A 461,373-nucleotide genomic window follows, 5' to 3' on the forward strand; every position below is an offset into this window, starting at 1 on the left:
GGGCCGTTCGAGACTAGGACGTTGATAGGCTACAGGTGTAAAGGTGGTAACATCAAAGCCGAGTAGTACTAATTGCCCGTAAGCTTTAATTTTATTTAGTTAGGTACTCTTCTTTAAATATTTTTTCAATATGTTATGATATTGATGGTTTTGTTGAGACATACGGTATGTTGATACAAGATCTGTAAGATTTTATGGTGGTTATACTAAGGGTGTTCACCTCTTCCCATTCCGAACAGAGAAGTTAAGCCCCTTAAGGCCGATGGTACTGCACCACAATGCGGGAGAGTAGGTAGCCGCCGTATTTATTGAAAGCCTTCGTTATTACAACGAAGGCTTTTTTATTTTTTCTATCTCTTAAAAAATCTATAATTCAGAGGCAATAAAATTTCACTACTATCTCCTTAAATAAGATAGATGATATCTCTTAGAATGAAAGTGCCCTAATTCCAAGTTTCTTTAACCGTGACTTATAATAAATTTTCGGAGTAGATTTAATGCTTGTAAGGCCGCCGCTTCAATATTACGCTCTCTATCATAACCTAAATTCAACAATTTGCTTATAATTTCATCTTTGTTTCCCGCGGCTATCCATACAGTGCCTACTGGTTTTTCGTCGTTTTCTGTAGGAGGCCCTAAAATGCCCGTTGTGGCTACTGCATAATCGGCATCAAATTGTTTTAAAGCTCCCGCCACCATTTGTCGTGCTGTAGCTTCACTAACTGCGCCTTCTGTCTGGAGTGTTTCATGACTTACACCTAATATTTTCTCTTTAATATCATTGTTGTAAACCACTGCAGCCCCATTAAAATGTGACGACGATTTAGGAACACTAGTGATGAGGTGAGCAATATAACCTCCTGTGCAGCTTTCTGCTGTGGCTAGGGTTTTCTTTTGTTGTTGTAACAGCTTGCCTATAATTATCTGTAACGTATCATCGTTGTTGGCAATAGTGATATCTTCTAGTAAAGTTTGTATTTGCTCATAATAGGGTAAGATTTCCTGCTCCAGTAATTCCTTGTTCAGTCCCTTACCTGTCAATCTTAATTTTACCTGTCCGTATCCCGGTAGATAAGCTAATTTAATATGAGAAGGTAACTGCTTTTCTATGGATGCAATTTTTTCAGCAATTAAAGTTTCTCCCAATCCGAAAGTCGCCAGAACCTTATGTACTACCGCATAGCCCCCGAATGTTTGCAAGATTCTGGGAATAGCTTCGTCTACAAATATCTTTTTCATCTCATAAGGCACACCAGGTAAGGAAATAAAAACGATGGGATCGCCATGGGCATTTTTATCTTCAAACCACATCCCCGAAGCCGAACCATAAGCGTTATGTAGTATGGTACAGTTTTCAGGCAAATCTGCCTGCTTTTTATTCTCCTCAGTGAGATATGCTTTTCTCTTATATACTTTTACATAAAGGTCATGTATATGTTGCAATACGGCTTCGTTTCTTACTAAGCGCGTTTTAAAATAATCACATAAAAGTGGTTTCGTAATGTCATCAGCGGTTGGCCCTAAGCCTCCGGTAAGAATAATAAGTCTAGAATACTTGCGTTCTTCATCTAATGCCTTCCAAATATCATCATATACATCCCCCACTGCCACGCGACGCTTCACCCAAATACCTATCTTATTAAGCTCTTGTCCAAGAAAAGCACTATTGGTGTCGATGGTTTGTCCAATCAATAGCTCATCACCGATAGTAATGATGGAGGCGTTTATTTCATTCATTTTACAGGTAATTGTTTCAATAACAAATATCTTTGAAATAGGGATAACAAAAAATTAAATTACTGTAATAACTTCATTCATTATGAAATTATATTCTCTCCTCAGTTTCTTATTGTTTATCATAGTGTTGCAAGCCTCGGCTCAATACGATATTGTAGTATGCGGCGATGATAAAGTAGTGATACTAGATGGAAAGGAGGCAGAGAAAGGAGATACAGTTATCAAGTGGCGTTGGCAGGTATCCGAAGCTGCTAGTATTCCTCAGCAATACCAGAAATGGTTATTTCCACTAGATGAATGTAAATCGTTGGAGAAGGGTAAAAAATTGTTGCTTACCTCATCTAGCGGAGGTGTAGTATTACTGGACGTAGCCACTAAAAAGATATTATTCTATGCATATGCCCCTATGGCACATTCGGCAGCACCATTACCAGGAAATAAAATAGCTGTTGCGCTTTCAACACATAGAAAAGGCAATAGTATTGAGCTGTATGATGTAAGTGAACCGGAGAAAGTATTGTACAAGGATTCGTTGTATTCAGGCCACGGAGTTGTATGGAATAAAAGGCGTAAGAGGGTATTCGCATTGGGCTTCGATGTCTTAAGATGTTATCAGTTGAAGGATGCGAAAACAATGCATGCAAGCCTTACTTTAGAAAAAAGTTGGAAGCTTCCCAGCGAAGGAGGGCATGATTTGTATGCTATCGACGACAATTTCATGCTAATCACTACACATGATAACGTATATCTTTTTGACATTAAGAAAGAAAAATTCACAGTCTTTGATCTTTTGGCTGATCAACATAACGTGAAATCTGTGAATTACAATAAACGCAAAAAAAGACTTATCTATACACAAGCAGAAAAAAGCTGGTGGGCTTATCATGTGCGGATTAAAAATCCTGATGTTGCAATTCCTCTACCTAATATAAAAGTGTATAAAGCCAGAGTTATAGAGTAAGTACATAAAATAAATATCCAATGAAAAAAAGAAATAGGTTGTTATTGCTATTGCTGATGTTGGGAAATGCTGTGCTGGCACAGGTTTCTACCAAATTAGCAGCAGCTATGGAAGAGTTTAATAAAGACGAACAATTGAAATATGCTACTGCGGCTTTACATGTAGTGGATGCAGTAACAGGCAAAACTGTATATACACATAATGCTTACAAAGGGTTAGCAACGGCCTCAACCCTTAAAGTTATTACTGCAGCTACAGCTTTTGATATTTTAGGAAAGGATTATACTTATCAAACTAAAGTGGGAATTATATCTACTCATAGTGGTCATCATCTTTATATTCAGGCTAGTGGCGACCCCACGTTTGGTAGCTGGCGCTGGAAAGAAACAAAGGATAGTCTTATTCTGGGACGTATTAAAGAGGCAGTAAGGGCATCAGGAGTAAAAAGTTTTGAATCTGTAATGATTAATACTACCGATTGGGAAGCCGATGATGATATCCCGGGCGGCTGGATATGGGAAGATATAGGTCAGTATTATGGTGCCGGTGCACAAGGGTTGAACTGGAGGGAGAATCAGTTTGACGTCATACTGAAATCCGGACCTCGCATCGGAGATGCCGTAACTATAGTAAAAACGATCCCTTATCTGTATGATTATACAATAGTATCTAAAGCCTCTGCCGCAGGCAAGGGTACTGGCGACCGTTCTGCTCTTTATTATCCATCTAAAGGCAAACGCTATAGTGAATTAAGAGGCACGATTCCTCTAGGAGAAAATAATTTTACTGTTTCAGGATCGATATATGATCCTGCAGGGCAGTTTGCAAAAACTGTTATCGATGTAATTAAAGATATTGCAATAGTAAAAAATAATAAGGTGGAAGTAAATATCCCGGAGCAAGAAAATGTGAATTGGATTTATACACATACTTCACCTCAACTATCAGAAATTATTTATTGGTTTTTGAGGAAGAGCATTAATCTGTATGGAGAAGCCCTGCTACGTACTATTGCTTTAAAAGTGAAAGGTAAAGCTAGTACTTCGGAGGGTATTGAGGTGCTACAGCAACATTGGGTCGATAAAGGCATTGATAAAGAAGAATTGCATTTATATGACGGTTCTGGCTTATCCCCACAGAACAGAGTAACGGCTCATGCTGAGGTTATGGTACTGAAATATGCAAAAGAGCGCCCGTGGTTCAAAGAATTCTATGAAGGAATGCCGGTGTATAATGATATGAAAATGAAAAGCGGTACTATCAATCGGGTAAAAGCTTTTGCGGGGTATCACCAATCAAAAGCAGGTAAGGAGTATATTTTTGCCATATTAGTAAATAATTACAGTAAAAGTGCAACTACGTTAGTACGTAAAATGTATAGAGTTTTAGATCATCTGAAGTAATAAAAGCGAAATAATTAAAGAGCTTGTTATGGCAATAAAGTTTTCTCAAAAACGTTACGATAATATGGAATACAGGCGCTGTGGTAGATCCGGCCTGTTACTACCAGCAATCTCATTAGGATTATGGCATAATTTCGGAGATGTGGATGATGTGAAGGTTTATCGTAAAACTTTACATACTGCATTCGACAACGGGATTACACATTTTGATCTAGCCAATAACTATGGGCCTCCTCCTGGAAGTGCCGAAGTGAATTTTGGGAAGATTCTTCACAGTGATTTTAAACATCATCGAGATGAACTAATAATATCAACAAAGGCAGGTTATACTATGTGGCCGGGACCTTACGGGGATTGGGGGTCGAAAAAATATCTGGTGAGCAGTCTGGATCAAAGTCTCAAGCGCATGAAGCTGGATTATGTGGACATCTTTTATCATCATCGGCCAGATCCTCAAACACCGTTAGAAGAAACTATAGGAGCATTGGACCTCATTGTGCGGCAGGGAAAAGCCTTATATGTTGGCTTATCTAATTATAGAGTGCCTGAAGCTAAAAAAGCTATTAACTTATTGCGTAAGATGGGCACTCCTTGTCTTATTCATCAACCTAAATACTCTATGTTTGAGCGTTGGGTAGAAGATGGTCTATTGAGTTTGTTAGAGAAAGAAGGTGTAGGTTGCATTCCCTTTTCTCCATTAGCACAAGGATTGCTTACCAACAAATATTTAAAAGGCATACCTAAAAATTCACGTGCGGCCAAGGCGCATGGCTTCTTAAAAAAAGAAGATATAACTAAAGAACGTCTGCTACAAATTCAAAAACTGAATGAACTAGCACAAAACCGAGGACAGACACTAGCTCAGATGGCTTTAGCATGGTTATTGAAGGATAAACGTGTGACGTCTGTGCTTGTAGGTGCGAGCAGCGCTACTCAGTTAAAAGATTCACTAGGATGTCTTAATAATACACATTTTGAAAAATCAGAACTTGAGCAAATTGAACAGATATTAAAAGAAAGTTGATTATTTTTTTATCATTAAAATGCTTGTATATGAAACTGAAAAACATTTTGGCCATTTTTCTTGTATTAGGAACTGTACTGTTGCTGTCCATGCGCGGACAGGAGGATTACAATAATGAAAAGGCATTACAGGGTGCGTGGAGTTTTACTCAAGATGGTGATAATTATATAATGTTGGTACAGGATGGATACTGTATGTTTACGCAGTACAACCTTGCTAATAAAAAGTTTATTCTCACTACTGGTGGCCCTTATACTATTGAGAACGGGCTGCTGAAGGTACAGGTGCAATTTAACAGCGCCGACAAAAATAGCGCCGGTAAAACTCGCGAGTACACTTTTATTGTTAGGGAAAACGAGTTAATCACAAATACGATGGATGGCAGCATCAGCTTTACTTGGAAGCGAATTGACAGCGGAGATAAGCATTTAGCTGGTAATTGGCGTATTACGCAAAGAAAACAAGGCGATCAGATGGTGGATATTCCTTTGCGAGCTAGAAGAACTTTAAAGTTATTGACCGCGACCCGTTTTCAGTGGGCAGCTATCAATGTTGAAACGGGGGAGTTTTTCGGTACCGGTGGTGGTACTTATAGCTTTCAGGATGGTAAATACACCGAGAATATTGAGTTTTTCTCCAGAGATGATAGCCGCGTTGGAATGTCTTTAACTTTTGACGGCAAACTAGATGACGGTAAGTGGATACACTCCGGAAAAAGTTCCAAGGGCGATCCTATCTATGAAGTATGGGAGCGTTTTCAGGATAAAAAATAAAAATAAGCGGGATGTATCTATGTGATAGATCCCGCTTAAATTTTATACGGAGGAGTGTATTATTTAAGTTCTTGAATTTTCAGACTTCTGAAGGATACATGATCGTTGTGATCTTGTAAAAGAATACGACCTTGAGGTGCTAGTCCAAAATTTTCCCAATCTTTATACTTACTAATTGCGATTAGATCTTTGAATTCCTGGGAACCGCGTGTATAGCTCAATACTTTCCAGCCATTGAGCCAGTGTTCTACCCGGTTGTCAGGAAATACTTTGATCATGCCGAAATTCCATTCGCCTATTTTTTTACGAGCACGTGGCTCACGGTCTGATGCTATTAGATCGTATAATGAAGCTAGTGTTCTATTTCCATTTCTACCCATTTTTGCATCGGGATGTTTTTCGTCATCCAGAATTTGGTATTCCAGTCCTACCGCAGAACCAGGTTTATCTGGTCTTTCAGGAACGAAATATTTTACACCACTGTTAGCTCCATCAGTGAGTTTAAATTCGAATTGTAAGATAAAAGCACTGTACTCTTTTTCGGTGACGATATCTCCACCTCTGCCGCGTGCAAGCACCTCAATCATACCGTCATTAATAGCCCAGCCTCTTTCGGGGAAAGTATTTTTATATGCACCGCGCCATCCTGTAGATGATTTTCCATCGAAAAGAAGTTCAATGCCATATTGTTTTTCTGCATCGGACAAATTATTGGGTATCGTGTTTCTAACAAATACGCCCTGTAGTGGCTCCGGTTTCAGCGCGGTAGTTTTAATTCGGATATTGCGCCAGCTAATCTGTCTTCCTTCATCTTTTTTATTGTTGATAGAGTGTACCTGTAGGGCTATAAAACCCTTGGAAATGGCATCGTCAATCAAATGTGCCACTGGTATACCGTTCAGCCAGGTGCGAATGGAGTTTCCAATGCATTCGATCTTCCCACGGTTCCATTGGCCTTGTTTAAATGCTGTTTTGGCCGAAGGATTAAGTTCTACAGGATAAAGCCAGCCTCGTCCGGCTTCGTCATAAATGCCACCTGACCAAGCACGTGCCGAAGGATCGATTTCAAACTGATATCCATGTACTCGCCCATTTTTAAAATCGGCTTTACTCAGACTGCGGAACTGGACGCCTGAGTTCATAGTGCTGTCTACCTTGAATTCAAATTCCAAAACAAAATTGTCGTACTCCTTTTCGGTAACCAGAAAAGAGTTGGGTTCACCGTATACGGTAGTACCTACAATGGTACCGTTCTTTACTTCATACTTGGCTTTTCCGTTCAGCTGTTTCCAGCCTGTTAAATTTTTACCGTTGAATAAACTTTTCCATTGGGCCATAGTCATGGTAGAGGTTACCATGAGCGCAATCGCAAACAATACTTTTTTCATTGGTTTATGTGATATTTTTATTTTTATGATTATATTGTGACGTTAGAAATGTGCGATTCTTGCCAAAAGATTATAAAAAAAATGGTAGAAGACCAATAACACGTCTTAGAATAGCCAAATGTATTGAATTTTAAGCCATAATTATTTTATAGATCATTTTTAAATTAAGAGCAAATGAATACACGCCGCGAATTCATCAAAAGAGCCACAGTATTAGGTGCAGGAGCTTTTCTTTCTGCGGATTTACTTGCAATGAAAAGAAATATTTCTTCTAACGATAAAATAGGCCTTGGAGTTATAGGATGCAGAGGACAGGGGTGGAGCAATCTCAACGCACTTTTGAAAGTTCCTGAGGTGGAGTGCGTTGCATTGTGTGATATTGACGAAAATGTATTGAGCAAACGCAAAGAAGAATTAAGTAAGCTGAACATTAAGCCTCGCATATACTCCGATTACCGAAAGATGCTGGCTGATAAAGATGTGGATATTGTGGTTGTTGCAACACCCGATCACTGGCACTGCCTGCAATTGATCGATGCCTGCTCTGCAGGAAAGGATGTTTTCTGTGAGAAGCCCGTAGCTAATTCCATTTATGAAGCACAATTGATGAACAAAGCTGTACAACGCTATGGACGTGTAGTGCAGGTTGCTCAATGGCAACGCAGTCAACAACATTTTAATGACGCCATAGCCTTTGTTCATTCTGGAAAATTAGGGAAAATTAGTGCTGCCAAAGCTTGGATGTACCGTACGGGTACTCAACCGCTGCCTGTAGTGCCCAATTCTCCGGTTCCTGCAGGGGTAAATTATGACATGTGGTTGGGCCCCGCCCGAAAGCGTCCGTTTAATAAGAATCATTTTCATTATGAGTTCAGATGGTTTTGGGATTATGCTGGCGGCCTGATGACAGACTGGGGCGTCCACCTGATTGATATGGTATTATTAGGTATGAAAGCCGGTATTCCAAAATCTGTAATGGCTACCGGTGGTAAATACGTTTTCCCAAATGATGCCCGTGAAACACCGGATATCCAAACAGCACTGTATGATTTTGGCGATTTTCAGATGAGCTGGGAGCATAATATGGCTACTGGAGTAGGGTTGTACGGAATGCAGCACGGTATAGCTTTTATAGGAGAGAATGGTACGTTGCTATTGAGTAGAGCTGGTTGGGAAGTAAGACCCGATAGAGATAAAATTGAAGCAGTACCTTGGACAAAGGCCTCCGATAATGGCTTGCAAAAACATGCTGCCAACTTTATCGATGTGGTAAAGTCAAGAAAAAAAGAAGATTTGAACTGTCCTTTTGAAGCCGGAGCTAAAGTAGCTATTGTTAGTCACTTTGGAAATATCGCCGTTCGCACTGGCGAAAAAATTTACTGGAATGAAGCGCAGAACAAGTTCAATGTTGAGAAAGCTACCCAGCTTGTAAAGCCGATCTACCACAATGGTTGGAAACTGCCTGTTGTATAATTTCTGTTATGAATAATAACAAATAGCAGTTATATGAAAAGTTATTTGCTAATGGCAATATGTATTGTTGCTATTGCCTGCTCCCGTAAGGCAATACCTGTGGGTGAAGAAGGCGGTAGCAACTTTGTTTTGAAGGTAAATGAAAAGATTACCGTGAGCAATGCTACTATTACTCTTAAGGAAATACGCGAAAGTCGTTGTCCTAAAGGTGTTCAGTGTATAAGAGGAGGCGAGGCGGTAGCTGTCCTGCATGTAGATATTAGCAACAAGAGTGAGCGAAATGTACAGTTGTGTACCGGGGTAGATTGTCAAAGGTTAGGGATGAGTGAAACATATTTGCTATCAGCTGAGGGTTCCAAATATCTATTTACTCTTGATAGTATCACCCCCTATCCGACCTCTGGAGTAAAAGATGTTGACAAAAAAGTGCATTTTACTGTTTCAGTGTCCCGAAGGTAGCGTTTGATTATATACCTATCTTTTAATAGCGAAAATCACGAGACGACTTCCTTTAGAGGGGAGTTATTTCATGCTGGTAATCCACCATACATTGCCAAATGGATCCTGTACCCCACAACTGCGACCATAGTCCTGATCTGCTAGCTCATTGATAACCGTAGCTCCGTTTTCTATTGCTTTCTGAAATGTTTCATCCGCATTTTCTACGTATACGAATAGGTTGGCATTGGCTACTTCGTAAAATTCGGTTACATCGGCAAACATAATATTGCAACCGTTGATTCGCACTTCGGCATGCATGATAATCTGATTATCGTTATCTCTGTAGCTTTTGAATACTTCCTCAGCATTAAATACATGCTTGGTGAAATCGATAAAGCTGTGGGCGTTTTTCAGGATTAAATAGGGCATTAGCGGCTGATGACCTTTGGGAATTTTCATAATATGCATTTTAAGTATGAGAATTATGGGGTGAGATATTTTAAAAGTAAGAAATCGATATCGAACAACCAAGGCAGACTAAGCAGTACAAGCCACACAATAGCCAATACAATTTTCCCTTTGGCCGAAACATCCAGCAGTAAATTTTTTTGTAATACTGCTTTTACTAATTGTACAATACGGCTTTCATTTGTATCATAAACATATGGAGGCCCAGTTTTTACATGATGTAGGTAAGGAATATGTTGAATTAATATAGCCCGCAATTTCCAATATGCTTCATTGCTAAGAGCTTCATAAGTGGTGTTGACGTCAATGCCAGAAGCTTCAATGGCTTTTTCCAGCTTTACATTACTTCGGTCATTGATGAAGCGATAAATCAGTAAAGCCGGAATGATTAATAATGGGTAAAAATGCGTGCTTGTACTAATCCATATTGTTGCAATGATAGAAAGCAACATGGAAATATGGATGAATCGTTCTTCTTCATCTAGAAAGATACGATGTAATAACTGGCCGCCATCTAGCGGATAGAGGGGGAGTAAATTGAGTAGATTGGCCCATATTAATAGTTGTGCAATAAATCCCAATGGAATGGCTCCCACATAAATGTTTTTGCTGCCATCCAGCCAGTGTAGCAACAATCCCAGTAATATCCCCGGTACGGGGCCGGCCAAGAGGATGATGATGCTTTGTCGTTGACTAATTTCGTTTTTATTGCCTTGAACCCATGCGCCGATAAAAGGAAGAAACAGAATGCCGATATCCGTATAATGATAATAACGCATTGCAAAAAAATGGCCCAGTTCATGAAGCAGTACAATGCCGAAGATTAGTAATAATAAGTCCCATCTTCTCAAAAGCATATAACCCAGCCCCAGATATAACACAATGCTATAAATCCCTTTATACCATAAAGGCGATGCGGCCTCACCTGTATCAGGATGCTTCGGAGGATATACGTTCTCGATTTCGTAGAGATTATGCGCCGTGTGCGACATCGTCGTTGAAGAAGGGTTTTAGCTTTTCATATAAGGCCTCAGGCATTTTGGCACGCTGTTTATTTTGTGCATTCATAAAAAACAATATTACTCTTCCGCTGGCCAACAATTCATTGCCTTCATTATATATCTCCTGTAGAAATGTGATTTTATGATGTTGGGGCAGTTCCTGCAGAATAACCTTCACGGTAATAAGCTCATCATACAGTGCGGGACGTAGATATTTGCACTGCACTTCTACAACCGGCATGATGATGCCCGACTTTTCCATATCGGCATAAGAAAAGCCAAGGCTTCTGAGCCACTCGCCACGGGCTGCTTCAAAGTATTGGAAATAATTGCCATGATACACCACTCCCATCTGGTCGGTTTCGGCATAACGTACTCTTATTTTGGTTTCATGACTATACATATGATGATTATTTGCCTATTTTTTTGTCAAGACTAAATTTACCTGGCCCCATCAAAAACAATACTACAAATATTGTGAGAAAAATGCCTGCAGACTCTCCTTCACCATATAGATCTCCACTATGTGCGAAGAATAAAGCCACAGTCATGGCCACAATCAATGGTAGTGATGCTATACGGGTCAACAACCCGATAATGATAAGGCCGGCACAAAAAACTTCTGCAAATATGGTAAGTCCCAAGGAAGCTTTGGCGCCAATATGAAAAGGGTCTGCAAAACCTTTAGCAACGATATTGTTAAAATTGGAAAGTTTTCTCAATCCGTGATTCATAAGCATTGTGGAGCCTGCTACTACACGTAATAACAATAAACTTATGCTTACAGAGGGTTCAGAATACTTACTGGTCATTAGTTTCATATAAGAGGATTTTAAACTGGACAAACTTAGGAAATTAGTATCATGTAGCGCCCCGCTAAGTGTATAATTAGTCTTAGTGCTACTAAAGGAAAAATGTAAATAATCGAATGGTTCTCCCGTGAATTACTATATTCGTTACAAATTTTGGATATGTTTGATGCATTGACAAGATACTTATTTGAGTATAAGCGCCTGACAATTCCACAAATAGGTGTTTTTGAATTGCAGTCTGCAGGAGCTAATGCCAATCGTGCAGAACAAACACTGTTGCCTCCGGGGTGGTCGGTAGTTTTTATTGCAGCATCTGATGTGGTTATTGAGGAGCCGGATGCATTTTATAACTGGCTAGCCCAAAACCAGCATATATCGAGGGAGCAGGCAGTAGCAGATTTTGAAAGTTTTGTTCAGGCAATGAACGAGAAGCTGGATAGCGGTGAAAAAATCTCGTGGAATGGGGTAGGACAGCTGGTTAAAGAAGAAGGCAAAGTAGTGTTTATAGCAGAACAGGAAAAACTCTCCCCTTTCACGCAGGTTACTGCCAGAAAAGTCATCAGAAAAAATACCAACTTTGCCACTATTGTAGGCGATAGAGAAACCACCTCCGCCGAAATGCGTGAAGAGCTTTTTCAAAGGCAAAATCCTACACGCAATAGAAATAGAGCATTATGGATATTATTTACGGTTGCAGTAATTGCTGCGGCCTGGTATTTTTCTCAGTATGGTTGTAATCCTCAGGGTACAGGAAATAAACAAAAGGTAAAAGCTACTGTTCCGGCAGAAACTTATAGCATACAATAATCTTCCTATATCCTATAGAGCTCTGCATCATTTATAAGTTGTTACAACCTGAGTTTGTTACTATTCCATTGTACACACATTAATTACTTTATAAGGTGTCTCAGAAATCATTAGCGGGAACTCCCCATTACGAAATATTAGATGGGCTGCGAGGTATTGCAGCTATTATGGTAGTAGTGTTTCATTGTTATGAAATTCTGATACCTGATTTCAATGAAAGTCCGGTAGCACATGGGTATCTTGCCGTAGACTTTTTCTTTTGTTTATCGGGGTTTGTAATTGCCTATGCGTATGATAGCAGAATACATAGGATTGGTAAAAAGAGATTTTTCATTAATCGCCTGATTCGGTTGCATCCCTTAGTGGTGTTGGGGACCATAGTAGGATTATTGGGATTATTATTGGATCCTTTGGCCTCTACAAGTGCGGTAGAAGAGTTTGGGTGGGGAAAGATTGCAGTGGCCACAATTTGCTCCGTACTGATGATCCCTTATCCCTACTTAGGGCGTTATGGAAATGTATTTCCGTTAAATGCACCTGCATGGTCTTTAGGGCTGGAATACGTTATTAATATTTTCTATGCTTTGGTATTGGTACACATCAATAAGAAACTGCTGACTGTGTTGCTGGCAATTGCTGCTGTATCCCTTGTATGGGTAACTTGGCAGGCCGGAAACGTTTGTGTAGGCTGGAGTGGAGAAAACTATTGGGAGGGCTATGCACGCGTGAGTTGCTGTTTTTTAGCGGGCGTGGCGGTGTACCGCTTTGGGTGGGTGATACCTAACAAACTGCATTTTATAATTTACGCTGCATTATTGATGGGGGTTTTCTTTTTCCCGCATCGAGACAACGATATTCTGGCAGAAATGCTATTTGTGATATTATTGTTTCCGTTGATTATTGCCTTTGGGGCCGGAACGGTGGCCACAGGCTGGGTGAGTAAATTGTGTGCTTTCTTAGGCGATATTTCGTATCCGCTATATATGTTGCATTACTGGATGATATGGATTTTGGGCAATTATGCGGCTACAAATCCCGGGCAGCAATCGTTGTATATTTATTCAGGAGTTATCCTAGTGGCATCGGTGGTATTAGCCTGGGCAGCCCTGAAATTTATAGACGAGCCAGTTCGTAAATGGTTGACAATCAATTTTAAATCTCGTTCTGAAAGCCAATAGTGCCCTTGGGCAAAAATCTCAGTTTTGAATCATAAAAACTTCCTACCTTTGCACTCCTTTAAATGGCGAATATTTGCCTGAAGAGGCTCGAAAAGAGTCCCGCCGGTGCGGGAACGCCTCAAGGGTGTAACAATAAAATCGATTATTTACCATGCCTAAGGTAAAAACAAACTCTAGCGCAAAAAAGCGTTTTAAAGTAACGGCAACCGGCAAGATTACTCACCAAAAGAGTTTCAGACGTCACCTTCTCACTAAAAAATCTACTAAGCGTAAACGCGGTATGCGTATTGACGGGGTAGTTGCAAAACCCAATGTAGATTTCGTAAAACGTCTGCTGAGACTGAAATAATTTCGAGTCTCTTATTTTCAATCCAAAAATTTCACATTTAAAACTCTTTAAGACATGCCACGTTCAGTAAATGCAGTTGCTTCTAGAGCACGCAGAAAAAGAATATTAAAACAAGCTAAAGGTTTTTACGGAAAACGTAAAAATGTATATACCGTTGCTAAAAACGTTGTTGAGAAAGGTATGACCTACATGTATGTGGGTCGTAAACTAAAGAAAAGAGAATACCGCACTTTGTGGATTGCTCGTATCAATGCAGCCGTACGCGAAGAAGGACTTACTTACTCTCAGTTTATCAACAAGCTGCAAGCTAAAGGAATCGGATTGGATAGAAAAGTGCTCGCTGATTTAGCGATGAATAATCCGGAAGCCTTCAAAGCTTTGGTAAACTCAGTTAAATAGTGAACGCTATTTGTAACAAATAAAAATTAAGAAAATGCAGCACTTTATTTGTGCTGCTTTTTTTATTATTGCATTTATTTTTCGCAGTTAGACCCTGGATGAAATTAGGTGGCATTAGAAGAATATCGTTTATACATATTTCCTAATTTAGAACTCAATTTTTAAACCATTAAGTGCCGGTGTAGCCGGTTTATGGCAGATGAATAATTCATACTTAGGGCTGGTAGAACAGACCTTTAATTTTCCTCAGGAAGGAATTGAGGTAAAGAATGGAGACCTCCTCTTTAATGGTATTGATTACAAAGCGCTCGTTAAGAAGCACGGGACCCCTCTAAAAGTGACGTACTTACCCAAAATTGGCATGAACATCAACAAAGCGAAGCAGTATTTTGCTAATGCTATGCGTAAGTATAAGTACGACGCTCAGTACTTCTATACCTACTGTACGAAGAGTTCTCATTTTTCTTTTGTAGTGGAAGAAGCGCTGAAGCACGATGTACACCTGGAGACTTCTTTTGCTTATGATATCGATATCATTAATCAGCTTTACAAAAGACGTAAGATCACAAAAGATATAAACATTGTATGTAATGGCTTTAAGCAAAAGAACTATACATCACGTATAGCTAAGCTTATCAATAGCGGTTTTAAGAATGTGATTCCGGTGTTGGATAATAAAGAGGAGCTCAATATGTATAAGCGCAGTATCAAAACAAAAGAGCCCTTTAAAATCGGTATCCGAATCGCAGCGGAAGAAGAGCCTACCTTTCCTTTCTATACTTCAAGATTGGGAATAAGGGCTAAGGATGTACTGGAGTTTTATGTAGACGAGATTGAAGGCAATGAAGAGAAGTTCCAGCTGAAGATGTTGCATATTTTCCTGAACAAGGGTATTAAGGATGATATTTACTATTGGAGTGAGTTGCGCAAGAGTATTAATCTGTATTGTCAGCTCAAGAAAATATGCCCCGAATTGGATTCGCTCAATATTGGGGGCGGGTTCCCCATTAAGCATAGTTTGGCTTTCGAGTACGACTATCAGTTTATGATTAATGAAATTGTAAGTACAATTAAATCTGCTTGCAAAAAGGCCCGGGTACCTGTTCCACATATTTACACTGAGTTTGGGAGTTATACCGTAGGAGAGAGTATGGCGCATATCTACAGTGTAATTGGTGAAAAACGTCAGAACGACCGTGAAACCTGGTACATGATAGATTCCTCATTCATTACTACTTTACCGGATACTTGGGGAATTGGAGAGAAATTTCTGATGTTACCTATTAATAAATGGAACAACGAATACCAGCGGGTAGTATTGGGAGGTATCACTTGCGACGGACACGATTATTACGATAGTGAAGAACACATCAACGAAGTATTTCTTCCCAAAATAAAGAATGACAACGGCAATGGCAACGGTGTTGGTGAGGTGAAGCAAAAAGGTAGCGACGATGATGATGAACCGCTATATGTGGGCTTCTTTCATACTGGAGCTTATCAGGATCAGATTAGTGGGTATGGTGGCATTAAGCACTGCCTGATTCCTTCACCCAAGCATGTTATTCTGGAGTATAACAAGAATGGTGAACTGGAAGATTGGGTATATGCAAAAGAGCAATCAGCTCAAAGCATGCTGAAGATATTGGGATATCTGAAGTAATGCAATTAAGAAATGGTATCGAAGTATACTGAATAAAAAAGTGGCGACCCTTGAGTCGCCACTTTTAGTTTCTAGTGTTTATTTTATAAACATCCCCCTGGGGTTATTTACTCCTGATAGGAAAGTTTCGGCACCAGAACCATCGAGATTAGCTCTTTTAATAAATCCGTTATTAGTTTCAGCCCAGTATAGTTTGTTTTCTTTATAATCAACCACTATACCCGAACCGCCTCTATTCCCGGTAACATTTGCAATTTTAGTTATACCAGAGCCGTCTAAGTTGGCCTGCATAATACCCGTATTGTTTCTATCATCATAATAGATCTTGTCATTTACTTCATCTATAAAGATGCCATAGCCGTAAGCGCCTTCAATAACAGCTTCAACCCCTGTACCGTCTGTTTTGGCTGCAAAAAGATTTTCATCGTTTACTTCATAAAAATAGATGGTATTGGATTTGCTATTAAATGCCACAGCACGCATCGCTCCACCGGGGATAGTTATAAATGTTTTTTCATATTCGCTACCGTCCAGATTGGCTCGGGATACATTGGGACCATCGGCGATGTACATTTTACCTTCGGCCAGATTTAACGCAACCCCGTAAGGAGAAGCCAAACCGGAAAGTAACTCAACTAAATTTTCGCCATCAAAATCCATCCTCCAAATCTTACCCGAGTTGGTATTCTGGAAATCGCAATAATAAATATGCTTGTTTATAGAATCATAGGCCATACCATGCGCTTCGCGACCTGTCATATTGATAACGGTTTCTACTGTAGAACCTGGGACAAGCGAAATCTTACGTACAAGCTTGCTACCGTACTCGATAAAGTACAATTCTTTATCTGTGTCGATGATAATATTGGGGTCGATGATAACAATATCCATGGAATAGTTGCCTGTTCCGCCTTGTCCGATTACTCTAAGTTTAACTGTATAAGTACCCGGATTAGGATAAGTTTTGCTGGGATCTTTTTCAGTGGATGTTGTTCCATCTCCAAAGTCCCAAAAATAGGAATCCCCGTTCTCCGATTGGTTGGTGAATTGAATGGTTTCATTTATGTTCCACTGGTTATTGGCTACTGTGAAATAGCTTTTAACAGTAGGTGGAAGGTCGTTGAAATTGTATTTTGTTTTCTTACAACCTGTCAAAGCAATTATGATAATTAAAAAGGTAGTCAATAGTCTTTTAAGTGTCATCATTTTTATGATTTTTTGACTGTTAAGTTTGATTAAAAAATTATCTAACTATTTTATTGCAAACTTGTCTCCTTCTGAAAACAAGGAGAAATTTGCGTTTTTAAATGCTACTTTGTTGTTTTTGAAAGTTTTTAGATTCTTGGGAGATGCAATTACAAGCACTTGGTTTTCTCCCACAACTCGAGCTTCTTTTCCTTTTACGATAATTGCAGTACTTTCATCTATTCCTACAACTTTCTTATTGGGATGATCGGCAAGTAGGCTAATTAGTCGGTTGTATCTACTACGTTTTATGAAGTGTTGGTCAATAATGGCGCCGGTAATAAATCCCATTCCTTGGGAAGTAATTGTATTATTCTTTTTAATGTCTTTAAAACTACCTTTTTTATCTTCCCGCTCTTCTCCCGTAATCATTATTTGCGACATGACTGCGGCCCCGGCACTCGTTCCGGAGATGGTAGCTCCATTGCGCAATGCCTCGTGCATAGCATCATATAGGCGGGTGCCATACACTACTTTCATAAATTTGTTTTGGTCTCCACCTGTGATGTAGATTAATCGGGCATTACGAACCGAATCGATCCATGCTTGATGATGATCTGCCTGTTCTCTATTGAAATTAAAACTGGTAATGTAATTGCCGCACAAATTTTTAATTTGGGATTTGAAGTATGCTACGGATTCTTCCGGAATACTTGTTGCCATAGGAAGTACTACAATGTAATCCGTAGGCCTTAATTGTGCAGTTTCGATTAAAGCTTTCATGAGCTGGGGAGGTCGATCCCCACCACCGATAATGAAGAGAGCGCCTTTATAGGCTTGTCCGTAGGAGGATACCCACGTTAAAGCTAGAACTATAAATAAGAGATATTTTCTAAGCAAAAATCTTTTCATGGTTTGTTACTTGTAAATGTGTACAGATATTTTTCCGTTCTCATCCACGGTGCCACGGTACATGCCCGATGTATTGAATTCCATGGCAACATTTCCGTTCTTATCCAGAGCAATGATACCCCCATCACCGCCTAGACGTTCGATTTCTTCGATTACTTGTTTGGCTGCATCGCTAACCGATAGGTTTTTCAGTTCCATCAACGCTGATACCCGGCTTGCAGCAGTAGCTCTGATGAAGTATTCGCCCCATCCTGTACATGATATGCCGGCTGTATTGTTATTGCAATATGTGCCGGCACCGAGGATAGGAGAGTCGCCTACACGGCCATATCTCTTGTTAGTCATGCCCCCGGTTGAGGTTGCTGCCACCAAATTGCCCTGTTGATCCAATGCTACAGCCCCAACAGTTCCAAACTTTGCATCTTTTGCAGTAAGTCCGTATATCTGTTGCTGCCGTGGATCTGGTTCATGATAGGCATTGCGTCCATTGCTTTCTTTTTGAATAGTTCTTTGCAATTGGTCCCAACGCTCCTGTGTAAAAAAATATGAAGGGGGAACAGTGTCGCAGCCATGGGCTGCTGCAAACAGCTCTGCGCCTCGTCCAACCATCATTACATGTTCTGATTGTTCCATTACAGCACGTGCTGCGTTGATCGGATTTTTGATATTGGTAACACCGGCAACGGCACCTGCTTTTAGGGTCTGCCCGTCCATGATGGAAGCGTCTAGTTCGTTTTTCCCTTCATTAGTAAATACTGCTCCTTTACCGGCATTGAATAGAGGCGAATCTTCCAGCACGTTTACAGCGGCTTGTACGGCATCAAGAGCGGATTTGCCCTCTTGAAGCAGCTTGTGGCCCGTTTGTAGAGCTTCTGTCAATGCTGCTACATAGGCTTTCTCTTTTACCTCTGTCATGTGCTGCTTCTCAATAGTGCCCGCCCCCCCATGAATTACCATCACATACTTAGTGTTTTTATCTTCTATGGCCTTATTAGTGCATGACTGGAGGGCAAGACTAGATATGCCGGCACATAATACTATTGTTTTAATTATACTTTTCATGGTATTTAAATGTTAGTCACGAACACTTTGAGCCCAGTTGCCTGATGCTACAGCCCACCAATATTTTTCAAGGCCGTTAGTGCTTTCTGGCTGAAAGGTGTTCAAATTAAATTTATTGTTACTTGCTGTTCCCGACTGAGCAAATACCTGTATTGCTTTTCCTTCGTGGTTCCAAGTTACAGGCGTATTTACGGCAAAAGTTTCGGGCGCTTTAGCTGCATCAGTTTTTAAGAAGAAAGCCTTGTTGCTGCCAATAACAGTGGCTATGCCGTTTTCATCAATGCAAACAGCAGTGGCCTCATCCACAGCAATACCGTAAGGAGTTTTACCCCAATCTTTCATGATTCTTCCTAAAAAAGCAATGGAGCGACCTTGTCTATTGCGCTGAGAAAAGTGCTGATCGGTGATGACATTTTGCAGTATGGGAAATTTTAAAAAGTCATCTCTTCCGATGATTACTCTTTCGTGATAAGGGTTGGTGAGTGCATTAATGTTAAGTGACAAATCAATACCACCTCTTTCTGCGCTGAAATAATAATTGCCTAGAATGGCGGCGCCTGCACTGGTTCCGCCTACGGGAACTTTTTTCTCATTGATCAGATAATTGATAGCCGCCATTACTTTGGTTCCCTTCCAATAGTTCACATAGTCAGACTGATCTCCTCCGGCAATGAACAACATCTCAGCTTCGCGAATGATTCTGGCTACATTATCATCGTCAGCAAGTTTACGCGAATCGATTTTCAACGTTTCTACAGAGTTGACATTGCCAAGCCCTTTGATGTAACTATTGTAAGCATCTGTTCCTGTAGCGCGAATAACTACTACATCACCACCTCCGCTTCGTTCAATCATCCATTGTAGTGCTGCACTTACATCCGAACCGCCTCCCATAATCACAATTCCGCCTTTTGTTTGTGTTTGCACATCTGCTGCATCTCCTACAATGCCGATGGAAGCTGAGCGCGTTACGGGTTCCGAAGGTTTGGGCGCATCCGGTCGAAACGGGTTATTAGGGTCGGATGATTTGCCACAACCTATGCAAACCCACACGACAAATATTGCAGAAATGATTTTTTTCATTGTTGAAGTTTAATAGTGGGGATTTTGAGTCATATTTTTATTAACAGCCATTTCATTTGCCGGTATTGGGAAGCAATACTGAGCCGCTGTTGATTCCAGTCTAACTGCACCGGAAGTATTGACAGCGTCTTGAGTAGTGCGCTCCACGGGCATCCTTCTGCGTTTTAAGTCAAAAAACCGATGCCCTTCAAATGCCAGCTCTTTAAAGCGTTCGTTGTAAATGGCATTCAATAAGCTGGTTTTGTCGGCAAAGTTCTGATCGATGTAGTTATAAATTCTGGCTCTTCTTAGCTCGTTTAAGTCCTTCGCTGCTTCAACAAGATTGTTATTTTCCAAATATGCTTCGGCTCTAATTAAATACATTTCTCCGGTACGAAACAGCTTTACATCAGCCAGACCTCTATAACTCGGATTGCCCCCCACATATTTATTGACAAGATACTGGGATTTCCCTGCAGGACGGTTCGGTGCGTATTCGATATAGCTTTCGAATCGAACATCGTCGGTTCTTTGCGATATAGGGCCAAACTGATCAATCAATTTAAATGAGGGGGCATAAAGTACTATTTCGCCTGTCTCGCGGAAAAATGCTGCACCGATTCGAGAGTCGCCGATTACACGGGCAAGTTTCCACACGACTTCTGATTGACTTTCATCTTTCCAGATTTTAGCAAAATCACCTTTGGGAGCTAGCGGTTCGCTGTTTATGACTTCTGACGCATAAGTAATAGCATCGCTCCAGTTTTTCTGATATAAAGCCACACGCGCTTGAATAGCAGCCACAGCTGTTCTAGTAATGCGACTATTGTCATTGAAGCTGGTAGGAATGAGCGCTTTGGCAGCTTGAAGATCGGTATTGATATCTTCAAAATTAGATTGAACAGATGCTCTGGCGGGATAGCCCAGTTTGCGTTCTTTCATGTATGGAATACCTACGCTGTCTTTCTCGTATCCAGAAGCATAAGCTCTCAATAATTCAAAATGGCAGTAAGCACGTAATGCTAGCATTTCTCCGTGGTACTGGTCGAGTTTGCTTTGTGTAGAAGCGTTAACGGGAATATTGGGAATAGCTTCTAATACCCGGTTCGCACGGTCTATCACTACATAATACTCATAGAATGCCGATGTTACTGATCCTGATGATGAATTGTACAACCAGCGATGAGCTGTGGTATTAGATACCGTATTCTCTGTAGGAAACATTACTTCATCTGATACTATTGCCCCTGTTTCTATGATGGTGGAAGTTAAGGGAGCATAGGCTCCGATTACTCCCATGTTTACGTCGTCCAGATTGCGGAACGCTTTACTAGGATCTATAAAATCTGAAGGAGCATTGTCCAGTTTGGAACAAGACTGGAATACGAGTACTGTTAATGCTAATATGGAGAATATTTTTTTTATCTGCATAGTTACTTAGATTAGAAATTAATGTTGATGCCAACTGTGTATTTGCGGGCGTTAGGATATTCAAATCTTCCGTATTGACGGTTGTTTTCGGGGTCCAATCCGCGCCATGTAGTCCAGGTAATCAGATTTTGCCCCTGCACAAATACGTCTACAGATTTTACCACTTGTAAAGACTGCAGTAGTGCGCTAGGTACACTATAGTTGAGTCTTAGGTTTCTCAAACGCATAAATGCTGCATCCTGGATATCTTTAGATGTGAAATTTCTGGGGATATCTATGCGTTGTAAGTGTGCTATATCGCCAGGTTTTTTCCAGCGGTCATACAGCATCCTCTTACTTTGGTTGCTTGTCATGTACGCCTGATTCTCGATGTAAAAGTCGATGTTGTTCCAGCGCTGTACGTCGGATACAAACGAGAATAAGGCGTTTAATGAAAGGGTTTTCCAGCGTATGGTTGTGGTAATTCCTCCGGTTAGCTTGGGATACATAGATGCATTAAGAGGAACTGCCTGTTGTTCTTCGTTATATACATTGGTGATGGAACCGTCGCGATTATAATATAGCGCATCTCCTGTGGCTGGATCCACACCTGCCCAACGGGGAGCGTAATAGGTGCCATAGGGATATCCTACTTTGATAATTCTGGTATCACCATCTGGCAGCTCGTCGGTAACATCACTCACACGAAGAATTTTATTTCTATTAAATGCTCCATTTACCCCTACATTCCAATTCCAGTTTTGGGTTTGTATGATGTCCCCGCTTAAATTAAACTCAATCCCTTTATTGCTCATTTTAGCGGAGCTAAGGGGAGCGGTACCGCCGGATCCGGCCCCAGCAGTGGCCGAAAGCGGCAGGTCGATAAACATGTTCTTTGTGATTTTGCTATAAAAATCTATGATCAATTTGATTCGCTGTGATTTGAAAAGCGAAAGGTCAAAGCCTGCGTTAAACTCGTCTACATACTCCCAATCGAAATCGGGGTTCCCGATGTTGGATGGTCTGATGCCCGGTAAGCCTCCGTATGTAGTGTTGGCTGAATAGGTAGGCAGGTAAGCGAAGTTGCTACCAAATGGACTAGCAGTTTGACCAAAACTTGCTCTTACATGCAAAACAGAGATTAGTTGTGAATTTTTTAAGAAATGCTCCTGTTTTGCGTCCCAGCTGGCTCCAAAGGAATAGAATCCGTGCCAACGATTCTTCTTGGGTACAGATGACAGTGAAGCACCATCATATCTGTAACTGGCAGTAACGGTATATTTATTGTTAAACGAGTAGCGACCTACACTCATGTATGACATGAGGGCACTGTTAGAGCGGCTACCGCTGAGCGTGGGTAAAAATGCAGTACTTACAGTAATACTGGCAGGTGTTTCCGGTAATCTGTCATCTAGGCCATAACCTCTGTAACTGAATGCTCGGTAATGGTTATATAGATATTCGAAGAATCCTGAAATTTCAAAATCATGTACTCCTTGTCTTTTTTTGTATGTGATCCCCGATGTAGATACTATATTGAAATTTCTGCGATATCCTTCACCAAAGGCCCCTTTTTCTCCAGGCTGTCTGCTACCTATGTATGATTGCGGGTTGATAAATAATTGATCCACCGAGTGTCTCAAGTCGATACCGGTTCGGGTACTAATCTTAAGGCCTTTTATTATTTCATATGCCAGATCTAGTCCTAATATGGTTTTAAACTGCTCGGTTTTATCTGATGTTCCGTAGAGAACATCTATACCACGGCTTCCTTCACGTGTATCATAAAAACCCATTCCGTTGTCTACCGGATGGAATACTCCATCAGGTGTATAAGGATATTCATATGGTAAAGCATAATACACCGAAGCCATAGGAGTACCTACTGAGGTGCCTCCTTCATTATACGTAAAGCGCGAGGAGGAATATCCTAAAGAAAGATTTACACCGGCGGAAAATCTTCCAAAGTTAAGATTGGTATTGTTGCGGAGCGAGAATCTGTCCATTCCTGTTTCTTTCACAATACCTTCTTCTTTCCATAAGCCTACAGCACTGTAGGTTTGAACATTTTCATTGCCGGCGCTAAGGCTTACTTGTTGCTCCATGAAGCGGGCGTTTTGGAAGAACATGTCGCGCCAATCGGTATTTATTTTACTTAAGCTGTCTAATATACGATCGGCATTTCGTTGCCACTCGGGAGACTGATTGGCGTAAGTGGGATTTTTAGGAGAGAACCGCCATCCAGGTCCAATATCACGACCGGTTTCAAGACCTACTTCTTCTTCAAAACGCAGACGTTCCTTGGTGTCCGTCATTTCAAAAGTGGGTTGTGTTAAGGTAGAGAAACCGTATTGAGAACTATAATGGATACGAGGCTTTCCCTTTTTCCCTTTTTTGGTATTAATTACAATAACTCCATTGGAACCTCTGGAACCATAGAGTGCTTTAGCCGAAGCGTCTTTTAAAACCGTGATAGATTCAATGTCTTCGGGATTGATGGTTTGAAAATACCCGCTTTCTATAGGAATACCATCCATTACATATAATGGGGTGGTACTTCCGTTTATAGAACCAATACCTCTTATTACTACGGCTGCTGCCTGACCTGGTTGTCCCGAGCTTGAAATAACGCTCATTCCGGGTACACGTCCCTGGAGTATTTGGTCCAGAGTACTCATGGGTATTTTATTGATGTTTTCAGCATTTATCTGTGTTGAGGCACTTGGGCTTTTACCTTTTAAGTACTCTGTGTAACCCGTTATAACAACCTGATCTAAACTATTAATATTAAGCTGTAAAACAATAGTTAGTTGGGTTTCTTTTCCGATAATAACCTTTTGTGTAGTATATGATACGTGAGAGATTTCCAATACATCGCCTTCGTTGGCTTCAATTTCAAAAAGGCCATCGCCGGAGGTTGTAAGGCTGATAGGTTTGCCGTTCAGGCTTATTACTGCACCTGCAATGGGCGAGCCATTTACATCTAAAACAATTCCTCTGATTTTTTTCCATTGAACTGATGAACTACCGAAGGCAACATCCGGTACTTTTAGTGGCGAATAAGCTGTGGCACTTCCGTCATGAATAAATAATAGAAAGCAAAGTGTAGACACACCGAGTCTAAGCGTTTTTCTTGAAAAGAGACAGCTCCGCCTGTCCATTTTCTCATAATCAAATGCTGTAATCATGATAGTTACTAATTAATAAGATAATAAGTAGAAATTGGTTATTAAGGGCTTAAAAATAAAAAAAATGTTTAAACATTAAAAGAAAAGAGACCGAATCGGTCTCTTACGAAAAATAAACTGCAGTTGGTTTCGGTTGCTTTAATAGCAATTGATTATAGATATGGGGTGATGCAACTTTAAAAACGCCATACATAAAGGGCAATCGCAAAACCTCAGGCTATCATTCTTTTTCGTCTTTACAGGAAATTACTTTTCGTCATTATGTTGTTTAGAGATATTGAAAGTTCTACTTCGTTTTAGAGGTTTTACATTTTAATGTAAAGTTATAGATTAGATAGAAAAGGTAGTTTTTGAAAAAAAAATCGATAAGTGCTCCTTCTGCTTCGATGAATGCCCTGTTTTTTTAGATGAATATTGGTTTTTAAATCGCTAAACTGTCAATTAAATATTGTTTCGACAGAGATTTATAAAAAGTTTCCACAGACAATATAAATTAGGAAAGACAAATCTTATTTTTCCTTACCTTTGCACCCTTAAATTTATGGCTTATACTACCTTTTTGGTAATTGATTATAAGTCAATTGTTTAAGGGAACTAAAAGTTTATAATTCAATCAAGAATAATTATGGCAGATTTAAAATTTCAAAGGAACTTTGGTATTGCCGCTCACATTGATGCCGGTAAGACCACTACAACCGAACGTATTCTACGTTACACAGGTATGATTCACCGTGTTGGTGAGGTACATGATGGTGGTGCTACTACCGACTGGATGGAGCAGGAAAAAGAACGAGGCATTACCATTACTTCTGCTGCTGTAAGCTGTAGATGGAACTTCCCTACAGCAAATGGACAAAACGTTCCGGGTGTAACTAAAGAGTATTCTTTTAATATTATTGATACTCCGGGGCACGTGGACTTTACCGTAGAGGTAGAGCGTTCTATGCGTGTGCTGGATGGTCTGATTGCCCTGTTTTCTGCAGTAGATGGGGTAGAGCCTCAGTCTGAAACTGTATGGCGTCAGGCCAACCGTTACAAAGTTCCTCGTATCGGCTTCGTAAACAAAATGGACCGCCAGGGTGCTGACTTCTTAAACGTGGTACAGCAGGTGAAAGATATGCTTGGCGCAAAAGCGGTTCCCTTACAATTGCCAATTGGTGCTGAGGACAGCTTTAAAGGTGTTGTAGACCTGATCAGCGGTAAAGGTATTATTTGGGACGAGGCTACAGAGGGAATGACCTATACAGAGGTTGAAGTTCCGGAAGAAATGAAAGCTGATGTGGAGCACTGGAGAGCTAACCTTATCGAGGCGGTAGCGGAGTACGACGATACCCTGATGGAGAAATTCTTCGATGATCCTAATTCTATTACTGAAGACGAAATTCATGAAGCTATACGTAAGGCTTGTATCGACCTGAGCATCGTTCCTATGATGTGCGGATCCTCTTTCAAAAATAAAGGGGTACAAACCGTACTGGATGCTGTTTGTCGCTATCTGCCTTCACCAGTTGATATCGAGGCTATTCAAGGTACAGATCCTAAAGATCCTGAAAAAATTCTGAGCAGAAAGCCGGATGTAAAAGAACCATTCGCCGCTTTGGCATTCAAAATCATGACCGACCCATTCGTAGGTCGTCTGGCTTTCTTCCGTGTTTATTCTGGTCGTCTTGAGGCTGGTTCTTATGTATTAAATGTAAGAAGTGGTAAGAAAGAGCGTATCAGCCGTATCATGAAAATGTTTGCCAACAAACAAAACCCCATCGACTTCATCGAAGCCGGTGATATCGGAGCTGCTGTTGGTTTCAAAGAAATTAAAACTGGGGATACCCTTTGTGACGAAAATAATCCCATTGTACTGGAAAGCATGTTCATACCCGAGCCTGTGATTTCAGTTGCGGTTGAGCCTAAGACTCAAGCCGATGTAGATAAAATGGGTATGGCCATCGCTAAGCTGGTAGAAGAAGATCCCACATTGCGTGTAAAAACCGATGAAGATACCGGACAAACCATTCTGAGCGGTATGGGTGAGTTGCACCTGGATATTATTGTAGACCGTATGCGTCGCGAGTTTAAGGTAGAAGTAAACCAAGGTGCTCCTCAAGTGGCTTATAAAGAAGCCTTTACTGCAACTATTGAACACCGCGAAATCCTGAAAAAGCAAACCGGTGGTCGTGGTAAGTTCGCTGATATCTTCTTCAGTATCGGTCCTGTAGATGAAGATTGGAAGAAAGAAAATCCTGATAAGAACTTCCAGTTTGTTAACGATATCTTCGGTGGTGCTATTCCTCGTGAATTTGTACCTGCGATTCAGAAAGGTTTCGAGTCAGCTATGACTGCCGGTGTGTTGGCCAACTATCCAGTAGATAACATGAAGATTCGTGTATTCGACGGTAGCTTCCACCCGGTTGACTCCGACTCTATGTCTTTCGAGCTTTGTGCTAAACAAGGTTTCCGCGAAGCTGCTCGCAAGGCTAAGCCGATTCTGCTGGAACCAATCATGAAAGTAGAAGTAATTACTCCAGAGCAATACATGGGTGATGTTACTGGTGACTTGAACCGTCGTCGTGGTTTGATGGAAGGTATGGATACCCGTGCAGGCTCTCAGGTTATTAAGGCTAAAGTGCCACTGAGCGAAATGTTTGGATATGTAACCCAACTGCGTTCGCTGACTTCTGGCCGCGCATCTTCTACTATGGAGTTCTCGCATTACGCTCCGGCTCCTAACAACATCGCCGAAGAAGTAATTGCTAAAGCAAAAGGTAAAATCACTGCTTAATGAAAAGTGATTTTAGCATCATATTAAACCCGGCCTCAAGCCGGGTTTTTTTATTCTAACCATATATAAAAAATGCTAAGCTGTAATTAACAGCAACTAACCTATTTGTCTAGCCTGATATCATATTTTACATAACAAGCTGCCGTAAGGAATAATAGTAACAAGCATAGTAAACCCCATCCGCCCCAGATACTACATGCCAGAAGCGTTATTGAGAGTAAGTAAACAGGATAGCTTAAAAAGAGCAGTGCAAAAATGACTGCGTCGAAATGGATGCTTTTCGAAAAGAATAATTGTGTAATGAGTTTTGCTAATACATACAATGGTGCATGAAGAAGCGCACCCATGAGAGCAAGTGGGGCCAGAACCCTCTTTGTGGTTCGGGGTGATTTTCCGAATTTTTCCTGTAGGAGGTTGTAGTTTCCACCTGGAATTTCATAAACCAATTGCTGTAGTTGTGCTTGTAGCAATTCGTTGAATTGGTTATAGACGTTGCCTTCTGCAAGAGAAAGATCGAAATGTTCTTTTCCAATAAGTTCGCCAAAGCGCACATGAATCAATTTGCCATAACGCCGGAATGAGCTGTAGTTAATTCCTGCGGGCAGTACTTTCAAGGGAATACCTTCCTTCCAGGCTTTCAATGCAAGACGGGCAGTTCCTTTTTTAAGAGGTCGTAGACGCCATTCATTTACACATAACCCCTCGCTGAATATCAGAACCCCTTCATTCTTTTTAAAAATTTCAATACAGGCGTCGAATGTCTGATAATTAATGTGGAGGTTTTCCGCTCCTTCCCTAATACGGTAGATAGGAAGCATCTTTAAAATACGCAGTATGCGAAAAACCTGTTTGGACTGGAATGCGTCACCACGGGCTAATGAAGTGATGGGAAGGTCAAACAATATATCAAATATGATTGCATCCAGAAAGGAGTTAGGGTGATTGCTAGCAATCAACAACGGACCTTTAAGCTTGAGCATGCTTTGTTTGTCCACAATCAAAGAGTGGAAAAACAGTGGTTTCGCAAGCCGTGCATATATTTTTAAAATCTGATAAAGCAAAGACTCTGGAATTTCTTACAAAAGTAATTCTTCGCAATGTCAGGTATAACAATTTTTTCCTATGAAAATAGTCATGATGGAGCATGATGGTTGCGGATTTTACATTGCCTATTTTCGGGTCGTCAATCTGTAAATAATAGCTAAACGAAACACTTGTTCATATGAATGCCTTATTAGGAGTTATTTTTCATTTTATCGGCGGATTTGCTTCCGGTAGTTTCTATATACCCTATAAAAAAGTAAAGGGTTGGGCATGGGAGACTTATTGGTTAATCGGAGGTTTGTTTTCTTGGCTGGTTGTTCCGCCTATAGCAGCTTGGTTGACGATTCCCGATTTCACACAAATTATTGCGGAGGCAGATAAATCGGTAATCGGATACGCTTATTTGTTCGGTGTATTATGGGGCATTGGGGGGTTAACATATGGATTAGGGGTCCGTTATTTGGGAGTTTCGTTAGGAAGCAGTGTTATTCTTGGACTTTGTATGGTGTTTGGTGCGCTGATTCCGGCTATTTATTATCAGTTCAATCCGGCCGAAGGCAAGGATATGATTACTAGTCTTACCCATACCGGCTGGGGACGTACCGTATTGGCAGGATTGCTAGTATGTATTGTGGGGATAGTACTTTGTGGCAAGGCAGGAATGATGAAAGAAAAAGAATTGGCGGGTGTAGGAGGAAAGGAAGCGCGTCCTGATTCTGATGCTGAGGCGCATCTTTCCGGTAAGGACGAGTATAAATTTGGGCTGGGAATATTTGTAGCAATTGTTTCAGGTATATTAAGCGCTTGTTTCAACTTTGGTATAGAAGCGGCAAAGCCCATGGCCGAAGTAGCTAATAGTTTATGGAAAGAAGCACATCCGGGACAAGGTGAATTTCTTTTTCAGAATAATGTATCATACATCGTTATACTGTGGGGAGGACTTACTACAAATCTGATATGGTGCTTGCTGCTTAATGTGCGTAATAAAACTTACGGCGACTACGCTAATAGCAGTGCGCCTGTTATACGTAATATAATTTTTTGTGCACTAGCTGGTACTACCTGGTTTTTGCAATTTTTCTTTTACGGCATGGGGGAAAGCAAGCTAGGAAACGGTGCCAGCTCGTGGATATTACATATGGCCTTTATTATTCTTATTGCCAATGTGTGGGGACTAATACTGAAAGAGTGGAAAGGTGTAAGTAAAAAAACATTAGTAACTGTAATTGCAGGAATTCTGGTAATACTGCTATCGGTGCTGTTAGTAGGCTGGGGCAATTCGATGCGGTAGGTTGATTAAAATGATTTAGTAATAGTATATCAAATACTCTTAGAGGCGTTTTATAAATTAATGATTATGGGTACAGAAACAAAGAAGTTTAAACATGTAAGTTATTTGTGGGATGAAGCCAAAGCGGCGGAATTAGCTGGAGATGAGGTGGCATTGTTGATTTATCGTTCCAATTTATTGGGTGCAGATTTGCGACTAACTAACTATGGAGGAGGCAATACCTCTTGCAAAGTAACTGCGAAAGATCCCCTTACCGGTGAAGATACGGAAGTGATGTGGGTGAAAGGCAGCGGTGGTGACCTAGGAACATTAAAAAAGAGCGGCCTTGCTGCGCTGTATGTAGATAAACTGCGTAGCCTTACAAAAGTATACCGTGGGGTGGAGTATGAGGATGAAATGGTGGAGCTATTCAATCATTGCATTTATGATTTGAAGTCTAAGGCACCTTCCATAGATACGCCTTTACATGCTTTTCTACCATTTAAACATATCGATCATTTGCATCCTGACGCAGCTATTGCCATTGCTGCTGCTAAGGATGGGGAAGCGATTACTAAAGAGCTTTTTGGAGGTACTATAGGTTGGGTGCCCTGGCAGAGACCAGGATTTGAGTTGGGGCTGATGTTGAAACGTTGTGTAGAAGAGAACCCCGGTATCAGAGGAATTATGCTCGGTTCTCACGGTTTGTTTACCTGGGGAGATACGGCCTACGAAAGCTATATGAATACATTGGAGGTAATTGAAAAATGTGCAGCATATATTGAGCAAAATATTGGTAAAAAAAGGCCTGTATTTGGTGGCGTTAAGATGGAGCCCCTGTCCAAGGAAAAAAGATTGAAACAAGCTGCCGCTCTGGCCCCTGTGCTGCGCGGCTTTTGCTCCTCACATGTAAAAATGATAGGACATTTTACCGATGATGAACGCGTATTAGAGTATATTAATTCCAATGACTTGGAACGACTGGCGCCTTTGGGAACTTCATGTCCGGATCATTTCCTTCGTACGAAAATAAGTCCGCTGGTATTGAATCTCGCTCCTGATGAGAATTTAGATGATGTAGCGGTTGTAAAAGAAAAGTTGCAGCCATTGTTTGAAGATTACCGTCAGATGTATAAGGAGTATTATGAAACCTGTAAGCATCCTGATAGTCCGGCGATGCGCGATCCTAACCCGGTAATTATCCTCTACCCGGGAGTTGGAATGTTTGCTTTTGCGAAAGATAAACAAACGGCAAGGGTAGCGGCAGAGTTCTACATTAACGCCATTAATGTGATGCGTGGTGCTGAAGCTATTTCCGAATACACATCGCTACCCCGTCAGGAAGCTTTCAATATTGAATATTGGCTGCTGGAAGAAGCTAAATTGCAGCGAATGCCCAAACCTAAACCTTTAAGTGGACGTGTAGCACTGATAACCGGAAGCGGTGGTGGTATTGGTAAATCTATAGCTAAAAAATTTGCACAGGAAGGAGCTTGTGTGATTATCAGCGATATTCATCAAGAAAGAATGAAGGTTACGGTAGAGGAATTTACCAAACAGTTTGGTAAAGATGCGGTAACTTCCGTAACTCTGAATGTAACAGATGCAACCTCTATCGATGCCGCTCTGGAAGACGCTATACTGGCTTTTGGCGGTGTGGATATTGTAGTGAATAATGCGGGTATTAGCATCTCGAAGAGTATTGCAGAACATTCGATAGAGGAATGGGATCGCCTGTACGATATACTGGTGAAAGGGCAGTTTATGGTATCGAAAGCTACAGTAGCAGTAATGCGTAAGCAAAATATAGGTGGCGATATCATAAATATTGTGTCGAAAAATTCTGTAGTGGCTGGTCCTAATAACGCTGGCTATGGTTCGGCAAAAGCTGCTCAGGCGCATCTTTCGCGTTTATTGGCTGCAGAACTGGGGGATGATAAAATTCGTGTCAACTCTGTAAATCCAGATGCTGTAATTGTTGACTCCAATATTTGGGCCGGCGGTTGGGCTGAGGGACGTGCAAAAGCTTATGGTATTACAGTGGAGGAATTGCCAGCGTTTTATGCTAAACGCACGCTCATGAAAGAAGTGATTCTTCCGGAAGATATAGCCAATGCGTGTTTTGTGTTTGTAAGTGGATTGTTGAATAAATCTACAGGAAACGTATTGAATGTAGATGGTGGCGTGGCGCAGGCTTTCCTGCGATAAGCACTTTGGGCATATATCGGTTTAAAAAGATTTACTAAATTGTAAAAAAGCTTGGTTATATGATTATAAGTCAGTCGCAGATAGATGCACATAACGAGAAAGGGCTTGCTGCGCATAGGAAGCGGTTGGAGTTTTTAACTTCGGAAATTGAAGGGGTTGAAGATATTATTAACAAGCTAATCGATTTTCAGATTGCAATTCCATCGTGGGCATTAGGAAGTGGAGGTACTCGTTTCGGGCGTTTTAGTGGAGGTGGCGAACCTTCTTGCCTTGAAGAAAAACTGGAGGATATAGGATTGCTACATCGGTTGAATCGCAGCAGTGGTGCGATATCATTGCATATCCCTTGGGATATTCCCCGAGATCCGCAGGCTATTAAAAACTTAGCAGCGGATTTGGGACTTCGCTTTGATGCTATGAACTCCAATACCTTTCAGGATCAGGAAGGGCAGGCCTTGAGTTATAAATTTGGCTCTATGCAGCATGTAGACAAGGCTGTGCGTCGTCAAGCAATTGAGCATAATATTGAAGTTATAAATTATGGTATTGAATTAGGCTCTAAATCGCTAACAGTGTGGCTGGCCGATGGTTCCTGCTTCCCCGGACAGTTGAACTTTAGACGGGCGTTTAATAATACGCTGGAATGCTTGCAAGAGGTATATAAAGCGTTACCCGACGACTGGAAGATGTTTGTAGAGTATAAAGCTTATGAACCTAATTTTTATTCCACTACAGTAGGTGATTGGGGGCAATCATTTTTATATGCAAGTAAATTAGGTGATAAGGCTTATACATTGGTAGACCTAGGGCACCATCTGCCTAATGCAAATATTGAACAGATTGTTGCGTTGTTGCTTAGCGAAGGTAAGCTGGGTGGTTTCCATTTTAATGATAGTAAATACGGTGATGATGATTTGACGGTGGGAAGTATTAAACCGTATCAGCTCTTCTTAATATTTAATGAGTTGGTAGAGGGAATGGATGCTCGTGGTATGAATCATGCAACGGATTTGGGATGGATGATTGATGCCAGTCATAATGTAAAAGACCCACTTGAGGATTTATTGCAAAGTGTAGAAGCTATTAAACTGGCTTATGCACAAGCGCTGCTGGTGGATACTAAAGCGCTTAATGAAGCGCAGATGAGTAATGATGTGGCAGCTGCTCAAGAGATTTTGCAACATGCATTTCGAACCGATTTGCGGCCACTGGTAGCAGAAGCCCGCTTGAGGGCCGGTGGTGCTTTGCAGCCCCTACAATTATTTAGAGATGCTAAGGTAAGGCAACAACTTATAGGAAAACGCGGGGAGAAGACGGTGGCTACTGGCCTATAAGGATGGCCTAGTCATATTAGCTGTGTGATTGATCATTGTTTAAATATAGATAGTCTTGGTGTCGGTAATTGCTATATTTGATATTGGAAAAACCAATAAAAAGTTTTTTCTTTTTAATGAGGATTACAAGATCGTGGAGGAGTCTTCTAAAACATTTACGGAAATAGAAGATGAAGATGGTTTTCCATGTGAAAACTTACAGGTACTTTCGAAATGGGTGAGAAATACACTGAGCGAATATCTCGAAGATAGCACCTACGACATCAAGGCTATCAATTTTTCTGCATATGGGGCTAGCTTTGTGCATCTTGATAGAGAAAATAATATAGTTACACCTTTATACAATTATCTGAAACCTTATCCTATTGAAATTGAAAAGCAGTTTTATGATACACACGGCACAAAGGAAGCTATATCACTGACAACTGCCTCTCCTGCATTGGGCAACCTGAACTCCGGATTGCAATTGTATGCATTGAAATATCGTCGCCCTGAAATTTTTTCAAGAATTGCCGCATCCTTACATCTGCCGCAGTATATGAGTTTTCTGATATCGGGAAAGCACTACGCTGATATCACCAGTATCGGGTGTCATACGGCATTGTGGGATTTTACTACAGGTAATTATCATGACTGGGTGTTTAAGGAAGGAATTGATAAAAAGATGCCACCTCTTTTTCCCGGAACAGATGTAATAGATATAGTTTACAATAATAAGCCGTTAAAATGCGGAGTAGGACTACATGACAGCTCTTCGGCATTTATACCTTACATTAAACATGTAAATGAGCCATTCTTGCTGATTTCTACCGGTACCTGGTGTATTAGCATGAATGCTTTTAATAATACACCCCTTACCCAGAGTGAGCTGGAGAACGATTGCCTGTGTTATATGACCTATGAGGGAGCTACGGTGAAATCCTCCCGCTTGATGGCTGGCTATGCTCATGAAATTGTGGTTAAAAAATTGTCGGATTATTTCGGTACTGAACTGAATTATTTTGAGAAGATTGCTTTTGATAAAAACTTAATCAGAAAAGAACCTCCGTTGAAAGACCTTACCTCTTTTGATGTGTCAGCGTATGCGAGTTACGAAGAAGCTTATATGAATTTCATCAAACAAATTGTATTGGCGCAGAAGGCCTCCACTGATTTGGTGATAAATAATACAATAAAAAAACTGTTTGTGGATGGAGGTTTCGCAAAGAATGAAGTTTATATGCAATTGTTGGCCGATGCCTATCCTCATATTGAAGTGTATGCGGCATCTGTATCACAGGCTTCTGCCATAGGAGCAGCTATGGTGCTTCATCGGCACTGGAACCGTTTTGAACTGTCTAATAATATGATTAATCTTCGCAGATTTCATGCCGCCTCTGCTTTTGATTGATGCTTAATGTCGATGCTCATTACAGAGTTGCTTTTGTTTTGCAATAAAAATAGATAGTTGTTGTAACGAAATCCGCCATTGGATACGTAGGGGGTAGTTTTGTACTTACTCTCTATATGGTAGCATGTCTAAGATGCAATTATTGGCATTCGGGAACGTTTCCGGAAACGTTCCCGATCATCAATTATGTCAGATCGAGCGTTTATATCATGGCTTGTCATAATTTTAGATGTAATAAAATTATTGCCTGACATAAACCTCATGCTATGAGATGTTCGCTTGTTATTCTCTCAATTTTACGATCAGTATTGTTGATTTTTCTCAGTGTATTACCTCAGGTAATGTTTGGGCAGAATGAGATTATTAAAGGAACGATTACTGATCAGGCCGGAAAACCATTACACGGTGTTACTGTAGCGGCGATTAAATCAGGAACAACTACAATGACTTCAGATGATGGGAGCTTTACGATTAATGCTGTAGCTTCCGACTCATTAATGATATCATTTGTTGGGTATTTATCGCAAATACTACCCGTATCCGAAGTACACAATCGTGTTATTAAATTAAGTGCAGATGAGTTAGGTACCGGTCTTAGTGAAGTGGTGGTAATGGGATATAAGAATGTTTTAAGAAAGAATGTGGCGGGAGCGGTGGCTTCTGTTAATATGCAAGATCTGCAGAATATTCCTACATCCACGGTCCTAGATGTGTTGGCAGGTAAAGTGGCAGGTATGCAGACAATTGTAAGAGCAGGCGTTCCGGGAGGTGCTACAGGCGGATTGGTTATACGAGGTAACAGTAGTCTCTCTGCTGCAGATGATGCAAGCGGCTTGAGCAATCCGCTATATATAGTAGATGGTGTTCCTATGTCGCTTAGTGATTTAGCTGGCTTCGATGCAACACAGAACGATTTTTTTGCAACATTAAATCCTAATGACTTTGAATCTATTGATGTACTAAAGGATGCAGCAGCTACTGCGATATATGGAGCCAGAGGTGCGAATGGTGTAATTATTATTAAAACGAAAAGAGGACGTAAAGGAAAGACAAGGATCGCTTATAATGGAGCCTATGGTGTAAATCTGAAGCCCGAGAAGTTAAAAGTATTTATAGGTGAGGCAGAACGAGAAGAAAAGCTAAGACTATATGAAATTAGTATGAGAACATTGTTTGGCGATCAGGCTTGGATCGATGTTCGTAACGGGCTTGAGGTTTATGGGTATATGCTGCCACCCGTACTTACCGATAAAAATAATCCAGCTTTTAATGGTGCCTACGATTATCAAGCTCTTTTTTATCAAAATGGGTTTAATCAAAGACACGATATTGCTATTGATGGCGGTAACGAACTAGGGGCTTATCGTATTGGGCTAGGATACTATGATGAAAAGGGTATTTTGAGTGGAATTGGCTTTAAAAGGTTTTCGGTGAATTCCAGCGTAGTAAGTGATATTGGTAAATATGTGCATAACGACTTTGTTATGAACTTCGCACTGCTTGATCGAAGAGGAGGTAGCACAGATAGAATGCGCACTTTCCCAACAAGCCCAACACAATTGCCTTCTTCTCTTTATTACAGAACCCAACAGGAACTGGATTTATTATCGGGTAGATTGAGTGATGTGTATCAGAAAAATGGGACTTATCAATTGCGGTTTAGTGATGCATTGAGGATAAAATTCTTGAAAAACTTTACTTGGGATAATCAGGGGTCGTTGTTTATTGATTTAGGAAGAAAGCAATACTTCGTTCCCACCACGGCCGCTTACAATAGCTTATCTTATGCACAGAGTTGGAATAGTGAAAACTTCTCTTTTACGGGAAGTTCAGTTCTCAGTTATTTTAAAGAGGTGAATGATCATGAAATAGCGGGTTTATTGGGTACAGAGATGAAAAAAGATCGTCAGTCTACCGATTGGGTAGATGCAGAAGATGGTCCGAGTGATTATATAAAAGTGATTAAAGGATATAAAAAGGAATCTATCAACGGCGGCTCGGACGTAGTAAAGTCAAACATGCTATCTTATTTTGCCAACCTGTCCTATGGATATAAAGATCGCTACAAAATAGAGGGTGTTATCAGAAGAGATGGACATTCTAGATTCGGTGCTGATAATAAGTGGGCCACTTTCCCATCCTTATCTACATACTGGATTTTTACTAGAGAACCTTGGATGAAGAGCGATGTACTAACATTTGGTAAGTTACGCTTCTCATACGGTAGAGCTGGACAGATAGATCCGGATCCGCTATTACAGTATAACTCTTTTATTGCAATTAATAATATAGGTTCTGGAATAGGAAATATATATAGTAATAAACTAGACGTTAAGACTTATAATGGTAAAACAGTTCTGATTTCCGATTTCAATAAAATAGCGAATACTTCTCTTTCTTGGAGCACTTCGGAGGAAGTAAACTATGGTCTGGACCTAGAATTTTTTAAGGAACGTCTTTATATAAATACTAACCTCTATTCGCGATACGAAAAAGGGCTCATTTTTACTTCAGCACTTTCTCCTTTTATGGGATTTAATTCTATTCGCTCCAATCTCGTTGATATGATTAGTAACGGATATGAGTTGAGCATTATGGGGTATTTGTTTCCAAGAACCAATTCTTTTCAGTGGGATTGGACTGTGAATCTGGCAAGAAACAAAACTGTTATTGCTAAATTGGGTAACGGCGGTCGTGATTATATTAATGGTGATTATGCTTTTGTAGTAGGGGAACCCAGTTTCCAGTATTATACTTATGAATATTTAGGGCCTCTTCAAAATGAGGACGACTTGCCTGTGAATCCTATGACAGGGACTCCCATGACGTATTTGTGGGCAGACGCTGGGTTGGCTATTGGACGATCTGGCAAAATATTCCCCGGTATGCCATTATTTACTGATGTAAATGGAGATTACCAGATAGATGGAGCGGATTATGGGTATGATAAAAAAATTATTCCGGGCAAATCTCCAGAGCCCAAAGTAATGGGAGGGGTTTCAACCAATATTAGATGGAAACAATTTTCTTTCAGAGTTCAGAGCTCATTTGCGTTTGGCCATTACATTTTCAACACTTCTTTGCAGGAGATGTTAGCTCAGTATGATGATAATATTGCATTTTTTCAGAATGCACTTTATGATTTCGGTAATAAAATTCGTTTCTGGGAATATCCGGGCGATGATGCTTATTATCCCATGCGTTTTATTAATTACAGCGATGGCGGTAGTGCACGCTCATTTAGAAGGTCTTCTATGTTTATAGAGAAAGGTGATTATTGGAATATTGACAATATTACCATTGCTTATTCCTTGCCTGCGAGAATAGCGTCTAAGTTGTATATGAGAAATGCTCAGGTTTATTGTACCATGCGCGATGTGTATATGTGGAAGAAATCAAATGTTCCGGATCCCCGACAGGTTTCAAAGACTGGGTATTATGTAGGGCAAGGATATCCTATCACCAAGAATATCTCTTTGGGGATAAACATCAACTTCTAATTTTTTTACTTATGAAAAAGGTTGAATTCATATATAGAAAACTTTATTCGGGCCTTCATTATATAAATCTTACACGAATGAAAAAGCTCCTTATTGCAATCACTTTCAGTTTTGTACTGTTTTCTTGCGGCAAAAACTTTCTCAATCCCGAACAGATAGATCTGGTTTATAATGACGTTTTCTGGTCAAATGAGAATGATGCTGAAAAAGCAGTATTAGGCGTATATGCATTATATAGGGGTATTATGGTTACGGCGGAAATGTATGAGCGAGGAGATGTAACTACAGGATATTATAGGAGAGGATGGAATGGTGGATCTCCTGATGCATTATACCAGACGGTTAATATACCTGCAAATCAGAGAGCTTGGGGAAACTTAGATGGTATGGCTAATTGGGGTAACTATTATAAGGTGATTGCAATGGCTAATCTAACGCTTTCGCGTATCGAGAAGATGGATGACGGATTATTTTCTAGCGGAAATAAAAATAGACTTTTGGGAGAAGTTTATTTCTTAAGAGCGCTCACTTATTATAATATCGCTACCATATGGGGGCATGCTCCTCTTATTTTAGATCCTATTGAAAGCTCTGAGCAAGTGATAGATGCTGATAATTTATTAATTAATAGAGCACGCGTACCTGATGTCGAAATTATGAATACTGTGCTCGAGGATGTTGCTAAGGCCATTTCTTTGCTTTCTTTTGGAAGACCGGGGTCGGATGATTGGGGTGTGATTGCAAATAAAGGAAGCGCTCTAGCACTTTCAGGATATGCCAATATGTGGATGGCTTTTTTAAAGAAAAGAGATGGAGCGTCTCCTAATGAATACTATACGCAAGCTGTTACAGATCTTGAAAATGTTGTTACTAACGGGGGGTATGTATTAGCTTCTTATGGATCAAGAGAGGCGGTACAAAATCTTTTTAAAGGGAAGTCTTCTGAATCGGTTTTTGAGTTAAGTGTTTCTGCAGCGTTGGGAGAGAGTTATCGTGTAGACGCGGGAGGAATACAGTATTTGACATGTAAAATTCCGCCTTTCGATGGGGATGTAAAAAAAGACAGAGCCAGTAGTATCAATTGGGTTCCGGCCATTAAGAAACCGATGATGTATCCCGAGTATCCCCAGGATAAAAGAGCTGATTGGTTTTTCGCAGCCTGGGAGTCGCCTTATAACGATCCTTTTTCTGACGTGAGTCAAACGGCGGTAGATCGAGAGCTAGTAACATGGTTAACAAAGTTTGCTTCATTCACTCCAGATCCCTCGCGCCAGTGGAACGAATATCTGGGGTATTTTGCAGATGCTAATATTCCTGTTTTCAGATTTACTGATGTAAAACTACTACTTGCAGAAGCATATTATTATACTAACCAGTCTAGTAAAGCCATTCCTATTATCAATGAAATAAGACAAAGAGCAGGCTTGTCTAACTATTCTGGTAGTGATGTATTAAAAGCTATCCTTCAAGAGCGCACAAGTGAACTACAGGGAGAAGGTAAACTGTTCTTTGATTACATACGTAACGGATTTATTGAAAATATGCCGCATATAGACGCCGCTCGCTATAATCAGCAAGGTTATTATTGGCCGGTAGGTAGTAATATTTTATTGCGGAATAAAATGATTCAGCAAACTCCTTACTGGAATGGAAAAACAAGCTGGTAATTATAGTGTCAAGACTTTTTGCATGCGGAGGTTCTATTAACAAAAAAATGTAAAAATGAAAAAGATATTATTCATTGGGTTGTTAGCCGTTTTAATGATGGCCTGCAAAAAAGACTACATTATTGGTGGTACCCGCAATGAAACCAATAAGGTAAACATGACTACCTATGAATTTCTTAAGTCTCAGGAAATTACTCAAAGTGTAGCTCGTTTGTTTGAGCGCGCCAATCTAATTAATGAAATTAATGGAGACGTTACACTTATATCTCCCAACCAATATTCGGTAAACAGATATTTAAGAAGAATTAATAATAGACGATTAAGATTAGATCCTAGAGCCACATTGTGGACGGTAGAAGACATTCCAGTAGAGGATCTGCAGCAATTGAAAATGTATGTGGTTCGAGGTAAATATACTAGCAATGAGTTAAATAGTGAAGGTATCAAACTTGCAACACTTAATGGTACCGATAGTGTTCTGTTAGCTTTAAGAGAGTCCACGGCTGAGCCTGCGGCTGCATGGGATGGGTCAAACGTACCGGGTGCCGGATATCAATACCCCAATTTTATGCAGACCATTCCCAAAAAGGTATTTGTGCATTTTAAACGCGGCGCAAATTGGGAAACTACTGGGGAGCAAAGAGCTGCCTTAGGGTATGATAATCCCGAATGTGATCAAGTGTATCAAATGTACTTGTCAGATGTAGAGACCACCACAGGTGTTGTTCATATACTATATGTGGGGAACTACAATTTTAATGAGCATTACTATTATCACACCCTGTTTTTCTTTGGCACCAGGGCGGATGATTTATTGTAAAATATAAAACTGTAACAGATGAAGAAACTACTTGTATATATCATGATGTTTCTAGTTATATACGCATGTAAGAAAGATCCAGTGGAGAAAGGATTTATAAGTGATGAGATTCGGCTGAAAGGAGCTGATACTATTGATGTGCCTATAGGAATTAGAACCAGCACTGATGTGGCCTGGCTGGATGGTTCTTCTCAGCCTGTTGAGTTCTATATTGAAAATATTAGGGATGCTAATGGTAATAGATCAGAACAATTTTTTGAGGAACTACCTTATCGGTCATGGCTTCAACCCTATAATTATTTGACGGATACTACATTGGAGCAGGTTTTGGCCAAGATTTCTGAGCAAAAAGCGCCACCGATAATTATTAATAAAACAAATGGTTCTCTCTATTTTTTGGAGACAACAAGTACATTACAAAATCCAGGTGATGTGTTTCATATTGATGTAAGAGTAAAAAATTCAAAAGGTGAGCGCATTATTAAGGACTATGCAAAAATTCGTCTAACACAAAGTGGAAGAGATTTTGATATTAATATGGCAACTACTGCTATATTACTAGTAAATACTAATGGGGAAACCACCTTTACGCTATACGATGATATTCAGGCGGCCACAGCACCGGAGCGTATTCAAAATATTTACGATAATAATGGTAAGGAATTATTTCAACTAACCAGAGTGGCTGATACACCTTATGTTGGGGTGCGTTTAATACTTCAGTTTAAAGATGCTGAAGGCCGCATCTTCGATCCTAGAGATTATGACATATATAGCACTACTACGGATAGTTATTTTAGACTAGGATTGAACAGGGTGAATACCGAGGAAGGTGCCATGATTGAGTTTCCAATGACTCCATGGCCTGTTAGCTCGGGATTTATGACAACATTTGAAAAAAGTGGCACCTACGATTATTCCATACTAGATACGGCTACTTTGCGAAGAGAAGTATATGAAGAGATCAAATATGCATCTTTAAATCCATGGCCTGAACCTGAGTGGGGGGCTATCAGATGGTATGCCCGATTGAGATCTCAGGTGAAGTTCCTGAGGAGCGGAACATATAAAATTTCAGTCACTTTCCCTTGTACTTATTTAGATGGTACTTTTAATTAAGTTAATTAATAATTGTAGCATGCTGCATCGATATTATTCCCTTTTCTATTTTGTATTTTTTTTGATAGCTTGTTCTACCCAAAATACAGGTTCAAGAACAGCTAATTCTTCTCCACCTGTTGATGAGCAGCAGGGGATAAAGGTAGCGGTGGTAATACAGGATCCTCGAATACCTTCTATGGGGAATAAAAGATTGCATGAAATATTTAAGACTCCAGGTTATACTTTTTCGTGGCATGATCCTTATGCTCTTACACAGCAGTATAGAGATACTTTATTCTCTGTGAGTCATGGCACCATCAATTATAAGATAGTGAAAATATATGACGACGATAAGTTTTTTACGCGTCTTAAGGGTTCTGATGAGATGTTGAGCTTGGAGCGTGTGGTGGAGCTATTGAATGAGCCTGGTTGGAAAACTTTTAAAGAACATGGTACACGATTTGACTATAATGCATTTCTAGATTATTATGGATTTTGTGAAATGCGTGATAAAGGTGAAATTCATGAAGTATGGGTTTGGACCTTCCCTTATGCAGGAGCATGGGAGTCTACTTTTGCGGGACAGAATGCATTTTGGCTTAATTCTACCCCTGTAGAGAATACGTCTTGTAAAGATCTACTTACTATCATGGGGCTTAACTATGAAAGGGAAATGTCTTTGGCTCTTGAAAGTTACGGACATCGCTTTGAGTCAATCATGCGCAAAGTGTATGGAAGATGGGATAATAAGGCTGTTGATAAAAATAATTGGGAGCTTTTTACAACATACGATAAGGTGGATGCTGGAAAAGCACACATTGGAAATATACATTTTCCACCCAATGCGCAGGCCGATTATGATTGGAAAAATTCCTTAATCGTACCAACGCATGCAGATGGGTGGAAGAACTATCCCGACATTTATTCTGCGGCACCGCGTCAGGTGGATTGTAAAGAGTGGCAATGTAGCCATCTGGGATATATGTGTTGGTGGTATCGACATATTCCTCATTTCAAGGGAATCAACAAAAAAGATGGCCATTTAAATAATTGGTGGCGCTATGTTGTAGATTATAATGCTGCTATGAGATACGAATCCTCTTTGAAAAAATAATATTGCAGCACCTAATATTGCAAGTTTTCTTTGATTATAGGTATATAATTATATGGGCAGTATGCTTTATATATTTGAAAATTCTTAGAATTGCTTATCTTTTGGTTGTATTTCGAAATGTGCGCCTTTGATAATTTTTCTTAGATTTTTATACTGCCTATAATGAAGCCGGAAAGGGTAACAATAAAAGACCTGGCCAGACAACTTAATGTTTCAGTTTCTACAGTATATAGGGCATTGCATGATGCTCCAGATGTGAGTGCTAAAACTAAGCAATTGGTAGTAAGCCTTGCAAAGGAACTGAATTATGAGCCTAATGCTATTGCACAAGGTCTGGTAAACAGACAGTCTAAACTTATTGGCGTACTTGTACCAACTATCCAATCGCATTATTTTTCACAGGCTCTAAGCGGGATGACCGATGTTGCCAATGAAGCGGGTTTCCATATTATTTTTTATCAAAGCAATGAGTGTTTTCAACAGGAGAAAGAGGGCGTGCGACGGCTTGTAGCTTGTAATGTTGATGGGTTATTAATATCTGTTTCTAGTGAAACAAAAAATGATGATTCACTTGCTAATATGAATATTCCTGTTGTAATGTTTGATAGGATATTACATCAATATGATTGCACAAAAGTTATTGTGGATGAATATGAAGGCGCCTATAAGGCTGTAGAGCTGCTTATAAAAAAAGGATGCAAAAGGATAGCGCATATTGCAGGACCTCAAAATTTAACAGTTTGTGCCAATCGATTGAAAGGCTATAAAGATGCGCTGGAAGCGCACGGAATGAGGGCTGATAAAAAAATGATTGCAGTAACAAAGTCATTTGAACATAATGCACTCAAGGCCATTCGTAAAATAATGGAACAACCACAAAAGCCGGATGGGATATTTATGGTGAACGATCTATGTGCCGCTGTGGCCTTGAAGTATTTTAGTAAAAAAGGAATAAGAGTTCCGCATGATGTACAAGTGGTAGGATTTAATGATGACCCTGTCTGCAATATCACGCAGCCCACTATTACGTCTGTTATGCAACCAGCTTATGAAGTAGGAAAGCTAGCTATGGGTTTGCTAATCGATGAAATACTTACTGGATTATCTCAACATAAAACTTATAAACTTAGAACCAGTCTTGTTGTAAGAGAATCTACAAAATGATATAAAGTCGGGAACGTTTCCGGAAACGTTCCCGGTGGCAGTAGTAGAAAACACTATGCAAAAACCGCTCTGGATAAGCGTTGTTGGTTAATTTTATGCGAGATATAAGGCGCCTTGCTCTGTGCGCAAAATGATTTACATTATACTTGGATTGATTATAATGAAAGGCACAAAGAGACAAATACTACTACTATTGTTTTATGGGTTGATTGGATTTTATGCGTATGCTCAAAGGCCGTACCTTTCAAACCTTAGTGCTGACAGTAATTTTCCGCTTTATACTACATATGCCGCAGCAATGGAGCGCTCTAACTTTATTCTGGACGAAGGTTATCATTTTCAATATTACATTCCTAATGCAGGTGCTGATTTTATAACTGATACAGGTGGGGATATTGGTATTGGCTTTTTGATGGATGGGAAATGGGTTTATAAAATAAAGGACATGCACCGTCCGATACTTATTAAAGCTAGCTACCCAGATATGGTAGTATATGAAATGTATCCTTTTAAAGATATTAAGGTTTATGTTTCATTTTTAGTGTACAGTTCTGTTAGTGCAATACTTAGCGTAAAAGTTAAAAACGAAGGAGAAAAGCCTGTACAATTAAGTGTATTGCCTTTTATGAGAAAAAAAGGCATTCCTTTTCGTGAAATATCAAGAATTCAAACAGGATTTAGTTTTTTGCATGAGGAGCTCCCTGATTCTTGGACACGCTCTCATAATCTTCCTTATGTAGATAGCATCCGGAATTACTTTTCTATGCTAGAGGAGCCTGATGATTATTTTATTTTTTATAGTGAAAGCGGAGAGGCTTTTCAATATCCGTTTCCCGATGTGAAAAAACAAAAATCGCAATTACTCTTCCATGGAAGAGCATTCTTGCCCGGCAAAGTTCGTTTCGATAAAGCAGATGAGCATTTAAGATTACAACTGTTTCCTTCTGATAATGATCGGGTATTGATTACCGAAAATGTTCCTGTACTGGGGAGTAATCAAGCTGCTCTTACTAACGATGGCTATTTTAGATTAGATGCAGGTTTGTGTGGTATTGTAGATCAATATACCATTATGGCTGCGGATGCCCAATCGGGCTCTTGTTATAAGGGTGTTATTAGTAAAACACAAATTGCTTCGCAGCGAAATGATATTGAACTAGGCAGTTGTGAGGGACCGCAAAAGCCAATAAATGTAAAACTTGAAAGAACTAAAAGTGGATTAAAAATATTTTGGAAAGAAAATGGTTCCAATAAGTTTGATGTATATAAAAGGGTTTATCCAAAACTTTATTTTGAAAAAATTGCTTCTGATATTTCGCGCAACTTTTATGTGGATAAGAGCCACCCAACAGGACAAATAGTAAGCTACATTATTATTGCAAAAGATCAACAAGGAAATAGAAGCATACATTCTGATGAGGTGTATAATTTGCCACAATCCCGATTTGATGAATATTTATCACAACCCTCTTTACAAAAACACGCTTCGTCGTTATTTGCCCGTATTGTGGGATTTGAGAAAAGAATAACGCTAGCACCAGCTGAGGAGCAAAGAATACATATACAAAGAAGTGTTGCTGAAATTAGTAAGCCTATAAATCATTTATTGGAATTGTCGAACAATGTATGGGCATTAGATCATAATTTATTTCTAAAAGCTAATGAGCGCCTGTTTAGTAAAACTCCCGTATTGCCGTTTGAAAGCAGTGATAAGGAAGCATTATACTGGAGTTGCAATAACATGATGCGTCAGGTATTTTATCCGCCTGAAGGTAAATCTTCGTATAACTACTATGTGTTTTCGAGAGAGCCTACCTGGGGTTGGGGACATGGGGGACAGGTTTTTCATGAAAGTATTACAATGCTCGCCTATGTATATATCGACCCTGTTAGCGCTATGAATTCGCAGCGTGTATATAAAGAAAGGCAATATCCTAACGGATATATCAATTATCGAACAGGTTCCTATCTGGATGAAATCATAGAACATAATGGGCAACTTACTTCCTCCGCTCCATGGTATGCTTGGCTGAACTGGGAGGTGTATTTGATTACTAAGGATAAAGCCTTTCTTAAAGAAATGTATGAGTCTTCAAAGAAGTTTTACCAATTTGTTGTGGCCAATAGAGACTCTGATAAGGATGGTCTTTGTGAATGGGGAGGCGAAGCAATACTAGAATCCGTAAGGGACGCATTGGTAGCAGTATGGGATCAGGTAGGCTATCCCACCAATTTTGAAAGCTTGGATTTAAACTGCATGCTTGTAAACGAAGCTAAAGCCCTTGAGAAAATGGCCGAAGAACTGTCCTTAAAAGATGAGGCTTTAACATGGCGGGAAGATTATACCCGGAGGAGCAAGCTGATTAATGAAGTGTTTTGGGATGAAGTCAATGGTTTTTACTACAATGTGAATAAGGTTGATCATAGTTTTACATTTAAAGTCAGCAACGATCTGAAACGCGATGAGATTATCGGATTTCTTCCTTTATGGGCAGGAATAGCTACTCCTCAACAAGCACAAAGACTCGTGGCTAAGCTAACCGATACTACAGCATTCTGGAGAAAATATGGCGTCCCCTCTCTGTCAGCACAAGATGCTTATTATAATCCTAAGGGATACTGGAATGGACCTGTATGGGTAGAATGGAATTATCTTATAATGCGGGGGCTGTTGAATTATGGTTATAAAAAAGAGGCTATTGCCTTAGTTGATAAGATATGTGAAGGAATGATTGAGGTACTGAAAAAAGATCATAATCTGTGGGAATTCTATAGTCCGGATGAAGCTTGGGGAGGGTATCATAAAACATACATCTGGGCTGGTATTATTAATCGCATGATGATGGATGTTTATGAGTTTAAAACTAGTTTATAAAGCAGATAAATTTTAATCTAAAACGGACTTAATTATGATGCGAGGATGGAAAATATTCTTACTACTAGGTGCTTTTTTAAGTTGTGTTTATAATACTATGGGACAAAATTATATGAATAATCGACCACCTTTAGTGCCCAAAAAGTACATTGAATTACCTCTAGGTAGTATCAAAGCACGTGGCTGGTTGGAAGAGATGCTTATAAGACAAAAAAATGGTGCTACAGGAAAGCTCGATGAACTTTATCCCAGTGTAATGGGGCCTCGAAATGGTTGGCTGGGTGGAGATGGCGATCAATGGGAGCGTGGGCCCTATTGGATCGATGGGTTATTGCCCTTAGCTTATATTCTCGATTCAAAGGAGCTGATTGCGAAAACACAGCCCTGGATTGAGTGGGCAATAAAGAGTCAACAGCCTAACGGATATTTTGGGCCCTTGACCGATTATGGTCCGGAGCCTGGTTTACAGCGCGATCGTGCACAAGATTGGTGGCCGAAGATGGTGATGTTGAAGGTGCTTCAACAATATTATTCAGCTACTAATGATAAACGTATTATAGATCTATTATTAAAGTATTTCCGATATCAGCTGAATACGCTACCGCAAAAACCCTTAGGCCATTGGAGTTTCTGGGCCGAATATAGGGCTGCAGATAATCTGAATGTGGTGTACTGGCTGTATAATATTACGGGAGAGAAGTTCTTGTTAGAACTGGGAGATCTAATTCATAAGCAGACTTTCGACTTTAAAACATATCTCACAACAGAAGCCATTATATCCCGATTTAACAATATGCACGGAGTGAACCTTGCTCAAGGGTTAAAATCTCCCATTATTTACTATCAAAAATCAGGTGATATAAGTGATGTGCAATCTGTAAAGACTGGACTACAACTCTTAAAGCACTATCATGGTTTTCCAACTGGTATGTACGGTGCCGACGAAATGATGCATGGAGCAAATCCTACGCAGGGGTCGGAGCTCTGCTCCGCTGTGGAGTTGATGTATTCATTGGAGAATATGCTGGCCATTACGGGAGATGTCGATTTTGCAGATCATTTAGAGCGTATCGCCTTTAATGTATTACCTTCTCAGATTGATGAGCATTTTATCAATAGACAGTACTTTCAGCAAATAAATCAGGTAAAGATTAGTAGAGATATTCGCAATTTTGATATTAATCATGCAGAGACTGATGTTCTCTATGGATTTTTAACAGGTTTTCCCTGCTGTACATCTAATATGCATCAGGGCTGGCCTAAGTTTACGCAGCACTTGTGGTTTGCTACTAGCGATAATGGTGTGGCTGCATTGGTATACGCACCAAGTGTGGTGAACTTGAAAGTGGGGCCGGGTATTCCCGTAACTATAAGAGAAGAAACATTTTATCCTTTCGATGAAACGATTCAATTCACAATACAATTTGAAAAGCATGCAGCGGTAAGATTTCCTTTTTATTTTCGTATCCCCAAGTGGTGTTCTTCTCCTAAAATTTCAATAAATGGTCATTCTCAAGCAGTGGATGTTAAAGACGGCATCATCATACTTGACAAAGAATGGAGAAATGGCGATGTAGTTGAGCTGCAATTGTCCATGGAAGTGACGCTGTCTAGGTGGTATGAACAATCGGTAGCAGTAGAAAGAGGTCCTCTGGTGTACGCACTAAAGGTGGATGGAAAAAAGGAAGAGCATCGTTTCTCCGATAAAGATTCAAAATTCGGTACAACATATGTGACCTATGAGCCTACTACGCCCTGGAATTTTGGATTTACCGAAAATGCTGTTAGAAATGTAAAGGAACATTTTAAGGTGGTAAAGCAACATATATCTAAAGACGCTTATCCATGGCGCGCGCAAAATGCTCCTATACACATAGAAACAGTCGGTCGACAACTTCCATTTTGGACAATGTATAATAATATGGCAGGGCCACAGCCTAATGGTAACACCGTTTCAGGTAGCTCATTGTTGCGCGAGTTGCCGGAGCACAAAATAGTACTGATCCCTTTTGGATGCACTATATTGAGAGTTGCTGAATTTCCGGTAATACGAAACTGATAAATTATATGAGAATTACCTATCGTCATACATGGTTTGCTACGCTATGTATATTTATCGTAAGTGTTGTAGGCGCCCAAAGCCCCAAGGTGATAAAGATAAGCGACGAGGCTACGGTTACAGCAATTGATGATATTCTATTGCCTACGCCTTTACCAATTGTGTCTTTTGAGCTTGACAAAAAACCAGTTTTACCTTCTGAAGTTAAAGCATTGATAAAAGTAACGGTGCGTCCAGAGAATGATTTTTCTCCCGGATATAAAGCAGTTGTTACGTTTCAAAACGTTTCTGATAAAAAAATAAATCTTAGAAATGTTGTGCCATTCGGTACTCAGGCCAAAAATGCTTACATAACAGGCTATGGGGAACATGGCTTATCGCGCTCTCATATTTTTCTTTCGGGGCGCACTCCTGTCAATTGTATTTTGCCCGATAATGCATGGGAACTTGGATTTAGTGCTTGGGATGCTACCACATCAAAGTCTATATGTGCTTTGATGCGACGAGATCGTAAGTCAGCAGTAAAAACTGCTATATCCAGATTTGAAAATGTGTTAGAACCGGGAGGTTCCCTTAGTTATCATTTGTATGTTGATTATTATAAAGGTTCTTGGCAAGAGGGTTTACGACTCATGTTTCAAGAACGTTATCTTTATGATGTTGACAGCTTCGATAGTTCATTATTTGAGCGAGAGGATTTAAAATGGATCCGTCATGCGTATGTGATGCATCTCATGATGGCATGGGATAAGGATTATTATAACGCAGCGGATGGTAAATTTCATTTAGGAGATTTTTTAAGAAAAGGCAGGAAATTATACGGTGGTGATGATGTAATTGGTATTTGGCCTACTTGGCCAACGCTGGGTTTGGATCAGCGTAATCAATTTGACATGTTTAGGGATCTCCCTGGTGGAATGGAGCAGATTAGACGATTGGTGGATACCTGTCACATGATGAACACAAAGATGTTTGTGGCATATAATCCTTGGGATGAGAGTACGCGTGCTGAAGATCATGTGTTGGGTCTAGCCGATATTATTCGTAATACCAATAGTGATGGGGCCATCTTAGATACAAAGGGTGAGTCGAGTAAGGAATTGCAAGAGGCTGCAGATGGAGTGAAGAAGGGCGTGATCATGTACAGTGAGGGAATGGCGGTGCCAAAGGATATGCAAGGAATTGTATCAGGAAGAGTACATAATGCATTATATTATCCTCCTTTGCTAAGTCTTACAAAATTTATAAAGCCCGATTTTGCTATTTTTCGTGTAGCAGAATTATTCAAGGAACCTATTCAGCGAGAGTATGCTACCGCTTTTTTTAATGGCTACGGTACTGAATTAAATATTTTCAGGCCGGGTAAGCCAGAGTGGGCAGATGAACAATACAGATACCTCGGGCATACGAGTCGTATTCTGCGAGAGAATACCTATAATTTTACCGCTAAGAACTACACCCCACTAATCCCCACCTTAAGGGATTCTATATACGTCAATAAATGGCCTGGTGAGGAGAAGACCATTTATACGATTTATAGCATCATCCCCGAAGGGTTTATGGATTATCTCTTTGAAGTGGATACGGCTGCAGATAAGCATTTTGTAGATATCTGGCATCATAAGGAAATAAAACCGAAAGTAATTAACGGTAAAGTGTATATACCCGTAGAAACGGATGCCTTTAGCAAAAAATATTTAGGAACTAATAATGAAGGTGCTGTGGATTGTATAGCGCAATTTCCTCTTCTACTTAGTACGCAACTGTTCGGCGATACACTTTATATAGATGCTGATAGAGGTGATAGTATTTGCATATGGGCCGGTAATCCTTCATATGAAAAGACTCCTTATACGGTAAAGGCCGGCAAGCATGCCATAAAATTGCTAGAGCATTTTGGTCTTTTTGAGGGGAAATTTGTAGTGCAGCTATTTTCAAATGGTATATTATTGGATGAAAATATTCATGAGATTTTACCCGGTACTCCCAGGCTGAATAGTAAAGTGAGTAGAACACCTAAAGCCAATGGCAAGGAAAAAGATATGGTGAGAATTCCAGCAGGGACATTTACCTTTAAGGCTACCAATGGTGACGAATTTATCCCATATCCCTCCTACAATCAAGGGCAGGTATATCATATGCCGTCTTTCATGATGGACCGATATCCCGTAACGAATGCACAGTATTATGAGTTTCTGAAAAGCAGTGGCTATCAGCCTAAGGATACAGTAAATTTCTTAAAGCATTGGAAAGATGGAAAACCTGTTTCTGGGGAGGAACACTATCCTGTTGTGCATGTAAGTTATGAAGATGCTGTTGCCTACGCTAATTGGGCCGGTAAGCGATTGCCTACTGAGGTGGAATGGCAGTATGCAGCGCAAACCACGGATTACCGAGACTGGCCCTGGACAAAAGATGCAAAAGGCATTGTGAGAGAAGAAGAGCCGGTTACAGGAACCCTTACAGTTTTTAAAATAAAAGGAGTGGATAGTACACAAGCAAATACAGGCGATGGCAAGCTGTATCCTGTAGGGAAGTATAAAAACGGTGTAAATCCCAATGGTCTGTATGATTTAAGTGGCTGTGTATGGCAGCTTACTAATGATATTTATCAGGTAGGCAATTATACCTATATAATTATGAAAGGCGGCTCTTATTATAATCCCACTTCTAGCTGGTGGTATGTTCAGGGTGGACCGCGTGAGGTGCATTTCAGACAGTTTCTTTTAAGAGTTTCTCCGGGATTTGAAAGAAATGCTACGGTAGGATTCAGGTGTGTAAAGGATTTCTAATACTGTACGACGTTTCGCTAAATTAATTTTAGCTTAAACGGAAAAGGGCGATAATTGTCCTTTTCCGTTTTTTATATGTGTTTTGGTCAAGCTGTCGTAGAAAAAAAATCAAAAAAATTTGTTTGTAATCAATTCCTGTATTATCTTGTGCCGCTCATGCAAGTAACTTATACACATACTACTGCTATTATTTTGGTGGTGTCCACAACCACCACTACCACCATTACCACAACCCGTTAAGGGTTGTACGCTATTATATTACCATTCTCGGGCCCTCGGAGGCTGTTCTGAAAGAAAATCCTAAACATTTAACTTTAATTGTTTCAAACCATGAAGGTTTTAAAATTTGGTGGCACATCTGTAGCCAATGCGGAAAATATCAGTAAGGTTGTATCTATTGTAAAGAATACTATCAGAGAGGATAAAGCAGTTGTAGTAGTATCGGCTTTGGGTGGACTGACGGATATGCTTTTAAAATCGGCTGCTTTTGCTGCAGAGGGTAATGAAGATTACAAGCAATTGATTGCTGAAATTGAAAAACGGCATTTCGATACGGTAAAAGCGCTCATCCCAGTAGCACATCAAAGTCACTTATTGAGTATAGTGAAAACTGCAGTTAATGAAATTGAAGACATTTGTAACGGGATTTTTCTGTTGAATGAGATTACACCCCGTATTAAGGACAGACTAGCTGCTTACGGTGAATGGTTGTCCTCGCAGATTATTGCAGCTTATATGCAATTTGATGGTGTAAAAGTGCAATGGGTGGACGCCCGGGAGATGATAAAAACCAATAGTAATTACACACAGGCGCAAGTTGATTTTTCCTTGACTTTGCCCAATATCGCGCGTACATTGGATCATAAATCTTGTGATGTATATATCGTTTCCGGATTTATTGCAAGCAATGAGAAGGGTATTACCACTACCATAGGGCGTGGTGGCTCGGATTACACTGCGGCTATTATTGCGGCTGCGCTGAATGCCGACACGCTTGAAATTTGGACTGATGTGAGCGGTATGATGACCGCCGATCCACGTTTGGCAGCCAATGCAAAGGTGATTGACCGCATTTCTTACGGAGAAGCTATGGAGCTTTCGCATTTTGGTGCGAAAGTTATATATCCGCCTACACTACAGCCAGTGATGAACAAAAATATACCGGTATGGATTAAAAATACTTTTGCTCCCGAAGATCCTGGTACTTTAATAGTAAATGATGAACAATCGGTAGTGGCCGCTGCATCTGAGAATATTGTGCGCGGCATTTCAAGCATCAATAATATTGCATTGCTGAGCCTGGAAGGAAGCGGTATGGTGGGGATACCTGGATTTTCCAAAAGATTGTTTGAGGCCTTGAGTCAGGAGCGCATCAATGTCATATTGATTACACAAAGTTCTTCGGAGCATTCCATATGTGTGGCTGTTGATGCCTCTAAGGCAGAGCTCGCTAAGCAAGCCGTGGATGCAGCTTTTGCAGGAGAGCAGGCATTGCAGTTGGTGGATCCTTTAAAAGTTGAAACCGGATTGTCGATCGTGGCTTTAGTAGGAGAGCAGATGAAAAGCCATCCGGGTGTAAGCGGGCGTATGTTCAGTGCTTTGGGAAGAAATGGTATTAACGTGAGGGCTATTGCACAGGGTTCTTCTGAGAAGAATATCAGTGCCGTTGTGTCGACCGAGGATGTAGCAAAGGCTATTAATGTATTGCACGAAGACTTTTTTGAAACCACTTACAAACAGGTGCACCTGTTTATTGTAGGAGTGGGTAATGTGGGATCTAAATTATTGGAGCAGATCGATCAGCAAAATGCTTGGTTGCAGGAACGTTTAAAGTTGAAGATAAATGTGGTGGGGATTAGTAACAGCCGCAATATGATGTTCCATAAAAAGGGTATCGATCTAAAAAGTTGGAAGGAAGAGCTACCTAAGGCACAACCCGCGTCACTGCAGGATTTTGTAGAAATAGCACTTTCGCACAATCTGCGTAACTCCATATTTGTAGACATTTCGGCTAATGCAGAGGTTGCGGCAGTATACGATCGATTTTTACAGAAAAGTGTATCTGTGGTGGCATGTAATAAGATTGCTGCTTCATCGGAGTATAAAATATATAAAAGATTGAAAGAGCTGGCAAGCGCGTATAACTGCAAATTTTTGTTCGAAACCAACGTCGGCGCCGGATTGCCGGTAATAGGTACTTTAAATGATCTGGTACATAGCGGCGATAAAGTACATAAAATAGAAGCAGTATTGAGCGGAACTCTCAATTACGTATTCAATCATTATGACGGTAGTCGTTCTTTTTCTGAGGTGGTAAGACAGGCCCAAGCCGAGGGCTATACTGAGCCTGATCCTCGACTGGATTTGGGAGGTACTGATGTGATGAGAAAAATCCTGATTCTGGCACGGGAGGCTGGATATGAGATGGAAATGTCAGACATTGTGAATAATGCTTTCCTGCCTGCTGAATGCATGGAAGGTTCGGTAGAAGCGTTCTACGAATGTATGCAGCGCCATGAGGCACACTTCAGGAAATTGTTGGAGGAGGCAAAGGAGAAAAATTGCAAGCTTAAATTTGTAGCCACTTTTGAAAATGGAAAAGCGGCAGTAGGTCTGCAACATATCAGCCCAGATAATGATTTGTACAATCTATATGGAAAAGACAATGTGGTGCTGTTCTATACTTCCCGCTACGCCGAGCAGCCATTAGTAATTAAAGGCGCTGGTGCCGGTGCTGATGTGACTGCTAGTGGCGTATTTGCTGATATAGTAAGGGCGGCCCAATAAGCTCCTAAATTTTGGTAGTAAACTGAAGTAATTATGAGTATTAAGATAAAATCTCCCGGAACAGTAGCCAACCTGGTATGTGGATTTGATATCCTAGGATTGGCTCTCGATAAGCCTTACGACATTATGGAGTTTGAGCTTATTGATACACCGGGTGTAGTGATTGAAAACAGAGACGATTTTAATTTACCTACCGATCCTGAGAATAACGTAGCTGGGGTGGTATTGTTGGCTGCTTTGGAAAAGGCAGGTATTAATAAAGGAATAAAGGTTGTCATAGAAAAACACATAAAGCCCGGTAGTGGATTGGGATCTAGTGCGGCTAGTGCAGCCGGTGCTGCAGTAGGAGCAAATAAATTACTGGGCAACATTTTTTCGCGTGATGAGCTGGTACAGCTAGCCATGATTGGTGAAAAACTGGCTACCGGCGTAAAGCATGCTGATAATATTACTCCTTGTATCTTGGGTGGAATTACGCTAATTCGCTCTATTCATCCGCTAGATATTGTGCCATTGGCAAGTCCTGATTTGTATGTAACGGTAGTGCATCCACAGATAGAAGTGCGGACATCCGATGCCCGTCAGATTTTGCGGAAACAGGTTTACCTGAAGGATGCTATTAAGCAATGGGGAAATATTGCTGGGCTGGTAGCCGGTTTTATGAGTAACGATAAGGATTTAATCGGTCGTTCGATGGAGGATGTAATTATAGAACCGGTGCGTAGTATTCTAATCCCCGCATTTGATGAAGTAAAACAAAAGTGTAAAGAAGCAGGTGCTCTGGGGGGAGGTATCTCCGGTTCGGGGCCGTCTATATTTATGTTAAGCGATGCAGAAGCTACAGCACAAAAGGTAGGAGAGATCATGAAAAGTGTGTACGATGGACTCGGTATTGAAAACTATGTGTATGTGACCACCATTAACAAAAACGGTGTAGAAGAAATTGCTTAATAGTATGAAGTGCTTATAAAGCGATAACGAATCTTGTATTATTACAATTGTAAATTGAAATGAATTATTATAGCCTGAATCAGCAATCACCGATTGTTTCGTTTAAAGATGCTGCCATACAAGGACAAGCTCCGGATAAAGGATTGTATTTTCCTGAGAAACTCCCTAGAGTTAATGAGACATTGATCAAAAACATCGAAAGCATTGCAGATGTTAATATTGCATTTGAAGTAATGAAGCCCTATGTGGCAGGTTCCATCGATGATGAAAATCTTTACAGGATTGTAAAAGAAACCATCAGTTTTCCCATCCCTTTAAATAACATCAACGACCAAATTGCTTCGTTGGAGTTATTTCATGGGCCTACACTTGCTTTTAAAGATGTAGGTGCCCGTTTTATGAGTCGTTGTTTGGGATATTTTTTAAGAAATGAGAATCGCGAAGTAACAGTACTGGTAGCTACCTCCGGTGATACCGGCGGTGCCGTGGCTAATGGCTTTTATAATGTGGAGAATGTGAATGTGGTGATATTGTATCCCAAAGGCCGTGTGAGCCCTGTCCAGGAAAAGCAACTCACTACACTGGGTAATAATATTACGGCACTGGAAGTAGATGGCAGCTTTGATGATTGTCAGCGCATGGTGAAGCAGGCTTTTGCCGATAAGGAAATCAATGAGCAAAAATTTCTTACTTCGGCCAATTCTATAAATGTAGCTCGTTGGTTACCGCAACAGATTTATTATTTCTTAGCGTATAAGCAGTGGAAAGAAAAATCTATTTCGCCTGTGGTTTGTGTGCCTAGTGGTAACTTTGGAAATATCTGCGCGGGGATGCTGGCTAAAGTAACGGGATTACCTTTGGGGCACTTCATCGCGGCCTGTAATGTCAATGATATCGTATCGCACTACTTGCAAACACAAGAGCTGGTGCCTAAGCAAACTACGCCTACTTTATCCAACGCCATGGATGTAGGCAATCCAAGCAATTTTATAAGAATTATCGAGCTCTATAATAAACAATTTCCCGAACTCAAGAACAACTTATCTGCATATACTATCACAGATGCGGAGACACTAGCTACTATCAAAATAGTGGCTGAAAAGTATCAATATACATTAGAGCCGCATGGTGCAGTAGCATATCTCGCATTGGAACGCTATCTTGAGAACCATTCTACAGAAAGAGGCTTTATACTGGAAACAGCCCATCCGGTAAAATTCCCCGATGCTGTAAAGGAGGCTACCGGAAAAGATGTTGAGGTGCCTGCCGTTTTAGAAGAGATGATGCATCGTCCTAAAAAATCAATATTGATGAAGCCTGAATTTGAAGCATTGAAATCTTGGCTACTCGAAGAAAGAAAATAACCATATTGTTAAAAGTTGGTAAGTTCATCAAGATTTGTGTAAATGGATTTACTTTGCCCTACAAATGCACGATCTGGAACCATATTATAACTGGCAACACATTTATGTGAGCGAAGAGGATGAACGTTCTCCCTTTTACGGTATAGAGCATTCTCAGTTTGAATATTCATCCACTATCTATAATTATTATATACATCCTCAATGGGATTATTTTGGTAGCAATACGTTATATCTGAAGGTATTGATGGCCGATTACGATGAAGGGTATGTTATCATTGAAATGATAGGTGAGTGGAATGATGCTGTAGAAAATGATATCATGACACTGAAGAGGAAGGTGCTGGAAGTATTTATGAAGGAGGGGATTTATAAGTTCATTTTAATTGTAGAAAACGTAATGAACTTCCACAGTAGTGATAGCGAGTATTATGAAGAATTGTACGATGAGTTAGCTGATCAAGAAGGGTGGATTATTTGCCTGAATATGCCCGTTCAGACCCAATATGATTTCAACAGGTTGCGACTCAACCGATATGTGGAACTCATGAACATTGAGAACTGGCGCGTATACAAGCCCTATCATCTTTTTAAGAAGATAGATGATGAGTTATCTCGAAGGCTACCACTGTAGCCTTCAATCGTTTTCATACCGATTTGTCACATTTTTGTAAACTTTTCACAATTCTGTGCTATTTTTGTGGCATTCACAATTTAGAGTAATCATATATGAAGTGGTCCCAAATTTTTACTTCGAGCGTAGGAAAGAAAATTATAATGGCCGGTTCGGGGCTTTTTTTAGTGGCCTTTTTGGTAGTACATGCCGGTTTAAATGCCTGTATATGGGCTAATGACGGTGGGGTGATGTTTAACAAGGCTGCTCACTTCATGGGTGCTAGCATCGTTCCTCGTATCTTAGAGATTGGTCTTTTTGTATTTTTCCTTTTACATATTATACAGGGATTAGTACTGGAAGTACAAAATCGCAGCAAACGTAAAATAGGTTACGCTATAAAACTGGGCAACAGAGGTAGTAAGTGGTATAGCAGAGCCATGGGGATTTTAGGTTCTATTATTCTGATTTTTCTGGTGGTACACCTTACAGACTTCTGGATACCTTCCCGTTTTGGAGGGCTGGAGCCTGTATATATAGATCTGGCTACGAATCAGATTGTGCCTGCAGGCGCCGAAGGTGCTAAAGAGTTTCACAATCTGTACGCTGAAATGGCGTATAAGTTTACCAGCTTCCCTGTTATTAGCATTATTTACATCATCGGGGTTATCGCCTTGTTCTGGCACCTAGTTCATGGTATTCAGAGCGCTTTTCGCACGTTTGGTGTAACCAATCAGCGTTATATTAATTTGTTGACTGTTGCAGGGTGGATTTTTGCCATTATTATCTGTGGTGCATTCATTATGATGCCCATCAGTTTTATGGCAGGGTGGATTAGCTAAGCAGTTATTTGTAATAGAACTACAGCTAAGTGTAAGTTATTACACGGAAGCTGACCTTATAAGAAGAGATAAATACGAATTCACAGATCTCGGATCATAAATCGTAATTGAATGAAGCTTGATTCTAAAATACCGGCGGGTAAGCTGGAAGAAAAATGGAGCAATTACAAAAGCCATTGTAAGTTAGTGAACCCGGCCAATAAAAGAAAGCTGGAAGTAATTGTTGTGGGTACAGGTTTGGCAGGTGCTTCTGCAGCAGCCAGCTTGGGTGAGCAGGGGTATCGTGTGAAGGCTTTCTGTTTTCAGGATTCTCCTCGTCGCGCGCACTCGATTGCGGCGCAGGGTGGTATCAACGCCGCCAAAAATTATCAGAATGATGGAGATTCTGTTTTCCGTCTGTTCTACGATACTATCAAAGGAGGCGATTACCGTGCGCGTGAGGCCAACGTACATCGTCTGGCCGAAGTGAGCGTGAATATTATCGACCAATGCGTGGCGCAAGGGGTACCTTTTGCACGCGAATATGGTGGATTGTTGAACAACCGCTCTTTCGGTGGTGTACAAGTAAAAAGAACTTTTTATGCTGCGGGACAAACAGGTCAGCAGTTGTTATTAGGTGCCTACCAGGCCTTACAACGTCAGGTGGCATTGGGCAATGTGCAGATGTATAGCCGACACGAAATGCTGGATGTGGTGATCATCGATGGTAAAGCCCGCGGTATCATAGCACGTAATCTGGTAACCGGACAACTTGAAAGATTCTTTGGCCATGCTGTAGTACTGGCTACAGGTGGATATGGTAACGTATTTTACCTGTCTACCAACGCCATGGGAAGTAACGTAACTGCTGCATGGAGAGCACATAAAAGAGGTGCTTTCTTTGCCAATCCTTGTTTCACTCAAATACACCCAACTTGTATTCCGGTTTCAGGAGATCATCAAAGTAAACTGACTTTGATGTCTGAATCGCTTAGAAACGACGGACGCATCTGGGTACCAAAAAATCCCAATGATACCCGTAAGCCTAATGATATTCCGGAAGAAGAAAGAGATTACTATCTGGAAAGAAGATATCCAGCGTTCGGAAACTTAGTACCTCGCGATGTGGCCAGCCGTGCAGCGAAAGAACGTTGTGACGCCGGTTACGGAGTAGGTACCACCAAGCAGGCTGTATATCTTGATTTTAGATACAATCTCATCAATAAATACGGCCGTGCCGAAGCTAATAAGCGTGGTATTCAAAATCCCGATGAAGAAACTTTGGTGCGTTTGGGTAAAGAAGTGGTGAAAGAGGAGTACGGTAACCTTTTTGATATGTATGAAAAGATTACCGGCGAAAATCCTTACGAAGTACCTATGCGTATTTATCCTGCCGTTCACTATACCATGGGAGGTCTTTGGGTGGATTATGAGCTGATGACTACGGTGCAGGGCTTATACGCAATTGGTGAGTGTAACTTTAGTGATCACGGAGCCAACCGTCTGGGAGCATCCGCATTAATGCAGGGCTTAGCTGATGGGTACTTTGTGTTACCATATACTTTGGGTAACTATCTGGCTAATGAAATTTCCGTGAAGCCCATTCCTACTACTGATAAGGCTTTTATTGAAGCCGAAGCTGCCGTGAACGAGCGTATCCAGCGCCTGATGAATGTGAAGGGTACTCAGTCTGTAGAAAGCTTCCACAAACGTCTGGGTAAAATTATGTGGGATAAGTGCGGCATGGCACGTAATGAGCAAGGACTACAAGAAGCAATCCGGGAAATAAGACAACTGAGAGAAGAGTTTTGGAAACATGTGCGCATTCCGGGAGGCATCTATGAAATGAATCCGGAGCTGGACAAAGCTAATCGGGTATCGGACTTTTTGGAACTGGCAGAACTGATGTGTATTGATGCATTAAACCGTAGAGAAAGCTGTGGTGGCCACTTCCGTGAAGAAAGCCAGACCGAGGACGGGGAAGCTTTGAGACATGATGACGAATTCATGTATGTAGCTGCATGGCAATATATCAGCGAAAGCAATTGGGAGCTTCATAAAGAAGACCTAGTGTACGAAGTGATTAAGCCTAGCCAGCGTAATTATAAATAGTTCATTGTAACCATTGATATTTACTTGTTCGTAGATCGTGGTATTTATTTGAGAATTGACAAAAGGTTCAGTTCTTCAAAGTTTGAAATTAACTAATTAAAGATGGAACATTATACTATGAACCTCACCTTGAAGGTGTGGAAACAAAAGGATGCAAATAGCAAGGGTGGTTTTGAAACCTATCATGTAAAAAATATTTCCTCGGAAATGTCTTTCTTGGAAATGTTTGATGTGCTGAATGAGCAGTTGGTGAAAGAGGGTAAAGAGCCTATTGCATTTGACCACGACTGTCGGGAAGGGATTTGTGGTATGTGCTCCATGTATATCAATGGACGCCCGCATGGTCCCTGGCACGGTACTACTACCTGTCAGCTGCATATGCGTGCTTTCAAAGATGGCGATACTATTGTAGTAGAGCCCTGGCGTGCGAATGCATTTCCTGTAGTAAAGGATTTGATTGTGGACAGATCAGCCTTTGATCGTATCATACAGGCAGGAGGTTATATATCGGTAAATACCGGAGTTACGGTAGATGGGAATGTGATTCCTATACCGAAAGAAAATGCAGATAAGGCTTTCGCTGCAGCTACCTGTATCGGTTGTGGCGCTTGCGTAGCAGCATGTAAAAACGCTTCGGCCATGCTGTTTGTATCGGCGAAAATCTCTCACCTGGCATTGCTGCCTCAAGGTGACCCCGAAAGAGAAATGCGTGCATTAAACATGGTGGCACAAATGGATAAGGAAGGATTCGGTGCTTGTACCAATACCAGAGCTTGCGAAGCCGTATGTCCGAAAGAAATCAAGATTACCAATATCGGAAGATTGAATAGAGAATATTTACGTGCTGCTGTGAATGTAGATGAAAAGATGGATTAATAGAAACTTATTATAGCTAAAAGCTCGTCGTAAATCGACGGGCTTTTTTATTATATCAATTGATGCAGAAGGTTAGTATAGTTCATCTGCACTGGGACCATAAGTGCCAGGGATGGGAATATTTAATAACCTGAGAAATACTCCCAGCTGTGCCCGATGATGTACGGTTTGGTTAAAACACATTCGAATAACTTCTGCTTTGGGCTGATTGCTGTGAATGGTTGAACCCGTACGTAAAACCCAGTAATCTTGCAACTTGGACTCATTTTCCGGATTATTTAAATAAGCTCGAGCTTGAGCGACGTTATTTTCGTAAAAACTCAATAACGAATCGAGGGTTGTAAGCGGGGCAGGAGCATTCCCAGCTGCGGTAAAATCAAGCTCTGTAGTATCAAAGACGGTGACAATCCATGAGGGAAGCTCTGCTATATGTGTAGCTAAGTCTCTTAAAGACATGCTTTTAGGATGTGGTTTCCAGTCGAATTTTTCTTCCGGAAGGATACTTAAAAACTTTCGGGTGATTAATACTTCATTTTCGAATTCGCGAGCAAAAATTGGCAGATGCTTCATAAGTTTAAATTTTTATTACACTAAGTAACGAAGAGGTTATGACAGCACCCTGTCAACAATTAAGAGCATTGTAATCTTTTTTCTATATTTTTTAAATTTCTCACTAATATATCTTTTAAGCTTTGTGGCTCTACAATGGTGGCAAATTCGCCTATCATCATAAAATATCGGGCAAAATTTTCTAAGGAGCTGGTAAGATAAGTCATCCGTGTAATATCACCTTTAATCTCCTGATTTAGGAAACCCAAATAATATTTCTGATCCCCCAGATATTTCAGAATTGATGTATCCACTTCAATCACTACTTTCTCCAGTTCTTTTTCCTTTTTGAGTTTGTTGATAAAACTATCTAGTGTGGGATGGGAGGCATGAAATACCTCATCGGTTACATTCAGATAGCTGATGCGGTCGGTTCGGAAAGTGCGATAATCGTTGCGCAGTCTGCAAAAAGCCACCAGATACCAGTAATTACCGTGATAATAAATGCCTATGGGCTCCAATGTCCTATTGGTATAGGTTTCTGCATCAGCCTTGGTATAGCCTATTTCAATTACTTGTTTGTCGGCAATAGTTTTTAGCAACCGCTGTATATACAGATCGTCCTTGGTTTTAGGAATATAATCGTTGGGTAGCACTTTAATACTGTTTTCTACCGCTTCGAGACGATCTTTTTCTTTGTACCGCAATACTGCTCTTATTTTATACATAGCAGCTTTAAATTGTTTCGCGGACGATGCATCGGCAAATCGGTCCATCATTTTCTCGGCGGTAAGCAGCGAAAAAGCTTCTTCTTCGCTAAACATTACCGGAGGCAGGCGGTAGCCTTCCATTATCGAGTAGCCTTTGCTAGCTTCTCCGTAAATGGGTATTCCTGCTTGTTCAAGGGCTTTAATATCTCGATACACTGTGCGCAAGCTCACTTGAAAGCGCTCGGCTATATCGGCGGCTTTTACCACCCGTTTCGATTGAAGTTGTATCAGAATCGAAGTCAGACGGTCAAACCTTTTGGCATCGGAGGTGCTCATAGAGTAAAAATAAAGCTTGAAAAGCATAACCGCCCCTCAAATATATCAGGTCGGCCTGTTTTGCTCTAAAAAATAAAATTACAAACAGTAAATTTGCAACCCTATGCAATTATCGAAAAATTTTGAACCCGCTCAGGTAGAACAGTTTTGGACAAAACGTTGGAAAGAACAAAGGTATTTTGAGAGCAAACCCGATAACCGTAAGCCTTTTACGGTTGTTATTCCACCACCCAACGTTACAGGTGTGCTGCACATGGGACACACCCTTAACGAGACCGTGCAGGACATATTGGTGCGTCGTGCCCGTATGAGCGGATATAATGCCTGCTGGGTACCCGGTAGCGACCATGCCTCCATTGCTACTGAGGCCAAAGTGGTGCAAATGCTGCGTGAAAAAGGTATTGAAAAAAGCTCCCTTACTCGCGAGGAGTTTTTAAAATATGCTTTTGAGTGGAAAGAAAAATATGGAGGTATCATCTATAGTCAGATTGAAAGATTGGGGTGTAGTGTGGACTGGAATCGGGTTACATTCACTATGGATGATGATTATTATAAAGCGGTAATTAAGGTGTTTGTAGATCTGTATAGAAAAGGGTTGATTTACCGCGGCGCCAGAATGATTAACTGGGACCCAGTTGCTAAAACAGCACTGAGTGATGAGGAAGTAGAATATCGCGAAGTACAGAGTAAATTGTACTATGTACAATATAAGTTAGATGGGCAGGATGGCTACATTACTATTGCTACTACCAGGCCGGAGACCATTTTAGGTGATACCGCTATTTGTGTAAACCCTAATGATGAGCGTTATCAACACCTGAAAGGTGCTTATGCATTTGTTCCACTAATTAACCGTCGCATACCGATCATTTTTGACGAGTATGTGGATATGGAGTTTGGAACAGGTGCCTTAAAGATTACGCCTGCGCATGACATCAACGATTACAATATCGGTTTGAAACACAACCTGGAGGTTATAGATACTTTGAATGATGACGGTACGCTGAGCGAAGCTGCCCAAATGTATGTGGGTGAAGACCGTTTCGAAGTGCGTAAGAAAATTGCTGTGGATTTGGAGGTTGCCGGTAATCTTGTAAAAGTAGAAGATATTACCAATAAAAACGGATTCTCTCAGAGAAGCAATGCCGTAGTGGAGCCGAAGATATCCACTCAGTGGTTTTTGAAGATGAAGGAACTGGCAGAGCCGGCTTTGAAAGCTGTGGTAGATGGTGATATCAGTATTCATCCCGGAGACAGATTCTTAGCTACTTATAAGCATTGGCTGGAAAATGTAAAAGACTGGTGTATCAGCCGCCAGCTATGGTGGGGACAGCAGATACCTGCATGGTACACTCCCGATGGTACCTGTGTTGTAGGCGAAACTAAAGAAGATGCTTTTAAAACATTGCCGGCTGATAGCAAATGGTCCATCGATGATCTGAAGCAAGATGATGATGTGCTGGACACTTGGTTTTCTTCATGGCTTTGGCCAATTCAGGTGTTTAAAGGCATTACTACTCCCGACAATGAGGAACTGAAATATTATTATCCCACATCCGTACTGGTAACCGGGCAGGATATTATCTTCTTCTGGGTAGCACGTATGGTAATGGCAGGATTGGAATATCAGAAGGAAATTCCCTTCAGGGATGTATATTTTACCGGCATGGTACGGGATAAGCTGGGCAGAAAAATGTCCAAATCCTTAGGTAACTCGCCGGACTTATTAGAGCTGATTGATAAATACGGTGCCGATGCTGTGCGTTTTGGCATTATGATTTCATCTCCTGCAGGTAATGATTTGCTATTTGATGAAGCATCATTGGAGCAGGGGCGTAACTTCAATAATAAAATATGGAATGCGCTCAAGCTTGTGAAAATGTGGGAGGAGAAACAGAATACGGCGAGTGATAACCAAGCTAATGATCATTTTGCCGTACAGTGGTTCGAGCAGCGTTTAAACAAAGTAAAAGAAGAAGTAGCGCAACTACACAATCGCTTTAAACTGAGCGAAGGTTTAAAAACTATTTACTCGCTGATTTGGGATGATTTCTGTAGTTGGTATCTGGAATGGGTTAAACCCGGATTTGAGCAGCAAATAGATGCGGCTGTTTATCAAAAAACTGTTTATTTCTTTGAGCAATTACTGCAATTGCTACACCCTTATATGCCATTCATTACGGAAGAAGTATATCATTTATTAAAAGAGCAGGATGATGATCTTTCTATAAAACAGTTTGAGCCAATTGCTCCTGCAGACGAAAACATCATTCAGCAAGGAGAACTGTTGAAACAGCTGATTAGTGGCGTACGGGATGCAAGAGTTAAGAATAATATTAAAAATAAAGAAACGGTAGGATTATATATTCAGACAGATAACCAGGCGATGTACCAACCGCTGTTCCCTATTTTATTGAAACAAGTGAATGCGGATAAAATTAGCTTTACGGATAAACCGGTGGAGAAGTCTATCAGTGTGTTGGTGGATAAGGACAAACTGTATGTCGAAACCTATGTAGAACTGGATACTGCAGCCCAAAAGCAACAGCTGGAAAAGGATCTAGCTTATTATGAAGGCTTTCTGGCAATGGTGGAGAAGAAACTAAGTAATGAAAAATTCGTTCAAAATGCAAAGCCGGAGGTGGTGGAAATGGAACGCAAGAAAAAAGCCGATGCCGAGCAAAAAATCCTTGCTATTAAGGAAGCGTTAGCAGCATTATAAAACTGTATTCCATGATACATACAAAGCTTCATGAGTAGATAATATTCATGAGGCTTTTTTATAGGCATGTAGTTATAGCAGTGATGGGAGCAAGAACTCAAAGAAGAAGTTGCGCGGATTGGCTGGTGCTGGAGTTAAGTGTCTTCCTATCCGGAATCCCAGTGTAATGGGGTGCTGATTCCACCACTTAGTATCGAAGTAAATTTCTGTACCCGCACTTTGCATGCTATGACCGTTAACACCGTATTTATCGAACGGGCGGGTATGGTCGAAAAAAATATTCGCCCGAATTCGCGATAGATAAAGAATGTTGGCAAAGCCCCAATCAGGGTATAATAAGGTTAGATGATAATTAGCCGATGCAGTATAAGCACCTGCGGAATCTACGGTAGTGTAACCTCTAGCAAAGGGCAAATTGTTAGAGAAGATACGGGTGCTATTACCGCTGTACTGAACGCCCCCATTTAATACTAGATGCTGTGCCGGGGCTATACCTGGCAAATACAGACTGATTCCTGTATAGCTTTGCCAGCTTTTATAGATATTGAGGGCATGTGTATATTGCGATGCAATTCGGTAGCCCCATCTTGGAAATATATCCTGAACAGTAGTAGGTACGCGCTGCGACCAGCTGATGCCATGTCTCAAATAGTTGAATCTGAGATTGCGAAAATCATTTTGCGTAGATCCCCTGTGGAAATCGGCACGATAATGATAATCGCTATATAATGTCAACGTTTTATAGGTGCGTCCTGAGGTCCAGGTTAAGGGTAAGCTTAACCCTACATAGCTGTTCCATTCGTTCCACTCTTTAAGTTTTTGATTAATTATAGAGCGTCTATCAAAAGTATATTGGGTTCCCAGCCGAATATAGGGGAATAATCCGCCGTATATAAAACTTCCTCCTGCTGTATGAGTGCGGTTGTTTTCATTATATAAATAGTAGAGTTGAGTTTGGGTAGTGTTCAAAATATTATTGCCATAAAGGGTAAAGCGAAATTCCGGTTGTTCATAATCGGGCCTCCAGCTGTGGAAGTTAAAAGGCTTTGTCAGCTTGCGATAGGGCTTAACAGAATGTATAGTGGTAGGTATATTATGCAGAAATGAGGGATGACTAGTGTCTGCCGAAAAGCCATTGTGCACATTAGTGAAAGTGGACCACGAAACGGGTTCCCATACAGCTTTACTTATGTCTACCTGTTTTAATTGGTGCCCGCTTGCAGTGAAACTGCTCCAGGTGATTTTATCGTAATCAGCATTGATAAAATAACTACCTACACCATTGGTGGGCAGTTTGTAGAGCTGCTTACTTGAAATATCATAGTAAAAAATCTCATCCTTTAGATGCTGTGCTGCAGAAAAGTACACCTTGTCTTCTTTGGCGTCAATTTGTCCGATAAGTGTAAAAGATGGTGGTATAAGAAGTTCGATGCTCCCCGAGTTGATATCAATACTAGCAATAGATGTACGGGAGTTAGTGTATCGAAGTACGGCTATCACAGTACGATTATTGATTATTTTGGGATTGGTAAAGTAGGCAATATCCTTTTGGCTGATTTCTTTAAGGATTGAGCCATCCGTTGCATTCAATATTACAAGTGCGGAACTCCCGTCTTCTTTAACATGATTGGCCGCAATAAGCGTTCCGTCTGCAGAGATATCGGGAGAGAAGTAGCGTGTTTTATGTTGCAAGGTTCGTTGTTTGCCCGAATGAATGTCGAGTATTTTGATAACACTATAATCCCGCCATCTCCATCTAGGGTCTGATTCCAATGCAGCATAAACGATTTTCCCATTACGATAGCTGTATTGGTTGTCGATGCTGATATCTCTCCATCGAAGCCGGTGCTCTTTATGTTTATCCTTAATATAAAAAGCTGGCCGAATGTTATTGCCCGTTTTCAAATAAAGCAGGCTGTCTTTCGCGATCTGAAACGGATATTGGTAATGGGTAACGGTTTGCGACAAAGGCGACAGCTCCATTTCGTCTTTTATAAATGAATTGTTTTTAAAAGCCGAAGTTTGATACTGATGCTTATAATAGTTCAGTGCTTTGTGGGTGAACTCTTTATACTTCAAACCGGAATACTTTTTTATAGCTTTTTGCATAGGATAGAATAGGCCTTTAAAAGCACTAGCATCGTGGGTGACATTTTTCCAGAACTGGGGGCCGTATTCTTGAATGCCATAGTTTACTAGTAAATATCCTAGTACATAATGGCTCGGTGTAAAATCTTTATAAGAGCCATTGCGCAACTTCATCCATCCATACTCTTTTCCAGACTGCCATAGTGCCGGGAATCCTTTCAAAAAAGAGGGCATACGACCTCTTCCTTGTGGCGATAGAGAGGTTTCCTGATACACGGCATCGCCCTCAAAAAACCAGTTGGGAATAGCGGTATTGATAGCCAGTGCATAGCCTTCCTGCCCAAATAGATAGCGCATGGCGGTACTGAGACCATGGTTGAAATTGTTGTACTGATGTACGTGTCTGTACTCATGTAACGTAAGTTGGGTAAGCCATTCTAGGCTTCCTAAATCAAAGTTATCTGCAGGAGGCGTGGTATAAAACTCGCTTCGGAAAGGTCCTAAACTTACATAACCGTTAGCGTTAATCGTTTGAGGTTGTAGTACAATATCCACTTTTTTCAACTGATTTCCCAAATTGAGAGGATTGTGGCGTGCCAGATGCGTTACGAGATTTGCAACCTTGGCGGCCATACTGTCCATTTTTTGAGGAAAAATAATTCTTGCAGTGTCTGAATCCATCTGGTACCAGCGTGTAGAGGGAGGGTTGCCTCCAAACTGCTGTGCTTTGATATTGCTCAGACAAAAAAAACAAAGTACCAAGATGAATACAGTTCTCATAGCTGCGCGATTAAGTGGGGGCTATTATGGATAAAAAGAATGTTCCTGTTATCGAATAAAAGGGCAAATAACCCGTAAACAATAAAAATATAAAATTACGCTTAAAGCAACGGCGAAATTTGCCGGATGCTGGTGAATAAATTACTTTTACAACTAAGTAATAATTGGTGGTTTCCTGAAAAAATTAAGAAAAATATCACTTGTTGTCCTGGCGTCTGTGATTGCGCTGCTGGTCGCAGTATGGATGCTCGTTCAGTTACCGCCGGTGCAAAACTGGCTTATTGATAAAGTAACGGCACGGCTGTCCCGCGACTTGAAAACGCATATCAGTATCGATCGTGTAGATTTTTCTCTTTTTAATAAAATGCATTTGGAAGGGGTGTTGGTTAAAGATCGTGGGCAGGATACTCTACTAAGTGCAGGGGCCATCACCGTAAACGTTACAGATTGGTTTTTCTTTAAACAAGATATAGAGTTAAAATATATCGGTCTTCGAGATACTTATGTGCATCTCAAACGCACCGATTCCATATGGAACTATCAGTTTATACTAAACTACTTTTCCACTCCGGCAAGCACCGAAAAGAAGAAGGATAATGCAATTAATCTAGCCCTACGGGAAATCGACCTGAAAAATATTTTTGTGCGTCAACAGGACGGATGGATTGGGCAGGATATGACCGTTTCACTCGCTTCACTCAATACGGTTTCCAGAAAAGTAGATTTTGCTAATAAAAACATTGAAATCAGTTCGCTTCAAATTAATCAACCTTATTTTGCCATTTTTGATTACGATGGGAACCGGCCTCCTAATTTTAAGAGTGCTGTTTCCAAACCTGCAGTTGCTGATACGGCAAGTAATAGCAATAACACCTGGAAGATACTGGTAAGCGAGGTTGCTTTGAATAATGGTACCTTCAAAACAGATAATGATTCACGTCCGTTGGATAGTTCCGGTTTTGATGGAAAGCATATCGAGTTTGCTAAGATTTATGGCAATTTTAAAAATGTGCGATGGGTTGGGGATACGATTACTGCATCGATGACGCTAAGAACACGAGAGCGTAGCGGCTTTGAAGTAAAACGTCTGGTTGCTGATGCTCGGTTTACGCCTACGGAGATGACTTTTGAGCAGCTCGACATTCTTACTAATGATAGCCATTTGCGCAATTACTTCAGCATGCGTTTCGACCGGTTTAGTGATATGAATGATTTTGAGGAAAAGGTACGTATGGAAGGCCATTTTATCAATACCGAAATTAATAGTGATGATATTGCCTATTTTGCTCCTGATGTAAAGAGTTGGAAAAAAAGAATAAAGTTAAATGGTATCATTGCAGGTCCTGTGGCAGCGTTGATTGGAAAAGACCTGAACATTCAGGCAGGCGTGGGAACATCTTTTGCCGGAGATGCCTCCCTTACAGGTTTGCCCGAGATACAAAGTACGTTTTTAGATATCAAAGCCAACGAGTTTAAGACGGTTTATGCGGATGCTAAGGATATTATTCCCAGCCTTAGAAATGTTACCAATCCCGATTTTGCTAAGTTAGGACATATTGTTTTTAACGGAAACTTTGCGGGTTTTATTAATGACTTTGTAACTTACGGCACCTTGCATACTGCATTGGGTACCATTAAGGCTGATGTAAATTTGAAGTTGCAACAGGCCGAATACCCTATTTACTCCGGAACAGTACACTCCGATAATTTCCAACTCGGACAGTTTATTAAAGATAGTGCCATTGGTGCTATAAGTTTGAATGCGACGCTGAAGGGCGCAGGTTTCAAAACACAAAGCGGCAATGTGATGTTGGATGCGCGTGTCCGATATTTCGACTATAAAGGATATCGGTACAGAGATATTACTATGGACGGAGAATTGAATAAGAAAATCTTTGATGGTAGCTTTATCATTAATGATTCTAACGCCCATTTTAACTTGAATGGTTTGATAGATTTTTCCAAAAAGGAACCGGAGTTTAATTTTCTGGCCAACATCGATACACTAAATTTTAAAAATACCAATCTGCTGGGTGTGGACTTAGCTTTCAGCGGAAAAGTGAATGCTGAGTTTTCGGGTAATACTATTGATGACTTTCTCGGCACAGCCCGTGTTTCCGATGCTTATTTAACAAAGGACGGGTGGCCGCTTTCTTTCGATTCTCTGGTAATTAGTTCTTTTTTGTCCGATTCCCTGAAACATCTAAATATTGCTTCCAACGAATTCAATGCTAGCTTATACGGACAGTTTAATATCCGGGATTTGCCAAACTCTGTGCTTGCGTTTTTAAATAGATATTATCCTTCGTATATCAATAAGCCCACGCGCGATGTGCCGGTTCAGTCTTTCTCCTTCAACATTTTTACGCGCAATTTTGATAGATTGGCTTCGCTGATTGATAGTAATCTGTATGGAGTCAACAACAGCAGTATACTAGGCAGTATAGATATGAACACGAATACGCTGGGGCTGAATCTAAATATTCCTTACTTTAAGTATAAACAGTTTGGTTTTTCAGGTACTATCATTGATGTTACGGGTACTTACGATAGTATTGAAGTGACAGGAGCGACTTCTGATATACGGATTACAGACAGTATGAGTATCGATTTGGCGATGTTCAATATTGTCGCACGTGATGATGTGTCCCGCGTGAGTCTTTATACAGGTGGTAATGCAACAGTAGATCAAAGTGGCATCAATGCGGTGGTAAATACTTATCATAATGGAGTGGGTATACGCTTCGCTCCCTCGGCCTTTGTGGTTAATGGAAAAATTTGGACCATAGAAGATAATGGTAAACTAGAATTTAGAGAGCATGCGCCTGCATTTGGCTCCCTAGTACTTAAAGAGGGCATGCAGGAAATCAAAATTGAAACTTTGCCATCAAAAGAAGGAGAATGGAATAATGTTTCCATATCACTTCAGAATATTATTTTGGGAGATATCAGTCCCTATTTGCTTTCCAATAATCGATTGGAGGGTACTGTTTCGGCCCACGTGCTCATTGATAATCCAGGTAAGCAAATGAAAATTGTATCGGAAGATTTTGTGGCAAGAACAGTTTGGTTTGATAACGACTCTATCGGCGACTTAAATGCACGTGTGGAATTTGATATGCAGACTCAGGAACTTTTAGTAAAGGGCAAAACGTTAAGCAGGGAAGAAAAAAGCTTAGCATACGATATTCACCTTTATCTGAAAGATAGGGATAGCCAAATCAATAATATTATTTCCTTGAAGGCAAATCATTTTGATCTTAAGTATCTCACCCGTTTTCTGAATACTTTATTTTCCGATTTAACTGGAGACATAACAGGGGACTTTGATTTAAAAGGTCCATTGGATGAATTGGAGGTAGTGGGTAAAGGGCGATTGCATAATGCCGGACTCAAAGTAAAGTTTACACAATGTTATTATAAAATCTTGGACAGAGAGATTGAACTTAACGAAAATGAGATTAATCTAAACGGCATTGTACTCATCGATACCATAACCAACAATCCCGTTTATCTTACGGGAAGTATTTTGCATCATGCTTTTCAGGATATGTTTTATGATATCCTAGTATCTACGCGTAAGCCGGGCACTAGAGATAGAGCCAATAACCGTCCGGTACAGGTGCTCAATACTACTTATGCTGACAACAAGCTCTTTTACGGAAATGTACGTGCTACAGGATCGTTTGTACTGGTGGGGTCGGAGGAGAACACCTATATGAAAGTAGATGCTATAGCTTCTGACGAGGATGAAAGTTATTTCACTATTGCTTCCTCTAACAATCAGGCAGGAAGAATGCCTGAATGGCTGGTGGAAAGAAAGTTTGGCGATGAGCTTTCTGACAGTGTATTGCCTGAACTCCCCGTATCAAACATGATTTATGAGGTGGATGTGACGGCAAATCCCAAAGTGCTGATGCGATTTGTGATGGACGATCTTACCGGAGATCAAATTGAAGGCCGTGGCTCAGGAACATTAACTATCAGATCCGGCAGCTCGGAGCCTTTAAGTATTAAAGGAAGATTGGATATAGAAGAAGGAACTTACAATTACACCTTCAAATCATTTTTTCCGAAGCCTTTCGAAATCATAAAAGGAACCGAGAATTATATTTCATGGACCGGCGATCCGCTAAAGGCTAATATCAATATACAGGCACGCTATCGGGCGGAGCGGGTAAGCTTTGCTCCGTTGGCAGGTGTTACCATCGATCAAAGCTATGCCAATACTCGCGAGAATGTGTACGTATATGCAACACTTACCGGCCAACTGTTTAGGCCTGAGTTTAAGTTTGAACTGCAACTTGACCAGAACAGTCGTTACAACAACGATTTTAATGTTATTAATGCTTTACAGCAGATTGAAAGAAGCCAGAGTGAAGTAGCCCGTCAGGTAACTTACCTTATCGTATTCAATAGTTTTGCTCCACCGCAGACAGGGGTGTCTAACATAGGCGTAGGAGCTGCGGTAGAATTTACCTATAACACTATATCGAGTTTGTCTGGGCTGTTCTTTAACGAAATCAATAAAAAGCTCAATAGTGCTTTGGCTTCTTTGCTAGGACATAATGTGAGTGTAGTCTTCAGTGGGTCCGTGTACAACCGCAACGTATTGGGTGCTTCTTCCAATAACTTTAATATCAACCAAGCGAACGTGAATGGTTCTCTTTTGGTGCCTTTGTTTCAGGATAGACTAGTTATTACATTGGGGAGTTCGCTCGAAGTGCCCTTGCAGTCAACTATTCAGCAAACAGTACAATTTCTGCCTGATGTAACCGCGGAGTGGCTTTTAAATCCAAGCGGCAGCATACGCTTAAATTTGTTCTATAGAGAAAGTTTGGATTATCTCACCACACAAAGTACCGGTGCAGCAAAACTTAAACGAACCGGAGGGGGTATTTCCTTTAAGAAAGAATTCAATACTTTGCGGGAAGTGTTTTCCAATGTAAGAAGACGTGCAGAAAGAAGCATGCCACCCTCGCCTTCTTCAACAGATTCTATACAAAAAGTACCTCCGGCCTTATCACTACCAAAAGAAGACCCCCTGGTACCTAAAACGGTTCCAGAGGGCGATTAAAAAGAGTGTACTATTTTTTGCCTTATTTAAGCTCCAACACTACTTCGACAGGGAAGTGGTCTGATGGGAATTTACCAAAATAGGTATCGGTGAGAATACCCCATTTGTGAACTTTCCAGTGTTTGGTAATAAATACATGGTCGATTACACCGTTGCCGGTAAATTCTTTTTTAAAGCCGTTAAAAGAAGTATTGTTTTCGTAAGGGTGCTGAGCGTCCTTATAGCTGTCATGAATAATGTCAGAAGTGCTAAGAATTTTGTAAGGCTCTTCTTCCCGCTCTGAATTGAAATCGCCAGTCAGAATAACGGGTTCTCCCTTCGCTATTTCTTTAATCTTCTTCAGCATAAGATGGCTACTTTCTCTACGGGCAATTTTACCTTGATGATCAAAGTGCACATTGAAGAAGTAAAATTTCTTCTTGGTTTTTTTATCCTGCAGATATACCCATGAGCAGATACGATTGCAGCAGGTAGCATCCCATCCTAACCCAGGCTTATCAGGTGTTTCCGAAAGCCAAAAATCGCCAGAGGCTAGTAATTGAAATTTATCTTTTTTGTAAAAGATTGCCGAGTGTTCACCCTTGTCGCTACCATCATCACGCCCCTTGCCGTAGCGTGCATATTGAGGTAATGCTTTGATGAGATCTTGGAGTTGATTAGGCCTTCCTTCCTGGGTGCCTACTACATCAAAATCGTGATAGCGGATAAGTGCTGCTACATAAGGCATGCGGTCTTTCCACAGGTTACCAATATCTTTAGGGTTGTCAAAACGAAGGTTATAAGTAGCTACGGTGAAAGTTTGCGCTTGGGCAAAGCTGACAATAGTTACTAAAAATGCTATTAGCAATGTTTTTTTCTGAATAAAGATTTTTCTAAATGACATAATGATAGAATATTAAGGTATGGGCAAAGCAAATAAAGCTTCGGCAATATAATATTTTTAAATTGAATGAAAGCATAAGTAGTTGTTATCTTCCGATGAATGGATAACATTAGGCCGACGAGGATGCTTTATTGCTTTTGTTGTTTTTTGTTCTTTATTTCAGCAATACGAAATAAAACTATACGTTTTATTAAATCTACGGGAAGTGTGGCCTATCCAAAGGTAGTTGTAGTGTACTTTTCCCTCCTTTAAAAGATTGTAATGCCTGTTCAAAATCTTTATACGTACGTGGCACGGGGTAGAGGCCTATATGTTGTTTGTTCCCTGAATAGTAAATAAAAAATCTATTATTGAATTTAAAACCGCCGATGCCATAACTAAGGGTTTCTTCCGCTTCGGGCACAATACTTTTAATAAGAGCACGTAACGCTCTCAGTAGCGGTTTGGATGCATCAGGTACCTGTTGCAGGTATTCCTCAAGGTTGGTGGGCTTGTTCATATGAATTGGTACAAATCATTAATAAACATACAGTGTGTCGTTATGCTGTGCACCTTACCCCTTCCTATGTGCCATCCAGGCTAGTGTAGTGAGGCTAGAAATCGTGCCCCAATTTTTTCCGCTTGGTACTTAGGTACTTTTGGTTATGCTCATTGGGCGGGATGATAATGGGAACATTCTCTACAATCTCCAGTCCGTAGCCAATCAACCCCACTCTTTTGCGAGGGTTATTACTCATCAGGCGGAGTTTGGTAGCGTTCAGGTAACGCAGTATCTGTGCACCTACACCATAATCGCGTTCGTCCATCTTGAAGCCCAGATGCAGATTAGCTTCTACTGTATCCATGCCTTCCTCCTGCAGTTTATAGGCTTTCAGTTTGTTCAATAGCCCGATACCGCGACCTTCTTGGTTCATATATAGGATAATACCTTTACCTTCTTGCTGAACCATCTTCATGGCAGTGTGCAACTGGTCGCCACAATCGCAACGTAGGCTGCCTAAAATGTCTCCGGTGAAGCAAGAAGAGTGCACACGGGTTAGTACCGGTTCTCCTTTTTCCCACTCGCCTTTTATTAAGGCGAGATGCTCGTTGCCACCATTTTTTTCTTTAAAAGCCACTAACGTAAAATCTCCGTATTTAGTGGGCATCTTTACGCGTACAATTTCTTCGATAAGGGAATCTCTCTTCAAGCGATATTCTATCAAATCTTTTATGGAAATTAGTTTAAGGTTAAATTTTTCTGCTACTTTAATCAGGTCCGGCAGGCGCGCCATGCTTCCATCTTCGTTCATAATCTCCACCAACACACTTCCATAAGGATAAGGGTACCCTGCCAGCCTTACTAAGTCTGTGGCGGCTTCTGTGTGGCCTACGCGACGTAGTACACCACCTCTTTTAGAACGTAAAGGGAATATGTGTCCCGGACGACCTAAATCAGCCGGACGGGTATTAATATCATTTAAAGCCTGTATCGTTTTAGCACGGTCATGTGCAGAAATACCGGTGGTACAACCATGTCCCAAGAGGTCTACCGATACCGTAAAGGCTGTTTCATGGAGGGCTGTATTATTAGTAACCATCAAATCCAGCCCCAGCTCATCGCAACGTTCCTCCGGCAGTGGAGCACAAATAAGCCCACGTCCGTGGGTAGCCATGAAGTTTACCATTTCCGGAGTGATGGAAGCTGCAGCAGCAATGAAATCTCCCTCATTTTCACGGTCTTCATCATCCACCACAATCACCATTTTACCGTGCTTGATATCTTCAATAGCTTCTTCAATCGAGTTGAACATCTACGCAGTAATTTTAACAAAGTTAAAGAATTCGGACTTGTCAGTCTGAAATATACCTGATGGAGTTTAACGGGGGAGGTGCATCTGTTTTGCAAATCAAATAAATAACAATTATGTTATAATAAGGTTTTAGCTAATGCATAGTTCCCGTTTGTACATTAAAGTAGAAACAATAAGGTTAGCCAAAAACATTCTGGTTATGGAGCTGTTTATTGGGATACTACCTGAATTCGGCTCTTCAGCCAGCTTTCTTTCACAGGGATGATCCAATTGTTTTCCAACTCAGCTTTGGTGGCTACCAGATTGTTGAAATACAAGGTGTCTCCGTTGACGAACCCATTATCAAATGCATATTGCAGTTGTGCAAGAGGTAATAATTGTACTTTGTCCTTAATAATAAAAGCCAAAGTGGTACGATCGAAGAAACTTACCCCGTACCTGGCCTCCAATGATTTAATAAAACGTACAGAGCTATCTGTGCTACAACCACTTACGGTGGCTATAGATTCGTCAGCCATCAGAATTACAAACTGTCCAAAAAACAAAAAGCCTGCTGCTTTAACCTTGGCTCCATGACTTTGCCATTCCTCAACAAAAGCATTGATTTTGTCTTCTGCATCAAAGGCCTCCTGTAGGCTTAAAAGACGGCTGGCTTGATATACCCACACACGCGAATTCGGATGAAAATCCCCGGGTAATAATTCCTTATAGTTTAATTTCATGTTGCAAAAATATCAAATGATTGCCAGTACATGGCTATATAACAACATCAACACAGGGTAAATAGTTGGTTAAGGGACTTGTTTTAGTCCTCATCTTCTAATGAAGCGGCAATAATTTCGGCAATATCTAGCACTTTTACAGCATCCTCTTTTTCCGCATTTTTGACGCCGTCGCTAAGCATGGTATTGCAAAAAGGGCAGGCTGCCGCTATATATGAAGCCTCAGTGTTTAAAGCTTCTTGAGTACGCTCCAAGTTGATGCGATGGAGACCTTGCTCTTCTTCCTTGAACATCTGGGCGCCACCGGCACCACAGCATAATCCCTTACTACGACAACGTTTCATTTCTACAAGTGCTACATCCAGGGCCTCGAGTACTTTTCGAGGTGCTTCGTAAATATTATTGGCGCGACCCAGATAACAGCTGTCGTGATAAGTAATTTTTTTGCCTTTGAAATTGCCACCTTCTTTCAATCTTATTTTGCCCTCGTCAATCAGCTGTTGTAAAAAAGTGGCGTGGTGTAGTACCTCGTAATGGCCGCCTAGTTCTGGATATTCGTTTTTAAAAATGTTGAAACAATGAGGACAGGTTGTTACGATCTTTTTGATGCCGTAGTTATTTAAAAGCTGAATGTTCTGATATGCCATCATCTGAAAGATGAACTCATTTCCGGCGCGTCTGGCGGGGTCTCCTGTGCACATCTCCTCATTTCCGAGCACGGCATAATCTATTTTGATAATGTTCAGAATTTTAATAAACGCTCTAGTAATCTTTTGTGCGCGTTGGTCAAAACTGCCAGCACATCCTACCCAAAACAATATTTCGGGCGTTTTTCCGTTTGAGAAAAGCTCGGCTATTGTAGGTATTTGCATATGTTATTTTTTAGGCTCGGAAATACTCAACCATATCTTTGAGCGGTTATATAAAATTAGTTTATTTTGGGCCACAACAGGTATATTTACTGATTATTGATGCAGATTAAGAAATTTTTTGAGCGGTTATTTAATTGGGAGCTGTGGGACTTCTATGTACTATATGCCCCATTATCTCCCATGTGGTTTTGGTATTGTATGAGAAGCAAAGCCGTGTGGTTTTTTACTCCCTCAAATCCTAAAATTACTTTTGGTGGCTTTGAAGGCGAAGGAAAAAAAGAAATGTACGATTTGCTCCCAGCAGAAATCGTTCCGCAAACCATCTACATACAACCAGGAATACCCTTTGAAGAAGTATTGAAAGCAATTGCGCGTTCGGGATTGCAGTATCCATTTGTGGTAAAGCCCGATGTGGGTATGAAGGGAATTCTATTCAGAATCATTGAAGATGAAGCGCAACTGAAAAGATATCATGAGCGTATTCCCGTAGAATATCTGATTCAAGCTAAGGTGGATTATCCTGTAGAGGTGAGTGTATTTTATTATCGCTATCCTTGGGAAGAAAAAGGTGTGGTGTCGGGATTTATACATAAAGAGCTTTTACAGGTAAGAGGCGATGGTAAGCGCACGCTCAAAGAACATATATTGGCACATCCCCGAGCCCGTTACCGCTTCGAAGAAATGGAAAAAAAACACGGTCATCGATTCGACAGAGTTATTCCCGAGGGGGAAATTTTTTATCTGTCTTTTGCAGGCAACCATAATCGAGGCGCACGGTTTACCAATCTACATGATTTGATTGATGATAATTTGGTTCGTGTTTTTGACAAGATCAGTAAAGAAACGGAATTCTATTATGGGCGTTACGACATTAAAACACAGTCTATTGAAGACTTGAAGCAAGGACGTAATTTTATGATTCTGGAGTATAACGGCTCCGGCGCCGAACCTAATCATATTTATGATTGTAACATGAGTTTGTGGCAGGCGTATAAAACCATTCTGCATCATTGGAGAGTGTTGTATCAAATCAGTAAATACAATGCGAGGAATGGGCATCCTTACTGGCCTTATAAAAAAGGAAGAGATTTTTTAAGAGCAGCTAAAAAACACTTCAGGCGACTGGAAAAATTTGAATAAATATTTATCGGGATGAAGCCTTGCGCTTCCGGTTTTTAAACCAACCCATAATCAGATTAATAGGCACTAGTAATTGTGCGGTAACAAGCGTAAGTAGTGCGCCTACTACAAATTGTCCTGTTTCTGCCGAAAGGGTAGCTTTCTTAATAAAATCTTGACCGCTATAAGCCTCTATCCATTGATTACTCCACAATGCAGTGATGATAATAATAACGAAAAGCAGTATGGTGAGCACAATATGGAAATGATAAATCCTTTTAGAGCCAATCATGGAATAAGTATAAGTATACAACAGCCATAATATGGACAGATAAACGGCACAGAACATGAAAATACGGGCAAACGAAACCACATAGGTGGTTTGATTCATGTGCACGTCTAATGTTTTTTTTAGGGTAAAAAACGCGGCAATAAAAAATAATGCTGAAGTGAGTAAAAGTAAATGATGACGAGGTTGAAATAGTTTCATAAACAATAAATCTGTGGCAAACTTAGGTTTTGATGACGAAATAGCGAGCGGTCTTCATCTTTGAGTTTTTAAAAAAAACGTATCATATCAAGAGTCGTATTTGTCCCAGACAGGCATGTCCAAGAGGTTTTTAAGGAATAATAAAGCATTTTTCTTCACATATTGTGTATAACTCTCAAATATTGCCAGGTATTGAGTTTTATTATATTTGCGTGACTCAGGAGGTGAAATACATACTTCTGAATCCGATGCAGAGGCACTTAAATGCTGCAGCATGAGAGGTTAACATCTTATTTCTTATGACTATGCATCGGAAGGGACTGCATCTATTTTCGAACACGCTCCTTTAGGTACGAGGAGAAAAAGGAACTAATCAATGGCAAAGGAAAAAGTTATTACACCGGGAAGCGATTACGATGAGGACAGTATAAAAAGTCTGGACTGGAAGGAGCATATCCGCCTCAGACCGGGGATGTATATCGGTAAATTGGGCGATGGTAGTAGTCCGGATGATGGTATTTATGTACTGGTAAAGGAAGTCATCGATAACTGTATCGATGAATATACCATGGGCTATGGCAAAACCATCGAACTTACTATAGAAGGTAGAACGGTAACCGTACGCGATTATGGCCGTGGAATTCCCTTGGGTAAAGTGGTTGATGTTGTAAGCAAAATTAACACGGGAGCAAAATACGATAGCCGCGCGTTCCAGAAATCTGTAGGATTAAACGGAGTAGGTACCAAGGCGGTAAATGCTTTGAGTACTTATTTCAAAGTGGCATCGGTTCGGGATAAAAAAGAAAAAGTTGCAGAATTTGAACGTGGCGTATTGATTACCGAGCATAAAGAGGGTAAAACATCCGAGCCTAATGGTACTACTGTAACATTCATTCCCGATGATACTATCTTCAGGAACTTTAAATTCCATCATGAGTTTATCGAAAATCTGATATGGAACTATTGCTTCCTGAATGCGGGTTTGAAAATTGTTTTTAACGGTAAAACATATATAAGTAAACACGGCCTTCGCGATTTGCTGGAGCGCAAAACCAATCCTGATGAAATTCGTTATCCCATCATTCATTTAAAAGGCGATGACATCGAAGTGGCCATTACGCATGGCAACGATTATGGCGAGGAACTATACAGTTTTGTAAACGGTCAGTATACCACACAGGGAGGGACGCACCAGCAGGCATTTCGTGAGGCATTTGTAAAAACAGTACGCGACTTTTATAAAAAAGATTATGATACGGCTGATATCCGCACAGGTATAGTGGCTGCAATAAGTGTAAGAGTAGTAGAGCCGGTGTTCGAAAGTCAGACTAAAACCAAGCTGGGCTCGCAGAACGTCGATGTGAATGGTCCCAGTATGCGCCAGTTTGTAGGAGATTTCCTATCGCGCGAGCTGGATAACTATTTGCATAAAAACCCTACTACTGCCGATGCACTTAAGAAGCGTATTGAGCAAAGCGAGCGGGAAAGAAAAGAGCTGGCGGGAATTAAAAAACTGGCGAATGAAAGAGCCAAGAAAGCCAACCTGCACAATAGAAAGCTGCGCGATTGCCGCATTCACCTGAATGACGACCCCCCAGCTAGAAATAAAGAGGAGTTTATCAGCAAGCAGTCCGAAACTACTATTTTTATTACCGAGGGGGATAGTGCGAGTGGTTCTATTACTAAAGCTCGCAATGTGGAAACACAAGCAGTGTTTAGTCTACGCGGAAAACCATTGAACTGTTTCGGGCTGACTAAAAAAGTGGTATATGAGAATGAAGAGTTCAATCTGCTGCAGCACGCTCTAAATATTGAAGAAGGGTTGGAAGGACTACGATACAATAATATTGTGATTGCTACCGATGCTGATGTGGACGGAATGCACATTCGTCTACTAATAATGACCTTCTTCCTGCAGTTTTTCCCCGACTTGGTAAAACTAGGAAAAGTATATGTGTTAGAAACTCCGCTGTTCCGTGTGCGTGATAAGAAAGAAACCATTTATTGCTACAATGAAGCAGAGAAAAATGCTGCGATTAAAAAACTTTCAGGAAAACCAGAAGTGACCCGATTCAAAGGTTTGGGTGAGATAAGCCCAGATGAATTCGCTCAGTTTATTGGCCCTGACATGCGTAAATCGCCTATGCGTTTGGAACAAGGCGACCATATTCATCAGTTGCTGGAATACTACATGGGTAAAAATACTGCGGAACGTCAGGAGTTTATTATCGATAATCTTGTTATCGAGCTCAATAAAGAAGAAGAATTGGTGCGGGTGGATGATTAATAAATCATATTCTTAATCCTCAATTATACATAGTGGATGATACATATAGTTTTTAATGAGGCCGAAGTAGCGTTGATGCAAAAAGTGCAGGAGTTGGATGAAACGCTTGCCGGTCCGGTAATTCAGATAAAGGATGACTATTCGGTGGGACCGATTGCTTCCATTTACGAAACAGAAGGCTATCAGCAACGTCGCGATTGGTGGAACGCTCTGTTAGAGCATTCCCCCTACAAAGACCAGTTGAATATGGTTGATGATAAGCTGACAGTGCACAATTTGATAAAGATGCTGCAGGAGAACCCGGAAGAAGAGGCATGGATATGGATGGGGCAGAATCAACACGATGTGTGCGGCTACTATTGGCTAATGCCCCAGCTGCGTGAGTTTCAGGGGAGGGTGATGATTCTGTATATGAATAATCTTCCGTTCATTAACGAAAAAGGAAATATTTTTTATCCTTCATGGTTGTACGAAATTCAACCGTCAGAATTTTTAAAAGCAAAGAAGCTGGCGAGACCCATTACGCTTAGTGAATATGAAGTAGACCCCGATGAGTGGCTCAAGCTTACTCAAGAAAATGCTATGGTACGCATTCTGGAGGGTGGTAAAAAAATTATCAGTAAGGGCGAAGATTATTATGACGCGGAGATCTTAAAGAATATTACGGGCGAATGGCAAAAAGCTTCACGCGTATTGCAAAACACCTTGAATAGAATGAAAGTCAAAACCAGCGATGTGTTTTTAATGTGGCGAGTAAAGACTTTGATAGAAGAGGGTAGACTTCTTGCTGAAGGTGATTTAAACAAAGACTGGAAATCCTTCAACATTAAACTGTTGGGAAATAATAAACAGGCAGTTGAGAACACTGCGCAAACAGAAAGCCTTTAGTAATGAAAGTCTTGATTAAGCTGGAAGAACTGGCCATGCTGTTAATAAGCCTGTTCTTGTTATGGAACGCCAACGCGTCCTGGTATTGGTATTTATTATTATTAATAGGTCCGGATATCGGCATGTTAGGCTATATGGTAAATAACAGCGTAGGAGCTGCTGTCTACAATGTGTTTCATCATAAAGGCATAGCGCTGGCCATTTTTGTGATGGGTATATATCTGAATGATGTACTCACGCAGCAAATAGGCATAGTGTTGTTTGGGCATGCGGCCATGGATAGGATCTTTGGATATGGACTGAAGTATAATAAAGGATTTGCCTATACACATCTGGGTATGATTGGAAATAAAGCCCTAGGTAACACCTCTGGCTCAGACGATATAAGTGAATTGTAAAAACGATAGCTTAAAAGCGGCTGATAAAAAAGATGAAAGAAAAGACTAAAGACAATATCGAACATAGTGAAGGCTCCGGTATACAGGGGCAGTTTAAAACATGGTTTCTCGACTACGCTTCTTATGTAATATTGGAGCGTGCAGTACCGGCTGTAGAAGACGGGTTAAAGCCCGTACAGCGTCGTATCCTTCATGCTATGAAGGAAATGGACGATGGCCGTCTACATAAAGTGGCAAATATTGTGGGGCAGGCGATGGCCTTCCATCCTCATGGAGACATGAGTATTAGGGATGCGCTCGTTAACATGGGGCAAAAGAATTTGCTTATTGATACACAGGGTAACTGGGGTAATGTTGAAACCGGTGATGATGCAGCTGCATCAAGGTATATTGAGGCGCGTCTGAGCAAGTTTGCACTGGAGGTTGTTTTTAATCCTAAAACCACCGAGTGGCAGTTGAGCTATGACGGACGTAATAAAGAGCCTATAACACTTCCGGTGAAATTTCCTTTGTTGTTGGCTCAAGGAGCAGAAGGTATCGCTGTGGGACTTTCTACCAAAATCCTTCCGCACAACTTCTGTGAGCTGATTGATGCTTCCATCAAGTATCTGAAGGGGAAGAAATTTGTGCTTTATCCCGATTTTCAGACCGGAGGGATGATTGATGTGACCGACTACAACGAAGGTAAGAGAGGTGGTAGGGTTAAAGTACGGGCCCATATAGAAGAGGTAGACAAGAAAACACTGGTAATAAAAAGCGTACCTTACGGAGTTACCACTGATCAGTTGATTGATTCTATTATCAAAGCCAATGATCAGGGGAAGATAAAAATCAAAAAAGTAACCGATAATACTGCGGCCAACGTTGAAATACAAGTTGACTTAGCTCCTGGTATTTCTTCGGATATAACCATAGATGCGCTTTACAAATTTACCAACTGCGAAATTTCCATTTCGCCTAACGCTTGTGTGATCGTAGATATGAAACCGAAGTTCCTTTCGGTGCATGATTTATTGCGCATCTCCGTAGACAATACCAAAAACCTGCTGCAGAAAGAGCTACATATCAAGCTGAACGAGCTTAATGATAAATGGCATTATACCTCTTTGGAAAAAATCTTCTTTGAGGAGAAGATATATAAAGAGTTGGAGAAAAAACACGAGTCGTGGGAGAAAGTCATCAATGCCATTGATAAAGCATTCGAGCCTTTCAAAAAGAAACTGAAACGCGAAGTAACCCGCGAGGATATCCTGAAGCTTACCGAAAAACCGGTACGCCGTATCTATAAACTGGATATTGATGAGTTGGATGCCCAGATTAAGGAACTGGAATCCGAGATAAAGCAAGTGAAATATGACTTGGAGCATCTAGTAGAATATGCCATCGCTTACTATGAGGGCTTGCTAAAAAAATATGGTAAGGGTCGCGAAAGAAGAACAGAAATTAAGCAGTTTGAAGTAATCGAAGCTAAGCAAGTTTCCATTGCGAATACTAAGCTATATATGGACAGGTCCGGAGGATTTATCGGTACCAGTCTTAGAAAAGATGAGTTTTTATTTGAATGTTCGGATCTGGACGATATCATCGTATTTACCAAGCGTGGTATTATGAAAGTGGTAAAAGTGGCCGATAAAGTGTTTGTAGGGAAGGACATTATTCATGCTGCTGTGTTTCATAAAAATGATGATCGTACCACTTACAATATGATTTATGTGGATGGTAAGACGGGCGTTAGCTATGCAAAGCGATTTAACGTCACCAGCGTTACTCGCGATAAGGAATACGATCTCACTAAAGGTGACGATAAAAGCCGTGTTCATTATTTCTCAGCCAATCCCAATGGAGAAGCTGAAGTGGTAAAAGTGCTTTTAAGTCCTAATTGTACTGCGCGTATTAAGGAATTCGATTTTTATTTCGAGGAGATTGCCATCAAAGGTCGCAGCAGTATCGGCAATCAGGTTACCAAGTACCCTATAAAATCTGTTAAATTTAAGGAGGCTGGAAAAGCTACCCTGATCGGAAGAAAACTGTGGTTTGATGATAAATTCGGTCGTCTGAACACCGAAGAAAAAGGTACCTACCTGGGGGTGTTTGAGCCCGATGATCAAATACTGGTGATTTATAGCGATGGATATTACGAGGTAACCGACCAGGAGCTGATTCAGAAATTTGATCCCGAAAAAGTGATGCTTATCGAGCGCTTTGATCCTGAGAAAATCATCACTGCGGTGTATGTGGATATGAAGCAGCTGCAGTTTAATGTAAAGCGTTTCAAAATAGAAACCTCTACATTGCGCAATAAATTCTTCTTCATTAAAGAGGGAGAGGGTAACTATGTAGAGTGTGTTACCACTGCCAACGACCCGATATTGCTGGTGCAAAGTGGCCGTGGTGAACAGGTTAGAAAAGCTAAGTTTAAGTTGGCCAAGGTGACCGATGTGATGGGTTGGAAAGCCGTAGGAGCCAAATTGACGGACTATAACAAAAGCGTTACCATGGAGTGGATAGAGGTGAAGGAGAATGAGTCGCCCCAGCAGGAATTGTTTAGTGAGTAATAGAGTGCTCAAAATAGCAATGCTTTTGCTAAATTTAGGTTGTGTTTGAATATTTCCATATCGATGACCTTTATAAAGCCCTTATTGCACTGGGTGCAGGTGTTGTATTAGGACTTGAAAGAGAACTTAAGGATAAAGCCGCAGGCCTTAGAACGATTACATTAATCACGCTAGGGTCTGCGCTTTTTGCTATTGTATCTTACAGAATGGGACAACCCAATCAGGAAGCGACTCGTATTGCCTCATATATCGTAAGTGGTATTGGATTTTTGGGTGCTGGGGTCATTTTTAAAGATGGTGTAACAGTAAGCGGATTAACTACAGCGAGTGTAATATGGGTATCCAGTGCCGTAGGGATGTCAATAGGATTTGGACAGGCATATCTTGCTTTCATATTTTTAGTTACGGCCTTTTTGGTTATTCATTTCGGTAGTATTATTAATAGAATTGTTCCCAGTTATAAGCGTACCAGAATGCTGATGATTTGTCTTGCGAAAGAACAGGCCCATTTGCGCAATACCTTAGTTGCGAAAATGAAGTCGGCACTGTTAAAGGTGGATGAAATTAAACTGGCCGCAAAAGGAGATAAAGTATATGTGTATTATGATATTACCATTCGAAAAGGAAAACTCTCCATTTTCGAAAACTTTTTATTAGAAGAGGAGACGATACTTGAATTTGAGCTATAATAACTTTTTGATACTATTGTATACCATAAATATCCGTATTGCTAACTGCAGTTCAGCGGTATTTCACTAAACAAAAGTTCTCCACTAGGTGTAATATTCTTGTTATAGTTTTCAGTAGAAAGGGCATGAATTATAAACAGCGCAAAAGTGTTCGATGGTTGGTTTTGATATTGCTGGTGGTAGCAATAAAGGTTCTTTCCATAAAACCTTCATGGGTGGAGACGATCTACACTTACGGTGTATATCCTTTTATCGCTCGTGTGCAAAGAGTTCTATTGGGATGGGTGCCATTTAGTATAGGTGATATTTTCTATGTTCTCGTATTATTGAGCATTTTTATTATTTGTATTAAAGGGCTCAAGGCGTTTTACAAACGCCGTATCTCAAGAAGTACATTTCGAAGAGGGGTGGTAAGGGTGATTTTTTTCTGGGCATTAATATTTGTTGCGTTTTACGGTTTGTGGGGACTTAATTATTCTCGTCAGGGAATAGCCTCGCAATTAAACCTCGAAGAAAAAAAATATGCGTATAACGATCTGGATACTTTAGTGCATTTGCTTCATACTCGACTGAATCATCATGCATCTCAGATCACTCCTGCAATAAGAGATTCTTTTAAATCAAAGCGCAATTTGTTTAAGAGTGCGCCGCAGATGTACACAATTGCCGAAAAGCAATATCCTTTTCTCAAGTATAAAAATTATTCAGTAAAACCATCGTTGTTTAGCTACATAGGCAACTATTTCGGTTTTCAGGGGTATTATAATCCCTTTACGGGAGAGGCTCAGGTCAACACCACCATTCCGCTATGTCTGGAGCCATTTGTTACAGCCCATGAAATAGCGCACCAGTTAGGTTATGCAAAAGAAAGTGAAGCCAATTTTGTAGGCTTCTTGGCCTGTCGCTTGCATCCTTCTGAGCATTTTAAATATTCGGTATACTTTGAAATGTTTCAGTATGCGATCAAGGAGCTACATTATGTAGATTCTGTACGTGCACAGTCCTATCTGCAAACACTGCATCCGTTAGTGCAGAAAGATATCAGGGAGTGTCGAGAGTTTTACCAAAAGTATAGCAACCCCATCGAGCCCTATATTGCCGAGGCATACAGCTATTTTCTGAAAGCCAATAATCAACCAAAAGGGAAGGCCTCCTATAACGAGGTGGTGATGTGGCTTATCGCTTATTATAAGCGATATGGTACTACAGCCATTTAAAGATAGCGGGTATAAGCCCTTATCGATGCATGATTTGCGGGAGTGCTCCATTTTAAGAGCGATTTTTATTGATTATCAACTACTTATCTGTTAGAATATTGATATTGGGCTTATACGAAGGATTTTTGTACCTTTGCAGTCCGAATTTTTAAACCCTTCGGATTTTTTTATGAATTTGTATTTTGTTAAACAATTAAACGCTGATGCACAGGAGAATGCTGGCTCTGCCGAACCGGTAGGAGAAGCTTCTGCAGCGACACCAACAACACCTGTGGAGACCGCACAAGCGGCTGCGCCTGTTGAAAAACCACAAACTCCAGTAGCTGAAATTGATGAGTCAGCACACGATGATTTTGACTGGAGTATCGACAAGCGCCACGTTTCTTCTTACTCAAAAGAAGAAAAAGAAAAGTACGACAAAGTTTACGACAGCACTTTCGTTCAGTTGAACGATGGTGAGTTAGTAACAGGTACTGTGGTAGGCCTTACCAAGACCGATGTAGTCATCAACATTGGTTTTAAAAGCGATGGACTTGTTCCTTTGAACGAATTTCGCGATATGCCCGGCCTCAAAATAGGTGATGAGGTTGAGGTGATGATCGTTGAAAAAGAAGACAGAGACGGACACTTGAACCTGAGCCGTAAACAAGCCCGCACTACTCGTGCTTGGGAAAAAATTGTTGAGGTTAACAAAACTGGTGAAGTGGTTACCGGCTTGGTTACTTCTAAAACTAAGGGCGGTCTTATCGTGGATGTATTTGGAATGGAAACCTTCCTTCCTGGTTCTCAAATCGACGTTAAGCCTGTTACTGACTACGATCAGTTCGTTGGTAAAACCATGGAGTTCAAAGTGGTTAAAATCAACGAAACCATTAAGAACGCTGTGGTGTCTCACAAAGCGCTTATCGAAAGCGATATGGAGGCTCAGCGTGCCGAAATTATCGGTAAACTGGAAAAAGGTCAAGTATTGGAAGGAACCGTTAAAAACATCACCGACTTTGGTGCATTTATGGACCTCGGTGGCTTAGACGGTTTACTATATATCACAGATATTTCTTGGGGACGTATTTCTCATCCGAGCGAAGTACTGAAGTTAGATCAGAAATTAAACGTAGTGGTACTGGACTTCGACGACGAGAAAAAACGTATCAGCCTTGGTCTGAAACAATTAACTCCGCATCCTTGGGATGTATTGCCTGAAGATATCAAAGAAGGCAACATCGTAAAAGGTAAGGTTGTTAATATCGAAGACTACGGTGCATTCTTGGAAATCTATCCTGGAGTAGAGGGTCTGGTTCACGTAAGTGAAATCACTTGGGCTAACACTCCAATCAATGCTAAAGACTTCTTCAAACTGGGTGATGAGCACGAAGCTAAGATCGTAACGCTCGATAAAGAAACCCGTAAGATGAGTCTTTCTATCAAGCAATTGACAGAAGATCCATGGACCGATATCGAAAATAAATTTGCAGAAGGAACCAAGCATACTGGAGAGGTGAAAAATATCACCAACTACGGTGTGTTTGTGGAGCTGGCGCAAGGTATCGGGGGAATGATTCACATCAGCGACCTTAGCTGGTTGAAGCGTTTCAATCACCCAAGCGAGTATACCAAGGTTGGTGAAAAAATCGACGTGGTGATTCTGGGTATCGATAAAGAAAACCGTAAACTGCAATTAGGTCACAAACAACTTGAAGAAGATCCTTGGAACGCATTACAAGAAACCTTCGCGATTGGTAGCATTCATGAAGGAACTATAGTGCGTAAAGATGATAAAGGTGCTATTATCCAATTGCCTTATGGCTTGGAAGGATTTGCTCCTAACCGTCATCTAGCTACTAAGGAGGGTAAATCTTTAGGTCTGGATGAAACTGATCAGTTTATGGTGATTGAGTTTGACCGCAACGAAAAGCGTATTGTTGTATCTCATACCCGAGTATGGGAGCACGAACAAACCGAAGAACGCGAAAGCGCTAAAAAAGCTGAGCGTGCTGAAGCGGAAAAAACTAAAAAAGCAGTAAAAAGCATTCAAAGCAAAGTAGAAAAAGCTACTTTGGGTGACTTAGGTATTCTGGCCGACCTCAAAAAGAAAATGGATGAGGAAGCTAAAAATGCCGAAGCGAAAAAGGATGCTGATGCTGACAAAAAATAAGAATGACCTCCTTTTTGATAAAAAAAGCTGCTCACACGTTGAGCAGCTTTTTTATTTGAATTATATAACGACAAATGAATAATTATTCTATCTAGTATAGTTATCTATGTTTCTTATAAGTTCGCTATCGATTATTTAGATTTTACTACCAGTGTTTTGGCCAGTTTGTCGTGTAAGGTTTGGTTTTTGTCATCCCACAACATCATCAGATAACCAATTAAAAGAATAATAGTGGAGATATAACTGGCAAAGTAACGTCCGGTAGCATTTATGAAGGTAATACGCTGACCATTCATGCCGGTAACTTTCAACCCTAGTGCTCTTTTGCCTAAAGTGGCTTGCCAAGAACTAGAATGCATCAGCGAGAAATACAACCACTGCATTAGTAAAGTCATTTTGCTGGCTGTACTAAAGTAGGATGCTCTTAAAGCACTACCTAGGCCCTCACCTTCCATGATTTCTCTTATTTCTTCCGGAGAGGGTGAGGCAAAAATTCTTGAAATAAATTGCCCTGCAACTGCTAGAATGATAATATCAATCAATATGGCTGCAAATCGCTCCCAGAAACTTCCATATTTGGGAAAACTAAGAGGTGATGAGGGAGTTCCCTGAGGCTCGAATGGGGTTGTTGATTCTGTCATGTTTTGTAAGTTTTAGAGGTGATCTGATATTCCTAACTTTAAATTTAAACAAAAAGAACGGAATCCTCCCCAGTAGCTGCTTTAACCAATTTTAGTGATATATTCCCCTCAATTAAAAGAAGAAATCTCTTCTTGCCATATTCCAGCGCAGTCCTAGGCTAAATATCGTACTGCTGGTTTTACCTGTCAATGGGGGAGGTGTAGTTGCCCGTTGTTTTCTGATGGCACCATTTGCCTCAATATAAAGGTTTTCTTTCAGCTCATAACTTACCAGCAGATTCAGCATACCGGCTTGGTTACGCCAGCCTGACCCTACTTTAAATCCATAATCGCCATTGCGATACATAGTATAGGGAAGCAAAATATTGCTGCCGAAGTTTACTGTATTAGTGCTGTCGCGTCCCTGGGTGTAAAACATACCTCGACCTTCGATGGTGAGCTTTGGAATAGGGCGATAACGAACCAAACCAATCCACTCATTGAAATTAGCGCCCAATGGATGTGCCAGCGGCTGGTTATAATGCGAGTAGTTCGCAACTGAGTCTTTATGCGAATAGGTAAAAGGTCTTACTCTGTTCAACTCTAACTGAATATCCAGATTAGGGATTGTGAAGGCATCAATATATTTAGCCCCAATCTGATATCCATATTTATTACCCCACCAGTTACGACTGGAGGTTAGTTCGGACATCTTTAGTTCATCCAGCAATAGTTGACCATATATTTGTGCGGTGTGGGCAACATTGGCTTTAAAGTCAAATCCTACCAATGCATTGTCGCGGCTGCCACTGTTTCTTTCTACAGAGCGGTAAAAAATTACAGGTACCAAATATCCAAAGTCAAAACGGTTTTTACGACCGAAAATCACACCTTCAAATACTCCTACGTTCAACCATTTGGTAAGGTTAATGTCCAGATGATGCATTGCTGCATATTTTTTGTCAATAAGCTCGTCTCCACCATTATGCACATAATCGGAATGCAGCTCCATAAAAAGATTTTGGTAGTTAAACTTCCAAATGCGTGTATTGAGTTTCAGAAATAGTGCGTTATTGCTGAAATCGCTTAAAAACAGACTACGTTGTCCATTACCGATGAAGTTTTTATCGTATCCAAATGCCACATCAATATACTTTGTTACCCCAAAGGTGATATATCCTCTCCCATCAAAATAGTCAACACCGCCCGGTGCTTTAAAATCGTGATAATACCCCTGGCCCGGAACGGCTCCCCACTTTCTAGTCCAGTCCTGTACATATGTAGCTGGCCTCTCTTGATTGTCGGTTATTGAAGCGCTAAATCCTATTTTTTTGGCAATGCGTCCGCGCACTGCAATCCCTCTCGAATTATAAAAAAGATTCTGGTCATTGCTGTTTTCTTTCATATACCCTATATTCAGCAGCGGGGTAATGACTAAGTCAAAGTCTTTATTATGTACTTCGAATAAACCTGCCGGATACTGATAAAACGTATTGCCTACACGTTTTTTGCTTTTGTATTGTTCTCTTATATCTTCAGGAAGCCATTCTATATTATTTTTTAAAAGGCTTTTCATATAATATTCATCCACGCGGGTGAGATTGTCTAGAGCAGAGTCTCCGCTTAATAAGCGCCGCACTACCTCTACATATGTTTCGCGGCTATAAGGTTTGGTTTTTGAGAAGTTTAACGCAGAATCGTTTTGCGCTTTAATTTCCAATCTGTTCAAAATGATTTCCTGCTTATCACCCAGCGGCAGAAATGTGGTTTGCGAAAAGAGATACATAGGTAGCAATGCGATCGCTAGTGTAAGCAGGTATTTATTAATTTGCATAACTTATTGATAAGGTTTAATAATAGTCTTAGCTTTACCTCCCGACGGGTATTTACCCCTCCATGTGGGACGAATTACCGCATATGCGGCTAAATAACAAAAACCATGCAAATATATCTTATAAAAAATATACATGTTGTAAACGAAGGAGAAATCGCCGTTAAGGATGTATTATTGAAAAACGGCCGGATCGAAAAAATCGATGATCGGATAGACATTACCGAGAAGGGAATGGAAATTGACGGCACCAATAAATATCTGCTTCCCGGAGTAATAGATGATCAGGTCCATTTTCGCGAACCAGGATGGACACATAAGGCTACTATTTATTCCGAAAGTAAGGCTGCGGTAGCAGGGGGGGTGACTAGTTTTATGGAGATGCCCAATACGGTTCCACCTGCATTTACATTAGAACTATTGGAAGAAAAATACAATATAGCGGCTTTAACTTCGCTGGCTAATTATTCTTTTTACATCGGCACTAATAATCTAAATGCTGATGATGCTCTCGCTGCTAATAAGTTTAAGGATCGCATATGCGGCATAAAAGTATTTATGGGCAGTAGTACTGGCAATTTGCTGGTAAATAATCCGCTAGTACTTGAAAGGATATTCGGCGAAAGCGAAATGCTCATCGCCACCCATTGCGAGGAAGAGCGCATCATTAAAGTAAATCTTGAAAAAGCTTTGAGTGAAAATAGAGAACTTACTGCTGCTGATCATCCGGTCATTCGTAATGAAGAAGCCTGTTTCGAATCGTCTTTTTATGCCATACAATTAGCCAAGAAGCATAACTCTCGTTTGCATATCCTACATATCAGTACGGAAAAAGAATTGCAATTGTTTTCCAACATGCTTCCGCTGAAAGAAAAAAGAATTACAGCCGAAGTATGTGTACATCATCTTCATTTTACGGCAGATGATTATGCAAATCAAGGAAATCTCATTAAATGTAATCCAGCTATTAAAGCGGCTCATAACAAGGAAGCTTTGTGGAAGGCTTTATTGGATGATCGGCTGGACGTGATTGCCACAGATCATGCACCACATACATGGGAAGAAAAAAGTGAACCTTATTTGAAAGCACATGCAGGGTTGCCTCTGGTGCAACATTCGTTACCCTTAATGCTGTATTATCACAAACAAAATAAAATTTCTTTAGAAAAGATAGTAGAGAAGATGAGCCATGCCGTGGCCGACTGTTTTGCTATTAAGGACAGAGGCTATATTAGAGAGGGGTATTGGGCTGACCTGGTAATGGTAGATCTCAACCAATCTTTTACGATATCTAAGGAAAATATTCTGTATAAGTGTGGATGGAGTCCTTTTGAAAAAGCAGGCAACCAGGGCGATCCTTTCGAATTCCCCGCCAGTATTACACATACATTCGTGAACGGTAATTTGGTTTATGGAAATGGACAGTGGAATGAGTCTATAAAAGGAGAGCGGCTCTTATTTGACCGATAACGGGGTAGTGGCTTGAGGACACTGCAACTTCGGCACTGACCAATTTTTTATATATGCAGATAGACGAAATATCCTTCAGCGACATCTCTATTTTTCATTCGCAAGAAGATTATTCGCTGTTTCATCGGCTCAACTTCACACGTACGGAAGGAGGGCGGGAGTGGTTGCGGCGCTACTTTTCATCACCTTTTAATGATATCAACAAAATAAGAGGTACTCAGAAGATTCTAAAAAAACTGGCGGAGCATGTAGACGAATGGCCCGAAGAGATATCTAATGGTACCATGCTGGTGATGGCGAAGTTTCTGGATTATACTTTAGATGCTATTGGCAATAATCCTAGCATTGTGAATGCCATGATGTATCGGATATTTCATAGTGCGGATTATTCCATGTCCAAGTTCTCCGTGCAGCATTTTACTGATTTTTTCAGAGGACTTAGAAAAATAGCCTCTATTCTACGCGCTGCTGATTTGCCGGTATACTTTAAAAACTATATCGACAGAATCGATCACCTGGTGCAACATATAGAGCCTTTTCGCCAAATGGCGGATACGCCAAAAGATGCAACAATTGCGCTTAAAAAGATACTTTACTTTGCTGCGAATATTAAGGAGGTATATAGAGCGGAGGTGCAGGAACTGATGGATATTTTTTACCGCTTAGATGCGTGGTACTCGATGGCATATGCCGTTAAAACCTACAATCTGCAATTTCCTGAGTTTATAGATAACGAGCAGCCTTTTATTGAAGCTCGTGGGCTGTATCACCTACTATTGCATAATCCGGTTCCCTATCATTTGCAAATGCATCCCCAGCAGAATTTTATTTTTCTTACCGGAGCCAATATGGCTGGGAAAAGCACCCTTATCAAATCAGTTGGGGCGGCTGTTTTTTTAGCGCATATAGGCATGGGTGTACCAGCCAAAGAAATGCGGCTGACGATGTTCGACGGGCTTATCAGTAATATCAATGTGGTGGATAATATCGCCAAAGGCGAAAGCTATTTCTTCAACGAAGTACAGCGTATAAAAAATACAGTGCAAAAAGTAAGCGATGGTAAAAAATGGCTGGTATTGATGGATGAGTTGTTTAAGGGAACTAATGTGCAGGATGCCATGCGTTGTTCTTTAACGGTGATTAAAGGACTGATAAAAGTAAAGACCTCACTATTTATATTATCTACACATTTGTACGAAATAGCCGATCAGCTTACAGATTTGCCTACCATAGCTTTCCGATATTTTGAAACCATTGTGCAGGACGATGCTCTTTCTTTCAGTTATCAACTTAAGGATGGTATTAGTAGCGACAGGCTGGGCTATCTGATATTGAAAAGAGAAAACGTCGTAGATATGTTGGAGCGACTATAGGCTGTACTTGTTTAATGAAACTCGTAAGCAGTTGCGAGCACGTTGCGAATATTCGTAATGGCGGTAGGGTTTTGAATCAACGTATAAAAATTATTGTCAAATACTTCCAAAATCATAATATAAGCTTCATCATTAAGTAGCTGCTTTGAACTACGATAATTCAGCGCGATAATAGTGCCGAATGCACGAGAAAGATTATATAGTTTGTCCGCTGTGTTACCGTCTTTTGCTGCATCCAGATAATGAATGGCACTCAGCGCAAAAACTTTTTCAATATTTAATAGTAGGCTGTCTTTGGCAAGTGTGGCTACGCGTAGATCACCTGCATTAACGGCTGCTCTACCTCTTCTGAAATCTTCAAATATTTTTGATCCTGCCTGAATACTTTCTGCATTTGGGAAAAGCGTGGCTATTGCTAAGGGACGGTTAGGAGAATCACCATAATTGATAGTGGGATCATAGTCTCGTGGTATACCACTATAATGAAACGCCTGCGCCCATGCGGTGGCATTGGCCGGATTGCTCAATTGTGAGTTGACGCGGTACAAACACATGGCACCCAACATGGCTTTTCCCCATACTTCCGTGTATTCAATACCGATACTGCTGAATAAGCGTTTTTCTGACGGATTGGAGAGCATCTGCCAGCCGGGCACACCATTGCTACCTGCTACATTGTGAGATGCACTTACAGTTACTGCCGAATCGATAAACGATTTTAAAATGTCTGCATCACGGGTATCTCCAGAGAGGTTCGTGCTTCGCATCCTGTTGAGCCTTTCTGCCTTATATATAAAATTGGGTACCATTGCAGGCGTGAAAGCACTATCGGTATTGGTCCAGAGTGCTGTGGCTATCTCTGCATTTAATACACTATCTGTACCGGAAAGCAAATAATTTTTAACTCCATGCAGCATTATCACTCGGGCTGTTATAATAGAATCAATATCTTCAAAATCATAGGTAGGAGGTACTGTGTAAGAAGGGATAAACGGTTCGTCTTTTACACAGGCCAATAAACTGCAACAAATCACACTAACTACCAATATAATTGCTTTAAGCCGCATCACAATTTGTTTTATAAAAAGAGTTTTCGATCAAATGTACATAATGCGGGCCATATAAGTTGTTATCCGTAAATGTTATCCTTTCTGAAGGGCTTTATATTCTTTATTCATTTGGTCAATGAACTGTAATACCTCGTCGCGTCCATCGCCTTTTACTGCAGATGTAATAAAGTGAGGGGGGAGTTCCTCCCAGCTTTCCTGAAGGGAGCTTAAAAACTGCTGCACATTTCTAGTTGTAGCTGCAGGTTTATTTTTATCAGCCTTAGTAAATACGAGGGCAAAGGGAACCTGCCAAACTCCCAACTGATTGATAAATTCCAGGTCAATCTGTTGCGGTTCGTGTCTACTGTCAATAAGCACGAACAGATTGCCTAGATTTTCTCTACGTACGATGTATTGTTCAATCATGCTGCTCCAACTTTTGCGCTGCTTTTGAGAAACCTTGGCATATCCGTATCCTGGAAGATCCACCAGATACCAGTCTGTGGTTTTAGCTGTATTGTTTTTAGAGGCTGAGGTAATAAGAAAATGATTAATTAGCTGTGTTTTCCCGGGGGTTGCGGAAGTTTTGGCCAAGTTTTTTTTGTTACACAACATGTTAATCAGCGAAGATTTACCCACATTGCTTCGGCCGATGAAAGCGTATTCGGCTTTATCCGGTGGAGGACATTGCGTGTAATTGGCACTACTTTTTACGTATGTCGCTGAAATAATTTGCATAATAGGCGCTGATTGGAATGTGTAAGATATACAATTTTTGAAAGGATAAGTTCAGTATACACATCAAAGGTGTGTTTTTGGTTAAAGGGAAGGTCTTAGCCGTACGTGAAATGGAATTTCAATATGCTTCTTACTCCCTTCCAGAATCAGTCGTGCAGCTTCTTCACCCATCAACTCAAAATCAGTGGAAAATGTAGTAATGCCCTGCAATATCAGTTTTTTAAGTGGGGTTTCATTATAACTAATCACCCCTATATCTTTTCCTATTTTTAATCCGATTTCTTTTATTTTTTCAATTAAGATAACGAGATCATCTTCCATAAGACAGATGTAGGCAGTACCTTTCTGAATCTTCTCTCGCTGTATATTGTGCACCACCGATGCAGAAAATCCGTAATTGGTACAAAACTTTCTAAACCCTTTGCGGATTTCATCGGGGAAATAAGTATATGCCGGTATGATGATTTTTAAAGTGTCATACTTTTTTAGTGAAGCAAGTGATTGCTCCAATGCCGAATAGATATCTTTTTCAAAATTTTCATACACGGCACTGCAGTCTGCGCTTACACCGGGTACCAATTTGTCCAACAATATCAGTTTCTCTTTTGGGATTGTATTAAGGATTTCGTAAGCATTGGCCCCACTTTCTAGAAAGTGAGCGATGATAACATAATGTGTGTAATGCTTGCCGGCATTGGTAAGGAGGCGCTTGAACAGATTAAAATCGTTATTGTATATATAGAAATCAATAACGGCATTATCTCCCAGTGTTCTTACAAAAGCATCGTAAATGATTTTCTTATGCGTGCTTAGTTTGTTAAATAAAAGAAAGACTTTAATATCGCTTTTAACCTCACTGTTTCTGACATAATAACCTTTGCCAGGAACGGAGCCCAGTACGCCTAATTTTTTCAGATATTTGTATGTTTTTTCGGCTGTATCCCGCGAAATGTCCAGCTCAAAACTCATCTCGTTGATGGAAGGCAGTACATCATCCTTTTTTATTTTGCTGGTAGCAATGGCCTTAATGATGGACTGCGCCAGTTGCAGATATTTGGGCGTGGACGAAAGCACATCCAGTTCTATATACTTGAAAAAGTCTTTCATTAGCGCAGGCTTTTGTGTAATTAATGCAAATATAGTCACGTACTACAGCGAAGCATAAAGTAAATTAAAACAATCTGCAATTAAAAATCTACCACTCGTCCGGCCCTAACCCCTATCTTTGTGGCTATGCCGTCACAGCCGCACGACCATATTATTCCTTTCGAAGAATCTGCGAAGAGTAAGAAAGAGCAGGTTGCCGAAATGTTCGATAAAATAGCCGGAAAGTACGATTTTATGAATCGATTTCTTTCGGCTAGAACTGATGTAAGCTGGCGCAGAAAAGCCATAAAGGCCTTAAAACAATACCGGCCTCAACATATTTTGGATATTGCTACCGGTACCGGCGATATGGCCATTATGGCTATGCAGATGTTGCAACCGAAAAAAATTACCGGAGTGGATATCTCTGCACAGATGTTGGAGGAAGGACGTAGAAAAATAGAAAAATTGGGATTGTCTTCGCAAATTGACCTGCAACTAGGCGATTCTGAAAATCTGCAATTTGCAGATGATTCTTTTGATGTAGTGATGGCAGCCTTCGGAGTACGCAATTTCGAAAATCTGGAAAAGGGCCTTTCAGAAATGCGACGCGTATTAAAACCTGGTGGGCGCTTATGTATTATTGAATTTTCCCGTCCAAAGCCGGCTTTTATCAATAGCCTTTATCAGTTTTATATGGGCAATATTGCTCCACAGATAGCTAAATTGTTTCATCAAGATAAAAAGGCCTATCAGTATCTGAACCGGTCAGCCAATGCTTTTCCCGAGAGAAAAGACTTCACGGCGATTTTATCGCAGGTAGGATTTGTGCAGCCCGATTATAGGGCACTGACATTCGGAATGTGTTGTATTTATTCGGCAACCAAGTAAATTGAGTTTTTTGTATAGAAAAAAGAGGTGTGATGCCACACCTCTTTTTCATGTATCGAGATATTTTTATTTCAAAGCGATTTTAAGCACATCTTCCATTTTGTCAACATAATGGAAGGTGAGCCCCTTGATAAATGCTTGCTCTACTTCCCCCACATCTTTCTGGTTTTGTGAACACAGAATGATTTCCTTTAGTCCGGCACGTTTAGCGGCTAGTATTTTTTCTTTAATGCCACCTACAGGCAACACCTGTCCGCGGAGTGTGATTTCGCCAGTCATGGCTAGGTAAGGCTTTACTTTTTTGCCTGTCAATACCGATGCTATAGCGGTCATCATGGTGATACCAGCGCTGGGACCGTCTTTAGGAGTGGCACCCTCTGGTACGTGAATGTGAATGTTTTTCTTTTGAAAAAGAGATTCGTCTATCTTATACTTTTTGGCATTCGATTTCAAATAAGTGAGTGCTGTGGAGGCACTTTCCTTCATCACATTACCCAGATTACCGGTAAGGCTTAGTTCGCCTTTGCCATCACTGAGGCTGGTTTCGATAAACAGAATATCGCCTCCTACATAAGTCCAAGCAAGTCCCACCGCCACACCGGGAATATTTACGGCCTTATAAATATCATTATTGAACTTGGGTTTGCCCAAGATCTGTCCAACTTCTTCAATGCTTAAAGAAGTGGATAATTTTTCGTTAAGAGCAATTTTTTTAGCTCGGTTACGCATGATGGCTGCCAGCACCCTGTCCAGCTCACGTACACCGCTTTCGCGAGTATAGTCCGAAATCAGTCTTTCTAAAACCTTGTCACTGATTTTAAAGCTATTTTTGGCAATACCATGTGCTTCTTTTTGTTTGGGTATAAGGTGTCTTTTGGCAATTTCGATTTTTTCTTCCACTGCATAACCGCTTAGGTCGATAATCTCCAGTCTGTCGCGCAGGGCCGGCTGTATGTTCTGCAGATTATTGGCGGTAGCAATGAACATTACCTTGCTGAGGTCGTATTCCAGTTCCAGGTAATTATCGTAGAATGCATTGTTTTGCTCAGGGTCCAATACTTCCAGAAGAGCACTACTGGGGTCGCCACGAAAATCATTACCCACTTTATCAATTTCATCTAGCACAATAACCGGGTTACTGCTTTTGGCTTTTCTTAAGGATTGCAAGATACGGCCAGGCATGGCTCCTATATAGGTTTTTCTGTGCCCCCGAATTTCACTTTCATCATGCAGCCCACCCAAGCTCAGGCGTACATATTTGCGTCCTAAAGCATTAGCAATACTTTTTCCTAAGGATGTTTTACCAATACCGGGAGGCCCTAAAAAGCAGAGAATAGGGCTTTTCATATCGCCTTTTAGCTTCAGCACTGCCAGATATTCCAAAATTCTTTCTTTGATTTTGGTCATGCCGTAGTGATCCTTATCGAGAATCTTTCGGGCATTTTCCAAATCGTAATGGTCTTCGGTATATTCTTCCCACGGAAGGTCGAGCATCAGGTCGATATGATTGTACACCACCGAATAGTCGGGGGTACCCGGATGCATGCGTTCCAGCTTTTCGATACCTTTTTGGAAGGCTTCTTTTGCAGCTTCAGGCCATTTTTTGGATTCGGCCTTTTTCTGCATTTCTTTTATTTCCTGAGAATTGGGGTCGCCGCCCAGTTCTTCTTTAATACTTTTCAGCTGTTGTTGCAGGAAATACTCTCGCTGCTGTTTGTCCAGCTCGGTGCGTGTTTTATTGGTGACTTTATTTTTCAGTTCAACAAATTGCAGTTCTTTTTGCAAAATCTGCATCAGCTCCACTGCTCTTTGCTTGATATCCGATAGCTCCAGCAACCGTTGTTTTTCCTGTAAAGAAGTATTCAGATTACTGCTGACAAAATGAATCAGAAATACCGGGCTCTCGATATTTTTAAGAATAAGCGTTGCCTCGGAGGGAATATTAGGGGACTGCTGAATAATATTTCCCGCAATATCCTTTATATTGGAAATATAAGCTTCAAAGTCAGGATCATCAGGAACCGGATTTTCTACAATCTTGGTTATTTTGGCCTTGAAGTAAGGCTCGGTAGCAGTAAACTCATCGATGGTGAACTTATTGCGGCCCTGAATAATTACCGTAGTGCCTCCGTCGGGCATTTTGATGAGCTTAATAATTTTAGCCACAGTACCGGTGCGCACTAAATCTTCGGTAGCGGGATCTTCGATATTGAAATCTTTCTGTGCTACAACACCAATATACTTATCTCCTTTGTAGGACTCATTTACAGCTAGAATGCTTTTATCGCGACCTACTGTGATAGGCAATACTACCCCCGGAAATAAAACCGTATTTCTTAAAGGCAACAAACCAATCTCATCAGGAATATCATCCAGGTTCTCATTGGTATCGTTTTCGTTAAGCGGTAATATTGGCATGAAGTCCATGTCATCTTCGGGTTTCAAAAACACTTTATCAAATTGCATTATATAGTTTTAAGAGACAAAATGTCATTTCTTGTATCAAATACATCCGTTGGATGTACAAGAAATGGATAGCTTAATAATTGGCAATATTAATGCCACCTAAGAATTTCACGAAAACTTGTCGTATAAAAATTTTTAGGTGGCATTATTACAGGTGCTCAGCACAAAAGATGGGAGCCAAATATATCTAACTTATTAAAAAGCAAGCCCTAAGCTTAGCTGTAGTGCCTGATGTTTCCATTTGTCTTGATTTGTGGCATCACTTACATCGTGCAGACCGATTACATAGCGCGCGCCCACTCTCAGTTTGTTTAAGTGTACATTAGCACCTCCTACGAGGGAGAAGTCTCCTTTTTTGAATGCATCCTCGCCATTTTCAAGCAGATTTTTTTCTTTGTTGATTTTTATGCCGAACTGAGGGCCGGCTTCGATGTGTAACGGTCCTACCAATTTCATATTCAGTAAAATGGGAATTGATAGATAGGTAAGTTTCGCTTTCAGCTGGTGGTTTTTAAAGCCGGGAAGCGTATGTGTAAAAGAGGAATCGGTAGTGGAGGTTGTCTGAGAGAGTAATACCTCGGGATTAATGCTGAAGCGATCCGCGATACCTATTTCAGCAAAAGCTCCCACCAGATAGCTATATTTAAATTCTTCTTTGAAACTTTTACCGGTGATTTTACCGGCATTCACACCGGCTTTTACACCCACATGAAATTGTGCGTTAAGATTAGAACATACAGCAAGGGCTAAGAGAGCTAGAGATGTGAATAAAAATTTGCGATTCATTTTGTTTAACGTTTAAAGGTATTAATAACAAGTTTAAAGGTTCATCACAATTAGTTTCTGAAACAGACACTATTTTTTTAATAAAAAGCGGGCAAAAATACATTGTTTTTCATTTCATTATACAAGCTCTATGACAGTAATTTCAGGGAGAATACCTACTCGTCCCGGATAACCGATAAAGCCGTACCCCCGGTTTACATAGAGTTTCTGATGTCGGTGCTCGTATAGTCCCGCCCATTGCTTATACACATATTGTACCGGACTCCATCGAAAGCCGGGAACTTCCACTCCGAATTGCATACCATGTGTGTGACCACTGAGTGTGAGATCGATATCAGTGTATATGGTATTCACTTCCTTGTCCCAGTGGGAGGGGTCGTGGCTCATGAGAATTTTGAAAGGATACTGTTCTGCTCCCTTTATGGCTTGTGCTAGACTGCCATAAGAATGAAAATTGCTTTTCCCGCTGATATTCTGTACGCCTATGAGGCCTATGGTGGCTCCGTCTTTCTGAATGGGAACATGCTCATCTAATAATAAGCGCCAACCCATTTCTGCTTGAATTTTTTTCAGATTTTCGAGGTTCTGAGCTTTTGCGGTGGCACTTTCCCATCTTTCATAGTCGCCGTAATCATGATTGCCTAATATGGAAAAAACACCCAGGGGGGCCGACAGTCGACTGAAGATGTTTTTATATGCGCCTACTTCATCGCTGCGATTGTTTACCAGGTCTCCCGTAAACAGAATGATATCGGGTTTTTCATTTAGAATTAAATCCACGCCGCGATTGACTGCTTTGTAGTTGGTAAAACTTCCACAGTGAATGTCAGAAATTTGTACAATTTTCAACCCCTTAAAAGGTTGGGGTAGGTTGTCAAAATGGAGTTGGATTCTTTTTATCTGATAGTTGTATTTATTAGAAAGTCCGTAAATAAAGGAGGTAAAAAGCCCTCCTCCTGCAATCAGTCCCATCCAGCTTAGAAAAGCCGAACGAGAGATACGATCACCGCTGCTGCCGGCGAGCTCACTGATTTCATTTTTGACGGAAAATAACTTCCCGGCTATCCATTGCAGAGAGCGCCTCAGATCGTCTACAAAAAAGAATAAAGCCGTAACAAGTTTGCCGAGGAAAAGGGCAAAAACCAACATAAAAAGGGTGTTACGGAGTAGCTTATTGTGCTCATTTGCCTGAATATGCGGCAATAGGAGAATGATACTTACTGCGATGGCGGATACACACCAATATATGAGCGCGAAAATGTTTCGCCCTCGGGGAGAGGTGATGTTGAAAAAAGTTCGGGTGGCCCAGAATACATACAGGTCCAGCGACAGCATAAGGACAATCAAAATCCACCAATAAGGGTTATTGCGCATATCAGTTTAAGAATTTTCGAGTTCCAAAGCTAAGGAGTAAAATAGCAATTAAGTTGTTAAACCTACTAAATCTGATATCTATATCCATTCATGCATCAAAAACTTTACATTTGCGTTTAACCGTGATGGATTTTCCTTGTAATCACAAACTTTTATGGCAAAAATTATAGGAGTTGCAAATCAAAAAGGCGGTGTAGGTAAAACCACAACCGCTATCAACCTCGCCGCAAGTTTTGCTGTGCTGGAATATAAGACTTTGTTGGTAGATGCTGACCCTCAGGCCAACAGTACTTCGGGAGTAGGGTTCGACCTGCAAAATATCACGCAGAGCTTATACGATTGCATGGCCAATCAAACACCTGCGAGCAGTGTTATTCTGAAAAGTGATATTCCTAATCTTGATATCATTCCTTCTCACATCGATTTGGTAGGGGCGGAGATTGAAATGATTAATTATCCTAATCGTGAAATGGTGATGAAGGAGCTCTTAAGCGAGGTGCGCAAGGAGTATGACTTTATTATTATAGATTGCTCTCCATCACTGGGATTGATTACGGTAAATGCGCTTACTGCGGCCGATTCGGTTGTGGTGCCGGTGCAGTGTGAGTTTTTTGCCTTGGAAGGACTGGGGAAATTGCTCAATACTATCAAAATTGTACAAAGCCGACTGAATACCGAACTTAAAATAGAAGGTATTTTGATGACGATGTACGATGCGCGGCTGCGTCTTTGTAATCAGGTGGTAAATGAGGTGCGCCGTCATTTTGACGATTTGGTATTTAATACCATCATCCATCGAAATTCGAAACTGAGTGAGGCGCCCAGCTTTGGAAAGCCCGTTGTGTTGTACGATGCGAATAGTAAGGGGGCTTTGAACTATCTGAATCTTGCCAAAGAAATTTTGCAGAAAAATAATATGACAAAAATTCCCAATGAGGAGAAAATCTTAGAATAATCTGCAGGGGCTTTAAAATAAATTACGTAATAACTGATGGCTACACAGAAATCAAATAAAGATGCATTAGGAAAGGGTATCCGGTCTTTGCTGGGGAGTATTGACGCAGAATTGAAGAGTGGTGCTGGCGAATTGAAGAAAACAGTTGTAGAGGCAGCAACCAGCATATCAAAAATTCCGGTTAACGATATCGAAACCAATCCTAAGCAACCGCGTACCGATTTTGATGAGAAGGCGTTGCAGGAGCTGGCAGAATCTATTAAAATACATGATGTGATTCAGCCGCTGACGGTTTCCAAATTGCCGAGTGGCAAATACAGATTGATTGCGGGGGAGCGTCGTTTGCGTGCATCGAAACTAGCAGGTCTTAAAGAAGTCCCTGCCTATATACGTCAGGCTGATGATGCCCAACTGTTGGAGCTGGCTTTGTTGGAAAACCTGCAGCGCGAAGACCTCAACGCTATGGAAATAGCCCTCAGTTATAAGCGCATGATGGATGAGTTATCCTACACGCAGGATCAAGTGGCCGAGCGTATGGGGAAAGACAGAAGTACGGTGGCCAATTTTATCAGGCTATTAAAACTGCCACCGGATATACAGCTCGCGGTAAGGAATAACGAAATCAGCATGGGACATGCACGGGCGTTGATTAATGTAGATACTGTCGACCGTCAGTTATATATATTTAAGGAGATCAAAGAAAAAGGTTTGTCAGTAAGACAAACCGAGGCGCTGGTGCGCAATCTATATAAGGAGTCGGGTAGTAAAAAGAAGCCGTCCAAAAGCAGTCTGTCTTCTCCTTTCCAGCGTATTGAGGATAAGCTGGCCGAAAGATTCGAAACACGTGTTAAGCTGAAGCATAATTCCAAAGGTTATGGTCAGATAACGTTTGATTATTATTCAGTAGAAGAACTCAATAAGCTACTGAACAATTTTAACGTCACGATAGATTAATCTGTACTTTATTTGCTATATGCAACTTTTTAGAAGATTCTTTCTGTTTGTTTTGCTGTTAGGTAGCTGTTGCGTTAGCAATGCTCAGACAGATACAACTGCTGTTGAGAATCCCAAAGATAGCATCACTATATCAGAAGAAAGTAATCTTGCCAATATAGTAGCTGATAGTTTGAAGCCCAAAGGCCCTAAAATGAAAAGACCCCGCGATGCCGCCCTCCGCTCGGCTATCTTACCGGGATGGGGACAAGTATACAACAAGAAAATTTGGAAAGTGCCTATTGTATATGGTGCATTGGGAGGAACAGGGGGCTATTTTTTGTACAACCGTAAATGGTATAGGGAGTATAGGGATGCAGTGCGCATTATAACTGAACTTACCTCGCCCAACGGCTCTAAAGACTCTACTGCTTATCTTTCCATGAACGAAAATATTCGGAAATGGTATGAAAGAAATCAGGCAGGTGGATTGGAGACGCTGAGGTTTTACAGAGATGATACTAGAAAAAAACTGGATTACTCTTTCTTATATTTTCTGCTGGCTTGGGCATTGAATGTGGTGGATGCTACCGTAGATGCGCATTTGCAGCAATTTGATATTTCTCCTGATATTACTTTTCGTGTGCAGCCGGGGTACAGTGAGATGGCACGAACGAGCGGCATCAGCCTGGTTTTACATTTTAAATAAAAATACAATTTGGAAGTACAATGAAAATAGCACTGATTGGATACGGAAAAATGGGCAAGGCCATAGAGGAAGTGGCCTTAGAGAGAGGACATGAAATCGTCCTGAAAATTGATGAAAACAATTTGTCCGATTTCAATAAGGAGAATATTGATAAGGCAGACGTGTCTATAGAATTTACCGGACCTCATGCCGCTTATGATAATTTGGTAAAGTTGTTCACTTTTGGGGCTACGGTGGTGAGTGGCTCTACCGGCTGGTTAGATAAACTACAAGAGGTGCAAGCGCTTTGCAAGGAAAAAAATGCTGCTTTTATTTATGCAAGTAATTTCAGTGTGGGAGTGAATCTGTTTTTTGAGCTGAATAAAAAACTAGCGCAGCTGATGCATCCACATAAACAATACACCGTGACCATGGAAGAAATTCATCATACACAAAAAAAAGATGCCCCCAGTGGTACGGCAATTACTCTGGCAGAGGGAGTTTTGGAAACGTACAAAGAATTGGACGGCTGGGTGAATAGTGAGGAGCCTCAGCAGGGTAAATTGCAAATTGTAAGTAAACGCATTGACCCGGCACCAGGAACGCATACTATTAAATACACTTCAGAAATCGATGATATCGTTATAATACACGAGGCACACAATCGTAAAGGCTTTGCTTTGGGAGCGGTGGTAGCAGCAGAGTTTTTAAATGGTAAGAAAGGTATTTACACCATGAAGGAAGTGCTAGGCCTTTAGCGCACTCAGTTGTGAGAAATAAAAAAGAACCTCATCTTTAACGGATGAGGTTCTTTTTTATTATGGGGAAATTATAATAGCCTATTCTTGACTGATGTGGCCAACTCTATAAAGGCCTTTTTACTCGCTTCGTCATCGCTTACCATGGCGGGAACACCAATATCTCCGCCTTCACGAATATTTTCTATTAACGGGATTTCTCCTAAGAAGGGTATTTCATATTCTTCGGCCAAATTGCGGGCACCGTGCTTACCAAAAATGTAGTATTTCTGGTCAGGAACTGCATTCGGCGGAATGAAATAGCTCATGTTTTCTACAATACCCAGTATCGGTGCATTTAACTGGGCTTGTCCAAACATGGCAATTCCTTTTTTCGCATCGGCCAAAGCTACATCCTGGGGTGTCGAAACGATAACTACACCGGATACGCTAATGGTTTGTAGTAAAGTGAGATGAATATCGCCGGTTCCCGGTGGCATATCAATAACCAGATAATCTAGGTCGCCCCAATCTACATCGGTAATAAACTGTCTGATAGCACTGCTAGCCATTGGCCCGCGCCATACCACAGCCTTGTTGTCATCTACCAGTAATCCTATACTGAGCAGTTTGATGCCAAATCTTTCTAGGGGTACAATCATGCCTTTGCCATTTATGTCGCGCATCATGGGACGTTCGCCTCTTACGCCAAACATGATGGGGACACTAGGACCATAAATATCGGCATCCATCAGGCCCACTTTCGAGCCATCTTCAGCCAATGCAAGCGCCAAATTAGCGGCTACCGTGCTTTTCCCCACACCTCCTTTACCACTTACTACCGCAATAATTTTTTTAACCCCGGGTAGCGGACTGGTATTTTGTTCGTAAGTGCTTTGGGGAGTAGGCTTGGGCGTAAATCCGATTTTGATGACAGCGTCTTTGCTCACATGGTCCTTTATAGCCTTAATGGCTTCGCTTTTGACCTTTAATCGTATATCGGCGTCATCGGTAGGTAAAATCAGGTTAAAAGATATATAATACTTTTCTATGGCCAAATCTTGTACACAACCTGCAGTAACAATATCTTGACCATTTTCGGCTAAAAGCACGTTTTTCAATGCATTCAGTACATTTTCCCTCGTCATTCTTTAAAGCTTATGTTAAATTCAAATATAAATCGTAATCTTAACATCTGTAGGAATAAATTGTTGCAATATTTAAAGCCTGAAAACTTAATTTTGGCACGGTGAATAAGATATTTCTCTTTTTAATTGGTTTTTTATTTTTCGGTATTACGGTTCATGCGCAGTTTGAAAAAGCCAGGGACTCGGTAGTTCAGTTGTATGGGGTGGTAATGACCGCTGACAGTCTGGAGGCTATTCCTGCGGTAAGTATTACAGTAAGAGGCACTAAGCGCGGTACCATTACTAATAACGACGGTGTATTTTCCATTGCCGTTCTAAAAGGGGATATTATCGACTTTTCTCACGTTAGCTATATTGGTGGTTCGGTAAAAGTACCTGATACCTTAAGAGGTAATCAGTATAGTATTATAAAAACATTGGTGCGGGATACGGCCTATCTTCCCGTAGCAATTATCAAACCCCGTCCTACACCAGAACAGTTCGCCCGCGACTTTTTAAATGTGAAGGTGTCGGAGGATGAAATCGAAATTTTGCGTAAGGCCAATACACCTGAAGCCCGAAGCGCTTATTTGGCCAAATTGCCCTATGATGGTCGGGAGGTTACAAACAGACAGCTGGATAATGTATTTCAGCGAGCACGCTATCAAGGGCAGGTGCCTCCTATGAACATTTTCAGCCCTGCTGCTTGGGCTGAGTTCATTAATGCCTGGAAAAGAGGCGATTTCAAGCGTAAGAAATAAAATACCCTTGGGTTATAGCCCTTTCAATACTTTCTTAATTAGCTCCTCAAGTTGAATGTCGGGTTCTGCTTGGCAGATGCGGATAATATGTTGCTCTGCAGCTTGACGATTGATACCTAGTGCTTGTAATGCATCTAACGCATCCTGTCTCATGTTGCGGGTATTGGAAGCACTAGTAGTTTCGGCAGGAATGATATTCTCAGTAGGTTGTTTCCCTATTTTATCTTTTAGCTCCAAAACGGTTCTTTCGGCTGTTTTCTTACCAATGCCTTTAATGCGTTCCAAGGCTCGGCTATCTCCGTTAGCTATGGCCTGAGTAATTTCGAAAGGCTTCATGTAAGATAGAATCAAACGTGCCGTATTGGCACCAATGCCGGACACACTCAGCAGCAGCTTGAAGATATTTTTCTCCTCTATATCGGCAAATCCGTACAAAAGATGAGCGTCTTCCTTGATTAGCAAGTGGGTATACAGGAGTCCGCTTGACTGTCCTTGTATTTGCGAATAAGTGTGGAGGCTGATATGTACTTCATACCCAATACCCTGAACATCAACTATTACGGAAGAAGGGGTGATGTCGATAAATGAACCTTTCAGATAAGCTATCATAAATACGAATGTAAAATTGAAAATTGAATTTTAAGAATTTAAAATTCCACTACCTTTGGCATCCTTAAACAGTGACTAACAGTTTTTGTTAAATATCTGGGGCTAATTTTTAAACTAAATAGATGGCAACAAAAATTACGGCTGCAATAACTGCAGTGAGTGGATATGTTCCTGAAGACAAGCTTACGAACTTTGATTTAGAGAAAATGGTGGAAACCAGTGACGAGTGGATACGCACCCGCACTGGTATTGAGGAACGTAGAATTTTAAAAGGCGAAGGAAAGGGCACCAGCGAAATGGTAGTTCCCGCAGTGTTGGATCTGCTAAAAAAACGAGGTATCGGCCCCGAAGAGATTGAGTGCATTATAGTAGCTACCGTAACTCCCGACATGGTTTTTCCAGCAACGGCCAATTTGGTAGCGGATAAAGTAGGTGCTGTCAATGCTTTTGGGTATGATATATCAGCTGCATGCTCGGGTTTTCTGTTCGCTTTGGTTCAGGGAGCCAGCTTTATCGAGAGTGGCCGCTACAAAAAAGTAGTTGTAGTGGGTGCGGATAAAATGAGCTCCATAGTGGATTATACCGACCGTACTACCTGCATTATCTTTGGTGACGGGGCGGGTGCGGTATTGTTAGAACCCAATGAAGAAGGCTTAGGAGTAAAGGATAGTATTTTGAAGAGCGACGGCAGTGGATGCAATTATCTTCGCTTGAAAGCGGGAGGATCTGCCTATCCGGCTTCCATTGAAACAGTTACCAACCGTGAACATTACGTGTATCAAGAGGGAAAAACCGTATTCAAGTTTGCTGTAAAAGGTATGGCAGATGTGAGTGCGGATTTGCTGGAGCGCAATGGCCTTACAGGAAATGATATTGCTTGGTTGGTACCACACCAGGCCAATCTGCGTATCATTGATGCTACTGCCGAACGCATCGGACTTCCCCGTGAAAAAGTAATGATAAATATTCAAAAGTATGGCAATACAACAGCAGCTACCATACCACTGTGTTTGTGGGAATGGGAAAAACAGCTGAAAAAAGGCGATAAGCTGGTGTTGGCTGCTTTTGGTGGTGGTTTTACTTGGGGTGCTACGTTGGTAGAGTGGGCATATTAACGCAATTGTTTAACCTCAAAACCAATATCTACTTGAGTTCAAATATTCAAATACGGAGGGCGCAAGCTTCCGATTGCGAACGTATTCTGGAACTGATACATGAGTTAGCGGTATACGAGCGGGCGCCGCAGGAAGTAACCGTATCGCTGGAGCATTTCAGAGAAAGCGGTTTTGGAGAAAAACCTGTATGGTGGGCATTTGTAGCTACCACAACTGATGGCGAAGGAAAGGAGCAAATCGTAGCTTTTGCACTGTATTACATTCGGTATTCTACTTGGAAGGGGCAGTGCATGTATCTGGAGGATTTGCTTGTAACTCAGGATATGCGGGGCAAAGGCATCGGAAAGATGCTTTTTGACCGTCTTATCGAAGAAGCTCGCGAAAAGCGATTTAAAAGACTCTGTTGGCAGGTGCTAGATTGGAATGAGCCCGCCATTAATTTCTATAAAAAATACAATGCATCTTTTGACGGGGAGTGGATTAATTGTGCTATTGAATGGTAATTCTCATTTGAAAAATAATTTATGAAAAAAGAAAAAAGCTCTGCATAAGCAGAGCTTTTTTTCAGAGGAACATAAGCAGAAGAGTTAAAACGAATAAATAGCTCCTAAAAGGAACGTTCCGGTGCTTTTAGTGCCGGCTCCATCATTTTTAGTGAAAATAGGATCCTTAGCACTGTCCAGTCGGAACTCGGGTATAATCATCAAACCGTTCACAGGTTTGATGTTGAACGATAGCGTAGTTTGTATAATAGAGGTACCAAATATTAATCCGCCTTTGTCCTTATCATCGAAGTATTCACCTCTCAGGGTAAGGCCAAATTTTTCGGTTGGGTCTACATTTACATATAATGCCGAGCCCCACCATTTTTTAGATATATCTTCAAATTGATCCACTATTTTGAGGGTGCCATCGTAACCCAGTGAGAATTTGTCACTAATAGTAGCTGTTGCAGTAAGGCCTATCTGATTATGGTTGTTACCATCAAGATCTTTACCCCCTACATAGTTCAAATAAGCATTCACGGCTTCGCCGGTTTTACTTACCTGGGCTATGATATTCTTTTTAGCAAATGAAGCGGATAGATAATCGGTGGGGTTGGTAACACCGGCCATAATACCGAAGCCGCTACCCAGTGTAAAGTCGGCTTTGATACCGGTATGAGAGAATGGTCCGTAAGAGAACATATAGCTCATGCTATAATTTCTATTATATTGAGGATCCAAAACTTCATATCCTAGGTGAGTACCCCATTTACCGGCCGAAATTCGAATATTGTCGGTGGGATTGAAGGTTACATAAGCTTGTTTAATACTTTGCAATACTGCGGAGCCATTACCAGCACCATCTGGTTCCTCGGCATAAGAAAATTCTCGTGCACGGGTACCAAAGCCAAGGTCAATGACTAAACCGGCTTTTCCTTTGGTATAGCTGGCTGTTAAGGATGCCATGCCTAACTCGATAGAATTGTGGGAATTAGTAAAGCTGGTAAAGTTGTTGATTTCTCCGGCGTTCTTGGCATTTGCAAAATTGTAACGGTAATAGACATCTACCGATCCATTAACTTGCAGTTCACCTTTTGACTCATCCGTTTCTGAGGTTTGGGCAAAAATAACCGAGGAGATCAAAAGAGCTTTGGTTGTAAGAAGTACTTTTCCCTTCATTTAATACAGGTTTAATGTTAAAAAATAAATGTTATCTGAATTTTTCATAGGATACCGGAGTATTGTTAATATATTAATATTATTACTATGTGATAAAAATTCAGATTTTATATTGATTTTTTTGATAAAAAATATAATTCTGTAACACGAATATAGAAAATTATGTCAAAAAATCTCATAATTTCTGCAAAAATATAAATATAGTTATTATTATAATGTGTATTCGTCAGAAAATGCCTTTTTAGTTCTAAGATTATCTATTGGAAGGGTAATAAAGCATTTAAAAGTGCTATATTTGCGCCCTAAAAAATTTTTATAATGGCAAATACAGCAGATATCAGCCGCGGAATGATCCTTAAACTCGATGGCAGCCTCTATTCAGTAGTGGAATTTGGCGAAAACAAAACTGCTCGTGCAGCAGCAAAAGTGTGGGCAAAACTGAAGGGGGTGGATAATAACAGAACTATCGAAAAAACATGGAATTCCGGCGATACTATTTATCCTGTAAGAGTAGAAAAAAGAAGTTTTCAGTTCCTGTATAAGGACGAAACAGGCTACAATTTCATGGATAATGAGTCCTTCGAACAAGTCAGCTTATCTGAAAATCTGATTGATGCGCCTCAGTTCCTGAAAGAGGGCCAAGAAGTGGCTATTGCTATCAATACAGAGACCGATCAACCTGTAAGTGTGGAGTTGCCTGATAAAATTGTGGTAAAGGTTACTTATACCGAGCCGGGGCTTAAAGGTGATACTGCTACGCGTACTTTAAAACCCGCCACTATTGAAACCGGAGCCACTATCAACGTTCCTTTGTTTATCGATGAAGGTGAACTGATACGTGTGAATACCAAAACCGGTGAGTACGTGGAGCGTGTTAAGGAATAATTAGGAATATATTATTAAAAGTGGCTCGGTCTCGCAATGAGCCATTTTTTATGGGGAGTAGATCAATAGGATAATAAAATACCTGTAAAATCCTATCCATTATGTGTGTGATTTACTTACCTTAGTTCATGTATTTAGTGGTATTGAATTTTATTTGTTTTTAACCCAAAACCCGTCAAATTAAAAAATATGGACTTCAGGCAAATTCAGGAGCTGATCAAGTTGATTAATAAATCTAACATTGGTGAGTTCTCTCTCGAGCAGAAGGATTTCAAAATATCGATAAAACAAAAAGAGGAACAAGTAACCCAAGTGGTATCTGCTCCTTCTCCATACCCTCTGCCCATGCCGGTAGCCCCACAGGCAGTTGCTCCGGCAGCACCAGCAGCCTCACAACCCACCAGTGCTCCTGCTGAAGAAAAACCCAAAACCGCTGCGCCGCCTAGCAATCGCACTATTATTAGAAGCCCGATGATTGGAACCTTCTATCGCAAACCTGCTCCTGATAAGGCGAATTATGTGGAGGAGGGTGATATCATCACTCCAGGAAAAGTGCTGTGCGTGATTGAAGCGATGAAGCTTTTTAATGAAATCGAAAGTGAAATCAGCGGTAGAATCGTGAAGATTCTGGTAGAGGATGCTTCGCCGGTTGAATTCGATCAGCCGTTATTCGAAGTGGAAACAGCATAATTACATTATAAGCTTATCTCATTACTTAAGAATCATCATGTTTAAAAAGATATTAATCGCTAACAGGGGAGAAATCGCGCTACGAATTATCAGGACCTGTAGGGAGATGGGCATTAAAACCGTAGCGGTGTATTCTACCGCCGATAGCGAAAGCCTACACGTAAAGTTTGCAGACGAAGCAGTATGTATTGGTCGTCCCGCAAGTGCCGAGTCTTACCTCAATATTCCCAATATCATGGCCGCCATCGAAATTACCAATGCCGATGCAGTGCATCCGGGCTATGGGTTTCTGGCTGAAAATGCAAAATTTGCTCAGATCTGCAACGACAGCAAAATCAAATTTATCGGCCCTACAGCAGAAATGATTAACAAAATGGGCGATAAAATCACCGCCAAAGAAACCATGATTAAGGCTGGTGTACCCGTTATTCCCGGAGGGGAAAAGCTGCTGAGTAGTTTGGATGAGGCCAAAGGACTTGCAAAAGAAATCGGTTATCCCGTTATACTCAAAGCCACAGCTGGTGGCGGCGGAAAAGGTATGCGTATTGTGTGGGACGAAAGTGAGCTAGAAAAAGCCTACGATACCGCTAAGATGGAGGCGGCCGCATCGTTTAAGAACGATGGCCTCTATATGGAGAAATACATCGAAGAGCCCCGCCACATCGAAATTCAAGTGGCAGGCGACCAATATGGCAACTTCTGCCACATGAGTGAGCGCGATTGCTCTATTCAGCGTCGTCACCAGAAGCTGGTAGAAGAATCGCCTTCTCCCTTCATTACCGATGAATTGCGGACCGCTATGGGCGAAGCTGCTAAGAAAGCTGCTGCAGCCATAGGTTACGAAAGCGTGGGAACTATAGAGTTCCTTGTAGACAAGCACCGCAATTTCTATTTCATGGAAATGAATACCCGCATTCAGGTAGAGCATTGCGTTACTGAGGAAGTAATCAATTTCGATCTGATTAAAGAGCAAATTAAAATTGCCGCGGGTGAAAAAATCTCCGGCCGCGATTATGTGCCCGAAATGCATGCCATTGAGTGTCGCATCAACGCCGAAGACCCTTATAATGATTTCCGACCTTCGCCCGGTAAAATTACCAACTTGCATGTACCCGGTGGACACGGAGTAAGGGTGGATAGCCATGTATATGCCGGCTATACCATACCGCCTTACTACGATTCCATGATCGGCAAGCTGATTGCAGTGGCACGTACCAGAAAGGAAGCCATCGATACCATGTATCGGGCACTGAGTGAGTATGTGATCGAAGGAATTAAAACTACGATTCCTTTCCACCTTCAGCTTATGCAGAATGATGATTTTATCAATGGAAACTTTAATACTAAGTTCCTGGAAACATTCCAGCTGAAGTAAACCGAATGAATCCAATAATCATACGTACCTGCAGATAAGCTGCGGGTATTTTCATATAGCAAGCGTTTAAGAGAAATGGCTCCTGTACGCTTTGTTTTTGGTATCTTTCAGATTTTTAACAGCAAATTTTAAAGAAGATCTTATAGAGCTTATTTTTGCAACCTTATGGCAACAGATAGTAACAGATTTCAGGCGATTATATCGCATTGTAAGGAATACGGATTTATATTTCCCAGTAGCGAAATATACGATGGATTGCAAGCTGTATATGATTACGGGCAATGGGGTGCTGAGTTGAAAAAGAATATCAGAGACCAATGGTGGAAAAGCATGACCCAAATGCACGATAATATTGTGGGTATTGATGCCGCTATCTTTATGCATCCTACCACATGGAAGGCTAGTGGACACGTGGACGGATTTAACGATCCCATGATCGATAACAAGGATAGTAAAAAGCGCTATCGTGTGGATCATCTAATCGAAACTCATGCGGATGCAATGAGGTCGCAAGGCAAAGCAGCTGAAGCCGATGCACTGATTAGCGAAATGGAAAAGCTGGATGCTGCAGGCGATCTGGTAGGATTGAAAAAATTGATTGACGACTATAATATCAAATGTCCTATAAGTGGAACGGCTAACTGGACGGATGTACGTCAGTTCAATCTGATGTTTTCTACCGAATTTGGTTCGACTGTTTCCGAAAATGCTGACGAAAATAAAGTATATCTAAGGCCCGAAACAGCTCAGGGAATTTTTGTGAATTTTCTGAATGTGCAGAAAACAGGGCGCATGAAAATCCCTTTTGGAATTGCACAGGTGGGTAAAGCTTTCAGAAATGAAATTGTGGCACGTCAGTTCATCTTCCGCATGCGAGAGTTTGAGCAGATGGAAATGCAGTTTTTTGTAAGACCCGGCACACAGCAAGAGTGGTACGAATATTGGAAAGAAGAAAGATTGAAATGGCACTTAAGCTTTGGTAATCCGGCTTCGGATTATCGTTTCCACGATCATACCAAACTGGCATTTTATGCTGATGCTGCCTGCGATATCGAGTATAACTTCCCTATGGGCTTTAAAGAGCTGGAGGGTATTCACTCTCGTACTAATTACGACTTAACACAACACGAGAAGTACAGTAAAAAGAAATTGCAGTATTTCGATAACGAAATCAATCCGGAAACCGGAAAGCCATATGGCAACTATGTTCCTTATGTAATCGAAACTTCTATTGGTCTTGACCGGATGTTCCTTTCCGTTATTTGTGCAGCTTATGATGAGGAAGATTTGAGTACTGATGGCAAACAGGATAGTCGCGTAGTATTGCGTTTTCCGGCGAAATTGGCTCCCATTAAACTTGCAGTCTTCCCGCTGCTTAAGAAAGACGGATTGCCCGAAATTGCAAGGGATATCATGGCAAAATATCGTGGAGAGTTCAAATGTTTCTACGAAGAAAAAGATGCTATCGGTAAGCGTTATAGAAGAATGGATGCTATAGGTGTGCCTTTCTGTGTAACAATAGATCATCAGACTAAGGAAGATAATACCGTTACCATTCGCTATCGCGATTCTATGCAACAGGAGCGTATCGCTATTGATCAAATCGGCGAAATCGTAGGAAAAGCGATCAAATAGTCGGATATACATCGCATTTTACCTGTCGACACTTCAATGCGGCACGCTTTTGGCGGTATATCACTAAAGCGTTATTATGAATAAAAATTATAAATACGGTTGGATAGCATTGGGACTGGTTGCTATAGCATACTGGAAGTATAAAATGAAGCCTGAACAAAAAGCTAGGCTTAAGAACAAGTTATTTAAGGTCGATAAAAAGCTTTTTGAGCAGATCTCAGATTATAAAGATGTAGTAAGACAGCCGAAAGATCAGTATCTAGCATAGTATAAAAGTAGTAAAGTGGCGAGAGCCACTTTTTTTATTGCTTTTTTGACCGACATTTGACTTTATGAGTGTGTTGTAATAGTATGCAATGGGTAAATGATGCCCAAATGCTTCTATATGTTTTACCACTACCTTTGTAGAGCTTAAATATTGCTGCTATGTCCGTAAACAAGGATTTATTCGAAAGCCCCGACTATTTTAATGTTGACGCACTGCTTACAGAAGAGCAATTGATGGTGCGTGCGGCTGTAAGAGCTTACGTCAAAAAAGAAATTACACCTATTATTGAAGACTATGCACAGCGGGCAGAATTTCCGCAGCATATTGTGAAGCAGTTAGGCGAAATCGGTTGTTTCGGTCCTACTATTCCTATCGAGTATGGGGGGGGAGGGTTGGATTATATCAGTTATGGTTTGATGATGCAGGAATTGGAACGGGGCGATAGCGGTGTACGTTCTACAGCATCGGTACAGGGATCGTTAGTAATGTTTCCTATTTATGCGTATGGTAGTGAAGAGCAGAAACAAAAATATCTCCCCAAGCTGGCTAGCGGCGAGTGGCTGGGGTGTTTCGGTCTAACAGAACCCAACTATGGTAGTGATCCCGGAGGAATGTTGACGAATTTTAAAGATGCCGGAGATTACGTTATTCTAAACGGCAGCAAAATGTGGATCAGCAATGCACCTTATGCGCAGGTGACAGTAGTTTGGGCTAAAGATGAGAGCGGCGAAGTTCACGGATTAATAGTAGAAAGAGGCATGGAAGGTTTTTCTACGCCTACCATTCATAATAAATGGAGCTTGCGGGCTTCAGCAACTGGTGAGTTGGTTTTTGATAATGTGAAAGTGCCTAAAGAAAATATTCTTCCCGGTATAAAAGGGCTGAAAGGCCCGCTCAGTTGTCTTACCAAAGCTCGTTATGGTATTGCATGGGGAGTAATAGGAGCGGCTATGGATTGTTATGATACAGCCTTGCGCTATGCTAAAGAAAGACAACAATTTGGCAAACCAATCGGGGCTTTTCAGTTGCAGCAGAAAAAGCTTGCCGAAATGATTACCGAAATTACTAAGGCGCAATTGCTCAACTGGCGTTTAGGAACTTTAATGAACGAAGGCAAAGCGACACCTCAACAGGTGAGCATGGCTAAGAGAAACAGCTGTGAGGTAGCGACAAATATCTGTAGAGAAGCTCGACAGATTTTAGGAGGAATGGGCATTACAGGCGAATATCCGGTGATGCGACATATGATGAACCTCGAGAGTGTGATTACTTACGAGGGTACACATGATATACATTTGCTTATAACCGGTCAGGATATAACGGGGTTCAATGCTTTTAAATAACAATCGGTTCATCTTATAGGAACCTTAACGAATATACGATGCGTATTTATTTGATTGGATTTATGGGTGCTGGCAAAACCTATTGGGGCCGGCAGTTGGGTCAGAAGTTGGGTATTCCTTTTTTTGATCTGGACGAACTTATTGAGGATGACGCAGGCAAATCCGTAAATAGCATTTTTGAAGAGGAGGGGGAAGAATATTTTCGCACCAGAGAAAAAGAAATTCTCTACATGGTAACTGAAAGTCATGATTCGATGGTATTATCTTGTGGAGGCGGTGCCCCCTGCTTTTTCAACAATATAGATTATATGAACCAGAAGGGGATTACTGTATGGCTGAATACACCCATCGATACCCTGCTAAGTAGGTTAAAAGAGGAAAAACATACGCGCCCTTTGTTGAAAGGCTTGGATGATGAAGCCTTAAGAGCATATATTATCAAAAAAAGTGCAGACAGGCGCATATATTACGAACGTGCCAAGATTAAGATAGATGATGATAATTTAGATCTTGATAACTTTATAAAACTAATTTTTAATGAGTAAATTATATCTTGCCTTAGGAAGTGCTTTAGCAGGTTTGGGAGTAATACTGGGCGCATTTGGTGCTCATAAGTTGAAGGAAATAATGCCTGAATCGGTATCCACTTTTCAAACAGGCGTACAGTATCAGATGTATCATGCCTTTGCATTGCTAATGGTGGGTATATTAATCGAACGCTTCCCATTCAGGACCATGAACTGGGCAGGTATTTGTTTTTTAATCGGTATTGTTCTGTTTTCCGGTTCGCTATACGCTCTTACAGCTTTAAAGGCAGGCGGTAAAGTAGGCTTGGGCGGATTGGGAATCATTACACCCATTGGCGGCCTGTTTTTCATCGTCGGCTGGATTTGTCTTTTATTATCTTTCTTTAAAAAGTAAAAAAACATTTACTAGGATGTCTCAATAAGGTTTTTGAGCCGGAAATAGCGATTGTCAATATATACATCAAATCCATAATGGTTCATACAACCTTATTATCTTTGTTCTATGGCGAATAAGAGCAAATCGAAGAGTAAAAAAACAAAAGCCGGATCGAAGAATACAGTAGCCGATTTTAAAACTGAGCAAGAAGCAAAGATTCAGTTAAAACAATTGGCTAAAGACGAGCGCACCTGGAAGATAGTGGGTTTGACATTTCTGTTGGTTTCTATTTTCCTTGTTATATCATTCGTATCCTATTTCTACACTTGGAGGCAAGATTTTGTTCTGGCATCTAAGGGTGCTGGTATTCTGCTGGAGCCCGATATTACCGCTGAAAATCTTTTGGGTAAATCAGGTGCTCTAGTTGCGCATCTTTTTGTATACAAGCTGTTTGGTGTAGCTTCTTTATTGATTTGCACCTTTTTCTTTGTGGTAGGAGTAAATCTGATGTGGCGAAGAAAGGTATTTTCCATCTGGCGCAATCTGAAATATGTTACGCTAGGAATGCTTACCGTGTCCACTATTCTAGCATTTATTCTTCGCAAAGAGGAGTTTAGTTGGGGCGGAGGTGTAGGTAATGTTATTAGCGACTGGTTGCAGTCCTCTCTAGGCTTTATAGGAACATCAGCTATATTATTATTGATAGTGATTGCTTATTTCGTTTGGCAATTCAATCCGGCCTTCAGCTTCCCTAAAAAATTAACGTCCGCACCAGCTCCTATTCCATTGGAACCTGAATTGGAGGAAGATGTGGCTCCTGCTACTGAGCTGCCGGAGCATGATTTTATAAAAGAAACTCAGGAGGTAGCAGAACAAGAAGCATCTACGGCCAAGTTAATAATACAGGATGAAGTTGAAAGAGAAAAGCCCCAATTGGGACTTATTGAAAAAGATACATTGCCCGTTAAAGAGGAGGAAAAAGGTTTTGAACGCATTACTGTGTTAAAGCCTGAAGCCAGAATCGATTTTGAGCCTGAGCAAGCTGAAGAAAAGAAGGAAAAGAAAGTATCTAAAACTCCAACCTCTTCTCCCGAAGAGGAATTGAAATTAGAAATCAACTCAGCTCCTCTTCCTGAAACTGCTGAAGAAGCCAAAGTATCTACAACGCTGCCCAACAGTGGGAATAAACCTTACGAACCTACCTTGGATCTTAGAAATTATAAGTTCCCTACACTGGATTTGCTAGAATCTTATGGTAGTGAAAAAATTGAGCAGGATCCGGTAGAGCTGGAGAATAATAAGAATCAGATCATCACTACGCTCCGTAATTATGATATCGAGATACAACGCATAAGCGCCACTATTGGGCCTACCGTTACTTTATACGAAATAGTGCCTGCTGCAGGAGTACGTATTTCCCGCATCAAGAATCTGGAAGATGATATTGCTCTAAGTCTTTCCGCACTGGGCATTCGTATCATTGCGCCTATTCCGGGTCGAGGAACTATCGGTATTGAAGTACCTAATGCTCGTAAGACTATCGTGAGCATGAAAACCCTGCTGGCGTCGGAGAAGTTCCAGAAGTGTAATTACTCGCTGCCCATTGCATTAGGGAAAAAGATCGATAACGAGAACTTTATTGTAGATCTTGCAACGATGCCACACCTGCTGATGGCCGGGGCTACAGGTCAGGGTAAATCGGTAGGTATTAACACAATACTGGTATCGCTTCTATACAAAAAGCACCCGTCGCAGTTAAAGTTTGTGCTGGTGGACCCCAAAAAGGTAGAATTAAGTATTTATAGTCATATCGAAAGACATTTTCTAGCCAAGCTTCCTAATGAGGAAGATGCGATTATTACCGACACCAAGAAAGTAATCAACACCCTCAATGCACTTTGTATTGAGATGGACAACCGCTACGATTTGCTTAAAGAAGCTGGTTGCCGTAATATTAAAGAGTACAACGCTAAGTTTGTTTCCCGCAAATTGAATCCTGAAAAAGGACATCAATACCTGCCGTTTATTGTATTGGTAATTGATGAGTTTGCCGATCTTATAATGACTGCCGGTAAGGAGGTAGAAATGCCCATTGCACGTCTGGCGCAGCTCGCACGTGCGGTAGGTATTCACCTAATTATTGCCACTCAAAGACCATCCGTGAACATCATTACCGGTACCATTAAGGCAAACTTCCCGGCCCGTGTAGCTTTTAAAGTAAGTAGTAAAATAGATAGCCGTACCATATTAGATACTGGAGGAGCCGAACAGCTGATCGGAAAAGGCGATATGCTCATCAGCCTTAACGGTGAAATTGCCCGATTGCAGTGTGCTTTCGTGGATACCCCAGAAGTAGACAGGGTGGTAGAATTCATCGGTTTTCAGGAAGGTTATCCGCAGCCATTCCTGCTACCGGAATATGTAGATGAAAAAGAACTCGAGAGCGGCGATTTTGATATGGGAGATAGAGATGTGTTATTTGAAGAAGCCGCACGTTTGATTGTCGCTAATCAGATCGGATCCACATCATTATTGCAACGACGGATGAAATTGGGATATAACCGTGCCGGTCGCCTCATGGACCAACTAGAAAGCGCAGGCATTGTAGGTCCCAACCAAGGCAGTAAAGCTCGTGAGGTGCTCATTAAAACAGAGGCTGAATTACAGCAGCACTTAGATGCTCTAGGTTATTCGAGTTAGTTTTTGTCTGATAATGAATTATTTATTCAAAATGTTAAATAATTCTTATCATACACACCTCGGCATCAAAATTGGCGTCTAATACACACAAAAAGATTTTTCCATTAAAATTTTAAAACTTGAAAATGAAGAAGTTGTTTTTTACGGTATTGGGATTATTGTTTGTAGTTCTCGGTTTTGCGCAGCAGCGAGATCCTAAGGCTAAAGCATTATTGGATGAAGTAAGTGCTAAGTTCAAAAGTTATAAATCGGTAATGGTAAATTTTGCCTATCAGATTAACAATTCGGCAGGCAAAGTACTATCCAAGAAAACAGGTACCGTACAAATGAAAGGTAACAAGTATATCATCGATCTGGGATCTAATAAAATTATCAGTGATGGCGAAACTATTTGGAACTACGATCCCGCGGCTAAAGAGGTTACGGTTAATAGTGCAAGTGCATCCGATAATACCATTACTCCACAGAAATTATATACAGATTTTTATAGCAAGGATTTTATGTATGCCATGCAAAAGGACGATAAGGTAGGCGGGAAAGCGGTAAATAAAGTGGTGCTGCAGCCTATTGATAAATCCAAACCTGTTTCATTGATTTATCTGGCAATTGATAAGGCTACCAAAAACATTATAGGTGCTACTATTGTTGAAAAATCTGGGAATAGATATATCTATAGTGTAAGTGATTTTAAAACCAATGTGGTAGCATCGGATGCTAATTTTACTTTTGATGCATCCAAATATCCCGGAGTAGAAGTGATTGATTTACGATAAAACATACTGAATACATAAGGGAGCTCCATATTTTGGAGCTTTTATTTTTTGTATCACACCGCATTTCTATAGTTTCGATATTGTAATGAATGTTTATGGCTGAAGATTTGATAATTCATAAAGGAACCAAGGCCGAACAATACGCTTCCTTAATTCCGCAGATTGCAGGACTTATAGAAGGGGAGCAAGATTTGGTGGCCAATTTGGCCAATGTGGCTGCTGCATTGAAAGGGCAATTTGGCTGGTGGTGGGTAGGTTTCTATTTGGTGAAAAATGATGAGTTGGTGTTAGGCCCGTTTCAGGGACCTGTAGCTTGTACCCGTATTCAAAAAGGAAAAGGTGTATGCGGAACTGCATGGGCACAAGCCCAAACGACTATTGTTCCCGACGTGGATCAGTTCCCTGGTCATATAGCTTGCAGCAGTGCATCAAAATCGGAAATTGTAGTGCCTGTGATTCGTGAGGGCAATGTTGTTGCTGTGCTAGACGTGGATAGCGAGCATTTAAATTATTTTGATACAACTGATCAAAAATATTTGGAGCAAATTGTATCCCTAATTCCTTTTAGCTAATGGTTACGAAAAAGATTATTGTCAGAGGAAAAGTACAAGGTGTGTTCTATCGGCAGTCCACACGTAATAAGGCCAGGGAGCTGGGTGTGAAGGGCACTGTGCGAAATCTGGAAGATGGCCAGACGGTAGAAATATACGCAACAGGTACAACAGAGCAGTTATCGGCCTTGATGGATTGGTGCCAAGTAGGTCCTCCTCAAGCTGTGGTAAACGCTGTAGAAGTATCGGACGAGCCTCTGAAGGTTTATGATGATTTTTCTATTATATAACCGCAATTTTTTACTAATTGTGGTGTCCAATAAGTTAATATGATTATTGTAATAATAAAAGATTGAAAACGTATGAAGAAAACGCTACTATTTCCTTTGCTTGCCTGTGGCATGATTGTGTATGGACAAAATGGAGATCCTCGGCTTACAGAAGTGTGGGAGCCTGAACCCAGAGTAGTAACCCCCGGAGCTACCGATAAAGATGCCCCCTCGGATGCTATTGTTTTATTCAATGGTAAAGACCTTGCAGAGTGGGAGAGTATGGATGGCAAACCTGCCAAGTGGACTGTCGAAAACGGAGTGGTTACAGTAGCTAAGGGTACCGGAGCTATTAAAACCAAAAAAGCTTTCGGCGATTGTCAATTACATATTGAATGGCGTACTCCGGCTGTTGTAAAAGGCGAGGGGCAGGGAAGAGGTAATAGTGGCATTTTTTTAATGGGATTGTATGAATTACAGGTTCTGGACAGCTATAATAACCGTACTTATAGTAATGGACAGGCAGCAAGTATTTATAAACAAATACCACCTCTAGTAAATGCATCCCGTAAGCCTGGTGAGTGGCAAACTTATGATATCATTTTTATCGCTCCGCGATTTAATAAAGATGGTAGCTTGAAATCGCAGGCCCGCATCACCGTATTCCACAACGGAGTTTTGGTACAAAATAACATGGCAATATGGGGTGCTACTCAGTTTATAGGAATAGCCACCAACAAAGCGCATGGAGAAAAGGAACCGCTAGTTTTGCAGGATCATGGCGACCCTGTGAGCTTCAGAAATATTTGGATACGCGAATTGGAATAATGGGAGCTATTCTGCCTCACACCATTGGATAAACCAAGCGTTACACATAATTATTAAAGCAGCTATAAGCTGCTTTTTCTTTTATAACAACGTTATTGCTGAACTCTCACTTAGAAGCAATGCATGAAGGAACTTTCTACAAGAAATAAAAAAGCCCGTTCGAAGAACGGGCCTATAACTTTTATAATCCTTTGTAGTAGGAAATTATATTCTAAAGTGAGCGAAGGCTTTGTTAGCTTCAGCCATACGGTGTGTATCTTCTTTCTTTTTGAAAGCAGCACCTTCACCTTTGCTAGCAGCAACAATTTCATTAGCCAGTTTTTCTGCCATGCTGCGACCGTTGCGCTCGCGGCTGTAACGAATCAACCATTTAATACTTAAAGAAATTTTTCTATCGGGACGCACTTCAGAAGGAATCTGGAAAGTGGCACCACCGATACGACGGCTGCGTACTTCCACTGTAGGAGTCACATTGGCCAATGCCTTTTTCCACACTTCGTACCCATCCTCGTTAGTGATCTTGCTCACTCTGTCCAGGGCATCGTAGAAAATAGTGAATGCGCCGCTTTTCTTTCCTTCCCACATCAGGTTGTTAACAAAACGGGTAACCAGTTTATCGTTGTATTTGGGATCTGGCGCTAACGGATGTTTTTTGGCTTGTGCTTTACGCATTATCTTTAAATATTAATTCTTTATTACTGATTTATAATTATTTACCTTTTTTAGTACCGTATTTGGAACGACTCTTCTTACGGTCTTTTACTCCGGCAGTATCGAGGCTACCACGTACGATGTGATAACGCACACCAGGTAAATCTTTTACCCTACCGCCACGAATCAATACGATTGAGTGTTCCTGCAGGTTGTGTCCCTCACCCGGGATGTATGCAATCACCTCAATTTTATTAGTCAAACGAACTTTAGCCACCTTACGAAGCGCTGAGTTGGGCTTTTTAGGTGTAGTAGTATACACACGAGTACAAACCCCACGGCGCTGAGGGCACTGATCCAAAGCTCTTGATTTACTTTTAGCTTTGATGATTTGTCTTCCTTTACGTACTAACTGGTTAATTGTAGGCATTCCTTATCCTTTATAATTTTTTGGACGGCAAAGGTAGTATTTAGGTTTGAACCAACAAAATTATTGTCAAATTTTCTCTACCACAAAATAATGCCGTTTTTCAATATGCAACTAATTAAATAAAAAGGCTCGCTGAACCACGAGCCATTCTGGCTTATAAAAGGCTGAAAATCTATACTTTTACTAACCAGCCATATTTATCCCCTAGCTTGTTTTCCTTGTAGTCCAACAACTCTTTTTTCATAGCTGCCGAGATGGTCATTTGCGCTACGTCAAACTCCATTACAAGATCCTTATACTTTAGCTCTCGCACATGGCTGATGGTGGCTGCCGTACCACAACCAAATACCTCCTTAAGTGTGCCGGCTTTATAAGCCTCCACGAGTTCGTCTATCGATACCTTACGCTCTTCCACTTTATAGCCTTTCTCTCTGAAAAGGTGTAGTAGGCTCATACGGGTAATACCATTTAATATAGTACCATCACTGAGGTCGGGAGTTACAATGGCATCGCCTATAACGAACATAATATTCATGGCGCCTACTTCCTGTACATATTTATGTTCTAAGGCATCCATCCACAGCACTTGATCATACCCTTGTTTTCTGGCTTCTGCCGAAGATAGCAGGGAGGCTGCATAGTTACCGCCTGTTTTAGCAAATCCGGTGCCTCCTGGGGCAGCGCGAGTAAATTTTTCTTCCACATAAATGCGGGCTGGGGCAGAGAAGTATGCGCCCACAGGTCCTGTAATAATTAAGAATTTGTAAGATGAAGATTCTTTTACCCCTAGTGTTTCTTCTGTTGCAAACATAAAAGGGCGTATATATAAGGACTCGTCATAGCCGGAGGGGATAAAATCCTTATCCAAGCGTATGAGCTGTTTCATTCCTTCAATAAAGATCTCTTCGGGAATTTGAGGCATAGCCATACGTTCGGCCGATCGGTTCATGCGCTTCCAGTTTTCGTAAGGCCTGAAGATGTGAACATTACCATTTTCATCCTTATGTGCTTTTTGACCCTCAAATATGGTTTGCGCATAGTGTAGGACCGATAGGGCAGGCGAATAGACTAGTGGCTCGTAGGGGCGAATTCTGACGTTTTTCCACTCTCCATTGACCCAATCAGCTTCTAGCATGTGGTCAGAAAAATATTTACCAAATCCCAGATTGTTGAAATCAACCTGGCTCAACTTACTTTCTTTCACCCTTTCTACGGGTATTTGCATCGCCTCTACCATAAAATGTTATTTTTGGATGTTATTACTATTGCGAAGATACGAACAGTATCGGTACAAAAGAGGAGCTATGAGTCTGAACAGTGTGAAACTTACGCCTTATTTGCTGACACAGCTATATCCCAATAAGCTGGTAGTGCCCGATGGAAATACATCGGCATCGCCTAAACAAGAGGATAAGCCCCAGACCCCAAGTGAAATGCCCGCTTGGAAGTTTTTGGGCAACAATGAAAAGAAGGTATTGATTGGGGTGCATTATGATAATGCCGTACATCTACCCGATGCTCAGCTGGAGTTTTTAATGCAATTGTTAAAAGCCTGCCAATTGAGCCTAAATGATGTGGCCGTTATTAATTTGAATAATCATCCGGATTACCAATATGATGAGCTGCTTCGATATTTTCAGTCACAAGTGATATTCTTGTTCGGATTAACGGCTCAGCAGTTTGGATTCCCCTTCGAAGTACCACAATACCAGATACAGCAATTTGCAAACTATACTGTATTGCATGCCCCTGCACTAGAAGTATTGCAACCCGATAAGGCTGCTAAGACCCAGTTGTGGGCGGCACTTAAAAAGATATTTTCATTATGACGTTAATTTTTGCTACCAATAATAATAATAAGGTAAAGGAAATTCGGAATGCTTTGAATGAGCGGTTTGAAATTATTAGTCTCAAAGAAGCAGGCATTGATAAAGATATCCCCGAGCCCTACGATACACTAGAGGCTAATGCTTCGGAAAAATCGCGGGTGATTTTTGAAATGACGGGGAAAAACTGTTTCAGTGAGGACACTGGTTTGGAAGTGGAGGCTTTAAATGGCGAACCCGGAGTGAAAAGTGCGAGATATGCCGACGGTGAGCCGCAATATGTCGATATAGTAGACAAGTTACTTGCTAAAATGGAAGGGCAAGACAATCGGCGGGCACGGTTCCGCACGGTGATATCGGTAATTATTGACGGTAAGGAATCCTTATTCGAAGGTATCTGTGAAGGGCGCATTATTACGGAACGCAGGGGAAACAACGGTTTTGGTTACGACCCTGTCTTTATTCCTGATGGGGCTGACAGAACCTTTGCCGAAATGGAACTGGATGAAAAAAAACTGTATAGCCACAGAGCCAAAGCATTGAAAAAACTGATTGAGTGGCTGCAGCAATCCTCGCCATCTTAATAAACGGTTCTGTTTACATACATTAAACTATTCCCTATATTTGAACAACTTTTTAAATATTTTCAAAAATTTGGAATCTACAAGCAACCATATTGTTCAAGAAAACGACTTAATAACGGGGTGCATTGAAGGCGACCGCCGAATGCAGGAAGAGTTGTACAACCGATTTGCCCCCAAAATGTATGCTGTATGTCTACGGTATGCATCAAATGCCGATGAGGCACAGGATATTCTGCAGGATGGCTTTATTAAGGTTTTCAGAAAACTGGACAGTTATAGAGGTGATGGGTCTTTTGAGGGGTGGATTCGACGCATATTCGTAAATACAGCTATTGAATATTTCCGTAAAAAGAAATACCTACAACCTGTAACCGAACGGGAAGAAAACACCATAGAAGGGAAATATATTTCGGCTTTGGATGGTTTGGCAGAAAAGGATATTCTTGATTTGATTAGTCAGCTTTCTCCCGGCTACAGAACGGTATTCAATATGTATGTGGTAGAAGGTTATTCTCATAAAGAAATCGGCGATATGCTGGGAATCAGTGAGGGAACCAGTAAATCACAACTTTCTCGAGCCAAAGCTATTTTGCAGGATCTGGTAAGAAAACATATTGAGAGTAAAGAATAATATATTTAGAAATATCAATCCATGAACAGCCTGAAGAAAATATATGATTGGGAAGTGACACCGCCGGCTGGCGCATGGAAGGCTATTGCCAGGGAACTGGACAATCTGGACTTTGAAAATAAACTATCTCAAAAACTCGAAGCCCTCGAAGTAACACCACCACCGGCTGTGTGGTCCCATATTGCTGCACAGCTGGATGAGGTGAATCAAGAAAACAAGCTTTCCAAAAAATTATATAATACAGAGGTGACTCCTCCCCCAGCCATGTGGGATAAGATTTCTCGCGAGCTGGATGATCAGGAAGCGCTGAAGGTTATAGAAAAAAAGCTGGCTCATCTGGAGGTGCAGCCCCCTGCCGGAACTTGGGCAAGTATTCGTAGTGCGCTGGATGCGCCACAACAAAAGCCTGCAGCCACTGTAGCCTCCATGGGGTATGGCTGGTTGAAATATATAGCAGCAGCTTGTTTTATCACTATTATTAGTATTACGGCCTATTTTATATTTAAGGATGAAAGTGCATCCGGCAATGCTTATACTGCTGATAATATTAGAAAAGAGCTGCCTGCGAGCAGTACTGCTTCTATCAAAAAGGCTGCTCCAGTGCCGCAGGATGCCGGTAAGGCCGCTTTGGCAGGTATTCGCACAAAGCTGGGCAATGCTTATGTTGCTTCTCAGGAAAGAAATACAGAGTTGCAGAATCGCTATATCATTCTGATGACTCCTGAAGGCAATATCGTTCGTATGTCTAAGAAAGTTAGTAATCTAGCCGACTGTATTGCGGGAGAAGATAGTAGCTGCGATGAACAGATATCTCAGTGGCAGAAGGAAATGGCTAACAATGCAGCCGTAGCTACACCTGATAATTTTCTGGATATGCTGGATATTGCTGCCGGCTCTCAAAATTAACCCTACTTCTTTAAGCAAACTTTTTAGTACAACAGCCCGTACTTTTGCCTTCAAATAGATTTTATGGCAAGAGTAAAAGTAGCTTTACCCGCACAGTTCCCTTTTTCAACGGTCATTCCAATTCGTATTACAGATTTAAACTACGGTGGCCATGTAGGAAATGATGCGGTGCTGAGTATTATTCACGAGGCACGTATGCAGTTTCTAGCTCATTACGGCTATAGTGAAATGCATTTTGAAGGGGTGGGATTGATTATGGCTGATGTTGCTATTGAGTTTAAGCACGAAGCGTTTTACGGAGATAGTATCATTGCATCAGTAGCTGCAAGCGATTTCGGAAAAGTAACTTTTGATATCTATTATAAACTAGAGAAAAAAGACGGCGATAAAATAATACCCGTAGCCTATGCAAAAACCGGGATGGTGTGCTTTGACTACGGGCAGAAAAAAGTGGTGCCCGTTCCTAACAGTATTCCGGCGCGATTGCAACAATAGTTGGTGTATTTATTGCAACGCTTTACGAATCTTTACCAGCTGCGTCAGTAAATCCTCTAGAAGATCCAAGCGAAGCATGTTAGCACCATCACTTTTAGCTACAGCGGGATTAGGATGCGTTTCGATAAAGATGCCATCGGCTCCAGCGGCGATAGCAGCCTTAGCGATGGTGCCTATGAGTTGAGGATTTCCGCCCGTAACTCCCGAACTCTGATTAGGCTGTTGGAGGCTATGTGTGCAATCCATTACCACCGGTACACCATGTTCCTGCATCCAGGGAATATTACGATAGTCTACCACCAGATCCGTATAGCCAAAACTATTACCACGGTCGGTAAGTATTACTTTTTCGTTGCCGGCTTTGTAAATCTTTTCCACGGCAAACTTCATTGCCGGACCACTTATGAACTGTCCTTTTTTAACATTCACCACCTTCCCTGTACGCGCAGCTGCTTCCAGTAAATCGGTCTGTCTACACAAAAAAGCAGGGATTTGTAGTATATCCGCATAGGTAGCCGCCATCACAGCTTCGTCATGCGCATGAATATCCGTAGTAGTAGGTATACTGTAAGTAGCCCCTACTTTTTGAAGATACTGCAAAGCCTGTTCATCTCCAATACCGGTAAACGAACTCGCACTGGTACGGTTGGCTTTCCTGTAGGAGGATTTAAAAATATAAGGAATGCCTAGTTTCTTGCATATTGCAACTACTTTGTCTGCAGTTTCCATCAGCAGCTCTTCACTTTCTATAACACAGGGGCCAGCTATCAGAAAAAAGTTGTCCTCGTCGTATGATTGTTGCTCGAAAAGGGATTTTAAATATGATTTCATAAGACAAATGTATTGAAAAAGCAGTCGTACCTGTTTTCTTATTGCAATCTTTTATAAAAAATCAGCAGGGCATTGGTCCTAAATTCTCGAGGAATATGTTTTATAAACCGTACTACCGGTTAAGGATGAGGAAACGTTTGCACAGGAACAATTTAGAGTTGGATGCTGTATTATTAATAAGTTTGCATCAAATCTTTACTATGACAAAGGAGAAAATATTAGTGATTGGGTCTTCGGGACAGATTGGGGTAGAGCTAACCTTGGCATTGAGGAAAATATATGGAAACAGTAACGTGATAGCTTCCGACTTGCGGGAGGAAAATGAACTACTAAAAGGAACCGGCCCCTATGTTGCACTGGATGTAATGAATAAGGAGATGCTGCATGTACAGGTGATTCGGCAGAACATTACACAAATTTATTTGCTTGCTGCTATTTTGTCTGCTACAGGCGAGAAAAATCCCGGACTGGCATGGCATTTAAATATGCAGGGCTTATTGAATGTGCTGGATATTGCCCGGGAAGAAAAGTTGCACAAAGTATATTGGCCTTCTTCCATCGCCGTTTTCGGGCCTACATCGCCTAAGCAGCTGTGCCCGCAGCAAACCATTATTGAGCCGACTACCGTGTATGGTATCAGCAAATTTGCTGGCGAATTCTGGTGTAATTATTATCATTTAAAGTATGGTGTAGATGTGCGCAGCTTGCGCTATCCCGGCTTGATATCGTATAAATCGGCTCCGGGAGGGGGGACTACGGATTATGCCGTAGAAATATTTCATGAGGCATTAGAGCATAAGAAGTATACCTGCTTCCTGTCGGAAAACACTTATCTGCCAATGATGTATATGCCGGATGCTATCAGGGCTACCGTAGAGTTGATGGAAGCTCCTAGGGAAAAAATTTCTGTGCATACTTCTTACAACCTCGCAGCTTTTAGTTTTTCACCTAAGGAAATTGCAGCAGCAATTAAGAAGCATATTCCTGAGTTCGAAATTACTTATCAGCCCGACTATCGGGACGCAATTGCCAACAGCTGGCCACAAAGTATTGATGATAGCGTTGCTCGTACTGATTGGGGTTGGAAACCGGAATATGATTTGGAAACGATGACAGCGGATATGATAAAAAATATTAGCCAGTTAAAACAAACATCGTAAGATATTACAACTTGAAGTTTTTTTGCTAATGGCGGTAGTATTTTATGAGTGTAAAAAAAGAGGTACAGACAAACAGTCTGTACCTCTTTTAGTTTAGCATTGATATCAATGATTAACTTCTGATTTCTCTTCGCATAAAAAGATAATAAGAAAGCGCAAAACACACCACGGTGGCAGCGGTTAATCCACTTACCTGAGGCCATACAATTAACAGGCTTTGGGTAAAGGATAATGGAGAAGGAATAGCACCTATCAACTGCTCCATGGTAAGAGGTCCTAAGCTACGCACAGAAGGCATTAGCAGAGTAGTGGTAGCATCGGAATATAGTTGTCCGGGGGACAAACGATAAAATGTTAATACCAGCTCGTTGTATGCTTGTATCTGAGCCTGTGTAAGAAAATCAGTATCGGGGAAGAATGCTCTTATGATAATATTAACTACAATCTGATAAAAGACGGTAAAGAACAACCAAATACCGATTGCTGTAAGTGCGGAGGTGGCGGCTTGTTTAAAGATTACCGATAATAGTATCGACAGGCTTAACCAGAATGCCACATACACTACACTAATAAATACAAAAGCTAGTATTCTCAGAAATTCCTGAGGTTCCATACGCACTCCGGTAATTATCAATCCCCCGCCCATCATTAACAAGGCCAGTGAAAGAAAAAGTACACTTACAACAATCAAGGCACTCACAAATTTTGAAAGCAGCAGATTATCGCGGTAAACAGGTTGTGCCATTAACCGTGTAAGGGTTCCTCCATTTTGTTCAGCGTTGATAGCATCAAACCCTAGGCTGATACCTAACAATGGCCCCAGAAAGTTGAGAAATACATGAAATGGAGGAAGTGTATTATCGGTTGTAGTTAACAGTTTCAGGTATAAGAAAAACCGATCGGGGTCGTTAATGTTGTTGACAGCATTTTTTATGTTGCTCAACGATACATACATGGATGCAAAAAAGGTAAGTACCACAAGGCCGATAAGGATCATAAATCGCCAACTGCGGATATGATCCGCCACTTCCTTGTGTACCATTATGCTGAAAGGCCCCATGTCTGTCGCTTTCTGAAATGCCTTACTGTTTTTTATGTTTTTTAAAGAAAGACCTTTGGAAGAAATTGCCGGACTTTTCATTGCTTCTTTTTTCTGTTGTACTATTTTCGAAATACTTTTCATAGATATCATCGAGTCCATATTCTTTTTTATGAACACCCATGATATCATATTTCTTCTCTACCAGAAATCGTACAATGTCGGGAGTAATATCTTGTTTGCACGTGATTTCTACTGTTTTGCCCGATAGGGCAATATGATCCACCTGCTCCCATTGTTTCAATTCCGGTTCGAGATGCCAGGGCTGTGATATTTCCTCTTTGAATGTAACAGTGGTGATAAAGCCTTCCTTATTAAATAAGTTACGCGATAGCGTATGAATGTTTCCCTCAACCAGTAATTTTCCTCCTACAAAAATGCCTACCCGATCACATACCTGTTGTACATGATGTAGATGGTGCGAGGACAACAATACAGTGAGCCCTTGCTGACGGCTGAGCTGTCTGATTAAAACCAGAAAATCTTTTACTCCGCTGGGGTCGATACCTAATGTAGGCTCGTCCAGAATGATAATTTCCGGTTCTTTTATTAACACATCGGCTAGACCCAGCCTTTGTTTCATTCCGCGTGAATAAGCAGCGGTTTTTTTGTGCATTTCATTGCCCAGCCCCACCTGTTCCATCATCTTTATGGCACGTGAACGTATTTGATTTTCAGGTATGCCGTTTAGTCGGGCTATATATTCTAAATTTTCTAAAGCCGTCATATTATCATAGAACCCTACACTATCCGGCATGTACCCTACTTTTCGTTTCACCGCAATTGGGTTATTGGTGGCATTATGTCCGCAAACAAGGGCTGTTCCGGATGTAGGTTCGGTAAGTCCCAACATCATTAAGATGGTAGTGGTCTTTCCGGCCCCATTAGGTCCCAACAGCCCGAATATTTCGCCTTTATGTATTTCTAGGTTGAGATTATCAACTGCCTTTAGCGAGCCATAACATTTTGACAAACCCTTCAGTTGTATGATAGGATTCTTCATTTGTTAATTATTAAGCTTTTAGTTCCGTCTGTAACGGAAAAAAACTAAAGAGCCTGTTGCATCAGGCTTCTGAAACTAAATTTTGTCGAAAGTTGTTTAGTCGGCCGGAATTATCTTCTTCCGTATTTGCGAATTAGATAATATACCAAGCCTATAGCTGCTAAAATTACCAGAACGCCAATCCATCCGGAGAGCAGCGATGTTTTAACGGTCATCCGAAAACTCAGTTGCGAAGTAGAATTAGAGTTTTTGGCTGTAATAGTGGTTACGTAATCGCCAGCGATGGTTTTATCTGGCACTTTCAGGCTCGCAGTTACGTCAACCGATTTACCCGGCTCGATTTCTTTGATTTTGGATGGCTCAAAAGTAGTTTCCCATCTGCTGGGATTCTGAGCGGAAAGTTCTACATCAGTCAATGGCAAAGTACCGGTATTTTTAACGGTTAGTTGAATTTCTTTCACTTTGCCAGAAGTGATTTCGTCGCTCAGTCTTCCCGAAGGCGTGGTGAGTTCCAGCGCGTAAGAACCTTTTACTACAGCTTCCAGATTCAGAACTAAGGTATCTACTGCGGAAATTGCCCTGATGGGAATTTTGTATTTGTCGGGTTTGGCGCTTGACGTAGCGTTAATTTCAATTGAAATGTCTTGAGTTTTTCCTGATTCCAGATTTAATGAAGTAACCTGGCTGCCTTCTACTTTGTAAGCGATCATCCAGCCAATAGGCAAGTCGGCCTTCAGCTCATAAATCCGAGCTTCCTTAGCTCCGTTGTGTAAAGAAGCATTGTACCGGAAGGTTTCGTTAGCTGCCGCTTCAATATTCATCAGTCTGGCGGTAAAAGAAGATTTACCATCAGCTTCTGAATTGTTGGTTTGAGCATGCACAGTAAAACTGAGAATCAGAAGTGCAAATGATGTTACAAACAGCAAGTTAGGGCGCCAATTGCGCGCACGGCCTAATAACGCTTCTGTTAACATAGTCCAATAACTAAAATTTATACAATAATAGCTTTCAAAAAATGTTGAACGAATACGTTTTCTTGTAAAGGGATGAAAATATGGCGCGCTAAATTAAAAAAATCACTACAATAACGTCAACATTTTCAAAAAAATTAACAATTGATAGATGGTAGTTTAAAAAAGTAAGCAGAGATTCCGCGCGAGATTATTTATAACCTGTTTCCCTTATTTTAGTGCTGTAACAACACACAGCTATGAGTGTATCCATAATATCCGGGGTTTCCCTGAAACCGTATAATACTTTTGGCATTGATGTACAGGCAGAATATCTGGCTCGAGCGGGCTCCCTTACAGAAGTACAGGAGTGCCTACAGTGGGTGAAGCACAAGCCTATTCCCTGCTTAGTGCTGGGCGGTGGCAGCAATATTTTGCTGACTCAATCGGTACAGGGACTGGTTATTAAAAATGAAGTTAAGGGGATTGAAAAAATATATGAGGATGAAGAATCTGTGTACTTGAAAGTTGGAGCTGGAGAAGTATGGCATCAATTTGTATTGTATTGTTTACAACATAATTATGCCGGAGTAGAAAACCTTGCTTTGATTCCGGGATCTGTGGGAGCTTCTCCACTACAAAATATCGGTGCTTATGGTGTGGAAATTAAAGAAGTGTTTCATGAGCTGACCGCCATGCATCGACGTACCGCAGAAGTGGTGCATTTTTCCCATGCTGATTGCGCGTTCGGTTATCGGGATAGTGTTTTTAAGCATAAGTATAAAAACGAGTTTGTTATTATTGACGTTACTTTTCGCTTATCTAAAACACCTCGTTTTAATATAGAATATGGAGCCATCAAACAGGAGCTTGACAAGCGTCAAATAAGTGAGCTTTCTATTCATGCGATAGCTGAAGCGGTAATGGCCATTCGTACATCCAAGTTGCCGGATCCAGCCCAGATAGGTAATGCAGGAAGTTTTTTCAAGAACCCTTCTGTTGCTAAAGAACAATATCTTGTATTGAAAGAAAAGTTCCCCGGACTTGTTGCGTATGAAAATCAGGATGGCTCCATGAAGCTGGCCGCCGGATGGCTTATTGAACAATGTGGCTTAAAAGGATACCGCAATAACGATGCAGGTGTACACGAAAAGCAAGCCTTGGTGTTGGTAAATTACGGTAACGCTACAGGGGCTGAAATATTGCAAGTTTGTAATATGGTACAGCACGCTGTAGAAGAGAAGTTTGGTGTAAAACTGGAGCCTGAGGTGAATATCATATAATTTATATATTTGCGCGCAGTTTTTTAGTCGTACCATATAATTGTCCTTAGAAAACAAAAAAATATGAAGATGAAAAAAATCATTTTAGCTATTAATCTTATCCTATTATCCGGTGTTGTGTCTTACGCGCAGAACTATATAAATGGTCGTGCGGTAAGATTTGGTTTTAAAGTAGATCCTGTTTTTGCTAATTCTTTCCGCCCTCAGGAAAATGATATCAACCGTACCGGAAGTGGTTTTGGTGTGAATTATGGTTTAATGACCGATATTTTGTTTAGTGATGGAAGAGGAGCTTTTGCTACCGGTGTAGAAGTGGCTCATGGATCATCCAAACTGGAGTATAAAACATCTAACCGCGGTTTATATGCAGCACAGGCCGAAGGTGCTACCCAAAACTATAAACTGAGACTTCAATATTTGCAAATTCCTTTCAGTGTGAAACTAAAGACCAATCAACACAGCGGGTTTCGTTTTTGGGGACAGTTCGGAACTTATCTTGGTGCATTGCTGAAGTCAAGAATGGATTACTCTTATGGTAATGTATCGGAAGCTAATGTGAATGTCATGAAAAATACCAATAAAGTTAATATGGGACTATTGGTAGGTGCCGGTGGTGAGTATCAGCTAGCAGAAAAAACAGATTTATTCTTTGGTTTAGGACTTGAAAACGGCTTCACCGATATTACCAGCAATAGAAGCTGGAATGATGGCAAAGTAGCCCTGAATCGCTGGGCCTTGAGACTGGGCGTATTCTTTTAGTAAAAAATGGAAAGCAATATAGAAAGGCTGTATTATGCAATACAGCCTTTCTTTTTATACAGTTGTTTCTGCATGAGATTGTAATACAAACGAAAATAGTGAATGCAAGCAGTCCACCACTATTTCACCTAATGGGATACTAAAAGGTATCTATCACACTGTAATGGCTTTGCCCTCTGCATAGATTTTACCCCATTCGCAAAGGTTTCGGAGAATGGGTACTAGATCCTGTCCTTTTGAAGTTAGCATATACTCTACTCCATTAGGGATAGCACCGGGGATAGGTTTTTTATAGATAATAGCGTGTCGTTCCAAGTCCTTAAGCTGGCGACTCAATACCTGATCGGAAATATTAGGGATCTCTTTTTTCAATAAATTGAAGCGATTATTACCCTCAGAGATGGAATATACAATCTGCGATTTCCATCTTCCTCCGATAATATCTATGGCTGAATTCAGCTCACATATGCGATGCAGAAAACGCTCGTTAATTGCATTAGTGGAGCTTTCCTTTCTCATATACTCACAATTTTGTGCGTTATTGTTCAAAATGGTTATCCAGAGGACCTTTGCATGAAAAATAATGCGAAATTATGAAAGTAGAAATTGAGAAAAGTATTGCTATCATTGTATTGATTTTTGCAGCACTTAACATTTATGCTCAGGATACTCTGGTTATTCGTTCAAAGTATTTAAAACAACCAGATACTGTATTAGTTTATAAACCTAGACATTCGACATCCGATCGCAAATTCCCTGTAGTATACCTTCTGCATGGATATAGCGAACATTACATGCAATGGTCCTCTATCATTAATTTGCAGCAACTGGCGGATCAATATGGTTTTGCTATCGTTACTCCTGAAGGCTTTGCAACGTTTTATTTGAACAGCCCTGTAGATCCCTCTTCGCAGTATGAAGATTTTTTCTATGAAGAACTTGTGCCCAAAATTCATCAGCTAATTCCAGTGGATGATAAAAATATATTTATAAGTGGATTGAGTATGGGTGGATTTGGGGCACTGTATCATTTCATCCGGCATACTGATTACTATAATACCGCAGCAGCCACGAGTGGTGCATTGCACATTGATCCTGATAAATTTTTAGAGTATAGTTTTGCTTTCTGGAAAAACGACCGTTTACGTCGCGACGCTGAAAAAGTATTTGGTGATCCTAAGATTTACGATTGGTCTTCTTATAAGATTATAAAATTGATAAAAGAATACCCTGATTTTAATCGTGCCTTTTTAATCGATTGCGGTATCGAAGATCCGCTCTATCCACTGACGGAAGATCTGAAGAAATATTGCGAGGTTATGAATATCCCTGTTACATTTATGCAAGCTCCCGGACGGCATGATGGTAATTATTGGCATAGTAGTATTGAATATCATTTTGTGTATTTTAAGCAGCATTTGCGAAAGGAGTGATATCATAATAAGCTATTATAGATTCTTCACTCGCTAATATTTTTTATTTTCGGGTAATTAGAGCCAATAGCATCCGCGAAAAGGATAGTAAAATATACCTAGACGAAGTTTCGTTAGAGCGGCTTTCACAAAACAATGCCTAACAAAAGGATGGTCTTAGAGATACAAATGTTAGATGTTTACAGTGGCTGATGTTTTCGCATGAAAAATTAAAGTTCAAATTATTGAGGGAAGTCTATTATGCTGCAGATACGCAAATATTTTGAAGAACGATTTGCTATCTCCGAAGAGGACTGGAATATTTTTTCATCCAAACTGCATCAAATTGAATTCCCTAAAAACCACGTCATACTTAAAGCCGGCGACACTGAGCACTATCTTTCTTTTATTGAAAAAGGGTTGATTCGTTTTTATATTCCGCAGGAAGAAAAAGAATTGACTTTCACCTTTATATTTGAGAATAATTTTTATAGTGCCTACGATTCTTTCTTGACACAGCAACCTTCGGTTTATCAAGTAGAAACATTGGCCCCAACCATTCTCTGGCGTATTCATTATAATGATCTCCAGGAAGTGTATAAGGGAACGCAGATAGGTAATTTTATAGGGCGGATGGCCAGTGAGGAATTATTTCTAAAAAAGTCAAAGCGAGAGTTGTCCTTATTAGTAGACTCTGCAGAAAAGCGATATGCTGAGTTATTAGCCGAAAAACCTGAATTAATCCAACATATTCCATTGAAATATCTTGCTTCCTATATCGGAGTAACACCGCAGGCGCTCAGCAGAATTAGAGCGCGGATTGCTAAAAAAAGTAACTGGCGGAAGGCGCATTAATTAACCCAAGTTCATTTTTTACCTGAATACTGATGACGACTTTTGTGTAAAAAACTATGAAGCCTCTCATTATACAACTGTTGGCATTTGGTATTGCTTGGGTAATTCTGAAACTATCGCGTAAAGAGAACGCTTTTTATATTTCTGGTCGTGTAGGATTGGCAGCGATGCTTTGCTTCACCGCAATTGGGCATTTTGCTTTTGTTGAAGGGATGAGTATGATGCTGCCCAATATTGTGCCCTATAAGAGCGAACTCATTATACTAACAGGAATATTGGAAATACTGGGCGCTGCGGGATTATTTTTTGCTAAGTGGAGAAAATTATCCGCATATCTGCTGATAGTATTTTTCTTTCTGGTACTTCCCGCCAATATTTATGCAGCGTTACATCATGTAGATTATCAACGTGCCACCTACCAGGGACCGGGCACAGAATATTTAGTTTTTCGTGTTCTGCTTCAAATATTGTTCATTCTTTGGGCTTATTATTTCGGGATAAGAAATGCCCACCGGAGGTGACTTGTAAAGCACTATTTATGAATTGCGCTGAAAAAAATAACTTTAGGACATGGCTCATCCTTTCATCACTCATGTACAAAAAATTATTCAGGTCAGTACATTGAACGAAGTGCAGGTGCTGTCTTATTTTGAAGAACAACAATATCCTAAGAAAGATATTTTACTGCCAAGCAATACTCGCTGCAAGTATCATTATTTTGTGATTGAGGGTTGCTTGAGGATGTTTTTTATCAATGAAAAAGGAATAGAGCAAACCGTACAATTTGCTATTGAAAACTGGTGGCTCACCGATTATATGGCATTTGCAGAAAAAACAACTTCTGAATTTTCTATACAAGCTGTTGAGCCTACAACGGTTTTGCAAATCACCACTCAACAGCAGGAAAATTTGCTTACACAGTTTCCTATGTTGGAGCGTTACTTCAGAATCGTTTATCAGAAAGCTTATGCAGCATCTTTGTACCGATTAAAATATCTTTTTGACTTTTCACGGGAAGAGCTTTTTGTACATTTTAGTCGAAATTTTCCAGAATTTGTGAAAAGAGTTCCGCAGCATCTACTCGCATCTTTTCTCAATATGACGCCCGAATATCTTAGTGAAATCAAGAAGCATCTGCAGTCTTAAACCAGTTTAAGAAGTTTGTGATATGCGGCGAATAGCTTTGCGCCATACTAAAAATCTAAATATTATGGCACAGAGATTCAATATTCGTGAGTTGGCACCAAAGGCCTATGAAAAAATATTCACACTCGAGGACTATCTGAAACATTCGGAACTCGATCCCGTACATTTTGAGCTTATTAAAATTCGTGGTTCGCAAATAAATGGCTGTGCATTTTGCATTGATAAGCATACAAAAGATGCGTTGAATATAGGCGAAACACCGCGAAGAATTTTTCTTCTGGATGCCTGGAAAGAGACAGGATTGTTTACTGATGAAGAGCGTATTATCCTTGCTATGACGGAAGAAATTACGCTTATCCAAAATCAGGGATTAACTGAAGCTACTTATCAGGAAGCTAAGAAATATTTTTCAGACCAATACATTGCTCACATCATTATGGCTATTGTTACCATTAATGCGTGGAATAGAATAGCTATTAGTTCGCGTATGGATGTAAAGTAAAAATGCGGTGCATAAATCTTGAAGCTGCTTTCTCTGCGAGGCAGCTTTAAGATTGTTTTATTTGGGCGTAACTTTAGCAAACCATGAAAGACAACTTTTCCTCAGTAGCTGATCTCTATGCTCAATACAGGCCTTCTTATCCTCAAAAATTGTTCGATTTTCTTTATTCAATCGTGCGATGTCATAATAATGCCTGGGATGTAGGCACCGGCAATGGTCAGGTAGCTTTTGAACTCTCCAAAAGTTTTCATCAAGTAATGGCTACTGATATTAGTCAAGCACAAATTGATAAAGCACTTAAAGTACCTAATATTCTCTATTCTGTTCAACCCGCAGAAGAGACCAACTTTCCTGATGATATATTTAATCTGATTACAGTAGCGCAAGCCATTCACTGGTTCGATTTTGAACGCTTTTACAAGGAAGTGGTTCGTGTATCTAAACCAGATGCGGTGTTGTGTGCGATTGGGTATGGCGTGTTACGATTTCATCATCCTATAGATGAGGTTATTCAAGTATTTTATAAGGAGATTGTGGGGCCATATTGGGACTCGGAAAGAAAATATATTGATGAGGCTTACAAGACAATACCTTTCCCGTTTGAGGAGATATCTTCTCCTGAGCTGACAATATCTTATAATTGGACCTTTGCACAACTCATCGGTTATTTCAATACCTGGTCTGCTGTAAAGCATTATATGCATGATAAACAGGAAAATCCTGTAGATATTATTAAGCCTGAACTGCACCGCTATTGGGGCGATGCACCTGCTCTTACAGTTCACTTTCCTGTGTTTATGCGTACAGGGGTGGTGCAAAAATGAATAGAGTTACCCCGGGAAGGATAACTCTATTCGAGATACAATCATAGAACCTTGTATGGATTAAATTTTTGTGATAACGCCACAACCTACGCGAGGTCCAGAATTACCAGTTGGTTGTGTAGTATAGTCGTCTGTGCCACCGTGCACGATAATGGCCTTGCCAATGATGTCATTGTCACCGCCGGATACGCTCCATTTATCGGTAGTTACTGATTTGGTACCATGTCCATTGGCGTCTAGTTGAATATTACCAATATCACCTAAGTGATAAGAGGCCGAACCCCATTCGCCATGGTTTTCATTAGTGGGGTTCCAGTGACCATGGGAATTATCTCCTTTATTGCCACAGTCGCCGTGTTCATGAAAATGTACAGCAACGTTGCTGTCGGCTCTATCTTTATAATCAATTACTACATCTAGGCGGATTTGGTTATTTTCTAATTGATAGAAATTGGCTGTTCCCACAGGTTGCGTAGAATCAGCAGTAGACATCAGGTTGGCTGTAGCTACCAAGGTACCCTCTGCTGCGGGAAGGTTGGCATCGGCTTCAGTAGTTACGGCTTCTTCTCCATGTGTGGTTTCGGCGTCTGAGTTGGCGCTATTTCCACAAGAGATAAGAACCATTGTAGCAAACAATCCGCAAACCAACAACTGAACTTTTTTCATATTCGTATAATTTTTGAGGTTTAGAAATAAAAGTAGCACAAAAGATAATTTAACAATTACAAAAATTATCCTGAATTTCGAATGACTATTTTTATATAACAAACATCGAACCACAAATTAATGGATAAAATAACGAATCCCTGGACTATTTTAAAAGAAAAACCTATCTATGATAATCCTTGGATTACACTGACGGAATATGACGTGATTAATCCGGGAGGAGGAAAGGGTATTTATGGAAAGGTGCATTTTAAAAACACAGCCATTGGAATTATCGCGCTTGACGAGGAGATGCACATCTATTTAGTAGGGCAATATCGGTTTGCATTAGATGCCTATAGCTGGGAAATTCCTGAGGGCGGCTGCCCTAAGGGTGAGAGTTATTTAGATGCCGCTAAGAGGGAATTGCTGGAAGAAGCCGGGCTCACGGCCCGTTCCTGGCGGGAGATCATGCAGGTGCATTTGTCGAACTCCATTTGTGATGAAAAAGGAATAATTTTCCTTGCGACAGACTTACAGCAGGGCGTGGCGGCACCCGAAGAAACAGAAGATATCCGTATTAAACGAGTACCATTTGCAGAGGCTGTAGCAATGATTAATGACGGTACTATTACAGACTCTATTTCTATTGTAGCGATACAAAAATTACAATTGATGATGCTTGCCAAAGAGCTGTAAACACTAATATTTAATGCTCAATGAAAAAACACCAATTGTCGGAGCAGCTATCTTCGGACCCCCGTCTCAAAATGGTTCGTCAGGTAACCAAACTTATGGATGAACAGTTTGCTATCGGCAGATTCCGTTTCGGGCTGGATCCGATTCTGGGTTTAATTCCGGTTGTAGGAGATGTGGGGGCATATGTGATTTCTGCAACATTGGTCATTACCATGATACGCCACGGCGCCTCAGGTAGGGTAGCCGCAAAAATGTTGTGGAATATTACTCTGGATGCGTTGGTTGGAGCCATCCCTTTAGTAGGGGCTGTTTTTGACTTCGCCTATAAAGCCAATACCCGAAATTTGAAATTATTAACAGAACATTATACTGAAGGTAAGCATCAAGGAAGTGCTAAGCCGGTGGTATTATCTATCATTTTAACGATGCTACTGATTCTTGCCCTCCTAATATATCTTTCCATAAAAGCATTATTGTGGATGGATAGCAAACTTTCACCCCTTATTTTAAAATAACGGGCTAGAGGCTTTATTTTGCTATGGCTCGGTAAAAAGTCTCTACTTTTTGTTTTCTTTGTTCTGTGAAAAAATTTAGAGGTCAATATCGGCCTAAAAAAAACTCGTTGATTGCGGGTTTAGAGGCAATTAAGGATGCATTGCACAGTGGCAAGGCGCTGGACAGAATTTATCTGGATAATCAGCTACGAGGTAGTGAACAGGCTGCTATAAAAAAGCTGGCTGCTCAATTTGGTGTTCCGGTAAACTACGTTCCTGCTCAAAAACTCCAGAGCTTTAATGTAGGAAATCACGGCGGATGCATTGCTCAGATAGCGCGTGTGCAATATCAAAATCTTCAGGACATTATTTCCTTTGTCGTGGAAAAAGGTGAGGTGCCTTTATTGCTGATCTTAGACGGCATTACGGATATACGAAATATCGGCGGTATTGCCCGTACAGCGTGGTGCTGCGGCGTACATGCCATTATTATTCCAGACAGGGGAGTAGGGGCATTGAATGATGATGCCATTCTTACTTCAGCAGGGGCCTTGGAAGAGATACCGGTATGTCGTGTCAACAGCTTGATGAAGGCTGTAGATGAGCTGCATATGAATGGTATTAAGGTGTTTGCCAGCGAAATGACAGCTTCCAAATGTATTTATGATTGTGATTTTACCGTTCCCGCTGCTATAGTAATGGGTAGTGAAGAAAAAGGTGTTTATCCGGCATTATTAAAGGTGTGCGATGAGAATATCAGCATTCCCATGAAGAACAATTTTGAGAGTTTGAATGTTTCTGTTGCGACGGGAATGATTTTATACGAAGTAATGAAGCAAAGAGATCTGTAATTATCTAATTCGCAAAAAGCATAACGGTTTTCCCTATGGATTTTATGACGCCCATACAAATTCCGAAACTGCCGGAGCCCATCAGTTATGGTCAGAAGCTACTCCTGATTGGTTCCTGTTTTACGGAACATATAGGGAATGCTCTGGCAGAACATAAGTTTGATGTACTGCAAAATCCTCACGGGATACTGTTTGAACCTTTCAGTGTGCATCATAGTCTGATAGCTTATATTGAAAACAAAAAATATAAGGAGGAGGATTTGTTCTTCCTTAATGAGCTTTGGAACTCCTGGCATCATCATTCCCGGTTTTCGGATATGAATAAAGAGGTAGTACTACAGGAGGTCAATAATAGTGTGGAGCAAGCGCATGAATTTCTTAAAAATGCCGACTGGGTAATTATTACTTTGGGGTCAGCATTTTCGTATGTACTTACGGAAGAAAATCCCGAAAAAGCAAAAGTGGGGCTTCATGTCGCTAACTGTCATCGGGCACCGGGGCAATGGTTCTTTAAAAAGCTGTTAGGAATAGATGAAATCATTGCTGCAATGGACAATACATATCATCGCCTTAGGGCATTTAATCCTAAAGCAAAAATCATCTTCACAGTTAGTCCCGTACGACATTTAAGAGATGGGGTAATTGCCAATAACCGCAGTAAAGCTAGGCTACTTGAAGCCGTGCATCATATGGTAGATAAATTTCCCGATATCTATTATTTTCCCGCTTATGAGTTAGTGATTGATGTATTGCGTGATTATCGTTTTTATGATATAGATATGGCACATCCCAACTATCCGGCTACAGAATTTGTATTGGAAAAGTTTACAACTTCATGTATTGATGAAGCATCGCAGCAGATAATGAAGGAGGTAAAGCAAATTACCATTGCACGCAAGCACCGGCCCATGCACCCTCACACAAATGCTCATAAGCAATTTTTAAAAGTACACTATGAGAGAGCCCAAGCGCTTGCGGCAAAATATACTTTCCTCAACTTGCAGGATGAAATTCAGTATTTCTCAGATGCACTTTAAGTAGTAGTGATTCTATAGATGGTTTTAGTATAGTATTCTTCTCCCGGTCTTAGAATCGTATTGGGGAATCCTTCAACTCTTATGGCGTTGGGGTGTTTCTGTGTTTCAAAACAAAAACCTGAGAAGGGTTTGTATAGAGTGCCGTTTTTGCCTTTTATCTCCGGAGAGCCGCAGGCATTATATAGGTGCACCAATGGCTCTGTAGTAAATACTTGCAATTTTGTTCCATTAAATTCGGCTTCGGCAGCTACATGCTCGATACCTACCTGATCTAGTGGAAAGCTTATATCGATTCCTTTCTCCGCATTTTCAATTTTGCCTGTTTCATTGAATGAGGTGAAATCGTTGCGGGTGCCCTTTACAGGCAATACCTTTCCGGTAGTGCAGTAGTTTTTATCCTGCTCTAGATAGTTACTGGCGTTTATTCTCAAACGATGTGTATGAATATCGCCTTCGCCATTGTTCAGGTTAAAATAACTGTGGTGTGTAAGATTTACTGCTGTAGGCTTTGTAGTGGTAGCTTTATATTCGTAGCTAAGTTCGTCGCTATCGTTTAGTTTAAAGATAATCTGGGTGGTGAGCTCGCCCGGAAACCCTTCTTCGCCATCGGGGCTGATGTATTGCAATACAAGTGTGTCATCAGCAGTAGGAATGCGTTCCCATACTTTTTTATCAAAACCCTCAACTCCACCGTGCAACTGAAATTCTGGATTATGGCTGTTTAGCTGATAGGTAACACCGTCAATTGTGATAGACGATTTGTCAATTCTATTGCCATAACGTCCTATTGCAGCCCCGAAATAAGGATATTGTTTCAGGTATTCCTCACTCCAATATTGGGAGGGTTCGTCAAATCCTAATACAATATCATTGTAAGTGTTATCAGATTTCTTTATTTTTATCGCCATTATAATGGCGCCATAGTTTGTGATTTTTACGATTGTGTCGTTACTGTTACGTAGTGTATAAACAAATATGTCCTTGCCATTGGGGTGTTTGCCGTGTTGTTGTTCAGTTATTTCCACCATAATAAAATTTTTATAAAAATATTGAATTGATATGAGTATTGATCGTTTAAAAACCGAATTTGAAAAGAAATTTAATCAACCTGCAAAATATATATTTTTTTGTCCCGGTCGTGTAAATCTGATAGGCGAACATATCGATTATAATGGAGGGTTGGTGATGCCATGTGCCATTACTATGGGGACTACATTACTCGTAGCTAAGAATAATGATAATGTATTTCGCTTCAGAGCACTTGACTTTCCTGAAATAACAGATGTTCCTTTACAAAGTGCTTATAGCAAAACAGGTCCGGAATGGTTCAATTATCCACTGGGCGTGATTCACGAATTCACTAAAGTCGGCATAGAACTTACTGGGCTTGATTTCTTATTTAGCGGTAACTTGCCTATTGGTTCAGGGCTTTCTTCATCTGCATCGATAGAAGTACTCACGGCTCATGCATTGAACGAATTATTCGGTGCCGGAATGAGTAAGGTGGATTTGGCTTTGCTCGGTAAGCGTGTGGAAAATGATTTTATGGGACTGAATAGTGGTATTATGGATCAATTTGCAGTAGCTATGGGTAAAGATGCGCATGCGGTGCTACTAAATTGCGATACATTGGAGTACGAATATTTGCCCTTTGATATCGGCGATTATGTACTAGCCATTATCAATACCAATAAGCCTCGCAAACTGGTAGAATCAAAGTATAATGAACGTTTTAATGAGTGTCGTACGGCTCTAAAAAAACTCCAGGAAAAGCTTAATATAAATCATCTGTGTGAAGTGTCATTGGATACCTTTCATCAGCATAAGGGGTTAATCAACGACCCCGTGATTGAAAAGCGGGCGCTGCATGTAATCTCAGAAGATGATAGAGTAAAAAAAGCCAAGCAGGCTTTGATTTCGGGAGATATTAAAACTTTCGGTGAACTGATGTATGCTTCGCACGACTCTTTACAAAATTTATACGAAGTATCCGGTAAGGAGCTGGATACCATAGTTACATTCAGTAAAAACTATGCTGATTGTATTGGAGCGCGTATGACTGGAGCCGGCTTTGGTGGTTGTGCCATAGCATTGGTGAAGAAAGATAGTTTTAATGATTTTAGTGAAAAGATTACTGCTTATTACGAAGAAAAAATAGGGTATAAACCGGGTGTATTCTCCTCTGTGGTAGCAGAAGGGGTAAGAACCCTAGAGGCATAAAAATCTTTTTATGTACCGAGGGTGGGCGTTATTGCTGTTATATCATTTCTGCTATTAATTTACCTACTACGGGAGCTAGAGCAACGCCCATGCCTCCCAGCCTGATGGCACAAAATTTTCGATCGTTTATTTTTTCTACTATCGGAAATTTTTCCGGTCCCATTCCCATTATACCAGCCCAACGATGTGTAATGGTGGGGTTGCTATTAGGGAGAATGACGTTGTTCAGAAAACGTTCCAAGGCTTGCTGAATGGGAAAGGTGGTTATAGCATCGAGCGTATACTCGGTTTCGAAAGAAGTATTGCGCGCACCACCTAATAATATACGATTATCCAAATTCCTAAAATAATAATACCCTTCGTCAAAGTGAAACACCCCCTTAAATGGTAAATCGGGTATGGGTTCGGTTATCAATACTTGCCCACGTGCAGGTACAATTGGTGCATCCGGTAAAAGTACTTTTGAGAAGGCATTAGTGCAAATGATGATCTGCTGGGCAGTCAGTATGCGCTTATCTGCTGTATGTAAGGTGATGTGATCGGATTTTTCGACAAGACTTTTTAATTCTGTTCCAAATAGTATCTGTACCTTCAATGAGATGACTTTCTCAAGCAAGGCGGTCATTAGTTTGCCAGGATGTAATGCGCCTTCAAACCTATTTTCGATAATATGGTTGGTATGCGCAAAACCAAATTGTTCGATTAAATCATCTTTAAGTACAAAGGTTTCGGTAGCGGATGTAATGCCGTATAGAAGCTTATTGATTTCTCCTAACTGCTCCAGTGGCGTATCGGTATAAAGAAGTTCATAACCTCCGTAATTATAATAATCTATAGCAGTATCATTAAAGTATTGGCGAATTTGTTGTAGCCCTTCGTACCGCCAGTTCAGCAACTGCATCGTTTTGGATACGCCCATTGTAGCAATATCTGAGAGTATCTCCGTAAGACTTCCAAAACAGGCAAATCCTGCATTGCGCATAGAGGCCCCATCGGGGGTGGAACCGCGTTCAATAATGGCTATTTTCTTCGATGGATATTTTTGTTTGATGTGAAATGCTGTCCACAATCCCGTAAAACCAGCGCCGATGATGATGATATCCTGCGGCGCATAAAATGTTTCCGCTTCCCAGATGCTTATTTGTTGCAAATGATGTTTATTTTTATGAAGGTAAATTTATTATATAAAACTTATAATCTCAATATTCGAAGTTATTGTTATGGCTTACTGGTTGTTAAAATCTGAACCCTATAAATACAGCTGGGATCAGCTGGTTAAGGATAAACGTACTGTGTGGGATGGTGTACGCAATTATGCCGCACGTCTTAACTTAAAAGCTATGAAAAAAGGGGACTTAGCTTTTTTTTATCATAGCAATGAAGGGACCGCAATTGTAGGAATTGTTAAAATTGTAAAAGAGGCTTATCAAGATCCCACTACGGATGATGAGCGCTGGGTGGCAGTGGATGTGGCTCCCGTGAAAGCGCTGAAAAAGCCTGTAACGCTAGCGCAGATTAAGGCTGAGAAAAAACTTCAGGATATGGATCTAGTGCGCCTGGGACGGCTCTCCACACAAAAGGTAAAGCCTGAAGAGTGGGAGCTGATTTTAAAAATGGCAGGTGAAGATTGATTGTAATAAGTACTTTTGGAAAAAAGGTTGGTGAGTGTGTATATGTATACAGCTTGTCAACCTTTTATCCTTATATATACGACTAATATTATTGTATTAATTATCCGTTTTGTATTAAAGTATGAAGAAAAAGCTGGTTGTATTGAGTGGTGCGGGCATTAGTGCCGAGAGTGGTTTGCAAACTTTCAGAGACAGTAATGGTTTGTGGGAGGGATATGATGTTACGGAAGTAGCATCGCCGGAGGGGTGGAAAAAGAACCCAGCATTGGTGCTTGAGTTCTACAATATGCGGCGCAGACAGGCATTAAAAGCTCAGCCGAATGCAGCTCATATTGGTCTTGCTGATTTAGAAAAAGATTTTAACGTACATATTATTACACAGAATATAGATGATTTGCATGAGCGTGGTGGCTCAACCCATGTTATTCATCTGCATGGAGAGATTTTTAAGATGAGAAGCGAAAAATCTCTTACGCCTACATATGAGATTAAAGGTGATATCAAGCTGGGTGACTTAGCTCCGGATGGAGGTCAGCTGAGGCCGGATATCGTATGGTTTGGAGAAGCGGTTCCTATGATTGAAAAGGCTGCTCAAATAACCATGGGGGCTGATATATTCGTAGTAATAGGTACCTCTTTAGTTGTATATCCTGCAGCTGGACTTATAGATTTAGTTCCACCCAGTAAACCCATATTTGTAATAGATAAGCATATTCCTTCCGTGAGGAATAGAGGTAATATCACAGCTATTGAAAAACCTGCAACAGAAGGCATTAAAGAATTGATGGAAATTCTGAAAGGAATGCGTTAAGAAAAGTGCACCTCTATACATTATTATTGTGCAATAATATTTTTGTTGTTACCAAAAGTTGGCCTGTATGGCGCATGGTATGCTCGGCAGCATGGGTACATAGTCCCATAACGGTAGATGGCAGGGCTGCTCTGCCGACGGTTCTGCGCTCTGTAAAATGATCTTGAAACTGCTTCAGGCGGTTTATGGTTAAGTCAATTTGTTTATTAAGAATATTGGTTAGTTCTTTCCCGGTCTTTGATTGTGGTACAGTTTCGTTTTGCAGGTATTCAAATTGAGCGGCTGTTAGACTTTTCCCTTCAGCATAAGTAATTAAACGGTCTAGTACACCAGTTATATGCAATAAATGAAATCCTACGGAAGCACAACCCGCAGGACGCTCCCACAGCAAATGATCGGGAAAATCTTGCATAAGGGCTTCGATCTCTTCCCGGGCTTGTAGTAAGGCATCTACCACAGGTTGTAGCAGCGGATGAATTCCTGCTGTAGATTGTCCGCGCAACCAAACTTCTCTTTGTTGTACCAATGTTGTAAATTTATTACTAAGTTAATATAATTCCGTCCTAAATGTTTGTAGCACAAAATTTGCTGTTGTTATTTTAAAGGTTTGCCATGGAAAAATTTATTGTAGCGCTGGATTTGCAGGAAGACAGCTCTAGGGTTTTACTTAAAGCGGTTGAAATTGCACAACGCTATAATGCCGAGTTGCATATGGTACATGTAGTACCCCCCATCGGTAGTTATATAGGTACAGCGCTCTTTGATCCTATGAGTGGTATGGATAGCTCAATGCTCCCTAATGGTATAGAAATGATGGAGTCGCAGCAGAAAGCTGCAGAGGAGAGCATGGAAATGTTAGCCAAATCCATGCCCTTACAACCACAGGCTATTAAAGTTTTTTTGGGTGAAACTGAAGATGAAATATTGAACTATGCTCAAGAAATACAGGCCGCTTTAATTATATTGGGCACACATCAACATAGTGGATTATTTAGATTGTTTAGTCGGGAAACCGCGGTCAAAATGTTACATGAAACTCAAATCCCAATACTTGTAATCCCTATCGGTGCTAATAGTAATAAAGATTAAAGCTTTCTATGTTAAAATAGACGCTTATTTTCTTTTCTTAACTTCCAATAATTCTATTTCAAATATCAGTGTGCTACCTCCGGGAATAGTAGGGGGTGCTCCGCGTAAGCCATAAGCCAATTCATGAGGAATATAAAAACGATACTTTGAGCCCACAGACATTAACTGTAAGCCTTCAGACCATCCTGCAATTATACCACCTCCTAACGGAATGGTTAAAGGAGTTCCTCGTTCGTAAGAATTATCAAACTCCGTACTATCTATCAGCATACCGATATAATTACATACTACAGTGTCAGTGATGGCAGGTTTATCACCACTGCCTTCTTTTAATATTTCATATTGTAATCCGCTTTCTGTAACCTTTACATTAGGATTGCTTTTGTTTTTCTCCAAAAAAGCCTGGTTCTTCTCTAGAAAAGCAGAGGTTGCTTTTTCCTCCTCTATTTTCGAGAACTCCATCAAAATGCTGCGACTGTCATCCACTGAGAACAGTGGGGTTTTGTTATCGAATGTAGCTTTGATGGCGCTTAAAAAAGCTTCTTTATTGAGTTCCTTGAAATCTTGTGTTAAGGATTGCGCAATAGTTAATCCAATCGCATAGCTTGCTGAGTCTGCTAGGTTCATTAATGCAAGCTGTTGATTTGGCTGAGCTGATGTATTAGTAGGTTTTTTTGTTGCGCTTTGAGATTGAGATCTTGTATTTTGAGCAGTTGCTCCCAGAACGATTGAAATGAGTAATACGGTGAATAATGTTTGTTTCATAAATAAATAATTATACATGATATTCTTTCGGGAAAAGTACAAAAATAGCAGTATGCTACGGTATGATCCTATCAAAATTGTTATAATTATAAAACACAGGAAAGTTTTTGATACTTTTCACATATTGATTTATTCTTAAAATGGTGTAGGTTTGAGGTAGTACGCATTTTAAATAAACAAAAATATGCAGCAATATATATTGCCAGTGCAAATACGATGGTCTGATCTAGATGCGAATGCACACCTACGCCATAGTGTTTACTACGATTGGGGAAGTTATTGCCGGATAGCGTTCTTAAATGAACAGGGGCTTTCGACTACCAATATGCATGAATTACACATCGGTCCTATATTGTTCAGAGAAGAAGCTATATTCAAGAAGGAGATAAGGCAAGAAGATAAGGTTACTATAGATTTGAAACTTGTAAAAGCCCGAAAAGATTACAGTCGGTTCTCTATTCGTCACACAATAATGAAAAATAACGATACGGTAGCTGCAGTTATTACTGTAGAGGGTGCGTGGATGGATACGGTGAAGCGTAAGCTGTGTACCCCACCTGCTATTGTAGCAACCACATACAATGCCATGCCTAAGTCCGAGGACTTTGAATGGATTTAAATTTATATAAATGCTACGTCTTAAGTTTTTGTTGATTTTGTTGTATAGTTGCGGTTTGCAATGGTGTATAGGCCAAACGGTAAAGGTGATGAGTTATAATATCCATCATGGTGCCGATAGAGAAGAGACCGACCGTTTGCATGAAATGGGTAGTTTTATTAAAAACTCAGGGGCCGACATTATTGCATTGCAGGAAGTGGATAGCGTGTGCACTCGTACGAAGGGTGTTGATCAAATGAAAATACTGGCTGCGATAACAGGGATGCATTATGCATTTGTGCGTCATTACGCCTATCAGGGGGGCGCTTATGGGATGGGTATTTTATCTCGCTATCCTATCCTTAACATACGCAACAAACGTCTAACGTTATTGAAGGGGACAAAGTCTTCATCCACCGCCATGATTGTAGCAGATATTGTTATCTCTAAGAGTAAAAAAGTAATTATGGCTTCGGCACATTTTGCCTTGGACGATAGCAGCAGATGGGTGCAAGCACAAGAGGTGGTTGATTACCTGCGTCAGGAGAAGATGCCGGTTATATTTGTAGGAGATCTGAATGCTAAGCCTGAAGCGCCTGAAATTAATTATCTTAAAAAGTATTTTGTGGATACTGATACAGGTAATGTATTTACATTCCCCGCTCCCCGTGCGGAAAGAAAGATTGATTATATATTCGTGAAGAAGTCTAATCTTAAAAGAGTAAAAAATTATCGGGTTTTCATAAATGATCTATCCGATCATCTGCCGGTGATGGCTGATATTTCGCTAAAATAAGAACGATTGTCATATCATTATTACATTAGATAGTTAAGGTTTTTGTATCTTTTAATATTTTTGTGCAATTGTGCTACAAAACAACAATATGTTAGATAAAATAAAACCCATAGATAAAAAATCAATGGCTGAGTATGTGGAACTCAGCTTGCAAAAATATTTTAAGGATAATAATTTTAAAAAAGGAGATCCTTTACCCACTGAAATTGAATTGGCAAATGCTTTAGGTGTAAGCCGGAACGTAGTACGGGAGGCTATCAGTAAGTTTAAAATGATGGGACTTATAGAGAGTAAGAAAAAAGTGGGTATGGTCGTTTCTAGTCCTGATATTACAGGAACAATAGAAAAAATGTTATATCCATCCATCATGGATGATGATACCCTGCAAGATTTATTTGAACTACGATTAGTGTTGGAGATGGGAATTGCCGAGCTTTTATTTGCAAATATTACTCCTAAGGATATAGAGGAGCTCGAAGAAATAGTGGAAAAAGAAGAAAAGGCTAAACATAAGTCAGAAGGGGCCTTTCGAATTAATAAAGAGATTGCTTTTCATGGAAAGCTGTATGATATTAGTGGCAATGAAACTTTGCATCGTTTTCAGCTATTATTACTTCCGGTATTTGAATATGTAATTAAGCTAGAAGGCAAAAAATATAAATCAGGGAGTGTTACGCATAGAGATTTGGTTGAGATTATAAAAAAAGGCGATAGTAATGAGTTCAGGAAGGGAATGTACGAGCATTTGAAGCCGCATTTCGAAAGGATGGGTCAGAAATCTTCTAAATAAAATAAGTATAGAAATTCTTTAAAAAATTTGGAGAGTAAATTATTTTGTCTACATTTGTTATGTAGTACATAACTACAAATAAATTTATCGCTTGCTTATATGATAAGATTGCTCAGGACGATTTCACTGTTAGGTGCTGTGTTTTTGGGGATAGCCGGACAGGCGCAGGTGTTGCGTGTGTATCAGAAGCACTATGTGGTACCGGTGGTAAAAGAAAATACACATACGATTGTTACCCGACTGTGTGTTAATAGGGCAGAAGCTTATCCTCATGCTTATATGAAAACTATTCGGATTGATTTGACCGGAACGACTGATTTAAGTGATATCGTCGGAATAAAAATCTGGGGTACAACCGATAGTAACTTTTTATCCCAGAAGAACCTCTCGAGCGCATCGATTTTTGGGCAATACATATTAGAAGCAGGAAATAATAATATTATTAATATATCCGGGCAATACCGTTTATCGAAGAAGTATGAGTATCTATGGTTGGGGGTTCAGCTTAAGCATACTGCTGAAGTGGGGAATGAGATTCATTTGGCTGTTCAAAGCGTGAATATAGATGGTCAATGGTTTAAAATAAATGAGGGAAAAGTTCCAGCACGCCGTGTAGCTACAGCCGTGCGGTCTGCAGGTCAGGATAATGTTCATACTTCCCGAATTCCAGGAATAGCTAAAGCTCCGAATGGTGATTTGCTGGCCATTTATGACGCGCGTTATGCCTCTGCTCGAGATTTGCAAGGGGATATTGATATCGGTTTAAGCCGAAGTACAGATAAAGGGAATTCTTGGTCGCCCGTGCAGCCTATAATGGATATGGGAATGTGGGGAGGGTTGGCTGAGAAATTTAATGGGGTATCAGATCCTTGTATTTTGGTAGATAAAAACAGCAATACTGTTTTTGTGGCAGGATTGTGGATGCATGGTGTTTTAGATAACAACGGTCTATGGATTGAAGGACTTACCGATACTAGCACAGTATGGAACCATCAATGGCGCAATAGGGGGTCGCAGCCTGGTTTGGACGTGAAGCAAACTTCACAATTTTTATTAGTGAAGAGTACAGATAACGGAAAAACGTGGTCGCAACCAATTAATTTAACTGCAATGTGTAAAAAAGAAGAATGGTGGTTGTGGGCGCCGGCGCCAGGGAATGGAATTGTGCTTAAAGACGGAACACTTGTATTTCCCACACAGGGGAGGGATGCTACGGGGAAGGCTTTTTCAAACATTACTTATAGTAAGGATGGAGGAAAAACCTGGAAAACCAGTAAGCCTGCCTCTGCCTCATCTACTACTGAATGTGCTGTAGTGGAACTGTCAGATGGAGCATTGATGTTGAACATGCGGACTAATGCTAATAAGGGTGTTACTGGTCCTGATAACGGTCGTACCGTTGCAGTTACAAGAGATCTTGGTGAAACCTGGCAAGTACACCCTACTTCCCGAAATGCTTTGTCTGAACCTGTTTGTATGGCGAGTCTTTACCGACACGATTATAAATCTTTGGACGGGAAGAATAGATCTGTGCTACTTTTTGTAAACCCCAATTCCAAAACGCATCGGAATAATATTACGCTAAAACTAAGCTTTGATGATGGACTTACCTGGCCGACAGATAAGTATGTATTGTTGGATGAGTTGAATGGTAGAGGTTATTCGTGTATCACGTCGGTTGATGATGAAACTATTGGAATATTATATGAAAGCAGCCAGGCAGATCTGGTGTTTGAAAAGATTTCTTTAACTGAATTAATAAAATGAGGTTTTATGCATAGGAGAAAAACGGAAGGGCTGCTCGCGGCTACGTTTAGTACTTTTGATGAAAACAACGAGTTGAAACTGGAGTTGATTCCGATTGTAGTAGAAAGACTAATTGCAGATGGCGTAAAGGGGGTATTTGTTGGCGGTACTAATGGTGAAGGATTAAGTATGAGTACCGAAGAGCGCATGGCGGTAACTGAAGCGTACGTTAAAGCTTCTAATGGACGAATTCAGGTATTTGCTCATGTGGGACATAGTTCTATTAAAGAAGCACAAAAACTTGCAGCACATGCTCAGCAAGTAGGTGTAGATGCAATATCAGCCGTTGCTGCATTTTATTTTAAGCCTTCTTCAGCTGCTAATCTGGCGGACTGCATGGCTCAGATCGCAATGGCTGCACCAGAACTTCCTTTTTACTACTATCACATGCCGGCTATAACCGGGGTGTCTGTATCTGTAATCTCCTTCTTACAACATGCAGCTCCTATTATTCCCAATTTGGCTGGAGTAAAGTATACAGCTAATACTTTGCACGAGTACCAAGACTGCTTGCGTTTTGAAGAAGGTAAATATGATATTTTATTTGGCTACGACGAGTTGTTATTGCCTGCTTTGGTAATGGGAGCCAGAGGAGCTATTGGTAGTACTTACAGTTTTGCGGCTCCCATGTACCATAAGGTGATGCAGCTATTTAACGAAGGAAAACTTGCCGAAGCTGCTTCAGCTCAGTACGACTGTAATGAAATGATTCGGGCTTTGGCTAAGTATCCTTCTATACCTACTCAAAAGGAGATAATTAGATTGGACGGACTAGATCTAGGAGGATGTAGATATCCGCTCAGAAGATTGAATGAAGTACAGGTTGCGGAACTGAAGCAGTATCTGGATGCGATAAACTTTTTTAAAAAACTGGAACTCGCCCGCAAGGAGTATGCTTGCCAAAGCTCAGTTAATGTATGAAAGGAATTATTTTATTCACACTTAGTATTATAGTATCGATGTTGGTTATTGCTCAGGAGAAGTATAAGAAATTCCATGTTTGGGAATCTTTTACAAATATTCCAGATTCAGTAGGATTTGCAGGTGCCTTTGCCGGAGTTATTAATGGCAGATTGGTTGTGGCTGGAGGATCCAATTTTCCTAATGGCGGGGCTCCGTGGCGAGGTTCGGCAAAAGTATGGTACGACGATATCTATGTGTTAGATTCTCCTATGGGAGAGTGGAAACATATGGCCAAGTTACCTAAGAAGCTTGGATATGGTGTATCTATTTCTTTACCATTGGGCATGCTATTGATCGGCGGTAGTAATGAAGACGGACATTATGCAGATGTGTATCAACTGCAGTATAGTGATGGCAAAATTATTATAGACACATTGCCGTCACTGCCCATTCCATTGGCTAATAGTTGTGGAGCGCTGGTAGGAAGTAAAGTGTATGTAGCAGGAGGACAGCAACAACCTTCAGATTTGGAGACACTGCGAACTTTATTCTGTCTGGATTTAAATGATATGACTCATGGCTGGCGAAGACTGGCTGATATTCCAGGCCCATCTCGGATGTTGGCTGTGGCGGCTTCGGATGAGGAGTGTTTTTATGTTTTCAGCGGCGCACAGCTTATTAATGGCAAACGAAAATATCTTACAGATGCATATCGATTTAAAGCAGATAAATGGGAACGAATTGAGGATTTGCCGGTTGCTACAGTAGCAGCTCCTACGCCAGCTTATGCAACGAGTGAGGGTATATATGTATTTGGAGGAGATGATGGAACGCTGGCCAATAGTGATTTGCGGGAGCGACATCCCGGCTTTTCAAAGAATATTATTCGTTATGATAAAGCAAATAACGAATGGAGAAAGGCTGGAGAGATTAAAGTGCAAATACATCAGGATGCCATTTTACAGCCTAACAATAGCATATGGGCTCCGGTAACGACTACTGCAGTATTATGGGAAGAGCGATATGTTTTGCCAGGGGGTGAAGTAAGACCAGCTACGCGTACTCCTAGAGTAATTGCAGTGAAATTGGACTAAGCATATATGATGTGAGGTGTATAGCAAGTGATGGGAAAATGTAAAATTATAATACAAGCTAAAAGCGCTCAATAATGAAGGGTAAAGTGTATCCATGGGTAGTAGTTGCCTTATTGTGGGTAGTCGGATTATTAAATTATCTCGACAGGCAGATGCTGTCTACCATGCGCCCTGCAATGGAAGTTGATATTGTTGAGTTACAAAGCGCAGAAAATTTCGGCGTTCTAATGTCTATATTTTTATGGTTATACGGATTTATGAGTCCCGCATGCGGTGTTATCGCAGATAAGATTAGTAGAAAGGGTTTAATAGTGGTAAGTTTATTTATTTGGTCGGCCGTTACACTTCTAATGGGCTATGCAAGCACCTTTGAGCAGCTGAAATGGTTGCGAGCTATTATGGGAATTAGTGAAGCTGTTTATATTCCTGCCGCACTATCATTGATAGCCGATTATCATACTTCTAAAACACGTTCCCTTGCTGTAGGTATTCATATGACTGGTTTGTATGTAGGGCAGGCACTGGGCGGTTTTGGCGCTACTCTTGCAAAGGAATACTCATGGCAAAATACTTTTTTCGGTTTTGGGTTAGCAGGGGTTGTTTATGCAGCAGTATTATTTTTTCTACTTAAGGAAAAGAGAGGGGATAATAGTAATGATACAATAGCGGTAACATCTAAGTCTGGATTGTTTTCCGGTATAAGCTGGTTGTTGACTAATATAGCATTTTGGGTGATACTACTATATTTTGCGATTCCCAGCCTACCTGGATGGGCTACTAAAAATTGGCTGCCTACGTTATTTTCCGATACACTAAATATTGAGATGTCGAAAGCAGGTCCTATAGCTACCATAACAATTGCAGCATCATCGTTTCTGGGGGTCATTTTTGGAGGCCTTTTATCCGACAGGTGGGTGCAGCGAAATATAAGAGGACGAATTTATACCAGCGCTATTGGAATATTTCTAACCATTCCTTCGATAATATTATTAGGATTTGGAAATACGATTGCAATACTAGTATTAGCTGCTATATTATTTGGTATTGGTTTTGGAATGTTCGATGCCAATAATATGCCTATTCTTTGCCAGTTTGTTCCTGCTCGATATCGTGCTACAGCATATGGATTAATGAATATGGTAGGGGTATTCTTTGGCGCTTTTATTACAAGTTTTTTAGGTCGTTCAACCGATGCAGGCAGTTTGGGAAGAGACTTTGCGCTTATGTCTGTAGTGGTGTTAGTTGTATTGATATTACAGCTGATTGTATTGCGTCCCAAAAATCAGGAGATGGTTTAAGTTGTTCGATTGGGGAAATGTAAAAAACTTTGAGTAAAGATTTCAATGTTGTATATTTGTAGAACATAACTACATTATTGCTTGTTGTATGTAACGATTGATTGCTAGATTTTAAAAATCATCTTTTCAAAAGGTTAAATCAAAGGGATATGTTGTCTTTGAACAAATATCGATCTGTTTGCTTGCTTCTAATACTATCCGTGTTTTTTTCATTCTGCTCTAGGAAGCTGGATGTGTATTATAATCCTAAAAATGCGCTCGATAAAAACATTATAGAAGTACTAGAAGCCGATGGTCGTTTTGCAAAATTTGTAAGCATTGTTGATAAGCTTGGTTTACGTAAAACGCTTGGTAGCTCTGCGATGTACACTTGTTTGGCCCCCCGGGACGAGTATGTGGAGCAGTACTTTTCTAAGCTAGGATATACTTCTTTGGAAAGTGTTCCTGAGACCTTACTGCGTCAATACGTCAATTATCATTTTATAAATGGTATGTACTATGAGTATGATATTAATAAGATTTACGATAGAGCAAGCAGCGACTTAAATAAAACTCGTGCAACGGTCTTTAGTTCCAGAACAGAAGGGAAAACTCCCGGTAAGAGGCTGCGCTTATTCAGTACATCTTTTTTAACAAGGCAGTTGGATGATTATGTATCTTTATACAATCAACAACCGCAGGATTATACATTATGGGTAGATAATGTGCCGATATCAGAGGCTGATATTGATGCAAGCAATGGTGTAATACACGTATTGGGACAGCCGCTTGATATAGCCTTGCGTACAGATGAAGCGCTGGCTAGTGATCCGGAAACGAGTATTTTTAGTTCGTGGTTGGAAAAACATGTACAATATGTGTTAGGTGAGAAGGATGAGTTTGGTTGGGTGGATACCACACTGTATAAAAGTTATAGTATAGGAAGAAACCTGGCTGATGAATCAGTGCTCTCAACCATCTTTGTTCCTACAAATGACGCTATTCTCAATTATTTTCAACCTTATTTACCGTATCTTGATAATACAATTGATTCAGTTCCTCAGCTAGTGATAACTGCCTTGCTTAGAGCTTGTATTTTTCCTAACATTTCCTATAAAAGCAATTTTGACGACGTTTCAGCAGAGTGGAAGGCGCTTTCAGGTGGTAACATATCTATGATTATGCATTTGCCTTCTATAGTAACAGGCTCTATCAGAGCAAGTAATAGTATTATTTATAAATCGAATCAATTAATTCTTTCGCCACATTTACATAGTGCCGTAGGTGGGGTATATCTGTTTCAGAAAAAATATAGTCAGTGGAACTGGATGTTTTCAAACGCAGGCATGGCATCAGGGCTTTTCGATGGGTTGAATTATCAGCATAGTCCTATTACCATTCTGATTCAGTCCGACGATGTTTGGGGTACTCCTTTAGCAGAAGATATGAATGATGCTACGCGTGCATACAGAATCAATCAATGCAAAAGCGGAATTTTAAATGTTGATGTGCGCGCTGAAGGTGGATTTCGCAAAAAGTTTTATCCCACAAACTTCGGATATGTTTTATATGACAACGGACGCTTCTATGATTATACTGGTAATTCAGTTCAACTTATAACATCAGCAGCTACATGGGAAGGAGTAAATGGAGCCATATATGAAGTTGATGGTTTTCTTACTCCGCTTGACAGGCAAAATGATACACTATCCGTATATAATAAGATTGCTGAACATCCTGATTTATCATTATTCAAAACTGCTATTGACAGGGTAGGTATGGCAGCACAGTTAAAGTTGACAGGCTTCTTTACATACAGTGTTTTTGCGCCTGTGAATTCAGTCATTACCGAAGCTGGCATTAATGTAAATACCATGCCTGTCGAAGAACTACGATATTTTTTACAGACCTACATTATTCCGAATAGATACATCTTTAGTGATGGTGATTTTAATGGGCAAATTACTAATAGTAATGGTAATAGATTAACGATAAGCGGGAGTTGGGAAACTTTTTCGGTATCGAATGAATTAGGGAGTACAATTCAGCCTGTAGTAGCAAATCTACAGGCGAGTAATGGTGTGCTACATAAAATTAATAGCTTATTTTAAAACGATTGGGTTAATATGAATTATGGCTATTTGAAAGCAACATTCTTTGCTTGCGTGCTTATGTTGGTGTTTTTTAGACTAGATGCTCAGGAAGCGGCTAGCATTAAGGGAGTTGTATATGAAAAGGCTTCTAAAAAACCGTTGACCGGAGTTTCTGTTATGCTTGTAAACAGAAATGATCTTGCTATTGCGGGAACTATGTCTCAGGCTGATGGCTCTTTTGAGATAATATTAGCGGAACAGGCTTATAAAATAGTATTTACTAATATAGGTTATACTACTCAAGAGTTTGTTATCAATAATAAGAGATATTTTGAAGTGGCCATGGTAGAGGACGCCGGTACGATAGAAGATGTTACTGTAGTGTCTACCATAAAGAAAAAAGCCGACCTCGGTTTTTTGTCTATTGATCGTCGTGAGTTGTCTAGTGCTGTAGCTTCCGTTGATCTGGAAAATACCGATAAAATGCCTGTAACTAATGTTGATCAACTTTTGCAAGGTATGGCACCAGGGATACAGGTGGTTGCCGCCAGTGGCGATCCGGGTGCTGCTGCCAGCATTAGAATAAGAGGTATTTCCAGCATATCCGGTATGAATGATCCTTTGTGGATTATTGACGGGGCCGAGGTTATCGGTAATGATTACAAAGTGTCCAGTATCACAGATTTTGGTTTTAGCCCTATCGGAGATTTGGATCCGTCAGATATTGCTTCTATTGATATTTTGAAGGATGCATCAGCTACGGCTCTTTACGGTTCTCGAGGGGCGAACGGTGTGATTGTAATTCAGACTAAAAGAGGAAAACGAGGAAAAGCTCAACTGCAGATTAACTCAAAATTTACATTGACTGAAGTGCCCCGCACCATCCCAATGCTATCGGGAGATGAACAACGTATTTATTATATTGAGAAAACATCCGGAGGTATTGATGATGGAACATCTTATCCACAATTAAGAGGTGATCTAACTCGTTCGGATGCATGGATGTATAATAATAATACCGATTGGATGGATGTTATTACACGGAAGGGTATCTATCAGCAATACAATACTGCATTAACAGGTGGTGGGGATCGTCTCAATTACTACTGGGGGTTGGGATATGCCAATCAGTATGGTACTACAAAAGGAACCGGATATGATCGTTTTAATACACGCTTTAATCTCAATTACAGAGTATCGGATAAATTAAGAGTTCAGGCCGATTTAAATTATACCAATTCTTTAACTGATAAAAGAGGGCAGAATCATCCTATTCAAAGTGAAGGACAAGAATTAAATCCTTTGCTGATAGCACGACAGATTCCTGCGTATTACCCCGTATACTCCAAAAATGGACTAAACTATTTTGTTGATAGAACAGAGACCATATCTGCTCTTAGCAGATATAATCCTTTAGCCCTAATCGACTATTCTACCTATCTTACTAAGGCTAACCGCTTTATGGCGAATACAGCCATAGAGTATAAAATTCTGAGTAATCTGGAGTTTAGAACTCAGGTTTCTACTGACTTCAGGGAATCTGCGGATGAATATTTTTTACCGGGATATGCTACCAATGCAATACCGGGAGAGAATGTTTATAATGCCGGAGTACAAACCGAAGGGTATCAATTGATGATTAATAACAATAATCGCCTCACCTGGAATGCACTACGCTTGACGGATCATCGATTGACTTTTACAGGAGTAGTTACCTATAATATCAACAGAAATAACTCCACCAAAATTGAGTATTATAATGGAGGGTCACCGGAATTAAGATCCGCCGATGCCTCTGCGATTATCTCTAATGCTACTGGAACCTATGGTGCAAGTAAGTATTTGGGGATGTTTATTCAGGGACACTACGCATTAAAAGATCAGTATTATCTGACTATTACCGGAAAAAGTGAAGGCGATTCTCGTTATGGGGACGATAATCCTTACTCTGTATTTCCGGCTATTGGTGCTGCATGGGAGATCAATAAGGCTAGGTTTATGCAAAATGTGGAATGGATTAATTTCCTTAAACCTCGATTTGCTTACGGTGTTACCGGGAATTTACCTTCACTGGATAACTTATATGATATTGCTTATGGTACCGGCACAGGATATTTAGGAGAAACCTATACGTATCCATCAAAGTTTGCAAGTGATAATCTTAGAGAAGAAAGGACAACAGAATATAATGCAGGTTTGGACTGGGGAATGTTTAATGATAGAGTAACAGGACAATTAGATTTTTATTCGCGCACAACAAGAAATCTTTTGTTGGAAGAACGATTGTCTTCTACTCTGGGATATTCTTCTCAATATATCAACTTTGGGACCGTACGTAATAGTGGCTGGGAGTTGGGCATAACGGCTATTATACTGAAAGGCGGAGGGAATAAGTTACGCTGGAAATCCTTTTTTAACATTGCTACAAATAGAAACAAGCTACTAGAATTACCTCCATTGTTTAATGAACAGGCGTTTCAAGTGAGCGCTTATGGATTTACATCCAAACTGCAAGAAGGAGATGTAATTGGAGGATTCTATGGATATAGAGCACTAGGCGTATACGCAAGAGACGAGGATGCAATACTTAGAGATGATGAGGGAAATATTATTTATGAAGCAGATGGTATTACTCCTAAATACATGAGATACGGATCAGCAACTGGCCGGCAGTTTGCGGGTGGAGATATGATTTATGAAGATGTTAATAAAGATGGTGTGATTAATGAGCTAGATCGTGTACAAATAGGTGATGCAAATCCATTATTCTATGGGGGATGGAATAATACATTCAATTATAAAAATTGGGTACTCACCGTTAATTTTCAATATCAGTCAGGCAATCACATTATCAATGCTACGCGCATACAAATGGAACAGATGCGCTACTCTCATAATCAGTCAAGATCGATTATGGCACGTTGGAGAAGACAAGGGGATGTAACTGATATTCCTCGAGCTCAGCCTGATAATAGTTGGAACGCCGTAGCCTCTACCCGGTGGGTGGAAGATGGATCCTATCTACGTTTAAAGACTGTATCTCTAACTTATAATGCTAGTAAACAGTTTCTTCAAAAGTTAGGTCTTGGAATAAAGCAATTATCATTTTTTGTAACTGGTTATAATCTGTATACATGGACGAAGTATCTGGGGCTGGATCCCGAAGTGCCTATTACCGGAAGTGTAGCGCTATTTGGTATAGACAGAAGTACTACAGCTCCTTCACGTCAGTATACAGTAGGATTAAATATTCATTTATAAATGTGCTCCGAAGATGAAATCAAGATTCACATATATAATCGTAGTTCAGATATTCTTTTTATTGATATCCTGTAATAAACTGTTAGAGGTGGATAAACCCGATAATCTGATACATGATGAGTTTTGGCAAAATCGAGATCAGGTGCACACGTCCTTAATGGGATTGTATACATCTCTGCATAACAGTCTTAATTCATTTCATGTTTGGGGTGATATAAGGTCTAGCTTTTACGAACCTGGTCCTGGTAATGCCTTTACCTCAAGCTATGGACAGTTTATGTCGCATGATATTTATACGACAAACGGTCTGCTTTCATGGTCGAATGTATACCGCTCAGTAGGGTGGATTAATACGTTTATCAAAAATGCTCCTCTAGCTCTTTCTAAGGACCCTACTTTTAAAGAAGCGGAATTAAATCAAATGTTGGGTGAGGCGCATGCGCTTCGTGCGTTAAACTATTTTTATTTAGTGCGTGCTTTCAGGGAAGTTCCGCTCATTAAGGAACCTTATGAATCGGATACTCAACAAATGAATACTGCAGCTTCATCCGAAGAGGAGGTGCTAAATTTTATTGAAGAAGATTTGGATTATGCATTAAAAAATGCGCCAGAAACATTTGATAATGTGCTTTACAAATATGGACGTATTACTAAGAATGCCGTTCGGGCTTTGTGGGCCGATGTAAAACTGTGGCGTAATCAGTATCAACAAGTGTTGGATTTGTGTGAACCTTTGGATATGCAGTATGCTTCTGGCTTGGTGAGCTCTTTAGATTGGTATTCCATTTTTACTCCAGGTAATTCGTCCGAAACTATCTTTGAGTTACAATACACTCAAACCGGGTTATCTTCTCCTGTCTATAACTGGTTTGCGCATTTTTCAACTGGTTCTTCTGATGGAGCTAGATATTTAGCGAATTCTCGTAATGCAAGGTTAGCGTTTGAGGAAACACTGTATCCATCTACATTACCGGAGTATGAGAGTTCAGATACCATTCGATACAAGGAGTATTCCACATTTAGAAAAAGTGATGTCTCTAACGGATATGGGGGAGGTTGGGAAGTGTACAAGTTTTTGGGTCAGCAGGCATACGAACTATCTTATAAACCCTCTAATAACCGTCGTCTTACAGGTTATATTTTTTATAGATATCGCGAAATATTATTTATGAAAGCAGAGGCGCTAGCAATGCTGAGTCGGTATGAAGAAGCTGAAGATATGATTAATCAGGTGCGCCAGCATTGTGATGTACCACTGTTAACTACAGGCGAGGCTGGCGAAGAAATGGAGTTCTTCGAGCGATTGTTATTTGAGCGTGAAGCAGAACTGTGCTTTGAAGGTAAAGAATGGTTTGCCTTAGTAAGGATGGCCAGGAGAGAGGGTATGCAGGAATTATTATTAGAAAAGATGGCAACAAATAATTCTATGGGTTATTCCTATCAAGTTATTCGTGCGAGATTGCTAAATCCAGAAAGCTGGTTCTTGCCCTATCATAGAACTGAAATTGAAAATAACCCTTTGTTACATCAAAAAGAATTTTATAAAAATAAATAAGATTAGTATGAATCGTCTGCCATTAATACTGCTCCTACTTTTAATATTAGGATTTTGCTCTTGTAAACGAGAGTTGTCTGGTGCACGCTATGACAGTACAGACGAGCTGCAAATTATGGATTATATAGAGGGGAGAGAAGACTTAAGCATATTTAGAGAGCTAATTGATTATACTAAGCAGCGTAATTTATTAAAAACAGCTGGCTCCTATACTTTGTTTGTCCCCAATAATGAGGCTTTTGAGAAATTGTTTCAGACGTTGGCTCAGGAGGGGGAAACCATTAACTCTATTTATGATAAGGAGCCTGAATACTGGTTGAGTTATCTACGATATCATTTATTAATGCAGAAGGTTAATTCTAATGAATTGGAATTTGGGCCTTTGCCCGCCCCTACTATGTTTAACAATAAATATTTGATTGCTGATATCAGTGAATCTTATGTTTCGATCAGATTAAATAGTGCGGCTAAAATAATTGAAAGTAATATTGAACTTGCTAACGGATATGTAAACGTGCTGGATTATGTTCTCATGCCTCCCACCAAAAACATTTATGAAACACTACAAAGCTCCGGGCGCTATAACATAATGTTGTCCATATTTGAAGAAATGGGATATTTAAGTTATTTGAAGGATAGTACTATTACATTGTTGGTCGAAACCGATGAAGCTCTATTGAAATCTGGTTTTTCTAAGGATGCTATTGAGAATCTAGAGGAGTGGACACAGTATCATATTATAGCAGACTCTGGTTATTTTTTGAATAACATGGCGGGGAAGCGTTACTACTCACTATATACGAAAGAAGCTACAAGTTTTGATGTAAACTTATACGGCCAATATTTTGCCAATAAAAATTTTCCATTTAGTTCAAATACAGCTTTGGGAATTAATCGGGTGTGCAACAATGGGATCTTGCATACGTTGGATACTATGTTGCAAATTGTAGAGGCTCCATTAGCTACTATACGCTTCAATCTTTATCCCCCTGGAAGTCCCTATGGTGCACAAAATGTATTCACCAACGCTCCAGCAACAATTACCCTTAATACAGGAACTCAGAGTTACCATCAGAACAAGGAAAATAAGATTGTTGCATTCAATGCCATACAAGTAGGAGATTATTTCTGGATGACAATACCAGATGTACCTGCAGGCAAATATAGAATCAGAATGATTCACAGATCGGGTGGTACGCGTGGCAAGTACATTGTTATATACAACAATGAAATCGTACACGAAGGAGTAAATATGGCCGCCCAAGATGGTACGTTCGAAGAATGGAGTTATCTGGTGTATAATAATTGCGGTGAAATAAATGTTGATGAGCGATCCGATGTTACTTTATATTTTGCTTTTGCTGATTTTGGTAGCAATAAGAATCCAAGTTACTGTTGCGATTTATTAATGGATATTGTTGAGTTGATTCCAATAACTGATTAATTAAACCATTACAATGAAATTTAAGTTTACATATTGGAGCATAAAACATATTGGAGTAATGTGTCTTGCGCTAGCTGTCTCGAATGCGAGTGGACAGCTATCGCAGGACAGTGTAACACTTTCAGGTATTGATAAGTTAGGTATCATCCGGTCTACAGACACAGTACCTTTGTTAAGACAAAGTAGCGGGCTATCTTTTGCCAATCTATTACCCGGAGCTTCAGGTATTCATGTGACAGAGTCAGGAGTAATTGCTTCTGCACCACTATTAATGATGCGGGGTATTAATAGTATTAATCTTCAGTCTGCCCCTCTAATATTTGTAGATGGGTTACCTGTTAGATATAATCGTTCACAACGTCCTTTCCTTTCTACATATGAGCCTACAAGATTTGGTTTTTTAAATACTAATGATATTCAGGATATCGCTGTTATAAATAACCCAGAGCAGCTTGCTTTATTAGGAGGAAGAGGGGCGAACGGAGCTTTATATCTGGTGACAGAAAGGGGAGAGCTGGGAGGAACAAAGATCGACTTTACCGCTAGGGCTGGATATATGCGCAACAACTATAAGATTGAGCGTATGAATGCTCAAAAATTTAAATCTTATTTATGGGATTACATGTTAGAAAACGGCGCCACAGAGGCTCAGCTTACTGCAAATCCCATATTTGACCCTAGCATAGCTATGTATAATCAGAATACTGATTGGGTGAGAATGATTGAGCAACCAGCACGGTATAATGATTTTCATTTGAAGCTTAAGGGAGGTTTCGGCGAGGCTAATTATATGTTCAGTATAGGACATACCCGCAAGGGAGAGACGTTATTAGAATCAGATTTTAATCGCACTACTATGCGCTTTAATCTGGATTATAGGGTGTCGCAGCGTTTTAATATTACCAACAATTTGAGTTATGCTAATACAGGGTCGTCTTATCATGAACAAGGCTATAATTGGTCGATACATCCTTGGTATGCGGCAGCTACTAAAGCACCATTTATGGCACAATATGCATATAATAATGAAGGGTTGCGTACAAACCTCCTCGAAGATGTTGACATATTAGGGAAAAGTAATCCCTGGGCTTTAGTGAAAAATATGCGAAATAAAAATGAAGAAAATCGAGTAGATGGATCCATATCAGGGAAATATTTATTAACAAAGAATACCTTTTTAAATACAGGTCTTTCAGTAAGTTACTATAATATAAGTGAGAATCAATATCGTCCTGCCTTGGGTATTGTAGCAGACAAACACCGCATCAGGCAGAATGCTAATCGTAAGTCTAGTGAATTTACTTTAATATGGAACAGTTATCTACGTAAGTACGGTCAGATTGCTGATAATGTCAAATATGACGCGCAATTCGGAGCATGGATCGAACGGTACGAAGATAAATCGCTTTATGCAAGAAAGATTAATGCAGGTACGGATGATTATGAAACATTGGCGCAAGGTACAGTAGATAGTGCATCCAATTCTAAATTTATAACCAACCTTACGAGGTTCTATGCCGCTAGTAATTTTGATTTCTTCAACAGAGTTTCTTTATCTGCAAATATTGGGACAGATGGTTCTTCTAATTTCGGACGTAAGGGAAGATGGACGCTATATGGTGGTGCGGATTTGAAAGTAGATGTTTTGGATCGAAAAAGTGATCAACAATTAACAATACGCGCAGGCTGGGGACGAAGTGGTAACAGTGATGTGAGAGGATATTATCATTATGATTTGTATTATGCTGTTCGTTATTTTGGTTATGGGGGTGTATATCTTGGAAATATTGCCAATGAAGATATTATGCCCGAAATTACCACATCTTATAATGTAGGATTAAATATTGCGCTTTGGAAAAATCGATTCCACTTAGGGGTAGATTATTACAAGAAGAATACAAATAATTTAATTACCTCTAAGAATTATCCTATTGAGTTAGGATTGGATCCACAGTTTGAAAATAATGGCAAAATTTCTTCTCAGGGATGGGAGTTTGACCTGTCTGCATTGGTAGTACAAAATAAACATTTTCAATGGCAGTTAACGGCTAATCTGGCAACATTAAAAAATGATGTACTTTCTTTAAGTAATGGAGATGCTATTCGTACTATAGATAATACCACTGGTATCGCAAGAGCCGGGGAGCGGATCGGCTCTTTCTACGGATACAAAGTGTTAGGTGTATTTCGAAGCATTGATGATGTAGATCTCAAAAAGTCTGACGGTACAAACTATCTACCTGGGGATTATATTATTGAAGACCTCAACAATGACGGTAAAATAAATGAGCAAGATAGACAGATAATAGGTAATCCATTGCCTAAGTATTTTGGAGGAGTTTTAAATGCATTTAAGTACAATAGATGGGGACTGGATATACTCTGGACCTATGCAATGGGTCATGATATTTATAATCGGTTTAAACAGCAAATGCATGTGATGAATGATTACTCAAATCAGTCTCCTGACGTCTCCCGCAGATGGCGCTCGGAGATGGAGCCTGGTAGTGGTTTGAGTAGAGCTGTTTACGGTGATCCCTCCAATAATGGTGCAATGTCTGATTTGTGGGTAGAAGACGGTAGTTATATGCGCTTGAAGAATGTTACACTTAATTACGATGTGCCCTTCAAGAGTCGTAAAACTATAAAGGGATTACAAGTGTATATAACAGGAGAAAATCTCGTTACTATCACATCTTATAGTGGAGCCGACCCTGAGGTGATTTCTTCAACCGATGTATTACTACGAGGAATTGATTTTGGAGGTACTCCTTTACCCAAGGCTGTAATATTAGGACTTAAATTATCTCTTTAATGAAAAACAATAAATATGAGTTTTATTATAAATAAAATGAGGCCTCAATGCGTAATCATATTGCTGCTTTTATTGATTTTAGGAGGGTGTTCGAGCTTGTATGATGTGGATCCATATTCCATGATAAAGAATAAAGATTTTAATAGAAATCGAGACGACCTGAACGCAAGTGCAATGGGTATGTATGCTCCGCTTACACAGGAAGTCCATAAATTTTTGTTATGGGGTGATGCTAGAGCGGATATGGTTACAACAGGTCAAGCAGAGCCCGATCCATATATTAATGAGTTTGTAATTAATAATATCAGCGAGCAGAATCCTTATACCAATTATGCAGGTATTTATAAAACTATTGCACGTTGTAACCGCCAGATGGAGAAGGTTTATGATGTAGCTCGTCTAGATGATAAAATACTTGATAGGGATGCAGGTGCTTTTTATGCGGAAGCATTGCTGTTACGCTCTTATGCGTATTATCTATTATTGAGAAACTTTAAGACATTCCCTATTATACTTTCGGATTATGCGGAGGGAATTACTTATGTAAATGAGGCTGGTGACACTTTGCGTAGGAACCTGCGTAATATGGATTCTGATGAGATTAGAAAAAGTTTTTATTATCCTAAAAATAGAGATGAAGTGTGGCGCATGATTTATGATGATGTATTAACAGTTTTAGGTATGCTGCCTATCAATTATCAATGGAATAATTACTCCCTTCCGGCTCAAGAGCGATACGGGAGAGTGTCACAAGTGATGGCGGCTACTTTTGCTGCGGAACTGGCATTGTGGTTGGGAGAATATCAGGCTGCATCAGCCTTTGCTAACTCCCCAGTAAGAAACAATAATCACACATTAGGTTCTTCCGGTACATGGATTAACCAGTTTACGGGTTCGTATGCTTCGTTACATTCTATGTTTTTATTAGGTTATGGATATGATAATAGTTTTGAGACAAACCGTCTTCAGGAATTTACGAGTCCTTTTGCGTCATACGGTGGTAAATATTACCTGAAACCCAATATGCCTATTATGGATACTATTTTTTCTAAAGAAGGAAACGATATACGTACCAGCTTTAGTGTAAAGAATGTAGAGGGATATGATGTAATATGGAAATTTATAGGAACGAATAATGTGGCATCAATGCGGGAACCATACAGAAGTGATGCGAGTTGGAATTTTTATAGAAGTGCGGATGCGTATCTATATAAGGCTATTGCAGATCTCATGCTAAATGATTATGCTACGGCATTCAATTTTGTAAATATGCTACGCACTGCTAGAGGCTTGCCAGAGCTAAATATTGCTGAAACTGATTATACTAATAAGGAATATATGCTAGAACTGCTTTTTAAAGAAAGGGCTAGAGAATTTGCTTTTGAAGGAAGAAGGTGGTATGATTTAATGCTATGGTCAAAACTTTCGGAGAAGAACCAACTGGCTGCAGTTGTTCCACTAAAATATGAAGATGAGAATATGCAGGAGCAGGTAAGGGTAAAGCTTCTAAATGAAGATAACTGGTATATTCCTATTAATCCCACACTGTGGGAATAACATTTCAAATTTGAAATAAGTTCTATTTTAAAAATATTTCCGATGAATAAGCTTTTAATGTTTACTTCATGTGTTGTTGTTGTGTTGATAGTATTTACTACGTCCAGCTGCTATAAGGAACAACATTTTAAATTCCCAGGACCTTTTGAGGATACCGCATCGAAGGGGGGGATTGATTCTTTGCCCTTCCCGTTTGACGAGAATAGGCAGGCCGGCGTTTGGTTAATGAAAGACGGTGCACCGTATTATGATAAGATATTATTTAAAGGATTTACAGACTATCGTCCCATGCATGATACTGTATCTTGGGTGCAGGAAAGTAATGCTATGCGATTAATTCCTCATCGGAACTATTACCCTTTAACCGACGCTGATCATCTGGGTGGAGATCCTAATAGTTTTAGATACAACTGGGTGTCTTCTAAATATTTTGTTCCAATTGGGGCAGGGAAGAGCTTCTACATGTATGTTAAATTCTCAGTGGGGACATTTAGCGGTACTGCAGCTGGATTGCTATTGGGAAGAAGTTGGGAAACAGGCGGTGATTTCTTGTTTGGCTTTGATGGCAATAGCAACGTCGCACCTACATTTTTTGTTGATCTTTATGGTAAAACAGGTATATCCGTCAATCCTGCTAACGGATGGCCTACAGTGAATGAAGTGATTGTTCCTGGCCTCCCTGCCGAATGGGAGGTGGTGATACATGATAATGTATTTTACACTAAGGTGAATGGAGTTCTGTGTTTTTATTTCAAAGTGCCAAGCGAAGCGCTTTACTATTTTACACCAGCCATTAGGCCATGGAGAAACTTTGTTGCTGTTCATGATTTCTATATAGAAAGTTCAGACATGTATACTGTTGAGTACGTGATGCATGAGTACGAGCAAGGGTATACACGTATTCAGCATCCTGCTTTAGCGAAAGCCCCGAACAATGATCTGTTATTGTTTGCAGAGGGGCGGAGTAATCCTGCATCTGCATACGAACGGGTAGCTCAACACACATTACCAGTAGGTAATACCGATATCATTATGAAACGCTCAGAAGATGGGGGTGATACATGGAGCGAGCAGATTAGTGTAGTTGTAGGAGATGGAACAGACAAAACTTATGGATTCCCTCAGGTAATTACAACCAATTCGGGCAAGATGATTTTGCATTATAGCGAACTATCGCCTTCTTTAAGCAATAATACTTACACTTATCCTCCTTCGGACCAGAAAAGAATGCAGATAGTCTCTACAGATAATGGTAGAACATGGTCGCAACCGGTAGATATTACTTCTAGTTTGCAGGATGAGGCCAGCGGTTATTTGAAAAGTACGTCAGGACATGGTATTGAATTAAAGTCTGCTGATTATCGTGATCGTCTGGTAATGCCAATAGTGTATGGTGATCGTATTGTTCGTGTTGCATTATCCGATGATGAGGGTAATACTTGGTATCAGAGCGATAAAGTAACAGGAGCGAACAATATTAATTCAGCTGCTGTTGTGGAGTTGTCTACAGGACAGCTGATGCTTATTTTATCGCATACGAATACCTCACCTCAAAGCAGATATATATCGTATAGTAATGATGGAGGACAAACCTGGTCTGCCGTAGTACCTGCCTCTACAGTGGGCATTAATACTGCAACTTACGGACATATGTATGACGGTGTTTTGGCCAAACATGATAATCAGATTTACTATGTTAGCCCCGTGGATAGAGAAAAAGATGCCCAAGTGTATAATGGTCCTACCTACGGAGTTTCGCCTACTCTGTTTGTAAGCAGTAATGACGGAAGTACTTTTCAGCGTATGGGGCCTTTATTTACCAAAATCGCATACAGAGATTATTTTGCTCCTGTAGGTAAAATGGATGCTGTTGTGAACAGTAACGGGAAACTGATTATAGTTACTGAAGGGGGGGTAGATTCTCCGCAGGAGGGGATTGTTATTTACCGGCAATAGTGTACTTTATGCTCCGGTCTAAATATATAACGGAATTATTAACGCTATACGGTCTCACAGCCTGCATGCTATGGCGTAGCGGTCTTCAAAATAAAAATGAGTATATAGCTCCGGCGTTAAACACTCAGATACAAGAAAATGTTAGTGGGGCAGCGATACACACAATACGTCTGTTTGATTACGAAGCAGATCATTATAACAGTTATCGCATCCCCTGCCTTATAAAGGCTACTAATGGTACACTCATTGCAATTGCCGAGGGGCGCAAGCATTCAGTGCATGATTACGGAGATATCGATGTAGTATATAAGTTATCGAAAGATAATGGCAATACATGGTCGGAGTTAAAAGTTATAGTTTCGGAAGGTGAAGGAACTTGGGGAAATCCTACTGCAGTAACAGATGAAGTGACAGGTCGTATTTGGCTGTTTCTTTCATGGAATGACGAGCATCATAGTCAGCGTGGGGGAAGCTATTTGGGCAAAACTTATCTTCCCATAAAAGAATGGGGGCAGCGGAGAGTTTTTGTTACCTATAGCGATGATCATGGAGAGAGTTGGGCTGTTCCGATAGATATGACTGCTTCGCTATTACCTGAAAAATACAGTTGGGATGCGATGGGACCCGGTATCGGTATTCAGGTGAAGAAGGGAGATATAGCTGGTAGGTTAATTATTCCAGCTGGAGGACGTAATATTTATAGTGATGATCACGGTTTGACTTGGAAGTATCAGTTGTTACCCCGAGGAACATTTGAAGGCACTGTAGTAGAGCTTTCTGATGGTTTGTTGATGAGAAATGATCGCCCATTAGGAACTGAGTGGAATAAAAGTCATACACGTTTTATTGCGAGGGGAACTATAGAATCTGGATTTACTGATTTTACGGGAGATCCTAATTTGCCAGATCCTCGTTGTCAGGGTTCAATCTTGAGATATTCTTTTGCCCCCAATATTATACTTTTTTTAAATTCTTCAAACAGTGGTATAGATAAAGTAGGAAATCGATGTATGATGACTGTGCGATTAAGTGAAGATGATGGTACGACATGGAAATATTCAAAGTTATTATACCCGACTTTAGATAGAAGTCTTTTGTGCACTGATTCAGTTGTTTATGGTGGGTATTCATCGTTGATGAATTTAACAGATGGAAAGGTCGGTGCTCTTACTGAAGTGTATTATTATCCCAATAAAAAGATTGCTCATCGAAGATTTGCTATAGATTTCCATAAGTTTGATATCGATTGGATAAAACAGAAATAATAATGATAATATCTGCCTTATTTAAAGAAAGGTTCAATCATTCTGATTGCTTCATTCTTTGGGGTATAGTAAGGAGGTTCTCTGTGATCATCTACTGTATGTTTCATGCTGGATTGCTATCTGCACAAGATGATTTTTTTGAGAGGAAATATAATGTATTGTTTATAGTTGCTGATGATATGCGTCCTACTTTAGGATGCTATGGTGATGAGAGAGCCATAACGCCTTATATAGATAATTTGGCGAGAAGAAGCATTGTATTTAAAAATGCTTATTGTCAGCAGGCAGTATGTAATCCTTCTCGTGCATCTGTTTTGACAGGATTAAGGCCTGATGAAAATGGTGTTACAGACTTGGTGACTCATTTTCGCCAGAAAATACCTGATGTGGTAACACTACCCCAGGCTTTCAAAAATGCAGGTTATACATCAATAGGAATTGGTAAAGTTTTTCATGGATCAAAACGTACTCTGGATTCAGTGTCATGGTCCGTTCCCTCCTTGGTGCAAAGTTTTACCAAGCAGGATGAATATTATCTTCCTGAAAATCGCAAGGGAAATGCTAAGGCGGCATCGTATGAATTTGTGGCAGAGCAAGATGATGATTATCCCGATGGCAAGATCGCTAATGCGGCTATTACTGCTTTGCAGCAATTCAGGGAATCCGGTGAGTCATTTTTTATGGCGGTAGGATTTAATAAGCCGCATCTTCCTTTCTGTGCACCTAGAAAATATTGGAATATGTATGAAGGCTCCGATTTTTCTAAGATGTCGCATAAATTTAAACCTTTAGGTGCTCCCGACATTGCATTTCATCAATGGCAGGAACTTCGAGGCTATTCCGATATTCCTAAAGATGGTGCTATTCCTTCTCAAAAGGAACAAGAATTATGGAGAGGATATTATGCTTGTGTTAGTTATGTAGATACTCAGATAGGTAGAGTCTTAAGTGAACTAGAACGATTAGACATGAGTGAAAACACCATTATTGTATTTTGGGGGGATCATGGGTATCACTTAGGTGAACAGGGTTTATGGTGTAAATCCACCAACTATGAGTTAGATACACGTATACCTCTTCTTATATCAGTTCCCGATATAACCGACAAGGGAAGTCATACTTCTGCAATTGTGGAGGCATTGGACATATATCCTACTCTGTTAGAATTATGTGGTTTAAAATCCCATCATAGACTAAGTGGAAAAAGTCTGACTCCTCTATTGGAGAATCCAAATTGTAGATGGGAGGGAGTCGCGTTTAGCCAGTTTTGTAGACCCTATGAAGCAATAACTAAACAACATCCCACACATATGGGATATACGGTACGCATTCCAGGTTGGCGCTATGTAGCATGGTATGATTTGAATACTGGGTCGGTAGTAAATACAGAGTTATATGATTTAAAGAAGGGGAATATTGAATTGCATAATCTTTCCGGGGATAAAAGGTATAAGAAAGTTGAGCAAAAACTCCATTCATTGATTGACGCATACTACAGTAAAAGATAATCTATATTATGATTAGAAAATTGATAAATCGAATTAATATTTATGTTCTGTTGATGGTACTGAGTTTTTTCTATTCAAAAACTGTATCTGCATCAGCTACTTTGGAAGTGGTTTCGGATAGTGTTGTAGTATTTGCACCTGAGGATGGTAAATATGCATCAATGCGAATCCCCGCGATTGTAGTAACGCAGAAAGGTAGCCTACTCGCCTTTGGTGTGGGAAGAATCAATAGTGGTAGTGATTGGGCTGATATGGATTTATTATTGCGAAGAAGTGAGGATGGAGGAAAAACTTGGGGCCCCATTCAGGTGGTTGCACCACGTGCCGGAGGAAAGCCTACAGATAATCCGGTTCCTATTGTAGGTAAAGACGGAATAATTCACTTATTATATCAGCGGGATTATGCGTATGCTTACTACATTAGATCGGAGGATGACGGTCTTACATGGTCTGTACCGATGAATATAACCGCTACATTTTTATCATTTAAAAAAGAATATAACTGGAAGGTACTAGCACCAGGCCCCGGACATGGTATTCAGCTAAAGAATGGAAGATTGCTAGTGCCGGTATGGCTTGCGGATTCGGATAAACTATTGCCTCATCGTAGTCATCGTCCTTCTCGTATTGCTACAATTTATAGTGATGATAATGGTAAGACTTGGAAGGCAGGGGCTTTAATTCCCGATGTGCCGGGTTTTAAAAATCCTAGCGAGACGATGGCTGTAGAGCTTGCTGATGGTACAGTGATGTTAAGTATCAGAAATGAATCTGATAAAAGGAGACGTGGAGTTGCTTTTAGTAAGACTGGTATTGCCGGATGGTCTCACCCTGAATATGTAGAAGATCTTTTTGAGCCTATTTGTATGGGGGCTATACTAAAAGCACATTACAGGGGGAAGGATATCCTGTTATTCTCGAATCCGGACAGTAAACATATCGAAAAACACCCTCGACAAAATCTTACTATCAAGGTAAGTTATGATATGGGGAAGACTTGGCCGGTCCAAAAAGTGTTACAGGAAGGTTCGGCAGGCTATTCCGATATCGCTGTAAAGGACAATATCCTTTATTGTCTCTTTGAAACAAAAGCTGGTAAAGGCTTGGCGCTGGTATTAAAAAAGATTTCGTTAGAGGAACTGTTGAAATAGATGCTTCGCTATTTCAACCGTCTGATTTTTATATTTCGAAACGAGGCTTCATCACCGTGATGTTGTAGAAGGATATACCCCCATTCCGATTCTCCGTATTGAATAGGGCTGTTTTCGTACTCACGAAATTTTGTTGCAGCAACCTTCTTTCTGAAATCTTCACTGCCTCTGGTGTAGGATACAATTTTTTTGCCATTTAGCCAGTGTTCAACATTCTGACCTTTAACGATTATTTTAATACGATTCCAGTCCTGACACTTCCAGTTTTTATCTTTCGGATTAGGTGCATATAGTAGGTATGCAGCACCCGTACTACTTGTTGGATTTTTATTGTCGGTAACCCAATTGTGTTTACAGTCATCAATTAATTGATATTCCGGACCATTGAGAATTGTATTGCCTTTTTCATTTTTGAGAGGGGCTACTATATATTTAATACCGCTATTTGCTGAATCAGTAAGTTTTACTTCCAATTCCAGTTCAAAATTGGAAAACATTTCTCTTGTTATAATGTCTTTCCTTTTTGCTTTGGCAATACTTTTTAGAAGTTTATCGCTTATAGTCCAGCTTTCGGTGGGGAAACTATCACCATCAATACTTCTCCATCTAATATTCGGATTATTGCCATTGAAAAGAACTTCCCAACCGTTTTTGTCTATCGGAGATGTATAATTTTTGCCGATAATGTATTCTTTTTGAACAGATGGATATCCTTGTAGTTGTAACATCCCATTAGCAAAACGTCTTCCCAGTTCAGTAGCAGATGGGCTATCGAAGTGTGTGCCGTCACCTCCGTGCCATAAGCCTTCTGATGATACTAGAATTGTGTTTTTTACTTTTGAAGAAAGCTCGGGCAAAACATTATTGATGTATTCATAATTGCTTTTGTAGTGTGCCAGTTGGCCAACTACAATCGGTAATTTCGGGTCGCCGCATTCTTTTCTCAATCGTTGTATCAGGGCGGTTAAGCGATCTATATAAACGGATGCATTTTTTTCTTTGCTGTCGGCCTCCCCTTGGTGCCACAAGATTCCTTTAATGGGACCGTATTTCATAGCTTCCTTTATTCTAGCAAGCGCATCGTCATAAGGATGGGTTTTGGTGGCTTCATCATAGGCCCCTGGTTCCCACCTGCTAATTGCAGTACCCCCAACTGAGCAGGGAACCAATCCAATAGTTACAGCTTTGTTAGCTTCAGCCATTGCAATACCAAAGCTCAAGCCGGGGCCTACACCTGCAACTTTGGGCTTATCGAAGTGTAGCGGATGTTTTGCTATTTCCCATTTATTTTCTTTAGAGAGCATGAAGACTCTTTCATGTTGAATTTTTTCGTATTGGGGTGTGATTTTTCCCCTTCCGGCCATATTAGATTGACCGAGTAATATATATATGTGAAAATTTTTGTCGAATTTCTGTGCAACAAGAAATAGGGGAAATAGCAGTGCTATCGCTGTGCTTAATAAGATGCTTGTTTTAATAGGTATGATAGTGCAATGAATTTGCATTGTAATGACGTTTTATGTTATGCTATAGGAATTAAGATCCTGGTTAAGAATAAAGGTTTAATGATGCTGGCTTTAATTAATTGGTTGGATCCATTACATATAAAAAGTTGGGACGGCTTCTTTCCTGAGTACCATTATTATCTATCTTAGGTGTAATTAATTGATCGTACACCACTGTTGATACACTACCTCCTCCGTCTAACATATAGGCAAATTTTACATTAAGCGATCTTAGAATTCTTACTACATCTTCGGCGGTCATACCTTCTCCTTCAAATCCCCTTCCTCCACAACTTAAGAATAAAATATCTTTATTATCGAACTGGGCTATTACTTGTCTAGGATGCTTCACCTTATAGTTTTCTCTTATTTGCATCGCCTTTTCTGATGCCCGTTGATAATTTTCTATGAGTGGACCGAATGCTGTGAGTGCGTAAACGCTACCATCGTTGAGGATCTCCTTAGCTTTAGTTCCAGGAGGATATACTTTTAGTTCATTGTCTGCTTTGATTCCTAGAATATATGCATTGGATGGCGCTTCTTGTACAATAGCACCTTGAACAATTTGTGTACCCTGAGGTTTCTTGATTCCGTTGACTTCACGTTGTGTGGAAGCATTGAAGGCCAGGGCACTCCCTTTCCTGATGGCAAATTGTCTAACTGTTTCACCTTTGTCTTGATTGGTAAGTTCCAGTTGTAGTTTTACGGGATTCCCAAATCTGTCTTTAGGTTTTATTCTGGTAAGATAATAATAGGTATTAGAGGGCTGATCGAAATATTTGCTGATGTAATAAAAGCTATTACCCTTGCATGCCGAGCAACTTATTTTGTATAAACTATTGTTGTCAGGATAAACTACATACAAATTTCCAAGACTATCGGTAGTGATATCTGCAGCGATATGGTTTAATACTTCTTGGCTTACAGATGTGTTATCCCCGCTTGGGATAGCGTTGTTACTAATGGAAGAGACTGTTCTCGTTCCGTTAGCTATTTTACGGATGAAGATTTTTTGGCTATTAGAGTTTGCCTGTGTAATATAAATGTTATTGGCGTAGTCGACCTCTACCCGATAAGGTGAAGCGATAGCAGCAGCATCTGCATTACCGTCTTTAGTTTGGTTAGAACCCGATCCTGCAATTGTTGTAACCATTCCATCAGTTGTAATTTGACGAACACGATGGTTCAAAAGATCCGCAACAACAATATTGCCATTTTGATCGACTGACAAACCTGTGGGATGATTAAAACTTGCTTTTATTCCCTTGTCATCTTTATAGCCAGGAAAGGGAGTGCCCGCAAGTGTACTTACAGCTCCTGATGAATTGATCTTTCGAATACAGTGATTGTAGGTATCTGCAACAATTATATTACCGGAAGTATCAATCGTTACATCATATGGTGTATTAAATTGTGCAGCAACGGATGAGCCGTCCTTATATCCTGCAATTCCATTGCCTGCAATAGTGCTCACCTCACCCTGAGAAGTGATTTTTCGTATACGATGATTATTTTTGTCTGCAACAATTATATTTCCATCCTTGTCTATTGCAAGCCCTGTAGGTTCATTGAACTGAGCTTTGGATCCATCGCCATCCGTAAATCCAGCCACACCCGTTCCTGCGATCGTTATAACTTTGCCTGAAGGGGTAACTTTTCTTATAGCATGATTGAGTCTGTCTGCAATTACAATATCTCCGTGAAGATCTATTGCTATCGCTCCCATCTGTCTGAATGTAGCTTTTGTAATTATATTGTCTTTAAATCCTACGTTAGCTTCGGTGAGTTTTTGAAATTTGTAGGATTGGGCAAGTCCAGCATTCCCTATAAGTATTAAACTAAAGCATAAAACCTTGAATCTGCAGAATGAATTACGAATCATTATCTACCCATTTCTATATTAAGGAATTGTGATCTCAATCTCTTTCACTACGCTAGCCTCGCTATGACTGGTAATATTGGTGGCTACGAAGGTAGCTTTATAAGTTCCCGGTTTATCGTAGACATAAGTATAATTGGACAGTGCCGGATCTATTCGGTTCTTGATGCCTACAGGTCTATCCGGGCCTAGGTTGATTTCATTATCAACAACAATGGGAGGTGCTATAGCCCAATCTCCAGCTGTAAAGGGACGGTTTGCTGCAAGCACATTTGCCCTGAAGCGCAAGCGTGAGGTAGTGCTCGTCGATCGCGGGGTTCTGCTCGGGTCAGAAGCATCATCAGGGCCGAAGTGATACAAGGGGAAAGCTGCTACTCTTTGGTTATATATTATTTCTGAGCCCAATAATGTTTCAACGGATATTTTAAACTCATGAATATCCCAGGTAGTATAAGCGGCTGAAGCGCTTCGAGGATACGTAATATATTTAAATCCTATATACAGAGGCTGTCCTGGTACCAATAAATCAGAGATATCGGCTGAAGTGAGTGTACGGGTTGTGAAATCCTTTGCCATTGGTATGTTGAAACGATCTGTGATGTCGATCCATCCTTCTCCCTCTTCTGTTACGGTTCCATCAAAATTTGTAGTGGCCATAACAAATAACTGTTTCCAAGTAGGATCCGTTCCGTCTCCCATATCAGCAACATATTCGAAGGAAACATTAACAGCATCGATGCCTATAATACGTCCGTCTTTATATGCATATTCTTTTAATGGTTCTCCGGAGAAGAAGGAAATGACATCTGCATTTCCTTCAAATTGGAATACAACTTCTTTTATAGGATTTCCAAAGTTGTCTTGCGCATCTTGTACAGTATATCCTTTAATGTTAAAATCGGGTGTACCCACAATTAAATCTTTCTTGGTGTTGCATGACCCAAGTAGGATAATACAGATGATTAACCCGTTTATGAAGCACTTTTTTTGTAATCGATCGGGTAGGAGTACCATAGGAGCGTGGCAAAATGTTTGTGAAACAAACTGAACAATTTTAGCTATATGTTTTTTCATTTTTTATCGATTTTAGGGTTAATTACCATCCTGGATTTTGAACCAGTTTTCGGTTTAACATCATTTCATGTGTAGGTATAGGAAGTAATTTATGACGATCGCTAATCATGCCTAACGCTGTAGCAACATTTCTCGCCTGAGTAGATGGAGTTGAGGGGGTAGTTGAAGTAAGATAAAGATTAGATAAAGCTTTCATGGATGATATATAAATTCCCCATCTGATTAAATCGTACTTGCGTAAGCACTCAAATGCAAGTTCTCTGGAGCGTTCATCTTGTATCGCTTCTAGGAATGATAATTTATCTGATTTTTCATCATTTGTTAAATCGCTGACAGGGTTAGGTACTTGCAAATCTGCTTCTGAAAAGGGAAAGCCAAAACCTCTTCTCCGTACCATATTGAAATACTTTATGGCTTCAGGTGTAGGACCCCCGTTTACCTCATTATCAGCTTCGGCAAACATGAGTAGTACATCGGAATATCTTAATAGAGGGAAGTTGATAGGAGTATATCCTACTGATTTCGGGAAGAATACTTCTTTTTCTCTTCTGTATTTTCCGGCATATCTAGTCCAGATTTGAGTTGCCGCAAAATATTCTCTATTAGTGGATTCTGTAGGATTAAATCTATACGGAGCAATGGTCCAATCTCTTCGTAAATCCCCGGGTTTGTATAAATTATAGAGTCTACCTGATGCCCAAATATTACCATTGCTTCTACCAATAGAATCGTTATTAGAGACAATACCGATATAATTCCCCAACATGCCGGCTTGTCTGGGACGGTCGGTACGGTTACCATAAAATTCTACCTCCCAGATGGATTCTTTAATATCGTAAGCATCGGCAGCAAGTTTTACAAAAACATCTTCAAATGAAGGGTTTAATGCATGCTCTCCCGATTGAATTACTTTATAAGCCCAATCTCTGGCATTTTTGTATTTGCTGTGGTCTTTAAGAGGTTCTCCGGCCCAATACAAATAAACACGTGCTAATATTCCTGCAACTGCAGATTTATTGACTCTTCCTCCAAACCCTACTTCGGTAGCGCTTTCTACTAGATCATAGGCTCTTTCCATATCTTCGGTAATTTGCTGATATACGATGTGGGAGGGAGTGCGTTCCATATCGGTGTTATAGGGTGTAGTGGAGGACGTTAATTTTAACGGCACATCACCGTAATTAGATACTAGCAAAAAGTAGTAGTAAGCTCTCAGAAATAGCGTTTCACCTCTTACGATTTCTCTTTTTCTATCGTCCATATCGGCGTCATCCAGTTTCTCCAATAATACATTTGCCAGATTGATACCTTCATATAATGCTCTCCATAAGTTGGCAACATGTGGCGCGCTGGGATTGTACATAAACTGTCCGGGTAGTGCAGATTCCGGACCTTTTCTATAGAATCCATCGTCACCTTCGGTACCCATAAATGTAAAATAGGCTGAGGCATACAGTGGAGCACCATCTCGCGTGTCTGATAGCTTATTGTAGACACCAACGAGTGCCGTATGAATCTGGCTTTCGTTTTGGTAGAAGAATTCCGGTGATAGGAAATCTTCAGGTTCTGTGTCTAAGAAGCTAGAGCAGGAAGCTCCTAGAGTGAGACACAGTATTGCTAATAAGGTCTTAATCTTTTCCATAGTGACTCTATATTGAAGTTATTTTATTTAATTTTTAAAAGTTTGCTTTAAGGCCAAATACAAGTGTTCTTGGATGAGGATATGCCGAGAAATCAAATCCTGGAGTAAGTACCGAATTGTGTACAGATACTTCAGGATCCAATCCCGAATATTTGGTCCATGTATACAGATTTTGAGCTGCTACACTTAAGCTTAGACCTTTGATCTTCATTCTTCTTAACAGTGAAGTAGGAAGTGTATATGACAGAGACACTGTTTTCAGTCTCAGATATGAACCGTCTTCAATGGTTCTAGATGAAATTACTTGTGGTCCTCCACCCCCTGCTCTGTGAATCGTGTTGCTCGGGTTGTCGGGTGTCCATCGATCGGCCCAGCTTGCAAACTGGTTAACGTGGTGAATGTTGGTAATGTTTCCTTCGAAAATAAGACGATTGGCATTCATTAAGTGGTTTCCATACGACCACTGGAAGAAAACATTTAAGTCAAAACCTTTGTAGCTAAAGTTATTGCTAAATCCTCCTATGTGGATAGGGAGACCTCGACCAATGATAGTTTTATCGTTAGCATCTACTACTCCGTCTCCATTAAGGTCTTTATACTTGATATCTCCGGGCTTTATAGATTCCCTTGTGTCTCCGTTATTAGGCACTTCTGGTTTTAATACATATACGCCAGGAGCAACTTCGTTAAAATCGCTATATTGATACACCCCGTCCCAGATAAGCCCATAGAACATGGCTGCAGGTTTGCCTACTTCTGCAATGTAAATAGGTTCCTGTGCGATGCGGCTTACGAAGGAGGTGATTCTTGAAGTAAGATTTTCTTGATTATCGGAGAGTGCCATGATTTTGTTCTTGTTGAAGCTTATATTGAAGTTGCTCTGCCAGGTAAAGTCTTTAGTCTGAATATTTACAGTATTTAAAGTAAACTCCAGACCTTCATTGCGCACTTTTCCTATGTTTTTGTACGAATTGCTAAATCCTGTACTATAAGGCAACTCGGCATTTAGCAAGAGGTCGTAAGTGGTTTTTCTATACCAATCGAATACGAAGCTGATGCGATCTTTAAATAGGTTAAGGTCATACCCCACGTCGAACTGCGCAGTACTTTCCCATTTGAGGTTGGGGTTGCTGAGTCTTGCTATCCCTAATCCATAATACCGAACATTGTTGAAAGAGTAGCTTCCTAAGTCATTCCATTCGGCGGCAGGTAAGTATGCAAAATCGCTCACGCGGTTATTACCGGTTACCCCATAGCTGATTCTCAGCTTGGCTGCAGTAATAGCTTCAACATTTTTTAAGAATTTTTCATCCTTCATGCGCCATGCAAATGCTGCAGAAGGAAAATATCCCCATCGGTTCGGACGAGCGAACTTAGATGACCCGTCAGCCCTCATGGTAGCGGTTAGCAGGTATCTTGATTTGAAACTATAATTAAGTCTGGTAAATAAAGATTGTAACCTGTTTTCACTTGCTCCTGTGTAGGTTTCCAAAGGAGTACCTTGTGATAGCCCATTAATTCCTAGCTCTTCGTTAGGAACTTGTATGGCAGAGAATCCGTCAGATGTGGTACGAACACTTTGAAGTGTCATACCTCCCATTACTTCCAGTCGGTGAGATTTGTTGAATCTTTTGGTATAAGTTAATGTATTTTCATTAAGCCATTCGTATCGTTGAGAGTTTCTGATAGAACCATTCACTCCATTGATGTTATTAGGGCGTAAGCTAACGGGGGCTCCCTTTATTGTTTTACTGTTATAGAATTCATCATTACGTGTCATAACTCCGTTCATACCTCCCGTAACCTTCAGTACTAAGTTTTTGGCTAGTTCATATGTTGCATACGCATTAGCAAGTAGGTTGTGGGTTTTTCTCCTGCGCAGTGTTTCTCTTGCTGAGATGATAGGATTGATACGAAAATCTCCGGCCTCAGCCTCGGCTTCTGAATCTATGATATCGTCAATTAAATCATCGTTATAATCAGGAAGTCCTTCTCTTCCTGTAACGGGTCTATATCCCCAAACGGAATACAGTAAATAACCGCTTATAGTAGTATTGGATGTGGCACTGGTTCTACCCAGTATCTGTCCATAAGCTAGTTGATAGCTATAGTTTACATTTATACCTACTTTGAATTTTTTGCTTATAGTTTGATCAAGCGAGATCCTTGATTGATAGCGTTTAAAGCCGGTATTAATGACAATACCGTCTTGGTCATACACAGAACCGGAAATAGAGTATTTGGTATCTCTGTTACCACCTCTAAGTGATAAGTTATAAATCTGTGTAACACCTTTCTTAAATAATTGGTCTTGCCAATCGATACCTTTGATGTTTTTGTAAGATTCTAATGTTTTTCCTTGAGGATCGTAATTGGGGTGATCGGTAGGCAGGTCTCCGGGGGTATAAGAACTTACAGCATCCTGCCCATATCGTTCAATCTCATATTTAACGAACTCGTACGCACTCAACATGGGCATTTTTTTGGTTATTTGTTGTGGGCCCACCGAAGCAGATAGCGCAAGGGTGGGGGCTCCTGATTTGCCCTTTTTGGTTTCAATAACCACAACTCCATTTGCGGCGCGTGATCCATAGATGGCGGTTGCAGAGGCATCTTTTAAAATCGTGATAGATTCAATGTCTTCTGGATTGATGCCGGCCGTTTGCGGACTTTCCATCGGAAAACCGTCAATAACATATAATGGAGCCGTACTTTGTGTTAAAGAGTTAGCCCCTCTGATTACGATGTTCATTCCCTGACCGGGTTGGCCGTCTTCTGCTGCGGATACCTGAACCCCTGCAACTCTTCCCGCTAAGGCTTGATCAAAAGATGCTACGGGAGCTTTAGTAAGATCATTTACGTTTACTTCTCCTACAGCTCCTGTTAGATCACCTCTTTTTACAGTTCCATAGCCGATAACGACTACCTCATCTAGGGATGAGCTTTCTTTAATAAGTGTAATCTGAATATTGGTATTATTGTCAACTTTGAGTTCCTGAGACAGATAGCCTACTGCACTAAATACTAAAATCGTCTCTTTGTCTTTAACCTGAATTGAGAATCTTCCATTGTTATCTGTAACAACTCCGGTGGCGGTTCCTTTTATCGTAACTGAAACTCCGGCTAATGGATTACTTTCTTGATCAATAACTATCCCCTTTACTAATATATTTTGTTGTAAAGCCAAATGGGAAGCGATAAGAGGATAAGAAGGAGAGAGCATTGCGTGAGCTTTGCCAGTAGTGCCCAATGCTATAATAATACCCATGCAGATTTTTAGATGGATGAATTGCTGTTTCCCGACAGCATTTTTGATGCAATAGCGGGTAAGGCCTTGTTGGAGTGTGTTAAGGATCTTCATCTTTATGATGTTAAGTTTATGATGTAAATAGAGTGCTTTTTAAAGATACTTTTGAATGAATGCTTCGTAGTTAGTCAAATACTATCGATACAATCTCCCCTAATCTGATTTTCGTTTGGAACTATGTTTATTCTAGCGCACATTGGTCCCCGCCAAAATCTCTCAGTAAAATTTATAGGTCCTTCTCTTTAGCTAAAGATCTTATGGTGAATATGGCAATGACAATCATTAAGCAAGTCCTTTACTTTCTCTCTCAGCTTTCCGTTAACGTACACAGGTTTGACGCAAAATAAATTCCGTTTACGTACACGGAATATTGTCCTAAAAAAATTCTATCCAAATATATTTATTTTTCATTAAAATCAAAAATATCTGTTAAGAAAAAATCAATGCTTTCTTTTCTAGTTGGTTTTCAATTTAATATGTCCGTCTTGAGATATTATTTGAGAATAGTTAGTAAAACATTTTAGAATGTTTTAAAAATTATATTTATATTCGTGTACGTACACATTTTGTCTATTGCCATTTCTTTTTATGCAAACCATTGATTATATCAGCATCGTAGGTTTTATTGTCCTCCTTGTTTCTGTAGGAGTTTACGGATATACACGGGTAGGGTCTTCTTCTGATTTTTTTACGGCAGGAGGAAAGCTTCCCTGGTGGTTAACGGGAGTTTCGCATCATGTGTCGGGATATAGCGGAGCTGTTTTTGTTGCTTATGCTTCTATTGCTTACACACATGGTTTTGTGGTGTACGTATGGTGGGCCATGACTATTGCAATAGGAATGTTGTTTACTGTGTTTTTCATTGCTCCGCGATGGGCGCGCTTAAGAGAAAAATTTGGAGTGCAGTCTCCCACTGAATATCTGGCTACCCGTTATGGTATACCCGCACAACAATTAATTGCCTGGACGGGAGTTATTATTAAGATATTTGATGTAGCTGCCAAATGGGCAGCCATAGGCATTTTGTTGAATGCATTTACCGGATTGAGTATCACTGCAGGCATTGCATTATCTGGATGTGTAACGCTAATTTATGTTGTGCTAGGCGGTGTTTGGGCGGATGTAGTGAATGATTTTCTATCTTTTATTATTCAGTTGGCATCGGGCATCATCATGATGGTATTAGTGTTGAGAGAATTAGGAGACGGTGTCGGTGGCTTTTTTACATTATGGGATCGCTTGCCTGCCGAGAATTCGCAGATTTTTAGAGAGCCTTATACCTTCTGGTTTGTATTGGCAATACTTTCCATCAACACATTAACGTACAGTGGGGGACTTTGGAGTTTGGCCATGCGCTTTATTTCTTCTCCTACAGGGAAGGAGGCTAAAAAAGCGGCATTGTTGTCATCGGCATTATACCTCATTTGGCCTTTAATATTATTCTTCCCGATGTTTGCATCGCCTATTTTTTTCCCAAATCTGGAGAATACCGAAAAAGCTTACTCCGTGATGGCACTTAAGTTCTTGCCACCAGGCCTTTTAGGGTTGATGTTTGTCTCGCTTTTTTCCACAACATTGACCATGACGGCAGGCGACTCTAATACGATTGCTTCTGTTATTACTAGAGATATTTTACCTACGATTAATAAACGTGTTAGAAATTTTGACCGCAAGAAGCTTTTGATGTTGGCTCGGCTTACCACTTTTACTTTTGTATTATTTACGGTAATTCTTGCATTTTACGCTGAGTCATTCGGTGGAGTAATCGGATTAATACTAAGCTGGTTTGCCGCTCTTACAGGCCCAATCAGTATTCCGATGATTCTTGGATTATTGCCTTGGTTTAAACATAGTAACGGAACGGCAGTGTGGCTCTCTATTGCTTTAGGATTGCTTACATTTATTATAATGAAGTTTTGTTCGAACGTGCCATTGGCGCTGGAAATTTCTGGTCCTATCATTACATCTTTTATTGTGTATGCAGGATGCGGATTGCTTACTAAAAAGCGCGTTTCGGAGAAGGTGGATCATCTGCTTGACGGCCTCAATAAAGATTAAAGTTGCAAAATAAAAGTTTAAACCATAAATATTTGTTGAGATGAAAATTTTTCAAAGCCGGCGTCAGTTTATAAAAACATCTGCTTTCATGGGAATAGGGGTGTCATTAGGGACATCCGTCTTTGGAAAAAGCAGTGTGTTTTCTGTAATACCACAAGCGGGTAAGCGAGTTGGTATTATCGGTTTGGATACTTCTCATAGTATTGCTTTTACAAAATCTTTAAACGCCGAGCAGCCCAAACCTGAATTTAGAGGATATAGAGTAGTAGCGGCTTATCCGCAGGGCAGTAAGGATATTCAATCTTCAGTATCAAGAGTTCCGGAGTATACTGAAACCGTAAAAAAGTATGGAGTAGAAATCGTGAACTCCATATCCGAGTTGTTAAGTAAAGTAGATGTGGTTTTGCTCGAAAGTAATGACGGTCGGGTGCATCTGGAGCAGGCCATTCAGGTATTTAAAGCTAAGAAACCTGTTTTTATTGATAAGCCTATAGCGGCATCTTATCGTGATGCGAAAAAGATTTTTGAGCTCGCCGCTCAATACAACGTGCCAGTTTTTTCTAGCTCTTCTTTGCGCTATTTAAGCGGTGTTCAGGAAATTCTCAATACTGGAAAAATAGGACGAGTGTTAGGTGCTGATACTTACAGTCCGGCTCATTTGGAAAGTACGCATCCCGATTTGTTTTGGTATGGTATTCATGGTGTAGAAATTTTATTTGCTTTAATGGGAATAGGATGCGAAAGCGTTGTTCGCGTTCATGCCCAGGATGCCGATGTCGCTGTAGGAAGATGGAAGGATGGGCGGTTGGGAACTTTCAGAGGTTTTCGAAAAGGAAAGAGTGATTATGGTGGTATTGCATTTGGCGAAAAGGGCAACATGACTTTAGGGCGTTATGGAGGATATGACCCGTTGCTTGTAAAAATTGTTGAGTTCTTCGATACCCGTGTGGCGCCTTTCGATTATCGGCAAACTCTAGAAATCTGCGCTTTTATGGAAGCGGCGGATTTGAGTAAAAAACAAAATGGTCGTGAAGTAAAACTTTCTGAAATTACCGGATAACAATTATAAAATTTAGAGCAATGAAAACATCTCGTAGGGAATTTATTAAAAAGCTTTCATTAAGTACTGCGGCAGTTTCAATAGGTGGCGTACTGCCCGGTTTTAGCGCCAAAAGTTATCGCAATATAGTAGGTGCTAATGAGCGCTTTCATATTGCAGTAATGGGCGTAAATTCGCGCGGACAAGTATTGGCCAATAATTTTGCTATGCAACCCAATGCGGTGGTAACCTATATCTGCGATGTCGACCGTAGGGCTATCGATAAATGTTTTGCTACCGTAACAGAAAGACAATCGGAGACACCCAAGAAAGAGAAAGATTTTAGAAAAGCTTTAGAAGATAAGCAGGTAGATGCTTTAGTTATCGCAGCTCCCGATCACTGGCATGCTCCTGCTACCGTCATGGCATTAAAAGCAGGAAAACATGTTTATGTAGAAAAACCCTGCAGTCATAATCCTCGCGAAGGAGAGCTATTGATAGAGGCTGTTAAGAAATATAAACATGTAGTACAAATTGGTAATCAGAGAAGGTCTTGGCCTAATGTAGTAGAAGCTATTAAAGCTTTGCATAATGGGGTAATTGGTAGGGTGTATTTTGCAAGAACTTGGTACACCAATAACCGTCCCTCCATTGGTATAGGTAAGCAAATTGCTGTACCAGACTGGCTCGATTATGAACTCTGGCAGGGGCCGGCCCCGAGACGTCCTTACAAGGATAATATTCTTCATTATAACTGGCACTGGTTTTGGCATTGGGGTACCGGCGAAGCATTGAACAATGGTACCCATTTTGTGGATCTGGCTCGATGGGGTTTGCAAGCTGATTATCCTACAAAGGTTACTTCTGTAGGTGGTAGATATCGTTATAAAGATGATTGGGAAACACCTGATACGCAAACTATTGGAATAGAATTCGGAAATGGTTGTTCCATTACTTGGGAAGGAAGAAGCTGCAATGGTGCGCCTAGCGAAGGTGCTGCTGTAGGAGTGATCTTTTACGGAGAACAGGGGTCTTTGCAAATAGGAAGTGGAAATACTTATAAGATATATGACTTGAAAGGGAAGTTGATTAAAGAGGCAAAAAATGACATTAAGGTAGATGCGAGAAGCCTAAGCAACCCTTCTCAGAACTTGGATGCTATTCATATCCAAAACTTTTTTAGTGCAATTAAAGATAATACACCATTAAACTCTGATATTGTTGAAGGACACAAAAGTACTTTGTTGGTACAGCTGGGAAATATTGCACAAAGAACAACAGGAGCTTTGGATATAGATGCTTCAACAGGAAGAATTTTAAGAAATGAAAAGGCTATGAAGCTGTGGTCCCGCGAATATGAAAGAGGTTGGGAGCTTAAAATCTGATATAGATGAGTGGCACGCTAAAGATATATAATGGCACATTGATCTGTCCGCATCGATGTATTAAAGAAGGCACACTTATCATTAAAGATGGGAAGATTGTAGAACTCGGATCGAAAAATGTGGAAGTGGAGGCCGATGCTTTGCAGATAGATGCGCAGGGAAATTTTATTGCTCCTGGTTTTATTGATATTCATGTGCATGGGGGTGGTGGGTGTGATTTTATGGATGGCGAAATCGATGATTTTCTTACGATAGCCGAAACACATGCTCGATACGGAACAACGGCGATGACGCCCACTACTTTGACGAGTGAGAAAGAAGGATTGGTGAAGGTGCTATCTAATTATGAAAAAGCTTCTGTGAAAAATCTCAAAGGTGCTCGGTTCTTGGGCATGCATTTGGAAGGGCCATATTTTTCATTGAATCAGCGAGGGGCGCAGGATCCGAAATTTATACGGAATCCCGATCCAAAAGAATACAAAGAAATTATCGAGAGATTTGGAAAATCTATTGCCCGATGGAGTGCCGCGCCCGAACTGCCTGGCGCCTTAGCGTTTGGAAGATATTTGAGAGATCATGGTATATTAGCTGCCTTTGCTCATACCGATGCAGATTATGATGCAATAGTAGCTGCTTTTGAAAATGGATATACGCTGGCCACCCATTTTTATTCGGCAATGTCTGGTGTATTTCGAAAAAACGCTTATCGTTATGCCGGAGTGATTGAGAGTACTTATCTCATTGATGAAATTGATGTAGAGGTGATTGCCGACGGAAGACACCTACCAGCAGCATTACTGAAGTTGGTTTATAAAATTAAAGGTCCAGATCGAATCGCTTTAATTACCGATGCCATGCGTGGGGCAGCAACAACAGCGTCTGAAACTATTTTGGGGGATAAGAAAAATGGAATTACAGTGATAATTGAAGACGAGGTGGCCCAATTACCTGACCGCTCAGCATTTGCAGGTAGTATAGCAACTACCAATCGGTTGGTTAAAAATATGGTACATATGGCTGAGATTCCTCTTGTCGAAGCTGTGAGAATGCAAACCTACACTCCTGCTCGAATTATGGGCTGGGAGCGTCTGAAAGGATCTCTTGCAGTAGGCAAGGATGCTGATGTTGTCGTGTTTGACAATAATGTAGATGTAAGGTATACAATTGTAGAAGGAAAATTAGTTTATCAAAAAGTATAAGTGTTTTGATACTGATACATGCATTGCGATTTTATCTGTATAAAATATGAATATGAGTAATAACGGGAAGAGGTCAGTAGGAGTGAAAGAAATTGCCCGCCGTGCTAACGTCTCGATCGGTACGGTAGATCGTGTGTTGCATAATAGGGGTGGAGTGTCCGAAAAAACGAAGGAGAAGATCATAGCTGTTATAAAAGAATTGAACTATCAGCCGAACATTTTAGCGCGTCGTCTAGCATCGGGAAGAACAATTCATTTGTTTACGCTCATTCCTGCCGTATCGGATGAAACAGATTATTGGGATGTGCCTTTACAGGGAATTATACAAGCGGAAAACGAAATTAAGCTGTATGATGTTAAAGTAAGCAAGTTCTTTTTTGATATGAACGACCGAAAGTCTTTCGTAGAACGATATCAACAGATTTTACAGGAAGAGCAAATTGATGGAGTGTTATTGGCACCGGCGTTTATTGAAGAGGCTATAGCATTTACCAATGTATGTCAGCAGCGCAACATTCCCTTTGTATTTATTAATTCCGATATCCCTAATCAGAAAAGCCTATGCTATTTTGGTCCGGATCTTTTTTACAGTGGATATTCAGTGGCACATTTAGTGCGCTATTTAACATCCGAAAATGACAAGATACTCGTCATGAATATTTCCAAAGACGTTGCTTCTGATCACCACATTTTGCGTAAGGAAGAAGGTTTCAGGAAATACTTTATTGAGAAACAAATATCTCAAACCATCATTACTAAAAATCTTACACAAACAGATTATGACTCTGTAAAAGCCGGACTGGATGAGGTATTGCAACAATACCCTGATATCCGATTAGTATTTGTTACCAACTCAAGGGTGTCGTTGGTGGCACAGTATTTTGAATCAAAGGGAAAAGGAAATATTCTCTTAGTAGGGTATGACTTTATTACACGAAATATTGAGTATTTAAATAAAGAAATAATCGACTTTTTAATTTGTGAAAAACCACAGGAGCAGGCATATCGAGGTGTAAAGGCTTTATATCACTATATCATGTTTGAGGAAAATATTGAAAAGGATTTCTATATGCCGATTGATATTATCCATAAAGGGAATCAGAAATTTTATCGGAACTAATAGTTCGCGATACATTTATAATTACTATTAGAGCCTACGGATAGACGTTAAGTGTTATATATTCTTAAGATAATTGAAAATGGAAAAAGAGTATTATGTAGATAGATTAAAAATCAAAAAGTACAGTAGCAGAAAAGAAATGGGGGCTGCTGCGGCTGTAGAGGTAGGACAGATGCTTAGGCATCTGTTAGAACACAAGGAACTCGTTTCAGTAGTGTTTGCCTCTGCGCCATCTCAGAATGAATTCCTGGATGGATTGCGCAACTATCAAGGAATAGACTGGAGCCGGGTTGTGGCTTTTCATATGGATGAGTATATCGGATTGGAAGCAGTGCATCCTCAAAGCTTTGCCTATTTTCTTAATGACAGACTGTTTAGTCACGTTCCTATTAGTAAGGTTTTTTATATCGATGGATGCGCTCAAAATGTAGAGGAAGAATGTAAACGTTATGAGCAACTGCTGAAAGAGTATAAAGTAGATATTGTATGTATGGGAATAGGTGAAAATACCCATATCGCATTTAATGATCCTCATGTTGCAGACTTTAGCGACCCCAAGTGGGTAAAGGTTGTAGATCTCGATGAAGCCAGTCGCAGGCAGCAAGTAAATGACGGATGTTTCGAACGTATAGAACAGGTCCCCACGCATGCCCTTACGCTTACGATTCCGGCACTTTTAAGTGGAGCACATTTGTTTTGTATCGTTCCTGGAAAAAATAAAGCCATCGCGGTACAGCAAACTCTTTATGAAGATATTTCTGAGCTATATCCTTCAACTGTATTGAGAAAGCATGATAATGCTATACTTTATCTGGATGCGGAGAGTGCATCCCGTGTTGTTATGAAGGATGTGACATAGGACTTTTCGAAATTCTTTGACAAATTGCGTTCGAGATTTCCCTTAATGCAACTTTTGAAGTAATTTTATTCCCTTTGTAAAACCAAAGAACTGGTTTCATTCATGCTTGCATTAAATATTGAAAAATTTATGAAGTACATTTTTTCATTTCTGACAATATGCTTGTCATTACAATTATCGGCACAGATTCATTTGCCCGGTTTTTTCTCGGATAATATGGTTTTGCAACGGAATGCCGAGGTCAATTTTTGGGGGTGGTCGAAGCGGGGTGGCACCGTTAGAATTATCCCATCTTGGAGTAAAGATACGGTTACAACTAAGGTTTCGGGCTATGGACGTTTTGATGTTAAGTTAAAAACTCCCGAAGCTGGTGGTCCGCACAGTATTACTATTTTATCCGGCTCTGAGTCCAAAGTAGTAAATAATGTCCTCATCGGGGAGGTGTGGTTATGCTCTGGTCAATCCAATATGCAGTGGAACTCCAACAATAAACTGCAGGAAATGCTGGACGAACTTCCACGTGCTCATAATCCCAAAGTAAGGCTGTTGCAAATAAGTAATATTGCTGCTACCAGCCCTCAGATAAATGTTTTTGATAGTTGGAAGGAGTGTAATCCTGCATCTGCAAAGGGATTTAGTGCTATCGGCTATTTCATAGGTAAGCAGCTGGCTAAGGAATTGGATATTCCTATCGGCATTATTAATTCCAGCTGGGGTGGTACACCTGCCGAGCTATGGACCCCTGCAAAATATATTGAAAACGACCCGGAATTTTTAAAGAATGCAAAAGCCTTTAAACCCTCTGCAAGCAAGCCACATGAATATGCCACTTTGTGGAATGCGATGATCTATCCCTTGGTAGGATATAAAATTGCCGGAGCATTCTGGTATCAAGGCGAAAGTAATGTTGATACTTATAGCAGTTATAGCCGCTTATTCAGTACCATGATTAAAAGCTGGAGAGAAGCTTGGGGATATGAATTCCCCTTCTATTACGTACAAATTGCTCCATATGATTATAAATCTAAACCCGAAGAACAAAAAGGTGCTTTGTTGAGAGAGCAGCAAGTTCAAACTTTGGTCGTTCCAAAAACTGGAATGGCTGTGATTACTGATTTGGTTCCGGATGTAAAAAATATTCATCCTACTAGAAAAAGAGAAGTGGCCGAGCGCTTAGCTCAGCTGGCTTTGGCGGAAGTGTATGGAAGGTCCATGGTGGATTATAAATCGCCGATATACAAGAGTCATAAAGTAGAAGGTAATAAGATTATTGTTGAGTTTGATTATTTAGAAGGTAGTCTGCAGGTAAAAGGAAATAAAATTACTGATCTGTATATTGCTGATGATTCCAGAAACTTTGTTCCTGCTGATTACAAAATAGAGAAAAATAAGCTGATTGTATTCAGTAAGCAGATCAAAAACCCAGTTGCTGTTCGTTTTGGGTTTACTGATACATCCATGCCAAACTTATTTAATAGTAAAGGCCTGCCCGTATCGCCATTCAGAACGGATAACTGGTAGTTAGGTATTTTTTTATAATGGAACGCTGACAGATGGATTGCAGTGAAAACAAGATCTCTGTCAGCGTTTTCTATTGCTGGCTATTAAAGTCTAGTATCAAGAAGTCCTCATAGTAAAGAAGCGATACTGATATATCATCTTTTGAAACAAGATGCAGCTCCTAGTAGTGCTGCTCGTTCGCCAAGAAGTGCTGGTATACATCGAATATTATGTCCTTGTTCCTGCAAATAATGCTGCGCATGTGGCATAAACCTGTCCCAGGCTTTTGCAATATTTCCTCCTACAACTACCACTTCCGGCAAATTGTCGTGATAGCGTTGTAGAATGATTTGTGCAAGATGCTGTCCATATATTTGAAAAATTGCATCTACTAGAGGATCATGAATCAGGGCTAAGTCTTTTACTCCCTGAAGCCAGGTGCCTGTGCGGGAGTGATATTCATTAATGAGCCAGCGGGCAGCCATATAATCTTCTGCTGTTGCCGATTTAAAAGGCGTACACCATAAATCGCCTTCTATAAGCCGTTCCTGATGATATTGGCCACTTCCCAGGCCGGTCCCCAAAGTGATGCCCACCACATTGGTTTCGCCTTTGGCTGCTCCGAAATGTATTTCTCCGAGCAGATAACAACTAGCATCGTTAAGAAATTGAATATTAGCAGTAGGAATGTCCAATGCTATAGATAGCATTTTTTTGATGTTTAAACCGTACAGTGCTTCATATTTCTGCAATCCTTTAATTAGGCTCACACCATTTTCATAATCGAATGGCCCCGGCATTGCTACACCAATGGCTGCAGTTGCAGGAAAGTAAGACAGCGATTTTCGTATAGCTCTCAACCAGTCTTCTAGTATAGCATCAGCGGTATCATTAGCCCTGACATCTTCTCTTATAAAGCTTTCTTCTAGAATACGGTTATTGAGTATATCCACAATACAGCAACTGATATGTGTTCCTCCAATATCTATACCTAAAACCCAATGATTCATAGTAGCAGCTATTAGTGTTTATTTTTTCCCCCATTGATAGTTGGGCTTATCACCCAGCCACAATTCCAATACACCTCCTTTTTGAAAGGTGTTATGGGATATCCAGAATTTTTCATGTTCTTTTCCATTTAGGCGGGCTTGTTGAATGTACGGATGGTCTTTACTGTTGTTATATACTTTTATGATAAATTGCTTCCCTTCATAATAGCGTTGATCAAGATGAATAATAATCTCGTCGAAGATGGGACTTGTTATTTCATAATAGGGATCAACGGATTGATTGCCCAAAATGTTAAACAAGCCGATAGCCATCAGTGCACTTACGCCGCCCATTTGTCCTTGGTCTTCGTCATGTCCTCCATAGCCTAAGTCTGGGGTAACGCCTCCATACGCCTGCTCTTTTACCTGACGTACCCAATACTGTGTCAGCCATGGTTTACCGGCATAGGTAAACACATGAGCATTAGAACATCCCGGTTGATTGGCATAGCTGATGTACCCGCTCGAATAGGCATATACAAAATCGGAAGCACGTGACATTTCAAAAGCATATTGCAGTTTGTTGGCAAAACTATCAGGCCCACCCATCAGTTTTATCAGTTCGTCTAAATCATGCGATAGTCCCCAAACAGCCTGATAGGCATTTGCTTCGACCCAGCCCGTACCGTTTAATGGGTCTTTATGAATAAAGATTCCTCTTTTATCTTTCGGGAAAATGAATTTTGTTTCGGGATCAAAAAGTTTTTTCCATCCTTGAGAGCGTTTTAAGAAGTACAATTCATCTTTTTTCTTTTTGAGCTTTTTGGCAAATTGGGCAATTCCCCAATCCTGAAAAGCAGCTTCCACAGTGATGCCTGCATTTTGGGGCCAGTAACCGTTTTTGATGTAGAATTCCACATCCTGAGGATCACCTAGCATGCCTCCCGGCATCGCATTGCGTTTTACCATCACATAGGCCGAATCAATACTGTGTTTTGTGAGAATACCTTTCATTACAGCACTCATAATTACATTAGAGCCTGGAGAGCTCGTCATGATATAGGAATACCCACCTCCGGAAGGTCCTCGAGGAATTTTGTAGCCATTGGTGGCATATTGCATTAAAGAGCTCGCCATCTCATCATGTACTTCGGGCCAGGCTAATCCCCATAATACATTCAAATTCCACTGTGTTAACCAAAAAGCATCGGAATTATACATTTGATATTTCAAGCGGCCATCTGGGTTTTTAGGAACCTGCCTAATAATGCACTGCGCATCGGTAAAAGTACCATCCCTCACACCCTGTGTACGATCCGGATAATGACCTGTTACATCTACAATGCTTCTTCGCCCCAATAACACATGCCATAAATCTGTATAAAATTTAATGCGATCTTTCAGTTCGCCTCCTTTTACTTCGATTTTACCTAACCATTCATTCCATATTTCCCTTGCGCGCAGTCGTACTTCATTAAACTGCTTTTGTTTAGCTTCTGCTTCAAAATTCTTTTTAGCATTTTCGATAGAAGTATAGGATAACGCTACTTTCATGTGTATTGCCTCACCCGCTTCCACAGGGATAATCACAGCTGCATTGAGCGTATCGCCACGATATGTATTGGCCATCGGCAACGGCTTGTTTTCATTAATGGCAATGAATTTTTGTATAGGTCGATCCAGCTCTACATAAGCGTATATAGTAACTTCTTTGGGGCCTCCCCAAAAACGGTTTACCGTGCTAAACTGAATGGATAAATGATGAGGATCTTCTTGTTCAATAGTCGCATTTGTCATTGTAGTAGAGCCTAAATGCCTCGAAAGTCCGAAAATGATTTGTGCGTTCTGTTTTTGAGTATAGGTAAAGCGGTAAAAATTGACTCTTTCTGTAGCTGTATATTCGGCCCAAATATTATGTTTACGTAATAACAGACGATGATAACCGGGTTGTGCGATTTCTTCATCATGTTGGAAATAAGATTTCCACTCTTGCTCGCCTCCGCCGAAAGGTTCACCCTCGATGGCCGGCATGATGTTGAGGCCCGATATCATCCAATCGTGTAATTGACCGAAGCCTAAAATATACTCTTCGTTATAGTTATATCCCCCTCCATTCTGATTTCTATTGCGCGTATGCGGTGCTGCACTTGCCATTGCAAAAGGCAATGCTCCAGGATTGAAGAAGAAATAACGTCCTCTATTGGTTTCAATAAACGGGTCCACCATGGCTACAAAATCTTTGGCTTCTGACGGATCGGTGAAGATCTCCACCTCTGAAAAACCTAGGTCCTTACCATAGCCATCCGTTGCCTGAAAGCGCACCCACTTTACTTTCTTAGCAGGAAAGGTTACTTCCTTACCTACACCATTGCGAGGAATGCGATTGACATATAAGGTACTTCCATCACTAAAGATTAATTTCCCTCCGGCAATATTGTCATAAGTATTGGGCCGATCATATAAAACAATCCTGGAAATAGTCTGTGGCTTGTCCCATTCAAATTGAATCCAAGGATACCGAAGATCGCCCCAAGAAGTTAATACACCTTCACAAGCCCATTCTCCTTTTCCATCTACCCCAATAATGCCATCTACAGCCTTGTCTGGGCTGAAGTTTTCATTTAAAGACGTGGATGCTGTAACCTTTGCAAGAGGAGCAATATTATCTGTGCTTGCGTGTACTATTGTGGTGCTGACTAGGCACATTAGATATGTTAACCAATTTTTCATAATGCCAAAAATTACAAGCCGCGATTATTTGAATGCATACTTTACACGAATAAAGCGGGGACGATATAGATTGGGGAACTCTTTAATATCATTGAAAAAATCGAAGGAATTGACATTGTAACTTATTACCAACTCATTCTGACCCGATAGTACGGTATGTACTTTAGCGTTGTATGGGAAGATATCCTTATCTTTTTCTATATCGTTTGATACATTGTATAGCTCAATCATATCAGAGAAAGGGCCCTCAGGTCGATCAGCAATTTTCATGGCGATAATAGGCGACATGGTCTGATACTGATATACCAGTGCATACTGTCCGTTACTCAGCTGGCATACACTCAGCTCGTTAGACACATTGGAGGCAATAGCCTTGGCTGCATCAAACTGATTACTCCATTGCTGACCATCCCAGAAGCGCCAGGCGGAAAAATCGGCAAAATCCTTAGTACGCACTCTCGCTACCATGAGTTCCTTCTCTTGCCCTTTTACGCCATAGATATAAACATATCCATCAGGGTTCGCTACTCCGGCTTTTTCAGTATTTACAAATATGCCCGCACCGAAATTAGGAACCGATGTAATAGGCCGATCTCCATGGAAAGGGATGTCGAACTGTTGTGCGGCCCTCCAGTTATATAAATCAGTATTGGGCACAATAATTAATGTATTGCCCTTTTCTTCAAATCCAAATGTTTGCTGCTGATCATTGGTTTTGATACGATATCCAATTACGTAGAGATTGTTATTATCTTCAGTATTGATAAAGCCATCGCCCAGCCAATAATATTCACCTTCACTTGTCTTGGGAGTAGTGGGTACAATAACGGATGCGGGCTGGTTTTGGATAGAATCCCATTTGAAAGATGGCGGATTGCCATTGGTGGGCACACTAGCCAAAGAGTTATTAATCATTTTAAAAAAGCTTAATACACCGTCGACGATTTCACCGATTATGGTATCGCTAAACCAAATGATGATTTCGCTTCTGTTTACTGTATTATCATACTCGACTCCATCTTTACGAACCATGAAGATACCGTCTCCTCCAAACCAACCTTTGGTACGATGGAACCACTGATCATATTCCGGCGCTCGCTCTGCTGTGAAAGTAAATTCAGCTTTGGGGTCTTCCCGATCGGGTTTTGATTTGCCATTATTGGAACAAGCAAGAAAACATGCAGCACCCAGAGCTATGATAAATAGTTTCAATTTCATGATATGTGATTATAGGTTAATTAACTGCTTCGAAAGTATAAACAAACACCTCTTCAGAGCCTAAGCCAAAATCTGTCAAATCCACAATGGATTCGAACACGAGCCGTTCTCTGTTTAAAGTTTTGATAGTGTACTTCTGCACATCATCCTCGAGCGTGAAGATGCTTCTATAAGTGGCGTACAGGGTTTTTTCATCTTCAGTGATATACCAACTGGGGAACTCATTAAAGCCGTCGAATAAGCAACCCTTGGCGCCGTACTCGATGTTCCATGTGCCATCCGCATTAAACACCCATACATCGTCCGATTCACAATCCTGTAGATCTTCAACCGGAGGATCGGCAGAAGTCCACATTTTGCTCAATAGCTTCCATTTGCGTGTGTATAGCGTTTGTTCAGCTGATAATATTGCATTTAAAGTAAGGTCTTTAGTAATGGACAGCCCATTCTCATCGGTAAAAATGAAATGAAATCCCACCAGCTTGTCCGCATCTCTGTCTAAAATTTCATATTCAAACGTGTAAGTATAGATATTATTGCCTGAGGGGGTTAATGTAACAGTCAGTCGGCCTTTGTTTTCCCATAAAGAATCAATGAAAGTGTTGATGGTCTTTGCAATGACAAGATCCTTTACCGAACTGGGAGTTTCAATGGTATAAGTGGTAGTGATGATTCTACCTGTTTTTTCGGTAAACTCAGCCACACTCAAACTGGCTTTGTGCGGACTGCTGATTTTATCTTCTTTCTTACAAGCGAATGCCATTATAGCTAGCAGACATATGGCATATGAGCGTATGGTTCGCATAATCGTTATTTTTTGGGATAGAATAAATGATATGTTTATCTCCAGAGATGTTCTATTTCTTCTAAGGATTTTCCTTTTGTTTCAGGAATAAACTTCACGACAAACAGAAATGCTACCGCCGATAGTATCATATATATCCAGAAGGTATAAGCAGCGCCAAGTGATTCTAACAGCATTGGAAAGGTCTGGGAAACCACGTATACCGAAAGCCAAAGAAAGAATATGGCTACACTCATAGCTCTTCCTCTCACAGGGTTAGGAAAGATTTCACTTACTACCACAAAGGTGAGTGGTCCCAGAGAAATCGCGAAAAAAGAAATATAAGCCAGAATAGCAACAAGCAAAAGCCATGCCTGTTCGATATTATAGTAAAAGCATGCCCCTACGATTAGAAGACAAATAGCCATGCCAAGCGATCCTATCAGCAACAGCTTTTTTCTGCCCCATCTATCTACATACCGAATAGCTACTAAAGTCATCAGAAAATTGATGGTGCCCACGATAATAGTTTGCATGAAAGAACTCTCGGTATCTGCGCCGGTTTGTTTGAAAATTTCCGGTGCATAATACATGATGACATTAATGCCTGTTATTTGAGATAAGATGGCGAGTATAACACCAATGATCAATGCCTTTCTAAAGCCGGTACTCCATAATTCGGATAAAGAAATCTGCTTCTCAGCAATTGCAGCTTGAATATTTGCTAATTCTGCGGCGGCGACATCGGCATTATTAATTTTTAGTAGAATAGCTTCTGCGGATGCAATCTGATTTTTTTGAACTAACCAACGCGGACTTTCCGGAACATTGATAAGTAGTAGGAGGAATATTACCGATGGTAATAGTCCGGAGCCGAACATCCAGCGCCATCCGGTGTGCGTATTCCATTCTTCACTATTTAGTGAGGCAATACCGGCATTAACAAAATAGATTACTAAGATGCCGATGACAATTCCTAATTGATAAATCGATACCAATCGGCCCCTGCTTTCTGCAGGGGCAATTTCTGAAATATACAAAGGGGCGAGGATGGAAGCCAATCCGATGCCTATTCCGCCGATGAGCCTAAAAAGGATGAATCCTGTAAAGTTCATAGGAATCAGTATGCCCAGCGATGAAACGGCAAATGCCAAGGCTGCCAATTGTAATACTTTTTTTCTGCCCCACGAATCACTTAACATTCCGGCTACCATGGCTCCCAACATACAGCCAATAAGCGCACAAGAAGCAGCCCATCCTTTAGCAGCTGCATCCAGCGTGAAATAAGTCTCCATATAACCAATCGCACCCGATACAACAGCTGTGTCATATCCGAACAGAAAACCGCCTATAGCAGCCACAATAGTGCATTTATATAAGAAGCTTTTTTTGGACGGTGTATTCATATGATTTAGTTTTTGGGTAAGTTATGGGTATTGATGAATGCTTTTAACACCGCAATCTCTTTGCCTTCACTTTCGCCGTATGGTCGAATCGTGTATTCTTTCACTGAAGCTGGAACGATGAAGGTTTCTGCATAGTGCACCACAAAAGGTTCAAATGCCTGTGTGGGGCTTTCAATCACGGCTTCTCGACCTTCTACTAAGTTCAGTACATTCACCACATCATTAGTAGTATGATGGGTTTGGGTAGACATCCAGTATCTTCTTGTTTCTATAAAGAATCCTTCATACAAGCCGGTGCGTTCTTCCCGCCAGCCTTCTCCCTCGCTAAGTACTGTTATTTTATTGATCAGATTTTCTTTGCTGTACTGTGTACGACGATTCCATTGAATAGCGTTTTTACCATGATCTATGGAGATGGGCCGGGGTTTGCCATCCAAGCCCATGCGTTCCCAGTCGTACAACTTAAATGTAAAAATGTAAGGGGTAGCACTGATTTCTAAAACCACGCTATCCGTTCCGGAGCAGTGTACGGTACCGGCGGGAATCAGATAGTGATCGTGTTTTTTTATGGGCCATTTCGCCACATATTTGTCCGCGTCAAAGGCAGTTGCATTTTCATACGCATACTCCAGGTCCTTAATCATTTGTTCGGGTTCTACATCGTCTTTCAATCCCAGATAAACCACTGCGCCTTCTTTAGCATCCATGATATAATAGCTTTCATCTTGAGTCAAAGGCATCCCGAATTGTTCCTTGATATATTCTTTCAAAGGGTGTACCTGCAGACTTAGATTTCCTCCATCCATTGTGTCCAGAAAGTCGAAGCGTATGGGAAAGTAAGCACCAAAGGCTTGATATACTTTCTCGCCAAGTAGGTGTTGTGGATATTCATGCACCAGATTAATAGAAGGAATTTCTATAGTTGCATTATCCAGCTTTAATAGCAAGCTATTTTCTTCCGGCACACAATCGAAAGCCCAAGCATAGTTAGGTGGGCCGTCGGGTAAATCACAAACCTGCTTAAGCCATTGTCCACCCCATGGTCCCGGATCGAAATAAGGTACTACGCGGAAAGGCTGGCGCAAAGCTCGTTCCAAACCCTTGACCATGGCGTCATGACGTACCAATTTGGGTTGATCCTGTACTGTTGTGTCTAGCCAGAACTGAATGGAATGAAAGATGTTTTGTTTATGACGATCCAATACTCGCCAGTCTACAAAGAATGAGCGTCGATATAAATATCCGAAAGATGCGTTTTTATTATTGGAGCCCAAGCTTGTCGCTTCATTTCTTTTAAAGCGAAGCTGAATTTCCCATCTTGCCATATCTGCATATACCAGTAAGCCATTAGGGGCTATCAGTGATGCAGCCGGCCCGATGATAATTTGTCGTTCATTGTTATTCAGCTGCGTTTTTAATTGTGCTACTTTTTCTTGATCCAAGAAATCTTCAATGCTCAGGTCATTCATTTTTCCAAAGATGGGATGATCTGTTACATAAGGATGAACCATTTTCTCAATGGTAGCAGCATCCTTCAATGCTTGGCGCGTATCAAACACTTTTATATCAGGAGCCAGCGATGCCCACTGCTGTATGATGGATGAGATCTTCACCCCCTGATACGTATCAATAACCAACTGTTTGTTCCCTGAATCTGCTAATTGAGCCAATAGAAATTCGATTATAGATTTCCATCCTACAATTGCCTGTTCGTTTTGCACCACCACAAAGGGGGCTTTGTCATAATTTGAAATGTACTGTTGTTTCATAATGATTAATTCCCAGATGTATGTAAATCGTTTTGTTTTAAATTCGGATTAGTGTCCAGTTCTCTTAATGGAATTGGCATTAGATAATGTTTAGCGGTAGGCGTAACCCCCGGTTTGGCCAATGGTACTTTTTGAATAAGCTGATTGGTGCGTACCAAATCAAAATAGCGGTGCCCCTCAAAGGCCAGTTCTAAAAAGCGTTCTTTTAAGATAGCTTCTCGCATTTGCTCTTTACTCAGTCCTGAATAATCCGGAACTACGGGCAAATAGGTAGTGCCGTTAAAGCGTGCTCTTTTTCTGATTTTGTTGATATATTCATGTGCAATGCTACTCCTGTCCAGCTCGTTATTAGCTTCGGCATACATGAGGAGTACATCAGCATAACGTATCACTGGAAAATCGTTGGATGACTCGTTGCCTTTAGGTTCCATCTCTCTATCCCAATATTTCTGTACATATGGGCGGATGGTTTCGATGATGCCATTATTGTTTATTTCTGTAATAAAAGTCACTTCTTTGCGACGATCGCCATTCTCATAAGCATTGTAGAGATACATAGTAGGAACCTGCCATCCCTGTGCATTCTGCACACCTTCTACAGACAGCTCAGGTGGAAGTAAGCGTACATTAAATTGTCCTACTTCCCAAAATATGATGGCACCGTTGGCATCTCCGAAGCCTACAGAAAATACGGCTTCTTTTCCTCCTCTATTGCGATGTTTGAATACTTCTGCAAAGTCTTCCCACAAATCATACTCGTTCGATTGAATGACTTCCCTGCAATCATCAGCTGCCTTTTGCCATTGTTGGTTGGTGAGATACATTTTGGCTCTTAATGCGTATGCCGCACCGCGGGTAGCTCTTCCTCGCCCGTTACCTGGAGGATAATTCAGTGGTAATGCGGCAATGGCATCGGTTAAATCATTTTCGATGGCGTTGTAGATCTCGGCAACAGGCGTATTGGTGGGATATAAATCTTCATCCTCGTTTAAAAGTAGCGGCACATTGCCAAACATGCGCACCAGATTGAAATAAATCAGTGCCCGCAGAAACTTAGCTTCACCGACTAACCGATTGCGTAATGCTTCGTTCATCTGAATCTTGGGGATACGGTTGGTGCAAATATTTGCCAGTGTGATTACTTTGTAATGCATGGTCCAAATCTCTTCAAGAGCTGGATTGGATGAGTTAACAGTGAAGTTGGAGATTAAATCAAAATATGGAGCGGCTACCTGACGGTTCTCCATTTCATCACTTGCCAAACCTGTAGTTACCCAAAAAGTGCTATGATACACTCCGGCTGTAGAGCCTGTGCTGATAGAGTTGAGATAAGCATACAGCGAGTTGACAGCACTGATGGCATCAGCTTCTGTGGCGTAGTAATTTTCAATAGTAATGAGATGTTTGGGATCTTCTTCCAAAAATTTACTACAACCTGAAAACAGGAGGAGTGCTGATAATAGGTATATAGAAAGTATCTTTTTCATAGACCGATATTTTTGAGGTTAGAAAGTGGCGTTAATTCCGAATTGCAACATTTTGGCTTGCGGATATCCTCCCTGATCAATGCCTATTAGTGTGGTGCTTTGTCCGTAAGTATTGGCCTCGGGATCAAATCCAGTGTATTTGGTAAACGTGAACAAATTGCTACCACTGAAATACACTTTCAGTTGTTGCACCTTTATTTTCTTCAACAGATTGGTAGGTAAGCGATACCCTAAGCTGATATTACGCACTCTAATAAACGATGCATCTTCGATAATAACATCCGATATCAGTCCCTGATCCAGACTTCCGGCAGCCAATGCACGCGGATATTTATTAGAAGGGTTGGTAGGTGTCCATCTGTTTAAAGCTGCTTCGCGCAACACATTGTGCTGACCTGTGAAGTTCAATAAGTCTAGATTGTTGAAGTTGGCCAACTTGTTGCCATATGAGCCATGTACAAAAATGCTGAGATCAAAATTTTTATATTGTAGGGTATTGGACAGTCCCATAGTAAACTTAGGTACTGCTGTGCCTAGAATTGTGCGGTCGTTTTCATCGATCTTTCCATCGTTGTTTAAATCATGATATTTACGGTCTCCGGCACGTGCTCTGGAAGCAGGGTTGGGGCTGGTAGGCTCTTGACCTACTAATACCGGACTATTCGCTGCTTCTTCATCGCTTTGGAAAATACCGGCAAACTTATATCCGTAGAAGGTTCCTATGGATTGTCCTTCACGCAACACCAACGCTCCCAGCAAATAAATGTCGTTATCGTCATTAAGCTTAGTGATGGTATTGCGGTTCATAGCAAAATTGACTGCCGATGTCCAGGTGAGCTTTTTCTGTATATTGATGGTTCTTAAATCCAGTTCAAGCCCCCAGTTATCGATGTTGCCGATGTTTAACATGGAGGTAGCAAAGCCCGAAGTCAGTGGGATAGGGGTAGTCAGTAATAGATCGTTTGTTTTCTTTTTATAGTAATCGGCGGTTAGTGTAATACGATTTTTCAGCATCGATAGATCGATACCCAGATCGAACTGACGTGTAGTTTCCCACTTTATTTTTCTATACACGTATGATGTAGGCTCATTACCGGTATATACTTCCACACCGCTAGGACTGTTAAATACTCCTTCGCCAAAAGGTCCGATTAAAGCCAATGACTGATAAGGAGGGATAGCCTGGTTGCCGATCACCCCATAACTTAATCTAAGTTTTAAATCATCTATGGTATTTTGATCAAGCATGAACTTTTCTCTAGAAATTCTCCATGCGAAAGCCCCTGAGGGGAAAAATCCATATTGATTGCCTTTTGCAAACTTGGATGATCCATCTACTCGTCCGGTAAGTGTAAAGAGATATTTATCATTAATGGTATAGTTTACTCTACCTAGATAGGAAAGCATGCTCCAGGATGATTCGGTATTGCTAGGTTTTTGAGGCTTCAATGCACTACCAATATTGTGATATCCCGTATGATTTGATGGAAGGTCAAAAGCGTATACAAATAATTTTTCGGTAAGGAAGCGTTGTGCCGTAAATCCTACTACGGCATTCATGCGATGATTATTGGCAAAAGCCTTGTTATATGTTAACGTGTTTTCGTTAAGCCAAGTATTACCTGTAGTTTTACCTAGTGATATTTCTCCGTTACTGGCCTGTGTACGTTTTAGAAAATTAGGGCCAAAGCTATTTTCCTGGTTGTTGAAGTAATCAATACCAAAGCTGGTCCTGAAAATTAAATCCTTGGTAAAGGCGTATTGCGCAAAGGTATTCCCCATCAACCGATTCAACTTTGTTACAGACACATACTCCTTGGCTTCTGCAATTGGGTTGCCCAATACTTTACCACGGTCATTTTCGAATTGGTATCCCCCTGGAGTATTAGGATCATAAATAGGCAGAATAGGATTGTAGAGCAAAGCTGAGTAAGTAACACCCGGAACAATTTGTCCGGCATTGGTCAGCACTCCTGTAGTATTAATATTGGAGTACGTGAAATAAACTCCGGTTTTTAAGCGTTCGGTAATATCTCTTTCTGCATTAACGCGGAAGGAGTATCTTTTAAAATCCGAACTGATTACGATACCGTCTTGATTAAAGTATCCGCCGGAAATATTAAATCTGGATTTGGCATCTCCCCCTGAAAAGCTTACCTGATAATTACCCATCCAGGCATCACGGTATAGCGCATCTTGCCAGTCGGTGTATTCGGTGATGTTAGCAGGATTTACATATACGGGTGTTTGATTGGCATTGAGTTTTGCCTCATTTACCAGAAACGCAAACTCGCTTCCATTGAGTACTTCTACTTTGCGTGCCAAACTTTGCAAAGTTTGCGAAGCATCTAACTGAACAGTTCCTTTTCCTGCCTTACCACGCTTGGTAGTAATCAATACCACACCGTTGGTACCTCTGGAGCCATACATGGCAGTAGCGGAGGCGTCCTTCAGAATTTCGATAGATTCGATATCTGCGGGATTGAGAGAGGCTAGTGGCGAGATACGAGGCCCGCGAGTACCTCCTGCGCTGATGTCTCCACCATCACTATTAATGAGCAAGCCGTCTACAACATACAGCGGTTCATTGCCTGCAGTAATAGAGCTGGTACCTCGAATTCGGATGGATGTTTCCGCGCCGGGTTTCCCCGACATTTGCGTTACTTCTACACCGGCAGCTCTTCCCTGCAAAGCCTGATCAAAACTGGTGGTAGGTACAGCCCGCAGTTCTTCACTCTTTACCGAAGCTACGGCTCCTGTCAGATCACTTTTTCGCATCTGACCATAGGCCACCACCACTACTTCCGACAATTCATTTTGGTTGCGCATCAGCCGGATGATAAGGGGTTTATTGGAGCTTACGCTCTGTTCGGATGTTACATACCCCACATGACTTACCATCAGCGTATGTTCTCCGGGCTGATAAGTGATTTCAAATGCGCCTGCTGTATTGGTTCTTACAGCATCATTTTGATGTTTCCATTGAACAGTAGCCCCTTCTATAGGCAGTCCTTCATCCGAAACGACGGTGCCTTTGAGGATGTCGTTTTGCGCCGACACGCATACGGGCCATAATCCGATTAGATAAGGGAGCAATTTGGCAAGCAATCCCTTGTTGGTACGATGTTTCATGTATGTACAATTAAATTAGTATATACGAATGTTCATACATATTAAAGTAGACATCATAAATCCCCTCCTGTTTTTCAAAGGCAAGCTACCCTAACGCTTTAATACTTATCTTTCGATGTCTATAGTGTAGGTAAACCGATCTGCACGATAGTATCCGATATTGTATTCGAAAGGTCGATCACCCGGGTCGCAAACAATTCTTTTTCTGAACAAAATAGGATCTCCAACCTTTACATTCAGCAACTTACTTAGTTTGGCATCGGCAAGTATAGCGCTAATCCCTTCTTTAGATACAGCTGCTACTATATGATGATCGTGTTCGAGCATTTCGTATAATGGCTTTGTAAAATCGTCTTCCGGTGTCAGTTTTGTTCTGGGATGGAAATACGAAATAAAATACACGATCGGACCTTTGTGCTCCGGTCCTCTCAGCCGTTCTAATTTTAAAATCTTTTCCCCTTCTTTAATTCCAAATAGCCGACGGATTTCCGCATCCGGTGCTATATAGTTTACCTTTAAGCTATAATTTCTGAATACCATCCCCTTCTCATCCATCTCATGCGTAAAGCTGGTCCATTTCTTAAGCTTAGTGGTGATGTTGTTCTTGGCAACCCGTGTACCTACGCCTTTCTTACGAATTAATAGGTTTTCATAAACCAATTTGCTGGTTGCCTGACGAACAGTACTGCGGCTAATACCTAATTTTTTCGCAATGTCTACTTCATTTGGCAGCAATTTTCCTTCTTGATATTCCGGCTTTTGGATCATCTTCCGCAATATCTCTTCCACTTGAACGTGAAGAGGAATTGCACTATTGTGATCAATTTTAAATTCCATGTCAGTATGTTCGTACATAGTAAAGTTAAGATAATTTTCTCTCAAACTTCCAAAAAAAATTTGATTTTTTTTATTTAATATTTGGGTAGAAGAAAATTGGGGATATACTGAAGGATCAGTAGTAGGGAAGAGCTACTGTTTGCTGCATGTTTTCTTCGTGTATTGGCATATTCCTCTCATGCAATCATTCCCTTGCTACCAAGGTTTATCTTTAAGATTTTGTTCGAAAGGAAGATCATCGTGATTAGATAATCCTCCATGAGGCAATCTTACTAATTGTAGCTGTAACAATATAGCCAGTTATCTTTTTAAAGCATGCATTTTTCTGAATGCACTGGGCGATTGCCCTGTATGTTGTTTGAACTGATTGGCGAAGTGTTGTGGACTACTGAATCCTAAATCAAAAGCGATATCGGAAAGCGATTTCTGGGTATATACTAATTGTTCTTTTACCTTATCGATGCGCAATTCGATAAAATATTGCTCTATGGTTTTGTTTTCTGCTGAGGAAAATAAATCGCTTAAATAGCTATAATCATAAAATATTTCCTGAGTGATATATTCCGAAAGGTTGGGTAGTTCTTCTGCGCTCAGCGTGTCTAGGTATTTTCTGACTCTGTTTTTGATATTTGTTATCAATTGCTCTTGTCTTCCCGTCACAATTTCAAATCCTACATTTTTCAATGCCTTTTCCAGACTGCTGCGCTCTTCGGCAGTATAATCTCTTTCGGGTAGGATTTGTCCTACTTGTACGGCGACATATGGCAGATTCAGTTGTTCAAGAATTTCCTGAACTACCATAACACAACGCTGGCAAACCATTCCTGAAATGACGATGGATTGATGCATACATTTAAAAAAAGCCGAAACCAAATATAGATGATTTCGGCTTTAACGTACTAGATTTAACAATGGCACTACTGTTTACTTTGCGTATTACACTTACAATCGGCACCGCATGTACATGTTTCGCAGGTGCAAGGATCACAATTACATCCCGATGCGTTGTTTGCGCAATTGCATGACTGAATGTGGGCATTTACAATTTGTTTTTCCATGATTTTTTTATTTAAGTGATGAATTATTTGATAATACAAAGCTATAACGCCCCTTGCTCCGGCTTTTACAGTAAAATGGGAAAAACTTACATAATTTTTGGATTAACAACATCCGAGTTATAACGGCTATGGATTATACTCTGTGACTGTTAAATATTGCACTTGTAAAGTGCAATTAAATAATTTCTTAGAGAGGCTGATAATGTTGCTTAGGTTTATTACAATTGCTAGTAGATCAGCGAAGAGGCTGCCTATTCATTGCATGGGAAGGCGGCTAGCGATGCGGATATTATTCACCCCGATAGATGCTTACGGCTATACTGAAGCTCCATCAGGGTGTGTTTATGATCCGCATTGAAATTTTTTTTATTGGGTTAATCGGATGAGCAGTGCGGTCAATTCATCCGGTGCAGTGATCATAGCATCATGTCCGGTATTGAGGGTGAGGTAAGTCCAGGAAGGATCATTTTTAAGTAAGTCGCTTCGGGCTTTTAATACTTCCAGTTGAGGGTTAATACAAGCGATATACACTTTAGGGAGACCGTTGCCCAAGGGATTTTTTAGATGGAGTGGTTGTGCAAACGTCATATAGGGTTGTGGCGTAAGGTGCTCAGTAACCCAATCGACCAGTGTTGAATCAGTTACACCAAAAAATCTAGGAGCAACCGGCTGAAAATGCTCCCGTCTTTCTACAACTGGTCGTTTACGGGCTTGCTCCCACTCCGGCTCAGCCGTCATAGGGCTTTCTCCGTTGTACACCAGCACAGCATCGAGATAAATTAACTTAGATAGCCGTTCAGAAATACTATCTGCAACGCCGGTGATGACGGCACCTGCATAACTGTGCCCTACCAGTACCACATTGTGTAGGTCTTCCATCTCGATGAGGTTGATGATATCTAAAATATGCGTTTGGAGCGTGATGCTATCATTAAGTAAATGTTTATGTTCGGCTAAGCCACTAAGGCTCGGTGTATAGACTGTGTAACCGTGGCGCTCCAGTTTTTCTTTGACGAATTTCCAAGACCATCCGCCGTGCCAAGCACCATGTACCAACACGAAAGTTGGTTTTTCAGATGCAAATTGCGCTTGCCCCATATGCACTACCAAAAACAAAACGATTAACAAAATTGTCTTTTTCATGGTTATATGTTTTTGGATGGCAAAAATATTTGCCACTTCAAAGGTGGGCAATAACTCACCCGAAAATGAGTGAATGCTAATCTATTCTCTACTATGGCAAGTGAGGCAAAAACACAGTCAAGCAACTATGAGAATCTTCGACTATTAGCGGCGCACTGTAATGTGAACAGCATACTGAAGCAGATAGGACTGCGCTGGAAAATGCAGCTCTTGTATTGTATTTCACAAGGGGTGTATCAGTTTAGTAAGTTGAAAAAAATCTTTCCCACTATCTCAGATCAGGTCCTCGGAAAACGCATTGCCGAATTGCAGGAAGAGGGACTAATCGAAAAATATGAAATAGCAGGTACGGTGCCTCAACAGATCCGTTATTCAGTGACGCAAAAAGGACATGAACTAATCGAAATTATTTTGGCTTTACAGCATTGGGGTGAACGGTGGTCCATTAATCAGAAGTGAAGACGGGTTATCTCCAACAATATGCGTGGAGGTATTTCACAGAATGCTCGAGCAATAATAAATTAGGAGCAGCAAGCCGAGAGCTGATGGTGGCTCACACATAATCCATTGATGCATTAGCTCGCTATTGCTTCTGCAGCTTCCTCACCGGTATTGATGGCACCTTCCATAAATCCCTGCCAGTCTGCAATATGTTCACCGGCAAAGTATACGTTTTCGAACGGTCGCCTCAGGATAGGCATTAAGGTAAACCACTGTCCGGGACGGTAGATAGCATATGCCCCGCGTGAATATTTATCATCGCCCCAGAAATACATAGCTTGATGTAGTAAGTAATCCTGCGTATGACCAAAAGCAGGCTGTAGTGCTGCATCGATCATATGGCTTCGGAATTGATCATCTTGTCGGGCGATGAAAGCGGCCTTATCCCCGATGGTGTATGAGATTAATGCGCCTTCTGGTCCTTCTTGATTTTTGGTGGCGTGGTAAAAATAATGCGCCGGTCCATCGGTAACCATGTCGAAACTTTCGTCGTTCCAGAACCGATGATTATAATATAGGACGTGTTTATTTATTCTTGCGTACTGTAGGGCATTGATAGCATCGCTTTTATCCTGAGGCAAGGCGGGCCGCCATTCTATTTTGTTTATAGCTAGCGTGGGTAAGGCACAAATGACCTTATCGGCTTCCAATATCAGTCCGCTGGCGGTATGAACCTTTACGGTGTTGCCGGTTTGATCTACTTTTACCACCGGCTCCTTGAGTAACACGCGTTCGCTGCCAATTTCCTTTATCATGGCATCAGCCAGGCGAATGTTTCCTCCCTTGATTTTAAAGTCCATTTCGTTCTTTTCGCTGCTTTCTGCGTATTCAGATAGCGCAGCAAATGCCGAAACATGACGAATGCTTTCGCCGAAATCGGTACTATCCAACAACTCTCTAATTTCTAAATCCCTTCCATCCATACCGTTGTTGACCAAATATCTCCACCAGTCCATTTTATCCAATCTGATTTTTTCATCCTCCGACATGTGAGGATAGGCTTCCAACAATCTTTCCCAGGTTTGTTGCCAGTTTTCAGAATAATTCCAGGTATTCTTCGGATAATATTTCCCTTCATAAATCAAATGCGTATCAAACCGATTATCGAGCAGTTCTAATTTGTAGTATTGGCATAACTCAATAATTCGCTCATGCGAGGCACCTATCCATTCAGCACCTAATTCCACAATATGTTGTTTTTCGGGATTCAGTTTATGAGAAAACACGCGCCCACCATAACGATTATGAGCTTCCAGTACGGTAACATGGATACCTTTTCGGGTTAACCAAGAAGCAGCAGCAAGTCCGGCAAAGCCTGCTCCTATCACCACTACTTTGGGTTTTGATTTCAAAATAAATGATGGAGTAATAAGACTACCGGCGGCCATTAGCGCCGAGGTTTTTAGGAATTCGCGTCTAGTGGGCATATATCATTTGGATAGTTTGGTAAAAATACTTTCTTAAAATTAAGCTTTTGTCACAGTAGTATCAATGGGATTTTTCCCGGTGCTATCGATCTTGAATTTTTCCTCGGTGTAATTGATGATTGTAAAATGAAAGTTATAGAAGCCTCACTCATCAAGAAGGGTTAAACAATTTACTAGTATGATCTCTTGCATTCTAATGTTTTCAAACGTTGTAAAAGCTTGTAATATTTGGGTCCGCTGCTTGGGTAGCTGATTTCAAATCAGTAAATTTAATGCTGTTCATCCGCCTTATAAATCAAAATAAGTTTTAGCTCATGAAACGACTAGCTATTTTAGGCCTCTCGTTGACTATCGGTGTTAGTACACTCGCAAGAGGTTTCCCAAAACTGATGGAGGATACGACAAAGTTGGCACGTATCCGCGATTGGGTTATCAGCGTATTGCCGCCTGATCATACACCGTATGGGACGGTGAGCCCGGTTGATAAAACCTTTGCCGACTGGGTGCACAGGACCGGTGCACTGCCTCCTGATTTTGATGCCATGCCTTCGATCGTATCGCTACCACATCCGTTGATTCTTGATGAAGGACGCAAAAACACTCCAGTAAAAACCCTTGCGCAGTGGCAACAAAAGAAGGCGCAGCTGAGAAAGGATCTGGAGTATTATATTATCGGCTCTATTCCACCGGCACCGGAAAAAATGGAGTCGAAGATTTTGGAAGAGGTAAAAGAAGGTGAGGTTATCCGTCGCATTGTGGAATTATCGTTTGGGCCCGGCAATCAGGCTAAAATGACTATCGAGCTAATGATTCCACCGGGACAAGGCCCCTTCCCTGTTTTTATGACTCAATGGAACCACCGCGAGTGGGCACAGATCGCCTTAAGGCGAGGTTATATCGGATGTGTGTATGCTGCTGCCGATATTAAAGACGATACCGAAGCCTATACTCAAATTTGGTGGCCCCAATATGATTTTTCGCGCTTGGGTCGTCGCTTGTATGGCACTTCGCGTGTAGTGGATTACTTATATCAATTGCCTTTTGTAGATAAGGAAAAAATCGCACTGACAGGCCATTCGCGAAACGGCAAGCTATCGTTAATGACGGCGGCTTTTGACGAGCGTATCAAAGCGGTGATTACTAGCAGTGCCGGTACAGGTGGTGAACTGCCTTGGCGCTATTGTTCGTATTACTATGATGTGGAAGACCTAGCATTGCTAACTACATCACAACCCACATGGTTTCATCCGCGCTTGCGTTTTTTCGTTGGGCGTGAGCACAAGTTGCCTATCGACCAAAATTCCTTTATGGCTTTGGTAGCTCCCAGAGGGCTCATGCTTAGCACCGCTCAAAACGAGCACGCCTCCAACGTGTGGGGGATGGAGCAGGCTTATCACACTACCTTGCCGGTGTTTCAATTTCTAGGCAAGCCGGAAAATTTCACCATGCGGGTAAGGCATAGCAAGCACGGTGTAAATGCACAAGATCTGGAGGACTATATCGATTTCTTCGACTATGTTTTTGGTAGAAGCAGTTATAAACCCGTTTATAAATTTTTCAACACCTATAAGTTTGAGAATTGGAAGCAACAGTCGGGTGAGGCCGTCGATCCGACACGGTATGCGGTGCGGGACGGTCGTATACAGGCCAGCTCTTTAACGGCTTGGGAGCAGACAAAGCCTCATGTATTGTCGCAGTTGCGCTGGTTGCTGGGTACCGAGCCTCCGGGGGTGAAGAATCCCGGACCAATGACTATGGAAAAGAAGGGAAGGGGAGAAGATTACGTTTTCGGCTCCTTTATTACGCGACCCACAGCCACGTCAAAGATGAAGATCATGCCCATCAATCCGTACTTTGGATTCGGCGATAATTTGTATGGTTATGTGTATTATCCGGCCGATGAGAAGGGTAACCCGATACGGAAGGACTTGCCGGTGGTAGTATATCTGCACGAGTTTGATTATTCGAAAGGCTTTGGTGCGATGGGATGGCAACATAAGATTCAATGGTTTTTTGAAAAGTTGACGGCGAAGGGATACGCGGTATTTGCTTTTGATATGGCCGGTTTTGGAACTCGTTTGGAAGAAGGAATCAGATTTTATGATCGTTATCCCAATTGGTCCAAGATGGGTAAACTGCTAGCGGACGTACGGTCGGCAGTGGATGCGCTGGAGAAACTAGAGTTTATCGATGGTAAGCGCATTTATCTGATGGGCTACTCCTTGGGTGCCAAAGTAGGACTGATGAGTGCTGCACTGGATACGCGCGTGGCAGGCGTGTTTTCGGTAGCCGGATTTGCTCCCTGGCGTGAGGTATCGCTCGATGCTGAGGGCCTGCAGGTGTACTCGCATTTACACGGTTTAATTCCTAAGTTGGGCTTTTTTGTAGGGCATGAGCGTCGCATACCGGTAGATTATCCTGAAATTATTGCATCCATAGCGCCGCGGCCTGTATGGATTATTGCGCCGGAGCTGGATCGTAATCACCCGGTCGCGGCTGTACGTTCGGCTTTGGAAGAAGTGGGAAAAGTGTATCGCCTCTATGGTGCTTCTAATATGCTCACTCACGTGTACGTAAACGATTATAATCGTTTTTCGGCGGAGATGCAGCAACAGTTATTAGATTGGTTACCGCAGCCGTAAATCGAATATATTTTTTGATCCTCTGGTAATGGGTATTGTAACGTACAACTTTCAAAATAAAAGTCAAAGCAACAAACACGCCTAGGCATTCACTAGGGCTGTTGTTTGGGCTTTATGTATTCTATAAGGTTTTTAGTTGTGATAGGTTATGGTAATTTTGGGGAGGGGTGCGGTTGTAAATGTAATAATTATGATGTTTTACAATTTACTTACAAAATACCGTAATATGATGGTTTGTTTAAAGGTTCAAACGAACGCAAAATAAATATTATACAAGCTCAGCTTCTACATATATTGGCAGATTTTATAGAGAGCATAATATATTGTTTGAAAATTAATTATTTATATTTTTCAGAGATAACAACTTGTACTATTACTATTGTTTACAGTATTGCGTATTGTTATAGAAATATCGCTTATGGGTGTAATTTGTTCTGTAACTTTAACTAAGCCATATTCAGGCAGAATGTTGTATCATTTCGGGATGTTCCGCAATAAAAAAACTACCCCGGCGATTTGATAGATGTAAGGCTAGAGCCACAGTATGGTATTGCTATAGGTTCTGTATATACAAACCAGTACTTCATGTTACAACCATGAACTAATCAGAAAAGAACAAAAAAAGTAATAATAAATGGAAGAATTAACTACAGAAATGCATAGTGAATTACTCGGTCATGAAATCAATAATTTGGATCTACGAGTGATGGCAGTTTACGGCGCCGTAAGTCGTGGGGAGAAGTTTGAAAACGCTTTAAAAGCGTACGACCTAACTGAAGAACAATACAACGATAATATTAATCGAGTTTTATCAGCTTCTGCTTAAATAACCTTCAAAAATAGCCCTTTCCGCCGGGGTTCGTAAATCAATATTCCCATACCAGTTAGTAGCTGAAAATAATTTTCAGCCATAAGGGGTTATTGGATAAATCATTCATATTGTATCTACCCATCTTGTCATTTTCTTGAAGATCGTTGTGAATTGCTTTCAATTCTGTAATAACTTTGATGTTGTACAACCGTAATGATTGAGCACCGATTGCTGTATTAGTTGTGAATTGCTTTCAATTCTGTAAATAACTTTGATGTTGTACAACCCGGGAATAATTGCATACGCTCTTTCTCCTGTTGTGAATTGCTTTCAATTCTGTAATAACTTTGATGTTGTACAACAAAATTTAATGTGTGTCAATGCGCCCTAATGTTGTGAATTGCTTTCAATTCTGTAATAACTTTGATGTTGTACAACAAACTTTGAGTGTGTCAATGCGCCCTAATGTTGTGAATTGCTTTCAATTCTGTAATAACTTTGATGTTGTACAACTTATAGCATTGGGGTTCCAAATTTAGGCATGTTGTGAATTGCTTTCAATTCTGTAATAACTTTGATGTTGTACAACTTTTTGAAAAGCGCGCCTTGTACGTAGCGGTTGTGAATTGCTTTCAATTCTGTAATAACTTTGATGTTGTACAACTTATCTTGCTGGCGAGTATGGCAGTAAGTTGTTGTGAATTGCTTTCAATTCTGTAATAACTTTGATGTTGTACAACTTATTGAAGAGTACTATTTGTCTACATCTGTTGTGAATTGCTTTCAATTCTGTAATAACTTTGATGTTGTACAACCAATCCAACCGATTCTCTTAAAGTGAGACTGTTGTGAATTGCTTTCAATTCTGTAATAACTTTGATGTTGTACAACTCTCCGTTGTAACGATGTTCGTTAATCTCGGTTGTGAATTGCTTTCAATTCTGTAATAACTTTGATGTTGTACAACCTTAAACAAAAATTAGAGCAATGGCAAAATGTTGTGAATTGCTTTCAATTCTGTAATAACTTTGATGTTGTACAACGTAGGGTGATTGTAAGCGTTAACCATATTCGTTGTGAATTGCTTTCAATTCTGTAATAACTTTGATGTTGTACAACTCAATGCACTGCCGGGTGAAGTACAGCATAGTTGTGAATTGCTTTCAATTCTGTAATAACTTTGATGTTGTACAACTTTGGTAGTTAGCTGTAATACTACTTTACAGTTGTGAATTGCTTTCAATTCTGTAATAACTTTGATGTTGTACAACAGCGTGGAGAAGATTACTACGCGTTAGGCTGTTGTGAATTGCTTTCAATTCTGTAATAACTTTGATGTTGTACAACTTTTAAACGTCTCCGTATAATTCAGGAGAGGTTGTGAATTGCTTTCAATTCTGTAATAACTTTGATGTTGTACAACTTTATATCAAGTATATAGGGCGGATTCTGTGTTGTGAATTGCTTTCAATTCTGTAATAACTTTGATGTTGTACAACAGAATTCGTTTAAGGGTTAGAAAATCAGACTCTTAGGCGTATTTCTAGAATGAAAAAAGCGGGATTTTTCCCGTTTTTTTATTGCTATTGTAGCCTATTTTCTGGTTTAAAACATTTCCAATTGCTGAGGGCCTACCGGTGCTTCAAGCTCTTTCTTACCGTGAAATATTTGTATCTGACCAAACTGTTTATCTGTAATACACATGATTCCGATATGACCTTTGGGAGGTAGTATCTTCTTTACTCTTTGAATATGCACTTCCGCATTTTCCCGGCTCATGCAATGACGGATATACATACTGAATTGAAACATCGAGAATCCATTCTCTAAAATTTCTTTTCTGAATTTTGCATAGCGTTTTCTGTCTGCTTTACTTTCGGTCGGCAGATCAAACATGACTAATACCCACATGATGCGGTAGGCGTTTAGGCGTTCGAAATTCATGGCGTTAAGGTCGTTGGCATTATCGGATAGAGCAGTTTTCTACTTTTGCCTTCGAAACACCGGGCTAAGCTGGCTGTGGTACGTTGTACAGCATTCAATAGCGGGCTTTTCTCGTAATCGATTATGACGTCTATGGCAGGAATGCTGAGCAATTGTTGTTTCATGGAGGGGGTGAGTTCTAGAAAATTGCCGTGTGTTCTAATGATGTTATAGACCACCTTGTCCACATAAGGTCGGTAGGGCTCCATGATATCATCAGCTAAGCAATAAGCATTGTACTGGTTGCGATGGTGTATACCCAGCGTAGGTAGTAATCCCGACCCCACCAAACTGCGTGCTACCACTGCCCGTAGGATAGCATAACCATAATTGAGCAAATTATTGGGTGGAGGACCTTCTCGGTGGCGTCTAAATTTAGGGAATAATGGAAAAACATGTTTCCAGTAATAGGCCGATGCCTGAGCTTCACAATTATCGCTGTCGCCACTTTTTACATTTGAAGCCAATTGCAATAAGACTTTATTAGGAATGCGATATTGCTGTAGGAGAAACGCTTGATTGGTGATTTTGGCAATAACAGTTTGTTGCCAGAGCTGTTTTTTAAGGGGTAAGGACGCTTCAATTTGATATTGAAAGCGCTGACTTTGTAGGGTGTGACCGTCCAAGTTCAGAAATAAACCGGTGGGGTGGTGAATATCGTTACAGATAATGACTGCCGTGTTATTATCCAGTAATCGAGCGAGTAATGCCTGGGTGATGGTGATTTGCTGATGATCCAAAATCACCACACCGATATCTTCTATGGCAGCCGTTTTAATTTCACCTGTTTCCGGCAATTCAATAACCAACTGCTTATTTTGTGTTTTTAAATAAGCCGGGCTGCCAAAATACAAAGTTCGTTTAAGCATATATTCATTAATATTCTCCTACTTGAACGATATCTCCCAAATGATTTATTCGAACTTTTATTATACCTTTAATTCCAATCAAGCTACATCTTTTATAAGTAACTCCTTTTAATTCCGATTTTGCTTCTACTGTAGTTTCTAAATGATTTCTAAACCAATAATCTCCATTTGCAATCTTTTGCACCCTAAACAAATTCGGGCTAATTAGATTTTTGTTTTGAGGATCTAAAAGGTCAATTCCTTGTGGGTTAAATCCGGTTTGATCATTGGGAAATACAAACATTTCGTTTTGCTTCATGGTAAAGAGGAACTCCCAGTCTTTTTCAGGAAGATTACTTAAAATCAATTCCTCTTTTATTCCTTTGTTTAAAACCAAATCAATATCCTCAATTGGATTTTTAAAAATCAACGGCAAACCGTAATTTTTTCTTAAAACGGCTTCCATAAAGGATACAACTCTTTCTTGCAAATTACCCTTTGCATCTCTGTAAATAGCTACATGATGGTTATTTCCGGTACTCACAAAATCCACAGGAATACGTTCGCCTCGTTCATCTAAAAGATAATTGCCCAAATGGTCTCTCTTAAAATGTAACGGTTCGGCATTTTTGACCCCGGAAATTCGAACTCGCTTAATGACTTGGCCATTCTTATGGTAAATAGGATTTTTATCTAAATCTGAAAATGCCTTTTTAGCATCTCCATATTCCTTTAATCTTTGTCTCAAGATTTCCCTTACCCCATGGTCAATAATCTTCTCAAGCGATTTTTCATCTTTGAAGTTTTCAGGAGTAATGTCTTTTCTTATCGCATAATCCGATTCTAACCAAGTTAATTTCACTTTTTCAGGCATCGTTTCTGTTCGGGTTTCATCCAAGTAAATCGGATTCTTGCTCAATGCGTTTTTGCCTGTAAACGCTTTTTTCGGGTCATTATCATTGGCTTGTAATCGTTCTAACAACAATTTTTTATACAAAGGATGAGCTACCATCGCAATCGTTGCTTCATCGAACTTGCCATCGATTTTTACTTCTTTGCTCTCGTAATAATGATATTTTCCGTATATCGTTTCTTTGTGCAATTGTCCCCGAGGCGTTAGTTCGATTTTTACCAACTCCCCTTTCTTGGATTTGGTGATATTTTTATTGCGGGTAACGACTTTGTTCTTTGCTTTGTGAGACACCAATATACTTTCTAAATGCTCTTTGGCCTGCTGACGAAAGTTAGGGATAGGCAGTTTAAATACCCGTTTTTTATTGCCTTGGTCATCATACTTCCACTCGATGAATTTTTCTTCAATGCCTTTGATATTATGATGTTCTTTGTGTGTCGCATTATAGCGAGCATTGAGGTAGTTGAGATAGCTGATGTACTGACGTTTGGTAAACGCTACCGTTAAAGCGTCCATAGCATGATGGCGGTGGTCGTTGCGCTTCGTCCAATCTTTAATCACTTCTACCTTATTACCGTCTTTTCGTTCTTGGAATTCAGTCAATCCCAATGCACGGTATTTCGGCAAGTTAATTTCTTTCATTACATTAATCAATCCCCAATCTTCACGCAAACGGTCCGTAATACTTCCGCTTGTAGCAACGACATGCCTTGCTATTTCATTTAAAATTTCTTTCGCCTTCTTGGCTATATATTGACTATCTCGTAAGTCGCGTTCGATAAAGCCATCGCCAATTTTCGATTCTTGCTTCAGCAATTTTTGATACTTGGCTTTAGAGATTTTCCCTTCTTTGTACAAATTATCGACAACAGACAGGTAGGTTTCGAAATCTTCTTTCGATTGTCTACTCATGTAATCAAAGGCCGTATTATTACCTTTATCCAAATTGGATTGGCGAGGCACCAATACTTTATTGGAGAAACTGTCGTCAAACAATCTGGATTGTGGGATAATATGGTCTACATCATACTCTTTACTGAAAAGCTTATGATAATCGATTTTGGTATTGGTGTATAAATCCTTATACCCATTAAAAGCCAATTCCTGATACAGCTTATATTTCACAATATCGTTTCTGGTAGGATTAAGAATACCAAAATCTTTCCTGATTATTTCTACTATTTTCTCATTTTCGCCTTTAGCTTTATTGATCTGGGAAGTCATCTCAGCACGTTCTTTGGCATTCTTTTTCAATTCACGGGCAAGCTCTATGCGAATTTCATCGAATTTAAAATTCGGATCTGTTTTTCTGTTTTTATCCAATAGAGCATTGACCACATTGATCATTTGGTTGAGAATCTTCTCTACCACCGGATTGCGCAGACTATTTTTAGGTAATAGCTCCAATTTGTCTTTTAAGACTCGTTGCTCATTTTCTTCTTTGGTGATGGAATCTTTTGAATGTCTATAGCCTGCCAATTCACACGCCGTACTGTACTTGTTTTCTTTTATGTACGGATATATCTTACGCATGGCTTTGGTACTCAGGCTTCCGTAATCATCCTGAAAACTAACATTCACCAAAATCTTTGCATGCTCCGGTTGAAAACCGAAATTCTCGCATAGTTTTTTCTTAAGTCCGATATGTTCCTGACCATAGGTCAAAATATCTTCCTCGGAGTATTTTTTATCATCATCCTCGGCAGAATACAATAAATGCCACAGTTGATATGACTTCTGCAGCTCAAAGGCCTTGCCATCCAATTCAGCATTGAATTCCAATATTTCCGTGTCGATACCCAAATCTTCAAAAATGGGTTTCACCATTTCTTTTATCTCACCTGCAGGTGTTTTTAGATCGGCCACATTAATATCATCCTTGTCGGACAATTTTAAAAGATCTTCGTTGTATCCTTCTATTTCAAGGATTTTCAGATATGCGTTGTATAAAGCCTGATTGGTTCTGTTTCCTTCTAATTGTGTATGATTGACTTCCCAATCAGCAGGTTTATGCCCCAAAATTTCTATAATTCGAGCAGAAGAAAGATTGCCTTTTAAGTTTAATTCTTCAAATAAGGTTTCTTTAGCTTCTAAACTCAGTTCCAAAACTTCTGCATCTTCCGAGAAATTTGTTAGTGTATCTTGAGCCTTCCTTTTCTTGCTTCCTTTTTTTCGAACAAGAACATTGTTCAAGTTCTGCCAAATCTTGAATTCTTGGAATAATGGCGATGATTTTGGGGCTACTCTTGCACCTATGGTACTTTTTTTACCATTAATTTCAACCTTTTTACTTTCAAATTCGCAGAAACTGATTAACCCTTTTTGAGATTTTAATTTACGCTGATAGAAAATAATTATGTCTCTAATTTCTTCTTTCAGTTTATCGGTCAGTTCCGGATGATGTTTTCGCTGTTCCTCCCAAATCGCCTCAAACTCATCCATATAATCCTGGCGATAGAACACCTGGTTCTTTAAGCGAATATGTCTGTTTTGCAAAAGCTGATTGTAAAGGTATTGGCCTACAGTGAGTTTATTGAAAAATAGTTCCTTACTTCTATCGGAGATTTCACCCAAATAACCGCTCGATTGATTGATATCATTATTGATTTCGGTTAACACAAAAGCTACCTGTTCTTGGGACAATTGTTGAGTAAGGGCATCATTTCTCCATTTGTATGCTTGAAGTTTTTTCTTTTCTCGGGTTGATAGTGTGATGGTTTTTTCATTTTTCAAACCATCTTCCATATCCTTAATATCTGCTGTATAGACATTGGCTATAGCCAAAATTCGCTTTCTGGTATTTTCTTTTCCCTGACCTTTTAAGGCTATATATAATTCTTCTGTTAGAAAGTCCGGATAATATGCTCTTTGTTTATTCCAAACTTTATCAAATTCTGCCTGCAAATCCGAACGATAAAAATCGGGCAATTTCTTCTTGCCTTCTAAAAGCAACTGAAAAGACAACTGTCCCGGTGTCAGATTTTCTTCGTACAACCTTTTGGCGATGGCCATACCATCAATTGCGTGCCCTTCTTCCTCATTTTTAGCTTTACGAGAACTTTTGTATCCCCGTTTTTTATTGATAGCCAATAAAACCCTTGCCAATTCATCCTTTTCAATTTTTTCGCTTACGGCTTTCGCTCGCAGACGCCAGGTTTCGTGCGTTGTATTTTTACCGTCTTCAGCCAATTTGCTTTCAGCGGTGATGATATTAGCTTTCTTCAAAGCATCGATAAGATGTTCTCTACGCAATTGGTATCTATCGAGATTACGACGCATACCACGCTTTAAAGTCCGGTCAGCATTGGTCGTAATAGGTTTTCCTTTTTCAAAATTTGTTTGTTCATCCGTTGTAAGTGGATTAACACGAACACCAATTTGAACAATGCTTGAATTTTCAGGACTTTCTTCTTCAATAACGTGGGCCCACCCAATAGAGTTGGTACCTAGGTCTAAACCGAGAATATTTTTCATCTGCCAGCAGTTTTAGTGTATAGGATAAATATATAAAAATTTTTCATAAAAAGTTGAGTGTTAATTAAAAATAGGGTAGATAGTGGAGTGGGTAATTTGGATGGAGCTAAAGAAATTATTAATTTTACTATTGAAAGCAATTCACAATAAGGATGATTCCGTTGTGAAAACATTTGGGTCGCCTCTTGTCCATTAATCAGGGGGCATTTTTTATGCCTGCCCATTTATATTTGATATTGCATGCAAATATCTTGTAACATATATAGGCTCCATGCTGTTTATTTGTTTTAATAAAAAATAGCATATTTGCTAAATGAACAATGGCATTGTATCTAAAAATGCTATATCCTGTAAAAAACAATTATTGAGGAACACTGTTATATCATTTGTGCAGATGCTAACCGTTGTATTTGGATATCTTGTTTGATTGAACTTTCAATATATGCGATTCCTTTGGCTCTTATTCATTCCGTTTTTTTCTTTCTCTCAGGTGGTAAAATTTAGACAGTATCGAGAAGGCGAAATCTTCAGATACAAGCTTACAACGGACACCTATAACAATGATAAATATACAGGCACTTCGGTGGCGATTTCGGAGCATCGTGTGGTAAAAGAGGGCTCTATATGGGCAGAATCAATTAAATGGTTGGAGAAGGCCAGTTTTACTTCCAAGGATACCCTTAACTTGAGCACTGCCGCTTTATCCGTAAAGCCCTATTCTGTATCTCTAGCTCCTGAAGGGAGGGTATTGCTGCCCAAGCTTTCGGTACCGGATATGGTAGGAGAGATCACCGATTTAAACACATTTTATGTGGCTATAGCTCCTGCGTTGAAGGCTCAGGCTTTGTCCGAGAATAATCGGGAATTCATCAATCCCGAACTTCGAAAAGGCAATTTCGCAGATAGTATGACCATCCTTTACGGAACGGACTGCATTCAAGTGACCCAACGTTTGATAAGTACTGATAAGCAGTATACCATTGTGGAAACCAAGTTTAGTCCTCCTGTTGTACCCTGTTTAGAACCACTTATTGATACCATCGCTACTTCCATTTTCGACTATCCCAACAACTTTCAGATGATTAGAAAGGGGAATGGCGATAAGGTAAATTTATTCTGGGGTGTGGAGGAGTTTATTATTATGTCTAAGATCGACAATCAAAACGGACAGATCGTGGAGGCATCGATGGACAATCGATTAAAGCTTCGCATGCGCTACAACGCTTCACCGGATTTGAAAACATATGATGTGGAAATGCCGGTAACGCTTAGAAGAAATCTTAAATTGGAATTACTAAAATAAAAAATGAGTCAGGTCTTCGGTGTCAGATGGGCTATCTGATTCAGCATCCTGACTCACCTCCCGCAAAAATTAAAAAACTGAAAATACATTTCTGGTAAATCGAAGTAAATTCGATACTCTTATTAGGTTTCGAAATGCAAGTATTTAGGTGTATGGCCATCTAAACAAACACTTACATACTTTCTTCATCATCATCAAAACCTAGCTCCTCATCGTCGTCATGATGAGTACTACCGATATTGAGCATACTACCGAAGAGATCCTTAAACTCAATTTGTGTTTCAAAAATTTTCTTACTAATGGAAGAATAAGCCGCTAATCCGTGCAATACAAACTCCATCAGTAGGCCGGTCTGCATGTCGTTGGCTCCCGGAAAAAATTGCTTCACCAAGGCGTGTAGTCCGTCCACGGCGTACAACAATTGTAATTTTTCCTCGTCTTTAGTATGGAAGGGGATTGTCAATTGATTGCCTTTGTCGAACCAGCCGATGATGGCGCGATAAGGATTTTCATCGGCTTTCTGTTGTGCCGAAGGTTTGCCGGTATTTCTTCTTTTCTTTAGCTGCTCCGGATTGGGGAAGTATTGTACAAACTGCGTGCGGATGGCTTTTTCCAATAAATTCATGGCTACCTGGTAGGGGCCTTCTTGCTCACCTTCGTACACCAGCTCTACCTTTCCGGTAATGGATGGAATAATGCCAATAAGGTCGGCAATCCACACTTGGGTTTTCGATTCGTTATTGATCAATGCGCGTCTTTCCGCTGCACTTACGGCGTTTTCTCTTGCCGAAATAGTCAATCTGGCGCTTACACCGCTTTTTTTGTCCACAAATTCACTGTTGCGGGCTTCAAAAGCCACTTGTTCTATCAGGCGCTTGATAAGATCGCTCACCGCCACTTTTTCCGCTACATCGGCAGCGATATCGGCTTCCTGTTCGGTAATTTCCAGAGCGTGCTCCAATGTTTTGGGATAGTGGGTGAGGATCTGACTTTCTATCCGGTCTTTCAGTGGCGTAACAATAGAGCCGCGGTTGGTATAATCCTCGGGGTTGGCCGTAAATACAAAAAGAATATCCAGGGGCAGCCTTAATTTGAAACCACGTATCTGAATATCGCCTTCCTCCAAGATATTAAATAAAGCTACCTGTATCCGTGCTTGCAGATCGGGCAATTCGTTAATGACAAAGATGCCGCGATTGCTGCGCGGAATAATACCATAATGCAAAACTCGTTCGTCAGCAAAGCTGAGTTTGAGGTTAGCAGCTTTAATAGGATCGATATCGCCGATGAGATCTGCCACACTCACGTCAGGCGTAGCCAGTTTTTCGGCATAACGTTGACTGCGGTGTACCCACTCAATAGGCGTGTCATTGCCTTTTTCGGCAATGAGGTCTTGGGCATACTTCGAGATGGGGTTTAAAGGATCGTCGTTGATATCGCTGCCGGCTACTATGGGAATGTATTCATCCAATAGTTCGGTCATCTGGCGTGCCATGCGGGTTTTGGCTTGTCCGCGCAAGCCCAACAATAGGATATTGTGTTTGCTTAGGAGGGCGCGCTCCACATCGGGAATTACCGAATCTTCATAACCGATGATGCCCGAAAAAGTGGTTTCGCCGCTTTTGAGTTTTTGTATAAGGTTCTGACGAATTTCTTCTTTTATGGATTTAGATTGATATCCTGACTGAATCAGCTCTCCGAGGGTAGTTGCATTCATATATTGTAAACGTCGGTTTTAGTAAATGATTGTTTTTGTTGTAATGAAAAGTGGTGTCTTAATGCTGTTAAGTTTAGAATACATTTTTCGACTTGCCTCTTTCAAAGTCTTTAAAGATAAAACTTCCCAGATTATCTAAAGAAGCAAAATAAGCTTTACCGTTATTCATTTCGGTGAATTCATGTACAAAGCGCTGTAGATAAGGATCGGTAGCAATCATGAATGTGGTGATGGTGATTTTATTTTTTTTGCATTGAGCAGCCAGATTGAGGCATCTGTTGACCACTTTTCTATCCAACCCAAAAGCATTTTTGTAATAGCGGTTGCCAATTTTCAGACAGGTGGGCTTTCCGTCTGTGATCATGAAGATTTGTTTATTAGGATTTTTTCTTCTACGTAAGATATCCATGGCCAATTCCAGCCCCGCTACCGTATTGGTATGGTAGGGGCCCACCTGCAGATAAGGAAGATCCTTGATGGCCACCGGCCATGCGTCATTGCCAAACACTACAATGTCCAGTGTGTCCTTCGGATATCGGGTCGTAATCAGTTCGCTCAGCGCCATGGCTACTTTCTTGGCAGGAGTGATGCGGTCCTCTCCGTATAGAATCATGGAGTGGGAGATGTCGATCATGAGCACCGTGGAGGTCTGGGTTTTGAAGTCGGTTTCGCGAATGCTGAGATCGTCTTCGCGCAGCATAAAACTTTCAATACCGTGATTGATTTGCGCGTTTCGGATCGACTCGGTGAAATCAATTTGTTCCAGCATGTCGCCGAATTGAAAAGGGCGCGTTTCGGGATTGATTTCATCGCCCTGTCCCGGCTTAAAGGTTCTGTGATCACCTTTGGAACCTTTGCGCAGTTTTCCGAAGATTTCTTCCAGGCTTTTTTTACGGATGCCTTGCTCGGTTTTAGGAGTGATTCTGATTTCGCCTCTTTGCGGATCTTCGGTAATGTAACCTTTCTCTTTCAGGTCTTCAATAAAATCGCCGATACCGTACTCATCATCTGTAAGTTGATACTCTTTATCCAGATGGTTTAGCCACTGTAGTGCTTCGGCCACATCTCCGCTGGTATATGTAAGGAGTTGCAGGAATACATCCAAAAGTTTATCAAATGGAGATTTTCCCTGCAGGTTAGGATCAAATTTTGAAAAATGAAAGCCTCGCATATCTATAAATATAACACATTATCAAATGAGATGTTTGCCATTGTGGAAACTATTGCCAAGCTTTTTGAAAACCAATAAAAAAGCTGCCCGTAAAGGCAGCTTTTGACAAATATAATTTTCTCGGCAAGATGCTACTTTGTAGCCTCCTGAGTCGCTTTTTGAGCACTGTCGGCGGCCTGTTGGGCTTCCTGCGGATTGATTTCCGGAATCTGCTGTGCCGCTTTTTTTGTGGGATCGTAGGTTTGCTCCACCTGTTTGAGTACTTCATCCATGATTTCGTTGAGGATGACTTCGGTGTACTCTAAGCCTGAGTAGTACTCGGGCTTATTATTTTTCAAATACTCGTAGTAAGCTCTTTGATCCACTATATCTTTTCTTACTGCTTCGGCAATCTGTCTAGCACGATCAAACATACCGGCTTTGTAATGTGCTTCTACCAGTAAGATGCCGGTTTGATTGTGCATGCTGTAACGGCTGGTCATACCATAAGGCAGATTTTCCGGCAGTATGTTCTGGGCCTCTTTTTCCAGAAGTTTTATAGCCTCTTCTTTTCTGCCCGCATCGGCCAGATTACCGGCGGCTTCTGCAAAGATGGCTCTGATGTTCAGCAGGTACTGTCTGTTCACTTCATCAAAATACACACCTTTTTTATTAGCGCCACCAAATTCAAATTTTTTGTGGAGGTTGTTGAAGATGACTTCCAGATTGTTATCTCTTACTGAGGTACCTCCCGCCCTCATGGAGCGCATTGCCTGATCGGTTACCCAGTTCTGCTGGGGTGTCTTTACAGGGAATGGTACGAGTCTGTAAGTTAGCCCATCCTTGCGCAAATAGTGGCCGAAGCCTAAATCGCCATATGCCGCAGTGAAGTAGATGGGGCGCTGCCATTTGTTAGTGGCAATGATGTTCAGCATGATCAGATCGTTACGAGTTAATGCCGAGGCTGGTATATCGAACTGAATCTGATCAGCGATGCTGTCTGTAGGATTCGCAGTACCATTCTTACGTACCACTTCTTTGTCTACAGGAACAAAGAATTTTCTGAAAGGCATGATGCCGGGGCCTACATCGTTTCCATCTTCATCCGTTACGCTTTGTCCTAGATAATCCTTCATCACGTCGTATAATGGATAATAGGCGTTAGGATCGAGCTTATCGCCTCCCTGATTACCGATACGGATATATTCTCTGTTATGTCCTTGTATTTGTTCGGGAGACCAGATCACATCTACACTATCGGCATCATTAATCTTATATCTCAATTGGTTGATATACCAGTCAATACCTAAAAGGCTGGTATTGATGATGCGAATATCTTTTCTGATACCTTCTACTTCCTGAGCGTACCATAGAGGATAGGTATCGTTATCTCCAAAGGTGAATAGGATGGCATTGGGTGCGCAGCTCTCCAGATAGTCTTTAGCTAGGTCGGGAGCCAGCGTTTTTTGGCTACGATCGTGATCATCCCATTCTTGTTGTGCCATAAGCGCAGGTACGAAAAGGCAGATTACGGAAGCCACAATGCCGGCTGTTTTTAAATTGGTGCCTTTAGCCGATAAGGCTCGTACGATTAGCGTTATCGCTATTACTACCAGTACAAACCACAAAGCTGCGAATATGGAAGCTGTGATGGTACCTTTGAAGGTAGCGGTGAGGCTGCTGATAAGTGTTACCAAGAAGGCCAGGGTAGCCCCGTATGTTAATATTTTCTTGAATAAATCTTTTTCAAGCTTTTCTACCGCCATTCTTACAAATGCTAATACGGAAAGGCCGATCCAGATGGTGAATACATAGCAGGCTCCAACGAACACATAATCTCGCTCTCTAGGCATATTACCCGGTGCATTCAGGTAGATCACTAGCGCCTCTCCCATAAAGAAGAAGAAGATCAGCGTTACGATAAAGTCCCTGCGGTTTTTCAGCAATTGATATACAAAGCCCAAAATGCCTAACACAAAGGGCAGCATATAGAGCTTATTATGTCCTTTATTATTTTTAAGGCTGTCTGGCAGTTTGCTTTGATCGCCCAAGCGCGGGCTATCAATCAGGCTGATACCAGATATCCAGTTGCCATCCCGCTTATTGCCGAATCCCTGCAAGTCGTTCTGACGTCCTGCAAAATTCCACATGAAGTAACGCATGAAGAGAAAATCGGTCTGATAGGAGAGGAACCAGTTGATATTGTCGGCATAGCTGGGTGCGCCATAATGAATCTGACCGGTCTGTTCATCGCGTTGCTGGTCTAAGTTAAGCCAGTCGGCATAAAACTGAGCATGTCCCTGAGCATTGCTGGGATCCCAAACTCTGGGGAATAGCTGCATATCGCTTTTCTGATATACATATTCGCGTCTACGTCCAATAGGAATGTATTTGTCTTTCCCTTTGGAGTATTGCATTTCCTTGTATTTTATAACGGGGTATCCCACCGCATCACGTTCTACTTCTGCAGCATAGTGCGGGCCATAAATCAATGGGGCGCTACCGTATTGTTCGCGAGACAGGTAATACACTAGATTGATGGGGTTATCCACATTATTCATGTCAATGGCCGGGTCGGCATTACTGCGGATCATGGAAGTGAAGTACATGGAGTACCCCAACATCATGAACGCATAACACCACAATAAAAGTTTAAGAATACCTAGTGTAGCCGGCTTGATAAAATAACCCAATACGCCACCAATCGCTAGTAATAAAATGATTTTAAAAGCAGCTCCTGTTGAGGAGAATGCAAATGGCAAAAAGGCCATGGTGAAGAATAGTGCGGCCCAAATTAACAAAGAGGTTTTTGAAACATTATTCTTAAAGCGCAATCCCCACACAATGAGTGCAGCAAGTACCACAAAATAAATGGCAAAGCCCGAGAAGAACGGTAGTCCGAATTTGTTTACAAAGAATACATCGAATAATCCTGCTGCTTTCATGCTGTATTGAATTACCGCCACTTGTACGATGCCGGTGATGGCACAACCTACTAGAAATGCAATCAATGCTCCGCGGTTAGTGGCTTTATATCGGCGGTAATAATAAATCATTACAATAGCAGGAATGGTAAGCAGGTTTAGGAGGTGTACGCCGATGGATAGTCCCATCATAAAGAAGAGGAATATAATCCAGCGGTCGCTTTTAGCGCGTTCCATTTCATTGGTAGCGCGTTCGTCTGCATGTTCCCATTTTAATATCAGCCAAAATACTAATGCTGTAAACAATGAAGACAAAGCGTATACTTCGCCCTCTACTGCACTGTACCAAAAAGAATCTGTAAATGTGTATGCCAATGCACCGATTACACCCGCCCCCATCACAGTTATTAACTGAGCAGGAGAGAGCTCTTCGCCTACATTTACATACATTTTGCGGGCGAAGTGTGTAATAGTCCAGAAAAGAAAGAGAATGGTGCCTGAACTAGCAAGGGCACTCATAAAGTTTACGGCATTGGCCGCAGTCATTGCATTATCTCCGAACAGGATAATAAAAAAGCGTCCCAATAAAGTAAACATGGGGGCTCCCGGAGGGTGAGGCATTCCTAATTTGAAGGCGCAAGCAACGAACTCGCCACAGTCCCATAATGATCCGCGAGCTTCACGAGTAAATACATACGTTAATGTAGCAATGACAAATACAATCCAACCTGTAATATTGTTTACTTTTCTGAAATTCATTGACAAATAAATTTGTTGATGCTCACAAAAATAGGGATAAACCTATCATTTAAACGTTTCGGAAAGGTATTATGAAAAATTTTAAATATAGGAAAAAGCTTTTGTAGCACTATCTGCAAGAAAATAGGGGCTAAAGTGCTCCTTAGCGATAGATATAAGAAGGGTTTCTGTAAGGATTATTGTACCAGCTAGCATCTATTTCGCGCACAAAATTTTCGATTTCTCTGTCGAAACTTTCTTTGAGATTATATTCCTGTTTGAGATTGCCGCCGTAAAAGAAGGCTATTGTCTGATACAGTCGAGCATTCAAACTACCCTTATACTCTTTCAATATTTCGTAACAATTGTTGCCGGTTTGTCGGTTAATAAGCTTCATTAGTACTTTCCCTTGGTATACCGATAAGTTACTCAGCGGTTCGGCAAATTTCTGTTTGAGCTCTTTTTCTCGGGATTTTATAATTGCTTTCCGGTCTTTCTTATTGCCGGCAGTTTCCAATTCCTTATTGATTTGATTGATAATATTGCCGGCTATGCGTGCATAGGGATAGCATACATATACTGCATTTCTAAGGCGATTATACTCTCGCTTTACCTGTTCCAGTTTGGCTGGCGGTAACTTGGAGATCCATACATTTTCCTCCTCGGCATAAGGCATTATTTTAAAAGAATCATAGTCGGTACCGTACCAAATGGCACCTACCACAATGGTATCATAAGGCCCCCAGTCTTTCATAATCTCTTCCATGCTGGGCCGTGGAGGAATGCGCGAGGGATCGACACTTGTTTGAGCATTGCTGATTAAAGTGCTCATAAGTGCGAAGGCAACACTTACTAAACTAGCGATATGTTTGCGAAGGGTACTCAAAGCACTAGGTTAAATAGCAATTTACTGCATTTTTATTTATACTCATTTTAATGAATTGATAAGGAAATCTTAATAGTCATTACAATCGTTGCAACAGTGTGGCGATAAGGACGGCCGTAACGGTATTGAGAAAATTTACCATATTGTTGGTAAGATAACCTTTGTCTTCATATGCGGCTCCTAGTAGCGAATCCATGATGTTGCCTGCTGTTCCGGCTATAATAATTATCAACAAGTCAAAACTCACCCCATAGAATATGCCGTAAATTAGGGCAATGAGAGTACTGCCTACTATTCCCCATAACGTACCCTCACGGCTAATAATGCCGTTGCCTCCTTTTTTCGCTGGTTGAAAACTGAGAATATGAAAGAAGCGCTTGCCGTATACATTTCCCAGTTCTGAAGAAAAGGTATCGGCTGTGGCGGCAGCAAAACATGCTGCAACCAAAAGCGGTGTATTGAGGTGCGATTTTGGAAATAGCAGCGAAAGCATCCCGATGATTGCAGCCGCTCCTGCGTTGGCAAATACCTGTCCACTTTTGCGGCGTCCCTTGTCTTTTTCGGCCAAGCCCGCCTGCTGTTTAAGCTCCATTTTCCAGGAAGTAACCAATACACCCATTATAAAAAAAGCGGCCATCAGTATCACACCGACAACACCACAGGTGATATAAATGAGGGTACTCAAAATGCCGCCCATCAAAGCCGCTGCAATAGTGAGTTTGCGAAGTTGTACACTCAGCAGCATGCCGGCTACCACTATTATAGCGAATATGATATGGGCGCTATTCATCTGTATATCTTTATAAAACGGGCGGTTTTTATTTTACAAGATTGCACAAAAATATATTTGGTGATTACATTTTATGAATTAAATTTGCACTCCATGAGAACAAAGCAATTTTTTACCGGGTTTTATTTTTACTTCTTTTTTACCAAAAAAATGAAGCCGGGATTGCTGTAGTTCGACTCAACTAGGATAATAATAGTGAAGGTATAAATGAATCCCGGCTCCCAAGGCCGGGATTTTTTTGATACCTCTCCCAGAAGTATTTCCGAGAAGGGGTTCACTGAAAGCAAATAAATAACATAAGATGACCAGTAAGAAAGAGGAATCTAAAAGTAAAGAAGGAGATGCCCCTTCACTGACGGAAGAGGTTGCACCTCATATTGCCATTCAGGGTTATGAAGGATGTTTTCATCAACAAGCCGCACAATACTATTTTGGCAAACATGTCACAGTAGAATGCTGCGCTACTTTTAAAGAAGTGATTGCGGCCGCTAAGGATAAGAGCAGAACCGACGGCTGTATCATGGCGATTGAAAACTCCATTGCCGGCAGCATTTTGCCCAACTACAATTTGTTGCAATCTAGCGGATTGAAAATAGTGGGTGAAATTTATATGCAGATTCATCAAAATTTGCTGGTGAATCACGGAGTAGAACTGGAAGATATTAAGGAAGTGCATTCGCACACTATGGCCTTGCAACAGTGTTATGAATTTCTCGATCAGTATAAGTGGAAACTGGTAGAAACGGAAGATACAGCCTTAAGCGCTAAGCATATTGCACAATATAAAAGCAAGCATATTGCAGCAATAGCTAGTACATTGGCCGCTGAGATTTACGACTTGAAGGTGTTAGCTCCTAAAATTCAGACTTTAAAAAAGAACTATACCCGCTTTCTGGTATTGAAGAGACCGGAAGATGTGAAAGAAGAGCAGATTGGCAACAAAGCTTCGATTAATTTTAAAACTATACATAAAGAGGGAGCATTAGCCAGAGTGTTGGGTGTGATTGCCATTCATAAAGTAAACCTCTCTAAGCTGCAGAGCTTCCCCATTCCGGGTTCGGATTTCAAGTATCAGTTTCACGCCGATATGGAATTCGACAACATTAAAACATTTCATAGAGTTATCGAAAAAATTACGCCGCTGACAGAGGGTATCAAGATTTACGGTATTTATAAAAAAGGTATATGGAAGTAGCCAACAGATTAAAAGGTGTAGGCGAATATTATTTCTCAAAGAAGTTAAGAGAAATTGACGACCTGAATAAACAAGGAAAAGATATTATCAATCTGGGTATCGGGAGTCCTGATTTACCTCCACATCCTGATGTGGTAAAAGTATTGTACGAAGAGGCCCAGAAACCCAATGTACACGGTTATCAAAGTTATAAGGGTAGTCCGGTATTGCGGAAAGCGTTTGCCGACTGGTATCAGCAATGGTACGGTGTGACGTTGCATCCGGATACAGAAGTCCTACCTCTCATTGGTAGTAAGGAAGGTATTATGCACATCTGCATGACTTATTTGAATGAGGGAGATGCGGCGCTGGTACCCAATCCGGGATATCCTACTTACAGAAGCAATGTCACTATTGCCGGAAGCACTTGTATCGATTATGATCTGAAAGAGGAACATCATTATCAACCTGATTTTGCGGCGATCGAAAAACAAATTACCGAATACAACAATAATGGTAAAGGCAGTGTGAAATTGTTTTTTGTAAACTATCCGCAGATGCCCACCGGTCAGCGTCCCGATAGGAAGGTATTTGAAGCGTTGGTGGCATTTGCAAAAAAACATCAGCTTTTGGTGGTGCATGATAATCCTTACAGCTTTATCCTGAATGATGAGCCTATAAGTTTGTTAAGTGTAGCGGGTGCTAAAGATGTGGTGATTGAACTCAATTCGCTGAGTAAATCACATAATATGGCTGGATGGCGTGTGGGTGTATTGTGTGGTGCGGAAGCACGCATTAACGAAGTGCTGCGGTTTAAAAGCAATATGGACAGCGGTATGTTCCTGCCACTACAACTGGCTGCCACAAAAGCATTAACATTGGGAAAGGAATGGCATGATGAAGTAAATAAAGTATATCGTGAGCGTAGGGAGAAAGTGTTTCAATTGCTGGATATACTAGAATGCACTTATTCCAAAGATCAGGTAGGTATGTTTGTATGGGCACGTATTCCCGAGAAATATGACAACTGTTATAAGGTGGTGGATGATGTATTGTATAAAGCCAATGTATTCATTACACCTGGAGGTATTTTCGGCAGTGGTGGAGAGCAGTACATTAGAATCAGCCTTTGCGGTTCAATAGCTCGATTTGAGCAAGCTATCAGCAGAATACAACAAAGCCTGATATCATAAGACAGCAATAATAGAATAGTAGTGGTTTGCGCCCACTTCATAGAACAAATAGCTAAAGTAAAATGAATAAACGTAAAAAAATAGCAATAATAGGAGTAGGGCTTATCGGAGGTTCGATGGCATTGCAGCTACATGAGAAAAAGTTGTCCTCCAAATTGATTGGTGTGGAGAACAACCCGCAGCATGCCGAAGAAGCTCTGGAAGCGGAGCTGGTAGATGAAATATTGCCCTTGGATGAAGCTATTAAGGAAGCAGAAGTGATTTTTCTGGCGGTCCCCGTAAATGTACAAGTGGATTTATTACCCAGAATTCTGGATAAAGTTACCGACCAGATCGTGCTGGATATGGGCTCTACAAAGGCGGATATCATCGCTGCGGTTCAGAAGCACCCCAAGAGAGGTCGGTATGTAGCTACTCACCCTATGTGGGGTACGGAGTACAGTGGCCCCAAAGCTGCAGTGCGTGGTGCTTTTGAAGGAAAGGCTGTGATTCTTTGTAATAAGAAAGACAGCGATCCCGATGCGGTAGAGTGGGTAGAGAAAATGTACACTAAAATAGGAATGAAGCTGGTGGAGATGGATGCCCGGGCGCATGATTTGCACGTGGCCTATGTGAGCCATATATCACATATTACTTCTTTTGCACTAGCTAATACTGTATTGGAAAAGGAAAAAGTGGAAAGCGCTATTTTTCAGATCGCTTCAGCAGGTTTTGAAAGCACGGTGCGATTGGCCAAAAGTAGTCCGGCGATGTGGGTGCCGATATTCCTTCAGAATAAAGACAATATTTTAGATGTACTCACGGAGCATATCGACCAGCTGGTGAAGTTTAAAAATTATATCGCCAACAGTGATCAGGAAAACTTACGATCGTTAATCGTAGAGGCGAATAAAATCAGACGAATCATAAAATAAAAATTAAATTTGCCGGAGTTTGTATAAGTATCAAACGGATTTTGAATATTTTTTAAAAAGTTTGAACAAAAGCTTACGGTTATTAAATAACATCAATAATTATTTCGCATGAGCACTCAGCAATTATCAGCAAAAGAGAAAATTCAGGAATTATGGGGCACGCGTCCTTTAATTATTAGCGGTCCCTGTAGCGCCGAAACGGAAGAGCAGGTTTTGGAAACGGCACAACAGCTGGCTGCAACTGGAAAGGTAAATATGTTGCGTGCCGGAATCTGGAAACCGCGTACTAAACCAGGTATGTTTGAAGGAATCGGTACCAAAGGGCTACCTTGGTTACAAAAAGCAAAAGAGCTTACAGGCTTACCTACAGCTGTAGAGGTAGCTACTGCCAAGCAAGTACAGGATGCACTTACTTTTGATGTAGATGTATTATGGATTGGTGCACGCACTACCGTAAATCCTTTCAGTGTACAGGAAGTGGCTGATGCCCTGCGTGGTGTAGACGTACCTGTGTTAGTGAAAAACCCCATTAACCCTGATCTGGAATTGTGGAGTGGTGGTGTAGAGCGTATTGCTCGTGCAGGTATCAAAAAATTGGGATTGATTCACCGCGGATTTTCTTCTTACGGAAATACACAATTCCGCAATGCACCGATGTGGCATCTGGCCATCGAAATGAAATTGAGATACCCTGAATTACCTATTATTAACGACCCTTCACATATCTGCGGTAAAAGAGATACGTTGCTCGAAGTAGCACAGAAGGCCATAGACCTGGATTACGATGGATTGATGATTGAAAGCCATATTGATCCAGACAATGCATGGAGTGATGCTAAACAACAGGTAACTCCTGCCCGTCTGAAAGAAATGCTGGAAACCATCATTTGGAGAAAAGAGGATGTAGATAATAAGGATTATCATCAGGCACTGGAAAAGCTGCGTCAGCAAATCAACCATCTGGATGATGAGATACTGCAAATTCTTGCACAGCGCATGAAAATTGCGGATCAGATAGGGCAGTATAAAAAAGAAAATAACATTACTATTTTACAGCCCAATCGTTGGCAAGAAGTGATGGAAAAAACTATTTCACGTGGTGAAAACTTAGGTCTTAGCCGCGATTTTCTGAGCAAGTTCTTAGATGCCGTGCATCTGGAAAGCATCAATCATCAGAAAAAAATAATGGATGCTTAAGTCTGATTGAATTGCTGAGTGCGAAATAAGCGCTACCCGTAAAGGCCTACATGGTAGGAAGTAGCATACAGGTATTTCCTACTATGTAGCTATCGGGTGTGTTCCATCTTACAAGATTCTGTTTGCTGACTTTTTACAATGAGCGATATTATTACCTCTTCTTAGAATCGATAAAACGATAGAATTTGGTTCAGACTTATAAATTCTCCAACGCTGCTACCGACTTTTACTTCAACAGCTCTTTAAAAGAGTTGGGTAAGATTATTGATAGAAAGCATACTTTTTTCATTACTGACCAGCATATATTTAAAGCTCACGAAAAGAAGTTCAAAGGGCTGAATACGATAGTGATTCCGGCGGGCGAAGAACACAAAAAGCAAAGTACTGTAGACGATATTATTTTAAAACTAATTCAGTCGAAGGCTGACCGCAAATCGGTGCTGGTAGGAGTAGGCGGTGGTGTGATTACCGATCTTACAGGTTATGTGGCTTCGGTGTACATGAGAGGCATCCGCTTTGGATTTGTACCTACTACGGTACTGGGGCTGGTGGATGCATCCATAGGCGGAAAGAACGGTATTGATGTAGGAGTGTACAAAAATATGGTGGGCGTAATTCGTCAGCCATCTTTCATTCTGCACGATCTTGCACTGCTTCAGTCGTTACCTCAGAAGGAGTGGCAGAATGGGTTTGCAGAAGTAATCAAACATGCTTGCATTAAAGATGCGGCCATGTTCAAAGAACTGGAGCAGCATCAGTTGAGCGATTATCAAAAAAACAAAACACTGCTAGCCGATCTGGTACGTCGCAATGCGCTTATAAAGATTAAGGTGGTTCAGAAAGACGAGTTTGAAAAAGGAGATCGTCGATTGCTCAATTTTGGCCATACAATCGGTCATGCTATCGAAACACAGTATGCGCTGATGCATGGTGAGGCAGTATCTATAGGAATGGTGTATGCTTGCGATATCGCGCAGCAGTTAAAAGGCTTTGCAGGAAAAGAACGCGTTCGTTCGCTGATAGCGCAATATCAGCTGCCCACGCACATCAACTTCGATGCCGCTAAGGTATTTGAAGTGCTGACGATGGATAAAAAACGTGTACAGAAGGAGATGAATTTTGTGTTGCTTGAAAAAATCGGTAAAGGAGTAGTACATCCTATTCCGCTCAAACGATTGGAAAGCATCATCAAGAAATTACAATAAACAAAGCGGCGGCTTTACCTGTCGTCGTCATACTATCGACAAGTGCGATAATAAATAAAAGGAGAATGAAGATTACAATTTCACCCTCAGCATTAAAAGGCGATATACTAGCCCCGGCTTCCAAAAGCTCCATGCAGCGCGCGTGTGCAGCTGCATTAGTTGCAGCGAAGCGCTCAATAATATACAATCCCGGTCATAGTAATGATGATAAGGCCGCTATGGGTATCATTACAGCCCTAGGAGCCGTTATCGAAAAAGCTCATGAACAAATTACTGTAGATAGCACTTCATTTGCCAAGGTATTGGATACCGTTGCAAAACAGCAGGAAGCAGGTGAAGCGCTTACCATTAACTGCGGCGAAAGTGGGTTAAGTATTCGCATGTTTACGCCACTGGCGGCACTTACCAATAAGAAGATTACCATTACCGGTGAGGGTAGCTTGGTGACAAGGCCAATGGACTTTTTTGATGAAGTGCTGCCTCAATTGGGTGTACAGGTGCAATCAAACGATGGCAAGCTGCCGCTTATTATACAGGGGCCCTTACAGCCCAAAAATATCACCATCGACGGTTCATTGAGCTCACAGTTCTTAACCGGATTGCTGCTAGCTTATTCCGTAGCGCAGATAGATCCTGCCGAGGGGAAAGAAATTTCGATAAAGGTTAGCAATCTTAAAAGCAAACCCTATATCGATCTTACACTGGATGTGATGAAGAAGTTTGGCCTGCGTGTACCGGAGAACCGCAACTATGAGGAATTTGTATTTGATTATTCGAAGCCTCATCCGGATGTAGAACGTGAGTGTAATACGTATACTGTGGAGGGTGATTGGAGTGGTGGAGCCTTTTTGTTGGTAGCAGGAGCTATTGCAGGCGATATTACCGTAAGAGGATTAAGTATGGCCAGTACGCAAGCCGATAAAAAAATAACAGAAGCTTTAATGGCAGCTAATGCGGGGATGGCTATCGATGCAAAAGGTATCCATCTTCATAAATCGGAATTGAAAAGTTTTGAGTTTGATGCTACCGATTGTCCAGATTTGTTCCCTCCTTTAGTGGCACTTGCCGCTTATTGTAACGGTGTTACTAGTATTAAAGGGGTTACGCGTTTGGCGCACAAGGAAAGTAACAGAGGGCTTACCTTGCAGGAAGAATTTGGAAAAATGGGATTACGTGTGGACTTATATGGAGATATCATGCATATTCACGGCGGTAGTGGATTGAAAGGTGCGTTGGTACATTCGCGTCATGACCATCGTATCGCCATGGCCTGTGCCGTAGCCGCATTAAGAGCAGAGGGGGATACGACGATCGAGGAGTCGCTTGCAGTAAACAAGTCGTATCCTGACTTTTATGATCATATAAAGTCTTTAGGGGCGAAAGTGAGCGGCGGCATTGACTGGAAAGGCGCGCTAGTAGACAATTAAGAAATGAATTATAATCGGAACAATAAAATAGCGTAGCAAGAAGCTACCATTTGTTCAATCGTTGAAAAATAAACAGTATTATGAACAGTTTTGGTAGATTATTTCGGGTACAGATATTCGGCGAATCGCATGGGGATGGTGTGGGGGTGGTAATTGATGGTTGCCCGGCGGGATTGGACGTTCCTGTTGAGGATTTTTTGCCCGATATGGAGCGGCGGAAGGGTGGTACCCAAAAAGGTGCTACACCACGTAAGGAAGATGATATTCCTATCATTAAAAGTGGTGTGTTCAACGGAAAAACTACCGGTTTTCCCATCATGATATTCTTTGAAAACAAGAATACCCGCAGTTCCGATTATGAGAAACAACGCAGTTTTCCCCGTCCCGGTCATGCAGATTTTGTAGCGCATAAAAAGTTTGGAGGATATGAGGACTACCGTGGTGGAGGACATTTTAGTGCCCGACTAACCACCGGAATTGTAGCAGCGGGCGTGATTGCTAAAAAATTGCTGAAAGGTATTTCTGTTGAAGCAAAAGTAATTGAAATAGGCGGTGAGTCGGATCTTGAAAAAGGGTTGCAAAAGGCCATTGATGCCAAAGATTCTGTGGGAGGTATCATCGAATGTAGGGTAAACGGAGTGCCGTTAGGCTTGGGCGAACCGCATTTTGATTCGGTAGAATCCCTGATAGCACATGCGATGTTTTCCATCCCTGCGGTAAAGGGCGTTGAGTTCGGCTCCGGATTTGCAGCTGCGAGGATGTTCGGCTCCCAACATAATGATCCTATCGAAAATATGGAGGGTAGAACCACTACTAACCATGCCGGCGGTATAGTGGGCGGAATTACTAATGGTAATGAACTGGTATTTAGAATCGCGGTAAAACCCACCGCATCTACCCCAAAAGAGCAGTTTAGCCTTAACTGGGACACCGGAAATATGGAACATTTTTCGGTGAAAGGAAGACACGATTTATGTGTGGCACTTCGAGCCCCGGTTATCGTAGAAGCCGCTACAGCTATAGTTCTTGCAGATTTAATGCTGCAAGAAGGCAGGATCCCAAGAGTACTGTAATGGTCGTTACTATGCACATACATGTGCATAAATTTTTCTATATGAATGGCTTTTGGCATGTTTTTTAATAGTATATAGGTATATATATTATTAATTTCAAAAACATTGAACTATGACCATTTTATCTTGGATCCTTTTTGGATTGATTGCCGGTGCCATAGCAAAAGCATTGCACCCCGGTAAAGACCGGGCGGTTGGATTATCACTATTATCATCGGTATAGCCGGAGCACTACTCGGAGGCTGGATTAGTACTTTATTAGGTACACCTGTTACTGAAAATTGGAGTTTTAAAGGATTTTTATTTGCTGTAGTAGGATCCGTAATACTACTATGGCTTTATGCAATGCTCACTAGGAAACGCACCTGAGGGTTGGAACGACATTATTGGTAAAAAACCATCCGTAAGTGGATGGTTTTTTTATGATATTTGTTTTCTAAACTATTTTATAAATCAACTGTTATACTATTTTCATTTCCTAAGGCGAGTACCGATATGAGTTTTCAAAAGCACAGCATATCTTACGATCAGACAGGCTATTTTTCCAACATAGTATCGGATTACCTTAATGGAGATGAAAAACTGCGATGTTTTTACGAATATTTCCCATCCGAAACTAGTGTTGAAGCTGCTATTCTCAGAAAAAAAGAGTTAGAAAATCGCAATAGGGCCCATCTTGCAGAGGCATTATTAACTCAGTATGCATCGTTGGAAGCAGCGGATAAAGTGCAGGAAAATATTCAGTTGCTACTGGATGCTAACACATTTACCATTACTACTGCTCATCAGCCCAATATATTTACCGGTCCGCTTTATTTCATCTATAAAATTCTCCATGTTATCAAATTAGCGGAATATTGTAATCATAAATATTCCCAATACAAATTCGTTCCTGTATACTACATGGGTAGTGAAGATGCCGATTTGGATGAGCTGGGACATATTTATTTGAATAATGAAAAACTTGCCTGGCAGACGTCTCAGTCTGGTGCTGTAGGAAGAATGATTGTAGATGAACAGCTATTGCATCTGGTGCAGCGTATTGAAGCTGAAATAGGTGTATTACCTCACGGGCAAGAGATAATGGATACGGTAAAAAAGTATTATCAGAAGGGAACTTCTATTCAGCAAGCGACTTTGGGTTTTGTTCATCATCTTTTTGGCAGATATGGACTGATTGTCGTAGTTCCCGACAATGCGCAATTAAAGGCAGCGGCTATAGATATATTTAAAGATGAATTATTGCATCAGCGTTCTTCGGAGATTGTTGAAAAAACTATTCAGCAGTTGAGTGAGGCCGGGTATAAAGTTCAGGCACACGGTAGGGATATCAATCTTTTTTATCTGATGGATAACGGTGCCCGCCTGCGTATCGAAAAGCGCAATGACAAATGGCATGTATTGGATACTGATATCAGTTTTACCGAAGCAAGCTTGATGCAGGAATTAGAAAAACATCCTGAGCGATTTAGTCCTAATGTGATTTTGCGAGGATTGTTCCAGGAGATGATTTTACCCAATATCATTTTTGTGGGGGGTGGGGGCGAGCTGGCTTATTGGCTGGAGTTGAAAGCTATATTTCAGCATTATGGGGTGGCTTATCCCATATTAATACTGCGCAACTCATTTTTGATTGTAAATGGCAAGTATGCACAGCAGCGAGAAAAATTACAATTTACCATACAGGATTTGTTTAAAAATGCACAGCAGTTGCAAAACGAATGGGTGCTGCGAAATTCTGCTAAAAAGCTGAGTGTGGACGATTCTATTGCTGCAATAGATACTTTATTCGAGAAACTTTCTCATCAGGTAGCCACTGTTGATACTACTTTGAAAGCTCATATTGAAGCATTGCACAAGCAGTCGGAAAAGAAAATCATAGAAGTGGGTAAAAAAATCCTTCGGGCAGAGAAGCGTAATCAAGCCAATGCTATGCAGCAGATTGCGCAACTAAAACAGGCACTTTTCCCTAACAATAATTTGCAAGAGCGCATCGACAATATACTTCCATATTACGCAGTGTGGGGAGCGGACTTTATCGATACGCTTTATCAGTACTCCAACCCTTTTGAGCAGGCGTTTGTGGTATTAGAAGAAGCTTAATCAAAGCTATTTTCGTAGCCTTTCTCTTTTAGATTATTCACTTTACCCAACACTTCACGCTCCAGTTTGGCTTTGTAGGCAGCTACATTTTGGCCGATGGTTTCATTATAGGTCCCGATAATCTGAGCTGCCAGAATACCCGCATTTTTTGCTGCATTTAAGGCTACTGTAGCCACCGGCACCCCATTAGGCATTTGCAAAATTGACAATATACTATCCCACCCGTCAATAGAATTGCTAGATTTTACCGGTACACCGATTACCGGTAATGGTGTAATGGAGGCTACCATTCCGGGTAAATGGGCCGCACCTCCGGCTCCGGCTATAATCACTTTTAGTCCGCGCTGTTGGGCAGTTTTGGCATATTCCACCATTCTAATAGGGGTGCGATGTGCAGATACAACAGTAAGTTCATAACCTACACCCAATTCCTTTAAAATATCAGCTGCAGCTTGCATTACCGGTAAGTCGCTGTCGCTGCCCATGATAATTCCTACTTCTATTGCCATACACAAAGGAACAAATAAAATTGTCTGTAACAAAAGTTTTTATTCATAAGTTATAAACGAACAATTTAATATGTATCTAATTGAAGACTGTTAAAGATATCTTATAATGAAGAAATTTTACAATATATCAGTATTGATGAGCGTTTGGTTAAGGTTTTATCAGCGTCTAATTGCATGTAAAATTGGCTTTATATAAGCCGCATTGTGTAAAAGAAAAGAGAAAGGGTACAATATGCGACTAAGTAAACTACTACTATTTATTGGGTTGAGTGTTTTTGTGATTGCGATGGTTTCTTGGACTATTACTTCTATTGCATCTGAGAAAAATAATAGCATCGGCACAGTAAGTGCTCCGGCTTCTAATGAGAAAACAGAAGGTGATGCTGTGCAATTGATGTACGATAGTCTGGAGCTGGATGAAAAAGGTTTGTCGCGCGACGCCTTCCATTACGCCATATACGGGTTTAAAAAATTACAGGAAAAAGGTCAGCTACAGAACGACTCTATACTTACTGTGGTAGACTTTGATCAGCCTAGTTATAAGAAAAGGATGTATGTGATTGATGTGCGTAATTTGAAAATCCTTTTTCATACACTGGTGGCGCATGGCAAAAATACCGGTAAAGAAATCGCTCAATTCTTTAGCAACAGGAAAGAGTCTCATCAAAGTAGCTTAGGCTTTTATCTTACCGATGTTACCTATTACGGTAGTAAAGGCTATTCTTTAAAATTGAAAGGACTGGAGAAAGGTGTTAATGATAATGCTATGCGCAGAGCTATTGTGGTACATGGAGCTCCATATGTGAGCGAGTCTTATATTGATGAACAGGGATATATCGGCCGTAGTCTAGGCTGCCCTGCTGTACCTGCCGAGCTCAGCAAACCCATTATTCAAACGATAAAGAACGGCTCTTGCTTTTTTGTTTATAACAAAAAGTATCGCCCGTCAGCACCTTTTAGACCAGAGGCAGAGCCTGCTTAGGATTCTTTAATAAAAAATTTGTGTTCAATTTATTTGCCTCCTATCTTTGCTGATATGATGAATGTGAACAATACTTTCTTTTGGTGGTGGTGGCACACAAACTCTTCTGGGGTATTGTAATGCCATGCATTTCCAAAAAGAATGAATGATATTCAAGAACCCCGGAGTGAATCCGGGGTTTTTTGTTAATTTCCGGCCTTTAGCACATGATACCAACTGCTAGGCTCCTTTAACTTAATAAAAGAACCATGCAAACAGTAAAAATTAAAACACATGTAACATCCATGCTGGCCGATGTGTTTACGCCAGTGGGTATTTATTTGCGTCTGCGTGACCGATTCAGAGATACCGTATTGTTGGAGAGTACCGATAATCATGCTCTGGAGAACAGTTGGTCTTTTATTGGGGTGAATGCCGTAGCAGGTATCGAAATTGGTGCTGACAATAAAATTGAATTCAAGCTGCCAGGCGGTACTCCCGAAACGATACAGTTAAAGGGGGATGAGCCCATATCGGATGTGTTGAACAACTTTATGCGGAGATTTGAGGTAGAGGGTGAGGCTTCTAAGGTGGCCACGTTTGCGCAAGGATTGTACGGGTATACCTCTTACGATGCCATAAAATTTTTCGAAACTATCCCTGGCGCAGTATTTCAAAATGATCCGGATGCAATTCCGCTGATGCGCTATCGTTTGTATCAGTATGTAATCGCCATCAATCATTTTAAAGACGAGCTCTTTCTTTGTGAAAATGAAATTCCGGGCATTCAAAGTGAGAAGGATATTGTGCTGTCGCTGATTCGCGGGCGCGATGTTCCGGTTTATCCCTTTAAGGCGGTGGGAGAAGAGCGTTCCAATATGTCTGATAGCGATTTTATCGAAATTGTTAAGAAGTGTATTGCGCACTGTTATCGGGGAGATGTGTTTCAGATTGTACCCAGTCGTAGATTTCAACAATCGTTCATAGGAGATGAGTTTAATGTATATCGCACTTTACGCAATATCAATCCCTCTCCTTATCTGTTTTATTTCGATTATGGCGATTATAAATTGATGGGCTCATCACCAGAGTCGCAGCTTATTATCAGGGATGGGAAAGCCATTGTGCATCCGATTGCAGGCACGGTAAAGCGTACTGGCGATGAAAAGATAGATAGGGAAGAAACCATCCGTCTACAGAATGATCCCAAAGAAAATGCTGAGCATGTAATGCTAGTGGATCTGGCGAGAAACGATCTGAGTCGAGGCTGTACCAATGTTCATGTGCATCAGTTTCGCGAAACTCATTTTTATTCGCACGTTATCCATTTGGTGAGTGAAGTAACCGGTGAGGTGAACCAATCAGTAAATTCTTTCGAGCTTTTTGCTAAAACATTTCCGGCAGGAACTTTAAGCGGAGCTCCGAAGATTAAAGCCATGCAATTGATTAGTGAAATGGAACCTACACCCCGTGGCTATTACGCCGGAGCAGTAGGGTTTATGGGTTTTAATGGTAACTGTAATCAGGCGATTATGATCCGCACTTTCATGAGCCGAAATAATACATTGTATTATCAGGCCGGTGCTGGCGTGGTGGCGGCAAGCATTCCCGAAAATGAATTGCAGGAAGTAAATAACAAACTAGGAGCACTTAAAAAGGCAATAGTAGAGGCACAGAAAGTACAGTAATGGTAGCATATATGTTAGTGCTATGTGGGTTAACAATATTCAATTTTTAATTTTTCATACTACATGAAACTGTTAGTTTTCGATAATTACGATTCTTTCACATATAATCTGGTACACCTGGTTGAAAAAATTATCGGCCAGAAAGTAGATGTTTTCAGAAACGATCAGATTCCTTTGGAGAAAGTAAAGCAATACGATAAAATTATTTTATCTCCGGGGCCGGGTATTCCAGAAGAAGCCGGATTGTTATTACCCTTGATAAAAGAGTATGCTCCCAGCAAATCCATACTGGGTGTATGTTTGGGGCAGCAGGCTATCGGTGAAGTGTTCGGGGGTAAACTAACCAATCTTTCTAAAGTATATCATGGGATTGCTACTCCATGTAGAATTATAGTAGAAGACGAAAAGTTGTTTAAAGGTCTTCCGGAGCATATTGAAGTGGGACGGTATCATTCGTGGGTGGTGGATAGGGACGGGTTCCCTGAAGAACTTGAAATTACTGCTGTAGACGAGCAAGATTTTGTTATGGCATTGCGCCATAAAAAATATGATGTGCGTGGTGTACAGTTTCATCCAGAAAGCGTGCTTACTCCCATGGGAGAGCAAATTATGCGTAACTGGCTAAAAGCGTAGCAATCACGTGATGTGCTGAGATATTTCAGCTTTTTATCAATCCGCAACATAAACACAATTTCAATGAAAAAGATACTGTCTTTATTGTTTGAACATAAAACTTTGGACAGGCAAACAGCGAAGGAGGTGCTTGTCAACATCGGCAGAGGTGTATACAATGAGCATGAAGTAACGGCATTCATGACGGTGTTTCTGATGCGCAGCATCGGGTTACAGGAGCTGCAGGGTTTTCAGGATGCTTTGCTAGAGCTTTGTCTGCGCATGGATTTTAGCGAATGGGAAACTGTAGATATTGTAGGAACCGGTGGAGATGGTAAAAATACTTTCAATATTTCTACATTGTCGTGCTTTATTGTTGCCGGAGCAGGTGTAAAAGTGACCAAACACGGTAATTATGGTGCCTCAGCAATTAGCGGCTCCTCTAATGTGATAGAATCACTAGGGTATAAATTCAAGAATGATAATGCAGCACTGAAACGTGAACTGGATGAAGCCAATATATGTTTCATGCATGCTCCTTTATTTCACCCTGCTCTAAAGAATGTAGCTCCAATTAGGAAGAATCTGGGGATGCGCACCTTCTTCAATATGCTGGGACCGCTAGTGAATCCTGCATTTCCTACATACAGCGTTATAGGAGTGTATAATCTGGAAATGGCGCGTCTGTATAACTATCTTTTCCAACAAAAGGAGCGCAATTTCGCTATTATACACGGACTGGATGGCTATGATGAAATATCGCTTACAGGAGATAGTAAACTGATAACAAAACAGGGAGAGAAAGTATTAAGTGCCATTCAGCTTGCCGGCTTGGAAGTAAAGCCTGAAGCTATTTCGGGTGGGCAAAGTGTTGAAGAAGCTGCGACTATTTTCAAAAATATTATAAATGGAGATGGTACTCCTGAACAGGAAGCTGTAGTATTGGCTAATGCCGCCGTGGCATTGCAGGTTACGGGTCAATACAACAGTTATGAAGATGCATTTGCAGCAGCAAAAGAAAGCTTAAAGAGCGGCAGGGCAAAAGCTTGTTTAGAAAAACTAATTTCACTACAGTAGCGCATATGAATATTTTAGATACCATCGTTGTACATAAAAAAGCGGAAGTTGCGACAAGAAAGAGTCAAACCTCAATTAAGGAGTTAGAGGCAAGGCCGGCATTTTCTATTCCCGTGCGATCGCTTTCCGATTCACTATTACAAGAAGGCAGTACCGGTATTATCGCGGAGTTTAAAAGAAAATCGCCTTCCAAAGGATTTATAAAAGAGCACGCTAACGTAAACGAAATTACAACAGCGTATACCCAACACGGAGCTGCCGCACTTTCAGTGTTGACAGATGAAAAGTTTTTTGGTGGCTCTGATGAGGATTTGATGCAAGCTCGTAAGAATGATATTCCTATTCTACGAAAAGATTTTATTGTAGATGAGTATCAGATTGTAGAAGCTAAGTCCATTGGTGCGGATGTTATTTTATTGATTGCAGCGTGTCTCACTCCTCAGGAAGTGAAACATCTAGCTGAATTTGCCCGTTCATTGGGATTGCAGACGATACTGGAATTGCATGCAGAAGAAGAGCTCGCACACATCTGTGATGCCACTTCTATTGTAGGAATCAATAATCGTGATTTGAAAACTTTTAAGGTTGATATAGAGCGCAGTCTTCGCATGGCGGAAAAACTTCCGGCTCATACTATTAAAATTGCGGAAAGCGGTATTAGTAGTATCGAAAATATTGTATTGTTTAGAAAAAACGGCTTTAAAGGATTTCTTATCGGCGAGCATTTTATGAAACAAGCCGATACTCCCGCGGCTTTTGCTGCATTTGTGCAAGAATTACAATCTGCACTCTAATTTGTTTTTGATTACGCTCATTTGTTATGCATCGTGTCAAGATAAAAGTATGTGGAATGACTTCTTTACAGCAGGTTCAGGAACTTGCTGCTATGGGAGTGGATTTTGCAGGATTTATATTCTATGAAAAATCTCCTCGCTATGTAGGAGCTAAACTGAGTGCGTCCGATATTAAAGCGGTTACCTCTATACAGAAAGTAGGGGTGTTTGTAAATGAAACTGTAGAAAAAATACTGCAAATAATCGACGATTACGGGCTCGATATGGTGCAATTGCATGGAGATGAGACACCGGCATTTTGTCAGTCTCTTAAAGACAGGGTAACTGTGATGAAGGTTTTTCGTGTAAAAGGAGATGAAGATGTGCAACAGCTGGTGCAACCTTATGAAGACGCTGTTCATTATTTTTTGTTTGACACAAAGGCGCAAGAATACGGAGGTACAGGAAAGCAATTTGACTGGTCCGTTTTGAAAAGTTCCTCTTTAAAAATACCCTATTTCCTCAGTGGAGGAATAGGCCCAAATGATGCGGATGCTATAAAAACATTTATTGACGAAGAGGATGTATTTGCAATTGATATAAACAGCCGCTTCGAGCGGCAGCCTGGGGATAAGGAAATTGATAAGATTCGCCACTTTGTGCGTCAATTATCGTAGAAGTAGGTTATCTTTAAATAGTCTTTTTCCCAATTTTATGATTCATGCCAGATTATTTCAGTGGATTTGCTCTCTGGGCCTGATTTTACTGGTATCTTGTAATGTACAAAAACAAATTGCAAAAGGTCCGGCTAAAGAATTACTGTCAGCAAAAGGAATGGCAAATGCCCACGTCGGCATTAGCATCTATGATCCGCAAACAGGTAAGTTTATCTTTAATCATAACAGTGATAAATATTTTGTTCCGGCCAGTAATACTAAGATTCCTACCTGTTATGCTGCAATGAAATATTTGAAAGATAGTCTCGTCGGACTAGAAGTCAGCGAATATGCGGATAAATTGGTAGTAAGGGGTACGGGCGACCCTACATTGTTGGACCCTGAATTTAGTAATCAGCCTGTATTTGATTTTCTGATGAAGGCAGAAAAGCCTATTTATGCAGCTACCGATAGTATTAAAACAACAGCATGGGGGAGTGGCTGGAGTTGGGGGGATTATGATGCCAGCTATATGCCAGAACGTTCTGCTTTGCCTATATATTGCAATCTAGTTTGGTTTTATGGCAAACAGCAGGATGGAACATTAAGATACTTTCCTCGAAATACTGATTCTAACTTATATTGGCAAATAGAGACTATTGGAAACAAAAGTAATCTAACCAATGTCACTCGACGACTTAGGAATAATAGTTATCGCCTCTATTTGAATGGTGATGCTGATAAGGAGATTAGAGTGCCCTTTATAACTAATAAAAAATTGGGATGGCAATTACTCGCCGATACTCTCAAAAAGCCTATTCATTTTCTCAATGATGCTACGGAGATAAGAGGTCAAGCCAATAGATATGTTGTTTACTCGCAGCCGCTGGATTCTATGCTACAATTGTTAATGCATAGGAGCGATAATTTCTTTGCCGAACAAACTTTATTAATGGTAAGTAGGGCTGTGTTGGGTACTATGTCTGATGCCGATATTATTAAATATATATTGGAGCATGATTTTAAAGATTTACCACAAAAGCCCCGCTGGGCCGACGGTTCGGGACTCAGTCGCTACAATTTATTTACTCCTGAAGATTTTGTTGCGATTCTTCATAAAATGCAGCAGGAGTTCGGAATGGAACGATTAAAAGTTATTTTTCCCACCGGCGGTGAAGGAACGCTTAGCAGCTATTACTTAGATGCCCAGAATAAGATATTTGCCAAAACCGGTACGCTTAGTGGCGTAGTAGCACTTAGCGGATACATATTTGTTGAGAGTGGTAAACAACTGATTTTTTCGATATTGGTGAATAACCACCATGCCAGTGCAACTGAAGTGCGCAAGGCGGTGGAGCGGTTTTTGCGATCTGTATACAGGAAGTACTAATAAAAAAAATCCATCTCCACATGAGATGGATTTTTTTATCAAAAGGTTTTTCTTATTGTCTTCCTTTTTTTATTTCTTCAACTACTGCTGGATCTAGCAATGTAGTAGTATCACCTAAATTGTCCACATCGCCCTCTGCAATTTTACGCAGAATGCGACGCATAATCTTACCGCTTCTAGTTTTAGGTAATCCGCTCACAAACTGTATTTTATCGGGTTTGGCTATAGGGCCGATAATTCTGGATACAGTAGCGAGAAGGTCTTGTTTGGTCAGTTCTATATCTTCTTCTCTATAATGCTTGTTATCCAGCACAACATAAGCGTATATACCCTGACCTTTTACTTCGTGCGGATATCCTACTACGGCGCTTTCTACCACGCCAGCCATCATGTTGATAGCATTTTCTACTTCTGCGGTTCCGAGCCTGTGGCCACTTACGTTTAGTACATCGTCTACGCGACCGGTAATACGAAAGTTGCCTTCTTCATCTCTTAAAGCACCATCACCGGTAAAATACTTACCAGGATAAGCACTGAAATAATTTTGACGGCAACGCTCATGATCGCCCCAAGTAGTACGCAGAATACCCGGCCATGGCATAGTTATACAAAGATTACCTTTATAGTAATCGTCAGTCAGCTCGGTGATTTCCTCGCCTTTATCATCTACCAGTACGGGTTTTACTCCTGGCAGTGGAAGTGTTGCCCAGCTGGGTTTTGCAGGCGTGATACCTGCTAAGTTAGAGATGAGGATTCCTCCTGTTTCTGTTTGCCACCAGGTATCCACTATGGGGCATTTTTTCTTACCCACATGTTCGTGATACCAGTGCCAAGCTTCCTCATTAATAGGTTCGCCTACAGTACCCAGCACTTTTAATGAGGAAAGATCCTTACCTTCTAAAGGTTCCAGCCCATAACTCATCAAAGAACGAATAGCGGTAGGGGCTGTATATAAGATGTTTACTTTGTGTTTTTGTACAATATCCCAGAATCTTCCTGCATCGGGCCATGTAGGAATACCTTCAAACATAAGACAGGTGGCTCCAGAGAGCAAAGGACCGTACACGATATAGCTGTGGCCTGTGATCCAGCCTATATCAGCTGTACAGAAGAAGACATCGCCGGGATTGTACTGGAATACGTTTACAAAAGTGTAGGCAGTCCAAAGCATATAGCCTGCAACGGTATGCACTACCCCTTTAGGTTTTCCGGTACTACCGGAGGTATATAGGATAAATAAAGGATCTTCTGCATCCATCTCTTCGGCCGGCGCCTTTAGTGCCTCGTCGTGCATGGTTTCGATAACATCATCTACTTCATCTCTCCACCATACATCACGCCCTTTGATCATACTTACCGGAGTACGTGTGCGCGTATGTACAATTACTTTTTTAACAGTAGTGTTGCCTATCAGTGCATCGTCAATAATAGCTTTCAGGGGGATATCTTTAGCACCGCGATAGGCACCATCGCAGGTGATGATATATTCTGCCTGGGCATCTTGCAGTCTATCTGCTATACTTTGGGCAGAAAACCCTCCGAATATTACTGAATGAATGGCACCGATTCTGGCGCAGGCTAATACAGCAATAGGTAACTCAGGAATCATGCCCATGTAGATACAAACCCGATCGCCTTTTTTTACACCGTTGTTACGAAGTACTTGTGCAAACTCACATACTTTGCGGTGCAGTACTTTGTAGGTAAGTGTTCTTGTTTTTTCTGAGGGATCGTTAGGCTCCCAGATGATGGCTGGTGTGTCGCCTAATTTTTCTAAGTGCCTGTCGAGACAGTTTTCGGTAATGTTTAGTTTAGCGCCTTCGAACCATTTTACCCGAGGTTCTGTAAAGTTCCATTCTAAAACTCTTTTACTAAAAGGCTGCTTTTTTTTCCATTCGAAGCAATCGGCTACCTCGCTCCAAAATCCCTCGGGATCTTCCAAGCTGCGCTTATAATCCGCATGGTATTGATCCAAGGATTTGATCTGAAAAGGATATGACATCGCAATTTATTTTTTTGGAGGGCTAATATAATAAAAACTATGTTGAATTGCAGGGCTCATAGCGTATTAAAATCTGTTGTTGTTAATATTTAAGCCAGTTTTAGTAATTATATTGAATAAATGTTTGTATTTATCCAATACAATACTGCCTCGGATTGTTCATATATAGTATATGTTAATCCGACGTCAGTAAATATTTGTTGGGTTCTTGGTAGTTAAACGACGGTTTTAGGCTTCCACAGCACCTCCTTCACCTTTAATCGAGCGGCTGTATATCTTGCCAAGACGAAGAGATAATCGCTTAATCGGTTGAGGTATTTGATAATAATTGCAGGAACGGGTTCTGTTTCCTGTAGGCGCACACAACATCTTTCTGCTCTGCGGCATACACAGCGTGCAATGTGCACTTGAGATACAGTGCTGTGCCCACCCGGTAAGATGAAAGCATTTAGTGGTTCTAATACTTCATCCATGCGATCGATTTCTTTTTCTAAGAATGCACAATCGCTTTCATAAACATCGGGGAGCGACATTTTTGTGCTTTTGAATGGATCACAAGCTAGCTCTGAACCGATGATGAACAGTTTGTCCTGAATTACTTCAAGCACCTGCATGCATTTTTTGTCCTTTATAAGGTCCTTGCAGAGTCCGATGTGGACATTCAGTTCGTCTATAGTTCCGTACGCTTCTAGGCGATCAGAGCCTTTGTTTACCTTAGTTCCACCTATAAGGGTGGTTCTACCTCTGTCTCCTGTCTTTGTATAAATCTTGTGTGCCATGCGGTGTTAGATTAGAGAGCTTAAGTTATTAAGATTGTTAGTAGAGTATATAGAAATAGTAGAGTATATAGAATTTGAGAATCGCATATACACATTACTTTTATGAATGAACGTGGTCTTCCACTTTTTCGTCGCTTTCGATAACTCCATCTCTCAAGCGTACGATACGATGAGCATGGCGGGCAATATCCTCTTCGTGTGTCACTAAAACTACAGTATTCCCTCTGCTGTGAATGTTACTGAAAATGTCCATGATTTCGTAGGAGGTTTTAGTGTCGAGGTTGCCTGTTGGCTCATCAGCAAGAATTAAAGAAGGGTCGTTTACCAATGCACGGGCAATTGCCACCCGCTGGCATTGACCACCACTGAGTTCGTTAGGTTTATGATGACTACGTTCGGTTAGGTTTACCATTTCTAGTACATGCATAGCCTTTTCGTTACGTATGTTTTTGGGCACGCCCGCATAAATCAGCGGTAGTGCCACGTTTTCGAGCGCTGTAAGTCGGGGTAATAGGTTGAATTGTTGAAATACAAACCCTATTTCTTTGTTTCTGATTTCAGCAAGTGCGTTGTCTGCCATCTTGCTTACATCGTGTCCGTTTAATATATAAGTACCGGATGTGGGACTGTCAAGACAACCTAGAATGTTCATTAAGGTGCTTTTTCCACTTCCGGAAGGACCCATTAAAGCTACATATTCATTTTTATAAATATCCAACGATATCCCCTTTAGTACGGGTAGCTCGTGCGGCCCCATGAAGTAACTTTTCCTAAGTTGTTCGATATGAATTATGCCCGACATAAATGGGTTCGTTGTATTTTAATTTGCAAATACAATACCACTCACTTGCAAATACAGTACCATTTTTTTTATGGATGACAGATTTTACTTCTTAATCACTTTCGGTACTAAGAAGAATCGGCCATCAGTTTCGGGTGCATTACTCAGCGCCTCCTCCCTGCTAATGGAACCTTTAATTTCGTCATCGCGCAACACGTTAACTTCATCGCTCATATGCATTAAAGGTTCTACATCAGCTAAGTTCAATTCTTTGAGTTTTTCCACGAACCCAATCATATTTTGCAAATCAGTTGCGATGTCTTTTTTTTCCTGCTCGGTAAATGTGAGTTTGGAAAGATGCGCTAATTTATCGATTAAAGATTCATTTACTTCCATTTATCAAAGTTAGGTGAAATATAAATTAAAAATTATTTTAATTGAATATTGTTTGTTATATATTTACAAAACTTTTAAACTTTCCTCCTTATCCTCATTGATTTTTTTGACTAGTGCGTCTAATGTTTCAAATTTTTCTTCGGATCGCAGGAATTTTTTTACATATACGCGCAACGTACGACCGTAAATATCTTCATTGAAGTCAAACAGATTGACTTCTATAACCCTTTTTTGTCCGTCTACCGTGGGCCGGAAACCGATGCTCATCATACCTTTTATTCGTGGTCCATAACTGTTGTCATCGTTCTTTAGCGAGCCGTATACGGCATAGATGCCATCACCAGGAATAATTTTTTCTTCATTCACTACTTTGAGATTGGCGGTGGGATAACCCAGCTCCCGGCCTAATTTATCGCCATGTACCACTTCTCCTTCAAAGAAGAAATCATATCCCAAAAGTTGGTTAGTAATGGAAGTATTGCCATTTAGGATTGCTTCGCGAATTTTTGTGGAACTAATGCCGATATCTTCCAGAATGTGTTTGGGAATTTCTTTTAATTGATAATGATAGACATCTTTAAAGGCTTCTAATAATTTATAATTGCCCCGGCGGTTTTTACCAAAGCAATGGTCGTATCCTATAATGATGGTGTGTGGGTGAAATTTGTCTATCAAAAAGTTTTTCAGATAATCTTCAGGCTCCTGGTTGGCAAACGCATCGGTGAAGGGCGTTACAATGAGGTGATCCACGCCCAATTTGTCCAGCAATTCAATCTTTTCCTCTAGTGTATTAATCAGTCTTATTCCTAGTATGGATGAAGTGACAATTTTTCTGGGATGTGGGTGAAACGTGATGATGACAGACTCCCCGTCAGCTTCACGTGCTGTTTTGGTTAGCTGAGTAATAATCTTTTTGTGCCCCTCGTGCACGCCGTCAAAAGTGCCGATGGTAATTACGGCATTTCTGAATAGGGGCAGTTTATCAATATCGTAATGGATTTTCATCGGGCGCAAATTTAAGCTGATAAGTTAATAACTGACAGAATAACTTAAAACGTATCGAATAAACGAATGGTTTAAAATCTTACCTAGCAGAACACTATAGAGTTGATTGTGTTATCTTCGCACCTTTGAAAAGAATTGTTGACAGGAGTACCGCAGTACAAGTGTGCGACGCAAGACCGCTGAGTATTGTACCGGTGCCGGTAACATAATAAATATACCATGTCGTTATATTCCAAACGTGGCGTATCGGCCCAGAAAGAAGAAGTACATGAAGCAGTGAAGAACCTTGATAAGGGGTTGTATTCTAATGCATTTTGTAAAATTTATCCGGATGTACTGACAGGAGATCCTGATAGTGTAAATGTGATGCATGCCGATGGGGCAGGTACAAAGAGCATATTGGCATATTTGTACTGGAAAGAGACCGGAGATGCCAGTGTGTGGCGGGGTATTGCTCAGGATGCCATAGTGATGAATCTGGACGATTTGCTTTGTGTGGGGATTTACGATAAACTGGCCTTTTCTTCGACTATCGACAGAAACAAGACGCTGATTCCGGCCGAAGTGCTAAGTGAGGTGATTAATGGTAGTCAAGCATTTTTCGATAATATGAAGCAATACGGCGTGAATATCACCTTTATGGGTGGGGAAACTGCCGATGTAGGCGACGTGGTGCGCACCATTGCCGTAAACGGTACTATGGCGGCCAAATGGCCGAAAAGCAAGCTGATTACCAATGAAAAAATTGCAGCAGGTGATGTAATTGTAGGACTGGCTTCCTTTGGGCAAACCCATTATGAGCAAGCCTATAACAGTGGTATTGCCAGCAACGGCCTTACTAGCGCTCGACACGATGTGCTTAATAAATATTATGCCGATAATTTTCCTGAAACTTACGAGCCCTCATTAAACAAGGAAGTGGTATATATTGGTAAATACCGCATGACGGATACCATTACCATAGACGGTGCAGAGACCACTATCGGCAAGCTGATATTAAGCCCTACTCGAACTTTTGCTCCGGTGATGAAGGTGTTGCTGGAAGAACATTTCGAAGCGATTCACGGATTGATTCATTGTAGTGGAGGTGGACAGACTAAGTGCTTGAAGTATGTTCCAGATAACGTAAAAATCGTGAAGGATAATCTTTTTGCCCCTCCGGTAATTTTTGACATTATTAAGGAAGCCAGTGGGGCCGACGATAGGGAAATGTATCAGGTGTTTAATATGGGTACCCGTTTAGAAATTTATACTACTGAAGCCGCGGCAGCCGATATTATTGCTGTGGCAGCTTCATTTGGCGTGCAGGCACAAATAATAGGAAGGGTAGAAGCTGCGGATAAGAAAGGGCTAGATATCGTGCAAAATGGTGATGTAATAGCCCGTTATTAAATGATTTATTTTGTTGAAAATATAGGGAGCCGATGAGGCTCCATTTTTATTTTAAGTTTTGCATGTATTCTGATGGTGTCTGGCCGAACTGTTTTTGAAAATTGCGACCGAACTGTGTTAAAGAATGATAACCTACTTTTTCTGCAATTTCGCTCAGGGGCATGGTTCCTAGGCTCATCAACTCTACGGCTTTCTTCAGGCGGGAAAGGTTAATCATTTCGTTGGGTGAAAGATTGGATATGGATTTCACTTTACGATATAGAGTAGGGCGGCTCATATTCATGGCTAGAGCCAGATGCTCTACATCAAGGTCTTCATTGGCCATGTTTTCGACAATACAATTATTCAAGCGTTCTAGAAATTCTTCGTCGGTTTTGGTGTGAGCGATGCTTTTTATGTGTGCTAGTGGTGAGCTGATAAAATATTCCTTCAGCTTATTTCTGTTGGTAAGCAGACTAGATACCTGTGCGGCCAAGTGCTCAGGAGAGAAAGGCTTTTCAATATAGGCGTCGGCTCCTTCGTTCAATCCCTGAATTTTAGACTGCAAGGTGTTTTTGGCTGTAAGCAATATCATAGGAATATGGCTCAATTCGAAATTGGATTTGATTTTTCTGCAAAGCTCAAAGCCATCCATTTCGGGCATCATTACATCACTGATAACCAGATGAACGACTTCTTCCGATAAAATCTTTAATGCCTGGACACCATTAAGAGCTGAGAGAATGTGGTATTGCTCTCCTAGATCATCACTTAGGAATTCCAAGATATCTTCATTATCGTCAACGATTAGTATGGTGGGTTTTTCCGTGTGCACTGTAGTCTGCAAAGTTTTTTATGATTTAGCATCTAATGGTAGATGCAATGTAAAGATATTGATTCCATCAGCAGAATGTAAAACAATTGTTCCGCCTTGCAGTTCAGCCAACGATTTAGCCAGTGATAATCCGATGCCGCTTCCGGTAATTTTTTCACCGTGAGGCGTTCTAAAGAAAGGTTCAAACACTCTTTCCTGAAGTTCAGGTGGAATTACCTGTCCATCATTAGTAATGGTAATGATAACTTCTTTCTTGATATAGGAGGTGCGCAGCGTAATGTTTACACTGGATTTGCAGTATTTTATGGCATTATCAATCAGGTTGCTGATGATTTTTATGGTAGCGTCTTCATCTAGATAAGCATAAGCGTTCTTGGACGGTATAGATAGTTGGAAATTGATTTGTTTACGTTCAGCAAGAGGTAAAAAGTTTACATGCAATGTTTGGAGCAGCTCCGTAATATTTACTTGTTCTTTGTTAAGAGAAAACTCACCCGACTCTACTTTTCTAAAGTCCAATAGTTGATTGGTAAGCTCCAAAAGTCGCTGTGTATTTTTATCCATCGCACGCAGGTATTTTTCGACCTGTGGTACTTGACCGATATTGTTCATAATTTTTTCCATCGGAGCCCTGATGAGGGTAAGTGGAGTACGTATTTCATGTGCAATACTTGTGAAGAATTCTATTTTGGATTCATAAGCTTCTTTTTCCTTAGCTCTTTCGAAAAGCGCCATCTGAATTTTTTGTTTTTCTTTTTGGCGGTTGTGATAGAACATAATAACGATATACACGGCTAGTATACCTAACAGTATATAAACTGTATACGCCAGTTTGCTAAGCCACCAAGGGGGGAGAATTTCAATAGTTAAAGATTTTTCATTGTTGGCCCAATTGCCTTTACTGTCGGTGGATTTTACAACGAACCTATAAATGCCCGGCGATAAATTGGTGAAGTATACCCTGCGATTGGTTTTTATGTAATTCCAATCTTTGTCTACTCCTTCCAGCTTATAGGCATATTCAATATTTTGTGGTGATGTATAGTATAATGCAGCAAAGTCGAAGCTCAACGATGACTGCATATAATTGAGACGGATGTGCGGCGTGTTTAACAATGATTCCTGTAATGGTCCTTGTGAGTTGATATCTACATCTATATTATTCACCTGCATACTGGTGATATATACAGGAGGAACAATGTGGGGGGTGTTCAGTTGGGAGGGATCGAAGCGTATCATCCCCTTTACACTGCCAAAGTAAATGCGCCCCATACGGTCTTTAAAGGCAGAAGAGTAGTTGAATTGATCACTTAAAAGCCCATTAGCCTGTGTGAAAATGTTAAGCACACCCGTGTGAGGATTCATACGGACCAATCCTTTTGAAGTGGTAATCCAAAGAAATTGCTCATTGTCTTCAATAACGCAATACACCAGATTGCTAGGCAACCCGTTTGCTGTAGAAAAAGAACGGATGCGCTGGGTTTTGAGATTGATGCAGAAAAGCCCGTCCTCTGTGCATATCCATAATTGATGATTACTGTCTATATAAGTATAGGTAACGCGGTTCTTTTCAAGACGGTCGGTGCCGTTTTGAAGATACTTCAAGCGGCCATATCGACCTAATTCAGGGTTATAATAATACACGCCATTTTTAAAGGTGCCTAGCCATACGTTGCCATTTGCATCTTCAGTGATAGCAGAGTAGAAGCCTGAGGGGAGAAAGTCCAGTTGCCTGAAGTTTTGTTGTTGGCGGTTATATAAATAAATACCGTTAGAAGTTCCTACAAGAATCCGGTTGTTACTAGTTTTAAAAACAGAGTGAATAAAGTTGCTCTTCAGCTCGTAGGGGCCTGGTCCGTAAGCGAAATGTTTTATTACTTTTCGGGTGCGCATGTCCATGATATCCAAGCCGTGTTCGAATGTGCCGATCCAAAGATGGTCTCCATCAATCATTAATCCGTGTATGTTGGTATGAGTAAGGCCGCTATGACCATCTTTAGGGGATAGTGTGGTGAATTTGCCTGTTGCAGGGTTAAGGATGTTTAATCCTGCATCTTCGGTACCAATCCATATATTACTCCACGGATCTTCTATTATTTCTCTGACGGCATTGCCCTGAATGGTATTTGTACCGGGGATATAAAAAAATTTTTCAAAAGTGAGGTTTTGGTTAGAATAATAATTTATCCCTCCGAAATAAGTACACGCCCATATACCACCTTCGCGATCTTTAGCAAAAGAATAAACGGCGTTGTCTGATAGGGCATAGGGGTTGACAGTGTTTTTTTTAAGATGCTGAAAACTGTTTTGATGTAAATCGTATATATAGATGCCACTTTCGGTAGCAATCCAAAATTCATTTTCTTTATTTTGAATAAAATCTCTTACATAAATTTCAGTGTTGTCATCATTATAAGTAAGGATATCTTCATAATGACCTGTGTCGGGGTTGAATTTTTTCACACCTTGACTGGAGGTGCCTACAAAAAAGAATCCCAACCCTGTATCATATATTTTGTCAATCCATCCGGAGGATGAGGGCGGAGAGTGCCAGAATACATTATAAATATTAAACGTATTGGTTCGCGAATTAAATCTTAACAGCTCTCCACTAATATTACCTATCCATATTTCTCCTTTTTGCGAACGGGTAATAGTAACGCAGAAAGACAATTCTTTGGTATTATCAAATCTTTCAAGGTTTTTGGTAGCAGGGGTGTATCGGTGCACTTTAAAACCTGCCAAAAACCATAAATTGCCTTCTTTGTCAGTAGTGATGCCGCTGATTTCAGCTTGAGGAGCATCTTTTAATAATGTAAATCTTTCAGTAGCGTAATCAAAACTAAACAAACCTCTTTCTGTCCCTACCCACAATGTTCCTTTTTCATCTTCATATAATCTCCAGATAGAATTATTGCCAATACTATTGCTATCGGAAGGATTGTTCCTATATATTTTAAATGTATATCCATCGTAGCGATTTAGTCCGTCTTTAGTTCCAAACCACAAAAAGCCTTTGCTATCCTGTAAGGTACAGATAGCTGTATTATTGGATAAGCCATCTTCTACCTGCAAGTGTTTGAAATAATAAGGCTGGGCATGCAATGAGTACATGCTAAAAGAAAACCATATACAAAGAAGGATATGTATTATACTATTACGCAACAACAACCGTTTTAGTCAAACCTACAAATATTTTAATCATTTTGTATCCTCTCGTCGCTTATATGAAAAGATTGAGACAGTTTGATGAAAAGTTGAGACAAAATAAACGGCCGTTGTATTGGGGGTAAAATAATTTTGATGGATACGATTTACTAAACACCGTCGAAAAGGTTTGCTGTATGAAATTAAATATTGTATCTGCCTGCTTGATATTTTTGTTTACTGTATTTATAGTTCAAGGTTGTGGTAAAGGCGAAACTGACCCACAGTCTACCCCCGACCCAGATCCAATAGAGAATACCGAGTATGTTAATCCTGTGTTTAAACCTATACTGGCCGATCCTACGGTAATATGGGATCCTGAGAGCGGTTATTTCTACGCTTATGGCACTGAAGATTATTGGGATACAGACAAAAAATCTCACATCGTTGCTATTGTACGCTCTAAAGATCTTGTTAATTGGACTTACTCCGGAGATGCCTTTAATGTAAAGCCTAGCTGGAAAGCCGATGGTGGTATCTGGGCACCGGATATCGCGCTTGTAAACGGTAAGTATCATCTGTACTATTCTTATTCGATATGGGCAGATCCTAATCCTGGTATAGGGCTGGCCATTGCTTCTACCCCTTCGGGCCCTTTTACCGACGTGGGTAAAATGTTTTTGTCTTCAGAAATAGGAGTACCCAACTCTATTGATCCATTTTATTATGAAGACGGAGGAAAAAAATATTTGTTCTGGGGTAGTTATAATGATTCGCCATCACAAGGAACTTATGGGGTAGAACTTACTGATGACGGGAAGGAGGTGAAAGATATGAGCCAGAAATTCAAAATTGCTGCCGGTGATTTTGAAGGGGTAAATCTTTTTAAGAAAGGAGAGTACTATTACTTTTTTGGTTCAAAGAATAATTGTTGCGATGGAGCAGCAAGTATATATCAGGTACGAGTAGGACGATCTAAAAATCTTAAAGGTCCTTATCTCGATAAAAACGGAAAGGATATTGCAGAGCGCGGCAATGGCACCCTTGTTTTACAGCGTAACGAAAAATTTGCCGGGCCTGGACATAATGCGCGATTAATAACGGATAAGAATGGTGATGACTGGATGTTATATCATGCTATGGATGTGAATAATGCCATGATTGGCGGCGTCAACCAGCGTGCATTGATGTTGGACAAAGTAAATTGGGATGCGGATGGATGGCCCATTGTTAATAATGGAACTCCTTCTTATACTCCACAGCCTAAGCCCGTATTTTAAGTGTGAGTTTATTTATGAATAACCAATCATATATTTTTTAGCATACAATTCTTTTCACTCATAAACGAAGTTGTCATATGAGATTAACACAATCGCAAGCCAAAGCATGTAATCATGCTGCACCTTTAAGTCATCTTATCATGAGAAGACTTGTAAAACGATACTTCTTTTTATTCATCCTTCTTTTTCTATCCAGTGGTATTATGGCGCAGATCATTACCGGTACTGTCACGGATGAAAAAAATGCTCCTTTACCCGGAGTGAGTGTATCGATAAAGGGAGGTACTTCAGCTACTGTAACCAATGAGCAGGGAAACTTTAGTATCGATGCACAGCCTGGTCAGACGCTGGTATTTTCTTATGTAGGTTATGCTTCGCAGGAAGTACTAGTAGGAGATAGCAAAACTATTAACGTACAACTGGCGGTTTCAGCAATAGACCTGGGTGAGGTTGTTGTGGTAGGGTACGGTACACAACAAAGAAAAGATTTGACGGGTGCCGTGTCAGTGGTAAATGCTTCGGATGTTAAAAAACGTCAGGCAACAACGGTAGCGGAGGCCTTACAGGGGCTTGCTACAGGTATTAAGGTAAGAGGAGGTGGTCGTCCCGGATCGGAAGCACAGATTCAGATTCGTGGTTTAAAAAACCTATCTAATACAAATCCATTATATGTGATAGATGGATTAATTACTACAGCTAACAGAGATTTCAATCCCAGTGATATTGAGTCTATTCAGATTTTGAAAGATGCTTCTGCTGCGGCTATTTACGGTTCGCGTGCAGCAAACGGTGTGATCATCATTACTACTAAAAAAGGTAAAGAGGGGCCGATGAAGATTGATGTATCAGCAAAGTCCGGTATTCAGATTATGCCGCGCTACGATCTTGCAGATACTAAAGAATTTACACGCTTGAACTATATGGCGTATGATAATGCCGGGGTACCCAGACAACAGTTGGATACTACTATTAATACCGACTGGCAAGACGTTGCGTTCAGAACAGGACATGTTAATGATTTAAACCTATCTTTCTCAGGAGGTGGTAAGAATGGTTCTTACCTTACATCTCTCGGCTATTTTGGAAACAAAGGAACGGTAATTAGTACATCTTTTGATAGATTCAGTTTTAGAGTGAATACTCAGGGTTCAAAAGGTATTTTCAGTATTGGTGAAAATATCGCCATCTCCAATGCAAAGGCCGATGAAATGAATGGTAACCCCATTATTGATGTTGTGCGAATGCTGCCAACCATACCTGTGTATAATCCCAATAATCCCGGTGGCTATGGCTATGGCGATGAAGCGAAAGCGCGTACGTTTGGTACCAACCCTCTTGCTATAGCTAATCTCATAGATGAAACCAATGAAAACCTTAGAATTCGTGGTAATATATGGTCGGAGCTCAAATTTACCAATTGGTTGAAATACCGTTTAAACATGGGATATGAAACCAGCCGTGATCATTACAAGTATTTTAGAAGACCGGGTAACTGGACCCTTAATCAGGCATACGAGCCTTCTATTGCTAACGAGAATAGAGCTGAGTTTGTGTCGAAACTGATAGAAAATACTTTAACATTCAAACATAAGTTCTCCAAACACGATGTAACCGTTATTGCGGGTCAGTCCTTCCAGCAGGATGATTATGCACAGATATGGGGTGAGAAACGTGAGATACTCCAAAATTCAACCGGACATTATTATGATGTGCTGGACCAGGGCGTGAATGCTAAGTTAGGAGGGTATAGAAACAGAGCCGTATTGCTTTCATACTTTGGAAGAGCTGAATATGCTTATGATGACAAGTATCTGTTAAACGTGGTTTTCAGACGGGATGGATCTTCCCGCCTCGGCGCAGGCCATAAATGGGGGAACTTCCCATCTGTATCAGCGGCTTGGCGAATCAGTAGGGAAAACTTCTTTAACGTAGATTGGGTGAATGACTTAAAGATAAGAGCCAACTATGGTACATTGGGTAGTTCTAATATTGGTTATTACGAATCCCGGGCATTTATCAATACACTTACTACCATCACTATGGGAGTCAATCAGCAAAAACAGTTAGCTGCTACACAGGTACAGTTGGCTAATAGCGATCTGCGCTGGGAAACTTTAAGACAGCAGAACTACGGTTTTGATTTATCAGTTTTAAATAACAAGTTGTCCATATCAGCAGAATATTTTATAGCTCGTACTACCGATGTACTGTATCAATCTCCAATTCTGATGACAACAGGACACGATGGTAGTGCGCCTCGCTCCAATGCACTCACTTTACAAAATAAAGGGTGGGAGCTTTCTGCTACTTATCGTAACTATGATCATGCCTTTGGATATTATCTGGGAGCAAATCTTACTACACTTCGCAATAAAGTGGTGGAATTGGGTTATGGAAGAAATGAATTGTATGTAGGCAATACCGTTACACGAGTGGGACAGCCCATTGGTATGTGGTATATGCTGCAAACTGACGGACTGTTTCAGTCGCAAGAAGAAGTGGATAACTACAGAAATGCTGAAGGTAAAATCATACAACCTACAGCAAAACCTGGTGATATAAGATTTAAAGACAACAATGGGGATGGACAGATTACTAATGAAGATAAGGTAATAGTAGCAAGCCCCTGGCCGAAACTAGAGCTAGGATTCAATACTGGAGCCTCTTATAAGAATTTTGAATTTACTATGGATTGGTTTGGTTCTTTTGGAGCTAAGGTGTTTAATGGTCCCAGAAGTGTTACTGATAGATTCGATGATAACTCCAATTATCGTTCAGGAATCAAGCCATGGACACCGGAGAATCCTAATACTAATGTGCCTCGTGCCTATTATGCTTCTACTCTTAACTCGCGCGGTGATACTGATAGATGGCTTGAAAATGGAAGTTTCTTCCGTCTGAAGTTGATTAGCATTGCCTATAATCTTCCGGATCATTTGTTGAAGAAAATAGGATTTGCGAATGCTCAAATCTCCTTAACCGGACAGAATGTTATCACCATTACTAAATATACTGGTTTAGATCCAGAGTTTAGCAATAGCAGCATATTTGAGAAAGGGTATGATAGCGGGGTATATCCTAACGTAAAGATGTATTCTTTAGGTCTTCAGCTTGGTTTCTAAATTGAATAACGATATTAAATATAGTAGCATATGAAAAAGCTTTTATTAATACTTATTGTGGTGGTACTTCTTACTCCATCTTGTAGTAAGAGTCTGCTAGATCAGATGAACCCCAATACGCTTACTGTAGAAGAGTTCTGGAAAACAGAAGCTGATGCGGAAAAGGGAGTGAATGCTATTTATGGCATGTTTTATCAAGATGGTACTTGGGCCCGATGGATTTTCTTCAGATTGGATCTCACATCCGATGAAGGCTTCAGTAAAAGTCCCTGGATAGAGCTGGGAGACTGGACCCGTTTTCAATATGTCAATTATGATTTCTGGGAAGGGAATAACTGGACCTGGCGCGACACCTATAAAGCAATATTCAGATGTAATCAGGTGTTGAAATATGTGCCCGATATTGAGTTTAGCGATCCAACTAAAAAAGAACGGATATTGGCACAAGCAAAATTCTTGAGAGCTTTCCATTATTATTATGCCGCTTTGTTGTGGGAAAAAATACCTATTGTGCTTGAACCTCCGGTTGATCCTGGCGTACAACATCCTGAAAGTCCATTAGAGGATGTATGGGCTCAAGTAGAGAAAGATCTTAATGAGGCTGTAGTGGCTTTACCTGAAAAATGGGATGATGCTAATGTAGGCCGACCCACTAAAGGTTCTGCATATGGTATGCTTGCAAGAACGTACATGCAACAACATAAGTGGCAACAGGCAAAAACCGCTCTAGACTATTTCTTTACAGGGGCAGGCAAGGACTTGTATGACCTGGTAGATTTTAAAGAAAACTTCCGTGCTACTCAGGAAAATAATAAGGAGTCGGTATTTGAAATTCAGCACTCCAACGAAAATACTGGAGGCGATTGTGATTGTGTAGATAATAATATGGGTTCTAACAGGCCTCAGTTTTTCGCTCCAAGAGGTATTGGCTGGAGTGATGGGCAGGCAAGGTACTGGCTAGTTGAAGAGTTTAAAAAAGAAAAAACCGTGGATGGTGAAATTGATCCACGCCTTAGATATTCCTTGTTCTATCCTGATTTGGAAAAGGATTTCGGAGATAAAATATATGGTCGTAGCTGGGAATGGGATCCTGATGAAGCATGGTTTAAGAAATATTCTAGAGATTATTATCGTAATAATGAGGATTACTTCAGTGAGGTGAATAATCGCGTCATCAGATTTGCAGATATCCTATTGATGTATGCTGAGGTATTGAATGAGCTAGGACAAACTGCAGATGCTTATCAGTATGTAGATCGCGTTCGTCAACGCTCTAAAATGGCGCCACTGGCCACAAAATATCCATCAATCGGAAATAATAAGGATTTGTTTAGAGAAAGATTAAAAGTGGAAAGAGCATTGGAACTATGCGGGGAGAGTGTTCGTTGGGCTGATTTAAAGCGTTGGGGCGATTTAGATACACAGGAAAAAGTAAATATAGTAGCACAACGCGACCCTGACTTTAAAAACTTTGAAGTAGGTAAGCATATTCGCCTCCCGATACCACAGGTTGAGGTGCTGAATAACCCCTACCTGAATCAAAATCCCAAATATTAATTCATGATAGTGTTCATATAAGCAATGCTACTATGTTAAAAGTCTTACTCTATAAGGTGATTACTGGTTATATCTGGCTGCATTCTTTTGTATGTGCATGGGGGTGTGCCAGAGATACCAGCATTCCTGACAAGGATCCTATTCCTGAGATGAAGCCAAAAACCATAAAGTGGGATAACGCAACATTGGTAAAAATAGCCGCACCTCCTCAGGGTAAACCTTATGCTGGGTACGCCAGACTAATAGAGTTACAAGACGCTCGTTTATTATGTGTATACGAATCTGACGGCCATATTTGGCAGACTATAAGCGAAGACAAGGGGAAAACTTGGCAGGGGGCCAAGATTGTTGCAGCACAAGAAGATGGCATCAATATGGCTGTTCCGGATATTCTACAATTACGGAACGGCCATTTATTACTCATGTATAATCCTCGCCCATATAATATAGATCCATCGCGACGTTTTGCCATAAGGGTTAAGATTAGTACCGATAATGGTGATACTTGGTCCGAGGCTAAGGAAATTTATCGAGCAGGGTATCAATTTGAAAACGGTTGTTGGGAGCCCGCTGCTATTCAATTACCCGATGGTACTATACAGTTGTTTTTTGCGAATGAAGGTATTTACACGCAATCTGATGAGCAGAATATTTCCATGCTTATCTCTACTGATAATGGGCAAACTTGGACTACCGACCCCAAGATTATCAGTTTCAGAGCAGGTAAGCGCGACGGTATGCCCGTTCCCTTACTTTTAAAAGGAGAGGAGCGTATTGCAGTTGCTATTGAAGACAACGGCTTTGTTAACTTCAAACCATATATTATTACCAATACACTTCAGGAAAATTGGAGTGAAACCGTATTAAGTGATAGTCCCAATCGAATTTATGCAATGGCAAAGCCGGTTGATGATGAAGTATATGCGGGTGCTCCTTATCTGCGTCAGCTCTCCACCGGCGAAACAATTTTATCTTACCAAGGTACAGAGGGACGACCATCTCACAGGCTGGAAGATGCCGTTATGAAAGTGATGGTAGGAGATGAACAAGCAAGAAACTTTGATAACCGAACCGAACCGTTTAATATACCCGCCGGAAAGCATGGTTTATGGAATAGTGTTTCTGTCCTGAGTGATGATACCATTATCGCTATCACGAGTACGAATGCTTTCAGTAATGGTCCTACAGAGGTATGGATGATAAAAGGTCGATTAGTCAAGTAATCTATTAAGCAATAACATATAGTTTTTCATGCAAAGCAGGGGAGCCATTTTATTACTAATAATTTTCATCACGATTTGTTTCTCATCCAAGGCACAGCTAAAACCTGTACTGGATATAGATTTCCCGGATCCTACAGTGATTGAGGCTAATGGCAGGTATTATGCTTTTGCCACTAATACAGGAAGCGGAGGAAATTACAGACGTGTACAGGTAGCTGTGTCAGATGATTTACAGGATTGGAAGCTATTGGGTGATGCTTTACCACAGTTACCTGCTTGGGCTTCGACACATTTTTGGGCTCCGCATGTGTTATATCATGAGGAGCTACAGCGGTATGTACTATTTTTTTCGGCCCAGTCAAAAGACACTTCGCGCCAGCGAATGGGGATCGGCGTCGCTTTTTCAAAAAATCCCGAGGGACCGTATATTCCTGAGCCGGAAGCCTTAATGATTGATACGGGGTTTAAAACAATAGATCCCATGGTAATGAAAGATCCCAAGACCCAAAAGTACTATATCACATGGGGGTCTGATTTTGCACCTATAAAAATTAGAGAACTACACTCATCCATGACCCGTTTTGCCGACGGTTCCTCCGAAAAAGTCCTTATTCCCGCCGGAAAAGATAAAGCATATGCACGTTTGGTAGAAGCTCCATGGATCGATTTTCAGGATGGCTTTTATTATTTGTATTATTCGGGCGATAACTGTTGTGGGGCAGAAGCTAACTACGCTGTTCTAGTGGCACGCGCTACTAGTATTACAGGCCCATATACCCGATTGGGCGAGTGGAATAAGACACAGCATAGTGTTATCCTGGAAAAAGATCAAAATTTAATGGCCCCGGGGCATAATAGTATTATACAAGACAAATCTGGAAAAAAGTGGATTGCCTATCACGCCATCCCTATGGATAGGTTTAAGGAGGGAAGATATGCACGTCTGATGTATCTCAGCCCTATTGAATACAAAAATGGGTGGCCGGTAGTCAAGAAATAGTGTTTTTTTATTGGGGTTATTTAAGCTGCAATTTTGAATTGCCAATCAAAATAATTAGGGATGATGGGTAAAAATGAGACAAATAGTAATAATTATGAGACATTATTGACATTGTAAGCGTAGCGTAACATCTATATTAGCAACTTGATTATTGAGGAAAGATTGCGTGTGATATGAAATCTTCTTGCCATATTTACTGATGTTAATTTATTTAAACATTAATTGACTGAGATGAAGTTTAAAATGAAGTTTACGGTAGCTGCTATAATAGCCGCTGTATTAGGAATGCCTGTTATGGCTCAGAGTTGGAAACCTGTCGAAGGGAAAATTATGACCCCTTGGGCTGAAAAAGTAAATCCGAATCGTCCTTTGCCAGAGTATCCCCGCCCACAGTTAAAAAGAATGGGCAACTGGCAAAACCTAAATGGATTATGGGAATATGCAATTACTGCTGAATCTCAGAAGAGTTTTCCCGCGTCGTATGAAGGACATATATTAGTGCCTTATCCCATAGAGTCCGCTTTATCTGGAGTGGGAAAGCAGGTTGGTAAAAGTAAAGCTCTATGGTACAAAACCGAGTTTACATCGCCTAATTTGTCTAAAGGGAATCAGCTCCTATTGCATTTTGGTGCAGTAGACTGGAGAGCTGATGTATATGTAAATGGAAAACATGTTGGAACGCATGAAGGTGGTTTTGATCCATTTTCTTTCAATATTACTGCTTATCTGAAGAAAGGGAAAAAGCAAGAATTGGTAGTGCGTGTGTGGGATCCTACAGATGAAGGCCCTCAACCTAGAGGAAAGCAGGTAAATAAACCCGAAGGAATCTGGTATACTCCAGTTACCGGTATCTGGCAGACTGTATGGACAGAAGTAGTGCCTGCGGCCTATATTGCCGCAACTAAGCATACACCTGATGTAGATAATAAAGTGCTTAAAGTAAAGGCAGATCTTGCAGGTGCTCAGGTAGGAGATGTTGTAAAATTCGTGGCATATGATGGTGCTCAGCAAATTGGGGAAACCACTTTGCCTTCGGGAGTAGAGGGAGAAATTGCAATTGCTAATCCGAAATTATGGTCACCATCTTCCCCACATTTATATAAACTAAAAATTTATCTCACGCGAGGTGGTCGTCAGATAGATTACGCAGAAAGTTATTTTGCAATGCGTAAATCCTCCCTTAAAAAGGATGCTAATGGCATCAACCGTCTTGCATTGAACGATCAGTTTCTATTTCAATATGGTCCGTTGGATCAGGGATGGTGGCCCGATGGTTTGTATACAGCACCTACTGATGAAGCGCTGTTGTTTGATATAGTAAAAACCAAAGAGATGGGCTTTAATATGATCCGCAAACATATTAAACTGGAACCTGCTCGTTGGTATTATTACTGTGATAGTGTAGGTATTCTGGTATGGCAAGATATGCCCAGCGGTGATATGGGTGGCAATAAATGGGATATGCATCCTGGTAAGATATCCGGTCGTAACCATGATAAACAACGTAGCTCCGAATCGGAAGCATACTACAGGAAAGAGTGGAAAGCAATAATGGATGCCTACCATAACTTCCCCTCTATTGTGGTGTGGGTACCGTTTAATGAAGCATGGGGGCAGTTTAAAACTGTAGAAATTACAGAGTGGACAATGAATTACGATCCTTCTCGCCTAGTAAATAGTGCTAGTGGGGGTAATTTCTTCTACACTGGGCATATATTGGATATTCATAATTATCCCGATCCCAGCATGCCCGATCCAAATATTTTTGGAAATGGTCCAGCTGCGCTGGTACTGGGCGAGTTTGGAGGATTAGGACTGCCTATTGAAGGGCATACCTGGCAGGATAAAAATAATTGGGGATACCAAAGCTTCAAGAACAAAGACGAATTAATGCAGCGTTACACACGCTTAATGAAAGATTTGAAGCCATTGATTTCATTAGGATTGTCCGCGGCGGTATACACCCAAACTACCGATGTAGAAATAGAAACCAACGGTATTTTGACTTACGATAGAAAAGTAGTGAAGATGCCTGAGGCAACATTGAAAAGCTTACATCAGGAGTTGTATAATGTTTCGGTGAAATAAGTAACCTAAACTAAAGATTATGGTTCCGTTTGGAAGGATTTGTATACTCAGTGGGGCTTTATTGTGTTGTTTAGGGAATGCTCATTTCCTATTCGCACAGGCTTCAAAAGAGAAACGCTCCAAAGTTACCATAGTGGATCGGCCCGATAATTCAGTAGGCAACCGATTCTATCCTTCCAACAGAAAACCATTGCTACCGTCTTATTTTATCAAACTTCCAGTAGGAACTATTAAGCCTAAAGGATGGCTGTTAAGGTATCTGGAATTGCAACGCGATGGTTTGACCGGTCATTTAGGAGAAATCAGCGCCTGGCTATCAAAGAAAGATAATGCCTGGCTTAGTAAAGATGGGAAAGGTAGCAATGGTTGGGAAGAAGTTCCCTATTGGTTAAAAGGATATGCCAATTTGGGATATATTCTGGATGATCCAAAGATCATTAGCGAAGCCAACATCTGGATAGATGCTGTACTGAACAGTCAGCAAAAAAACGGCTACTTCGGTCCTTTAATTATCAAAAACGGAAAGCCTGATCTGTGGGGCAACATGATTATGTTATGGTGCCTGCAGTCTTACCACGAATACAGCGGAGATGAGAGCGTGCTGCCATTTATGGAAAAATATTTCCAATGGCAGTACAATCTTCCTGATAGTTTAATGCTTAAAGATTATTGGGAGAATAGCAGGGGAGGGGATAATATTTTAAGTGTATATTGGTTATATAACCGTACAGGAAAAGAATGGCTGCTAAAGTTGGCAGAAAAACTTCATCGCAATACAGCCAACTGGCGACAGCCCGGAGCACTTCCCAACTGGCATAATGTAAACATAGCTCAAGGTTTTAGAGAACCAGCAACTTATTATTTGCAGTCTCACAATATTGCTGATCTAAAAGCCACTTATAATAGCTTCAGAACTATTCGGGAGAAATATGGCCATGTACCGGGGGGGATGTTTGGAGCTGATGAGAACGCGCGTGAAGGTTATACCGATCCTCGTCAAGGTGTGGAAACTTGTGGTATAGTGGAACAAATGGCTTCTAATGAAATATTGATTGGTATTACCGGCGATCCTTTCTGGGCCGATCATGCAGAAGAAGTAGCGTTTAATACTTATCCCGCTGCGGTAATGCCCGATTTTAAAGCATTGCGATATATTACCAGTCCTAATATGGCTATTAGCGATAGCAGAAATCATCATCCAGGGATTGACAATAACGGACCTTTCTTAATGATGAATCCTTTTAGTTCTCGTTGTTGTCAGCATAATCATGCGCAGGGGTGGCCTTATTATTCGGAACATGTATTTATGGCTACGCCCGATAATGGACTGGCTGCAATACTTTATTGCGAAGCGGTAGTAAAAGCTAAAGTTGGAGATGGAGAAGAAGTGGAAATAGAATCGCAGGGGCGTTATCCTTTTGATGAGATGATCAGTTTTACTATTCGCACCCCCAAAACCGCTGTGTTTCCATTCTATTTAAGAATGCCGGCATGGTGCGAACAGGCGCAACTGCGTATCAACGGTAAAATTGTTCAACAGAAAATCAAGCCGGCTGCTTATATAAAAATTGATCGACACTGGAAGAATGGAGATCAGGTGCAGTTAGTATTGCCAATGAAATTAACCGTAAAACAGTGGACGGCTAATAAAAATAGTATTAGCATTAATAGAGGACCATTAACCTATTCTTTAAAAATAAAAGAACAGTATGTAAAAGCGGATAGCAGAGCTTCTGCCATTAGTGACTCCAGATGGCAGGAGACTGCAGATCCTGAAAAATGGCCTTCGTTTGAAATTTATCCCGCATCAGCCTGGAATTATGGTTTGTTGTACAATGGCGAGGGGCCTTCCGCCATATTTCAAGTTGTGAAAAAATCTTGGCCTGCGGATAATTTCCCATTTTCTCAACAAAGCGTTCCTATTGCTATCATGGCGAAGGGAAAGAGAATTCCGTCTTGGACAATTGATCAATATGGGCTTACAGACACATTACCCCAGAGTCCTGTAAAAACAACAACGTTGCCGGAAACGATAGAGCTAATACCCATGGGAGCTGCACGATTGAGAATTGCAGCTTTTCCTGTGGTAGAGTAATTATGAAGCTTGTGAGATATTTTCCTTATAGTGAATCGAGTATTATTTCTTCTCACGATAAATGTATGTTATGCTAAGAAAGTATTTTATTTTACTGATATTACCGGCTATATGTTTGATAGCCGCTTGTGGCAATAGTAATAATCAGGAGGAGAGTGCACAGGCTGAAGCAAATGTGCGCACCATATGGACAGCTGAAAAAGCAAATGAGTGGTATGCCAATCAACCTTGGTTTGTAGGAGCTAATTTTCTACCGAGTACAGCTATCAATCAACTGGAGATGTGGCAGGAAGAAACTTTTGATACTACTACTATAGATAGAGAACTTGCTCTGGCAGCATCGATTGGTATGAATGTGATGCGTGTTTACTTACACGATCTTGTTTGGCAACATGATGAGCAGGGTTTTTATGACCGCATTAATAAATTTCTTGAAATTGCCGACAAGCACGGTATAAAAATAATATTTACCATTTTTGACTCCTGCTGGGATCCTTTTCCAAAACCGGGTAAACAGAGAGAGCCCAATCCTTTTGTACATAACTCAGGATGGGTGCAAAGTCCAGGACAGAATGTATTAAAAGACTCTACCCAATATCCCATGATGGAAAAATATGTTAAAGCCATTGTAAAGCAGTTTGCGAACGATGAGCGTATCCTGATGTGGGATGTATGGAATGAACCCGATAATATGACAGGCCCCTCTTACGAGAAGGTGGAAATCCCTAATAAAGTTGAATTGGTACTACCTTTATTGAAGAAGACATTTGAATGGGCAAGATCGGTGAATCCTAGCCAGCCGCTTACTTCGGGGGTATGGGCAGGTAATTGGGAAAGTGACAGTACACTTAAGCCCATCGAACGACTGCAATTGGAAGAGTCTGATGTTATTTCTTTCCATTGCTACGATGATTCGATCACCCTTGCTAAGAAGATCCAACAATTACAGCGTTACAATAAGCCTCTATTTTGTACCGAGTATATGGCACGTCCAAATAAGAGTACTTTTCAATCTTCACTACCTGTAGCTAAAGCCAATAAAGTAGCTATGGTGAACTGGGGATTTGTAGATGGCAAGTCTCAAACTATTTATCCCTGGGATAGCTGGACTAAAACCTACACATCAGAACCTCCACTATGGTTTCATGATATATTCAGAAAAGACGGTACACCATATATGCAGGAGGAGGTTGATTTTATAAAAGAGATAACCGGAAAATAATAGTTGCATTCATATAAATATAAATTCATCATGAAACGATTGTTACTGCTTGCCCTATTTTGGGTTTTAGGAGTTGTACAATTACATGCTCAAAACTCCAGACACGATAACCCTCTTATGGCCGATCCTACGATTTTCTATCATAATGGTATCTATTATTTATATGGTACCGGACCGGGGGCACATGGATTTAAAGTGTTTACATCTACCGATAAAGTGCACTGGGAGGATAAGGGGATGGTATTAAAACCTGGTGAAAGTTATGGAGAGAAAAACTTCTGGGCCCCTCAGATATTTCAGTATAAAGGAAAGTTTTATATGGCCTATACCGCAAGTGAACATATTGCCATTGCAGAAGCAGATAGCCCGTTGGGCCCGTTTACACAAAAAGTGCTCCGACCAGTAGATAGCTCTCAGCGAATGATTGATCCTTTTATACTTATTGATGGAGGAAAGATTTATATGTATCATGTTCGCTTGGAAAATGCTAATCGCATTTTTGTAGGAGAGTTAACAGAGGATTTGTCCACCCTGAAACACGAAACTTTAAAAGAATGTATCTATCCTGAAGCTAATACGTGGGAAGATGTTGAAAATAAAAAGTGGAAAGTAACGGAAGGACCTACTGTAATAAAACATAAAGGAGTGTATTATTTGCTGTATTCAGGAAATGGTTTCAGAAGTCCTGATTATGCTGTGGGATATGCAACAGCTACAAATCCTGTGGGGCCATGGAAAAAATATGAAGGTAATCCTATCATATCGAGGAAAGATATAGGTTTAAATGGTCCCGGACATGGTGATGTTTTAATAGATAAGGATGGAAAGATGTATTACGTTTTGCACGTTCATTATAGTGATACATCCATCGGTCCCAGAAAAACAGCCATTGTTGATATTCGCTTTAAAAAGGTGGCCAAAGGACCTGATGTAATTGAAGCTGATTTTTCTACATTTCGCTTGTTGAAGAAATAAGTATTTCGGATGAGTAAGAAAGCTGTATTTAAAATGATAGAAGCCGTATGAGATATCTTTTAGTATTATTGGCAGCAGGTATGCTGACGTTGGGATGCAATTCAGGAAGAACTGCTAAACATATAAGGACATTCACCAATCCTTTATTGCCTAGAGGGGCCGATCCTTATTGTTTTTATAAAAATGGTTATTACTACTATACGCATACCACAGGGCACAATTTAGTTTTATGGAAAACTAAGGATATAACTGATTTAGCAAATGCTGAAAAAACGGTGGTATGGGAGCCTCCACCCAATACTATGTATTCGCATAGCATCTGGGCGCCGCAAATCCATTTTATAAATGGTAAATGGTACATGTATTTTGCTGCAGACAATGGTAATAACTATAACCATCGTATGTATGTGATCGAGAATGCATCAGCAGATCCTTTGGAAGGTGAATGGGTATTTAAAGGTAAAGTAGCTGATGCTACCAATAAATGGGCTATAGATGCGGATGTATTCGAACATAAGGGGAGTTTATATATGGTTTGGTCCGGATGGGAAGGCGATGAAAATGGACAACAAAATCTTTATATAGCACGAATGAAGAATCCATGGACTATAGAAAGTGAACGTGTGAAAATATCCAGCCCGGAATATGAGTGGGAAAAGCATGGCGATGTAAAGAATGAGAACGTGGGTCAGGTTTATGTTAATGAGGGGCCTCAGTATTTAAGGCATAAGGATAAAATCTTTATCGTGTATTCGGCAAGTGGATGTTGGACGGATTACTACACTTTGGGCATGTTATCTATAGATGCTGATGCTGATTTACTCAACCCAGCCAATTGGAAAAAACACCCAGAGCCTGTATTTAAAGCCGCTCCCGAAAATGGTGTATATGGCGCAGGGCATAATTCGTTTTTCAAATCTCCGGATGGTAAAGAAGATTGGATTTTGTACCATGCCAATCCTGAACCGGGGTTAGGATGCGGACGTCATAGGTCTCCACGGGCACAGAAGTTTACTTGGAATGAAGACGGTACTCCTAATTTTGGCAAGCCATTGAGCACTAAGACAGTACTACAAGTACCATCAGAATAAATAAAAAATCCATCCTTTTTGGGGATGGATTTTTTTTATGCAATTGTAGCTTATTAAAGTTCTCTAATCTTAATGTTGCGGAACCAAACATTGTTCCCGTGATCCTGCAAACCAATGCGGCCTACTTTGTAAGTGCCAAATTCAGGAATGCCTTTAAATTTGCTGTTTGCCACTAGATTGCGCCAGTTCTCATCCCATAATGTTGTACTTACAACATGTTGATCATTCAGATAAATATCCAGCTTGCCATTCACACAACGGATGAGGTATTGATTCCACTCTAAAGGAGGATTTGCTGCCTTTGTTTTGGCTGGAATCAGGTCGTATAAATCTCCGGCTTGATGCTTATATACTCTTCCGTCAGGATGCCCTTCGTTGTCTACAATCTGAATTTCTGGTCCTGTATACCACATGTATTTGAAGCGGTCCTTGTTTTCATGAACATAGATGCAGATGCCGCTGTTGCCGTTTTTATCAATCTTCCAGTCCAGCTTCAGCTCAAAGTTTTTGTATTCCTTATCAGTGACAATATCACCTCCCGTCTTGGGAGTGCCATCTTTAGTAGCGTCCAGATACAAAGTACCATTGGCTACTTTCCAAGCTGTGCCAATTGTTTTGGAGCCGTAGGCATGCCATCCGTCGGTTGATACACCGTCGAAAAGCAATTGCCATCCGGCAGCTTTTTCTTCTGGAGTTAATGTGTTATGCACTACTTCCGGAGCGGGCTTTGGTGCCGGTGTTTCTTCTTTAGGCTCAGGAGCAGTGGTTGGAGCCTGGGCTACGGGTGCCGGTTGTTCGGCAGTAGTAGGTGTTCCTGTATTAGTACGTGGCGCGCAAGAATACACTGCAATGGCAGATAATACAATTGCGGCACCGGTTTTTATTTTTTTCATTTTTTTAAAATTAAATATTTTAAAATTATCTGCTAAACCGATTTTGTAAACTTATATAAGAAAAGCAAAACACCTGGAGCGGGCGTTTTGCTTTTTTATCTATTTTTTCAACAGTAGAATGTACTCTACCATTTGTTTCGCTTCTTCTTCAGATACATTCGGATGAGGTGTCATGGGCACTTCTCCCCATACGCCAGAACCTCCTTCTATCACCTTTTTTGCTAATTTAGTAATAGTAGCATCGTCAGCTCCTGCATATTTATTAGCTACATCACGATAAGCAGGACCGGTAAGTTTTTCATCAATTTTATGACAGGTAGGACATTGATATTTTCCTGTGAGCTCCAGCCCCTTTTGATATACGGGATTTGACGAAAGATCATTAGATGCGGTGCTTTCACCGGAGCTAGGGGTATCGGATTTTTTATCACCATCACCACCTCCGCACGCTGCAATAAAGAATAACACGGATAGCGAAACTAAAATTTTCTTCATATTAAAATATTTATGCTTGAGTATTATAAAACGCTTTACAATAAGCCAATAATTTTTTTATTGAAATCGGCATCGTTGGTAGTTGCTGCAAAGTCATCAAAAGCTTTGTCAGTAACACGTATGATATGGTCTTTGATAAATGCTGCACCTTCACGGGCACCATCTTCTGGATGTTTCAGGCAGCATTCCCATTCCATTACAGCCCAACCTTTGTAATCGTATTGGGTGAGTTTGGAGAATATCGTTTTGAAGTCTACCTGACCATCGCCCGGGCTACGATAACGTCCCGCTCTATTGAGCCAGCTCTGATATCCACCAAAAGTTCCTTGTTTTCCTGTTGGATTAAATTCTGCATCTTTTACATGGAACGCTTTGATACGTTCGTGATAGAAATCGATGTATTGAATATAATCCAGGCACTGTAATACGAAGTGGGAAGGATCGTATAACAAGCACGCTCTTGGATGATTGTTCACCTTTTCCAAAAACATCTCGTAGGTCTGTCCATCGAAGAGGTCTTCGCCCGGATGTATTTCGTAACACACGTCCACGCCACATTCGTCAAAGTAGTTGAGGATTGGCAACCATCTTCTGGCTAATTCTTTAAAGCCTTCTTCTACTAATCCGACCGGTCTTTGAGGCCATGGATGGAATGTGTGCCATAATAATGAACCGCTAAATGTGGCATGAGCATTTAATCCCAGATTCTGAGAAGCTTTAGCTGCGTATTTTAATTGCTGAATGGCCCATTCGGTTCTGGCTTTGGGATTACCTCTTAATTCAGCTGGAGCGAATGCGTCAAAAAGATCGTCATATGCCGGATGTACGGCTACCAGCTGGCCTTGCAAGTGCGTGGATAATTCCGAAATTTCCAGTCCACAGGCAGCAACAATGCCTTTGATTTCATCGGCATAGGTAGTGCTTTCTGCGGCAAGCTTTAAGTCAAATATTTTGGGATCGTTAGTTGGAATTTGTACTGCGATGAATCCTTTTTCGGCCGCCCACAGACAAATCGATTCCAGGTTATTGAAGGGAGGATTTTCTCCCAGAAACTGGGCTAAGAAGATACCCGGACCTTTTATCGTAGTCATATTCTAAAGTTTTATTCAGGCTATAAATCTATAAAAATATTCTTACAAAAACGGCAGATTACAATTTTCTTTATGATAGTAATCCTAGGTTGAAGGTCACCTACAAAACGATAAAACATGAAGTTTATTGTATGTAGTAAACATTATTCGGTATCGATGATTTGATTCCTCAAAAGATCTTCGAATACATCTCTTTTTCGAATCAAACGGGGCTTTCCGCTTTCCACCAATACTTCGGCAGGTTTGAAACGTGAGTTATAATTGGAAGACATTTCAAATCCATAAGCGCCTGCATTACGAAATACCAGCAAATCGCCTTCTCGCACTTCGGGTAGAGGACGCGACCATGCGAAAGTATCAGTTTCGCAAATATTCCCCGTAACGGTATATTCTTTTATAGCACCCTGCGGATTGGTAATGTTTTCTATGCGATGATAGGCGTCATAGAACATCGGTCGTATTAAATGATTAAAACCGCTATTAACGCCAGCAAAAGTAGTAGTAGCTGTTTCTTTCAGTACATTTACTTTGGTGATAAAGTAGCCGCATTCACTTACTAGAAATTTGCCGGGCTCAAACCATATCTGCAGATGACGAGTGCGCTCATGAGCTTCAAAAGCCTGCAATACCTTTACTGCTAGTTCTTCAATATTCAGATATGGGTCATCTTCTTTGTAAGCTACTTTAAAGCCACCGCCTAAATCTACCGATTTCAAATGCGGAAAATGAGGAATAATGTCAAACAGTACTGCTATGCCTTTCAGGAATATATCCGCATCTTTGATATCGCTGCCTGTATGAATATGCAGATTAGTAAGTTGAATATCGTATTGTTGTACGACGGCTTTTAATAAATCTAATTGCTCTACCGGAATGCCGAATTTACTTTTATCATGACCAGTAGAAATTTTGAGATGTCCTCCGGCCAGAATGTTAGGTCTTAATCGTACCCCCACGGGATAGCTGTTACCGAATTTTTTACCGAATTTTTCCAAATTCGATAAGCTGTCGATATTGATAATGACACCCAACGATTGAGCTTCTTCTATTTCCTCAAAGCCAATGCCGTTGCTCGTATATAATATATTTTTAGGCTCGAAGCCTGCGTATAAAGCCAATTTTACTTCATTGATAGAACTGCAGTCGATGTTACAACCCTCATTCTTTAATACTTTTAATATGTTGATATTGGTGAGGGCCTTACATGCATAAAAAAAACGGACTTTGTCAGTATTAAAAGCTGTTATAAGTCTTTTATACTGTTCTTTTATCTTATCCGCATCGTATACATATACTGGCGTACCGTATTCGTTTGCTATTTGTTGTAATAATGCTGTACTTAATTCTGTAGCCATGATTTTAGATATAAAAAAAGCAGTAAAAGATACTGCCTGAACAATTAATTATATAAGAAGAACACTATAAAGGATTTTTATCTTGAAGCATCATCTTCTACATCGTCCTCTTCCTCATCTTCATCAATATTCTCTTCTGAGTTATCGGCATCATCATCATTGTTTCCTTCACGATGCGCTTCGTTATCGGCCTCTTCTACCTCGTTTAAATCATCATCAGCTGCTTGGGGTGAAGGACTTTCGGCTGCGATGGCTTCGGTAGATGCGGTGTGCTCTTGGCTTTCTTCTGCCGATGTATTTCTTGCATCATGCTCGTTACCATCCTGCGTAGTGGCTTCAATCAGTTCTCCGTTTTCGGAAACTACCAGCGGAGCTCCATCTTCAGATGGTATATCGCTTTCTCCTTCGGTAGTTTGCTGACCGTTTACTACAGTAGGTTCTACAATCTGATCGGCTAGCACTTCTTTTATTTTGGGCAGTTCTTCAGGCGAGTTGATACCGAAATAATCCATGAAGGATTTTGAGGTAGAATACACCAGCGGATGTCCCGGCAGGTTTTCATTGCGACCGCTTATGACAATAAGTTCTTTCTCCAGCAATTTCTGAATAGCATAATCCGCACTTACGCCACGAATGGCCTCAATTTCCCCTTTGGTTACGGGCTGTTTATAGGCAATAATTGCCAATGTTTCCAAAGCCGCACCTGACAAACGTTTCATGAATTTATCACCATTCAGCTGTGCAATGGTTTTGTGATACTCCTTTTTCGTGAGGAACTGCCAGCCACCACCGCTTTGTACTACATGAAACGGGTAAAAATCGGAGTCGTATTTCTCCTTTATTCCTTCAATTGCCGACTCCACTTGATCTAGTGTGATTTTGTCTTCCATGAAGCCAAAAGCATTGTTGAGCAAGTCGGTAATTTCCAAAGCCGCAAGGGGCTTATCGCTTGCAAAAATCAAGGCTTCAATATGCGGAATCAGTTCGGCAATTTCCATGTGCAGGTGTGGATTTATGATTTGAGCAATAACACCTAATCTTTTGATGATTATCCTTGCAATGCAGCGGCACCGCTCACGATTTCTGTAAGCTCGGTTGTAATAGCTGCTTGTCTTGCACGGTTGTACGACAGTTTTAATGAACGCAGCATCTCGTTAGCGTTTTCGCTTGCTTTATCCATTGATGTCATACGTGCTCCGTGTTCAGAAGCGTGAGAGTCTAATACCGCTTTAAATAATTGCGTATTCAAGATTTTGGGCATCAGTTCTGTAATCAATTCTGCCTTGTTCGGTTCAAAGATGAAATCGGCTTTCACTGCGCCCTGAGTGTTTTCAGCTTTGGGAATAGGCAAGAATCTTTCTACAGTAAAGATTTGGGTGGCCGCGTTCTTAAACTGGCTGTAAACAATTTCAATGACGTCGAACTGTTTTTGTTTATAAGCATCCATTGCGGCCTGTGATATCTTCTGCACATTTTCAAAGCTCAGATTCAGGAAGATATCTTTATAAGTATCGTTTGTATTATAGCCCTGTTTTGTTAAGGCTTCGTAACCTTTTTTACCTAAGTTCCAGATCGTCACATTACCTTTCGCAAACTGTGCCTGATATTTTTCGTTTATTACCGATTTGGCCAGCTTCACTACATTAGAGTTAAAGGCGCCCGCAAGACCACGATCACTGGTAATTACAATCAGTAATACTTTTTCGATGGGTCTTTTCTGTGCCAAAGCCATTTCAGTGTCTCCATCGCTACTGCTTACGATGGTGCTGAGCATACTTTGTAATTTCTGCGCATAAGGACGCATTTGCACAATAGCATCTTGTGCACGACGAAACTTGGCAGCGCTTACCATTTTCATAGCTTTGGTAATCTGCTGCATACTTTGTACAGATGATATACGATTGCGAACTTCTTTTAACTGGCCTGCCATTCTTTAAAAACTTTGGTTTTTAGGGCGCAAAAGTACGTGCAAAACGTCAATTTTCAATATATAAATAAAATATGTGGAAAAGCTTTATGTTTATGGGTATCAGCCCAGACGGATACGTCGTGCCATAGCCATCACACAGCCTATAACGAGAAAGATTACACCTGCCCATACCAGATTGATATAGGGGAACTTATAGGCTTTCAGCGTGAGATATTCCAGTACACTGCTCGACTCTTTTACTCCTACCGTAATACCGTTCTGGTCTGCATCATTGAGCTGCAATACCAGACTTTGCGCCATAATCGTATCCTGTGACTGGAACAGTACCTGACCACCCCCCTTAATCAATAGCAGGTCGGCCTGATACGAAGGACCATTAAGCTCCTGAACTTTTACAGTAGCAGTATATCCCGTATCGGTTTTAGCAAAGCCTTCTACGGGTAAATTGTCTTTGGCAGCTACTTTTTCTATCAGCATGTACCCGCGACTGTAAAAAACAGTGTCCCCAACAGTTACCCGATGTGGCCTAAAACTAGCCGTGTCATCCAGCTCATTGGGTTTGTAAAATGATGATACATAAGTAAATACGTCGTGGTTCCAGTAGTGTTTACTGGAAGGATTCGCCATTAGGCCCTCATTGCCTTTGTAATTTACGAAAGCATTGGGCAACAATGTGAATTCCTCATTGTGTTTTTTGGATTTGAAATGTATTTTGAAGAAGGTCTGTTGTTTTTTGGGATGGGACGAATCGCCTACGTAGGTTACCATGTAATCACCCATTTGCATGGGAATGCCTTTTACGAGGGTGAGATTTTCTCCGGTTTTTTCCTTACTGCCCTCGCCGAATGGTACGGCAATACCACTGGTATTCCAAGAAAGAATTTCTTTTTTGGAAGATGAAATAATCATTCCTACCAGCATTAGAGCAAATCCGAAATGCGCTACGGCGCCACCGCTGTTTTTCAGATTACCCTTAAAACCTACCCAGATGTAGGCGGCATTGGCAATAGTGGCATATACGGTAGCTACCAGCGCCAGCCATATATTAATCAGGAATCCCATACCATGCTTATCGTAATTGATATTGCCAAAGGCCAGAATCAGTCCGGCAACGATGGCACTGATAAGGGTAGGAATACCTATTTTCTTTATTAGGAACTTTCCACTGGTACTTTTGTACTTTAGGTATTGAGTAATAGCCGTTAAAATACCAATTACAAATGCTACCAGCACCTGAATTTTATTGTAGTGAAATTCGTCGTTTTCTCCCGGTGCAGCATTAGCGTTGAAAAGTTTATTAAACACAGGTAACGAAGTCTGGAAAATGATAATAATGGCCGACAAGAAAAATATAATGGAGCCAATAAACATCCAGAACTCCCTTGAAGAAACACTTTCTTCTTTTGCCACAGTGGGCACCTGTTTGTTCAGTAATACTATGAAAGTGATAATTCCTGAAAGAATTACATACAGGGGGAAGCCCGGTATATATTCCGCAAGAAAATAGGTTGCGAGCGATAAAGCTGCTGTTACTCCGGTAATGATAAGCCGCTGTTTATTGGTTGTTGCGGCGAAAAAGGCGGTTATCCACACAAATACGATGAGGAATAAGAACAGCTGTCCGTTCATGCCTATGTCGGCAAAAGCGTGTACGGAAGAATCGCCTAACACGCCACTTTTGGTGAGGAAGGTGGAATAAATAATAAACAGAAAGGATAACGCCAGAAATATAAAAGACGAACGGAGCGAGTATCCAGTGTGTTTATAAATAAGCAAGGTGTGCAGCCCCGATACCATAATCATCCAAGGAACCAGCGAGGCATTTTCAACTGGATCCCATGCCCAATATCCTCCAAAGTTGAGCGATTCGTAAGCCCATTTGGCTCCCATCATAATTCCCAAGCCCAAAAAGGCAATAGAAAATAAGGTCCAAGGGATTGCACGACTTACCCATCCTTTGATATCGCGGGTCCATAAGCCGGCCATGGCGAAGGCAAAGGGGATAAGAGTAGAGGCAAATCCCAAAAATAGCACGGGCGGGTGTATGACCATCCAATAGTTTTGTAATAGCGGGTTTAGGTCGTTCCCATCGGTAATCATGGACAGATAATCCGGACGGATAGGCTTGGTTACGTCAAAATCGACGTGCATGGCTGGAGCTTCGTCCAGCAGGCCTGAATCTCTGAGTAGGATAAAGGGATTGGAGCCGATTTTTACTCCAAAAACATAAATTCCCACTACCATGGTGGCTAAAAAAAACTGGGCAAAGCTGAGAATGGACATAACTGGAGCTTCCCATTGTTTCTCGCGTTTGATAACAATTAGCCCCAATACACAGTGCCAGAACGCCCATAGTAGCGTACTTCCTTCCTGTCCCTCCCAGAAGGCGCTCATGATGTATTTGAACTCCAGCGAGAGGCTGGTATGTTGCCAGGCGTATTTATACTCGAAAAGATGATGATATAGGATATGAAATAACGCGGCGAATATTGCCAGAATGGCTACAGCTTCGGTATAAAAAGCCCATCGTCCCAGTTTCAGCCAACCTGACTTTTCTTCCGGTGCAGCATGAACAGCTTTAAAATACGCAAATGCTGCCACCAGCGAAGCTACCAATGAAACTAAGATGAAAAAATGCCCTGCCTGCCCCGGCAAAAGGTGCTCGCCAATGTATTCCATAAATAATATTACTGTTGTTTAGTAGTTACTATACTGTTAGATGGAGGAACGTTGTAAGAAGTAGTTCTCTGTCCTTGCGGTATATGTTTTGAAGGGTCTTCGTCTTTGTATTTGCTGGGGCATTTGGTTTGAATGCTCTGGCAAATAAATTTCCCATCTTCGTATTTCCCTTTTAATACCAATCTTTCACTCAGTTCAAAGTTTTCGGGTTTGGGGTTGTGATAGATCACCTGCACTTTCTCTCCTAAGCTATCTACAGCAGTAAAGGCTAAGTAATTAGGGTTTTTGATAGCATCGTACTCCAATGGCTCGGATTTATCCCATTTAGCCATCAGATGCACATATTTTCCTGGTTTGGCTTTTGCAGTTGCCACAGAGTCGTAAGTAGTGGTAGTTTGTAAAAAACTTGCTAATACAGCAATAGCAACGGCAGTCAGCACCAGTAAAATAATGTGGATTTTCTTCATGCTATCAAAATTTTTGCAAAATTAAGGCAAATAGCCTGTGTTCGGTACTTTAACAAAGAACCGCAGCAATTGTTTTGAAAAACAGGGATATTATTTTAACTACCTAAAAAGTAGTTATAGCTTCTCTAAGAAGCAGTTGGGTAAGGGGTGTGTGGGGGTGAGAACTAAGCTGAGGCCGTAATATTTGCAGCAAAAAATCCTCTAGGACCTTTTTGAACCTCAAAACTTACATTTAGGCCTACTTTTAACTCAATAGAGGAGGCATTGATATGTGCAAAAAAGCTTTCCTGGGTTTTTAGGTCCCTGATAAAGCCGTATCCCTTGGCAGGATCAAAATAAGACACAACCCCTTTTCTGACAGTATCAGTAGGTTGTAGAGCATTGCTGTTGGCCACAGTGGGCGGAATAGAATCGATATCGGCGGGAGGGCGTTTGTCGGGTGGAGTATCGGTAAGATTACCGTTTTCGTCTACATAGGCGAGCATTTCATCAAGGCCTTTGCCTTTTTTAGAATTTTCTTTGCGTTCCTGTCTTTTTTCCTCTTTTTGTTGTTTTGCATTTCGTTTTTTCTGTTCACGTTCTCTTTTGTTCCAGCCGGCCATTTTTATAAATTAAGATTAGAAAATATGGAATTATCATCGAATTTGATATACTACTTTGCTACACTCAGCTTCGTAAAAACGGACCCGTGAAACAAACGTGACCATTCGATGTTTTTATCTTTCTTCCATTTGTCGATATTTTTTGCAACTACTAAACGCCAAAAGTTTTTTGCTTTTAGCTCGCTGTAGTCATTATGCGAAATAAAAATACCGGTTACAGTAGCTCTGTTCTTAAAATGTATATTTACGACGGTACTAGCCTTCGTATTTGCATTGAGGAATTTTTCTATTGAATTTATCTCCATGTGATGATTTTAGATGAGTATTTACTGGAACCGGTAAAGGCCGGTATTACCAGCGGCTGCTTACATAACTGCGCTTTTCTTCTCTGGGTTTAGCTTCCATAACTTTTATGGAGCGTCCTTCCAGCATGGTGCCGTTAAGATCTTTAATGGCTTTGAGCGCATCTTCGTCAGCCATTTCCACAAAACCAAAACCTCTGCTTTGATTGGTAAATTTGTCTGTAATAACACGTGCAGATGCTACACGGCCGTAGCTTGAAAATAGTTCGGTAAGGTCTTCTGTTGTAAGACTGTAGCCCAGATTGGACACAAAAATGTTCATTGTAAAATATTTAAAAAATTAAAAACGATTTGAGAACGGCAAACTTGTAAAACTGATCAGATAGGAAAAAGAGAAGCTTACAACTGAGCAATCACTCAAATTAACTTATGGCGAAGATAGGGGTATTTGCTCACTCAGCACTGATATATTTTCATTATATCGTTTCTTTAACAATCCCTATCTGCAGATATTGAATAAATAAGCATACCTTCATGAGGAGGAGCCCCTCTTCTCAGCGTTCAAAAATTTTTGCATGAAATCTTTACACTCTTTAACAGATCCCATCTATGTTCCTAAAACATTAAATTGGTATGATCGTTTCTGGATGCACTATCTTAAGGAAGAGCGCGATTTGCCTTTTATTTATTTGCTTACTAAGATTCATCTTACAGTAGTGCCTATAGCCATTTTGTTGTTTACACCTTTGCTTACAGGTTGGATATGGTGGATGGTGGCAGTGGGATATTTCTATTTATCTCAGTTTTATTTTAAAGGTCGTTACGGGCTAATGTTTCATTGCCTTTGTCACCGTAAAATTTTCAAACCTGCCTATCAGAATACCTTTCATTTTTATATCACATGGTTTGTGGGACCATTATTTGGTCATGCTCCAGAAGGCTACTACAGTCATCATTTGGGAATGCATCACGTAGAGAATAATAATGAAGAAGATACAAGCAGCACAATGCACTATCAGCGAGATAGCTTTAAAAGTTTTCTGGCTTACTTTTTTAATTTTTTGCTATTAGGGTTTAAGGAAACTTTTCAATATCTGTACCGGCGTAAGAGAAAAAAGCTTTATACAAGATTCTCTGTGGGTGAGTGGACGTACATTGTCTTTTGTATTGTAATGTGCTTTTTCTTTTTAAAAGCTACTCTAATAGTATTTGTGCTTCCTCTGATGTTTGCCCGTTTTGTAATGATGCTGGGTAACTGGACACAACATTCATTTATTGAGCATTCCGATCCTGAAGATATATACACTAACTCTATAAATTGTATAAACACTGTGTATAATCACGCATGCTGGAACGACGGCTATCATATCATTCATCATTTACGCCCTGGTATGCATTATACTGAAATGCCCGGAGAATTTTGGAGGCGGAGGGATGAGTTTGCTAGCAAAAAAGCTATCGTCTTCGACGGAATTCATTATCTACATGTATTTTATTATCTGATGACAAAACAATATAATAAGCTGGCCGATAACCTAGTAAACATTAATGGTATGTTTGAGAGTAGAGAAGAGGCTATTGTACTTATGAAAGAGCGTACAAGACGGTTAAGATGAGATATAGGAGAGATGTAATTCTTTAGTGAAGTGGTTTCAACACATGCAAGCTATAAAGTAGTTTCTATATAAATAAATTCAATTGTTTATTAAGCAATACTTTTCAAGCTTGAATGATTATTGTGATAACATTCTACTTTGAAAAGCTTCGTAACCTTAGAGGATACAATAGTATTCTCATTTTATCATAATACATAATATTGGAAATTTCATTTTGAAATACACTGGGGTAGGCTTTTATTTTGGATGGATGTCTATAAATATTTTATATAATCATTTTAGATTCAGTGGTGGATTATTATAGTTGCTATTTTGTATTTAGGATACATACATGAATATATTTCTTCATTATTATACTTCAGTAAAATATTTGAATATACATTGCTTTTACAGCAACTAGCGTAACTGTATTGAAGTTTTCTATTTTTATAAGGCTAAGATTTAATAAAGTTTCAGAGCTTATAAATCTTAATTGAATGACTGCCTATATGCTAGTGGTGATAATTGGGTCTTTGCTTTGAATAACTTATTAAACGAGGAGGGATGCTCGAACCCTAGTTCGTATGCTATTTCACTAATAGTCAAGTGACTGCTTGAGATTAATATTTTTGCTTTTTCAATCAGTACGTTGTGAATATGTTGTTGTGCATTTTGCCCGGTATGTGTACGCAGCATGTCACTCAAATAGCTGGGAGAAATATGAAGATGATCCGCAAGGTATTGCACGGTGGGTATGCCATGTAATAGTGGTTTTCCGCTATGAAAATATTCATCCAACAAGCCTTCTAGTTTTTCTAGTAGCGTACTATTAATTCGCTTTCTTGTAATGAACTGACGCTTGTAAAATCGGTTGCTGTAGTTCAGCATTGTTTCAATTTGAGAAACAATAATATCTTGGCTAAAATCATCAATAGAGCTTTTTAATTCCTCCTTAATATTGATAAAAAGAGGAATAATCGTACTCTTTTCTTTATCGGAAAGATGTAGGGCTTCATTTACGGAGTAAGAAAAAAATCCATATTGTTTAATTTTTGTAGCCAAAGGATAGCCCGCTAAAAAATCTGGATGGAATAATAAAGTAAAACCGGTATGATCATGATTGTCGTCTCCCTTTGAACTAATTTGATTGGGGACTTTAAACAACATGCCCCCTTCATCAAAGTCGTAATAGCCCTGCCCATATTTTATCTTACCACTTAGTTTCATTTTATAGGATATTTTATAAAAATTGAGAACAAAGGTTTCTGGCATTTGATGTAGCGGTACTGCGGCACCGTTGTTCTCAACCAAGCTTATCAATGGATGCACGGGCTTGGGAAGTCCCACAGTTCGATGTAATTCGGTAAGGGAAGAGAAGCGGTGTGGACTATTTGGTTTCTTCTTCATATTAGCCATGAGCGGATTTACTGTAAGCTAATAATTATTTATTTAACATACTCATAAACTTCTCCGGATAGCGCTCGCCCGCTACCATATTGGGTGGTATTATGGCATTTATACTTTGCAATTCTTCCCAGGTGAGCTGAATATTTGCTGCTGCAATATTTTCTTCCAGATATTTAATGCGCTTGGTGCCTGGAATTGTGATGATGTCATTTCCTTGGGCAAGAACCCACGCAATAGCTAATTGGGAAGGCGTACAGCCTTTTTTGTTAGCTAATATTTTTATTCTATCTACCAATTCTAGGTTTTTATAAAAGTTTTCTCCTTGAAAGCGGGGCATAAATCTGCGATGATCTTCGATGTCTTCAGGTTTTTTTATGGTGCCGCTTAAAAAACCTCGAATGAGCGGAGAGTATGCTACAAGGCCTATTCCTAGCTCTCTTATAGTAGGCAAAGTTTCAGCTTCAATATCGCGTGTCCAGAGAGAATACTCTGTTTGCACTGCAGTTATCGGGTGTATGCGAGCCGCTTTGCGAATGGTTGTTGCTGATACCTCTGAAAGCCCAAGGTGACGGACAATACCCTTAGCGACAAGATCGGCCATGGCACCTACAGATTCTTCAATGGGGACAGTAGGATCCACTCTCGCTAGCGTATATAAATCAATGTAATCAGTCTTAAGCCGTTGTAAACTATTCATTACTGCATTGTGGATATAGTCCGGGCGACCATTTACTCGGCTATACCCTGAGGGAGACATCATCATACCTGTTTTTATAGAAAGGAATGCTTGCTTTCTTATCCCCGAAATAGCTTGTCCTATAAGCATTTCGTTGTGGCCAGCATGATAGAAATCAGCCGTATCTAGAAAATTATGTCCCAGTTCTAGAGCTCTTTTTATTGTGGCAATGGCATCTGCCTCATTGCTTTGTCCATAAACGCCGGACATGCCCATGCAGCCTAATCCTACTGCGGATACGAGGGGGCCGTTTGTTCCAAGTTGTCTTTTCATGTGTTTTAATTTTTATAGAACAAAGGTGCGACAGGGGGGCACGTAAGAATTAGTCTAATTCCCTATTTGCTTAGTTAGATTGAAGACTAAGGTTGGTAAATTAATACATACCACATAATGATGAGGGACATTAAAACAACAGTTGACAACAACGTTCTCAATGCAAATCTTACGCATTCATTCGGTTACATGAAGTGAAGAGCAAAATTGGAGGCATCTAAGCTGACGTTGAATCTAGGAAAATAAAGTTTACCTTCATGACATTTGGATCTCATTTTAGAATTGAAAATATAATCCTACGTTGTGCTTGCCAATTTAATCCATATGGCGCCATGATTTTTGAGATTTGATTGCATTTTAATAAATTGAGTGGCATTAGAGTAGAATATAACATTGCCCATACTCAAAAATGAGTGTCGCTTATGAGTGGGAAAAATGCTTATGCAATAGAATTGCGAGAATAGTTGCGGTTTATTGGAGGAGAACTTTAATTCAGGACATTTGACTATTCGCTGAATTATTTACTGCTCTCGGGATTAATGCCTCAATGGTCATTTGTATCGCAAAGACATTGCATTATTTTTTCGTGTCTTTTTCGTCAACTTAACTTCGGATATAGTTTTGGAATAGTGTTGTAGATAGCAACTTGGCAATGAGGTACTCTAGTAATAGCAAAACTAATGGAACAAATGCACTGTATCAATGCTAGAGAATAAAGCCGCTAACTTCTTTGGCTTTAGTCTTGATGACCTAGCTTTCTTACCTATTCCGATAATTAAGTTTTATGCAATTTAACTGTTTTGAGATTGAACAGAAGTTTGAAATTTTCTATAAAAATTTAAGCGTAAAGACCTAATGTCTAAGTCTCTTATTTTATATATGAGCGAGGGGATTTAATTACTAAACAAGAGCTTTCACGTATTTGCAAGATAGAACCTCGTATCATCCCTGACAATATAGTGCCAGAGGTATGAGCGCTCACTCATAAAGACCAAGTAGCTAGAGCAGTATTTATTTACCCCCCCCCCAATAACTTAATCCCAAAGCCTTTCGAATTGCATGGGAAACTGTGGTAATACTGAATGGGTGAAAAAAAACTCAATGATTTTAAGGCAAGTTATGCCCTTTTTCTAAACACTGATACCGATATTCATTTATATACGGACGTGTAGGAATTCGTAACATTTGGTACAACATTGGTAATAATTTATTTTATAGCTCCCAGTAGTCGATTTGTTATACTATACTTTATTCAAGGCTTTCAGTTCAAATAGGGTGTCATTACCTGGATGCAGTTCAGGTTGTATAGGCTCCTTACAATGTTAAGATAAGCAAATAAAAAACTCTTTCACAGCAACCACAATTGACATCAAAGCATCAGATCTGAACCGTCTGAACTCACTAATGTGCTCGAAAATAAATTGAGGAAAGTAGTTATTTCAAATATTGCTAAACTATCATTAGATGAAGGTGTGATCATGTTGTTATCGGATGATTAGACTGACAGAAGCATATTGTTAACACTGCATTCACAAGGAGGGTAAGATAAATACTAACATGAGTTAGCCTTGACTTTAAGACAAACAAAGTTCGATGCTTTTGTAGCAAAAATTTTTGTCAAATGACTATATGCAGATAATCAGTATCTGGTCGCACGAAATCCATATGCCTCGTCGAAACTTTATTCAAATGCTATATATGCATTATCAGAGGAAATGCAGGCTTGGGGGAACTAGTGTAAGTGATTATGTACTGGGTCGAACATTTTGGAGGCTGATGCTATTGAAGAGATGTTGAAAATCTTGTAAGCTTAAATTTAAAGTAGCCCCGAACTATCTTCAAAGAAAAATTTAAGAAAGTATGAAGCAATGGGGATACTGACCTAACCATTTATACTGTTCGTCCATCATCCTAGAGGCACTTAATGGGATCAAAGTGCTATGTAAAAATATACAATCCACTTCCCTAACTCGTTTAATAGCTTTTTATCAAGCTAATTAAGATAAGGCAGTAAATAGGTTTATACTTTAGATGAGTGTGTCTTAAATACCGTATACAAATGTTTAAAAAATGCCCAGATGCTCAAAATTAAAACTATATAATATATTCAGTGTATATGCAATATGGGATGATCTTTGGGCAAGAAAGTTTAATGGGTATTGAATTAGGATTACTCTTGCCTGTGTGTATATTTGTGTCTATTATTTATAGTATAAATTTGATAAATTCAATCTTTTTAATAACAACAAATACCAGATCGCTATTCATAATTCCGGAAATTTTGCGCCAAGATGGATTGCATATTGTGAAGCAAATAATATTTCTTATAAGCTGGTCAACTGTTTCGACAATAATATTGTAAAACAATTGGAAGGATGCAAAGCATTAATGTGGCATCATCATCACAATAGTTACAAAGATGTTATCGCTGCAAAGAGAATTCTATCTGCTCTTCAGCATGCAGGGATAAAAGTATTTCCGGATTTTAATACGGGGTGGCATTTTGATGATAAAGTAGCGCAAAAGTACTTGCTGGAAGCAATCGGTGCGCCCCTTGTGCCAAGTTATGTATTTTATGATAAAAAAGAAGCTATCGAATGGGCTAATAAAACAACCTATCCAAAAGTATTTAAGTTAAAAGGAGGGGCTGGTTCTGCCAACGTGAAATTGGTGAGAACAAAATCGGAATGTATCAAGCTCATCAATAAAGCCTTTGGCAAAGGCTTTAAACAATTTGATGGAATGGCATATTTTTTAGACAGCATTAAGAAATACAAATCTGGTACTAAATCATTAAAACAAGTAGTAAAATCTTTTGGAAGAATGCTCATCTCAACAGATTATGCTAAAAATATGCCTCCGGAAAGAGGCTATGCCTACTTTCAAGAGTTTGTACCTAATAATGACGGTGATTATAGAATTATAGTTATTGGACAAAAGTATGCATATGGAATGAAACGTTTAAATAGAAAGAATGACTTCCGTGCTTCAGGTAGTTCAAGTTTTCTATATGAGAAGCTACCTGATAGTATGTTAGAAGTTGCTTTTGATGTTGCTAAAACATTAAAATTACAGTCTGCTGCGTTTGATTTTATTAGAGATGAAGATAATAAACCATTGATTATTGAAATGAGTTATGCTTTTGGAACTACTGGGTCAAGTAAATGTAAAGGATATTGGACAGATGACTTACAATTTCATCCCGGATCATTCAATCCCTACGGATGGATGGTTCAAAATCTTTACGACTCTATTATTGAATAGAAACACCATTAATAGTTATTTCGCGTACTTAAGTTTTCCCTGAACTTCATCAACAGATACTAACCTTACTAAGTAAAGTATCAGTTTGTGGGAGCACTGTACAAATTTTAAAGTTTACTCCGTGTGACAGTTGTCTTTTTACTATAGATCTTACGAATTGATCTATGTATCCTAGAGAGAGTTTAAACTCAGCTTTTGCATTAGAATAAGTACATCTCGCTGTTGGAAATACTATATCATATTTACAAAAATCTAGAGAGGGGGGAAAGCTGGAGGATATAGTATTACTAGAGGCCGTATATGCAAAAACCTTACAATAAGCTGTGTGTAATTTTTATGGAAGTTACCAATTGCAGGATCTAAATGAACATACATTACGTGTGAATGTATTTCATAATATAGCAATTCTATTGAGTTTATATGTAAATAAAAACCGCCTCTAAATTAGAGACGGTTTTTATTATTAATAATGATTCCTTATTCTATTCGGGTGATTTTAATGGTATTGGTCGGTAATTTCAAACGCACCGGGGTACTTCCTGTACTTACTGCTATATCACCGTTTTTTAGGTAACCTTTTTTCTTAAGTATCGCGATTTGATCAGAGAAAATGGTATCCAGATCTCTGTTTTCATCGTCATATAAGAAGGCACGTATACCCCATCCTAAACTCATCTGATTAATCAGACCCTCATGTTTGGTAAATACATATAAAGGTACTTTGGGGCGGTAGCTGCTCAGCATAAAGCCAGTGTAGCCGCTCTGTGTCATACCTATCAATGCATTAGCCGATACATCCTTGGCTAGATTACATGCATTGTAACAAATGGCGTCACTGGTAAGAGTAGGAGAATGGGGTTGTGGTTGTAGTACTTCATCTAAGTCGTAATTGTACTCAGCGCGCTCAATTTCCAGTATGATTTTGCGCATGGTTTCTACTACCAGTGTAGGATGTTTACCGGTGGCGGTTTCGCCGCTCAGCATCACCGCATCTGCGCCTTCCAGTACGGCATTGGCAACATCAGTAATCTCACTACGGTTCGGTTTGGTACGGTCGATCATGCTTTCCATCATTTGAGTAGCCACAATTACTGGCTTAGCACGATGGATACATTTTTTAATAATTGTTTTTTGAATCAGCGGAACTTTTTCTACAGGAAGTTCCACCCCAAGATCCCCACGGGCAATCATCACACCATCGGAAGCATTGATGATGTCGCGGATGTTAGGAATTGCCTCCGGCATTTCGATTTTTGCAATGATCTTGGTTTTGCAATTATTTTTATTGAGGATCTTTCTCAGTTTTTTGATGTCGTCTACTCGACGAACAAATGAAAGCGCAACCCAGCAAAGTTGTTCTTTCATAATGAATTTCAGATCCTCCAAGTCTTTCTTCGTAAGCGCGGGTAATGATATCTGTGTATCCGGCAGGTTGACACCCTTTTTGGAGGAAATATAGCCTCCCAGTACTACTTCTACCTCCACATCATTATTCGGCAGAATTTTGGTGACGATTACTTCCAGTTTGCCATCGTCGATCATTATTTTGTTTCCAACTTTTACATCCTTATGGAAGTTAGGGTAGTGGATGTAGAGCTTTTTGTTATTGCCGATGATTTTTTGATTGGTAAATAAGAATTTGTCGCCGGGCTTTACAGACATGCCGCCACCTTCGATCTCACCTACTCTTAGTTTAGGACCTTGTAAGTCTCCTAAAATAGCTACGTGCGTTTTCTCTTTTCTGTTGATTTCTCTGATGTACTCAATAATCTGTTTCTTTTCCTCATGTGTGCCATGAGAAAAATTCAAACGGAACACATTCACGCCTGCACGTACCAGGTCACGCAGTTTTTCGTAAGTGTTGCAGGCCGGTCCTACGGTTGCAACAATCTTGGTTCTACAAAAAGTATCATCTGCGTTTCCCGAGGTAGTTTTCTTTGCTGCTGTTTTTTTTGCCATGATTAGTTTATATGTTTAAAATGGGCTGTAATTGCCGAATATCTTTATTAAAGATAAGTTCTAATAGAGTCTTTCAGCACTTCTTTCGTGTTAAAAAGCTTAAGAGCTGCATCTTGCAGCTCTTAAGCAATAGGATGGATTATTCCCAACCTAAAATTGTTGAGAATACGAATTCTTCAGGATTCTTCACGTATTGTTTTGCAGCTTCGATATCATCTTTGGTGAGATATTGAAGATTGTCTTCCAGAACCATCTTGGTTTTGGGGTCTTCAATATTTACCAGTCGGGTTTTTACCTTACCGTTTTCGCCAGTTACATCTTTCAGGAATAACGGAGCAATTTCACCTTTATTGTTTACGGTAACCACACAGCCTGTAAGACCTTGGTCAAACAGCTTCTTTACCCCGGTACCTAGTTGAGTACAGTATTGTAAGTCAAATGCCGCTGGAGGTAAGCATCTTAATTCATAACCTAGCTCTACCGGACGGCATTTGATGTCCAGACCCAACTCTTTCAGCTTATTTTGTAACAATACATTATAGATATGAGCCTTACTTACGTTACCCAGTTCGGGGTGTCCGTGTGCGTCGTAAGTAAATTGGATGCCGCTTGATTTGATCACATCATCACTCATGAAGTGGAAAATGCCTTCACTTACGATTGCGGCACCATAGTTAATGCCCAATATTTTTCTTTTCAGAATCGCAGAAATAATCAGCCTGATGATGTTGTCGAAGTTTAGTTCTGCCTTATTGAACATTTCAGGCATTACAATCATAGGCAGATGGCAGGATGCGCCAATGCTAAAAGCTAAGTGTCCTGCTTCACGTCCCATTGCAGAAATCACAAACCAGTTAGCAGATGTTTTTGCATCTTCATACACGGTTTTGGTGATTCTTACACCTTCTTCGGTAGCACTCTGATAACCAAAAGTGGGTTGACCATCAGGCAGTGGAAGGTCATTGTCGATAGTTTTGGGAACGTGGATATTTTGTATAGGGAAATTATTCTTTGTTAAGAAATTAGAAATTCTGTTAGCCGTAGAAGCGGTATCATCACCCCCAATGGTAACCAGCAGTTTTACATTGTTGTTAACGAAGAAATCGGTTTTGAATTCATCGTCTTTGGGTTTGTAGCGACTCATACGCAGCACGGAGCCTCCGCGAGTCAGAATAGTGTCGGCCAACTCAAAATCAATATCAACGGTGGATGCTTTACCTGTGAAAAGATTTTTGTAGCCATCGTGCAGGCCTATCACCTTGTATCCACTTTTCAGAAAAATCTTCGAAACAGAACTGATAACAGTGTTAATACCCGGAGCCGGACCGCCGGCAGCTAAAATTAAAATACTTTCTTGCATAATTTGGTAATTATTAAAAATAATAAGCTCCAAATATATTAAATTTTACTTTGTGTGAATAAAACACTATAAATGTTTTGTTTTTATGGGGATAATATGCAAAATATTTAATGGAGCATAAGCCGATATTTTCTGTACGTTTGGACAATTTTTAAACCTAAACACCATGAAACAAATATTAAGTTTTATATTGATTCTTACAGTTATGGAAGTATGTGCTCAAATTCAGTATCCGGTGACAAGAAAGGAGGCTGTGGTAGAGGATTATTTTGGAACTAAAGTAGAGGATCCGTACCGATGGCTAGAGGATGACAATGCGGAAGAAACTAAAAAATGGGTGATCGAACAAAATAAGGTAACCAACGCTTATCTGGCACAGATTCCGTTTCGGGATAAGATAAAAAGCCGTCTAGAACAGCTGTGGAACTATCCCAAATTCGGTGCTCCGTTTAAAAAAGGCGATTGGTATTATTATTTCAAGAACGATGGATTACAAAATCAATCGGTTTTGTACCGAACTAGGGATCTGAACGACGAACCCGAAGTATTTCTGGATCCTAATACGCTGAGTAAAGAAGGCATTGTTGCATTAAGCGGGCTATCTTTCAGTAAATCAGGTAAACTGGCTGCTTACGCCATTTCGAAAGCGGGAAGCGACTGGAGAGAAATCTTTGTAATGGATGTGGAGACCAAAAAACTGCTGAGCGATAAAATAGAGTGGACCAAATTTAGTGGTGCTGCCTGGAAGGGAGATGAAGGTTTTTATTACAGTGCTTACGACAGGCCCGATGAAAGCTCTAAACTGAGCAAGGCCAATGAATATCAGAAGGTATATTATCATAAAATAGGTACACCACAATCAGAGGATGTACTGGTTTATGAAGATAAGGAGCATCCTAAGCGTTATTTCGGTTGTGGTCTTACCGAGGACCAGCGTTTTCTCATTTTGAGTATTTCCGAAGGTACCAGTGGTAGTGAAATCTGGTATCGCGATCTGAAAAATACTAATGATAAGGAGTTTAAATTATTGGTAAAAGGTTTTGATACCGAGTCGGATGTGGTGGATAGTCATGGTGATTATTTATTGCTAAAAACCAATTATCAGGCTCCCAATTATCGGGTGGTACTGGTAGATCCCCAAAATCCTGCCCGCGAAAACTGGAAAACTGTAATTCCCGAACAAAAAGAAGTACTGGAAAGTGTAGGTACCGGAGGTGGCAATTTGTTTGCCCGCTATCTAAAAGATGCCTCTAGTAAAGTGTTTCAATATGATTATAGTGGTAAGCTGATTCGCGAAATTGAGCTCCCGGGTATTGGTACTGCCGGCGGCTTCGGCGCCGAAAAGGATGATAAGGAGTTTTATTATAGTTTTTCATCTTTTGCCACGCCGCCTACCATATATAAATATGACATAGCCACCGGAAAATCTGAGCTATATAAAACCACAGAAATTAAAATCAATACCTCCGATATTATAACAGAGCAGGTGTTTTTTACCAGTAAGGATGGTACTAAAGTACCTATGTTTCTAACTTACAAAAAAGGAATTAAGAAAGACGGTTCCAATCCCGTATTGCTTTACGGTTACGGCGGGTTTAATATTCCTATGACTCCCAGCTTCAGTGTTAGTAATACATTTTTTGTGGAGCAGGGAGGTATATATGTAGTAGTGAATCTTCGTGGTGGTAGCGAATATGGTGAGGAGTGGCATAAGGCAGGTATGTTGCTCAATAAGCAAAATGTATTTGATGATTTTATTGCTGCAGCAGAGTATCTGATAGAAAATAAATACACTAATAGCCAGAAGATAGCCATACGCGGGGGTAGCAATGGTGGGTTATTAGTAGGTGCTGTGATGACCCAGCGCCCGGAGCTGTTCCAAGTAGCTATTCCTCAGGTTGGTGTACTGGATATGCTGCGCTTTCATAAATTTACTGTAGGCTGGGGTTGGGTAGTGGAATATGGTAGTGCCGACTCAGCTAAGCATTTTCCATATTTATATAAATACTCTCCTTATCATAATTTGAAAAAAGGAGTAGCTTATCCTGCTACATTAATTACTACGGCCGATCATGATGACCGCGTAGTACCCGCTCATTCTTTTAAATTTGCGGCTCGATTGCAAGAATATCATCAAGGTGCTAATCCGGTGCTTATTCGTATCGAAACGAATGCCGGGCATGGAGCCGGAAAGCCTACCAGCAAGATGATTGAAGAAGCTGCAGATATCTGGGCATTTACCATGTACAACTTGGGTATGCCTTTCAGAGAACAATAAGCTACTTGATGGAACAGTTTGTTAGCGGGTTATATTTTATTTATATTTAAACAGAGGTAAAAGGTTGCGAGGGCAACTTGATACTGGTTTTAACCCCTTGGATCGGATACTAAACCTTTTCCCTCTATTTTTGTAAATAGTTAAATATATTTTTTATATGGCTGATGAGAATATCGAAAAAGTGCATTGTCTGATTATAGGTTCCGGGCCTGCAGGTTACACGGCCGCGATTTATGCTGCGCGTGCTAATCTGAAACCTGTTTTGTATCAGGGATTACAGCCGGGAGGACAATTAACCATTACTACTGAAGTTGAGAATTATCCCGGATATCCTGAGGGAGTTCAGGGGCCTGAAATGATGATTGATTTTGAAAAGCAGGCCAAGCGGATGGGAGCGGACATTCGCTATGGTATCGCTACCAAAGTGGACTTTTCAGGTCATCCGCATAAAGTATGGATTGATGATGAAAAGTTGATTGAAGCGGATGCTGTAATTATTTGTACCGGCGCTTCAGCTAAATGGCTGGGATTACCTGGCGAACAGCGCCTCAACGGATTTGGCGTAAGTGCTTGCGCGGTATGCGACGGTTTTTTCTTCAGAGGTAAAGAAGTCGCCATTGTAGGAGCCGGCGATACGGCCGCTGAAGAAGCATTATACTTATCGAAGATTTGTAGCACGGTGCATATGCTTGTGCGTCGCGATGAAATGCGCGCCAGTAAAGTGATGCAAGAACGGGTACGTAATACACCCAATATTAAGATTTACTTTAACACCGAAACCGAAGATGTATTGGGTGAGGATAAAGTAACAGGTGTGCGTGTAAGAAATAACAAAAGCGGTGAGATAACCGAAATTCCGGTAAGCGCATTTTTCGTTGCAATTGGACATCAGCCCAATTCTGAGATCTTTAAGGATTATCTGGAAATGGACGAAACCGGTTATATCAAAACAATTCCCGGTACTACCAAAACCAATGTGGAAGGCGTATTTGCCGCAGGTGATGTGCAGGACAAAATTTATCGTCAGGCCATTACTGCAGCGGGTAGCGGTTGTATGGCTGCATTGGACGCAGAAAGATACTTGGGTGAAAAAGGATTATAACTTCAGTAATGCTTATAACCTTACATCTGGAAAAGCTGAAGTTCTTCGCCTATCACGGGTTATATGAAGAAGAAAGAAAGTTGGGGAATGAGTTCGAATTGAATATTTCGGTCTCATTCTTCTCAACACACCCGGTTATTAGGGATATAGATCAGACCATTAATTATGCGGCTATATATGAACTTGTCAAAATTGAAATGACACATCCTTGTGCGCTGTTGGAAACATTTTTAACTGAACTAGCCGAGAAAATTAAAAATCAATTTCCGCAAGTAGCCAAGCTGAAGATGAGTCTATACAAGCTGCATATGCCACTGGCTAATTTTCAGGGCAGGGTGGGGGTAGAAATTGAAAAGGAGTATTAATCACTATCGGTCCCCACATTATTTCAAATCCTCATTACTAAAAGCAAAGGGTAGTAAGTTTTTTGCGCTTTCAATAATATATACAGGACCTTCTATACCGGCCAGTAGTAAGCGTATGGGATGTTTTACCCTGTTTTCATATTCCAATAATGACTGACGGCATAATCCGCACGGTGATATAGGTGTATTGCTTACGCCATCTGCAGGTTTATAGGTAATGGCCATCGTATGAATTATTGCATTGGGATATAAACTCCCTACGGTAGACAGTAATGTTCTTTCGGCGCAAATACCCACAGGAAAGGATGCGTTTTCTTGATTTGTTCCCTTTACAATTTGTCCGTTAGCCAGCCTAGCAGCACTGGCTACATGAAATCGAGAGTACGGCGCATAAGCCGTTCCGATAAATTCCTCAGCCTGCTGCAGTAATGCTGCATCCTCCACACTTAATTCACCTCTATCTTCAACAATGGTGTAAGCGAACTGATAAATTTTTTCCTTCATTGTGTGCGTATTCTATAATTAAAGATACTAATGTTGACTACACAGCGATTAAAAAAATTATATTTGTAGTCATTCAATTCTTAAAAAGGGAAAGTACATGATTAAAAAATTATTTGTTTTATCAACTGCAGTATTGCTGTCCATCGCCGCTCTGGCATCGGATGCAAAAGATTTGATTGGAAGATGGGATATTACCGTAGACAAAGGCGGAAAACAGGTGCCTTCATGGCTGGAAGTAAAGTTATCAGGTATTAAAACCCTGGTGGGATATTTCGTGGGTGAAAGTGGTAGTGTTCGTCCGATTTCGGAAGTAAAATTTGAAAACGGAAAATTCTCTTTTGCCATACCTCCACAATGGGAAACGGAGCCCAATAATTTGGTGGTAGAAGGAACATTATCTGCGAATGGTATCGAGGGTACCATGGTATACCCTAATGGTAAAAAATATAACTGGAAGGGTGTAAGAGCCCCTTATCTGAAAAGAGATAAAGCGCCGCAGTGGGGTGCGCCTATCCAATTATTTAATGGTAAAGACCTTAGCGGATGGAAAGCCGTTGGCGGCAAAAACGGATGGGAGGTGAAAGATGGAATTCTGGTTAATGTTAAGCCCGGAGCGAATCTTATTTCCGAGCAAAAGTTTGAAGACTTTAAATTACATATCGAGTTTCGATACCCCAAAGGTAGCAACAGTGGTGTATATCTGCGCGGCCGTTATGAAGTGCAGATAATGGATAGTGATAAATCGGAACATCCATCAAGTGTATTATTTAGTGGTATTTACGGTTTCTTAACTCCGAGCGAAATCAACTCCAAAGGCCCTGGCGAATGGCAAACTTATGATATCACCTTGGTAGGCAGAATGGTTACTGTGGTAGCAAATGGTAAAACAGTTATCTCTAATCAGGAAATTCCGGGGATTACAGGAGGGGCTTTAGATAGTAATGAAGGTGCGCCCGGACCTATCTATCTACAAGGCGACCATGGTCCTGTCGAATTCAGAAGTATCGTAATTACACCTGCGAAATAAAAAAATTGGGTTATCGTTTTGCTGCTTTGCCAAAATGTGTTATATTTGCACCGCGAGGTAGAGCAGCGGTAGCTCGTCGGGCTCATAACCCGAAGGTCCCAGGTTCGATCCCTGGCTTCGCAACTAAAGTATTAAGGCCGTTCGCTTTAAAGTGAGCGGCTTTTTTTGTTGAAGGTTTCTTTTTTGATTTTATATAGTTTGATTTTAGTCAAAAATCAGCCATAATAAAAGATTCAAAAACAACCATAGCAGAGCGTCTTGAAGGCAGGTTTTGTAAACATATTCGGGAAGCCCAATGCCGGGAAAAGCACCCTATTAAATGCATTAATGGGTGAAAAGTTAGCTATTGTGTCTCCCAAAGTACAGACAACTCGGCATCGTATTAAAGCCATACTCACCGAGAAGGATTATCAGATTATTTTCAGTGATACGCCCGGAATAATCCAGCCTCAGTACAAGCTTCATGAAAAGATGATGCAGAGTGTAAAGAATGCTCTGGAAGATGCCGATGTAGCGATACTTTTAGTAGATGTAAATGATAACTGGGAAGAGAATGATACCCTGTTTTCAGGACTAAAACTTAAAGTGCCTGCTATTGTTGCTATCAATAAGGTCGATAAGGCCGATGCGGCCAAAGTGCAGGAGGCGATAAATTTTTTTGAACAGAAAGATTATGCTAAAAAAGTTATTGCTATCTCAGCTTGGAAAGGGGTTGCGTACGAAACCTTCTTTAAGCCTATCTTGGAATTTCTACCCGAGGGGGCTCCATTTTATGATGACAGCGAGAGTATCAGTGACCTCCCCGAAAAGTTTTTTGTCAGTGAGCTAATACGTGAAAAAATATATGAACTCACACAGGATGAAATTCCGTATCATACAACTGTGTTGATAAGAGAGTTTAAGGAAAAACTAACACTCACAAAAATCGTAGCAGATATTATTGTACAACGAGAATCACAGAAGATGATACTCATTGGCGAAAAGGGGAAGATGATTAAGCAGATTGGCACATTGGCGCGCGCAGATATCGAGGCTTTTTTAGATCGCAAGGTTTTTCTTGAACTTTTTGTGAAAGTGCGTCCGAAATGGAGAGATAATGATATGCAGCTGAAAGAATACGGATACGGCATATGACGTTAGGGAGAATAGGGGGCTAAGAATAGTGAGTTATACGATTTAAAATTTTAATGCGATGGGTTTTACAGTAGCAATAGTCGGCAGACCAAATGTAGGAAAGAGTACATTGTTTAATCGCCTGCTGGAACAACGTAAGGCGATTGTCGACGATGTAAGCGGCGTAACGCGCGACAGACAGTACGGCGTCAGCGACTGGAATGGCAAATCCTTCAATGTGATTGATACGGGAGGGTTTGTTCACGGTAGTGAAGACGTTTTTGAAAAAGAAATTGCCAAGCAGGTATTGATTGCTGTGGAAGAGGCCGATGCTATTTTGTTTCTGGTTGATGCTGCCACAGGTGTTACGCATCTGGATGAAGAAATGGCCGATGTGCTGCGCAAAAGTGTGAAGCCTGTCTTTCTTACCGTGAATAAAGTGGATAACCCTGAGCGCATGCTAGACGCTACAGAGTTTTATAGCCTAGGATTTGAAAGGGTATTTTTTATTGCTTCGATTAGTGGAAGTGGTACAGGTGAACTTTTGGATGCGCTTACAGAATTAATACCAGAAGATAAAAAAGAAGTAGAGGAAAAAGAGGCATTACCCAAGTTCGCTATCATTGGCCAACCTAACGTGGGGAAGTCCTCATTGTTAAATGCACTGGTGGGGCAGGAGCGGACTATAGTTAGTAATATAGCCGGTACTACCCGCGACTCCATTCATACTTATTACAATCTTTTTCAGAAAGAATTTATACTAATTGATACGGCAGGTATTCGCCGCAAATCTCGTGTACATGAGGATTTGGAGTTTTATTCTGTAATTCGGGCTATCAAAGCGGTTGATGAGGCCGATGTGTGTTTGCTGGTCATCGATGCCGAAAAAGGAGTGACTGCGCAGGATTTAAACATCTTCAGCCTTGCCGCACGTAAAGGGAAGGGGCTACTGCTGTTGGTAAACAAGTGGGACCTCATAGAAAAGGATACCAATACTGCCCGAGATTACGAACAGGAATTAAAAAAACGGTTGGCGCCTTTTAACGATGTACCGATAATTTTTATTTCGGCATTGAAAAAAACACGCATCTTTAAAGCGATGGAAACTGCGCTTGAGGTGTATGAAAACCGTAAACGCAAGGTGCCTACGGCTCAACTGAATGATATAATGCTAAAAGCAATTCAGGCACATCATGCGCCTGTAGTACGGGGACACTCCATCAAAATTAAGTTTGTTACACAACTGCCTACGGAAGTACCTTCATTTGCGTTCTTCTGTAATTTCCCTGACGATATCAAAGCGCCTTATAAAAACTATTTGGAAAATCAATTGCGTAAAAACTTTAACTTTAGGGGGGTGCCGGTGCGATTATTTTTTAGAAAAAAATAATTGATAAGTAAGGATTACCATTAGGTATTTATTGGGATTAACAATAAGTAGTATCCGGTAATGAAGTGCCCTCTTTTAATCCTTAAACAGGATAGAAGTAGGACATTTTCATGTGGTTGATTTAAAACTTTAAGCACATGAGAGGATTGTTTTTGTTTTTAGTTATTCTGAGTTTAATCGGTTGTAACAATAGCTCATCAAACCAAAATGTTGAAAAGACCAATAAGGTACAGTTGTCTCAAGAAGCTAAAAAGCATGAAAAAAAAGTAGATACCACCTTGGCCTCATTAGGCGATTCGCTAAAGGCAGACTGGAGGCATGTAAAGACTAAAATAAAGGAACATGCTCAAGAGCTGACAGAGACTGCTAATAAAGGGGTAAATAAAATAAAGCAAGAGGCAAAAAAGATAAAGAGTACAGCCAAAGCAGAGTCTGAAGGAGTAAAATAAGAATTAAAGCTATAGCTGAAGATTATTGTGAATACTGAGAGCAAACATAGGTTTGCTCTTTTTTTTATGTATGGTAGGTACAGTTGTGGAAAATATCGATAGTATAAAGTTTTTTAAGCCTGCATAAAAAACTACTTTTGGGGAAATATTAGCAATATGAATATGAGTTTGCAGGAAAAATTGAGAAAGGCTGCTATGGAAAAAATAGAAAAGCAAAAAGAGGAAGGACGTGCGTTTTTGGAAAAAAACAAAAACAAAGAGGGCGTGAAGGAACTGGAAGGCGGCATACAGTATGAAGTCATTAAAGAAGGAACTGGAATTCAGCCTGTATTATCAGATTCTATTACTGCGCATTACAAAGGTGCGTTGCTTAACGGAAAAGAGTTTGATAGTTCTTTTAAAAGGAATCAGCCGTTTACAGCTCGCTTAACACAGCTAATAAAAGGTTGGCAAATTGCCATTCCTTTAATGAAAGAGGGCAGCCATTGGAGGTTGTGGATTCCTTCCGATTTGGCTTACGGAGATAGAGGTGCCGGTCCTGATATTCCAGGGGGCGCCACATTAATGTTTGAAGTGGAGCTGTTAAAAGTAAACAGATAATAAGCCGCTATGAAATGGGAAGTCATAAAATCCGAACAGCTATTTAATGACCTATGGTTTAAAGTACGCAAGGATGTGTGCAGGACTCCCGAAGGGAAAATTGTAGACCCCTATTATGTTTATGAGTTTCCTACATGGGTGACCTGTTTCGCGCTTACAGAAGATAATAAGGTGATTATGGAGCAACAGTACCGTCATGCTATAGGCGAAGTGTGCTGGGAAATTCCCGGTGGTTGCGTGGATGAAGACGATGCCAGTCTGGAAGATGCTATAAAACGTGAATTGCTTGAAGAGACAGGATATGAATTTTCCCATTTCGAGTACTTGGGCAAGACTTGTGCGAATCCGTCCACGAATAATAACTGGATGCACATGTTTCTAGCTACCGGCGGTAGAAAGACAAGTGACCAACATTTAGATCCGAATGAAGAAATTCGGGTAGCGTTGATGGATTTGGAAACATTTAAGCAAATGTTCCGCAATAATGAATTTATACAGTCCATGCATGTAACTTGTATGTTGTATGCATTGATGAAGCTAGGTGAACTTGAAGTGTAATTGTAGCCGCATAAACCCGAAGTACTGCTAACTTATGCCTTATCGTAAGCATTTAAGCAAAGACCTTATCTTAAAAAAGCTTATTAAGCAACAGGGGGGCTATGTTTTAGAAAGAAAGAAAAACATTCATTTGCACCTGTGTGCCTCCATTATCAGTCAGCAACTAAGCACAAAAGTAGCTGCCGTAATCTATGCTCGTTTCATGCAGTTATTTAATAAGCGTAACCCGCGTCCTGAAGATATCTTATCCGTTACTGATGAGGCATTCAAAAGTGTGGGGTTGTCGAATTCGAAAGCATCTTATATCAAAAACGTTTGTCGATTCTTTATTGAGAATAAACTGACGGATGCCAAGCTTCATAAACTCAGCGATGAAGAGCTGGTAGAGCTATTAACGCAGATAAAAGGTGTAGGTAGATGGACCGTAGAAATGTTGCTGATGTTTACATTGGGTAGGGAAGATGTGTTTTCAGTTGGAGATTTAGGCTTGCAGAAAGCAATGATAGAGCTGTACAATATAGAGTATGCGAATAAGCAAGAGCTAGCATCGAAAATGGAAGCAATTGCAGAGCGATGGAGACCCTATCGTACTTATGCTTGCCGTTATCTGTGGAGGTATCGTGATGCACCTTTAGTTCCGATGTAATTTGTTATAAATAAAAAATGAGCCGCTGAACAGCGGCTCATTTAATTTTGCAAAGGGTACTTTTTATGGTTTTAAGGCCCACCACAATGGTGTGTGCACTTTATCTTCTCCTCCTAATGCTTGTAGAGCGCTTTCATAACCTACTTTATTGGCTGCAGGTAATGAACCCGGATATTTCAGTCGTTGAGGGAAGAACTCTACTTTGCTGGTCATGTAATTGCTTTCTGTTAAAGCAGGAACATCATCCAGTGGAATTTCAATAGCTGGGTTTTCGAAGAAAGGTAATCCCAGTCTACGTTTATCATTCCAAGCTTCCAAAGGAAGGTAAGGAAGCATAGATATAAACTTCTGTGTGATGATTTTTGTAAGATGGTCATTTCTTACTGTTCCATTTTTGTACAGGTTGTTTACGGGATATTTGATCTGTACGGTTCCGGCAGCGCCTGTGTATCCATCCACATAGTTCATAGTATAACTGTCGCCGGGCTCGGTAGTATGCTCCCAGTTTACAGAAGTGCCGGTTCTACTATAAGTGGTAGAAGCCAGATAGGCTGAGAGATGTTGTGATACTCCCCAGTATTCGAAGTTGGCTGCAATGCCAGCTTCGTAAGCTGCTTTAGCAGACATGGGTACTGTCCAGCCTCTTACTGCTGCTTCGGCAATCAGGAAGTAAGTTTCCCACGGAGCGAAGAATATTCTTCTGTTGGTTCCGTTTCTGAAACGCATAGCAAGGGTAGGAGTGGTACCGTTAAAGCCGATTACCTGATTTTTGGAGCCTACTCTTCCCCAGTTACCTGTGGTGATGGCATTCCAGGTATAGGCTGCATCAATTGTTTTGATGACATTTCCATTATCATCCAACAGGTTTCTACTGGTAGTGGTAGAAGTGTTATCCCAGGTAGGATAGTTACAGAAATCAGGGTTATTAAACCATCCAGGGATAATAAACGCTTTATAAGCACGAGGATCGATAATGTTGGGTAAGCCATCAAGCCAATATCCTACGGTAGGGTCATTGGTTTTAGTAGTATAGTGATTAGCAAATTTTAACCCAATATAATCTGCTGGTTTAATCTTGGCTACTGCGGCAGCCGGAAGCCCTTGATTTGCCGAAGGTATACCTCCCAAACCTGTGAAGATATTATTTAGTGAAGCGGTCAGCATTTGAAGATTCCATTGTCTGGTCATCACACCTGTAAGATCATCCCAGCCATTGTTTTCTATTACGCTGAACATATCTTCAGCATTTAAGATCACCTTGCTACCGCTTACGGCATCTTCAAATTCAGCTTTGGCCTTCGCTGCATCTACTTCCGAGAGACGCATAGCTAATCTCATACGGAGGGAGTTGGCAAATTTTTGCCATTGTTCCCAGTTGTATTTATAGTTCCATGCGATTTTTTCATTATTGAGCGATGAAGGACTTTCTACGGAAAGATTTATTTGCGCAGCAGCTTCCTTGAGTTCAGCCAAGGCAAAGTAGTATACATCTTTTACAGGGCTGTAGGTGGGATTTGTCCCTTCAAACCCATTCAATGGAGCTGGTCCAAAATTGTCCGAAAACTCTGTTATCAAGTAGGCTCTCCATATTCGGGCAACTTGAATAAGGTTAGATGTATACAATTTAGCGGTGCCATTGGAGATTTGAGATTCTCCTACTTTAACAGCTCTATTAATTTTATTTTGCCAGTCTGCAGATTTATTAAAATAGGCTGTAGTCCACCCATCATTCACATATCCGTCTTCCAATGTTCCTCCTTCATAACCCTGACGGCCACCTGATTTCCAGTAAAGGATAAAAGAGCGTTCTGCGACATCCGGATCCATCTGTGCTCCTACAATAGAACTATTAATTAAGTATTCTACTTGTACCTGATCCTCGTTAGCTGCGAGAGGATTGGTATTGATCGCATCAAACTTTTTACATGATGCAGCTGCCACCATCAGCAAAGCAGCAATGATCAGCTTGTTTGATTGTTTATGTTTCATGATTCGTTTTTTAAAGATTAGAAGTTCAGAGATAAGTTGATGAAAAATGTTCTGGATGTAGGAGGAGCCATATTTTCAAATCCTACTGCATTAGTGCCTAGAGCGAAGACAGATTCTGGATCTACTCCATTCATGTGGCTCTTGATCATCCATACATTATTACATGATACTCCTATCTGAGCTCCCTGCATGCCAATTTTGTTTGCCCATGTATTAGGAAGTCTGTAATTAAGCTGAACATTTCTTAGACGAATGTTGGTGGCATCATATACGTTTCTTTCATGAATGCCTAGGTTGCCACCACCAAGAGAGCCCCAGTATTGCTGAGGATTGGCGGCAATTGTATTTTTTTCGTAACCTACAACCACTCCATCTACTACTACTTCAGTTACGCCATCTACGATAAACGGAGCTCTTTCGCCATTTACCACTGTAGCAGCAGCGGTACCGGCTGTTTGCATAAAGTAGTTGGTAGCAGAGAATATTTCACCTCCGAAACGGCCATCAATTAAGAATGAAAAAGAGAAGTTTTTATAGTGGAACTGGTTGCTCCAGCCCAACAGCATATCGGCTTGTTGATTACCCAGCTTAGCATCTGTTTCACCTACTTGAGGTAAACCGTTGTCAGATCTTACAATCAGCTGTCCGTAATAGGGGCTATTAGGATCGGTGACACGTTTGAAACGGCTTCCGTAAATATCCCCATAGTAGCTACCGGTAATGGCCATGATTTTTAAAGCATCATATCCCCCGATCTGATATCTTGAGACGCCCAAATGATCAGCAAGGTCTACAATCTTGGTTCTGTTTCTGGAGAAGTTCAATGTAGAGCTCCAGTTTAATCCAGAACTGCTTTGTAAAATCTGTCCGTTGATGACCAGCTCTATACCCTGATTTTGAATGTTACCCGCATTAATCATTCTAAAGGAGTATCCGCTCATTGGGTCGAGAGGTAGGCGTATCAGCTGATTAGTAGCATTCGATTTATAATAAGTAAAGTCGATACCTAAGCGATTTTTAAGAAAGCGTAGCTCGGTACCCAGCTCTACGTTTTTGATTAACTCATTTTTTACGCTATCACTAAAATAGATACTATTGGTTCCTGCATTCGTTACTCCGTTAGGGTCTTTGCTAATAGTATAGGTGTTGAATAATTGGTAAGGGAACATGTCGTTACCTACAGAAGAGTAAGAAGCACGCAGTTTACCATAGCTGAACCAGCTGGGTAAATCTTTGTTTCTGCTAATCAGATCACTGAAAACGAACGATGCACTTACTGATGGATAGAAGAATGAACGGTTGAATTCGCTCAAAGCAGAAGACCAGTCATTTCTGAATGTCGCGTCGATGAACAGGACCCCATCGTAACTCAGTTGTCCGGAGCCAAATACAGAGTTGATCTTTTTGTGAGTGTACTGCTGAGTAATGCTCGGATTGCCCATTGCGTTGGTGATAGCAAACAGGTTGGGTACTTCTAGTGGTGACGCAGTGGCACTTAGACCGCTGGTTTTTTGATCCATGAGATTTCCACCAATCATTAACTGTCCGCCAATTTTTTCAAACAAATTGTCTTTTTTGGCAGTAAACATGGCCGAATAGTTGGTTTCCTGGAACACATCTTTTCCCATGCGGTATTGACCATTGGTTACCAGCGGACTTCCTGCATAAGTTTTTGCTTCAGTATTGGTTGTATACATGTCAGTACCCACGCGAATCTCACCCATTAACCAATCAGTGAATTCATATTTAATATTTCCATTCAGCAAAAAGCGATCTCTTATATCTTCGTTGAGATTGTATTTTTCAGCCCAGTAGGGGTTTACACCATTACCTGAGCCATACCACCGCATATTGCCTGCTTCGTTTAATGGATTTCTAAAGTCAGTGATGTTAAGAGAGCGGGGAAATAAATTCAACAATCTAAATACGTTGTTGTCATTTACTCCACTCATGGGTCTGTTTTTAGCCTGAGTATTATTGTATTGCAATTTTGCATCAATAGTAAACTTTTCGGCCTCTCCCAATTTGGCTGTAGTACGCGCCATGATATTATTTCTGATAAGCTTGGCCCCAGGAATCATGCTGGTATTATCTACGCGATTGTAAGAAGAGTAGAATGAAATTTTACCCAGCATTTGTTGGAAAGAGATATTCTGGTTAGAAATAATACCAGTTTTTAGAAAGTTATGAATGTTGTCATATGCTCTCATTGGTGAGGTAGTGCTATCCCAGTTCTTTACTGGCTGACCTTCAATCTTCGGTCCCCAGCTTGAGGAAGAAGCAGGGTCGAAGATGCCATTACTACCCTGACCGAACGCGCTTTGCATGTCGGGAATCATAAAAGGATTTTCGAAGCCCACAGAAGAATTGATGCTGATACCTAATCCTTTTTGTGCGCGACCGGTTTTAGTAGTAATCAAAATCACCCCATTACCTGCACGTGTACCGTATAGCGCAGCCGCAGAAGGGCCTTTTAATACTGATATATTGGCAATATCTTCTGCATTTAGATCCGACAAACCGTTACCCATATCTAATGAAGGATTCCAGTAGTCGGAATTGCTTTGTCCTACAAAGTTGTTCATTGGAACGCCATCCACCACAATGAGGGGTTGGTTATCGTTGGTTAGCGATGTAAAGCCTCTGAGGAGTATTTTAGAAGAACCGGCAGGACCGTTGGAAGAACGCATGATCTGCAAACCGGCAACCTGTCCTGTTAAGGCATTGGTAATATTGGTTTCTTTCATGCCGGCCAGCGTTTCTCCTTTGACTTCTTGTACGGCATAACCTAGAGATTTAGCTTGACGTTTAATTCCCAGAGCTGTAACTACCACTTCTTCTTCGGCTTTTATAGCTCCTGCTTTTAGCACAACAGTTACAGATGTTGTCCCTTCTATATTTACTTGTGTTGTTTCAAAGCCTACAGCCGACACTTCCAGAACGTTACTTGTAGCATTGATGCTGAAGTTTCCTTCATCATCGGTAGCTGTTGCAACATTAGTACCTTTTACTGCCACTGTAGCGCCCGCTACGGCTTTCCCTTGCTCGTCGATAACTGTACCCGTTATCGTTCTTTGCTGTCCGTAGCTGAGTAGCGAAGTGCAGCACAGCAGCAAAGCAAGCAGCATTCTTTGCATTCTTGTTTTCATATTTGCCATTTTAATTTTTAATAAATAAAGGCGTCTCAGTCCTTCTACGCCGTGAATGAATATATCTTTCCCTGCAGCAGGCTTAGTAATTAAGCTTTCACAGGGTACGGGATATTTTATCGAAATTATCTACTACTAGTGCCGCAGCACCAATGATCTCAGCATTATATGTCAGTGATGAGATTTGAATATCGATGTGTTCTGCAAGCTTGGGAATACAATGTTCGTTAATAGCTTGCAGAATGGGGGCAATCCACACTTTACCGGCTCTGGAACCTACGCCACTAATTACAATAAGCTCTGGATTCAGCAAGTGAATCAATATAGCCACCCCTCTGCCTATGTTGTAAGCCGATGCCGATAGCTGTTCGATGGCAAACTTGTCGCCCTTTTGTGCGGCTTCGATGATTTTTTTAGCAGCTTCTTCTGTGGTTTCCTTACGAAGTGAAGATAGAAGTGTGTTATTACTAGCGTTTTTTAGCTTTTTAATAGCTTTTTCTACTACTATCTGTAGGGAGGTTTCTGTTTCGAGGCATCCATATTTGCCGCAGCTACACCGCTTGTTGTTATCAAACAAAGGGATATGACTGAACTCTCCAGCAAAGCCATCGTGCCCTCTAAATAGCTTTCCATTTGCGATAATCCCTAATCCTATTCCCCAGCCAATATTTAATACCATTACGTTTTGCCTATCTCTTGCAGCGCCCCATTTTAGCTCTGCTAAAGCAATAAGACTAGAGTCGTTGTCAATGAATGTTGGAATATGTAGCGCATTCTCCACATTGCTGATAATAGAACCTTCTTTGCAAGGGAGAAATGTGTGGTTTAAACCTCTTACCGGATCTACAAATCCAGGCATGCCGATGCCAATGCCAATAATCTTTGATGGAGCCACTCCGGCTTCATTGATGAAGCACTGAAGATGTGTAATAAGTGTGTTGAGTGCGTCTGGATGATTGGCTAGCGGCAAGTCGTACTTTTCAACCTTACCCACTATGGTATTGTCCGACGATATTAGAGCTATGCGGGTAACCAATTGGTCCATTGCAACAGCCACAATGTAAAACACGTTTTTTTTAATGCTGTACATCAAAGGTCTTCTACCGCCAGTCGATTCGGCGTAGCCACTTTCCACTACCAGTTTATGCTGAATGAGTTCGTTGAGGTATTGTGTGGTTAAGGGAATGCTTTTGTGTATGCGACTGCTTAAATCGGCACATGATAATACCTTATTGAAGAATAGCTGCTTCAATATTTCATTGTATAATCGTTGTTTCTTGGGAATTGCGCCGGCAATCATCAAAATAACTTTAGCAATATTTTAAAAACTTAGTATAAAAATATTATGATTTTGTAAAAACAAAAAAACTTTTTAAAATTTTTATTAACTTAGTGGGAGTGTATTACCTTTTTTATTGTAACTCATTTATTTGTAAGGTTCTTTTAGTTTGCTTATGAGTAGCTAATAATTCTGAAATGTGAGATACGCTGTATGTTCTATAGGGAAGAGGGATGGATATCAGCAGAGTTTTGTCAAGTAGGGACGGTGCTAATACTTTTAAAATAATAATAACCCCTTGTCAGATTTCTAACAAGGGGCTTACCTACATAATAATGTATAATGCTTATTAATGTATTCTATCTCCTCTAATTTCCAATTGCTTCATGATCTCTACTTCGTGCTCTAGCCATTCGGCCCAGCGTTTGCGAACTTTTTCCTTAGGAAGATAGGTTTCGGCCAGATCAATAAAAAGAGTATAATGTCCTGCCTCGCTTTCCATAAAACGACGGTAAAATTTGGCCAGATAAGGATCGTTCAATCCCTCACTTAATCTTTTAAAACGTTCGCAGCTGCGCGCTTCAATCATGGCCATGGTCAGCAATTGATCAAGAAAACGATCGTCCGGGTGTCCTCCTTTTGATTGAAAATCAATGAGTGCATTTACATATTCGTCTTTTCTTTGCTTGCCCAGTTTCAGCCCACGTTTGTGAATTTCCTGTAATACGAGCCTAAAATGGCCCCATTCTTCGGTGACAATAGGGGCTAATTCTATCACTAGTTTTTCCTTATCACTGTATCTTTGTATGAGGGAGATACAACTGGTGGCGGCTTTTTGCTCGCAGTAAGCATGATCTGTAAGAATGGCCTCCAACGAAATTTCGGCCAGATTAACCCAGCGGGGATCTGTGGGTAGTTGTAACCCCAAAATATTTTTAGTATCCTGACTCAAATCCATGAGGGCAAAAATATCATTTATATCTGAAGATTAAGATGATAATCAGTTGCTTCAAAGGTATAAGGTAAAAGAGCGAAGAAATTTTGGTATGAATTCTACAAAAGCCTGAAAAAAAAGATGCATGTATTTCAAAATTTTTCCTACCTTTGCCGCCTTAAACGACAGGATACAAAACAGGATGACCTTTTAAAAAAGACAGTATGCCACTTACAAAAGAAAGAAACGCAAAGATTTTTGAAGAATTTGGTGGAAGCGCCACTAATACAGGTTCTATCGAGGGCCAAATCGCACAATTAACTGAGCGTATTAGCCAAATCAGTGCACATCTTAAACAGAACAAGAAAGATTACTCTTCACACCGCGGTTTGATGCAGTTGGTGGGAAGACGTAAAAGATTCTTGGCTTATTTACAAAAGCATAATCTGGAAGGTTATCGTGCTTTGATTGAAAAGCTGGGATTAAGAAAATAATTTCCCAATTCGTTTGACGTTGGGAAACTGGTTGTTTATCCTGGGGTTTGATATTTTGTTTTGGTAAATTTCAAGCTGATCATATTGGTATTCCCAACATCAAAAAATGTTGGGAATACTTTTTTTTAAGACTTATACTTTTGTGCCTGATTACTTATTTTTATTTATTAGACAAATGTGCGATGTTCCCCAAGAGGGGGGTGTAAAATCAAAATAGCTTACACCATTGTTAAAAATTTTTCAAAATCGAGTTTATGTTACAACAACCAATCAGAAAAACTTTCGATCTCGGCGATGGCCGCGAAATCACAATAGAAACGGGTCGTCTTGCGCGTCAGGCAGATGGTTCGGTTACGGTGCGTATGGGGAAATGTATTCTGCTGGCGACCGTAGTGGCCAATAAGGAACCAAGAGAAGGACAAGACTTTTTCCCACTAACAGTAGATTATCAAGAAAAATTTGCTTCTGCCGGCCGCATTCCGGGTTCATTCTTCAAGCGCGAGGGTAAGCTAAGTGATTATGAGGTATTGATTTCAAGACTTATTGACCGTGCTTTAAGACCCCTCTTCCCTGAAGATTATTTTTGTGAAGTGCAGGTGCTGGTAACGCTTATTAGTAGTGATCCAGAAGTATTACCAGATGCATTGGCCTGTCTGGCTGCTTCAGCTGCGCTAGCAGTGTCAGATGTACCTATCAAAGAAGTGATCAGTGAAGTACGTGTAGCCCGTATCGACGGAGCGTTTAAGATCAATCCTACGCGTTCCGAAATGGAAAACGCTGATATGGACTTTATCGTAGCTGCTACCGAAAAAAATCTGCTAATGGTAGAAGGTGAATCGGAAGAATGCTCCGAAGCCGACCTCATCGAAGCGCTAGGTATAGCACACGAAGCGATCAAAGTTCAAATTAAGGCTCAGGAAGAACTGAGAGCTCTTAAAGGTGTTAGCGGCAAAAGAGAATATACTAAACCGGTTAATAACGAAGCGATTCGCGAAAAGGTATATGCCTACGGAACCGATAAGGTAAAAGAAATAGCCAAAGGCCGCTTATCCAAGCAAGATAGAACCGAAAGATTTAAGCTGCTGGAGGAAGAAATTGCGGCAAAACTCGAAGCGGAAGCTACCGAAGAAAATCCCTTTACCGATGTAGAGCGTAAACTGGTACATAAATACTTCCACGATTTGCAGTATGATGTGGTAAGGGATATGATTTTGGACGACCGTATTCGTTTGGACGGTCGCGCGTTAGATGAAATTCGTCCGCTGGATATGGAGGTAGATGTACTGCCTTCGCCCCACGGATCAGCATTATTCACCCGTGGTGAAACTCAGTCGCTTACTACAGTAACCCTCGGAACTGGATTGGACGAACTGCTTATCGAAACTGCCGCTTCTTCTAAATATTCGAAATTCATTCTGCACTATAATTTCCCTCCGTTCTCTACCGGTGAAGTAAAAATGATGCGTGGTCCCGGCCGTAGAGAAGTCGGTCACGGTAATCTGGCTATGCGTTCGTTAAAACAAATGATGCCCTCCGAGGCTGAGTTTGGGTATACCGTGCGTGTAGTAAGTGATATCCTTGAGTCAAACGGTTCTTCTTCAATGGCTACAGTATGTGCAGGTTCGTTGGCGTTGATGGACGCCGGGGTGCCACTTCCTAAGCACGTAGCGGGTATTGCTATGGGATTAATTACCAAAGGTGATAAATATGCGATTCTCAGTGATATCCTAGGCGATGAAGACCATCTCGGAGATATGGACTTTAAAGTAACAGGTACTCGCGATGGTATTTGTGGAGTACAGATGGATATTAAAGTAGATGGTCTTTCCATGGATGTAATGCGTGAGGCACTGGAACAGGCAAGACGTGGCCGACTCCATATTCTGGAGCATATGTACAAAGCTATTCCGGAAGCTAGACCGGATGTGAAACCGCACGCACCACGTGTTGTGAAGATGTTTATCGATAAAGAATTCATTGGAGCGGTGATTGGCCCAGGCGGTAAAGTGATTCAGGAAATTCAGCGCGAAACCGGAACTACGATTAACGTAGAAGAAGTAAACAATATGGGCGAGATCAGCATTTTTGGTGTTGACAAAGATGCTGTAATCAAAGCGGAAGACTGGATTAAAGGTATCGTTGCGGTACCTGTAGTGGGCGATGTATACAATGCTACCGTAGTTTCTGTAGTGCCCTTTGGAGTGTTTGTGGAGTTTCTGCCAGGTAAACAAGGTTTGGTGCACATCAGTGAAATTAGCTGGAAACGCCTTGAGTCATTAGATGGTATCGTAAAAGAAGGCGACGCCATGAAAGTGAAACTTATTGGTACAGATCCTAAATCAGGTAAATTCAAGCTTTCCAGAAAAGCGCTGATTCCCCGACCTGAAAGAAAACCGCCTCATAATAACGGCAACAACAAAGACCATAATTAATTATGTGTGATATAAGCCTCCCCACAGGGAGGCTTTTTTATTTCCTTTTCATCACAGCTAATAATTTAGAGTGCCAGTTGCTTTACGTAATAGTGTGCGGGAAAGTCGGTGACAATTTCTTGGTCTTTTTTAAATAATCCGTATACTGTACTCCCACTGCCACTCATTAAAGCAAAATCAGCCCCTGCAGCATATAATCTATTCTTTATTACTTCAATTTCGGGATGCTCCTTTATGATGGCCTCTTCAAAATCATTAATAATAGTGTCGCGCCATTTTTCAACAGGAAGTGTAATGACTTCTTTCAAATTTACAGGGGCAGGTGTTGGGCGAATGAGGCTAAATGCATATGGTGTGGAGATATGAATACCTGGATTGACAATGATAAGTTGATAGGCTGATAGGTCAAGAGTAAGCGGCTCTAACTGCTCGCCACGACCGGAGGCAAAGCAAGGACTGTTTTTGATAAAAAAAGGACAATCGCTGCCCAATGCAGCAGCATAAGCGATCAACTGCCCTTCGCTGAGGTTTAATTCGAATTTTCGGTTTAAAGCTATCAATGCATGAGCTCCATTTGCACTTCCTGCTCCGAGTCCTGCACCTGCAGGAATATTTTTCAGTAGATGAAAATGCACTTCGGGGAGGTTAGGGAAGTCCTGCTTTAAAAGTCGGTAGGCTTTGTATACAATGTTATCTTCTGTACTGCACGGAATAAGTTGCCCTAAAACAGTAATGCGGGTATGGGAAGCATCGTGAAGCTCCAGTACATCATAAAGTGGCAGCGGCAGAAATACGGTTTCCAAATTATGATACCCGTCTGCTCTTTTTTCAGTGATGTATAAACCGATATTTATTTTACAATTAGAGAAAACAACCAAGGTAATGTAGGGATATGAATTTTAGATAATAAAAGCCAGCTTTTATTTTTTCTTTTTCCGGTTGTTCAGCTCATCGCGAATGGCTATGGCTTTGATATAATCTTCGTTTTCCAGCACTTCTTCTAGCAGCCTGTTCAGCTCTTCTACGCTCATTCTTTTAAGGTCTTCGGTATCATCGTCCCCTCCAGCATCGGTGGTAGTAGGTTCTTGATCTGCTGTAGGAGTGATTTTGCCTTTATCATCCATCACAATACCGGCGGCATTCAATATATGTTCATATGTGTAAATAGGACAACCGAATCTTACAGCCAGTGCTATGGCATCGGATGTACGACTATCTATTTCGATGGTTTCGTTTTCAGAAGAACAGATGAGTTTGCTGAAGAAAATACCTTCCTGTAAGTCGGAAATAATAATTTCATGCAAATCAATAGAGAATGCCAGCATGAAATTTTTCATCAAATCGTGCGTAAGGGGACGGCTGGGAGTCATTTTTTCTAAGGCAACGGCAATAGCCTGAGCTTCAAAAGCACCTATCACTATAGGCAATCTTCGCAATCCGTTTACCTCTCCCAACACTACTGCGTACGAATGTGTTTGAGTAATACTATGGGAAAGTGCAAAAACTTCAAGTTCTATTTTTTTCATAAACCGAAGCACGAAACTAAGCATTTTTGCTTTAAAATGCTAATGTGCGGCTCCTAAAGCTTTATTCAATATCTGTTAAAAACTTATGTCTACTTGGATTTCCTGATGGCTTCGGTTAATTTGGGAACTACTTCAAATAAATCTCCGACGATACCATAATCGGCCGCTTTGAAGAAAGGAGCTTCGGGATCCTTATTGATGACTACGATAACCTTACTGCGGTTTACGCCTGCCAAGTGTTGAATCGCACCTGAAATACCCACAGCGATATACAGATTAGGAGCAATGGCGCCACCAGTTTGTCCTACGTGTTCGTGATGTGGACGCCAGTGAGCATCAGCGACGGGACGGCTGCAGGCTAATGCCGCATTCAATTCTTTCGCTAAGTCTTCCAGAATTCCCCAGTTCTCGGGGCCTTTCATCCCACGACCGCCACTTACTACAATCTCAGCCTCAGAAAGTGATATTTCATCGGTTTGTTTATTGATATTGATGACTTTTACTTTGGGTGCATCTACTGTGGCATCGAAGGTCACAACTTCGGCCGAGCCCTCGGCGATTTCGGTTTTATAAGAATTGGGATTAAGGGAAATGATTTTTATAGGCGTGGTTACGCTTACTGCTGCAAAAGCTTTACCGGAGAAGACACTTTTCTTCACTACAAATCCGTTTGCAGTGTCGGGCAAGTCTACGGCACCCGCTACCAATCCCGCTTTCAGTCTTGCAGAGAGCCGGGGTGCGATTGCTTTTCCGTTGTTATTATGAGAAAATACGATAACGGAAGCCTGCACCTGTTCTACAATTTGTGCCAGCACTTTAGTATATGCCTGGGCATCGAACTGTTGTAATGCTTCATGGTTTACCTGATAAATTTTCTGTATGCCGTATTTACCAAGCGCCGCCATATCAGCATTGGTAGGGGCGAGTACGGCACCTACTGCAGCAACGTTCAATTGTTGAGCTACATGTGCACCGTAAGTGAGTGCTTCTAGAGATGACTTTTTTACACTGCCGTCTTCGGCTATATCGATAAATATAAGTACTGACATAAGAAAGATTTTAAGGGTGACAGGTTAGATTACTTTGGCCTCCTCTTTTAAAAGTCTTACCAGCTCTTCTACATTGTCGGCAGGAACCAATTTAACGCCTGACTTGGGAGGCGGTACACTGAATGAGGTTACCGAGGTTAACGCCTCTACGGCAATGGGTTCTACAACCTTTAGCGGTTTGGTACGAGCCGCCATAATACCTCTCATGTTGGGAATGCGTTGCTCGGCCATACCTTTATTACAGCTTACTACCAAGGGTAGGTTTACCTCGCACACTTCTTCACCACCTTCAATTTCTCTGGTTACGGTAGCGGTGGTGCCGTTCAGTTCAAATTTTGTAGCCAGAGAGATATAGGGCAAATCTAATAGTTCGGCAATCATGCCACCTACAGAGCTGCCATTATAATCGATGGTTTCTTTTCCGGTAAAAATGAGATCGTAATTACCTTCTTTAGCCACCTGGGCTATTTGCGAAGCAATTACGTAGCTGTCCCCGCTTTCAGTATTTACGCGAATAGCCTCATCCCCACCCAGCGCCAATGCTTTACGTATGATGGCATCTGTATCAGCAGCTCCTACAGCAATTAGATGAATGGTAACGGAAGGATCCGCTTCTTTCAATTCTATCGCACGCACCAAAGCGTAGTATTCGTCGTTGGGATTGATGATCCACTGTACACCGTTAGTATCAAATTTCGTGTTATTATCGGTGAAAGCTATTTTTGCTGTGGTATCCGGTGTTTTACTGATGCATACTAGGATTTTCATATAGATCGTTTTAAAAAGTTGCTTATGCAACTAATAAAACGAAGTTAATGAAATATATTAAAAAAAGGTCCGACCGAAGATTGATTTGGGTAAAGTTTTGTGAGGAGGAAGACCTATCAAAAAAGTTGTAGAACATGTCGAAAATCGAGCAAATTAAAGCCATGCTGAAGGAGAACCCCGCCGATAGTTTTTTGCAACATGCATTGGCTTTGGAATACATCAAGGCAGGTGAGGAGGAGTTAGCAAAAAAAACTTTTGTAACCTTGTTAGAGGCCAACCCTGATTATGTAGGCAGTTATTATCATCTTGCCAAGCTATACGAAAGACAAGGGGCTGAGCAGGATGCTATACGAGTCTATGAACAAGGTATGGCTGTTGCACAGCGATTAGGAGAGCAACATGCATACTCAGAGCTAAGAAGTGCTTACGAAGATTTGACTTATTAATAAAATAAAAGAACATGCAGGGGCTGCCCGAACGATTTTTACAATACATATACAAAGAAAATCTTTTCAATAAAAAGAATAAACTATTGCTTGCAGTGAGTGGCGGCGTAGACTCGGTGGTGCTATGTAAGCTATGTCATATATGTGGTTTTAATTTTGGAATAGCCCACTGCAATTTTCAGCTAAGAGGAGAAGAGAGCGATAGAGATGAGGCTTTTGTAAAAGAACTGGCAGAACGGTTGCAACGTCCTTTTTACAGTGTGCGATTTGATACTAAAGCATTCGCCGCCGAACATAAATACGCAACACAAGAAGCTGCTAGGATACTACGTTACGATTGGTTTGAAAAGGTGAGAGCAGAAAATGATTATGATTTTATAGTAACTGCTCATCATGCAGATGATAATATCGAAACTGTGCTTATGAATTTCTTTCGGGGTACGGGTATCAGAGGTGTGAGCGGTATGAAGCCGAGAAATGGAAAAATTCTCCGTCCATTATTATTTGCTAAAAGAAAAGATCTTGAAGATTTTCAGCAAGCTGAGGGATTATCATTTGTACAAGATAACAGTAACCTGAGTAATGATTATACCCGAAATTTTTTCAGAAATACCATATTGCCGCTTATAGCTCAAAAGTATCCTGAGGTGCAGGATAATCTTTTAGATAACATTGAGCGTTTCAAAGAGGCTGAAATTCTTTATCAGCATGCAATAGCGCAGTATCGAAAAAAGCTGCTGCAACAAAACGGCGAGGATATATACATCCCCGTCCTTTTATTGCAGAAAACTCCGGCAGTACAAACAATTCTACTCGAACTATTGAGGCCTTATGATTTTAAGCCTGCCCAACTTCCCGATATTCTTGGGTTGCTATACAGCGAATCGGGCAAATACGTATTATCTTCCACACATCGCATTCTAAGGGATAGAAAACATCTGATTTTGTCCCGTCTGCAGGAAGTGTCCAGTTCTCCTGTAGTAATAGAACAGCCTGGCAATTATGTTTTTGCAAACGGTACACTCTCTGTTAAGCATACAGATGCTACAGCTATTCCTACAGATCCTAAAGTAGCTTGTATTGACGCCTCTGCCATTCAATTCCCACTCTTGTTGCGACCTTGGAGAACGGGAGATTATTTCTATCCATTGGGTATGCCCAAAAAGAAAAAGTTGTCGCGTTTTTTTATCGATAATAAACTTTCTATGGCCGATAAAGAGAAAGTATGGGTAGTGGAAATGAATAAGAAAATTATATGGGTGGTAGGCTATAGGATTGACGATCGCTTTAAGATAAAAAAACAAACTACTTCCGTATTAAGATTAGAATGGAAGTAGTTTGTTTGAAAATGTTTTATTTTATTTCACCGCTTATTTGCTGAATTTATACACGCTAACGGTTTTATAAACTTCACCAGGTCTTAATGTGGTGCTGGGATAAGATGGGACATTCGGTGAATTGGGGAAGTGCTGAGGTTCCAAACAGAATGCAGTTCTATATTCATCTTTAGTACCTCTCTTCATAGGCTTAGTACCTTTCATGAAGTTGCCACCATAGAATTGTATGCCAGGTTCGGTGCTAAAAATTTCCATGGTTATGCCGGAAAGGTCGCCGGTTACTTTAGCAGCTTGACGCAGGGTGTTTGCTTCACCTTTTACTACAAAGTTGTGGTCATAACCCAAGCCGTATTTTAACTGCTCGTTGTCTTCATCCACGCGAGCACCAATAGCTGTAGGAGTGGTAAAATCAAACGGAGTTCCTTTTACCGGAGCTAATTCACCTAAAGGAATCAATGTAGAATCTACAGGAGTGTATTCATCGGCATTGATTTGCAGCAGGTGGTTATTAATGGTACCACCGCCGTTTAGATTAAAGTAAGTATGGTTGGTAAGATTGCAAACAGTAGGTTTGTCGGTTGTAGCTTCGTATTCGATTTTCATTTCACCGTTAGAGGTGAGTGTATAAACTACTTTGGCTTGCAGATTGCCCGGGAATCCCATTTCTCCGTCCTTCGACAGATAGGAGAGCTCTAAAGTGCTGTCGTTCGGTTGTACAGCATCCCATACTTGATTGTGGAATCCTTTGGGACCACCGTGGAGATTGTTGCGACCATTATTTTTCGGAAGTTTATAGGTTACTCCATCCAGTGTAAATTCTCCGTTGGCAATACGGTTGCCGTAACGGCCGATGGTAGCGCCAAAGTAGTCATTGGTTTTTACCATATCATTGAAATTTTCAGGACCAATTACCACGTCCACCATTTTACCGTCTTTGTCCGGTACCATCAGATTTATGAGACGTCCGCCAAAATTGGTAACGGCCGCTTCAATACCTGAGTTGCGTAAGTAGTAGATGCTCACTTGTTTGCCATCGAGAGTATCTTTAAAAGCTTCATCGGATGCAAGCTGATAGGAGGTTTCCTCTTCACCGGCTGTATCTTTTTCGTTATTGTTCGCAGATTTACAGGAAATAAATAAAACAGAGGGTGCAAGAGCAAATAGTAAAAAAAATTTTTTCATATTGGCGCTGATTTTAGAATTTTAAAGTAGCTCAATTTAGCATTGCAATATATTTAATTAATTATAACCGAGCAAATGACGGAAAAACAATTGCAAGAAGTAGGCAGGACATATGAGATTTTTATGACAGATGACGGTAGCCATTCCGTTAGGGTGGGTAATACTGATGTAACTTTTCATTCCACAAAAGGTGCACTGCGAGAATCCCGCCATGTTTTTTTGGATAATGGATTCCTTTATTGGCTCCAGCAGCAGCCTAGTAGCAAAAAGCTAACGGTTTTTGAAGTGGGCTTTGGTACCGGTCTAAATGCTTTGCTTACCGCTATTGCAGCTACTCAAAACCGAATAGATGTACATTACCACGCGGTAGATTTATATCCCTTGCCTGTGGAAATCTACTCCCGACTGAATTATCCGGAATTGCTTGGAGAGCCTGAGTTGTATAAAATAATTATGCAGACGGGTTGGGAGCAGTTGTTGTATGTGTCTCCGTTTTTTAGATTACATAAAAGTAAAAGCGACTTGTTGGATTATACTTTCAAAGTAAAAGTTGATGTCGTTTATTTCGATGCTTTTGCTCCCGAAGATCAGCCTGAGATGTGGGTACAGCATGTATATACCAAAATATATGAAGCATTAAACCCTGGAGGTGTATTGGTGACTTATTGTTCGAAAGGCGTTGTGCGCAGAGCACTGCACCAGGCTGGGTTTACAGTTGTTAAGCTTCCTGGTCCACCCGGTAAGAGAGAAGTTATTAGAGCGATTAAAGAATAGTAGGGCTCTAAATGTGTAATAGTATTTAATTAGGAAGAGGAATTGCCACTAAGCCGTTTCACCAGTTTTTTTATAATCCAAAGAATGAATAACAAAAACAATACGGCCATAATCACCGGAATAATAAATGCCAGAATACTGCCTCCCACTGCGGCCGTATTTTCAGTTGTAGCTACCACTGCATTTCCTGTTCCAAGAGTGGTTTTACTGCTGAATAAACGCATCAATCCTGTGCCTGCAGCAATAAGCCCGGCACTACCTCCTCCTGCTATGATGCCCATGATCCACCTCATCCATTCACTATTTATAGGGAAGACGGAGGCTGCCAGTATAGTGCCAGCAATAGCGGCAAGAGGAGTGGCGATGGTATCCAGTATATTGTCAATAAAGGGGATATAATACCCTGCTATTTCAAATAGGGTTGCTACGCCTAGAGCAATAAGTGCCGGAGTTGTTGCTAACCATGCAAAGCTTTCTGAAAATTGAAAGAGATTGAATTTTGCGGCGAGCCCTGCTATTAACATGGGAACAAACACTCTGAAACCGCAACAAGCCGCTAAAGCGATTCCTAATGCAGCGGCTGTAATAGTTTGGATATCGAATTGCATGGCTCATAGATTATTTGATGATGGATAAAGCTACAAATAACGTAGCATCTTTTTTTCGGGATGGGTGTGTTTATAACGACTGTATTGGGTGCAAATCGGGTATAGAACTACTACTACAAGCACCCATATTATATATACGCCCCAGAGCAGTAGGCCGTTAGGTGCATCAGGCCTTCCGAAATTGAGACGAAAATTAAAATCTGCGATGCCAAATCCCTGCGCAAAGAGAATGGCAAAAAGCAACAGGTGAATCACGTACCAGTGTATGATATAATAGAATAGTGGTACTGTGCCATACACACGAAGTATATTAGAAAATTTATTCTGATTTTTTTCAAATATATAAAGCAGCACAAACATTAGTCCCAACATACAACATAAAAACTGCAAGGAGGGAGGATACTTACTTACATTCACAAAAGACGTAATTGTGCCTGCTAGCTCTTCCTGCGTACTCCACAGCTGAGGGTCTCCGAATTTATTAATAAAGCGTAATGCAATAAATATCATCAATAAGATGATACCTGTTTTTAGAAAAAACGAAGAGCGAATGTTGGCTGCTTGCTTGAAATATGGAGCGGCACCATATCCCAATAGTATTATTAATGCCCACGAGAGCGGAGGGTAGCTAATGATTAAAAGACGATCTGGACTAAAGGGGAAAACCTGAACACTAATAAACGCCTGCGCCCACACAGGTAGCTGCATAGTTTGTTGAGGCAATACTGCCAACGTATTTAATAACAGCATGCCGATTATGGCTATTATTAATATAGTTTTCGGACGTAGGGTAAAGCAAAGGCTAAGTATTAAGAAGCCAAACCCTATAGCTGCTATTACCTGCCACATTAATGTGCGAAACTGTATATCGAACCAAATACCAAAACCTACTATAGTAAATTCCAAAATAAGCAGCCAGATACCTCTACTGAATAAAAAAACGTCGCGTTGCAGTAGCGTTTTGAGATTTCTGGTAAGAAAGCCACGCCGATACACCGGAAAGAAACACAAAAGTTGGCGCACATAGATGTGTAACCCAGCGTGTGAAAAACAGTCCAGCACTTACTCCGGGAATAGTGGTGGGGTCGCCTTTCAATGCTTCTGTGTGGATTAAATCTCTTGTGTGGTCGAGGGCCATGATTACCATGACAAGTCCGCGTACAATGTCGATAGAGGGAATACGGTGAGGGTGGTGCATAACAAAGGTTTTAATAAAATTAGTTTTAGTAAAACTAAAATTACGGTGAAAACCTGTTCTCATAAAAAAATAGTTGCAACTTTACGGGATATAGCGTTTTCAATTCGTATTATTGTCCAGTTTTTATAAGCGTATGACTGAAGAAAGACTTACAAGGCTCAAAAGCGTGATTGCAAAAAGACAACCCAATCTAGCGGTAGTATTGGAGAACGTATTTGATCCTCATAATATTTCTGCAGTAATGCGTACCTGCGACGCGGTGGGTGTGCAAGATGTTTTTGTGTTGAATACTAAAATCCCCCGACACAAGCGATGGGGCTCTAAAAGTAGTTCGAGCGCTGCAAAATGGCTTACTGTGCACCAGTATACCGATGCCGACGAATGTTTTAAAGAGTTAAGGCGGCGCTATGAGAAAATATATACCACGCATCTGGCACAAGATTCCGTGAATTTATACGATATGAATCTTACCCAAAGTGTAGCTTTGGTTTTTGGTAATGAGCATTCGGGAGTGAGTGAAGAAATTCTAGCTTATGCTGATGGCAATTTTATTATTCCTCAGGTGGGTATTATCAAGTCCTTAAATATTAGTGTAGCATGTGCAGTAAGTCTTTATGAGGCTTACCGACAGAAAAAACTAGCCGGGCACTATGAAGGTCATGAAAATGACTGCGAATATAAACTGCAACTACAAAAGCAGTGGGGGATCGAAGAAGAATCTTAATCTTTTAACTCCGGAGCAAGTTCATTGTCTCTTGTATGTGAAATCGTATAAATGATAGCATTGAGCTCAAAACCGATTAACAGAATGACAGAGTTTAAAAAGATTAATACCAATACTACGATAATAGTTCCGATGGAGCCATACAATTTGTTATAAGTACCAAACTGACTTACATACCAGGAGAAGATAAGTGAACAAATAACTACCAAGCAAGTGGCTAGCACCGAACCTGGTGTAATAATATTCCACTTCTCGTGCACGGAGGGTACATGCCTGTAGATATACGAGATGATAATAAATACTAGTAGAAAAATAAGCACCCATCTTATTTTTCCCAGTGCTGCAGCCAATAGTTCATTTTTAATACCAAGCCATTCTAATACCGACTGTTGCGCTATCAACAAGGCTAGGCACATAATAAACAGAAAAAAGAGCATGGCTGTAATACGGATGGCTACTAGTCTTTTTTTGATTCCCTTTCTCTTGGTAAAGCCCGGATAATTTTTATCAAATGACCTCATAACGCCGATTATGGCATTGGAGGAAAAAAATAGGGAAAGCGCAATACTCAGAATTAATAACCCACTGCGTTGATCGTTAATGATATTGTAAATGAATTCGAGGACCGGTTCATAATTGTTTTTGTCCGGTATCACATCTTTTATGAATGCGTATAATTGGCCTTCTAGGTCCAGCTGCACAATAAAGTTCTGCTTGGCAATAATCGGAATTAATGTACACAGAAATAGGATCATCGATGGTAGAGCCATTGCACAATTGAAGGAAATGGCCGAAGCCCTTTCTAGCAGATCATCCCATACTACCTGTTCTCTGAATTTCTTAATCGTATTGAATAAAGAAACATTTTTGAACCCCGGTAGATTCTCGCGATGACTGTGCTCCACCAGCTTTTGCCATAAACGTGAGTTCTGTATTTTATTTATTATTCTTTGCTTCACTTATTTTCTGAAGTGGTTGATGGTTTGCCAAAACGCTCGTTCAGTGCCTGCTGATATGCTTTTGCGTAATTCATATGATCGTTATAGTTTGTTGCAAAAACATGGGTGCCGTCAAAGGCAGGACTCGCTACAAAATAAATATAATCAGTTTTCGGTGCATTTAAAACTGAATCTATAGTAGATTCCTGCGGGGTGCATATAGGACCCGGCGGCAGACCTTTATTTTTATAAGTGTTGTAGGGAGAGTCTGCTGTGAGATGTTTTAATAATACCCGTTTTATGCCAAAGTTTTTTAAGGCAAACTTTACAGTAGGGTCTGCCTGCAGCTTCATCCCTTTTGCCAGACGATTGAGATAGACACTTGCAATTAGTCCCTTTTCTTTTTCTGCATTGGTTTCCTCATCAACGATGGATGCCAAGGTAATGACTTCTGTTATCGACAAGCCTTTTTCCTGTGCTTTTTGCTTGCGGGTATCGTTCCAGAATATCTTATAAGCGTTATAAAACTTCTCAAAAACTGCACGGGGTGTGGTATTCCACCTATTTTCGTAGGTGAGCGGTAATACAGCCGCCATTACTGTATTACTATCTAGATTATAGTCTTTGAGCGAATCATTGCTACTTAAGAACTGAATCGCAGCAAGCGAATCAAATTCGAACTGTTTGCCCATCCGAGCTGCCAGTTGTTCTTTGGTGCGAATTTTAGTTACTACAAAGTTTACGGGCTGCTGGCGGCCATTGCGTAGCATCCGTAATAAGTTTACCACACTCATCCCTTCGCTAATTTTATATTTACCAGGCTTTACTTTTTCGAAGGGAAGTAGTTTTTTGGCAAGGTTAAACCATAGTATACTTTTCAACACGCCTTCGTCTACAAGCTGGCGCTCTAGTTCGGGCATGGTAGTACCAGTTTTGACATAAAGAAAGCCATCTTCAGGCGAGTTGGTCGCCGGCCCAAAGAATATGAAAGCTGTAAATGCTACAAGTATTGCAATCGTAATAAAGAATATCTTCAGTAGCTTTTTCAAGGTAATATGTGGATAAGGGTTAACTAATGAATTTTCCGCAGTGAATATAAAGCAAAAGTAAGGTAATGAGCTCCGCAGTGGGTGATAAAGACAAAAAACCTGCGTAAATTTTACGCAGGTTAAATAATTATGTGAAGTTGTAATCTGCTTTACTATTATTTGCCCGAATCTGCGGCCGGTGCTGTTTGAGCTGGAAGAGTAGTTGCCGGTGCAGATTGAGTTGGTGCAGGGGCTGATTGCTGCACAGGGGCACCTCCTATATCCTGCAATCTGCCTTTAGAGCCGCTCGAAGGAGCTATAAAGAAAGTAGACAAAAGACTTAAAAGTGCAATAACAGCCGCAAAAATCCAAGTACCTCTTTCCAGAATATCGTTTGTCTGTTTTACACCCATAAATTGACTGCTTACACCAGCGAAATTACCAGCGAGACCACCTCCTTTTGGGTTCTGAATCAATATAATAAAGCCAAGTATTACTGCGGCAAGTATAATCAGTATAACAAATAAAACTGTCATATTAAATTCTTTAAATAGTCAATTTTGGCTGCAAAATAAGCGTTTTTGTGGGGATTTTGCAAACTTAATTTCTTATATATCTCAATAGCTTTCTCTTTATTGCCCTGTTTTATCCATACTTCCGCCATGGCTTCCGTAACGGCATTTTCCCCGCTTACCGATTGCGCTGCCATTTTTTCAATCTTTTTTTCTTCTAAAGCGGTGATATTAGTCTGATAGGAGCTACCGGGCAGGCGCTTCATTTGCTTGATCCAATCGGTAAAGCTTTTGAGCTGTGTGCTGAAGCGATCCTTTATAGGGTTCTGTTCATCGTTCAGCTTAATGCCTTCTGCTGCAAAATAGTCGATGGTATGGTAAGGTGTAAAGGCGAGCTGTGCGGTAGCAGGGTCGAGGGGCTCAATTTTTAATTTTGGAATTGAAATCTCACCTTCATCTTCCTGTACCATCTCTGATATTGCGGGGGCATCTTCTTCGGTGTATATAGCTGCAGTCGGTGTAGCCGCTGCAAGTTCTTGAGCTATCTCTTTATCGTATGTTTTGTTTGAAGATGTCTGTGCCTTGTTTGTTTCGGCATTCAGAATATAATGGATAAACAAAGGGTTTTTATAATACAAAAGTGTTTTTTGAAGCTGCTCATTGAGCGCATCACTATTTTGTTCTTTCAGTTTTTGTGTATACAATAGTTGTAATGCGGAAGAATAAGGATATTTTTCCGACAGATCCTGCAATTCCTCTACACTGCAAGCATCCAATTTTTTGGACAACACGGCATCTGCCAGTACATTGATCAGTTGATTCATATTGCGAAATTACCAGTTTGAGAATATACGGTTAAATATGGCGTCAGGAATATCCCGCAACATTTGGGACTCTAGTGCCTGCTCGGCTTGCTGCAGGCTCATGCTGCCAGAATAATCAAAAGGAGTGGAGACGTCATATTTACCGATAATCTTTTGGGTATGGTTATCTTTCACCTCAATATGCACCCCTACGTTAAGTCTGTTGGTATTTACCTGCTGATTGGAAATACCCGATGTTGAAAACGAATAACTCGTAATGGTGCAGTCGATAATCCAATCTGCATTATCTCCATTGGTTTGGCCAATGCGTGTTTGGCTGACGATTTTCTGACGTAATTTATCCGTCAGTGCAGGTGCTAAACGTGGGTTGACATAAGATGCTTTGTTTTGTATCTGGTTGATTTTTACCAGTCGCACACTGTCGGGAATGCTCACATCCTTAAATCTATAAATGCCACAACCACTTTGCGTAAAACCGATGCAAAAGGTTGCAAAAATTAAAGCAACTACCAATAATCTTTTATAATTCTTCAATATCATATTCCTTGAGTTTTCTGTAAAGTGTCCGTTCACTGATACCTAGATCCAAGGCCGCATCTTTTCTTTTGCTATTATGTTTCTTTAAAGCTTTAATGATGAGTTCTTTTTCTTTATCCATGATATTCAGGTTTTCTTCTACCTCCTCATGTTCCTGGATATTATGGTCCACGCCTATGGTAATGGGCGCATGCTGCTGTCCATGACTATCTGGCATGTGGGCATGCATTTCGAGTTGCAGTGCTGCCGGAAACTGATGATAAGGATCGTGACTACTTTTCAAATCCTGCAAGCTTTGCATTAGAGCAGAGCTTTGGGATGCAAGCGCCGGATTTTGTAGTACTTCAATAAACATTTTTTTAAGCTCGGTTACATCTTTTTTTAGGTCAAAGAAAAGCTTATATAATATTTCTCTTTCGTTTTGGAACTCTTGCTGAGTATTGCCGGGCATCACCATCGGCAATCTGTTGGATGAGTAAGGTTGTAGATAGCGACTCAGTTCTTTAGCGCTTATAATCTTGTCTTTTGCAAGTACAGAAACTTGCTCGGCAATATTTTTCAGTTCGCGAATATTACCGGGCCAAGGATAGTTGAGTAGCAACTCTTTAGCGTCATCTGTCAGCTGTACTGCAGGTGTTTTGTATTTATCAGCAAAATCGGCCGCAAACTTTCTAAAGAGTAATACGATATCTTCCTTACGACTGGAAAGTGGTGGGACACGAATGGGTACAGTACTCAATCGATAGTAAAGGTCTTCCCTAAACTTATTCTGCTGTACCAGTTGCAACAAGTCTTTATTTGTAGCGGCTACTACACGTACGTTGGTTTTTTGTACTTTACTAGAACCCACCCGAATGTATTCTCCGGCTTCCAGTACGCGCAGCAATCTAGCTTGTGTACCCAAAGGCATTTCACCTATCTCGTCTAAAAAGATGGTACCGCCATTTACAGTTTCAAAATATCCTTTTCGAGCATCAACAGCCCCTGTAAAGGAACCTTTTTCATGACCAAATAGTTCCGAATCGATTGTTCCCTCCGGTATAGCACCACAGTTTACGGCAATAAAGGGATTGTGTTTGCGGGGAGATAGGGAATGAATGATGGAAGAAAACGCTTCCTTTCCTACACCGCTTTCGCCGATAATTAGTACCGTAAGATCGGTACTTGCAACCTGAACGGCCACTTCCAGAGCGTAGTTCAACTCCGGCGAATTACCAATAATGCCAAACCGATTTTTGATGCTTTGTAAATCCATTGGTACAATGCCTTTTTGTAGTGAAAAATTTTAACACCTACTTACTGTTCATATTTGCCATCATGGTTACATGATGTAAGGTTCGTATGCATCCTGTAGATATCCTCAAGGTGCTGTTATGAGCAGAAGTATCGTTATAAATTTTTAAGCGTTCTTCAATATCTTTTGTTATAAACGACTTTGCTGTAACCTATTTCAGATTGCTGTTCAGGCAACCGCATCGTATGCGCGTGCTCATTATTAGATACCGTGTAATAAATATAACTAAACAACTTCTCCGAACAAAGTCGCCTGTGTGCAATCTTTGATTTTGACATTTACATAATCACCTTTTTGGCAGGTGGTTCCTTTTTTAGGGAATACCACTACTTTATTCTGAGAGTTGCGTCCTACCCAGTCATCGGCACTACGCTTGCTGTCACCGTCTACCAGCACTTTAAAGGTTTTACCGATATCTTTTTTATAGTTATTGAGGGATAGTTGATTTTGTTTTTCGATAATTTCCTGAAGTCTACGTTTTTTAACTTCTAGCGGAACATCATCTTTATATCTTCTTTGAGCTAAAGTGCCAGGTCTTTCGCTATAGAAGAACATGTAGCTCAAATCGTACTGGCAGTAATCCATTATAGACAGTGTTTCCTGATGATCTTCTTCCGTTTCGGTGCAGAAACCGGCTATAATGTCGGATGTAATACTACAGTCGGGCAAAATTTCCCGAATTTCATCCACTTTACGCATATACCATTCTCTGGTATAAGTACGGTTCATTAATTGTAGTATGCGTGTGGACCCACTTTGTACGGGCAAATGAATGCACTTGCAAATGTTTTCATAAGCGGCCATAGTAGTGAGTACATCGCGGGTAATATCTTTAGGGTGCGAAGTGGAAAATCTCACTCTTAGCAGGGGAGATATCTGAGCCACCATTTCCAGTAGTCGTGCAAAGGTTACGGGCTGGGCCTCTTCCGGCTGAGAATAGGGAGGTGTATAGTAATAACTATCCACGTTTTGTCCGAGCAAGGTTACTTCGCGATAGCCATTTTCAAACAGCTCTCGGCACTCTCTCACGATACTTTCGGCATCACGGCTGCGTTCTCTTCCGCGAGTAAAAGGCACTACACAGAAAGAACACATATTATTACAACCGCGCATAATGCTTACAAAGGCGCTCACCCCATTCGAGTTAAGACGGATGGGGGAGATGTCGGCATAAGTTTCTTCACGGCTGAGTAATACGTTTACGCTTTTATGGCCTTCGGAGGCTTCAGCTACAAGCTTGGGTAGGCTGCGGTATGCATCGGGGCCTACCACAATGTCCACCAGCTTCTCTTCTTCCAGAAACTTGGCTTTGAGGCGTTCGGCCATACAACCTAAGACACCTATTAGGGTGCCGGGGTTCTGTGTTTTAATTTTTCTGAACTCCTGCAACCTGTTTCGTACTGTTTGCTCTGCTTTTTCGCGAATAGAACAGGTATTGATGAAGATGAGATTAGCTTCTTCCAGATTACGGGTGGCTCCAAAGCCTTCTTTATTAAGAATGGATGCCACAATTTCGCTGTCGGCAAAATTCATCTGACAGCCATAGCTTTCTATATAAAACTTACGTGTATATACTTTATTATCAGGGTTTTGCGGAGCATAGCTCTCGCCTTGTCTGCTTTCATCGTGTACTTTATGTGCTACCAGGTCCAGCATCAGTATTCTTTTTAATTTTAAGCGCACAAAGATAGGCTATTTTTGTGTGTTTATGACAGGATGGCAGATGATTTGGGATATAATTTGCAAATTTTATAGTGTATTTTGCTTGTAAAGGCCTTGTTGAGTCAAAATAATCCCGCTGCCGGGTTGGTTTTGTAAAAAAAAGCCGTACATTTGCACGCTCCAAATTCGGGGTAAGTTGTACCATGTCCAAAGGGAGAGCATACGATATCGCTTTTGTGGGGTTGAAACCCGGTATGCATGAGTACACTTATAGCATAGATGATAAGTTCTTTGAGAGTTTTCAGGAGCAAGATTTCTCAGATTGCCATGCAGAAATAAAGCTGTCGCTGGATAAACAAAATGGCTTTATGCTATTGAAATTTGAGGTAGGGGGTAATGTGATGGTTACTTGCGACCGTTGTAACAATGATTTGAAACTGGAGTTGTGGGACGAGTTTTTAGTTACAATAAAAATGGTGGAAGAGCCGGAGTTGATGAATGATCAGGAAGAAGATCCTGATGTATATTACATCAGTCGCGGCGAGAGTCACATTAATGTTGAAAACTGGATATATGAGTTCATTAATCTCAGTATCCCCATGCACAAGACCTGCAATGCATTTGGTGGTCAGTGTAATGAAACAGCATTAAAGGTGCTCGGAGAATTGGACGTTGAAAACTCAGAAAAAGAGGATATCAATCCCATCTGGAAAGGATTGGAAAAATTTAAAAACAAGGATAATTAATCGCTCAATCGAAAGTATTGTTTCTATTGGAAACAATATCCGGTTCGGCAAAGATTGATAAATAACAATTAGGTTTAAAATTATTAAAATAAAGAGTTATGCCAAATCCCAAACGCAGGCACAGTCAGCAGAGAAGTGCAAAACGCAGAACCCATTATAAAGCTAAAGCGCACACATTAACTACTGATGCAACTACAGGTGAAGTACATCTGCGCCACCGCGCTTATGTAAGTGAAGGAAAGCTGATCTATAAAGGAAAGGTAGTGGCTGAAAAAGCTCCTTCTAACGCCTAATTAAAAGATTGAAAATAGTAGCGGGGCAAATAAAGATGCTTCGCTTTTTTATGCGTTCGCTTCTCGCGATAGCAGTAGCGTATGTAATGTTGTAAGGAGATTCCGGTTACAGTACAGGTTTACGATTGTGTAATGTATCCGGAATTTTTTATTTTAGCTATTATATGAATATAGGAATTGATATGATGGGTGGCGATTATGCGCCACAGGAAGCGGTGAAAGGGGTAAAGCAGTACCTTTTAAAAAATAGCTTTGAGCAATTACATTTGGTATTGTTCGGGAATGAAGAGCAACTGAAGCCTCTGTTATCTGAAAACGAAGTACCTCAAGAAAAGTATACCATTCAACCTACTTCACAGGTGATTGGTATGAACGAACATCCTACCAAAGCACTGAAAGAAAAAACTGATTCGTCTATTGCCGTAGGATTTCAGCATTTAGCCGCAGGAAAAATAGATGCCTTCATCAGCGCAGGCAATACTGGTGCGATGATGGTAGGCGCTATGTTTAGTATTAAAGTGGTTGAGGGAGTTTTGAGGCCAACTATTTCTTCGGTAATCCCTAAGCCGGACGGTAGTACAGGCTTACTGTTGGATGTAGGATTGAATGCCGATTGTAAACCGGAACATCTTAATCAATTTGCCGTAATGGGTTCTGTATTCTGTCAGTACATTTTTGGAGTGGAGAATCCTAAAGTAGGCCTGATGAATGTGGGTGAAGAAGAAGGCAAGGGAAATATACTAGCACAGGCAGCCTATCCTATGTTGAAAAGCAACAAGGCTATTAATTTTATCGGAAACGTGGAGGGGCGCGACGTATTTAGGAACCAAGCCGATGTGATGGTTTGTGAAGGATTTACCGGCAATGTTATTTTGAAAATGGCCGAGTCTATTTACGATATTGCCCAAGAACAACAAATCGATAATCCCTATTTGAACCGCTTTAATTTTGAAATTTACGGAGGTACTCCTGTGCTGGGTGTAGAAAAACCTGTGATTATCGGCCACGGTATTTCTCATGCCACAGCCTTTAGCAATATGATCGATGTGGCTGTAAAAATGCTGAATACCGATGTTCTAGGTAAGGTAAAGGAAGCAGTGCAACGCATATAAGATTGTAATAACTCATCTAATAAAAAAGCCGTCTGAACGTTATTGTAAAGACGGCTTTTATTTTGAAACTAATGATAGATGCTTTCGATTTCTGCAGCGTATTTCTCCAAGATTACTTTTCGTCTCAAGCTCAGTTTGGGTGTCATCTCACCCCCATCTACGCTCCATTCCTTGGGTAGTAGTACGAATTTTTTAATTTGTTCTATCTTATTGATGCTTTTATTGTGATGGTCAAGTACTGAGCGGAATAATTCATGCACTTTATCGTTTTTAACGATTTCTTCGTTGCTCATTTCGGGAAGATTGTTTTCTCTCATCCATTCTCTGACCACATTAAATGCAGGAACAATCAAGGCTCCTACAAATTTGCGTTCACTGCCCACTACTATAATCTGCTCAATGAACTTGCTTTCTTTCATTTTGTTTTCGATGGGCTGGGGGGCAACATATTTTCCGCCGCTGGTTTTAAAGAGTTCTTTTTTGCGGTCGGTTATTTTGAAAAATCGGTTTTCGATGAGTGTGCCGATGTCGCCCGTATGTAGCCAGCCATCTTTGATCACTTCTGCGGTGAGCTCTGGATGTTTATAATAGCCTTTCATAACACAGGGGCCTTTGACCAGTATTTCCCCATCTTCGGCCAGTTTTACTTCAATACCTTCAATGGCAGGACCCACAGTTCCATAACGGGTGTCGTTATTTTGTTTTCTGTTAACACAGATTACGGGACTATTTTCTGTTGGTCCATAGCCTTCGTAAACCGGAATGCCCGCAGCATTAAAGACCCTTAAAAGTTTTTCGGAAGCTGCCGCACCGCCTGTGATAATAAAACTGATATTTCCTCCCAAGGCTTCTCTCCATTTTTTAAATACAAGTTTTCGGGCAATGGAGAGTTTAAAATTATAGAGCCCCTTGGGTGGATTAATATTATCGTATTGCATGCCCAGTTGAATACTCCAGAAGAATAGTTTCCTTTTGATGCCTGTCAGTGCATTCCCCTTGGCCATAATTTTTTCATATACCTTTTCCAGCAAACGGGGAACGGTAGTAAATCCATCAGGTTTTATTTCTCTTAAATTATCGGCAATGGTTTCCAAGCTTTCTGCGTAATAGATGCTGATACCACTGAACATGTACAGGTAAGTAATCATTTTTTCGAAAATATGATTGAGTGGCAGAAAGCTTAATGTTTTGGTTTGCGGCTGATCAGGGAATGGAAAACTGGCTTTAGAAAAATAGATATTACTTACAATATTGCTATGAGTAAGCATTACTCCTTTGGGTACACCTGTAGTGCCACTTGTATAAATGATAGTGGCCACATGAGAATTAGGTATCTGTTGTTTTATTTTTTCTAAAGTATGTAATGTGCCGTCATCCGCGAGATCCAGTAATTCCGAGTAATGAGGTACGCCTTCTACTTTATCAAAAGTATAGATACCTTGCAGATAGGGGGTATTTACCGATTTTACTTTTTCTACCAGTTCGGCGTTACTTACAAAGATGTATTTGGCCTGCGATTCATTTAAAATATATTCCAGTTCTGGTAGTGCTGTAGTGGGATAGATAGGCGTGAGAATAGCGCCGGTCTGCTGAACAGCTAGGTCGGTAAACACCCATTCCGGCCGGTTACCACTAATGATAGCAATTTTGTCGCTATTTTCAGCAGTGAAGTCGCCACCGCTTACGCCCCGGATGAGGAGGCCGGCTGAAAATCGGTTAACCAAATTCTCGATCTCTTGAGTACTGTAAGATCTCCATCGTCCGTTCTCTTTAGCATTTAGAGCGTCGGATTTAGGGAAGTTTTCTAACTGGTAGGATATGGCATCAAACAATCGGTAAGTTGGGTAATTCATTAGTCAATTGTTTAAAGTGTCTACAAGTTAAGAAAAAAATAAGCTCAATGTACACGTTGCGGAGCAGTATAAAAATAATAAGCGCTTACCCTGCCGGATAAGCGCTTATGAATATTTTCATATTATGTTATTTCACAGAATATACTTGCCCGTTCGGCATTTTAAATATTCTTGAAGTGTGATAATTGGTGAATCGATCGTACTCCTCCTTATGTTCGTTTACCCATTTTTCAAAGGCTGCTTGGTTGTTTACTGGTCCAAACATCCATTGGTTATAAGATTCGAATAATCCGTCTTTCATGAGCTGCTGGTGAAATTCGAAAAGACGGAAGGGAAATTTATCGCCATAGGACGCAAACCAATCCAAAATAAACCGGGTACGAATCATGGCTAAACTTTCGGGAGTGATACCCTGGGCTGAAATACCCGACTGCTTTGCAAAAGTGTTTAATACAGCCTTGGCAAACTCGTTCTTTTCCTTAGCTGCTACGGCGGCTAGATCAGAGGAAATGAAGAGCTTTTGCTTATAAGCATCTAGAACCATTTTCTTGATACTATTTGCTCTGGGATTGAGGCTTTCCATGTTAGCATAGATTTCGCCGTAAATGATAGCCCAGATTTTATCGTCCTGTTGTTTATAGTAGTAAACAGCCGCGTTGTAATAGTTGCCACCATACGAAGGAGCGGCCTGCATCCCTTTCTGCCACATATCAATAGCGCCTTTGGGGTTTTTCATGATATCTAGGAGTTCTCCGTAGTCATTATACAGAGGTCCGCTTTTGGGGAAATCTTTAAGGGCTTCCTTGTATATTTTTTCAGCTTCCTTAAAATTCTCCTGAGCTTTATATATGCTACCGGCAATTTGATAAGCAATGGCGTCGCAGTCAGGGCTAGCAATTACAGTTTTGATAGTTTCTAACGCTTTATTGTAATCACCTTTATAATAATAAGCTAGAGAAAGATCTTTAAGCAGTTCGGGATCATCTTTATAGGTTTCCTGTGCTTTGGTTAATACCAGGACGGCATTATCTAAGTCGCCCAATTGCATGAAATTCCTGGCTTTGGTACGCTCTGCGACTACATTTCCTTGTCCAAAAGCAAAGCCGCAAGTGCATAGAAATAAGCTAGCTATGAATATTTTTTTCATTTATTTATTTTTTAGACAACAACAATTGCAAAAAGTAAGCCGAAAACTTCACGGATCGTTCCTAAAGATGCAAAAGTAGGTGAAAGAGTGGCATGAAGTACTAAAATTTTAGTTATAATATGAATTTTAGGTGTGAATAAAGTGCTTTGCATCAGGTGTTAAAAAATACCTACTTATTTCATTTCTAAGGGTAGAAGACTACATTTGTAACTAGGAAATTGATTATATGAAAATAGCATTAGCTCAGCAGAACTATCATATCGGAAATTTTGATCTAAATGTGCAGAAAATTATCAGCGGTATCCAGGAGGCCAAAAAGCAAGGTGCCGATTTAGTAATATTTTCAGAATTATGTGTATGCGGTTATCCTCCACGCGATTTTCTGGAGTTTAATGATTTTATCAACCAGTGCTATCAGGCCCTTGATACGATAAAAGAACATGCAGATACTATTGGCGTACTGGTGGGTGCTCCTGCTCGAAACCCTAATTTCGAAGGAAAGGACTTATTCAATGCGGCTTATTTGTTATATGAAAAAGAAATTAAGGCCGAAGTGCATAAAACATTACTTCCTACTTATGATGTATTTGATGAGGGACGTTATTTTGAGCCTGCATATGATTGGAACGTAGTCCCCTTTAAGGGCAAAAAATTAGCGGTCACTATATGTGAAGATATCTGGAACATGGGCGAAAATCCCCTATATCGAATTACGCCAATGGAAAAGCTGATTCAGTTTGAGCCTGATGTCATCATCAATCTTTCGGCTTCTCCTTACAATTATGCGCAGGATGTGGTGCGCAACGGTATCGTCAAAGCTCATACGCTCAAATATAAACTGCCGATGTTTTACTGTAATACGGTAGGCTCTCAAACCGAAATTGTGTTTGATGGGGGTAGTTTGGTGTATGATAGTGCAGGTAATCAAGTGGCCGAATTGAAATATTTTGAAGAAGACTTTGGGGTTTTTGAATTGGACGATTTGATTAAGGAGACCTCTCCTCAAAGTGAAGATTCGGTGAAGATTTATTACTCAGCTTCGGAAGTGAGTGCAGGTAGGGATGTATTGGAGTATCTCAAAGATGAAAAAAATATCGCCGAAATTCGCTCAGCACTAGTACTGGGTATTAGAGATTATTTCTCCAAAATGGGTTTCACTAAGGCTATTTTGGGATCCAGTGGAGGTATTGATAGTGCTGTAACACTGGCGTTGGCGGTAGAAGCATTGGGCCAGGAAAATGTGCGTGCCATCCTTATGCCTTCACACTTTTCTACATCTCACTCCATAAGTGATGCGGAGGCGTTGAGCCAAAATCTTCAAAATCCTTATGATATTATTCCCATTAAAAATATCTATGACAGCTTCCTCACCGAGCTAAAACCTATTTTTCAGGACTTGCCCTTTAGCGTTGCGGAAGAAAACATTCAAAGTCGTACGCGAGGAAATCTGCTGATGGCTATAGCCAATAAATTCGGTTATATTTTGCTTAATACATCCAATAAGAGTGAGCTGGCAACCGGTTACGGAACATTGTATGGGGATATGGCCGGTGGATTGAGTGTATTGGGCGATGTGTATAAAACTCAGGTGTATGCGCTGGCCCGCTTGATTAATAAAGAAAAAGAAGTTATACCTCATCATATTTTAGTAAAAGCGCCATCGGCAGAATTAAGACCCAATCAAAAAGACAGCGACAGTCTGCCCGAATATGATGAGTTGGATACTATTTTGTTTAAGTATATTGAGGAGCGGCAGGGACCTAAAGAACTCATAGCGCAAGGATTTGATGAAACGCTCGTAAACCGCATCTTGCGCCTTGTAAACATGAATGAGTATAAACGCAATCAGTTTTGCCCTATCATTCGCGTCAGCTATAAAGCATTTGGTGTAGGACGAAGATTGCCTATTGTGGCAAAATATTTGAGCTGATAGCTATTATTAAAATCTTGAATGCATATTTCATGATGAATAAAACCGCAGAAGATATTAGAATTTTAAATGAAAAAATTGCTATTGCCGGCGCCTTTACTGATAAGCTGAAGGAGGAAATTGGTCATGTTATCATAGGCCAGTCGCATATGTTGGACCGACTACTGATTGGGCTTTTAAGTAATGGACACGTATTGCTCGAAGGGGTGCCGGGATTGGCAAAAACGCTTACCATTAAATCGTTGGCTACAGCTATACAAGCTAACTTCAGTAGAATACAGTTTACACCAGATTTATTGCCTGCAGATGTAATCGGCACATTGATTTATAATCAGCAGGAGAATGATTTTGTGGTACGTAAGGGACCCATCTTTGCCAATTTTATTTTAGCTGACGAAATCAATCGTGCTCCGGCCAAAGTGCAGTCGGCTTTGCTGGAGGCTATGCAGGAGCGTCAGGTAACCATTGGCGATACCACCTATAAATTGGAAGAACCTTTTTTAGTGCTGGCTACACAAAATCCACTAGAGCAGGAAGGAACTTATCCTTTACCCGAAGCTCAGGCCGACAGATTTTTGATGAAGGTTATTGTACGTTATCCCGAGATGCACGAAGAGCAGCTGATCCTTCGTTCCAACGTACAATCCATACAGCTTCCCGAAATAAAACCTGTGGTCAACATAAAGGATGTATTACATGCGCGGGATTTAGTGCGTGATATTTATCTCGACGAAAAAGTAGAGCGTTACATACTGGATATTGTATTTGCCAGCCGCTATCCCGGACGATATCAGGCCCAAAAACTAGAGCCTCTTATTTCCTACGGAGCTTCCCCAAGAGGCAGCATCAATCTGGCTTTAGCAGGAAAGGCACAAGCTTTCTTAAATAAAAGAGGATTTGTAATACCCGAAGATATTCGCAGTATTGCACATGATGTGTTGCGGCATCGCATCGGGCTTACATATGAGGCTGAGGCCGAAAATGTAAATGTAGAAGATATTATTGATGAAATTTTAAGACAGGTGAACGTTCCTTAAGCACCCAATGAATGATGCGTTCCACTTCCGAAATACTTAAAAAAGTTCGTGAGCTCGAAATCAGAAGTAAGAAGCTGGCCCGGGATCTTTTCTCAGGCGAATATCATAGTGCATTTAAAGGAAAAGGTATGTCCTTTAAAGAAGTGCGTGAATATGCACCTGGCGATGATGTACGGTTTATCGACTGGAATGTATCAGCCCGATTTGGCCATCCCTTTAGTAAAGTATTTGAGGAAGAGCGCGAGCTAACAGTAATGTTGTTGGTGGATCTGAGTAACAGTTCTTTGTTTGGAACGCATTATGGCAGTAAGCGCGATGTAGCCACCGAAATAGCTGCAGTGCTGGCGTTTTCAGCGGTAAGCAACGGAGATAAAGTAGGAGCCGTCTTTTACAGTGATAGGGTAGAAAAATATATTCCTCCCAAAAAGGGCAGACAACATGCGTTGTATATAGTGAGAGAAGTGCTGGCATTAGAATCAAAAGGGAGAGGTACCCATCTGGGTGCTGCGCTGAAATATTTTACCAATGCCATTAAGCAGTCCAGCATTGCTTTCGTATTGGGCGATTTTATTGATAGGGGATACGAAGATGCATTACGTGTTGCAGGAAAGAAGCATGATCTGATTGGTATAAAGATTTATGATCAGATGGATAAGGAATTGCCTAATGCCGGCTTGATTCAGATGTTGGATGCCGAAACCGGTGCAGCCCAATGGATAGATACTAGTAATGCTTATGTAAGAAGAAAGTATGAAGAGAACTTTTTTGCTGCCACAGACTATTGTGTGAATGTTTTTAAAAAAGCCGGATGCGATCTGTTGCATATACAAACGGGCGATGATTACGTGACGGTACTTCAGCGATTTTTTAGGAGCAGAATCAGATAAGGAATATTTAAAGCTTACAGGATTGAAGGGATGTAAATTGAATATTGTTGACTTAATATATTTTCTCAGGACACATGCAATCAAATTTTTTTTGATGCTGATGTCCCTGATGGTATTAACTGTTCAGGGTCAGGTAGTAGGCGTCAATGCCAGTACCGATAAAAACCGGATTCTCTTGGGAGAGCCTTTATGGTTAACCTTGGAAATAAAAACTTTGAATAATGCGCCCTTTGATCCATTCAAGGTAGATAGTATTCCGCATTTTGAGTTTCTAATAAAAGATAGTATCCGAACAATACAAAAAGGGGATACCTCTATTTTCAAACAATATTATCAGCTCACTAGTTTCGATTCTGGACAATGGGTAATTCCGTCTTTTACTTTTCGTCCGTTTGTAAAGACAAATAGTATTCTAATCGATGTTGTATTTACAGAGGATTTTGATCCCACGCAACCCTATCACGATGTGCAGAATGTACTGGATGTGTCATTCAGAATGGATCCTTCGCAGGAAAGATGGTGGTATCCTATTGTCATCTTTTTGATAGTACTGGTGTTGCTGATATACTGGATCACCGGAGAGCGACCGCAACAAGCAAAACCTGTAAAAAAATCCACCGAATCGGCTTATGCAAAAGCGCTAAGAAATTTGAAGGAGCTTAAAACATCGCATATACATGAAAAAGGATATTACGAACAATTGATAGAAATATTCAGAGCTTATGTGCTGGAAAGAACTGGAATCAGCTCGTTGCAGCATACTTCTACAGATCTGGCGCAAAAACTGCAGCCCTTATTCCGTGATGAAATAAGATACGACAGTTTGGTACAGGTAATGTATATGTGCGATTTTGTAAAATTTGCAAAGTATATGCCGCAAAAAAGTGAAGCCCTGTCTGCATATGAAGTAATTGAAGGTGCCGTGCATTACCTAGAGGATGTATTGAACAAAAATCCACAACTTATTAAATCTGTCTAACTGGAGATGCGATTATAAAAAGGTCAATTAGCGACATGATATACGAATGGTTAAAAAATATTGTTTTCGTATGGCCCGAGAATTTTATTCTGTTGGGGTTGATACCTTTTTTAATCGCCCGTTATATCAGAAACGAAAGAAATCATAAGGCGGCTTTGCTTACTTCCGCAGTAAATGTAAATACGCCTTCTACATTTAAAACTAATTTCAGATATCTACCTTTTGTATTGCGCATACTGGCTTTGATATGCCTGATTATGGCATTAGCCAGACCGCAACATCAGACCGATCAAACCCATGCGGAAGGAGAGGGGATCGATATAGTGTTATGTATGGATGTAAGTGCGAGTATGCTCACTAACGATATTAAGCCTTCGCGCTTTCAGGTAGCTAAGGAAGTAGCGGCAGAATTTGTGAAAAGCAGACCGGTAGATAGAATAGGGTTAGTGATTTTCGGCGGTGAAAGTTTTACTAAATGCCCTATTACTTCCGATAAAAATACTCTTTTGACGCAGTTGCAAAGTCTTAAGATTAAAGATGGAGGCTATCTTGCCGATGGAACATTGATAGGAGAAGGGCTAGCTATGGCAGTAAATAGAGTGAGTAAGGGAAGTAGTAAAAGTCGAGTGGTTATTTTGCTTACTGATGGAAAAGAAGAGGCGCCGGTTACAAGAATCATTGATCCTTATACAGCAACTGAGATTGCTAAGGCAGAAAATGTAAAGGTGTATTGTATTGGTCTGGGCTCGACAGAGTTTATGATAGAGCAAATGGTAAAAGATAATGCAGGCAACACTGTAAGAAATGATATTGATGAAACACTCTTAACGCGTATAGCTTCGGAGACAGGTGGTAAGTATTTTCGGGCTACGGATAAAGCCTCACTACAGGCTATTTATTCAGAAATCGATCAGCTGGAAAAATCGAAGGTAGAAATTATCAGATATAAAGAGATTGAGGAGATGTTTATTCCGTTTGTATTGTTGGCGCTGGGGCTATTGTTTATAGAGCTTCTATTACGCTTTACGATATTTAAGACCTTTCCTTGATATTATTCGAGATTGTTTTTATCTATTTCCCTTCGAAAACTTTTCTTAACGCTTTCTTTCTTTTTACGTTCAATTCTTTTTTCAATGGATGCACGGGTAGCTGTAGTAGCAATACGTGGCTTTCTCACCTGTAAAGCCTGAACGACAAGTGCATTTATCTTTCTGACGGCATCTTCTTTGTTTTCTAGTTGCGTGCGATGGCTTGGGGATCTTACCTGCAATACTCCATTGGCATTAATGCGTGTACTTAATCTGTGGTATACACGTGACTTTTGCTCAGGTGTAAGCAGTGAGGATGCAGTAATGTCAAAATAAGCCACCACGGCGGTTTCTACTTTGTTTACATTTTGTCCGCCTTTACCACTGCTGCGAGTGGTTTTAAAAATTATTTCGCGCGATACATCCATTATTGATTTTATCACTCTAAATTAGATTTTATTTTTGAAGTGTATAAAAAATCCTTATGCGAGCGGTAGTACAAAGAGTGCAAAAAGCATCTGTTACGATTGATGGCCAACTTCATGCTTCCATAGAGCAGGGGTTACTGATATTGCTGGGGATTGAGGATGCCGATAACGATGAAGATATTGCCTGGTTAAGTCAGAAAATAACGCAGCTACGTATTTTTAATGACGATGCCGGGGTCATGAATATTTCAGTAAAGGATATCAATGGAGAGGTGCTGCTGGTGAGCCAGTTTACGTTGCATGCTTCGATAAAAAAGGGGAACCGTCCTTCTTATATTAGAGCCAGCAAACCCGATATAGCTATTCCTTTGTATAATAAAATGATTCAGCAGTTAGAAAAAGATTTGGGTAAGCCCATTCAAACAGGTGTATTTGGTGCAGATATGAAAGTTGCGTTGCTGAACGACGGTCCTGTCACCATCATCATCGATACAAAAAATAAAGAATGAGTATAACAATTAGCGAGGCGCAACAGCGCGTAGATGAATGGATTAAAACCATCGGTGTTAGATATTTCGGCGAATTGACGAATATGGCCATTCTTACCGAAGAAGTAGGAGAGTTGGCACGCCACATGGCACGGCTTTATGGTGATCAGTCTTATAAGGATGGTAAAAAGTATTCGGATGATGAACGTAAAGCATTGCTGGGAGAAGAAATGGCTGATGTGTTATGGGTGCTCCTTTGTTTGGCTAATCAGACAGGAGTAGATCTTACTGCAGCATTACAACAAAGCTTTGAAAAGAAAACAAAGCGCGATGCAGACAGACACGCGAGTAATGAAAAGCTTAAATAATTTGTTTTTCTCGGAGTATTTTAAGCATAAGTTAAGGTAGCGGCAATCATCCGTGCGATCTTTTCTCCATCCATGGCGGCACTAACAATACCTCCTGCATAGCCTGCACCTTCCCCACAGGGGTAAAGATTTTTTAGCTGAGGATGTTGTAAGGTGTCAGCATCTCTGGGAATTCGTACCGGTGAAGAAGTACGTGATTCAGTTGCTACCAATACTGCATCGTTCGTGTAATAGCCTTTCATTTTTTTGCCAAACTCCACGAAAGCTTTCTGCAGGGCTTTGTAGATAAACGGGGGCAAAACAGTTCTTAAATCGGCACTGGTTATACCGGTTAGATAGGAGCAGTCGGGTAGTGATGACGAAAATTTATTAGTACAAAAATCTACCATACGTTGAGCAGGTGCTTTTAGCTGTCCCCCACCTGCTACAAATGCAGCCCTTTCTATCTCTTGCTGAAATCGTAGGAGTGATAAAGGGTCAGGGTTTTTGAGTTTTTCGTTTCTGAGAACATCTTTTAGTTGAACCTGTACCACAATCCCCGAATTGGCATAAGGATTATTTCTTTTAGAAGGGGACCAACCGTTTACCACTATTTCATTATGTCCGGTGACGGCGGGAGCGATAATGCCGCCGGGGCACATGCAAAAGGATAACACACCGATATTATGAACCTGTTGCACGAGACTATAGGATGCCGGGGGCAGATACGGACCCCGGGAGTCGCACTTGTACTGAGCTGTATCGATAAGCGATTGAGGATGCTCCGCACGAACACCCAAGGCAAAGGGTTTGGGTTCGATCAGCACATTTTTCTTCTGCAATAAATAAAAAATATCTCTTGCGGAATGACCGGTAGCCAATATCACAGCATCGGCTTCGATGATATCCCCTTTTTGTGTTTTTACTCCTTTGATGATGTGATCATCTATAATAAAGTCTATAACCTTTTGTTCGAATAAAATTTTTCCGCCACATTGGAGGATCTGTTCTCGCATAGCCACAATAATCTTAGGCAGTTTGTTGGTGCCGATATGTGGATGAGCTTCATACAGTATCTTTTCTTCGGCCCCGAAATTGACAAAGAGGTTTAAGATGCGGTCTATACTTCCGCGCTTGTTGCTTCGGGTGTATAACTTTCCATCGCTGTAAGTACCGGCACCACCTTCGCCAAAGCAATAATTACTTTCGGGATTGACAATGCCTTTTTTATTGATAGCTGCTAAGTCGCGACGACGCGCTCTTACATCTTTTCCGCGTTCCAGAATGATAGGTCGAATACCGGTTTCAAGAAGCTGGAGGGCTGCAAAAAGACCTGCAGGTCCTGCGCCCACTATAATCACACGCTTAGAAGCCCTGCTTACATCCTGAAAGTGAAATGGAGGCCGTTCTCTTTCCTGAAAAGGTTAGTTGATGTAGGCATTAAGCTTGAGATTGATCCATGGCGTTCTAGAGCGAGCATCAATGGACTTTTTGATGATGTTAAATCCTGTAATGGTAGCAGGTGCAATGCTCTCCTGTTCGACTATTTGCTGCAAGATCGCACTATCATCGGCAGCTTGTTGCGGTGATAATCGGAGTTGAATGATTTTTTGCATGTGTCAGGTTTTTATCCTGAAAGGAGACTGCAAAGAAAAGAAGAAAATTAGATATATTCTTTTAAAAAAGGGGGCAATTACCCCTATTAATTTCAGGGTGTGCTCTGACTCAGGTTGACGTATACAATTTTGTATTTACTCGAGTTCCCCGGGCGTCGATACTTGCGATTTAAAAACAATCCCGCAGCCCCCACACCGGTGGCAATGGCTACATTGCGTGTATTACGTTTGTCAAACAGCGGGTCGTGTTTTTGTACCAGTCCGTTAAAAATGTTCAGAAAATCATAGCCAAATCCCCCAATAGCCGCGAACCTCCCCAAGGTAGCTAAATAATGATCGCGGTAACTGATTTTAGGAACCAGGATGGTTTTGATATTCTTATAATGCATACCTAGGGTATACGTCGTTATGGTATCATAACTGGTAGTGCCGAAGATATTAGTATAGGCGTGCAGTGTGTAATAACGAAGGAAAATGCTATCGTTGGCAATTCGGTCTATTAGGGCGTCATAGCGCCGCCCATCGTGTGTGATTAAAGATATTTCAATACCGGCGTAATAGTTTTTTACAGGAACACCATTCTTTTTTCGTACAGAAATAAAGTCGGGTACCTGAGCATTTGCTCCAAGAAAGATGGTAAATGAAAAGAAAATGAAAAGCAGCCTTAGCATTTGGGGCTAAAGTTAAATGATTCGGCCAATCGGTTTTGGCCGAAAATTGTTAAAGCATTAAGAAAATTCTAAAGGCCCATCCTTTCTTTAAATTCTGGGTTCAGATATGTCGCTAGTTCCGAAAAAGGAATCCATACATTGATCTCGCCGGCGGCATAAGGGGCGATCTCGTAAGGGTTATATATAAAGCCTAGACCTTTGGGTCCAAAATAAAAATTGTCATTCGGAGCCAGATGCTTGACGAAAAGGCTTTGATCTAGAGAAGTACGCGGACGCAGGTGGTACCGCTTTCTATAATATTTGTCCAGCAGATTTTGTATGGCAACCGAATCTACTTTCATGATATCGCTGAGCTGTAGTTTTTTCTGATTTTTTATGTCAAAGCAATACATGGTAGTGGCATAGTCGCCATGTGCTCCCCCGGTATAGGAGTAGTTGTACACGTTAAGAATTATATATCCATTATTATTATGAACCACATTACTGGTGGTGATATACTCTCGGTTGAGGAAATAATGGGGCATATTATCGTCTACGGTTACACCCACAAGACTGCTGTCAACATCTTTACTGTAATTGTTTTTTAAATCATTTACGATAGCTTGAGCTGTCTGCGGCAGATTAAGCGAAGCATATTTTTTATCCCCATTGTCCAATATTTTTTTCAATTCGTTATTGAACCAGGTGGCAGACGGATCATTGTCGGTAGCCATTACCACAGTTATCGTTGATTTTAGAATGGGAGTGTCTTTGGGGAATTTCAGGTATGCTGCAGAGTCCGAATAGCTCAATGCTCTTATACGAAGGGTACCATCTGTCTGACTTTCTCGCAATTTTATAGGGTAGGTGGTTTTATTATCGCCACTTTTCCATATGCCGGTAATTTCGTTTTCTGCGAGATAGAGGGCAATTTTGGGTGACAACCCGTTTCCGTTATCAGTGTTTTCAATGAGGTAAAGGCTATCTGCTCCTTCTTCATCCCAGTCTTTATATAAAAAGATTGGTGTGCCATAATCAGTGTAGTAATAGTTGGCATCCACCATGTCATTATGTTTTAGTAAATGCATTACTACAGGTTTGCCCGCAATAGTACCTTCCAACGTCCTGTAAAAGAACTTTGCGGATAAGTTGTCTTCTTCAGTAATAACCGTTGTTGTATCTGTTGGGTTAGTAGCGGTAGCATCTTCTTTAGTTTTAGTATCCTGATTTTTGCAGGAAATAAAGCCAAAGATTACCGCAGCGAAAAGAAGGAGGCGTGTAAACATATCTTGTTGCAATATATCGTTATAAAATATGGAAGCTTAGTGCTTTACTAACAAAATTAAGCAGTACTTAGTTAATTTTATTTTCTTTGTTGGTTTAATCTTTTCAGATTTTGAACAGAGTTTTCAACAATATGTTTAGGAAAAGTAGGAGCGTCGGGCTGGGGCTGGCGTTATTGCTATCTGTTTTTAACAGTGCGGCACAGGATATGACATTCGATACCATAAAACCCCTAAGCGAGGTGGTGGTACGAGCATTTGGGCAGAAGAGAAACCTTGCAACAGGGTTGATTTCTGTAGTAGGGAACACATCCTTATCCAATAAGATGTCTCTTCTTTCCGAAATTAACACTATTCCCGGAATGCGTATGGAAGAGCGTTCTCCGGGAAGTTATCGTATCAATATTCGGGGTAGCTCGCTGCGTTCTCCTTTCGGGGTGCGGAATGTGAAAGTGTATTGGAATGGCATTCCCTTAACTGATCCCGGAGGTAATACTTACTTCAATCAATTGGCCTATAATAATTTTTCATCAATTGAGGTATTTAAAGGTCCTGCTTCCAGCATGTATGGTGTTGGAACAGGAGGTCTATTGCTGATTGAAAATGCCATCTCACCTCACACAGAAGCTTCTGTGGAGTATATTGGTGGCAGCTACGGGTTACATTCTGTTCTTGCTACAGGAAATATTGCAGGGGATAAGTTTTCAACAAAATTAACTTATGCTCATAATGAAAGTAAAGGATATCGAGAGCAGTCTGCAGTGCAGCGGGATAATCTGTCATGGATGGGTAGATGGCATATTACAGAAAAACAAGCATTGACGGCAGCTTTGCTGTATACCGATATGTATTATCAAACTCCCGGAGCGCTTACCTTACAGGAATATCAGAAGAATCCTCGGGCGGCAAGGCCTGCAGCCGGCATATTCCCCTCCGCGGTGGAGGCAAAGGCGGCCATCTGGCAAAAAAATCTTACTGGTGGTATAACCTATGTTCATCACTTTGCTCAGAATATCACTAATCAAACTACAGTATATGGTTCCTACAATCATATTAAAAATAGTGCAGTGAGGAACTATGAAAGACGTATCGAACCGCATTTCGGAGGAAGAACACAGTTTACGTTTGAAGCACCGTTAGCCTCAGATAACAGGCTAAGAGTAGATGCCGGAGCTGAATGGCAAAAGGGCGATTATAGCATTCGAGTAAATGGAAATAATAAAGGCGTTCCCGATACACTTCAGACCGATGATGAAGTAAGTACTACCATATATAGTCTGTTTGCCCAGGTTGTCTATACCACTATGTCCAACTGGACTTATACCCTAGGTGCTAGTTATAATAAGGCCAAAGTGGGGTTTACACGCTTGAATGAGGAACCTGTACTACAACAGCCGTTTGCTTTCAGTAACGAAGTAGCGCCCCGTATCTCGGTTTCGAAAAAATGGGATAATAGGTTGACTATTCTAGGTTCGGTTGCAAAAGGATATGCTTCTCCAACTATAGCGGAGCTCTTGCCTTCAACAGGAATCATCAATACGGCATTAAAAGCAGAAGAAGGATGGAATTATGAACTAACGGCGGAGAAATATCTTTGGAATGAATTGAGATTACAGGCTACGGGTTTTTATTTTGACATGAAAAACGGGCTGGTACAACAGCGCGATGAATCCGGGGCCGATTATTTTGTGAATGCCGGACAAATACGGCAGCGTGGCGTAGAGCTGTTTGCTGATTATGTATTGCGACAGGAGAGATGGAAATGGTTGAATCGTGCAGTATTTACTGCGGGATATACTTATAGCTATTTTAAATATGGAACTTTTCTTAAGGAGGGTAATGATTATTCCGGCAAACAACTTCCCGGAGTACCACGTAGCTCAGTAACACTAGCTGCCGATATGGCTATGGCGAATAGGTTTAGTCTCAATGCTACTTATTATGGGGCCTCTAAAATATTTGTCAATGATGCGAATACGGCTGTCGCCAACCCTTATCATTTATTAGGCGTTAAGTTAGGTTATCAACTAGTAATTGATAAGTTAAATATTAAGCTATACTTAGGAGGTGATAACCTCTTGAATGAAAATTATAGCTTAGGAAATGACATTAACGGGGCAGGAGGGAGATATTATAACGCCGCTCCCCGTAGAAATATGTACGTAGGAACAGCGATTAGTTATCGGAAATAAGCCCATTTTATTTAAATACGACGGTAGCCAAATTGGCAGCCTCGTAAGCCATTTTTATATTGTAGTCCATGGTGAGCTTTTTGATGTTCACCAGGTCGACAATAGTGCCAATAAAGCAGAGACCTGCGGTAAAGAAGTATAAGATACCCAGTCCGATATCACCAGTGATAATTCTGTGAATACCGGCTACGCCTACAAAACCGAGTAATGCAAAAACCAGCATCAGTGTGCGATCTTTCCTTTTACCCTGGTAGATTACCAGAAAAGTTTGTTGTTGCTGCTCGGTCATATTTTCCGTAAGGTGCAGGAGCGCTGCCATTTCCTCATATTCTATATCAGGAAACATTCTTAGTATTTGTTGCTGGTCCATAATGAGTGGTTTTGTTGATTGTATAAATAGATTTACAACTCTGGTAGAAGAGAATCAATGTTGCCGGTATTCCCAAGATGTGTTCCTGAAACGACTTTTCAAATTCAAAGTGCAGTGCGTAATGAATAGCATGCCCTAATCCACAACCCGGGCACCAAGTGATTCCCATATTTTTCAGAAGACAGAGCGAAGTATCATTTACATTCATTACGCCCAATAATATAAGGGCGCCGTTCCAAATAATGACTTCACTGTATTTTCTGAAAAACTGTAACATTGATTTGTTTAGATTTCGTAATGTAAAATTACAGCTCACAGCTCCCCCTACATAATACGCATCGGTAAACGGGTGTAAAAAGACGGTAAAGCCGGTTGAATCCCAAGGTTAAATACGTAAATATTACTTGCGCATCGCCCATTTTAGCATTTCCTTCCAGGTAGGTTTTTTACCATACATGAGGATACCCGTGCGGTAAATTTTACCCGCAAACCATACCATGAATAAAAATGATGCCACCAATAATGTCATGCTCAGCGCAAGCTGTCCGTAAGTAACGGTTCCCGGAATTCCATAAGCCACTCTGGCCATCATTACAATAGGAGAGGTAAAAGGAATGATACTCGCCCAAACAGCTATAGGGCTAGTGGGGTCATTCATCGCTATGGTCAGCAGAAAAATGGCAAATATGATGATTAGTGTAATCGGAAATGAGAGTGACTGCGCTTCACGTACATCTTCGTTAATTGCACTACCGATAGCTGCATACAATGAGGAATAGAAGAAAAAGCCTCCCAAAAAATAGAATGCAAACAGGAACAATAGCAAGGGCATATTAAAGCTGGTAAAGAACTTCTGCACACTTGCAACAGCTCCGGCCAGCTCCGAACTCGTATTGCCTGCAATTTTAGTAGCATTAAACACTACTAAAGCAAATACAATCCATAGTAGAAACTGGGTAAGTGCTACCAGTGCAATTCCTACTATTTTCCCCAGCATGAGCTGAAAAGGCTTTACTGAGGATACCATTACTTCGGCAATTCTATTGGTTTTTTCTTCCATTACTCCCATCATTACCTGTGAGCCATATATGAGCAGTATAAAGTACACCAGAAAGCCTGCTGCATATCCTATGATCATTGCATAAGTTCCGTCTGCACTTTTGTCCTGCTGGTTTTCTGCAAGTACTATAAGCTTGCTTCCTGTGAGTGCTACACGTTTTTCTTGGTCAATTCCTAGTTCCTCGTACTTGATATCGTTCCATATATTGTTAAGCTTGGACTGTACTCCGGCAATTAATCCCAGTGTTCTGTTGGATTTCACTACGATGGTTTGGGGAGTGGCAGCAATCATAATGTCTTGGGGAATTACAGCATATGCATCGTATCCTCTGCTTTCAAAATCGTTGGCGAGTTGGGCTACATCTGTTGTTTCCAGAATGAGCGTATTCGATTTGTCCTCTGCATTTACTTTATCTATTTTTTGTTGGGTGAACTTGCCCGAAGAGTCTACCAATGCAATCTTCAATTTGGAAGAGGCTTTTTGCCCGATATAAGCAGTGCCAAATACCAACCCGAGATACAGCAGTGGAAAAAGTAAGGTGGAAATAATAAAGGATTTTTTTCTTATTCGGGTGAAATATTCTCGTTGTATGATTAAAAATGTTTTGCTCATATGTTAGTTTCAATTAGAAAGATTAATTAACGTTCTGGAATTGGCGTGATACAGGGGTGTCTTTAACTAGACTGATGAAAATATCATTCAGGCTAGGCAATATTTCCTTAAAAGCATTGATTTGGGCACCTTGTTGTATCAAATACTGCAAAATTGTATTATTTGTTACGCCATCACGTTTTTGAACAACGATGGATTGAGCGTCCTGTTCTTTAATTTCAAATATGGTGCTGTCTGCAATGATAGAAATATCATTCTCAAAAGCAATCTTGTAGATATGTTGTTTGAAATCATTTTTCACCTGCTGTACTGTGCCGTCAAGAATTTTTTTCCCCTGATTGACTAGCACAATATGGTCACAAATTTCTTCCACTTGCTCCATCCTATGGGTGCTAAATATTATTGTAGCGCCATTTTGGGCCAAATTATATATTTCGTCTTTTATGAGATTGCTGTTTACCGGATCCAGTCCGCTGAAAGGCTCGTCCAGTATAATGAGCTTAGGATTATGTAGGATAGTGGTGACAAACTGCAGTTTTTGTTGCATACCTTTTGAGAGGTCTTCTACTTTCTTGTACCACCAACTTCCCATCTCGAACTTATCGAACCAAACTTTTATTTTTTCGAGCGCATCCTTTTTGCTAAGTCCTTTGAGTTGTGCCAGATAAAGGGCATGCTCGCCTATTTTCATTTTTTTGTACAACCCTCTTTCTTCGGGCATATATCCTATATGCACAATGTCGTGTGCAGGGTTGAACGGTTGTCCGTCAAAGAGAATAGTGCCGCTATCTGGGTAAAAGATACCGGTAATCATTCTGATAAGCGTAGTTTTTCCGGCACCGTTGGGTCCCAGTAATCCAAAAATCTGTCCTTTTTCAATACTGAGGCTGATATCGTCTACAGCTTTTTGTGTAGCAAAATGTTTTATAAGGTTCCGAACTTCGAGTAGCGGCATATGCTAGGATTTAGTATTATAAACAAAGATAAAGTGTGTATATAACTTTTTTGCAGTTTTAATGTAAATCCAGAGTTTTGTTTCACAATTTAGTTAACCGGGAATGGAACTAATCCTTTTTTCTCCCAAATTTGCAGGATTATTTTGAGAGATTATGCGTAATAAAAACTACTTTCTTTTTTCCCTTATCCTTATTGGTATTGTATTGATAACCTCGGCATGGGGTTTTTTGGTGCATCGAACTATCGCCCAACTGGCCATCTATCAATTGCCCAAAGCCATGCAGCCTTTTTTCTATGTGCATAAAGATTCTTTGGTGTACGGTGCTCCGCGTCCGGACGTAAGGCGTACGCAGGATAGTACAGAGGGAAGTAAGCATTATATGGATATGGAGCGTTTCGGAGATATTCCTTTCCCTGAGGTGCCCAGAGATTTTCAGGAAGCTATAGCAAAATACAGCCTTGATACGCTTAACAAATACGGTACGCTGCCTTACGTAATAGAGGCGTATCTGGAAAAACTGACCCAAGCGTTCCGTTCCCAAAAACCCGATAGTATTGTGTTTTATGCGGCTGACTTGAGTCATTATATTGCAGATGCGCATGTACCGCTACATACTTCCATTAACTATGATGGTCAGCTTACCGGACAGCATGGTATTCACGATTTATGGGAAACCACTGTGCCTGAAGCAGTGATCACAAGTTATAACCTGAGTACGCGTCATAAAGCCAGATATATTGCTGATCCCAAGGACGAAATATGGAAGATTATTCAGCATACGTTTTCTCTACTTCCCGAAATGTTCGAAAAAGAGCGTGAAGTGTCCAAAAACTTTACCGATTCTACCAAGTATAGATGGGAGTTCCGTTGGGGTAAAAATCGCAGATTCTATACAGAAGCATTTGCTCGAGAGTACTCTAAGGCGTTAAAATCTTCCATCAATGACCAGTTGATAGCGTCTTCCAATGCTGTGGCCGATTTCTGGTATACGGCTTGGGTAAATGCCGGTAAACCTAATCTTAATAAATTGATAGAGGAGGGTTATAATAAGCGAAGCCTGAAGCAAGAGAAAAAGGCTTTCAAAAAAAATGAGCTAATGGAAAAGAAAATCCTTATTGCCACCCAAAGGATGACTAAAGATTAATAACCCTAACGTATAATAAACCTAATGACCCGTATCGGCCTGATATCGGATACGCACGGATTTTTGGATGAACAGGTGCTTTATCATTTCGAGCACTGTGATGAAATATGGCATGCGGGCGATTTCGGCAATATTGAGATCGCTGAGAAACTGCGGGCCTTAAAACCATTGCGAGGTGTTTATGGCAATATTGACGGAAGGGATATTAGAAACGAATTTTCGGAAGTGGCGCTTTTTAAAATTGAAAAGGTAAGGGTGATGATCAAACATATTGGAGGCTATCCGCCCCGGTATAACCCCGAAACCCGCAAACAGCTTCTCCTCGAAAAGCCGCAATTATTTATCAGCGGCCACTCGCATATTCTTAAGATAATGTACGACGACGCCTTGCAGTGTCTACATATGAATCCTGGCGCTGCGGGCAAGCACGGTTGGCACAAAGTAAGGACTCTCATCTGTTTTACGATAGATGGGAGTGATTTTAAAGATTGTCAGGTGATAGAATTAGGCCCCCGCTAAATCGGAAATTAGAACCAGCCCCGACCTTGTCCTATCTCTCTAAACGGCCAAGGAATAACGGCCAACATAATTATCAGTGCAATAACATAGAACAACACTGTTTTACGGTGTTTTTGTCTATCTGATATATTCTTTTTGGCATAAGAACGACCGATGTGCACTAATACAATGGCAATAAGCATTCCCGTAATATGCTCAACCGCGAAAAAACGGTATACTGGAGCCTTCATAATATCAGCCATGGGCATTTGTTGAAATAGCTTCAGCCCGAATCTGCCGGTAAACCATTGAATGAGTCCCACCAGAAAATTAAGGTCGCAAAGTGTAGTCAGTACTAGTCCTGCTGTGGCGTGGCTTTTAGTAAATGGTTTATTACCTGCACCTAGGCTTTTGAAAATAGCTATCAAAAAGAATAGCAAAATTGCCCAACGTAAAAAGCTGTGTAAATGAAGAAGGCCGGTTTGCATAGTACTCAGTAATTTGTTGAATTGCGAAAATAGGTATTTGTACGCAATTTCTTTTGATAGAAAGCGTTTACTTTGCAGCCAGTAAACCTTATTGTATGGCAATTATCGCTCCGTCTTTATTAGCTGCTAATTTTCTGAATCTGCAGGCAGAATGTGATATTGTAAACGCCAGTGAGGCAGACTGGTTACATTTTGATGTAATGGATGGCCAGTTTGTACCCAACATCAGTTTTGGACCGATGGTACTAGAGTTTGTGCGAAAAGTTGTCAAAAAAACCTGCGATGTGCACCTGATGATTGAAGATCCGGCGCGTTACGCCGAAGTATTCAAAAAGGCAGGAGCAGATCATCTTACGATTCATATTGAGGCATGTCCCAGACTGCATCAGGATATTACATATATCAAATCGCTAGGTATGAAGGCTGGTGTGGCTGTAAATCCGCACACGCCGGTTTCTATGCTAAGCGACATTTTGCATGAAATCAGTATCGTGAATTTAATGAGTGTAAATCCCGGATTTGGTGGGCAGCAGTTTATACCCTACACACTGGAGAAGATTCGGCAGTTGAAGCAAATGATTACAGAGCGCGGATTGGATGTTCTCATTGAAATTGACGGGGGTGTAACCCTTGAAAATGCTAAGGAAATACTCGATGCCGGTGCGGATGTGCTAGTGGCTGGAAGTACTGTGTTTAAGGCGAAGGACCCTGTAGCTACCATAGCTCAGTTAAAGACCTTATAATACTTGCCCTATCATGAACAATCAGCCCGATGGATTGTTACAATAGCTCAACACTGTAACGGAAGTAATACCCTATTTTGCAGTTAGGTATCAAAGCTCCATATTTTCTCAACATTTTTTTGAAAAAAAAGTATTCACAGGTGTTGAAAAGATAAATTTTATTCTTGTATTTTTTAAGATATATTTGGAATAGAAGCGCCGGAATACGTACCCTATGCACAATAGCAGCAAAAATGTTTCCGGCAAGGTAGTGTAAACATAAATCGTAAAAGCATTGACAGAAGTAATCATTAATCTCGATACCGTTAACCCGCTAGATTTCTTTGGGGTTAACAACGCCAAGCTTGATATCCTTAAGAAAAAGTTCCCGTTGCTAAAAATACTCTCACGTGGTACGCAGTTAAAACTAAGTGGTGCACCCGAGCAAATTCAAGCTGCTAAGGAAAAAATCAATCTGGTTATTGCCTATTTGGAAAGAAATGGCAGCATGAGCAACAACTATTTCGATCAGATATTAGGCGGTGATGACACGGAAGTTATCGACAACTTTATTGAGCGAAACCCTAACGAAGTGCTGGTATTCGGCCCTAATGGTAAGAGTGTTCGTGCCCGAACCTCCAATCAGAAAAAACTGGTTCAGGAAGCGGAAAAGAACGATATTCTTTTCGTGATTGGCCCTGCCGGTACCGGTAAAACGTATACAGCTGTAGCTCTGGCCGTTCGGGCTTTGAAGAATAAGCAGGTAAAGAAAATTATTCTTACGCGTCCAGCTGTAGAAGCCGGTGAAAGCCTTGGATTTCTACCCGGTGATCTTAAGGAAAAAATCGACCCGTATTTAAGACCTTTATATGATGCGTTGGACGACATGATTCCGGCTGATAAGTTAGGGTATTTCATGAGCACCCGTGCTATAGAAATTGCGCCCCTGGCTTATATGCGTGGTCGCACACTGGATAATGCCTTCATCATTCTGGATGAGGCACAAAATGCTACCGATTTGCAACTTAAAATGTTTCTGACACGCATCGGGGCTAATGCAAAAGCCATCATCACCGGCGATATGACGCAGGTAGATTTGCCCAAAAATCAACGGAGTGGATTAAAAACGGCCACCCGCATCTTGCGAAATATTCCGGGGATCGGATATATTGAGTTGGACGAAGATGACGTAGTAAGACACCGTTTAGTGAAGGCTATTATCAAAGCTTATAACGATGAGCATGAGCGTACTACGCAGGAAAAAGAAAAATATTCCAAAGATTAAAGGTATATTGCAAATACTTCAAAAGGGCGTTCGTAATTGCGGATGCCTTTTTCTTTTTTGTTTGATAGCCTGCAAATCTTCTGATAGAGAGGTTGCACAGAAAATAGCAGCAGCCAAATTGTTAATTAAAAGCGGGGATATTATTGTGCGGAATGGAAGAGACGGTGTGAGTCGCGTAGCTCGAAGTTTTAATCGAAGGGATAAAACCTATTCACATTGCGGGATTTTGCAGGTGGAAAACGACTCCGTTTTTGTATATCATGCAATAGGAGGGGGCTATAATCGCAGTCAGGCCTTATTACGCGAACCCATAGAAAAGTTTTGTCTCCCGAAAGAAGCCGATAAATTTGCAGTATTCAGATACCCTTTGAACGATGAACAAGTTAATGCTCTTACAACTGTAGTGAAAAAACACTATGCTCACAAGCTGTTGTTCGACTGGTATTTTAATTTTGATACAGATGATAGAATGTATTGCAGCGAATTTGTTTTTAAATGCATGAATGGGGTGTTGAAAAATGAACTGCAAGGATTTTTGCCCCAAGAGCAGGATCCGGTATACGTGAGTATTGACGATTTATACCTGAATGATATGGCAATACTGATATTTGAAGCACAATTTTAAAATAATCCTAAACAGAATTTCAAAACACATACTTACATTTGTTTGTGTGAATCTGGGTATTTCGGTCTATGGGCCATTAACTATAATCTATTATTGATGAAAAAACTGGTATCTTTTCTATATAGTATTACGATGCTTCTTTGGTTAGCTGCTTGTAATAGTGGGGCTGTTATTCACGATCCTAATGAGGTATTGCCTTTGTTTTTTGAAAAGCTGGCAAAAAAAGATATAGATGGTGCAGCGCAATATGTTACCAACGATAGCAAGGCTACTCTAGAAATGATAAAAAAAGGTCTAGAAATTGCTGAAAGAATGAAAGACTCACTACCGGATAATGATCCTACTGAAGATTTCAGGGATGTAGTAATGGAGCCAGCGAGGATTATGGGGGACTCGGCATTTATTAAGGTAAGACATAAAAAGAAGGATGTACCACCCACCGATTTTAAACTTATAAAGCAAAAAGATGGATGGAAGGTAGATTTTTCTATGAGTACCCTTATGCGTATGGGATCGCAAAGCCTGCAGCACCCAGAGGAGGTTGTACCGGATATTTCAGAGATGGATATAGAGAGAATGCAGCAGGAGAGAGAAAAGGCTGATAGTATCCTTAGAAATGTGGATCCCAAAGTGCTTGAAGAAATTCAGAAAAATTTAGAACAACTGAAATAAAACATAATGACAAAACAATTGTTGCTATTCATAACTGTATGGGGCCTTTTGGTAGGGGTATCATGCAATAGTGGATCATCGCAGGATGAGGCCGACAGCGATCTGGATGCTGCCAGAAATTTCTTAGAAGCTTCTCTGAAAGGCAGATACGATCGAGCTGCAGATTTTATGCTGCGCGATTCCATCAATAACCAGCAACTGGATGCCGTATCGCGTATACAGCTTTCGTCCGAGGAACGGCAGGGGCTGTGGGATGCTAGTATTCATATTCATAACAGGCAGTTGCTGAACGATTCTACCAGCATTATCGTTTATTCGAACTCCTTTCATAAAGACAATAGAGATACTCTTAAAGTAGTGCGTAAGGACGGAAAGTGGCTGGTTGATTTTAAATATCTTTTTGAGTCCAAAGAAGGAGCTTTTGAAAACTAGTATATTTGCACATAAAATATAAATTATAACACTTTCATTTCCTATTGCTAATTACAAATCAATAAGGCATTATGTTAACAATTCGTCACCCCTGGCATGGAGTAAGCTATGGAACTAATGCACCTGAATATGTGAATGCGATTATCGAAATTCCCGAGGGTTCCAGATCAAAGTATGAGATAGATAAAGAAACGGGACTGTTGAAGCTGGATAGGGTCATTTACTCATCGTTCCATTACCCGGTGAATTATGGATTTATTCCGCAAACGCTGGGACAAGATATGGACCCACTGGATATATTGGTACTATGCTCACAATCCATCCGATCCCTCTGTTTGGTACAGGCGAAGGTAATAGGTAATATGCAGATGATTGACAGTGGTGAACGTGATGATAAAATTATTGCAGTTGCACTGCACGATCCTTCCGTAAGACAATACGACAATATTGACGAGCTGCCACAGCACTTTTTGCTTGAAATGCGTAACTTCTTCGAGCAATATAAAGTGCTTGAAAATAAGAAAGTAGAGATTGATACCTTTCAGGACAAAGCAACTGCGCTTCCCATAGTTTCAGAAGCTATTGATTTGTATAAACAGCATTATGTAAAGCAATAAAAGTGTTTTTTATCATACTTGAACATTATTAGCCGGCATAGAAAGCCGGCTTCGCTATATAGGGAGCAATCTATCTGAATAAAAATGTTTGTTAGGTTTTTAAAAATTAGCGCTTTGAGATATTTCTTTTACTTGATAATCTTCTTGTTAGCCGGAAAAATACTCTCGGCTCAGCAGAACTTTGTTGATGTAGTGGCTAAGTATTACAGAGTAAATCCTTTTGCAGGTTCTTTTTCTGCATTTGTAAAAGCGCTGACTACCGATCCGGAACTTTTGAATAAGACAATACTACATAAAACCGATTCCACCGGTTATTACGCAAAAGGAGAGTATAAAGTATTTAATCCATTTAGCATGCAGGCGAATAAAGTGGATATGCTTTTTTATGAAAGGGAAATGGATTTTGGTGATAAAATGCTTTCCTACTATAGCTATCAACTCACTGTTTATTTCCCTAATACGGAAGCCTATCGAAAAGCAGTAAAGAAAGACTATACAAAATTGTCCAGATTATTACAAAGAGTCTTGCCCCTTGTAGATATAGAGAGTCTTAAAGGCTTTCGCAATATCAGTGATGGAGAAACTACTACTTTTTCGGATTCCTATTTTGCAGTAAAACCGGTTATTATTAGCTGGCAAACTCTTGATAAAAGTAATCAGCTTGCACTATCTGTAGTAACCAATCTTATACATATGTATAATCGGGCTTATCCTGTAAGCAAAGATTATCTCTTGGAGGCTATTAAATAAATCTCTTAATTACCTTAAGATTATGAGTTCGCTTACCTGAGTCTACATTGACGATGCCTTTTTTATCGATGGTATCAATACGCACTTTGCCAGCCGCATGTATGATTTTATTCGATCCCAGTAAGATTCCCACATGAACGATTTTGTCATCTTCATTAAAGAAAGCTAGATCTCCTGGTTGGGCCTGCTGTAGATTTTTTACAAGAGTGCCCTTAAGCGCCTGTTGTTTCGCATCTCGAGGAATGGGCATACCTACCAATTTATACATTGTTTGGCTAAACCCGCTACAATCCACTCCTAGAACGGTTTTACCACCCCACTGATAAGGAGCATTTAACCATTGCATAGCATTGCTAATGAGTTGTTCAATTTTATTGGAAATAGTATCAGGTCGAAGGGGCTTCCCATTGAAGCTATATTCTTTTCCGGCAATGGTCCCTTTTCTATTCTTTAAATTAGGAAGTGATGCCCCTAAAGGAATTTGCATAGTTTGCCCGTTAATGCGAATGGTGGTTAAGAACTGAGGTGCCAGTAAGTGACAGGAAGAGGTTATTTCACTTTTATCTGTCAACGTAATCATATGATGAGTGAGCCATCCCTGATAACCATCATACAAACTTTCTATTTTATACCATTCGTTTTTTTGGCGGATGATTTTTACCGACTCTCCAAATAACAACTGATTGCTCATCTCAGAACGATGGTTGGGAAGCTTTCTTACAGGGGCGGCGGGCACCGTCACAATTGCATAGTTCATGATGGATATTTTATGTAAAAATAGTAAGCCACAAATATAATGTATGGAATTTTGCAGTTAATGCATCTTAATGGTAGATTTAAATAACTTTATCAGTGTGACCACAGATCTGTATAAAGATATTAGCGATAAAGAACTGTTGGAGCGGTTTCGGCAGCATCACAACAGTGAGTGGCTCGGCATTTTGTTGCAACGGTACACTTTACTGCTATTTGGTGTGTGTATGAAATATTTGAAGAATGAAGAGGAGGCTAAAGATTGTGTCCAGCAGATATTTTTGAAGGTGATACAGGAAATACCCAAGTATGAGATTGATTATTTTAAGAGTTGGTTGTACATGGTAGCTCGAAATCAATGCTTGACTATTTTGCGCGACAGAAAAGGAAAAGTGCCCGTAGAACTACCTGTAATCAGCGACAGTACTAGAGAGGAGGAAGATGTGGATATAACAGATAAAGTGCTGGCAGATGGCCTACTTGATGAAGCTTTGAGTGAACTTAATAAGGAGCAACATGAGTGCATAACATTGTTTTATATGCAGAAAAAAAGCTACATGGATATCAGTGTTCAAACCGGTTACTCCTTACAGCAGGTTAAAAGTTATATTCAAAACGGTAAACGAAATCTACGCTTGTACATTCAGAAAAAACTCAAAACCACAAAGCTTGAAAATGGAGAATGAGTTGAATAAAATATTGCATGGGCCAAAAAAGAATGTCGATGCAGAACTTCTTCTGAAGTATCTGAATGATGAGCTGTCTAATGCCGAAAAGCATGAGCTGGAGATGCATTTACTTGATGAGGATTTTGATAATGAGGCGCTGGAAGGCTTACAGCAAGTAGCAAATAAAGAACGTATTCGTTTAATTGTAGATGGACTGAACCGTGATTTGAAGAATCGTACCAGTCGCAGAAAAAGAAGAAGAGAGCAACTGAGTTTGAAGCCTTTATGGTGGCTTTATTTCTCCATTCTTATTCTACTGATCATTATTGTAATGATTTATTTATACTTACATACTAAATTTTAATAGCAGCTATATTGGCTTAGTTATGCACATAATGTTAACAAGTTCTTTATTCTGCCCGTTTTTTCATCCAAATCCAATATTAATTTAATGTTAACTGGCTTTTTTCCCACAAAATATAGCCAACTTTGTATTGCAAATCCCAAACATCATGCAGTGGAAAGCAATCACTACCAATCTTGGCCAGACAGCGTATAGTTTGTGGAATAATGGCCGTAAGCTACTTACGCTAGCGTACAAAAGCCAGACAGATTGGGTGCACGTAGAAGCGGAAGATGGTGAGAGAAGATATTTTAAGTATCGTAAGAAAGGACTTTTGAAACACAAAGTAGTGCTGGAAAATGAGTACGGAACGGATTTAGGAGAACTGAAACGAGAAGGAGATAGGCAGTACATCATTATCGACGATAAGCGCTACTATCTCAACTTCCTCAATAATAAGGAAGTTGCCATCGTAGAAGAAAATACTGAGAAGCCCCTCGCCGTTTGTAGTCTAGATGTTGAAGCCTCTACACCCAAAGCGAAGGACGGTTTGTTAATGGTGCTTTGTTATTATTTATTGGGCCATCCACAAAAACACGAAGAGTTCACTCTGGCCTAAAGATTGTCAAACACCCAGTGGGAAAAACTTTCTAATGAGGGGTCTCTTGCGCCCATCAGTAGCAGTACATTTCCCTCTTCCAATCGCGGTTTTACCGCATCGGGGAGGTTTTTTCTGTCGGCTAAGAAGAAGGCCTGCTTACCTTCGGCTTTAATATCATTAATTAGATCTTCGGCAGAGATATCTTTTGTGGTAGTGCCCCCTGCATAGAAAATTTCACTCATCCATATTTCATCTTGTGGGCGCAAGGCCGCAGTAATTTCTCTTACAAAATCGGTTCTTAAAAAACGGGTAGGAGCGTACCCATGGGGTTGAAACCATGCTACTACCTTGTTAGCAGCCTGCTGACAACTTTTGATGGCAGCCGCACACTTTACCGGGTTGTGCGCAAAATCGTCTACAATCCACACCCCTCTTTTATTGCCTAATACCTGACAACGTCTGTAAATACCTTCATAATGTTGTAATGCCTCACTGGCTACTTGTAGAGATACGCCTACTAAAGAAGCGGCAGCTACGGCAGCTGTTGCGTTTTCCATATTGTGTCTTCCGGCAATATTGATTTCAAAAGGTTGTGAGTTGATCTTGAATGAAATTTTAAATCCCTTTTGCACAAAAGAAGAGGCAACAAATCCGGCACCGCTATTATCAGCGTTTACTTCGAAATCATTTGCCAGTTGGGTGGATAAGCGTGCTGCATTTTTGTTGGACTGATTAACAATGAAAGACTGGCTGTTATTTCGAAAAGTACCAAAAATCTGTATCAGTTCTTCAATTTCTTTATGGTCTTTATCAATATTCAATAACACACCGATGCTGGGTTGATATTGCACTATCGAGCCATCACTTTCGTCGGCTTCGATAACGAGCCATTCGCTTTTTCCCACAAACGCGTTACCTATTTTTCCTTTTTTGATAAGGCTCACCAGTCCTGCGCCACTGATAATAGATGGCGACAATCCGGCATAAGTTAAGATATCAAACAACATTGCGGTTGTGGTACTTTTGCCACTGGTGCCACCAATTGCAATCGTTTTTTTACTGGCGGCAATTAATGCCAGCAGTTCTGCACGTCTTATAATAGGAATGCCCAGTTCTTTAGCTTTCTGAATTTCTATAACTGTGTCTTCTACCGCAGTAGAAGCAACAACCAGGTCGGTTGTAGGAGTGATACCGCTACCATCCTGTTTATAACATTGTATACCTTCTGCTTCGAGTTTTTCTTTGATATCAGCAGCCTTACCTTCATTGAAAAAACGATCGCTACCGCTTACATTCATACCTATACCACGCAGATACTGTGCAATAGCGCTCATTCCGGCCCCAGCAACACCGATGAAGAAAGGGGACTTAATATTTTGTAGGTTGATATTCATGGTTTGTTAATTCAATGGCAAATGTGCAAGAATTTCATGTAACTTTCTTAAAAGTATTATATTTTAAGTTATCATACATTTCAGGAAATATCCATACATCAGATAGTGCAGATGGGTGGATATCCGTATGCGAATCGTCCATTACGGCAAATGAACGAAAATTAGAAGAATTGTTATAGGAGGAGGCAATAATATTGTGTTCGTTCCTCATTAAAATTTATATTTGCCAAATTCAACAAGAATTAGAAATGGATAATAACTTCAACCCCGACAAGCAGCATACTTTAAAACAGGCGGTAAGCATCAGTGGTACAGGGTTACATACAGGAATTCTGGCCGATGTTACATTAAAGCCCGCCAATGCCGGTTTCGGTATCCAGTTTCAACGCGTTGATCTGCCTAATAAGCCTATTATTAAAGCGGATTGTGATTTGGTAAGTGATACAAGTCGTGGCACAACCCTTGAGGCTAATGGCGCTAAGGTAAGCACTGTGGAGCACCTGTTGGCCGCATTGGTAGGAATGGGCGTAGATAACTGTCTGATTGAAATCAATGGTCCCGAAGTGCCTATTATGGACGGTAGCTCCATGCCATTTATTGAAATTATAGAGGAGGCAGGCGTAGAGGAGCAAAATGCAGCGAAAATCTGGTATTCAATAGATGAGAATCTATATCTGACCGATGAAGAGAAGCGTGTGGAGATGGTGATAATGCCCGCACGGGAATATCAGATTACAACACTGATAGACTTCAATTCTCCGGTTTTGGGTACGCAGCACGCCGAGCTGAAGACGATGAAAAACTTTAAAGAAAAGATTGCTTCGTGCCGTACTTTCTGCTTCCTACATGAGCTGGAAATGTTGTTGGAGCATAACCTGATTAAAGGCGGTGATGTGAACAATGCTATTGTGGTAGTAGACAAGCCTGTGGACGATGCCGAGCTGGAGCGTCTGAAAAAAATCTTTAAAAAAGATAATATAGAGGTAAAAAGTGAAGGGTATCTCAATAATCTGGAGTTGCGCTTCCCTAACGAGCCGGCAAGACATAAACTATTGGATGTGGTAGGTGATTTGGCATTAATCGGCTATCCCGTTAAAGGAAGAGTTATTGCCAATAGGCCAGGACATAGTACCAATGTGGCTTTTGCGAAGTTGATTAAAAAACATATTAAAGCCAATAAGCACATAAAAGATGTGCCTAGCTATGATCCTACAGTACCTCCTGTATACGATCTGCAGTATATAGAAAAAACATTACCCCACCGATTCCCGTTCTTGTTGGTGGATAAGATTATCGACCTTACAGATGATAAGATTGTGGGGATCAAAAACGTGACCTTCAATGAGTGGTTTTTCCAAGGACACTTTCCGCAGAATCCGGTAATGCCGGGAGTGCTGCAAATTGAAGCACTGGCGCAGTGTGGAGGTATTTTAGCTATCAACTTGGCAGGAGAAGGACAGTATGATACCTACTTCCTGAAAATTGATAACTGTAAGTTTAAACAAATGGTGCGCCCCGGTGATACGATGATTCTGAAGATGGAACTTACTGCTCCTATTCGAAGGGGAATTTGTGAAATGAGGGGAACAGTATACGTGGGGAACAAGGTTGCAACGGAGGCTGATTTGGTAGCTCAGATTGTGAAACGTTCCTAATGGCAATAACTATCTGGCAGAGGGATGTAGGTGAGGAATACTTGTTTTTATAAATAGTTGATTTTAAATATTTAAAGAGCCGGTTGCCACAGGTGGCTGGCTCTTTGCACTATATATCCACATTTCAATTGAAATCCGTACAAACGCTTAATTTTCCGTAAATTTGTCCATTGCGAACACAGCACGAAAACAGCATTAGTTCAATCATTTTTTATTTATGAGTGAAGAAATCAAGGAAGTGGAAATCGATGATAGAAACACCTATGGTGCGGATAGTATTCAGGTATTAGAAGGTCTTGAGGCGGTACGGAAACGTCCTGCGATGTACATCGGGGATATCGGAGTAAAAGGATTGCACCACTTGGTATATGAAGTTGTAGACAACTCAATTGACGAAGCATTAGCGGGATATTGTAAAAATATCGATGTTGTCATTCATGAGGATAACTCCATATCAGTCAAGGATGACGGGCGGGGCATTCCCACTGGTATCAACAAAAAAGAAAATAAGTCGGCCCTTGAGCTGGTAATGACGGTGCTGCATGCGGGTGGTAAATTTGATAAAGGAAGTTATAAAGTATCCGGAGGGCTGCACGGTGTGGGCGTGAGTTGTGTGAATGCGCTTAGTGCCAAAATGATTACCACCGTATATCGGGAGGGGAAAATTTTTGAACAAGAGTATCGCATTGGTGTACCTCAATATGATGTTCGGGAAATAGGTGTCTCTGGTAAAACAGGTACGCATCAGCATTTCTGGCCCGATCCATCTATATTTACTACTACAGAATATAAGTACGATATTCTTGAAGGACGTTTACGCGAACTGGCTTATTTGAACAGAGGCGTGCGCATTACCCTCACCGACTTGCGTGAAAAAAATGAAAACGGAGAGCCGCTTTCTAAAACCTTCTACAGCGAGGGGGGCATCGTGGAATTTGTTGCCATGCTGGACGAAAACGCCGGCCGCAAGCCTTTAATCCCTAATGTAATCAGTGTAGAAGGGCATGACGAAAATACTAACGTAGCTGTAGAGGTGGCCCTAACATATAACGATTCATTCACCGAGCACATTTACTCTTACGTAAATAATATTAATACCATAGAAGGAGGAACGCATGTTACGGGATTCCGTCAAGCGTTGACTCGTGTGTTCAAAAACTATGGCGATCAGAACGGGTTATTTGAAAAAGCTAAAGTAACTATAGAAGGTGATGATTTTCGTGAAGGTCTTAGCGCTATCATTGCCGTAAAAGTACCCGAACCTCAATTTGAAGGACAAACCAAAACCAAGCTCGGCAACAGTGAGGTAAGCGGGGTGGTACAAACTACTGTAGCAAGAGTGCTTGAGGCTTATTTGGAAGAACATCCCAAAGAAGCCCGCAATATCATCAATAAAGTTATTCTGGCTGCTCAAGCAAGAGCTGCCGCCCGAAAGGCACGTGATCTGGTGCAAAGAAAGTCGGTTTTAAGTGGTGGAGGTTTACCGGGTAAGCTCGCGGACTGTTCTGATAGAGATCCTGCCCGTTGTGAGTTGTACCTGGTAGAGGGTGACTCTGCAGGGGGAACTGCTAAGCAAGGCCGCGATCGTTCTTTCCAGGCGATTCTTCCGCTGCGAGGTAAAATCCTCAATGTGGAGAAAGCCATGGAGCACAAGATTTACGAAAACGAAGAAATACGGAATATTTATACAGCATTGGGAGTTACGGTAGGTACACCCGAAGACCCCAAGTCCCTGAATCTTTCCAAGCTTCGTTACCATAAGCTGATTATTATGACGGATGCAGATGTGGATGGAAGCCACATCGCTACGCTGATTCTTACTTTTGTGTATCGATACATGAAAGAGTTGGTAGAGCAAGGGTATGTGTACATTGCACAACCTCCGCTATATCTCGTCAAAAAAGGTAAAGAATCGGCCTATGCATACAATGAAGAAGAACGTAAAGCTTTGGTTGAGAAATTAGGCGGAGGAAGAGAGGATGCGGTAACCATACAGCGTTATAAAGGGTTGGGTGAAATGAATGCAGAACAACTTTGGGAAACCACCATGGATCCTAAGCGTCGTACTTTAAAACAGGTGACTATTGAAAGTGCTGCCGAGGCGGATCGTGTGTTCAGTATGTTGATGGGTGATGAGGTTGGGCCGCGCCGTGATTTTATTGAGGCGAATGCCAAGTATGCAAAACTGGATGTGTAGTAACCAACCTATACTGAAGTTGATTCACTAGCAGTAGTGTATTATAATTTGTTAGAGGAATAAATACTTTAGGGGAAGCGATGACCAATAATAGTATTTATTCCTTTTTTCATATGGCTCTCTCTATGAGAAGTGAGTATGTAAACGATGTGTGCTATTGTTTTTTGTATTGACTGCGGTATTTTGCCGGTGATATGCCCATTAGTTTTTTAAACATTCTTGAAAAATAGTAAGGATCCTCAAACCCAATCATTAAGCATATTTCTTTTATGTTTAAGTCTGTAAAGCTTAAGTATTGACAGGCTTTTTGAATTTTAAGTTGATTGAAGTACTGTATAGGAGAGTAACCGACCTTCTTTTTAAAAAGGTCGGAGAAGTGAGAGACTGAATATCTGAATTGTGAAGCAAGTTCGCGTATGCTATAATCCTTATCCAGGTTAGCTTTCATGTATTCAATTGATTTAGAGATTTGATCTTCATGATAGTAATTAGGATATAATTCTTCATGATAAATAAAAGAAGACAGAAATTGAATCATTTGAATACTGCTGGCTTCGAGATTACGCATACTAAGACCCTGATCTAAAATGGAGTAGAGCAGGGAAAAGACATTAATACGTTGCTCATCATAAGGTATACTTTGTACTACAGGCATATCATCTTTTGCATATCTTTTATATAGAGCATCGGCTTGCGTTCCTGCAAAGTGCACCCAATAGATACTCCAAGGGTTCTCTTCACTACTACTGTAATGATGTGCTTTTTGACGAGGAATGATAATAAAAGTATTTGGCATTAGTGTAAAAGTTTTGCCAAGTACATATATCGTACCGGAGCCTTCAATACAATATAATAGTATGTATTGCGGGCTGCCGTGTTTGCGTTCTCTATCGTGCCTTGCAGCTCTGGGATAGTACCCAACTGCTGTAGGATGTAAGGCTGCAGTAATGGGATTTTGTGTCATGTTTTTGATAACACCTGGCGGAAGCACGATCATCTTCTGCCCTAAAAAGCCTTCTTTTACTTTTTTATTTTCCTGATCGGTTTTTTTCATATAGTTATTGTAGTATCTATTAAAGTTTGTTAGTAAAATATTGATTGTTTAATAAGGGTCTTTATTACGTTTGATGAGTGTGGATGTCAGCATGACTATATACAAAGTTAATAACTTGATAATAGGCAAGCAATATTGTGTTGATCATATCTCCAATTAGTGTATTTACTATCAGCATAAAAAAGTCCATCAAATTCCTGAAAATGTCTATTGATTCATGGACGAAATTGGGTCAACTTTACATTCACAAGAGTTGAAAAACTGGTTGTAGTAACGATTACTTGAAATAGGTCTTGCCATTCAAACTTAAATCATATACAGGTTGATAAACTAATTGCACGCGAACGATTATTAGCGAAATATCCATCTGGTGTATTTTCTATTGATGAATGAGCAGGATTAAAATATAACTACTTTTTGTGTGGAGTAGAAGAGTGCAACTCAATCAGACTAAGAATTATTAAAACAGGTATTTATGATGCCCCGATTGCTATTATTGATATCCCTATTCGGAATTTGTATTGGATCTTTACCGTTTATCGGAAACGCAACTACAAATAACCATTCAATTTATTTTCAAACCGACACATTAAGGAGTGTATCGGGAATTGTTACTGATATAAAGACGGGTCTACCATTAAAAGGGGTGAATGTGACTGTGAAAAATACTTCAATTGGTGTGTCAACCGATGATAATGGTGCTTATGTATTAAACTATACTCAGTCGGACGCTATATTGATTTTTTCTTTAGTAGGTTATAAAAGCATAGAAGAATCGATAAATCAACGCACTACTGTAAACGTTGCATTAGAATCGGATGATAAATTATTAGAAGAAATTGTAGTGGTGGGTTATGGAGAGCAGAAGAAAGTGACGGTTACTGGTGCTATAAGTACTGTTATCGGAGAAGATCTGGTGCGTGCTCCGGTGGCAGGCATTAGTAATGCTTTAATAGGTATGGCTCCTGGATTACAAGCGGTACAAAGTTCCGGTGAGTTTGGTAAGGATAAAGCCACTATTTACATTCGAGGGATGGCAACCTTAAACTCCAGTGGTAGAAATCCATTGATATTAGTCGACGGAGTGCCTAGAGATACTTATAATAATCTTGATCCAAACGAGATAGAGTCCATAAGTATTTTAAAGGATGCATCTTCTACTGCCGTATATGGTGTTCGGGGAGCGAATGGTGTAATATTGATTACCACAAAGCAAGGTAAGTCTGGCAAACCTAGAGTAAGTGTTACCGGCAATGTGGCTGCAATACAGCCTACAGTTTTACCTAAATATCTTAATTCGTACGATTATGCAGTATTGCGTAATGAAGCTGAAATGAATGGCGGAATTGCGCCTGACAGAGTTACTTTTTCGCCGGAAGATTTAGAGCTTTATAAATCCGGTGCTGATCCCATTTTTCACCCGAGTAAAGATTGGATTGCAGAGTTAATCAGACCTTTCTCGTTTCAACAATCTTATAATGCTAATATCTCTGGTGGCACGGAGAGAGTCAAGTATTATAGCTCTATAGGGTATTTCAATCAGAGTGGAGGATACAGAGAGCCTGAACAAAGCTTGGGATTTCCCTATAAACACAATTACGATAAGTATAATGTGCGGATGAACTTTGATTTTAAGCCTAATGATGACTTGTCTATTGCAATTAAATTGGGCAACCAGGTTACTGAAAATAGTATTCCTAATGGAGGCGCTTGGGCGGCTTTTGATAAAGCTGCTAATAGGCCACCTATGACTAGTCCGGTATTTGTAGAAGGGAAGTATATTGAACGAGTAATTGGACTTCCTGGCAATGTTCCCAATTTTAACCCTTGGGGAGACGCCGGGCCAACTAGTGCTTCTGGTGCTTTTCTTAATGAGGAGTATTCAAGTACTTTAAATACTAATTTATCTATTGTATATAAACTGGATAAAATTACCAAAGGCTTGTCAGTGAGAGCCATGGGAGCATATGATACTTACTATCAAAAAAATAAAGCAAGAAGTAAGGCATTTCCCAAATGGACAGTAATGAAAGACCCATCATCCCCTACCGGCTATAAACTATACCAAAGTTCAGATGAAGGACCTTTCGGCGGTCTATCAGAAAGTATAGGGGATGCTAATAAATGGCGTAGAATTTATACGGAAGCGGCTTTGGAATATAAGCGTTTATTCAATAATGTTCATAATGTAGGGGCATTGGTGTTAGGTAACTTTTCTCGGGATATCACTCCCAGCTTGCAATACAAGTTGCCTCATGTGTATTTAGGTGTTGTTTCGCGTATCACATACGATTATCGCAATCGCTATATGGCCGAAATAAACATGGGGTACAACGGCTCTGAAAACTTTCCAGAGGGAAATCGTTTTGGGTTCTTCCCCTCCGTTTCGGCAGGATGGGTAGTTTCTCAGGAATCTTTCTTTCCTGAAAATGCTTGGGTTTCCTTCATGAAATTAAGAGGGTCTTATGGTGTAGTTGGTAATGATGAAATAGGTGGACAACGTTATCTATATCTTAATCCTCCCTTTACCTTAGGGAATGGAGGAAATCAGGCTGTTGTATTTGGAAATCCGGGTGTAGACTTTGCACGTTATAATATGTATCGCGAAGGAAATATTGGTAATCCTAATGTGACATGGGAGCGATCTAAAAAAATGGATGTAGGTGTTGAATTAAGGTTCTTCAATGATAGACTTTCTCTTACTGCCGATTATTTTAAAGAGAAAAGAGATAATATCCTTTGGTATTTATCTACTGTACCTGAGCTAGTAGCAGCTACTTTGCCACCTGCCAATATTGGTAAAGTTAACAATCATGGATATGAAATAGAAATGGGATATAACGGCAGTACACGCATGGTACAGTACTGGCTGAAGGGGAGCTATGCATTTGCACGTAATAAAATTATATTTCAAGACGAGCCTGAAAGAAGGTATGAGTATTTAAGACAGACAGGACGCCCGTTAGGACAGTATTTTGGATTGATCTTCGAGGGATTCTATAACTCCTGGGATGAGATTAACGATCCTAATCGTCCTATTTCAAAATGGGAAGGTGCAGGAGGTTTACAACCCGGAGATATGAAATATAAAGATTTGAATGGAGATGGTATAATTGATGAGGACGATATGGGCGCAGTGAGGCATAGTCAGTGGCCTGAAATTACTTATACGTTGACTGGAGGTTTTTCGTGGAAAGGCTTTGATATGACAGTCCTATTTCAGGGTACAGAAAATGTTTCTGTGAGCTTTGCATCGGCGGCAGCCTATCCATTCGTTTCATCCTGGGGAGCTGCTCAAGAGTGGCATTTGGAGCGCTGGAATCCTGAGCGCTATGCTGCCGGTGAAAAAATTTCTTTCCCCCGTGTAGAGGTATCGCCAGATCGTGGGCATAATTATCAGCCATCCACTTTTTGGATACAAGATGCTTCTTATTTCCGTTTGAAAAACCTAGAGATGGGATATAGATTTTCTTCCGAATCGTTAAGGAAAAAAGGATTTAAGTCATTCCGTGTGTATCTCAGCGGTAATAATCTTATTACCTGGCATCATTTAAAATATGCGAAAGATCCTGATGCAAGAGAACTATGGGGTAGAGTCTATCCACCCATGCGTGTATTTAACGGAGGTGTACAATTGGAGTTTTAAAATAAAAATATTCTCATATGAAGTTCCCAATAAATAAAAGTATTCATCAGTTTTTCGGACGCTTATTGCTAGTGTGTATAATAGCTATTTCGTTTTTTTCTTGCAATAAGTATCTAGAGAAACCTCAGAGTAGTGATATCGACCTTGATGCAGTGTTTTCATCTAAAGAACGGGTCGAACAATTTTTGTGGACGGTTTATCAAACCTGTTCTATTTTCGAATTCCCCTATTATTGGGCATCGGGAGAAAATGGTTTCTACCATTACGGTGCTACTTATACTCTTGTAGCTGCAGCTTGTGATGAAGCCGATGCTTTTTCTAATATTACAGGTGCAGAAGCTTTTAATAAAGGAACCTGGAGCTCTACAGATATTTACTGGTATGAATTCAGAAGTGAATTCTGTTATAAAGGAATTCGAAATGCTAACATATTTATTGAGAATATCGACAAAGCACCTATTTCTGATGAAGAGAAAGCGGCGATGAAAGCCGAAGCAATTTTCTTCCGGGCTTTAATGCACTTCGATTTGATGCAACGATTAGGCGGAGTAGCTATTGTCGATAGAGTGCTTAAGGTTACTAGTTCTGCAGATATTCCAGAAGTTTTAATTCCTCGTAGCACTTTTGAAGAAACTGTAAACTTTATTGTAAGCAGTTGTGATGAAGCAGCAAAATTTCTACCTAATCAATATGAAAGTCGATTCCGTGGAAGGGTAACTAAAGGAGCGGCACTTGCTTTGAAGGCGCGTGTGTTGTTGTATGCTGCAAGTCCATTGTTTAATTCTGAAACACCCTACGTGCCCGTAAGTGACCCCCAGCTTCGTGCGATGGTAGGGTATACAAACTATGACCCCAATAGGTGGAAGTTGGCTGCAGATGCAAATAAAGCCGTATTGGATTGGGCTGCAAATGAGAGTGGTTGGTGCGAGTTATACAGAGGTAAGTCTAATGCTGTGGATAGATATGAAGAAATATTTATTAATCCTAGTGTGAACGAGATTATACTTGATGCAGGGTTTATGGGTACTAGCACTAATAACTATTTTGTGCGCTTCTTAACTCCAGGTACGGTGGTATACACCGGTTCTGATCCAGTGAATGTGGGCATTACATTAAACTTTACCAAGTTTTATCAAAAAGCCGATGGAACTGACCAGGTGTGGGATGAACAGCCTGGTGTAGATTATCCATACTCAGAGTACAGACGTAAGTTGCGTGAACTTGAGCCTCGATTTCAGGCTTCAGTATTTTATTCCGGTGAAGAATGGGACCGTGGCTCCGGCACTGTATATCATTTTTATGAGCAAAGAGGTAAGTTGCTTGACTCTTATAACGGTGTAGGCTTTTTGCGAAAATTTCTGAAGGGCGTAAGAAATGGTTCCAATCCTCCTCCCAAATGGATTACATTCCGTTTAGCAGAGTTTTATTTGAATTATGCAGAAGCTTTAAATGAAATAGGCGGAGACCCGGGTCAGATCATCTGGGCTTTGAATGAAATTCGGAATCGAGTAGATATGCCCGGCTATACTTATACTAATAAGGAAGATATGCGTGAAAAAATTCGAAGGGAAAGAGCAGTAGAACTGGCCTTTGAAGAGCATCGATATTTTGATGTGCGTCGTTGGAAAATTGCAGGAAATGAGGGCGTGATGCGAGGTGGTATGTACGGATTACGTTTAAAAGATGGTAACCCTGCAACCTATCATTTAGAAAGATTTGAAGACAGGGTTTGGGAAGATAAAATGTACTTGTATCCTTTCCGAATTAGTGAAATTAATCTCGGATATATTGTTCAAAATCCTCAATGGTAAATAAGCAGAGCAGTAGTTAAAGCATAATGATTATAACTGACCTCCTTAAAGGGGTAAAAAAGATACTGATGAAACAAAACGTAACATTAAGATTATTATCGCTATTGTTGTTTCAAAGTGTGTTTACAATGGAGATAAACGCACAGGCAGGGCAGTACGATACCCATCCCGATTCAACAGTAAGGGTTGCTTATGGAGCACAGCATAAAGATCAAGTAACTGCGGCAATATCCAGTATTAGCGGATCTGAGATAAGAAAAATACAAACGGCTACTTTAACTAACGCCCTTACTGGAAAACTACCGGGTGTAACGATAACAGATGTTCCAGGCGCCCCAGGGTTTGATGAACCTTCAATTATGATTAGAGGATACCATACTATGGTGAATAATGCTCCTTTGCTAATTGTGGATGGTATTCAAGTTAATAATATTAGTTTCCTGTCGCCTGATGAAATTGAAAGTGTTTCTGTACTGAAAGATGCGGCAGCTTTAGCTTTGTATGGCGTGAGAGGAGGTAATGGCGTTTTGCTAGTTACCACTCGTAGAGGGCAGATTAGTAAGAAGAACAACATTCAATTGAATCTAAGATATGGTAGGCAATCTCCTACTATCCTCCCTAAAATGGCTGGGTCTTATGATTTTGCGCGCTTATATAATGAAGCGCTAGCAAATGATGGTTTGCCGCCTTTATACACTAATGAACAACTTGAAGGATATAAGCAGAAAAAGGATCCTTATCTATATCCTGATGTGAACTGGATGGATGAAGTATTGCGGAATAACTCCCCAATACAAGATTATTCGGTAACATTTGATGGAGGGAACGAAACTGCCAAATATTTTGTGATGTTGGGCTTTGTAAATAACCAGGGATTATATGCGCATACGGATCAAGAAAGTAATTCTAATATTAATTACAATCAACTGAACTTTAGAGCTAATCTGGATATAAATCTTACTAAAAGCCTGTTGGTGCAGGCCGGGCTAGGTGGAAATATTCAAGACAGAAAGTTTCCTCCTGTGGCTACAGCCACTTATTGGCAAAACATGCTTACTTATGCTCCTAATTTGTACTCAGTAAGAACTCCTGATGGCGAAATAACAGGCACTGCAGCATATCCTGGAAATCCAATCGGTGATTTATTAGAAAAAGGATATCAGTCGCGTCATGATCGTAATGTACAAATGAATATTAGAGCTACACAGAAATTAGACTTTATTACAAAAGGACTAAAAATATACGGAGCACTTTTGTTTGACAATTTATTGCAGAATCGATATGATAAAACACGTAACTACGCTTACTTTGAGCCCATTGTTACCCGTGGCATAAATGGTCAAGACTCCCTTTATTATATACAAAGAGGCTTGAGTACAGATTTGACGGTAGTAACCGGTGGTGATTATGAAAATAATCGTCTTATTATGCAAGGAGGCTTTGAGTATGGCAAGAAGTCTGGAGATCATTCCTTTAATGCAATGATGTTTTTTCAACAGGATAGATATATCGTGTTAGGCAATCAGTCTCCTTTTGCGATGCAAAACTTAGCCACTCGTATTAACTATGGATTAAAGGACAAATATTTTGTAGAAGGTGTACTTTCTTACAGCGGTATTGAAAACTATGCTCCTGGCAAGCGCTTTGGGTTTTTCCCAGCTATCTCTGCAGGATGGCTTCTGCACAAAGAAAAATTCCTTCAGGATAATAAATGGGTGAATTACCTAAAATTAAGAGCTTCAGCAGGTATTGCCGGCAACGATAAAGGAGCCTCTCGGTTTAATTATAATCAGTATTGGGGTGTAGCGAGCAGTCAGGGGGCCTATTTTGGAACCGGTCAAACTTGGTATAATGGGTTGGTGCAGTTAGCTAGATCCAATCCGGATATCACCTGGGAGCGTGCCAAAATTTTCAATTTTGGAATTGATGCAAACTTCTTTGATAGATTATCATTCAATGCTGATGTATTTGCTGAAAATAGAACGCATATACTTGTAGATATGTCCAATGTAATTTCTGCAATAGCCGGATATACATCAGGACAGATGGTGAACAAAGGAAAGGTAGCTAATTATGGTACTGAGATAGTCGCAAACTATAATGGGGGTGGTGGAGATTTTAGGTACAACATAGGAGGACTATTTAGTTATACTTATAATAAAATTAAAGAAAGCTGGGAAGCTCCTAAGAAAGAAGCCTATAGTTATCGTCAAGGACATCCTGTAGGGCAGTATTTCGGTTTGGAAGCTATAGGGTTCTTTAGAGATGAAAGTGATATTATATCTAGTCCAGTACATACATTTTCTGTGGTACGTCCGGGCGATTTGAAGTATAAAGATCAGAATAACGATGGTATAATTGATATCAATGATCAGATTCCCATCGGAAAACAAAATTATCCCCGCATTAACTATGGTATCAATGCCGGTGTATTTTATAAAGGAGTAAATCTTGATGTGTTTTTTGAAGGTGTTGGACTTAAAAGTGTTTATTTAAATGGATATTTATTTAGACCCCTTCTTAATAATAACAATATTCTTGACTGGGCCATGGAAGGTAGGTGGACTCCGGAAACTCATGCTACTGCTACTTTCCCTCGTTTGACAACTCAGGCTAATGCGAACAATTATCAGCCATCAACTTTTTGGGTTCGTGATGCTAACTATCTAAGATTAAGAAATATTGAGCTTGGTTACACGTTCCCAACCAAGATGGTTAAAAAAGCAGGTATGGATAATCTGAAAATATACGTTAGTGGTTATAATCTAATTACCTGGGATGATCTTGCCATCAATGTAGATCCGATTACATTAAGCATGGGGTATCCAACGCTTAAGTCGTATGCTGTAGGCCTTAGCGTAAAATTTTAATTGCATAGACGTAAAAGTTTTGAATTAATTAATAAAAAGTAGACCGATGAAATATATAAAAATAATCTGCGGCCTTTTAATGATAGCAACGCTTGCAGGTTGTAGTAAATTTTTGGATCGGGAGATTGAATCGAATTACAAGGAAGAGGATGTCTTTGTGAATTATGACCGAATACAACAGGCTGGCTTCGGGGTATATGCTTTTTTGTATAACCGATTTGGTTTTAGTCGTATTCAAAATGCTATGTTAGCTTCAGCTTCTGATGAAGCAGATCATGCAGAACCTACTGCAGATATTCACAAATTTAATACAGGTACATGGAATGCTGTGTCTAATCCTGAGGATTGCTGGGCGCACTTTTATCAGGGGATTCGTAGGGCCAATTTATTTTTAGAGAAGTCAGTAGATTATAAACAAATTATTTATCGCGATACTACAGATCCTGCTAATAAAGCTACTTACGAAGCCAATGTACAGGATATCGCTTGGTTACGTGCTGAGGTGAGAGTGCTAAGAGCGCTATATTATTTTGAGTTAATAAAAAGATATGGTGGTGTACCTATTGTAGATCGTACCAGTTATACAGATGAAGAGTTGACGCAAAAGCCTAGAAGCACTTTTGATTCTTGCGTGAATTACATTGTTAGAGAATGCGATGAAGCTTTTCCTGAACTAAAAGACACTTGGGTAGGTTTTTCTTCAGAGAAGTGGCGTGGTAGAATTACAAAGGGCGTGGCGCTGGCACTTAAAGCACGAACATTACTATATGCAGCGAGTCCCTTGCACAATCCTAGTAATGATTTATCAAAGTGGGCTGCAGCTGCTGAAGCAGCACATAAAGTAATTGAACTGGGAAGATATGCGTTGCATAATAACTATCAGGGATTATTCCGTTTGGGTAATGGAGCTGATGGAAATCCAGAGGTGATTTTTGCAATACAGGCCGGAGCCTCTAACACGTTTGAGCGTTTAAACTACCCGGTTGGATATACGCAGGGGGGACAGGGAAGTACTTCTCCTTCACAAAACCTTGTAGATGCCTATGAAATGAAGACTACCGGGATGATGATTAACGAACCTGGATCAGGATATGATCCCGCCAATCCTTATGCTAATAGAGATCCCAGACTGGGATATTCGATCCTAACCAATAATGTTACGTTCAAAGGGAGACCTGTAGAGCCTTGGGTAGGGGGGCTTGATGGCTTAGGAAAGCTAAGAGCTACTACTACAGGTTATTATCTCAGAAAGTTTGTTGATGAAAGTTTGAACCTAGAGCAGAATACTAGCAGTGTTCATGTATGGATTTTATTTAGATACGCGGAAGTGTTACTGAATTATGCGGAAGCTATGAATGAGGCCTATGGACCTGAAGTGACACAAGGGTATTCTATGACAGCCAAGATGGCCGTGGATTTGGTGCGGCAGCGTCCGGGTGTGGCCATGCCTGTATTACCACCGGGGCTTTCACAAGAAGAGATGCGGGAGCGTATTCGTAACGAACGGAGAGTAGAGTTGGCATTCGAAGAGCATAGATTTTTTGATGTGCGTCGTTGGAAAATTGCTAGCATAACGGAAAATATGCCTATCATGGCCATGCGTATTGAAAAAAAATCCGACGGCACTTTCGATTATAAGGTAGTAAAAGCGGAGGATCGCATATTCTACAATAAGATGTATTTATATCCTATACCTGAAGTGGAAGTATTAAAAAGTAAAGGAGCCTTGCAACAAAATCCTGAATGGTAGTTGTGCTCTCATTACCGATCGACCACAATTAATGTGAGATAAGGTTAGTGGATAAATTATATAATTATTATAAGTAGTAAATAATTGAAATATGAAAATATTGCCTTGGCTTTTTGGCTGCATCCTGTTACTTTTTGGTGCTGTATCCTGCGATAAGGTAGTAACATTTGGCGATAGTGAACAACTACCTTTGCCACAATTGAGCAGTTCTGAAGCACAACTTCTATGGATCGGTCCAGATTATAAGCTTGCTGTGAATATGAGTGTTTCCGATAATGAAGGGATTCATTCTATTCGCATAAAGAATGGAGAGTGGAGACTAGATACAACAATTGAATTAAACGGCCCAGCTTTGTATACTATTAAAGATACTTTTAACGTGTCTAAGGATGTAAACCGAACAGAGCATGTGCTGGAGCTCATTATTACTAATGCTAAGGGAGGAGTAGTTAAGAAGAATATTGCCGTTGAAGACTTATCGTCAGAGAATTTAATTCCAGGTTACAATCCGGATATACTTCCTCCAGATATTGTGTTGCTTAAACCTACTACTACAAAATTTCTTGGATTTTCTCCCCAGCCTATATCTATAAATATTGAAGCAGATATTACAGATCAGGAATTAGAACGGATTGAAGTGAAGGTATGGGGAGAAGCAGTAGATGGAGAGGCCATAGAACATTCGGAAATTATTGAGTTTGCCGATATTGCTGATAAGAGTCAGTATCATTACTTAAAAGATTTTTCACTCCCTGGTGGTAAAGTAGGACAGTATCAGTATATTGTACGTTCCATAGACGCTAGCGGTAATAAGAAAACAGTGGGAGGCACTATTTCTGTAGGGTTAGTGGATCGACTCTATCTTTCTGATGCCAAGAGTCAAAATGAAGTGACAGCTCAAGGTTATGATCATTATGGTGGTTGTAGAGGCATCGGTACAATTTATTCAATGAAAAAACAAGGCGCTAATACTTTTTTGATCGACTACTATTATACAGGTGAGAAGAATATTCGATTCATTGCATTTATTGGGAATGATAAACCATTTAATAATACCGGAGGCAGTCAGGCTGGAATCAATTATTCTTTAACTGGAGAGAATGTCGCCGCATTGCATAAAAGTCAGCCAGGAACAATTACCACAAATCTTGATGATGCTAGTTTTGGCTTGCCTTCGGACGATCCGGGTTATTATCACATAACGGTGGATATGTCTCAGCGTACTATTACTGCTACTCGATATAACCCCACCTTGCCTGTAGATCCTATAAAATATCCTGGTTGGTCAGATAGCGCTCCGTGGGAATATATGTCTGTGACAGGTTCTACAGTCGATGGTGGCGCAGGTGGTTGGACAGAAGTAGCCACTTCTCCTAAATTGATGCGGGATAGTCAGAATAAATATTTATTTAAGGGCACTTTTAAAACAATAGGTAGTTCTTCCAATATGAGTTTAAATGCACCATTGGCTGTTACGGGTGATGATGTATGGAATAAAGGATGGTTTCGTTTAATTGCTGCCCGTGCTGCGATGGTCGACGATTATGGAGATCCTGTTACAATTATTGGTCCCGTAGGGGCAAGTTCAGGTGGAGCAAACTGGGGCTTTTCTACGTCTCCTGCTGGAACATATGAAGCTTCCTATGATTTAATTCTTAATCGGCTGAGATTGGTTCGAATTGGGCCCTAATGCCTTTGTTAATCATTAAACGAAAGTAGGTTGAAAAATAAGAAACTGGGGTTGCTGGCGATGATAATAACAGCTTCCTTTCATTTAGCATGCGATAAATTAAGTAAGGAAATAAATGATGATTCGCTTAATCATAAAATTATTGTGAATGTAGTTCCCTCCAGGGAAATGCAGACTATTCACAGTTTTGGAGCTTCTGATTGCTGGACTGCGAAGTTTGTTGGGGAGTGGAATGATCAGCAAAAGAAAGATTATATAGCTGATCTTCTCTTTAGCATGGATACTTTGGACGATGGTAGTCCTAAAGGTATTGGATTATCTTTATGGCGATTTAATATTGGTGGTGGAAGCTATGAACAAGGAGTTTCCAGTAATATTACTGATGAGTGGAGAAGAGAGGAGTGCTTTTTAGATGCAGATGGTAATTACGACTGGAATAAACAGAAAGGACAACAATGGTTTCTGCAAGCTGCAAAAAAGAGAGGTGTTTTATATACGTTAGGTTTTTCTCTTACGCCACCCGTCTTTATGACAAAGAATGGTAAGGCCTATAATGGAACTGATCAGCCTAATTTGAATATTCAGCCTGGTAAGATGGGCGCCTATGCTGATTTTTTGGCTTCCGTAGCGCGATATTTCCAATTTGATTATTTGAGCCCTGTAAACGAGCCTCAATGGCAATGGGGTAATGCGACAGGTGGCAGCCAGGAAGGAACTCAGGCTACTAATGCTGAGGTAGTGGCATTAGTGAGAGAGTTAGATAAGCGAATGCAACAAGAGCATACCAAGATTATTATTGCTGAGGCCGGGCAATGGAACTTTTTGTACGAAAGAAACGAGGGTAACAGAGGCAATCAAATCGAGGTGTTTTTTTCAAAAAAATCTCCATTATATATTGGAGACCTTTCACAAATAACTCCAACAATCACAGCTCACAGTTACTTTACTACTTGTCCAGATAATGAGCTAGTGAAGGTAAGAACTGCTGTACGGGAGAAGATTAATGAGGTAGCTCCTTCATTAGATGTATGGCAAACAGAATTTGGTATATTAGGTAATATTTGCAATCAGTTCAAAGGCGCTCCCCGAAATATCGGTATTGATTATGGATTATATGTGGCTAAGGTTATTCATCATGATCTAACTATAGCTAATGTCAACTCTTGGCAGTGGTGGTTGGCTATGAGCCCTTATGATTATAGTGATGCGTTGGTTTATATCAATGCACCTTCTGGTAATATCAATATCGCAGATTGTAAAAATGATGGTAAGGTGTCTACATCGAAACAGTTATGGGCGTTCGGGAATTTCTCCCGTTTTATTAGGCCGGGGATGAAAAGGATACATCTGGATGTGGCTGATAAGCCAAGTGCAGGTTTCTGGATTTCAGCATACAAAGAAGTAACATCTCGAAGAGTTGTTTTGGTTGCTGTGAATACGAGGAGTGAAGAACAGGTAATAAAAATTCAAGGTGTGGAACAAAATATTGATTTATATACTACGGATTATAATAAAGATCTCAAAAGATCAAATGGAGTTTCTGATGAAGTGGTTATCCCCTCTAAATCGGTAGTAACGATAGTTGGAACTTACTCTTAGTGTGTATGCTTATGTATTTAATAGCTCAAATAAGAATACTATTTGTTAGTCTGATATTCCTTATGGGCATTTCTTACTTTGTAAATGCTCAGCACACTACGACTGGTAAAGCATCTGTTTCACTGGCTGGGATCTGGAAGTTTAAAATGGATCCATTTGAAGCCGGAATCAGTGCCAATGGAGTACAACTATTACCTTCTCTTGCCGAAACTGTTATACTGCCAGGTTCAACAGACCAAAATCACAAAGGGTATAAAACGCAAACTATTACTTCTTTAAGACTTACACGACCTTATGAGTATAAAGGAGTTGCATGGTATGAAAAGGAAGTCTTTATTCCTGAAAACTGGAAAGATAAAGAGATTGAATTGTTTCTGGAACGGACTCATTGGTTAACCGAATTGTGGGTGAATGGCAAGCATGCAGGGAAGCGAGAAAGCTTATCTACACCACACCGATATCTTATTACTCCATTATTAAAAATAGGAACAAACAATAAGATACTATTGAAAGTAGATAATGATAGAATATATAATATTGAATATGCCCATGCCATCAGTGAAGAAACACAAACTAATTGGAATGGCATTATCGGACAAATAATGCTGAATGCTTTTGATAAGGTGAGTATAAGGGATGTGCAAGTGTATCCTGATCTAGCTAGAAAGGAAGCGAAGCTGCATATAAATATTCTAAATACAACTACACAAAATATACAAGGTGGTTTACAAATTAGTGGAGAAACTATTAATGTGGATTCGCCAATAAAGATTCCCATATCCCATATATCTTTTGGGGGTAAGGATTCCTTGATGATTCTGGATGTAACGGTTTCGTTAGGAGAGCGTGTTCAAACATGGGATGAGTTCTTACCAGCTCTTTATCGTTTACAGTTAAATCTGCATGCTGTTGCTGCGAATAGCAAGTTTAGTGATAATTATGAAGTGAAATTTGGAGTTCGTTCTATAAGAACTAGCGGGACAAGATTAGAATTAAATGGGAAGCCTCTTTTTATTAGAGGAACTGTTAATTGTGCAGAGTTCCCAATAACCGGTTATCCTCCCATGGATAAAGAGGCATGGATGCGTATTTTCAAAACCTGCAAAGACTACGGGTTGAATGCAATGCGCTTTCATACATGGTGTCCTCCTAATGCTGCTTTTGAGGCCGCTGATGAGTTAGGTGTTTATTTGCAAGTTGAAAATGCTGATTGGCGGTTTACTGTAGGAAAAGATAGCTTGGTAAATACCTTTTTGAGAAAAGAGTCTGAAGATATTTTAAGAACTTATGGTAATCACCCCTCGTTTATCATGTTTTGCGAGGGCAACGAGCTGGTAGGCCCTAAAGTAAAAGAGTTTTTGTCGGAGCAGGTTTCTCATTGGAAAGCCATTGATTCTCGCCGTCTTTATACCGGTAGTGCAGCATACCCTTTAGTGGATGAAAATGATTATCATGTTCTGTATGGACCTCGGCCACATCGTTGGAAAGAGGGACTAAATAGCAGGTTTAATAAGCAAGCATTAAATACGCTGTATGATTACTCAGACTATGTAGCCAAGCATCCTATACCTATTATTACACATGAAGTGGGACAATGGTGTTCTTATCCCAATTTTGAGGAAATAGAAAAATATACCGGAGTATTAAAACCGTATAATTATGAATTATTCAGAGAACTTCTGCGTGATAAGCATATGCTTGATCAGGCTCGAGACTTTATGATGGCTTCGGGGAAGTTTAAAGTAATTCAAAATAAGGAAGAAATTGAGTCTTATTTGCGTACTCCAGGTATGGCCGGTTATCATTTTTTACAATTGAATGATTTCCCCGGACAAGGAACCGCACCTGTAGGATTAGTAGATATTTTCTGGGATCCTAAACCATTTGCAAGCGCAAAAGAAATTAATCGATTTCAAAATAAGAGCGTTTTATTATTAAGAACGGAATCCTTTACTTGGACCTCTGATCAGGTATTCAAAGGTACTATTCAGATTGCTAACTATGATAGCGCTGTCATCCGCTCTGCACATATTCAATGGACATTTGAGCTGCCGGATGGTAAAATATATGCATCCGGTTCATTTGAGGGTATGGATATACCTATTGGTAGTCCTTTTACATTAGGAGAGATTAAAGTACCGCTCTCCGATATTGAGCAGGCTGTACAAATGAGATTCAATGTAAGTATTGCTAATACGGATTGCAGTAATCATTGGGATGTGTGGGTATACCCTGCGCGTTTACCTGATGTTGCTATGCAAAAGGTTATGATAGCTGACTGGTGGGGTGTTTCGGTGGAACGATTTTTAGAAAAAGGGGGTAGTGTATTATTACTTTCCGATTCTTCAAGAATAATTACGGATGTTGTTCCAGGCTTTTCGGGTATTTCCTGGAATACAGTTTGGTCGGGCATGCCCCCTAATTTGCTAGGAATTCTATGCGATCCCGGTCATCCTGCACTCAGATATTTCCCTACAGAGTATCACTCTAATTGGCAATGGTGGGATATAGTTTCTCATTCCAAGCCTATGGTTTTAGATCATTTCCCTTATGGATTTAAACCGCTTGTACAATTGATCCCCGATTGGAATAAACCACAAAAGATAGGAATTGTATTTGAAGTAAGGGTAGGGAAGGGGAAACTATTAATTGTAAATACTGATCTAAAGCATCATCTTTCTAAACGACCTGTAGCGAGGCAGTTACTATATAGTTTAAAAAAATATGTAGCAAGTGATGATTTTAATCCGGAGACATCGGTAGAACTAAAGGATCTACGTTTATTGTTTGAAAACAAAGCTGTCAAATAAAAAGTTGAGATGGTGAGTATCCAGATGAAAGCTATTATTGTATTATTAACTTTCCTGTGTTCTTCGAATGCTAAGGGACAATGGAATGCACCTCGTAAAGAAGTATTGAATATTGTACAAAACGCCTTAATGACGTCTGTTGAACAATACCATTATTTGATGCAACAATTACAGCCCGACCAGTGGCCCAGGACATATGAAAATGGTAAGGTGTATACTGTCAGTAATAAGGCGTGGATTTCTGGTTTTTATCCCGGTACATTATTGTATCTGTACGAATTTTCAAATGATATGGAGTTGTGGAAGGCGGCGCATCAGAAATTACAAAGAATGGAAGATTTGCAAAACATGACCGAACATCATGATCTCGGCTTTATGATGTATTGCAGTTATGGCAATGCCTTTCGTCTTTTCCCGGATAGTGCGAGATATAAGGAAGTTTTAATACAGTCGGCAAAGTCTTTAGCTACACGATTTAATCCTCGTGTAGGATGTATAAAATCTTGGGATAGTGTATTGTCGCTTGATAAGAAAAGAATGTTGAAGTTTCCTGTAATTATTGATAACATGATGAATTTGGAGCTTCTCTTTTTTGCCTCCAAAGCTACGGGAGATCCTTTTTTTAAAAAGATAGCTATTAAGCATGCTGAAACCACAATGAAAAATCATTTGCGTCCTGACTTTAGTAGTTACCACGTTGTGGATTATGATGAGCATACCGGTAAAGTAAAGAGCCGTGAAACGCAGCAGGGATTTGCTGATAATTCTACTTGGTCGCGTGGACAAGCTTGGGGAATTTACGGGTTTACCATGGTGTACAGAGAAACGAAGGATCGGAGGTTTCTCCATACTGCTTGTAAAATGGCGGATTTTTTCCTGAATCATAAAAATCTTCCATTGGATAAAATTCCCTATTGGGATTTCAATGTAGGCCAAGTAGGGTATAATCCTCAATGGAATTATAATCCTTCACTTTATAAGGAAATACCGAGAGATGCTTCTGCAGCAGCAATTACGGCTTCAGCCTTAATAGAGCTGTCAGGATATGTAGAGAAGCGCAAAAGTTTGATATATCAACAAGCTGCAGAATCGATACTTACCTCATTGTCTTCTCAAAATTATAGAGCCACAGTTGGTAGTAACGGAGGCTTTATTTTAAAACATGCATCAGGAGGAGTTCCGGGAAATGTCGAAGTTGATGTTCCGTTGAGTTATGCTGATTATTATTATATAGAAGCATTGATGCGTTATGCTCAATTAAAGATAAGATGATTATGAGACGGTGTTTTTTTTCAATATATGTCATTCTGATATTATTTAGCTTGCTTTTTGCCTTCTCTGGTTATGGGCAAAGCGATACTATTATCAATAGATATCGTAGTTATTTATTACAGATAGATACTACAGATATTGCATATGTACAAAAGTTGCATAACTCTATAAGACCGGATGGGACGTGGTCGGATATTAACTATCAGGATACAGAACCTGCGGCTTGGAATGTGTCTGAGCATTTGAAAAGACTGCAGGCGATGGCTACTTTATTTACTAAACCTAATAATGCACTTTATCAAGATATTTCTTTATTACGGTCTATCGAAAAGGCTATAGATCACTGGATTGAGAAACGCTATCAAAGCTCAAACTGGTGGCATAACCAAATTGGGGTGCCGCGTTATATGCGAGATATTATTATCCTGCTTCGCCATTATTTAGATGATAATAGATGGCAAAAAGCATTGTCGGTTATGGCACAGCTCCAAGTGAATGATCATTATCTAGCCGGTAACCTAATTTGGTGTGCTGATCTTGGCTTGCATTATGCAGCACTCACTGATGATTTACAGCTGATGCAGCGTTGTAGAGACCTCATAGTCAAAGAAGTCAAGATTGGAAGAGGAGAAGGAATACAACCCGATTACAGTTTTCAACAACATGGTGCGAGACTGCAGATGTACCAATATGGCAAGGCTTATATCTGGGAAAGTCTACGGATAGCCTGGCAGTTGCGAGGTACTAGTCTTGCTTTTCCTGATGAGAAAGTACAGATATTAACAGAGGTTGTGTTGAGTGGTTGGCAATGGATGGCCAGAGGAATATATACGGTTCCTGGCACAATGGATCGTTCTTCATCAAGAAAAGGAGAATTGAGAGCTGCTGATATCAGGCCTCTTATCCCTTTTATTGTAGCAGTGAGTCCAGAAAGAAAAAGGGAATTGATGGAAATGAATGCCGTGATGAACCAAAGTCGTTCGCTGAAAGGATTCCGTTATTACCCATTTTCCGATTTTGCAGCATATCATAGACCCGAATTTAGCTTTTTCCTGAAAACTATTTCAACACGTACATTACCTACAGAGTCTATTAATCGTGAGAACCTAAAAGGAAAACTCCTGAATAGCGGTGATGCTTACTTGATTAGAACAGGAGAAGAGTATACGGACTTAATGCCTGTATGGGATTGGAATAGGCTTCCTGGCATTACTGCGTTTCAAGGAGCTCATGCTATAGAGCGTAAAGAATTTGTAGGAAGCGTTAGCGATGGGGTGAGTGGGGTATCTGTAATGGATTATGTAATTAAAGACAGTATAGGGAGGCAAAAATTATCGGCGAAGAAGCTATGGGTGTGTTACGAGGATTTCATTATTTGTCTTATAGCTGGCATAAAAGATGAGCAAATTCCTGGGCGTATATATACAGCAATAGATCAGTGTAGATGGCATGGTAGTATTGCTACCGACCTCAACAGTATTGAATTGTCTGAGGGGACACATGTGCTTCATGGTGTATCGTGGGTTTATCATAACGGTTTTGCATATATCCTTCTTGAGTCTTCTGATATGGAAATTCAGTTAAAATCAGTTACAGGAAGCTGGCATGATATTAATAGAGCAGAATCTAAAACTGTCATTACAGAAAAAGTATTTACACCCGTTATATACCATAATTCTAAGGAGAATAATGCGACAGGATATGTTTTGACTAGAGCTAATTCAACGGCTGCAGTGAACAAATTAGTAAGACGACCTCATTGGAGTGTTATTGCAAATGATGAGAATGTCCAGGCCGTGCACTTAAAAAAGAATGTATTAATGGCAGCTTTTCATAATGCGGGAACAGTACCGTATAAGAAAGGAAAAATTAATGTTGATAAAGCTTGTCTAATGTTAGTCAAAGGTGGTAAAATTTATATAAGCGATCCTACGCATAAAGGTGCGACGGTGACGATTACAACACATAGGCACGCAAAAACGATAGCACTTCCTAAAGATGGAAAAACAATTATAATAGAAAACTTACTTTAATAATAAAAGCGATAAAATGATGCTAAGGCTGTGTGTTTCTATATTTTTGCTGGTATTAAGTAGTAGTTTCTCAGCTTTGTCTCAAGCTGACTCCAAGGTATATCTTAAGGATATTAAGGAAGAGTTTCAGAAGCAATGGCCCAAAAATCGAACTATTAATTTAGTATTTCATGGACATTCGGTTCCCACAGGTTATTTTAGAACACCCCATGTACATACGTTAAGTGCTTATCCCTTTTTGACCTTGCAAAAACTGAAAGAACGTTATCCCTATGCGGTAATTAACTGTATTACTACATCTATCGGTGGAGAAAATTCTGTACAAGGTGCCAAACGCTTTAAGAAAGAGGTGCTATCTCATCGTCCAGATGTTTTATTTATTGATTACGCATTAAATGATAGAGCCATTGGGTTAGCGGCCTCTCGTAAGGCAATGGAACAAATGATTGCTACTGCTTTAAAGCATAACATTAAAGTTATTCTTCTTACACCTTCTCCCGATTTAACGGAAGATATCAGAAGTCCCAATGCTGTATTGCAACAGTTTACAAAGCAGTTAATAGAATTGGCTGAAAAATACAAAATTGGTTTGGTAGACAGCTATGCTGCATTTCGTGAATTGGCACTGAGTGGTAAGAATATTAATGAGTATATGGCTCAAAGCAATCATCCTAATCAAAAGGGGCATGAAATAATTGCTGAACAAATTATTTCATTTTTTTAATCTGAACTTAAAGACTTTGCAATGAAAAAGATATCTGTTCTATTAGCTTATGTATTGTTAATAACTAGCAGCATTATAGCGCAGCGCCCCGCAGTAAGCAGGAAAGTATTTAAACTATTTGATAAAAGTTTAAAGGAGTCTGCGCAGCAATATAGGTTTATGATGCAACGACTAGAAGCCGATCGTTTTCCTGTTAGCTGGAAAGAAAAGGAAGATCGGTTGACTACAAGTGGTTCGGAGCCATGGGTGGGAGGCTTCTATCCCGGCGGATTATTGTATCTGTATGAGTATACCGGCGATAGCATTTTGTATCATGAAGCTTTGCGAAAGATGAAAATTCTTGAAAAGGAGCAATACAATAAGACTACGCATGACTTAGGCTTTATGATGTATTGCTCTTTTGGTAATGCAGATCGTTTATCGCCACAATCTTCTTATAAAGAAATAATTCTGAATAGTGCTGCATCACTAGCCAGCCGTTTTAATGAAAAGGTAGGTTGTATTCGTTCTTGGGATTCAGATCCTGGACGTTTTATGGTGATCATTGATAATATGGTTAATCTAGAATTATTATTGGCTGCTACTCAAATTTCAGGAGACTCTAGCTATTATAAGATAGCAGTAACCCATGCTAATACTACACTTCGGCATCACTTTCGACCTGATTTTAGTTCCTATCACTTAGTGATTTATGATCCTCATACCGGAAATGTGCAAAAGAAACAAACAGTGCAAGGCGCATTTGATGAATCTGCTTGGGCAAGAGGTCAAGCGTGGGGATTATATGGATATACTTTAATGTATCGAGGAACCAAAGATGTGCTTTATTTAAAACAAGCCAAGGGCATCGCAGATTTTCTATTGAATCACCCCAACTTGCCTAAAGATAAAGTTCCTTATTGGGATTTTAATGCTCCCAAAATTCCCTTAGAGCCGCGTGATGCATCCGCTGGTGCTATTATCGCCTCCGCATTAATTGAGCTTTCTGGCTATGTGGATAATAAGGATGGGAAGCGTTATCTTAAAGTAGCTTCAGAGATATTGAAGACACTGTCATCAGCCGAGTATAGGGCTTCTATTGGTACTAATGGAGGTTTTATCTTAAAGCATGGAGTAGGAAACTACCCTAGAAATGCAGATATAGATGTACCGTTAATTTATGCAGATTACTATTACATTGAGGCTTTGACCCGATTTATGAGATTGAAAAAGCAGTAACGTAATAAAATCTATCTTTTTCGAAAAATTAGCTATTCTCTTTTGTTGTTTTCCGAAGTAGGTTTGAAGAGTAAATGATGATAGGTAACTGCCGGGCGCTTTTGTGCAAAAGTTCCTCTAGCTACATACGAAATGCTGAATTTCTTTATCAGATATACATTATTGATTGGCTTGCAATACTTGTGTACTGTGAGCTCTTGGGCTGTGGAAGAAAATACTACCATACGGCAGCGCATTAGCTTGCATGGTGCATGGGGATTTAGAATAGATTCATCTGGTATAGGGGTGCAAAATTGTTGGATGGATAGTATATTTTCCGAAACGGTTTCCTTGCCTGGAACGATGGCGTTATGGGGAAAAGGTATACCATTCCAGCAAGCAACTACATCTCATTTAAATAGCTTATCGCAATACACGGGAGCTGCATGGTATCAACGTCGTATTCATATTCCGGAATCATGGAGAGGAAAAGACATTTATTTATATCTAGAGCGCACTAAGGTTACTTCCGTATGGATAGATGATGTACTTGTGGGCTCAAGCAGTATTTTATCGGCACCACAATCATTTAAATTTCCGGATTATCTGGCTCCGGGTTGGCATACAATAACAATCTGTGTAAATAATAACCCTAAGCTAGTGCATGTAGGGGGATCTCATGCTATAAGTGAGCATACGCAAACTAATTGGAATGGTATTATAGGTGCCATATACTTGGAAGCAGTCAACAAGGAGAGGATAGAGGGAGTAAAAGTCTATACAGATATAAATTCCCGAAAAGCATTTATCAAGGTTATTGGACCGCCCGCAGCTTTTTCAAAGGCAAACAAACTCCAAGTTTCATTATATCCGTTTAAAAATACAATTGGGAACTTTCAGACAGTATCGTACGATTTAGATAATGCTTCTACCGATTCGATTTGCGAAATCGTATATTCTTTAGATAATAATGTTCAGCTGTGGAGTGAATATAATCCGGCATTATATCGATTGTCAATATCATTATTAAAAGGTGGTGTGGTGCTGGATGAAGTATCTATTATCACAGGTTTCAGAAGTTTTAAAGCAAAAGGCACTCGATTCGCGATTAATGATATTGTAACTTTTTTGCGTGGTAAAAATGAAAGTTGTGTATTCCCTCTAACAGGCTTTCCTCCAACAACTGTTGAGGAATGGCAGCGTATTTATCGAATTGCAAAGTCTTATGGGATAAACCATTACAGATTTCACTCTTACACACCTCCAAAAGCGGCTTTTGAGGCTGCAGATATAGAGGGGATTTATATTCATGCCGAATTGCCGAATTGGTCCGATTTTAAAGAAGGAGATACACTGTTCGCAAAGTATCAATTAAATGAAGGTAAGGCTATAATTGATGCTTATGGAAATCATCCCTCTTTTGTAATGCTTAGTTTGGGTAATGAACTTGCAGGAGATGAAATTGTGCATAATCGATTGGTTTCGGCATTGAAGCATTATGATGGTGGGAGGAGGTTATACGCTTTTGGTACGAATGCTTTTTATAATAATCCTCATCCAGGACAATATGATGATTTTTGGACAACAATGCGAACTGGGAAGGAAACCGATAATGGTTTATTTGATGTTCGTGGCTCTTTTGCTACTACCGAGGATTTGAATAGTGGGATTTTGAATCATCAGTATCCGAATACTACCCGAAACTTTTCGGAGGCTATAAAAGGTTGGCATTTACCCATAATCTCCCACGAAATGGGGCAATATCAGGTGTATCCAAATTATGCAGAGATTCCAAAATATACGGGAGTGCTTAAGCCTTTAAATATGCAAATATTTAAAGAAAGACTACAAAAGGCCGGAATGCTTAATCAGGCTGACTCATTTTTCAAGGCCTCAGGAATGTTAACTGCACAGCTTTATCGCAGAGAAGTTGAAATGGCCTTGGCAACTCCGGGACTTGCAGGTTTTCAACTGCTAGATCTGCAGGATTTTCCCGGTCAGGGAACTGCTCTTGTAGGCCTGTTAGATGCTTTTATGGAGTCTAAAGGTCTTATTGAACCATCTGTTTTTAGGCAGTCTTGTAATGATATTACGCTGCAAGTTTGTATGGATCGCTTTGTATGGACGAATGATGAATTGTTTAGGGCGAGAATTCAAGTAATAAACTTTAGTCCTCAAAATGTAATCAATAAAAAGATTCAATGGCTGATCGTCGATGAAAAGAAAAGGGTACTGGCAACTGATACAACTCGTATCTTCTCCGGGAAGGATTCCAATATACACGTTGGTGGGGACATTACATTTGTGCTTAAAGGAATTAGGCAGCCCTCACAGCTGGAAGTTAGAGTAAAAATACTAGATACAGATCAGCAGAATGCTTATCCCTTGTGGGTATATCCATCATCCCAATCATTAGATATACCACCGTCAGTAATAATCGCAGAAAGTATTGATGAACAAATAAAGAAAAAATTACTAGCAGGTAGTAATGTATTACTATTCCCAAGACATGATATGATTGAAAGCAAAAGTGTTGGAGGACAGTACATATCAGAGTTTTGGAACTGGAAGGTCTTTAAGGAAGGAGCAGTACGTAATAAAAGGCCTGTGTCTGCAGGAACTTTAGGTATATTGACGAATCCACAACATCCCTTGTTTAAATATTTTCCAACTGATTTTTACACCAGCTGGCAATGGTGGTCTATAGTTAAGAATGCCAGACCTTTTATTTTGGATACCTTACCCAAGGCTTATCGGCCCCTCGTTCAAGTAATTGATAATATCGATAGGGATCATAAGTTGGGGCTTATTTGGGAAGTCAGGGTAGGAAAAGGGAGTCTTCTAGTATGTATGGCCCCCCTCAACGAGCTTCAAAATGATCCTGCAGCACGGCAGCTTTATTATAGCATATTGAAGTACATGGATAGTGCGGACTTTAATCCTACCTGGTCCATCGATATTAAACAACTGGAAACAATCTTATAACAAAAATAAAAACTATGATTGGTCAAAAGTTTAGGAGCTTCTTACTGATAATCGGTTGCTTGTTACTGACTTCTTTTATTTACGCCCAGCAAACTATTTCCTTGCAGGGGCAGTGGTATGTGAAGCTTGATAAAGAAGATGTTGGTATTAAGGAAGAATGGTATAAACTTGAGAAATTTGGTAATCCTATTCTACTACCCGGAACATTAGATGATGCAGGTATCGGCGAAAAAATACCTATGGATACTACACAGATGAATAAGGAGGTGTTAATTAAGCTTACTAGGAAGCATGCATATATTGGACCTGCTTGGTATACTAGAAAAATTACGATACCGGTTGGCTGGAAGCAAAAGAATATTCAATTGTATTTGGAAAGAGTTTTATGGAAAACCCAGGTATGGATCGATGGAAAAGAGATTGGATCTGAGGAGAGCTTAAGTGCACCCCATGTGTTTGATATATCAGATTATGCGAAACCTGGAACTCATATTCTTACAATTCGTATTGATAATCGTAAGCAGCATGAAATAACTTTTCAAAATATAGGGCATGCTTATACCGATGGTACACAGATCATCTGGAATGGAATAATAGGAGCATTGGAATTACAGGCTAGAGAGAAAGTGTATATTCATTCGTTGCAGGTCTTTTCGGATATCAAGAAAAAAACTATTGAAGTCAATACCTTGGTAAAAAATACGCTTCCTGTTGATCAAAGAGGCATACTTACAGTTCGTGTTTATCGGAAGGGCGGGGCATTAATTGCAACGAAACGTGAATCTGTGTTAATCAATAAGGCTTCTTCAGAGCATTTATTGAATGTATCGTTAGGAGATGGAGCTGCTTTGTGGGACGAATTTAATCCCCAACTTTATACTGTAGTGGCCCACTTGCAGCTGTCAGGAAGACAAACAGCTACTGAGTTTGCCACAGATTTTGGACTGAGAGCTATTAGTAAAGATGCTCAGCATATATATGTCAATGGAAGACCCACATTTCTTCGAGGAACACTAGAATGTAATATCTTCCCATTAACAGGTTATCCTCCTATGACTCAAGATGGATGGCTAAAAGTATTTCAAACTGCAAGAAATTATGGTTTGAATCATATACGCTTCCATTCATGGTGTCCTCCTAAGGCAGCATTTGAGGTTGCGGATTCTATGGGCTTTTATTTACAGATTGAATTGCCCTTCTGGAGTCTTGAGGTGGGCAAGTACCCCGAAACATTACGTTTTTTAGAGGAAGAAGCCCAACGTATTATTCAGCAATACGGAAACCACCCATCATTTTGTTTGTGGTCGATGGGGAATGAGTTGCAGGGGGATTTTGACTGGCTGACAGGGATGGTTACAAAGCTTAAAAAACAGGACCCTCGTCATTTATACACTTCTACTACATTTACATTTCAAAAAGATCACGGGAGGTGGCCTGAACCTGTAGATGATTACTTTATCACTCAGTATACCAAAAACGGTTGGGTGAGAGGTCAGGGGATATTTAATACACACTCTCCTGACTTTACAAAGGATTATATCGATGCGGTAAAAGGATTGCCGGTGCCTTTAATTACTCATGAAATTGGACAATATTCTGTGTATCCCCGCTTAGGTGAAATTGAGAAGTATACCGGAGTATTAGATCCATTGAATTTTAAAACCATCAGACATGATTTAAGAAAGAAGCAATTGCTACATCTTGCAGACTCTTTTACCCTGGCTAGTGGTATATTTTCTGCTAACCTTTATAAGGAAGAGATAGAACGCGCTTTGAAAACCAAAGGCATTAGTGGATTTCAATTGCTGGATTTGCATGATTTTCCTGGGCAGGGTACGGCACTGGTGGGTATTCTTGATGCTTTCTGGGATAGCAAGCAATTGATTACTCCCGAACGTCACAGAATGTACTGTTCTTCTGTAGTACCCTTGATTCGTTATCCCAAAGCAATTTATAGTAATAATGAAATTTTTGAAGCTCTTGCAGAGATCGCTAACTATAGTGCATCCTCATTAACGAATACTGTAGTGCAGTGCGTTATTAAAAATGCTGATGGTAAGGTGGTCTATCGTACTCAATGGCACGCCAGTAAAATTGATATAGGAAGCGGTAATGAGGTAGGGCGTATATCTTTCCCCTTAAACCAGCTTAGCGAAGCAACACAACTTTCTATAGAGCTTTCTATTGAAGGCACTGCATATAAAAATCAGTGGAATGTTTGGGTGTATCCCAATAGTGTAGCGTTGAATGATGCTGATGTATTTTTTACGCGTTCAGTAAGTGATGCCTTGAAAATGTTGGAAGAAGGGAAGAAAGTTTTATTAAATCCGGATACTTCTACATTGAAAGGAGTGCAAGGTCGTTTTGCTACCGTATTCTGGAGCCCGGTACATTTCCCCGACCAGCCAGGTACTATGGGAATCCTCTGTAATCCAAAGCATCCTGCACTTAAATACTTCCCCACTGATTTTTATTGTGATTGGCAATGGTGGGACCTGATTACATCATCTAAGACGATGATTATTGACAATTTGCCGGAGATAACTCCCGTAGTACGCGTAATTGATAATTTCTTTAAGAATAGAAAGATGGCCAATGTAATTGAGGCGAAGGTGGGAGAGGGTAGCCTATTATTGACTTCCTTAAATATTGCAGATAAATTGGAGGAGCGTCCTGCAGCAAGACAATTACGTTATAGCTTACAGAAGTATATGCAGAGTAAGGCCTTCAATCCCTCGGTTTCTATAACAGTGGATGATTTAAGGGTATTAGTAAAGTAATGTGGGAGTGGATGCTTGTTATGTAATAAAGTCCATTTTTTTCCTAAAACGCTCCATTTTTTTGACCTTTTATTCTTACCAAATTTGCATAAGAGGCTACACATAGAAAAGGAATAATTGATTATGAATATTGAGTTTTGCTTGCTATAAAATTGCCATCATGATGAAGAAAGTTCAATACAACACGGCATATATTGTCAGAATTGCTTTTATATCGGCACTGGGGGGATATCTGTTCGGTTTTGATTTTGCCGTAATTGCTGGCGCATTGCCGTTTCTGAAGATTCAGTTTGGATTTGATGAGGTACAAGAAGGATTTGCAACTGCATCTTTGGCTTTAGGGTGTATGCTAGGATGTATTATAGCCGGAAGTATATCGGATCGGTTTGGACGTAAAAAAGGACTTTTACTGGCTGCTAGTATATTTTTTATATCCTCATTATGTATGACCTTTTCTAATAGTAGTGCCCTGTTTGTTTTTTCTCGATTTGCAGCGGGGATTGGCGTAGGGATGGCTTCTGTTTTATCTCCTATGTATATAGCGGAAATTGCTCCGGCAACTATAAGAGGCAGAATGGTAGCTATAAATCAATTGACCATTGTTATAGGCATTTTTGTAACCAATTTGGTAAACTATTCTTTGCGAAATGTTGGGGAAGATGCTTGGCGGTGGATGGTGGGGTTAGGTGCAGTGCCTTCTGCATTATTCTTAATAGGTGTATTGTGGTTGCCTGAAAGCCCACGCTGGCTAGTGAAAGCCCAAATGTTTGATCGTGCAAAAGCTATCTTAAATAAAATCGGATATCCTGAAAATGAGATTTTGAGTACCGTAACGCAGATTAGGAATTCAGTTAATACAGACACCCGAATTGATTATGGCGCTATTTTCCGTAAAGCGGTATGGCCAGCCGTTATGGTAGGGATAGTTTTAGCTGTATTTCAGCAACTCTGTGGAATTAATGTAGTCTTTAATTACACCTCTAGCATTTTTGAGAGTGTGGGATTTACCCAAGATGACCAACTCAAGCAGACTGTATTTATCGGTTTGGTAAATATGATTTTTACCCTGATTGCAATGTGGCAGGTGGATAAACTGGGCCGTAAGCCTCTCATGTCATTTGGATCATTAGGACTTACGGTTTTATATGTAATCAGTGCATTATTGTTGCAAAGTAGATCAGCTACGGCATCATGGACATTACTGGCGGCCATAGGAGTATATGCAATGACATTGGCACCAGTAACTTGGGTATTGATAGCAGAAGTTTTTCCTAATAAAGTAAGGGCCGCTGCTACTTCGATTGCTGTATTAGCATTATGGCTCTCATATGCTGTGCTCACTTTTACATTTCCTATTCTTTCTAAGAATATGGGTACTTATACACCTTTTTATATCTATAGTGTTATTTGCCTTCTGGGAGCACTGTTTGTGTGGATTCGTGTCAAGGAAACTAAGGGTAAATCTCTGGAAGATATGGATGCCGTTTATGCCGGGCATTGATTTTTGATTGTTCATTTTAATAGTTCAAATAAGTTGTTATGGAAGTAAAAGCTTGGCAGGAGTTAGTGACTATTCCTACGTACAAGATTGGAGCTCCTGATAAGAATCCTATGTTTCTGGAGAAGCGCGTTTATCAGGGGAGTAGTGGAGTAGTGTATCCTTATCAGGTTATTGACAAAGTATATGATGAAAAAGAAGATAAACAATGGATTGGTTTGTTTATTGAAAATGAGTATTTGAAAGTAATGATATTGCCCGAATTAGGAGGACGTATCCAAATGGCTTATGATAAAACCAATGACTATCACTTCGTTTATCATAATCGCGTCATTAAGCCTGCATTGGTAGGCTTATTAGGCCCTTGGATTAGTGGGGGAATTGAGTTTAATTGGCCACAGCATCATAGGCCTACTACTTTTGATGCTACTGATTTTACGATTGTAGACAATAAAGATGGAAGTAAGACGATATGGGTGAATGAATACGAAAGGATGTTTGGAACTAAGTGTGCTTTGGGATTTACTTTATATCCGGATAAAGCTTACATAGAACTAGAAGCGAAAATTTATAATCGTACTCCTTTTCCTCAAACCTTTTTGTGGTGGGCAAATCCTGCTGTATCCGTTGATGAACACTATCAAAGTGTGTTTCCACCAGATGTAAATGCGGTGTATGATCATGGTAAACGCGATGTAAGTTCCTTTCCTATTGCTACGGGTACGTATTACAAGGTGGATTATTCTCCGGGAACCGATATCTCTATTTATACCAACATACCGGTTCCTACTTCATATATGGCAGTGAATAGTGCATTTGATTTTGTAGGGGGATATCATCATAAGAAGAAGGCTGGTATTATGCACGTAGCTAATCATTACATTAGCCCGGGTAAGAAGCAATGGACTTGGGGCTGCGGGGAGTTTGGTAAAGCCTGGGATCGTCAGCTTACTGACGAAGATGGTCCTTACTTTGAGTTGATGTGCGGTGTATATACCGACAATCAGCCTGATTTTAGCTGGATTATGCCTAATGAGGTGAGAGAGTTTAAGCAGTACTTCATGCCGTATAAAAATATTGGGTACGTAAAAAATGCATCGATCGATGCTATGGTGAATCTGGAATGTGATAAGGGTGCGGTTGATGTAAAAGTGTATGTAACTCAAGAAAGACCAATCACTGTTCGTTTACATCTGGATGATAAGATGTTGTTTGCAGAACATGTAATGCTGTCGCCTCATAGTAGTTTTGAGAAGCATCTTTCGCTTGACCCATCCATAGAGGAAACCCGACTTTTTGTAGAAGTATTGGATGATAAAGATAATGTGTTGATTTCTTATAAACCGGTTAAGCGAAATACCGAAGCAATACCTGATCCGGCAAAACCTATACCTGAACCCGAAGCTATTGATACATTAGAAGAGCTTTACCTGTCTGGCTTGCATCTGGAGCAGTATAGGCATGCTACTTATTCTCCTTTGGATTATTATCAGGAAGCTTTAAAGCGAGATGCTACAGATATTCGCTGTAATAATGCCTTAGGACTTTGGTACCTGCGTCGCGGAGCGTTTGATACAGCTTTGCCTTACTTGATCGCCGCTGTAGATAAACTGACAAGCAAAAATCCTAATCCGTACGATGGCGAGCCTTTATATAATTTAGGACTTTGTTATAAGTATTTGGGTAAGCTGAAGGAGGCAAAGGAATGGTTTTATAAAAGCACCTGGAATGCAGCCATGCAGGATAATGCATACCTTCAATTGGCGTACCTCAGTGCTAAAGAAAGATATTGGCAAACTTGTGTGGAGCATGCTGATAAATCTATTCTCAGAAATTATAAAAGCCATAAGGCGAGACATATCAAGGCAGTTGCTCTGCGAAATATGAACGAAATAGCAAAAGCTGAAGAGCTACTGAAGGAAAGTTTAGAATTGGATGTTTTTGATTTTGCTGCACGGTTTGAGCTCTGTTTGTTGCTACGTCAAAATGGTAAGGAATCTTCGGCAGTAAGCGAATTGCAGCAACTACGTACATTGATGCGTGATAGAAGCTATTCATATATTGAAATTGCTCTGCAATATGCTGATGCAGGTTTGTATGAAGATGCTATTGCGTTTCTCTCTTTAATGGCGGGTAATATTTCGGATCCTTTGATTTGTTATTATTTGTCTTACTTCTACTACCTTCTTTCCAATGAGCAAGAAGGTAGGCAGTGGTTGGGTAAAGCCTTCGAATTAAGCCCTGATGGAGTATTTCCTAATCGTATTGAAGATATTGCTGTTTTAAATAGTGCAGTGGAGAGAAATCCGGAAGATTATAAGGCTTTGTATTATTTAGGCAACTATTACTATGGGAAACGTCTGTATGATCTTGCGCGCGGTTGCTGGGAGCGTTCGTTGAGCATCAATCCTGATTTCCCAACAGCTAATCGCAACTTGGGGATTGCATATTATAATAAGTTCAACAAGAAAGAAGAGGCATTACATTTGTTTCAGAAGGCATTTGATGCCGATCCTAGCGATTCTCGCATATTGTTTGAACTGGATCAATTGAAAAAACGGTTGAATGTACATCCCAAAGAACGCCTTTCTTATCTTAATCAATATCCGGAACAAGTACGTGATCGCGATGATTTATTTATTGAGTATATAGGATTGCATACGCTATTAGGTCAATTTGAGGAGGCCGGTCGGCTCTTGAAATCCCGAAACTTTCACCCTTGGGAAGGAGGAGAAGGTAAAACGCCCCAACAGCATATTGTCATTCATGTGGAGTTGGCTAAACAGGCTTTAGACAATGAACAACTAGATTTGGCAAAGCAGCTATTGGAGCAGGCTACTATTTATCCTCCTAACCTGGGCGAAGGGAAATTGTATGGAGCCCAAGAGAATGATATTTATTATTGGTTGGGATGTGTGGAAGAGGCGAAGGGAAATACCGATGGCGCCCGCAAATATTGGCAAGAGGCATCTATTGGACTCTCTGAGCCAGCCCCCGCCATTTTTTATAATGATCAGCAACCTGATAAAATCTTTTATCAGGGCATGGCATTGCTAAAGCTGAAAAAATACAAAGAGGTTGAACAAAGGTTTAGACGATTGATTGAATATGGAGAACAACATATTAATGATGATGTAAAAATCGATTTCTTCGCAGTGTCATTACCAGATCTAATGATTTTTGATGATGATCTTAATATGAGAAACCGTATTCATTGTTATTATCTTATGGGGCTAGGTTATTTAGGTTTAAACGAGCTTAGTAAGGCTCACGAATATTTGGATAAGGTTTTATCGTTGGATGCGGCGCATATGGGAGCTACCATTCATAAGCAACTCGCATTAGCGGTACAAAAGGAGCTTAGATAAAGTTTAATATTGTAGAGATGATATTTAAGAAGGTGTATAATTAATGTTTGTTACTCCTTAGCTTCCTTTATGGTAATTGTAAAGGGATAAGCAAAGCAGCCCTCTGTTTCCAGTTGATAGCGAAGTTGCTTTTCTAAATAAGCGACTTCGTTATCACTAAAATTATGCTTTGATAGATATAATTGTATATCGATAAATCTAGAGAATCCTGAATTTTTACCGGGCAGTACATGCATGCTTTTCTGTACAGCTACTTTTTTCAATTGCGGGCCGAATAGCTCAAAACATAATAGTCGTATATCCTCCACACTAATGATTTTGCCTTTTGAGGTGAGTTGTCGTACAAGCATTTGCTTTTGTGCATAATCACTTAGTGTTTCTCTGCCGCCAATAGCAGTAGTTACTGAGTAGCAGGATGAAACCTCTGTGAGGCTGTGCTGAAAAGGCCTGAACTGTAAATGGGCTTTCACAAATCCGGCCTCCCGTGGTGATGTATTCCAGTAGGATACTTGAACGGTTTCGCCGGGGTTCTTGGATCGGAGCAAAACATACCTGAAGGAAGGTTTTTCATCTTTAGATAATTGAATTTGATCTTCTAATCGTCTAAGGATACGCGAAATCTCGTTTAAGCGGGAACTGATAAAATCATTACTGATTCGGCTGAAATAAGCACTTTCATCTCGTATGGCTTCTGTTAGGCTTTTGAGTGCATTGCGGATATCGGCGCTACTGCTTTTGCTGATACGAGCAGCACGTATAATTGCTTCGCCCTCTTCTACCTTATTATCATAATGGGCAGACTGTAAGCGATATTTCATTCCGTTGCTGCCTTCAATGCTGTGTATGTCTAGATAACTTCCATGGATAAGCAATGGAATAATATTGAGCCATTTTTCTGTTTTATGGTAAATTTTTTCCAGTTTACGATTGATTGCCGGAAATGCGTTTGCAACTATTTGTAAACGCTCTGTTACTTCTGGAGCAAAAGGTCGACCTAATTGAAAAGTGCCATATACGACATTAGGTGTGTGAATTTCTTGCTGCAGTTTTTCTGGAAGATTTTCTAGTAACGGATGTGGAGTTGTATTAGTACTTATAGGATCAGCCGATTCATCAATCGTGATAAACTGGTTGCGATAAATAGCTGCTGTTTCGCGCTGTAGTTTTAAAGAGTAATCGCTGTCTTTATTAAAAACATCTTTTAAAGTTGCTTCGTACTGAGTATTTTTATAATACCCCATATCAATGGGGGTAGGATTACCGTTAATCAGTAATTGTGTTTCACGTAAGGTGAAGTAAAAGTTGTGAGCTTCAGAATGACCTTTTAAATCAAAGAAAAACTGCAAGCCGGCAAGCGAGTTTACAGAGCCGTTAGTCTGCAATGCAAAATGAATTTCATGCGACATGAGATTATTCCCTTCATCGTGGATCAAGGTTTTCTTACCACTGTTGTCACATCTGTATAATTTCCCACCAATACGAATATGGCTCAGTTGTACATTGATTAATTTGGTCTCGCCTATAGGGGTAAAAGTAATATCGGCATCCTTTGCTACTTCATCAGCCCGACTTACTCTTACAGTTGTGCTAAAATTGGTTTCGCTTTTTAATATTGCTGTATCACCATTGGGGCGTGCAGTAAGAACACAGGAAGCAGGCTTCGCATTCAGTAGCGATTGCGGCAGCATTAAGGAAGAAAGCTCGTTAAGCAGATTATTCTGGATATCACGAATGCGATAGCCGATCTGTTCAATTTCTCCTGCTACCGCATCAAAAATTAGAATTAATAAGGGGTCAAAATTGGCTTCTATTTCATTTTCATCAAGATTCCATTGTTCAGCTGCTAGCCGAACTAATCTGTCTTTTATCTGCTCCCTGCTTTCTGTTTTCATGAATTGAATGATTTATATGCTGGTATAGTTTAATCTAGGTTATAGGGGCTGATAAAGAAACCTGTCATGAATGTAAAAGGCTCCATGCTTCTTTTTATTTTCCCTTTTATAACGATTTCAATTTTCTTTTTCTGTATTTCCATGCCATCCAAGAACGCATTTGATAATCGTACATTTACATCAACAGCAACCTCAGTAATTCTTTTTTCATATAAGCTTATTTGAGTCTTTAGACTGTTGATGATCATTTCCCTACGAACATCATTGGCAAGATGCGTATCATAGTCGCTTTCCCAGAAGTGCGATCCATACAAAGGGTCGTTTTTATGTTCGCCTTGCATGGTAGTGATAAGTAAATGAAGGTTTCTATATACTGAGTCCAATAAATTGCAAGATGGTAGTTTTTTATTTTCAAAAAACTGTTTAAAACGTATTGGCAATTTCAGATATGTAATATGGGCCATCTTACTTATAGTTTATATAGATGATCTTTACACAGTTACCGGAAGTTTCATCCCGAACAACTTTGAAAGATTCTATCTTTCTTTTCTTCTTGAGCATTAATACTCCTTTTTTCTCTTTAAGTTCGTTGCAAAGTGCTGCGAAAGTAGTGGCTTCATCATTCGCTACCACTTTGGTGCCTGCACCGTTACAAAGAATATTGTTGAAATCTTCGATGTCTTTCTTGCCGTCTATCACGCCTTGGATCATTGCTTTAATGGCTGGTTCAGGCAACTGGTCATACGTTTTTGCGGGCGGCTCAGGTTCTTGCTTGACTACTGGCATTTCTTTCGGTGTTTCTTTGGGAAGATCTTCAACTAACGGGGGCAATGGTTCTTGAGGTACTGGAGGAAGATCTGCTTTGGATACAGGCGGTAATGCAGCCCCTGTGCCGATGGTAGATAGTATATCATCTACCTGAATAATTTTTCTGTATACTTTGTCATCAATCTTTAATGCTACAGTATAATTTCCAGGCTTTGTAAAAATGAATTTTGCCTGACTGGTGATTTGCTTGGGTTCTGTAGGTAATTCTTCAATACTCCACTCGTAATTCGCTCCTGCTGCTGTGCTATTAAATACAACCTCATCACCTACGGTTACAATGTCTGCGGATATGATGGGGTTTACAGCAGGAATAGTATTGAGTGTAGATGTATTGCTTTGAATTATTCTGATGTTAAGGGACTGTATGCATTTGCCGTTGAGAATGGCTTTGATCAGATAATATCCTTCTTTTAGGTATGTGTGTGTAACTGTTGCACCCTTTTGAGAGGTTGACTGGTCGTCAAAATCCCAAGTTACTGATTGTTTTGTATCTCTTATGGATACTGTAAATGTGATTTGTTCGTTTACATAGAAAGTTTGGGTATTCTGAGCTTCAGGGTGTTTAATATTACTGGAGGTTATGATGCTGAAATCCTGACAGGGTACATAAGTGAATATTTTGTATGCAAGTAAACCTGCCGACAGCAATAGTGAGATGATAAAGCATATCCATACTTTATAGTCGAGTCCAGCCCATCTTTTAGAAATAGAACGGTGCATAACTTATGCTTTATTATGAATTATTGTCTTTGTCTTAATATCAGGTTTTGCATCTGTAACTGGTTATATGATTCTTGCCATTTTGCAAGAGAATTCTTCAATTCCTGTATTTGTAAATTATACATAGCTACTACCGAGTCTTTATTGCTAGCAGCACGCAAACCTCTTTTATCCGATTGTGCATCCGTTAATATTTTAATCACCTGCGTATATAAGCGCTTAGAAGTAATATCACTTTTGGAAACCATAGCATCCATTTCCTGAATCTTCTGTGTGATACGTCCGTCCAATAGTCCTGATTTTTGCGGATCCATATTCACCGATTCCAAAAGCTCCTGTGCTTCTGTCATGGCAGTAGTGAAATCGTCTCTAAAATGATTTTCTTTGCCTACAGCAGCCAATTGTTGTTGCAGTTTTTCATTTTCTGCATATGGGATTCTCATGCCAAAGAATACGGCAGTAACAATAACCAGTAAGGTTAAAATGAAAAACAATAAGAATCGAACAAAAGCTTTGGATCGTTCCTGAGCATTCAAGGGTTTCATGTTTAATTTTTTATAATCATTTCAATTAATTCAAATATTATGATTGGCAGTCAGGCTAATACTAGCCGAAGAATCTTCTTCTCGGTTTGGGAGCTGTATTGCTCTCTGGTTCGCTGATGTATCCTTCTTTCACAAAAATGCCGGCCTCTTTTTTCTTGCCGATGAATTCAAGATTACTGAGCGTTGTAAATAATCTGCCTATTACTTTTGCAAACTGAATGATATTGATGATATTTTGATTTATGTCATTATGGTTATATTTCATGCTGGCCATTTGAGTCAGTAGTGCTTCCAGTTCTCCTTGTTTGAGTTCGCTCCATTCACTCAGATAATTCATTAGCTCTTCTTTACCGGAGCCAATACGCAGGTCTATAGTATTTTTTAGTACTCTGGCGAGCCCTACAATGTCACTAATCATTTTAACTGGTGATTCATAGAGATAAAACCACCGAAAATCAGTTATCGCTTTGCCTAGATACAGAGATAGACGGTCGCAACAAAACTGAGCTAGCTCGGATAGTTCATTTTGCTGACTCTTGCGGTATATTTTCTGAACGATTTGTGAACAGGCTTGCTCTAGATTCGATAAAAACACATCCAACTCTGCATGTAGTTGTATTAGATCCTGTAAAGCATTTGTACTAATACAGGGAGGAATATATTCTTCATCATTTCTTAATCCGCTTCCCGTGGGTATGAGTTTTCCTATAATTAATGCATAAGGGTTATATGCATATTGATGGAACTCATGATCTGATACAAGCTGCACGTTATATACCGGCTTTACATAAGGATGCCTAGGTGGATTTTCTGTGGGGTCAATTGTGCCATATGGAATGCGTTCGTAGGGCTGAACCGTTAATGCAACCCACCAGGTGTCGCTTGTCGTAGAAGGCAGCGTTAACGAAAAAGATAGAACACTTTCTCCCTGTTCGCTAGAAGGGGAGGGAGCAATGCTGATATATACACCGCCTTTAGTGATTGCCTTGCAGGAAATGATACTTACTCTGGCGGTGTTCTGGTTGTCAACGGCTATTTCAACGTTAAAGTTGTCTTCATCGGGGAGTAAGCCATATCGTACGGGCGAGAGGGTCGATGATATCAGGTTGTGCATTGTAGCGGTATGAGCATTGTCCTGTGCAATGAACAGGTCCTTATTCAGCTTCATACCGTCGGTCCAGTTAATATGTGGATAATCTTTTCTCATTTCCATATTTGCTTAGTTATGTATTATGGCACTCTCTCGCAGATAATAACTGCGTTTTCTTTTATTTTATTATATTTTATGCTAAGCTCCGGATTCAGGATTCGGGAGCGGTTGTACCATTTGGGTTTAGTGCGAAAAGTCCACTCATGCGCCTCTCCCTCTGTTTCATATGATATAGGTTTTTCGCTCTGGATTTCGTTATAATCATTGATAAAGTGATAAAAAAGTTCCCCTAGTGGCATATTCTCTGGAGCTTTTACGGTAAAATAGGTCCGTTGTAGATCTGATACTTTCTTAGGTATCTCCAAGCCGATTACGTATAAACGTTCATTTTCATCCTCTTCGGGTAGTTCTATGGGTTGGTGTAATGGGTATCGCCAAAAATTATATACCGGTTGTGGGATAGCGAAGGCCGCATCAAAAGTGTGTAGTAATAAAAAGGGAACCAGTAAAAAAAGAAGACATAACAACATGGGAAAGTACATGAAGTTTTTGTCTTTTAGAAAATATTGCAATGAGGAGAAAATGGCTACCGTTAGTAGTATTATTGAGATATGAAACAATAGTTCCGCAAAAAACTGCTTGGTGCGATTATCGTGTCGTACTTTAAAATATTTTTTATGAACCATCAATACGATGACGATGCCAAAGAGTAAGAATGTTGTAGATAAAATCCAAAAGGAGATAAACTGATTTTGGGTAAGGTAGGTAGAGGCGAATGCTACTCCGGAAGCGATTGCTGATGATACAAAATTGAAAATCCACGGTTTTTTCCCGTAATTGCCAAAGCTGCTGCTCAGTGGTTTAATTAGTGTCATCACTACCACCGAGGAGGCTAAAAATGCTCCGGCAAAAATCAGAAAAAATTTCAAAGCCATATTATCCGTTTTTTTAGGGGATTATAGATAACAACCTACTCCCAATACATTACTATAAGTTTCTTCCAAGGATTGATTCGCTGGTAAAAAGTCGAATCTTAACTCTACATCCAGAGGAATAAAAATCTCGGTGAAGCGATTCAGGATATTATACATTGCCATGTCCGGTGCAAATGCTTCCAGTTCCGAATGAAGAATGTCGTTGATTGTGCAATTCCAGATCACCTGCACCTCTCTGCATGACGCACCAATTACTGTATCCACTCCCAACCGCATATCGATTAATCTGCGTGTATCGGTAAAAACTTCTGTTTGTATTTGCTCATTTACTGTTATACACACAGGTTTGCCTAGTAAATAACTAAGCGCAGCTTCAGTATTTTCTCTGTCTCCCTTAATTAAGGAGGCGTATGGCATTAAACGCAATAAGCGCGCAGCTGGCGCTGTGGGAAGGTTTTCGCTAATGTTCCAAAACTTATAAAAAGAACTATTGAGTTTTCCATTTTGCAAATCACGTAAAATATTGCGTTCGGCATTTTCTGCCATTGCCTTATACAAAAACAGCATTTGCTCTAAGGGTGCGAAAAATTTGCGCGCAAATTTTTCTTCTTCTTTATACTGTTTATGTTCCTCTACCGCTCCCTCTACGCTATTTACTCTACTAGAACCTTTTGTCTGATGAAATAATCCTTCGGGAAGTACATCATACAACCCATCTCTATTTAGGCTAATCAGCGCCTTTGATTTATTGTCACATTCGTCAATCTCTACCATTTCAACATCCTGGCTGTAACGTCTTTTGAAACTGCCATTATGCTGTACCTTAATTTGCTCTGTATCTAATCCGGCCTCAAGCAGGGAAACAAACAATGTTTCTGCAGTAAATGGAGGGTTGGTTATCAGATTATTTGAGCTATTTTTCATCGCTTTTTGAAAGAGATTTATTCAGTACTTCCTTCATGTTTTAGTTTGATTTCAAAATTATACTAAACTGTACAGCCCTTCCATCACTATTTTTAGTGATGGAGGAAAGGTTGCGGATGGTCTAAATTTACATCATCAATTAGGGTACTTCGAAAATGAAAGTTGTAGGCCCGTATTCACTTGAGAAAATGTTTACCGCTCCTACTTCCGCTGTATCCTTGGAAGTATATAAAAATAAAAGCATATGCCTGAAAGTACTTTATTTACCAATGTTGAAGTTGTTATTCAGGATTATAATGAGGATAGGCCAATTGTATTCTCTTCATTGCAGTTGCATGAAGAGTTGCTAAATGTAAATCATTTTAGTTTTTCATTGCAACCTGCAATTTCTGAAGATATTCTTAGTAGTGTTATTGATTTTAAGAGAAGGGTTCTTGGGAAGGATGTTGTCATTGCTTTTAAGGATGTAGATGGAAACAATAATCATACATTTAAAGGAATTGTGTGTGAGGTAAACTCTACCATGATTGATGAACAATATCACGAGTTTCAAATTTCGGGGAAAGGTATTTTTTGTAAGGTGGATGAGTTAAAAGTATGTAAGTCTTATTATAAGCAGACGCTTTCTGATATTATTGATAAGGCCTTCAAACATTCTGATCTTAAATATAGCATCGAAAAAGATCCCTCTACTACCAAAGAATTGCATTATATTGTTCAGTATCATCAAACCCTTTTTGAGTTTTTGTGTTATTTGGCCATTCGTTTCGGGGAATGGATGTACTATGATGGAGAGCATTTGAAATTTGGAAAACGTTCCGAAGATGAGATCGTGGAGCTAACATTGCCTGGCGATATTTCCAATCTGGATCTTCGCGCACAATTGGTGCGTAGTCCTAAGGGGATGGTTACTACTGATATATTCAGGAGCGAAGTAATAGAGGTAAATACAAGAGAAACCGCTCCTGATAATCCTATCTTCCAGGCTTCGGAGGAGGCAGGTTCTAGAGCTATCGAGGAAGAACCAGGTAGCCTGTATGTTCCATCAGGATTTAATCAGGATGTTGTTTCTGATAAATTAAGGCTGGAGCAGCAAGCTATCATTGCATCTGCAGTAGAAATTACGGGGCGCACCCGAAATAGTAAATTACGTGTCGGGGGAACTATTAAAATAAAGGAAAACTCATCTGCGGAAGGCAAAGATTATATTATTATTCGCATTACGCATTCCTCTGGTAATCCTGCTAATTATTCAAATTCATTTACGGCTGTTCCGGCCGAAGTTCCGGTACCGCCTTATACGAATCCCTTGATCATAACTAGGGCTACACCTCAACCTGCTATTGTTACCGATAACGAAGATGATGCTGGATTAGCGCGTGTCAAAGTTAGATTCCCGTGGATGGGATCGGAGGAAAAAAGTCCTTGGATAAGCATGTTGGTGCCTCATGCCGGCAGGGATAGAGGGTTCCGTTTTTTGCCTGAAGTAGATGATGAGGTAATGGTGTCTTTTTGGGATAATAATGTAGAGCTGCCTTTCGTGAGTGGTGCAGTTTACACGCAAAGAAATCTTCCGGGACTTGCAGAAGTAGGTAATCACGTTAAACGTATTGGTTCGCGCAGCGGAAGACGGCTAGATATAAATGATGATGAAGGTGTGCTTGTTATAGCTGACAGCTTCAATCAATCACCTAAAAACGTCGTCAGTCTAGTGCTGAATGATAACGAACAAAAGGCAGCAATACAATCAACGCAGGATTCAGATAATTACAGTGTTATTATTCTTCATAATGGAGAGGATTTGAGTTTAGGCCTTAGATCGGGAGGGCAGATGGTTGCAGAATTTCGCTTATTTAAAGATGGTCCCAAAATAGAAATGAAGTCAAAGGGTGATATTAATATTCAGGCAGATGGGGATGTAAACATAAGGGCCGGAGGTAAGGTCGATGTTAAGGCTAGTGGCGAGATGAATCTTGAAGCACAGCAGGAACTACAAGTGTCTTCTACTCTTGGAGATTGTAAAGTGCAAGCAATGAACGTTGAGCTTAAAGGTGATATTTCTTTTAAAGCAGAAGGCCAGATTACTGAAGTAAAAGGAGTGCAGACTTCTATTCAGGGGAATGCGACAACAGCTGTAAAAGGAGCATTAGTTCTGATTAATTAATGAAGGATGAAGGATGAAGTATTTATGTTACGATACAGCGTTAAACGGTACCTACACATTGGTGCAACTGCTAAGAAATTATACACAATATATTTCACTATTTGCAGAAACTGAGGATGAAACTATCTGGGATGCGGCTCCTTATCTTTTTGTAATGGAAGATAACTGTTTCGAATTAAAGCAGGATCCTTTCGTAAAGCTTGATCATTCGATATTATTGGAAACTCAAGAACCTTTGATAGAGGTATGTCGATTTCTTCAATACTATATTTATCAGTGGCCCGGGTCGGATAGATCCTTTTTCAGAGTATGGGATGCGCGAGTGTTATTACGCAATCTGCCGCAGTGGGAAGAAAAGAAAAGACAGCAGTTTTTTGAGTTTTTTTCTTGCTTTTATACCGAAAGTGAGCAACCTGAATATTTTCTTAAATGGCAAGCTGGAAAATTTTATGTGCCCACCGCTATGCAAGTTTTGCAATCGGAGGTATTGCCGCCGATAGTATTGTCGCAACAGAATGCTAATAATGTCGTAACAATAAATACGCCGGCATCCGCTTCTTCATTAGCGCAAAAACCGGAGGAATCGGAACAATCAGAGCAATCAGAGCAAAAGGAATCGGAAAAGCCGCCTGTAAGAAAAAGAAGATTTTTTATAGAATAAAAATATTATGGGACAACCAGCAGCAAGAGTAGGAGATATGCATGTATGCCCTGTGGTAAACGGGGTAGTACCACATGTGGGCGGACCCGTACTGCCTGCCGGTGTGCCCACTGTACTGATTCAGGGTTTGCCCGCCGCAACGATGGGAACTATGTGTGCCTGTACAGGGCCTCCCGATGTAATTATACGCGGTAGTGGCACCGTGCTCATTGGAGGTATGCCTGCTGCCAGAATGGGGGATACTACAGCTCATGGGGGTACCATTGTACAAGGGTGTTTTACGGTATTGATAGGTGATACCGGTTCCGGAGGAGGAGGCGGTGGTGGAGCTGCTGCTCCCGGAGCTTTCGATCCTTCCACTGTGGGTAAAATGGGAGCACAGCAGGCACAGAAGGTAGCTAACTCTCAATCGCTGCAGAAAGCAGCAGAAGACGGTAGCGACAATGCGGCTAGGACAAAGAGAGAAGATTTCTCAGCGAAATTTTCCCTTGTCGACGAAGCAAATAGACCTATGGAGGGGGTGCGATATGAAATTGAAACTCCCGATGGGCAGATACATGAAGGCAAGACAAATAGCAATGGAGAAACGGAAACGATATCGGGATATACAAAGGCCGATTGTAGAGTGCGTTTTAAACGATAGGAAGGCTGTTTGTAACACAATGTCATGCTATTTAAGCTTTGTTAAAATACAAATATTCGAATGAGCGGCACACAAACAGAACAGACATATCAGATTAATGAAAAAAAGCAGATGCTGGTATTTGTCCGCTATATGCCGGCCGGTATAGTGGGGGCTGATACTATGCTTGGAGGTGTGACCTCAAAGGTGGACAGTGTCGCTTCTGCAGTGGAAAATGCCGCATCTTCCATCCCAGGTGTTAATTTGTTTTTTAAAGAAGAAGAGGAGCCGGGAAAAAAGGTGGATAAGGAGTATAATTATTTTCAGGATTACAGCGAGTGGGATAAGTATATTAAAAAGATGAAAGAGGAGCTGGCCAATAAATTGAATACGGATAACGAGGTGGTGCTCTTTGAGTTTGATGCCGATGATGCCGAAGGTCGGAAGAAGGAAGGAAAGAAATTGTGCAATGAAATAAAGAGCAAGATAAGCGCTTGGAAGGATTATACCGCCTGTTTTCATTTCGTAGGACTAGGACAAGGCGGCAATGTAGCCAATGAGTGTATTAAGGAGTTGTGTAAGGAGGCCGATTTCAAGAAAAAATGGTGGGTGCAATCTGTGATTTATATCGCTACACCATTGTATAAGCAGTCCCATGTATTTGATAGGGAGGCAGCTTTAAGGGGTAAAGGGAAAATTTATTCATTCGGAAATGCTTACGATCTTACTCATTACGCTATCTCATATTTTGAACCTAACGATAAACTATTAAAGGTCATTGCCGAATGCAACAGTAATCTTCTTTCAGTGTTTACAGGAAAAATAAAAACACAGCTGGTTGCAACCTTGGGCAGACTGTTGAGTATTGATGGGTTTGGTACTGGACATGATAATAAGGGAAATATTGATAAACTTAAGCAATGTAAAGATGATATTAAATCTCTGATTAGTGAATGTATAGAGGCCGTTAAGACAGTAGTGAATGCATTTCCCGGTTTAGTGAAACCTCCGGATTTACCTAAGTTTGGAGAGATGCTCAATGGAATGGATCAGATTCCTTCCAAAAGTGTGCAACGCTTAGAAGCCTTTATTGATGAATTGAAAAATGTTCGGGAAGGGACTTCGTTAGATACATCGAGGATTAATATTGCTAAACTGTTCAACTTCCTTTGTCCACTGGTAGATCATTTAACCTCGATGTTAAGCCTGTTTAGATTCGATAGCGAAACCACAGCTCAGTTGTTTGATAAAATTGTAGAAAGAACAGGAGTAAAGAAAATTTTGCAACCTGCAGATGTGCAAATTAAAACCTTGCCTGTAGATTCTTATATAGAAAAAGTAATTGAAAGAGCAAAAGAAATTGAACGCAAGCAGAAAGAATCCCAACAATCACAATCCCCGGATGCTATAGCTTCATCCGCAGAAAAAATATTTTATGATCAAGCCAGTGTGATGATTAGCACTTGTAAGGATAATATAGCAGCTGCTACGAAGGAGGGGGATCTCGATTTGAATAATAAGAATGTAACTCCTGAAATTCGACAAAAAGTGGCTGATGTTATTACTGCCATGCTGCTTCCTATGATGCCCTCGAAGAAAAAATTTTATGCAACATTGCTACAGTACATTCCTTTGGGAGGGGCACAGAGTTTTTTGGATAAAATCAGTGCCGACGCGGCTTTTAATCCATTAAAGAGTTTGATGGGACGTATCAAAGGGAATTTTGATTTTGATGAGGGTACCGAAGAAGAGCCTGGTCTAAAGAAGTCTTTAAGCAGATTTAATGAAGAACTAAATCGTGTGAAAGGGTATCTGAATAAAAATAATTATCCCATTCACAAGGATGCCAATAGTCTTTATTTTATTTATAACGGGCATAACATTATGCTAAAAAAGCCTTATGGAGAGATACTATATACGATTGATAAGGAGACCGGTTATTTGGACTATATGGAAAGCATCGGCTATACGAATTTTTATAATCTAGAAAAAAACGAATATCAGGGCAGCGCAACCCAAAAGGATGATGTGCAGCCGGTACAACAACTAGAAGAAAAAGAAACAGCAGCATAAGAGTATAGAAACGTTAAGTTATGGAAGACATTAGCATAGCTAGGGGGCTATCAGAAATTATATGTTTTGCAAGAAATGATGAAGTGGTATTCGGTCACATTGTATTCTGCTGGACGGTAGTAGATCCCCAGCCCAATGCGTTGCGGCATATAATGCACTATCGCTATGGTAATGGGGCAGTCTATGAAGAAGATGTGAGAGCTCTGTTTTTAGCCAATCCTCGTATACAGGAGCGTATTTTTTCGATGATTAACGCACAGTTAAGAGCAAATCCACGCTGGGACGCAGGAAGCATTATCGGTCGTGGAGTAGATGATGGGGTGGAACCACCTATCCGTCAAAGGGATTATGACTCTACAGACTGGTTGAATTCTAACGGCAATATTGATGAGGTGCATTGGCGTTTAATTGATGATTATAATCCTTTCGACAATCGTGAAACCGATGAGAGGGATTACTATCTGCGCGCAGTACGCCGTCCACGTACAGTAAGGGTGCAAATAACAATTCGGGATCCTTATACCTGGCATCCTCATGAGCAAAGGCCCACACAGTGTATTCATCAGGCTATGGAGCGATTGAAGGCTTATGGCGCCGCAGATTACCTGACAGAAGGGTCAGCTATATTAACTATGCCTGTAAATTATGACTAAATGAATATCCATGGAACCAGAAATACATAGAAATAAAACCGCAGCGGAGACTATTAATGAAATGCCTGCAAACAGAACACTTTTTGTAGGAAAGTTTACTCATGAGTCTCCAGTAAGACCTGAAATCGTCCATGGGTTGAGAACGATTCAGGAGGTTTTCGCTCATTACCGCCCGAAAGTTGAGGTAAGACTGCAAACACATTCGGGTATGGGCAAGTCTGAGGTTTTAAAATTTAATGCCATAGAGGACTTTGATATTGAGGGTGTCATCAGGCAAAGTAAAACATTGAGACAATTAAAGATAAGGAGGGGGGAGTATATGAAACTGGCTCATTTAATTGGAGCTAATGAGAAATTGAGGGGTGTATTGAAAAACTCTGAAGCAAAGCAGGGATTACTGCAATGCATAAAAACAGCTATTAAAGAACTTCAAAATAATCAATAACTATGGCTATAACTGGTAAATTGCTTTTAGGCTCAACTGATAGTGGCGAGAAGTGGCGCGTCGTACACATGGATTATAGTTTTTTTCAGCCGGTAGATGCTTACGGATATCCTAGTGGATCCCCAGATGGCGGCATCATCAACTTTGTTGTGGAGTCTTCTTCTAACGACATTCAGCTTATACATTGGATGCTATCGAGAAAAAATATATCTGATGGTGTGGCTATGTTTTATGATCGCAACGGGCGTGTAATACGAAAAGTAGCTTTTAATGGTGCGTTTTGTGTGTATTATAAAGAGATTTTTGATGCTTTTGACGATAATTTTATGAGAATAGAGTTCAGAGTATCCTGCAGAGAAATAATGATTGACGACGGTGGATTTGAAACATCGTTAGTAAAGTCTTGGCCCGGTTCGGAATCATCTTCGTCATCATCCGCTTCAACTTCATCTTCCTCGCTGCAAAGCAGTCATATACCATCCAGCCCATCAGAAGGTATCGGATCTTTTAACCCGAATGATTAGTAAAGAATAAGGAAATGAGTGAATCATTACAAACATATTCTGAAAATGCAGTTCCTCCGAATTTGGTGAATCAAGACCCGACCACCGTGTTCTTTCATGAACTTCTGAAGTCTATAGGAGGGATCCATTATCTCGAGCAACTGATACCCGGAATAGCTAATCTAGATCCCAGCCGACCGGCACGTAAGGATATTTTTCTGAATGATGATTCCTTGAAAGAATCCCGAGCTGATTTGTTAGCTCAACTCGAAGTATGGGAAGAAGTACTGTCTTCCGAAAACTATCAACAAGCATATTGTATTGAAAAAGCAGCTGAGCAGGAAATATTATTGTATCAAAATCTTTATAAGGTCTTCGATGAACTTCGACCGCTTGAGAGGTCCTATCGTAATCTGTCCTTATTCTTTAAAAATGCCGGTAAGGAACAAATAGCTAATATTTCCTTCATTAATTGCGAACCACAACACATTAGGGAACCCGATTTTACACATTTCGCAGATAGTATAGCAGAGGAGTTAAAGATGCATTACGACAGGGTTGACTTAAGTAATAACTATAGTCTATTGGTGTTGCCCGGTTACCTAGGGCCTGATTCGGTTGTGGAAAAATGGGCTAAAGTGGCTTATGAGAATAAAGTACTAATCATTACTGATTTTGAAAATTTGGAAGATGCAGATGATGTGATGGAGGTATTCAATATGTCGGGGCATGCCAGTGGCGATGTGCATAAATCAGCTGTAATGATGTGTTGTAACTGGCTGGTAGCTCGAAGAATATATCATGAAATAGGCGAGAAAGATCCACTATATGTTCCTCCGTCAGGAGCTATTGCCGGTAAAATGTATGATTTGTTAATGAGCCAGCCTGCTGCGGGTCCTAAGTTTGGAGTTGTAGAAGGAGTAGAAGGAGTAAAGTTTCCGCTTAAAAAAAGTGAGGCGGCTGTATTGGAGCGTATGCATCTTGTACCCATGATGCAACAATTTGGAAAAGTAATAGCTTGTTCTTCCAAAACATTGTTTAATGGAAATAATTTGGGTTTGCAGGTATATTCTGTAGTACGGGTGTTTGATTATGTAACAAAAGTTCTGATGGATTTTTTGAATCGGAGAGCTTTTGAGAATTTCAATGCTAATATTCGTAAAGAATTAATGGGGCAGATTGTGAAATTTTTGGATAGTATATCAGGAAATGGAAAGTTGGTTGAAAATTTTAGTATTAATAGGTTTGAACAAGATACCATGCAGCGCGATAAAATTCATCTTGACATTCATATCAAACCCTATTTCCCGGCTAAAAATTTTGTTATTAAGATGGAAGGACAGCAGGAGACTGATGGTACCAATTGGAGTACCGTTTATGACAGCTGAATGATTCAAAAACTAAATATGAGACAATGAAGCATTATCTTTTAATACTGTTTATATCTATATCTATTGCAGGATATGCGCAGAACATAAACGGTGAGAAAATCATTGTAGGAAAGGAGAGCATTACTATTATCAACTTTCCCGACAAGGTGTTGAATATAAGTTTTGCCGATGATAAGGCCTACGAATATTATATACCGAAGCGTCGCGAAGAAAAATCGATTTCTATTCAGTTTAATAAAGAACATGAAACTGCGCCTAATACTTCGATGATTGTAAACGAAGGGGGCCGTAGTCATATGTTTCGTATTGTATTTGATCCTACTTATAATATTAATGATGATAGTAGACCCCCTTTATGGTATGATCATTCCAATCTGAAAGAGTTGCGCGCTTTTGTACAAAAGCAAAAGCAGATGATGGCCAAAGGCAGTGATGAAACTGAGATGGATAAGGAGCAAGAATCGGATCGTAAAAAAGAAATTGAAGCCAAGAAAGCGGAAATGGTGCGTGCTCAACAGGAAAAGGAAAAAGAGGCCGAAGAACGCAAGAGGAAAGTGGAAGAAGAACGAAGAAAGGAAGAGGAGCGTCAAAAACAAGAGGCAGAAGCTTTAGCCAAGGCTAAAAGGGAGGCCGAGGAAAAAGAAAAACAGTTTTTATTAGCTAAACAAAAAGAAGAAGAAAGTAGAAAGGCTGCAGAGGAAGAAAAGCAGCGTAAGGCGGCAGAAGAACTTGCCAAAAAAGAAGCAGAAAGAAAAGCAGCTCAGGAACGTCTTACGCAGCTTGAAGAGGAGCGTAAGCGTAAGGAAGCCGAAAAAGCTTACTCAGAAGTGGGGCTGTGGCAGCGCTACGGTAAATTTGGAATTGATGTATACAATTATCCGCCGGGGCAGATGGCTATGGTAAATACGGATTTCTTTATTGCTGCTGATACGCTGTACCACTTTAGAAATGCTGATTCCTTAATTAATACTGATATTCCCGATAAATTGGATATAGCCGCCGATAATCTAATCAATAAGGGTGTGAGCATTACGTTAGAGAATATTGTATTCAAAGAAATTTATACCTACTATAAATTAAAGGTCGTAAATAATACAGATGAGGATTTTCTGTTGGGAAAGACATATATGTACTGGTACGATGCAAACAATCAGGCCAAGATGCTCATTAAATGTAGCTATCTCACCTATATTAATTTCTTTCCTATTATACGTCCTGGTAACACACAGTATCTTGTTTTTGCTACCCGGTCGCCCAATGTGGTTCCTGATGAGAGTCTGGTATTATTTATTGAAGACCGACGTAAGGAAAAAGGAAGTGCCACTATAGTTATTTCAGGCAATGTTTATACAACAGAGCAGGCAAAAGTAGAAAGCAAAGCAAGCGGTAAGGATACCGATGCGTCGTTAGATGTTAAAGAGGATGTTGATAAAAGTCCATCATCAGGAACTAAAAAGAAAAAAGGGCGTAAGCATAAATAGACTACGCAGGCAATGAAACGGTTGTTCTACATATGTGTTATTGGAATTGCATTAATAGGAGGAGCAGCACAAGGTCAGCATATTATTACTTTCTGTGGAGAGCCAGTTCCTATTGATCAGGATTTTGTAAGGGATAAGCTCATCAATGTTATCAAAAAACAGGTACGGGTGGTAAATATGCCCTCCTTGAGGCAGCGGGCTAATATTTACTTACCGCTGGTGGAGCGGTATTTAATAGCTTATGGGCTTCCAACTGATTTAAAATATCTGCCCATCGTGGAGAGTGGTTTTTTGACCAAGGCAGAATCGGGAGTAGGGGCAAAAGGTATTTGGCAGATTATGCCGGCAACAGCCCGGGGATATGGTATGCAGGTGAGTGCAGCAGTGGATGAGCGGGAAAATTTTGATAAAGCTACACGGGTAGCTTGTCAATTAATACGTGATAATTATCTGAATTTAAGAAAACTTGCCGGAACGGTAAATTGGCCCCTGGCAATTGCCGCTTATAATTTTGGTATTGGGAATATTCTGGATGCAGTAAGAAAGCAAGGCAGTAATTATTTCACTATGAAGCTAAATCCCGAGACTGCTTTATATGTGTATAAGATTATTGCCGTAAAGGAATTGTTTGAGTATCCGGAGTTGTACAATTCAAAGTTTGGATACAATATATTCAGCAGTGCCGAGGTTGCTGGAAAGGCGCCGCAAGAGGAAGCGGATGATAGTGTAGATCCAGATATGATTAACGCTATCGAGAAGCAGATTGCAAAAAATAAGGATAAAAAAGCACCCGTCGTTAAGGAAGAGCAGTATGTGTTAGCGCATATTGAGGGGAAAATGAAAAACTTCAGAGACGGGGATATGGTTACCATTGTACTGGATGAAGATCTCGAGACTACAAATTATGGCTTGTCTTTTAAAGGATATTCGTTCGGTGTGCAAGGATGGATTATTGATGATAGAGTATATTTTAAGTTAGGCTACGGACATGACGTTACGCTGCTTGATTTGGATAAACAAAAAGGTGTATTACTGACAGACCTGCTCTCTAAGAAACGTATTAATGTACTGCTTAAGAATATTGTTTATGAAAAGTAATTACTGAATAGGAATGATGTTTTTTTTCTCATTCTTCTTTAGTTTATCCGGAAGTGAGGCTAGTATTTCTTTTTTCAGTACTTCAATAAGTTTTTTCTTTACAAAATTGCCGTAAACAATCAGGCTTACCTCTCGTACTGGTGCAGGTTTTTTAAAATAACGCACAGCCTTCAGTTCGTTTTTAGGCATATGCAATGTTACCAGCTCAGGAATGATAGTAACACCGTCATTCACCTCCACCATTCGCTTCAGTGTTTCTATGCTACCCGCTTCATACTCGAAATTGTTAAACTCGCTATTCTGTTTTTGCAGCTCGCATAGGGAAATGATTTGCGAGCGAAAACAATGACTCTCTTCCAGTAACCATAATTTACTGGGGTCGATGTCTTTGGGCAGTAGATATTGTTTATGATATAGATGATTCTTTTTGGACGTATATACCATCAGTTCTTCATAGAAAAGAATATGTTCGGTAATGCCCGCTTCGTTCACAGGAGTGACCAATAGTCCGGCATCTATTTTACCTTCTTTAAGCATGTTGATGATGACTTCCGTAGTCTGTTCTTGTACTATCAGCTTTACGTCCGGATATTTTTTTGTAAAGGAGGGAATAAAAAGCGGTAGCAGGTAAGGCGCTAGTGTAGGAATCACCCCTACACGTAATTGCCCGCGCATCTTGCCTTTCAGTGACTGTACATAAAAGGATAGTTCATTTGCCGCAACGATAATGTTGCGTGCATGCTCTATAATTTCTTTTCCCGCTGTAGTGGGTACAATGGGTTGTTTTCGGCGATCGAATATTTTGGTTTCAAATTCTTCTTCTAGCTTCTGTATCTGCATGCTCAGGGTGGGTTGTGTCACAAAACAAGCTTCAGCAGCCTTCATAAAATTCCGATGCTGATCTACAGCTAACAGATATTCTAGTTGTTGTAAGGTCATATATTATAAATATTATCTATTTTTTTGTAAAACTTATAGAGCAAATTTATGTTTAATTATTGTATCCTATATGATGAAGACAGGAGTCGGGAATTAAAGCACTTGTAGTTTTAAAAACCGGAATTGTAATTCATGATTTTTGTGTATTTTAAGTATTAGAAATTTCTGTACGTTTGACCTATGGTAAGAGAAATACTCGAAACAAAACGAAAAGCACTTAAAATCAATCTGGACCCTTTGATTTACGGAACCTTTGCTGAGATCGGTGCCGGGCAGGAAGTGGCTCGTAATTTCTTTACAGCCGGTGCGGCATCCGGTACGGTGGCTAAAACAATGTCGGCTTATGATATGGCTTTCAGCAATGCGATTTATGGTGCAGAAGAGAATGGGCGTTACGTAAGTCGTTCTCGCCTGAAAAAAATGTTGGAACATGAATATGATTTGCTCACTGAGCGACTGCGTGGTGAAAAATACGAGGGTAAAACATTCTTTGCCTTTGCCGATACTGTGGCCACGCTAAACTATAGTAAGACCAATGAAGCCCATGGATGGATCGGCTTGCGTTTTCAACTGACTCCAGGTGGGGAGTACAATGATATTATTTTTCACGTGAGACTGTTGGATAGCGACTCCAGTATTCAGCAAAATGTACTAGGCATTTTAGGTGTAAATCTGGTGTACGCGGCGTATTATTACAATCATGATGTGCAATTATTGGTAGAATCGCTGGCAGACAATCTATCCTTTGGCTCGGTTGAGATAGATATGATTAGTTTGAGAGGTCCGGCTTTCAAACATACTAATGATAGACTCGTAAATCTTTATCTTATCGAAAAGGGATTTTCCAGTGCCGCCATTTTTGATCCTAACGGAAATGTAACGCAGGCAAAAGATCTGCTTTACAAAAAGGATATAATGATTTTACGTACCAAGTATTTGCAGAAATCTATTCCTAACTTCGATTTGTTTAATAGGGCGGTGGAGCAGTTTAAGGCCTCGGAAAATGTGGATGACCGCAATTTGGTAGTATTGATCGAGGTATTGATGAGCAATCCACTACAAGATGATAATGCCGAGCGGCAGGAAGGGTTGGAGGTGTTCGCACGCAGGGCGGAGGAGTTGTGCGCTACCGGTAATAATGTAATCGTTACCAACTTTAAGCGCAATAATAAACTGGCACAATATCTTGCCCGGTGCAAACCTCGTAGTGTTGGTATTTCTACAAATATTTCTAATCTCTGTACCATCTTTAATTCGGAAAAATACGGTCCCAATTATGCTCACGAGTTGCTGGCATATATCAGCGATCTCTTTAGCAGAAATGTAAAACTATATGCGTATCCCTATCTAAGAAAGAAAACCAATGAGGTGGTGACTTTAAAGAATATGCCTGTATCACCAGACGTAAGGCCGCTATTTGATTTTTTAGTACTCAATAAGTACATACAGGATATCGTAAATTACGATGTAAAGGATGTGAAAGCGGTGTAGATGCTAGAAAGCTACCGACATGAAAAATTGCTATATTGATAAAAAAATTAGTAAATTGCACTAAAAATATTAGCCATGTCGGTAGCTAACAAGAATCTTAAGTATTTAAGAAAGCTTCGCGGTTGGACTCAGGACGAGTTCGCAAAAAAGCTTAACATCAAGCGTTCTCTTCTTGGAGCTTATGAAGAGGAACGCGCTGAGCCTAGGATTGAAGTATTGGAGACAGTGTGCGATATGTTCAGGCTCACCCTAGACGATATGCTCAGAAAAGATTTAAGTGCGGAGTCTAGTAGCAATAACTATCTGGCCAAACGTCGTGCGTTGAAGTTAGCACCGGTGGTAACCCAGATCCCCTTTGTGCCCGTTAAGGCTGCAGCCGGATATCTGGCAGGTTATGCCGATCATGAATTTATTGATGAATTGAATACGTTCACCCTACCTATGGTTACCGGAGGTAACTATCGTGCATTCGAAATATCCGGCGATTCTATGCTGCCTACTCCAAGCGGATCCGTTATTGTGGGAGAAAAGGTTGAATCCCTCGACATGATCAAAAATAATACGGCTTGTATTATTGTGTCGCGAAATGAAGGTATTGTGTACAAACGTATTCAGAAGAATTCCAAGACAAAAAATAAACTCACGCTGATTAGCGACAATCCCGCCTATAAACCATACACAGTTAATGTGGAAGAGATTCTTGAGATATGGGAAGCCCAATATATTATAACCAAAACCAACGCCGCCCATCATTGGGATGTTGGCCAGCTAGTTAATATGGTGGCTAATTTGCAACAGCAGGTAGAGGGGATGCGTAAGCGTTTAAGCTGATTTTCAAATAAATAAGTAAATAGTGGGTTTAAATAAAATATTGTATATTTATTTTTTGCTATTATTATGAAACACCTAAGAAGCTAAAGCTACTTGCTTATTATATATGAGAGCCGCCACCATGCGGCTTTCATTTTTTAAAAAGTTTGCCATTTATCAAGTTTATTGCTTGTTCATTGGGAAATACTTAGAAAGCGGATAATTTTATCCAAAAGAAATCACCTATGACAAGAATCGGCATGTTATTATCCATGCTGTTGATATGGCAACTTGCAAGTGCTCAACAGCGCCTTACAGAAGCAGATTATCGAAGAGCGGAGCAATTCCTAAGTTCTAAAACAGCTGCATATGTAGATTGGTATCATCCGTATCCTTCCTGGTTAGAGGATGATAAATTTAGATATCGTGCAGGAAATAAAACTTATCTGGTAGATCCGCAAAAGAAAACCAAAATTGAAATTACAGAGGCACGTTCCGAAACACAAGCGCCTTTTGCGCGTAGAAGAAATAGCAATACCGTAGTGTCTCCTGATGGCAAAAAGGAAGTATTTATTAGAGACTGGAATTTGTGGCTGCGTGATATAGCTACAAAGCAGGAAAAACAACTCACTTTTGATGGTGAAGAAAACTATGGTTATGCTACTGACAATGCCGGTTGGCGACATAGTGATGCGCCTATAGTAAGCTGGTCGCCCGATTCGAAAAAAATTATTACCTACCAGCAGGATCAGCGCAATGTAAATGATATGTATTTAGTAACTACCAATGTGGGGGCTCCCAAGTTGCAGAAGTGGAAATATCCCTTACCAGGAGATAAGCATATCATCATGATGAGAAGAGTAATCATTGATGTGGATGCTGCCAAAGTAATCCCTCTTAGCATTCCCCCTGATCCGCATCGTGCCACTTTAGGCGATGATATATCCAGTAATGGCTCTTTAGCTGATATAGACTGGGCTCCGGATGCCTCCGAAGTAGCATTTGTATCTACATCGAGGGATCATAAGAGTGCCAAACTGCGTATTGCTAACGCAACAACCGGTGAGGTGCGCGAAGTTTTTGAAGAAGTGGTGGAGACGCAGTTCGAGTCAGGGCGTGGTGCCATCAACTGGAGGTATCTTCCCAAAACCAGTGAAATTATTTGGTATTCCCAAAGAGACAACTGGGGCCATTTGTATTTGTACGATAGTAAAACCGGTAAGTTGAAACATCAGATCACAAAAGGAGAATGGGTAGTGGGAAAACTGCTTCGTGTGGATGAGAAAAATAGAGTGCTTTATTTTACCGGACATGGCCGTGAAAAGGGTAATCCTTATTTTGCTTATCTGTATAAAATCGGATTTGATGGGAAGGGACTTACTTTATTAACTCCTGAAGAGGGTAATCATACCATTACTTTTTCTCCATCGGGAAAATATTTTATAGATGTATACTCTCAACCCGATGTGCCACCGGTAGCTAATTATAGAAGTATAAAAGGCGAATTGGTAGTAGCATTAGAAAAAGCTGATGTGTCGCGTCTCAAAGCTCATGGATGGAAACCTCCCATTCCTGTGAAGGTAAAGGCTGCAGATGGGGTCACCGATATTTATGGCCTAGTATTTACCCCTACCAATATGCAGCAAGGTGTAAAGTATCCAGTGGTGGATTATATTTATCCCGGACCGCAGGGTGGTAGTGTAGGGAACTGGAGTTTCTCTGCATCCAGAGGCGATAATCAGGCGCTGGCAGAACTAGGATTTATCGTTGTGGTGATAGAAGGTACCGGGAATCCGTATCGTTCTAAGAGTTTCCATGATGCGAGTTACGGCAATATGGCTATAAATACTTTGCCTGATCAAATAGCAGCTATTCGTCAGCTATCGGCTATTTATCCTATGGATACAACACGTGTGGGCATCTGGGGACATAGTGGCGGCGGATTCGCTACTGCCGCAGCCATGTTCAAATACCCTGATTTCTTTAAGGTGGGTGTGGCTCAGTCGGGTAATCATGATAACCGTAACTATGAAGATGATTGGGGTGAGCGTTACAACGGATTAGTTGAAAATAGCGATTATGAGGCTCAGGCTAATCAGAATTATGCAAAAAACCTTAAAGGCAAATTGATGCTGGCACATGGTATGATGGACGATAATGTACCCCCTTACAATACTTTGCTTGTGGTGGAAGCTTTACAGAAAGCAAATAAAGATTTTGATCTCATTATTTTCCCTAGTGCTAGACATGGTTACGGAGAGTACAACAATTATATGATGCGCAGACGTTGGGACTATTTTGTAAAACACTTGCTAGGTGCAGAACCACCCAAGGAGTATTGGATAGGGAAAGATTGATAGCCGCTAATATTATCAAAAAGACAATAAGCCATTCCATTGCGGATGGCTTTTATTATATTCGTAGCCTTAATAGCTTAGAATATGAAGAAAATATTAATCGCGATTGCAAGTTTGTTAGTATTGGGTGCGAGTGCTCAAAAATCGGAAAGACCTGCCCCTCAACCTCCGATAGATACTTACGAGAAGTTTAAGATTGGTATGGCAGGATACACTTTTGTAAAATTCGATTTGGATAAAACACTAGAGACGATGGAGCGTGCCGATGTTCATTATCTCTGTATTAAGGATTTTCATCTGCCCTTAAATAGTACTGATGAGCAGATTGCCGCATTTCATGAAAAATTAAAATCGAAGGGGGTTACCGGTTATGCGGTGGGGCCTATTTATATGAAAACCAAAGGTGCTGTTGATACCGCTTTTGAGTATGCAAAAAGGGTTGGTGTAAAGCTGATAGTGGGAGTGCCTAATCACGAATTGTTGCCTTATGTAAATCAAAAGGTGAAGGAGTATGATATGAAATACGCCATTCATATGCACGGCCCCGATATTGCATTATATCCCGATGCAGATGATGTATGGCAGCATATAAAAAATCTGGATTCCCGTATCGGTATGTGTTTGGATATAGGGCACGATACGCGCAATGGTAAGGATCCGGTTAAAGATCTTGAAAAATATCATAAACGTATTTATGATATGCATTTAAAAGATGTTACCGGGAATACTAAACTCGGTTATTCAGTAGAGGTGGGGCGCGGTATTATTGACTTTCCAGCCTTTGTAAAAATGTTGCGTAAAACCGGATACTCAGGTATGGTAAGCTTGGAACACGAACGTAATATGGATAATCCTTTTATGGGTATTGCAGAGTCTATTGGATACATTCGAGGTGTAATCCGCGCTACTAAATAATATTTTTGAGTTCAAAAAGTAATTTTATAAGGATAGAAAAATGCAGGTCCTAATCATGTAGACCTTTACCTTCCAGAATTTTCGGAATGCACTTTTCTATCCTTGTTTCTTGTGTTTTAAGCTGCTTGGGCTGTGAAAAATAAAAGAGATAAGCTCTTTGTCGGCCTGGAGTTAAAGATTCAAAGGCTTTTTTTAAATGCGGCATTGCTGCTAACTTTTTCTGAAAAACTATCCGGAATAGGGTAGTCCTCCGTTTTCTTCAAAGTTACTTTTAGGCCTGATCTTTCCACCTCAATGGCTTCATAAATATAAGCCTTGATGATATCTGCCTGAGTGGCAATTTCTTTTGTACTGATAAATCGTAATTGCCGAGCCGCTTGTACATTAGGAGTTTGTTGAATAAGCAGGTTATGCGGATCGTTCAACAATGCGCCTTTAAAGAATAGTAATGCACAGTATTCTTTAAACACATGTATAAGTACAATATTAGCTTTCCCGTAAGTATAGCAGGGGCATCCCCACTTTAGTTCTTCATTCATGCCACAATCCAAAACCAGCTTTCTTAATAGCCCGATTTATTGCTGCCAGGGACGGGTTTTGTCGAAATAGAAATCTACCTTAGGGTTCATAGGCATATTTTTATCAGCTTAGAATGTTATTCTCCTATTAGCAGGTCTGAAATACCAAGAAATAATAGTTAAAATCAAAAGTAATGCCGGGCCGAATACATGATTTGCTGGGTTGCCTACAGCGATATTGGAAAGAATTGCTCCCAACATCACAAAGAAAAAAACCGCATAAGCCCATTCTTTCAGGATGGGGTAGCGTGGTATCAGGATGGCTACTACTCCCAACAATTTACTAATTCCTAATATAGGCGATAAATATTGGGGATATCCTAACTGTTGCATCGCGTCAGCATTTTCTTTCATGCCAATTAGCTGAACGATGCCTGTAGATGTCATGCCTAAAGCTAGCCATACGGTAGCAATCCAATAAATGATTGAGTGACGTTTATTCATAGTTATTAGTTTTAAAGATTTCTTCAAGTAGGTTATGGGCCATGTTGATGCCTTGCGCAAAAGGTAACTGCAACATTTGGTCTCTCATGGTTATTGTTCTGTATACGATATGCATAGTCAGTTTGCTAGTTTCCGGCGTCAGCGATTCAAATTCCAGAAATTCCAGTTGCACATCAAAGGGGCTGTTTTCCATTTCAAAGGTTCTTACTATGGTTTTATTGGGGACAAATTTGTGAATAGTGCCATTGGCACTAAAAACCACATTTCCATTTTTATCACGAGTCTCAAATCTGTATCCTCCATGGGGTTGACAATCGAGCTTGGTGACGGTTGTGCCCATCCATTGCGCTAGAAGTTCTGCATCAGTATAAGCTTTGAATAAAAACTCCAGTGGCAGGTTAAATTCGCGTGTAACAGTAAGGTCCTGGCATCCTTCATTTGCGTGTACCTGTGTTTTTAGTTTCATGGTTATTGGTTGGGGTTTTGTTTTTTCACATGTTCTTGCATTATGGCTTCGAGTTTGTTGAAGCGATCGTACCATAATTTTCTGAAAGGAGCAATAAATTCATCTACTTCTTTCATTTGGTGAGGATTGAGACGGTAGTGGATTTCCCGCCCATTTTGCTCCTGATAGAGCAGATTACATTGTGTAAGAATTTGTAGGTGTTTGGAAACAGTAGGGCGGGCGGTCTGAAAATGGGATGCTATGGCTCCTGCGGTGAGTGATTGGGTAGCCAGCAACAATAATATAGCCCTACGTGTAGGATCGGCAATCGCCTGAAATACATCTCTCCTTAAATTCATATGTAGCCATTTATCTACACAAAGATATATGTAGATATTTGGCTACACAAATATTTTTTTCTTGAATAGGTTGTGAATTGAAACTGATAATAATTATCCTTTCAGCTGTTCTACTAATTGAATGTATTCTCGCATGGCGTCTTCTTGGCTTTTGCCCTTCAGTTCCTGCCATGCGTTATATTTAGCCATGGCCACAATATCGAAGGGGTTGGAGGGAGGATTGATATTAATATCACCTATCGAAGCTTGTTTGTATAGAGCATATAATTTTAGCAGTGTTTGGTTATCGGGTTTTTCCTTGATAGAGGAGGTACTTTCCGCTACTGCTTTGTGGAATAATTGTTCCAGGGTAGGTTGATCTGACATGACTTTGCTATTTGGTTAATTGAATATAAAATAAAAATAGCCTCGAAGGAGGCTATTTTTATATAATGCAAGAAAAGTTGATCTCAGTCTATTGATGGGTGATTTCGGTGATTACTTTACCCACATTTCCGCTCGGCATTTGTATTCTTAATAAAGCTGCCACGGTAGGAGCGATGTCTGTCATATGTACTTCGCGATTGGTCTTACCGGGCTTAATTTTCCAGCCATACCATAACAGCGGAATATGTGTATCGTAAGGTCCCCATGTACCATGTGTAGTACCGGTACTGTTATAGGCACTTTCGAACCAACCGGGGAAAGGTACCATAAGAATGGGACCTCCGCGTTTGGGATTGTATCCATTAATAGCCATTTGTTTAATTGGCTCAGGAACAGGCTCGGATCCCACGTTTTCCAGATCAATAACAAACTGAAGATCTGGGGCTGCCTTCAAGAATTTAATTGTTGCTTTTTTTATAGCCTCGTAGTCGGCATTATGTTCTTTAATTTTTGCGTAGTTGAAGTTTACCTGATAGTTACTTCCGCTAAGGATGAGTTTTTCAATGCCAAACTGTTCCTTCAGAAGATCATTCAGCTTATTAAGGAGATTTTTGGTAGATAGGAAGTCGGCTGGTAATTTATTTTCTTTCATGAAGTTGATAGCGTGAGCCGCTCCGTGATCAGCCGTCAGAAATACGAGATAATTACCTTTTCCCACTTTTCTGTCCAGAAACTTCAGAAACTCACCCAAATCTTTATCGAGGCGCAGATAAACATCTTCTACTTCGATAGAGTTGGGGCCAAATTTATGACCCACATAGTCGGTAGACGCGCAGTTGATGGTAAGGAAATCTGTTACGGTGCCACCTCCCAAGTTGTTACCTTCCACAGCAGCTTTGGCAAACTCCAGTGTAAGGGTATTGCCATAAGGAGTAGAGCGAATAACATTTTTATCCTTCTCATACACTTTTTTTAGATCGTGAGGGAAAGTAGGTGCGGTTTCTCCCTGAAATTTACCTTCCCATTTTACGTCATCAGCAGTACTTTGCTTATAAGTATGAATGGGATATAGCGTGGTCCATGGAGTAGTAATCAGTTTGGAAGGGATGTCTTTAGCATTGAAGTCTTGCACCCATTTAGGAAGCTCTTTCATGTACCAAGTGCTGGTAATAAATTTTCCAGAAGCATCGTCAAACCAGAAAGCCCCGGTTGGATTTTTCCCTGCAGGAAGAATAGAGGCGCGATCTTTTAGAGAAACGCCAATTACTTTCGATTGAAAATTAGTGGCAAGACGCAATTCGTCGGCAATAGTTGTGGTCCAAAGATTTTTGGGCGACATTTTGCCGGCTTTGGAGTTGCTACCCACCGGTTCTACGTCAGGGTCTTCGGTACAGTACATGTTTTTACCTGTGGCTTGCTCGATCCAGTTATTGCCTGCAATACCATGAATGGCAGGTACGGAGCCTGTATATACAGTGGTGTGTCCCACAGCTGTATATGAAGGAAGGTGACTAATAAAGGTGTTTTCGCAGCTAAAGCCCTCGTTCAACATTCTTTTAAAACCATCATTCCCGTAGCGATCGTAATAACGGTACAGATAATCCCAACGCATTTGGTCTACCACAATTCCCACCACCAATTTCGGGCGTGGAACCGGCTGTGCCGTTGCACCATAGCCAATTAACAATAAAAGCAGAAATGGAAATAAACGTTTCATTTTATTACGATTTTTTTCAAAAATAGGGATTAAACAAGGAACACAAAGGTTATTTAACAATTGTAAAAGATGACTTTATAAAATGAGGATCAGATAACTTATTCTTAGAGATTCTCTAAAGCTAAATATCTGTGTGAAAAATTTCGAAGGAAGAATGTGGGTATAGTATAAAATAAAAGCACAATTTTTCTGTTGTATTAGATGTATGCATATTATATATATAGTGCTCCTGTGTAAGGGGTAGAATTTGGGCGGGAAATATGTAAAATGTTCGAATTTTGAGTGAGGGCTTAGGTACAGTAATGATTTAGTGAAGTTCTTTACTTATAAATGGTGTGCTACTTTTAATTAAAAATCATAATTAATTGATTTTTAAATTTTTATAAAATTATTTTATCATTCAAATCGGGATGTTGCGTAGGTGTATCGTAATGTAATTCATTAGTAATAAGCATGCAGGAGAGAGGATAAGCTAAAAATCTTATAAAAATATTTTTAAAAAATTAGTTTATTCAAAACCTTCGCCGTACATTTGCACTCCCAATTTAAAAATGGGTTTCTAACAATGTCGCAAAGAATCAGAATAAAATTACAATCATTCGATCATAACCTGGTTGATAAATCGGCAGAAAAAATTGTAAAAACTGTGCGTAGCACCGGTGCTGTAGTAACAGGTCCTATTCCGCTGCCTACACATCGTAGAATCTTTACTGTATTGCGTTCTCCTCACGTTAATAAGAAGAGTCGCGAGCAGTTTCAGTTAGCTACACACAAAAGATTATTAGATATCTATACATCTTCTTCCCGCACTGTAGATGCTTTATCAAAATTGGATCTGCCTAGCGGTGTTGAAGTAGAGATTAAAGCATAAGCTTTTAGCTGCTTAAGGCAGCGCTTTTAGTTCTTATAATTAAAATTAAATTAACTGAATTCATTCTCTCAACTCTGCATAGGCAGGGGAAAAGAGCTCTGAGTAATAAATTTCCAACCGGTGGTTGGAGTTAACATATAAAACAAGCCGTTCAGGGTTTGTTTACTGCCAGTACTTCCCCAGAAAGGAAAAGGTTGGCAGGAAGTCCCGGTTTCCGGGGTGGGATCGATAAAAGCATCATCATGCTTTAAGTCCCAATAATCCTGAAGGCGTAAAACTTAAAATGATGAAAGGTATTATTGGGAAAAAATTAGGGATGACCAGCATCTACGATCCTACAGGTAAACAAGTAGCCTGCACGATTATAGAGGCGGGTCCCTGTGTAGTAACACAGGTTAAAACGATTGAGACAGACGGTTACAACGCATTACAACTGTCATTTGGTGAAAAGAAAGAAAGCCGCGCTAACCAAGCCGAGAAAAACCACTTTGCTAAGGCCAACACCACACCAAAAAGATTTTCCAAAGAGTTTCGTGATTTTGCAATAGAAAAGTCCCTTGGCGACATCGTCACTGCTGACATTTTCTCCGAAGGAGAGAAGGTGAGCGTTATTGGCACAACTAAGGGTAAAGGTTTCCAAGGTGTAGTAAAACGTCATGGTTTTGCTGGTGTGGGTGAGCAATCTCACGGACAGCACGATCGTGAAAGAGCACCTGGTTCTCTGGGTAACTCTTCTGATGCCAGCCGTGTAATGAAAGGCATGCGCATGGCAGGACGCATGGGAGGTGATAGAGTGAAAGTGAAAGGGTTAAAAGTATTGAAAGTATTTCCCGAGAAGAACTATATCCTAGTTAGCGGATCGGTTCCTGGTCACATTGGTTCGATAGTTCTCATTCAAAATTAATTTTAACCCAAACCTTAATTCATAAATCTAAGAAAATGCAAGTTGAAGTTTTAAATATACAAGGTAAGGGTACCGGCCGTTCAGTAGAGTTGCCCGATGATATATTTGGCATTGAGCCTAATGATCATGTGATCTACCTTGCCGTTAAGCAATTTTTAGCTGCACAGCGCCAAGGCACCCACAAAGTAAAAGGCCGTTCGGAAGTAAAAGGTTCTAGCAAAAAGCTGCATAAGCAAAAAGGTACCGGAGGAAGCCGTAAAGGTAATATTCGTAATCCTTTATATAAAGGTGGTGGTGCTATCTTCGGTCCTCAGCCTCGCGACTACAGCTTCAAGCTGAACAAGAAGGTGAAAGATTTGGCAAAAATTTCTGCCCTTTCTTATAAAGCTAAAGACAACGCAATTGTTGTAGTTGAAGATCCGAAGTTTGAGGCTCCTAAAACAAAAAGTTTCGTAAGCGTGCTGAAAGCGCTGAATGTAGACAACAAAAAAACATTGTTCGTTTCTGCTGAGCCTGAGGTAAACGTTGAGTTGTCTTTACGTAACATACCTTCTGTTTTGGGTGTTTCCCTGAGTGAGTTGAATACTTACGATATCGTAAATGCAGACGTTTTGGTACTTACTGAAAGTGCTGCAAAAATATTTACAGAAGAGGAAGTACCGGTAGAAGCTTAAGAATTACTAAATACCAAATTAAAAGAAGATGAATCCTTCTCAAGTATTAATAAAACCAATTTTGACCGAAAAGGCAAATAATCAGCAGGAAAAACTGCGTCGTTATGCTTTTAAGGTAGATAAAAGATCCAATAAGCTGGAAATTAAAAAGGCTGTTGAAAGTTTTTATGGTGTTACCGTAACAAGCGTAAAGACTATCATCGTTCCTGCTAAAAGTAAAACCCGCTATACTAAGGCCGGTTTTATTCAGGGTCGTAAACCTTCTTACAAAAAAGCGTATGTGACTGTAGCGGAGGGTGAAGAAATCGATCTGTACGCTAATCTGTAATAGGTCCTAAAAGTTAGATAGTTTAGAATAAAGTAAAATCTATCAACAATAATAACAAGTAAGGCAATCAACCGCCGCGAAGTGTTGTAGTAAATAAAACGAATAGAAGAAAAAAGATGGCAGTAAAGAAATTTAAACCGATGACAGCCGGTACCCGTTGGAGAATCGGGAACGCTTTTGCTGAAATCACTACCAACAAGCCCGAAAAGTCTTTGTTGGAGCCTTTAAAAAGCACTGGCGGACGTAACTCTTCGGGTCACCTTACCATGAGGTATAGAGGCGGCGGTCACAAGAGAAAATATCGTATCGTTGATTTCAGAAGAGATAAACGCGATATCGAGGCAACCGTACTTTCTATCGAGTACGATCCCAACCGTACAGCATTTATCGCTTTAGTTCAATATACTGATGGTGAAAAACGTTACATCATCGCTCCTCAAGGCCTCACAGTAGGTGCTAAAATCATCAGCGGTGAAAACGTAGCACCTGAAATCGGAAATGCACTTCCGTTAAGAAATATACCTTTAGGTACTAACGTACACAATATTGAGTTAAACCCTAACACCGGTGGTAAAATGGTTCGTAGTGCAGGATCTTCTGCGCAACTTACCAACAAGGAAGAAAAATATGCAGTATTAAAAATGCCTTCTGGCGAGTTGAGGAAAGTGCTGATCGACTGCTATGCAACTGTTGGGGTAGTAAGCAACAGCGACCACTCACTGCAAAGCATGGGTAAAGCCGGTAGAAATAGATGGAGAGGTATTAGACCAAGAACCCGTGGTGTTGCGATGAACCCAGTAGATCACCCGATGGGTGGTGGTGAAGGTCGTGCTTCTGGTGGACACCCACGTAGCCGCAGCGGTAAATACGCTAAAGGAGCTAAGACCAGAAAAGTGGGTAAACCTAGCGATAAATTAATCATCCAGCGCAGAGACGGAAGCAAGCTGGCTAAGTAATTGGCAAATAAAATTAATAATCAGAGAAATTAAGATATGGCTCGTTCAATTAAAAAAGGTCCTTATGTAGCTACACACTTAGAGAAAAAAGTGTTAGCCATCAACGAAGGAAAAGCCAAAAAAGCAGTAATTAAAACCTGGAGTCGTCGTTCTACTATAACTCCTGATTTCGTAGGGCACACTTTTGCTGTTCACAACGGAAACAAATTCATTCCGGTGTATGTAACAGAATTTATGGTAGGCCACAAATTAGGAGAGTTTGCACCAACACGTCAATTTAAAGGTCACTCTGGAAATAGATAATTAATAAAAAATTGAAGTATGTGTTGGTGAATCGGAGCCGTGAAGCAGGAACGCATACTACAATGAATAATAAAACGAAGTAAGAACAAGGTATAGGGCATAAAACCTCCAACCTGAGATCTGAAACCTGAAAATTAAAAAATGGAAGCAGTAGCAAAACTTAGAAATTATCCGACATCGCCCCGCAAAATGAGGCTGCTGGCAGACCTTATTCGCGGTAAAAGGGTAGATTGGGTACTGGCTGAACTGGAGCACAATCCCAAGCATTCTTCAGTTCCTTTACGTAAGCTGGTTTTAAATGCTATCAACAACTGGAAGCAGACTAACGAAGGAGGCGATGAATCTGGATTGATAGTAAAAACTATCTATGTAGATGGTGGCAGAACTTTAAAGCGTATGCGTCCTGCGCCACAGGGTCGTGGTTACCGCATTCGTAAACGCAGCAACCATGTTACCATCATTGTTGATGTGAAAGAAGACGATAATAAGGATGCAAAAAAAGCTAAAGCTGCTGCACCTAAAAAGACAAAAGAAACTAAAAACGCATAACCAATAAATATGGGTCAAAAAGTAAATCCAATTGGTAACAGGTTAGGTATCATCCGCGGATGGGAATCTAATTGGTATGGAAGTAAAAAAGATTTTGCTTCTAAATTAATTGAAGATAACAAGATCAGAACATACCTGAATGCCCGTATTAATAAAGGTGGTATTTCTAAGATTGTTATTGAAAGAACTTTAGGAAAATTAATTATTACCATACATACATCAAAGCCGGGCATTATCATCGGTAAAGGTGGAGGTGAAGTAGATAGAATTAAAGAAGAGCTGAAAAAGTTGACCGGTAATGATGATGTACAAATCAACATTCTTGAGATTCGTCGTCCGGAAACCGATGCGATGATCGTTGCGGATACCATAGCCCGTCAGATCGAAAACCGTATCAACTTTAAGCGTGCGGTTAAAATGGCCATCGCTTCAGCACTGCGTATGGGTGCCGAAGGTATCAAAGTAAAAGTAAGTGGTCGTCTGAACGGTGCAGAAATTGCGCGTAGTGAAGAGTTTAAACAAGGTCGCGTTCCGCTGCATACGCTGCGTATGGATATCGATTACGCCAATGTGTTTGCTCAAACCGTATATGGTAAAATCGGTATTAAAGTATGGATATGTAAAGGCGAAGTGTTATCGAAGAGAGATCTGAATCCTAACTTTATCGCAGGTGAAAAAGGAGATCGTAGAGATCGTCGTGATGACAGAAGAGAACGCCGTGGCGCAAGAGAAAGAAAAAACTAAAAATATTGAGTATTCAGTATTGAAGTATTAAGACCTGGTTATTTCGGTAATTAGAGTCGAAATACCAAATACTAAAATCTAAAATTATATGTTACAACCAAAGAGAACAAAGCACAGGAAGATGCAGAAAGGCCGCATGAAAGGCCTTGCGAAAAGAGGTACCACCATATCTTTTGGTTCCTATGCTTTAAAAGCGTTAGACTCTCACTGGATTACCGACCGTCAGATAGAAGCTGCCCGTCAGGCACTGACTCGTAGCATGAAAAGGGAGGGTACTGTTTGGATTCGCATATTCCCAGATAAACCTATTACTAGAAAACCTGCCGAGGTACGTATGGGTAAAGGTAAAGGTAACTTAGATCACTGGGCAGCAGTAGTAAAACCAGGTCGTATCATATTCGAAGTGGATGGTGTTAGTGAAGAAGTGGCGCGCAGAGCTTTACAATTAGCTTCAGGTAAACTTCCTATAAAAACCAAGTTTACTGTGCGCAGAGATTTGATAACTAATTAATTCGCCATTCAAATTTTAAGTCATGTCAAAGAAAAAAGAATTTTTAGATAGCGTCAGAGGGTTGAGCTTAGAAGACTTACAAGTACAATTGGAGCAGTCTAAGCAGCGCTTAAAAAAGCTGGAGTTCGCCCATGCAATCACTCCGCTTGAAAACCCGATGTCTATCCGCAGTTTGCGTCGTGATATCGCACGTATCAAAACTTTGATCAACCAGAAAAAAGCTGTTGAGCAAGCATAAACAATAAATGACAAATAGTTTACAATGTCTGAAAGAAAACTAAGAAAAACAAGAATAGGTGTTGTTACCAGCAATAAAATGGAGAAAACCATTACTGTTGCTGTAGAGAGAAAAGTGAAGCACCCTATTTACGGTAAGTTCGTGAAAAAAACTACCAAGTTCCATGCTCATGACGAAAAGAATGAGTGCAGCATTGGTGATGTGGTAAAAATTATGGAAACGCGTCCGCTGAGTAAATTGAAACGTTGGAGACTGGTAGAAATCGTTGAAAGAGTAAAGTAAAATTTGAAAGGTGGAAGAGGGGTGTTCTCGCGTCAGCTCTCTTAGCAGGTTTTCAAATTTTCAAATTATATATCTTCAAATCAAAGTAAAATGATACAGCAAGAAAGCAGGTTAAATGTAGCAGATAACAGCGGCGCTAAGGAAGTGCTTTGTATTCGTGTATTGGGCAACAGCGGCCAGCGTTATGCAAAAATAGGCGATAAAATAGTAGTTACCGTTAAAGATGCAATGCCTGCAGGTGGTATTAAAAAAGGTACTGTTGCAAAGGCAGTAATCGTACGTACTACCAACAAATTACGTCGCAAAGACGGTTCGTACATCAGATTTGATGACAATGCTGTGGTAATTCTGAACGCAGCAGACGAACCCAGAGGTACTCGTATATTCGGTCCGGTAGCAAGAGAGCTGCGCGATAAAGGATATATGAAGATTGTATCATTAGCACCTGAAGTGCTTTAATACATGCCAGACGTAAACTCCGAAGTCGTAAGCAATAAATATATTAAATAGCACCAGGCTTTAAGCATGGGGCATTAAGCATTAAGCATAATAACATGAGTAACAGATTTAGACCCAAGTACAACATTAAGAAAGGCGACCAAGTGGTGGTGATTGCTGGGGCTGATAAGGACAGAAGCAACCCCCGCCTTGTAAAGGAAGTATTGGTTGACGAAGGAAAAGTTGTGGTGGAGGGTGTAAATATTAAAACCCGCCATACCAAACCTTCTGCACAAAATACAAGAGGGGGCATTATTAAGAAGGAAGCGCCTATCCACATTAGCAATGTAATGTTGTGGGATCCAAAAGCTAAAGCGCCAACCAGAGTAAAACGTGTGCGCGAAAACGGAAAAACCGCCCGCGTATCTAAAAAATCAGGCGAGAAACTTTAATCTTTTTAGCGATCAAAATAAGTGAAGATCATGAGCACAAAAACATATATCCCAAGGCTGGCAGCAAAGTATAAAAATGAAGTAGTACCTGCTTTGGTTAAAAAGTTTGCTTACAAAAGTGTAATGCAGGCTCCTAAGCTGGAAAAAATTTGCATAAACCGTGGGGTGAACGGCGCTGTTACCGATAAAAAGCTTGTGGACATAGCGGTGGAGGAATTAACAACCATCACCGGTCAGAAAGCTGTTGTAACACTGTCTAAAAAAGATGTCTCCAACTTTAAGCTCCGCAAAAACATGCCTATCGGTGCTAAGGTAACTCTACGTGGAGAGAAAATGTACGAATTTTTGGACAGATTGATTTCAATTGCTCTTCCACGTGTACGCGACTTTAAAGGCGTCAGCGAGAAATCTTTCGACGGTAGAGGTAACTACACAATGGGTGTAACCGAACAAATCATCTTCCCTGAAATCGACATCGATAAAGTAAATAAAATTACAGGGATGGATATCACCTTTGTGACAACTGCGCAAACCGACGAAGAGGCATACGAGCTGTTAAAAGAGCTGGGAATGCCTTTCAGAAATATTAAAAGAACAGCGTAATAATCATTTTAAAAACTGAATATATACAATGGCAAAAACTTCAGTAATAGCCCGTCAGCTAAAAAGAGAAAAATTAGTTGAAAAATACGCGGCTAAAAGAGAAGAGTTGAAAAAAGCCGGTGATTATGCCGCTTTGGATAAATTACCTAAAAACTCATCCAAAGTGCGTTTAAAAAACCGTTGCCAGCTTACAGGCCGTCCTAAAGGGTATGTACGCTTCTTCGGAATCTCCAGGGTTGCCCTTAGAGAAATGGCTCTGAACGGAAAAATTCCAGGGCTGAAGAAAGCAAGTTGGTAATTGACATCAAATATTGAATAGGTCCTATTTAATATTTGCGGACGAGAAAAATAAATATTAAATCGACAATCTTAAAGAGATTATGGTAACAGATCCTATAGCAGATTTCTTAACAAGAATACGTAATGCTCAAATGGCTGGGCACCGCATCGTGGAAGTGCCTGCATCCAATTTGAAAAAACGTATTACAGAAATCTTATACAAGCAAGGTTATATCCTTAAATACAAATTTGAGGATGATAACAAGCAAGGTATTATCAAAATAGCATTGAAGTACGATGCCGATACTAAGCAACCTGCTATTCAAAGCCTGGAAAGAGTAAGCCGCCCCGGTTTGCGCCAATACGCCAAGCCTTCTGAACTTCGCAGGGTGAAAAACGGTTTGGGAATCGCTATTTTATCTACTTCCAAAGGCGTGATGACCGATAAAGAAGCGAAAGCTCAAAATGTAGGTGGAGAAGTTCTTTGCTACATATACTAAGGAAATCCAACCTTTTATCAATACATTAAGCCCGTCCTATACAGGCTGACCGGTTGATAAAAGTTTTTTTAATATAAATCTTTAACTTGCCCCGCCTTTAGCGAAAAGGGCATAAAAATTTAAAAGATGTCTCGTATAGGTAAAAAAGTTATTACACTTCCGGAAGGAGTAACCGTACAGGTGAGCAGTGATAATGTAGTTACTGTAAAAGGTAAAAAGGGCGAATTGAAACAGGCCGTTAACCCTGATATCAAAGTAGAAGTAAAAGACGGTCAGATTTCATTGAGCCGTCCTTCCGATCAAATTCAGCACAAAGCGCAGCATGGTCTATACCGCGCTTTGATTGCAAATATGGTACAAGGCGTAACCGAAGGTTTTGAAAGAAAACTGGAGCTGGTGGGGGTAGGTTACAGGGCTACTAACCAGGGAAACGTATTGGATCTGGCTTTAGGTTATTCTCATAATATCGTCATTGTTGTTCCTGATGAACTGAAAGTATCTACAGAACAGGTGAAAGGTCAGAACCCGATTATTACTATTTCTGGTTGCGATAAACAATTGGTGGGTGAAGTATGTGCTAAAATTCGCAGTCTACGCAAGCCAGAGCCTTATAAAGGAAAAGGTATCCGCTTTGTAGGTGAGGTAGTAAGAAGAAAAGCCGGTAAGTCAGCGGGTAAATAATCGGTAAAGTATTATAATTAAATTGCAAACTTTTTAATCCTGGCAGTATCAGGAAAAAAATATAAAAAATGGCAAACGCTAAATTATTAAGAAGAAACAAAATTCGTCGGACCATTCGCGCTAAAGTGAGTGGAACAGCTCAAAAGCCGAGATTATCTGTATTTCGCAGTAACAAAGATATTTACGTGCAGCTGATTGATGACACTAAAGGTGTTACGCTAGCAGCAGCTTCTTCAAGAGATAAAGATATTGCGGCACAAAAGGGTACTAAAATTGAGAAAAGTAAGCTGGTGGGAGCTGCAATCGCACGTAAAGCACTCGAGCTAAATATCAATCAAATTGTATTTGATAGAGGCGGCTATTTGTATCACGGTCGTGTAAAAGCAGTAGCCGACGGAGCTAGAGAAGGTGGCCTTCAATTTTAATAAAATTATAATTAGATATAATGTCAAAAGTTACGTTCAACAGAGTAAAGGCAAACGATCTTGAGTTAAAAGACAAGGTGGTAGCTATTAACCGTGTGGTAAAAACCACAAAAGGTGGCCGTGCTTTCAGCTTTTCGGCTTTAGTAGTTGTGGGCGATGGTAACGGCGTTGTGGGACACGGTTTAGGAAAAGCCAAAGAAGTACAGGAAGCTATTGCTAAAGGCATCGAGGATGCCAAAAAGAACCTCATTAAAGTACCTATTCTCAAAGGTACCATTCCTCACGATCAATGGTGTAAAGAAGGGGCTGCTAAAGTAATGATATTACCAGCATCTCCAGGTACCGGAGTAATTGCAGGAGGTTCTATGCGTGCTGTATTAGAGGCTGCAGGTATCCATGACGTATTAGCAAAATCAATGGGATCTGCGAACCCACACAATGTGGTAAAAGCTACTTTTAAAGCTTTAGCTATGTTGCGTGAGCCTGTAACTGTCGCAAAAACTCGCAACGTTAGTTTAAAGAAAGTATTTCAGGGTTAATAAGTTTAATGTTTATGTTTAAAGTGATGAATCTTTTCGCTTGTACTTTAAACATCAGACTTTAAACTTTAAACATATTTTGATATGAAAAAATTAAAAATAACATTAGTAAAAAGCCCGATCGATCGTCCTCAAAAGCAAAAGCTTACCTTAGAGGCTTTGGGCTTAACTAAAACCAACAGCAGTAAAGAGGTAGAAGCTACACCGCAGGTTCTCGGGATGATTCGTAAGGTAGAACACATGCTGAAGGTGGAAGAAATCTAATTTTTTGAACAAGGAATAGGAATTTTAGCATAAAAGTTCCTATTATTACACGGAATATTTTTTAAAGCGAGCCTCTGCTTGAGGCGTAAGTAACAAAAAGCAATTGAGATGAAATTACACGAATTAAAACCTGCAAAAGGTGCAACGCACAAAGAAAAAAGAATAGGTCGCGGAGAAGGTAGTGGTTACGGTGGTACTTCTACCAAAGGTAATAAAGGTGGACAAAGCCGTGCTGGTTATAAGCGTAAAATGGCTCACGAAGGTGGCCAGATGCCTATCCAGCGTCGTGTTCCGAAAAGAGGATTTAATAACCCTGACCGTGTAACTTACAAAGTGTTTAACGTAGGCCAATTTGATCACTTCGCTGAAGTGTACGGATTAAACGAATTTACTTTTGACACCCTATATAATATTGGTGCTGTAGGAAAACACGATAGAGTAAAAGTATTGGGTAACGGAGAAATTAAAGGTAAGTACACTTTTAAAGTTCATGCCATAAGTGCTAAAGCTAAATCCCTGGTAGAAGCAGCAGGCGGAACTGTAGAAATTATAAAGTAAATTCTTCGAAAGAAAATTTATTTGACGCACTGCGGTGCGTCATTTAATTTTGACGATTGTGTAAGTCTAACTAAGAGAAAATCAGGTGAAAAAATTTATACAAACCCTTAAGAATATTTGGAGCATTGAAGAGTTAAGAAGTAAAATTCTTTTCACTCTACTCCTTACAGCTGTATACAGGATTGGCTCTTTTATTCCATTGCCTGGTATTAATCCTATTGCTCTGGAGCAGCTTAGCAAATCTCAGGCTCAGAATGGTATTTTGGACCTGATTAATACATTTGCCGGTGGAGCTTTTAACATGGCTTCCATCTTTGCTTTGGGGATTATGCCTTATATCACAGCCTCCATTTTCGTGCAGCTAATGACCGTTTTGGTTCCTAGCTTCCAGAAAATGCAGAAGGAAGGTGAAAGCGGACGTAAAAAGATTAACCAGATTACTCGCTACATTACTGTGGTTGTAACCATGGTACAAGCTTTTGCGTACGTGGCTTACCTGCGTCAGACTTCAGGCGCAGCAATTATTCCTTCCTACGGCGCTACCTACTTTACTCTTACTACTGTAGTTATTCTTACCGCAGGTACATTGTTCGTAATGTGGCTGGGTGAGAAAATTACTGATAAAGGTTTGGGTAATGGTACTTCATTGATCATTATGATCGGTATCCTGGCACGCTTACCGCAATCTTTTGCTCAGGAACTGGCTATCCGTTCTGAGCGTACCGGAGATATCCTCATATTTATTATTGAAATTGCGCTGTATATCCTTATCAACATGGGTTGTATCCTGTTGATACAGGCAGTAAGAAAAGTACCGGTTAACTATGCTAAGCAAATTGTAGGTAACCGTCAGTTTGGCGGAGCCCGTCAGTTTTTGCCTTTGAAAGTGAATGCGGCAGGTGTAATGCCCATTATCTTTGCTCAGGCTATTCTGTTCGTACCTACATTGTTTACAATGGGTAATCCTAACAGCTCTCTGGGTAGAATGTTTACCGATCATACCAATATTTGGTATATGATAATCTACTCTGTAGTGGTAATCGGATTTACTTTCCTGTACACTGCATTGATCTTTAATCCTAAGCAAATCTCCGATAACCTTAAGCAGAATAACGGATTTATTCCGGGCGTAAAACCGGGACAACCTACTACCGATTATATCGGTACTATTATGGACCGTATTACTCTTCCCGGTTCTATTATGCTTGCTTTTGTAGGTATATTACCCGGTATTGTGCAATTGCTTTTTACCGGTATGACTACATCTTTTGCAATGTTCTTCGGAGGTACTTCATTGCTGATTATGGTAGCTGTAATTTTAGATACATTGCAGCAAATTGAAACACACCTGATGATGCGTCAGTATGACGGATTGATGAAGAGTGGTCGTATTCAGGGTAGACAAACCGCATCACCAGTGCAGCTATAATACGAAGCGAAACAATATTTATAGATAAACCCGGGTTTTGTATACCGGGTTTTTTTTATGAAATTTGCAGACTATGATTATTATTAAAACAGATGAGCAGGTAGAACTAATGCGAGCAAGTGCGTTATTGGTGAGTCAGACTTTAAGTGAGGTTGCTAAAATCCTGCGTCCCGGTATTACTACGCTACATCTCGACGAATTTATTGCACAATATATCAGAAGCTTTAATGCCGTTCCTTCATTTCTGAATTATCACGGCTATCCCTTTAACTCCTGTATCTCCGTAAATGATGTAGTAGTGCATGGATTCCCCAACAAAAGAGAGTTGGTGGATGGCGATATCGTTTCTATTGATGTGGGGGTTATACTAAACGGCTGGCATGGAGATCATGCTTATACCTTTGCTATAGGCGAAATTCCAGAAGACGTACAACAACTTATTCGCATCACCAAGGAATCTCTATATAAAGGCATAGAGAAAGCGGTGGATGGCAATCGTATAGGAGATATTGCGTATGCAATACAAGAGCATACCGAAAAAAAACATGGCTACGGTGTGGTAAGAGAGTTGGTAGGACATGGCTTGGGGCAAAGCATGCATGAGGACCCTCAGGTACCTAATTATGGTAAACGTGGCACAGGTGTGAAGCTAAAAGAAGGAATGGTACTGGCTATCGAACCCATGATCAACATGGGTAAAAAAGATGTGTTCACCGAAAAAGACGGATGGACTGTTAGAACCAAGGATGGTTCTCCTTCTGTACACTTCGAGCACGATGTGTGCGTAAGAAAAGGAAAAGCAGATATACTTTCCAATTACGCACCCATAGAGGAAGCCGAACGTAACAACCCTAATTTGTTCGTGTGCTGATACAAACTTTTTGAAGCTTATATTCCCCGGAATGAATTATAAATCTCCATCTCTTATTGTGGTAGGCGGAGGTGCGGCCGGTTTCTTTTGTGCAGTAAATGCTGCACGGCTTAATCCTGATCTGAAAGTAACCATATTGGAACGTTCCTCCAAACTGTTATCCAAAGTAAAAGTGAGTGGGGGAGGCCGCTGTAATGTTACACACGCTTGCTTCGATATTTTGGAAATGTGTAAATGTTATCCGCGTGGAAATAATTTTGTCAAAAAATTGTTTCATCACTTTTTTACTGAGGACACTGTTCAATGGTTTAAAGAGCGTGGCGTAGCACTGAAAACAGAAGCCGACGGCCGGATGTTCCCGGTTACGGACTCCTCCCAAACGATTATTGATTGTTTACTACGTGAGGCTAGTCAATATGGGGTCAATATCCTCATGAATTGTGATGTAAAGGAGATTAGATATTTGGGTAATACTTTTGAATTGAAAGTTGGGGGTGATCGGCGCTTCACTGCAGATTATGTATGTATTGCTACCGGAGGTGCTCCTAAGGCATCCATGTTGGATTGGGTGTCTTCGCTAGGTCACAATATTGTTGCTCCTGTCCCATCTTTATTTACGTTTAATCTTCCAAAGCATTCCATAACCGCCCTTATGGGCATTAGCGTGCCTGATGTAATAGTGAAAATAACGGGGAGCAGGCTGCAGCAGCGTGGCCCTGTGTTGATTACACACTGGGGATTGAGTGGCCCTGCAGTATTAAAATTAAGTGCATATGCAGCAAGGGAACTGGCTGCAGTATATTGGGTGTTTAATATAATTGTCAATTGGCTACCCGATTATAATGAGCAGGCTTTAAGAAATAAATTTAATGAGCTACGCTATGAAAATGGAGCGCAGCTTTTGTATCATAAAAACCCTTTTGGGTTGCCGCAACGTTTATGGCAATACTTTTTGAAGGAGTGTGAAATTTCGGAAACCTGTCGTAGAGCCGATTTGTCAGCACGACATCAAAATATGTTAGTGCAAAAACTTACAGCGTGCTCTTTTACTGTAAAAGGGAAGACTACTTTTAAGGAAGAGTTTGTAACTGCTGGAGGTATTGCGTTAAACGAGATTGATGTAAATACCATGATGAGTAAAAAGGTATCCAACCTGTTTTTTGCAGGAGAGGTTATTGATGTAGATGGTATTACAGGAGGGTATAATTTTCAGAATGCCTGGAGTACGGGGTGGGTGGCAGCGAACAGTATTGCAGCACTGAGCCAAAAGCTTTCACAATAATCATTTGCAACAATTGTTGAAATGAAACGGCATTGTATATTGATGTTTTGAATGAAAAATTTTATACCTTGGTGATGGGCATTGTTTGTTCAATTATATAAAGCACCGATATAGATGGATGTTCAAATAGAAGCTTCCTGGAAGGAAAAGTTAAAAGAGGAGTTTGAAAAGCCTTATTTCGCTAATATAGTGTCGCATCTTAAGGCCGAAAAACAACAGAAGAAAGTTATTTATCCTCCCGGCCCGCAAATTTTTAATGCGTTTAACTCTACTCCGTTTCATAAAGTAAAAGTATTGATATTAGGACAGGATCCCTATCATGGTCCGGGACAAGCACATGGACTTTGCTTTTCCGTGCAAGATGGAGTACCTAAGCCACCCTCTTTGGTAAATATTTTTAAAGAATTAAAAGCTGATTTAGGTGTTGAACCGCCTGTTAGCGGCAATTTAAGCAAATGGGCTGAGGAAGGAGTTTTTCTACTAAATGCTTCCCTAACCGTAAGAGCGGGGGAGCCTATGAGCCACGCTAAGATTGGATGGGCGCAATTTACCGATGCTGTTATTAGAAAGATAGCCGAGGAAAAGGAACATGTCGTATTCCTGCTGTGGGGACGTTTTGCACAGGAGAAGGCCGCTTTTATTGATGGATCCAAACACTTAGTATTGAAAGCTGCGCATCCTTCGCCTTTGTCGGCGAGTGCGGGCTTCTTCGGCTGTCGTCATTTTTCGAAGACAAACGAATATCTTGTACAACACGGCATTGATCCGATAGACTGGAAATTGTAAAGGGATTACAGAGTTGAAAAAGAAAACAGCTATATTTACCGTTATAGAACATAGGGATGAATATATTAAAAGAAATAGCGGGAAGATTATGGGCAACATGGGGATTAGTGACATTTATAATTACGTTTATTATCGTTTTGCCTATAGCCTTAATAGCATATCTTTTACCAGAACCTAAGGGCACTGCATATTTGTGTAAGGTATCCGTTATCTGGATGCGTGTATGGTTCTTCCTCATTGCCTGTCCTATTGAAATAAAAGGTCGTGAACATTTTCAAAAAGGTAAAAGTTACATTGTAGCCTGCAATCATAATTCAGTATTAGACATTACACTTTCTTCGCCTTTCATACCCGGTGCTAATAAAACTATTGCTAAAAACAGCTTTGCCAAAATACCCTTATTCGGTTTGTATTATGCTAAAGGCTCAATTCTTGTAAATCGTAAGAGTGAAAAGAGTCGGAAAGAGAGCTATGAGAAAATGAAATGGGTATTGAAAATGGGGATGCACATGTGCATTTATCCGGAAGGAACCCGTAACCGTACTAACGCACCATTAAAACCTTTTTATAACGGGGCGTTTAAACTGGCTCATGAAACCCAAACTGAAATTATTCCTACTGTAATCACAGGAACAAAAGAGGCTGTACCTCTACACAAACCCTTTTTCTTTCTGCCCCGCAAACTCACCATGGAGTTTTTACCGCCTGTATCGCCTGAAAACCTTTCTGCTATAGAGCTTAAAGAAAAGGTATTCGAAATTATGAAGGCGCATATTTTAGCTACCCAACAGTCATAAACCTTCATTAATAACTGGTGAAAGATCTGGTGCGGTTAATTTTCAGATCCTGTAATATTCCGGCTTTCGGGCTAATGGTGATGTTGAAAAATCTGTACAGACCTATCGGAGTTACATTAATCGACATTTGCCAGCAGTGTAAATCTCTCGATATAGCCATAGAGAGCGTCTGAACTTGATTGGTGGTAAAGTCGTAATATCCTGTCATACTTAGGTTCCATTTGGGGGTAAGATTGAAACCTCCGTTAAAGTTAATGCTGGAGTTTACCGGTTTAGCCCCACTTTGCTGATAACCCGGAGAACGTCTTTGTCTTGAATAGCTCAGGGAGAAAGACAAGCTGAACGACCAGTCAGTATTGAAATCTACGAATTCGGCAGGGTTTTGTTGCATGAACTCCAGCAAGCGCATTTGATCAGCTTGAAGCATGGGATCATTCAGTCTTTTATTGATTTCCTCTTCACGAGCTTTGGCTTTTGCAGGATCTTTGGGTTTGCTCTGGAAGCTGGTACTCATGGAGATACTAGCATTAGTAATAGTACCAATTTTAAATCCTTTTCCAGCCCAGGCGTATTCATTGATAGCATTACCATACTCATTCAACTTGTAGGGAACCAGCGTTGCGGAAGCGTTCAGGTTGATTTTGTCAAACAAATTTGTTCTGAAGTACATACTGATAGGGGATAGCTTTAAGCTATCTGCCAAGAAATTGTAAGAACCGCTGAATCCGAATCCATCAATAAGTTTTATTTTACGAGTATCATCATTTTGACTACTATCAGATGATGCATCATCGTCCGTATCTTCTCCTGTTTCGGAACTAGCATTTTGGGAGGTCGATTTTTTCTTTTTATTGCGCACTTTCAACTCTAGATTATTATCCAACCCGAAGTTGATACCACCCGATCTTCTGCTCGTAAACTGGCTCATAGGCCTTGAGTAAAGGCCTTCCAGCTGATTATAAACCGCTATAGTTCCAGCAGAATCTATTTGTACGGGCTTCCAGAAATTTCTAGTTAAATCAGGTGTGTAACTTAATCCAAGAGTAGGTCGTATTACATGCCGTAAGGCAATAACGTTTGGGCTTTTGAATTGATAGGTACCATACAATGCTGTATTGAAAGATATTCCAAAGGAGGTTTGATGCTTTATTTTGAAAGCTCTTTGATAATCTGCTATAAGGGTATCTTTTACATATGAGCTGTCTCCTACATAAAAGGTTTTGGGTCCCCAGCTTAAAGTGGTGATGCGGTCTACCCATTCCTGCGAATAGGATACAGAAGGTGATATCATGATGGCGCCACCCAGAATAGGGGGGAGCGATAGCGTAATCGGAATACTGTGGTTGGCGCTCCAGCGTGCTGTATCCCATAAGAATTCATAGATTCTTCGGCCTCCAATGCGCTCGTTACTTTTGGAATAGCTTACGCTATCATAAAAGTTAAAGTCGTTTCTAAAGCTACCGGTATATCCGATACCTAGTTGCTCATACCATTTTCGAGTACCCACTCCGTCTTTTTTCTGGAAAGGATACAAAGTGCTTACAGTAAAGTTAGCTGTAGGCAGGTTGAGCGTCATCAAGCGTGTAGAGTTGTTCTGACTATGGTTAAAACCGAGCGAAAGGCTAAAGGGTTTATCCTGCCATTGTTTTGAATACGTAATGGATGAGTTCAGCACGTTATTGTAAGGTGCCAGAGGAATATTGGAAAGATTTCTGTTGTATCCTGTTGAGCTCGCGTTTACGCTGGCAGAGAAAGATACGCCCGGCCTTGCCCTACTGTCTGAAGAGTGATTCCAGTTGAGTGAGTAAGTGCGACTTTTATAGTAATCAGGATCGCCTTTTACATTACGCTGTGTACTTTGAATACTGAAGGTCATTTGCCCCTGATACTTATAAAGCTTTCTATAAGTAGGATTGATAAAAGCTCGCCAAGTACCGTAAGAATAAATATCTCCATATACCCTTACATCCCAGTAATCGTTGATTACGTAGTAATAACCCATACCGGATAATCCTACACCTTCCTGGTCGTTGGTTTCGAAGCTAGGAGCCAAAGCACCTGAGTGGCGCCCTTGATAAAGAGGGTAAAAACCAAAAGGCAGATAAATGGGAACAGGAACTGAATCAAATTCGGGGCGCACTGCACCTGTTACTGCTAGCTTTTTATTTACGATTTTAGCTCTCTTGGCCCGAAAGCCGAAGTGCGGATGGTCTAGGTTACACGTGGTAAAAAAGTTTCCTAATGCATACACCGTATTGGAGTCTACTTTTTTAGCAATTTCAGAGTGAAGGAACATTTCTCCCTGTTGGGTAATTGTTCCTCTAATAATTCCTTTCTGTGTTTTGAAATTATACTGAAGACTGTCTGACTGATAATCGCTTTCACCATCCTTCATTTTCACGTATTCGGCAATTTCGCCTAAGCTGTCCCTAGAGGCTTTTGCCATTACAATGCTGTTCGATTGATTGAGTCTCATGTAAGGCGCTTCCAGAGAGCTTCGTTCATAATCCACTTTGGCTTTACCGTACAACTCTATTGTTTTGGCCTGTACCATACCTACCACAGAATCCTCTGCTTGATAGGTCACAGGTGCTGATAAGGTATCTTTCGAAATTTTTAGGGTAAAAGTATCAATACGGCTATTTCCCGCTACAATACTGGAGTCGGTAGGAGGAATGGTATCTGTAAGTAGGGAGTCGGGAGATGGAATCGTATCATTATTTGTGGGAATAGTGTCCCTCCGAGGTGCTGTGGTATCATACGCCCATACCCCGTATAGAACCTTATTTCTTGAAGCAACATTATCAATAGCGCCAATTTGATTACTTACCGTTATGAGCAGAATAACAGTAAGTAAAAGTACGGCATGATAAATTCTTTTAAATTTGCGCATTAGGGTTGTAAAGTACGCAAATGTATAAATAACAAAGTAAACATCCCTTCACCACCGGTAACTATTAACAAATTTAATTTATCAACAGAGCTGTATGAGGTTTTTTGGATATTGTTTAGGCCCACTTTTATGTTTTTTGGTTTCTTGCATCTTCGTAAGCGCGCAGAACCCCTCTAACAGGTCTTCTGTAAATACCATCATTATTGATGCAGGGCATGGAGGCACGGATGTAGGTGCCAGAGGTACCATTACCAACGAAGCCACCATTACGCTAGCAGTGGCTAAAAAGCTGGTTAAAGCTATGAGGGAAGAATTCCCCAATATTAAGATACTGGAAACCCGTCCTACGGAGGCATTCCCAGGAAATACTACCAATTCTGTTGCTGCCAATCGCTACCGTGCCGAATTTGCAAATGCCAATAATGGAGATCTGTTTATTTCTCTTCACTGCAATGCTGCAGGAAAAAAGCCGGGAGGTTGGTATGCACAAAAAGTGGTGGGCAGAGAAGCGCGGACCCGATATGTCAAAAAGGGTAAAAAAAGGGTGAAACAAACCTATTATGTAAACAAATATGCAAATGTGTGGGTGGAAAATACAGCTCGTGGTACTGAAACCTATATTTGGGCTGTCAATAAAAACGATCAGAAAGTTTCTTCCATCGGACAAGTAAGTCAGGATAACAACGAGGAAGGAGATTACTACAATGAAGAAACGGAGGATGCAGGGGCGGATACTTTAGCGTTGCCCGATCCCAACGATCCCGCAGAAAGAGCGCGGATGCTGATTTACGCCCAACATTATTTTAGAAAAAGTTATGCCTTGGCCACCCTGGTAGAAAAAGAATTCGTGGCCAGTGGCCGTGTGAGTAGAGGGGTGCAACAGCGTAATCATAAGGGTATCTGGGTATTACAAGCTACCGGCATGCCCAGTATTCTGGTCGAAATGGGATTTATTAGCAATAATGATGAGCAAGCCTATATGATGAGTGAAGAGGGACAGAATACCATCGTACGGTGCATTATCAATGCAGTAAAGACTTATATCGAAAAATATGGCTAAAACCAACTTATTTGCCTATTTTGCCATTAGAATACGAACTGTAAGTCGGAATTGCGAGGAGTAAACCTGTGAATATAACTGATTTTCAGATGAATTTAACAGGAGAAGAAATGAAAAATATTCATTTTTACAGCGAGAATCAGGGTTTTTGCCGCGTAAAACAGTCAGGAAAAGTTAGTGATCTGTACTAAATGTAAAATTATATGTGAGGTGGAAGGATTGAGAGTGCTATGACAAACTCACCTGTATTATAAGTGTAAACAAATGAAAATTTCAAACGAAGTAAAAGTAGGTATCCTGGCCGTAGTAGCCATAGTTGCTTTGATCGTCGGTTTCAGGTTTTTAAAAGCGAAAGATATTTTTAACCGTACACCTAAACTGCATGCTATTTTTAAATCGGTAGGAGGCTTGGAGAAAGCCAATTTTGTGAAAATAAACGGGCTTACAGTAGGTTCTGTATATGCCATGGAGCCTGCCGATGAAAATGTTACTGCGGTAAAAGTAACATTAAGTATTACCGAGAAAGTGAATATCCCTTCCAATTCGGTGGCTTATATAGAAGGTAGCTTGTTAGGTTCTTCCAATGTTATTATTGAGTTAGGAGATGCTACCACTAATCTCAAAGACGGAGATGTGATTCAAACCAAGGAAGAAGCAGGACTTTTAGGTAACCTGACTTCGGAGGCTAAGCCGCTGATCTCCAAGGTGCGTAATGTAGCCGATACGGCCACATTGCTCTTGTCAAATTTTAACAATATTCTTAATCCCGCAACGCAGCATGAGCTACAAGCTACGATAGCCAATTTAAGTCGCTCTACAGCCGCTTTGAATGCATTACTAAATAGCCTCAATCAGCCTTTATCGTCTACAATGGAGAATATGAATGCCATTACTTCGAATATCAAAAATCAGAATAAGGCTATAGAAGGCATCTTAAATAATGCCAATACGTTCACTAATGACTTAAAGCAGTTGCAACTTCAACGTACGATTGACAGCTTAAATGCTACCATTTCGGACTTGCGCACCACTATTACCGGTATTTCTGATCCTAACGGTAGCCTTGGGGCACTCATGCACGACCGTAAGATGTACAACAAACTGAATGATGTGTTGTTAAGTTTGGAAATATTGTTGGATGATATTCGTGTACATCCTAAGCGTTATGTGAATATTTCTGTATTTGGTAAGAAAAATAAATCCGGCGAGTTAACCGCTCCCGCAATAAAAGATTCGGTTCCCAGGTGATAAGGCAAGATTTTTTTAAAAGACATTTACTTTTTTCGTTAGTAATCATATTGCTGGGTTGTGTAGTAGCTTCCAGCGCTACACTGAGAACCCGCAAGACAGCTCCTGTTATTGTTACTTTACCACTACAGGATACCATCATTATTATACGGGCGAATACTTTTTCCTTGCAAAAAGATAATGACAGCAGCGATTTACTGATTGTAGAGGGTAATGTGCTGGCTAAACAAGGCACTTCGATCTTTAGAGCAGATAAGGCCATAAAAAATAATCGACTGAATACTTTTGAGGCGTGGGGACGTGTGCATATCACTGATGCTGATACCACACATATTTATGCCGACCATTTAAAATATTTTGGCACTACACAGGTGGCTCATTTGGATTGTAATGTAAAACTCACCGACGGCCGCGTGATACTTACTACTCCCAGTCTTAAATATGATATGACCACCAATATAGGCATATATAACAAGGGGGGTAAAGTAGTGAATGAGAAAACCGTCATTACCAGTACCGAGGGCGAATACTACCGGGATTTGCAGGATGTTTTCTTTAAGAAAAATGTATTGGTTAAAGATCCTGCATACGAAATCACTACAGATTCTCTTCAATACAATACCGGTACCCGCATTGCAACCTTTCTTACGCAGACACATATTGTAGACTCGGCACGCCGTACAATTGATACTAAGGAGGGCTACTATAATCTGAATACGAATCAGGCTGAATTCCGTCAGCGGCCTTTTATCAATGATGATAATAAATTTACATTGAACGCTGATGTGGTATATCTTGATGACAATATCGCTCGAGCTGAAGGGAATGCGGTGGCGGTAGATTCTACGCGTGGTACGATTATTATTGCCAATCTTATTTTTCAAAACAGGCTGAATGAAGCGGTCTTGGCCACTCAAAAACCTGTGATGATCGTTAAACAGGATAGTGATTCATTGTACGTGGCAGCAGATACTTTGTTTAGCGCCAAGCTGAGCGACTTGTTTGAAGAACAGGTTGTAACACCCGCAGAGCTTCCCGATACCGATGCCCCAACTGTAGAAAAAGATGATAGCTTATCCGTTCCAGCAATAACACCTACGGTTATGGAGCAAATTGCCGCAGTAGCTCCTGCAGCAGATTCGGTAAATATGCCTGTTATAAACGAAATGGACAGCTCGATAGTGGATGATGCAAAAGCAAACATACTTACACAGGAATTGGCAGACAGTACAGAAAAAGCAACTACCTTGTTACAGGCCGATACAGTAATCCCTCAGCGTGCCTTGCCTGCTCAAAATGTCAATACACCTTCAAAGGATGTCAATAAGGTAGCGGTGAAAAAAGATGCCGCAACCATTTCCACTACATTTGAGAAGCCTAAAACCACTGTAAACGATAGTACAGACCGATATTTTGAAGCTTTTCATAATGTGCGGATTTACTCCGATTCGATGCAGGCGGTGTCCGACAGTTTGTTTTATTCATTTAAAGATTCTATATTCAGATTATATAAAGATCCGGTGGTATGGGGAAAGGAAAGTCAAATTACGGGCGATACCATTTTATTGCACACGAAAAATAAGAAACCTCACTGGATGGAAGCATTTAAAAATGGATTTATCGTGAGCTATGTGGGTAGTGAAGCGTATAATCAGGTGAAATCCTCTCGTATTGATGCTTATTTTGTAGATGGTTCGTTGGACTCAGTCAGGGCTAAAGGATTGGCAGAATCGATTTATTATATACAAGACGATGATAGTGCTTTTTCTGCCGTTAATCATTCTACTGGTGATATTATCGACAGTTATTTTAATGAAAAGCAGCTGCACAAGGTTGTATTCAGAGGAAACGTTAAAGGCACGATTTATCCCATACAGCAAAAAAAGCCGGGCGAAATGAAGCTGGAAGGATTTATTTGGAAAGAAGCACTAAGGCCAAAAACCAAGTTTGAATTATTCGAATAATACCACTCACTAATCAAACTAATAAAAAGTGCGCAGCATTTTAGAGATATTAGGTAATAGCTTTGTAATAGCGTTGCAGGAGCTGTTAAAGAACAAGCTACGTACCTTTTTAAGTTTGTTCGGTGTCACCATAGGTATTTTCTGTATTATTGGCGTACTGGCCACTGTAAATAGTCTCAAGCGAAATATTCAAAATGAGATTAAGCAGATGGGCAGTAATATTATCTTCATAGATAAATGGGTTTGGGGTGGTGGTCCTGATTATCCTTGGTGGAAGTTTGCCAACAGACCTTATCCAAAGTATCATGAGCTGAAGCAGATAAAAGAAAGATCTCCCTCTACACAATACGCAGCTTTCTTTTATGATGTTACCGATAATCTTGAATTTTCGGGGTCTTTGCTCAATGGTGTAAAAGTATATGGCGTAACTGAAGAGTATAATGATATTCAGAAACTGACTTTCGATTACGGAAGATATATATCTGATGTAGAATTTCATTTCGGCACCAATGTAGCTGTAATTGGTCATGAAGTAGCCACTAAACTTTTTGTCGATCCTGAGCTTGCATTAAACAAGCAGATTAAAGTTAAAGGAAAGCAAGTGAAGGTTATAGGGGTAATTAAGAAGCAAGGTAAACAGCTTACCGGAGGGTGGGAGTTCGATCGATGCATGATTATCCCTTATCATTACGCCAAGACCATCTACCTAGAGCGATATTCTGACCCCAAAATCATGGTAAAAGGGTATGAACATATTACCAGTACGGTGCTTAAGGACGAGCTGGAAGGAGTGATGCGGAGCATACATAAGTTAAGACCCACTCAGGAGTCAGATTTTGCATTGAACGATTTAAACGATTTTAGTAAAGATGTTGAGGCCGCATTTGCAGGACTGAACATAGGGGGTGCTATAATTGGAGGTATCAGCCTTATTGTAGGACTATTCGGTGTTGCCAATATTATGTTTGTCACTGTAAAAGAACGTACTCCTCAAATCGGATTAAAGAAAGCGCTTGGGGCAAAAAATCATATTATACTTACAGAATTTTTATTGGAGTCGGCATTTCTTTGTGTGATTGGTGGGTTAATAGGTTTGATACTGGTGGCCGTACTGGCTATTATATTATCCAAGGCCTTGGAGTTTCCGGTATATGTATCGGTAGCGAATATGGTATGGACTTTTATAATTTGTGTGATGGTGGGAGTGGTTGCCGGTATTATTCCGGCCATGCAGGCTGCTAAAATGAATCCCGTTGTGGCTATCAGAAGCTGAGTAAATACTTGGTAAGACAGTGTGATATTATGGCCGACACTAAGCCCAAGAAGAGAAATATTAACATTTCAAATTAGCGATATTTTATACTGATGTCTGTTATATTAGCCATAGAGTCGAGCTGCGATGAAACGTCGGCAGCGGTGTGTGTAGACGGAAAGATTTTATCCAATAATATTGCTACTCAGGCGGTGCATGCACAGTATGGAGGTGTAGTGCCGGAGCTGGCTTCGCGTGCCCATTTGCAGAATATAGTACCTGTAGTAGATGTAGCGTTAAAGAAGGCCGGAAAGGAACTCAAAGATGTGGATGCGATTGCTTTTACACAAGCTCCGGGTCTTATTGGTTCGTTATTGGTAGGTGCTACTTTTGCGAAATCACTTTCGCTTGCATTAAACAAGCCATTGATATCGGTAAATCATATGCAGGCGCATGTATTAGCCAACTTAATACCAGATCGTAAACCGGAGTTTCCCTTTTTGTGCTTAACTGTCAGTGGAGGGCACACGCAGATTGTATTATGTAAATCTCCCCTAGATCTGGAGGTGATAGGAGAGACGATTGATGATGCAGCGGGTGAAGCTTTCGATAAATGTGCTAAACTATTGGGACTTCCTTATCCGGGAGGACCACTGATTGATAAATATGCCAGGGAAGGCGATCCTGCACGGTTTCAGTTCCCGGAGCCTAAAATCCCCAACTATAATTTCAGTTTCAGTGGTTTGAAAACGGCGGTGCTTTATTTTCTGATGAATGCCGGCAAAAGCCAGATCTATAAAGAAGCGTTTACCGCAACAGAAGAAGAGCGCAAGAAGTTTATAGAAGAAAACCTTTACGATATCTGTGCTTCTCTGCAAAATAGAATCATCACCATCTTACTGAAAAAGTTTGCTAAAGCTGCTAAAGATTTAGGAGTAAAAGACCTTTGCATTGCAGGTGGAGTTTCGGCAAATAGCGGTTTGCGACAAGCTTTTACCGAAATGGGGCAAAAAAACGGATGGAATACATTTATTCCGGAGTTCCAGTATTGTACGGATAATGCGGGTATGATTGCTATTACGGCATATTATAAATACCTCAATAAGGAGTTTGCCCCTTTAACCGTGCAACCCGCGGCTAGGGGATTTGAGTAAGTTAGATAGAGCATCGAAATTAAAACAGATTGTCTTTGGCCAATCCTTATTTTCAGTTTAAGCAATTTACCGTATATCACGATCGGTGTAGTATGAAGGTTACTACAGATGCCTGTTTATTTGGCGCGTGGGTAGCTCATGAGCTTCATGCTGCTTCTAGCCCAAAATATGAGATCTTAGACATAGGTAGTGGCAGTGGCTTACTAAGTTTGATGTTGGCTCAATCTATAAATGGCCATATAGAAGGAATAGAATTGCAAGACTCGGATTATCTTCAATCTTTGGAGAATGTTGCTCAATCGCCCTATGCAGAGCGAATACAGATTTTTAAGGGTGATGCGCTTACTTTTCCGTATGCGAAAAAGTATGATGTAGTGATCAGTAATCCTCCTTTCTATGAAAAGGACCTGAGAAGCGATAGCAGTGGTAAAAATATTGCGCATCATGACGACGGTCTGAAACTTGATGCGCTTGTAAAGCTGATACAGAAAGTGCTGCAACCCAGTGGTACATTTTATTTGTTATTCCCTGCTAAACGTATTCAGGAAATAAAACGGGAAATAGCGATAAGCCATTTATGCATCAATAAAATGGTATCTGTTAGGCAAACAGAAAAACACACGCACTTCCGGTTCCTGCTAAAAGGCTCTTTTTATGAAACACCCTTACAGCAGGAGGAAATAGTCATTAAAACTGATAATAATTATACTGACGCGTTCGTACGTTTGTTACAGCCTTATTATTTGTATTTGTGACTTTAAAGAGGGATCTTCTTCCCGGTTTCGACAGCTTTGTAAATCGCTTCGATAATTCTTAAGTCTTGAAGGCCTACTTCTCCGTCTACAGGGATCTCGGGCTTTTTGCCATCAAGTATGATAGCGGCCATTTCATCCATTTGGACGGTCTGATGCACTACAACGGGTGCATTAATTTCACCTTTATTAGAACGCGCTCTAATGGGGCCATACCCGGTTGCAGGCTGCATTTCAATAAACCCTCTTTCTCCGTTGAGGAAGAATCGGTCCAGATAATTCATATTATATGTGGAAAGGCATGAGGCTGTGGCGCCACTCTTGAAGCCGAACTGGAACAATATCGTTTCGTCCACTCCTGCTTTAAATTTCACAGGATCGGTTTTCGTTTCCTGTGCAGTAACCCAGATAGGCTCTTCACCTACCATATAGCGACAGCCGTTTATCGCATAGATGCCGATATCCATCAATGCTCCACCACCTGCCAGTTCTTTATTAAGACGCCATTGGTTAGGATTGCCTATGCGAAAACCACTAAGTCCTTGAAAGAATTTAATAGCGCCTAGTTCGCCCTCTTTTCTCATACGTACCGCTTCAAGAGTGTGCGGTTCAAAACGCATACGGTATCCTACCAGCAAATGCACACCGGCTTTTTTACAGGCTTCCACCATTTCTTGCCCTTCCTTTACACTAATCGCCATGGGCTTTTCGCAGATCACATGCTTGCCTGCGCGGGCTGCTCTTATAGTGTGGTTATGGTGTAAGGAATTGGGAGTAATCACATACACAGCATCTATATCGGGATTATTTTTAATGGAGTCGAAGTTTTGATAATTGTATCGATTTTTTTCAGGAACGTTATATAGTGCTCCCCATTCTTTCAGTTTTTCAGGAGTTCCACTGATGAGGCCTGTTACTTTTGCTCTTTTACAATCTTTCATGGCCTCTGCAACACGCTTTGCGTATCCTCCAAGCCCCATTAGTGCTACACGCAATACTTTTTCATTTGCGGGTGATTGTTGTGGATTGAAGGAAAATAACTGTGGGCCTACTAATGGTAAACCTGCAGAGACAACACCCATTTGTTTAAGAAATGTTCGTCTTGATTTCATGGCATGTAGTTTAGAGCAATGTGGATTATAAAATTAAACTTATCGACTTTTTAGCTATTGATAACATTTTGAGCAATCTTCAACACTTTTTGTAATTGTTCTTCGGGTGTGAGATTTGTAGTATCAATTTCAATGGCATCGCTGGCTTTTCTTAGCGGACTTACTTCACGATTGGCATCAATGTAGTCGCGCATTTCAATATTATGAGCTACCTCTTCAATAGTGATGTTAGGATTTTTTTGATATAGTTCCTTAAATCTTCTTTCTACGCGTACCGCATTATCCGCAGTAACAAATAATTTAAGCTCTGCATCAGGGAAAACGGTAGTGCCGATATCTC

General features: G+C 40.4%; 396 protein-coding genes, 1 tRNA gene, 2 rRNA genes and 1 CRISPR repeat array (1 of these 400 only partly in view). Of the genes, 250 read left to right on the forward strand and 149 right to left on the reverse strand.

Annotation, left to right across the window (positions count from 1 at the left end; genetic code table 11):
• Nucleotides 1-93, forward strand: a 23S ribosomal RNA gene (locus V2H41_RS02710); the annotation flags it as partial.
• Between the two features lie 100 nt (nucleotides 94-193).
• Nucleotides 194-305: ribosomal RNA gene (gene rrf, locus V2H41_RS02715) — 5S ribosomal RNA — on the forward strand.
• Nucleotides 306-459: 154 nt separating this feature from the next.
• Here rrf and V2H41_RS02720 read toward each other — a convergent pair.
• The gene (locus tag V2H41_RS02720) at nucleotides 460-1,737 is read right to left on the reverse strand and encodes a CinA family nicotinamide mononucleotide deamidase-related protein (RefSeq protein WP_330973583.1); all 1,278 of its coding nucleotides are present in this window, start codon (nucleotides 1,735-1,737) and stop codon (nucleotides 460-462) included.
• A gap of 82 nt (nucleotides 1,738-1,819) precedes the next feature.
• On the opposite strand from V2H41_RS02720, the gene V2H41_RS02725 reads away from it, so the two are divergent.
• The 4 genes from V2H41_RS02725 to V2H41_RS02740 are packed head-to-tail and all read left to right on the forward strand — an operon-like array spanning nucleotide 1,820 to nucleotide 5,898.
• Nucleotides 1,820-2,698, forward strand: a complete 879-nt coding sequence (locus tag V2H41_RS02725; RefSeq protein WP_330973584.1) for a DUF6528 family protein — start codon at nucleotides 1,820-1,822, stop codon at nucleotides 2,696-2,698.
• Nucleotides 2,699-2,718: 20 nt separating this feature from the next.
• Complete coding sequence (gene dacB, locus V2H41_RS02730) at nucleotides 2,719-4,101, forward strand: D-alanyl-D-alanine carboxypeptidase/D-alanyl-D-alanine endopeptidase (protein ID WP_330973585.1); 1,383 nt, start codon at nucleotides 2,719-2,721, stop codon at nucleotides 4,099-4,101.
• Nucleotides 4,102-4,129: 28 nt separating this feature from the next.
• Nucleotides 4,130-5,125: an L-glyceraldehyde 3-phosphate reductase gene (gene mgrA, locus V2H41_RS02735; RefSeq protein ID WP_330973586.1), complete on the forward strand. Its 996-nt coding sequence runs from the start codon at nucleotides 4,130-4,132 to the stop codon at nucleotides 5,123-5,125.
• Between the two features lie 29 nt (nucleotides 5,126-5,154).
• Nucleotides 5,155-5,898 (forward strand): hypothetical protein, encoded by a 744-nt coding sequence (locus V2H41_RS02740; RefSeq protein WP_330973587.1) that lies wholly within the window; start codon nucleotides 5,155-5,157, stop codon nucleotides 5,896-5,898.
• Nucleotides 5,899-5,957: 59 nt separating this feature from the next.
• Here the strand turns inward: V2H41_RS02740 and V2H41_RS02745 are convergent, their stop codons facing one another.
• On the reverse strand, nucleotides 5,958-7,286 hold the full coding sequence (locus tag V2H41_RS02745; protein WP_330973588.1) for a 3-keto-disaccharide hydrolase: 1,329 nt from the start codon (nucleotides 7,284-7,286) through the stop codon (nucleotides 5,958-5,960).
• A gap of 174 nt (nucleotides 7,287-7,460) precedes the next feature.
• On the opposite strand from V2H41_RS02745, the gene V2H41_RS02750 reads away from it, so the two are divergent.
• Together V2H41_RS02750 and V2H41_RS02755 are read left to right on the forward strand one after the other, a co-directional pair.
• Nucleotides 7,461-8,759: a Gfo/Idh/MocA family protein gene (locus V2H41_RS02750; protein ID WP_330973589.1), complete on the forward strand. Its 1,299-nt coding sequence runs from the start codon at nucleotides 7,461-7,463 to the stop codon at nucleotides 8,757-8,759.
• A 33-nt stretch (nucleotides 8,760-8,792) separates the two neighbouring features.
• Nucleotides 8,793-9,218, forward strand: coding sequence for a hypothetical protein (locus V2H41_RS02755; protein WP_330973590.1), 426 nt, complete (start codon nucleotides 8,793-8,795; stop codon nucleotides 9,216-9,218).
• A gap of 63 nt (nucleotides 9,219-9,281) precedes the next feature.
• Here the strand turns inward: V2H41_RS02755 and V2H41_RS02760 are convergent, their stop codons facing one another.
• Genes V2H41_RS02760 through V2H41_RS02775 form a run of 4 tightly spaced genes read right to left on the reverse strand, consistent with a single transcriptional unit; the run spans nucleotide 9,282 to nucleotide 11,490 of the window.
• The gene (locus V2H41_RS02760) at nucleotides 9,282-9,659 is read right to left on the reverse strand and encodes a VOC family protein (RefSeq protein WP_330973591.1); all 378 of its coding nucleotides are present in this window, start codon (nucleotides 9,657-9,659) and stop codon (nucleotides 9,282-9,284) included.
• Between the two features lie 23 nt (nucleotides 9,660-9,682).
• Entirely contained in the window at nucleotides 9,683-10,660 is a 978-nt protein-coding gene (locus V2H41_RS02765; protein WP_330973592.1) for a site-2 protease family protein, read from the reverse strand.
• Entirely contained in the window at nucleotides 10,641-11,072 is a 432-nt protein-coding gene (locus tag V2H41_RS02770; RefSeq protein ID WP_330973593.1) for an acyl-CoA thioesterase, read from the reverse strand. The genes V2H41_RS02765 and V2H41_RS02770 overlap by 20 nt, the downstream gene beginning before the upstream one ends.
• Nucleotides 11,073-11,079: 7 nt before the next feature.
• Nucleotides 11,080-11,490 (reverse strand): DoxX family protein, encoded by a 411-nt coding sequence (locus V2H41_RS02775; protein ID WP_330973594.1) that lies wholly within the window; start codon nucleotides 11,488-11,490, stop codon nucleotides 11,080-11,082.
• A 150-nt stretch (nucleotides 11,491-11,640) separates the two neighbouring features.
• On the opposite strand from V2H41_RS02775, the gene V2H41_RS02780 reads away from it, so the two are divergent.
• From V2H41_RS02780 to V2H41_RS02800, 5 genes are all read left to right on the forward strand, one after another.
• Nucleotides 11,641-12,288, forward strand: a complete 648-nt coding sequence (locus tag V2H41_RS02780) for a hypothetical protein (RefSeq protein ID WP_330973595.1) — start codon at nucleotides 11,641-11,643, stop codon at nucleotides 12,286-12,288.
• Nucleotides 12,289-12,383: 95 nt separating this feature from the next.
• Complete coding sequence (locus V2H41_RS02785; protein ID WP_330973596.1) at nucleotides 12,384-13,466, forward strand: acyltransferase family protein; 1,083 nt, start codon at nucleotides 12,384-12,386, stop codon at nucleotides 13,464-13,466.
• A gap of 151 nt (nucleotides 13,467-13,617) precedes the next feature.
• On the forward strand, nucleotides 13,618-13,815 hold the full coding sequence (gene rpmI, locus V2H41_RS02790; protein WP_330973597.1) for a 50S ribosomal protein L35: 198 nt from the start codon (nucleotides 13,618-13,620) through the stop codon (nucleotides 13,813-13,815).
• 54 nt (nucleotides 13,816-13,869) lie between these two features.
• Nucleotides 13,870-14,214 (forward strand): 50S ribosomal protein L20, encoded by a 345-nt coding sequence (rplT, locus tag V2H41_RS02795; RefSeq protein WP_330973598.1) that lies wholly within the window; start codon nucleotides 13,870-13,872, stop codon nucleotides 14,212-14,214.
• A 199-nt stretch (nucleotides 14,215-14,413) separates the two neighbouring features.
• On the forward strand, nucleotides 14,414-15,877 hold the full coding sequence (locus V2H41_RS02800) for a type III PLP-dependent enzyme domain-containing protein (protein ID WP_330973599.1): 1,464 nt from the start codon (nucleotides 14,414-14,416) through the stop codon (nucleotides 15,875-15,877).
• A 78-nt stretch (nucleotides 15,878-15,955) separates the two neighbouring features.
• Here V2H41_RS02800 and V2H41_RS02805 read toward each other — a convergent pair whose 3' ends face one another.
• From V2H41_RS02805 to V2H41_RS02830, 6 genes are read right to left on the reverse strand one after another with little or no spacing between them, the layout of a single operon-like run.
• Nucleotides 15,956-17,083 carry a PKD domain-containing protein gene (locus V2H41_RS02805; protein ID WP_330973600.1) on the reverse strand — a complete coding sequence of 376 codons (1,128 nt, stop codon included), beginning with the start codon at nucleotides 17,081-17,083 and terminating at the stop codon, nucleotides 15,956-15,958.
• A gap of 45 nt (nucleotides 17,084-17,128) precedes the next feature.
• Nucleotides 17,129-17,974, reverse strand: coding sequence for a cyanophycinase (locus V2H41_RS02810; RefSeq protein ID WP_330973601.1), 846 nt, complete (start codon nucleotides 17,972-17,974; stop codon nucleotides 17,129-17,131).
• 6 nt (nucleotides 17,975-17,980) lie between these two features.
• Nucleotides 17,981-19,036, reverse strand: a complete 1,056-nt coding sequence (locus V2H41_RS02815; RefSeq protein WP_330973602.1) for an isoaspartyl peptidase/L-asparaginase family protein — start codon at nucleotides 19,034-19,036, stop codon at nucleotides 17,981-17,983.
• 12 nt (nucleotides 19,037-19,048) lie between these two features.
• Nucleotides 19,049-20,119 (reverse strand): cyanophycinase, encoded by a 1,071-nt coding sequence (locus tag V2H41_RS02820; protein WP_330973603.1) that lies wholly within the window; start codon nucleotides 20,117-20,119, stop codon nucleotides 19,049-19,051.
• Nucleotides 20,120-20,128: 9 nt separating this feature from the next.
• Nucleotides 20,129-21,529, reverse strand: a complete 1,401-nt coding sequence (locus V2H41_RS02825; RefSeq protein WP_330973604.1) for a RagB/SusD family nutrient uptake outer membrane protein — start codon at nucleotides 21,527-21,529, stop codon at nucleotides 20,129-20,131.
• An 11-nt stretch (nucleotides 21,530-21,540) separates the two neighbouring features.
• The gene (locus tag V2H41_RS02830; RefSeq protein WP_330973605.1) at nucleotides 21,541-24,696 is read right to left on the reverse strand and encodes a SusC/RagA family TonB-linked outer membrane protein; all 3,156 of its coding nucleotides are present in this window, start codon (nucleotides 24,694-24,696) and stop codon (nucleotides 21,541-21,543) included.
• A 625-nt stretch (nucleotides 24,697-25,321) separates the two neighbouring features.
• Here V2H41_RS02830 and fusA point away from each other — a divergent pair.
• A complete protein-coding gene (gene fusA / locus V2H41_RS02835; protein ID WP_330973606.1) occupies nucleotides 25,322-27,472 on the forward strand; it encodes an elongation factor G in 2,151 nt (716 codons plus the stop codon).
• Nucleotides 27,473-27,573: 101 nt separating this feature from the next.
• Here fusA and V2H41_RS02840 read toward each other — a convergent pair whose 3' ends face one another.
• Complete coding sequence (locus tag V2H41_RS02840) at nucleotides 27,574-28,467, reverse strand: 1-acyl-sn-glycerol-3-phosphate acyltransferase (RefSeq protein ID WP_330973607.1); 894 nt, start codon at nucleotides 28,465-28,467, stop codon at nucleotides 27,574-27,576.
• A 227-nt stretch (nucleotides 28,468-28,694) separates the two neighbouring features.
• On the opposite strand from V2H41_RS02840, the gene rhaT reads away from it, so the two are divergent.
• From rhaT to V2H41_RS02940, 20 genes are all read left to right on the forward strand, one after another.
• Entirely contained in the window at nucleotides 28,695-29,807 is a 1,113-nt protein-coding gene (gene rhaT / locus V2H41_RS02845) for an L-rhamnose/proton symporter RhaT (RefSeq protein ID WP_330973608.1), read from the forward strand.
• A 66-nt stretch (nucleotides 29,808-29,873) separates the two neighbouring features.
• Nucleotides 29,874-31,994 carry a bifunctional aldolase/short-chain dehydrogenase gene (locus V2H41_RS02850; RefSeq protein WP_330973609.1) on the forward strand — a complete coding sequence of 707 codons (2,121 nt, stop codon included), beginning with the start codon at nucleotides 29,874-29,876 and terminating at the stop codon, nucleotides 31,992-31,994.
• A 59-nt stretch (nucleotides 31,995-32,053) separates the two neighbouring features.
• Nucleotides 32,054-33,328, forward strand: coding sequence for a sugar isomerase (locus V2H41_RS02855; protein WP_330973610.1), 1,275 nt, complete (start codon nucleotides 32,054-32,056; stop codon nucleotides 33,326-33,328).
• 58 nt (nucleotides 33,329-33,386) lie between these two features.
• Nucleotides 33,387-34,718, forward strand: a complete 1,332-nt coding sequence (locus tag V2H41_RS02860) for an FGGY-family carbohydrate kinase (RefSeq protein WP_330973611.1) — start codon at nucleotides 33,387-33,389, stop codon at nucleotides 34,716-34,718.
• Between the two features lie 266 nt (nucleotides 34,719-34,984).
• Complete coding sequence (locus V2H41_RS02865; protein ID WP_330973612.1) at nucleotides 34,985-38,218, forward strand: SusC/RagA family TonB-linked outer membrane protein; 3,234 nt, start codon at nucleotides 34,985-34,987, stop codon at nucleotides 38,216-38,218.
• A gap of 77 nt (nucleotides 38,219-38,295) precedes the next feature.
• Nucleotides 38,296-39,885, forward strand: coding sequence for a RagB/SusD family nutrient uptake outer membrane protein (locus tag V2H41_RS02870; RefSeq protein ID WP_330973613.1), 1,590 nt, complete (start codon nucleotides 38,296-38,298; stop codon nucleotides 39,883-39,885).
• 55 nt (nucleotides 39,886-39,940) lie between these two features.
• A complete protein-coding gene (locus tag V2H41_RS02875) occupies nucleotides 39,941-40,705 on the forward strand; it encodes a hypothetical protein (RefSeq protein ID WP_330973614.1) in 765 nt (254 codons plus the stop codon).
• An 18-nt stretch (nucleotides 40,706-40,723) separates the two neighbouring features.
• On the forward strand, nucleotides 40,724-41,824 hold the full coding sequence (locus V2H41_RS02880; RefSeq protein ID WP_330973615.1) for a DUF5007 domain-containing protein: 1,101 nt from the start codon (nucleotides 40,724-40,726) through the stop codon (nucleotides 41,822-41,824).
• Nucleotides 41,825-41,843: 19 nt separating this feature from the next.
• The gene (locus tag V2H41_RS02885) at nucleotides 41,844-42,920 is read left to right on the forward strand and encodes a hypothetical protein (protein ID WP_330973616.1); all 1,077 of its coding nucleotides are present in this window, start codon (nucleotides 41,844-41,846) and stop codon (nucleotides 42,918-42,920) included.
• Between the two features lie 162 nt (nucleotides 42,921-43,082).
• The gene (locus tag V2H41_RS02890; protein ID WP_330973617.1) at nucleotides 43,083-44,084 is read left to right on the forward strand and encodes a LacI family DNA-binding transcriptional regulator; all 1,002 of its coding nucleotides are present in this window, start codon (nucleotides 43,083-43,085) and stop codon (nucleotides 44,082-44,084) included.
• 160 nt (nucleotides 44,085-44,244) lie between these two features.
• Complete coding sequence (locus tag V2H41_RS02895) at nucleotides 44,245-46,959, forward strand: amylo-alpha-1,6-glucosidase (RefSeq protein ID WP_330973618.1); 2,715 nt, start codon at nucleotides 44,245-44,247, stop codon at nucleotides 46,957-46,959.
• A 34-nt stretch (nucleotides 46,960-46,993) separates the two neighbouring features.
• Nucleotides 46,994-49,018 carry a beta-L-arabinofuranosidase domain-containing protein gene (locus V2H41_RS02900; RefSeq protein WP_330973619.1) on the forward strand — a complete coding sequence of 675 codons (2,025 nt, stop codon included), beginning with the start codon at nucleotides 46,994-46,996 and terminating at the stop codon, nucleotides 49,016-49,018.
• A gap of 8 nt (nucleotides 49,019-49,026) precedes the next feature.
• Entirely contained in the window at nucleotides 49,027-51,810 is a 2,784-nt protein-coding gene (locus V2H41_RS02905; RefSeq protein ID WP_330973620.1) for a formylglycine-generating enzyme family protein, read from the forward strand.
• A gap of 330 nt (nucleotides 51,811-52,140) precedes the next feature.
• The gene (gene thrA / locus V2H41_RS02910; RefSeq protein ID WP_330973621.1) at nucleotides 52,141-54,597 is read left to right on the forward strand and encodes a bifunctional aspartate kinase/homoserine dehydrogenase I; all 2,457 of its coding nucleotides are present in this window, start codon (nucleotides 52,141-52,143) and stop codon (nucleotides 54,595-54,597) included.
• Between the two features lie 33 nt (nucleotides 54,598-54,630).
• Nucleotides 54,631-55,548, forward strand: coding sequence for a homoserine kinase (locus tag V2H41_RS02915; RefSeq protein ID WP_330973622.1), 918 nt, complete (start codon nucleotides 54,631-54,633; stop codon nucleotides 55,546-55,548).
• 59 nt (nucleotides 55,549-55,607) lie between these two features.
• Nucleotides 55,608-56,912, forward strand: coding sequence for a threonine synthase (gene thrC, locus V2H41_RS02920; protein WP_330973623.1), 1,305 nt, complete (start codon nucleotides 55,608-55,610; stop codon nucleotides 56,910-56,912).
• A 64-nt stretch (nucleotides 56,913-56,976) separates the two neighbouring features.
• Nucleotides 56,977-57,543, forward strand: coding sequence for a hypothetical protein (locus V2H41_RS02925; RefSeq protein ID WP_330973624.1), 567 nt, complete (start codon nucleotides 56,977-56,979; stop codon nucleotides 57,541-57,543).
• 95 nt (nucleotides 57,544-57,638) lie between these two features.
• Nucleotides 57,639-58,364 (forward strand): succinate dehydrogenase cytochrome b subunit, encoded by a 726-nt coding sequence (locus V2H41_RS02930; RefSeq protein WP_330973625.1) that lies wholly within the window; start codon nucleotides 57,639-57,641, stop codon nucleotides 58,362-58,364.
• Between the two features lie 111 nt (nucleotides 58,365-58,475).
• Complete coding sequence (locus V2H41_RS02935) at nucleotides 58,476-60,455, forward strand: fumarate reductase/succinate dehydrogenase flavoprotein subunit (RefSeq protein WP_330973626.1); 1,980 nt, start codon at nucleotides 58,476-58,478, stop codon at nucleotides 60,453-60,455.
• Nucleotides 60,456-60,557: 102 nt separating this feature from the next.
• Entirely contained in the window at nucleotides 60,558-61,331 is a 774-nt protein-coding gene (locus V2H41_RS02940; RefSeq protein WP_330973627.1) for a succinate dehydrogenase/fumarate reductase iron-sulfur subunit, read from the forward strand.
• A 72-nt stretch (nucleotides 61,332-61,403) separates the two neighbouring features.
• Here the strand turns inward: V2H41_RS02940 and V2H41_RS02945 are convergent, their stop codons facing one another.
• Together V2H41_RS02945 and V2H41_RS02950 are read right to left on the reverse strand one after the other, a co-directional pair.
• Nucleotides 61,404-61,901, reverse strand: a complete 498-nt coding sequence (locus tag V2H41_RS02945) for a DinB family protein (RefSeq protein WP_330973628.1) — start codon at nucleotides 61,899-61,901, stop codon at nucleotides 61,404-61,406.
• Between the two features lie 59 nt (nucleotides 61,902-61,960).
• Complete coding sequence (locus tag V2H41_RS02950; RefSeq protein ID WP_330973629.1) at nucleotides 61,961-62,926, reverse strand: helix-turn-helix transcriptional regulator; 966 nt, start codon at nucleotides 62,924-62,926, stop codon at nucleotides 61,961-61,963.
• A 103-nt stretch (nucleotides 62,927-63,029) separates the two neighbouring features.
• Between V2H41_RS02950 and V2H41_RS02955 the strand changes: the two genes are divergently transcribed.
• Nucleotides 63,030-65,648 carry a valine--tRNA ligase gene (locus V2H41_RS02955; RefSeq protein WP_330973630.1) on the forward strand — a complete coding sequence of 873 codons (2,619 nt, stop codon included), beginning with the start codon at nucleotides 63,030-63,032 and terminating at the stop codon, nucleotides 65,646-65,648.
• A gap of 72 nt (nucleotides 65,649-65,720) precedes the next feature.
• Here the strand turns inward: V2H41_RS02955 and V2H41_RS02960 are convergent, their stop codons facing one another.
• Nucleotides 65,721-68,516, reverse strand: coding sequence for a TolB family protein (locus V2H41_RS02960; RefSeq protein ID WP_330973631.1), 2,796 nt, complete (start codon nucleotides 68,514-68,516; stop codon nucleotides 65,721-65,723).
• 217 nt (nucleotides 68,517-68,733) lie between these two features.
• On the opposite strand from V2H41_RS02960, the gene V2H41_RS02965 reads away from it, so the two are divergent.
• Nucleotides 68,734-73,593, forward strand: coding sequence for a translocation/assembly module TamB domain-containing protein (locus V2H41_RS02965; protein ID WP_330973632.1), 4,860 nt, complete (start codon nucleotides 68,734-68,736; stop codon nucleotides 73,591-73,593).
• Nucleotides 73,594-73,615: 22 nt separating this feature from the next.
• Here V2H41_RS02965 and V2H41_RS02970 read toward each other — a convergent pair whose 3' ends face one another.
• From V2H41_RS02970 to V2H41_RS02990, 5 genes are all read right to left on the reverse strand, one after another.
• Nucleotides 73,616-74,476, reverse strand: a complete 861-nt coding sequence (locus V2H41_RS02970; protein WP_330973633.1) for an endonuclease/exonuclease/phosphatase family protein — start codon at nucleotides 74,474-74,476, stop codon at nucleotides 73,616-73,618.
• Nucleotides 74,477-74,672: 196 nt separating this feature from the next.
• Complete coding sequence (locus V2H41_RS02975; protein ID WP_330973634.1) at nucleotides 74,673-74,975, reverse strand: iron chaperone; 303 nt, start codon at nucleotides 74,973-74,975, stop codon at nucleotides 74,673-74,675.
• Nucleotides 74,976-75,069: 94 nt separating this feature from the next.
• Entirely contained in the window at nucleotides 75,070-76,269 is a 1,200-nt protein-coding gene (locus V2H41_RS02980; RefSeq protein WP_330973635.1) for a bifunctional 3,4-dihydroxy-2-butanone-4-phosphate synthase/GTP cyclohydrolase II, read from the reverse strand.
• Between the two features lie 209 nt (nucleotides 76,270-76,478).
• Nucleotides 76,479-76,991 carry a hypothetical protein gene (locus V2H41_RS02985; protein ID WP_330973636.1) on the reverse strand — a complete coding sequence of 171 codons (513 nt, stop codon included), beginning with the start codon at nucleotides 76,989-76,991 and terminating at the stop codon, nucleotides 76,479-76,481.
• Between the two features lie 83 nt (nucleotides 76,992-77,074).
• Nucleotides 77,075-77,863: a (Fe-S)-binding protein gene (locus V2H41_RS02990; protein ID WP_330973637.1), complete on the reverse strand. Its 789-nt coding sequence runs from the start codon at nucleotides 77,861-77,863 to the stop codon at nucleotides 77,075-77,077.
• Between the two features lie 99 nt (nucleotides 77,864-77,962).
• Here V2H41_RS02990 and V2H41_RS02995 point away from each other — a divergent pair, with 99 nt between their 5' ends.
• The gene (locus V2H41_RS02995; RefSeq protein WP_330973638.1) at nucleotides 77,963-79,003 is read left to right on the forward strand and encodes an ATP-grasp domain-containing protein; all 1,041 of its coding nucleotides are present in this window, start codon (nucleotides 77,963-77,965) and stop codon (nucleotides 79,001-79,003) included.
• A gap of 4 nt (nucleotides 79,004-79,007) precedes the next feature.
• Here V2H41_RS02995 and V2H41_RS03000 read toward each other — a convergent pair whose 3' ends face one another.
• On the reverse strand, nucleotides 79,008-79,373 hold the full coding sequence (locus tag V2H41_RS03000) for a hypothetical protein (protein ID WP_330973639.1): 366 nt from the start codon (nucleotides 79,371-79,373) through the stop codon (nucleotides 79,008-79,010).
• A 475-nt stretch (nucleotides 79,374-79,848) separates the two neighbouring features.
• Between V2H41_RS03000 and V2H41_RS03005 the strand changes: the two genes are divergently transcribed.
• The 7 genes from V2H41_RS03005 (at nucleotide 79,849) to rpsA (ending at nucleotide 89,658) form a co-directional block, all read left to right on the forward strand.
• Nucleotides 79,849-81,759: a DNA topoisomerase IV subunit B gene (locus V2H41_RS03005; protein ID WP_330973640.1), complete on the forward strand. Its 1,911-nt coding sequence runs from the start codon at nucleotides 79,849-79,851 to the stop codon at nucleotides 81,757-81,759.
• Nucleotides 81,760-81,795: 36 nt separating this feature from the next.
• A complete protein-coding gene (locus V2H41_RS03010; RefSeq protein ID WP_330973641.1) occupies nucleotides 81,796-82,647 on the forward strand; it encodes a DUF1835 domain-containing protein in 852 nt (283 codons plus the stop codon).
• 2 nt (nucleotides 82,648-82,649) lie between these two features.
• A complete protein-coding gene (locus V2H41_RS03015) occupies nucleotides 82,650-83,045 on the forward strand; it encodes a DUF4260 domain-containing protein (protein ID WP_330973642.1) in 396 nt (131 codons plus the stop codon).
• A gap of 32 nt (nucleotides 83,046-83,077) precedes the next feature.
• Nucleotides 83,078-85,600, forward strand: coding sequence for a DNA gyrase/topoisomerase IV subunit A (locus V2H41_RS03020; RefSeq protein WP_330973643.1), 2,523 nt, complete (start codon nucleotides 83,078-83,080; stop codon nucleotides 85,598-85,600).
• Nucleotides 85,601-85,641: 41 nt separating this feature from the next.
• Complete coding sequence (locus V2H41_RS03025; protein WP_330973644.1) at nucleotides 85,642-86,289, forward strand: MgtC/SapB family protein; 648 nt, start codon at nucleotides 85,642-85,644, stop codon at nucleotides 86,287-86,289.
• Nucleotides 86,290-86,414: 125 nt separating this feature from the next.
• The gene (locus V2H41_RS03030; protein WP_330973645.1) at nucleotides 86,415-87,506 is read left to right on the forward strand and encodes a DUF3810 domain-containing protein; all 1,092 of its coding nucleotides are present in this window, start codon (nucleotides 86,415-86,417) and stop codon (nucleotides 87,504-87,506) included.
• A 169-nt stretch (nucleotides 87,507-87,675) separates the two neighbouring features.
• A complete protein-coding gene (gene rpsA, locus V2H41_RS03035) occupies nucleotides 87,676-89,658 on the forward strand; it encodes a 30S ribosomal protein S1 (protein WP_330973646.1) in 1,983 nt (660 codons plus the stop codon).
• 131 nt (nucleotides 89,659-89,789) lie between these two features.
• Here the strand turns inward: rpsA and V2H41_RS03040 are convergent, their stop codons facing one another.
• Both V2H41_RS03040 and V2H41_RS03045 read right to left on the reverse strand, forming a co-directional pair.
• Nucleotides 89,790-90,299 carry an RDD family protein gene (locus V2H41_RS03040; RefSeq protein ID WP_330973647.1) on the reverse strand — a complete coding sequence of 170 codons (510 nt, stop codon included), beginning with the start codon at nucleotides 90,297-90,299 and terminating at the stop codon, nucleotides 89,790-89,792.
• A 112-nt stretch (nucleotides 90,300-90,411) separates the two neighbouring features.
• The gene (locus V2H41_RS03045; RefSeq protein ID WP_330973648.1) at nucleotides 90,412-92,112 is read right to left on the reverse strand and encodes a capsule assembly Wzi family protein; all 1,701 of its coding nucleotides are present in this window, start codon (nucleotides 92,110-92,112) and stop codon (nucleotides 90,412-90,414) included.
• Nucleotides 92,113-92,217: 105 nt separating this feature from the next.
• On the opposite strand from V2H41_RS03045, the gene V2H41_RS03050 reads away from it, so the two are divergent.
• Both V2H41_RS03050 and V2H41_RS03055 read left to right on the forward strand, forming a co-directional pair.
• The gene (locus tag V2H41_RS03050) at nucleotides 92,218-93,579 is read left to right on the forward strand and encodes a dihydroorotase (RefSeq protein WP_330973649.1); all 1,362 of its coding nucleotides are present in this window, start codon (nucleotides 92,218-92,220) and stop codon (nucleotides 93,577-93,579) included.
• 53 nt (nucleotides 93,580-93,632) lie between these two features.
• Nucleotides 93,633-94,952 carry a MutS-related protein gene (locus tag V2H41_RS03055; RefSeq protein ID WP_330973650.1) on the forward strand — a complete coding sequence of 440 codons (1,320 nt, stop codon included), beginning with the start codon at nucleotides 93,633-93,635 and terminating at the stop codon, nucleotides 94,950-94,952.
• Between the two features lie 11 nt (nucleotides 94,953-94,963).
• On the opposite strand, the gene V2H41_RS03060 is transcribed toward V2H41_RS03055, so the two are convergent.
• From V2H41_RS03060 to V2H41_RS03070, 3 genes are all read right to left on the reverse strand, one after another.
• On the reverse strand, nucleotides 94,964-96,019 hold the full coding sequence (locus tag V2H41_RS03060; protein ID WP_330973651.1) for a DUF4856 domain-containing protein: 1,056 nt from the start codon (nucleotides 96,017-96,019) through the stop codon (nucleotides 94,964-94,966).
• Between the two features lie 75 nt (nucleotides 96,020-96,094).
• Nucleotides 96,095-96,739 (reverse strand): ribosome biogenesis GTP-binding protein YihA/YsxC, encoded by a 645-nt coding sequence (gene yihA, locus V2H41_RS03065; RefSeq protein ID WP_330973652.1) that lies wholly within the window; start codon nucleotides 96,737-96,739, stop codon nucleotides 96,095-96,097.
• Nucleotides 96,740-96,820: 81 nt separating this feature from the next.
• On the reverse strand, nucleotides 96,821-97,846 hold the full coding sequence (locus V2H41_RS03070) for a GntR family transcriptional regulator (protein ID WP_330973653.1): 1,026 nt from the start codon (nucleotides 97,844-97,846) through the stop codon (nucleotides 96,821-96,823).
• Nucleotides 97,847-97,972: 126 nt separating this feature from the next.
• Here V2H41_RS03070 and ubiE point away from each other — a divergent pair, with 126 nt between their 5' ends.
• Complete coding sequence (ubiE, locus tag V2H41_RS03075) at nucleotides 97,973-98,716, forward strand: bifunctional demethylmenaquinone methyltransferase/2-methoxy-6-polyprenyl-1,4-benzoquinol methylase UbiE (protein WP_330973654.1); 744 nt, start codon at nucleotides 97,973-97,975, stop codon at nucleotides 98,714-98,716.
• A gap of 66 nt (nucleotides 98,717-98,782) precedes the next feature.
• Here ubiE and lon read toward each other — a convergent pair whose 3' ends face one another.
• From lon to V2H41_RS03090, 3 genes are all read right to left on the reverse strand, one after another.
• Nucleotides 98,783-101,182 (reverse strand): endopeptidase La, encoded by a 2,400-nt coding sequence (gene lon / locus V2H41_RS03080; protein ID WP_330973655.1) that lies wholly within the window; start codon nucleotides 101,180-101,182, stop codon nucleotides 98,783-98,785.
• Between the two features lie 195 nt (nucleotides 101,183-101,377).
• Nucleotides 101,378-101,968, reverse strand: a complete 591-nt coding sequence (locus V2H41_RS03085) for a porin family protein (RefSeq protein ID WP_330973656.1) — start codon at nucleotides 101,966-101,968, stop codon at nucleotides 101,378-101,380.
• 117 nt (nucleotides 101,969-102,085) lie between these two features.
• Nucleotides 102,086-103,342: a metallophosphoesterase gene (locus tag V2H41_RS03090; protein ID WP_330973657.1), complete on the reverse strand. Its 1,257-nt coding sequence runs from the start codon at nucleotides 103,340-103,342 to the stop codon at nucleotides 102,086-102,088.
• A gap of 154 nt (nucleotides 103,343-103,496) precedes the next feature.
• On the opposite strand from V2H41_RS03090, the gene V2H41_RS03095 reads away from it, so the two are divergent.
• Genes V2H41_RS03095 through dapB form a run of 4 tightly spaced genes read left to right on the forward strand, consistent with a single transcriptional unit; the run spans nucleotide 103,497 to nucleotide 106,676 of the window.
• Complete coding sequence (locus tag V2H41_RS03095; RefSeq protein ID WP_330973658.1) at nucleotides 103,497-104,297, forward strand: ParA family protein; 801 nt, start codon at nucleotides 103,497-103,499, stop codon at nucleotides 104,295-104,297.
• A gap of 36 nt (nucleotides 104,298-104,333) precedes the next feature.
• Entirely contained in the window at nucleotides 104,334-105,251 is a 918-nt protein-coding gene (locus V2H41_RS03100) for a ParB/RepB/Spo0J family partition protein (RefSeq protein WP_330973659.1), read from the forward strand.
• A 19-nt stretch (nucleotides 105,252-105,270) separates the two neighbouring features.
• On the forward strand, nucleotides 105,271-105,939 hold the full coding sequence (locus V2H41_RS03105; protein WP_330973660.1) for a DUF5683 domain-containing protein: 669 nt from the start codon (nucleotides 105,271-105,273) through the stop codon (nucleotides 105,937-105,939).
• Nucleotides 105,940-105,959: 20 nt separating this feature from the next.
• On the forward strand, nucleotides 105,960-106,676 hold the full coding sequence (dapB, locus tag V2H41_RS03110) for a 4-hydroxy-tetrahydrodipicolinate reductase (RefSeq protein ID WP_330973661.1): 717 nt from the start codon (nucleotides 105,960-105,962) through the stop codon (nucleotides 106,674-106,676).
• Nucleotides 106,677-106,747: 71 nt separating this feature from the next.
• Here dapB and V2H41_RS03115 read toward each other — a convergent pair whose 3' ends face one another.
• Entirely contained in the window at nucleotides 106,748-107,803 is a 1,056-nt protein-coding gene (locus V2H41_RS03115) for an Mrp/NBP35 family ATP-binding protein (RefSeq protein ID WP_330973662.1), read from the reverse strand.
• Nucleotides 107,804-107,904: 101 nt separating this feature from the next.
• On the opposite strand from V2H41_RS03115, the gene V2H41_RS03120 reads away from it, so the two are divergent.
• The gene (locus tag V2H41_RS03120) at nucleotides 107,905-108,543 is read left to right on the forward strand and encodes a carboxypeptidase-like regulatory domain-containing protein (protein WP_330973663.1); all 639 of its coding nucleotides are present in this window, start codon (nucleotides 107,905-107,907) and stop codon (nucleotides 108,541-108,543) included.
• A 12-nt stretch (nucleotides 108,544-108,555) separates the two neighbouring features.
• Here the strand turns inward: V2H41_RS03120 and ruvA are convergent, their stop codons facing one another.
• Nucleotides 108,556-109,152, reverse strand: coding sequence for a Holliday junction branch migration protein RuvA (gene ruvA / locus V2H41_RS03125; protein ID WP_330973664.1), 597 nt, complete (start codon nucleotides 109,150-109,152; stop codon nucleotides 108,556-108,558).
• A 122-nt stretch (nucleotides 109,153-109,274) separates the two neighbouring features.
• Between ruvA and V2H41_RS03130 the strand changes: the two genes are divergently transcribed.
• Nucleotides 109,275-110,267: a beta-ketoacyl-ACP synthase III gene (locus V2H41_RS03130; protein ID WP_330973665.1), complete on the forward strand. Its 993-nt coding sequence runs from the start codon at nucleotides 109,275-109,277 to the stop codon at nucleotides 110,265-110,267.
• A gap of 32 nt (nucleotides 110,268-110,299) precedes the next feature.
• On the forward strand, nucleotides 110,300-110,770 hold the full coding sequence (locus tag V2H41_RS03135; protein WP_330973666.1) for a GNAT family N-acetyltransferase: 471 nt from the start codon (nucleotides 110,300-110,302) through the stop codon (nucleotides 110,768-110,770).
• 84 nt (nucleotides 110,771-110,854) lie between these two features.
• Here V2H41_RS03135 and V2H41_RS03140 read toward each other — a convergent pair whose 3' ends face one another.
• Nucleotides 110,855-111,931 carry a porin gene (locus tag V2H41_RS03140; RefSeq protein ID WP_330973667.1) on the reverse strand — a complete coding sequence of 359 codons (1,077 nt, stop codon included), beginning with the start codon at nucleotides 111,929-111,931 and terminating at the stop codon, nucleotides 110,855-110,857.
• A gap of 318 nt (nucleotides 111,932-112,249) precedes the next feature.
• Here V2H41_RS03140 and efp point away from each other — a divergent pair, with 318 nt between their 5' ends.
• The 13 genes from efp to V2H41_RS03205 all read left to right on the forward strand — a co-directional run bounded on the left by efp (nucleotide 112,250) and on the right by V2H41_RS03205 (nucleotide 124,151).
• A complete protein-coding gene (gene efp / locus V2H41_RS03145) occupies nucleotides 112,250-112,816 on the forward strand; it encodes an elongation factor P (RefSeq protein WP_330973668.1) in 567 nt (188 codons plus the stop codon).
• Between the two features lie 189 nt (nucleotides 112,817-113,005).
• A complete protein-coding gene (accB, locus tag V2H41_RS03150) occupies nucleotides 113,006-113,506 on the forward strand; it encodes an acetyl-CoA carboxylase biotin carboxyl carrier protein (protein WP_330973669.1) in 501 nt (166 codons plus the stop codon).
• Between the two features lie 37 nt (nucleotides 113,507-113,543).
• The gene (gene accC / locus V2H41_RS03155) at nucleotides 113,544-114,881 is read left to right on the forward strand and encodes an acetyl-CoA carboxylase biotin carboxylase subunit (RefSeq protein WP_330973670.1); all 1,338 of its coding nucleotides are present in this window, start codon (nucleotides 113,544-113,546) and stop codon (nucleotides 114,879-114,881) included.
• 165 nt (nucleotides 114,882-115,046) lie between these two features.
• Entirely contained in the window at nucleotides 115,047-116,516 is a 1,470-nt protein-coding gene (locus V2H41_RS03160; protein ID WP_330973671.1) for a glycine--tRNA ligase, read from the forward strand.
• Between the two features lie 76 nt (nucleotides 116,517-116,592).
• Complete coding sequence (locus V2H41_RS03165; RefSeq protein ID WP_330973672.1) at nucleotides 116,593-116,784, forward strand: hypothetical protein; 192 nt, start codon at nucleotides 116,593-116,595, stop codon at nucleotides 116,782-116,784.
• 158 nt (nucleotides 116,785-116,942) lie between these two features.
• Nucleotides 116,943-118,127 (forward strand): acyl-CoA dehydrogenase family protein, encoded by a 1,185-nt coding sequence (locus tag V2H41_RS03170; protein WP_330973673.1) that lies wholly within the window; start codon nucleotides 116,943-116,945, stop codon nucleotides 118,125-118,127.
• A 38-nt stretch (nucleotides 118,128-118,165) separates the two neighbouring features.
• Nucleotides 118,166-118,672, forward strand: coding sequence for a shikimate kinase (locus tag V2H41_RS03175; RefSeq protein WP_330973674.1), 507 nt, complete (start codon nucleotides 118,166-118,168; stop codon nucleotides 118,670-118,672).
• Nucleotides 118,665-119,048: a DUF423 domain-containing protein gene (locus V2H41_RS03180; RefSeq protein WP_330973675.1), complete on the forward strand. Its 384-nt coding sequence runs from the start codon at nucleotides 118,665-118,667 to the stop codon at nucleotides 119,046-119,048. Before V2H41_RS03175 ends, V2H41_RS03180 begins: the two co-directional genes overlap by 8 nt.
• A gap of 108 nt (nucleotides 119,049-119,156) precedes the next feature.
• Nucleotides 119,157-121,730, forward strand: coding sequence for an FtsK/SpoIIIE family DNA translocase (locus tag V2H41_RS03185; protein WP_330973676.1), 2,574 nt, complete (start codon nucleotides 119,157-119,159; stop codon nucleotides 121,728-121,730).
• Between the two features lie 125 nt (nucleotides 121,731-121,855).
• Nucleotides 121,856-122,503, forward strand: a complete 648-nt coding sequence (lolA1, locus tag V2H41_RS03190) for an outer membrane lipoprotein periplasmic chaperone LolA1 (protein WP_330973677.1) — start codon at nucleotides 121,856-121,858, stop codon at nucleotides 122,501-122,503.
• 95 nt (nucleotides 122,504-122,598) lie between these two features.
• Nucleotides 122,599-123,075, forward strand: coding sequence for a GAF domain-containing protein (locus V2H41_RS03195; protein WP_330973678.1), 477 nt, complete (start codon nucleotides 122,599-122,601; stop codon nucleotides 123,073-123,075).
• Entirely contained in the window at nucleotides 123,075-123,344 is a 270-nt protein-coding gene (locus V2H41_RS03200) for an acylphosphatase (protein ID WP_330973679.1), read from the forward strand. Before V2H41_RS03195 ends, V2H41_RS03200 begins: the two co-directional genes overlap by 1 nt.
• 72 nt (nucleotides 123,345-123,416) lie before the next feature.
• Nucleotides 123,417-124,151: a 3-keto-disaccharide hydrolase gene (locus V2H41_RS03205; RefSeq protein ID WP_330973680.1), complete on the forward strand. Its 735-nt coding sequence runs from the start codon at nucleotides 123,417-123,419 to the stop codon at nucleotides 124,149-124,151.
• Nucleotides 124,152-124,355: 204 nt separating this feature from the next.
• Here the strand turns inward: V2H41_RS03205 and rpsG are convergent, their stop codons facing one another.
• The 3 genes from rpsG to V2H41_RS03220 form a co-directional block, all read right to left on the reverse strand.
• A complete protein-coding gene (rpsG, locus tag V2H41_RS03210) occupies nucleotides 124,356-124,823 on the reverse strand; it encodes a 30S ribosomal protein S7 (RefSeq protein ID WP_330973681.1) in 468 nt (155 codons plus the stop codon).
• A 37-nt stretch (nucleotides 124,824-124,860) separates the two neighbouring features.
• Complete coding sequence (gene rpsL, locus V2H41_RS03215; protein ID WP_330973682.1) at nucleotides 124,861-125,232, reverse strand: 30S ribosomal protein S12; 372 nt, start codon at nucleotides 125,230-125,232, stop codon at nucleotides 124,861-124,863.
• Nucleotides 125,233-125,404: 172 nt separating this feature from the next.
• Nucleotides 125,405-126,469, reverse strand: coding sequence for a branched-chain amino acid aminotransferase (locus tag V2H41_RS03220; protein ID WP_330973683.1), 1,065 nt, complete (start codon nucleotides 126,467-126,469; stop codon nucleotides 125,405-125,407).
• A gap of 16 nt (nucleotides 126,470-126,485) precedes the next feature.
• Here V2H41_RS03220 and V2H41_RS03225 point away from each other — a divergent pair, with 16 nt between their 5' ends.
• The 5 genes from V2H41_RS03225 (at nucleotide 126,486) to V2H41_RS03245 (ending at nucleotide 129,674) form a co-directional block, all read left to right on the forward strand.
• Nucleotides 126,486-127,061 carry a hypothetical protein gene (locus V2H41_RS03225; protein ID WP_330973684.1) on the forward strand — a complete coding sequence of 192 codons (576 nt, stop codon included), beginning with the start codon at nucleotides 126,486-126,488 and terminating at the stop codon, nucleotides 127,059-127,061.
• Nucleotides 127,058-127,642, forward strand: a complete 585-nt coding sequence (gene rdgB, locus V2H41_RS03230) for an RdgB/HAM1 family non-canonical purine NTP pyrophosphatase (RefSeq protein ID WP_330973685.1) — start codon at nucleotides 127,058-127,060, stop codon at nucleotides 127,640-127,642. The genes V2H41_RS03225 and rdgB overlap by 4 nt, the downstream gene beginning before the upstream one ends.
• Before the next feature lie 70 nt (nucleotides 127,643-127,712).
• Nucleotides 127,713-128,273, forward strand: a complete 561-nt coding sequence (locus V2H41_RS03235) for an RNA polymerase sigma factor (RefSeq protein ID WP_330973686.1) — start codon at nucleotides 127,713-127,715, stop codon at nucleotides 128,271-128,273.
• A 21-nt stretch (nucleotides 128,274-128,294) separates the two neighbouring features.
• The gene (locus V2H41_RS03240) at nucleotides 128,295-129,179 is read left to right on the forward strand and encodes a hypothetical protein (protein WP_330973687.1); all 885 of its coding nucleotides are present in this window, start codon (nucleotides 128,295-128,297) and stop codon (nucleotides 129,177-129,179) included.
• A 63-nt stretch (nucleotides 129,180-129,242) separates the two neighbouring features.
• Nucleotides 129,243-129,674: an acyl-CoA thioesterase gene (locus V2H41_RS03245; protein WP_330973688.1), complete on the forward strand. Its 432-nt coding sequence runs from the start codon at nucleotides 129,243-129,245 to the stop codon at nucleotides 129,672-129,674.
• Nucleotides 129,675-129,683: 9 nt separating this feature from the next.
• Here V2H41_RS03245 and kdsA read toward each other — a convergent pair whose 3' ends face one another.
• Nucleotides 129,684-130,505, reverse strand: a complete 822-nt coding sequence (gene kdsA / locus V2H41_RS03250; protein ID WP_330973689.1) for a 3-deoxy-8-phosphooctulonate synthase — start codon at nucleotides 130,503-130,505, stop codon at nucleotides 129,684-129,686.
• A 200-nt stretch (nucleotides 130,506-130,705) separates the two neighbouring features.
• Here kdsA and V2H41_RS03255 point away from each other — a divergent pair, with 200 nt between their 5' ends.
• Nucleotides 130,706-131,665 (forward strand): NAD-dependent epimerase/dehydratase family protein, encoded by a 960-nt coding sequence (locus tag V2H41_RS03255; protein WP_330973690.1) that lies wholly within the window; start codon nucleotides 130,706-130,708, stop codon nucleotides 131,663-131,665.
• A gap of 112 nt (nucleotides 131,666-131,777) precedes the next feature.
• Here the strand turns inward: V2H41_RS03255 and V2H41_RS03260 are convergent, their stop codons facing one another.
• The 3 genes from V2H41_RS03260 to V2H41_RS03270 all read right to left on the reverse strand — a co-directional run bounded on the left by V2H41_RS03260 (nucleotide 131,778) and on the right by V2H41_RS03270 (nucleotide 134,741).
• The gene (locus V2H41_RS03260; RefSeq protein WP_330973691.1) at nucleotides 131,778-132,806 is read right to left on the reverse strand and encodes an ABC transporter permease; all 1,029 of its coding nucleotides are present in this window, start codon (nucleotides 132,804-132,806) and stop codon (nucleotides 131,778-131,780) included.
• A complete protein-coding gene (locus tag V2H41_RS03265) occupies nucleotides 132,748-133,767 on the reverse strand; it encodes an ABC transporter ATP-binding protein (RefSeq protein ID WP_330973692.1) in 1,020 nt (339 codons plus the stop codon). Before V2H41_RS03265 ends, V2H41_RS03260 begins: the two co-directional genes overlap by 59 nt.
• A 110-nt stretch (nucleotides 133,768-133,877) precedes the next feature.
• Complete coding sequence (locus tag V2H41_RS03270) at nucleotides 133,878-134,741, reverse strand: COG1470 family protein (RefSeq protein ID WP_330973693.1); 864 nt, start codon at nucleotides 134,739-134,741, stop codon at nucleotides 133,878-133,880.
• 236 nt (nucleotides 134,742-134,977) lie between these two features.
• Between V2H41_RS03270 and murB the strand changes: the two genes are divergently transcribed.
• Both murB and V2H41_RS03280 read left to right on the forward strand, forming a co-directional pair.
• A complete protein-coding gene (gene murB, locus V2H41_RS03275; RefSeq protein WP_330973694.1) occupies nucleotides 134,978-136,000 on the forward strand; it encodes a UDP-N-acetylmuramate dehydrogenase in 1,023 nt (340 codons plus the stop codon).
• A gap of 69 nt (nucleotides 136,001-136,069) precedes the next feature.
• Nucleotides 136,070-136,759, forward strand: a complete 690-nt coding sequence (locus V2H41_RS03280; RefSeq protein WP_330973695.1) for a porin family protein — start codon at nucleotides 136,070-136,072, stop codon at nucleotides 136,757-136,759.
• 153 nt (nucleotides 136,760-136,912) lie between these two features.
• Here V2H41_RS03280 and V2H41_RS03285 read toward each other — a convergent pair whose 3' ends face one another.
• A complete protein-coding gene (locus V2H41_RS03285) occupies nucleotides 136,913-137,278 on the reverse strand; it encodes a winged helix-turn-helix transcriptional regulator (protein WP_330973696.1) in 366 nt (121 codons plus the stop codon).
• A gap of 74 nt (nucleotides 137,279-137,352) precedes the next feature.
• On the opposite strand from V2H41_RS03285, the gene V2H41_RS03290 reads away from it, so the two are divergent.
• The 6 genes from V2H41_RS03290 to V2H41_RS03315 all read left to right on the forward strand — a co-directional run bounded on the left by V2H41_RS03290 (nucleotide 137,353) and on the right by V2H41_RS03315 (nucleotide 141,498).
• The gene (locus V2H41_RS03290) at nucleotides 137,353-138,192 is read left to right on the forward strand and encodes an alpha/beta hydrolase (protein ID WP_330973697.1); all 840 of its coding nucleotides are present in this window, start codon (nucleotides 137,353-137,355) and stop codon (nucleotides 138,190-138,192) included.
• A gap of 240 nt (nucleotides 138,193-138,432) precedes the next feature.
• Nucleotides 138,433-139,026 carry a Crp/Fnr family transcriptional regulator gene (locus V2H41_RS03295; protein WP_330973698.1) on the forward strand — a complete coding sequence of 198 codons (594 nt, stop codon included), beginning with the start codon at nucleotides 138,433-138,435 and terminating at the stop codon, nucleotides 139,024-139,026.
• Nucleotides 139,027-139,082: 56 nt separating this feature from the next.
• Nucleotides 139,083-139,547 (forward strand): DoxX family protein, encoded by a 465-nt coding sequence (locus tag V2H41_RS03300; RefSeq protein WP_330973699.1) that lies wholly within the window; start codon nucleotides 139,083-139,085, stop codon nucleotides 139,545-139,547.
• A gap of 49 nt (nucleotides 139,548-139,596) precedes the next feature.
• The gene (locus V2H41_RS03305; RefSeq protein WP_330973700.1) at nucleotides 139,597-140,172 is read left to right on the forward strand and encodes a Crp/Fnr family transcriptional regulator; all 576 of its coding nucleotides are present in this window, start codon (nucleotides 139,597-139,599) and stop codon (nucleotides 140,170-140,172) included.
• 64 nt (nucleotides 140,173-140,236) lie between these two features.
• Nucleotides 140,237-140,674, forward strand: coding sequence for a carboxymuconolactone decarboxylase family protein (locus tag V2H41_RS03310; RefSeq protein WP_330973701.1), 438 nt, complete (start codon nucleotides 140,237-140,239; stop codon nucleotides 140,672-140,674).
• Nucleotides 140,675-140,757: 83 nt separating this feature from the next.
• Nucleotides 140,758-141,498 carry a class I SAM-dependent methyltransferase gene (locus tag V2H41_RS03315; RefSeq protein WP_330973702.1) on the forward strand — a complete coding sequence of 247 codons (741 nt, stop codon included), beginning with the start codon at nucleotides 140,758-140,760 and terminating at the stop codon, nucleotides 141,496-141,498.
• A gap of 60 nt (nucleotides 141,499-141,558) precedes the next feature.
• Here V2H41_RS03315 and V2H41_RS03320 read toward each other — a convergent pair whose 3' ends face one another.
• Nucleotides 141,559-142,164, reverse strand: coding sequence for a superoxide dismutase family protein (locus tag V2H41_RS03320; RefSeq protein ID WP_330973703.1), 606 nt, complete (start codon nucleotides 142,162-142,164; stop codon nucleotides 141,559-141,561).
• A 120-nt stretch (nucleotides 142,165-142,284) separates the two neighbouring features.
• On the opposite strand from V2H41_RS03320, the gene V2H41_RS03325 reads away from it, so the two are divergent.
• From V2H41_RS03325 to V2H41_RS03340, 4 genes are all read left to right on the forward strand, one after another.
• Nucleotides 142,285-142,842 (forward strand): NUDIX hydrolase, encoded by a 558-nt coding sequence (locus V2H41_RS03325; protein WP_330973704.1) that lies wholly within the window; start codon nucleotides 142,285-142,287, stop codon nucleotides 142,840-142,842.
• Between the two features lie 20 nt (nucleotides 142,843-142,862).
• On the forward strand, nucleotides 142,863-143,357 hold the full coding sequence (locus tag V2H41_RS03330; RefSeq protein WP_330973705.1) for a DUF4112 domain-containing protein: 495 nt from the start codon (nucleotides 142,863-142,865) through the stop codon (nucleotides 143,355-143,357).
• A 107-nt stretch (nucleotides 143,358-143,464) separates the two neighbouring features.
• Nucleotides 143,465-144,187: a 23S rRNA (guanosine(2251)-2'-O)-methyltransferase RlmB gene (gene rlmB, locus V2H41_RS03335; RefSeq protein ID WP_330973706.1), complete on the forward strand. Its 723-nt coding sequence runs from the start codon at nucleotides 143,465-143,467 to the stop codon at nucleotides 144,185-144,187.
• A 35-nt stretch (nucleotides 144,188-144,222) separates the two neighbouring features.
• Complete coding sequence (locus V2H41_RS03340) at nucleotides 144,223-145,224, forward strand: GSCFA domain-containing protein (protein WP_330973707.1); 1,002 nt, start codon at nucleotides 144,223-144,225, stop codon at nucleotides 145,222-145,224.
• On the opposite strand, the gene V2H41_RS03345 is transcribed toward V2H41_RS03340, so the two are convergent.
• A complete protein-coding gene (locus V2H41_RS03345) occupies nucleotides 145,221-146,252 on the reverse strand; it encodes an aldose epimerase family protein (RefSeq protein ID WP_330973708.1) in 1,032 nt (343 codons plus the stop codon). The two genes, V2H41_RS03340 and V2H41_RS03345, sit on opposite strands and share 4 nt — an antisense overlap.
• Before the next feature lie 31 nt (nucleotides 146,253-146,283).
• On the opposite strand from V2H41_RS03345, the gene V2H41_RS03350 reads away from it, so the two are divergent.
• On the forward strand, nucleotides 146,284-147,444 hold the full coding sequence (locus V2H41_RS03350; protein WP_330973709.1) for a galactokinase: 1,161 nt from the start codon (nucleotides 146,284-146,286) through the stop codon (nucleotides 147,442-147,444).
• A gap of 37 nt (nucleotides 147,445-147,481) precedes the next feature.
• Here V2H41_RS03350 and V2H41_RS03355 read toward each other — a convergent pair whose 3' ends face one another.
• Nucleotides 147,482-148,594: an NAD(P)/FAD-dependent oxidoreductase gene (locus V2H41_RS03355; protein ID WP_330973710.1), complete on the reverse strand. Its 1,113-nt coding sequence runs from the start codon at nucleotides 148,592-148,594 to the stop codon at nucleotides 147,482-147,484.
• A 70-nt stretch (nucleotides 148,595-148,664) separates the two neighbouring features.
• On the opposite strand from V2H41_RS03355, the gene V2H41_RS03360 reads away from it, so the two are divergent.
• Nucleotides 148,665-149,075, forward strand: a complete 411-nt coding sequence (locus V2H41_RS03360; protein ID WP_330973711.1) for an EVE domain-containing protein — start codon at nucleotides 148,665-148,667, stop codon at nucleotides 149,073-149,075.
• Nucleotides 149,076-149,196: 121 nt separating this feature from the next.
• Nucleotides 149,197-149,886, forward strand: coding sequence for an SIR2 family NAD-dependent protein deacylase (locus V2H41_RS03365; RefSeq protein WP_330973712.1), 690 nt, complete (start codon nucleotides 149,197-149,199; stop codon nucleotides 149,884-149,886).
• 13 nt (nucleotides 149,887-149,899) lie between these two features.
• On the opposite strand, the gene V2H41_RS03370 is transcribed toward V2H41_RS03365, so the two are convergent.
• Nucleotides 149,900-150,412, reverse strand: a complete 513-nt coding sequence (locus V2H41_RS03370; RefSeq protein WP_330973713.1) for a DinB family protein — start codon at nucleotides 150,410-150,412, stop codon at nucleotides 149,900-149,902.
• Between the two features lie 86 nt (nucleotides 150,413-150,498).
• On the opposite strand from V2H41_RS03370, the gene V2H41_RS03375 reads away from it, so the two are divergent.
• Nucleotides 150,499-150,975 carry a universal stress protein gene (locus V2H41_RS03375; RefSeq protein ID WP_330973714.1) on the forward strand — a complete coding sequence of 159 codons (477 nt, stop codon included), beginning with the start codon at nucleotides 150,499-150,501 and terminating at the stop codon, nucleotides 150,973-150,975.
• Nucleotides 150,976-150,999: 24 nt separating this feature from the next.
• Here the strand turns inward: V2H41_RS03375 and V2H41_RS03380 are convergent, their stop codons facing one another.
• Nucleotides 151,000-151,740 carry an FKBP-type peptidyl-prolyl cis-trans isomerase gene (locus tag V2H41_RS03380; RefSeq protein WP_330973715.1) on the reverse strand — a complete coding sequence of 247 codons (741 nt, stop codon included), beginning with the start codon at nucleotides 151,738-151,740 and terminating at the stop codon, nucleotides 151,000-151,002.
• A 184-nt stretch (nucleotides 151,741-151,924) separates the two neighbouring features.
• On the opposite strand from V2H41_RS03380, the gene V2H41_RS03385 reads away from it, so the two are divergent.
• From V2H41_RS03385 to V2H41_RS03465, 17 genes are all read left to right on the forward strand, one after another.
• Complete coding sequence (locus V2H41_RS03385; RefSeq protein ID WP_330973716.1) at nucleotides 151,925-152,359, forward strand: acyl-CoA thioesterase; 435 nt, start codon at nucleotides 151,925-151,927, stop codon at nucleotides 152,357-152,359.
• 10 nt (nucleotides 152,360-152,369) lie between these two features.
• The gene (locus V2H41_RS03390) at nucleotides 152,370-153,134 is read left to right on the forward strand and encodes an endonuclease/exonuclease/phosphatase family protein (RefSeq protein WP_330973717.1); all 765 of its coding nucleotides are present in this window, start codon (nucleotides 152,370-152,372) and stop codon (nucleotides 153,132-153,134) included.
• 88 nt (nucleotides 153,135-153,222) lie between these two features.
• Complete coding sequence (locus V2H41_RS03395; protein WP_330973718.1) at nucleotides 153,223-153,924, forward strand: FadR/GntR family transcriptional regulator; 702 nt, start codon at nucleotides 153,223-153,225, stop codon at nucleotides 153,922-153,924.
• A 99-nt stretch (nucleotides 153,925-154,023) separates the two neighbouring features.
• Complete coding sequence (locus V2H41_RS03400; RefSeq protein WP_330973719.1) at nucleotides 154,024-155,691, forward strand: exo-alpha-sialidase; 1,668 nt, start codon at nucleotides 154,024-154,026, stop codon at nucleotides 155,689-155,691.
• Nucleotides 155,692-155,697: 6 nt separating this feature from the next.
• Nucleotides 155,698-156,651 carry a dihydrodipicolinate synthase family protein gene (locus V2H41_RS03405; RefSeq protein WP_330973720.1) on the forward strand — a complete coding sequence of 318 codons (954 nt, stop codon included), beginning with the start codon at nucleotides 155,698-155,700 and terminating at the stop codon, nucleotides 156,649-156,651.
• Nucleotides 156,648-157,727 (forward strand): galactose oxidase, encoded by a 1,080-nt coding sequence (locus tag V2H41_RS03410; protein WP_330973721.1) that lies wholly within the window; start codon nucleotides 156,648-156,650, stop codon nucleotides 157,725-157,727. Before V2H41_RS03405 ends, V2H41_RS03410 begins: the two co-directional genes overlap by 4 nt.
• A gap of 74 nt (nucleotides 157,728-157,801) precedes the next feature.
• Nucleotides 157,802-159,025, forward strand: a complete 1,224-nt coding sequence (locus V2H41_RS03415) for an MFS transporter (RefSeq protein WP_330973722.1) — start codon at nucleotides 157,802-157,804, stop codon at nucleotides 159,023-159,025.
• A gap of 149 nt (nucleotides 159,026-159,174) precedes the next feature.
• On the forward strand, nucleotides 159,175-161,115 hold the full coding sequence (locus tag V2H41_RS03420) for a fasciclin domain-containing protein (protein WP_330973723.1): 1,941 nt from the start codon (nucleotides 159,175-159,177) through the stop codon (nucleotides 161,113-161,115).
• Between the two features lie 15 nt (nucleotides 161,116-161,130).
• Complete coding sequence (locus V2H41_RS03425; RefSeq protein ID WP_330973724.1) at nucleotides 161,131-164,358, forward strand: SusC/RagA family TonB-linked outer membrane protein; 3,228 nt, start codon at nucleotides 161,131-161,133, stop codon at nucleotides 164,356-164,358.
• 13 nt (nucleotides 164,359-164,371) lie between these two features.
• Nucleotides 164,372-165,913: a RagB/SusD family nutrient uptake outer membrane protein gene (locus V2H41_RS03430; RefSeq protein ID WP_330973725.1), complete on the forward strand. Its 1,542-nt coding sequence runs from the start codon at nucleotides 164,372-164,374 to the stop codon at nucleotides 165,911-165,913.
• A 7-nt stretch (nucleotides 165,914-165,920) separates the two neighbouring features.
• Entirely contained in the window at nucleotides 165,921-167,357 is a 1,437-nt protein-coding gene (locus V2H41_RS03435) for a fasciclin domain-containing protein (RefSeq protein ID WP_330973726.1), read from the forward strand.
• Nucleotides 167,358-167,370: 13 nt separating this feature from the next.
• Nucleotides 167,371-170,172: a SusC/RagA family TonB-linked outer membrane protein gene (locus tag V2H41_RS03440; protein WP_330973727.1), complete on the forward strand. Its 2,802-nt coding sequence runs from the start codon at nucleotides 167,371-167,373 to the stop codon at nucleotides 170,170-170,172.
• 15 nt (nucleotides 170,173-170,187) lie between these two features.
• Entirely contained in the window at nucleotides 170,188-171,729 is a 1,542-nt protein-coding gene (locus tag V2H41_RS03445) for a RagB/SusD family nutrient uptake outer membrane protein (RefSeq protein ID WP_330973728.1), read from the forward strand.
• Nucleotides 171,730-171,771: 42 nt separating this feature from the next.
• A complete protein-coding gene (locus tag V2H41_RS03450; protein WP_330973729.1) occupies nucleotides 171,772-173,685 on the forward strand; it encodes a sialidase family protein in 1,914 nt (637 codons plus the stop codon).
• 8 nt (nucleotides 173,686-173,693) lie between these two features.
• Nucleotides 173,694-174,950, forward strand: coding sequence for a sialidase family protein (locus tag V2H41_RS03455; RefSeq protein ID WP_330973730.1), 1,257 nt, complete (start codon nucleotides 173,694-173,696; stop codon nucleotides 174,948-174,950).
• 98 nt (nucleotides 174,951-175,048) lie between these two features.
• Nucleotides 175,049-176,458 carry a sulfatase gene (locus V2H41_RS03460; RefSeq protein ID WP_330973731.1) on the forward strand — a complete coding sequence of 470 codons (1,410 nt, stop codon included), beginning with the start codon at nucleotides 175,049-175,051 and terminating at the stop codon, nucleotides 176,456-176,458.
• Nucleotides 176,459-176,466: 8 nt separating this feature from the next.
• On the forward strand, nucleotides 176,467-177,609 hold the full coding sequence (locus V2H41_RS03465) for a sialidase family protein (protein ID WP_330973732.1): 1,143 nt from the start codon (nucleotides 176,467-176,469) through the stop codon (nucleotides 177,607-177,609).
• Nucleotides 177,610-177,617: 8 nt separating this feature from the next.
• On the opposite strand, the gene V2H41_RS03470 is transcribed toward V2H41_RS03465, so the two are convergent.
• From V2H41_RS03470 to V2H41_RS03490, 5 genes are all read right to left on the reverse strand, one after another.
• Nucleotides 177,618-179,114 (reverse strand): sialate O-acetylesterase, encoded by a 1,497-nt coding sequence (locus tag V2H41_RS03470; RefSeq protein WP_330973733.1) that lies wholly within the window; start codon nucleotides 179,112-179,114, stop codon nucleotides 177,618-177,620.
• 76 nt (nucleotides 179,115-179,190) lie between these two features.
• Nucleotides 179,191-180,996, reverse strand: a complete 1,806-nt coding sequence (locus V2H41_RS03475) for a phosphodiester glycosidase family protein (protein ID WP_330973734.1) — start codon at nucleotides 180,994-180,996, stop codon at nucleotides 179,191-179,193.
• Between the two features lie 18 nt (nucleotides 180,997-181,014).
• A complete protein-coding gene (locus V2H41_RS03480; RefSeq protein ID WP_330973735.1) occupies nucleotides 181,015-182,067 on the reverse strand; it encodes a DUF5017 domain-containing protein in 1,053 nt (350 codons plus the stop codon).
• A gap of 22 nt (nucleotides 182,068-182,089) precedes the next feature.
• The gene (locus V2H41_RS03485) at nucleotides 182,090-183,709 is read right to left on the reverse strand and encodes a RagB/SusD family nutrient uptake outer membrane protein (protein ID WP_330973736.1); all 1,620 of its coding nucleotides are present in this window, start codon (nucleotides 183,707-183,709) and stop codon (nucleotides 182,090-182,092) included.
• Between the two features lie 34 nt (nucleotides 183,710-183,743).
• Nucleotides 183,744-187,070 carry a SusC/RagA family TonB-linked outer membrane protein gene (locus tag V2H41_RS03490; RefSeq protein WP_330973737.1) on the reverse strand — a complete coding sequence of 1,109 codons (3,327 nt, stop codon included), beginning with the start codon at nucleotides 187,068-187,070 and terminating at the stop codon, nucleotides 183,744-183,746.
• 534 nt (nucleotides 187,071-187,604) lie between these two features.
• Between V2H41_RS03490 and V2H41_RS03495 the strand changes: the two genes are divergently transcribed.
• The 7 genes from V2H41_RS03495 to V2H41_RS03525 all read left to right on the forward strand — a co-directional run bounded on the left by V2H41_RS03495 (nucleotide 187,605) and on the right by V2H41_RS03525 (nucleotide 196,197).
• Nucleotides 187,605-189,074 (forward strand): sodium:solute symporter family protein, encoded by a 1,470-nt coding sequence (locus V2H41_RS03495; RefSeq protein ID WP_330973738.1) that lies wholly within the window; start codon nucleotides 187,605-187,607, stop codon nucleotides 189,072-189,074.
• Between the two features lie 40 nt (nucleotides 189,075-189,114).
• Entirely contained in the window at nucleotides 189,115-190,134 is a 1,020-nt protein-coding gene (locus V2H41_RS03500) for a Gfo/Idh/MocA family protein (protein ID WP_330973739.1), read from the forward strand.
• A 20-nt stretch (nucleotides 190,135-190,154) separates the two neighbouring features.
• The gene (locus tag V2H41_RS03505) at nucleotides 190,155-191,498 is read left to right on the forward strand and encodes a Gfo/Idh/MocA family protein (RefSeq protein ID WP_330973740.1); all 1,344 of its coding nucleotides are present in this window, start codon (nucleotides 190,155-190,157) and stop codon (nucleotides 191,496-191,498) included.
• A 5-nt stretch (nucleotides 191,499-191,503) separates the two neighbouring features.
• Nucleotides 191,504-192,697 (forward strand): N-acetylglucosamine-6-phosphate deacetylase, encoded by a 1,194-nt coding sequence (gene nagA, locus V2H41_RS03510; protein ID WP_330973741.1) that lies wholly within the window; start codon nucleotides 191,504-191,506, stop codon nucleotides 192,695-192,697.
• A 46-nt stretch (nucleotides 192,698-192,743) separates the two neighbouring features.
• The gene (locus tag V2H41_RS03515) at nucleotides 192,744-193,817 is read left to right on the forward strand and encodes a LacI family DNA-binding transcriptional regulator (RefSeq protein WP_330973742.1); all 1,074 of its coding nucleotides are present in this window, start codon (nucleotides 192,744-192,746) and stop codon (nucleotides 193,815-193,817) included.
• Nucleotides 193,818-193,896: 79 nt separating this feature from the next.
• Nucleotides 193,897-194,676, forward strand: coding sequence for a glucosamine-6-phosphate deaminase (locus V2H41_RS03520; protein ID WP_330973743.1), 780 nt, complete (start codon nucleotides 193,897-193,899; stop codon nucleotides 194,674-194,676).
• A gap of 129 nt (nucleotides 194,677-194,805) precedes the next feature.
• On the forward strand, nucleotides 194,806-196,197 hold the full coding sequence (locus V2H41_RS03525; protein WP_330973744.1) for a sialate O-acetylesterase: 1,392 nt from the start codon (nucleotides 194,806-194,808) through the stop codon (nucleotides 196,195-196,197).
• Nucleotides 196,198-196,331: 134 nt separating this feature from the next.
• On the opposite strand, the gene V2H41_RS03530 is transcribed toward V2H41_RS03525, so the two are convergent.
• The 11 genes from V2H41_RS03530 to V2H41_RS03580 all read right to left on the reverse strand — a co-directional run bounded on the left by V2H41_RS03530 (nucleotide 196,332) and on the right by V2H41_RS03580 (nucleotide 212,729).
• Nucleotides 196,332-197,186: an ROK family protein gene (locus tag V2H41_RS03530; RefSeq protein ID WP_330973745.1), complete on the reverse strand. Its 855-nt coding sequence runs from the start codon at nucleotides 197,184-197,186 to the stop codon at nucleotides 196,332-196,334.
• An 18-nt stretch (nucleotides 197,187-197,204) separates the two neighbouring features.
• Complete coding sequence (locus V2H41_RS03535) at nucleotides 197,205-199,895, reverse strand: GH92 family glycosyl hydrolase (protein WP_330973746.1); 2,691 nt, start codon at nucleotides 199,893-199,895, stop codon at nucleotides 197,205-197,207.
• A gap of 24 nt (nucleotides 199,896-199,919) precedes the next feature.
• Nucleotides 199,920-201,113 (reverse strand): DUF4185 domain-containing protein, encoded by a 1,194-nt coding sequence (locus V2H41_RS03540; protein ID WP_330973747.1) that lies wholly within the window; start codon nucleotides 201,111-201,113, stop codon nucleotides 199,920-199,922.
• Nucleotides 201,114-201,129: 16 nt separating this feature from the next.
• Nucleotides 201,130-201,918 carry a hypothetical protein gene (locus tag V2H41_RS03545; protein ID WP_330973748.1) on the reverse strand — a complete coding sequence of 263 codons (789 nt, stop codon included), beginning with the start codon at nucleotides 201,916-201,918 and terminating at the stop codon, nucleotides 201,130-201,132.
• A 35-nt stretch (nucleotides 201,919-201,953) separates the two neighbouring features.
• Entirely contained in the window at nucleotides 201,954-203,303 is a 1,350-nt protein-coding gene (locus tag V2H41_RS03550; RefSeq protein ID WP_330973749.1) for a sugar porter family MFS transporter, read from the reverse strand.
• A gap of 5 nt (nucleotides 203,304-203,308) precedes the next feature.
• Nucleotides 203,309-205,072, reverse strand: coding sequence for a class I mannose-6-phosphate isomerase (locus tag V2H41_RS03555; protein ID WP_330973750.1), 1,764 nt, complete (start codon nucleotides 205,070-205,072; stop codon nucleotides 203,309-203,311).
• Between the two features lie 5 nt (nucleotides 205,073-205,077).
• Nucleotides 205,078-206,559, reverse strand: a complete 1,482-nt coding sequence (locus V2H41_RS03560; RefSeq protein ID WP_330973751.1) for a RagB/SusD family nutrient uptake outer membrane protein — start codon at nucleotides 206,557-206,559, stop codon at nucleotides 205,078-205,080.
• An 18-nt stretch (nucleotides 206,560-206,577) separates the two neighbouring features.
• Nucleotides 206,578-209,691 (reverse strand): SusC/RagA family TonB-linked outer membrane protein, encoded by a 3,114-nt coding sequence (locus V2H41_RS03565; RefSeq protein WP_330973752.1) that lies wholly within the window; start codon nucleotides 209,689-209,691, stop codon nucleotides 206,578-206,580.
• A gap of 105 nt (nucleotides 209,692-209,796) precedes the next feature.
• Nucleotides 209,797-210,546: a GntR family transcriptional regulator gene (locus tag V2H41_RS03570; RefSeq protein WP_330973753.1), complete on the reverse strand. Its 750-nt coding sequence runs from the start codon at nucleotides 210,544-210,546 to the stop codon at nucleotides 209,797-209,799.
• A 282-nt stretch (nucleotides 210,547-210,828) separates the two neighbouring features.
• Nucleotides 210,829-211,377: a helix-turn-helix domain-containing protein gene (locus tag V2H41_RS03575; RefSeq protein ID WP_330973754.1), complete on the reverse strand. Its 549-nt coding sequence runs from the start codon at nucleotides 211,375-211,377 to the stop codon at nucleotides 210,829-210,831.
• A 575-nt stretch (nucleotides 211,378-211,952) separates the two neighbouring features.
• Nucleotides 211,953-212,729: an alpha/beta fold hydrolase gene (locus V2H41_RS03580; RefSeq protein ID WP_330973755.1), complete on the reverse strand. Its 777-nt coding sequence runs from the start codon at nucleotides 212,727-212,729 to the stop codon at nucleotides 211,953-211,955.
• Between the two features lie 93 nt (nucleotides 212,730-212,822).
• Between V2H41_RS03580 and V2H41_RS03585 the strand changes: the two genes are divergently transcribed.
• On the forward strand, nucleotides 212,823-213,188 hold the full coding sequence (locus V2H41_RS03585) for a winged helix-turn-helix transcriptional regulator (protein ID WP_330973756.1): 366 nt from the start codon (nucleotides 212,823-212,825) through the stop codon (nucleotides 213,186-213,188).
• Nucleotides 213,189-213,304: 116 nt separating this feature from the next.
• On the opposite strand, the gene V2H41_RS03590 is transcribed toward V2H41_RS03585, so the two are convergent.
• The gene (locus tag V2H41_RS03590; RefSeq protein WP_330973757.1) at nucleotides 213,305-214,657 is read right to left on the reverse strand and encodes a flavin monoamine oxidase family protein; all 1,353 of its coding nucleotides are present in this window, start codon (nucleotides 214,655-214,657) and stop codon (nucleotides 213,305-213,307) included.
• Between the two features lie 314 nt (nucleotides 214,658-214,971).
• Between V2H41_RS03590 and V2H41_RS03595 the strand changes: the two genes are divergently transcribed.
• Both V2H41_RS03595 and V2H41_RS03600 read left to right on the forward strand, forming a co-directional pair.
• Nucleotides 214,972-217,299 carry an alpha/beta fold hydrolase gene (locus V2H41_RS03595; protein ID WP_330973758.1) on the forward strand — a complete coding sequence of 776 codons (2,328 nt, stop codon included), beginning with the start codon at nucleotides 214,972-214,974 and terminating at the stop codon, nucleotides 217,297-217,299.
• A 655-nt stretch (nucleotides 217,300-217,954) separates the two neighbouring features.
• Entirely contained in the window at nucleotides 217,955-218,125 is a 171-nt protein-coding gene (locus V2H41_RS03600) for a hypothetical protein (RefSeq protein ID WP_330973759.1), read from the forward strand.
• 148 nt (nucleotides 218,126-218,273) lie between these two features.
• A CRISPR array of direct repeats spans nucleotides 218,274-219,609; the repeat unit is 46 nt; unit sequence GTTGTGAATTGCTTTCAATTCTGTAATAACTTTGATGTTGTACAAC.
• 106 nt (nucleotides 219,610-219,715) lie between these two features.
• Here the strand turns inward: V2H41_RS03600 and cas2 are convergent.
• From cas2 to cas9, 3 genes are read right to left on the reverse strand one after another with little or no spacing between them, the layout of a single operon-like run.
• Complete coding sequence (gene cas2, locus V2H41_RS03605) at nucleotides 219,716-220,054, reverse strand: CRISPR-associated endonuclease Cas2 (RefSeq protein ID WP_330973760.1); 339 nt, start codon at nucleotides 220,052-220,054, stop codon at nucleotides 219,716-219,718.
• The gene (cas1, locus tag V2H41_RS03610) at nucleotides 220,051-220,962 is read right to left on the reverse strand and encodes a type II CRISPR-associated endonuclease Cas1 (RefSeq protein WP_330973761.1); all 912 of its coding nucleotides are present in this window, start codon (nucleotides 220,960-220,962) and stop codon (nucleotides 220,051-220,053) included. The genes cas2 and cas1 overlap by 4 nt, the downstream gene beginning before the upstream one ends.
• A gap of 7 nt (nucleotides 220,963-220,969) precedes the next feature.
• Nucleotides 220,970-225,328, reverse strand: coding sequence for a type II CRISPR RNA-guided endonuclease Cas9 (cas9, locus tag V2H41_RS03615; RefSeq protein ID WP_330973762.1), 4,359 nt, complete (start codon nucleotides 225,326-225,328; stop codon nucleotides 220,970-220,972).
• Between the two features lie 442 nt (nucleotides 225,329-225,770).
• Between cas9 and V2H41_RS03620 the strand changes: the two genes are divergently transcribed.
• Nucleotides 225,771-226,631: a hypothetical protein gene (locus tag V2H41_RS03620; protein ID WP_330973763.1), complete on the forward strand. Its 861-nt coding sequence runs from the start codon at nucleotides 225,771-225,773 to the stop codon at nucleotides 226,629-226,631.
• A 172-nt stretch (nucleotides 226,632-226,803) separates the two neighbouring features.
• Here V2H41_RS03620 and V2H41_RS03625 read toward each other — a convergent pair whose 3' ends face one another.
• The 5 genes from V2H41_RS03625 to V2H41_RS03645 form a co-directional block, all read right to left on the reverse strand.
• The gene (locus V2H41_RS03625; protein ID WP_330973764.1) at nucleotides 226,804-228,348 is read right to left on the reverse strand and encodes a magnesium chelatase ATPase subunit I; all 1,545 of its coding nucleotides are present in this window, start codon (nucleotides 228,346-228,348) and stop codon (nucleotides 226,804-226,806) included.
• Nucleotides 228,349-228,421: 73 nt separating this feature from the next.
• Entirely contained in the window at nucleotides 228,422-229,519 is a 1,098-nt protein-coding gene (locus tag V2H41_RS03630; protein ID WP_330973765.1) for a vWA domain-containing protein, read from the reverse strand.
• Between the two features lie 131 nt (nucleotides 229,520-229,650).
• The gene (locus V2H41_RS03635) at nucleotides 229,651-233,181 is read right to left on the reverse strand and encodes a glycosyltransferase family 117 protein (protein WP_330973766.1); all 3,531 of its coding nucleotides are present in this window, start codon (nucleotides 233,179-233,181) and stop codon (nucleotides 229,651-229,653) included.
• A gap of 142 nt (nucleotides 233,182-233,323) precedes the next feature.
• Nucleotides 233,324-234,046 (reverse strand): DUF4294 domain-containing protein, encoded by a 723-nt coding sequence (locus tag V2H41_RS03640; protein ID WP_330973767.1) that lies wholly within the window; start codon nucleotides 234,044-234,046, stop codon nucleotides 233,324-233,326.
• A gap of 79 nt (nucleotides 234,047-234,125) precedes the next feature.
• Complete coding sequence (locus V2H41_RS03645; protein ID WP_330973768.1) at nucleotides 234,126-234,836, reverse strand: DUF92 domain-containing protein; 711 nt, start codon at nucleotides 234,834-234,836, stop codon at nucleotides 234,126-234,128.
• Between the two features lie 301 nt (nucleotides 234,837-235,137).
• Here V2H41_RS03645 and V2H41_RS03650 point away from each other — a divergent pair, with 301 nt between their 5' ends.
• From V2H41_RS03650 to bshC, 10 genes are all read left to right on the forward strand, one after another.
• Nucleotides 235,138-236,031: a prephenate dehydratase gene (locus V2H41_RS03650; protein WP_330973769.1), complete on the forward strand. Its 894-nt coding sequence runs from the start codon at nucleotides 235,138-235,140 to the stop codon at nucleotides 236,029-236,031.
• A complete protein-coding gene (locus V2H41_RS03655; protein ID WP_330973770.1) occupies nucleotides 236,022-237,203 on the forward strand; it encodes a pyridoxal phosphate-dependent aminotransferase in 1,182 nt (393 codons plus the stop codon). Before V2H41_RS03650 ends, V2H41_RS03655 begins: the two co-directional genes overlap by 10 nt.
• A 62-nt stretch (nucleotides 237,204-237,265) precedes the next feature.
• Entirely contained in the window at nucleotides 237,266-238,117 is an 852-nt protein-coding gene (locus tag V2H41_RS03660; protein WP_330973771.1) for a prephenate dehydrogenase, read from the forward strand.
• A gap of 108 nt (nucleotides 238,118-238,225) precedes the next feature.
• Nucleotides 238,226-239,314: a chorismate mutase gene (locus tag V2H41_RS03665; RefSeq protein WP_330973772.1), complete on the forward strand. Its 1,089-nt coding sequence runs from the start codon at nucleotides 238,226-238,228 to the stop codon at nucleotides 239,312-239,314.
• Nucleotides 239,315-239,499: 185 nt separating this feature from the next.
• Nucleotides 239,500-240,519: a 3-dehydroquinate synthase gene (gene aroB / locus V2H41_RS03670; RefSeq protein ID WP_330973773.1), complete on the forward strand. Its 1,020-nt coding sequence runs from the start codon at nucleotides 239,500-239,502 to the stop codon at nucleotides 240,517-240,519.
• 65 nt (nucleotides 240,520-240,584) lie between these two features.
• Nucleotides 240,585-241,946, forward strand: coding sequence for a 3-phosphoshikimate 1-carboxyvinyltransferase (gene aroA / locus V2H41_RS03675; RefSeq protein ID WP_330973774.1), 1,362 nt, complete (start codon nucleotides 240,585-240,587; stop codon nucleotides 241,944-241,946).
• An 80-nt stretch (nucleotides 241,947-242,026) separates the two neighbouring features.
• The gene (locus tag V2H41_RS03680) at nucleotides 242,027-243,019 is read left to right on the forward strand and encodes a chorismate synthase (RefSeq protein WP_330973775.1); all 993 of its coding nucleotides are present in this window, start codon (nucleotides 242,027-242,029) and stop codon (nucleotides 243,017-243,019) included.
• 112 nt (nucleotides 243,020-243,131) lie between these two features.
• Complete coding sequence (locus tag V2H41_RS13935; RefSeq protein ID WP_419784732.1) at nucleotides 243,132-243,242, forward strand: GlsB/YeaQ/YmgE family stress response membrane protein; 111 nt, start codon at nucleotides 243,132-243,134, stop codon at nucleotides 243,240-243,242.
• 23 nt (nucleotides 243,243-243,265) lie between these two features.
• Entirely contained in the window at nucleotides 243,266-243,388 is a 123-nt protein-coding gene (locus V2H41_RS03685) for a GlsB/YeaQ/YmgE family stress response membrane protein (protein WP_330974103.1), read from the forward strand.
• Between the two features lie 126 nt (nucleotides 243,389-243,514).
• On the forward strand, nucleotides 243,515-245,122 hold the full coding sequence (gene bshC / locus V2H41_RS03690) for a bacillithiol biosynthesis cysteine-adding enzyme BshC (RefSeq protein WP_330973776.1): 1,608 nt from the start codon (nucleotides 243,515-243,517) through the stop codon (nucleotides 245,120-245,122).
• Here the strand turns inward: bshC and purE are convergent.
• Nucleotides 245,119-245,631 carry a 5-(carboxyamino)imidazole ribonucleotide mutase gene (gene purE, locus V2H41_RS03695; protein ID WP_330973777.1) on the reverse strand — a complete coding sequence of 171 codons (513 nt, stop codon included), beginning with the start codon at nucleotides 245,629-245,631 and terminating at the stop codon, nucleotides 245,119-245,121. The genes bshC and purE overlap by 4 nt on opposite strands.
• Before the next feature lie 232 nt (nucleotides 245,632-245,863).
• On the opposite strand from purE, the gene V2H41_RS03700 reads away from it, so the two are divergent.
• From V2H41_RS03700 to V2H41_RS03730, 7 genes are all read left to right on the forward strand, one after another.
• Nucleotides 245,864-246,613, forward strand: coding sequence for a murein L,D-transpeptidase catalytic domain family protein (locus tag V2H41_RS03700; protein ID WP_330973778.1), 750 nt, complete (start codon nucleotides 245,864-245,866; stop codon nucleotides 246,611-246,613).
• Between the two features lie 248 nt (nucleotides 246,614-246,861).
• Nucleotides 246,862-248,280 carry an anthranilate synthase component I family protein gene (locus tag V2H41_RS03705; protein ID WP_330973779.1) on the forward strand — a complete coding sequence of 473 codons (1,419 nt, stop codon included), beginning with the start codon at nucleotides 246,862-246,864 and terminating at the stop codon, nucleotides 248,278-248,280.
• 63 nt (nucleotides 248,281-248,343) lie between these two features.
• Nucleotides 248,344-248,913 carry an anthranilate synthase component II gene (locus tag V2H41_RS03710; RefSeq protein ID WP_330973780.1) on the forward strand — a complete coding sequence of 190 codons (570 nt, stop codon included), beginning with the start codon at nucleotides 248,344-248,346 and terminating at the stop codon, nucleotides 248,911-248,913.
• A gap of 63 nt (nucleotides 248,914-248,976) precedes the next feature.
• Nucleotides 248,977-249,969 carry an anthranilate phosphoribosyltransferase gene (gene trpD / locus V2H41_RS03715; RefSeq protein WP_330973781.1) on the forward strand — a complete coding sequence of 331 codons (993 nt, stop codon included), beginning with the start codon at nucleotides 248,977-248,979 and terminating at the stop codon, nucleotides 249,967-249,969.
• A 5-nt stretch (nucleotides 249,970-249,974) separates the two neighbouring features.
• Entirely contained in the window at nucleotides 249,975-250,763 is a 789-nt protein-coding gene (gene trpC, locus V2H41_RS03720) for an indole-3-glycerol phosphate synthase TrpC (protein WP_330973782.1), read from the forward strand.
• A gap of 56 nt (nucleotides 250,764-250,819) precedes the next feature.
• Nucleotides 250,820-251,419 carry a phosphoribosylanthranilate isomerase gene (locus tag V2H41_RS03725; RefSeq protein ID WP_330973783.1) on the forward strand — a complete coding sequence of 200 codons (600 nt, stop codon included), beginning with the start codon at nucleotides 250,820-250,822 and terminating at the stop codon, nucleotides 251,417-251,419.
• A 37-nt stretch (nucleotides 251,420-251,456) separates the two neighbouring features.
• Nucleotides 251,457-252,788: a D-alanyl-D-alanine carboxypeptidase/D-alanyl-D-alanine-endopeptidase gene (locus V2H41_RS03730; RefSeq protein WP_330973784.1), complete on the forward strand. Its 1,332-nt coding sequence runs from the start codon at nucleotides 251,457-251,459 to the stop codon at nucleotides 252,786-252,788.
• Nucleotides 252,789-252,840: 52 nt separating this feature from the next.
• On the opposite strand, the gene acs is transcribed toward V2H41_RS03730, so the two are convergent.
• The 5 genes from acs to V2H41_RS03755 form a co-directional block, all read right to left on the reverse strand.
• Entirely contained in the window at nucleotides 252,841-254,790 is a 1,950-nt protein-coding gene (gene acs, locus V2H41_RS03735) for an acetate--CoA ligase (RefSeq protein WP_330973785.1), read from the reverse strand.
• 215 nt (nucleotides 254,791-255,005) lie between these two features.
• Nucleotides 255,006-255,569 carry a cob(I)yrinic acid a,c-diamide adenosyltransferase gene (locus V2H41_RS03740; protein ID WP_330973786.1) on the reverse strand — a complete coding sequence of 188 codons (564 nt, stop codon included), beginning with the start codon at nucleotides 255,567-255,569 and terminating at the stop codon, nucleotides 255,006-255,008.
• A 100-nt stretch (nucleotides 255,570-255,669) separates the two neighbouring features.
• Nucleotides 255,670-256,371 (reverse strand): ABC transporter ATP-binding protein, encoded by a 702-nt coding sequence (locus V2H41_RS03745; RefSeq protein ID WP_330973787.1) that lies wholly within the window; start codon nucleotides 256,369-256,371, stop codon nucleotides 255,670-255,672.
• Between the two features lie 84 nt (nucleotides 256,372-256,455).
• Nucleotides 256,456-256,746: an Asp-tRNA(Asn)/Glu-tRNA(Gln) amidotransferase subunit GatC gene (gatC, locus tag V2H41_RS03750; RefSeq protein WP_330973788.1), complete on the reverse strand. Its 291-nt coding sequence runs from the start codon at nucleotides 256,744-256,746 to the stop codon at nucleotides 256,456-256,458.
• Nucleotides 256,747-256,809: 63 nt separating this feature from the next.
• The gene (locus V2H41_RS03755) at nucleotides 256,810-257,751 is read right to left on the reverse strand and encodes a bifunctional riboflavin kinase/FAD synthetase (RefSeq protein WP_330973789.1); all 942 of its coding nucleotides are present in this window, start codon (nucleotides 257,749-257,751) and stop codon (nucleotides 256,810-256,812) included.
• Between the two features lie 219 nt (nucleotides 257,752-257,970).
• Between V2H41_RS03755 and V2H41_RS03760 the strand changes: the two genes are divergently transcribed.
• Entirely contained in the window at nucleotides 257,971-259,143 is a 1,173-nt protein-coding gene (locus V2H41_RS03760; protein ID WP_330973790.1) for an AIR synthase related protein, read from the forward strand.
• A gap of 46 nt (nucleotides 259,144-259,189) precedes the next feature.
• Here the strand turns inward: V2H41_RS03760 and V2H41_RS03765 are convergent, their stop codons facing one another.
• On the reverse strand, nucleotides 259,190-259,969 hold the full coding sequence (locus tag V2H41_RS03765) for a response regulator (RefSeq protein ID WP_330973791.1): 780 nt from the start codon (nucleotides 259,967-259,969) through the stop codon (nucleotides 259,190-259,192).
• A gap of 6 nt (nucleotides 259,970-259,975) precedes the next feature.
• Nucleotides 259,976-263,071, reverse strand: a complete 3,096-nt coding sequence (locus V2H41_RS03770) for a ligand-binding sensor domain-containing protein (RefSeq protein WP_330973792.1) — start codon at nucleotides 263,069-263,071, stop codon at nucleotides 259,976-259,978.
• Nucleotides 263,072-263,301: 230 nt separating this feature from the next.
• Between V2H41_RS03770 and V2H41_RS03775 the strand changes: the two genes are divergently transcribed.
• The 10 genes from V2H41_RS03775 to V2H41_RS03820 all read left to right on the forward strand — a co-directional run bounded on the left by V2H41_RS03775 (nucleotide 263,302) and on the right by V2H41_RS03820 (nucleotide 278,757).
• Complete coding sequence (locus V2H41_RS03775) at nucleotides 263,302-264,384, forward strand: family 43 glycosylhydrolase (RefSeq protein ID WP_330973793.1); 1,083 nt, start codon at nucleotides 263,302-263,304, stop codon at nucleotides 264,382-264,384.
• Nucleotides 264,385-264,461: 77 nt separating this feature from the next.
• Nucleotides 264,462-267,506 (forward strand): SusC/RagA family TonB-linked outer membrane protein, encoded by a 3,045-nt coding sequence (locus V2H41_RS03780; protein WP_330973794.1) that lies wholly within the window; start codon nucleotides 264,462-264,464, stop codon nucleotides 267,504-267,506.
• Nucleotides 267,507-267,536: 30 nt separating this feature from the next.
• On the forward strand, nucleotides 267,537-269,063 hold the full coding sequence (locus tag V2H41_RS03785; RefSeq protein ID WP_330973795.1) for a RagB/SusD family nutrient uptake outer membrane protein: 1,527 nt from the start codon (nucleotides 267,537-267,539) through the stop codon (nucleotides 269,061-269,063).
• Between the two features lie 32 nt (nucleotides 269,064-269,095).
• Nucleotides 269,096-270,286: a sialidase family protein gene (locus V2H41_RS03790; protein ID WP_330973796.1), complete on the forward strand. Its 1,191-nt coding sequence runs from the start codon at nucleotides 269,096-269,098 to the stop codon at nucleotides 270,284-270,286.
• A 28-nt stretch (nucleotides 270,287-270,314) separates the two neighbouring features.
• Complete coding sequence (locus V2H41_RS03795; protein WP_330973797.1) at nucleotides 270,315-271,286, forward strand: glycoside hydrolase family 43 protein; 972 nt, start codon at nucleotides 270,315-270,317, stop codon at nucleotides 271,284-271,286.
• A 231-nt stretch (nucleotides 271,287-271,517) separates the two neighbouring features.
• A complete protein-coding gene (locus tag V2H41_RS03800; protein WP_330973798.1) occupies nucleotides 271,518-273,374 on the forward strand; it encodes a glycoside hydrolase family 2 protein in 1,857 nt (618 codons plus the stop codon).
• Nucleotides 273,375-273,393: 19 nt separating this feature from the next.
• Nucleotides 273,394-275,469: a beta-L-arabinofuranosidase domain-containing protein gene (locus V2H41_RS03805; protein WP_330973799.1), complete on the forward strand. Its 2,076-nt coding sequence runs from the start codon at nucleotides 273,394-273,396 to the stop codon at nucleotides 275,467-275,469.
• A gap of 70 nt (nucleotides 275,470-275,539) precedes the next feature.
• A complete protein-coding gene (locus tag V2H41_RS03810; RefSeq protein WP_330973800.1) occupies nucleotides 275,540-276,691 on the forward strand; it encodes a cellulase family glycosylhydrolase in 1,152 nt (383 codons plus the stop codon).
• A gap of 30 nt (nucleotides 276,692-276,721) precedes the next feature.
• Complete coding sequence (locus tag V2H41_RS03815) at nucleotides 276,722-277,666, forward strand: glycoside hydrolase family 43 protein (RefSeq protein WP_330973801.1); 945 nt, start codon at nucleotides 276,722-276,724, stop codon at nucleotides 277,664-277,666.
• 47 nt (nucleotides 277,667-277,713) lie between these two features.
• A complete protein-coding gene (locus V2H41_RS03820; RefSeq protein ID WP_330973802.1) occupies nucleotides 277,714-278,757 on the forward strand; it encodes a glycoside hydrolase family 43 protein in 1,044 nt (347 codons plus the stop codon).
• A 53-nt stretch (nucleotides 278,758-278,810) separates the two neighbouring features.
• Here the strand turns inward: V2H41_RS03820 and V2H41_RS03825 are convergent, their stop codons facing one another.
• The 11 genes from V2H41_RS03825 to V2H41_RS03875 form a co-directional block, all read right to left on the reverse strand.
• Nucleotides 278,811-279,650, reverse strand: coding sequence for a 3-keto-alpha-glucoside-1,2-lyase-like domain-containing protein (locus V2H41_RS03825; RefSeq protein ID WP_330973803.1), 840 nt, complete (start codon nucleotides 279,648-279,650; stop codon nucleotides 278,811-278,813).
• 99 nt (nucleotides 279,651-279,749) lie between these two features.
• Complete coding sequence (locus tag V2H41_RS03830; protein WP_330973804.1) at nucleotides 279,750-280,145, reverse strand: c-type cytochrome; 396 nt, start codon at nucleotides 280,143-280,145, stop codon at nucleotides 279,750-279,752.
• 35 nt (nucleotides 280,146-280,180) lie between these two features.
• The gene (locus tag V2H41_RS03835; RefSeq protein ID WP_330973805.1) at nucleotides 280,181-281,236 is read right to left on the reverse strand and encodes a sugar phosphate isomerase/epimerase family protein; all 1,056 of its coding nucleotides are present in this window, start codon (nucleotides 281,234-281,236) and stop codon (nucleotides 280,181-280,183) included.
• Nucleotides 281,237-281,379: 143 nt separating this feature from the next.
• Nucleotides 281,380-282,591 (reverse strand): diaminopimelate decarboxylase, encoded by a 1,212-nt coding sequence (lysA, locus tag V2H41_RS03840; protein ID WP_330973806.1) that lies wholly within the window; start codon nucleotides 282,589-282,591, stop codon nucleotides 281,380-281,382.
• A 77-nt stretch (nucleotides 282,592-282,668) separates the two neighbouring features.
• The gene (scpB, locus tag V2H41_RS03845) at nucleotides 282,669-283,589 is read right to left on the reverse strand and encodes an SMC-Scp complex subunit ScpB (RefSeq protein WP_330973807.1); all 921 of its coding nucleotides are present in this window, start codon (nucleotides 283,587-283,589) and stop codon (nucleotides 282,669-282,671) included.
• 50 nt (nucleotides 283,590-283,639) lie between these two features.
• Nucleotides 283,640-284,521: an ATP synthase F1 subunit gamma gene (gene atpG / locus V2H41_RS03850; RefSeq protein WP_330973808.1), complete on the reverse strand. Its 882-nt coding sequence runs from the start codon at nucleotides 284,519-284,521 to the stop codon at nucleotides 283,640-283,642.
• A gap of 99 nt (nucleotides 284,522-284,620) precedes the next feature.
• Nucleotides 284,621-287,200 (reverse strand): cytochrome c biogenesis protein CcsA, encoded by a 2,580-nt coding sequence (ccsA, locus tag V2H41_RS03855; RefSeq protein ID WP_330973809.1) that lies wholly within the window; start codon nucleotides 287,198-287,200, stop codon nucleotides 284,621-284,623.
• Between the two features lie 8 nt (nucleotides 287,201-287,208).
• Nucleotides 287,209-287,667 carry a cytochrome c maturation protein CcmE domain-containing protein gene (locus V2H41_RS03860; RefSeq protein ID WP_330973810.1) on the reverse strand — a complete coding sequence of 153 codons (459 nt, stop codon included), beginning with the start codon at nucleotides 287,665-287,667 and terminating at the stop codon, nucleotides 287,209-287,211.
• A gap of 164 nt (nucleotides 287,668-287,831) precedes the next feature.
• Nucleotides 287,832-288,269, reverse strand: a complete 438-nt coding sequence (locus V2H41_RS03865; protein WP_330973811.1) for a cold-shock protein — start codon at nucleotides 288,267-288,269, stop codon at nucleotides 287,832-287,834.
• Nucleotides 288,270-288,319: 50 nt separating this feature from the next.
• The gene (locus tag V2H41_RS03870; protein ID WP_330973812.1) at nucleotides 288,320-288,574 is read right to left on the reverse strand and encodes a short-chain dehydrogenase; all 255 of its coding nucleotides are present in this window, start codon (nucleotides 288,572-288,574) and stop codon (nucleotides 288,320-288,322) included.
• Nucleotides 288,575-288,620: 46 nt separating this feature from the next.
• Nucleotides 288,621-288,893: an RNA recognition motif domain-containing protein gene (locus V2H41_RS03875; RefSeq protein ID WP_330973813.1), complete on the reverse strand. Its 273-nt coding sequence runs from the start codon at nucleotides 288,891-288,893 to the stop codon at nucleotides 288,621-288,623.
• A 253-nt stretch (nucleotides 288,894-289,146) separates the two neighbouring features.
• On the opposite strand from V2H41_RS03875, the gene V2H41_RS03880 reads away from it, so the two are divergent.
• Nucleotides 289,147-290,187, forward strand: a complete 1,041-nt coding sequence (locus tag V2H41_RS03880; protein WP_330973814.1) for a fatty acid desaturase family protein — start codon at nucleotides 289,147-289,149, stop codon at nucleotides 290,185-290,187.
• A 468-nt stretch (nucleotides 290,188-290,655) separates the two neighbouring features.
• Here the strand turns inward: V2H41_RS03880 and V2H41_RS03885 are convergent, their stop codons facing one another.
• Together V2H41_RS03885 and V2H41_RS03890 are read right to left on the reverse strand one after the other, a co-directional pair.
• Nucleotides 290,656-291,573, reverse strand: coding sequence for a helix-turn-helix domain-containing protein (locus V2H41_RS03885; protein WP_330973815.1), 918 nt, complete (start codon nucleotides 291,571-291,573; stop codon nucleotides 290,656-290,658).
• 34 nt (nucleotides 291,574-291,607) lie between these two features.
• Nucleotides 291,608-292,582 (reverse strand): aldo/keto reductase, encoded by a 975-nt coding sequence (locus tag V2H41_RS03890; protein ID WP_330973816.1) that lies wholly within the window; start codon nucleotides 292,580-292,582, stop codon nucleotides 291,608-291,610.
• A gap of 2,367 nt (nucleotides 292,583-294,949) precedes the next feature.
• Here V2H41_RS03890 and V2H41_RS03895 point away from each other — a divergent pair.
• Nucleotides 294,950-295,846: an ATP-grasp domain-containing protein gene (locus V2H41_RS03895; RefSeq protein ID WP_330973817.1), complete on the forward strand. Its 897-nt coding sequence runs from the start codon at nucleotides 294,950-294,952 to the stop codon at nucleotides 295,844-295,846.
• 477 nt (nucleotides 295,847-296,323) lie between these two features.
• Here the strand turns inward: V2H41_RS03895 and pyk are convergent, their stop codons facing one another.
• Nucleotides 296,324-297,805, reverse strand: a complete 1,482-nt coding sequence (gene pyk / locus V2H41_RS03900) for a pyruvate kinase (RefSeq protein WP_330973818.1) — start codon at nucleotides 297,803-297,805, stop codon at nucleotides 296,324-296,326.
• Between the two features lie 139 nt (nucleotides 297,806-297,944).
• Nucleotides 297,945-299,165: a 6-phosphofructokinase gene (locus V2H41_RS03905; RefSeq protein WP_330973819.1), complete on the reverse strand. Its 1,221-nt coding sequence runs from the start codon at nucleotides 299,163-299,165 to the stop codon at nucleotides 297,945-297,947.
• A gap of 166 nt (nucleotides 299,166-299,331) precedes the next feature.
• Here V2H41_RS03905 and V2H41_RS03910 point away from each other — a divergent pair, with 166 nt between their 5' ends.
• The 3 genes from V2H41_RS03910 to folB all read left to right on the forward strand — a co-directional run bounded on the left by V2H41_RS03910 (nucleotide 299,332) and on the right by folB (nucleotide 302,910).
• Nucleotides 299,332-301,443, forward strand: coding sequence for a prolyl oligopeptidase family serine peptidase (locus V2H41_RS03910; protein ID WP_330973820.1), 2,112 nt, complete (start codon nucleotides 299,332-299,334; stop codon nucleotides 301,441-301,443).
• Nucleotides 301,444-301,600: 157 nt separating this feature from the next.
• Nucleotides 301,601-302,545 carry a thioredoxin-disulfide reductase gene (trxB, locus tag V2H41_RS03915; protein WP_330973821.1) on the forward strand — a complete coding sequence of 315 codons (945 nt, stop codon included), beginning with the start codon at nucleotides 301,601-301,603 and terminating at the stop codon, nucleotides 302,543-302,545.
• A gap of 8 nt (nucleotides 302,546-302,553) precedes the next feature.
• Nucleotides 302,554-302,910 (forward strand): dihydroneopterin aldolase, encoded by a 357-nt coding sequence (gene folB, locus V2H41_RS03920; protein ID WP_330973822.1) that lies wholly within the window; start codon nucleotides 302,554-302,556, stop codon nucleotides 302,908-302,910.
• A gap of 18 nt (nucleotides 302,911-302,928) precedes the next feature.
• On the opposite strand, the gene V2H41_RS03925 is transcribed toward folB, so the two are convergent.
• The gene (locus tag V2H41_RS03925) at nucleotides 302,929-303,414 is read right to left on the reverse strand and encodes a cytidine deaminase (RefSeq protein ID WP_330973823.1); all 486 of its coding nucleotides are present in this window, start codon (nucleotides 303,412-303,414) and stop codon (nucleotides 302,929-302,931) included.
• 97 nt (nucleotides 303,415-303,511) lie between these two features.
• Here V2H41_RS03925 and V2H41_RS03930 point away from each other — a divergent pair, with 97 nt between their 5' ends.
• From V2H41_RS03930 to V2H41_RS03965, 8 genes are all read left to right on the forward strand, one after another.
• A complete protein-coding gene (locus tag V2H41_RS03930) occupies nucleotides 303,512-304,441 on the forward strand; it encodes a 3-keto-disaccharide hydrolase (protein ID WP_330973824.1) in 930 nt (309 codons plus the stop codon).
• A 51-nt stretch (nucleotides 304,442-304,492) separates the two neighbouring features.
• Nucleotides 304,493-304,564, forward strand: a tRNA-Met gene (locus tag V2H41_RS03935).
• 135 nt (nucleotides 304,565-304,699) lie between these two features.
• Nucleotides 304,700-305,575, forward strand: coding sequence for a GTPase Era (gene era / locus V2H41_RS03940; RefSeq protein WP_330973825.1), 876 nt, complete (start codon nucleotides 304,700-304,702; stop codon nucleotides 305,573-305,575).
• Nucleotides 305,576-305,633: 58 nt separating this feature from the next.
• The gene (der, locus tag V2H41_RS03945; protein WP_330973826.1) at nucleotides 305,634-306,944 is read left to right on the forward strand and encodes a ribosome biogenesis GTPase Der; all 1,311 of its coding nucleotides are present in this window, start codon (nucleotides 305,634-305,636) and stop codon (nucleotides 306,942-306,944) included.
• A 137-nt stretch (nucleotides 306,945-307,081) separates the two neighbouring features.
• Nucleotides 307,082-307,393 (forward strand): hypothetical protein, encoded by a 312-nt coding sequence (locus tag V2H41_RS03950; protein WP_330973827.1) that lies wholly within the window; start codon nucleotides 307,082-307,084, stop codon nucleotides 307,391-307,393.
• A gap of 156 nt (nucleotides 307,394-307,549) precedes the next feature.
• Complete coding sequence (locus V2H41_RS03955) at nucleotides 307,550-307,993, forward strand: BamJ family beta-barrel-assembly machinery protein (RefSeq protein ID WP_330973828.1); 444 nt, start codon at nucleotides 307,550-307,552, stop codon at nucleotides 307,991-307,993.
• 9 nt (nucleotides 307,994-308,002) lie between these two features.
• Nucleotides 308,003-308,551, forward strand: coding sequence for an NUDIX hydrolase (locus tag V2H41_RS03960; RefSeq protein ID WP_330973829.1), 549 nt, complete (start codon nucleotides 308,003-308,005; stop codon nucleotides 308,549-308,551).
• A 34-nt stretch (nucleotides 308,552-308,585) separates the two neighbouring features.
• On the forward strand, nucleotides 308,586-309,197 hold the full coding sequence (locus tag V2H41_RS03965; protein WP_330973830.1) for a DNA-3-methyladenine glycosylase family protein: 612 nt from the start codon (nucleotides 308,586-308,588) through the stop codon (nucleotides 309,195-309,197).
• 63 nt (nucleotides 309,198-309,260) lie between these two features.
• Here the strand turns inward: V2H41_RS03965 and V2H41_RS03970 are convergent, their stop codons facing one another.
• The 4 genes from V2H41_RS03970 to V2H41_RS03985 all read right to left on the reverse strand — a co-directional run bounded on the left by V2H41_RS03970 (nucleotide 309,261) and on the right by V2H41_RS03985 (nucleotide 316,572).
• Nucleotides 309,261-311,186 carry a SusD/RagB family nutrient-binding outer membrane lipoprotein gene (locus V2H41_RS03970; RefSeq protein WP_330973831.1) on the reverse strand — a complete coding sequence of 642 codons (1,926 nt, stop codon included), beginning with the start codon at nucleotides 311,184-311,186 and terminating at the stop codon, nucleotides 309,261-309,263.
• Nucleotides 311,187-311,203: 17 nt separating this feature from the next.
• Nucleotides 311,204-314,335, reverse strand: coding sequence for a SusC/RagA family TonB-linked outer membrane protein (locus tag V2H41_RS03975; protein ID WP_330973832.1), 3,132 nt, complete (start codon nucleotides 314,333-314,335; stop codon nucleotides 311,204-311,206).
• Between the two features lie 97 nt (nucleotides 314,336-314,432).
• Nucleotides 314,433-315,635 carry an ROK family protein gene (locus V2H41_RS03980; RefSeq protein ID WP_330973833.1) on the reverse strand — a complete coding sequence of 401 codons (1,203 nt, stop codon included), beginning with the start codon at nucleotides 315,633-315,635 and terminating at the stop codon, nucleotides 314,433-314,435.
• 328 nt (nucleotides 315,636-315,963) lie between these two features.
• Nucleotides 315,964-316,572 (reverse strand): MiaE family protein, encoded by a 609-nt coding sequence (locus V2H41_RS03985; RefSeq protein WP_330973834.1) that lies wholly within the window; start codon nucleotides 316,570-316,572, stop codon nucleotides 315,964-315,966.
• Between the two features lie 200 nt (nucleotides 316,573-316,772).
• Here V2H41_RS03985 and rpsO point away from each other — a divergent pair, with 200 nt between their 5' ends.
• Together rpsO and pnp are read left to right on the forward strand one after the other, a co-directional pair.
• A complete protein-coding gene (gene rpsO, locus V2H41_RS03990) occupies nucleotides 316,773-317,042 on the forward strand; it encodes a 30S ribosomal protein S15 (protein WP_330973835.1) in 270 nt (89 codons plus the stop codon).
• A 254-nt stretch (nucleotides 317,043-317,296) separates the two neighbouring features.
• Entirely contained in the window at nucleotides 317,297-319,474 is a 2,178-nt protein-coding gene (gene pnp / locus V2H41_RS03995) for a polyribonucleotide nucleotidyltransferase (RefSeq protein ID WP_330973836.1), read from the forward strand.
• 65 nt (nucleotides 319,475-319,539) lie between these two features.
• Here the strand turns inward: pnp and ispE are convergent, their stop codons facing one another.
• The 4 genes from ispE to V2H41_RS04015 form a co-directional block, all read right to left on the reverse strand.
• On the reverse strand, nucleotides 319,540-320,352 hold the full coding sequence (ispE, locus tag V2H41_RS04000; protein ID WP_330973837.1) for a 4-(cytidine 5'-diphospho)-2-C-methyl-D-erythritol kinase: 813 nt from the start codon (nucleotides 320,350-320,352) through the stop codon (nucleotides 319,540-319,542).
• Nucleotides 320,353-320,394: 42 nt separating this feature from the next.
• On the reverse strand, nucleotides 320,395-321,000 hold the full coding sequence (locus V2H41_RS04005) for a bifunctional nuclease family protein (RefSeq protein ID WP_330973838.1): 606 nt from the start codon (nucleotides 320,998-321,000) through the stop codon (nucleotides 320,395-320,397).
• An 89-nt stretch (nucleotides 321,001-321,089) separates the two neighbouring features.
• Nucleotides 321,090-322,049, reverse strand: coding sequence for an electron transfer flavoprotein subunit alpha/FixB family protein (locus V2H41_RS04010; protein WP_330973839.1), 960 nt, complete (start codon nucleotides 322,047-322,049; stop codon nucleotides 321,090-321,092).
• Between the two features lie 24 nt (nucleotides 322,050-322,073).
• The gene (locus V2H41_RS04015; protein WP_330973840.1) at nucleotides 322,074-322,817 is read right to left on the reverse strand and encodes an electron transfer flavoprotein subunit beta/FixA family protein; all 744 of its coding nucleotides are present in this window, start codon (nucleotides 322,815-322,817) and stop codon (nucleotides 322,074-322,076) included.
• A gap of 134 nt (nucleotides 322,818-322,951) precedes the next feature.
• On the opposite strand from V2H41_RS04015, the gene V2H41_RS04020 reads away from it, so the two are divergent.
• Together V2H41_RS04020 and tilS are read left to right on the forward strand one after the other, a co-directional pair.
• On the forward strand, nucleotides 322,952-323,263 hold the full coding sequence (locus V2H41_RS04020; protein ID WP_330973841.1) for a tetratricopeptide repeat protein: 312 nt from the start codon (nucleotides 322,952-322,954) through the stop codon (nucleotides 323,261-323,263).
• A gap of 14 nt (nucleotides 323,264-323,277) precedes the next feature.
• On the forward strand, nucleotides 323,278-324,600 hold the full coding sequence (gene tilS, locus V2H41_RS04025; RefSeq protein ID WP_330973842.1) for a tRNA lysidine(34) synthetase TilS: 1,323 nt from the start codon (nucleotides 323,278-323,280) through the stop codon (nucleotides 324,598-324,600).
• Nucleotides 324,601-324,633: 33 nt separating this feature from the next.
• On the opposite strand, the gene V2H41_RS04030 is transcribed toward tilS, so the two are convergent.
• Nucleotides 324,634-325,782, reverse strand: a complete 1,149-nt coding sequence (locus V2H41_RS04030) for an aldose epimerase family protein (protein ID WP_330973843.1) — start codon at nucleotides 325,780-325,782, stop codon at nucleotides 324,634-324,636.
• A gap of 75 nt (nucleotides 325,783-325,857) precedes the next feature.
• Here V2H41_RS04030 and mnmC2 point away from each other — a divergent pair, with 75 nt between their 5' ends.
• A complete protein-coding gene (gene mnmC2, locus V2H41_RS04035; protein WP_330973844.1) occupies nucleotides 325,858-326,556 on the forward strand; it encodes a tRNA (5-methylaminomethyl-2-thiouridine)(34)-methyltransferase MnmC2 in 699 nt (232 codons plus the stop codon).
• 29 nt (nucleotides 326,557-326,585) lie between these two features.
• Here mnmC2 and V2H41_RS04040 read toward each other — a convergent pair whose 3' ends face one another.
• Genes V2H41_RS04040 through V2H41_RS04050 form a run of 3 tightly spaced genes read right to left on the reverse strand, consistent with a single transcriptional unit; the run spans nucleotide 326,586 to nucleotide 328,362 of the window.
• Nucleotides 326,586-327,164 carry a DUF4126 domain-containing protein gene (locus V2H41_RS04040; RefSeq protein WP_330973845.1) on the reverse strand — a complete coding sequence of 193 codons (579 nt, stop codon included), beginning with the start codon at nucleotides 327,162-327,164 and terminating at the stop codon, nucleotides 326,586-326,588.
• A gap of 30 nt (nucleotides 327,165-327,194) precedes the next feature.
• Nucleotides 327,195-328,070 carry an acetyltransferase domain-containing protein gene (locus tag V2H41_RS04045; protein ID WP_330973846.1) on the reverse strand — a complete coding sequence of 292 codons (876 nt, stop codon included), beginning with the start codon at nucleotides 328,068-328,070 and terminating at the stop codon, nucleotides 327,195-327,197.
• 19 nt (nucleotides 328,071-328,089) lie between these two features.
• Nucleotides 328,090-328,362, reverse strand: coding sequence for an acetyltransferase domain-containing protein (locus V2H41_RS04050; RefSeq protein ID WP_330973847.1), 273 nt, complete (start codon nucleotides 328,360-328,362; stop codon nucleotides 328,090-328,092).
• A 133-nt stretch (nucleotides 328,363-328,495) separates the two neighbouring features.
• Here V2H41_RS04050 and V2H41_RS04055 point away from each other — a divergent pair, with 133 nt between their 5' ends.
• Nucleotides 328,496-329,086, forward strand: coding sequence for a TrmH family RNA methyltransferase (locus V2H41_RS04055; RefSeq protein ID WP_330973848.1), 591 nt, complete (start codon nucleotides 328,496-328,498; stop codon nucleotides 329,084-329,086).
• Here V2H41_RS04055 and V2H41_RS04060 read toward each other — a convergent pair.
• The 7 genes from V2H41_RS04060 to miaB all read right to left on the reverse strand — a co-directional run bounded on the left by V2H41_RS04060 (nucleotide 329,083) and on the right by miaB (nucleotide 335,875).
• Entirely contained in the window at nucleotides 329,083-330,045 is a 963-nt protein-coding gene (locus tag V2H41_RS04060) for a YihY/virulence factor BrkB family protein (protein WP_330973849.1), read from the reverse strand. The genes V2H41_RS04055 and V2H41_RS04060 overlap by 4 nt on opposite strands.
• Nucleotides 330,042-331,073 carry an endolytic transglycosylase MltG gene (gene mltG, locus V2H41_RS04065; RefSeq protein WP_330973850.1) on the reverse strand — a complete coding sequence of 344 codons (1,032 nt, stop codon included), beginning with the start codon at nucleotides 331,071-331,073 and terminating at the stop codon, nucleotides 330,042-330,044. The genes V2H41_RS04060 and mltG overlap by 4 nt, the downstream gene beginning before the upstream one ends.
• Before the next feature lie 155 nt (nucleotides 331,074-331,228).
• Nucleotides 331,229-331,588, reverse strand: coding sequence for a preprotein translocase subunit SecG (secG, locus tag V2H41_RS04070; RefSeq protein WP_330973851.1), 360 nt, complete (start codon nucleotides 331,586-331,588; stop codon nucleotides 331,229-331,231).
• Complete coding sequence (locus tag V2H41_RS04075) at nucleotides 331,585-332,388, reverse strand: hypothetical protein (RefSeq protein WP_330973852.1); 804 nt, start codon at nucleotides 332,386-332,388, stop codon at nucleotides 331,585-331,587. The genes secG and V2H41_RS04075 overlap by 4 nt, the downstream gene beginning before the upstream one ends.
• A 9-nt stretch (nucleotides 332,389-332,397) precedes the next feature.
• Nucleotides 332,398-332,928 carry an LptE family protein gene (lptE, locus tag V2H41_RS04080; RefSeq protein WP_330973853.1) on the reverse strand — a complete coding sequence of 177 codons (531 nt, stop codon included), beginning with the start codon at nucleotides 332,926-332,928 and terminating at the stop codon, nucleotides 332,398-332,400.
• Nucleotides 332,909-334,180, reverse strand: a complete 1,272-nt coding sequence (locus V2H41_RS04085) for a sigma-54 interaction domain-containing protein (RefSeq protein ID WP_330973854.1) — start codon at nucleotides 334,178-334,180, stop codon at nucleotides 332,909-332,911. The genes lptE and V2H41_RS04085 overlap by 20 nt, the downstream gene beginning before the upstream one ends.
• 264 nt (nucleotides 334,181-334,444) lie before the next feature.
• Complete coding sequence (gene miaB, locus V2H41_RS04090) at nucleotides 334,445-335,875, reverse strand: tRNA (N6-isopentenyl adenosine(37)-C2)-methylthiotransferase MiaB (RefSeq protein ID WP_409966085.1); 1,431 nt, start codon at nucleotides 335,873-335,875, stop codon at nucleotides 334,445-334,447.
• A 209-nt stretch (nucleotides 335,876-336,084) separates the two neighbouring features.
• Between miaB and V2H41_RS04095 the strand changes: the two genes are divergently transcribed.
• The 3 genes from V2H41_RS04095 to plsX all read left to right on the forward strand — a co-directional run bounded on the left by V2H41_RS04095 (nucleotide 336,085) and on the right by plsX (nucleotide 338,032).
• A complete protein-coding gene (locus V2H41_RS04095) occupies nucleotides 336,085-336,627 on the forward strand; it encodes a YceD family protein (protein ID WP_330973856.1) in 543 nt (180 codons plus the stop codon).
• Between the two features lie 98 nt (nucleotides 336,628-336,725).
• On the forward strand, nucleotides 336,726-336,920 hold the full coding sequence (rpmF, locus tag V2H41_RS04100) for a 50S ribosomal protein L32 (RefSeq protein WP_330973857.1): 195 nt from the start codon (nucleotides 336,726-336,728) through the stop codon (nucleotides 336,918-336,920).
• A gap of 164 nt (nucleotides 336,921-337,084) precedes the next feature.
• Nucleotides 337,085-338,032, forward strand: coding sequence for a phosphate acyltransferase PlsX (gene plsX / locus V2H41_RS04105; protein ID WP_330973858.1), 948 nt, complete (start codon nucleotides 337,085-337,087; stop codon nucleotides 338,030-338,032).
• Nucleotides 338,033-338,100: 68 nt separating this feature from the next.
• Here plsX and V2H41_RS04110 read toward each other — a convergent pair whose 3' ends face one another.
• Together V2H41_RS04110 and V2H41_RS04115 are read right to left on the reverse strand one after the other, a co-directional pair.
• Nucleotides 338,101-339,885 carry an AMP-dependent synthetase/ligase gene (locus tag V2H41_RS04110; protein ID WP_330973859.1) on the reverse strand — a complete coding sequence of 595 codons (1,785 nt, stop codon included), beginning with the start codon at nucleotides 339,883-339,885 and terminating at the stop codon, nucleotides 338,101-338,103.
• Nucleotides 339,886-340,012: 127 nt separating this feature from the next.
• The gene (locus V2H41_RS04115; RefSeq protein WP_330973860.1) at nucleotides 340,013-341,032 is read right to left on the reverse strand and encodes a tetratricopeptide repeat protein; all 1,020 of its coding nucleotides are present in this window, start codon (nucleotides 341,030-341,032) and stop codon (nucleotides 340,013-340,015) included.
• A gap of 226 nt (nucleotides 341,033-341,258) precedes the next feature.
• Between V2H41_RS04115 and V2H41_RS04120 the strand changes: the two genes are divergently transcribed.
• From V2H41_RS04120 to V2H41_RS04140, 5 genes are all read left to right on the forward strand, one after another.
• Nucleotides 341,259-342,962, forward strand: coding sequence for an NAD+ synthase (locus tag V2H41_RS04120; protein WP_330973861.1), 1,704 nt, complete (start codon nucleotides 341,259-341,261; stop codon nucleotides 342,960-342,962).
• A gap of 32 nt (nucleotides 342,963-342,994) precedes the next feature.
• A complete protein-coding gene (locus V2H41_RS04125) occupies nucleotides 342,995-343,999 on the forward strand; it encodes an AAA family ATPase (RefSeq protein ID WP_330973862.1) in 1,005 nt (334 codons plus the stop codon).
• Nucleotides 344,000-344,010: 11 nt separating this feature from the next.
• Nucleotides 344,011-344,886 carry a DUF58 domain-containing protein gene (locus V2H41_RS04130; protein ID WP_330973863.1) on the forward strand — a complete coding sequence of 292 codons (876 nt, stop codon included), beginning with the start codon at nucleotides 344,011-344,013 and terminating at the stop codon, nucleotides 344,884-344,886.
• 94 nt (nucleotides 344,887-344,980) lie between these two features.
• A complete protein-coding gene (locus V2H41_RS04135) occupies nucleotides 344,981-345,865 on the forward strand; it encodes a BatD family protein (RefSeq protein ID WP_330973864.1) in 885 nt (294 codons plus the stop codon).
• Nucleotides 345,866-345,900: 35 nt separating this feature from the next.
• Nucleotides 345,901-346,914, forward strand: a complete 1,014-nt coding sequence (locus tag V2H41_RS04140) for a vWA domain-containing protein (protein ID WP_330973865.1) — start codon at nucleotides 345,901-345,903, stop codon at nucleotides 346,912-346,914.
• 2 nt (nucleotides 346,915-346,916) lie between these two features.
• Here the strand turns inward: V2H41_RS04140 and arfB are convergent, their stop codons facing one another.
• Nucleotides 346,917-347,336, reverse strand: coding sequence for an alternative ribosome rescue aminoacyl-tRNA hydrolase ArfB (gene arfB / locus V2H41_RS04145; protein ID WP_330973866.1), 420 nt, complete (start codon nucleotides 347,334-347,336; stop codon nucleotides 346,917-346,919).
• Between the two features lie 41 nt (nucleotides 347,337-347,377).
• Here arfB and dtd point away from each other — a divergent pair, with 41 nt between their 5' ends.
• Both dtd and V2H41_RS04155 read left to right on the forward strand, forming a co-directional pair.
• Nucleotides 347,378-347,830 carry a D-aminoacyl-tRNA deacylase gene (dtd, locus tag V2H41_RS04150; protein ID WP_330973867.1) on the forward strand — a complete coding sequence of 151 codons (453 nt, stop codon included), beginning with the start codon at nucleotides 347,378-347,380 and terminating at the stop codon, nucleotides 347,828-347,830.
• The gene (locus V2H41_RS04155; RefSeq protein WP_330973868.1) at nucleotides 347,827-348,177 is read left to right on the forward strand and encodes a nucleotide pyrophosphohydrolase; all 351 of its coding nucleotides are present in this window, start codon (nucleotides 347,827-347,829) and stop codon (nucleotides 348,175-348,177) included. Before dtd ends, V2H41_RS04155 begins: the two co-directional genes overlap by 4 nt.
• 20 nt (nucleotides 348,178-348,197) lie before the next feature.
• On the opposite strand, the gene V2H41_RS04160 is transcribed toward V2H41_RS04155, so the two are convergent.
• The 4 genes from V2H41_RS04160 to V2H41_RS04175 all read right to left on the reverse strand — a co-directional run bounded on the left by V2H41_RS04160 (nucleotide 348,198) and on the right by V2H41_RS04175 (nucleotide 351,708).
• Nucleotides 348,198-349,517, reverse strand: a complete 1,320-nt coding sequence (locus V2H41_RS04160; RefSeq protein ID WP_330973869.1) for an NAD(P)/FAD-dependent oxidoreductase — start codon at nucleotides 349,515-349,517, stop codon at nucleotides 348,198-348,200.
• A gap of 63 nt (nucleotides 349,518-349,580) precedes the next feature.
• Nucleotides 349,581-349,772: a hypothetical protein gene (locus V2H41_RS04165; protein ID WP_330973870.1), complete on the reverse strand. Its 192-nt coding sequence runs from the start codon at nucleotides 349,770-349,772 to the stop codon at nucleotides 349,581-349,583.
• A gap of 92 nt (nucleotides 349,773-349,864) precedes the next feature.
• Nucleotides 349,865-350,443 carry a hypothetical protein gene (locus tag V2H41_RS04170; RefSeq protein WP_330973871.1) on the reverse strand — a complete coding sequence of 193 codons (579 nt, stop codon included), beginning with the start codon at nucleotides 350,441-350,443 and terminating at the stop codon, nucleotides 349,865-349,867.
• Between the two features lie 68 nt (nucleotides 350,444-350,511).
• Nucleotides 350,512-351,708, reverse strand: coding sequence for a DUF3298 and DUF4163 domain-containing protein (locus V2H41_RS04175; RefSeq protein ID WP_330973872.1), 1,197 nt, complete (start codon nucleotides 351,706-351,708; stop codon nucleotides 350,512-350,514).
• Nucleotides 351,709-351,839: 131 nt separating this feature from the next.
• Between V2H41_RS04175 and V2H41_RS04180 the strand changes: the two genes are divergently transcribed.
• Nucleotides 351,840-353,897 (forward strand): TonB-dependent receptor, encoded by a 2,058-nt coding sequence (locus V2H41_RS04180; RefSeq protein WP_330973873.1) that lies wholly within the window; start codon nucleotides 351,840-351,842, stop codon nucleotides 353,895-353,897.
• Between the two features lie 7 nt (nucleotides 353,898-353,904).
• Here V2H41_RS04180 and V2H41_RS04185 read toward each other — a convergent pair whose 3' ends face one another.
• From V2H41_RS04185 to V2H41_RS04200, 4 genes are all read right to left on the reverse strand, one after another.
• The gene (locus tag V2H41_RS04185) at nucleotides 353,905-354,267 is read right to left on the reverse strand and encodes a TM2 domain-containing protein (protein WP_330973874.1); all 363 of its coding nucleotides are present in this window, start codon (nucleotides 354,265-354,267) and stop codon (nucleotides 353,905-353,907) included.
• Nucleotides 354,233-354,544, reverse strand: coding sequence for a DUF2752 domain-containing protein (locus tag V2H41_RS04190; RefSeq protein ID WP_330973875.1), 312 nt, complete (start codon nucleotides 354,542-354,544; stop codon nucleotides 354,233-354,235). The genes V2H41_RS04185 and V2H41_RS04190 overlap by 35 nt, the downstream gene beginning before the upstream one ends.
• A 123-nt stretch (nucleotides 354,545-354,667) precedes the next feature.
• Nucleotides 354,668-355,939, reverse strand: a complete 1,272-nt coding sequence (locus tag V2H41_RS04195) for an ABC transporter permease (RefSeq protein WP_330973876.1) — start codon at nucleotides 355,937-355,939, stop codon at nucleotides 354,668-354,670.
• A 22-nt stretch (nucleotides 355,940-355,961) separates the two neighbouring features.
• Nucleotides 355,962-356,894 carry an ABC transporter ATP-binding protein gene (locus V2H41_RS04200; protein WP_330973877.1) on the reverse strand — a complete coding sequence of 311 codons (933 nt, stop codon included), beginning with the start codon at nucleotides 356,892-356,894 and terminating at the stop codon, nucleotides 355,962-355,964.
• 154 nt (nucleotides 356,895-357,048) lie between these two features.
• Here V2H41_RS04200 and V2H41_RS04205 point away from each other — a divergent pair, with 154 nt between their 5' ends.
• Together V2H41_RS04205 and V2H41_RS04210 are read left to right on the forward strand one after the other, a co-directional pair.
• Nucleotides 357,049-358,041 (forward strand): zinc dependent phospholipase C family protein, encoded by a 993-nt coding sequence (locus V2H41_RS04205; RefSeq protein ID WP_330973878.1) that lies wholly within the window; start codon nucleotides 357,049-357,051, stop codon nucleotides 358,039-358,041.
• 24 nt (nucleotides 358,042-358,065) lie between these two features.
• Nucleotides 358,066-358,560 carry a metallophosphoesterase family protein gene (locus tag V2H41_RS04210; protein WP_330973879.1) on the forward strand — a complete coding sequence of 165 codons (495 nt, stop codon included), beginning with the start codon at nucleotides 358,066-358,068 and terminating at the stop codon, nucleotides 358,558-358,560.
• 8 nt (nucleotides 358,561-358,568) lie between these two features.
• On the opposite strand, the gene V2H41_RS04215 is transcribed toward V2H41_RS04210, so the two are convergent.
• Nucleotides 358,569-359,027 carry a hypothetical protein gene (locus tag V2H41_RS04215; protein WP_330973880.1) on the reverse strand — a complete coding sequence of 153 codons (459 nt, stop codon included), beginning with the start codon at nucleotides 359,025-359,027 and terminating at the stop codon, nucleotides 358,569-358,571.
• Between the two features lie 95 nt (nucleotides 359,028-359,122).
• On the opposite strand from V2H41_RS04215, the gene rpe reads away from it, so the two are divergent.
• The 7 genes from rpe to V2H41_RS04250 all read left to right on the forward strand — a co-directional run bounded on the left by rpe (nucleotide 359,123) and on the right by V2H41_RS04250 (nucleotide 364,130).
• Nucleotides 359,123-359,770: a ribulose-phosphate 3-epimerase gene (gene rpe, locus V2H41_RS04220; protein WP_330973881.1), complete on the forward strand. Its 648-nt coding sequence runs from the start codon at nucleotides 359,123-359,125 to the stop codon at nucleotides 359,768-359,770.
• Between the two features lie 274 nt (nucleotides 359,771-360,044).
• Nucleotides 360,045-361,034 (forward strand): PhoH family protein, encoded by a 990-nt coding sequence (locus tag V2H41_RS04225; protein ID WP_330973882.1) that lies wholly within the window; start codon nucleotides 360,045-360,047, stop codon nucleotides 361,032-361,034.
• 61 nt (nucleotides 361,035-361,095) lie between these two features.
• Nucleotides 361,096-361,659 carry a YiiX/YebB-like N1pC/P60 family cysteine hydrolase gene (locus V2H41_RS04230; RefSeq protein WP_330973883.1) on the forward strand — a complete coding sequence of 188 codons (564 nt, stop codon included), beginning with the start codon at nucleotides 361,096-361,098 and terminating at the stop codon, nucleotides 361,657-361,659.
• Nucleotides 361,660-361,755: 96 nt separating this feature from the next.
• Nucleotides 361,756-362,331 carry a nuclear transport factor 2 family protein gene (locus V2H41_RS04235; RefSeq protein WP_330973884.1) on the forward strand — a complete coding sequence of 192 codons (576 nt, stop codon included), beginning with the start codon at nucleotides 361,756-361,758 and terminating at the stop codon, nucleotides 362,329-362,331.
• 6 nt (nucleotides 362,332-362,337) lie between these two features.
• The gene (locus V2H41_RS04240; protein WP_330973885.1) at nucleotides 362,338-362,763 is read left to right on the forward strand and encodes a hypothetical protein; all 426 of its coding nucleotides are present in this window, start codon (nucleotides 362,338-362,340) and stop codon (nucleotides 362,761-362,763) included.
• A gap of 71 nt (nucleotides 362,764-362,834) precedes the next feature.
• The gene (locus V2H41_RS04245; RefSeq protein WP_330973886.1) at nucleotides 362,835-363,380 is read left to right on the forward strand and encodes an inorganic diphosphatase; all 546 of its coding nucleotides are present in this window, start codon (nucleotides 362,835-362,837) and stop codon (nucleotides 363,378-363,380) included.
• A gap of 114 nt (nucleotides 363,381-363,494) precedes the next feature.
• On the forward strand, nucleotides 363,495-364,130 hold the full coding sequence (locus tag V2H41_RS04250) for a hypothetical protein (protein WP_330973887.1): 636 nt from the start codon (nucleotides 363,495-363,497) through the stop codon (nucleotides 364,128-364,130).
• Here the strand turns inward: V2H41_RS04250 and V2H41_RS04255 are convergent.
• Nucleotides 364,123-364,887: a C40 family peptidase gene (locus tag V2H41_RS04255; protein WP_330973888.1), complete on the reverse strand. Its 765-nt coding sequence runs from the start codon at nucleotides 364,885-364,887 to the stop codon at nucleotides 364,123-364,125. The genes V2H41_RS04250 and V2H41_RS04255 overlap by 8 nt on opposite strands.
• A gap of 70 nt (nucleotides 364,888-364,957) precedes the next feature.
• On the opposite strand from V2H41_RS04255, the gene V2H41_RS04260 reads away from it, so the two are divergent.
• The 3 genes from V2H41_RS04260 to V2H41_RS04270 all read left to right on the forward strand — a co-directional run bounded on the left by V2H41_RS04260 (nucleotide 364,958) and on the right by V2H41_RS04270 (nucleotide 366,513).
• Nucleotides 364,958-365,569 carry an RNA polymerase sigma factor gene (locus tag V2H41_RS04260; RefSeq protein ID WP_330973889.1) on the forward strand — a complete coding sequence of 204 codons (612 nt, stop codon included), beginning with the start codon at nucleotides 364,958-364,960 and terminating at the stop codon, nucleotides 365,567-365,569.
• Entirely contained in the window at nucleotides 365,559-365,915 is a 357-nt protein-coding gene (locus V2H41_RS04265) for a hypothetical protein (protein ID WP_330973890.1), read from the forward strand. The genes V2H41_RS04260 and V2H41_RS04265 overlap by 11 nt, the downstream gene beginning before the upstream one ends.
• A gap of 148 nt (nucleotides 365,916-366,063) precedes the next feature.
• Nucleotides 366,064-366,513: a hypothetical protein gene (locus V2H41_RS04270; protein ID WP_330973891.1), complete on the forward strand. Its 450-nt coding sequence runs from the start codon at nucleotides 366,064-366,066 to the stop codon at nucleotides 366,511-366,513.
• Here the strand turns inward: V2H41_RS04270 and V2H41_RS04275 are convergent.
• Nucleotides 366,510-367,889: a UDP-N-acetylmuramate--L-alanine ligase gene (locus V2H41_RS04275; protein ID WP_330973892.1), complete on the reverse strand. Its 1,380-nt coding sequence runs from the start codon at nucleotides 367,887-367,889 to the stop codon at nucleotides 366,510-366,512. The two genes, V2H41_RS04270 and V2H41_RS04275, sit on opposite strands and share 4 nt — an antisense overlap.
• A 34-nt stretch (nucleotides 367,890-367,923) precedes the next feature.
• Entirely contained in the window at nucleotides 367,924-368,100 is a 177-nt protein-coding gene (locus tag V2H41_RS04280; RefSeq protein ID WP_330973893.1) for a hypothetical protein, read from the reverse strand.
• Between the two features lie 37 nt (nucleotides 368,101-368,137).
• On the opposite strand from V2H41_RS04280, the gene V2H41_RS04285 reads away from it, so the two are divergent.
• Together V2H41_RS04285 and gyrB are read left to right on the forward strand one after the other, a co-directional pair.
• Complete coding sequence (locus V2H41_RS04285; RefSeq protein WP_330973894.1) at nucleotides 368,138-369,544, forward strand: bifunctional UDP-3-O-[3-hydroxymyristoyl] N-acetylglucosamine deacetylase/3-hydroxyacyl-ACP dehydratase; 1,407 nt, start codon at nucleotides 368,138-368,140, stop codon at nucleotides 369,542-369,544.
• 217 nt (nucleotides 369,545-369,761) lie between these two features.
• Complete coding sequence (gene gyrB, locus V2H41_RS04290; RefSeq protein WP_330973895.1) at nucleotides 369,762-371,741, forward strand: DNA topoisomerase (ATP-hydrolyzing) subunit B; 1,980 nt, start codon at nucleotides 369,762-369,764, stop codon at nucleotides 371,739-371,741.
• A gap of 154 nt (nucleotides 371,742-371,895) precedes the next feature.
• Here the strand turns inward: gyrB and V2H41_RS04295 are convergent, their stop codons facing one another.
• Nucleotides 371,896-372,795, reverse strand: a complete 900-nt coding sequence (locus V2H41_RS04295) for a helix-turn-helix domain-containing protein (RefSeq protein ID WP_330973896.1) — start codon at nucleotides 372,793-372,795, stop codon at nucleotides 371,896-371,898.
• Between the two features lie 475 nt (nucleotides 372,796-373,270).
• Between V2H41_RS04295 and V2H41_RS04300 the strand changes: the two genes are divergently transcribed.
• The 11 genes from V2H41_RS04300 (at nucleotide 373,271) to V2H41_RS04350 (ending at nucleotide 394,218) form a co-directional block, all read left to right on the forward strand.
• Complete coding sequence (locus V2H41_RS04300; RefSeq protein ID WP_330973897.1) at nucleotides 373,271-376,441, forward strand: SusC/RagA family TonB-linked outer membrane protein; 3,171 nt, start codon at nucleotides 373,271-373,273, stop codon at nucleotides 376,439-376,441.
• A gap of 17 nt (nucleotides 376,442-376,458) precedes the next feature.
• Nucleotides 376,459-378,252 carry a RagB/SusD family nutrient uptake outer membrane protein gene (locus V2H41_RS04305; protein WP_330973898.1) on the forward strand — a complete coding sequence of 598 codons (1,794 nt, stop codon included), beginning with the start codon at nucleotides 376,459-376,461 and terminating at the stop codon, nucleotides 378,250-378,252.
• A gap of 68 nt (nucleotides 378,253-378,320) precedes the next feature.
• Entirely contained in the window at nucleotides 378,321-381,122 is a 2,802-nt protein-coding gene (locus V2H41_RS04310) for a SusC/RagA family TonB-linked outer membrane protein (RefSeq protein WP_330973899.1), read from the forward strand.
• A 46-nt stretch (nucleotides 381,123-381,168) separates the two neighbouring features.
• Nucleotides 381,169-382,872, forward strand: coding sequence for a RagB/SusD family nutrient uptake outer membrane protein (locus V2H41_RS04315; protein ID WP_330973900.1), 1,704 nt, complete (start codon nucleotides 381,169-381,171; stop codon nucleotides 382,870-382,872).
• Between the two features lie 91 nt (nucleotides 382,873-382,963).
• On the forward strand, nucleotides 382,964-384,562 hold the full coding sequence (locus V2H41_RS04320; protein WP_330973901.1) for a hypothetical protein: 1,599 nt from the start codon (nucleotides 382,964-382,966) through the stop codon (nucleotides 384,560-384,562).
• Between the two features lie 30 nt (nucleotides 384,563-384,592).
• On the forward strand, nucleotides 384,593-386,161 hold the full coding sequence (locus tag V2H41_RS04325) for a glycoside hydrolase (protein ID WP_330973902.1): 1,569 nt from the start codon (nucleotides 384,593-384,595) through the stop codon (nucleotides 386,159-386,161).
• Between the two features lie 5 nt (nucleotides 386,162-386,166).
• A complete protein-coding gene (locus V2H41_RS04330; RefSeq protein ID WP_330973903.1) occupies nucleotides 386,167-388,971 on the forward strand; it encodes a sugar-binding domain-containing protein in 2,805 nt (934 codons plus the stop codon).
• A gap of 9 nt (nucleotides 388,972-388,980) precedes the next feature.
• Nucleotides 388,981-390,243 carry a glucuronyl hydrolase gene (locus V2H41_RS04335; protein ID WP_330973904.1) on the forward strand — a complete coding sequence of 421 codons (1,263 nt, stop codon included), beginning with the start codon at nucleotides 388,981-388,983 and terminating at the stop codon, nucleotides 390,241-390,243.
• Between the two features lie 2 nt (nucleotides 390,244-390,245).
• Nucleotides 390,246-392,276 carry a polysaccharide lyase family 8 super-sandwich domain-containing protein gene (locus tag V2H41_RS04340; protein ID WP_330973905.1) on the forward strand — a complete coding sequence of 677 codons (2,031 nt, stop codon included), beginning with the start codon at nucleotides 390,246-390,248 and terminating at the stop codon, nucleotides 392,274-392,276.
• 16 nt (nucleotides 392,277-392,292) lie between these two features.
• On the forward strand, nucleotides 392,293-393,000 hold the full coding sequence (locus tag V2H41_RS04345) for an SGNH/GDSL hydrolase family protein (protein ID WP_330973906.1): 708 nt from the start codon (nucleotides 392,293-392,295) through the stop codon (nucleotides 392,998-393,000).
• A gap of 21 nt (nucleotides 393,001-393,021) precedes the next feature.
• Nucleotides 393,022-394,218, forward strand: a complete 1,197-nt coding sequence (locus V2H41_RS04350; protein WP_330973907.1) for a glucuronyl hydrolase — start codon at nucleotides 393,022-393,024, stop codon at nucleotides 394,216-394,218.
• Between the two features lie 32 nt (nucleotides 394,219-394,250).
• On the opposite strand, the gene V2H41_RS04355 is transcribed toward V2H41_RS04350, so the two are convergent.
• The gene (locus V2H41_RS04355; protein ID WP_330974106.1) at nucleotides 394,251-394,442 is read right to left on the reverse strand and encodes a hypothetical protein; all 192 of its coding nucleotides are present in this window, start codon (nucleotides 394,440-394,442) and stop codon (nucleotides 394,251-394,253) included.
• On the opposite strand from V2H41_RS04355, the gene V2H41_RS04360 reads away from it, so the two are divergent.
• From V2H41_RS04360 to V2H41_RS04375, 4 genes are all read left to right on the forward strand, one after another.
• Nucleotides 394,351-397,182, forward strand: coding sequence for a sugar-binding domain-containing protein (locus V2H41_RS04360; RefSeq protein WP_330973908.1), 2,832 nt, complete (start codon nucleotides 394,351-394,353; stop codon nucleotides 397,180-397,182). The genes V2H41_RS04355 and V2H41_RS04360 overlap by 92 nt on opposite strands.
• A gap of 14 nt (nucleotides 397,183-397,196) precedes the next feature.
• The gene (locus tag V2H41_RS04365) at nucleotides 397,197-399,962 is read left to right on the forward strand and encodes a sugar-binding domain-containing protein (RefSeq protein WP_330973909.1); all 2,766 of its coding nucleotides are present in this window, start codon (nucleotides 397,197-397,199) and stop codon (nucleotides 399,960-399,962) included.
• A gap of 160 nt (nucleotides 399,963-400,122) precedes the next feature.
• Nucleotides 400,123-401,463: a sugar porter family MFS transporter gene (locus tag V2H41_RS04370; protein WP_330973910.1), complete on the forward strand. Its 1,341-nt coding sequence runs from the start codon at nucleotides 400,123-400,125 to the stop codon at nucleotides 401,461-401,463.
• Nucleotides 401,464-401,501: 38 nt separating this feature from the next.
• Complete coding sequence (locus tag V2H41_RS04375) at nucleotides 401,502-404,828, forward strand: DUF5107 domain-containing protein (protein ID WP_330973911.1); 3,327 nt, start codon at nucleotides 401,502-401,504, stop codon at nucleotides 404,826-404,828.
• A 50-nt stretch (nucleotides 404,829-404,878) separates the two neighbouring features.
• Here V2H41_RS04375 and V2H41_RS04380 read toward each other — a convergent pair whose 3' ends face one another.
• The 7 genes from V2H41_RS04380 to V2H41_RS04410 form a co-directional block, all read right to left on the reverse strand.
• A complete protein-coding gene (locus V2H41_RS04380) occupies nucleotides 404,879-406,720 on the reverse strand; it encodes a hypothetical protein (RefSeq protein WP_330973912.1) in 1,842 nt (613 codons plus the stop codon).
• Between the two features lie 29 nt (nucleotides 406,721-406,749).
• On the reverse strand, nucleotides 406,750-407,184 hold the full coding sequence (locus V2H41_RS04385) for a GPW/gp25 family protein (RefSeq protein WP_330973913.1): 435 nt from the start codon (nucleotides 407,182-407,184) through the stop codon (nucleotides 406,750-406,752).
• A 1-nt stretch (nucleotide 407,185) separates the two neighbouring features.
• Nucleotides 407,186-408,268, reverse strand: coding sequence for a PKD domain-containing protein (locus tag V2H41_RS04390; protein WP_330973914.1), 1,083 nt, complete (start codon nucleotides 408,266-408,268; stop codon nucleotides 407,186-407,188).
• 20 nt (nucleotides 408,269-408,288) lie between these two features.
• On the reverse strand, nucleotides 408,289-408,813 hold the full coding sequence (tssO, locus tag V2H41_RS04395; protein ID WP_330973915.1) for a type VI secretion system TssO: 525 nt from the start codon (nucleotides 408,811-408,813) through the stop codon (nucleotides 408,289-408,291).
• 61 nt (nucleotides 408,814-408,874) lie between these two features.
• The gene (locus V2H41_RS04400; protein ID WP_330973916.1) at nucleotides 408,875-410,026 is read right to left on the reverse strand and encodes a hypothetical protein; all 1,152 of its coding nucleotides are present in this window, start codon (nucleotides 410,024-410,026) and stop codon (nucleotides 408,875-408,877) included.
• A gap of 17 nt (nucleotides 410,027-410,043) precedes the next feature.
• Nucleotides 410,044-410,898, reverse strand: a complete 855-nt coding sequence (locus V2H41_RS04405; protein ID WP_330973917.1) for a TssN family type VI secretion system protein — start codon at nucleotides 410,896-410,898, stop codon at nucleotides 410,044-410,046.
• A gap of 21 nt (nucleotides 410,899-410,919) precedes the next feature.
• Nucleotides 410,920-411,822 (reverse strand): hypothetical protein, encoded by a 903-nt coding sequence (locus V2H41_RS04410; protein WP_330973918.1) that lies wholly within the window; start codon nucleotides 411,820-411,822, stop codon nucleotides 410,920-410,922.
• 244 nt (nucleotides 411,823-412,066) lie between these two features.
• On the opposite strand from V2H41_RS04410, the gene V2H41_RS04415 reads away from it, so the two are divergent.
• From V2H41_RS04415 to V2H41_RS04460, 10 genes are read left to right on the forward strand one after another with little or no spacing between them, the layout of a single operon-like run.
• A complete protein-coding gene (locus V2H41_RS04415) occupies nucleotides 412,067-413,986 on the forward strand; it encodes a type VI secretion system Vgr family protein (RefSeq protein ID WP_330973919.1) in 1,920 nt (639 codons plus the stop codon).
• Nucleotides 413,987-413,999: 13 nt separating this feature from the next.
• Nucleotides 414,000-414,647 carry a DUF4123 domain-containing protein gene (locus tag V2H41_RS04420; protein ID WP_330973920.1) on the forward strand — a complete coding sequence of 216 codons (648 nt, stop codon included), beginning with the start codon at nucleotides 414,000-414,002 and terminating at the stop codon, nucleotides 414,645-414,647.
• 7 nt (nucleotides 414,648-414,654) lie between these two features.
• Nucleotides 414,655-415,290 carry a PAAR domain-containing protein gene (locus V2H41_RS04425; RefSeq protein WP_330973921.1) on the forward strand — a complete coding sequence of 212 codons (636 nt, stop codon included), beginning with the start codon at nucleotides 414,655-414,657 and terminating at the stop codon, nucleotides 415,288-415,290.
• Nucleotides 415,291-415,350: 60 nt separating this feature from the next.
• A complete protein-coding gene (locus V2H41_RS04430; protein ID WP_330973922.1) occupies nucleotides 415,351-417,342 on the forward strand; it encodes a hypothetical protein in 1,992 nt (663 codons plus the stop codon).
• Between the two features lie 20 nt (nucleotides 417,343-417,362).
• Nucleotides 417,363-417,995 (forward strand): hypothetical protein, encoded by a 633-nt coding sequence (locus tag V2H41_RS04435; RefSeq protein WP_330973923.1) that lies wholly within the window; start codon nucleotides 417,363-417,365, stop codon nucleotides 417,993-417,995.
• A gap of 10 nt (nucleotides 417,996-418,005) precedes the next feature.
• Nucleotides 418,006-418,440 carry a type VI secretion system contractile sheath small subunit gene (locus V2H41_RS04440; RefSeq protein WP_330973924.1) on the forward strand — a complete coding sequence of 145 codons (435 nt, stop codon included), beginning with the start codon at nucleotides 418,006-418,008 and terminating at the stop codon, nucleotides 418,438-418,440.
• 2 nt (nucleotides 418,441-418,442) lie between these two features.
• Nucleotides 418,443-418,964 (forward strand): type VI secretion system tube protein TssD, encoded by a 522-nt coding sequence (tssD, locus tag V2H41_RS04445; protein ID WP_330973925.1) that lies wholly within the window; start codon nucleotides 418,443-418,445, stop codon nucleotides 418,962-418,964.
• A 14-nt stretch (nucleotides 418,965-418,978) separates the two neighbouring features.
• Nucleotides 418,979-420,331: a type VI secretion system contractile sheath protein TssC gene (locus V2H41_RS04450; protein WP_330973926.1), complete on the forward strand. Its 1,353-nt coding sequence runs from the start codon at nucleotides 418,979-418,981 to the stop codon at nucleotides 420,329-420,331.
• Between the two features lie 26 nt (nucleotides 420,332-420,357).
• Nucleotides 420,358-421,815: a cell envelope integrity TolA family protein gene (locus tag V2H41_RS04455; RefSeq protein ID WP_330973927.1), complete on the forward strand. Its 1,458-nt coding sequence runs from the start codon at nucleotides 420,358-420,360 to the stop codon at nucleotides 421,813-421,815.
• 12 nt (nucleotides 421,816-421,827) lie between these two features.
• Entirely contained in the window at nucleotides 421,828-422,913 is a 1,086-nt protein-coding gene (locus V2H41_RS04460) for a lytic transglycosylase domain-containing protein (protein ID WP_330973928.1), read from the forward strand.
• Here V2H41_RS04460 and V2H41_RS04465 read toward each other — a convergent pair whose 3' ends face one another.
• The gene (locus V2H41_RS04465; protein WP_330973929.1) at nucleotides 422,914-423,852 is read right to left on the reverse strand and encodes a hydrogen peroxide-inducible genes activator; all 939 of its coding nucleotides are present in this window, start codon (nucleotides 423,850-423,852) and stop codon (nucleotides 422,914-422,916) included. It abuts the gene before it with no gap.
• Between the two features lie 180 nt (nucleotides 423,853-424,032).
• On the opposite strand from V2H41_RS04465, the gene V2H41_RS04470 reads away from it, so the two are divergent.
• The 4 genes from V2H41_RS04470 to V2H41_RS04485 all read left to right on the forward strand — a co-directional run bounded on the left by V2H41_RS04470 (nucleotide 424,033) and on the right by V2H41_RS04485 (nucleotide 429,425).
• Nucleotides 424,033-425,343, forward strand: coding sequence for a hypothetical protein (locus V2H41_RS04470; protein WP_330973930.1), 1,311 nt, complete (start codon nucleotides 424,033-424,035; stop codon nucleotides 425,341-425,343).
• Nucleotides 425,344-425,418: 75 nt separating this feature from the next.
• Nucleotides 425,419-426,174 (forward strand): LexA family transcriptional regulator, encoded by a 756-nt coding sequence (locus tag V2H41_RS04475; protein ID WP_330973931.1) that lies wholly within the window; start codon nucleotides 425,419-425,421, stop codon nucleotides 426,172-426,174.
• Between the two features lie 224 nt (nucleotides 426,175-426,398).
• Nucleotides 426,399-428,510, forward strand: coding sequence for a S9 family peptidase (locus tag V2H41_RS04480; RefSeq protein ID WP_330973932.1), 2,112 nt, complete (start codon nucleotides 426,399-426,401; stop codon nucleotides 428,508-428,510).
• 84 nt (nucleotides 428,511-428,594) lie between these two features.
• Complete coding sequence (locus V2H41_RS04485; RefSeq protein WP_330973933.1) at nucleotides 428,595-429,425, forward strand: sugar phosphate isomerase/epimerase family protein; 831 nt, start codon at nucleotides 428,595-428,597, stop codon at nucleotides 429,423-429,425.
• Between the two features lie 49 nt (nucleotides 429,426-429,474).
• Here the strand turns inward: V2H41_RS04485 and V2H41_RS04490 are convergent, their stop codons facing one another.
• The 7 genes from V2H41_RS04490 to pafA all read right to left on the reverse strand — a co-directional run bounded on the left by V2H41_RS04490 (nucleotide 429,475) and on the right by pafA (nucleotide 433,334).
• A complete protein-coding gene (locus V2H41_RS04490; RefSeq protein ID WP_330973934.1) occupies nucleotides 429,475-429,630 on the reverse strand; it encodes a YdeI/OmpD-associated family protein in 156 nt (51 codons plus the stop codon).
• Complete coding sequence (locus tag V2H41_RS04495) at nucleotides 429,605-429,964, reverse strand: YdeI/OmpD-associated family protein (protein ID WP_330973935.1); 360 nt, start codon at nucleotides 429,962-429,964, stop codon at nucleotides 429,605-429,607. Before V2H41_RS04495 ends, V2H41_RS04490 begins: the two co-directional genes overlap by 26 nt.
• 108 nt (nucleotides 429,965-430,072) lie before the next feature.
• Complete coding sequence (locus V2H41_RS04500; RefSeq protein ID WP_330973936.1) at nucleotides 430,073-430,447, reverse strand: DoxX family protein; 375 nt, start codon at nucleotides 430,445-430,447, stop codon at nucleotides 430,073-430,075.
• Nucleotides 430,440-430,913 (reverse strand): SRPBCC domain-containing protein, encoded by a 474-nt coding sequence (locus tag V2H41_RS04505; RefSeq protein ID WP_330973937.1) that lies wholly within the window; start codon nucleotides 430,911-430,913, stop codon nucleotides 430,440-430,442. The genes V2H41_RS04500 and V2H41_RS04505 overlap by 8 nt, the downstream gene beginning before the upstream one ends.
• 2 nt (nucleotides 430,914-430,915) lie before the next feature.
• Nucleotides 430,916-431,251: a metalloregulator ArsR/SmtB family transcription factor gene (locus V2H41_RS04510; protein WP_330973938.1), complete on the reverse strand. Its 336-nt coding sequence runs from the start codon at nucleotides 431,249-431,251 to the stop codon at nucleotides 430,916-430,918.
• Nucleotides 431,252-431,344: 93 nt separating this feature from the next.
• On the reverse strand, nucleotides 431,345-431,617 hold the full coding sequence (locus V2H41_RS04515) for an acyl-CoA-binding protein (protein ID WP_330973939.1): 273 nt from the start codon (nucleotides 431,615-431,617) through the stop codon (nucleotides 431,345-431,347).
• Between the two features lie 88 nt (nucleotides 431,618-431,705).
• A complete protein-coding gene (pafA, locus tag V2H41_RS04520) occupies nucleotides 431,706-433,334 on the reverse strand; it encodes an alkaline phosphatase PafA (protein WP_330973940.1) in 1,629 nt (542 codons plus the stop codon).
• 565 nt (nucleotides 433,335-433,899) lie between these two features.
• On the opposite strand from pafA, the gene rpsJ reads away from it, so the two are divergent.
• From rpsJ to V2H41_RS04650, 26 genes are all read left to right on the forward strand, one after another.
• Nucleotides 433,900-434,205, forward strand: a complete 306-nt coding sequence (rpsJ, locus tag V2H41_RS04525) for a 30S ribosomal protein S10 (protein ID WP_330973941.1) — start codon at nucleotides 433,900-433,902, stop codon at nucleotides 434,203-434,205.
• Between the two features lie 286 nt (nucleotides 434,206-434,491).
• Entirely contained in the window at nucleotides 434,492-435,109 is a 618-nt protein-coding gene (gene rplC / locus V2H41_RS04530; RefSeq protein WP_330974104.1) for a 50S ribosomal protein L3, read from the forward strand.
• A gap of 35 nt (nucleotides 435,110-435,144) precedes the next feature.
• Nucleotides 435,145-435,783, forward strand: a complete 639-nt coding sequence (gene rplD, locus V2H41_RS04535) for a 50S ribosomal protein L4 (RefSeq protein WP_330973942.1) — start codon at nucleotides 435,145-435,147, stop codon at nucleotides 435,781-435,783.
• Nucleotides 435,784-435,811: 28 nt separating this feature from the next.
• Entirely contained in the window at nucleotides 435,812-436,111 is a 300-nt protein-coding gene (gene rplW, locus V2H41_RS04540; RefSeq protein WP_330973943.1) for a 50S ribosomal protein L23, read from the forward strand.
• Between the two features lie 116 nt (nucleotides 436,112-436,227).
• On the forward strand, nucleotides 436,228-437,067 hold the full coding sequence (rplB, locus tag V2H41_RS04545; protein WP_330973944.1) for a 50S ribosomal protein L2: 840 nt from the start codon (nucleotides 436,228-436,230) through the stop codon (nucleotides 437,065-437,067).
• 36 nt (nucleotides 437,068-437,103) lie between these two features.
• Entirely contained in the window at nucleotides 437,104-437,370 is a 267-nt protein-coding gene (rpsS, locus tag V2H41_RS04550) for a 30S ribosomal protein S19 (RefSeq protein ID WP_330973945.1), read from the forward strand.
• 141 nt (nucleotides 437,371-437,511) lie between these two features.
• A complete protein-coding gene (gene rplV / locus V2H41_RS04555; RefSeq protein WP_330973946.1) occupies nucleotides 437,512-437,919 on the forward strand; it encodes a 50S ribosomal protein L22 in 408 nt (135 codons plus the stop codon).
• A gap of 9 nt (nucleotides 437,920-437,928) precedes the next feature.
• The gene (gene rpsC, locus V2H41_RS04560) at nucleotides 437,929-438,663 is read left to right on the forward strand and encodes a 30S ribosomal protein S3 (protein ID WP_330973947.1); all 735 of its coding nucleotides are present in this window, start codon (nucleotides 437,929-437,931) and stop codon (nucleotides 438,661-438,663) included.
• Between the two features lie 88 nt (nucleotides 438,664-438,751).
• Nucleotides 438,752-439,174: a 50S ribosomal protein L16 gene (gene rplP, locus V2H41_RS04565; protein ID WP_330973948.1), complete on the forward strand. Its 423-nt coding sequence runs from the start codon at nucleotides 438,752-438,754 to the stop codon at nucleotides 439,172-439,174.
• 22 nt (nucleotides 439,175-439,196) lie between these two features.
• A complete protein-coding gene (gene rpmC, locus V2H41_RS04570) occupies nucleotides 439,197-439,412 on the forward strand; it encodes a 50S ribosomal protein L29 (protein WP_330973949.1) in 216 nt (71 codons plus the stop codon).
• Between the two features lie 24 nt (nucleotides 439,413-439,436).
• On the forward strand, nucleotides 439,437-439,694 hold the full coding sequence (gene rpsQ, locus V2H41_RS04575; RefSeq protein WP_330973950.1) for a 30S ribosomal protein S17: 258 nt from the start codon (nucleotides 439,437-439,439) through the stop codon (nucleotides 439,692-439,694).
• A 90-nt stretch (nucleotides 439,695-439,784) separates the two neighbouring features.
• Nucleotides 439,785-440,153: a 50S ribosomal protein L14 gene (gene rplN, locus V2H41_RS04580; RefSeq protein ID WP_330973951.1), complete on the forward strand. Its 369-nt coding sequence runs from the start codon at nucleotides 439,785-439,787 to the stop codon at nucleotides 440,151-440,153.
• A 95-nt stretch (nucleotides 440,154-440,248) separates the two neighbouring features.
• Nucleotides 440,249-440,584: a 50S ribosomal protein L24 gene (rplX, locus tag V2H41_RS04585; protein WP_330973952.1), complete on the forward strand. Its 336-nt coding sequence runs from the start codon at nucleotides 440,249-440,251 to the stop codon at nucleotides 440,582-440,584.
• A 30-nt stretch (nucleotides 440,585-440,614) separates the two neighbouring features.
• Nucleotides 440,615-441,187, forward strand: a complete 573-nt coding sequence (gene rplE / locus V2H41_RS04590; protein WP_330973953.1) for a 50S ribosomal protein L5 — start codon at nucleotides 440,615-440,617, stop codon at nucleotides 441,185-441,187.
• 28 nt (nucleotides 441,188-441,215) lie between these two features.
• Nucleotides 441,216-441,485 (forward strand): 30S ribosomal protein S14, encoded by a 270-nt coding sequence (gene rpsN, locus V2H41_RS04595; RefSeq protein WP_330973954.1) that lies wholly within the window; start codon nucleotides 441,216-441,218, stop codon nucleotides 441,483-441,485.
• A gap of 82 nt (nucleotides 441,486-441,567) precedes the next feature.
• Nucleotides 441,568-441,966 carry a 30S ribosomal protein S8 gene (gene rpsH, locus V2H41_RS04600; RefSeq protein WP_458860398.1) on the forward strand — a complete coding sequence of 133 codons (399 nt, stop codon included), beginning with the start codon at nucleotides 441,568-441,570 and terminating at the stop codon, nucleotides 441,964-441,966.
• Between the two features lie 126 nt (nucleotides 441,967-442,092).
• A complete protein-coding gene (rplF, locus tag V2H41_RS04605) occupies nucleotides 442,093-442,647 on the forward strand; it encodes a 50S ribosomal protein L6 (protein WP_330973955.1) in 555 nt (184 codons plus the stop codon).
• A 68-nt stretch (nucleotides 442,648-442,715) separates the two neighbouring features.
• The gene (gene rplR / locus V2H41_RS04610) at nucleotides 442,716-443,072 is read left to right on the forward strand and encodes a 50S ribosomal protein L18 (RefSeq protein WP_330973956.1); all 357 of its coding nucleotides are present in this window, start codon (nucleotides 442,716-442,718) and stop codon (nucleotides 443,070-443,072) included.
• Nucleotides 443,073-443,092: 20 nt separating this feature from the next.
• Nucleotides 443,093-443,611: a 30S ribosomal protein S5 gene (gene rpsE / locus V2H41_RS04615; RefSeq protein WP_330973957.1), complete on the forward strand. Its 519-nt coding sequence runs from the start codon at nucleotides 443,093-443,095 to the stop codon at nucleotides 443,609-443,611.
• An 84-nt stretch (nucleotides 443,612-443,695) separates the two neighbouring features.
• The gene (gene rpmD / locus V2H41_RS04620) at nucleotides 443,696-443,875 is read left to right on the forward strand and encodes a 50S ribosomal protein L30 (RefSeq protein WP_330973958.1); all 180 of its coding nucleotides are present in this window, start codon (nucleotides 443,696-443,698) and stop codon (nucleotides 443,873-443,875) included.
• A 108-nt stretch (nucleotides 443,876-443,983) separates the two neighbouring features.
• Nucleotides 443,984-444,433, forward strand: a complete 450-nt coding sequence (gene rplO / locus V2H41_RS04625; protein ID WP_330973959.1) for a 50S ribosomal protein L15 — start codon at nucleotides 443,984-443,986, stop codon at nucleotides 444,431-444,433.
• Nucleotides 444,434-444,518: 85 nt separating this feature from the next.
• Nucleotides 444,519-445,862, forward strand: a complete 1,344-nt coding sequence (gene secY, locus V2H41_RS04630) for a preprotein translocase subunit SecY (RefSeq protein WP_330973960.1) — start codon at nucleotides 444,519-444,521, stop codon at nucleotides 445,860-445,862.
• 73 nt (nucleotides 445,863-445,935) lie between these two features.
• Nucleotides 445,936-446,733 carry a type I methionyl aminopeptidase gene (gene map, locus V2H41_RS04635; protein WP_330973961.1) on the forward strand — a complete coding sequence of 266 codons (798 nt, stop codon included), beginning with the start codon at nucleotides 445,936-445,938 and terminating at the stop codon, nucleotides 446,731-446,733.
• Nucleotides 446,734-446,764: 31 nt separating this feature from the next.
• On the forward strand, nucleotides 446,765-448,015 hold the full coding sequence (locus tag V2H41_RS04640) for a BaiN/RdsA family NAD(P)/FAD-dependent oxidoreductase (protein ID WP_330973962.1): 1,251 nt from the start codon (nucleotides 446,765-446,767) through the stop codon (nucleotides 448,013-448,015).
• A gap of 114 nt (nucleotides 448,016-448,129) precedes the next feature.
• A complete protein-coding gene (gene ung / locus V2H41_RS04645; protein ID WP_330973963.1) occupies nucleotides 448,130-448,801 on the forward strand; it encodes a uracil-DNA glycosylase in 672 nt (223 codons plus the stop codon).
• 56 nt (nucleotides 448,802-448,857) lie between these two features.
• Nucleotides 448,858-449,598, forward strand: a complete 741-nt coding sequence (locus V2H41_RS04650) for a lysophospholipid acyltransferase family protein (RefSeq protein WP_330973964.1) — start codon at nucleotides 448,858-448,860, stop codon at nucleotides 449,596-449,598.
• Nucleotides 449,599-449,605: 7 nt separating this feature from the next.
• Here V2H41_RS04650 and V2H41_RS04655 read toward each other — a convergent pair whose 3' ends face one another.
• Nucleotides 449,606-452,491 (reverse strand): putative LPS assembly protein LptD, encoded by a 2,886-nt coding sequence (locus V2H41_RS04655; protein WP_330973965.1) that lies wholly within the window; start codon nucleotides 452,489-452,491, stop codon nucleotides 449,606-449,608.
• A gap of 94 nt (nucleotides 452,492-452,585) precedes the next feature.
• Here V2H41_RS04655 and V2H41_RS04660 point away from each other — a divergent pair, with 94 nt between their 5' ends.
• The 6 genes from V2H41_RS04660 to V2H41_RS04685 all read left to right on the forward strand — a co-directional run bounded on the left by V2H41_RS04660 (nucleotide 452,586) and on the right by V2H41_RS04685 (nucleotide 459,924).
• Nucleotides 452,586-453,551, forward strand: a complete 966-nt coding sequence (locus tag V2H41_RS04660) for an N-acetylmuramoyl-L-alanine amidase family protein (RefSeq protein ID WP_330973966.1) — start codon at nucleotides 452,586-452,588, stop codon at nucleotides 453,549-453,551.
• 264 nt (nucleotides 453,552-453,815) lie between these two features.
• Entirely contained in the window at nucleotides 453,816-454,799 is a 984-nt protein-coding gene (locus tag V2H41_RS04665) for an MlaD family protein (RefSeq protein ID WP_330973967.1), read from the forward strand.
• Nucleotides 454,796-456,763, forward strand: coding sequence for an OstA-like protein (locus V2H41_RS04670; protein WP_330973968.1), 1,968 nt, complete (start codon nucleotides 454,796-454,798; stop codon nucleotides 456,761-456,763). Before V2H41_RS04665 ends, V2H41_RS04670 begins: the two co-directional genes overlap by 4 nt.
• 28 nt (nucleotides 456,764-456,791) lie before the next feature.
• Nucleotides 456,792-458,036, forward strand: coding sequence for an ABC transporter permease (locus V2H41_RS04675; RefSeq protein WP_330973969.1), 1,245 nt, complete (start codon nucleotides 456,792-456,794; stop codon nucleotides 458,034-458,036).
• A gap of 92 nt (nucleotides 458,037-458,128) precedes the next feature.
• Nucleotides 458,129-459,169 carry a tRNA (adenosine(37)-N6)-threonylcarbamoyltransferase complex transferase subunit TsaD gene (tsaD, locus tag V2H41_RS04680; RefSeq protein ID WP_330973970.1) on the forward strand — a complete coding sequence of 347 codons (1,041 nt, stop codon included), beginning with the start codon at nucleotides 458,129-458,131 and terminating at the stop codon, nucleotides 459,167-459,169.
• A 92-nt stretch (nucleotides 459,170-459,261) separates the two neighbouring features.
• Complete coding sequence (locus tag V2H41_RS04685; RefSeq protein WP_330973971.1) at nucleotides 459,262-459,924, forward strand: tRNA1(Val) (adenine(37)-N6)-methyltransferase; 663 nt, start codon at nucleotides 459,262-459,264, stop codon at nucleotides 459,922-459,924.
• A gap of 2 nt (nucleotides 459,925-459,926) precedes the next feature.
• Here the strand turns inward: V2H41_RS04685 and V2H41_RS04690 are convergent, their stop codons facing one another.
• Nucleotides 459,927-461,033 carry a Gfo/Idh/MocA family protein gene (locus V2H41_RS04690; protein ID WP_330973972.1) on the reverse strand — a complete coding sequence of 369 codons (1,107 nt, stop codon included), beginning with the start codon at nucleotides 461,031-461,033 and terminating at the stop codon, nucleotides 459,927-459,929.
• Nucleotides 461,034-461,083: 50 nt separating this feature from the next.
• Nucleotides 461,084-461,373, reverse strand: the final stretch of a protein-coding gene (gene cmk / locus V2H41_RS04695) for a (d)CMP kinase (RefSeq protein WP_330973973.1). It continues 397 nt past the right edge of the window; only the last 290 of its 687 coding nucleotides appear in the window; its start codon lies off the right edge, out of view — the gene reads right to left on this strand; it ends in the stop codon at nucleotides 461,084-461,086.

The sequence above is a fragment of the Niabella digestorum genome (genome assembly GCF_036409055.1).
Lineage (GTDB): Bacteria > Bacteroidota > Bacteroidia > Chitinophagales > Chitinophagaceae > Niabella > Niabella composti.

Excerpts from the sequence above, each read along its gene's own strand:
- V2H41_RS03160 (WP_330973671.1), top strand. The coding sequence starts at position 115,047 with ATGGCAACAGATAGTAACAGATTTCAGGCGATTATATCGCATTGTAAG.
- V2H41_RS04425 (WP_330973921.1), top strand. The coding sequence starts at position 414,655 with ATGGGACAACCAGCAGCAAGAGTAGGAGATATGCATGTATGCCCTGTG.
- aroA (WP_330973774.1), top strand. The coding sequence starts at position 240,585 with ATGAAGATTACAATTTCACCCTCAGCATTAAAAGGCGATATACTAGCC.
- V2H41_RS03095 (WP_330973658.1), top strand. The coding sequence starts at position 103,497 with ATGGCAAAAATTATAGGAGTTGCAAATCAAAAAGGCGGTGTAGGTAAA.
- V2H41_RS04110 (WP_330973859.1), bottom strand. The coding sequence starts at position 339,885 with ATGAATTACCCAACTTACCGATTGTTTGATGCCATATCCTACCAGTTA.
- V2H41_RS02725 (WP_330973584.1), top strand. The coding sequence starts at position 1,820 with ATGAAATTATATTCTCTCCTCAGTTTCTTATTGTTTATCATAGTGTTG.
- V2H41_RS03810 (WP_330973800.1), top strand. The coding sequence starts at position 275,540 with ATGCTAAGAAAGTATTTTATTTTACTGATATTACCGGCTATATGTTTG.
- V2H41_RS04295 (WP_330973896.1), bottom strand. The coding sequence starts at position 372,795 with ATGAAAAAAACCGATCAGGAAAATAAAAAAGTAAAAGAAGGCTTTTTA.
- V2H41_RS04685 (WP_330973971.1), top strand. The coding sequence starts at position 459,262 with ATGAAGGTTACTACAGATGCCTGTTTATTTGGCGCGTGGGTAGCTCAT.
- rplE (WP_330973953.1), top strand. The coding sequence starts at position 440,615 with ATGAGCACAAAAACATATATCCCAAGGCTGGCAGCAAAGTATAAAAAT.
- V2H41_RS04200 (WP_330973877.1), bottom strand. The coding sequence starts at position 356,894 with ATGCCGCTACTCGAAGTTCGGAACCTTATAAAACATTTTGCTACACAA.
- V2H41_RS04085 (WP_330973854.1), bottom strand. The coding sequence starts at position 334,180 with ATGGATTTACAAAGCATCAAAAATCGGTTTGGCATTATTGGTAATTCG.
- V2H41_RS03385 (WP_330973716.1), top strand. The coding sequence starts at position 151,925 with ATGCAGCAATATATATTGCCAGTGCAAATACGATGGTCTGATCTAGAT.
- V2H41_RS03910 (WP_330973820.1), top strand. The coding sequence starts at position 299,332 with ATGAAACAAATATTAAGTTTTATATTGATTCTTACAGTTATGGAAGTA.
- V2H41_RS04690 (WP_330973972.1), bottom strand. The coding sequence starts at position 461,033 with ATGAAATCAAGACGAACATTTCTTAAACAAATGGGTGTTGTCTCTGCA.
- V2H41_RS03625 (WP_330973764.1), bottom strand. The coding sequence starts at position 228,348 with ATGAATGCAACTACCCTCGGAGAGCTGATTCAGTCAGGATATCAATCT.
- bshC (WP_330973776.1), top strand. The coding sequence starts at position 243,515 with ATGAGTTTTCAAAAGCACAGCATATCTTACGATCAGACAGGCTATTTT.
- lon (WP_330973655.1), bottom strand. The coding sequence starts at position 101,182 with ATGCAATTTGATAAAGTGTTTTTGAAACCCGAAGATGACATGGACTTC.
- V2H41_RS03310 (WP_330973701.1), top strand. The coding sequence starts at position 140,237 with ATGGCACAGAGATTCAATATTCGTGAGTTGGCACCAAAGGCCTATGAA.
- V2H41_RS03280 (WP_330973695.1), top strand. The coding sequence starts at position 136,070 with ATGAAAAAAATCATTTTAGCTATTAATCTTATCCTATTATCCGGTGTT.
- accB (WP_330973669.1), top strand. The coding sequence starts at position 113,006 with ATGGACTTCAGGCAAATTCAGGAGCTGATCAAGTTGATTAATAAATCT.
- mnmC2 (WP_330973844.1), top strand. The coding sequence starts at position 325,858 with ATGACGGAAAAACAATTGCAAGAAGTAGGCAGGACATATGAGATTTTT.
- V2H41_RS03725 (WP_330973783.1), top strand. The coding sequence starts at position 250,820 with ATGACTTCTTTACAGCAGGTTCAGGAACTTGCTGCTATGGGAGTGGAT.
- V2H41_RS03885 (WP_330973815.1), bottom strand. The coding sequence starts at position 291,573 with ATGAAGAAGAAACCAAATAGTCCACACCGCTTCTCTTCCCTTACCGAA.
- rpsG (WP_330973681.1), bottom strand. The coding sequence starts at position 124,823 with ATGCGTAAAGCACAAGCCAAAAAACATCCGTTAGCGCCAGATCCCAAA.
- rpsQ (WP_330973950.1), top strand. The coding sequence starts at position 439,437 with ATGTCTGAAAGAAAACTAAGAAAAACAAGAATAGGTGTTGTTACCAGC.
- V2H41_RS04475 (WP_330973931.1), top strand. The coding sequence starts at position 425,419 with ATGTCGGTAGCTAACAAGAATCTTAAGTATTTAAGAAAGCTTCGCGGT.
- V2H41_RS03905 (WP_330973819.1), bottom strand. The coding sequence starts at position 299,165 with ATGCAAGAAAGTATTTTAATTTTAGCTGCCGGCGGTCCGGCTCCGGGT.
- V2H41_RS02905 (WP_330973620.1), top strand. The coding sequence starts at position 49,027 with ATGAGAATTACCTATCGTCATACATGGTTTGCTACGCTATGTATATTT.
- V2H41_RS04390 (WP_330973914.1), bottom strand. The coding sequence starts at position 408,268 with ATGCACCGTTCTATTTCTAAAAGATGGGCTGGACTCGACTATAAAGTA.
- V2H41_RS03660 (WP_330973771.1), top strand. The coding sequence starts at position 237,266 with ATGAATAAACGTAAAAAAATAGCAATAATAGGAGTAGGGCTTATCGGA.
- V2H41_RS03420 (WP_330973723.1), top strand. The coding sequence starts at position 159,175 with ATGTTGTCTTTGAACAAATATCGATCTGTTTGCTTGCTTCTAATACTA.
- V2H41_RS04210 (WP_330973879.1), top strand. The coding sequence starts at position 358,066 with ATGACCCGTATCGGCCTGATATCGGATACGCACGGATTTTTGGATGAA.
- rplV (WP_330973946.1), top strand. The coding sequence starts at position 437,512 with ATGGAAGCAGTAGCAAAACTTAGAAATTATCCGACATCGCCCCGCAAA.
- trpD (WP_330973781.1), top strand. The coding sequence starts at position 248,977 with ATGAAAAAGATACTGTCTTTATTGTTTGAACATAAAACTTTGGACAGG.
- rpmC (WP_330973949.1), top strand. The coding sequence starts at position 439,197 with ATGTCAAAGAAAAAAGAATTTTTAGATAGCGTCAGAGGGTTGAGCTTA.
- V2H41_RS02830 (WP_330973605.1), bottom strand. The coding sequence starts at position 24,696 with ATGATTACAGCATTTGATTATGAGAAAATGGACAGGCGGAGCTGTCTC.
- V2H41_RS03260 (WP_330973691.1), bottom strand. The coding sequence starts at position 132,806 with ATGAAAAGTCCGGCAATTTCTTCCAAAGGTCTTTCTTTAAAAAACATA.
- V2H41_RS02800 (WP_330973599.1), top strand. The coding sequence starts at position 14,414 with ATGAATAATTCATACTTAGGGCTGGTAGAACAGACCTTTAATTTTCCT.
- pafA (WP_330973940.1), bottom strand. The coding sequence starts at position 433,334 with ATGAAACGTTTATTTCCATTTCTGCTTTTATTGTTAATTGGCTATGGT.
- V2H41_RS02945 (WP_330973628.1), bottom strand. The coding sequence starts at position 61,901 with ATGAAGCATCTGCCAATTTTTGCTCGCGAATTCGAAAATGAAGTATTA.
- V2H41_RS04480 (WP_330973932.1), top strand. The coding sequence starts at position 426,399 with ATGACAAGAATCGGCATGTTATTATCCATGCTGTTGATATGGCAACTT.
- V2H41_RS03985 (WP_330973834.1), bottom strand. The coding sequence starts at position 316,572 with ATGGATTTGAGTCAGGATACTAAAAATATTTTGGGGTTACAACTACCC.
- V2H41_RS03265 (WP_330973692.1), bottom strand. The coding sequence starts at position 133,767 with ATGAAGAATCCTATCATACAACTGAAGGGTTTGTCAAAATGTTATGGC.
- rpsC (WP_330973947.1), top strand. The coding sequence starts at position 437,929 with ATGGGTCAAAAAGTAAATCCAATTGGTAACAGGTTAGGTATCATCCGC.
- V2H41_RS13935 (WP_419784732.1), top strand. The coding sequence starts at position 243,132 with ATGACCATTTTATCTTGGATCCTTTTTGGATTGATTGCCGGTGCCATA.
- V2H41_RS03010 (WP_330973641.1), top strand. The coding sequence starts at position 81,796 with ATGATACATATAGTTTTTAATGAGGCCGAAGTAGCGTTGATGCAAAAA.
- V2H41_RS02850 (WP_330973609.1), top strand. The coding sequence starts at position 29,874 with ATGGGTACAGAAACAAAGAAGTTTAAACATGTAAGTTATTTGTGGGAT.
- V2H41_RS03710 (WP_330973780.1), top strand. The coding sequence starts at position 248,344 with ATGAAACTGTTAGTTTTCGATAATTACGATTCTTTCACATATAATCTG.
- rhaT (WP_330973608.1), top strand. The coding sequence starts at position 28,695 with ATGAATGCCTTATTAGGAGTTATTTTTCATTTTATCGGCGGATTTGCT.
- V2H41_RS03785 (WP_330973795.1), top strand. The coding sequence starts at position 267,537 with ATGAAAAAGCTTTTATTAATACTTATTGTGGTGGTACTTCTTACTCCA.
- V2H41_RS04315 (WP_330973900.1), top strand. The coding sequence starts at position 381,169 with ATGAAATATATAAAAATAATCTGCGGCCTTTTAATGATAGCAACGCTT.
- V2H41_RS03055 (WP_330973650.1), top strand. The coding sequence starts at position 93,633 with ATGCAGATAGACGAAATATCCTTCAGCGACATCTCTATTTTTCATTCG.
- V2H41_RS03495 (WP_330973738.1), top strand. The coding sequence starts at position 187,605 with ATGCAAACCATTGATTATATCAGCATCGTAGGTTTTATTGTCCTCCTT.
- V2H41_RS03115 (WP_330973662.1), bottom strand. The coding sequence starts at position 107,803 with ATGACGAGGGAAAATGTACTGAATGCATTGAAAAACGTGCTTTTAGCC.
- cas2 (WP_330973760.1), bottom strand. The coding sequence starts at position 220,054 with ATGAATTTCGAACGCCTAAACGCCTACCGCATCATGTGGGTATTAGTC.
- V2H41_RS04015 (WP_330973840.1), bottom strand. The coding sequence starts at position 322,817 with ATGAAAATCCTAGTATGCATCAGTAAAACACCGGATACCACAGCAAAA.
- gatC (WP_330973788.1), bottom strand. The coding sequence starts at position 256,746 with ATGGAAGTAAATGAATCTTTAATCGATAAATTAGCGCATCTTTCCAAA.
- V2H41_RS03620 (WP_330973763.1), top strand. The coding sequence starts at position 225,771 with ATGCGATTCCTTTGGCTCTTATTCATTCCGTTTTTTTCTTTCTCTCAG.
- rdgB (WP_330973685.1), top strand. The coding sequence starts at position 127,058 with ATGACGTTAATTTTTGCTACCAATAATAATAATAAGGTAAAGGAAATT.
- rplN (WP_330973951.1), top strand. The coding sequence starts at position 439,785 with ATGATACAGCAAGAAAGCAGGTTAAATGTAGCAGATAACAGCGGCGCT.
- V2H41_RS02960 (WP_330973631.1), bottom strand. The coding sequence starts at position 68,516 with ATGAGAACTGTATTCATCTTGGTACTTTGTTTTTTTTGTCTGAGCAAT.
- thrC (WP_330973623.1), top strand. The coding sequence starts at position 55,608 with ATGAATTATTATAGCCTGAATCAGCAATCACCGATTGTTTCGTTTAAA.
- V2H41_RS03960 (WP_330973829.1), top strand. The coding sequence starts at position 308,003 with ATGAAATGGGAAGTCATAAAATCCGAACAGCTATTTAATGACCTATGG.
- trxB (WP_330973821.1), top strand. The coding sequence starts at position 301,601 with ATGGCTGATGAGAATATCGAAAAAGTGCATTGTCTGATTATAGGTTCC.
- V2H41_RS03975 (WP_330973832.1), bottom strand. The coding sequence starts at position 314,335 with ATGAAAACAAGAATGCAAAGAATGCTGCTTGCTTTGCTGCTGTGCTGC.
- V2H41_RS03090 (WP_330973657.1), bottom strand. The coding sequence starts at position 103,342 with ATGCGCAATAACCCTTATTGGTGGATTTTGATTGTCCTTATGCTGTCG.
- V2H41_RS02815 (WP_330973602.1), bottom strand. The coding sequence starts at position 19,036 with ATGAAAAGTATAATTAAAACAATAGTATTATGTGCCGGCATATCTAGT.
- V2H41_RS04430 (WP_330973922.1), top strand. The coding sequence starts at position 415,351 with ATGAGCGGCACACAAACAGAACAGACATATCAGATTAATGAAAAAAAG.
- purE (WP_330973777.1), bottom strand. The coding sequence starts at position 245,631 with ATGGCAATAGAAGTAGGAATTATCATGGGCAGCGACAGCGACTTACCG.
- V2H41_RS04470 (WP_330973930.1), top strand. The coding sequence starts at position 424,033 with ATGGTAAGAGAAATACTCGAAACAAAACGAAAAGCACTTAAAATCAAT.
- murB (WP_330973694.1), top strand. The coding sequence starts at position 134,978 with ATGAGTGTATCCATAATATCCGGGGTTTCCCTGAAACCGTATAATACT.
- lysA (WP_330973806.1), bottom strand. The coding sequence starts at position 282,591 with ATGGCTACAGAATTAAGTACAGCATTATTACAACAAATAGCAAACGAA.
- V2H41_RS04320 (WP_330973901.1), top strand. The coding sequence starts at position 382,964 with ATGAAAATATTGCCTTGGCTTTTTGGCTGCATCCTGTTACTTTTTGGT.
- V2H41_RS04175 (WP_330973872.1), bottom strand. The coding sequence starts at position 351,708 with ATGTTTACACGCCTCCTTCTTTTCGCTGCGGTAATCTTTGGCTTTATT.
- V2H41_RS03485 (WP_330973736.1), bottom strand. The coding sequence starts at position 183,709 with ATGGAAAAGATTAAGACCTTATTAGCAATACTGTGTCTCACTCTAGGA.
- V2H41_RS03005 (WP_330973640.1), top strand. The coding sequence starts at position 79,849 with ATGGCAAAGGAAAAAGTTATTACACCGGGAAGCGATTACGATGAGGAC.
- V2H41_RS04415 (WP_330973919.1), top strand. The coding sequence starts at position 412,067 with ATGCCTGAAAGTACTTTATTTACCAATGTTGAAGTTGTTATTCAGGAT.
- rpsH (WP_458860398.1), top strand. The coding sequence starts at position 441,568 with ATGGTAACAGATCCTATAGCAGATTTCTTAACAAGAATACGTAATGCT.
- nagA (WP_330973741.1), top strand. The coding sequence starts at position 191,504 with ATGAGTGGCACGCTAAAGATATATAATGGCACATTGATCTGTCCGCAT.
- V2H41_RS03445 (WP_330973728.1), top strand. The coding sequence starts at position 170,188 with ATGAGTTTTATTATAAATAAAATGAGGCCTCAATGCGTAATCATATTG.
- V2H41_RS04365 (WP_330973909.1), top strand. The coding sequence starts at position 397,197 with ATGATTGGTCAAAAGTTTAGGAGCTTCTTACTGATAATCGGTTGCTTG.
- V2H41_RS03415 (WP_330973722.1), top strand. The coding sequence starts at position 157,802 with ATGAAGGGTAAAGTGTATCCATGGGTAGTAGTTGCCTTATTGTGGGTA.
- V2H41_RS02760 (WP_330973591.1), bottom strand. The coding sequence starts at position 9,659 with ATGAAAATTCCCAAAGGTCATCAGCCGCTAATGCCCTATTTAATCCTG.
- V2H41_RS03270 (WP_330973693.1), bottom strand. The coding sequence starts at position 134,741 with ATGTTAACAGAAGCGTTATTAGGCCGTGCGCGCAATTGGCGCCCTAAC.
- V2H41_RS02780 (WP_330973595.1), top strand. The coding sequence starts at position 11,641 with ATGTTTGATGCATTGACAAGATACTTATTTGAGTATAAGCGCCTGACA.
- V2H41_RS03375 (WP_330973714.1), top strand. The coding sequence starts at position 150,499 with ATGGAAAAATTTATTGTAGCGCTGGATTTGCAGGAAGACAGCTCTAGG.
- V2H41_RS03770 (WP_330973792.1), bottom strand. The coding sequence starts at position 263,071 with ATGTACTCATTGCATGCCCAGCCTTATTATTTCAAACACTTGCAGGTA.
- V2H41_RS03380 (WP_330973715.1), bottom strand. The coding sequence starts at position 151,740 with ATGAAACAAACATTATTCACCGTATTACTCATTTCAATCGTTCTGGGA.
- V2H41_RS02775 (WP_330973594.1), bottom strand. The coding sequence starts at position 11,490 with ATGAAACTAATGACCAGTAAGTATTCTGAACCCTCTGTAAGCATAAGT.
- V2H41_RS03580 (WP_330973755.1), bottom strand. The coding sequence starts at position 212,729 with ATGAAAAAGACAATTTTGTTAATCGTTTTGTTTTTGGTAGTGCATATG.
- rpmF (WP_330973857.1), top strand. The coding sequence starts at position 336,726 with ATGCCAAATCCCAAACGCAGGCACAGTCAGCAGAGAAGTGCAAAACGC.
- V2H41_RS03255 (WP_330973690.1), top strand. The coding sequence starts at position 130,706 with ATGACAAAGGAGAAAATATTAGTGATTGGGTCTTCGGGACAGATTGGG.
- V2H41_RS02870 (WP_330973613.1), top strand. The coding sequence starts at position 38,296 with ATGAAAAAGCTCCTTATTGCAATCACTTTCAGTTTTGTACTGTTTTCT.
- V2H41_RS03655 (WP_330973770.1), top strand. The coding sequence starts at position 236,022 with ATGGAAGTAGCCAACAGATTAAAAGGTGTAGGCGAATATTATTTCTCA.
- V2H41_RS04450 (WP_330973926.1), top strand. The coding sequence starts at position 418,979 with ATGAGTGAATCATTACAAACATATTCTGAAAATGCAGTTCCTCCGAAT.
- V2H41_RS04495 (WP_330973935.1), bottom strand. The coding sequence starts at position 429,964 with ATGAATGAAGAACTAAAGTGGGGATGCCCCTGCTATACTTACGGGAAA.
- V2H41_RS04115 (WP_330973860.1), bottom strand. The coding sequence starts at position 341,032 with ATGAAAAAAATATTCATAGCTAGCTTATTTCTATGCACTTGCGGCTTT.
- V2H41_RS04120 (WP_330973861.1), top strand. The coding sequence starts at position 341,259 with ATGAAAATAGCATTAGCTCAGCAGAACTATCATATCGGAAATTTTGAT.
- V2H41_RS04345 (WP_330973906.1), top strand. The coding sequence starts at position 392,293 with ATGATGCTAAGGCTGTGTGTTTCTATATTTTTGCTGGTATTAAGTAGT.
- fusA (WP_330973606.1), top strand. The coding sequence starts at position 25,322 with ATGGCAGATTTAAAATTTCAAAGGAACTTTGGTATTGCCGCTCACATT.
- V2H41_RS03180 (WP_330973675.1), top strand. The coding sequence starts at position 118,665 with ATGAGTAAATTATATCTTGCCTTAGGAAGTGCTTTAGCAGGTTTGGGA.
- tssO (WP_330973915.1), bottom strand. The coding sequence starts at position 408,813 with ATGAAACCCTTGAATGCTCAGGAACGATCCAAAGCTTTTGTTCGATTC.
- V2H41_RS04280 (WP_330973893.1), bottom strand. The coding sequence starts at position 368,100 with ATGAGGAACGAACACAATATTATTGCCTCCTCCTATAACAATTCTTCT.
- V2H41_RS02720 (WP_330973583.1), bottom strand. The coding sequence starts at position 1,737 with ATGAATGAAATAAACGCCTCCATCATTACTATCGGTGATGAGCTATTG.
- V2H41_RS04140 (WP_330973865.1), top strand. The coding sequence starts at position 345,901 with ATGATATACGAATGGTTAAAAAATATTGTTTTCGTATGGCCCGAGAAT.
- V2H41_RS03245 (WP_330973688.1), top strand. The coding sequence starts at position 129,243 with ATGGCAAGAGTAAAAGTAGCTTTACCCGCACAGTTCCCTTTTTCAACG.
- V2H41_RS04435 (WP_330973923.1), top strand. The coding sequence starts at position 417,363 with ATGGAAGACATTAGCATAGCTAGGGGGCTATCAGAAATTATATGTTTT.
- V2H41_RS03740 (WP_330973786.1), bottom strand. The coding sequence starts at position 255,569 with ATGGCACACAAGATTTATACAAAGACAGGAGACAGAGGTAGAACCACC.
- V2H41_RS03435 (WP_330973726.1), top strand. The coding sequence starts at position 165,921 with ATGAATCGTCTGCCATTAATACTGCTCCTACTTTTAATATTAGGATTT.
- V2H41_RS03790 (WP_330973796.1), top strand. The coding sequence starts at position 269,096 with ATGTTAAAAGTCTTACTCTATAAGGTGATTACTGGTTATATCTGGCTG.
- V2H41_RS02825 (WP_330973604.1), bottom strand. The coding sequence starts at position 21,529 with ATGCAGATAAAAAAAATATTCTCCATATTAGCATTAACAGTACTCGTA.
- V2H41_RS04420 (WP_330973920.1), top strand. The coding sequence starts at position 414,000 with ATGAAGTATTTATGTTACGATACAGCGTTAAACGGTACCTACACATTG.
- V2H41_RS03635 (WP_330973766.1), bottom strand. The coding sequence starts at position 233,181 with ATGAATTTCAGAAAAGTAAACAATATTACAGGTTGGATTGTATTTGTC.
- V2H41_RS03500 (WP_330973739.1), top strand. The coding sequence starts at position 189,115 with ATGAAAATTTTTCAAAGCCGGCGTCAGTTTATAAAAACATCTGCTTTC.
- V2H41_RS02980 (WP_330973635.1), bottom strand. The coding sequence starts at position 76,269 with ATGTTCAACTCGATTGAAGAAGCTATTGAAGATATCAAGCACGGTAAA.
- V2H41_RS02750 (WP_330973589.1), top strand. The coding sequence starts at position 7,461 with ATGAATACACGCCGCGAATTCATCAAAAGAGCCACAGTATTAGGTGCA.
- V2H41_RS03240 (WP_330973687.1), top strand. The coding sequence starts at position 128,295 with ATGAACAGCCTGAAGAAAATATATGATTGGGAAGTGACACCGCCGGCT.
- V2H41_RS03200 (WP_330973679.1), top strand. The coding sequence starts at position 123,075 with ATGGTTACGAAAAAGATTATTGTCAGAGGAAAAGTACAAGGTGTGTTC.
- ccsA (WP_330973809.1), bottom strand. The coding sequence starts at position 287,200 with ATGGAATACATTGGCGAGCACCTTTTGCCGGGGCAGGCAGGGCATTTT.
- V2H41_RS03165 (WP_330973672.1), top strand. The coding sequence starts at position 116,593 with ATGAATAAAAATTATAAATACGGTTGGATAGCATTGGGACTGGTTGCT.
- V2H41_RS02955 (WP_330973630.1), top strand. The coding sequence starts at position 63,030 with ATGCAATTATCGAAAAATTTTGAACCCGCTCAGGTAGAACAGTTTTGG.
- V2H41_RS03930 (WP_330973824.1), top strand. The coding sequence starts at position 303,512 with ATGATTAAAAAATTATTTGTTTTATCAACTGCAGTATTGCTGTCCATC.
- V2H41_RS03105 (WP_330973660.1), top strand. The coding sequence starts at position 105,271 with ATGCAACTTTTTAGAAGATTCTTTCTGTTTGTTTTGCTGTTAGGTAGC.
- trpC (WP_330973782.1), top strand. The coding sequence starts at position 249,975 with ATGAATATTTTAGATACCATCGTTGTACATAAAAAAGCGGAAGTTGCG.
- V2H41_RS02995 (WP_330973638.1), top strand. The coding sequence starts at position 77,963 with ATGCAGATTAAGAAATTTTTTGAGCGGTTATTTAATTGGGAGCTGTGG.
- V2H41_RS04205 (WP_330973878.1), top strand. The coding sequence starts at position 357,049 with ATGCGTAATAAAAACTACTTTCTTTTTTCCCTTATCCTTATTGGTATT.
- map (WP_330973961.1), top strand. The coding sequence starts at position 445,936 with ATGATTATTATTAAAACAGATGAGCAGGTAGAACTAATGCGAGCAAGT.
- V2H41_RS04030 (WP_330973843.1), bottom strand. The coding sequence starts at position 325,782 with ATGAAAAAATTTTTTTTACTATTTGCTCTTGCACCCTCTGTTTTATTT.
- rplB (WP_330973944.1), top strand. The coding sequence starts at position 436,228 with ATGGCAGTAAAGAAATTTAAACCGATGACAGCCGGTACCCGTTGGAGA.
- V2H41_RS02755 (WP_330973590.1), top strand. The coding sequence starts at position 8,793 with ATGAAAAGTTATTTGCTAATGGCAATATGTATTGTTGCTATTGCCTGC.
- V2H41_RS04170 (WP_330973871.1), bottom strand. The coding sequence starts at position 350,443 with ATGCTAAGGCTGCTTTTCATTTTCTTTTCATTTACCATCTTTCTTGGA.
- V2H41_RS04055 (WP_330973848.1), top strand. The coding sequence starts at position 328,496 with ATGACTGAAGAAAGACTTACAAGGCTCAAAAGCGTGATTGCAAAAAGA.
- rplP (WP_330973948.1), top strand. The coding sequence starts at position 438,752 with ATGTTACAACCAAAGAGAACAAAGCACAGGAAGATGCAGAAAGGCCGC.
- V2H41_RS03300 (WP_330973699.1), top strand. The coding sequence starts at position 139,083 with ATGAAGCCTCTCATTATACAACTGTTGGCATTTGGTATTGCTTGGGTA.
- V2H41_RS03015 (WP_330973642.1), top strand. The coding sequence starts at position 82,650 with ATGAAAGTCTTGATTAAGCTGGAAGAACTGGCCATGCTGTTAATAAGC.
- dacB (WP_330973585.1), top strand. The coding sequence starts at position 2,719 with ATGAAAAAAAGAAATAGGTTGTTATTGCTATTGCTGATGTTGGGAAAT.
- V2H41_RS03390 (WP_330973717.1), top strand. The coding sequence starts at position 152,370 with ATGCTACGTCTTAAGTTTTTGTTGATTTTGTTGTATAGTTGCGGTTTG.
- V2H41_RS04155 (WP_330973868.1), top strand. The coding sequence starts at position 347,827 with ATGAGTATAACAATTAGCGAGGCGCAACAGCGCGTAGATGAATGGATT.
- V2H41_RS03050 (WP_330973649.1), top strand. The coding sequence starts at position 92,218 with ATGCAAATATATCTTATAAAAAATATACATGTTGTAAACGAAGGAGAA.
- ung (WP_330973963.1), top strand. The coding sequence starts at position 448,130 with ATGGATGTTCAAATAGAAGCTTCCTGGAAGGAAAAGTTAAAAGAGGAG.
- rplC (WP_330974104.1), top strand. The coding sequence starts at position 434,492 with ATGAAAGGTATTATTGGGAAAAAATTAGGGATGACCAGCATCTACGAT.
- rpsN (WP_330973954.1), top strand. The coding sequence starts at position 441,216 with ATGGCAAAAACTTCAGTAATAGCCCGTCAGCTAAAAAGAGAAAAATTA.
- V2H41_RS03595 (WP_330973758.1), top strand. The coding sequence starts at position 214,972 with ATGAAACGACTAGCTATTTTAGGCCTCTCGTTGACTATCGGTGTTAGT.
- V2H41_RS03430 (WP_330973725.1), top strand. The coding sequence starts at position 164,372 with ATGAAATCAAGATTCACATATATAATCGTAGTTCAGATATTCTTTTTA.
- rpsA (WP_330973646.1), top strand. The coding sequence starts at position 87,676 with ATGAATTTGTATTTTGTTAAACAATTAAACGCTGATGCACAGGAGAAT.
- rpmD (WP_330973958.1), top strand. The coding sequence starts at position 443,696 with ATGAAAAAATTAAAAATAACATTAGTAAAAAGCCCGATCGATCGTCCT.
- V2H41_RS03700 (WP_330973778.1), top strand. The coding sequence starts at position 245,864 with ATGCGACTAAGTAAACTACTACTATTTATTGGGTTGAGTGTTTTTGTG.
- rpsS (WP_330973945.1), top strand. The coding sequence starts at position 437,104 with ATGGCTCGTTCAATTAAAAAAGGTCCTTATGTAGCTACACACTTAGAG.
- V2H41_RS02990 (WP_330973637.1), bottom strand. The coding sequence starts at position 77,863 with ATGCAAATACCTACAATAGCCGAGCTTTTCTCAAACGGAAAAACGCCC.
- plsX (WP_330973858.1), top strand. The coding sequence starts at position 337,085 with ATGAATATAGGAATTGATATGATGGGTGGCGATTATGCGCCACAGGAA.
- cas1 (WP_330973761.1), bottom strand. The coding sequence starts at position 220,962 with ATGCTTAAACGAACTTTGTATTTTGGCAGCCCGGCTTATTTAAAAACA.
- V2H41_RS03825 (WP_330973803.1), bottom strand. The coding sequence starts at position 279,650 with ATGAAAAAAATAAAAACCGGTGCCGCAATTGTATTATCTGCCATTGCA.
- rpsO (WP_330973835.1), top strand. The coding sequence starts at position 316,773 with ATGCCACTTACAAAAGAAAGAAACGCAAAGATTTTTGAAGAATTTGGT.
- V2H41_RS04270 (WP_330973891.1), top strand. The coding sequence starts at position 366,064 with ATGCAGTGGAAAGCAATCACTACCAATCTTGGCCAGACAGCGTATAGT.
- V2H41_RS04125 (WP_330973862.1), top strand. The coding sequence starts at position 342,995 with ATGATGAATAAAACCGCAGAAGATATTAGAATTTTAAATGAAAAAATT.
- V2H41_RS03680 (WP_330973775.1), top strand. The coding sequence starts at position 242,027 with ATGAACAGTTTTGGTAGATTATTTCGGGTACAGATATTCGGCGAATCG.
- V2H41_RS03465 (WP_330973732.1), top strand. The coding sequence starts at position 176,467 with ATGATTAGAAAATTGATAAATCGAATTAATATTTATGTTCTGTTGATG.
- V2H41_RS03870 (WP_330973812.1), bottom strand. The coding sequence starts at position 288,574 with ATGGAGATAAATTCAATAGAAAAATTCCTCAATGCAAATACGAAGGCT.
- V2H41_RS03560 (WP_330973751.1), bottom strand. The coding sequence starts at position 206,559 with ATGAAAAAGATACTTTCTATATACCTATTATCAGCACTCCTCCTGTTT.
- thrA (WP_330973621.1), top strand. The coding sequence starts at position 52,141 with ATGAAGGTTTTAAAATTTGGTGGCACATCTGTAGCCAATGCGGAAAAT.
- V2H41_RS03040 (WP_330973647.1), bottom strand. The coding sequence starts at position 90,299 with ATGACAGAATCAACAACCCCATTCGAGCCTCAGGGAACTCCCTCATCA.
- V2H41_RS02975 (WP_330973634.1), bottom strand. The coding sequence starts at position 74,975 with ATGAACAAGCCCACCAACCTTGAGGAATACCTGCAACAGGTACCTGAT.
- rplD (WP_330973942.1), top strand. The coding sequence starts at position 435,145 with ATGCAAGTTGAAGTTTTAAATATACAAGGTAAGGGTACCGGCCGTTCA.
- rpsE (WP_330973957.1), top strand. The coding sequence starts at position 443,093 with ATGTCAAAAGTTACGTTCAACAGAGTAAAGGCAAACGATCTTGAGTTA.
- V2H41_RS03755 (WP_330973789.1), bottom strand. The coding sequence starts at position 257,751 with ATGAAAATCCATTACGATATTGATAAACTGCCCCTATTCAGAAATGCC.
- V2H41_RS03555 (WP_330973750.1), bottom strand. The coding sequence starts at position 205,072 with ATGAAACAACAGTACATTTCAAATTATGACAAAGCCCCCTTTGTGGTG.
- V2H41_RS03830 (WP_330973804.1), bottom strand. The coding sequence starts at position 280,145 with ATGAAGAAAATTTTAGTTTCGCTATCCGTGTTATTCTTTATTGCAGCG.
- V2H41_RS03000 (WP_330973639.1), bottom strand. The coding sequence starts at position 79,373 with ATGAATCAAACCACCTATGTGGTTTCGTTTGCCCGTATTTTCATGTTC.
- V2H41_RS04020 (WP_330973841.1), top strand. The coding sequence starts at position 322,952 with ATGTCGAAAATCGAGCAAATTAAAGCCATGCTGAAGGAGAACCCCGCC.
- V2H41_RS03170 (WP_330973673.1), top strand. The coding sequence starts at position 116,943 with ATGTCCGTAAACAAGGATTTATTCGAAAGCCCCGACTATTTTAATGTT.
- V2H41_RS03925 (WP_330973823.1), bottom strand. The coding sequence starts at position 303,414 with ATGAAGGAAAAAATTTATCAGTTCGCTTACACCATTGTTGAAGATAGA.
- V2H41_RS04455 (WP_330973927.1), top strand. The coding sequence starts at position 420,358 with ATGAAGCATTATCTTTTAATACTGTTTATATCTATATCTATTGCAGGA.
- V2H41_RS03350 (WP_330973709.1), top strand. The coding sequence starts at position 146,284 with ATGAGTATTGATCGTTTAAAAACCGAATTTGAAAAGAAATTTAATCAA.
- V2H41_RS03330 (WP_330973705.1), top strand. The coding sequence starts at position 142,863 with ATGAAAAAACACCAATTGTCGGAGCAGCTATCTTCGGACCCCCGTCTC.
- V2H41_RS02895 (WP_330973618.1), top strand. The coding sequence starts at position 44,245 with ATGAAAGGCACAAAGAGACAAATACTACTACTATTGTTTTATGGGTTG.
- rpsL (WP_330973682.1), bottom strand. The coding sequence starts at position 125,232 with ATGCCTACAATTAACCAGTTAGTACGTAAAGGAAGACAAATCATCAAA.
- V2H41_RS04370 (WP_330973910.1), top strand. The coding sequence starts at position 400,123 with ATGATGAAGAAAGTTCAATACAACACGGCATATATTGTCAGAATTGCT.
- V2H41_RS04040 (WP_330973845.1), bottom strand. The coding sequence starts at position 327,164 with ATGCAATTCGATATCCAAACTATTACAGCCGCTGCATTAGGAATCGCT.
- V2H41_RS04240 (WP_330973885.1), top strand. The coding sequence starts at position 362,338 with ATGACAAAACAATTGTTGCTATTCATAACTGTATGGGGCCTTTTGGTA.
- V2H41_RS03340 (WP_330973707.1), top strand. The coding sequence starts at position 144,223 with ATGGATTTTATGACGCCCATACAAATTCCGAAACTGCCGGAGCCCATC.
- V2H41_RS04350 (WP_330973907.1), top strand. The coding sequence starts at position 393,022 with ATGAAAAAGATATCTGTTCTATTAGCTTATGTATTGTTAATAACTAGC.
- V2H41_RS03880 (WP_330973814.1), top strand. The coding sequence starts at position 289,147 with ATGAAATCTTTACACTCTTTAACAGATCCCATCTATGTTCCTAAAACA.
- V2H41_RS03645 (WP_330973768.1), bottom strand. The coding sequence starts at position 234,836 with ATGAATAGCGCCCATATCATATTCGCTATAATAGTGGTAGCCGGCATG.
- V2H41_RS03490 (WP_330973737.1), bottom strand. The coding sequence starts at position 187,070 with ATGAAGATCCTTAACACACTCCAACAAGGCCTTACCCGCTATTGCATC.
- V2H41_RS03185 (WP_330973676.1), top strand. The coding sequence starts at position 119,157 with ATGGCGAATAAGAGCAAATCGAAGAGTAAAAAAACAAAAGCCGGATCG.
- miaB (WP_409966085.1), bottom strand. The coding sequence starts at position 335,875 with ATGCTGGACCTGGTAGCACATAAAGTACACGATGAAAGCAGACAAGGC.
- V2H41_RS03405 (WP_330973720.1), top strand. The coding sequence starts at position 155,698 with ATGCATAGGAGAAAAACGGAAGGGCTGCTCGCGGCTACGTTTAGTACT.
- V2H41_RS03475 (WP_330973734.1), bottom strand. The coding sequence starts at position 180,996 with ATGATTCGTAATTCATTCTGCAGATTCAAGGTTTTATGCTTTAGTTTA.
- ubiE (WP_330973654.1), top strand. The coding sequence starts at position 97,973 with ATGCCGTCACAGCCGCACGACCATATTATTCCTTTCGAAGAATCTGCG.
- V2H41_RS04265 (WP_330973890.1), top strand. The coding sequence starts at position 365,559 with ATGGAGAATGAGTTGAATAAAATATTGCATGGGCCAAAAAAGAATGTC.
- V2H41_RS02925 (WP_330973624.1), top strand. The coding sequence starts at position 56,977 with ATGCACGATCTGGAACCATATTATAACTGGCAACACATTTATGTGAGC.
- V2H41_RS03195 (WP_330973678.1), top strand. The coding sequence starts at position 122,599 with ATGGCTGAAGATTTGATAATTCATAAAGGAACCAAGGCCGAACAATAC.
- V2H41_RS04385 (WP_330973913.1), bottom strand. The coding sequence starts at position 407,184 with ATGGCCCATATTACATATCTGAAATTGCCAATACGTTTTAAACAGTTT.
- V2H41_RS03820 (WP_330973802.1), top strand. The coding sequence starts at position 277,714 with ATGAGATATCTTTTAGTATTATTGGCAGCAGGTATGCTGACGTTGGGA.
- V2H41_RS04305 (WP_330973898.1), top strand. The coding sequence starts at position 376,459 with ATGAAGTTCCCAATAAATAAAAGTATTCATCAGTTTTTCGGACGCTTA.
- V2H41_RS04650 (WP_330973964.1), top strand. The coding sequence starts at position 448,858 with ATGAATATATTAAAAGAAATAGCGGGAAGATTATGGGCAACATGGGGA.
- V2H41_RS02900 (WP_330973619.1), top strand. The coding sequence starts at position 46,994 with ATGATGCGAGGATGGAAAATATTCTTACTACTAGGTGCTTTTTTAAGT.
- V2H41_RS03060 (WP_330973651.1), bottom strand. The coding sequence starts at position 96,019 with ATGCGGCTTAAAGCAATTATATTGGTAGTTAGTGTGATTTGTTGCAGT.
- efp (WP_330973668.1), top strand. The coding sequence starts at position 112,250 with ATGGCAAATACAGCAGATATCAGCCGCGGAATGATCCTTAAACTCGAT.
- mgrA (WP_330973586.1), top strand. The coding sequence starts at position 4,130 with ATGGCAATAAAGTTTTCTCAAAAACGTTACGATAATATGGAATACAGG.
- V2H41_RS03205 (WP_330973680.1), top strand. The coding sequence starts at position 123,417 with ATGAAGAAAACGCTACTATTTCCTTTGCTTGCCTGTGGCATGATTGTG.
- V2H41_RS03775 (WP_330973793.1), top strand. The coding sequence starts at position 263,302 with ATGAAATTAAATATTGTATCTGCCTGCTTGATATTTTTGTTTACTGTA.
- V2H41_RS03585 (WP_330973756.1), top strand. The coding sequence starts at position 212,823 with ATGGCAAGTGAGGCAAAAACACAGTCAAGCAACTATGAGAATCTTCGA.
- V2H41_RS02880 (WP_330973615.1), top strand. The coding sequence starts at position 40,724 with ATGAAGAAACTACTTGTATATATCATGATGTTTCTAGTTATATACGCA.
- V2H41_RS02890 (WP_330973617.1), top strand. The coding sequence starts at position 43,083 with ATGAAGCCGGAAAGGGTAACAATAAAAGACCTGGCCAGACAACTTAAT.
- V2H41_RS03305 (WP_330973700.1), top strand. The coding sequence starts at position 139,597 with ATGGCTCATCCTTTCATCACTCATGTACAAAAAATTATTCAGGTCAGT.
- V2H41_RS04075 (WP_330973852.1), bottom strand. The coding sequence starts at position 332,388 with ATGAATCAACTGATCAATGTACTGGCAGATGCCGTGTTGTCCAAAAAA.
- V2H41_RS03345 (WP_330973708.1), bottom strand. The coding sequence starts at position 146,252 with ATGGTGGAAATAACTGAACAACAACACGGCAAACACCCCAATGGCAAG.
- V2H41_RS04505 (WP_330973937.1), bottom strand. The coding sequence starts at position 430,913 with ATGAAACTAAAAACACAGGTACACGCAAATGAAGGATGCCAGGACCTT.
- V2H41_RS04380 (WP_330973912.1), bottom strand. The coding sequence starts at position 406,720 with ATGAAAACAGAAAGCAGGGAGCAGATAAAAGACAGATTAGTTCGGCTA.
- V2H41_RS04665 (WP_330973967.1), top strand. The coding sequence starts at position 453,816 with ATGAAAATTTCAAACGAAGTAAAAGTAGGTATCCTGGCCGTAGTAGCC.
- V2H41_RS04245 (WP_330973886.1), top strand. The coding sequence starts at position 362,835 with ATGTTAACAATTCGTCACCCCTGGCATGGAGTAAGCTATGGAACTAAT.
- V2H41_RS04375 (WP_330973911.1), top strand. The coding sequence starts at position 401,502 with ATGGAAGTAAAAGCTTGGCAGGAGTTAGTGACTATTCCTACGTACAAG.
- V2H41_RS03325 (WP_330973704.1), top strand. The coding sequence starts at position 142,285 with ATGGATAAAATAACGAATCCCTGGACTATTTTAAAAGAAAAACCTATC.
- V2H41_RS03045 (WP_330973648.1), bottom strand. The coding sequence starts at position 92,112 with ATGCAAATTAATAAATACCTGCTTACACTAGCGATCGCATTGCTACCT.
- V2H41_RS04050 (WP_330973847.1), bottom strand. The coding sequence starts at position 328,362 with ATGCACCACCCTCACCGTATTCCCTCTATCGACATTGTACGCGGACTT.
- V2H41_RS03890 (WP_330973816.1), bottom strand. The coding sequence starts at position 292,582 with ATGAAAAGACAACTTGGAACAAACGGCCCCCTCGTATCCGCAGTAGGA.
- V2H41_RS04330 (WP_330973903.1), top strand. The coding sequence starts at position 386,167 with ATGCTTATGTATTTAATAGCTCAAATAAGAATACTATTTGTTAGTCTG.
- V2H41_RS03140 (WP_330973667.1), bottom strand. The coding sequence starts at position 111,931 with ATGAAGGGAAAAGTACTTCTTACAACCAAAGCTCTTTTGATCTCCTCG.
- dapB (WP_330973661.1), top strand. The coding sequence starts at position 105,960 with ATGAAAATAGCACTGATTGGATACGGAAAAATGGGCAAGGCCATAGAG.
- tssD (WP_330973925.1), top strand. The coding sequence starts at position 418,443 with ATGGCTATAACTGGTAAATTGCTTTTAGGCTCAACTGATAGTGGCGAG.
- folB (WP_330973822.1), top strand. The coding sequence starts at position 302,554 with ATGCTTATAACCTTACATCTGGAAAAGCTGAAGTTCTTCGCCTATCAC.
- V2H41_RS04485 (WP_330973933.1), top strand. The coding sequence starts at position 428,595 with ATGAAGAAAATATTAATCGCGATTGCAAGTTTGTTAGTATTGGGTGCG.
- gyrB (WP_330973895.1), top strand. The coding sequence starts at position 369,762 with ATGAGTGAAGAAATCAAGGAAGTGGAAATCGATGATAGAAACACCTAT.
- V2H41_RS03805 (WP_330973799.1), top strand. The coding sequence starts at position 273,394 with ATGGTTCCGTTTGGAAGGATTTGTATACTCAGTGGGGCTTTATTGTGT.
- V2H41_RS03365 (WP_330973712.1), top strand. The coding sequence starts at position 149,197 with ATGAAGAAAAAGCTGGTTGTATTGAGTGGTGCGGGCATTAGTGCCGAG.
- V2H41_RS03450 (WP_330973729.1), top strand. The coding sequence starts at position 171,772 with ATGAATAAGCTTTTAATGTTTACTTCATGTGTTGTTGTTGTGTTGATA.
- V2H41_RS03630 (WP_330973765.1), bottom strand. The coding sequence starts at position 229,519 with ATGCGAGGCTTTCATTTTTCAAAATTTGATCCTAACCTGCAGGGAAAA.
- V2H41_RS02950 (WP_330973629.1), bottom strand. The coding sequence starts at position 62,926 with ATGAGCACCTCCGATGCCAAAAGGTTTGACCGTCTGACTTCGATTCTG.
- rplX (WP_330973952.1), top strand. The coding sequence starts at position 440,249 with ATGAGTAACAGATTTAGACCCAAGTACAACATTAAGAAAGGCGACCAA.
- secG (WP_330973851.1), bottom strand. The coding sequence starts at position 331,588 with ATGACAGTTTTATTTGTTATACTGATTATACTTGCCGCAGTAATACTT.
- V2H41_RS03425 (WP_330973724.1), top strand. The coding sequence starts at position 161,131 with ATGAATTATGGCTATTTGAAAGCAACATTCTTTGCTTGCGTGCTTATG.
- rplR (WP_330973956.1), top strand. The coding sequence starts at position 442,716 with ATGGCAAACGCTAAATTATTAAGAAGAAACAAAATTCGTCGGACCATT.
- V2H41_RS03950 (WP_330973827.1), top strand. The coding sequence starts at position 307,082 with ATGAGAGGATTGTTTTTGTTTTTAGTTATTCTGAGTTTAATCGGTTGT.
- V2H41_RS04185 (WP_330973874.1), bottom strand. The coding sequence starts at position 354,267 with ATGGACCAGCAACAAATACTAAGAATGTTTCCTGATATAGAATATGAG.
- V2H41_RS03505 (WP_330973740.1), top strand. The coding sequence starts at position 190,155 with ATGAAAACATCTCGTAGGGAATTTATTAAAAAGCTTTCATTAAGTACT.
- V2H41_RS03130 (WP_330973665.1), top strand. The coding sequence starts at position 109,275 with ATGGCAACAAAAATTACGGCTGCAATAACTGCAGTGAGTGGATATGTT.
- V2H41_RS04310 (WP_330973899.1), top strand. The coding sequence starts at position 378,321 with ATGAAACAAAACGTAACATTAAGATTATTATCGCTATTGTTGTTTCAA.
- V2H41_RS02810 (WP_330973601.1), bottom strand. The coding sequence starts at position 17,974 with ATGAAAAGATTTTTGCTTAGAAAATATCTCTTATTTATAGTTCTAGCT.
- V2H41_RS04300 (WP_330973897.1), top strand. The coding sequence starts at position 373,271 with ATGATGCCCCGATTGCTATTATTGATATCCCTATTCGGAATTTGTATT.
- V2H41_RS03730 (WP_330973784.1), top strand. The coding sequence starts at position 251,457 with ATGATTCATGCCAGATTATTTCAGTGGATTTGCTCTCTGGGCCTGATT.
- V2H41_RS03955 (WP_330973828.1), top strand. The coding sequence starts at position 307,550 with ATGAATATGAGTTTGCAGGAAAAATTGAGAAAGGCTGCTATGGAAAAA.
- V2H41_RS02865 (WP_330973612.1), top strand. The coding sequence starts at position 34,985 with ATGAGATGTTCGCTTGTTATTCTCTCAATTTTACGATCAGTATTGTTG.
- rplT (WP_330973598.1), top strand. The coding sequence starts at position 13,870 with ATGCCACGTTCAGTAAATGCAGTTGCTTCTAGAGCACGCAGAAAAAGA.
- V2H41_RS03780 (WP_330973794.1), top strand. The coding sequence starts at position 264,462 with ATGAGATTAACACAATCGCAAGCCAAAGCATGTAATCATGCTGCACCT.
- V2H41_RS03285 (WP_330973696.1), bottom strand. The coding sequence starts at position 137,278 with ATGAGAAAGGAAAGCTCCACTAATGCAATTAACGAGCGTTTTCTGCAT.
- V2H41_RS03815 (WP_330973801.1), top strand. The coding sequence starts at position 276,722 with ATGAAACGATTGTTACTGCTTGCCCTATTTTGGGTTTTAGGAGTTGTA.
- V2H41_RS03865 (WP_330973811.1), bottom strand. The coding sequence starts at position 288,269 with ATGGCCGGCTGGAACAAAAGAGAACGTGAACAGAAAAAACGAAATGCA.
- V2H41_RS04460 (WP_330973928.1), top strand. The coding sequence starts at position 421,828 with ATGAAACGGTTGTTCTACATATGTGTTATTGGAATTGCATTAATAGGA.
- scpB (WP_330973807.1), bottom strand. The coding sequence starts at position 283,589 with ATGGAAATTGCCGAACTGATTCCGCATATTGAAGCCTTGATTTTTGCA.
- V2H41_RS04005 (WP_330973838.1), bottom strand. The coding sequence starts at position 321,000 with ATGAAAAAAATAGAACTTGAAGTTTTTGCACTTTCCCATAGTATTACT.
- V2H41_RS04130 (WP_330973863.1), top strand. The coding sequence starts at position 344,011 with ATGATGCGTTCCACTTCCGAAATACTTAAAAAAGTTCGTGAGCTCGAA.
- V2H41_RS03520 (WP_330973743.1), top strand. The coding sequence starts at position 193,897 with ATGGAAAAAGAGTATTATGTAGATAGATTAAAAATCAAAAAGTACAGT.
- V2H41_RS02805 (WP_330973600.1), bottom strand. The coding sequence starts at position 17,083 with ATGATGACACTTAAAAGACTATTGACTACCTTTTTAATTATCATAATT.
- tilS (WP_330973842.1), top strand. The coding sequence starts at position 323,278 with ATGCAGGGGCTGCCCGAACGATTTTTACAATACATATACAAAGAAAAT.
- V2H41_RS03600 (WP_330973759.1), top strand. The coding sequence starts at position 217,955 with ATGCATAGTGAATTACTCGGTCATGAAATCAATAATTTGGATCTACGA.
- V2H41_RS04640 (WP_330973962.1), top strand. The coding sequence starts at position 446,765 with ATGAATTATAAATCTCCATCTCTTATTGTGGTAGGCGGAGGTGCGGCC.
- accC (WP_330973670.1), top strand. The coding sequence starts at position 113,544 with ATGTTTAAAAAGATATTAATCGCTAACAGGGGAGAAATCGCGCTACGA.
- V2H41_RS03795 (WP_330973797.1), top strand. The coding sequence starts at position 270,315 with ATGCAAAGCAGGGGAGCCATTTTATTACTAATAATTTTCATCACGATT.
- V2H41_RS04510 (WP_330973938.1), bottom strand. The coding sequence starts at position 431,251 with ATGAATTTAAGGAGAGATGTATTTCAGGCGATTGCCGATCCTACACGT.
- rplO (WP_330973959.1), top strand. The coding sequence starts at position 443,984 with ATGAAATTACACGAATTAAAACCTGCAAAAGGTGCAACGCACAAAGAA.
- V2H41_RS04340 (WP_330973905.1), top strand. The coding sequence starts at position 390,246 with ATGAGACGGTGTTTTTTTTCAATATATGTCATTCTGATATTATTTAGC.
- V2H41_RS03470 (WP_330973733.1), bottom strand. The coding sequence starts at position 179,114 with ATGCAAATTCATTGCACTATCATACCTATTAAAACAAGCATCTTATTA.
- V2H41_RS02940 (WP_330973627.1), top strand. The coding sequence starts at position 60,558 with ATGGAACATTATACTATGAACCTCACCTTGAAGGTGTGGAAACAAAAG.
- V2H41_RS04195 (WP_330973876.1), bottom strand. The coding sequence starts at position 355,939 with ATGAGCAAAACATTTTTAATCATACAACGAGAATATTTCACCCGAATA.
- kdsA (WP_330973689.1), bottom strand. The coding sequence starts at position 130,505 with ATGAAATCATATTTAAAATCCCTTTTCGAGCAACAATCATACGACGAG.
- V2H41_RS03550 (WP_330973749.1), bottom strand. The coding sequence starts at position 203,303 with ATGAATACACCGTCCAAAAAAAGCTTCTTATATAAATGCACTATTGTG.
- V2H41_RS03220 (WP_330973683.1), bottom strand. The coding sequence starts at position 126,469 with ATGGTAGAGGCGATGCAAATACCCGTAGAAAGGGTGAAAGAAAGTAAG.
- acs (WP_330973785.1), bottom strand. The coding sequence starts at position 254,790 with ATGTCATATCCTTTTCAGATCAAATCCTTGGATCAATACCATGCGGAT.
- V2H41_RS04180 (WP_330973873.1), top strand. The coding sequence starts at position 351,840 with ATGTTTAGGAAAAGTAGGAGCGTCGGGCTGGGGCTGGCGTTATTGCTA.
- V2H41_RS03480 (WP_330973735.1), bottom strand. The coding sequence starts at position 182,067 with ATGAAAAAACATATAGCTAAAATTGTTCAGTTTGTTTCACAAACATTT.
- V2H41_RS03540 (WP_330973747.1), bottom strand. The coding sequence starts at position 201,113 with ATGAAATTGAAACTATTTATCATAGCTCTGGGTGCTGCATGTTTTCTT.
- V2H41_RS03395 (WP_330973718.1), top strand. The coding sequence starts at position 153,223 with ATGTTAGATAAAATAAAACCCATAGATAAAAAATCAATGGCTGAGTAT.
- V2H41_RS03570 (WP_330973753.1), bottom strand. The coding sequence starts at position 210,546 with ATGTACGAACATACTGACATGGAATTTAAAATTGATCACAATAGTGCA.
- V2H41_RS03400 (WP_330973719.1), top strand. The coding sequence starts at position 154,024 with ATGATAAGATTGCTCAGGACGATTTCACTGTTAGGTGCTGTGTTTTTG.
- V2H41_RS04255 (WP_330973888.1), bottom strand. The coding sequence starts at position 364,887 with ATGAACTATGCAATTGTGACGGTGCCCGCCGCCCCTGTAAGAAAGCTT.
- V2H41_RS02770 (WP_330973593.1), bottom strand. The coding sequence starts at position 11,072 with ATGTATAGTCATGAAACCAAAATAAGAGTACGTTATGCCGAAACCGAC.
- V2H41_RS04500 (WP_330973936.1), bottom strand. The coding sequence starts at position 430,447 with ATGAATAAACGTCACTCAATCATTTATTGGATTGCTACCGTATGGCTA.
- der (WP_330973826.1), top strand. The coding sequence starts at position 305,634 with ATGGGTTTTACAGTAGCAATAGTCGGCAGACCAAATGTAGGAAAGAGT.
- pnp (WP_330973836.1), top strand. The coding sequence starts at position 317,297 with ATGTTACAACAACCAATCAGAAAAACTTTCGATCTCGGCGATGGCCGC.
- V2H41_RS04165 (WP_330973870.1), bottom strand. The coding sequence starts at position 349,772 with ATGCAAAAAATCATTCAACTCCGATTATCACCGCAACAAGCTGCCGAT.
- V2H41_RS03980 (WP_330973833.1), bottom strand. The coding sequence starts at position 315,635 with ATGATTGCCGGCGCAATTCCCAAGAAACAACGATTATACAATGAAATA.
- yihA (WP_330973652.1), bottom strand. The coding sequence starts at position 96,739 with ATGCAAATTATTTCAGCGACATACGTAAAAAGTAGTGCCAATTACACG.
- V2H41_RS03565 (WP_330973752.1), bottom strand. The coding sequence starts at position 209,691 with ATGAAACATCGTACCAACAAGGGATTGCTTGCCAAATTGCTCCCTTAT.
- V2H41_RS04335 (WP_330973904.1), top strand. The coding sequence starts at position 388,981 with ATGGTGAGTATCCAGATGAAAGCTATTATTGTATTATTAACTTTCCTG.
- V2H41_RS04215 (WP_330973880.1), bottom strand. The coding sequence starts at position 359,027 with ATGCAAACCGGCCTTCTTCATTTACACAGCTTTTTACGTTGGGCAATT.
- rpmI (WP_330973597.1), top strand. The coding sequence starts at position 13,618 with ATGCCTAAGGTAAAAACAAACTCTAGCGCAAAAAAGCGTTTTAAAGTA.
- V2H41_RS03290 (WP_330973697.1), top strand. The coding sequence starts at position 137,353 with ATGAAAGTAGAAATTGAGAAAAGTATTGCTATCATTGTATTGATTTTT.
- V2H41_RS04235 (WP_330973884.1), top strand. The coding sequence starts at position 361,756 with ATGAAAAAACTGGTATCTTTTCTATATAGTATTACGATGCTTCTTTGG.
- V2H41_RS03650 (WP_330973769.1), top strand. The coding sequence starts at position 235,138 with ATGACCAGTAAGAAAGAGGAATCTAAAAGTAAAGAAGGAGATGCCCCT.
- V2H41_RS02740 (WP_330973587.1), top strand. The coding sequence starts at position 5,155 with ATGAAACTGAAAAACATTTTGGCCATTTTTCTTGTATTAGGAACTGTA.
- cas9 (WP_330973762.1), bottom strand. The coding sequence starts at position 225,328 with ATGAAAAATATTCTCGGTTTAGACCTAGGTACCAACTCTATTGGGTGG.
- V2H41_RS03835 (WP_330973805.1), bottom strand. The coding sequence starts at position 281,236 with ATGACTACGATAAAAGGTCCGGGTATCTTCTTAGCCCAGTTTCTGGGA.
- V2H41_RS04355 (WP_330974106.1), bottom strand. The coding sequence starts at position 394,442 with ATGGTAGTATTTTCTTCCACAGCCCAAGAGCTCACAGTACACAAGTAT.
- V2H41_RS03320 (WP_330973703.1), bottom strand. The coding sequence starts at position 142,164 with ATGAAAAAAGTTCAGTTGTTGGTTTGCGGATTGTTTGCTACAATGGTT.
- V2H41_RS03530 (WP_330973745.1), bottom strand. The coding sequence starts at position 197,186 with ATGAATCATTGGGTTTTAGGTATAGATATTGGAGGAACACATATCAGT.
- V2H41_RS04490 (WP_330973934.1), bottom strand. The coding sequence starts at position 429,630 with ATGCCGCATTTAAAAAAAGCCTTTGAATCTTTAACTCCAGGCCGACAA.
- V2H41_RS04135 (WP_330973864.1), top strand. The coding sequence starts at position 344,981 with ATGCTGATGTCCCTGATGGTATTAACTGTTCAGGGTCAGGTAGTAGGC.
- V2H41_RS03665 (WP_330973772.1), top strand. The coding sequence starts at position 238,226 with ATGAGCACTCAGCAATTATCAGCAAAAGAGAAAATTCAGGAATTATGG.
- V2H41_RS04275 (WP_330973892.1), bottom strand. The coding sequence starts at position 367,889 with ATGAATATCAACCTACAAAATATTAAGTCCCCTTTCTTCATCGGTGTT.
- V2H41_RS02855 (WP_330973610.1), top strand. The coding sequence starts at position 32,054 with ATGATTATAAGTCAGTCGCAGATAGATGCACATAACGAGAAAGGGCTT.
- V2H41_RS04515 (WP_330973939.1), bottom strand. The coding sequence starts at position 431,617 with ATGTCAGATCAACCTACCCTGGAACAATTATTCCACAAAGCAGTAGCG.
- V2H41_RS03705 (WP_330973779.1), top strand. The coding sequence starts at position 246,862 with ATGCAAACAGTAAAAATTAAAACACATGTAACATCCATGCTGGCCGAT.
- rpe (WP_330973881.1), top strand. The coding sequence starts at position 359,123 with ATGGCAATTATCGCTCCGTCTTTATTAGCTGCTAATTTTCTGAATCTG.
- V2H41_RS03800 (WP_330973798.1), top strand. The coding sequence starts at position 271,518 with ATGAAGTTTAAAATGAAGTTTACGGTAGCTGCTATAATAGCCGCTGTA.
- V2H41_RS04095 (WP_330973856.1), top strand. The coding sequence starts at position 336,085 with ATGTCCAAAGGGAGAGCATACGATATCGCTTTTGTGGGGTTGAAACCC.
- V2H41_RS02970 (WP_330973633.1), bottom strand. The coding sequence starts at position 74,476 with ATGTCATTTAGAAAAATCTTTATTCAGAAAAAAACATTGCTAATAGCA.
- V2H41_RS02915 (WP_330973622.1), top strand. The coding sequence starts at position 54,631 with ATGAGTATTAAGATAAAATCTCCCGGAACAGTAGCCAACCTGGTATGT.
- V2H41_RS04360 (WP_330973908.1), top strand. The coding sequence starts at position 394,351 with ATGCTGAATTTCTTTATCAGATATACATTATTGATTGGCTTGCAATAC.
- V2H41_RS04440 (WP_330973924.1), top strand. The coding sequence starts at position 418,006 with ATGGAACCAGAAATACATAGAAATAAAACCGCAGCGGAGACTATTAAT.
- V2H41_RS02765 (WP_330973592.1), bottom strand. The coding sequence starts at position 10,660 with ATGTCGCACACGGCGCATAATCTCTACGAAATCGAGAACGTATATCCT.
- V2H41_RS04465 (WP_330973929.1), bottom strand. The coding sequence starts at position 423,852 with ATGACCTTACAACAACTAGAATATCTGTTAGCTGTAGATCAGCATCGG.
- V2H41_RS03410 (WP_330973721.1), top strand. The coding sequence starts at position 156,648 with ATGAAAGGAATTATTTTATTCACACTTAGTATTATAGTATCGATGTTG.
- pyk (WP_330973818.1), bottom strand. The coding sequence starts at position 297,805 with ATGGCAAAAAAAACAGCAGCAAAGAAAACTACCTCGGGAAACGCAGAT.
- V2H41_RS04010 (WP_330973839.1), bottom strand. The coding sequence starts at position 322,049 with ATGTCAGTACTTATATTTATCGATATAGCCGAAGACGGCAGTGTAAAA.
- V2H41_RS04190 (WP_330973875.1), bottom strand. The coding sequence starts at position 354,544 with ATGTTACAGTTTTTCAGAAAATACAGTGAAGTCATTATTTGGAACGGC.
- V2H41_RS03020 (WP_330973643.1), top strand. The coding sequence starts at position 83,078 with ATGAAAGAAAAGACTAAAGACAATATCGAACATAGTGAAGGCTCCGGT.
- V2H41_RS04285 (WP_330973894.1), top strand. The coding sequence starts at position 368,138 with ATGGATAATAACTTCAACCCCGACAAGCAGCATACTTTAAAACAGGCG.
- V2H41_RS03860 (WP_330973810.1), bottom strand. The coding sequence starts at position 287,667 with ATGAAGAAAATCCACATTATTTTACTGGTGCTGACTGCCGTTGCTATT.
- V2H41_RS03085 (WP_330973656.1), bottom strand. The coding sequence starts at position 101,968 with ATGAATCGCAAATTTTTATTCACATCTCTAGCTCTCTTAGCCCTTGCT.
- rplW (WP_330973943.1), top strand. The coding sequence starts at position 435,812 with ATGAATCCTTCTCAAGTATTAATAAAACCAATTTTGACCGAAAAGGCA.
- V2H41_RS04405 (WP_330973917.1), bottom strand. The coding sequence starts at position 410,898 with ATGGCTTTGAAATTTTTTCTGATTTTTGCCGGAGCATTTTTAGCCTCC.
- dtd (WP_330973867.1), top strand. The coding sequence starts at position 347,378 with ATGCGAGCGGTAGTACAAAGAGTGCAAAAAGCATCTGTTACGATTGAT.
- V2H41_RS02935 (WP_330973626.1), top strand. The coding sequence starts at position 58,476 with ATGAAGCTTGATTCTAAAATACCGGCGGGTAAGCTGGAAGAAAAATGG.
- V2H41_RS02745 (WP_330973588.1), bottom strand. The coding sequence starts at position 7,286 with ATGAAAAAAGTATTGTTTGCGATTGCGCTCATGGTAACCTCTACCATG.
- V2H41_RS03970 (WP_330973831.1), bottom strand. The coding sequence starts at position 311,186 with ATGAAACATAAACAATCAAACAAGCTGATCATTGCTGCTTTGCTGATG.
- V2H41_RS03460 (WP_330973731.1), top strand. The coding sequence starts at position 175,049 with ATGTTTCATGCTGGATTGCTATCTGCACAAGATGATTTTTTTGAGAGG.
- tsaD (WP_330973970.1), top strand. The coding sequence starts at position 458,129 with ATGTCTGTTATATTAGCCATAGAGTCGAGCTGCGATGAAACGTCGGCA.
- V2H41_RS03525 (WP_330973744.1), top strand. The coding sequence starts at position 194,806 with ATGAAGTACATTTTTTCATTTCTGACAATATGCTTGTCATTACAATTA.
- V2H41_RS03575 (WP_330973754.1), bottom strand. The coding sequence starts at position 211,377 with ATGCATCAATCCATCGTCATTTCAGGAATGGTTTGCCAGCGTTGTGTT.
- V2H41_RS02875 (WP_330973614.1), top strand. The coding sequence starts at position 39,941 with ATGAAAAAGATATTATTCATTGGGTTGTTAGCCGTTTTAATGATGGCC.
- lptE (WP_330973853.1), bottom strand. The coding sequence starts at position 332,928 with ATGATATTGAAGAATTATAAAAGATTATTGGTAGTTGCTTTAATTTTT.
- V2H41_RS03745 (WP_330973787.1), bottom strand. The coding sequence starts at position 256,371 with ATGTCGGGCATAATTCATATCGAACAACTTAGGAAAAGTTACTTCATG.
- V2H41_RS03440 (WP_330973727.1), top strand. The coding sequence starts at position 167,371 with ATGAAATTTAAGTTTACATATTGGAGCATAAAACATATTGGAGTAATG.
- V2H41_RS03515 (WP_330973742.1), top strand. The coding sequence starts at position 192,744 with ATGAATATGAGTAATAACGGGAAGAGGTCAGTAGGAGTGAAAGAAATT.
- V2H41_RS03315 (WP_330973702.1), top strand. The coding sequence starts at position 140,758 with ATGAAAGACAACTTTTCCTCAGTAGCTGATCTCTATGCTCAATACAGG.
- rplF (WP_330973955.1), top strand. The coding sequence starts at position 442,093 with ATGTCTCGTATAGGTAAAAAAGTTATTACACTTCCGGAAGGAGTAACC.
- lolA1 (WP_330973677.1), top strand. The coding sequence starts at position 121,856 with ATGAAGAAGTTGTTTTTTACGGTATTGGGATTATTGTTTGTAGTTCTC.
- V2H41_RS02820 (WP_330973603.1), bottom strand. The coding sequence starts at position 20,119 with ATGAAAAAAATCATTTCTGCAATATTTGTCGTGTGGGTTTGCATAGGT.
- rpsJ (WP_330973941.1), top strand. The coding sequence starts at position 433,900 with ATGTCGCAAAGAATCAGAATAAAATTACAATCATTCGATCATAACCTG.
- V2H41_RS02930 (WP_330973625.1), top strand. The coding sequence starts at position 57,639 with ATGAAGTGGTCCCAAATTTTTACTTCGAGCGTAGGAAAGAAAATTATA.
- atpG (WP_330973808.1), bottom strand. The coding sequence starts at position 284,521 with ATGGCAGGCCAGTTAAAAGAAGTTCGCAATCGTATATCATCTGTACAA.
- V2H41_RS04260 (WP_330973889.1), top strand. The coding sequence starts at position 364,958 with ATGGTAGATTTAAATAACTTTATCAGTGTGACCACAGATCTGTATAAA.
- V2H41_RS03030 (WP_330973645.1), top strand. The coding sequence starts at position 86,415 with ATGAATTATAAACAGCGCAAAAGTGTTCGATGGTTGGTTTTGATATTG.
- V2H41_RS03175 (WP_330973674.1), top strand. The coding sequence starts at position 118,166 with ATGCGTATTTATTTGATTGGATTTATGGGTGCTGGCAAAACCTATTGG.
- ruvA (WP_330973664.1), bottom strand. The coding sequence starts at position 109,152 with ATGATAGCTTATCTGAAAGGTTCATTTATCGACATCACCCCTTCTTCC.
- V2H41_RS03100 (WP_330973659.1), top strand. The coding sequence starts at position 104,334 with ATGGCTACACAGAAATCAAATAAAGATGCATTAGGAAAGGGTATCCGG.
- V2H41_RS03455 (WP_330973730.1), top strand. The coding sequence starts at position 173,694 with ATGCTCCGGTCTAAATATATAACGGAATTATTAACGCTATACGGTCTC.
- V2H41_RS04655 (WP_330973965.1), bottom strand. The coding sequence starts at position 452,491 with ATGCGCAAATTTAAAAGAATTTATCATGCCGTACTTTTACTTACTGTT.
- V2H41_RS03295 (WP_330973698.1), top strand. The coding sequence starts at position 138,433 with ATGCTGCAGATACGCAAATATTTTGAAGAACGATTTGCTATCTCCGAA.
- V2H41_RS03590 (WP_330973757.1), bottom strand. The coding sequence starts at position 214,657 with ATGCCCACTAGACGCGAATTCCTAAAAACCTCGGCGCTAATGGCCGCC.
- V2H41_RS03360 (WP_330973711.1), top strand. The coding sequence starts at position 148,665 with ATGGCTTACTGGTTGTTAAAATCTGAACCCTATAAATACAGCTGGGAT.
- V2H41_RS04410 (WP_330973918.1), bottom strand. The coding sequence starts at position 411,822 with ATGAAAAATAGCTCAAATAATCTGATAACCAACCCTCCATTTACTGCA.
- V2H41_RS02985 (WP_330973636.1), bottom strand. The coding sequence starts at position 76,991 with ATGAAATTAAACTATAAGGAATTATTACCCGGGGATTTTCATCCGAAT.
- V2H41_RS02885 (WP_330973616.1), top strand. The coding sequence starts at position 41,844 with ATGCTGCATCGATATTATTCCCTTTTCTATTTTGTATTTTTTTTGATA.
- V2H41_RS03545 (WP_330973748.1), bottom strand. The coding sequence starts at position 201,918 with ATGCGAACCATACGCTCATATGCCATATGTCTGCTAGCTATAATGGCA.
- V2H41_RS04660 (WP_330973966.1), top strand. The coding sequence starts at position 452,586 with ATGAGGTTTTTTGGATATTGTTTAGGCCCACTTTTATGTTTTTTGGTT.
- V2H41_RS03965 (WP_330973830.1), top strand. The coding sequence starts at position 308,586 with ATGCCTTATCGTAAGCATTTAAGCAAAGACCTTATCTTAAAAAAGCTT.
- V2H41_RS03760 (WP_330973790.1), top strand. The coding sequence starts at position 257,971 with ATGTCGTTATATTCCAAACGTGGCGTATCGGCCCAGAAAGAAGAAGTA.
- V2H41_RS03535 (WP_330973746.1), bottom strand. The coding sequence starts at position 199,895 with ATGAAAAATTGGTTAACATATCTAATGTGCCTAGTCAGCACCACAATA.
- V2H41_RS03070 (WP_330973653.1), bottom strand. The coding sequence starts at position 97,846 with ATGAAAGACTTTTTCAAGTATATAGAACTGGATGTGCTTTCGTCCACG.
- V2H41_RS04400 (WP_330973916.1), bottom strand. The coding sequence starts at position 410,026 with ATGGAAATGAGAAAAGATTATCCACATATTAACTGGACCGACGGTATG.
- V2H41_RS03875 (WP_330973813.1), bottom strand. The coding sequence starts at position 288,893 with ATGAACATTTTTGTGTCCAATCTGGGCTACAGTCTTACAACAGAAGAC.
- V2H41_RS03225 (WP_330973684.1), top strand. The coding sequence starts at position 126,486 with ATGTTATTACTATTGCGAAGATACGAACAGTATCGGTACAAAAGAGGA.